The organism is Moraxella sp. K1664, from assembly GCF_039693965.1.
Classification (GTDB): domain Bacteria; phylum Pseudomonadota; class Gammaproteobacteria; order Pseudomonadales; family Moraxellaceae; genus Moraxella.
In genome coordinates, this window is record NZ_CP155576.1 from 1382081 (window position 1) to 1843453 (window position 461373).

Annotated in this window: 396 protein-coding genes, 14 tRNA genes, 3 rRNA genes, 1 other RNA gene, 5 pseudogenes and 3 riboswitches (2 of these 422 only partly in view); of the genes and pseudogenes, 222 read left to right on the plus strand and 197 right to left on the minus strand. The window is 44.7% G+C overall.

The features are described 5' to 3' along the window. The 5 genes from AAHK14_RS07100 to AAHK14_RS07120 form a co-directional block, all read right to left on the minus strand. Window positions 1-798 carry the 5' portion of a hypothetical protein gene (locus AAHK14_RS07100; RefSeq protein WP_065255794.1) on the minus strand. 204 nt of this gene lie to the left of the window's left edge, so 798 of the gene's 1002 nt are visible here — the first part of the coding sequence; its start codon is at window positions 796-798; its stop codon lies off the left edge, out of view. 31 nt (window positions 799-829) lie between these two features. Further along, entirely contained in the window at window positions 830-1708 is an 879-nt protein-coding gene (locus tag AAHK14_RS07105; protein WP_065255793.1) for a uroporphyrinogen-III synthase, read from the minus strand. Window positions 1709-1741: 33 nt separating this feature from the next. Beyond that, complete coding sequence (hemC, locus tag AAHK14_RS07110; protein ID WP_065255792.1) at window positions 1742-2692, minus strand: hydroxymethylbilane synthase; 951 nt, start codon at window positions 2690-2692, stop codon at window positions 1742-1744. 209 nt (window positions 2693-2901) lie between these two features. Further along, window positions 2902-3636, minus strand: a complete 735-nt coding sequence (locus tag AAHK14_RS07115; protein ID WP_065255791.1) for a LytTR family DNA-binding domain-containing protein — start codon at window positions 3634-3636, stop codon at window positions 2902-2904. Window positions 3637-4238: 602 nt separating this feature from the next. Next, the gene (locus AAHK14_RS07120) at window positions 4239-5267 is read right to left on the minus strand and encodes an IS110 family transposase (RefSeq protein WP_346818240.1); all 1029 of its coding nucleotides are present in this window, start codon (window positions 5265-5267) and stop codon (window positions 4239-4241) included. Between the two features lie 431 nt (window positions 5268-5698). On the opposite strand from AAHK14_RS07120, the gene rnpB reads away from it, so the two are divergent. From rnpB to AAHK14_RS07160, 8 genes are all read left to right on the plus strand, one after another. Then, window positions 5699-6086, plus strand: an RNA gene (gene rnpB / locus AAHK14_RS07125) — RNase P RNA component class A. Window positions 6087-6173: 87 nt separating this feature from the next. Beyond that, window positions 6174-6250 (plus strand) — tRNA-Met (locus AAHK14_RS07130). Window positions 6251-6681: 431 nt separating this feature from the next. Further along, window positions 6682-8210 (plus strand): 16S ribosomal RNA (locus AAHK14_RS07135). A 61-nt stretch (window positions 8211-8271) separates the two neighbouring features. Continuing rightward, window positions 8272-8348 (plus strand) — tRNA-Ile (locus AAHK14_RS07140). 5 nt (window positions 8349-8353) lie between these two features. After that, window positions 8354-8429 (plus strand) — tRNA-Ala (locus AAHK14_RS07145). Between the two features lie 315 nt (window positions 8430-8744). Continuing rightward, window positions 8745-11903 (plus strand): 23S ribosomal RNA (locus AAHK14_RS07150). 179 nt (window positions 11904-12082) lie between these two features. After that, window positions 12083-12196, plus strand: a 5S ribosomal RNA gene (gene rrf, locus AAHK14_RS07155). The 16S, 23S and 5S rRNA genes sit together here with 3 tRNA genes alongside, the layout of an rRNA operon. Before the next feature lie 91 nt (window positions 12197-12287). Next, the gene (locus AAHK14_RS07160; protein WP_281133761.1) at window positions 12288-12815 is read left to right on the plus strand and encodes a GspH/FimT family protein; all 528 of its coding nucleotides are present in this window, start codon (window positions 12288-12290) and stop codon (window positions 12813-12815) included. A gap of 6 nt (window positions 12816-12821) precedes the next feature. Here the strand turns inward: AAHK14_RS07160 and AAHK14_RS07165 are convergent, their stop codons facing one another. Continuing rightward, window positions 12822-13313: a heavy metal-binding domain-containing protein gene (locus tag AAHK14_RS07165; RefSeq protein WP_065256883.1), complete on the minus strand. Its 492-nt coding sequence runs from the start codon at window positions 13311-13313 to the stop codon at window positions 12822-12824. A 5-nt stretch (window positions 13314-13318) separates the two neighbouring features. Beyond that, window positions 13319-13696 carry a YbjQ family protein gene (locus tag AAHK14_RS07170; RefSeq protein ID WP_065256884.1) on the minus strand — a complete coding sequence of 126 codons (378 nt, stop codon included), beginning with the start codon at window positions 13694-13696 and terminating at the stop codon, window positions 13319-13321. A 288-nt stretch (window positions 13697-13984) separates the two neighbouring features. Here AAHK14_RS07170 and AAHK14_RS07175 point away from each other — a divergent pair, with 288 nt between their 5' ends. From AAHK14_RS07175 to AAHK14_RS07185, 3 genes are all read left to right on the plus strand, one after another. Next, the gene (locus tag AAHK14_RS07175) at window positions 13985-14245 is read left to right on the plus strand and encodes a type B 50S ribosomal protein L31 (protein ID WP_029103198.1); all 261 of its coding nucleotides are present in this window, start codon (window positions 13985-13987) and stop codon (window positions 14243-14245) included. 143 nt (window positions 14246-14388) lie between these two features. Next, on the plus strand, window positions 14389-17571 hold the full coding sequence (locus AAHK14_RS07180) for a DEAD/DEAH box helicase family protein (RefSeq protein WP_346818190.1): 3183 nt from the start codon (window positions 14389-14391) through the stop codon (window positions 17569-17571). Between the two features lie 25 nt (window positions 17572-17596). Next, window positions 17597-19627, plus strand: coding sequence for a site-specific DNA-methyltransferase (locus AAHK14_RS07185; protein WP_065256886.1), 2031 nt, complete (start codon window positions 17597-17599; stop codon window positions 19625-19627). A gap of 110 nt (window positions 19628-19737) precedes the next feature. Here the strand turns inward: AAHK14_RS07185 and AAHK14_RS07190 are convergent, their stop codons facing one another. The 3 genes from AAHK14_RS07190 to AAHK14_RS07200 form a co-directional block, all read right to left on the minus strand. Continuing rightward, the gene (locus tag AAHK14_RS07190; protein WP_065256887.1) at window positions 19738-21585 is read right to left on the minus strand and encodes a calcium-binding protein; all 1848 of its coding nucleotides are present in this window, start codon (window positions 21583-21585) and stop codon (window positions 19738-19740) included. Window positions 21586-21883: 298 nt separating this feature from the next. After that, complete coding sequence (locus AAHK14_RS07195; RefSeq protein WP_065256888.1) at window positions 21884-22123, minus strand: hypothetical protein; 240 nt, start codon at window positions 22121-22123, stop codon at window positions 21884-21886. Between the two features lie 231 nt (window positions 22124-22354). Next, the gene (locus tag AAHK14_RS07200; protein WP_065256889.1) at window positions 22355-23638 is read right to left on the minus strand and encodes a hypothetical protein; all 1284 of its coding nucleotides are present in this window, start codon (window positions 23636-23638) and stop codon (window positions 22355-22357) included. On the opposite strand from AAHK14_RS07200, the gene AAHK14_RS07205 reads away from it, so the two are divergent. The 4 genes from AAHK14_RS07205 (at window position 23603) to uvrC (ending at window position 28267) form a co-directional block, all read left to right on the plus strand. Next, window positions 23603-23926 carry an ATP-binding cassette domain-containing protein gene (locus tag AAHK14_RS07205; RefSeq protein WP_197035919.1) on the plus strand — a complete coding sequence of 108 codons (324 nt, stop codon included), beginning with the start codon at window positions 23603-23605 and terminating at the stop codon, window positions 23924-23926. The genes AAHK14_RS07200 and AAHK14_RS07205 overlap by 36 nt on opposite strands. Window positions 23927-24150: 224 nt before the next feature. Next, window positions 24151-25407 (plus strand): transcription termination factor Rho, encoded by a 1257-nt coding sequence (gene rho, locus AAHK14_RS07210; protein ID WP_065256891.1) that lies wholly within the window; start codon window positions 24151-24153, stop codon window positions 25405-25407. A 488-nt stretch (window positions 25408-25895) separates the two neighbouring features. Then, a complete protein-coding gene (locus tag AAHK14_RS07215; RefSeq protein ID WP_065256892.1) occupies window positions 25896-26267 on the plus strand; it encodes a hypothetical protein in 372 nt (123 codons plus the stop codon). Between the two features lie 173 nt (window positions 26268-26440). Then, on the plus strand, window positions 26441-28267 hold the full coding sequence (gene uvrC, locus AAHK14_RS07220; protein WP_065256893.1) for an excinuclease ABC subunit UvrC: 1827 nt from the start codon (window positions 26441-26443) through the stop codon (window positions 28265-28267). Between the two features lie 84 nt (window positions 28268-28351). Here the strand turns inward: uvrC and AAHK14_RS07225 are convergent, their stop codons facing one another. Beyond that, a complete protein-coding gene (locus AAHK14_RS07225) occupies window positions 28352-29809 on the minus strand; it encodes an anion permease (protein WP_065256382.1) in 1458 nt (485 codons plus the stop codon). Between the two features lie 593 nt (window positions 29810-30402). Between AAHK14_RS07225 and AAHK14_RS07230 the strand changes: the two genes are divergently transcribed. Both AAHK14_RS07230 and AAHK14_RS07235 read left to right on the plus strand, forming a co-directional pair. Beyond that, the gene (locus tag AAHK14_RS07230; RefSeq protein ID WP_065256383.1) at window positions 30403-31338 is read left to right on the plus strand and encodes an alpha/beta hydrolase; all 936 of its coding nucleotides are present in this window, start codon (window positions 30403-30405) and stop codon (window positions 31336-31338) included. Window positions 31339-31346: 8 nt separating this feature from the next. Next, entirely contained in the window at window positions 31347-32099 is a 753-nt protein-coding gene (locus tag AAHK14_RS07235) for an NAD(P)-binding domain-containing protein (RefSeq protein ID WP_083108399.1), read from the plus strand. 72 nt (window positions 32100-32171) lie between these two features. Here the strand turns inward: AAHK14_RS07235 and AAHK14_RS07240 are convergent, their stop codons facing one another. Beyond that, entirely contained in the window at window positions 32172-32423 is a 252-nt protein-coding gene (locus AAHK14_RS07240; protein ID WP_194092558.1) for a hypothetical protein, read from the minus strand. 142 nt (window positions 32424-32565) lie between these two features. Between AAHK14_RS07240 and AAHK14_RS07245 the strand changes: the two genes are divergently transcribed. Beyond that, entirely contained in the window at window positions 32566-33216 is a 651-nt protein-coding gene (locus AAHK14_RS07245; RefSeq protein ID WP_065256386.1) for an NAD(P)H-binding protein, read from the plus strand. A 38-nt stretch (window positions 33217-33254) separates the two neighbouring features. Here the strand turns inward: AAHK14_RS07245 and AAHK14_RS07250 are convergent, their stop codons facing one another. Both AAHK14_RS07250 and AAHK14_RS07255 read right to left on the minus strand, forming a co-directional pair. Continuing rightward, a complete protein-coding gene (locus AAHK14_RS07250; RefSeq protein ID WP_065256387.1) occupies window positions 33255-33971 on the minus strand; it encodes a pantothenate kinase in 717 nt (238 codons plus the stop codon). A 59-nt stretch (window positions 33972-34030) separates the two neighbouring features. Continuing rightward, entirely contained in the window at window positions 34031-34873 is an 843-nt protein-coding gene (locus AAHK14_RS07255; protein WP_065256388.1) for a biotin--[acetyl-CoA-carboxylase] ligase, read from the minus strand. A gap of 78 nt (window positions 34874-34951) precedes the next feature. On the opposite strand from AAHK14_RS07255, the gene AAHK14_RS07260 reads away from it, so the two are divergent. Then, a complete protein-coding gene (locus tag AAHK14_RS07260) occupies window positions 34952-35761 on the plus strand; it encodes a sulfite exporter TauE/SafE family protein (protein ID WP_062499451.1) in 810 nt (269 codons plus the stop codon). A 144-nt stretch (window positions 35762-35905) separates the two neighbouring features. Here the strand turns inward: AAHK14_RS07260 and AAHK14_RS07265 are convergent, their stop codons facing one another. The 5 genes from AAHK14_RS07265 to AAHK14_RS07285 are packed head-to-tail and all read right to left on the minus strand — an operon-like array spanning window position 35906 to window position 38637. Further along, window positions 35906-36550 carry a DUF805 domain-containing protein gene (locus AAHK14_RS07265; protein ID WP_062499453.1) on the minus strand — a complete coding sequence of 215 codons (645 nt, stop codon included), beginning with the start codon at window positions 36548-36550 and terminating at the stop codon, window positions 35906-35908. 3 nt (window positions 36551-36553) lie between these two features. Then, window positions 36554-37030 (minus strand): hypothetical protein, encoded by a 477-nt coding sequence (locus AAHK14_RS07270; RefSeq protein ID WP_065256389.1) that lies wholly within the window; start codon window positions 37028-37030, stop codon window positions 36554-36556. A gap of 2 nt (window positions 37031-37032) precedes the next feature. Beyond that, window positions 37033-37428, minus strand: coding sequence for a hypothetical protein (locus AAHK14_RS07275; RefSeq protein WP_065256390.1), 396 nt, complete (start codon window positions 37426-37428; stop codon window positions 37033-37035). Window positions 37429-37437: 9 nt separating this feature from the next. Beyond that, window positions 37438-37797 carry a hypothetical protein gene (locus AAHK14_RS07280; protein WP_065256391.1) on the minus strand — a complete coding sequence of 120 codons (360 nt, stop codon included), beginning with the start codon at window positions 37795-37797 and terminating at the stop codon, window positions 37438-37440. 3 nt (window positions 37798-37800) lie between these two features. Continuing rightward, complete coding sequence (locus AAHK14_RS07285) at window positions 37801-38637, minus strand: ATP-binding protein (protein WP_194092559.1); 837 nt, start codon at window positions 38635-38637, stop codon at window positions 37801-37803. A gap of 313 nt (window positions 38638-38950) precedes the next feature. On the opposite strand from AAHK14_RS07285, the gene AAHK14_RS07290 reads away from it, so the two are divergent. Together AAHK14_RS07290 and AAHK14_RS07295 are read left to right on the plus strand one after the other, a co-directional pair. Further along, on the plus strand, window positions 38951-42712 hold the full coding sequence (locus AAHK14_RS07290) for an AAA family ATPase (RefSeq protein WP_065256392.1): 3762 nt from the start codon (window positions 38951-38953) through the stop codon (window positions 42710-42712). 219 nt (window positions 42713-42931) lie between these two features. Continuing rightward, on the plus strand, window positions 42932-44971 hold the full coding sequence (locus AAHK14_RS07295; RefSeq protein ID WP_227514738.1) for a lytic transglycosylase domain-containing protein: 2040 nt from the start codon (window positions 42932-42934) through the stop codon (window positions 44969-44971). A 46-nt stretch (window positions 44972-45017) separates the two neighbouring features. On the opposite strand, the gene AAHK14_RS07300 is transcribed toward AAHK14_RS07295, so the two are convergent. Continuing rightward, window positions 45018-45368, minus strand: a complete 351-nt coding sequence (locus tag AAHK14_RS07300) for a helix-turn-helix domain-containing protein (RefSeq protein WP_197035906.1) — start codon at window positions 45366-45368, stop codon at window positions 45018-45020. Between the two features lie 212 nt (window positions 45369-45580). On the opposite strand from AAHK14_RS07300, the gene AAHK14_RS07305 reads away from it, so the two are divergent. The 3 genes from AAHK14_RS07305 (at window position 45581) to AAHK14_RS07315 (ending at window position 48154) form a co-directional block, all read left to right on the plus strand. Continuing rightward, entirely contained in the window at window positions 45581-46237 is a 657-nt protein-coding gene (locus AAHK14_RS07305) for an NAD(P)H-binding protein (protein WP_065256393.1), read from the plus strand. Between the two features lie 76 nt (window positions 46238-46313). Beyond that, window positions 46314-46778, plus strand: a complete 465-nt coding sequence (locus AAHK14_RS07310; protein WP_065256394.1) for a GNAT family N-acetyltransferase — start codon at window positions 46314-46316, stop codon at window positions 46776-46778. Window positions 46779-47167: 389 nt separating this feature from the next. Beyond that, the gene (locus AAHK14_RS07315) at window positions 47168-48154 is read left to right on the plus strand and encodes a malate dehydrogenase (protein ID WP_065256395.1); all 987 of its coding nucleotides are present in this window, start codon (window positions 47168-47170) and stop codon (window positions 48152-48154) included. Window positions 48155-48445: 291 nt separating this feature from the next. Here the strand turns inward: AAHK14_RS07315 and AAHK14_RS07320 are convergent, their stop codons facing one another. Next, window positions 48446-49666 carry a sugar transporter gene (locus tag AAHK14_RS07320; protein WP_227514739.1) on the minus strand — a complete coding sequence of 407 codons (1221 nt, stop codon included), beginning with the start codon at window positions 49664-49666 and terminating at the stop codon, window positions 48446-48448. Between the two features lie 202 nt (window positions 49667-49868). Between AAHK14_RS07320 and AAHK14_RS07325 the strand changes: the two genes are divergently transcribed. Both AAHK14_RS07325 and AAHK14_RS07330 read left to right on the plus strand, forming a co-directional pair. Then, the gene (locus AAHK14_RS07325; RefSeq protein WP_065256396.1) at window positions 49869-51674 is read left to right on the plus strand and encodes an aminopeptidase P family protein; all 1806 of its coding nucleotides are present in this window, start codon (window positions 49869-49871) and stop codon (window positions 51672-51674) included. A 63-nt stretch (window positions 51675-51737) separates the two neighbouring features. After that, on the plus strand, window positions 51738-53225 hold the full coding sequence (locus AAHK14_RS07330; RefSeq protein ID WP_065256397.1) for an aminoacyl-histidine dipeptidase: 1488 nt from the start codon (window positions 51738-51740) through the stop codon (window positions 53223-53225). A 99-nt stretch (window positions 53226-53324) separates the two neighbouring features. Here the strand turns inward: AAHK14_RS07330 and AAHK14_RS07335 are convergent, their stop codons facing one another. Both AAHK14_RS07335 and AAHK14_RS07340 read right to left on the minus strand, forming a co-directional pair. Continuing rightward, a complete protein-coding gene (locus tag AAHK14_RS07335; protein WP_083108394.1) occupies window positions 53325-53651 on the minus strand; it encodes a helix-turn-helix domain-containing protein in 327 nt (108 codons plus the stop codon). A gap of 376 nt (window positions 53652-54027) precedes the next feature. After that, window positions 54028-54921: a LysR family transcriptional regulator gene (locus tag AAHK14_RS07340; RefSeq protein ID WP_065256398.1), complete on the minus strand. Its 894-nt coding sequence runs from the start codon at window positions 54919-54921 to the stop codon at window positions 54028-54030. An 86-nt stretch (window positions 54922-55007) separates the two neighbouring features. Between AAHK14_RS07340 and AAHK14_RS07345 the strand changes: the two genes are divergently transcribed. Then, a complete protein-coding gene (locus AAHK14_RS07345; protein WP_065256399.1) occupies window positions 55008-56069 on the plus strand; it encodes an NADH:flavin oxidoreductase/NADH oxidase in 1062 nt (353 codons plus the stop codon). A gap of 85 nt (window positions 56070-56154) precedes the next feature. Here AAHK14_RS07345 and AAHK14_RS07350 read toward each other — a convergent pair whose 3' ends face one another. After that, on the minus strand, window positions 56155-57048 hold the full coding sequence (locus tag AAHK14_RS07350) for a hypothetical protein (protein ID WP_156065163.1): 894 nt from the start codon (window positions 57046-57048) through the stop codon (window positions 56155-56157). 207 nt (window positions 57049-57255) lie between these two features. On the opposite strand from AAHK14_RS07350, the gene AAHK14_RS07355 reads away from it, so the two are divergent. Both AAHK14_RS07355 and AAHK14_RS07360 read left to right on the plus strand, forming a co-directional pair. Beyond that, entirely contained in the window at window positions 57256-57915 is a 660-nt protein-coding gene (locus AAHK14_RS07355) for an NAD(P)H-dependent oxidoreductase (RefSeq protein ID WP_065256401.1), read from the plus strand. A gap of 50 nt (window positions 57916-57965) precedes the next feature. Then, window positions 57966-58829, plus strand: a complete 864-nt coding sequence (locus AAHK14_RS07360) for an MBL fold metallo-hydrolase (protein ID WP_065256402.1) — start codon at window positions 57966-57968, stop codon at window positions 58827-58829. 179 nt (window positions 58830-59008) lie between these two features. On the opposite strand, the gene AAHK14_RS07365 is transcribed toward AAHK14_RS07360, so the two are convergent. Then, complete coding sequence (locus AAHK14_RS07365) at window positions 59009-59377, minus strand: hypothetical protein (RefSeq protein WP_216635292.1); 369 nt, start codon at window positions 59375-59377, stop codon at window positions 59009-59011. Window positions 59378-59380: 3 nt separating this feature from the next. On the opposite strand from AAHK14_RS07365, the gene AAHK14_RS07370 reads away from it, so the two are divergent. The 6 genes from AAHK14_RS07370 (at window position 59381) to AAHK14_RS07395 (ending at window position 69878) form a co-directional block, all read left to right on the plus strand. Then, on the plus strand, window positions 59381-59704 hold the full coding sequence (locus AAHK14_RS07370; RefSeq protein WP_227514741.1) for a DMT family transporter: 324 nt from the start codon (window positions 59381-59383) through the stop codon (window positions 59702-59704). A gap of 185 nt (window positions 59705-59889) precedes the next feature. Beyond that, a complete protein-coding gene (locus AAHK14_RS07375) occupies window positions 59890-64770 on the plus strand; it encodes an NACHT domain-containing protein (protein WP_065256403.1) in 4881 nt (1626 codons plus the stop codon). 176 nt (window positions 64771-64946) lie between these two features. After that, window positions 64947-66059 carry an S-(hydroxymethyl)glutathione dehydrogenase/class III alcohol dehydrogenase gene (locus AAHK14_RS07380; RefSeq protein ID WP_065256409.1) on the plus strand — a complete coding sequence of 371 codons (1113 nt, stop codon included), beginning with the start codon at window positions 64947-64949 and terminating at the stop codon, window positions 66057-66059. Between the two features lie 281 nt (window positions 66060-66340). Then, window positions 66341-68332, plus strand: coding sequence for a choline BCCT transporter BetT (gene betT, locus AAHK14_RS07385; protein WP_065256404.1), 1992 nt, complete (start codon window positions 66341-66343; stop codon window positions 68330-68332). Window positions 68333-68418: 86 nt separating this feature from the next. Then, complete coding sequence (locus AAHK14_RS07390; RefSeq protein ID WP_065256690.1) at window positions 68419-68955, plus strand: helix-turn-helix domain-containing protein; 537 nt, start codon at window positions 68419-68421, stop codon at window positions 68953-68955. Between the two features lie 2 nt (window positions 68956-68957). Continuing rightward, complete coding sequence (locus AAHK14_RS07395) at window positions 68958-69878, plus strand: IS3 family transposase (RefSeq protein WP_346818244.1); 921 nt, start codon at window positions 68958-68960, stop codon at window positions 69876-69878. A gap of 56 nt (window positions 69879-69934) precedes the next feature. On the opposite strand, the gene AAHK14_RS07400 is transcribed toward AAHK14_RS07395, so the two are convergent. Continuing rightward, on the minus strand, window positions 69935-70828 hold the full coding sequence (locus tag AAHK14_RS07400) for a LysR family transcriptional regulator (protein ID WP_065256444.1): 894 nt from the start codon (window positions 70826-70828) through the stop codon (window positions 69935-69937). A gap of 108 nt (window positions 70829-70936) precedes the next feature. Between AAHK14_RS07400 and AAHK14_RS07405 the strand changes: the two genes are divergently transcribed. From AAHK14_RS07405 to AAHK14_RS07425, 5 genes are all read left to right on the plus strand, one after another. After that, the gene (locus AAHK14_RS07405) at window positions 70937-72019 is read left to right on the plus strand and encodes an alpha/beta hydrolase (RefSeq protein WP_065256443.1); all 1083 of its coding nucleotides are present in this window, start codon (window positions 70937-70939) and stop codon (window positions 72017-72019) included. A 57-nt stretch (window positions 72020-72076) separates the two neighbouring features. After that, a complete protein-coding gene (locus tag AAHK14_RS07410; RefSeq protein ID WP_227514745.1) occupies window positions 72077-72535 on the plus strand; it encodes a cyclophilin-like fold protein in 459 nt (152 codons plus the stop codon). Continuing rightward, the gene (locus AAHK14_RS07415; protein WP_065256442.1) at window positions 72516-72773 is read left to right on the plus strand and encodes a cyclophilin-like fold protein; all 258 of its coding nucleotides are present in this window, start codon (window positions 72516-72518) and stop codon (window positions 72771-72773) included. Before AAHK14_RS07410 ends, AAHK14_RS07415 begins: the two co-directional genes overlap by 20 nt. An 83-nt stretch (window positions 72774-72856) precedes the next feature. Then, window positions 72857-73843 carry an LLM class flavin-dependent oxidoreductase gene (locus AAHK14_RS07420; RefSeq protein ID WP_065256441.1) on the plus strand — a complete coding sequence of 329 codons (987 nt, stop codon included), beginning with the start codon at window positions 72857-72859 and terminating at the stop codon, window positions 73841-73843. 130 nt (window positions 73844-73973) lie between these two features. Then, window positions 73974-75032, plus strand: a complete 1059-nt coding sequence (locus AAHK14_RS07425) for an NAD(P)-dependent alcohol dehydrogenase (protein ID WP_065256440.1) — start codon at window positions 73974-73976, stop codon at window positions 75030-75032. 69 nt (window positions 75033-75101) lie between these two features. Here AAHK14_RS07425 and AAHK14_RS07430 read toward each other — a convergent pair whose 3' ends face one another. Beyond that, a complete protein-coding gene (locus AAHK14_RS07430) occupies window positions 75102-75602 on the minus strand; it encodes an isochorismatase family protein (RefSeq protein ID WP_065256439.1) in 501 nt (166 codons plus the stop codon). Window positions 75603-75782: 180 nt separating this feature from the next. On the opposite strand from AAHK14_RS07430, the gene AAHK14_RS07435 reads away from it, so the two are divergent. After that, window positions 75783-76472 (plus strand): hypothetical protein, encoded by a 690-nt coding sequence (locus AAHK14_RS07435; RefSeq protein WP_065256438.1) that lies wholly within the window; start codon window positions 75783-75785, stop codon window positions 76470-76472. Further along, on the plus strand, window positions 76472-77419 hold the full coding sequence (locus tag AAHK14_RS07440; protein WP_065256437.1) for a helix-turn-helix domain-containing protein: 948 nt from the start codon (window positions 76472-76474) through the stop codon (window positions 77417-77419). Before AAHK14_RS07435 ends, AAHK14_RS07440 begins: the two co-directional genes overlap by 1 nt. Before the next feature lie 6 nt (window positions 77420-77425). On the opposite strand, the gene AAHK14_RS07445 is transcribed toward AAHK14_RS07440, so the two are convergent. From AAHK14_RS07445 to AAHK14_RS07455, 3 genes are read right to left on the minus strand one after another with little or no spacing between them, the layout of a single operon-like run. Further along, window positions 77426-78337, minus strand: a complete 912-nt coding sequence (locus AAHK14_RS07445) for a hypothetical protein (protein ID WP_065256436.1) — start codon at window positions 78335-78337, stop codon at window positions 77426-77428. Beyond that, complete coding sequence (locus AAHK14_RS07450; protein ID WP_065256435.1) at window positions 78330-78956, minus strand: HD domain-containing protein; 627 nt, start codon at window positions 78954-78956, stop codon at window positions 78330-78332. The genes AAHK14_RS07445 and AAHK14_RS07450 overlap by 8 nt, the downstream gene beginning before the upstream one ends. Further along, window positions 78953-79780: a Sir2 family NAD-dependent protein deacetylase gene (locus AAHK14_RS07455; protein ID WP_065256434.1), complete on the minus strand. Its 828-nt coding sequence runs from the start codon at window positions 79778-79780 to the stop codon at window positions 78953-78955. The genes AAHK14_RS07450 and AAHK14_RS07455 overlap by 4 nt, the downstream gene beginning before the upstream one ends. 112 nt (window positions 79781-79892) lie before the next feature. Between AAHK14_RS07455 and AAHK14_RS07460 the strand changes: the two genes are divergently transcribed. The 7 genes from AAHK14_RS07460 to AAHK14_RS07490 all read left to right on the plus strand — a co-directional run bounded on the left by AAHK14_RS07460 (window position 79893) and on the right by AAHK14_RS07490 (window position 86678). Beyond that, window positions 79893-80258 carry a helix-turn-helix domain-containing protein gene (locus AAHK14_RS07460; RefSeq protein ID WP_065256433.1) on the plus strand — a complete coding sequence of 122 codons (366 nt, stop codon included), beginning with the start codon at window positions 79893-79895 and terminating at the stop codon, window positions 80256-80258. A gap of 66 nt (window positions 80259-80324) precedes the next feature. Next, window positions 80325-82217: a DNA topoisomerase IV subunit B gene (gene parE, locus AAHK14_RS07465; RefSeq protein WP_065256432.1), complete on the plus strand. Its 1893-nt coding sequence runs from the start codon at window positions 80325-80327 to the stop codon at window positions 82215-82217. Between the two features lies 1 nt (window position 82218). Beyond that, window positions 82219-83676, plus strand: coding sequence for a tRNA lysidine(34) synthetase TilS (tilS, locus tag AAHK14_RS07470; RefSeq protein WP_065256431.1), 1458 nt, complete (start codon window positions 82219-82221; stop codon window positions 83674-83676). Window positions 83677-83754: 78 nt separating this feature from the next. Further along, the gene (gene proC, locus AAHK14_RS07475; protein ID WP_065256430.1) at window positions 83755-84597 is read left to right on the plus strand and encodes a pyrroline-5-carboxylate reductase; all 843 of its coding nucleotides are present in this window, start codon (window positions 83755-83757) and stop codon (window positions 84595-84597) included. A 282-nt stretch (window positions 84598-84879) separates the two neighbouring features. Further along, the gene (locus AAHK14_RS07480) at window positions 84880-85377 is read left to right on the plus strand and encodes a YggT family protein (protein ID WP_227514744.1); all 498 of its coding nucleotides are present in this window, start codon (window positions 84880-84882) and stop codon (window positions 85375-85377) included. 138 nt (window positions 85378-85515) lie between these two features. Beyond that, entirely contained in the window at window positions 85516-85764 is a 249-nt protein-coding gene (locus AAHK14_RS07485) for a DUF2789 family protein (RefSeq protein WP_062498838.1), read from the plus strand. Window positions 85765-85913: 149 nt separating this feature from the next. Beyond that, entirely contained in the window at window positions 85914-86678 is a 765-nt protein-coding gene (locus AAHK14_RS07490; RefSeq protein WP_062498837.1) for a sulfite exporter TauE/SafE family protein, read from the plus strand. 154 nt (window positions 86679-86832) lie between these two features. Here the strand turns inward: AAHK14_RS07490 and AAHK14_RS07495 are convergent, their stop codons facing one another. Further along, on the minus strand, window positions 86833-91260 hold the full coding sequence (locus AAHK14_RS07495; protein WP_194092706.1) for a S8 family serine peptidase: 4428 nt from the start codon (window positions 91258-91260) through the stop codon (window positions 86833-86835). Between the two features lie 134 nt (window positions 91261-91394). Beyond that, window positions 91395-91940, minus strand: a complete 546-nt coding sequence (lspA, locus tag AAHK14_RS07500) for a signal peptidase II (protein WP_083108415.1) — start codon at window positions 91938-91940, stop codon at window positions 91395-91397. A 358-nt stretch (window positions 91941-92298) separates the two neighbouring features. Here lspA and AAHK14_RS07505 point away from each other — a divergent pair, with 358 nt between their 5' ends. After that, a complete protein-coding gene (locus tag AAHK14_RS07505; protein ID WP_197035904.1) occupies window positions 92299-93039 on the plus strand; it encodes a transposase in 741 nt (246 codons plus the stop codon). A 103-nt stretch (window positions 93040-93142) separates the two neighbouring features. Then, window positions 93143-93376: a hypothetical protein gene (locus tag AAHK14_RS07510; RefSeq protein ID WP_197035905.1), complete on the plus strand. Its 234-nt coding sequence runs from the start codon at window positions 93143-93145 to the stop codon at window positions 93374-93376. Window positions 93377-93422: 46 nt separating this feature from the next. On the opposite strand, the gene ileS is transcribed toward AAHK14_RS07510, so the two are convergent. Further along, window positions 93423-96743: an isoleucine--tRNA ligase, N-acetyltransferase domain-containing gene (gene ileS / locus AAHK14_RS07515; RefSeq protein WP_065255351.1), complete on the minus strand. Its 3321-nt coding sequence runs from the start codon at window positions 96741-96743 to the stop codon at window positions 93423-93425. 135 nt (window positions 96744-96878) lie between these two features. Between ileS and AAHK14_RS07520 the strand changes: the two genes are divergently transcribed. Both AAHK14_RS07520 and AAHK14_RS07525 read left to right on the plus strand, forming a co-directional pair. Further along, window positions 96879-97082, plus strand: coding sequence for a hypothetical protein (locus AAHK14_RS07520; protein ID WP_065255350.1), 204 nt, complete (start codon window positions 96879-96881; stop codon window positions 97080-97082). 141 nt (window positions 97083-97223) lie between these two features. Next, window positions 97224-97808, plus strand: a complete 585-nt coding sequence (locus tag AAHK14_RS07525) for a c-type cytochrome (protein ID WP_065255349.1) — start codon at window positions 97224-97226, stop codon at window positions 97806-97808. 279 nt (window positions 97809-98087) lie between these two features. Here AAHK14_RS07525 and AAHK14_RS07530 read toward each other — a convergent pair whose 3' ends face one another. Beyond that, complete coding sequence (locus AAHK14_RS07530; protein WP_065255352.1) at window positions 98088-99182, minus strand: AI-2E family transporter; 1095 nt, start codon at window positions 99180-99182, stop codon at window positions 98088-98090. A 421-nt stretch (window positions 99183-99603) separates the two neighbouring features. Here AAHK14_RS07530 and AAHK14_RS07535 point away from each other — a divergent pair, with 421 nt between their 5' ends. From AAHK14_RS07535 to AAHK14_RS07545, 3 genes are all read left to right on the plus strand, one after another. After that, window positions 99604-100431, plus strand: coding sequence for a CoA ester lyase (locus AAHK14_RS07535; RefSeq protein WP_065255348.1), 828 nt, complete (start codon window positions 99604-99606; stop codon window positions 100429-100431). Window positions 100432-100510: 79 nt separating this feature from the next. Then, on the plus strand, window positions 100511-100996 hold the full coding sequence (locus tag AAHK14_RS07540) for a peptidylprolyl isomerase (protein ID WP_065255347.1): 486 nt from the start codon (window positions 100511-100513) through the stop codon (window positions 100994-100996). After that, window positions 100993-101268, plus strand: coding sequence for a hypothetical protein (locus AAHK14_RS07545; protein WP_065255346.1), 276 nt, complete (start codon window positions 100993-100995; stop codon window positions 101266-101268). Before AAHK14_RS07540 ends, AAHK14_RS07545 begins: the two co-directional genes overlap by 4 nt. Window positions 101269-101421: 153 nt before the next feature. On the opposite strand, the gene AAHK14_RS07550 is transcribed toward AAHK14_RS07545, so the two are convergent. Both AAHK14_RS07550 and tnpA read right to left on the minus strand, forming a co-directional pair. Further along, window positions 101422-102450, minus strand: coding sequence for an IS110 family transposase (locus AAHK14_RS07550; RefSeq protein ID WP_346818191.1), 1029 nt, complete (start codon window positions 102448-102450; stop codon window positions 101422-101424). Window positions 102451-102793: 343 nt separating this feature from the next. Next, on the minus strand, window positions 102794-103204 hold the full coding sequence (gene tnpA, locus AAHK14_RS07555; protein WP_065256193.1) for an IS200/IS605 family transposase: 411 nt from the start codon (window positions 103202-103204) through the stop codon (window positions 102794-102796). Between the two features lie 49 nt (window positions 103205-103253). On the opposite strand from tnpA, the gene AAHK14_RS07560 reads away from it, so the two are divergent. From AAHK14_RS07560 to AAHK14_RS07570, 3 genes are all read left to right on the plus strand, one after another. Beyond that, complete coding sequence (locus AAHK14_RS07560) at window positions 103254-104357, plus strand: RNA-guided endonuclease TnpB family protein (RefSeq protein WP_065256194.1); 1104 nt, start codon at window positions 103254-103256, stop codon at window positions 104355-104357. Window positions 104358-104557: 200 nt separating this feature from the next. Then, window positions 104558-105040 (plus strand): hypothetical protein, encoded by a 483-nt coding sequence (locus AAHK14_RS07565; RefSeq protein ID WP_065255680.1) that lies wholly within the window; start codon window positions 104558-104560, stop codon window positions 105038-105040. 16 nt (window positions 105041-105056) lie between these two features. Next, window positions 105057-106064, plus strand: coding sequence for a WG repeat-containing protein (locus tag AAHK14_RS07570; RefSeq protein ID WP_065255681.1), 1008 nt, complete (start codon window positions 105057-105059; stop codon window positions 106062-106064). Window position 106065: 1 nt separating this feature from the next. On the opposite strand, the gene AAHK14_RS07575 is transcribed toward AAHK14_RS07570, so the two are convergent. The 4 genes from AAHK14_RS07575 to AAHK14_RS07590 all read right to left on the minus strand — a co-directional run bounded on the left by AAHK14_RS07575 (window position 106066) and on the right by AAHK14_RS07590 (window position 110456). Beyond that, window positions 106066-106839, minus strand: a complete 774-nt coding sequence (locus tag AAHK14_RS07575) for a lysophospholipid acyltransferase family protein (protein ID WP_065255682.1) — start codon at window positions 106837-106839, stop codon at window positions 106066-106068. Window positions 106840-107040: 201 nt separating this feature from the next. Further along, entirely contained in the window at window positions 107041-107583 is a 543-nt protein-coding gene (locus AAHK14_RS07580) for a hypothetical protein (RefSeq protein ID WP_065255683.1), read from the minus strand. Window positions 107584-107780: 197 nt separating this feature from the next. Beyond that, complete coding sequence (ftsH, locus tag AAHK14_RS07585; RefSeq protein WP_065255705.1) at window positions 107781-109667, minus strand: ATP-dependent zinc metalloprotease FtsH; 1887 nt, start codon at window positions 109665-109667, stop codon at window positions 107781-107783. Between the two features lie 156 nt (window positions 109668-109823). Next, window positions 109824-110456, minus strand: a complete 633-nt coding sequence (locus tag AAHK14_RS07590) for an RlmE family RNA methyltransferase (RefSeq protein WP_065255684.1) — start codon at window positions 110454-110456, stop codon at window positions 109824-109826. A 116-nt stretch (window positions 110457-110572) separates the two neighbouring features. On the opposite strand from AAHK14_RS07590, the gene AAHK14_RS07595 reads away from it, so the two are divergent. Beyond that, a complete protein-coding gene (locus tag AAHK14_RS07595; RefSeq protein WP_065255685.1) occupies window positions 110573-110902 on the plus strand; it encodes a YhbY family RNA-binding protein in 330 nt (109 codons plus the stop codon). A gap of 23 nt (window positions 110903-110925) precedes the next feature. Next, window positions 110926-111576: a hypothetical protein gene (locus AAHK14_RS07600; RefSeq protein ID WP_065255686.1), complete on the plus strand. Its 651-nt coding sequence runs from the start codon at window positions 110926-110928 to the stop codon at window positions 111574-111576. A gap of 137 nt (window positions 111577-111713) precedes the next feature. Here the strand turns inward: AAHK14_RS07600 and AAHK14_RS07605 are convergent, their stop codons facing one another. The 4 genes from AAHK14_RS07605 to AAHK14_RS07620 all read right to left on the minus strand — a co-directional run bounded on the left by AAHK14_RS07605 (window position 111714) and on the right by AAHK14_RS07620 (window position 115488). Further along, entirely contained in the window at window positions 111714-112292 is a 579-nt protein-coding gene (locus tag AAHK14_RS07605; protein ID WP_065255706.1) for a tetratricopeptide repeat protein, read from the minus strand. Between the two features lie 165 nt (window positions 112293-112457). Beyond that, a complete protein-coding gene (metW, locus tag AAHK14_RS07610) occupies window positions 112458-113072 on the minus strand; it encodes a methionine biosynthesis protein MetW (protein WP_065255687.1) in 615 nt (204 codons plus the stop codon). A gap of 12 nt (window positions 113073-113084) precedes the next feature. Continuing rightward, a complete protein-coding gene (locus AAHK14_RS07615) occupies window positions 113085-114311 on the minus strand; it encodes a homoserine O-acetyltransferase (RefSeq protein WP_156065057.1) in 1227 nt (408 codons plus the stop codon). Window positions 114312-114492: 181 nt separating this feature from the next. Continuing rightward, window positions 114493-115488, minus strand: a complete 996-nt coding sequence (locus tag AAHK14_RS07620) for a Fe(3+) ABC transporter substrate-binding protein (protein ID WP_083101857.1) — start codon at window positions 115486-115488, stop codon at window positions 114493-114495. Between the two features lie 231 nt (window positions 115489-115719). On the opposite strand from AAHK14_RS07620, the gene AAHK14_RS07625 reads away from it, so the two are divergent. Beyond that, on the plus strand, window positions 115720-117327 hold the full coding sequence (locus AAHK14_RS07625; RefSeq protein WP_065255690.1) for an iron ABC transporter permease: 1608 nt from the start codon (window positions 115720-115722) through the stop codon (window positions 117325-117327). Between the two features lie 31 nt (window positions 117328-117358). Continuing rightward, the gene (locus tag AAHK14_RS07630; protein WP_065255691.1) at window positions 117359-118378 is read left to right on the plus strand and encodes an ABC transporter ATP-binding protein; all 1020 of its coding nucleotides are present in this window, start codon (window positions 117359-117361) and stop codon (window positions 118376-118378) included. 38 nt (window positions 118379-118416) lie between these two features. Here AAHK14_RS07630 and AAHK14_RS07635 read toward each other — a convergent pair whose 3' ends face one another. From AAHK14_RS07635 to AAHK14_RS07645, 3 genes and pseudogenes are all read right to left on the minus strand, one after another. After that, window positions 118417-119817 carry an MATE family efflux transporter gene (locus tag AAHK14_RS07635; RefSeq protein WP_065255692.1) on the minus strand — a complete coding sequence of 467 codons (1401 nt, stop codon included), beginning with the start codon at window positions 119815-119817 and terminating at the stop codon, window positions 118417-118419. 189 nt (window positions 119818-120006) lie between these two features. Continuing rightward, on the minus strand, window positions 120007-121845 hold the full coding sequence (locus AAHK14_RS07640) for an autotransporter domain-containing protein (RefSeq protein ID WP_194092631.1): 1839 nt from the start codon (window positions 121843-121845) through the stop codon (window positions 120007-120009). A gap of 286 nt (window positions 121846-122131) precedes the next feature. After that, window positions 122132-122334: pseudogene (locus AAHK14_RS07645) on the minus strand (IS5/IS1182 family transposase); the annotation flags it as partial. On the opposite strand from AAHK14_RS07645, the gene AAHK14_RS07650 reads away from it, so the two are divergent. Both AAHK14_RS07650 and AAHK14_RS07655 read left to right on the plus strand, forming a co-directional pair. Next, window positions 122333-122476, plus strand: a complete 144-nt coding sequence (locus tag AAHK14_RS07650) for a hypothetical protein (RefSeq protein ID WP_156065059.1) — start codon at window positions 122333-122335, stop codon at window positions 122474-122476. The pseudogene AAHK14_RS07645 and the gene AAHK14_RS07650 overlap by 2 nt on opposite strands. 148 nt (window positions 122477-122624) lie before the next feature. Further along, window positions 122625-124988, plus strand: a complete 2364-nt coding sequence (locus AAHK14_RS07655; protein ID WP_083108109.1) for a hypothetical protein — start codon at window positions 122625-122627, stop codon at window positions 124986-124988. A 42-nt stretch (window positions 124989-125030) separates the two neighbouring features. Here the strand turns inward: AAHK14_RS07655 and AAHK14_RS07660 are convergent, their stop codons facing one another. The 5 genes from AAHK14_RS07660 to AAHK14_RS07680 form a co-directional block, all read right to left on the minus strand. Further along, window positions 125031-125738, minus strand: a complete 708-nt coding sequence (locus tag AAHK14_RS07660; RefSeq protein WP_065255694.1) for an ABC transporter permease — start codon at window positions 125736-125738, stop codon at window positions 125031-125033. Beyond that, on the minus strand, window positions 125735-126466 hold the full coding sequence (locus AAHK14_RS07665) for an ABC transporter permease subunit (protein ID WP_065255695.1): 732 nt from the start codon (window positions 126464-126466) through the stop codon (window positions 125735-125737). The genes AAHK14_RS07660 and AAHK14_RS07665 overlap by 4 nt, the downstream gene beginning before the upstream one ends. A 158-nt stretch (window positions 126467-126624) precedes the next feature. Continuing rightward, window positions 126625-127542: a transporter substrate-binding domain-containing protein gene (locus AAHK14_RS07670; RefSeq protein ID WP_083108107.1), complete on the minus strand. Its 918-nt coding sequence runs from the start codon at window positions 127540-127542 to the stop codon at window positions 126625-126627. 33 nt (window positions 127543-127575) lie between these two features. After that, window positions 127576-128472 carry a transporter substrate-binding domain-containing protein gene (locus tag AAHK14_RS07675; RefSeq protein WP_083108105.1) on the minus strand — a complete coding sequence of 299 codons (897 nt, stop codon included), beginning with the start codon at window positions 128470-128472 and terminating at the stop codon, window positions 127576-127578. Between the two features lie 44 nt (window positions 128473-128516). Next, window positions 128517-129287: an ATP-binding cassette domain-containing protein gene (locus tag AAHK14_RS07680; protein ID WP_062499625.1), complete on the minus strand. Its 771-nt coding sequence runs from the start codon at window positions 129285-129287 to the stop codon at window positions 128517-128519. Window positions 129288-129836: 549 nt separating this feature from the next. Between AAHK14_RS07680 and AAHK14_RS07685 the strand changes: the two genes are divergently transcribed. The 4 genes and pseudogenes from AAHK14_RS07685 (at window position 129837) to AAHK14_RS07700 (ending at window position 134393) form a co-directional block, all read left to right on the plus strand. Next, on the plus strand, window positions 129837-130637 hold the full coding sequence (locus AAHK14_RS07685) for a heme ABC transporter permease (protein WP_065255696.1): 801 nt from the start codon (window positions 129837-129839) through the stop codon (window positions 130635-130637). A 21-nt stretch (window positions 130638-130658) separates the two neighbouring features. Beyond that, entirely contained in the window at window positions 130659-130865 is a 207-nt protein-coding gene (ccmD, locus tag AAHK14_RS07690; RefSeq protein WP_065255697.1) for a heme exporter protein CcmD, read from the plus strand. Window positions 130866-130868: 3 nt separating this feature from the next. Beyond that, window positions 130869-131303 (plus strand): annotated as a pseudogene (gene ccmE, locus AAHK14_RS07695) (cytochrome c maturation protein CcmE); the annotation flags it as partial. Between the two features lie 315 nt (window positions 131304-131618). Next, on the plus strand, window positions 131619-134393 hold the full coding sequence (locus AAHK14_RS07700) for a TonB-dependent receptor (RefSeq protein ID WP_083108101.1): 2775 nt from the start codon (window positions 131619-131621) through the stop codon (window positions 134391-134393). A 39-nt stretch (window positions 134394-134432) separates the two neighbouring features. On the opposite strand, the gene AAHK14_RS07705 is transcribed toward AAHK14_RS07700, so the two are convergent. Together AAHK14_RS07705 and AAHK14_RS07710 are read right to left on the minus strand one after the other, a co-directional pair. Further along, window positions 134433-134621, minus strand: coding sequence for a hypothetical protein (locus AAHK14_RS07705; protein ID WP_065255698.1), 189 nt, complete (start codon window positions 134619-134621; stop codon window positions 134433-134435). Window positions 134622-134676: 55 nt separating this feature from the next. Continuing rightward, window positions 134677-135207 carry a dihydrofolate reductase gene (locus AAHK14_RS07710; RefSeq protein ID WP_065255699.1) on the minus strand — a complete coding sequence of 177 codons (531 nt, stop codon included), beginning with the start codon at window positions 135205-135207 and terminating at the stop codon, window positions 134677-134679. A 70-nt stretch (window positions 135208-135277) separates the two neighbouring features. Here AAHK14_RS07710 and AAHK14_RS07715 point away from each other — a divergent pair, with 70 nt between their 5' ends. Continuing rightward, window positions 135278-135736, plus strand: a complete 459-nt coding sequence (locus AAHK14_RS07715) for a hypothetical protein (protein ID WP_065255700.1) — start codon at window positions 135278-135280, stop codon at window positions 135734-135736. Between the two features lie 68 nt (window positions 135737-135804). Here AAHK14_RS07715 and AAHK14_RS07720 read toward each other — a convergent pair whose 3' ends face one another. From AAHK14_RS07720 to AAHK14_RS07740, 5 genes are all read right to left on the minus strand, one after another. Then, window positions 135805-136227, minus strand: a complete 423-nt coding sequence (locus AAHK14_RS07720) for a hypothetical protein (protein ID WP_156065061.1) — start codon at window positions 136225-136227, stop codon at window positions 135805-135807. An 11-nt stretch (window positions 136228-136238) separates the two neighbouring features. Continuing rightward, the gene (locus AAHK14_RS07725) at window positions 136239-137081 is read right to left on the minus strand and encodes a thymidylate synthase (RefSeq protein WP_065255702.1); all 843 of its coding nucleotides are present in this window, start codon (window positions 137079-137081) and stop codon (window positions 136239-136241) included. 262 nt (window positions 137082-137343) lie between these two features. Beyond that, window positions 137344-138219: a prolipoprotein diacylglyceryl transferase gene (gene lgt, locus AAHK14_RS07730; protein ID WP_065255703.1), complete on the minus strand. Its 876-nt coding sequence runs from the start codon at window positions 138217-138219 to the stop codon at window positions 137344-137346. A 217-nt stretch (window positions 138220-138436) separates the two neighbouring features. Then, window positions 138437-138760, minus strand: a complete 324-nt coding sequence (locus AAHK14_RS07735; protein WP_194092632.1) for a hypothetical protein — start codon at window positions 138758-138760, stop codon at window positions 138437-138439. Window positions 138761-138797: 37 nt separating this feature from the next. After that, the gene (locus AAHK14_RS07740) at window positions 138798-139115 is read right to left on the minus strand and encodes a BolA family protein (protein WP_062501361.1); all 318 of its coding nucleotides are present in this window, start codon (window positions 139113-139115) and stop codon (window positions 138798-138800) included. A gap of 125 nt (window positions 139116-139240) precedes the next feature. Between AAHK14_RS07740 and AAHK14_RS07745 the strand changes: the two genes are divergently transcribed. Next, on the plus strand, window positions 139241-139420 hold the full coding sequence (locus AAHK14_RS07745; RefSeq protein WP_062501360.1) for an oxidoreductase-like domain-containing protein: 180 nt from the start codon (window positions 139241-139243) through the stop codon (window positions 139418-139420). 58 nt (window positions 139421-139478) lie between these two features. On the opposite strand, the gene AAHK14_RS07750 is transcribed toward AAHK14_RS07745, so the two are convergent. Further along, a protein-coding gene (locus tag AAHK14_RS07750) for an IS5 family transposase (RefSeq protein WP_115247578.1) occupies window positions 139479-140299 on the minus strand; the annotation gives its coding sequence in 2 pieces (ribosomal slippage) (window positions 139479-139915 and window positions 139915-140299; 822 coding nt in all). 158 nt (window positions 140300-140457) lie between these two features. Here AAHK14_RS07750 and hemH point away from each other — a divergent pair. The 4 genes from hemH to AAHK14_RS07770 all read left to right on the plus strand — a co-directional run bounded on the left by hemH (window position 140458) and on the right by AAHK14_RS07770 (window position 145741). Next, window positions 140458-141420 (plus strand): ferrochelatase, encoded by a 963-nt coding sequence (gene hemH, locus AAHK14_RS07755; RefSeq protein ID WP_065255220.1) that lies wholly within the window; start codon window positions 140458-140460, stop codon window positions 141418-141420. A gap of 126 nt (window positions 141421-141546) precedes the next feature. Then, complete coding sequence (locus AAHK14_RS07760) at window positions 141547-142425, plus strand: cell division protein ZipA C-terminal FtsZ-binding domain-containing protein (RefSeq protein WP_062498944.1); 879 nt, start codon at window positions 141547-141549, stop codon at window positions 142423-142425. A gap of 96 nt (window positions 142426-142521) precedes the next feature. Then, the gene (gene ligA / locus AAHK14_RS07765) at window positions 142522-144597 is read left to right on the plus strand and encodes an NAD-dependent DNA ligase LigA (protein WP_194092698.1); all 2076 of its coding nucleotides are present in this window, start codon (window positions 142522-142524) and stop codon (window positions 144595-144597) included. A gap of 250 nt (window positions 144598-144847) precedes the next feature. Further along, entirely contained in the window at window positions 144848-145741 is an 894-nt protein-coding gene (locus AAHK14_RS07770) for a DMT family transporter (protein WP_065255222.1), read from the plus strand. Between the two features lie 60 nt (window positions 145742-145801). On the opposite strand, the gene AAHK14_RS07775 is transcribed toward AAHK14_RS07770, so the two are convergent. Continuing rightward, entirely contained in the window at window positions 145802-146278 is a 477-nt protein-coding gene (locus AAHK14_RS07775) for a DUF302 domain-containing protein (RefSeq protein ID WP_065255223.1), read from the minus strand. A gap of 310 nt (window positions 146279-146588) precedes the next feature. Here AAHK14_RS07775 and AAHK14_RS07780 point away from each other — a divergent pair. The 11 genes from AAHK14_RS07780 (at window position 146589) to AAHK14_RS07830 (ending at window position 161181) form a co-directional block, all read left to right on the plus strand. Further along, window positions 146589-146664, plus strand: a tRNA-Trp gene (locus AAHK14_RS07780). A gap of 56 nt (window positions 146665-146720) precedes the next feature. Continuing rightward, entirely contained in the window at window positions 146721-147230 is a 510-nt protein-coding gene (secE, locus tag AAHK14_RS07785; RefSeq protein ID WP_062498949.1) for a preprotein translocase subunit SecE, read from the plus strand. Window positions 147231-147266: 36 nt separating this feature from the next. Beyond that, complete coding sequence (gene nusG / locus AAHK14_RS07790) at window positions 147267-147800, plus strand: transcription termination/antitermination protein NusG (protein WP_281133693.1); 534 nt, start codon at window positions 147267-147269, stop codon at window positions 147798-147800. A 179-nt stretch (window positions 147801-147979) separates the two neighbouring features. Further along, window positions 147980-148411: a 50S ribosomal protein L11 gene (gene rplK, locus AAHK14_RS07795; RefSeq protein ID WP_062498951.1), complete on the plus strand. Its 432-nt coding sequence runs from the start codon at window positions 147980-147982 to the stop codon at window positions 148409-148411. Continuing rightward, complete coding sequence (gene rplA, locus AAHK14_RS07800; RefSeq protein WP_194092700.1) at window positions 148411-149112, plus strand: 50S ribosomal protein L1; 702 nt, start codon at window positions 148411-148413, stop codon at window positions 149110-149112. Before rplK ends, rplA begins: the two co-directional genes overlap by 1 nt. 321 nt (window positions 149113-149433) lie before the next feature. Then, the gene (rplJ, locus tag AAHK14_RS07805) at window positions 149434-149937 is read left to right on the plus strand and encodes a 50S ribosomal protein L10 (protein WP_029102311.1); all 504 of its coding nucleotides are present in this window, start codon (window positions 149434-149436) and stop codon (window positions 149935-149937) included. A gap of 72 nt (window positions 149938-150009) precedes the next feature. Continuing rightward, the gene (rplL, locus tag AAHK14_RS07810; protein ID WP_062498953.1) at window positions 150010-150384 is read left to right on the plus strand and encodes a 50S ribosomal protein L7/L12; all 375 of its coding nucleotides are present in this window, start codon (window positions 150010-150012) and stop codon (window positions 150382-150384) included. A 370-nt stretch (window positions 150385-150754) separates the two neighbouring features. After that, the gene (rpoB, locus tag AAHK14_RS07815) at window positions 150755-154861 is read left to right on the plus strand and encodes a DNA-directed RNA polymerase subunit beta (RefSeq protein WP_065255225.1); all 4107 of its coding nucleotides are present in this window, start codon (window positions 150755-150757) and stop codon (window positions 154859-154861) included. 73 nt (window positions 154862-154934) lie between these two features. Further along, window positions 154935-159164 (plus strand): DNA-directed RNA polymerase subunit beta', encoded by a 4230-nt coding sequence (gene rpoC / locus AAHK14_RS07820; protein WP_065255226.1) that lies wholly within the window; start codon window positions 154935-154937, stop codon window positions 159162-159164. A gap of 358 nt (window positions 159165-159522) precedes the next feature. Beyond that, window positions 159523-159861 (plus strand): P-II family nitrogen regulator, encoded by a 339-nt coding sequence (locus AAHK14_RS07825; RefSeq protein WP_065255227.1) that lies wholly within the window; start codon window positions 159523-159525, stop codon window positions 159859-159861. Window positions 159862-159903: 42 nt separating this feature from the next. Continuing rightward, window positions 159904-161181, plus strand: a complete 1278-nt coding sequence (locus tag AAHK14_RS07830; RefSeq protein WP_065255228.1) for an ammonium transporter — start codon at window positions 159904-159906, stop codon at window positions 161179-161181. A gap of 117 nt (window positions 161182-161298) precedes the next feature. Here the strand turns inward: AAHK14_RS07830 and AAHK14_RS07835 are convergent, their stop codons facing one another. Beyond that, window positions 161299-162969, minus strand: a complete 1671-nt coding sequence (locus AAHK14_RS07835; RefSeq protein WP_065255229.1) for an NAD+ synthase — start codon at window positions 162967-162969, stop codon at window positions 161299-161301. Window positions 162970-163177: 208 nt separating this feature from the next. On the opposite strand from AAHK14_RS07835, the gene AAHK14_RS07840 reads away from it, so the two are divergent. Further along, on the plus strand, window positions 163178-163489 hold the full coding sequence (locus AAHK14_RS07840; RefSeq protein ID WP_065255230.1) for a hypothetical protein: 312 nt from the start codon (window positions 163178-163180) through the stop codon (window positions 163487-163489). Between the two features lie 160 nt (window positions 163490-163649). On the opposite strand, the pseudogene AAHK14_RS07845 reads toward AAHK14_RS07840, so the two are convergent. Continuing rightward, a pseudogene (locus tag AAHK14_RS07845) lies at window positions 163650-164197 on the minus strand (glutathione peroxidase). Window positions 164198-164507: 310 nt separating this feature from the next. Between AAHK14_RS07845 and AAHK14_RS07850 the strand changes: the two are divergent. Further along, window positions 164508-165044 carry a helix-turn-helix domain-containing protein gene (locus AAHK14_RS07850; RefSeq protein ID WP_065256690.1) on the plus strand — a complete coding sequence of 179 codons (537 nt, stop codon included), beginning with the start codon at window positions 164508-164510 and terminating at the stop codon, window positions 165042-165044. Window positions 165045-165046: 2 nt separating this feature from the next. Beyond that, window positions 165047-165967 (plus strand): IS3 family transposase, encoded by a 921-nt coding sequence (locus AAHK14_RS07855; RefSeq protein ID WP_264753555.1) that lies wholly within the window; start codon window positions 165047-165049, stop codon window positions 165965-165967. A 61-nt stretch (window positions 165968-166028) separates the two neighbouring features. Here the strand turns inward: AAHK14_RS07855 and AAHK14_RS07860 are convergent, their stop codons facing one another. Continuing rightward, window positions 166029-167699: an electron transfer flavoprotein-ubiquinone oxidoreductase gene (locus tag AAHK14_RS07860; protein WP_065256040.1), complete on the minus strand. Its 1671-nt coding sequence runs from the start codon at window positions 167697-167699 to the stop codon at window positions 166029-166031. Window positions 167700-168118: 419 nt separating this feature from the next. Here AAHK14_RS07860 and AAHK14_RS07865 point away from each other — a divergent pair, with 419 nt between their 5' ends. The 12 genes from AAHK14_RS07865 to gorA all read left to right on the plus strand — a co-directional run bounded on the left by AAHK14_RS07865 (window position 168119) and on the right by gorA (window position 182687). After that, window positions 168119-168733, plus strand: a complete 615-nt coding sequence (locus tag AAHK14_RS07865) for a DUF1285 domain-containing protein (RefSeq protein WP_065256041.1) — start codon at window positions 168119-168121, stop codon at window positions 168731-168733. A gap of 16 nt (window positions 168734-168749) precedes the next feature. Continuing rightward, window positions 168750-169589, plus strand: coding sequence for a glutamate racemase (gene murI, locus AAHK14_RS07870; RefSeq protein ID WP_065256042.1), 840 nt, complete (start codon window positions 168750-168752; stop codon window positions 169587-169589). A gap of 321 nt (window positions 169590-169910) precedes the next feature. Further along, entirely contained in the window at window positions 169911-170942 is a 1032-nt protein-coding gene (locus AAHK14_RS07875; RefSeq protein ID WP_065256043.1) for a hypothetical protein, read from the plus strand. A gap of 340 nt (window positions 170943-171282) precedes the next feature. Next, window positions 171283-171453, plus strand: a complete 171-nt coding sequence (locus AAHK14_RS07880; RefSeq protein WP_172823633.1) for a hypothetical protein — start codon at window positions 171283-171285, stop codon at window positions 171451-171453. A gap of 205 nt (window positions 171454-171658) precedes the next feature. After that, on the plus strand, window positions 171659-173437 hold the full coding sequence (locus AAHK14_RS07885) for a hypothetical protein (RefSeq protein ID WP_156065111.1): 1779 nt from the start codon (window positions 171659-171661) through the stop codon (window positions 173435-173437). 182 nt (window positions 173438-173619) lie between these two features. Continuing rightward, window positions 173620-175713, plus strand: a complete 2094-nt coding sequence (locus AAHK14_RS07890; RefSeq protein ID WP_065256045.1) for an EAL domain-containing protein — start codon at window positions 173620-173622, stop codon at window positions 175711-175713. Between the two features lie 284 nt (window positions 175714-175997). Next, a complete protein-coding gene (locus AAHK14_RS07895; RefSeq protein ID WP_083108221.1) occupies window positions 175998-176933 on the plus strand; it encodes an AAA family ATPase in 936 nt (311 codons plus the stop codon). A 49-nt stretch (window positions 176934-176982) separates the two neighbouring features. Next, window positions 176983-178023 carry a DUF58 domain-containing protein gene (locus tag AAHK14_RS07900; protein ID WP_065256047.1) on the plus strand — a complete coding sequence of 347 codons (1041 nt, stop codon included), beginning with the start codon at window positions 176983-176985 and terminating at the stop codon, window positions 178021-178023. 332 nt (window positions 178024-178355) lie between these two features. Then, window positions 178356-180455, plus strand: coding sequence for a transglutaminaseTgpA domain-containing protein (locus AAHK14_RS07905; protein ID WP_083108217.1), 2100 nt, complete (start codon window positions 178356-178358; stop codon window positions 180453-180455). 88 nt (window positions 180456-180543) lie between these two features. Next, a complete protein-coding gene (locus AAHK14_RS07910) occupies window positions 180544-180780 on the plus strand; it encodes a hypothetical protein (protein ID WP_065256048.1) in 237 nt (78 codons plus the stop codon). Beyond that, on the plus strand, window positions 180770-181219 hold the full coding sequence (locus AAHK14_RS07915) for a TA system VapC family ribonuclease toxin (RefSeq protein ID WP_065256049.1): 450 nt from the start codon (window positions 180770-180772) through the stop codon (window positions 181217-181219). Before AAHK14_RS07910 ends, AAHK14_RS07915 begins: the two co-directional genes overlap by 11 nt. A gap of 106 nt (window positions 181220-181325) precedes the next feature. Further along, window positions 181326-182687: a glutathione-disulfide reductase gene (gorA, locus tag AAHK14_RS07920; protein WP_194092673.1), complete on the plus strand. Its 1362-nt coding sequence runs from the start codon at window positions 181326-181328 to the stop codon at window positions 182685-182687. Window positions 182688-182934: 247 nt separating this feature from the next. On the opposite strand, the gene trxB is transcribed toward gorA, so the two are convergent. Both trxB and AAHK14_RS07930 read right to left on the minus strand, forming a co-directional pair. Then, window positions 182935-183876 carry a thioredoxin-disulfide reductase gene (trxB, locus tag AAHK14_RS07925; protein ID WP_194092674.1) on the minus strand — a complete coding sequence of 314 codons (942 nt, stop codon included), beginning with the start codon at window positions 183874-183876 and terminating at the stop codon, window positions 182935-182937. Between the two features lie 330 nt (window positions 183877-184206). Continuing rightward, window positions 184207-184875, minus strand: a complete 669-nt coding sequence (locus tag AAHK14_RS07930) for a tRNA-(ms[2]io[6]A)-hydroxylase (protein ID WP_194092675.1) — start codon at window positions 184873-184875, stop codon at window positions 184207-184209. 648 nt (window positions 184876-185523) lie between these two features. On the opposite strand from AAHK14_RS07930, the gene AAHK14_RS07935 reads away from it, so the two are divergent. Further along, on the plus strand, window positions 185524-186525 hold the full coding sequence (locus AAHK14_RS07935; protein ID WP_194092676.1) for a porin: 1002 nt from the start codon (window positions 185524-185526) through the stop codon (window positions 186523-186525). Between the two features lie 79 nt (window positions 186526-186604). On the opposite strand, the gene AAHK14_RS07940 is transcribed toward AAHK14_RS07935, so the two are convergent. From AAHK14_RS07940 to AAHK14_RS07980, 9 genes are all read right to left on the minus strand, one after another. Further along, on the minus strand, window positions 186605-187375 hold the full coding sequence (locus AAHK14_RS07940) for a pteridine reductase (RefSeq protein ID WP_194092677.1): 771 nt from the start codon (window positions 187373-187375) through the stop codon (window positions 186605-186607). Then, a complete protein-coding gene (locus AAHK14_RS07945) occupies window positions 187372-188514 on the minus strand; it encodes a tRNA nucleotidyltransferase (RefSeq protein ID WP_194092678.1) in 1143 nt (380 codons plus the stop codon). The genes AAHK14_RS07940 and AAHK14_RS07945 overlap by 4 nt, the downstream gene beginning before the upstream one ends. Before the next feature lie 92 nt (window positions 188515-188606). Beyond that, window positions 188607-190946, minus strand: a complete 2340-nt coding sequence (locus AAHK14_RS07950) for an NADP-dependent malic enzyme (RefSeq protein WP_194092679.1) — start codon at window positions 190944-190946, stop codon at window positions 188607-188609. A 148-nt stretch (window positions 190947-191094) separates the two neighbouring features. Beyond that, on the minus strand, window positions 191095-191835 hold the full coding sequence (locus AAHK14_RS07955) for a sulfite exporter TauE/SafE family protein (protein WP_194092680.1): 741 nt from the start codon (window positions 191833-191835) through the stop codon (window positions 191095-191097). Then, window positions 191828-192379, minus strand: a complete 552-nt coding sequence (ybeY, locus tag AAHK14_RS07960; RefSeq protein WP_065256055.1) for an rRNA maturation RNase YbeY — start codon at window positions 192377-192379, stop codon at window positions 191828-191830. Before ybeY ends, AAHK14_RS07955 begins: the two co-directional genes overlap by 8 nt. Beyond that, window positions 192369-193472 (minus strand): PhoH family protein, encoded by a 1104-nt coding sequence (locus tag AAHK14_RS07965; RefSeq protein WP_065256056.1) that lies wholly within the window; start codon window positions 193470-193472, stop codon window positions 192369-192371. Before AAHK14_RS07965 ends, ybeY begins: the two co-directional genes overlap by 11 nt. A 130-nt stretch (window positions 193473-193602) precedes the next feature. Then, window positions 193603-193678: transfer RNA gene (locus tag AAHK14_RS07970), tRNA-Asn, on the minus strand. Window position 193679: 1 nt separating this feature from the next. After that, window positions 193680-193755, minus strand: a tRNA-Lys gene (locus tag AAHK14_RS07975). Window positions 193756-193790: 35 nt separating this feature from the next. Beyond that, window positions 193791-193866: transfer RNA gene (locus AAHK14_RS07980), tRNA-Lys, on the minus strand. Between the two features lie 180 nt (window positions 193867-194046). Here AAHK14_RS07980 and dut point away from each other — a divergent pair. Continuing rightward, the gene (gene dut, locus AAHK14_RS07985) at window positions 194047-194511 is read left to right on the plus strand and encodes a dUTP diphosphatase (protein ID WP_065256057.1); all 465 of its coding nucleotides are present in this window, start codon (window positions 194047-194049) and stop codon (window positions 194509-194511) included. Between the two features lie 92 nt (window positions 194512-194603). Here dut and AAHK14_RS07990 read toward each other — a convergent pair whose 3' ends face one another. Continuing rightward, the gene (locus AAHK14_RS07990; protein ID WP_194092779.1) at window positions 194604-195608 is read right to left on the minus strand and encodes a transposase; all 1005 of its coding nucleotides are present in this window, start codon (window positions 195606-195608) and stop codon (window positions 194604-194606) included. 347 nt (window positions 195609-195955) lie between these two features. Here AAHK14_RS07990 and argB point away from each other — a divergent pair, with 347 nt between their 5' ends. Together argB and AAHK14_RS08000 are read left to right on the plus strand one after the other, a co-directional pair. Beyond that, window positions 195956-196855 carry an acetylglutamate kinase gene (gene argB / locus AAHK14_RS07995; RefSeq protein WP_194092643.1) on the plus strand — a complete coding sequence of 300 codons (900 nt, stop codon included), beginning with the start codon at window positions 195956-195958 and terminating at the stop codon, window positions 196853-196855. A gap of 300 nt (window positions 196856-197155) precedes the next feature. Beyond that, a complete protein-coding gene (locus AAHK14_RS08000; protein WP_065256060.1) occupies window positions 197156-197956 on the plus strand; it encodes a transporter substrate-binding domain-containing protein in 801 nt (266 codons plus the stop codon). Window positions 197957-198152: 196 nt separating this feature from the next. On the opposite strand, the gene AAHK14_RS08005 is transcribed toward AAHK14_RS08000, so the two are convergent. Then, complete coding sequence (locus tag AAHK14_RS08005) at window positions 198153-198506, minus strand: Spx/MgsR family RNA polymerase-binding regulatory protein (RefSeq protein WP_065256061.1); 354 nt, start codon at window positions 198504-198506, stop codon at window positions 198153-198155. A 91-nt stretch (window positions 198507-198597) separates the two neighbouring features. On the opposite strand from AAHK14_RS08005, the gene leuS reads away from it, so the two are divergent. The 6 genes from leuS to AAHK14_RS08035 all read left to right on the plus strand — a co-directional run bounded on the left by leuS (window position 198598) and on the right by AAHK14_RS08035 (window position 206840). Beyond that, window positions 198598-201189, plus strand: coding sequence for a leucine--tRNA ligase (leuS, locus tag AAHK14_RS08010; RefSeq protein ID WP_194092642.1), 2592 nt, complete (start codon window positions 198598-198600; stop codon window positions 201187-201189). A 91-nt stretch (window positions 201190-201280) separates the two neighbouring features. Further along, window positions 201281-201574 carry a hypothetical protein gene (locus tag AAHK14_RS08015; protein WP_066885592.1) on the plus strand — a complete coding sequence of 98 codons (294 nt, stop codon included), beginning with the start codon at window positions 201281-201283 and terminating at the stop codon, window positions 201572-201574. A gap of 31 nt (window positions 201575-201605) precedes the next feature. Continuing rightward, window positions 201606-202094: a hypothetical protein gene (locus tag AAHK14_RS08020; RefSeq protein WP_065256064.1), complete on the plus strand. Its 489-nt coding sequence runs from the start codon at window positions 201606-201608 to the stop codon at window positions 202092-202094. Between the two features lie 11 nt (window positions 202095-202105). Further along, entirely contained in the window at window positions 202106-203116 is a 1011-nt protein-coding gene (gene holA / locus AAHK14_RS08025) for a DNA polymerase III subunit delta (protein WP_194092641.1), read from the plus strand. 362 nt (window positions 203117-203478) lie between these two features. Further along, entirely contained in the window at window positions 203479-204783 is a 1305-nt protein-coding gene (locus tag AAHK14_RS08030; protein WP_194092640.1) for an efflux RND transporter periplasmic adaptor subunit, read from the plus strand. Window positions 204784-204794: 11 nt separating this feature from the next. Continuing rightward, on the plus strand, window positions 204795-206840 hold the full coding sequence (locus AAHK14_RS08035; protein WP_194092639.1) for a MacB family efflux pump subunit: 2046 nt from the start codon (window positions 204795-204797) through the stop codon (window positions 206838-206840). 180 nt (window positions 206841-207020) lie between these two features. Here the strand turns inward: AAHK14_RS08035 and hemB are convergent, their stop codons facing one another. Next, entirely contained in the window at window positions 207021-208028 is a 1008-nt protein-coding gene (gene hemB, locus AAHK14_RS08040) for a porphobilinogen synthase (protein WP_194092638.1), read from the minus strand. A gap of 94 nt (window positions 208029-208122) precedes the next feature. Here hemB and AAHK14_RS08045 point away from each other — a divergent pair, with 94 nt between their 5' ends. Further along, a complete protein-coding gene (locus AAHK14_RS08045; RefSeq protein ID WP_065256069.1) occupies window positions 208123-209070 on the plus strand; it encodes a DUF4424 family protein in 948 nt (315 codons plus the stop codon). 46 nt (window positions 209071-209116) lie between these two features. On the opposite strand, the gene AAHK14_RS08050 is transcribed toward AAHK14_RS08045, so the two are convergent. The 5 genes from AAHK14_RS08050 to AAHK14_RS08070 form a co-directional block, all read right to left on the minus strand. Beyond that, window positions 209117-209575 carry a DUF1775 domain-containing protein gene (locus tag AAHK14_RS08050; RefSeq protein WP_062501344.1) on the minus strand — a complete coding sequence of 153 codons (459 nt, stop codon included), beginning with the start codon at window positions 209573-209575 and terminating at the stop codon, window positions 209117-209119. A 62-nt stretch (window positions 209576-209637) separates the two neighbouring features. Beyond that, window positions 209638-211761: an NADPH-dependent 2,4-dienoyl-CoA reductase gene (locus AAHK14_RS08055; protein ID WP_194092637.1), complete on the minus strand. Its 2124-nt coding sequence runs from the start codon at window positions 211759-211761 to the stop codon at window positions 209638-209640. 123 nt (window positions 211762-211884) lie between these two features. Further along, window positions 211885-212355: an META domain-containing protein gene (locus tag AAHK14_RS08060; protein WP_194092636.1), complete on the minus strand. Its 471-nt coding sequence runs from the start codon at window positions 212353-212355 to the stop codon at window positions 211885-211887. 70 nt (window positions 212356-212425) lie between these two features. Then, complete coding sequence (locus AAHK14_RS08065) at window positions 212426-212548, minus strand: hypothetical protein (protein WP_255518625.1); 123 nt, start codon at window positions 212546-212548, stop codon at window positions 212426-212428. Between the two features lie 473 nt (window positions 212549-213021). Further along, window positions 213022-213507 (minus strand): peptidylprolyl isomerase, encoded by a 486-nt coding sequence (locus AAHK14_RS08070; protein ID WP_065256071.1) that lies wholly within the window; start codon window positions 213505-213507, stop codon window positions 213022-213024. Between the two features lie 272 nt (window positions 213508-213779). Between AAHK14_RS08070 and AAHK14_RS08075 the strand changes: the two genes are divergently transcribed. Further along, entirely contained in the window at window positions 213780-215630 is a 1851-nt protein-coding gene (locus AAHK14_RS08075; RefSeq protein ID WP_065256086.1) for a PDZ domain-containing protein, read from the plus strand. A 25-nt stretch (window positions 215631-215655) separates the two neighbouring features. Here the strand turns inward: AAHK14_RS08075 and AAHK14_RS08080 are convergent, their stop codons facing one another. From AAHK14_RS08080 to pal, 3 genes are all read right to left on the minus strand, one after another. Beyond that, window positions 215656-216270, minus strand: a complete 615-nt coding sequence (locus tag AAHK14_RS08080; protein ID WP_065256072.1) for a pseudouridine synthase — start codon at window positions 216268-216270, stop codon at window positions 215656-215658. Between the two features lie 85 nt (window positions 216271-216355). After that, entirely contained in the window at window positions 216356-218098 is a 1743-nt protein-coding gene (locus AAHK14_RS08085) for an OmpA family protein (protein WP_065256073.1), read from the minus strand. A 686-nt stretch (window positions 218099-218784) separates the two neighbouring features. Beyond that, window positions 218785-219303, minus strand: a complete 519-nt coding sequence (pal, locus tag AAHK14_RS08090; protein WP_065256074.1) for a peptidoglycan-associated lipoprotein Pal — start codon at window positions 219301-219303, stop codon at window positions 218785-218787. A 336-nt stretch (window positions 219304-219639) separates the two neighbouring features. Between pal and pepN the strand changes: the two genes are divergently transcribed. Genes pepN through AAHK14_RS08110 form a run of 4 tightly spaced genes read left to right on the plus strand, consistent with a single transcriptional unit; the run spans window position 219640 to window position 225944 of the window. Beyond that, the gene (gene pepN, locus AAHK14_RS08095) at window positions 219640-222219 is read left to right on the plus strand and encodes an aminopeptidase N (protein WP_065256075.1); all 2580 of its coding nucleotides are present in this window, start codon (window positions 219640-219642) and stop codon (window positions 222217-222219) included. Beyond that, on the plus strand, window positions 222216-223973 hold the full coding sequence (locus tag AAHK14_RS08100; RefSeq protein ID WP_065256076.1) for a tetratricopeptide repeat protein: 1758 nt from the start codon (window positions 222216-222218) through the stop codon (window positions 223971-223973). The genes pepN and AAHK14_RS08100 overlap by 4 nt, the downstream gene beginning before the upstream one ends. Window position 223974: 1 nt before the next feature. Further along, window positions 223975-225234, plus strand: a complete 1260-nt coding sequence (locus tag AAHK14_RS08105; protein WP_065256077.1) for a 3-deoxy-D-manno-octulosonic acid transferase — start codon at window positions 223975-223977, stop codon at window positions 225232-225234. After that, window positions 225231-225944, plus strand: coding sequence for a 16S rRNA (uracil(1498)-N(3))-methyltransferase (locus AAHK14_RS08110; RefSeq protein ID WP_065256078.1), 714 nt, complete (start codon window positions 225231-225233; stop codon window positions 225942-225944). The genes AAHK14_RS08105 and AAHK14_RS08110 overlap by 4 nt, the downstream gene beginning before the upstream one ends. 26 nt (window positions 225945-225970) lie before the next feature. Here the strand turns inward: AAHK14_RS08110 and AAHK14_RS08115 are convergent, their stop codons facing one another. From AAHK14_RS08115 to pyrC, 6 genes are all read right to left on the minus strand, one after another. After that, window positions 225971-226606 carry a DUF2062 domain-containing protein gene (locus AAHK14_RS08115; RefSeq protein WP_065256079.1) on the minus strand — a complete coding sequence of 212 codons (636 nt, stop codon included), beginning with the start codon at window positions 226604-226606 and terminating at the stop codon, window positions 225971-225973. 160 nt (window positions 226607-226766) lie between these two features. Continuing rightward, window positions 226767-226842: transfer RNA gene (locus AAHK14_RS08120), tRNA-Glu, on the minus strand. 313 nt (window positions 226843-227155) lie between these two features. Continuing rightward, window positions 227156-227644: a YajQ family cyclic di-GMP-binding protein gene (locus tag AAHK14_RS08125; RefSeq protein WP_065256080.1), complete on the minus strand. Its 489-nt coding sequence runs from the start codon at window positions 227642-227644 to the stop codon at window positions 227156-227158. A gap of 23 nt (window positions 227645-227667) precedes the next feature. Further along, window positions 227668-228006: a protein tyrosine phosphatase gene (locus tag AAHK14_RS08130; protein ID WP_065256081.1), complete on the minus strand. Its 339-nt coding sequence runs from the start codon at window positions 228004-228006 to the stop codon at window positions 227668-227670. Window position 228007: 1 nt separating this feature from the next. Further along, on the minus strand, window positions 228008-228667 hold the full coding sequence (gene rnt / locus AAHK14_RS08135; RefSeq protein ID WP_065256087.1) for a ribonuclease T: 660 nt from the start codon (window positions 228665-228667) through the stop codon (window positions 228008-228010). A 23-nt stretch (window positions 228668-228690) separates the two neighbouring features. Beyond that, window positions 228691-229761, minus strand: coding sequence for a dihydroorotase (pyrC, locus tag AAHK14_RS08140; protein WP_065256082.1), 1071 nt, complete (start codon window positions 229759-229761; stop codon window positions 228691-228693). Window positions 229762-229975: 214 nt separating this feature from the next. Between pyrC and AAHK14_RS08145 the strand changes: the two genes are divergently transcribed. Beyond that, window positions 229976-230512, plus strand: a complete 537-nt coding sequence (locus AAHK14_RS08145) for a helix-turn-helix domain-containing protein (protein WP_065256690.1) — start codon at window positions 229976-229978, stop codon at window positions 230510-230512. 2 nt (window positions 230513-230514) lie between these two features. Next, a complete protein-coding gene (locus AAHK14_RS08150; protein ID WP_264753555.1) occupies window positions 230515-231435 on the plus strand; it encodes an IS3 family transposase in 921 nt (306 codons plus the stop codon). A 62-nt stretch (window positions 231436-231497) separates the two neighbouring features. On the opposite strand, the gene AAHK14_RS08155 is transcribed toward AAHK14_RS08150, so the two are convergent. Beyond that, window positions 231498-231950 carry a universal stress protein gene (locus AAHK14_RS08155; RefSeq protein ID WP_065256713.1) on the minus strand — a complete coding sequence of 151 codons (453 nt, stop codon included), beginning with the start codon at window positions 231948-231950 and terminating at the stop codon, window positions 231498-231500. A 176-nt stretch (window positions 231951-232126) separates the two neighbouring features. Here AAHK14_RS08155 and AAHK14_RS08160 point away from each other — a divergent pair, with 176 nt between their 5' ends. After that, window positions 232127-232828, plus strand: a complete 702-nt coding sequence (locus AAHK14_RS08160; protein WP_065274065.1) for a hypothetical protein — start codon at window positions 232127-232129, stop codon at window positions 232826-232828. 289 nt (window positions 232829-233117) lie between these two features. Here the strand turns inward: AAHK14_RS08160 and AAHK14_RS08165 are convergent. The 4 genes from AAHK14_RS08165 to AAHK14_RS08180 form a co-directional block, all read right to left on the minus strand. Continuing rightward, a tRNA-His gene (locus AAHK14_RS08165) sits at window positions 233118-233193 on the minus strand. Between the two features lie 33 nt (window positions 233194-233226). Next, window positions 233227-233303, minus strand: a tRNA-Arg gene (locus tag AAHK14_RS08170). A 43-nt stretch (window positions 233304-233346) separates the two neighbouring features. After that, window positions 233347-233423, minus strand: a tRNA-Pro gene (locus AAHK14_RS08175). A 132-nt stretch (window positions 233424-233555) separates the two neighbouring features. Then, window positions 233556-233861: a rhodanese-like domain-containing protein gene (locus tag AAHK14_RS08180; RefSeq protein ID WP_065256711.1), complete on the minus strand. Its 306-nt coding sequence runs from the start codon at window positions 233859-233861 to the stop codon at window positions 233556-233558. Window positions 233862-234015: 154 nt separating this feature from the next. Here AAHK14_RS08180 and AAHK14_RS08185 point away from each other — a divergent pair, with 154 nt between their 5' ends. Next, on the plus strand, window positions 234016-235047 hold the full coding sequence (locus AAHK14_RS08185) for a DUF4105 domain-containing protein (protein WP_194092664.1): 1032 nt from the start codon (window positions 234016-234018) through the stop codon (window positions 235045-235047). A 59-nt stretch (window positions 235048-235106) separates the two neighbouring features. On the opposite strand, the gene AAHK14_RS08190 is transcribed toward AAHK14_RS08185, so the two are convergent. The 5 genes from AAHK14_RS08190 to AAHK14_RS08210 form a co-directional block, all read right to left on the minus strand. Next, on the minus strand, window positions 235107-235961 hold the full coding sequence (locus AAHK14_RS08190; RefSeq protein ID WP_065256709.1) for a WG repeat-containing protein: 855 nt from the start codon (window positions 235959-235961) through the stop codon (window positions 235107-235109). Window positions 235962-236019: 58 nt separating this feature from the next. Then, window positions 236020-238806 carry a [protein-PII] uridylyltransferase gene (gene glnD / locus AAHK14_RS08195; RefSeq protein ID WP_065256708.1) on the minus strand — a complete coding sequence of 929 codons (2787 nt, stop codon included), beginning with the start codon at window positions 238804-238806 and terminating at the stop codon, window positions 236020-236022. Between the two features lie 166 nt (window positions 238807-238972). Beyond that, window positions 238973-239049: transfer RNA gene (locus AAHK14_RS08200), tRNA-Val, on the minus strand. Between the two features lie 48 nt (window positions 239050-239097). After that, window positions 239098-239994, minus strand: a complete 897-nt coding sequence (locus AAHK14_RS08205; protein ID WP_065274066.1) for an A24 family peptidase — start codon at window positions 239992-239994, stop codon at window positions 239098-239100. Continuing rightward, window positions 239994-241217 (minus strand): type II secretion system F family protein, encoded by a 1224-nt coding sequence (locus tag AAHK14_RS08210; RefSeq protein ID WP_065256707.1) that lies wholly within the window; start codon window positions 241215-241217, stop codon window positions 239994-239996. Before AAHK14_RS08210 ends, AAHK14_RS08205 begins: the two co-directional genes overlap by 1 nt. Window positions 241218-241565: 348 nt before the next feature. On the opposite strand from AAHK14_RS08210, the gene recG reads away from it, so the two are divergent. Further along, on the plus strand, window positions 241566-243671 hold the full coding sequence (gene recG / locus AAHK14_RS08215; protein WP_065256706.1) for an ATP-dependent DNA helicase RecG: 2106 nt from the start codon (window positions 241566-241568) through the stop codon (window positions 243669-243671). Window positions 243672-243701: 30 nt separating this feature from the next. Here recG and AAHK14_RS08220 read toward each other — a convergent pair whose 3' ends face one another. Continuing rightward, complete coding sequence (locus AAHK14_RS08220) at window positions 243702-245435, minus strand: DUF262 domain-containing protein (protein ID WP_065256705.1); 1734 nt, start codon at window positions 245433-245435, stop codon at window positions 243702-243704. A 261-nt stretch (window positions 245436-245696) separates the two neighbouring features. Here AAHK14_RS08220 and AAHK14_RS08225 point away from each other — a divergent pair, with 261 nt between their 5' ends. From AAHK14_RS08225 to AAHK14_RS08235, 3 genes are all read left to right on the plus strand, one after another. Further along, on the plus strand, window positions 245697-245894 hold the full coding sequence (locus tag AAHK14_RS08225) for a hypothetical protein (RefSeq protein WP_062499026.1): 198 nt from the start codon (window positions 245697-245699) through the stop codon (window positions 245892-245894). A gap of 66 nt (window positions 245895-245960) precedes the next feature. Further along, a complete protein-coding gene (locus AAHK14_RS08230) occupies window positions 245961-247157 on the plus strand; it encodes an efflux RND transporter periplasmic adaptor subunit (RefSeq protein WP_065256704.1) in 1197 nt (398 codons plus the stop codon). After that, a complete protein-coding gene (locus tag AAHK14_RS08235) occupies window positions 247154-250201 on the plus strand; it encodes an efflux RND transporter permease subunit (RefSeq protein WP_065256703.1) in 3048 nt (1015 codons plus the stop codon). The genes AAHK14_RS08230 and AAHK14_RS08235 overlap by 4 nt, the downstream gene beginning before the upstream one ends. A 117-nt stretch (window positions 250202-250318) precedes the next feature. Here AAHK14_RS08235 and ruvB read toward each other — a convergent pair whose 3' ends face one another. Next, on the minus strand, window positions 250319-251302 hold the full coding sequence (gene ruvB, locus AAHK14_RS08240; RefSeq protein ID WP_065256702.1) for a Holliday junction branch migration DNA helicase RuvB: 984 nt from the start codon (window positions 251300-251302) through the stop codon (window positions 250319-250321). Between the two features lie 413 nt (window positions 251303-251715). Here ruvB and AAHK14_RS08245 point away from each other — a divergent pair, with 413 nt between their 5' ends. Both AAHK14_RS08245 and AAHK14_RS08250 read left to right on the plus strand, forming a co-directional pair. Next, on the plus strand, window positions 251716-252246 hold the full coding sequence (locus AAHK14_RS08245) for a hypothetical protein (RefSeq protein ID WP_065256701.1): 531 nt from the start codon (window positions 251716-251718) through the stop codon (window positions 252244-252246). Between the two features lie 129 nt (window positions 252247-252375). After that, window positions 252376-253533, plus strand: a complete 1158-nt coding sequence (locus AAHK14_RS08250) for a D-alanyl-D-alanine carboxypeptidase family protein (protein ID WP_156065216.1) — start codon at window positions 252376-252378, stop codon at window positions 253531-253533. Between the two features lie 99 nt (window positions 253534-253632). Here AAHK14_RS08250 and nadR read toward each other — a convergent pair. Beyond that, a pseudogene (nadR, locus tag AAHK14_RS08255) lies at window positions 253633-254667 on the minus strand (multifunctional transcriptional regulator/nicotinamide-nucleotide adenylyltransferase/ribosylnicotinamide kinase NadR); the annotation flags it as partial. A gap of 157 nt (window positions 254668-254824) precedes the next feature. On the opposite strand from nadR, the gene AAHK14_RS08260 reads away from it, so the two are divergent. The 3 genes from AAHK14_RS08260 to rluB all read left to right on the plus strand — a co-directional run bounded on the left by AAHK14_RS08260 (window position 254825) and on the right by rluB (window position 258273). Beyond that, complete coding sequence (locus AAHK14_RS08260; RefSeq protein WP_065256698.1) at window positions 254825-255070, plus strand: PspC domain-containing protein; 246 nt, start codon at window positions 254825-254827, stop codon at window positions 255068-255070. Window positions 255071-255145: 75 nt separating this feature from the next. Beyond that, on the plus strand, window positions 255146-257092 hold the full coding sequence (htpG, locus tag AAHK14_RS08265; protein ID WP_065274067.1) for a molecular chaperone HtpG: 1947 nt from the start codon (window positions 255146-255148) through the stop codon (window positions 257090-257092). Between the two features lie 179 nt (window positions 257093-257271). Next, window positions 257272-258273, plus strand: coding sequence for a 23S rRNA pseudouridine(2605) synthase RluB (rluB, locus tag AAHK14_RS08270; RefSeq protein ID WP_083108434.1), 1002 nt, complete (start codon window positions 257272-257274; stop codon window positions 258271-258273). A 113-nt stretch (window positions 258274-258386) separates the two neighbouring features. Here the strand turns inward: rluB and AAHK14_RS08275 are convergent, their stop codons facing one another. The 3 genes from AAHK14_RS08275 to lipB form a co-directional block, all read right to left on the minus strand. Beyond that, a complete protein-coding gene (locus tag AAHK14_RS08275; RefSeq protein WP_065256696.1) occupies window positions 258387-258920 on the minus strand; it encodes an inorganic diphosphatase in 534 nt (177 codons plus the stop codon). A 113-nt stretch (window positions 258921-259033) separates the two neighbouring features. Further along, the gene (locus AAHK14_RS08280) at window positions 259034-260188 is read right to left on the minus strand and encodes a hypothetical protein (RefSeq protein ID WP_065256695.1); all 1155 of its coding nucleotides are present in this window, start codon (window positions 260186-260188) and stop codon (window positions 259034-259036) included. Between the two features lie 3 nt (window positions 260189-260191). Beyond that, window positions 260192-260938: a lipoyl(octanoyl) transferase LipB gene (gene lipB, locus AAHK14_RS08285; protein ID WP_065256694.1), complete on the minus strand. Its 747-nt coding sequence runs from the start codon at window positions 260936-260938 to the stop codon at window positions 260192-260194. Between the two features lie 110 nt (window positions 260939-261048). After that, a riboswitch (TPP riboswitch) is annotated at window positions 261049-261139 on the plus strand. 57 nt (window positions 261140-261196) lie between these two features. On the opposite strand from lipB, the gene thiM reads away from it, so the two are divergent. The 8 genes from thiM (at window position 261197) to pncB (ending at window position 266985) form a co-directional block, all read left to right on the plus strand. Further along, the gene (gene thiM, locus AAHK14_RS08290) at window positions 261197-262039 is read left to right on the plus strand and encodes a hydroxyethylthiazole kinase (protein ID WP_065256693.1); all 843 of its coding nucleotides are present in this window, start codon (window positions 261197-261199) and stop codon (window positions 262037-262039) included. Next, window positions 262036-262881: a bifunctional hydroxymethylpyrimidine kinase/phosphomethylpyrimidine kinase gene (gene thiD, locus AAHK14_RS08295; RefSeq protein ID WP_065256692.1), complete on the plus strand. Its 846-nt coding sequence runs from the start codon at window positions 262036-262038 to the stop codon at window positions 262879-262881. The genes thiM and thiD overlap by 4 nt, the downstream gene beginning before the upstream one ends. A gap of 199 nt (window positions 262882-263080) precedes the next feature. Further along, a complete protein-coding gene (locus tag AAHK14_RS08300; protein WP_346818192.1) occupies window positions 263081-264109 on the plus strand; it encodes an IS110 family transposase in 1029 nt (342 codons plus the stop codon). Window positions 264110-264453: 344 nt separating this feature from the next. Beyond that, window positions 264454-265113 (plus strand): thiamine phosphate synthase, encoded by a 660-nt coding sequence (thiE, locus tag AAHK14_RS08305; RefSeq protein ID WP_065254927.1) that lies wholly within the window; start codon window positions 264454-264456, stop codon window positions 265111-265113. Between the two features lie 76 nt (window positions 265114-265189). After that, the gene (locus AAHK14_RS08310) at window positions 265190-265465 is read left to right on the plus strand and encodes a type II toxin-antitoxin system RelB/DinJ family antitoxin (protein ID WP_065254926.1); all 276 of its coding nucleotides are present in this window, start codon (window positions 265190-265192) and stop codon (window positions 265463-265465) included. Window positions 265466-265479: 14 nt separating this feature from the next. Next, the gene (locus AAHK14_RS08315; protein ID WP_227514642.1) at window positions 265480-265638 is read left to right on the plus strand and encodes a hypothetical protein; all 159 of its coding nucleotides are present in this window, start codon (window positions 265480-265482) and stop codon (window positions 265636-265638) included. Next, window positions 265632-265706, plus strand: a complete 75-nt coding sequence (locus tag AAHK14_RS08320) for a type II toxin-antitoxin system YafQ family toxin (protein WP_253842402.1) — start codon at window positions 265632-265634, stop codon at window positions 265704-265706. The genes AAHK14_RS08315 and AAHK14_RS08320 overlap by 7 nt, the downstream gene beginning before the upstream one ends. 67 nt (window positions 265707-265773) lie before the next feature. After that, on the plus strand, window positions 265774-266985 hold the full coding sequence (gene pncB, locus AAHK14_RS08325) for a nicotinate phosphoribosyltransferase (protein WP_065254925.1): 1212 nt from the start codon (window positions 265774-265776) through the stop codon (window positions 266983-266985). Between the two features lie 48 nt (window positions 266986-267033). On the opposite strand, the gene AAHK14_RS08330 is transcribed toward pncB, so the two are convergent. Together AAHK14_RS08330 and AAHK14_RS08335 are read right to left on the minus strand one after the other, a co-directional pair. After that, window positions 267034-267984 carry an IS3 family transposase gene (locus AAHK14_RS08330; protein ID WP_115246899.1) on the minus strand — a complete coding sequence of 317 codons (951 nt, stop codon included), beginning with the start codon at window positions 267982-267984 and terminating at the stop codon, window positions 267034-267036. Continuing rightward, window positions 267957-268493, minus strand: coding sequence for a helix-turn-helix domain-containing protein (locus tag AAHK14_RS08335; protein WP_065256690.1), 537 nt, complete (start codon window positions 268491-268493; stop codon window positions 267957-267959). Before AAHK14_RS08335 ends, AAHK14_RS08330 begins: the two co-directional genes overlap by 28 nt. 110 nt (window positions 268494-268603) lie before the next feature. Between AAHK14_RS08335 and AAHK14_RS08340 the strand changes: the two genes are divergently transcribed. From AAHK14_RS08340 to AAHK14_RS08355, 4 genes are all read left to right on the plus strand, one after another. Next, window positions 268604-269296: a hypothetical protein gene (locus AAHK14_RS08340; RefSeq protein WP_065256770.1), complete on the plus strand. Its 693-nt coding sequence runs from the start codon at window positions 268604-268606 to the stop codon at window positions 269294-269296. 140 nt (window positions 269297-269436) lie between these two features. Beyond that, window positions 269437-270684 carry an O-succinylhomoserine sulfhydrylase gene (locus AAHK14_RS08345; RefSeq protein ID WP_065256771.1) on the plus strand — a complete coding sequence of 416 codons (1248 nt, stop codon included), beginning with the start codon at window positions 269437-269439 and terminating at the stop codon, window positions 270682-270684. Window positions 270685-270799: 115 nt separating this feature from the next. Further along, window positions 270800-271375, plus strand: coding sequence for a nuclear transport factor 2 family protein (locus AAHK14_RS08350; protein WP_156065234.1), 576 nt, complete (start codon window positions 270800-270802; stop codon window positions 271373-271375). Between the two features lie 166 nt (window positions 271376-271541). Then, entirely contained in the window at window positions 271542-274172 is a 2631-nt protein-coding gene (locus AAHK14_RS08355; RefSeq protein ID WP_065256772.1) for a LysM peptidoglycan-binding domain-containing protein, read from the plus strand. 101 nt (window positions 274173-274273) lie between these two features. Here AAHK14_RS08355 and AAHK14_RS08360 read toward each other — a convergent pair whose 3' ends face one another. The 10 genes from AAHK14_RS08360 to AAHK14_RS08405 form a co-directional block, all read right to left on the minus strand. After that, complete coding sequence (locus AAHK14_RS08360) at window positions 274274-275560, minus strand: O-acetylhomoserine aminocarboxypropyltransferase/cysteine synthase (protein ID WP_065256773.1); 1287 nt, start codon at window positions 275558-275560, stop codon at window positions 274274-274276. Window positions 275561-275622: 62 nt separating this feature from the next. Next, complete coding sequence (locus tag AAHK14_RS08365) at window positions 275623-276270, minus strand: DNA-3-methyladenine glycosylase (RefSeq protein WP_065256774.1); 648 nt, start codon at window positions 276268-276270, stop codon at window positions 275623-275625. A 29-nt stretch (window positions 276271-276299) separates the two neighbouring features. Beyond that, window positions 276300-276794, minus strand: coding sequence for a putative molybdenum carrier protein (locus AAHK14_RS08370; RefSeq protein ID WP_065256775.1), 495 nt, complete (start codon window positions 276792-276794; stop codon window positions 276300-276302). Window positions 276795-276861: 67 nt separating this feature from the next. Then, window positions 276862-280092, minus strand: coding sequence for a carbamoyl-phosphate synthase large subunit (gene carB, locus AAHK14_RS08375; RefSeq protein ID WP_065256776.1), 3231 nt, complete (start codon window positions 280090-280092; stop codon window positions 276862-276864). A 43-nt stretch (window positions 280093-280135) separates the two neighbouring features. Then, window positions 280136-280645, minus strand: a complete 510-nt coding sequence (locus AAHK14_RS08380; RefSeq protein WP_083108430.1) for an isoprenylcysteine carboxyl methyltransferase family protein — start codon at window positions 280643-280645, stop codon at window positions 280136-280138. Between the two features lie 235 nt (window positions 280646-280880). Further along, on the minus strand, window positions 280881-281909 hold the full coding sequence (locus tag AAHK14_RS08385; protein WP_083108321.1) for an IS110 family transposase: 1029 nt from the start codon (window positions 281907-281909) through the stop codon (window positions 280881-280883). Between the two features lie 396 nt (window positions 281910-282305). Then, window positions 282306-282464, minus strand: a complete 159-nt coding sequence (locus AAHK14_RS08390; RefSeq protein WP_172823647.1) for a hypothetical protein — start codon at window positions 282462-282464, stop codon at window positions 282306-282308. After that, entirely contained in the window at window positions 282461-283369 is a 909-nt protein-coding gene (locus AAHK14_RS08395) for a restriction endonuclease (protein ID WP_346818193.1), read from the minus strand. The genes AAHK14_RS08390 and AAHK14_RS08395 overlap by 4 nt, the downstream gene beginning before the upstream one ends. A gap of 100 nt (window positions 283370-283469) precedes the next feature. Then, a complete protein-coding gene (carA, locus tag AAHK14_RS08400; protein WP_065256367.1) occupies window positions 283470-284603 on the minus strand; it encodes a glutamine-hydrolyzing carbamoyl-phosphate synthase small subunit in 1134 nt (377 codons plus the stop codon). 388 nt (window positions 284604-284991) lie between these two features. Beyond that, complete coding sequence (locus tag AAHK14_RS08405) at window positions 284992-285768, minus strand: TatD family hydrolase (protein WP_065256368.1); 777 nt, start codon at window positions 285766-285768, stop codon at window positions 284992-284994. A 715-nt stretch (window positions 285769-286483) separates the two neighbouring features. Here AAHK14_RS08405 and AAHK14_RS08410 point away from each other — a divergent pair. Both AAHK14_RS08410 and AAHK14_RS08415 read left to right on the plus strand, forming a co-directional pair. Continuing rightward, window positions 286484-287443, plus strand: a complete 960-nt coding sequence (locus tag AAHK14_RS08410) for an OmpA family protein (protein WP_065256369.1) — start codon at window positions 286484-286486, stop codon at window positions 287441-287443. An 18-nt stretch (window positions 287444-287461) separates the two neighbouring features. Continuing rightward, a complete protein-coding gene (locus AAHK14_RS08415; RefSeq protein ID WP_194092710.1) occupies window positions 287462-294856 on the plus strand; it encodes a Calx-beta domain-containing protein in 7395 nt (2464 codons plus the stop codon). 168 nt (window positions 294857-295024) lie between these two features. Here the strand turns inward: AAHK14_RS08415 and map are convergent, their stop codons facing one another. Further along, a complete protein-coding gene (gene map, locus AAHK14_RS08420) occupies window positions 295025-295816 on the minus strand; it encodes a type I methionyl aminopeptidase (RefSeq protein WP_065256371.1) in 792 nt (263 codons plus the stop codon). Between the two features lie 48 nt (window positions 295817-295864). Beyond that, window positions 295865-296029, minus strand: a complete 165-nt coding sequence (locus tag AAHK14_RS08425) for a lipoprotein (RefSeq protein ID WP_156065161.1) — start codon at window positions 296027-296029, stop codon at window positions 295865-295867. 299 nt (window positions 296030-296328) lie between these two features. Between AAHK14_RS08425 and AAHK14_RS08430 the strand changes: the two genes are divergently transcribed. Further along, a complete protein-coding gene (locus AAHK14_RS08430; RefSeq protein WP_065256372.1) occupies window positions 296329-297054 on the plus strand; it encodes an AzlC family ABC transporter permease in 726 nt (241 codons plus the stop codon). After that, window positions 297051-297380: a branched-chain amino acid transporter permease gene (locus tag AAHK14_RS08435; RefSeq protein WP_065256373.1), complete on the plus strand. Its 330-nt coding sequence runs from the start codon at window positions 297051-297053 to the stop codon at window positions 297378-297380. Before AAHK14_RS08430 ends, AAHK14_RS08435 begins: the two co-directional genes overlap by 4 nt. A gap of 305 nt (window positions 297381-297685) precedes the next feature. Here the strand turns inward: AAHK14_RS08435 and AAHK14_RS08440 are convergent, their stop codons facing one another. From AAHK14_RS08440 to AAHK14_RS08475, 8 genes are all read right to left on the minus strand, one after another. Next, window positions 297686-298039 (minus strand): SirB2 family protein, encoded by a 354-nt coding sequence (locus tag AAHK14_RS08440; protein WP_065256374.1) that lies wholly within the window; start codon window positions 298037-298039, stop codon window positions 297686-297688. A gap of 66 nt (window positions 298040-298105) precedes the next feature. Next, the gene (gene greA, locus AAHK14_RS08445) at window positions 298106-298582 is read right to left on the minus strand and encodes a transcription elongation factor GreA (RefSeq protein WP_065256375.1); all 477 of its coding nucleotides are present in this window, start codon (window positions 298580-298582) and stop codon (window positions 298106-298108) included. A gap of 136 nt (window positions 298583-298718) precedes the next feature. After that, window positions 298719-299042 carry a hypothetical protein gene (locus AAHK14_RS08450; protein ID WP_065256376.1) on the minus strand — a complete coding sequence of 108 codons (324 nt, stop codon included), beginning with the start codon at window positions 299040-299042 and terminating at the stop codon, window positions 298719-298721. Then, on the minus strand, window positions 299042-299377 hold the full coding sequence (locus AAHK14_RS08455) for a hypothetical protein (protein WP_065256377.1): 336 nt from the start codon (window positions 299375-299377) through the stop codon (window positions 299042-299044). The genes AAHK14_RS08450 and AAHK14_RS08455 overlap by 1 nt, the downstream gene beginning before the upstream one ends. Before the next feature lie 15 nt (window positions 299378-299392). Next, a complete protein-coding gene (gene rpe / locus AAHK14_RS08460) occupies window positions 299393-300088 on the minus strand; it encodes a ribulose-phosphate 3-epimerase (RefSeq protein WP_065256378.1) in 696 nt (231 codons plus the stop codon). 143 nt (window positions 300089-300231) lie between these two features. After that, a complete protein-coding gene (locus AAHK14_RS08465; RefSeq protein ID WP_065256379.1) occupies window positions 300232-301092 on the minus strand; it encodes a transporter substrate-binding domain-containing protein in 861 nt (286 codons plus the stop codon). A gap of 148 nt (window positions 301093-301240) precedes the next feature. Further along, the gene (locus AAHK14_RS08470) at window positions 301241-302650 is read right to left on the minus strand and encodes an outer membrane protein transport protein (protein ID WP_065256380.1); all 1410 of its coding nucleotides are present in this window, start codon (window positions 302648-302650) and stop codon (window positions 301241-301243) included. A gap of 279 nt (window positions 302651-302929) precedes the next feature. Beyond that, window positions 302930-303145, minus strand: coding sequence for a SlyX family protein (locus AAHK14_RS08475; protein ID WP_065256381.1), 216 nt, complete (start codon window positions 303143-303145; stop codon window positions 302930-302932). Between the two features lie 255 nt (window positions 303146-303400). On the opposite strand from AAHK14_RS08475, the gene AAHK14_RS08480 reads away from it, so the two are divergent. The 3 genes from AAHK14_RS08480 (at window position 303401) to AAHK14_RS08490 (ending at window position 307757) form a co-directional block, all read left to right on the plus strand. Then, window positions 303401-304429, plus strand: a complete 1029-nt coding sequence (locus AAHK14_RS08480; protein WP_346818194.1) for an IS110 family transposase — start codon at window positions 303401-303403, stop codon at window positions 304427-304429. 181 nt (window positions 304430-304610) lie between these two features. Then, on the plus strand, window positions 304611-306554 hold the full coding sequence (locus tag AAHK14_RS08485) for an ATP-binding cassette domain-containing protein (protein WP_065256977.1): 1944 nt from the start codon (window positions 304611-304613) through the stop codon (window positions 306552-306554). 222 nt (window positions 306555-306776) lie between these two features. After that, complete coding sequence (locus AAHK14_RS08490) at window positions 306777-307757, plus strand: lipid A biosynthesis acyltransferase (RefSeq protein WP_227514769.1); 981 nt, start codon at window positions 306777-306779, stop codon at window positions 307755-307757. 1 nt (window position 307758) lies between these two features. On the opposite strand, the gene vapC is transcribed toward AAHK14_RS08490, so the two are convergent. Further along, window positions 307759-308157 carry a tRNA(fMet)-specific endonuclease VapC gene (vapC, locus tag AAHK14_RS08495; RefSeq protein ID WP_345894505.1) on the minus strand — a complete coding sequence of 133 codons (399 nt, stop codon included), beginning with the start codon at window positions 308155-308157 and terminating at the stop codon, window positions 307759-307761. After that, window positions 308157-308393, minus strand: a complete 237-nt coding sequence (gene vapB / locus AAHK14_RS08500) for a type II toxin-antitoxin system VapB family antitoxin (protein WP_065256974.1) — start codon at window positions 308391-308393, stop codon at window positions 308157-308159. The genes vapC and vapB overlap by 1 nt, the downstream gene beginning before the upstream one ends. A gap of 265 nt (window positions 308394-308658) precedes the next feature. Here vapB and AAHK14_RS08505 point away from each other — a divergent pair, with 265 nt between their 5' ends. From AAHK14_RS08505 to scpB, 7 genes are all read left to right on the plus strand, one after another. Next, window positions 308659-308931, plus strand: coding sequence for a hypothetical protein (locus AAHK14_RS08505; RefSeq protein ID WP_156065267.1), 273 nt, complete (start codon window positions 308659-308661; stop codon window positions 308929-308931). Continuing rightward, the gene (locus AAHK14_RS08510) at window positions 308928-309347 is read left to right on the plus strand and encodes a type II toxin-antitoxin system VapC family toxin (RefSeq protein ID WP_065256972.1); all 420 of its coding nucleotides are present in this window, start codon (window positions 308928-308930) and stop codon (window positions 309345-309347) included. Before AAHK14_RS08505 ends, AAHK14_RS08510 begins: the two co-directional genes overlap by 4 nt. A gap of 20 nt (window positions 309348-309367) precedes the next feature. Continuing rightward, window positions 309368-310417 (plus strand): tryptophan--tRNA ligase, encoded by a 1050-nt coding sequence (trpS, locus tag AAHK14_RS08515; protein WP_065256971.1) that lies wholly within the window; start codon window positions 309368-309370, stop codon window positions 310415-310417. After that, the gene (locus AAHK14_RS08520) at window positions 310418-311053 is read left to right on the plus strand and encodes a nuclease-related domain-containing protein (protein ID WP_065256970.1); all 636 of its coding nucleotides are present in this window, start codon (window positions 310418-310420) and stop codon (window positions 311051-311053) included. It begins immediately after the preceding gene. Then, window positions 311054-311968, plus strand: a complete 915-nt coding sequence (locus tag AAHK14_RS08525) for a ScpA family protein (RefSeq protein ID WP_065256969.1) — start codon at window positions 311054-311056, stop codon at window positions 311966-311968. 32 nt (window positions 311969-312000) lie between these two features. Then, window positions 312001-312123 carry a hypothetical protein gene (locus tag AAHK14_RS08530; RefSeq protein ID WP_255518651.1) on the plus strand — a complete coding sequence of 41 codons (123 nt, stop codon included), beginning with the start codon at window positions 312001-312003 and terminating at the stop codon, window positions 312121-312123. 64 nt (window positions 312124-312187) lie between these two features. After that, window positions 312188-312796: an SMC-Scp complex subunit ScpB gene (gene scpB / locus AAHK14_RS08535; protein ID WP_083108349.1), complete on the plus strand. Its 609-nt coding sequence runs from the start codon at window positions 312188-312190 to the stop codon at window positions 312794-312796. Window positions 312797-313173: 377 nt separating this feature from the next. Here scpB and AAHK14_RS08540 read toward each other — a convergent pair whose 3' ends face one another. Next, window positions 313174-313884 (minus strand): YoaK family protein, encoded by a 711-nt coding sequence (locus tag AAHK14_RS08540; protein WP_065256666.1) that lies wholly within the window; start codon window positions 313882-313884, stop codon window positions 313174-313176. Window positions 313885-314015: 131 nt separating this feature from the next. Continuing rightward, window positions 314016-314828, minus strand: coding sequence for an enoyl-ACP reductase (locus tag AAHK14_RS08545; protein ID WP_065256667.1), 813 nt, complete (start codon window positions 314826-314828; stop codon window positions 314016-314018). Window positions 314829-315071: 243 nt separating this feature from the next. Here AAHK14_RS08545 and folE point away from each other — a divergent pair, with 243 nt between their 5' ends. Further along, entirely contained in the window at window positions 315072-315689 is a 618-nt protein-coding gene (gene folE, locus AAHK14_RS08550; RefSeq protein ID WP_065256668.1) for a GTP cyclohydrolase I FolE, read from the plus strand. Window positions 315690-315789: 100 nt separating this feature from the next. On the opposite strand, the gene AAHK14_RS08555 is transcribed toward folE, so the two are convergent. Next, entirely contained in the window at window positions 315790-316260 is a 471-nt protein-coding gene (locus AAHK14_RS08555; RefSeq protein WP_065256669.1) for a Dps family protein, read from the minus strand. A 176-nt stretch (window positions 316261-316436) separates the two neighbouring features. Beyond that, window positions 316437-317111: a YcxB family protein gene (locus AAHK14_RS08560; RefSeq protein ID WP_065256670.1), complete on the minus strand. Its 675-nt coding sequence runs from the start codon at window positions 317109-317111 to the stop codon at window positions 316437-316439. 132 nt (window positions 317112-317243) lie between these two features. Between AAHK14_RS08560 and serS the strand changes: the two genes are divergently transcribed. The 8 genes from serS to AAHK14_RS08600 all read left to right on the plus strand — a co-directional run bounded on the left by serS (window position 317244) and on the right by AAHK14_RS08600 (window position 330610). Then, window positions 317244-318503, plus strand: a complete 1260-nt coding sequence (gene serS, locus AAHK14_RS08565; RefSeq protein WP_065256671.1) for a serine--tRNA ligase — start codon at window positions 317244-317246, stop codon at window positions 318501-318503. A 144-nt stretch (window positions 318504-318647) separates the two neighbouring features. After that, window positions 318648-321983 (plus strand): helicase-related protein, encoded by a 3336-nt coding sequence (locus AAHK14_RS08570; RefSeq protein WP_194092629.1) that lies wholly within the window; start codon window positions 318648-318650, stop codon window positions 321981-321983. After that, window positions 321980-323953 (plus strand): DUF1998 domain-containing protein, encoded by a 1974-nt coding sequence (locus tag AAHK14_RS08575; RefSeq protein ID WP_194092628.1) that lies wholly within the window; start codon window positions 321980-321982, stop codon window positions 323951-323953. The genes AAHK14_RS08570 and AAHK14_RS08575 overlap by 4 nt, the downstream gene beginning before the upstream one ends. Window positions 323954-323968: 15 nt before the next feature. Further along, on the plus strand, window positions 323969-325252 hold the full coding sequence (locus AAHK14_RS08580; protein ID WP_065256674.1) for an ATP-binding domain-containing protein: 1284 nt from the start codon (window positions 323969-323971) through the stop codon (window positions 325250-325252). Window position 325253: 1 nt separating this feature from the next. Continuing rightward, the gene (locus AAHK14_RS08585) at window positions 325254-326792 is read left to right on the plus strand and encodes a hypothetical protein (RefSeq protein ID WP_194092627.1); all 1539 of its coding nucleotides are present in this window, start codon (window positions 325254-325256) and stop codon (window positions 326790-326792) included. Further along, window positions 326789-327880 (plus strand): nuclease-related domain-containing protein, encoded by a 1092-nt coding sequence (locus AAHK14_RS08590; protein ID WP_065256676.1) that lies wholly within the window; start codon window positions 326789-326791, stop codon window positions 327878-327880. The genes AAHK14_RS08585 and AAHK14_RS08590 overlap by 4 nt, the downstream gene beginning before the upstream one ends. Before the next feature lie 69 nt (window positions 327881-327949). Then, window positions 327950-329950: a transketolase gene (gene tkt, locus AAHK14_RS08595; protein WP_065256677.1), complete on the plus strand. Its 2001-nt coding sequence runs from the start codon at window positions 327950-327952 to the stop codon at window positions 329948-329950. Window positions 329951-330070: 120 nt separating this feature from the next. Then, complete coding sequence (locus AAHK14_RS08600; RefSeq protein ID WP_065256678.1) at window positions 330071-330610, plus strand: YfbM family protein; 540 nt, start codon at window positions 330071-330073, stop codon at window positions 330608-330610. A 102-nt stretch (window positions 330611-330712) separates the two neighbouring features. Here AAHK14_RS08600 and AAHK14_RS08605 read toward each other — a convergent pair whose 3' ends face one another. From AAHK14_RS08605 to AAHK14_RS08615, 3 genes are all read right to left on the minus strand, one after another. Beyond that, entirely contained in the window at window positions 330713-331498 is a 786-nt protein-coding gene (locus tag AAHK14_RS08605; protein WP_065256679.1) for a DegV family protein, read from the minus strand. Then, complete coding sequence (locus AAHK14_RS08610; protein ID WP_255518650.1) at window positions 331464-331592, minus strand: hypothetical protein; 129 nt, start codon at window positions 331590-331592, stop codon at window positions 331464-331466. Before AAHK14_RS08610 ends, AAHK14_RS08605 begins: the two co-directional genes overlap by 35 nt. Before the next feature lie 135 nt (window positions 331593-331727). Then, window positions 331728-332606, minus strand: a complete 879-nt coding sequence (locus AAHK14_RS08615; RefSeq protein ID WP_065256680.1) for a DegV family protein — start codon at window positions 332604-332606, stop codon at window positions 331728-331730. Between the two features lie 94 nt (window positions 332607-332700). Between AAHK14_RS08615 and AAHK14_RS08620 the strand changes: the two genes are divergently transcribed. Further along, on the plus strand, window positions 332701-332895 hold the full coding sequence (locus AAHK14_RS08620) for a hypothetical protein (RefSeq protein ID WP_062499252.1): 195 nt from the start codon (window positions 332701-332703) through the stop codon (window positions 332893-332895). 13 nt (window positions 332896-332908) lie between these two features. Here AAHK14_RS08620 and rsmD read toward each other — a convergent pair whose 3' ends face one another. Then, the gene (gene rsmD, locus AAHK14_RS08625) at window positions 332909-333499 is read right to left on the minus strand and encodes a 16S rRNA (guanine(966)-N(2))-methyltransferase RsmD (RefSeq protein WP_065256681.1); all 591 of its coding nucleotides are present in this window, start codon (window positions 333497-333499) and stop codon (window positions 332909-332911) included. Then, entirely contained in the window at window positions 333496-335490 is a 1995-nt protein-coding gene (gene mrdA, locus AAHK14_RS08630; protein WP_065256682.1) for a penicillin-binding protein 2, read from the minus strand. Before mrdA ends, rsmD begins: the two co-directional genes overlap by 4 nt. Window positions 335491-335741: 251 nt before the next feature. Between mrdA and AAHK14_RS08635 the strand changes: the two genes are divergently transcribed. The 6 genes from AAHK14_RS08635 (at window position 335742) to adk (ending at window position 342928) form a co-directional block, all read left to right on the plus strand. Further along, a complete protein-coding gene (locus tag AAHK14_RS08635; RefSeq protein WP_065256683.1) occupies window positions 335742-337052 on the plus strand; it encodes a hypothetical protein in 1311 nt (436 codons plus the stop codon). Between the two features lie 344 nt (window positions 337053-337396). After that, the gene (locus AAHK14_RS08640) at window positions 337397-339565 is read left to right on the plus strand and encodes a heme lyase CcmF/NrfE family subunit (protein WP_083108348.1); all 2169 of its coding nucleotides are present in this window, start codon (window positions 337397-337399) and stop codon (window positions 339563-339565) included. Further along, window positions 339562-340143: a DsbE family thiol:disulfide interchange protein gene (locus tag AAHK14_RS08645; protein ID WP_065256684.1), complete on the plus strand. Its 582-nt coding sequence runs from the start codon at window positions 339562-339564 to the stop codon at window positions 340141-340143. Before AAHK14_RS08640 ends, AAHK14_RS08645 begins: the two co-directional genes overlap by 4 nt. Further along, the gene (locus AAHK14_RS08650; protein WP_065256685.1) at window positions 340140-340700 is read left to right on the plus strand and encodes a cytochrome c-type biogenesis protein; all 561 of its coding nucleotides are present in this window, start codon (window positions 340140-340142) and stop codon (window positions 340698-340700) included. The genes AAHK14_RS08645 and AAHK14_RS08650 overlap by 4 nt, the downstream gene beginning before the upstream one ends. After that, entirely contained in the window at window positions 340697-341959 is a 1263-nt protein-coding gene (ccmI, locus tag AAHK14_RS08655; RefSeq protein WP_065256686.1) for a c-type cytochrome biogenesis protein CcmI, read from the plus strand. Before AAHK14_RS08650 ends, ccmI begins: the two co-directional genes overlap by 4 nt. A 315-nt stretch (window positions 341960-342274) precedes the next feature. Beyond that, entirely contained in the window at window positions 342275-342928 is a 654-nt protein-coding gene (adk, locus tag AAHK14_RS08660) for an adenylate kinase (RefSeq protein WP_062499022.1), read from the plus strand. A gap of 183 nt (window positions 342929-343111) precedes the next feature. On the opposite strand, the pseudogene AAHK14_RS08665 reads toward adk, so the two are convergent. The 5 genes and pseudogenes from AAHK14_RS08665 to AAHK14_RS08685 all read right to left on the minus strand — a co-directional run. Further along, window positions 343112-343825, minus strand: a pseudogene (locus AAHK14_RS08665) (ATP-binding cassette domain-containing protein); the annotation flags it as partial. Window positions 343826-344007: 182 nt separating this feature from the next. Further along, window positions 344008-345036: an IS110 family transposase gene (locus tag AAHK14_RS08670; protein WP_346818195.1), complete on the minus strand. Its 1029-nt coding sequence runs from the start codon at window positions 345034-345036 to the stop codon at window positions 344008-344010. 227 nt (window positions 345037-345263) lie between these two features. Next, window positions 345264-346157: a sulfate ABC transporter permease subunit CysT gene (gene cysT / locus AAHK14_RS08675; RefSeq protein ID WP_065254892.1), complete on the minus strand. Its 894-nt coding sequence runs from the start codon at window positions 346155-346157 to the stop codon at window positions 345264-345266. Between the two features lie 153 nt (window positions 346158-346310). Continuing rightward, window positions 346311-347336 carry a tetratricopeptide repeat protein gene (locus AAHK14_RS08680; protein ID WP_065274060.1) on the minus strand — a complete coding sequence of 342 codons (1026 nt, stop codon included), beginning with the start codon at window positions 347334-347336 and terminating at the stop codon, window positions 346311-346313. A 158-nt stretch (window positions 347337-347494) separates the two neighbouring features. Continuing rightward, complete coding sequence (locus AAHK14_RS08685) at window positions 347495-348556, minus strand: sulfate ABC transporter substrate-binding protein (protein ID WP_065254889.1); 1062 nt, start codon at window positions 348554-348556, stop codon at window positions 347495-347497. Window positions 348557-348859: 303 nt separating this feature from the next. Between AAHK14_RS08685 and AAHK14_RS08690 the strand changes: the two genes are divergently transcribed. Then, a complete protein-coding gene (locus AAHK14_RS08690; RefSeq protein ID WP_346818195.1) occupies window positions 348860-349888 on the plus strand; it encodes an IS110 family transposase in 1029 nt (342 codons plus the stop codon). A gap of 243 nt (window positions 349889-350131) precedes the next feature. Here the strand turns inward: AAHK14_RS08690 and sat are convergent, their stop codons facing one another. The 8 genes from sat to gcvT all read right to left on the minus strand — a co-directional run bounded on the left by sat (window position 350132) and on the right by gcvT (window position 358945). Beyond that, window positions 350132-351382 (minus strand): sulfate adenylyltransferase, encoded by a 1251-nt coding sequence (gene sat, locus AAHK14_RS08695; protein ID WP_083108438.1) that lies wholly within the window; start codon window positions 351380-351382, stop codon window positions 350132-350134. A 114-nt stretch (window positions 351383-351496) separates the two neighbouring features. Then, window positions 351497-351997, minus strand: coding sequence for a pilin (locus AAHK14_RS08700; protein ID WP_065256006.1), 501 nt, complete (start codon window positions 351995-351997; stop codon window positions 351497-351499). A gap of 86 nt (window positions 351998-352083) precedes the next feature. Further along, on the minus strand, window positions 352084-352362 hold the full coding sequence (locus AAHK14_RS08705; RefSeq protein ID WP_346818196.1) for a hypothetical protein: 279 nt from the start codon (window positions 352360-352362) through the stop codon (window positions 352084-352086). 391 nt (window positions 352363-352753) lie between these two features. Further along, complete coding sequence (locus tag AAHK14_RS08710) at window positions 352754-353242, minus strand: polymer-forming cytoskeletal protein (protein ID WP_065256004.1); 489 nt, start codon at window positions 353240-353242, stop codon at window positions 352754-352756. Between the two features lie 507 nt (window positions 353243-353749). Further along, window positions 353750-356611 carry an aminomethyl-transferring glycine dehydrogenase gene (gene gcvP / locus AAHK14_RS08715; protein ID WP_194092730.1) on the minus strand — a complete coding sequence of 954 codons (2862 nt, stop codon included), beginning with the start codon at window positions 356609-356611 and terminating at the stop codon, window positions 353750-353752. A 110-nt stretch (window positions 356612-356721) separates the two neighbouring features. Continuing rightward, the gene (locus AAHK14_RS08720) at window positions 356722-357099 is read right to left on the minus strand and encodes a DUF805 domain-containing protein (RefSeq protein ID WP_172823671.1); all 378 of its coding nucleotides are present in this window, start codon (window positions 357097-357099) and stop codon (window positions 356722-356724) included. 171 nt (window positions 357100-357270) lie between these two features. Beyond that, window positions 357271-357651: a glycine cleavage system protein GcvH gene (gcvH, locus tag AAHK14_RS08725; RefSeq protein ID WP_065256001.1), complete on the minus strand. Its 381-nt coding sequence runs from the start codon at window positions 357649-357651 to the stop codon at window positions 357271-357273. Window positions 357652-357838: 187 nt separating this feature from the next. Continuing rightward, window positions 357839-358945: a glycine cleavage system aminomethyltransferase GcvT gene (gene gcvT, locus AAHK14_RS08730; RefSeq protein ID WP_065256000.1), complete on the minus strand. Its 1107-nt coding sequence runs from the start codon at window positions 358943-358945 to the stop codon at window positions 357839-357841. Between the two features lie 75 nt (window positions 358946-359020). Then, window positions 359021-359143, minus strand: a riboswitch (glycine riboswitch). An 18-nt stretch (window positions 359144-359161) separates the two neighbouring features. Beyond that, a riboswitch (glycine riboswitch) is annotated at window positions 359162-359287 on the minus strand. Between the two features lie 230 nt (window positions 359288-359517). On the opposite strand from gcvT, the gene AAHK14_RS08735 reads away from it, so the two are divergent. The 5 genes from AAHK14_RS08735 to rplI all read left to right on the plus strand — a co-directional run bounded on the left by AAHK14_RS08735 (window position 359518) and on the right by rplI (window position 361676). Continuing rightward, a complete protein-coding gene (locus AAHK14_RS08735) occupies window positions 359518-359838 on the plus strand; it encodes a YcgL domain-containing protein (RefSeq protein ID WP_065255999.1) in 321 nt (106 codons plus the stop codon). Between the two features lie 61 nt (window positions 359839-359899). Continuing rightward, the gene (locus AAHK14_RS08740; RefSeq protein ID WP_065255998.1) at window positions 359900-360406 is read left to right on the plus strand and encodes a hypothetical protein; all 507 of its coding nucleotides are present in this window, start codon (window positions 359900-359902) and stop codon (window positions 360404-360406) included. Between the two features lie 132 nt (window positions 360407-360538). Next, window positions 360539-360940, plus strand: a complete 402-nt coding sequence (rpsF, locus tag AAHK14_RS08745; protein WP_065255997.1) for a 30S ribosomal protein S6 — start codon at window positions 360539-360541, stop codon at window positions 360938-360940. A 15-nt stretch (window positions 360941-360955) separates the two neighbouring features. Beyond that, a complete protein-coding gene (rpsR, locus tag AAHK14_RS08750; protein ID WP_003657491.1) occupies window positions 360956-361183 on the plus strand; it encodes a 30S ribosomal protein S18 in 228 nt (75 codons plus the stop codon). A 13-nt stretch (window positions 361184-361196) separates the two neighbouring features. After that, the gene (rplI, locus tag AAHK14_RS08755) at window positions 361197-361676 is read left to right on the plus strand and encodes a 50S ribosomal protein L9 (RefSeq protein WP_065274068.1); all 480 of its coding nucleotides are present in this window, start codon (window positions 361197-361199) and stop codon (window positions 361674-361676) included. Window positions 361677-361743: 67 nt separating this feature from the next. Here the strand turns inward: rplI and dinB are convergent, their stop codons facing one another. The 3 genes from dinB to metG form a co-directional block, all read right to left on the minus strand. Then, window positions 361744-362811: a DNA polymerase IV gene (gene dinB / locus AAHK14_RS08760; protein ID WP_065255995.1), complete on the minus strand. Its 1068-nt coding sequence runs from the start codon at window positions 362809-362811 to the stop codon at window positions 361744-361746. Between the two features lie 31 nt (window positions 362812-362842). Beyond that, window positions 362843-363886, minus strand: coding sequence for an NYN domain-containing protein (locus tag AAHK14_RS08765; RefSeq protein WP_194092729.1), 1044 nt, complete (start codon window positions 363884-363886; stop codon window positions 362843-362845). 192 nt (window positions 363887-364078) lie between these two features. Then, entirely contained in the window at window positions 364079-366148 is a 2070-nt protein-coding gene (gene metG, locus AAHK14_RS08770; protein ID WP_065255993.1) for a methionine--tRNA ligase, read from the minus strand. A gap of 116 nt (window positions 366149-366264) precedes the next feature. Between metG and AAHK14_RS08775 the strand changes: the two genes are divergently transcribed. Continuing rightward, entirely contained in the window at window positions 366265-367602 is a 1338-nt protein-coding gene (locus AAHK14_RS08775) for a hypothetical protein (protein WP_156065101.1), read from the plus strand. Between the two features lie 66 nt (window positions 367603-367668). On the opposite strand, the gene AAHK14_RS08780 is transcribed toward AAHK14_RS08775, so the two are convergent. The 9 genes from AAHK14_RS08780 to rplM form a co-directional block, all read right to left on the minus strand. Further along, the gene (locus AAHK14_RS08780) at window positions 367669-368619 is read right to left on the minus strand and encodes an IS3 family transposase (protein WP_115246899.1); all 951 of its coding nucleotides are present in this window, start codon (window positions 368617-368619) and stop codon (window positions 367669-367671) included. Further along, on the minus strand, window positions 368592-369128 hold the full coding sequence (locus AAHK14_RS08785; protein ID WP_065256690.1) for a helix-turn-helix domain-containing protein: 537 nt from the start codon (window positions 369126-369128) through the stop codon (window positions 368592-368594). Before AAHK14_RS08785 ends, AAHK14_RS08780 begins: the two co-directional genes overlap by 28 nt. Before the next feature lie 92 nt (window positions 369129-369220). Further along, window positions 369221-369640 carry a ClpXP protease specificity-enhancing factor SspB gene (locus tag AAHK14_RS08790; protein ID WP_065255918.1) on the minus strand — a complete coding sequence of 140 codons (420 nt, stop codon included), beginning with the start codon at window positions 369638-369640 and terminating at the stop codon, window positions 369221-369223. A gap of 48 nt (window positions 369641-369688) precedes the next feature. Then, complete coding sequence (locus AAHK14_RS08795) at window positions 369689-370333, minus strand: glutathione S-transferase N-terminal domain-containing protein (RefSeq protein ID WP_065255917.1); 645 nt, start codon at window positions 370331-370333, stop codon at window positions 369689-369691. A gap of 114 nt (window positions 370334-370447) precedes the next feature. Then, a complete protein-coding gene (locus AAHK14_RS08800; RefSeq protein WP_065255916.1) occupies window positions 370448-371167 on the minus strand; it encodes a cytochrome c1 in 720 nt (239 codons plus the stop codon). After that, window positions 371167-372387: a cytochrome bc complex cytochrome b subunit gene (locus tag AAHK14_RS08805; RefSeq protein WP_172823649.1), complete on the minus strand. Its 1221-nt coding sequence runs from the start codon at window positions 372385-372387 to the stop codon at window positions 371167-371169. Before AAHK14_RS08805 ends, AAHK14_RS08800 begins: the two co-directional genes overlap by 1 nt. 22 nt (window positions 372388-372409) lie before the next feature. Continuing rightward, window positions 372410-372994 (minus strand): ubiquinol-cytochrome c reductase iron-sulfur subunit, encoded by a 585-nt coding sequence (gene petA, locus AAHK14_RS08810; RefSeq protein WP_065255915.1) that lies wholly within the window; start codon window positions 372992-372994, stop codon window positions 372410-372412. A gap of 447 nt (window positions 372995-373441) precedes the next feature. Further along, window positions 373442-373828 carry a 30S ribosomal protein S9 gene (rpsI, locus tag AAHK14_RS08815; RefSeq protein WP_062500901.1) on the minus strand — a complete coding sequence of 129 codons (387 nt, stop codon included), beginning with the start codon at window positions 373826-373828 and terminating at the stop codon, window positions 373442-373444. A gap of 10 nt (window positions 373829-373838) precedes the next feature. Further along, window positions 373839-374270, minus strand: a complete 432-nt coding sequence (gene rplM, locus AAHK14_RS08820) for a 50S ribosomal protein L13 (protein WP_062500903.1) — start codon at window positions 374268-374270, stop codon at window positions 373839-373841. A 722-nt stretch (window positions 374271-374992) separates the two neighbouring features. On the opposite strand from rplM, the gene ppk1 reads away from it, so the two are divergent. Further along, complete coding sequence (ppk1, locus tag AAHK14_RS08825; RefSeq protein ID WP_065255920.1) at window positions 374993-377149, plus strand: polyphosphate kinase 1; 2157 nt, start codon at window positions 374993-374995, stop codon at window positions 377147-377149. Then, the gene (locus AAHK14_RS08830) at window positions 377149-377604 is read left to right on the plus strand and encodes a YchJ family protein (protein WP_065255914.1); all 456 of its coding nucleotides are present in this window, start codon (window positions 377149-377151) and stop codon (window positions 377602-377604) included. Before ppk1 ends, AAHK14_RS08830 begins: the two co-directional genes overlap by 1 nt. Window positions 377605-377738: 134 nt before the next feature. On the opposite strand, the gene AAHK14_RS08835 is transcribed toward AAHK14_RS08830, so the two are convergent. Continuing rightward, window positions 377739-378767 (minus strand): IS110 family transposase, encoded by a 1029-nt coding sequence (locus tag AAHK14_RS08835; RefSeq protein WP_346818194.1) that lies wholly within the window; start codon window positions 378765-378767, stop codon window positions 377739-377741. Window positions 378768-378995: 228 nt separating this feature from the next. Here AAHK14_RS08835 and thiI point away from each other — a divergent pair, with 228 nt between their 5' ends. From thiI to AAHK14_RS08850, 3 genes are all read left to right on the plus strand, one after another. Beyond that, window positions 378996-380435: a tRNA uracil 4-sulfurtransferase ThiI gene (gene thiI / locus AAHK14_RS08840; protein ID WP_065255913.1), complete on the plus strand. Its 1440-nt coding sequence runs from the start codon at window positions 378996-378998 to the stop codon at window positions 380433-380435. A 538-nt stretch (window positions 380436-380973) separates the two neighbouring features. After that, the gene (locus tag AAHK14_RS08845; protein ID WP_065255912.1) at window positions 380974-381549 is read left to right on the plus strand and encodes a lipocalin family protein; all 576 of its coding nucleotides are present in this window, start codon (window positions 380974-380976) and stop codon (window positions 381547-381549) included. A 230-nt stretch (window positions 381550-381779) separates the two neighbouring features. Continuing rightward, window positions 381780-382760 carry a manganese-dependent inorganic pyrophosphatase gene (locus AAHK14_RS08850; protein ID WP_065255911.1) on the plus strand — a complete coding sequence of 327 codons (981 nt, stop codon included), beginning with the start codon at window positions 381780-381782 and terminating at the stop codon, window positions 382758-382760. Window positions 382761-382871: 111 nt separating this feature from the next. On the opposite strand, the gene AAHK14_RS08855 is transcribed toward AAHK14_RS08850, so the two are convergent. From AAHK14_RS08855 to ychF, 4 genes are all read right to left on the minus strand, one after another. Continuing rightward, window positions 382872-383399, minus strand: coding sequence for a hypothetical protein (locus tag AAHK14_RS08855; protein WP_083108306.1), 528 nt, complete (start codon window positions 383397-383399; stop codon window positions 382872-382874). Window positions 383400-383525: 126 nt separating this feature from the next. Beyond that, entirely contained in the window at window positions 383526-384836 is a 1311-nt protein-coding gene (locus AAHK14_RS08860; RefSeq protein ID WP_065255909.1) for a hypothetical protein, read from the minus strand. 15 nt (window positions 384837-384851) lie between these two features. After that, entirely contained in the window at window positions 384852-385325 is a 474-nt protein-coding gene (locus AAHK14_RS08865) for a DUF441 domain-containing protein (RefSeq protein ID WP_065255908.1), read from the minus strand. Window positions 385326-385466: 141 nt separating this feature from the next. Next, window positions 385467-386558 (minus strand): redox-regulated ATPase YchF, encoded by a 1092-nt coding sequence (gene ychF, locus AAHK14_RS08870; RefSeq protein WP_065255919.1) that lies wholly within the window; start codon window positions 386556-386558, stop codon window positions 385467-385469. 163 nt (window positions 386559-386721) lie between these two features. Between ychF and AAHK14_RS08875 the strand changes: the two genes are divergently transcribed. Next, entirely contained in the window at window positions 386722-388068 is a 1347-nt protein-coding gene (locus AAHK14_RS08875; RefSeq protein ID WP_065255907.1) for a Na+/H+ antiporter NhaC family protein, read from the plus strand. Window positions 388069-388182: 114 nt separating this feature from the next. Here AAHK14_RS08875 and AAHK14_RS08880 read toward each other — a convergent pair whose 3' ends face one another. After that, window positions 388183-388746, minus strand: a complete 564-nt coding sequence (locus AAHK14_RS08880) for a 5-formyltetrahydrofolate cyclo-ligase (protein ID WP_065255906.1) — start codon at window positions 388744-388746, stop codon at window positions 388183-388185. 120 nt (window positions 388747-388866) lie between these two features. Here AAHK14_RS08880 and fumC point away from each other — a divergent pair, with 120 nt between their 5' ends. After that, a complete protein-coding gene (gene fumC, locus AAHK14_RS08885; RefSeq protein WP_065255905.1) occupies window positions 388867-390258 on the plus strand; it encodes a class II fumarate hydratase in 1392 nt (463 codons plus the stop codon). 73 nt (window positions 390259-390331) lie between these two features. On the opposite strand, the gene AAHK14_RS08890 is transcribed toward fumC, so the two are convergent. Next, window positions 390332-391282 carry an IS3 family transposase gene (locus AAHK14_RS08890; RefSeq protein WP_115246899.1) on the minus strand — a complete coding sequence of 317 codons (951 nt, stop codon included), beginning with the start codon at window positions 391280-391282 and terminating at the stop codon, window positions 390332-390334. Continuing rightward, window positions 391255-391791: a helix-turn-helix domain-containing protein gene (locus AAHK14_RS08895; protein WP_065256690.1), complete on the minus strand. Its 537-nt coding sequence runs from the start codon at window positions 391789-391791 to the stop codon at window positions 391255-391257. Before AAHK14_RS08895 ends, AAHK14_RS08890 begins: the two co-directional genes overlap by 28 nt. Window positions 391792-391916: 125 nt before the next feature. Between AAHK14_RS08895 and AAHK14_RS08900 the strand changes: the two genes are divergently transcribed. The 4 genes from AAHK14_RS08900 to AAHK14_RS08915 all read left to right on the plus strand — a co-directional run bounded on the left by AAHK14_RS08900 (window position 391917) and on the right by AAHK14_RS08915 (window position 394117). Beyond that, window positions 391917-392288, plus strand: a complete 372-nt coding sequence (locus tag AAHK14_RS08900; RefSeq protein WP_065254999.1) for a type II toxin-antitoxin system RelE/ParE family toxin — start codon at window positions 391917-391919, stop codon at window positions 392286-392288. Continuing rightward, window positions 392275-392574 carry a helix-turn-helix transcriptional regulator gene (locus AAHK14_RS08905; protein WP_065254998.1) on the plus strand — a complete coding sequence of 100 codons (300 nt, stop codon included), beginning with the start codon at window positions 392275-392277 and terminating at the stop codon, window positions 392572-392574. The genes AAHK14_RS08900 and AAHK14_RS08905 overlap by 14 nt, the downstream gene beginning before the upstream one ends. Before the next feature lie 83 nt (window positions 392575-392657). Beyond that, window positions 392658-393194: a helix-turn-helix domain-containing protein gene (locus AAHK14_RS08910; protein WP_065256690.1), complete on the plus strand. Its 537-nt coding sequence runs from the start codon at window positions 392658-392660 to the stop codon at window positions 393192-393194. A 2-nt stretch (window positions 393195-393196) separates the two neighbouring features. Continuing rightward, on the plus strand, window positions 393197-394117 hold the full coding sequence (locus tag AAHK14_RS08915; protein WP_264753555.1) for an IS3 family transposase: 921 nt from the start codon (window positions 393197-393199) through the stop codon (window positions 394115-394117). Window positions 394118-394169: 52 nt separating this feature from the next. Here AAHK14_RS08915 and AAHK14_RS08920 read toward each other — a convergent pair whose 3' ends face one another. After that, window positions 394170-395159, minus strand: coding sequence for an ion transporter (locus AAHK14_RS08920; protein WP_194092761.1), 990 nt, complete (start codon window positions 395157-395159; stop codon window positions 394170-394172). 128 nt (window positions 395160-395287) lie between these two features. Here AAHK14_RS08920 and cydD point away from each other — a divergent pair, with 128 nt between their 5' ends. From cydD to AAHK14_RS08940, 4 genes are all read left to right on the plus strand, one after another. Next, window positions 395288-397120, plus strand: coding sequence for a thiol reductant ABC exporter subunit CydD (gene cydD, locus AAHK14_RS08925; protein ID WP_156065119.1), 1833 nt, complete (start codon window positions 395288-395290; stop codon window positions 397118-397120). After that, on the plus strand, window positions 397113-398816 hold the full coding sequence (locus AAHK14_RS08930) for an ATP-binding cassette domain-containing protein (RefSeq protein WP_065256110.1): 1704 nt from the start codon (window positions 397113-397115) through the stop codon (window positions 398814-398816). Before cydD ends, AAHK14_RS08930 begins: the two co-directional genes overlap by 8 nt. 100 nt (window positions 398817-398916) lie before the next feature. After that, the gene (locus AAHK14_RS08935; protein ID WP_065256690.1) at window positions 398917-399453 is read left to right on the plus strand and encodes a helix-turn-helix domain-containing protein; all 537 of its coding nucleotides are present in this window, start codon (window positions 398917-398919) and stop codon (window positions 399451-399453) included. Window positions 399454-399455: 2 nt separating this feature from the next. Next, window positions 399456-400376: an IS3 family transposase gene (locus tag AAHK14_RS08940; protein WP_264753555.1), complete on the plus strand. Its 921-nt coding sequence runs from the start codon at window positions 399456-399458 to the stop codon at window positions 400374-400376. 405 nt (window positions 400377-400781) lie between these two features. Here AAHK14_RS08940 and ccoG read toward each other — a convergent pair whose 3' ends face one another. Then, on the minus strand, window positions 400782-402131 hold the full coding sequence (gene ccoG / locus AAHK14_RS08945) for a cytochrome c oxidase accessory protein CcoG (protein WP_065256481.1): 1350 nt from the start codon (window positions 402129-402131) through the stop codon (window positions 400782-400784). Between the two features lie 700 nt (window positions 402132-402831). Between ccoG and AAHK14_RS08950 the strand changes: the two genes are divergently transcribed. After that, window positions 402832-405033 (plus strand): YadA-like family protein, encoded by a 2202-nt coding sequence (locus tag AAHK14_RS08950; protein ID WP_194092589.1) that lies wholly within the window; start codon window positions 402832-402834, stop codon window positions 405031-405033. Window positions 405034-405126: 93 nt separating this feature from the next. After that, window positions 405127-406059, plus strand: coding sequence for an OmpA family protein (locus AAHK14_RS08955; protein WP_194092590.1), 933 nt, complete (start codon window positions 405127-405129; stop codon window positions 406057-406059). A gap of 109 nt (window positions 406060-406168) precedes the next feature. Here the strand turns inward: AAHK14_RS08955 and AAHK14_RS08960 are convergent, their stop codons facing one another. Next, entirely contained in the window at window positions 406169-406552 is a 384-nt protein-coding gene (locus tag AAHK14_RS08960; RefSeq protein ID WP_194092591.1) for an SCP2 sterol-binding domain-containing protein, read from the minus strand. A gap of 619 nt (window positions 406553-407171) precedes the next feature. Here AAHK14_RS08960 and ccoN point away from each other — a divergent pair. From ccoN to ccoP, 4 genes are read left to right on the plus strand one after another with little or no spacing between them, the layout of a single operon-like run. Further along, window positions 407172-408662 carry a cytochrome-c oxidase, cbb3-type subunit I gene (gene ccoN / locus AAHK14_RS08965; RefSeq protein ID WP_194092592.1) on the plus strand — a complete coding sequence of 497 codons (1491 nt, stop codon included), beginning with the start codon at window positions 407172-407174 and terminating at the stop codon, window positions 408660-408662. Between the two features lie 11 nt (window positions 408663-408673). After that, window positions 408674-409312: a cytochrome-c oxidase, cbb3-type subunit II gene (gene ccoO, locus AAHK14_RS08970; protein WP_062500077.1), complete on the plus strand. Its 639-nt coding sequence runs from the start codon at window positions 408674-408676 to the stop codon at window positions 409310-409312. Then, window positions 409312-409491 (plus strand): CcoQ/FixQ family Cbb3-type cytochrome c oxidase assembly chaperone, encoded by a 180-nt coding sequence (locus AAHK14_RS08975; RefSeq protein WP_062500079.1) that lies wholly within the window; start codon window positions 409312-409314, stop codon window positions 409489-409491. The genes ccoO and AAHK14_RS08975 overlap by 1 nt, the downstream gene beginning before the upstream one ends. Next, entirely contained in the window at window positions 409488-410570 is a 1083-nt protein-coding gene (gene ccoP / locus AAHK14_RS08980; protein ID WP_065256474.1) for a cytochrome-c oxidase, cbb3-type subunit III, read from the plus strand. Before AAHK14_RS08975 ends, ccoP begins: the two co-directional genes overlap by 4 nt. 397 nt (window positions 410571-410967) lie before the next feature. On the opposite strand, the gene AAHK14_RS08985 is transcribed toward ccoP, so the two are convergent. The 3 genes from AAHK14_RS08985 to lptD all read right to left on the minus strand — a co-directional run bounded on the left by AAHK14_RS08985 (window position 410968) and on the right by lptD (window position 418768). After that, window positions 410968-414438: an autotransporter domain-containing protein gene (locus AAHK14_RS08985; RefSeq protein ID WP_346818197.1), complete on the minus strand. Its 3471-nt coding sequence runs from the start codon at window positions 414436-414438 to the stop codon at window positions 410968-410970. A 252-nt stretch (window positions 414439-414690) separates the two neighbouring features. Further along, window positions 414691-415680, minus strand: coding sequence for a peptidylprolyl isomerase (locus AAHK14_RS08990; RefSeq protein WP_194092593.1), 990 nt, complete (start codon window positions 415678-415680; stop codon window positions 414691-414693). A gap of 82 nt (window positions 415681-415762) precedes the next feature. Further along, window positions 415763-418768, minus strand: a complete 3006-nt coding sequence (gene lptD / locus AAHK14_RS08995; protein WP_227712964.1) for an LPS assembly protein LptD — start codon at window positions 418766-418768, stop codon at window positions 415763-415765. Window positions 418769-419280: 512 nt separating this feature from the next. On the opposite strand from lptD, the gene AAHK14_RS09000 reads away from it, so the two are divergent. From AAHK14_RS09000 to AAHK14_RS09015, 4 genes are all read left to right on the plus strand, one after another. Beyond that, window positions 419281-420306, plus strand: coding sequence for a phosphotransferase (locus tag AAHK14_RS09000; protein WP_194092594.1), 1026 nt, complete (start codon window positions 419281-419283; stop codon window positions 420304-420306). Window positions 420307-420572: 266 nt separating this feature from the next. Beyond that, the gene (locus AAHK14_RS09005) at window positions 420573-421289 is read left to right on the plus strand and encodes a nucleotidyltransferase family protein (protein WP_065256468.1); all 717 of its coding nucleotides are present in this window, start codon (window positions 420573-420575) and stop codon (window positions 421287-421289) included. A gap of 202 nt (window positions 421290-421491) precedes the next feature. Next, a tRNA-Val gene (locus AAHK14_RS09010) sits at window positions 421492-421567 on the plus strand. A gap of 39 nt (window positions 421568-421606) precedes the next feature. Further along, a tRNA-Asp gene (locus tag AAHK14_RS09015) sits at window positions 421607-421683 on the plus strand. Between the two features lie 205 nt (window positions 421684-421888). Here AAHK14_RS09015 and AAHK14_RS09020 read toward each other — a convergent pair. The 3 genes from AAHK14_RS09020 to AAHK14_RS09030 are packed head-to-tail and all read right to left on the minus strand — an operon-like array spanning window position 421889 to window position 423733. Continuing rightward, on the minus strand, window positions 421889-422857 hold the full coding sequence (locus tag AAHK14_RS09020; protein WP_194092595.1) for a LysR family transcriptional regulator: 969 nt from the start codon (window positions 422855-422857) through the stop codon (window positions 421889-421891). A 24-nt stretch (window positions 422858-422881) separates the two neighbouring features. After that, entirely contained in the window at window positions 422882-423199 is a 318-nt protein-coding gene (locus AAHK14_RS09025; protein ID WP_065256466.1) for a hypothetical protein, read from the minus strand. Window positions 423200-423241: 42 nt separating this feature from the next. Beyond that, window positions 423242-423733: a L,D-transpeptidase gene (locus tag AAHK14_RS09030; protein WP_194092596.1), complete on the minus strand. Its 492-nt coding sequence runs from the start codon at window positions 423731-423733 to the stop codon at window positions 423242-423244. A 195-nt stretch (window positions 423734-423928) separates the two neighbouring features. On the opposite strand from AAHK14_RS09030, the gene argG reads away from it, so the two are divergent. Next, entirely contained in the window at window positions 423929-425281 is a 1353-nt protein-coding gene (argG, locus tag AAHK14_RS09035; RefSeq protein ID WP_227514746.1) for an argininosuccinate synthase, read from the plus strand. A 185-nt stretch (window positions 425282-425466) separates the two neighbouring features. Then, a complete protein-coding gene (locus AAHK14_RS09040) occupies window positions 425467-426843 on the plus strand; it encodes a wax ester/triacylglycerol synthase family O-acyltransferase (protein WP_065256463.1) in 1377 nt (458 codons plus the stop codon). 10 nt (window positions 426844-426853) lie between these two features. Here the strand turns inward: AAHK14_RS09040 and AAHK14_RS09045 are convergent, their stop codons facing one another. Next, window positions 426854-427024, minus strand: a complete 171-nt coding sequence (locus AAHK14_RS09045; RefSeq protein ID WP_156065173.1) for a hypothetical protein — start codon at window positions 427022-427024, stop codon at window positions 426854-426856. Window positions 427025-427173: 149 nt separating this feature from the next. Next, a complete protein-coding gene (ispH, locus tag AAHK14_RS09050) occupies window positions 427174-428106 on the minus strand; it encodes a 4-hydroxy-3-methylbut-2-enyl diphosphate reductase (RefSeq protein ID WP_065256462.1) in 933 nt (310 codons plus the stop codon). A gap of 131 nt (window positions 428107-428237) precedes the next feature. Between ispH and gmk the strand changes: the two genes are divergently transcribed. From gmk to AAHK14_RS09065, 3 genes are all read left to right on the plus strand, one after another. Next, window positions 428238-428870: a guanylate kinase gene (gene gmk / locus AAHK14_RS09055; RefSeq protein ID WP_062500267.1), complete on the plus strand. Its 633-nt coding sequence runs from the start codon at window positions 428238-428240 to the stop codon at window positions 428868-428870. A gap of 86 nt (window positions 428871-428956) precedes the next feature. After that, window positions 428957-429217, plus strand: coding sequence for a DNA-directed RNA polymerase subunit omega (gene rpoZ / locus AAHK14_RS09060; protein WP_062500264.1), 261 nt, complete (start codon window positions 428957-428959; stop codon window positions 429215-429217). A 451-nt stretch (window positions 429218-429668) separates the two neighbouring features. Further along, window positions 429669-431867: an HD domain-containing protein gene (locus tag AAHK14_RS09065; RefSeq protein WP_194092597.1), complete on the plus strand. Its 2199-nt coding sequence runs from the start codon at window positions 429669-429671 to the stop codon at window positions 431865-431867. A gap of 77 nt (window positions 431868-431944) precedes the next feature. Here the strand turns inward: AAHK14_RS09065 and AAHK14_RS09070 are convergent, their stop codons facing one another. After that, window positions 431945-432724, minus strand: a complete 780-nt coding sequence (locus AAHK14_RS09070; RefSeq protein WP_065256460.1) for a M48 family metallopeptidase — start codon at window positions 432722-432724, stop codon at window positions 431945-431947. A 232-nt stretch (window positions 432725-432956) separates the two neighbouring features. Between AAHK14_RS09070 and AAHK14_RS09075 the strand changes: the two genes are divergently transcribed. From AAHK14_RS09075 to AAHK14_RS09085, 3 genes are all read left to right on the plus strand, one after another. Next, window positions 432957-433154 (plus strand): hypothetical protein, encoded by a 198-nt coding sequence (locus tag AAHK14_RS09075; RefSeq protein ID WP_065256459.1) that lies wholly within the window; start codon window positions 432957-432959, stop codon window positions 433152-433154. 63 nt (window positions 433155-433217) lie between these two features. Further along, window positions 433218-433598: a Rid family detoxifying hydrolase gene (locus AAHK14_RS09080; protein WP_065256458.1), complete on the plus strand. Its 381-nt coding sequence runs from the start codon at window positions 433218-433220 to the stop codon at window positions 433596-433598. A gap of 187 nt (window positions 433599-433785) precedes the next feature. Beyond that, entirely contained in the window at window positions 433786-436062 is a 2277-nt protein-coding gene (locus AAHK14_RS09085) for a primosomal protein N' (protein WP_156065171.1), read from the plus strand. A 52-nt stretch (window positions 436063-436114) separates the two neighbouring features. On the opposite strand, the gene AAHK14_RS09090 is transcribed toward AAHK14_RS09085, so the two are convergent. Both AAHK14_RS09090 and AAHK14_RS09095 read right to left on the minus strand, forming a co-directional pair. Further along, window positions 436115-436633: a transporter substrate-binding domain-containing protein gene (locus AAHK14_RS09090; protein ID WP_172823650.1), complete on the minus strand. Its 519-nt coding sequence runs from the start codon at window positions 436631-436633 to the stop codon at window positions 436115-436117. 551 nt (window positions 436634-437184) lie between these two features. Continuing rightward, window positions 437185-438216, minus strand: a complete 1032-nt coding sequence (locus AAHK14_RS09095; RefSeq protein ID WP_083108308.1) for an ABC transporter substrate-binding protein — start codon at window positions 438214-438216, stop codon at window positions 437185-437187. 292 nt (window positions 438217-438508) lie between these two features. Between AAHK14_RS09095 and ftsY the strand changes: the two genes are divergently transcribed. Then, complete coding sequence (gene ftsY, locus AAHK14_RS09100) at window positions 438509-439447, plus strand: signal recognition particle-docking protein FtsY (RefSeq protein WP_194092598.1); 939 nt, start codon at window positions 438509-438511, stop codon at window positions 439445-439447. 56 nt (window positions 439448-439503) lie between these two features. After that, entirely contained in the window at window positions 439504-440031 is a 528-nt protein-coding gene (locus AAHK14_RS09105) for a methylated-DNA--[protein]-cysteine S-methyltransferase (RefSeq protein WP_066886496.1), read from the plus strand. 324 nt (window positions 440032-440355) lie between these two features. Here AAHK14_RS09105 and msrAB read toward each other — a convergent pair whose 3' ends face one another. Together msrAB and ahcY are read right to left on the minus strand one after the other, a co-directional pair. After that, on the minus strand, window positions 440356-442041 hold the full coding sequence (gene msrAB / locus AAHK14_RS09110) for a bifunctional peptide-methionine (S)-S-oxide reductase MsrA/peptide-methionine (R)-S-oxide reductase MsrB (protein WP_194092599.1): 1686 nt from the start codon (window positions 442039-442041) through the stop codon (window positions 440356-440358). Window positions 442042-442134: 93 nt separating this feature from the next. Beyond that, window positions 442135-443508, minus strand: a complete 1374-nt coding sequence (ahcY, locus tag AAHK14_RS09115) for an adenosylhomocysteinase (RefSeq protein WP_194092600.1) — start codon at window positions 443506-443508, stop codon at window positions 442135-442137. 546 nt (window positions 443509-444054) lie between these two features. On the opposite strand from ahcY, the gene AAHK14_RS09120 reads away from it, so the two are divergent. Next, entirely contained in the window at window positions 444055-445671 is a 1617-nt protein-coding gene (locus tag AAHK14_RS09120) for a mechanosensitive ion channel family protein (protein WP_346818245.1), read from the plus strand. A gap of 48 nt (window positions 445672-445719) precedes the next feature. Here the strand turns inward: AAHK14_RS09120 and AAHK14_RS09125 are convergent, their stop codons facing one another. Next, window positions 445720-446424, minus strand: coding sequence for a hypothetical protein (locus AAHK14_RS09125; RefSeq protein WP_194092602.1), 705 nt, complete (start codon window positions 446422-446424; stop codon window positions 445720-445722). A 193-nt stretch (window positions 446425-446617) separates the two neighbouring features. Between AAHK14_RS09125 and brnQ the strand changes: the two genes are divergently transcribed. Then, on the plus strand, window positions 446618-447907 hold the full coding sequence (gene brnQ / locus AAHK14_RS09130) for a branched-chain amino acid transport system II carrier protein (RefSeq protein ID WP_194092603.1): 1290 nt from the start codon (window positions 446618-446620) through the stop codon (window positions 447905-447907). A 54-nt stretch (window positions 447908-447961) separates the two neighbouring features. Here brnQ and AAHK14_RS09135 read toward each other — a convergent pair whose 3' ends face one another. Then, on the minus strand, window positions 447962-448462 hold the full coding sequence (locus AAHK14_RS09135; RefSeq protein ID WP_156065167.1) for a hypothetical protein: 501 nt from the start codon (window positions 448460-448462) through the stop codon (window positions 447962-447964). A 299-nt stretch (window positions 448463-448761) separates the two neighbouring features. On the opposite strand from AAHK14_RS09135, the gene AAHK14_RS09140 reads away from it, so the two are divergent. The 5 genes from AAHK14_RS09140 (at window position 448762) to cysG (ending at window position 454770) form a co-directional block, all read left to right on the plus strand. Continuing rightward, window positions 448762-450441: a nitrite/sulfite reductase gene (locus tag AAHK14_RS09140; RefSeq protein ID WP_194092604.1), complete on the plus strand. Its 1680-nt coding sequence runs from the start codon at window positions 448762-448764 to the stop codon at window positions 450439-450441. A gap of 18 nt (window positions 450442-450459) precedes the next feature. Next, on the plus strand, window positions 450460-450987 hold the full coding sequence (locus tag AAHK14_RS09145) for a DUF934 domain-containing protein (protein WP_065256448.1): 528 nt from the start codon (window positions 450460-450462) through the stop codon (window positions 450985-450987). Between the two features lie 367 nt (window positions 450988-451354). Further along, window positions 451355-452026 (plus strand): phosphoadenosine phosphosulfate reductase family protein, encoded by a 672-nt coding sequence (locus tag AAHK14_RS09150; protein WP_065256447.1) that lies wholly within the window; start codon window positions 451355-451357, stop codon window positions 452024-452026. Between the two features lie 183 nt (window positions 452027-452209). Beyond that, a complete protein-coding gene (locus AAHK14_RS09155) occupies window positions 452210-453238 on the plus strand; it encodes an IS110 family transposase (RefSeq protein WP_083108321.1) in 1029 nt (342 codons plus the stop codon). A 56-nt stretch (window positions 453239-453294) separates the two neighbouring features. Then, window positions 453295-454770 (plus strand): siroheme synthase CysG, encoded by a 1476-nt coding sequence (gene cysG / locus AAHK14_RS09160; RefSeq protein WP_281133641.1) that lies wholly within the window; start codon window positions 453295-453297, stop codon window positions 454768-454770. Between the two features lie 79 nt (window positions 454771-454849). Here cysG and secF read toward each other — a convergent pair whose 3' ends face one another. The 3 genes from secF to yajC all read right to left on the minus strand — a co-directional run bounded on the left by secF (window position 454850) and on the right by yajC (window position 458573). Beyond that, complete coding sequence (gene secF / locus AAHK14_RS09165; RefSeq protein ID WP_065256561.1) at window positions 454850-455977, minus strand: protein translocase subunit SecF; 1128 nt, start codon at window positions 455975-455977, stop codon at window positions 454850-454852. A gap of 9 nt (window positions 455978-455986) precedes the next feature. After that, window positions 455987-457861, minus strand: a complete 1875-nt coding sequence (secD, locus tag AAHK14_RS09170) for a protein translocase subunit SecD (protein WP_065256560.1) — start codon at window positions 457859-457861, stop codon at window positions 455987-455989. 394 nt (window positions 457862-458255) lie between these two features. Further along, window positions 458256-458573 carry a preprotein translocase subunit YajC gene (gene yajC / locus AAHK14_RS09175; RefSeq protein WP_065256559.1) on the minus strand — a complete coding sequence of 106 codons (318 nt, stop codon included), beginning with the start codon at window positions 458571-458573 and terminating at the stop codon, window positions 458256-458258. A gap of 238 nt (window positions 458574-458811) precedes the next feature. Between yajC and AAHK14_RS09180 the strand changes: the two genes are divergently transcribed. Next, complete coding sequence (locus tag AAHK14_RS09180) at window positions 458812-460011, plus strand: hemolysin family protein (RefSeq protein WP_083108207.1); 1200 nt, start codon at window positions 458812-458814, stop codon at window positions 460009-460011. Between the two features lie 93 nt (window positions 460012-460104). Here AAHK14_RS09180 and AAHK14_RS09185 read toward each other — a convergent pair whose 3' ends face one another. Beyond that, window positions 460105-460902 carry a TraX family protein gene (locus tag AAHK14_RS09185; RefSeq protein WP_065256558.1) on the minus strand — a complete coding sequence of 266 codons (798 nt, stop codon included), beginning with the start codon at window positions 460900-460902 and terminating at the stop codon, window positions 460105-460107. A 40-nt stretch (window positions 460903-460942) separates the two neighbouring features. Next, on the minus strand, window positions 460943-461373 hold the 3' portion of the coding sequence (locus tag AAHK14_RS09190; protein WP_065256557.1) for a FixH family protein. 238 nt of this gene lie beyond the right edge of the window; the window shows 431 of its 669 coding nt (coding positions 239-669); its start codon lies beyond the right edge, outside the window — the gene reads right to left on this strand; it ends in the stop codon at window positions 460943-460945.

Consider the following 461373-nt stretch of genomic DNA (forward strand, 5'->3'; position numbering starts at 1 on the left):
AGGGTCAATCTTACCGCCGTGTAAGGTAATATGACTTTCTAGCTGTGAACGGACGTCTTGTAAGTAACTGGTCATCAGCCCCCTGTCTCGCACGTTTGCCGAACCGATGGCAAGCGATAACATCATGTTGGCATCATGGAGTAAGATATCGCCACGGCTAAGCGGAGCGTTGGGCGTGCTGGTCTGCTTGGTGCGTAAAAAGGCTTGTACGTCTCGCATTTTGATGATGTGAGCCTGCCATGCGTCAGGCTGTGTTTTTAGCGTGCCGATGTAGGCGATGTCCGCTTTTATGCTACTGCTTAGGGCGGATTTGACCGATGGAGCAATGCCGGTCATCTGACCAAGCTGATAATCAATGGCTTGCAAGGCGGTCAAGGTATCATCATAACTGCCTTGTTCAAAGAGTCGGTTGGTCATGGCAAGTTCGATTTTTAAAAACTCAGCGTCTTTGCTTGTTTCGGCTTTATTTGTTTTTTTGTGGCTGTCGGTTGGGGTGATGGCAAATAGGCGGTCGTCCATGTCGTTTAGGCGAGTGTCTACCGTGTCCATTTTGGCAAGGCGTTCATCCACTTTGTCTACGACTGACGTAAAAGAAAGGTATAGCCACAACAGTCCACCTGCCAGTAGGATGATGACCAGCCATTGTAGTCGCATGAGTACCACCCGAGCTTGGTCGGCTTGTTTTTTAAGCTCTTCTTTTTCGGTTTCTTTGGCGTGGGCGAATTTGGCGTCCAGTTCTTCTAGATTTGCTTTGATGGCTTCGGCACTCGGACTGTCGGGTTTTTTGGTGTTTGGCATGATGATAAAAGCGGTTAAATTTTAAAATGTCTCACGATGGGTAAGTTGCCATGACGTCCTGTATGGCTTGGTTTAGGGTTGATTCCGCCAAATCCGCCACGGGGCAGACACGACTGTGTGGATAGTGCGTGGCGGTTAGGGCGGTTAGGCGATGACCTAGGGTTAAATATATCACATTTTGTGGCAAAAGCCCATGCATGTGCGTGCGATGGCTGTGAATCTGTTGGTCACACACGCTCTGCCAAGCATTTAGGCTCATCTGACTGCTAATAAGGACAAAGATGGGCGAGTGCTTGTCAATTTGATGTTGATGATTTTGACTGCTGTGAAAAGTATCATCATGACTGTCATCGATGCCATTGCCAAGCAGACGAGTAAAATCACTTGTCAGCTCTGACGGCACGCACCGCTCATAAAAGGCGATGGCATGCACATTCACGCCACGTTCGATGAGCGTATCAGATAACAGCCGTCGCCCACCGACCCCACGCCATATCAACACATCATCGCCTGTGTGTAGCTCACCGATGGCGGGCATGGCAAGCATGCCTTCGTTGCTCATCGGGCACCCTACATCAAGGGGGGTCAGCACCGAAAAACCAAAATCCGCCAGTGCATCCGCTGTCGGCTGTCCCACGGCGATGACGGTTAGGGTGTCATGATGGGGCAGGTCGCAGGCATGGTTAATGCCTTGCTCTTTTAAAAAACGCACCGCACACGCCACCGCTTCCACACTCACCGCGATGAGCATGCCAAATTTACCATGGGTAAAATCCACCAAATCCTGCATTTCTGATTTCTCCAATTCATCAAAATGCCGAATGGCAAGCAGTGGCAAGCTGACACTACGGATGGCTAGGCTCATGTCGGCTTTGTGCTTGGGACGGGTGTTGATGAATAGGGGGGTCATGGTGTTGGGTTGATTGTACCTATGAAGTTGGTATTAGTTGTCTTGGTGTTGATACAGGGCTTTTAGAATTTTATCCGCCCCTTGGGCAAGTAGCTCTGTGGCGACAGCCTGCCCCAGTTGCTGGGCGTTTTGGATATTTTGTGTGGCATTGTCCGTGATGTCGGTCTGGGCGGTGACTTTTAAGAGAGTGCGACCGTCAGGCGTGCCTACCCGACCTTCTAGGTGCAGAATGCCTTTATCAAGCTGTGCAAACCCTGCAATCGGCACCTGACAGCCCCCTTCTAAGGCATGGTTCATGGCTCTCTCGGTGATGGCTCGTAGGGCGGAGATATCGTGGTTTAAAGGTTTGATGAGCTCTCTAATCTCATCATCTCGGCACTCGATGGCAAGCGTGCCTTGACCGACCGCAGGCAGGCAGATGTCGGCAGGCAAGCTGTGGCGAATGCGTTCGTGTAACTCTAACCGCTCCAAGCCGCTTTGGGCAAGGATAATCGCATCATAGTCGCCATTATCGAGCTTGCCAAGGCGTGTGCCGACATTACCACGCAAGCTGATGATTTCTAAGTCAGGGCGATAGGCACGCAGTTGGCATTCACGGCGTAGGCTTGATGTACCGACCTTTGCCCCTTGGGGCAGGTCATCCAAACTGGCAAAGTGGTTACTCACAAAAGCATCAAAAGGACTGTGGCGGTCAAGATACGCCCCAATGATAAGACCATCGGGTAGCACCATGGGTACATCTTTTAGAGAATGCACAGCAATATCAGCTTTACCGCTTAGTAGAGCGGTTTCTAATTCTTTGACAAATAGGCCTTTTCCGCCGATTTTGGCAAGGGGAGTATCTAGGATTTTATCGCCTTTGGTGACCAGCTCTAACAGACGAATGTCAAGTTCGGGGTGGAGTTTTTGAAGTTCGTCTTTGACAAAATGAGCCTGCCAAAGTGCAAGTGGAGATTGGCGTGTGGCGATGGTTAGGGTTTTCATGATTGTGTTATCGCTATGTTATCTTATAAATGATTGCCTATTTAACCACATTTACCCCAAAATGCCAAATAAAAATTCACACCAGTCAATTCTTAGCATGGCTATAAATAATGACTAAATCAAGGCAGCTAAAATGCAAAAGGATAATACAAAAGGCAATATAAAAGGGCGAATCAACGCCCTTGGATGGTGTCGGGTGGCTAGCCCCGTTAAATGCTGTGAATCTTCTCTCTGAGCATGGGCAGATGACGGCGTGATACCGACAGTTTCTCAGGCATGCCCCGAAAACGCACTTGGTATTGACCGCTGTCCACCGTCTCCAACAAATCCAAATAATCCAGATTAATCAAAGCATTGCGATGGATGCGGAACATGATGCCTTCAAACTCTTCTTCTAGGTCTTTTAAGGTTTCATCAATGAGTACCACGCCATTTTTGTGGCGTACTTTGACGTATTTTTGGTCAGCGGTAAAATAGTAGACATCAGACAGTGAGATGAGCTCAACGCCACGGTGTGTGCGTGCGGCGATGTATTGACGAGTGCGACCGCTTTTGCCATTTTTCTCATTAAGGCTTGCTTGTTGGGCGGCGTTGATGCGACAACATTTTTGCAAGGCATTTTTGATGTCGTTTTCTTGGATGGGGATGGGTAGATAGTCGCAAATACCCCATTTGAGGGCATTTAACATAAGATGAGTATCATCCAACCCAAAGAAGATGATGGCGGGTGGGTGGTTAAATTCTCGATTGATTTTTTGGCAAAATTCTTCAATGTAAGCCAAGTGAGCATTGATGAGTAAAATCTCAGGCTGGTGTTCCATAACCAGTGTATAAGCTTCTTCTAGGCGCTCTGCTTGCCCGACGATTTCATGCGTGAGCGACTCGATGATTGTTTGAATGTGCTTGCGTAGGGCTGGCTCACTCTCGCAGATTAGAATTTTCATTTGTCTCTCCTTAATATTGTGGCATGTGCTAGGTTGTCCACCTGCTGTTGGTAAGTCGCCAATGATGGTGTATTCTTGTAAAATTATTCATTACAACAAACACTTGCCAAAAATCATCGGCATATCATGATGAATAACCAAATGTTTTTTTGATTGAATAATTTTATTTATAGATTAACTTTTGCTAATTAAGGATTTTAGCAAAAGTTAATGCAAAAGAAAAGTGGGTGTGTCAAAATTTTATTCAATCAGTGCAAGAGCCATGCCAATAAAACCAAATCAGTCATAAAAATTAACAAAAGACAAAAGCAGATGAGTTGGTTTGCCGACTATCTTATCACAATATTTTAAATTTTGACAATTTTCTAGAAGTCTTTATGGGAATGAGTGCCAACACAAGCGTAATAAATGGTTATGTGTTGTATATGGTTGATTTTTTAACTTTTCATTTGCACTCTGTAAAATGAAAAAGTACTACGGTTTCCGTTCGCGGTGAGCCTGTCGAACCATAACGGAAACCGACCCTTCGACAAGCTCAGATACCATGATACCCCACCTAAGTCAATGGTTTTTTAAGTATCTGGTATCTAGTATCTTACAAACTAACTTAAAGATACTTGTTGCTCAAAGGATGTTTGGGTTTTGATAACACCAAAACAGATATGTACCAATTTACGCATACAAGCACATAAGGCTTGCATTTTGGTTTTACCGTTTTGTTGTAATCGTTCATAAAATGCCTTAATGGTGCTATTATAACGAATGGCACTCATTGCAGACATATACAGCTTAGCACGCAAAGAGACTTGCCCTTGTTTGGACAGTTTGGTTGCTCCCTTAAAGACACCTGACTGTCTTTGTTTGGGTATTAAGCCTAAAAACGAAGCCATCTGTGAGGCTTTTTTAAATTGTTTGGTATGCATTAAACACACCACTTCTTTGGCAATAACAGAACCAATGCCGTCAATGGTTTCAAGTAAGGTTTTGTCTTGCTTTAAACTTGGTTGTTTGTCAACAAAGTCATCAATGTCTTTGGTGAGTTTGGCAATTTCCTCTTGAAGGACATTGATGACTGTTTGCATGGATGCTTTAACCAAATCGGGCAGATTGGGTGATAAGAGCAACTCTTGTCGGTTTTGCTCTCGTTGCAAATCTTCTTTGAGTGCTTCTAAGCGAGCCAATAGAGCTTTTAGCTGTTTGGCTTCAATGCTAGGTGCTACCCAAACCTCAGGCTTGTGGCTATAACCATACCTTGATAAAATAATGCTGTCTTTTTTATCAGTTTTATGGATTACCCCCAAACTGTCTGCAAATTTGCGGACATAGTTAGGATTGACAATGCTTTGCTTGATATTATTATCATCAAGAAACTCACTTAGGTGTTCATGATAAACCCCTGTTGCTTCTAGGATGATGTGTAGCTCATCAAGATGATTGCTGACATTGGTTTTTAACCAAGCAAGCAGTAAATCAAAGCCTGCTTTGTTGTTGTTAAAAACCTTGGTTTTTACTTTATTTGTGCTTGGGTTTATAAATGCAACATCAAACTTTGCTTTGCTGATGTCTATGCCAATATAGTGTATCATCTGTCTCTTGCCTTGTTTATGCAGTGTCTGTTTTAATAAACGCACTTAGATACCATTCAGAGTTAAGATGACAAGCAAAGGACACCATCTGAGCACCAGTGTTAAGACACTAAGGGCGAACCCGTGTTCTCTTTGCTTGTATAACCCAACAACATTCTAGCAGATAATCTAGGTTTGGTGTTGGGTTGATACAAGGGTGAACGGTTTTCGTAGTAAAATTCAAATTTGTTAACTGTATATGCAAAAGTTTGACATGTTTTGATAAAAATATGCTAAAATAGAAAAAGGCAGACTAGGCAATCGCCGTCCGACCACTTAATTTGATTTTAAAGTTAATGTTGTGATAAATGTTATCCTATTTTCAACTTATATAGTTCATTGATTTATCAATGGCGAATGTGATTTGCCCCCACAGCCCAAAATAATTATGGGGCAGTCAATAAACTACCATTTTAAGTTAAAATTGAAGTAAATGTTAGTCAAATTAAGTGGTCGGAGGGAGGAAAGTCCGGACTACATAGGGCGACGTGCTAGCTAACGGCTAGGAGGCGAAAGCCTACGACCAGTGCAACAGAGAATAGACCGCCCGACCACTCAACCAAGTATTTATTGTAATTTTAAAAAATTGTAATTGTAAAAATATTTGGTTGAGTGGTTGGGTAAGGGTGAAACGGTGGGGTAAGAGCCCACCGCATGACTGGCAACAGTTCATGGCAAGGTAAACTCCACGTGTAGCAAGACCAAATAGGTATCCAATGAGTTGCCCGCTTAGGATACGGGTAGGTTGCTTGAATGCATGAGTGATTGTGCGTCTAGATGAATGATTGTCCACGACAGAATCCGGCTTATCGGTTTGCCATCTATTTTTATAAAAATTTATAAAAAATGAAAATTTTTTAAAATGGGTATTGACAGCAGGTAAAACCATCTGTATAATTCGCACCCTGTAACGGCGATGTAGCTCAGCTGGTTAGAGCGTACGACTCATAATCGTAAGGTCAAGAGTTCAAGTCTCTTCATCGCCACCAAATTACTTTAATAACAATTTAAAAAAATTCTTGACTTAGTTTTAAATTGTTATATAATGTAATTTCTGCTGACAAAAAGCACTGTTGAAAATTAAGTTAAAAATTTTTAAAAAACCGCTTGACATCAAAATCCATTGTGATAAAATAGTCAGCCTTGATTGATGATACAGACGATGTATCACAAACTATTTAAAAACATACTAAGAACAACTTGTGTGGATTTTTGCTAATACAAGATAATACAAAAATTATCATTTATCAAGCAAAAATACTCAAAGTTAATTCATTTACACGATGAGCTGATATTTTTAAAATATCAAATATTGCTAGTAAGTACATAACGTACACGATAAATGAGCCAAAAACAAAAAGCCCTAACTTCTAATTAAAATGTTTATCATCTTAATAAGTTAATAGGCAAAAAACAGATTAAACTGAAGAGTTTGATCATGGCTCAGATTGAACGCTGGCGGCAGGCTTAACACATGCAAGTCGAACGATGAAGTCTAGCTTGCTAGACGGATTAGTGGCGAACGGGTGAGTAATGCTTAGGAATCTGCCTATTAGTGGGGGATAACGTAGGGAAACTTACGCTAATACCGCATACGTCTTACGAGAGAAAGGGGGCTTTTAGCTCTCGCTAATAGATGAGCCTAAGTCGGATTAGCTAGTTGGTGGGGTAAAGGCCTACCAAGGCGACGATCTGTAGCTGGTCTGAGAGGATGATCAGCCACACTGGGACTGAGACACGGCCCAGACTCCTACGGGAGGCAGCAGTGGGGAATATTGGACAATGGGCGAAAGCCTGATCCAGCCATGCCGCGTGTGTGAAGAAGGCCTTTTGGTTGTAAAGCACTTTAAGTGGGGAGGAAAAGCTTGTGGTTAATACCCACAAGCCCTGACGTTACCCACAGAATAAGCACCGGCTAACTCTGTGCCAGCAGCCGCGGTAATACAGAGGGTGCAAGCGTTAATCGGAATTACTGGGCGTAAAGCGAGCGTAGGTGGTCATTTAAGTCAGATGTGAAAGCCCCGGGCTTAACCTGGGAACTGCATCTGATACTGGGTGACTAGAGTAGGTGAGAGGGAAGTAGAATTCCAGGTGTAGCGGTGAAATGCGTAGAGATCTGGAGGAATACCGATGGCGAAGGCAGCTTCCTGGCATCATACTGACACTGAGGTTCGAAAGCGTGGGTAGCAAACAGGATTAGATACCCTGGTAGTCCACGCCGTAAACGATGTCTACCAGTCGTTGGGTCTCTTGAAGACTTAGTGACGCAGTTAACGCAATAAGTAGACCGCCTGGGGAGTACGGCCGCAAGGTTAAAACTCAAATGAATTGACGGGGGCCCGCACAAGCGGTGGAGCATGTGGTTTAATTCGATGCAACGCGAAGAACCTTACCTGGTCTTGACATAGTAGGAATCTTGCAGAGATGCGAGAGTGCCTTCGGGAATCTACATACAGGTGCTGCATGGCTGTCGTCAGCTCGTGTCGTGAGATGTTGGGTTAAGTCCCGCAACGAGCGCAACCCTTTTCCTTAGTTACCAGCACTTCGGGTGGGAACTCTAAGGATACTGCCAGTGACAAACTGGAGGAAGGCGGGGACGACGTCAAGTCATCATGGCCCTTACGACCAGGGCTACACACGTGCTACAATGGTTGGTACAAAGGGTTGCTACACAGCGATGTGATGCTAATCTCAAAAAGCCAATCGTAGTCCGGATTGGAGTCTGCAACTCGACTCCATGAAGTCGGAATCGCTAGTAATCGCAGATCAGAATGCTGCGGTGAATACGTTCCCGGGCCTTGTACACACCGCCCGTCACACCATGGGAGTTGATCTCACCAGAAGTGGTTAGCCTAACGCAAGAGGGCGATCACCACGGTGGGGTCGATGACTGGGGTGAAGTCGTAACAAGGTAGCCGTAGGGGAACCTGCGGCTGGATCACCTCCTTAACGAGATTATCTGATTGGCAAGAATTCACAACAAGTTGTTCTTAGTAAAGTAAGTTAAATTGGGTCTATAGCTCAGTTGGTTAGAGCACCGCCTTGATAAGGCGGGGGTCATAAGTTCAAGTCTTATTAGACCCACCATTTATGGGGTTATAGCTCAGTTGGTAGAGCGCCTGCCTTGCACGCAGGAGGTCAGGAGTTCGACTCTCCTTAACTCCACCACTTACAATAAATTAGAACTAAGCAATCAAATTAAACACCAGTAAATTAGATTTCTTACTTCTACTTTATGTAGATAACTTACAATTAACTGATGAAGTTAATTACATTATTTAACAACGTAACTATGAGTCTGGGTTAATTATTTAATTCCAACAAATAATTAACCATTCCGATCATACTCCACATCAAGCATATAAAGTTAAAACTTTTAGTATTGATGATGATCGGATAAAGTAAAGAGAACTGAATCAAGCGTAAACATAGGTGAATCGTTACACATTACCCTTATGACACCAAGACTACTTGGGGTTGTATGGTCAAGTAATGAAGTGCACATGGTGGATGCCTTGGCAGTCAGAGGCGATGAAAGACGTGATAGCCTGCGATAAGCGTCGGTGAGGTGGCAATATCCTGTGACCCGGCGATTTCTGAATGGGGAAACCCAGCCAACATAAGTTGGCTATTACACAGTTTACTGTGTAAGGCAAACCGGGAGAAGTGAAACATCTCAGTATCCCGAGGAAAAGACATCAATTGAGATTCCCCAAGTAGCGGCGAGCGAACGGGGAGGAGCCGATCGAATTTACAGTAGCAAAATGGCGTGGGAAAGCCAACCATAGTAGGTGATAGTCCTGTATGCGAAACTGTTTATGAGACATATTAAGTAGGGCGAGACACGTGAAATCTTGTCTGAAGATGGGGGGGACCATCCTCCAAGGCTAAATACTCCTGACTGACCGATAGTGAACCAGTACCGTGAGGGAAAGGCGAAAAGAACCCCTGTTAGGGGAGTGAAATAGAACCTGAAACCGTGTGCATACAAGCAGTCGGAGCCCGACCACTTAATCGTTTTGAGGATAACAATGAATTTTTACTACGTCTATGTCATACAAAACGTGGATAATCATGATGAGTTTTATGTTGGTTTTACCACCAATTTAAAACAAAGAATTGATGACCATAACAATGGCACAACTTACTCAACCAGAGCAAGAACATGGCGTATTGTTTATTGTGAAGCCTACATTAACGAACAAGTAGCAAGAAAGCGAGAACGAACCATAAAAAATAATGGTCGTATGAGAACTTTCTTGATGAATCGTGTCAAATCACAATTTGACAATCAGAACGATTAAGTGGTCGGGTGACGGCGTACCTTTTGTATAATGGGTCAGCGACTTATATTCTGTAGCAAGGTTAACCGTTTAGGGGAGCCGTAGGGAAACCGAGTCTTAATAGGGCGAATTAGTTGCAGGGTATAGACCCGAAACCGAGTGATCTATCCATGAGCAGGTTGAAAGTGCCGTAACAGGCACCGGAGGACCGAACCCACTGTCGTTGAAAAGCCAGGGGATGACTTGTGGATAGGGGTGAAAGGCTAATCAAACTCGGTGATAGCTGGTTCTCCCCGAAAGCTATTTAGGTAGCGCCTCGGACGAATACCATTGGGGGTAGAGCACTGTTTCGGCTAGGGGGTCATCCCGACTTACCAAACCGATGCAAACTCCGAATACCGATGAGTAATATCCGGGAGACAGACGGCGGGTGCTAACGTCCGTCGTCAAGAGGGAAACAACCCAGACCGCCAGCTAAGGCCCCAAATTCCTAGTTAAGTGGGAAACGATGTGGGAAGGCACAGACAGCTAGGAGGTTGGCTTAGAAGCAGCCACCCTTTAAAGAAAGCGTAATAGCTCACTAGTCGAGTCGGCCTGCGCGGAAGATGTAACGGGGCTCAAACTAGGAGCCGAAGCTGCGGATTTAATTGTTTCAATTAAGTGGTAGGGGAGCGTTGTGTAAGCCTGTGAAGGTGTATCGTAAGGTATGCTGGAGGTATCACAAGAGCGAATGCTGACGTGAGTAACGACAAAACGGGTGAAAAGCCCGTTCGCCGGAAGACCAAGGGTTCCAGTCCAACGTTAATCGGGGCTGGGTGAGTCGACCCCTAAGGCGAGGCCGAAAGGCGTAGTCGATGGGAAATCGGTTAATATTCCGATACTTGTTTATGATGCGATGGAGGGACGGAGAAGGTTATGTCAGCCTGGCGTTGGTTGTCCAGGTGGAAGGATGTAGTTAGGTTTGGTAGGCAAATCCGCCAGACTATTAATGAGATCTGATAGCAAGCCAGTTTACTGGCGAAGTGGCAAATACCCTGCTTCCAGGAAAAGCTTCTAAGCGATAGTCATAAAGAAATCGTACCCGAAACCGACACAGGTGGTCAGGTAGAGAATACCAAGGCGCTTGAGAGAACTCTGCTGAAGGAACTAGGCAAAATGGTACCGTAACTTCGGGAGAAGGTACGCTGCCGATGGTGATGGAACTTGCTTCCTGAGCTGTTGGCAGTCGCAGATACCAGGCTGCTGCAACTGTTTATTAAAAACACAGCACTCTGCAAACACGAAAGTGGACGTATAGGGTGTGATGCCTGCCCGGTGCTGGAAGGTTAATTGATGGGGTTAGCGTAAGCGAAGCTCTTGATCGAAGCCCCAGTAAACGGCGGCCGTAACTATAACGGTCCTAAGGTAGCGAAATTCCTTGTCGGGTAAGTTCCGACCTGCACGAATGGCATAATGATGGCAGCGCTGTCTCCAGCAGAGACTCAGTGAAATCGAAATCGCAGTGAAGATGCTGTGTACCCGCGGCTAGACGGAAAGACCCCGTGAACCTTTACTACAGCTTTACATTGAACTTTGACCTAACTTGTGTAGGATAGGTGGGAGGCTTTGAAGTGGCGACGCCAGTTGCCATGGAGCCAACCTTGAAATACCACCCTGGTTATGTTGGGGTTCTAACTTAGATATAACAGTATCAAGGACAATGTATGGTGGGTAGTTTGACTGGGGCGGTCTCCTCCTAAAGAGTAACGGAGGAGTACGAAGGTGCGCTCAGAACGGTCGGAAATCGTTCAAAGAGTATAAAGGCAAAAGCGCGCTTAACTGCGAGACCCACAAGTCGAGCAGGTACGAAAGTAGGTCTTAGTGATCCGGTGGTTCTGTATGGAAGGGCCATCGCTCAACGGATAAAAGGTACTCTGGGGATAACAGGCTGATACCGCCCAAGAGTTCATATCGACGGCGGTGTTTGGCACCTCGATGTCGGCTCATCTCATCCTGGGGCTGAAGCAGGTCCCAAGGGTATGGCTGTTCGCCATTTAAAGAGGTACGCGAGCTGGGTTTAGAACGTCGTGAGACAGTTCGGTCCCTATCTACCGTGGGCGTTGGAAATTTGAGAGGATCTGCTCCTAGTACGAGAGGACCAGAGTGGACGAACCTCTGGTGTTCCGGTTGTTTCGCCAGAAGCATCGCCGGGTAGCTACGTTCGGATGGGATAACCGCTGAAAGCATCTAAGCGGGAAGCCCACCTCAAGATAAGATTTCCCTAAAGAGCCGTTGTAGACTACGACGTTGATAGGTTGGGTGTGGAAGCACAGCGATGTGTGTAGCTAACCAATACTAATTGCTCGTTTGGCTTGACCATACAACACCCAAGTGGTTTAAAACTACTTCATGTGCTGTATAAGTAAGTTTAAAGATTTTACCTAACAAGCTTGAATCAATCTTGAATAACTTAACTTAAAAAGTTAAAACTTTAAAAAATTAAAATTTAAAGTAAAAACAAAACAACAGACTCATAAACAGCGTTGTTAATCCTTTTACGCTGACGACAATAGCAAGATGGAACCACCTGATCCCTTCCCGAACTCAGAAGTGAAACGTCTTAGCGCCGATGGTAGTGTGGTTCGCCCATGTGAGAGTAGGTCATCGTCAGCACCTTATTTAAAGCCCCCCTACATTGGAAGATGTGGGGGGTTTTGGTTGAGTTGGGGTGGGTTCATAAATGATGATAGATGGATGGGTTTTTATGGAGTTGATGGTTATGGGTGGGCAAAGAGCATTTACGTTGATTGAATTGATGGTGGTGGTTATTGTGATGGGTGTGATTTGTATGATTGCTTATCCTAGTGTGATGCGGGCTTTACGGGGAATGGAAGCAAACAATGTTGCATCTGTCATTACCGATGCATTAAAAGAAGCCCGCAGTCAAAGTCACATCACCAAGCAAAATATCATCATGTGTCCTGCTGATGAATCAAATCGCTGTCATAGACAGGCAGGGGTAAAGATTATCGTGTTTAGGGATTTAGATGGTAATGCTCGCCTTGATGATGGTGAGCTGATTAAAGAGTATGATCTTAACTTAAAGCATGGCAGAATTGACATGAGAGTGTCGGCATCCAGACATCATGTTAAATACTTTGGTGCCAGTGCCAGTCCACGTGGGCATTTTGGGCACATTAAATATTGTTCGGTGTCTGATGAGTTGTCTTATAGAATTGTGCTAACGCACACGGGGGTGGTTAGAAGGCGTGTTGATGATGTGGGGTGTTAGGGGGTGTCAAAGATGAGCTGACAGTCTTGGTGGTACATTTGGGTTGCCTATGCTAGATACCGCCGTCCCATAAGCAAGCACTTCCACGCCACCGCCATCTACCGCCGACGTTTCGATCCTTATGCCGTAGACTTGATTATAACCATGCTCATAAGCCTGCCGTTTCATACGTACAATCGCTTCACGTCTGCCACGATCTAACAGACTTTCATAGACGGTTAGGTTTTTGCCAAATAGGCTTAAAAAATCTGCAAACACAAGTTTGAACCTATCTTGGGCGATAGAAACGCTTCCCATGACAAGCATGCCATCCGCTTGAACGGTTGGTGCAAAAAAGCGTTCACTTGAAATAATGATGTGTCCAAGCAAACGCTCATCATTATCAAGGGTGGCTAAGTGCTTGCGTTCATTGGCTGTGCCAAAATACCAGCCGACCCCAAACAAAATAATGGCGATGACTATTTGTGGGTTGTTCAAGATTAGCTTGATGATGTCCATGATTCTTACTCAAAAGAGATGGGGCTAACAAAAGCGGTAGGTGAGCTTGGTCTGTCTGACTTGGTGTTTTTTACTGCCTTGACGGCGGTACCATATACAAAAATCTCAGATGCACCCACCGCTACATTAGATGTGGAAAAACGTACGCCTACAACGGCATTCGCTCCCATGGCACGGGCTTTGTCTATCATGCGTTCCAAGGCTTCTTGGCGAGCTTCTTCTAGGAGCTCGGTGTAGGCGACTAATTCTCCGCCCACGATATTTTTGAGTCCCGCCAAAAAGTCCTTACCGACGTGCTTGGTGCGGACGGTGCTGCCATAGACCACGTCTAGGCGTTCGGTGATGGTGTGGTTGGGTAGGTGTTCTAGGTTTGACAGTTGCATGATATTTTCCGTTATTTTTAAAAATAGATAATGTGAGCATAAGTATAACAAATTTACAAGAATTGGTGTGATTTTTATTGAAAAATAAATGGTTTTGCGTTAAAATGACTTTTTTATTTTGTATTTTATCTCCCACTTAGGTTGGCTAATAAATGACTTTGTGGTGTATCATGTCAAAGTTGGTTGATGATGATATGGCTACAATCGGCTCATTTTATCCTTTGATATGTTGGATAGAATGTTAAACATGCCTTTTTGTTGGTGCTTAGGTTAATTGGATTTTTTATCATGCGTAAAGACATTCACCCAGAATACCGCGAAGTATTGTTCCACGACACCAATGCGGACGTTTATTTTTTAACTCGCTCTACTGTGGCGACCAAAACCACTCGTGAATACGAAGGTGCCCAGTACCCATATTTCCCACTTGATATTTCAAGTGCATCTCACCCATTCTACACCGGTGAGCAACGTCAAGCATCTAACGAAGGTCGTGTGGCAAGTTTCAACAAGCGTTTCGGTGCATTTGCCAACCGTGGCAAAAAATAATAGATTTTACACGCTTATCTATGCCATTAAAATACCCCAAATCTCTGGTTTGGGGTATTTTCTAAATGTATAAATTGTGTTAAAAAGGACGGACATACCCTATTTTTTAAAATAAACCCTTGACATGAGTTAAAGGAATTTTTATGCTTCACAGCACAGCACAGCACAGCACAGCACAGCACAGCACAGCACAGCACAGCACAGCACAGCACAGCACAGCACAGCACAGCACAGCACAGCACAGCACAGCACAGCACAGCACAGCACAGCACAGCACAGCACAGCACAGCACAGCACAGCACAGCACAGCACAGCACAGCACAGCACAGCACAGCACAGCACAGCACAGCACTAGTTTAGTACGCTCGTCAGCCCTACAAACGATTGGGGTTGATGTTGTGAGTGATTTACATCAAGAAAAAAGATTCTATTATGAACAGCAAGAATACCAAGAAAAAGCCGTCGCTAATATCGTGGGGATTTTTGATGATTTTCATAAAAGTGGCGACATAGTCAGCACGTTATCTACGCATTACACCAACAATAACTACCAATTTCCCATCAATGGCGACAGTAAAAATATCGATGTCATGATGGAAACTGGCACAGGCAAAACCTTTACCTTTATCAAGGCGATTTTTGAGCTAACTAAGCATTTTGGCTACAAAAAATTCATCATCTTAACTCCCACCGTACCCATTCGTGAAGGCACTAAAACCAATCTTGAAGACACCAAAGACTACTTTAAAGGTCTGTATAATGACGCTCACGGCAAGGAAATTAACGTCTTTGTCTATGAAAGTAGCAATGTCTCTGCCATCAATGATTTCATCAAATCTGGGGATTTGTCTGCCCTAGTCATGACGCCCAGCTCGTTTGACAAAGGTGGCAACATTCTTAATCGACCTTTGGAAAAAGACCTTTATACGCCCGATTTGTTTGTTGCTCATCAGGGCGTGCCAAAATCCTACCTAGAATGCCTAAAACGACTCAATCCGATTGTCATCATGGATGAACCACACCGTTTTGAAGGCAATGCATTTAAGAAATATTTTGAAGGTTTTGATAATTTTTTCTTGCGTTTTGGGGCGACTTTTCCAAAAAAAGCGGACAGCCTGCAACTGTCCAACGTGGCGTATGTGCTAGACAGCTTAACTGCGTTTCAGCAAAGTTTGGTCAAAAAGATAGTGGTCTACACCCAAGATGTCATCGAAAATACAGATACGCTGATTGGCACAGACCCCAAAGCCAAAAAGGCGATGGTCAATCGCCTTGAAAATGGCATGTTGATGAAGCAGACATTGGGTATTGGTGGGCTGTTCAACGGCAAATCCATCAAAAAAATCAACAAAGATGTGGTGGTTTTGGTGGATGGCACGCTAGAAAAGGTGGACTATGCCATCTCTGATGACTCCCTACGAGTCATGATACGTGACACCATCAAACTGCATTTTGACAAAGAACAGGCTTTGTTTGATAAAGGAATTAAAACGCTCAGTTTGTTTTTTATGGAAAATGACATTGGCTTGTTTCGTGGCGATTCACCAAAAATCAAAATCATGTTTGAAGAAGAATACCTAAAAATCCGCCAAGAGATTTTGACAAAACTTGATAAAGACAGTGCCTATTGCCAATATCTGCAAAAAGATTTTGACAAAGATGGGGAGCTGCAGGTTCATAAAGGTTATTTCTCAGGCGATAAAGGCAGTAGCGTCGATGAAAAAATCAAGGCTGGCGTGAATGAGATTTTAAAAGACAAAAAGCGGTTGTTGTCCTTTGAGAGCTCAACCCGCTTTATTTTTTCTATTTGGGCATTGCAAGAAGGTTGGGATAACCCAAACATCTTTACCATCTGCAAACTGTCCAATCAGGGCAGTGAAAACTCAAAATTACAACAAATAGGGCGTGGGCTACGCATTGCGGTCAATCAAGATTTGCAACGCCAAACACTCGCCTTTTTGGATAATGACCAAGAATTATTTTGGCAAATCAACAACTTAGATGTGGTGGTTTCCAGCAAAGAGCAGGGTTTTGTGGAGAGCATCCAAAAAGAGATTTTGGAAAATTCGTTTTTGTTGGCAAAGCGATTTACCGAGCAGGAGATTAGACAACGCCTTGTGGATGGCGGAGTTGATGAAAAAACCGCCAGAAGCATTTTTAAAGCCTTGGAAAAAAATGACTTGATTGTCTTTGAAGATACAGAAGATGGCTTGGATGTTTATGAGCTCTCTGATGATTTTGATGAGCAACTAAAAACACTGGCACTGCCTGCCGACCACAAACAAATGATTGCCAAGCTGTTTTCAAACGACATCAAAGAATATGTAAAAAACGCCAATAAGAATAACAAAGGCAAAGACAAAGTCATCATCAAACCCACTCATCTTAGGGCGTTTGAAGAGCTTTGGCATGCCATTTATAAAAACACCAATTTTTTGCTCGAAAAGATGAGTAAAGCAGAAGAGACTCAGCTTATTGACAACATTAAAGCTCAGATTGAGAGTTTGGACATCAGTCGGGTCATGCTAGAAACCACACGTTCTGAGCTACATGTTGAAAAAATGCAGTCCAATCAGGCGGTTAGCAAAAGCATCGTTGATGGTTCTGTCTATGTCAGCAAGGTGGATTATCTGTTGTTGGTTCGTCAGCTTGCCGTGGACAGCAAAACGCCCTTGTCTTTTGTGGTGCGGATATTTAATGTGTTAAGTCTTGAATTTAAACAAAAAATACTTGTCAATAACCCAAAACAAGCCCAAAAAGAAATGGCAGATATCATCAAGCAGAATTTGATGGGCTTATTAAAAACCAAAATCAGCTATGGCATGATACAGCATACGGTAAAAGCCAACGTGTTTAAAACCGATGATAAGGCGACCTATCTAGATATCGGCAGTACGGGCAAATTTCAAAAGCCCATGCCCCAAGATTTTTCGCTAAAAGCCAAATGGGTGTTTGAAAACGTGATTGAATATGACAGTGACTTTGAGTTGGAGATTATTGAGCAAGACCCTGATATTAGTGAAATTGAGATTTTTGCAAAACTGCCACGCCTAAAAATCAAAACGCCACTGGGTGAATACAATCCTGATTTTTGTTATGCCATCAAAGGTAAAAATGGCAATCAAGTCTTTTTGGTGGTGGAGAGTAAAGGTTATGAAAAATCTACCAACATACCGCCTGATGAAAAAACAAAAATTGACATCGCCAAAAAATATTTTGATGCACTCAATGAGTATTATCAAAAACAAGGCAAAGACGACATAAAAATCGTCTTTAAAGAACGCATCAACAAAACCCAACTATCTGCACTGATTAATACTGATTAATACTGATTAATACTAGGAGACAACAATGAAACAAGATTTTTTAGACGCTGGTTTTACCGTGATTGACGGTGGTTGTGCCAACCATCCATTGCTTGATTATCTAAAAGAGCATTATCCAATGGTGATTTGTGATAATGAATTAGATTTGATGCAGTTAAAGACCCTTTTGGGTTTGCCGATTGATGATAAAATCAATGGCTATGGGCTAAATTTTATTGGTCGTAACTTTGCCCGTGCCAAATACCAACAAGAAACGGATAAAGAGTTGGTGTTAAATACAGCGATGAGCAAAGATATTGATACAACAAAAAACCTTGTATTAAAAGGGGATAATTTAGACAGTTTAAAGATTTTAAAGCATTATTACAAAGGGAAAATCAAGTGTATTTATATTGACCCGCCATATAATACCAATGGCGATGAGTTTATTTATCCTGACAAATTTGATAAAGAAGAAACCGAAGTGTTGGGTTTGGCGAATTTGTCAGAAGATGATTTTGCTCGGTTGGATTTTAGTTTTAAGACCAAAAAAAGCCACAATGGCTGGTTATCATTCATGTACCCCCGCTTGCTATTGGCGCAGGAGTTATTAAGCGATGATGGGGTGATTTTTATTAGCATTGATGACAATGAACAGGCAAATTTAAAGCTGTTGTGTGATGATGTATTTGGGGAAGAGAATTTTCTTAGCAGTATTTCATTGAAAATGAAAAATGTTGCAGGTGCTTCGGGTGGTGGAGAAGATAAAAAGCTAAAAAAGAATATTGAATATTTATTAATTTATGTTAAAAATTATGAAAAATTTTCATCATTCAAACCTGCTTATAAATTGTTTGAAATAGGAAATTTAGTACAGCTTTATAAATTAGAGAATAAAAGTTGGAAATACACCAGTGTGATTGTAGATTATGGTACAAAAGAATACATAACATCCACATTAGATGGGTCGGGTGATGAAATAAGGATTTTTTTACGAAATAATTATGAAATTTTATCTGTATCGGAGTTGGCAAAAAGAGATAATATTGATGAAAGTGAAGTTTATATAAAGTATGCAAAAAGGATATTTCAGACTGCTATGCCACAAAGCTCAATAAGACCAAGAGTGATAGAAGCATTAAAAGGGATGGAGTTCGATACAGATTTATTTTCAATTGAGTACATTCCAAAAACTGGGAGAAATAAAGGTAAGGTGTACGAACAATTTTACAAAGGCGATAAATTTAGGTTGTTTTCATGGTTGCATGATGTATCCGAAGAAATCAATGGAAAGTTGTATAAAAAAGAAATGGAAGGTACTTTTTGGGATTTGACATCAAACATGAATAATTTATCAAAAGAAGGGAGTGTGCCTTTTGACAATGGCAAAAAGCCCATTTTTCTAATTAAAAGACAACTTGAAATGATGGATGATAAAAATGCAATAATCCTAGACTTTTTTGCAGGTTCGGGTACAACAGGTCATGCGGTCATACAATTAAATGCAGAAGATGGCGGTCATCGTAAATTTATACTTTGCCAAATAGATGAGCCAATAGACCCCATCAAAAAGAAAGATGAGTATAAATTCTGCTTGGACAATAATTTACCGCCTGTAATTTCAAGTATTACCATAGAACGCCTAAATCGTGCAGGAGAGAGCATTAAAGCTGATATTGAACAACATAATGCCAAAAAAGATGTGGTAGAAAGTGATAAAAAACAGTTGCCTGATATTGGGTATAAGGTTTTTGATACCACACCTGCCCCGATATTGACGCTGGATGAAGAGAATTTTCAAATTGCTTTTCCCAAAGAGCATACCAATGCGATAAGCCGTATTTATCACATGATATTTAAAGTGGGTGTTGATGAGCCAACACAGGTGCCGATTGCCATCATTGATGAGTGTATGTACAAACTTGGCAGTAATTACTACATTACCGACAGTCACAAAGTGAGTGAAGATGTGCTATTAGATGCTTTAAAAGATGGCAGGGTTTATATCGATGGCTGGACGGCTAGCCTTGATGTTAGTTTGCAGAGCCAAAAAGATAAAGTGCAGATTGTTTTTTGACAAAACTGCTGGGTGGGTTTGCCCCAAAAGTGCAAGCTGTTTGTCATAACCACACCCCAAAAGTTGGTTGTGCTACTTTTGGGGTATGGTTTATTGGTAGATGATGTGGCTTACGCCCCTGAAATGCTGGTGTGAGCCAAGACGTCATCGACGTTGGTGTTATTGATGATGATGTGCAAATCAGCGGTTCTGATGTGGACGTCATTGCCGATATGACGGGTGGCTTGGCTAAGCTCATGTGTGTCGGCAAAAACATTGTCAAAGACAACTTTGTCATGGTCGCCAATATAGCTGTTAAAGTCACGAATGATGTTCAAGCCAGCACTTTCTTGGTTGAACGCAAAAGTGTCATCGCCAATACCGCCAAACAGCATGTTATTGCCTTTGCCACCATACAGATAGTCGTTGCCTTCACCGCCATATAGATGATCATTGCCATCATTGCCAAACAGACGGTCATCGCCTGCCCCGCCATGCAACAGACCATTGACACCGTTTAGTGCGTATAGAACGTCATTACCTTCTCTGGCGAAGATGATGTCGCCTGTCAAGACATCGTCTGATTCACTGCCTTCAAGGTGGTCTTGATAGTCGATGTCTGTATTGCGACTTTTGATGAGATAGCGGTTGGAGATGAGACCTTCTGAGCTGATGTCATAAGGGCGAATCTGAGTGTAGGACTCATTGTCAAAGCCGATTTTTTCAACATTTTCAAGGTGTTTGATGCCCGTACCGTCTTTGGCGTTCATGAATACTGTGCCATCAGACAGTCGGTAGGCGTGCCAATCTTGACTTTTGTCTTGTAAGATAACAGTATCAACGCCTGCACCGCCATCCACGCGGTCTGTTCCTTGTGCCAGTACGATGCGGTCATTGCCGTCTTTGGCATCGATATAGTCGCCTTGGTTGCTACTTTGGATAAGGTTGTTGTGGTTTGAGCCGATGATAAAGCTACCAACTTTGTCCGCCTGATGGCTTTTGTCCTTGACCCACATGCTAAGACGTTCGACGGCATTTAGCTGATCGATGATGACACGGCTGTCTTTGTGAGTGAGTTCATAAAAAGATGAGTTGGTGATACGCTCCAAAGTATCTTGACCTAATGCACCTGTGTGTGCTGCCCAGCCTTGGGCGGTGTTGATGAGCGACATGACAAAGGGGTTATTGACATCCCATAATGCCGAAGCATACGCCCCTGTCACCAATACCACGTTGTCAATACTGCTGTCAAAATCCTTGTCTATGTTGGACAATACAGGACCGCCACCAGCGATGGCATCAGCAACATTGATGTGAGAGCCTGTGATGCGATAGACGGCATCATTTTCATAGCCCATATTCAAAATGACATCAGGATTGTCATAGATGACGGGGCTGGCATGACCGATGTATACCGCATCGTTAAAAAATCCATCAGCCAATGATTCACGATGTTTTGCCATGATGTTGGTGTAGCCACCACCCAAGCTATAACCTGTGACCAGTACATCTTCGCCCGATAGGTCGTGGGCGGTGGCGTAGTCTTTGATGGCTTGTAAAAGCGGTTGCATGTTGGGGGCAATCTTGCCTTCGTTAAGATGAAAATAATCCGCCACATCGAGCAAATCATTGGTGCCAGCCCAGCTGATGCCAAGACGAGTGGGCTTGCCAGCATCATCAAATTCGCCAACCAACAGAACCTGCGGCCCTGAGCCATTAATCGGGCGGTTGCCGGTGATGGTGCTGGCAAAAGTGTAGTAGCCATAGATATCCACGGCACTGTTTGGCAGATTGAGCTCGGCTGGGGTGAGTGAACGCCAGCCATCGGGCAGGGTTAGGGCGGCATTGATGTCTTTTAGTCCTTCAGGCACGAGTTTGGCGAAACTGGCGACATTGGCATGCTGAGCCAGCTTACTGGTGGTGTGCATGAGTTCGGCGGATTGGTCACTGTCAAAATGACGAAAGTCAAACATTCCCATGATAAATTCCCTGTTTGATTGGTGGATGAAAGTTAATCGCATTCTCAATATAACCAAAAAGATACAAAATAACAAGCGAAAAAAGACGTAATTTTGGATTTTGGCGATGAAAGTGTGTATCAGCGATTTATCATGGGTAAAATGCTGTCAATTTCACTCATAATGGGCTGTGGGTTGAGTGGGGATGGGCTGATGGGCTAGTTTTAACTTTTTAAAAATAAAATGCCTGTGATATAAATGAGTCATAAAAATACAGATTAGTAAAAATCCCTTATCAAGCGATAAGGGATTTTTGGGTTTAGCGTGGTTGATTGGTGGGTTTTTTAGTATTTTGTTGTTTGATGTCTTGCTTTTTGGCCGTTTGCTTTTTTATGCCTTGTTTTTTGGCTGTTTGTTTTTTGGCTGTTTGTTTTTTGGCGGACGGTTTCTTTTGGGTTTGTTCGGTTTTGGGTTTTTTGGGTGATTGAGTGGGCTGTGCCATGGCAGTCATGGTAAAGGCGGATAGGGTAAGGGCGGTTAGCAGTTGTTTGATGTTCATAAAAATTCTCAAAAAAAAATAAAATGTTAAAGTAAAAGTTAAGTCATGCTGTCTTAACTGGGTATATTACACCACAAAATTATCAATCAAAAATTGCAAATCAAACAGTTTTTTAGATGATTGATAAGCAAAGAACAGATGTTCTGTATTAGTCATTGCTAAAAGTTTGGTAATATTTCTGATAAATAACCAAATCGCATGATTGTAAGGTTTCAGTAATAATGATTTGCATTACTCTTTTGGCATGTCTATCCACACTTGCACGCTGTTAGGGTTATAGAGCTTGCCTGCCATGCGTTGTAGGTTGGCAAGCGTGATGTGCGCATCTAGGTGTTTGACTTGGTCAAGATACGCCAAATCATCGCCTTGTTTGTCGCTTAATGCCAGACGGTTTAGCCATGTATAAGGGTCGTTTTGGCGGGATTTTTCTTGACTTTTAAAGGTGCTTTTGGCTTTGTTAATGTCGTCTGTCGTGATGAGCGTGGGCAAATCTGCCAGCACCTGTTTGGCATGAGTTATCATCTCGTCCGCCTTGTCGGGACTGGTGGTAAATTTGAGATGACTTTCAATGCGGTGGGTGTTGGGGTTTAGCGTGCTGTCAAAACTTAGCCGATAAATGCCTAATTTTTCATCACGCAAGGTCAGTTTGAGCTTGTCGCTGGCGATGTTTTTGAGTAGGTTTACCGTCATGGCATCCACGCCTTGCCATGTGTGGGGCGTGGTCATCCAAAGCTGTACGTCCGCTCGTGGCTCACTGTGGTGGGCGAATTTGACCGTATCCGATGTGGCAAGGGGTGTGGCGATATGACGAAATGCCGTCAAGGGCGGATTGGGATTGGCAAATAAGGCGATAAATTGCCCGATGTCGGTAGGTTTAGCGTTACTCACGACATAAAAAGTCGTGGGCGTGCGGGTCATTCGCTCCCATGTGTGATTAAGCATATTTTTGTCTAGCTTGTGCAAGTCATCAAGGCTTGGCAAGTGGTTTGGTAGTTGTCTTAATTTGCCAATCTCATCTAATCTGTGGCGTTCGGCTTGTTTAACGCCTATCGGGGCAAGCTCGCTCATTAGGGCGGTTTTGGTGTCATCAAGCCCGTCCTTAATGGTGGTATGGTACAGTTGGGCGTGGTAGAGACTGATAAGATTGTTTAAATTGGTATTATCACTGCTCATCTCAATGATAAGCTCATGCGTGGTCTGTTTGGCGGACAGATTTAGGCGGTGCGTTTTTTTAAAATTATCCCAAGCGGTTTTGTCAAAATGATAAGGCGTATTTTGAAAAATCAGCCCTGTGGCAAGTTGCGACTGCCACGCACTCAGCCCGTCTGCCTGTGTGCCTGCCGTGCTTACCGCCCGAATGTAGGTTTTGTCTTTGGCACTGGGGTGGGTGAGCCAGAGTACCCTATCGCCTGTGGAAAGCGTGTAGGTATGAGTGTTGCCGTGCCGTGCGGTGTGCGTGATGTGGGCGGTGGTGATGACATGGCGGTTTTGTTGGAGCGTGTGCAACTTGGGCATTTGGTGGATAAACTGCATCACGAAGAAAACTGGACGCAAAAACTCTCGCTTGGCGAACAGCAACGCCTTGCCATGGCTCGGGTGCTACTACATCGCCCTAGCGTGGTGTTTTTGGATGAAGCGACCGCCAGTATGGATGAAGGGTTAGAAAATGCCATGTATGGACTGCTCATGAGCCTGCCAAATACCACACTTATCAGTGTGGGACATCGCTCAACCTTGCTCAAATACCACGATACCAAACTAGAAGTGATGGGCGATGGAGCATGGCAAGTGACAAAAATCTAAACCTAACAAGGGGCTTGCTGACTTGCCTGCCCAACCATCTGCCAGTCATAAGCCTTTGGCAAATCAAAAAATCATCCCCAAGCCCTTGACATTCGGGCAAAGAGCGGTTATTATGGGTGGCTGATTTATCCTTTCATATTTTTACCGCCCTTGTCAGTCCTTGACTTTTTTCTTGGCGGTGTTCATTGTATTTTCACTTCTACACATCTTATCTAGATCATCTCATGAATTTGACCGAACTAAAACGCAAGCCTGTCAGCGAGTTGCTATACATTGCTGAGCAAATGGGGCTTGAAAACATGGCTCGTAGCCGTAAACAAGACATCATTTTTGCCGTCCTAAAAACCCATGCCAAAAACGGCGAGCCGATTTATGGTGATGGCGTTTTAGAGATTTTGCCAGATGGTTTTGGCTTTTTACGGTCATCGGAAGGGTCATATTTGGCAGGGCCTGATGACATTTATGTCAGCCCAAGCCAAATCCGCCGTTTCAATCTACAAACAGGCGACTCCATCGCAGGGCAAATTAGACCGCCCAAAGATGGCGAGCGGTATTTTGCTCTATTAAAGGTCAGTGAGATTAACTTTGACACACCCGACCGCTCACGCCACAAACTCATCTTTGAGAACTTAACACCACTTTTCCCGACCCAGCAGTTGCGCCTAGAAGTGGGCAACGGCACGACCGAAGACTTGACAGGGCGTGTGATTGACCTCATTGCTCCCATTGGTAAGGGTCAGCGTTCTATCATCGTCGCCCCGCCCAAGGCAGGTAAGACGGTGCTACTACAAAACATCGCCCAAGCCATCTCAAAAAACCATCCCGAATGCTATCTCATCGTTCTACTCATTGATGAACGTCCCGAAGAAGTGACTGAAATGCAACGCACGGTGCGTGGCGAAGTAGTGGCATCGACCTTTGATGAACCACCTGCTCGCCACATCCAAGTGGCGGAGATGGTCATCGAAAAAGCCAAACGCCTTGTTGAACACAAACAAGATGTGGTTATCCTGTTAGACTCCATCACACGTCTTGCCCGTGCCTACAACACAGTCATTCCGTCAAGCGGTAAGGTGCTGACAGGGGGGGTGGATGCCAATGCGTTGGAGCGTCCAAAACGCTTTTTTGGGGCGGCTCGTAATGTTGAAGAAGGTGGCAGTTTGACCATTATCTCTACCGCCCTGACTGACACAGGCTCGAAGATGGATAGCGTGATTTTTGAAGAATTTAAAGGCACGGGTAACCAAGAGATTACCTTAGAGCGAGAACTTGCTGAACGCCGTATCTTCCCTGCCATTAACATCAAAAAATCATCCACTCGTCGTGAAGAACGTCTGATTGATGATGAAATGCTAAGAAAAGTGTGGGTTTTGCGTAAACTTTTGCAGCCCATGGATGACTATCAGGCGACCGAGTTTTTGCTTGACCGCCTAAAAGATGCCAAAACCAACGATGAGTTTTTTAATAACATGACCAAATAACACTCATTTATTATAAATATTAATAAATAAATGGGTGTTGGTAAGTTGCCATTATGACAGCGTGGTTAAAATTTTATCAGCAGTTGGCTTGCCAATTATTTTATTCGCCATATTTGTAAACGGTATTTTGAACATACCTTTTAATTTTATGGATGATTGATAGAAATTTACAATGCTAAGCCATTTTAGTGATAATGCCCAAGATGATGATCAGGTGATGGATTGGAGAAATATTTTGTTACATATTAATCCCATTTATTACTAAAAATCATTTGTTATTATCTACTAATGTTTATATAATAGTACGAGCAATATAGGGGTAACACTTTATTGTCTTTTTTTGTCATTTGAATTTATGATGATGGTTTAGATAATAAAATGCCATCCAACATCTATTGAATACCTATAATGAGAATGAGACAGCCTATCCTATATGGTTCTATATAGTTAGGCAGTCAAAAGCATCCACTTAATTTGGAGAATATAGCATGAAAAAATTAATCCTAGCCACTTTGGTTGGTTCATTGGCACTAACTGCCTGTTCAAAACCAGCGGAAGAAGCAACCGATGCTGCTGTTGCTGCCCAAGAAGCTGCAAATGAGGCACAAGTTGCTGCCGCTGCTGCTCCTGCTGATGCTACCGCACAACAGGCCGCTGATGTTGCACAAGCCGCTGCTGATACGGCTTCTAATGCTGCTGCTGAGGCACAAATTGCAGGTGATGGCACTGTTGCAAAACAAGCTGAGGCTACTGCTGAAAATGCACAAGATGCCGCCGAAGCTGCTGCTGATGCTGCCAATGCTGCCGCTGATGGCACTGTTGTTACAACTGTTCCTGTGCAAACAACCACTAATAACTAATCAAGATGTATTGCACAATATTATTGTGCAACCTTGTTTATTTGTCAAAAAGAGCCAGTTTTGGCTCTTTTTTATTCATCATTTGGTATGACTTGATTTGGTATGACTTGTAAAACCTAAAATTTACCTTATATTTACCTTATAAAACCATCAGTTAAGTACCTAAGTTTTTTATGAATCATGCTCATGCTGACCGTCTTATACAATTATTAAAAAATATTCCCAACCTACCAGGGGTTTATAAAATGCTTGGCAAGTCGGGTGAAATTTTGTACATTGGTAAAGCCAAATCTCTAAAAAATAGGGTTAATAGCTATTTTGCCAAGACTGTTGAACATCCAAAAACAGTGGCTTTGGTTGCTCGTATTTGTGATATTGAAATCATCATCACACGAGGTGAATCTGAGGCTCTACTCCTTGAACAAAATCTCATCAAACAGCACCGTCCACCTTATAACATTATCCTAAGGGACGACAAATCCTATCTGTATCTGTTCATCTCAAAGGACAAATTCCCACGCCTTGCGGTGGGACGGGGCAAGGGCAATCATGCCGAGGGTCGCTATTTTGGGCCTTATCCGTCCGCCACGAGTGCCAAAGAAGCGGTGCTACTTTTGCAAAAGCTCTTTATGCTAAGAAACTGTACCAATACGGTATTTGCCACCGCCAAACGCCCCTGCCTAGAACACCAAATCAAACGCTGTACCGCCCCGTGCGTGGGGCTGATTAGCCAGACTGATTATGATGATAATGTGGGGCAAGCGTTAGATTTTTTGAATGGTAAAACAGGCGAACTGCAAGCCATGCTCGCCCAAAAAATGCACGAATCTGCCGAGAATATGTACTTTGAGCAAGCCGTATTTTACCGAGACCGCCTTGCCATGCTCTCTGACATTACCGCCCGTCAAGCGGTGTATCGGGTGGGTGATGACAGCAGTGCCGATGTGTTTGCCATTGCCGACAAAAACGGGCTGACGGTCGTCCATGTGCTGACCGTGCGTGGTGGTAAGGTGCTGGGCGGTAAGAATTATTTTCCTGATGATGTGGGGGTGTTTGATACGCCTGCTGAGCGATTGGAGCGGTTTTTGTTGTCGTTTTATTTGGACGTGAGCGATGATTTGCCCAAAGAGATTATCATCAATGAGATGATAGATGACAAAGACACGGTCGCCGAACTTTTACATGATGAATTTGGCAAAAAATGCCTGATAAAAGACAAGGTACAAAAGCACCGCCGAGAGTGGCAGGAGCTGGCGATTTTGAATGCTCATAATGCCTTGACCGCCAAGTTGTCGGATTTTAATGAATTAAATGAGCGGTTTGTCGCCATGCAACAGGTGCTAGGAGCGGTGTCGGATAGGGCGATTAACCGCATTGAGTGCTTTGACATCAGTCATACCATGGGCGAGCTGGCGGTGGGGTCGTGCGTGGTGTTTGACAGTCGTGGGGCAAGAAAGCGGGATTATCGCCAGTACGCCATTCATGACGTGGTCGGGGGCGATGACTATGGGGCGATGAGACAGGTGCTGACAAGGCGGTATGCCAAACACCCCTTGCCTGATTTGCTATTGATAGACGGCGGTAAGGGGCAGTTAAACATTGCCAAAGACGTCTTAACCGAGCTTGGTAAATTGGACGAGACATTGCTCGTCAGCGTGGCAAAGGGCGAGGGGCGAAAGGCAGGGCTTGAAGTGCTACACTTTTTGGAGCATGAGCCGATAGATTTACCAATGAATTCTAAGGCGCTGCACCTTATCATGCACATACGAGACGAAGCTCACCGCTTTGCCATTACCGCTCACCGCAAAAAACGAGACAAGGCTCGTGGGGCAAGCGTGCTGGAAGTCATCCCCAACCTGGGGGCAAAACGCAGGCGAGACCTGTTGGCTCATTTTGGTGGTATTCAGCAACTCCTTGGTGCATCTGAAAGTGAGATTGCTCATGTTAAGGGCATTGGTAAGGTGTTGGCAGGGACGATTTATAAATCACTACATGGCTAAGAGAGGGTCTTTTGAATAATAAAATAAGGGTAAATTCAATTACCCTTATTTTTGTTTATTTGGACATAATTTTATCAATAATAATTAATAATACCCAAGCACTTTCCACCAAATCAGTCCGATGCCAATCCATACCACAAGATTGACCACACTCATGACCGCTCCAACTTTCCACCACTGTCCAAGCGAGACATAGCCTGCCCCAAAGATGACAGGAGCTGTGCCTGTGGCGTAGTGTGTGAGTGACATCATCAGACTGCTAGATGCTGCCAAAATCAAGGCATAGAGCATGGGCGGTGCCCCAAGAGCAAGTCCAACACCATAAAACGCCCCGAACATGGCTGTAATGTGAGCGGTTGTGCTGGCAAAAAAGTAATGAGCATACAGATATACAAGTGTTAAAATCACCACGGCCCCAACCCAGCCTACTCCCATGCCCCCAATGACAGTCTCAATCTGCCCTGAGAACCATGCGATAAGTCCCAGTTTATTCAGATATGTTGCCATCATAATCAGCACACCAAACCACACGAGTGTGTCCCAAGCGGATTTTTCTTTTAAAACATCATCCCATGTGAGTACACCCGTCAAAATCACCACTGACAAGCCCAAAAATGCCACGGCTGTTGCATTCACCGCCCACACATCGCCAAACAGCATGGCAGGTATGTTCGCCCACAGTAGGAGCATGCCACCAAATACACCAAGCATGATTTTCTCATCACGGCTTACTTTCCCAAGCTCAGCGAGTTTTTGGCTGGTAAATTCTTTGACATTGGGCGTTTTGGTAATCTCAGGTTTGGCAATGATATAGATGACAAGGGGCATAAGCAGGATACATGCAAGTCCAGGCAGTAGCATGGCGAGTGCCCATGTTGTCCACGACAGATGAATATTGTTGTCTGTGGCCTTAGCAACCAGTTCCACCACCAAAGGGTTTGGGGCGGTAGCGGTAATGAACATGGCGGAGGTGATGGGGTTGGATTGGTAGTTGACAAGTGACAAATATTCACCCATCTTTTTGGTTGTGCCATCATCAGGCTTTGAGCCAAAACTTTGGGCAATAGAACGAGTGATGGGATAGATAATCGCCCCACCCCGAGCGGTGTTGGACGGGGTAATGGGGGCAAGTAAGGTCTCAGCGATTGCCAATGAGTAGCCAATACCGAGCGTCTTTTTGCCAAAAAAGCCGATGACACTATAAGCAATCCTAGCTCCAAGTCCTGTTTTGACCAGCCCTCGTGAGATGATGACCGCTACGGCAATGAGCCAAATAAGCGGACTTGAAAAGCTGGATAACGCATCTTTCATCGCATCTTTGGGCGTGTCGGCGGTTACGCCTGTCAGGGCGACAAGGGTAATGGCGATGATGGAAATCGCCCCAATCGGTAACACTTTGCCAATGATGGCAACAATCGTCCCGACAAACAACGCAAGCAGATGCCATGCGTTCGGCTCAACGCCTTGTGGCACAGGAATACCAAACCAAATGATGAGAGTAACAAGCACGGCAATGACCGCAGGAATGGGCTTAAATGGCATACGTTCACCTTTTTATTATCATAAGATGTTAAAAATAAAACCTTGCCAATTTCCCTATCGGGTAAAATATCCTTATAAATTTTAAGGATTTAAAATGAAATAAAAAAATCATCATCTAATATTGATAAAATACAACAAATGCCAAACTTTTATCATTACTTATCAGCATGATTTCTTTATTTGATTATAACAGAATTGTTGGTATGAACCCATAAAATATGTGGGGTTATTTAAGGATTGTTTTGATAAATTCATCAGATAAAATGATAAAAATACCCCAAAAGTGGTAGAATTGCTCAATTTATGGCTAATTTTTCATGAATATATCAGTAAAATAGACTTCTTTCCAAACCCTGATTTTTATGGATTTTTAAAAACTTCAACCCCAATACTTATAAGGGTTTATTTTTAGTTTGGAAAGAGATTTAATCTATTATTTGGGGGTGATAATAAAACAGAAGTTGTGGTATGGGATACTGTGTTGTGATAAATGTTTTTTCCAAATTTAAAAACATCTTTTCCAAAAATCATTATTCTTTTATCAATTTTAAAATTTTATAATAATCCTACTTTCCAATTTTAGAGTATGTATTATGAAATCATCAATCAAATCCCTTGCCCTAGCATTAGCCCTAACCTTGCCCTTTGCCAGCGGTGTCGCCCACGCCAAAACACCAGCACAGCCTGCAAAAACGGCAGTTCAATCCAAATCCGTCATTACCCATATCCGCACCCAAGACGGCTTAAAATTGCACTTGCAAAAAGATATACCACACGCCAAACCCAAAGCCATTGTGGTGATTTCGCACGGCTTGGCGAGCCATTCGGGCGTGTTTGGCGATTTTGCCAAAACGATGAATGCAGACGGCATTGGCGTGTACCGCTTTGACCACCGTGGACACGGCAAATCGGATGGGCGAGACAGTATTCATATCAACAGCTATTTTGAAATGGTGGAAGATTTGCGTCTGGTCGTGCAAAAAGCCAAAGCCGAATACCCAAACACGCCCGTTTTTGTACTCGGACACAGCATGGGCGGACACATCTCGGCACTGTACGGCACCAAATACCCTGATGACGTAAACGGCTTTATCTTGGCGGCAGGCGTGCTTCGTTATCATCAGATGAATTTTGGCTATTTGCCACGCCCAGAGCCAAAAGACAGTTTTGTGAGCGGGGCGGTTTCTTTAACCACGCTCAATATCCCATTTGAAGGTGCTGGCTTGTCGCTTGACAATGACCCATTGATGCTTGAAAAATTCTCGGTCTCTTTCCCCAACAGCTTTAAAGAAGGGCTTGAATACCTAAAAGACCACGGTCGTCAATTTACCGCCCCTGTGATGCTGATTAGCGGTAATAAAGATGTGTTTGTCTCACCACAAGATGCCATTGATTTTTATAATGAAACTAAATCAGGCGATAAAAGTTTGGTGCTGTACCCCAATTTTGGGCATTTACTCATGCTTGAAAAAGGCGGACAAAAAATCAATGATGATGTGGCAGAATGGATTGGCGAGCGTGTGAGATAAGGGCAGAAATGATGAATATTGCGGTCATTGGTATCGGGCAAATTGGCGGTACAATCGCCCAAAAACTTGCTCAGGCAGGGTATAATGTCTCTGTCGCCAACTCAAAAGGCGTGGACGGTGTACGTGATTTTGCCGACAAAATTGGGGCAAAGGCGTGCGATTTGGACACGGTGGGCGTGGGGGCTGATGTACTGATTTTGTCCCTGCCAACGCCTGCTATTGCCGATTTGCCAAAATCGCTGTGGCAAGGTTTATCGCCTGATTGCGTGGTGGTGGACACCGCCAATTATTACCCTGAATTTCGGGATAAGCCGATTGATGAGATTGATAATGGCATGGCGGAGAGCGTGTGGGTGAGTTCTGTCGTGGGGCGAGATGTGGTCAAGGCCTTTAATATGCTACTTGCCCATTCGCTTGCCAATCTGGGTAAAAATCCTGATAGAAAAGACCGCCTGACCATGTGGGTGGCGAGCAATGATGAGCCTGCCAAAGGGCGGGTTATGACGCTGGTGGAGCAATGCGGATTTGCACCGCTTGACGGTGGCGATTTGGCAGGTTCGTGGCGACAACAGCCCAATTCGGCAGGGTATTGCTGTGATTATACCGCCCATGAATTACGCCAAAGCCGTGCCAATTCGACCCAAACGCCCACCAGCGTCCGCCAAAACCGTGCCTATGCCATCGCCGAGTTACCCAACATGACAGAGGGCGACTTTTCGCATGAGAATGTGATTCGGGCGAATCGGATTTTGAATGTTTAATTTGGTTGGGGTAGAGACGCCGTTTGAGTTTTCAAGCGGTGTTTTTTATTGAAATTTTGCAAAATTAAGCTTTCAGGCTGCCTGAAATCCCCCAATCTCCCCCGCCACATCTTTCATCACCTGCCGAAACCACATCTGCACAGGGTCATAATGGCTTTTGGCGTGCCATGCCATGACCTTTTGATAGCCGTCAATGGCAAAGGGCGGTTCTAGCACCGTCAAATCAGGGCATTGCTCTAAAAAATGAGCAGGGGCAACGGTTGCCAAATCGCTCATTTTAACAAATCGGGCAACAGCGAAAATGCCTGACTGAATGCGTCTCACAGCGTGTTTGCCGATAATTTTAATGCGGTGTGGGCGGTGGCGGAGCTGTTTTTGACAAATAGGTGCAATGGGTAAATTCCGTCCAAATCAAATGGGCGGTGTTTAATCTGTGCTATAATGTCCTTTTGATTTGGACAACACCATGAAAACCCACCTACACGCCCTAATCATCGGAGCGACAGGGGCGACAGGCACGCCCTTGACCGAGCAGTTATTAGCCGATGAGCGATTTGATAAAGTTACGGTATTTGTTAGGCGAGCGATTGAGCTGACCCACCCCAAACTGACCGTTCATATCGTTGATTTTGATACGTCCGACACATGGGCGGATAAGGTGCGTGGAGACGTGCTGTTTGGCTGTCTTGGCACGACCTTAAAGCAAGCAGGCAGTAAATCTAAGCAGTACAAAATCGACCATGATTATACCGTCAATGTCGCCAAAATCGCCCACCAAAATGGCGTGGGACAAATGATTGCCATTTCATCAGACGGAGCAAACCCAAACAGTCCGCTGTTTTATTATCGGTTAAAAGGCGACATGGAGCAGTCATTGTCCGCCATTGGTTTTGATAAGCTCATACTCATGCGACCACCGTTATTAAAACGGCAAAACAGCGACCGCATGGGCGAGCGATTGGGCGAAAAAGTGCTGGGCTTGGCAAACCGATTTGGGCTACTTATGTCCGTCAAACCCATGCCAACCGATACGTTGGCAAAGGCGATGGGACAGGCTGTGTTTGCTGATAAGGTGGGGGTTGTGGATAAGGGGGAGATTTGGGATTTGGCAAAATAGCAGGTTAAGTGATGGATTGTGCTCTGTTGCGACCTGTGTCAAGCAAAATACCGTCTTAGTCCTGCCAGCAGTAGCTCTGTTTCGATGTCAAGCTCGCCCCCAAACTGCACATTTATCATGTCCGCTCCGCCCCCTGTGAGCGTAATCTCAAAATCAGGGTAGTCTGCTCGCACCGCACGCACCGCCCCCACCACGCCAAACAGTACGCCATGATTGACCGCATCAAAAGTTGTTCGTCCAAGCTCGGTGCTATCAAATCGCCCAGCTTTCACCGCAATTTGTTGGGTGCCTGCATATAGGGCATGGCGTTGCATATAGACGTTGGGCAGGATATATCCGCCTAAATGTGTGCCATGTTCTATCAAATCAATCGTTAGGGCAGTGCCACAACCAACCACGCATTGTTTTTTGGTGCGATCAACCACGCCGAGCATTTGTAGCCATCTATCTACGCCAAGCTGATTAGGGTCATAATGGCTTGTCAAAAGGGGGTGGTTGGCGTTCACTTTGGCGAATTCAAACGGCACGTTAAAGCCTTGCAAGGTCTTATTTATGGCGGTGTTAATCTTATCGCCAAGCACGCTAGAAATCCCCACAAATTCAGGCTCAAAGCTCGCCAGCGTGCCAAGCAGTCCAAGCAATAATTCATTGGGGGCTTTTAGATGTTCTTTTGCGTCATGGGCGATAATCGTGTCGTTATCCACTATCCAATATTTTAGGCGGGTATTGCCCAAATCTAGCCAAAGTTTTTTCATGATTTTCCTTAATAAAATGGGTTTTGGTATTTATATAAATTAACCATGCCAAATAAAATCTAATTCACAATTTTTGCCATACCTGCAAATATCGGTTTTATATCGCCATGATCATTTAATAACAATTCGCCTTGATTGCCAATGCCAATGCAAGTGCCTTTGGCATAAATATCTGTCATATTATTTTGCATAAAAATATGAATGAGTTTGTCGGTTAAAAGATGATTGGCGTTAAATTTATCAATAAAATTTTGTAGATACATGGGTTCTTTACATTGATTGCAAATCTCTACCGCTTGAAAGATCGAATTTGTCATGGGAATATATAAATCTTGGGCGGTTGTTTTTGTATTGGATAATTCTTTTAAACACGTTGCTTGATAAAGACCGTCTTTTATCATAGGCGAATTATTGACATTTAGCCCCACGCCAATTACCACACCCACAAGCGTATTTTTATCCAATTTTTTAAAAACAGGTTCAATTAAAATGCCCGCCAGTTTTTTAAAAAATCCTGCTTTGTTATCATAAAAGCCCACGTCATTTGCCCATTTTACGCCAATGGGGGGTAAGTTTTTGGTTTTACGAGTTTGATTGATGTTTTGGATAATATCTAAATGAGATAATTCAAATCCAACCGCCAATGACAATAAGCCCGATAATTGATGTAGTTCAAATTGCCCCTGCCCAATTGGAACATATAAAGACAAAAACACATTGTCCGCACCGCTCACCCATGTCCGCCCATGCTGTCCACGCCCTGCCGTTTGGTGGCTTGCCGTGTATAGGTGGGGGGCGGTGTGGGGGTGCGTGCCGTCTGAAATGGCGTGGATTAGCTGGGTGTTACTGCTGTCTGTCGTGTCAAAATGAGTGTGGGGCGTGGCGGTCAAAAAATTTGGCATGGGGCGGTTTTTGGTCGTTTCAAATGAATAAAAATAAGCTATAATACCATAAATTTGGTAAATGTGAGAGTATGTAACATGATGTATCTGTGGTTTGTGGTCGCAGGAGCGTTTGCGGGCGTGTGTGCAGGGCTGTTTGGCGTGGGCGGTGGTCTTATCATCGTGCCAGCACTGGTGTGGATTTTGGGGGCGTATGGCTTTCCGAGCGAGTTTATCCCCCATGTGTCGGTGGGGACGGCGTTGGCGACTATCATCATCACGTCTATCAGCTCGCTGACCGCTCACAACAAAAAAGGCGGTGTGCGTTGGGATGTGTTCAAAAATTTGACTTATGGCTTGGTGGTCGGTTCGCTGTTTGGGGCGTGGGTGGCGACGCTTATTAAGGGGGATTATTTGCAAGTATTGATTGGTGTGTTTGCCATTGCCATGTCCATACAGATGTTTATGAAAAAGGCGGACGAGAACATCAAGCCCTTGCCCAAGCCGATGAGCCAAAGCGTGGCAGGCGGCGTGATTGGTATGGCTTCGGCGATTTTTGGGATTGGCGGTGGTAGCCTAAATGTGCCGTATCTGACCCACGCAGGTCTGCCCATGAAACAAGCGGTCGGAACTTCGGCAGCGTGCGGTCTGCCTATTGCCATTGCAGGGGCGTTGGGCTTTATGGTATTTGGACGAAGTCATGTGGCAAACATGAGTGAGCCTGTGGCAGGACTGCTTGGCTTTGTACATTTGCCTGCGTTTGTCGCCATTAGTGTGGCGAGCTTTATCACTGCCAAACTTGGGGCAAAAATCGCCCATAAACTGCCAGCAGGGACGCTCAAAAAAGCCTTTGCGTGTCTATTGATTGTGGTGGGTTGTCAATTGGTGTGGAGTGGGGTAGTGGGGTAGAATGTGCCTATTGAGCTTGATATTTGTCATAAGTATGTAGGGGCGTGCTGTGCACGCCTATAAAAAACGACAATATTAAAGAAAGTACTTAGCATGCCCTCATATATCATAATTATGACAGCTTTAAAGTTCTTTGGTTGTATTTTAGTAGGCAGGATCTGAGTAATAGGAGTCGTAATATTCATAATCGTCAGAATAGGGTCTTATATACTCATTTAACACAGACCAAGAAAATATACATGCACCAATAATGCATATAATTATAGTTAAATCTAATTCTGGATTTGGCTTGGATGGCAATCCATAATCATTTTTATTTTCATCGCCAGATTTAAAGATTAAGTATACTATGAATAAAAAATTAAGATAAGGAACTAGTACCCATAAAGTATGCCAGCCTGTTAGGTTGATATCGTGCAACCTTTTTCTTGTTTGCCATAATATTCTCCAGCATGGGTAGATGGCTGAAAGAATTAGATATCCACTTGCAGAATCATAAATGGAGCTTTCTGATAGTATGGCAATGATGATAAAAAAAGCTGTCAAAAGAAATATTAGCTGATTAGCCAATAGGCTTCTCAAATATCTTAGACGACCAATTCTATTGTCTGTATCAACATAATCTTCTTCGTGAGAAAGCTCATTAGATTGCGTTCTTTTTATTTGCTGACTTAAAGCATTTTCTATACCCATAGGGTCTTTTGGTGTGGTTTTTTCATTGTTATAAGAATATGGGTTGTAATCAAACTGAGGTAAAAATTTTAAATCATTCTTGTTTATGTTTTTCATATTTCAATCCTTAGGTTTTATTTTATATACCACTTGATCATTACTAATATTGATTTTATCTAGCTTTTCCATCTTGTGGAGTTCTTCTAAAAAAAATTCAACATAAAAATTTGTTAAAAAATCAAAATTTGATTTTTTGATTTGATCTACAGATATAATAGATTTGCTTTTTATATATAATAAAATATCATTTTTAACAGTGTTTATTATTTTTTTATTATTATATATTTCTTGGTGTATGTCTTCATAATATAATTCAAATTTTTGTCTATCCCCTACTATCTTTTTGTAGATAGTAGAGTCATTCTCAACTTGTCTGTAATGTATTAATTCATCATAGTCATAAAAATTATATATGGGAATGCCGATGCCTAAGGTATTTAAGCAATACTTTTGAAAATATTGACGTCTCTCATAAATAACTTCATTTTCTTTTATGAGAGATGTTATCTCGTTGATTTGATTTTCTGTAAGATTCATTTTTAATTTCCATGCTTGATGTCAGGACTGGTTATCGGAAAATTTAAAGGTTTATTTTTTAAAGATAGGTAATCGTCTCTAGTAATGTATTCTTGCCTTACCATTTTTTTGCTACTTATTTTTGTCATTTGATCAGATTCTCCTTGCCTGTCTTTAAAGTAAAAATCCCACTCAATAATAACATCTTTTGTGTGATTATCAATATAAATAATAATCTCTCCGCCAATCGAATTTAATTCTTTTTTGCTAACGGTGTCTATGATTTCTTTGTCTATATCAGGAGAGATATTGTCCAATATATATTCTATTGAGACGGGTTCTTTTTCCTTAAAAAATATCTCTTGAATGGCACCTAGTGCGATAGGTGTGGTCATAACCGCCATAACTTTCTTAAGCATTGTAACTCCTTAAAGGTGTAATTGTAACTCTTTAGCGACTTCATCGGTAATATCTACTGTATTGCCGGACTTTAATCTATTTCGGATGTGCTCAGGAACTTCGCTGTCATTAATACGCTTTGTTTCGACTGTTTCACTCCATGATTGGGTTACTTGATCGTACGAGTAATATTTAAAAGTTTTAATAATAGCTCTGTCCACGGCTTTTGCCAAAGAAACAACACCTTGCAAATTCTGTTGTACTTCTACAGGAAGTCTTTGAAAGCTTTCAATGAAAAAATTTCTAATTTCTTCCCAAAAAATAACCACAGCCGCACCAACAGCCGCACCTGCAGCCATCCAAAGTAGTAGGCTTACTGGATCAATCATATATCATTCCTTATTTTTAACTTGATTAAATGTTTTTTCGCCAAGTTGGGTTTTTACATATTCTTCACTAACTTGCTTGGTTGTTATTTGTGAAAATTGGTTTGCCTTTTGACTTGTCTTAATCTCATCAATTGCTTTTGTAAAATGAGAAAGAGAGACAGAATTATCGCCACTTCGTGAAGCAGACAGAGCTGACTTTAACACGCAGTTGCTAATATCACTGCCAGACAGCCCGTCTGAGTGTTCTGCCAAAATCTCAAAATTGACATCAGGGGCTAGGGGTAGGGCGGTGGGGATGTATTTTTGCCACAATTTTTGGCGATTGCCTAAGTCAGGTAATTCAAAAAGAATATGCGATAGGATTCTTCGCATAAAAGCAGGGTCATAATTTTCAATAAAATTGGTGGTAAAAATAATCAAGCCTTCGTGGTCGTTCATGAGTGTCAGCAGTACCGAGCGGGTTTGATTGACACTCACATCGGTGGCGTGCGACATATTGGTAACACGGCGACTTAAAATAGCGTCTGCTTCATCAAAAAAGATAATCGCATTTTGCTCTTTGGCGGTGTTAAAAAGGGCTGTGATGTTTTTGGAAGTTTCGCCAACGTATTTTGATTCTATCTCGGCATAATTGACGGCGATGAGTGGTTTGCCAAGTTCATGAGCAATGGCGTGTGATGCCATGGTTTTACCTGTACCAGGTAAGCCGTATAGGTTAATGGCGATTTGGCGTTGGTGGGCGTGTGTGGTGGCAAGACCCCATGTGTTAAAGATGTGTTCGGCGTGTTTTTGGTAGGATAAAAAGTCGTGAATGCTGTTTAGGGTGCTGTCTGGTAGGATTAAATCCTTGACAGTAAATTTTGGGGTTGTTAGACTAAACTGCTGACTGCTGACTGCTGACTGCTGACTGCTGACTGCTGACTGCTGACTGCTGACTGCTGACTGCTGACTGCTGACTGCTTGGGCGAACTATGGGCATAAGATGACTCTGATACAATAGGTTTGGATATTATAACAAATATACACAAATTTTCTAGGGGAATTTTTGATGATTTTTATTTTTTTAAAACAAGCCAAATCAATAAATTAAGTTTTTCATATCTATAAATTTTTGCTAAAATACACCCCTTTTCCATACCCAATCCCAATCATCATGCGTCTAAAATCCCTAAAACTATCAGGCTTTAAATCCTTTGCCAATCCCACGACTTTTACCTTTAAGCACGACGTTACCGCCATTGTCGGGCCAAACGGCTGTGGCAAGTCTAACGTGATTGATGCCATACGTTGGGTGCTGGGCGAAACGTCTGCCAAACAGCTTCGGGGTGGGGCGATGAGCGATGTCATCTTTGCAGGCGTGGAGGGGCGAGCGGGCAAGAGTTTGGCGAGCGTGGAGCTGACCTTTGAGCATACCCAAGATGAGAGTACAGGCATTCGCCATGCCCTAAACCTATACCACGAGCTGACCCTACGCCGTCAAGTGACCAAGGAGGGTAAGTCTGATTATTATATCAATGGGCAAAAGGTACGTCGCCGTGATGTGGTGGATGTATTTTTGGGAACGGGGCTTGGGGCGAGAAGTTATGCGGTGATTGAGCAGGGTATGATAGGGCGGATTGTTGATTCTAGCCCCATGCAACTGCGTGAGTTCATCGAAGAGGCGGCGGGTGTGTCACGCTATCAGGCACGCCGAGCCGAGACCGAAAAACAGCTCAATGAAACCAAGGACAATCTGGCACGTCTTAATGACTTACAAGGCGAGCTGAAAAAACAGCACAAAACACTCATTCGCCAAGCCGAATCCGCCAAAAAATACCAAGCCCTAAATGATGAGCTGTTTGAGCTGAATAAAAATGACTTATTAAAACGCATTTTTGAGGCGTGGCAATACCTAGAAACCAAAAAACAAGACAAAGACAAATCCGCCCAAATCCTGCACGAGCTAGAACAAGCGGTCAATAAAGCCAAAAAAGAGCTGGATGTCCACTCAGCCAAACTTGCCGAGGCAAACTGGCTCAAAGATGACGCACGCGACAACTACCATAACGCCCGCATGAAAGAGCAGACGGCAGAGCATAACTATTATAGCCTAAACCAAGAGATTGCCAGTTGTGAAGACAAAATCGCCCGCCTAACCGAACTCAAAGCCCAGTCGGAGGCGAGCATTGTGGAGAATCAAAAAAGCATTGATGAGATTGACAAAGAGCTTGGGCAAATCAGCCCTGATGTGACCGAGAGGGCGTTAAAGCTGACCGCCTTACAAGAGGAGCTGACCCAAGCCCAAGGGGCGTTTAACACCGCCAAACAGCAAGTGGGCGAGCTTACCCAAAAAAAGAGCGACCTAGAAAACACGCACAAACTGGCGACAGCACAAAAAAACCGCCTGCTCATGAGTCACGAGCGAGTCACCAAAAAATACCAAGAACTCATCAATAAGCATGAAAACAAAGAGCAAAACCACGACAAAGAACAGGACGAGATAAAGACGCTGACGAGCAACATCGCCACGCTAAACCTTGCCATTGATGAGTTATCTGATGATGACGGCAGACAAGTGTTTGATGAAAAAAGTCGGCAAGTCAAAGCATTACAAGATGAGCTGTCTGCACTAGAAAAACGCCATGCGTCCATGATGGGCGAGTATGATACCCTACACAAACTGGTACATAAACCCAAGCACGCCCCGTCCGCCCATGATGACAGTGCAGACAACAGTGGGGCTGATGGTGTGGTCGCTGACACCAAAAGTGGCGTGGATGGTATCGCCATGTCCCAACTGGACTCATTAAAAGACAGCATTAAGCTGACCCGTGATGGCGAAAAACATGCCGATGTGCTGGATAAATTTCTGGGCTTTTGGCTGGACGCTCGGGTGATGGGCGATGGGCGTGATTTTTCTTTGTTACCACTCATCAATCATCTGTCAACAGCCACGCACGATGGCAAGCACAGTCATGATGATAAAAAGGATAAGAAAAAAGACGGCAAAAAAGCCAAGCACAAAGGCGATACATCAGGGCTATCTGCCCATGAACGCTTGCCGAGTATGGTGCTGTATACCGCACCCAATTTTAGGCAAAGTAGCGACAAACTCATTCCGCTCACTGCCTTGATAAAATCGCCCACATTGGCACTGTGGCAGGGCGTGTATCTGTTAGATGTGGATACCCAAACGCTTGATGAGCAGGGCTTTGACGAGCTTGTTACCGCATGGGCGGATGAGCTTGCCCAAGGCGTGCTGATTTTGACAAAGACAGGATGGATTATCGGCTCTTTTGGGGTCATGCACGTCTCTGCTTTGGGGCAGGGCGGACAGGGTCAGGGCATGCTTGGCGAGCGAGCCGAACACGCCAAACGCCTAGATGAGCTAGAAGAGAGACTGGGGCAGATAGAGAGCGAGCTAGATGACAAACAGCGGTCGTTAAAGGCGATGATGAGTGAGTTAGATGTCCTAAGAGTGGCACAAGAAGAACGCCACGCCAAGCACAGCGAGCTGACCCACAGCCTACACGAGAGCAAGGCAAAACTGGTCAAACTAGAACATCAAATAAGCCAAGATAAGCTGATATGGGAGAATTTTAACAGCCAAAAGATAAGCCTTAGCGATGAACTCTCCGAGCTAGATGGCGAGCTTAGGCTCATGGATGATGAGATTGGACGTAGCATGACGGCACTAGATGAGCATTTGCCGATATTGCAGGTCGCCCAAAACACCCTAAATGTGCTGTCGGTAAGCGTGGATGAGCTGTCAGGCAAGGTCAGGCAGATGACCCAAGACAGACAGGAGCTGACACTCAAACAGACCACACTCACCCAAAACAAAGCCCACGCCACAAGGTTGTTGGAGTTGTCCCATGAGAACGTGGCAAAGGCGGATGCTGAGACCAAGAAGCTTATCGCTCAGAGCGTGGCGATGAGTGAGCGACTGCCTGTGTTAGAAGATGCCTTTAAGCAGGCAAAAGCTGAGACCGCCGAGCTAAAAGTGCAAAGCGAAGAGCATGAAGCGGTGGCAAAAACGCTGGTCATCATGCAAGGCAAGCTACAAGAGAATCTGACCGATGCCCATGCTAAGTTCGCTGCTGCACAGGCGAGCATTGCCAATGCTCATGCCGATGTGGCGGTGGGGGAGAGCCGTTTGGCGGATTTGGGCGAGCAGATGCTTGGCATGAATGAGCAGTTTAACCTGCCGTCCACGTTGGCGGACTTTCGGGCGAGTACGCCTGTATTTGCCGACAACAGCTCTCGCATTGAGCACATTAAGGCGGACATTGAGAAGCTAGGGGCGGTCAATCTGGCGGCGGCGGCAGAGCTTGCCGAGTTAGAAGAGCGCGTCTCGCCCCTAGATGAGCAGGTGGCAGACATCACAGACAGTATGAAAAAACTCCAAGACGCCATTCGTGCCATTGATGACAAGACCAAACAGCTGTTTTTGGGCATGTTAAAAGCGGTCAATGATGAGATGAATGCGTTATTTGCCAAAGTGTTTGGCGGTGGGCAGGCAAGCCTAACACTCATTGATGATGAGAGCTTGCCCAAGGCGGACAAATGGCGGGCAGGACTCGTGCTAATGGCACAGCCCAAAGGCAAAAAAAACTCACGCCTTGCCGTGCTGTCAGGGGGCGAGAAAACACTGACTGCCCTAAGTCTGATTTTTGCGATTTTCAAACAGCACCCTGCTCCGTTTTGTGTGCTTGATGAAGTCGATGCCCCCTTGGATGATGCGAACGTGGGGCGGTTTACGAGTCTGATTCATGAGTTGTCAGACAGCGTGCAGTTTATTTTTATCAGTCATAACAAACTTGCCATGCAAGCGGCACATGAGTTAAAGGGCATTACCATGCCTACGGCGGGTATTTCTAGTCTGGTGACGGTCAATTTAGAAGAAGCAGAGAAATATCTAGAACCCCGTGAATGATAAAAAGGGTGTTTGGATAAGTGCGGGGTGCTTGTTATTTCGGTGTGTATTTTGGGGATTTTTAAAATAAAAATGGTTGGCATTGCTTGTCTGTGTTTTTGTTTTCAATATTAATTATCTATCATTAAAAATATCCGCCAATTTTACAACTTTTATACAACCGCTAAATGAGTTGCAAAATTAGTTTGATAAGCTAACCCATCTTTTACCGCCCAAATCATGGAACTCATCATGCACACCAAACATCGCTCATCTGGACGTTTTTTATCCTTATCCACCCTTGCCCTATCTGTCATGGGCGTATCGCTTGTGGCATGTGCCAATGCCAAAGATTATAGCCAAGACGGCAGTGTCTATCAGTTCATGGAAGCCGAACGCCAAAAGTCCAACACTAATGCCATGTATCAGTATGAGCAGAGCATGCAAGGCTCGCTGTTTGCCATGTACCCGACCTATTGGCGACTTAACAACGACATCACCTATCATGACCCTAGCACCATTAACAGCTTTGTTCAGCAGTACCCCAACCACGTCATCAGCGAAAAACTCGTGGCAGACTATGCCGAAGAAAAGGCACGCCAAGGCGACTATCACAGCGTGCGTGCGGTCATTCCTAATATCCGCAATGCCGATGCGTCCGAAGCATGTGCCATCGCCCTAGGTTATAACGGGGCAAATGACGCCCGTGCCTTAGAGCAAAAAGAGAATGTCTGGCTAAACACCCAAATCAGGCAGTCTTTGTGCGACAAGCTCGCCCTAGAAATGGGTAATAACCGCCACATCAGTCGCACCGACCGCCACGAACGGCTGATTCGCATGATGAGAATCGACGCCCGTCAGCTGTCATCACGCAACCCGCCCCTTGATAAGAGTGCGGACATCATCAGCCTTGCCCGTCAGCTTAACCTAGCCATCGATTATGGCACGCTTGCCAGTATCCGCTCGAACCCCAACGGCTTTTTTAGTCGGTTTCACGCCATGCCGTTTAGCGAAACCAATCAATACCTATATGTCTATGCCATCAGCCAACTGGCTCATCGTTCATATTGGGAAGCCAGCACTCAGCTAAATTACGACATTAATCAAGACAACGCCCGCCCCCAAAAACTGCTCTCAGACATGGCACGTCGCTATGCGTGGCGGAGCATTGCCGTTAAGCGTATGAACATGAACACCGATGACGGCTTTAATGTCGAAGCGGTGCATTGGTTTAGAAACAGCCTAGGCGAGCCGTTTAACTTTGAAGAAGCCGAAGATTATGCCCAGGCAGGGATTTATTTTGGACAATGGACGGACGTGATTAACGCCATTGGGGCGATGAGTAAGACCAAGGCAGGCGAGAACATCTGGCAGTACTGGCTGGCTCGTGCCTATGAGCAGACGGGCAAGGGCGGACAGGCTCGTCAGATTTACCAAAATCTTACCAAAAATTTAGACTATTATGGTCTGCTTGCTCGTGATAGACTAAATATGCCCCTGACCGCCAATGACATCGGCGGTATCGGTATGCCAAACATCAGTGCTAGAGATACTGCTCGTATCATGCAAAACCCTGATTTTGCTCGTGCCTTTAAGCTTATGGAGAGTGGGGCGAGCATGGAGCACATTCAGCGTGAGTGGAACTGGGCGGTGCGTACTACCACGAACGCAGGCGACCATCAGCTCGTGCTTGCTGCCGCCAAAAAAGCTCATGATATGGGAATTTATAGCCGTAGCATTCACGCCATGGAAAACTCGCCCCTAAGAGCATCAGCGATTAGCCACCCCATGCCTTACCAAAACAGCTTTATGACCCATGCAGGCAGTGCAGGCATTGACCCTGCATGGGCATATGGTATCACTCGCCAAGAGAGCCGTTTTGCTGCCAATGCTCGCTCGGGCGTAGGGGCAGGCGGTCTTATGCAAATCATGCCAAACACCGCCAAGATGATTGCTCGTAAAATCGGCGGTAGTGGTAATTCAAGCGACCCTGACACCAACATCCGCTATGGCACATGGTATCTGTCGGATAAGACCCGTGATTTTAATGGGCAAATCGCCCCTGCCACCGCCGCTTATAACGCAGGCACAACGCCCGCCCGCAAATGGCTACCCAAGCATGGCACCATCAGTGCTGACCAGTATGTCGAAGCCATTCCCTATGGCGAGACCCGTGAGTATGTCAAGCATGTCATGGAAAACGCCACCATCTATGGCGTGATACTCGGCAGATATACCCCAATTAGCCAACGCATGGGAACAGTATCGCCATCTTGGTAATGGGTGTAAGATAAAAAACCGTCCAATAGGGCGGTTTTTTTGTGGATTAGGCGTTGGGCTGGCTTGCCAAAATATCATTTAAATTGACTTCTAGCCACTCCACCAAATCCGCCACTTTATCGCTTGCCTGTTTGCCCCAGTCGGTAAGCGTATATTCCACATGGGGCGGAACGGTGTCAAAGGACTTGCGAACAAGCATACCGTCCGCTTCTAGCTGTTTTAGGGTTTCAGACAGCATGCGCTCGGACACGCCTTCTATCTCGCGGCGTATCTCGCTAAATCGTTTTGTGCCTGATTGTAGCACAACCAGCACCAAAATCCCCCAACGGCTTGTTAGATGGTTTAAAATCGCTCGGCTGGGGGCAGGCTTTGGCAAGGACTTTGCCCCTATCGTCATCGTGGTGTTGCATGGGTTTGCCTTTTTTAAATTGGGTTTTAGTGGCGTGTAAATACACCATATATTCACTTAATTTTAAAAAAGTAATAAAATCAATTACTTAAAAACTTTTTTCAAATTATTTTCATACTAACAAAAGTGTAAGTACTTACATAAAATAAATGACTTGCCTATAATACACCTTATCAACCCAACATTCAATCGGAGTTTTTATGAAAAAATTTGCAGTTATCGGTGCTACTGGTCTTGTCGGCGGTGCGGTAGTTAAAGAGCTTGCCGAGCGTGGACATAGTGTTACCGCTTTTGCTCGTAACACAGATAAGGTCTATCAAGCCCACAACGTGCAAGCGGTGGCGGTGGACGTGAATAGTCCTGATTTTGCTGATAAATTGGTAGGCTTTGATGCGGTGGTCAATGCCTTTAATGCAGGGTGGGAAAACCCTAATATTATCAATGACTTACAAACAGGTCATGCCAATATCCTATCTGCCGTCAAGCGTGCAGATGTGCCTTATGTGCTGGTGGTGGGCGGTGCAGGTAGCCTAAATGTCGCCCCAAATCTGCAACTGGTGGACACGCCCGATTTTCCTGCCGATGTCTATCCTGCGGCGAATGTGGTGCGTGAGCTGCTCGGCGAGCTTCGTACTCGCACGGACGTTAACTGGGCGTTTTTGTCGCCTGCGGTGATGTTTGCTATCAACCCTGTTTCTTTTGAAAAAACAGGCACTTACCGTATCGGACAAGATGACGTGCTGACCAATGCGGACGGCTCACCTGCCGATATTAGCGTGGCGGATTTGGCGGTGGCGATTGCCGATGATATTGAGCAAAAAGCCCATTTACATCAGCGATTTACGGTGGCGAATTGATTTAATGATACTGTTTAAAATACCGTCTGGGCGTGGCTTGGGCGGTGTTTTTTCTAATTTAAATAGAGGCAATGCGATGATAACTATTTTACCCTTAGATGACACCCGTTTATCTCAATTTAAACAACAAATGCAACTTAGCTTTAAAGACACCTATGGCGACGAGTTGCCCGAGCGTCATATCAATGATTCAATGCAAAAGCAAGGGGCGATTGCTTATATGGCGGTGGAAAATGGCGAGATGATTGGCGGTGCAATTGTCGTTATCAATGGCGATAAAGGTGAGCTGGATTTTTTGTATGTCAAAAGTGGCATTCAAAGCAAGGGCGTGGGGCAGACAATCTGGCAATTTATAGAATCGCACCATAAAGCGGTTCGGCTATGGCATTTATTAACGCCTTATTCTGCGGTGCGAAATTTGCATTTTTATATCAATCGCTTGGGCTTTGTGGCAACCGAATTTTATTGTGACAAAAACCCCAATCCGCATTATCCTGAATATGCCCATGATTTGATGTTAAGTTTGCAAAAGCAGGTTTGAGTTAGCATTGACACACCGCCCAAAATTGACTGATGTTGGTTTTGGGTGGTTTTTTTATTGTCTATCACACCAATCTGGGCTAAAACAACCCAAACTTTTAAGACAACCCTAAGGCAAATATACAAGCCAAACAATGGTTTGCCAAAGCCTGTGAAAATGGCTTGGAAATCGCTTGTCAATACCGCTAGTCCACACAAGCCCGTCAATGTACGAGTTTTTTATGGTAAATTAACAAAAGCTAATTGGCGGTAATTTGCCCCAAAAAACCTTTGCCAATACCCCAAAAAATATGCTACACTAGGGCGATTTTGCAGTTTTTGAAATGGGTTTCAAAAGGCAAAATTAAGCAAAATTTTTTCCATTTTCAAATTTTATTTTAAGGATAAGTCATGAGCAAACAGCCTGTTCGTGTTGCGGTAACTGGTGCCGCAGGTCAGATTGGTTATAGCCTATTGTTCCGTATTGCCAGCGGTGAGATGCTTGGCAAAGACCAACCTGTGATTTTGCAACTTCTAGAAATCCCTAATGAAAAAGCCCAACAAGCCCTACAAGGCGTTATCATGGAACTTGATGACTGTGCTTTCCCGCTACTGCATGACGTGATTGGCACGGACGACCCAAATGTGGCGTTCAAAGACGCAGATTATGCCCTGCTTGTCGGTGCTCGTCCCCGTGGACCAGGCATGGAGCGTGCTGACCTACTTCAAGAAAACGCCAAAATCTTTACCGTACAAGGCAAAGCCCTAAATGACGTGGCAAGCCGTGATGTTAAAGTATTGGTAGTCGGCAACCCTGCCAACACCAACGCTTACATCGCCATGAAGTCTGCCCCAGACCTACCTGCCAAGAACTTCACCGCCATGCTACGCCTTGACCACAACCGTGCCTTGACCCAAGTCGCCAAAAAGACTGGCAAAGCCGTCAAAGACATCAAAAAGCTCACCGTATGGGGCAACCACAGCCCAACCATGTACGCTGACTACCGTTTTGCCACCATTAACGGCGAGAGCGTCAAAGACATGATTAACGACCAAGAGTGGAACGCTAATACTTTCCTACCAACAGTCGGTAAACGTGGTGCGGCAATCATCGAAGCTCGTGGCTCATCATCGGCCGCCTCTGCTGCCAATGCTGCCATTGACCACATGAGAGATTGGGCGTTAGGCTCAAATGGCGAGTGGGTAACCATGGGTATCCCGTCTGACGGCTCTTATGATATCCCAGAAGGCGTGATGTTTGGTTTCCCTGTAACCACCGAAAACGGTGAATACAAAATCGTTCAAGGTCTTGAAATCGATGAGTTCAGCCAAGAGCGTATCAACATTACCCTAAACGAGCTAACCGAAGAGCGTGATGCGATTGCACATTTGCTATAAATTGCCAAAGTCAATCATGCGTTGAATTGGGAATGTAGGGGCGAATTACATTCGCCCAACGCCTGATAAATATATAATTGATTGGTAATAGTGATATACCCCTGCCTTGTGGTGGGGGTATTTTTATCATTTAAAACGTCACTTTCGACTTAAAATGCAAACCATTGATTATCCCATCATTATTTTTGGAGTTGTAGGGGCAAATGGCAATTTGCCCTTTAAATCAATCGCTTGTATGAAGTTGAGAATAGGGCATTTAAAAAGGATTTGCGGGGACATACTTTGCACGCCCTAGGCATGACGTGTCATTTTGATACTCGCCCCATGCACCAATACCGCCAGCAACATCACACCTGCTCCGACATAGCCTATCATGGTCAGTCCTAGGGCTTGATGAGCGATGACCATGCCACCAAGCAACGCCCCGCCACCGATGCCGATGTTATAAATCCCCGAAAACAGACTCATGGCGACGTCCGTGGCGTGTGGGGCGAGTTTTAGGGTGCGAAGTTGTAGCACCAGACTGATGGCGGTCATGCTCACGCCCCACAGCACCGTCAATGCCGTCCACAGCATGACATGACCTGCCAATATCATCATCAGCATGAGACTGACAAGCACGCCAATCATCGCCAGCCACAAAAATCCCTGCTCAAAACGCTCATAATACCGCCCAAACAGCACACTCGCCACAATCCCTGCCAAGCCAAAGATGAGCAGTACTGCCGTGGCGTAGGTCGGGCTAAACGCATTGATGTGCAACACAAACGGCTCGATATAACTATAAGCGGTAAAATGTGCCGTGACGGCTAGGGCGATCATGAGATAAACAGCGATAAGGGGTTTGTTTTTGGCGATGAGTGTCAGGCTCGATAAGTCGCCCACGTTGCGACTGGGTAGTTTTGGCAAAATGTACCATAGCACCATCATGGCAATAAAAGCAATCGCCCCAATCGCCCCAAAAGTCGTCCGCCAGCCCAGATACTGTCCCAATATCCGCCCAAGCGGTAATCCCAACACAGTCGCCAATGCCGAACCTGTGGCGAGCATGCCTAGGGCGGTAGTTTGTTTGCCTTTGGGGGCGACACGGACAACAAGGCTTGCCGTGATAGACCAAAACACCGCATGAGCCAGTGCTACGCCTGCCCGAGCGATGAGTAGTACGGCAAAGCTACTGGCAAGTACGGTCATGATGTGACTGATGATAAAGATGATGAATAAGCCCATGAGCAGTTTTTTGCGTTCTATCTTGGCGGTTAGGAGCATGGCGGGTAAGGATAGGCACGCCACAATCCATGCATACACGGTCATCATCACGCCCACTTCATGAGCAGGCATGCCAAAACTTGCCCCAATGTCAGAGAGTAGGGCGACAGGGATAAACTCGGTGGTGTTAAAGATAAAGGCGGATAGGGCTAGGGCGACGACACGCAAGGTGCGAATGCGGTTGGCGTGGGCAGAGAAGTCGTGTTGGGGGATGTGGGTCATGGATAAAAAGGCGTATTTTAACATAAAATATTTCATTCTCAACTTAAAATGGTAACTTGTTGATTGTTTGATAACTATTTTTTTGGAGTTGTGGGGGTAAATTGAAATTTTATCTTGATAAATCAATCACTTATATAAATATGAGAATGGTATAAAATACTAAAATGTTGTATCAAAAATGGCATGGGTGTAAAATAGGCGTTTATGGTATTATCAAGGAAAAATCATGACCGACTTTCACAAAACCCCGTCCGATGTCCGCCATGCCCGAGTGCTTGCTGTGCGTGCGATGCTTGCCGAGCGTGGACTGTCCGCCCTTATCATACCGTCTGCTGACCCACACATGTCCGAGTATTTGCCTGTGTATTGGCAAGGTCGGGCGTGGTTGTCTGGCTTTACAGGGTCGGTTGGCACGCTGGTCATCACACAGGATTTTGCAGGGGTGTGGACGGACAGCCGTTATTGGGTGCAAGCCCCCATTGAGCTTGACGGCACAGGCATACAGCTACAAAAAATGGAGCAAGCTCATCCCACTTATGCCAAGTTTTTGGCGGACAACCTACCCCAAGGGGCAAAAGTGGCGATAGACGGGGCGGTGTTGTCTGTGGCGGAGTTTGACAGTCTAAGCCAAGCCTTTGCCGAGCGTGGCATGGAGCTTGTCATTGATACTGACATTTTGGGGCAGATTTGGCAAGACCGCCCAAGCCTACCCAACGCTCCGATTTATGTGCATGATGAGACGTTTGTGGATACGAGTGCCAAACAAAAACTTGCCAAAGTGCGTGAGGTTATGACCCAAAAGGGGGCGACTCATCATCTCATCAGTAGTCTTGATGACATTGCGTGGCTCACCAACTTGCGTGGGGCGGACGTGAATTTTAACCCTGTGTTTTTGTCGCACCTCTTTATCACGCCAGACACGGCAACTTTATTTGTCCATGATGATAAGCTCACAGATACCGCCAAGTCCGCCCTAAGCGTGGCAGGCATTGACGTGGCTCATTATGACAGCGTGGCGGAGCGTTTGGGTGATGTGGCAAGCCTACTGTTTGACCCTGCCAAAGTGGCGGTCGGTACGCTGACCCATTTGCCAAAAACTGCTACACTCATCAAGGCGGTCAATCCTACCACCGTGCTAAAAGCCATAAAATCCGACAATGACATTGATCATATCCGCGGGGCCATGCGTCAAGACGGCGTGGCGTTGTGTGAGTTTTTTGCCGAGCTAGAAGACAAACTTGCCCAAGGCGAGCGTGTGTCTGAGCTTGACATTGATGAGATGTTGGAGCGTGCCAGAAGTCGCCAGCCAAACCATGTTTCGGCAAGTTTTGATACGATTGCAGGATTTCGGGGTAATGGGGCGATTGTGCATTATCGGGCGACAGACGAGCGATTTGCGTATTTGGACGGGGACGGCTTGCTACTCATTGACTCAGGGGCTCAGTACAAAAACGGCACGACCGACATCACTCGCATGGCAGGCGTGGGGCAAATTAGCGATGATGAAAAGCGTGATGTTACCTATGTGTTAAAGGCTCATATCGCCCTAGCAACCGCCCATTTCCCCAAAGACATACCGTCCATGCAACTAGACGTATTGGCTCGTAACCAACTGTGGCAACAGGGGCTAGATTATGGGCATGGGACGGGGCATGGTGTGGGCTATTTTCTAAACGTCCACGAAGGCCCGCAGGTCATCTCACGCACCGCCCCTGTTACACCTGAGCGTATCATGAGTGAAGGCATGATAACCAGTAACGAGCCGGGGCTATACCGTGAAGGCAAATGGGGCATACGCCTTGAAAATCTGGTGGTGGCGGTCAAGGCACGCCAGAGCGAGTTTGGCGAGTTTTTAAAATTTGAAGATTTGACCTTATGCCCATTTGACACCCGTCTAATACTGCCACATCTTTTGACCGAACAAGAAAAACGCTGGCTCAACGACTATCACAAACGTGTCCATGATGAGCTTATCGGACGTGTGGACGGTCGGGCAAAAGCGTGGCTCGTTGAGCGGACGCAGGCGGTGTAAACTGTTTTATTCATTAAATACCAATTTTAAATTTTAATTTTAAATAACCTACAAGGAAAACTCATGCTAAACCAAAATGCCCTAAATCATAACCTATCTGTCGTCCAAGACCTTGCCCCGACCGAGCTGTGGCGGTGGTTTGCCCAGATTTGTAGCATTCCACACCCGTCTTATCACGAAGAAGCGATAGCAAGCCATATCGTCTCATGGGCAAGTTCTCGTGGACTCACCGTGTGGCGTGATGAGATTGGTAATGTCATCATCAAAAAGCCTGCCACAGTCGGCATGGAAAACCGCACGCCCATTGCCTTGCAAGCTCATCTAGACATGGTGCCCCAAGCCAATGCCAGTACGAGCCACGACTTTACCAAAGACCCTATCATCATGCGATTTAGCGATGACAAGGCGTGGATAAAGGCGACTGATACCACGCTAGGGGCGGATAACGGCATTGGCATGGCGAGCTGTTTGGCGGTGCTAAGCGATGAGACGGTGGCTCACCCTGACATCGAAGTGCTACTGACCATGACCGAAGAGACGGGCATGGTGGGGGCGATAGGTTTACAGGCGGGGACGCTGACCGCCCCAATCATGGTCAATACCGACACCGAAGAGATAGGCGAGATTTATGTGGGCTGTGCAGGGGGCGTGGACGCTGATTTGGCGTTGCCTGTGAGCCATGTGGATAACGGCTATGACAGTGCGATGAGTCTGACTGTCAAAGGCTTAAAGGGTGGGCATTCGGGCGTGGACATTCACAAAAACCGAGTAAATGCCATTAAACTGTTGGGGCGAGTGTTGGTGACTTTATCACAGACGTGCAACTTTAAAATCGCTGACATTAAAGGCGGTTCGCTAAGAAATGCCATTGCCCGAGAAAGTGTGGCAACTCTTGCGATAAATGGGGCGGACAAAGAGCAGTTTTTGGCGACTTTATCTAATATTATCAAAGACATAGAGAGCGAAATCGGCACGGCAGAACCCAAACTGTCTATCACGGCAGAAGACACCGAGCGACCCGATACCGTCATAGAAAACAGCCAAACCGTGATAAATCTCATCAATGTACTACCGTCTGACGTGGTGCGATACAGCGACAACATCGCTGACGTGGTGGAGACATCGCTGTCGTTTGGGGTACTGGGCGTGGCAAATGGCGAGCTTGTGGCGACCTTGCTTGTCCGCTCCTTGACCCAAGTCGGCAAACAAGGTGTAATCAGTACCTTGCAAAGCGTGGCGGATTTGGTGGGGGCAAAAGCGGTGTTTGACGGCGACTATGTGGGGTGGAATTATGACCCTAACTCTGCCATTACACCCATAACTGCACGCTTATATGCTGATATTTTGGGGCATGAACCGACCATCAAGGTCATTCATGCAGGGCTAGAATGTGGACTGATTAAGAAAAATTATCCCAACATGGACATCGTCTCTGTCGGTCCTACGATTATCAATGCCCATTCTCCTGATGAAGCGGTGGACGTGGCGAGCGTGGCGGTGTATTGGCAACTTTTGACGGATATTTTAAAAAATTCGCCTGTGAAAGTGTAAGCAAGGCGGTTAAGGTAAAAAATCGGGCAGGGTGTCCGATTTTTTGTGGGTTTGTTTTGCAAATCTGTTATGTTGTAAGACTGCAAATGCAAGGTGAGTTTACGTGGTAAGCTTACCGATTAGTTCGGGGCGTTTGGCAAGTAAGTCTAAAAGCACACGAGCTGAGCCACTGGGATTTCGCTGACCTTGCTCCCATGATTTTAGCGTATGGACGGATACGCCAAGTGCTTTGGCGAGTTGATGTTGAGATAAATTTGCCTTTTGACGCATTTGGGCGGATTGACTAATGATGGTTGTGCGAGCAAATTCACCGTATTTGAGTTGTGCCAGGGCAGTGTGTAGGCTGTCCTGATGATTGGCAAGGTCTGGTTCATCAGCGATAATTGCCCGCATGACTTCATCGATATTAAAATTGGGTAAATTCATATTTCCCCCTTGTTTTTATTTGAGATTTTTGAGCTGTTTTTGGCTAAGATTCTCACGTTCGTTTTTGGAATAAGTGGCAACAGCGGCAACTAAGCCGTCATTTGGCATATTGCAATAGATAATTCTGGCACCGCACGTTTGCCATGACCTTTTGCCAAATAACGCATTTTACGCAGTCCTTTCTTGAATCATACTTTGTATATAATACAAAGTATGACAAAAGCAAAAGTAATATTTACACCCAAGAAACTTTAAAATTACTACAAATACAATGATGTGTGGACGTAGGGGCGTGGTAAATATCAAGTTGGTTGGGAGTACGTCTCTTTGATGGCAACTTGTCGGTCGTTTGATGAGCTATAAAAACCCTAGTCCCCTATTTAATCACATCAAGCACAATCCCCCGAAGCCAACGATGAGCCATATCCTGTTCGGTGCGTTCGTGCCATGTCATCATCATGGTAAAGCCGTCAACGGCTATGGGTGGATTTTGCAGGCGGACGTTTGGCAGGGTCTGGGCAAGGTGCTTGGGCAGTACCGCCACCAAATCCGAATTGTTCAAAAGTTGTGGCAACAGCGAGATGTGGTCTACCGATACCATGACTTTGCGTTTTCGCCCCAATTTTTGTAGGGCAATGTCGGTCGCTCCGCTAAACTCACCGCCATTGTACGACAGCATGGCAAAGGGCAATTCACAAAACTCATCAAGCGTCAAAGCGGTGTTTGCCATGGGGTGCGTTTTGCTCATTGCACAGACGTAGTTTTCTTCATACAGCAGGGTTTGGGGCATATCGTCCGTGATGTGGTGTCGCCCAACCAGTGCCAAATCAATGGTGTTTTTGTCAAACAAGGTTTTGATGTTTTGCCCTTGCACGGGCAATAAGGCAACTTTCACGTTCGGGGCAAGCCGTCTTAACCGTAAAATAAGGGGCAAAGCGATAATCTGCTGAACATAATCCATCGCTCCAATGCGTAATGTCATGGACAAATTGGCAGGTTCTAGCTTGGGTGGGGCGAGCATGGAATTCACGTCTTGCAAGACACGCCGAGCGATATGCCCAAGCTCAATCGCCCTGTCGGTGGGTTGCATACCGTGCTGAACCCGTACAAATAAAGGGTCATTAAAGCTATCTCGCAGACGGTTCAAAATCCCGCTCATCGCAGGCTGGGTAATGGAAAGCCGTTGTGCCGAACGGCTGACATTGCATTCGTCTAGTAAGACCACAAAGGCTTTTAATAGGTTTAGGTCTAGGGTTCGGATATCGGTCATTTTTATATCCACTTATCACAATAATCAATTTGAAATAATAACACAAATTCCCTAGAATATCATCATCTTAAACACCGAGAAAACTCATGGCAAAATTCCGCAAAATCCTAACTCCTATCCATCTTAAAAATTTGGAACTCAAAAACCGCATTGTCATGCCCCCAATGTGCCAATATTCCGCCACAAACGGTGTATCAAATGACTGGCATTTGGTGCATTACACCAGCCGAGCGGTGGGCGGTGTGGGTCTGATTATTGTTGAGATGACCAACGTTGCCCCCAATGGTCGCATTACGCCTAGATGCTTGGGGCTATGGAACGATGAACAACAACAAGCATTTGCTAGACTTGTGGACAGCGTTCACGCACAAGGGGCAAAAATTGGCATTCAAATCGCCCACGCAGGACGTAAAGCCCAAGATGAGCCAAACGCCGTTGCACCGTCTGCCATTCACTATGGCGAGCTTGATTACGCTGGGCAAAACCTCATCACGCCAAAAGAGCTCACCACTGATGAAGTCAAAGAGTTGGTTGGGGCTTTTGCCAATTCAGTCAAAAGAGCGGTGGACGCAGGGTTTGACACGATTGAGATTCACGCCGCCCACGGTTATTTGATTCATCAATTCTACTCGCCCAAATCCAATCAGCGTACGGACGAATATGGTCAAGACAAAATGCTATTTGGCGAGCAGGTCATCAAATCTGCCCGTGCCGTCATGCCTGCCGATATGCCCCTAATCGTGCGAATTTCCGCCCAAGAATATGGCGAAAACGGTTTTGACAGCGATTATGGCGTACAAGTCGCCAAACGTTTCTCGGACGCAGGGGCGGACGTGTTTGACGTAAGCGGTGGTGGAGACGGCGTACTGTGTGCGGGCAAGCACCCTGAATTTTTTGCAGGCTATCAGGTGGAGCTGGCTCGTAAGGTTAAACACGCCACAGGCAAACCCGTGATTGCGGTGGGTATGCTTGATAATCCTGCCGTGGCTGACCATGTGCTTGGCGTGGGCGATGCCGACCTTGTGGCGGTGGGGCGTGGGCTACTTAGAGACCCATATTGGGTACTAAACGCCCAATATCAGCAAAACGGCTCGGACAGCGATGAGATGCAGTTTGTGCCAAGACAATATGAACGTGGGTTTGTGTAACTTATGATAAGAACACCGTTTATCGTGATGATAAGTGGTGTTTTTTTATAAAGATACTTCAAGATAAAAGTATTGCCCAATCAATCTAACTATTTTCTATATCAATAAGTTGATTGTTTTTTAATTTTAGAATACTATTATCTACTTTCACCAATAACCGCTTACCGCCTTTTGCTGTATCTTCTTCCATAAACTCCCATTTTGGATAGATGTCTTGAATAATTTTTGTCCAAGGAGTGTGTTTACCCACAAAATTACTTTCACTTCTTAACCCATTTAAAATATTAGGATTGATTTTTTGCATTTCTTGTATTAAAACAGACCAAATAATCCAACCGTCTTGGCGTTTATGCATTTGATAAATATCATCAAAATGCAAGTAGGCTATCAATCTATAATAATTTTGCCCATAATCTCTTAACATAGAAATCTGCCAATCTATTGCTTTAATAATATGTTCCTTTAATGCTTCTGAGCAGGGAATTAAGTGCTTGTCCTTAAACTCTTTGGCTCGCAGATAAAAATCTTTAAGACAATCCAGCAATTCATCATCTTGACTTGCGATGCTCTCAAAATGGTGAACGAATTGATTTCTATCAAAAACAATTTGTTTGAAATCTTTTTCAAATTCTGCCATATTAAAAAATGCAATTAAAGGTATATCATAAGATAGTGCAATTTGAATGCCATCAACATCTTGATTGTCTTTGTTTTTACTGCTCTCCTTGTCAGTTTGCTCCAACTGTGTTAGCAAACCGCCTAATGTTACTTTCTCCAAATTTGCCCTATTTGACCAAACATCAAGTACTGGTTGAGTAAAATCTTGGCTTTGTGTATTTTTTAATGATGTTGTTTGAATAGTTTGGCTAGAAGTTAAGATTAAGCGTTTCATTATTTGCTCAATTTCTTGGTATAGGCGTAAGTTCAATCCCATTTGAAAAGTGATTTCATCTTGAATATTTGAGTTAAATAAATTCATTTTAATCATTCAATATTTTGATTTGTAAAATAACAATTATTTTACAAATTATTTACCAGAAATCAAGTTCCAAAGCATATCAAATACCAAAAAAATTATATATCACCCCCACTTATATCTACCTATCAAAACTATCAATTATCCATAATAAATAAAATCTTTTATAATATGCCCGAATTTTCAAAATCCTTAATTTTGGAGCGATTTATGACCATTTTTAGCAAAGATGACCTAATTAAAGCCTTTCATTACCGTGCGTCCACTCGCTCGTATGACGGCAGTCGCAAAATCCCTGCGGACGATTTTAACTATATTTTGGAATTGGGTCGCTTGTCCCCAAGCTCGGTAGGCTCTGAGCCTTGGCAATTTTTGGTATTGCAAAATGCCGACTTACGCCAAAAATTAAAGCCCTACTGCTGGGGCATTCCGACCATGGAAACGTCCAGCCACATTGTTGCCATTTTAGCCAAGAAAAACGCCCGTTATGACACGCCTTATTTTGGCGAGATTATGGACAGACGTGGCTTAGCAGGCGATGACCGCAACAAAGCGTTAGAAGTGTACAAAAAATTCCAAGAGCAAGACATCGCCATTTTGGACACTGAACGCAGTCTATACGACTGGGCGAGCAAGCAAACCTACATCGCCCTTGCCAATATGATGACAGGTGCTGCCATGATTGGCGTGGACTCTTGCCCGATTGAAGGCTTTGCTTATAAAGAAGTGAACCAAATCTTGGCAGATGAAGGCTTGTTTGACCCGAACGAATGGGCAGTGTCGGTAATGTGTACCTTTGGTTATCGTGATAAAGAAATTAAACCAAAAGCACGCAAAACTTTTGAGCAAGTTGTCAAATTTGTAGAATAATCCTTAAACCACCGCTTGTATGGGCGGTGGTTTTATTTTGGAGAGTATATATGAAATCAAAAATTTTTGCCGTAGCACTAACTGGCATGATGAGCGTATCGGCATGGGCGGATGGCACGCACGCCAACACCGTCAAGACCATACCACTAAGCCAAAACGTCCATGTCATAGAAGGTCAAGGCGGTAACATTGCCGTGATTGAAGACAAAAGCGGTTTGACGGTGGTGGACACCCAATTTGCCAATATCTATCCCGACATCAAAAACGCCATTGGCAACATCAGCCCCAAGCCCGTTCGCTACATCATCAACACACACGGGCATAATGACCACACCAATGGCAATGCGTCTTTTGTGGCGGACTATCAGCCGACCATTATCGCTCATCACAACACCACCGAGCTGATGACGGCATATAATCAAACCAGCAAAACGCCAAATACCCTGCCACATCTGACCTTTGAAAAATCGCTAAATCTAACAGGCGATGAACCCATGCATTTGATGTATTTTGCCAATGCTCACACCAATGGCGATATTATTGTGCATTTGCCAAAATCTAACATCATTCATGTTGGCGATATTTTGTTTTTTGGGCGTTTTCCGTTTATTGATGTCAAAAATGGCGGAACGATTGACGGTATGATTCAGGGGTTAAATGGTGTTCTCGCCCTTGCTGATGACAATACCAAAATCATCGCAGGACACGGCAATGTCGCCACCAAAGCCGAAGTGGAGCGACACACCGCCATGCTCACCACCATTAAAGAGCGTGTTGCTAGGCTCAAAGGCGAAGGCAAAACCCTTGCCCAAATCCAAGCCACTCGCCCCGCCAAAGAATGGGAGAGTAGCCATGATTGGGACTTTATCAATCATACCAAATTGGTAGAGAGTGTTTATCAAAGTTTGAAATAATGGCTTAAAAACACCGTTTTTTTGATGATAAAAACGGTGTTTTTTATTTGAATCAATTATTTTTAGGCAGCCTGAAAAGTATTTTTAAATGATTTATTTTAAAGAGGAGAATAATAATTTCCCCCCCCCAATCCATTTCATCTTATTTTTATATGATTGTTGATTTAAAATGACTTTTATCATTGGATTATTGGCAGGTGTGTGCATTGCCTGTCAGCCGTCAATGCCCGACTGCGTTGGCATTTGGGCTTTGCGTTTTTGACTTCGTTTGTTTCATTTTTGGTGGGGCTGATTTTTCTTGTGGGCTTATCGCTTGGGTTTGGCAGTCCGCTTTGGTTTGATAAGGTGACTTTGTCGGCTGTGCCTTGGTGGGCATGGCTTGGCGGTGTGCTTGGGACGGTGGGGCTGACCGCCAATGTGCTGATTTCCCCCAAATTGGGTGGTGTGCAAACGGCGGTAATGCCGATTTTGGGGCAGGTGCTGATGGGACTTTTGATTGACAGTTTTGGCTTGCTTCGTTCGGTGCAAATCCCTTTTTGGGCAGCCAAATTGTGGGGGTTTTGCTGGTTTTGGCAGGCGTATTTGTGGCGATTGTCCTGCCCCAACGCGGGCAACTTGCCAAAACGGACGATAAGGCGTGGCTTTGGCGGGGCGGTGGCGTGCTTGGGACGTTGTTTATTTTGTCTGGGGTGTATCTTGTGCCAAAAATTGGGACAGGACAGGTGGTAATGCTTGTGCTGTCTGGCTTGATTTGTGGCAGTTTGTTGGTGGATAAATTTGGCTTATTTGGCGTGGCAAAAAAGGCGGTATTGCCTGTGCAAATCTTGGGAGTGGTGTTATTGCTCGTGGGCGTGGGGTGTATTCGTTTGGTGTGAGTTTTAATGTTTTTGAATGGGAGAAAACCCGTTTTGATGAAAGTGGTATTTTTACCACTTTTAAAGCATTTAAAATGTATTTTTGTGTAGATAAATGTTATAATAAAAAATAACTATTTATTTAAAAATTTATTAAAATAAATAAGTTATATGTAAAATTTTATAATTTAAAATAGGAATTTCAGATGAGCTTTAATCCGTCTTATTTATTCACGCCAAATAGCTCGGAAATTACACCGCCTATTGAAACCAATGCAAATTTACTACCTATTGAACAATTAAGATGGGAGGATTTTGAGAAGCTTTGCTTAAGATTAGCACAGGCGATACATGGAAAAAATAACTGTGAAATTTATGGTGTAGCTGGTCAAAAACAAGATGGCATTGATATTTTTGCCTACAAAAATTCAAAATACTCATCATACCAATGCAAAAGATATAAAGCTGTATCCAAAAATGATTTAAAGACAGCTGTTGAAACTTTTAGGTCGGGAAAGTGGCATCAAGAAAGTAATGAATTTATTTTCTGTACTACTTTTGAACTTAATAAAACCCAACTTCAGGATAAATTCAATGAATTAAGAGAAGGATTAAAATCTGAAGGTATTGATTTTATCAAATGGGATAAAATTCAAATTTCTGCAATATTAAAGGACTATCCACAAATTGTATATGATTTCTTTGGTAAAGCGTGGGTAAAAGCCTTTAATGGAGAAGAAGCTTTTAAAAATATTACAGAACGAAGAAAATTGGATTCATTACAAGTTATTGAATACAGAAAAAAATTACTCAATGTGTATTCAGCAACTTTTCAAGCAAATGACATCGGTATTCCTGCTAGCCATTTTGATAATTACTTGGCAAAAATTCAAGATAGATTTATTTTGCCAGATTTTATTGAAAAACAGATTATCGACAATCATCAACAAGTTCAAGATGAAAAACAACAAGAGTTTAGACCTGACTTTCTTGACGGTGAAGAGATTTATAGCTATCAGGACACTCAACAACTCCGTAAAAATAAATACAATCATTCTGTTATTTTTCGTGAAAATGAAGTTAGATTAAATCCTGACAATTGTTTATCCAAAAACAATAAAGTAATGATTTTGGGAGAGCCTGGCTCTGGAAAAAGTACTTTGTTACGCTATTTGGTTTTGGATTTATTATCAGATGAACCTAAACTAATTAATACAACTAAAGAATGGGGAGATTTACTGCCTGTTTGGTTGCCTTTTGCCTTTATAACAAAAAAGTTACATGAAAATGAAAACTTAAATTTGTCAGAGATTTTATTATTATGGCTAAAAAGCATCGGTCAAGAATTATTGTTTGAATTAATTAATGATGCTTTGCAAGATGAAAGATTGTTATTGGTGATAGATGGTATTGATGAATGGACAAATAGTGGATTGGCAAAAATCGCCATTTCAAGAATAGATATACAAACTTCATTAAATAATACTAAAGTTATTTATTCTAGCAGACCCTATGGTTATAGATTACAGAAAGAAGAATTTTATGGAATAAAAACTTACACTATTGGTGAATTTTCAGTTAAGCAACAGGAAAAATTTATCAGCTACTGGTATGAACAATGGATGGAGTGTAAGGGGTTAACTGAAATTAATTTTGTTAAAAATTCAACCCAGCAATTTTTACTAGAATTAGAACAATCAGCTGACTTGTTGCGTTTATCAACCAACCCTTTACTACTAAGTATTTTGATTTCTCATAGATTTGGGCAGATTACTCTACCTAGAAATAAAGTTAAACTTTTGGATAATATTACTGAACATTTGATTGAAAAACACCCGATTAAAAGAAGAACGTCTGCCAATATTTCTGATGAAAGCGAATATGAATTTAATCTTTTTGATATTTTTAGTGTATTAGCTAAAGATATTCACGAAAATCATCATGATGGTATTATATTAAAAGAAGATGCTTGTACTATTATTGGTAAATACTTAATTGAAGAATTAGATTATGAAAATGCCAAAGCCAAGAAAGTCAGTAAAAATATTTTAGATATCGGTGCAAATAATATTGGTATTATTATTGAAAAATCACCCGATGAAGTTGCATTCCTTCATCGTCAATTTCAGGAGTTTATGACGGCAAAATACTTAATAAATTCTGATGAGGATATTATTCAAAATACATTAGAGAATTATGGGGAAAATCCTCAGTGGAGTCAGGTTATTTATTTTTTCTTTGGGTTGATTCCTGATAGAAATAGAAAAAAATTTATTAATTGCATTAATATCATAGGTAATGAAAGTAAAGTCAATCATTATACCAAATTTCTCAAGTATACATTAGCACTAATATTGAACAATGCCCCTATTGATAAATCGCAAATAGACCTCAATAATTTAATTTCAGAATTTGAATATGAAACACATCCAAAGAGAAAAGAAGTTCTATGGAATATATTATTAAAATCTCTATATAATCCTAAAATAAATGAAAAAGTACTTGATTACTTATTTAAGTATTTTCCAAATATTTATGCTTATAATGACAAGCGTCTAGAAGCTCTAATGTATTTATCCAAAGAAAATCTTACAGATACAATTAGACATTTTATCGTTACATCACTTATTAATGGCAATATTTACCAAAAACTTCAAGCATCAAAGGTGATACAAAAATTTATTGATGATGAGTGGATTTTTGAAAAAATTAATCATATTTTATCTGAATGTTATAATCCTGAAATTATTGCTTATTTAATTAATACATTAATTTCCGAAAAGGTAGAATCATCATTTCAAACAGAAATATTTGCTAAATATGTTTTATCAGAACATCCTAAAATTTATTTATTTGCAACCAAACTAAAAGTTTATCTCAATATGCAAACCAATCAAGATTTGGATGGGCTTGTTAATAAGATTGAGGGTATAAGTTATACACTTGATGATGAAATTGAACAGTTATTCATTGATGGTTGGGGAAATTCAAATGAATTATTTAAATATTTGATGAATAATCTAAATATGCATGTATCAGATGCAAAAATTAAGCACGAGATGATTTGGTCTATATTATTTAAATGTTACAACAGTAAGGATGAAGTTGTTGATAAAGTTATTAATGTACTTAAATCTCAAGATTATCGATTTTTGCATCTACACGGAGTACAGGTATGGCAGAAATTTTCGGAAGGATTTAGGGGTAACAAAAAGTTAATTCCTGTAATAGAAGAGTGGTTACAAAAAGATGATAATAAGCATAGAGATATTGAAACTGCTTATGCTTGTTTGATTGGAAGAACTGAGAATAATAAAGAATACTTGTTTGAGCAATTATTGGATAAATCAGGGTTTCCACATTGGCAACTTAGGGCTCTTACTTCTGGCTGGTCTGATGATAGAATCGTAATAAATAGATTAAAAGATTATTTTCGTAGTGATAATAATCGAAAAGGATTTGCATCTGGTTATATTAGCAAGGTCTTTTCAGATGAGCCTAAAGAAGGTATTAAAATTGCAGAAGAAATTTTGTTTAATAAAGACATGAAGGCTAGAAATAGAGCTTTATCACCTTTGATAGAATTGGATAAAAATTATTTTGAAATTAATTTACTTGATAGATTTTTGGAGCAAGAATTACCATTGCTTGATAAAAATTGGGGTGATTTTTATGAATCTATATATCTTTTGATACAGTACTTTCCAGAAAACCAAAGGGTAAAATCATTGGCAATACAAGAATTGGCACATTCTCCTGCGGCGGTTGTGCAATTTTTACCAGAATTAATGAATGAATTTGAACAAAGTTTAACAACCTCATTACCTATGGAAGAGAGTTTTAGGGTACATTTGGTTCAAGAGTTGCAACATAAATACTTTAGTGGCAACACTAAAGTCATTGAGCAGTTGAGTCATTTTTTGGATGAAAAAGACTCTGTGATTCAAATGGCTTCGGCGATTGCTTATTTTGAACATATGAAAGATAAAAATCCAGATGTTGTATTAGAAAGAAGTAATGAGCTTGTATTTGCTGTTGGTGATTGTTACGAGTCACAAAGACAGATTGCGTTTATTGGCTATTTAAAAATCAATCAACTAAATGAATACTTTTTGCTTGAAAACCCAGAAAAGTATTATGCTGATAAATCACGAGAGGAAAGACTTGCTAATCCTTATTTTCGACTTTTTGATAGTTATAGAACAAATGGCAACTTAGCTAATCAAATTTTGGTTGATAATTTTGATGTTATTTATAAAGCAACTAATGGAGATTTAAGCAAAATATCTCAATTTGGAAAAGATGAATTTAGTCAAGAGAATTGGGGATTTATTGCTAAAATTTCAAACAAAGACTCTCCAACCGTGCCTTATATCATGGATTATATGAATAATTTAGAAACTATCCATGATGGTAATTTGATGAATTTTTTAATCAAAAATACAACAGACAAAAATCAATTAAAAAAGATATTAATTGAATATGTTGATAGCAAAAATTCAGCAATTGCCATAACTTGCGGAAAGCTACTTGGTGATTTATTTAGTGATGATAAAGATATTTATCATCTCGTTAGCAATATAGAAGATGTATATCAACATGAAGGACGGCTTATGGCTCTATGTCAGGGCTGGGCTAATGATAAAAAGTTATTAGATATTTTTGATGAATTGGTTAAAAACCAACCAAGATTAAGTGAAAGTCTTGCATTTAATTTAATAATGATATGCGGAAAACCAGAAAATATTTTAGATTTTTTGGCTGATGTGTTGGGTAACTATCACGAGTTTGATTATTATCATAGATTTTTATACACTCCATTAATTAAGAGATTAAAAAATGATGATGAGTTGAGAAGATTAATCAAAACAACTTTGTTAAATACCCAATCTATTTCTGAAAAAATATCATTCTACGCATTGCTTGATGAAATAGGTGCTATTGACCAAGAGATTATTGACTGGAAGAATGCAATGATAAGTAATGTTGATTTGAATCAATTTGGTTATGATATTACTAAAAATAAGTTAGTATCCTTAGATGAAGTACTCATTGATTTGAATTATGAATCATTAACTTGTATCTAAAAATTTAAAACTCAAATGCGGCAAATAATATCGCCTAGAAATGGGCGGTATTTTACCATTAAACCCACTTATCACTCCAACTAATACCCACCTATCACAATTATCAATTAGCCAAAATATCTATAACGCCTTATAATATTTGCCATTTTTACAATTAGGTATCCTTTATGAACACCATTAAATCCCGTGCGGCGGTGGCATTTGCCCCCAACGAGCCCTTAAAAATCGTAGAAATTGACGTAGAACGCCCCAAAAAAGGCGAAGTTTTGGTCAAAATCACCCACACAGGCGTGTGCCACACAGACGCATTCACGCTGTCTGGGGCAGACCCCGAAGGGCTGTTCCCTGTCGTGCTCGGACACGAAGGGGCGGGCGTGGTGGTGGAAGTGGGCGAAGGCGTAGAGAGCGTTGCAGTGGGCGACCACGTCATTCCGCTTTATACGGCAGAATGTGGCGAATGTGAGTTTTGTCAGTCCAACAAAACCAATCTGTGCGTTGCCGTGCGAGCCACGCAGGGCAAAGGCGTGATGCCAGACGGCACAAGCCGTTTTTCATACGAAGGCAAGCCGATTTATCACTACATGGGCTGTTCCACGTTCAGCGAATACACGGTGGTTGCCGATGTGTCGCTTGCCAAAATCAGCCCCGATGCCAACCCCCAAGAAGTGTGCTTGCTCGGGTGCGGGGTAACGACAGGCATCGGTGCGGTACACAACACTGCCAAAGTGCAGGCAGGCGACTCTGTGGCGGTGTTTGGCTTGGGCGGTATCGGTTTGGCGGTGATTCAAGGGGCAAAACAAGCGAACGCTGGGCGAATTTTTGCCATTGACACCAACCCTGAAAAATTCGCTTTGGCAAAAGAGTTCGGGGCAACCGATTGCCTAAACCCCAAAGATTTTGACAAGCCAATCCAAGAAGTGCTGATTGAAATGACCAAATGGGGTATTGACCACACCTTTGAATGTATTGGTAATGTGGAAGTCATGCGGTCGGCGTTGGAGTCGGCTCATCGTGGCTGGGGGCAGTCGGTGATTATTGGTGTGGCAGGGGCAGGACAGGAAATTGCTACTCGTCCGTTCCAACTCGTTACGGGCAGAACATGGAAAGGCACGGCATTTGGCGGTGTCAAAGGTCGCACCCAGTTGCCCAAAATGGTGGAAGATGCCATGAGTGGCAAAATCCGCTTGTCGCCCTTTGTTACGCATACCATGCCATTAGACCAAATCAATGATGCGTTTGATTTGATGCACGAAGGTAAATCGATTCGTTCGGTGGTGCATTATTCTTGATGTTGTTTTAATATTGTTTTGATGTTAAAAAAGACTGTCTTAAATTGGGCGGTCTTTTTTTATCATAATGATACCAATTCTCAACCAAATTTTATTTTTTGGCTAAATTATGTTACAATCCTTTGAATATTAACAAATTTTGTGCAAATGTTGCTCAAAATTAACCCCATTGGTGCAATCAAATATGAATAGGATTGGTGTGTTTACCAATCGGTTTTAACCAAATTATTTAGGCGTTATCCATATTTTATTGCACTACCATTGACAATAAGGAGTGTAATATGAGTACGCCTGTACCCAAAAAACACAAACATGGGCTAAATCCGCCCGTGTTCTTGACATCGGCAGGGCTGATTGCCTTTATCAGTCTGTTTGCGGTGCTACTGCCTGAGCTGGCAGAAAAAACCTTTAACGCCATACAATCGGCAATTGTGGATAACGCTGGCTGGTACTATGTGCTGACGGTGGGGCTGATACTGCTGTTTAGTGTGTATTTGGGCTTATCCAAACTGGGTAACATCAAGCTTGGCCCTGACCATTCTCGCCCTGATTATAGTAATTTTTCGTGGTTTGCCATGCTGTTTTCGGCAGGCATGGGCATTGGGCTGATGTTCTTTGGCGTGGCAGAACCTGTCATGCACTTTTTGAGTCCGCCACATGGGGACGGTAGCACGGTGGACGCTGCTCGCCAAGCCATGCGACTGACCTTTTTCCATTGGGGCTTGCACGCTTGGGCGGTGTATGCGGTGGTGGCTCTGATTTTGGCGTTTTTTGCTTATCGGCATAATTTGCCACTTACCCTACGTTCGGCATTGTATCCGCTTATCGGCGATAAGATTTATGGTCCTATCGGTCATGCGGTGGACGTGTTTGCGGTGGTGGGGACGCTGTTTGGTTTGGCGACTTCCTTGGGCTATGGGTCGTTGCAGGTCAATACAGGGCTCAATCATCTGTTCTCGTTCATTCCTGTGGGGACAACGAGCCAAGTGGTGCTGATTGCGGTCATCTGTGCGTTGGCGACTGTGTCGGTGATGTCGGGGCTGGATAAGGGCGTAAAAATGCTCTCCGAGCTTAATTTGGGCTTGGCGGTGATTTTACTACTATTTGTGCTGTTTGCTGGCTCAACGGTGTTTTTGATGCAGGCTTATGTGCAAAATGTCGGCTCGTATATCTCAAACATTGTCGGCTTAACCTTTAACTTATATGCCTATGACAAGACCGATTGGCTTGGCGGTTGGACGATTTTTTATTGGGGTTGGTGGGTAAGCTGGGCTCCATTTGTCGGTTTGTTTATCGCTCGTGTGTCTCGTGGGCGTACCATTCGTGAGTTTGTGCTTGGGGTGCTGTTTGTCCCAGCCGGCTTTACATTCTTGTGGATGACGGTGTTTGGCAACTCTGCCATTGATATGATTTTAAATCAAGGCAACACCATGCTCGGCGAGATTATCAACAAAGACGTATCGCTGTCTTTATTTGCCTTTTTAGAACAACTGCCCATGTCGGGGCTGTTTAGCTATGTTGCCCTTGCCATGATTATCGTGTTTTTTATCACGTCTGCCGACTCTGGGGCTTTGGTTATGGATATGCTTTGCTCGCATGGTAAGGGCAGTCGTGGGGTGCGTTATCGCCTGTTTTGGTCAATCGGGGCAGGCGTGGTTGCCATTGCTCTGCTACTGGCAGGCGGTCTTGGGGCGTTGCAAACTATGGCAATCGCCAGTGCCTTGCCCTTTGTAACCGTGCTGATGATAGCCATGTATGGGCTGTTAAAGGCTCTAAATGTGGACGCTCAAAAGCAAGAAATCCTACAACAAAACCTAAGCGTACCCCTACCTGCCCAAGGCGGTGGCGTGTGGCGTGAAAGACTACACGTGATTATGAATTTTCCAAGTCGCTCTGCGGTGAGCCGTTTTATTGATACAACCGTTAAGCAGGCGTGTGAAGATGTGGCAGAAGAGCTACGGGGCTTGGGTGTGGACGCTAAGGTCTTAAATGAAAAATCAGGCAGTGTGGTACTGCTGACCAATCACGGCAATGAGATTGACTTTGTCTATAAGGTGCGTCTGTCAAGCCACGCCCAGCCTGATTTTGTCCATAGCGATGATGACACAAGCACCGCAAGCGATGACGACACCCAGACCTACTACCGTGCCGAAGTGCATTTGGGCGAAGGCGGGCAGGATTATGACATCATGGGGTGGAGTACCGAAGGGGTCATCAACGACATCGTGAGCCAATATCATCGCCATATGCACTTTTTGCATAGTTTGCGTTAAAAATATTGGTGTTTATGATAATAAAAAGGTGCGAAGTTTGAACCGCACCCCAAAAGTTAGACACACTAACCTTTGGGGTGCTTTTTATGGCAAAATACACAACCGACTTTAAACTGTCTGTGATTGGGTATTATCTTAATCATCATGGCTACAAACAAACCGCCAAACACTTTAATCTAAACCACACAACCGTAGAGCTATGGGTTAAACTCTATCAAGCACATGGCATTGATGGCATAAAAAGACGACACACAAAGGCTGTCTATGACACAGATTTTAAGCTTAATGCCGTTCAAGCCATACAACAGGGCAAATCGCTTACACAACTTGCCATAGAGCTTAATCTGCCACAACCTTCTTTACTGTCAACTTGGTTAAAGTCCTACCAAGCCTTTGGTATAATGGGACTAATACCCAAACCCAAAGGCAAAAAAGCAATGTCAAACAAACACAACGCTAATAAAACCAAATCAACTTGGAAAACCAAACAAGACCACGAAAAAAGTGTGGATGATTTGCTTGATGAACTTGCCTATCTTAGAGCAGAGAATGACTATCTAAAAAAGCTAGATGCCTTAATTCGTCAAAAGGAACAATCAGTACAAACAAAGAACAAGTCCTGATCATCCAAGAATTAAGGCATAAGCACAAACTTGCTGACTTATTGGCAGTGTCAAACTTGCCAAGAAGTGTGTTTTATTACCACATTCGTCAAAGTACAAAGCCTGACAAAGACCTTGACTTAAAAGAACACATTAACCACATCTACCACCAACACAAGGGCAGGTATGGTTATCGTAGAATCACATCAGAGCTTAACAATCAGCTTGCCCAAAAAGGCATGGTCATTAATCATAAACGAGTGCAACGACTGATGGCTAAACTTGGACTCAAAGCATTGGTTCGTCGTCAACGTAAGTTTAATACTTACAAAGGCACAATGGGCAAAGATACCATTCAGGACAATATACTCAAAAGAGACTTTAAAGCAGACAAACCCAATCAAAAGTGGGCAACAGACATCACAGAGTTTAAAGTACAAGACAAGGCAAATGATGGCAGTGTCATTCAAAGAAAACTCTACCTATCGCCCATCATCGACTTGTTTAATGGTGAGATTGTCAGTTATACGATGAAGGACAGACCAACGTATGAGTTGGACAAAGAGATGTTAAATGATGCCCTATCCAAGCTAAGCCAAGAAAAGATGGATGACAAACCCATCATTCATTCAGACCAAGGCTGGCACTATCAAATGCACCAGTATCAACAAACCCTAAAAGAACAAGGCTTAACCCAAAGCATGTCAAGAAAAGGCAATTGTTTGGATAATGCTGTGATAGAGAGCTTCTTTGGTACGCTAAAACAAGAGATATTTTATGAGACAACCACATTTACATCAACAGATGAACTTAAACAAGTGATTGATGAGTACATACACTACTACAATCATGATAGAATAAAGAGCAAATTAAAAGGACTAAGTCCTGTTAAGTACAGAAACTTAGTCCAATTAGGGTTAATACAACCACTTGCAACAACCTAACCTTTAATCTTATGTCTAAGATTTGGGGGTCGGTTCAGTTCGTACCTTTTTTCATGTTATATTCTCAAACATTCAATCACCGCACGCAAGGCAGGCGAGACTTTGCGGTGCGGATAATACAAATAAAGAGCAGGCAAGGACGGACAAAACGCTTGCAATACCGCAATCAGCTCCCCTGTCGCCAACTCATTTTTTACCAAACTCTCTGGCAGATACGCCAAGCCCAGCCCATGCAGGCAGGCGGTTTTTATGGCGTTGTCATCATCACAGACAATGTTGGCAGGCGGTGTGATTTTGACCGTTTCGCCATGCTCACTAAATTCCCATTCGTACAATTTGCCCGTACTCATCACATAGCCCACACTTGGAAAATGTCCCAATTCGCTAATGGCTTTGACAAATCCATGTTTTTCAAACAAGGCAGGTGAGCCGACCACGCACATTTTTAATGGCTCGCTGATTTTGGTGGCTATCATCATTTCATCAACATCATCACCCAACCGCACGCCAGCATCAAAGCCTTGTGTGATGATGTCCACAAACTGATTTTCGGCATGAAATTCAAGCACAATCTCAGGATATTGATGATTAAAATGAGCAAGGCGTGGGATGAAGATGTCGATGATGACTTGCAGTCCTGCTGTGATTTTGACCGTGCCTGTTGGGGTGTCTCGGTAATGGGCAAGGCGGTCAAGCTCGCTGTCAATGCTGGCAAAGCTCTTTTGGGCGGTGGCAAAAAGCTGTTCGCCTGCTTGGGTTAGGGCAACCGTGCGAGTGGTGCGGTTAAAAAGTTGCAGTCCCAAGCGATTTTCCAAAAGACGAATGGTTTTGGATAAAGCAGGAGCGGAAATGCCCAATTTGGCGGACGCTTTACTAAAATTTTTCTCACAAGCGACCATATAGAAGGCATATAAGTCGTTGTAGTTTTCTTTTTGGATTTTTTGACGCATAAAATTGGATTTATTAACTTCAAGTTCATAGTATATCAACTTTTTAGCGTATTATCATCGTATTTTTAACTTGATACAATGACTTATCTTTTAATTGATAGGCTTTTTATGAAAATCCGCACCGCTTTATTATTAACCACATTGTTAGGAGTAAATGCCATGGCAAATCCTGTCCCCACATCTGTCAGCGAAATTACCATACCCGCCCAAACCATAAAACTAACCCAAGATTGGGATAAAGTTTTTCCAAAATCGGACAAGGTGGAACATCGCAAAGTCGCCTTTAAAAACCGCTATGGAATTACCCTTGTGGGCGATTTATACATTCCTAAAAACGCCAAAGACAAACTGCCTGCCATTACCGTATCAGGACCTTTTGGGGCGGTCAAAGAACAGGTTTCAGGATTGTACGCCCAAACGCTTGCCGAGCGTGGTTTTGTTACGCTTGCCTTTGACGGTTCGTACACAGGCGAAAGCTCAGGACTACCCAGAAATGTGCCAAGCCCTGAGATTAACACCGAAGATTTTTCGGCAAGTGTGGCTTTTTTGGCAAATTTAGACATCGTAGATAGCAACAAAATTGGCGTGCTTGGCGTGTGTGGTTGGGGCGGATTTGCCTTAAATTCAGCGATTAGCGACACTCGCATTAAGGCGGTTGCCACCAGCACCATGTACGACATGACCCGTGTCATGGCAAACGGCTATAACGACAGCGTGGACAAAACCGCCCGCCATACGATGAGACAGGAGCTAAGCCACACTCGTACCCAGTCATCACAACAGGGCTATGCCGATTTGTTGCCAGCGAATAATCTAAGAGCCGAAGATTTTAAAGCAGATACGCCATTGTTTATCAAAGAGTATTCTGACTTTTATACCACCAAACGGGGCTTTCACCCACGAGCGGTCAATTCTAATCCCAACGGCTCATGGGCAAGTACAGGCAGTATCGCTTTTATCAATATGCCGATTTTGCAGTACGCCCAAGAAATGCAAACCCCAGCCCTTATCGTGCATGGCGAAAATGCCCACAGTCGCTATTTTAGCGAAGACGCTTTTAAAGCATTAGGCAGCACCAACAAAGAGCTGTATATCGTACCAAACGCCACGCATGTGGATTTGTATGACAATCAGGCAGGTAAAATTCCCTTTGATAAATTTGAGCAGTTTTTTAAAGCCAATTTAAAATAAACAAAATGCCGTCTGAATGCTGATGAGTTTTGGACGGCAGGTATTTTTGGAGAGATGATGAAACGATTATGGTTTTTGGCAAGTTTATGCTTAATGGCGTGTCATGCCCAAGCCCCAAACAGTCCGTCCACACAGGAGCAATCAATGAATGAACCTACCACCCCAAAGGCACAAACCGTCAAACTGACCATAAACAATCAAGCATTTGATGTGGCGTTAGAAGACAACCCAACCGCCCAAGCCTTTACTGAGTTATTTCCACTTCAATTATCCATGCAAGACCATTTGGGCAATGAAAAATTTGCCACCTTGCCAAAGGCATTGCCAAATAATGACAAGCTTGTGGGGCAAATTCATGTTGGCGATGTCATGCTGTATCAAGGCGATACGTTGGTGATTTTTTATGAAAGTTTTTATAGTGATTATCGCTATACTCGCATTGGCAAAGTTATCCAAACGGACGGATTAAATCAAGCATTGGGGCGTGATAGAGTTGATGTTCAAATCAACCACTAGCCAATCACTCCACCCAAAACACCCCAAAAGCCACTCTGCCCAAGCAGGCGACTTGACCTACTACGCCCCTTGGGGCAATTTAGCCATATTTACGGGCAATTTTGGCAGTGCATCAGGGTTGGTTTATTTTGGGAGAATTGATAAGGGTTTGGATGAATTTACCGCATTGCCTGATAACGCCATAGTAACCATTAAGGTTTGTGATGAGATGAATAGCGGGATAAATCATTTTTACTGATACCTGTATATAACAATTATCAATTTTTATAATAATATCAATCTTTGTATAATAGGCTTTTTATTTGCTTATGATGAATGATTATGAAATTATCCGCACTTAGCCTTGTGCCAGTCCGTCAAGGACAAACGCATAAACAAGCCATTGAGACCATGCTCCGTGAAGCTCGCCTTGCCGATGAGCTTGGGTTTGAGCGGTATTGGATTGCCGAACATCACAACATCAAAGCCTATGCCAGCACCGCCACGCAGATTTTGGTGGGGCAGATTTTGCACCATACCGACCGCATTAAGGCAGGGGCAGGCGGGGTAATGCTACCCAATCACGCCCCGCTACTTGTGGCAGAGCAATACGGCACGCTGGCAACCTTGTATCCTAACCGTGTGGAGATTGGGGTGGGGCGAGCAAGGGGAGCTGACCCCATGACCGCCCGAGCTTTACGCAGGCAGGCGACCAACCATGAGCAAGACGTTGCCGATTTGCAAGGCTATTTTGGGGCGGAACAGCCCCATGGGGTCAATGCCATACCTGCGATGAATACCCAAGTTCCACTTTATGTGTTGGGGTCAAGCACGACAAGTGCCTATTTTGCCGCCGAGCGTGGCTTGCCTTATGTGTTTGCGTCCCATTTTATGCCCATGGAGCAACAGCAGGCGATTGCCATTTATCGCCAAAATTTCAAGCCGTCTAAGCATTGCTCCAAGCCTTATGTGATTATCTGCTGGAACATTGCCGTTGCCGAGACGGACGAAGAAGCCCATTATAACAACAGCACGCTGATTCAACTGTTTTTAAATGAACAACGTGGCATTAACATTCCCATTCAGCCCCCTGTGGCACAGATTGACTATTATTCGGCAAGCGAAGAGCGTTCTATTGCCATGCAAACGGCAGGGATTTTTATTGGTAGCAAACAGACCGTTGCCAAACAATACACCAAGTTTCGCCAAGAATTTGCAGGCGTGGACGAAATCATGTGTACGGGCTATATTTGGGACGAAGACAAAATGCACCAGTCGTATCGTTTATTTAAAGAGATTGTTGATGAGTATGAATTGATAAATGGGTAATGCGGTATGGGTAAATGCAAGACAGGCAACATTATCAATCTGCCCTATATCCACATATCACAATTATCAATTTTCCAAAATAACCCAAACCCTTTATAATACCCATATTTTCAATCATCTAGGAAACATCATGACCTATCCCACCCAATCCTACGCCGCATTTAGCCCAACCACACCACTTGCCTCACACAGTTTTGAACGCCGTGAACTGCGTGCAGACGATGTGCTGATTGACATTATGTACTGTGGCGTGTGCCATAGCGATTTGCACACCGCCCGTAACGACTGGGGCTTTACCCACACTTATCCGATTGTGGTCGGACACGAAATCATCGGACGCATTGCCAAAGTCGGCGACAACGCCCATAAATTTAAAGTTGGTGATTTGGTGGGTGTGGGCTGTATGGTGGATTCTTGCCGTACCTGCTCGCCCTGTTCGCACGGTTTGGAGCAGTACTGCGAACACGGCAACACAGGCACTTACGGCAGTCTTGACCGCCATGACGGCACGCTGACCCAAGGCGGTTACAGCACGTCTATCGTGGTGAGCGAAGATTTTGTGTTAAAAGTATCCGAAAATCTGGACACCCAAGCGGTCGCCCCGCTACTGTGTGCAGGCATTACCACCTACTCGCCCCTGCGTTATTGGAAAGTTGGCAAAGGCACCAAAGTGGGCGTGGTCGGACTGGGTGGACTTGGGCATATGGCGGTCAAACTTGCCCATGCTATGGGGGCGGACGTTACGCTCTTTACCCGCTCGCTTGGCAAATCCGATGACGCTTACCACTTGGGGGCGAGCCGTGTGGTGCTATCCACCGATGAAAATCAGATGAAGGAAGTCGCCAGCACCTTTGATGTCATCATTGACACCGTGCCATACACCCACGATTTAAAGCCTTATGTACCGACACTTGCCTTGGACGGTACGCTGGTGCTGGTCGGTTTGGTGGGCGAGCTGGAACAAACCATTAATACCGTGCCGATGATTATGGGTCGCCGTAGCATTTCTGCGTCTGTGATTGGCGGAATTGCCGAGACCCAAGAAATGCTGGATTTTTGTGCCGAGCATAATATCGTGCCAGATGTGGAAATGATAAATATGCAGGACATTAACACCGCCTATGAGCGTATGCAAAAAAGCGATGTGAAATATCGCTTTGTGATTGATATGGGGAGTTTGAGGGGGTAAGGCTCTTTGGGAAATAAGGGAACACCGCTCAGCGAATCGTTGGGCGGTGTTTTTTTATGATTTAAAAATTTAAACCACTTCAATCCAATCACGGTCGGCTAATGCCCCCAGTGCGATTTGGTGGATAAGCTCACTCGGTGCGGTGCAAAGGCTTGATAAGACACGGATTTTATAGCCCTTGGCAAGGGGCGATAAGGCGGTGTGGGTTACGCAGTTTTGGGTCATGATACCGCATACGTCCACCTGCTCAATGCCGTGTTCTTTTAGAATATCAAGCAAACCCGTGTTTAAAAAACTGTCGGCGTGGGCTTTTTGTACAAGCGGTTTGTCCGCCAAAATGTCTGCTACCGATGAATGCAGTTCTGCTCCGTGCGAGCCTTTGGCAAATAGCGGATAATCTTCCGCCATGATGTGCTGAACGCCAATGACAAGCGTGCCGTTATCGGATACGCTTTGGGCGTGTTTGGCGATGTCGCTTGCGATAGCGTCTACGTTGAACTGGTCAAATTTACCATTTGCCGAGCCAAAATATTCGTTTTGTACGTCAATGACTAATAGGGCGGTTTTCATAAAATAGCCTTAAAATTAAATGGATTTGGTGATATTTTAGGATAAGTAATATGATTTGACTATGGGCAATATTGCCATTTATCGCAAGGATTTTGCCGTTTTTATGTTTTGAAATTGTTCCAATTTTAATGAGCAAATGTTATAATGCGGTTCTATTTTATCAATTCATGGGAGTTTAATATGGAAAATTTTGTATGTTATGATATTCAAGATGTGGTTAATGATTTCTGGGAGAAAAATAAGGATGAAAAACACCGTTATAGAAGTTTTGATTTTTGTTATTCGCATTTTTATTTTTCAAAAATCAATAATAAGATTGATATTGAGAAAAGTTGTTATGTATTATGGTCTTACCTAGCAAGTTGGGGGATGCTTCGTGGGTCAAGTTTTTTATTGCAAAAAAATCCATTTTATTTAAAAGATTTGGTTGAATATATTTACAGCCAAGATATATCGGTTTGGGAAATTGATGTTGATGGTTATAATGATAATATTGAAAGAATATTAAACCTTTATGAAAACGTTAAAGAGCGTGTTATTCTAAATGCAGAAAGAGAGTTAGTGTTGGTTACAAAGATATTGCTCGGTGTATTTGCTATTATACCTGCGTATGATACTTATTTTTGTGAAACTTTTAGACAATTTTCCGATTGTAAATTTAGAAAATTTAATAAGGCATCGCTAGAAGCTATCCATGAGTTTTATTTAGCAAATAAGGATGTTATTGATGAATTGCAAACACAAGAACAAGCAAAAGTCTGTAATTTTAACGGAGATGAAACTTCTTTAAAATACACCAAAGCCAAAATCATTGATATGTATGGTTTTGAAAAAAGTTTTTCGGTAGATAAATTAAAAATAAGTAAATAATGCACACCCCACCCAAACTCACCCTATACGCCCAAAACGGCTGTAACGATTTTGTCTTTAATTTGCCATTTTCGCTGTTTCAAGCTCAAGTGGACGGCAAGGCGTTGTTTGAATTTAGCGTATGTAGCGATAGCGGTCGTGCGATTATGACCGAATTTGGGGTAAAGATTGCCGTGCAGGGCAATTTATCGCTTATGGATAGTGCCGACATCATCGTGATTGCAGGGTGGGTGGGCGATATGCCAAGCAGGGTATTTGTGGAAAAACTGCAATCGGCTCACCAAAACGGCAAAAAAATCATCGGCTTATGCTATGGCACGTTTGGGCTAGGCTATGCGGGCATATTATCAGGTCGTACGGTGGTTACGCATTGGGCAGGCGAGTGGGCATTTCGTGAGCAGTTTGCCGACATTGCCCTAGATGGCAATCGCCTGTATGTGGATGACGGCAACATTTTGACGTCGGCAGGGGCATCAGCTGGGCTGGACTGCTGTTTGTATTTTATCCGTACGCTGTATGGCGTGAGTGTGGCGAACCATTTGGCACGGGTCTATGTGTCCGCTCCACACCGTGAAGGCGGTCAGGCTCAGTTTGTGCAAATGCCTGTAACGAGCCACACCAAAGATGATAAGATTAACGAGCTCCTTGATTTTTTGAGTAAAAATCTGGCTGATACGCACCGATTGGACGAGTTGGCGGATAGGGTGCATTTGTCCAAACGAAGTTTTAACCGTCATTTTAAAAACGCCACTAACATGACCTTATCGGAGTGGCTCACCGCCAAACGCCTAGCTTATGCCCAAGAATGCCTAGAAACAAGCAATGATAATATGGAGCGTATCGCCCAAAAGGCAGGTTTTGGTACGGCGAGTAATTTGCGTATGCAGTTTAAGGATAAATTTGGCGTGTCCCCGCAAGCGTGGCGGAGAAGTTTTGGGGGTGGGTAGTATGCATTAACCCACCCCAAGCACCCCAAGCGTATCCTTTTGCACTTTTAAAATATCGGCGTGTATCGCCAATCCCTTATGTGCCAATGCTTTTGGGATAATGGCATGGTGCGGATTAACCGTGATATAAAAAGCATTGGGGAGTTGATGAGTGAGTTGCCAAAACGGTTCTTGGATAAACATCGGGGTCATTCGCCCAACGCCAAGTTCCAAAAATACGATGTTTTGACCGCCAAACTCGTCCAAAAATTCACGGATTTTGCGGTATTCGTCTTGGTATTTTTTGCCTTCCAAAAACACGGGCGAACGCACCCACGGCTCCATTTCTCGTCCACATTTTGGGCATTTGGGGATATGCTCGTCTGCCAAGCACAGGTCATTATCGATGAGTTTGTCCAACTTGGGATAAATCTCGCTGGCATCATAAATCTCATCATGACACCGCCGACTGCACTGAATATACCGCCAGTCGCCCTGAATGGCACTGACCTTATCGGTGTCAAACACTTTTTCAAATTGAAAATCCTGATTGGTTGTCATCACATGAAAAGTCTTATTTTTCATGAGTTTGGCAATGTCGGTATACGTCTCACCCACATCAGCGTCCAAAATCATGCTAATCCAATGGGCAAAAAATCCCCACCGCTCACGGCTGTTTTGATAGCGATGATACAAGCCGTCAAAACCGCTCTGATAGCCGTATTTGTCCCGAAACGCACTCATCTGACGCACAAAATGCTCATCAGGCTCATAATAATGGCGAAAACCGCTCGCCGCCGACATTCCACTTGCTCCACCCACCAAAATGGCGTCCGCTTGTGTCAATTTATCGGCAAACAGGCGAATTTTGTCGTCATACGCCAAATCCACCCCAGCAGGTGCAATTTCTGAACCAAAACTAAACCCATATCTAGACATTTAATAGCCCCTTTAACTCGCTTACAGAATTTGGCACATCATCTTCGGTTGCAAGCACGAGCTGTTTACCAAATTCTGCCAATTGTTTACTTTCATTAATTCTTAAAAACTTCTTATCCAAAGCGTCCAAACCCAGCCGATAACGGTCTAGTGCGTCTGCGTCTTTAAATAAGCGATATAAAAATAGGGCGTTTTTATTATTATCAGACTGTTTGGGAATTTCATTCATGCCAATATCATCAGGCAGGTCATGATAATAACTTGCCCAATAACTTTCTATATAAAAAGGCAATTCATATTTTTGACAATAATCTTTATAATCATCTGCCCCACGTTTGCCATGACCGATATCATAACCGTCATCAAATCGTTCGCTGTCGTGAAATACGGCGGTATGACAAAGTATGGTTTTGCTTTTATCATCAAGCCCTAATTTATCTGCTAATATCAAGGCATATAACAGTACTCGCCCACAATGATTGATACCGTGTAAATGACTGTCAAAATGAAATGCTATTTTTTGGCATAACAATTCATACCAATGGTCAAAATCATTTTGCAGGTGCTGATAAATTGTTTGATTAAAAATATTGGCGTGTAAATATTGCTGTAATGTCATCTTGTTGCCCAATCGTGAATAACACTTGCCAAATCGCCATTAACCCCCACCGACCGATTTGCGATTTCATCGGGTATCCACAGCTCGCCTTTATTGATGCTGATATAAAAGGCATTGGGATTTTGGTAGGTGTATTGCATAAAAGGTTGTTTGATGAGCTGATTTCTTATGCTCACGCCCAATTCCAATAAAACCGTATTGCCATGTTTGCCCTGTGCCAATATGTCTTGATAGGCGTGTCTTTTTTGTTGCCATGTTTTATCAAAAACAAAATGCTCATCAAGCTGAACGTGGATTTTTAATTCACCACTGCATTCTTGGCATTTGGGAATGTCTGATGTGGCAATTGCCCCATTTTCGATTTGTGCCAACTGGGTCAAAATATCCGTGCCGTCAAATACGCTTTGGCAGGTTTGGCATTCTAAATCTTTGCCTACGCCTTCAATTTCAAACAAGCGATTTTCATCAAAACCTGCTAGGCGAAAATGGTTGTCAAAATTACTGGTAACAACAAAATAATTTTTATCTTGGACAAGCTGATACAAATCATTCATCACCATAGTAACGGGGCGTTTGATGTTCATATAATGATAAAGTCTGGCAAAATACGCCCAATAATTTTCAGGCTGCCTGAAAGGATAAAAACAGCCCCGAATGATGTTATTAAAGCCAAACTTTTGGGCAAAGTCGCCAAAATGGTCATAAAAATCTTGGTTTGAGCCAAAAATATGAATGCCTTCACTAATGGATAAGCCGTTACTTGCCCCGATGATGAGCGTGTCGGCAGAGTGGATTTTGTCTAAGGCGTGCTGTAATTCATTCATAACGCATTGCTTTTTGTGGATAGTTTGGTTATTATAATTCATATGATTTTTTTAACAAGTATGCACTTTTTTGGTAGATACTATCTTTTTGGATAGTTAAAAGGATAACGAGATGACCGATTTTGTTCCGCTTAGTTTTGATGATGAAACGCCTTATTTTAATTACACCTTGTCTATTATTAACGGCAAATGGAAATTGTTGATTATTTTTGTATTAGCAAAATATGAAGTGGTGCGATACAACGAATTACGGCGACTTTTGGGTGGTACGATTACCTTTAAAATGCTGTCAAACACCCTAAAAGAAATGGAAAATGACGGCTTGGTCAATCGCAAAGAATACCCGCAAATCCCGCCCAAAGTAGAATACAGCCTAACTGACAAGGGGTTGTCTTTAATGCCTGTGGTGCGTGCGATGTGTGATTGGGGTGGGAAGAATTGTTCGGAGCATGGCGATGTGGTAAATGTGAACGGCTAAATCCCAACATTCCCAACACCGCCAAAATCGGTTACAATACCCCTTTTTATTATCCATAAAAGCACAATGACCAACTACACCACCCAAAACCTAGAAGTCCTAGAAGGGCTAGAACCCGTCCGCCGCCGCCCTGGTATGTACACCGACACCACACGTCCCAACCACCTTGCCCAAGAGGTTATTGACAACTCGGTGGACGAGGCGTTGGCAGGACACGCCAAGCACATCACCGTAACCTTGCACGCTGACGGCTCGCTGTCGGTGCTTGATGACGGACGGGGTATGCCCACCGACATTCACCCTGAATTTAAGCAGTCGGGCGTGGAGCTCATCTTGACACGCCTACACGCAGGGGGCAAATTTAGCACGGATAATTATGCCATTAGTGGCGGTTTGCATGGCGTGGGCATTAGCGTGGTCAATGCTTTATCCAAGCGTGTGGACGTGGTTGTGTGGCGAGACGGCACGCAGTATCAGATGAGTTTTGAGCATGGCGTACCGACAACGCCCCTAATCCACGAGCCGTCCCCCACCAAGAAAAAACGTGGCACACAGGTGCGATTTTGGGTAGATGAGCAGTATTTTGACAATCCCAGATTTTCAATCAAATCGCTAAAACACAACCTAAAAGCCAAAGCCGTGCTATCGGCAGGGCTAAAAATTGACTTTATTAGTGAAATTGAACCAAGTGATAGCGAAAGCTGGCAATACACAGACGGCGTGGTGCAGTATTTGACCGAACAGCTTGGCGAGCTTGCCATTATCCCTGATACGCCATTTTATTTTAGCCAAGAGCCGACAGGGGGCGAACGTGGTGGGGCGACTTTTGCCATAGCGTGGCTACCCGAATCAGGTACGCCCATTTGCGAAAGCTATGTCAACCTAATCCCCACCGCACAAGGCGGTACGCACGTCAATGGGCTACGCACAGGCATTACGGACGCACTGCGTGAGTTTTGTGAAATTCATAGTCTGTTGCCCAGAAACGTCCGCCTAACCGCCGATGACGTGTGGGACGGGGTCAATTATATTTTGTCCTTAAAATTTGCCGAGCCACAGTTTAGCGGTCAAACCAAAGAACGCCTGTCAAGCCGTGAAGCGTCTCCGCTCGTGCAGACCCTTGCCAAAGACGCATTTAGTCTATGGCTAAACGCTCACCCCGACACCGCCAAAGCCATTGCCGAGCTTGCCATTAGTAAAGCAGGAAAACGGCTCAAATCCGCCCAAAAAGTTGCCCGCAAAAAAATCACCCAAGGACCTGCCTTACCGGGTAAACTAGCCGATTGTAAGGGCGAATTTAAAGACGGGGCGGAACTGTTTTTGGTGGAAGGCGACAGTGCAGGCGGTTCAGCCAAACAAGCCCGAGACCGCCATTTTCAGGCGATACTGCCTTTGCGTGGCAAAATCCTAAACACATGGGAAGTCTCACACGACACCGTACTATCTAGCCAAGAGATACACGACATTGCCATTGCCATAGGGGTAGACCCAGCGTCTGACGATTTGTCCGAATTACGCTATGAAAAAATCTGTATCCTAGCGGACGCAGACTCGGACGGCTTGCACATTGCCACGCTTATTTGTGCGTTGTTTGTCAAGCATTTTCGCTCGCTTGTGGAAGCAGGACATTTGTTTGTCGCCATGCCCCCACTGTATCGCATTGACATCGGCAAGGACGTGCATTATGCCTTGGACGATGATGAATTGAACGCCATTTTGAAAAAAACAAAATCCAAAGGCAAACCGCAAATTACCCGCTTTAAGGGCTTGGGCGAGATGAACCCCGACCATTTGCGTGAGACGACCATGAACCCCGATACCCGCCGTTTGGTACAGCTTGATATTGATGATTTTACTGCAACAAGTGGCGTTATGGATATGCTTTTGGCAAAGAAACGAGCGTCCGACCGCAAGGCGTGGCTAGAACGCAAGGGCGATTTGGCGGATTTGGCGGTATAAGATGACCGCTTGCCCCATTTTGTCCGCCTTGTCTGCCCTAAATGACGTGCCTTATCCTTTATATGTGGCGTGTAGTGGCGGGCGAGATTCGCTCGCTCTGGCGTATGGCTGTTATCTGTTGTATCAGCAGGGTAAATTGGACAGGCTGCCCACGCTCCTGCACGTTCATCACGGTATGCAACAGGCAAATGACGACTGGGCGAGACTGGTGGGAGCGTGGGCGGACGAGCATGGATTTGACTGGCAAATTCTGCCTTTAACACTGACCAAAAAAACCGAAACATCAGCACGCACCGCCCGTTATCAAGCACTCATGGGGGCGATGACAGATGATGGCGTGCTACTGGTGGCTCATCATGCCGATGACCAAGCCGAGACGGTGCTTATGCGACTGATTAATGGAGCAGGCGTGCAGGGCTTATCAGGCATGAGAGCATGGCGAGCCAAAACCGTACAAGGGCGGACGATGAGCCTACATCGCCCCTTGCTCGGTGTGTCTCGGCACGAGATTACCGCATTTGCCCACGCCCACGCCTTGCCCTATGTGGACGACCCGACCAATGAGATGACCGACAACGCTCGCAGTCTTATCCGTAATGACATCTTACCACGCCTAACCGCCCTAAACCCCAAGGTTCGCCAAAACATCGCTCGCACCGCACATCTCATGAATGACGCTTACGCACTCATCAGCGAAACGGTGTTTGAATTGGTTAAAAAATGCACCCTTGATACGACCCACACGCCTTTTGTGAGCTGTTTGGACATTCATGCATTACGCACGCTGTCGGCACATGAGCAGTCGGCGGTGGTGCGGTTTTTTGTGCAAGCGGATAACCCCCTACCGCCCAGCTATCAGACCGTCAGCGATACCCTAGCATTGACCGCTCGTGATGATGGCGACCATAGCACACAGATTTTTTGGCAAGGCGGTGATGATGGCGATGACGTGAATGGTAATGGCAGGGCGGTGGTGCTGTGCCGTTATAAAAATGCCCTGTATCGCTATCATCACGAGCTGTGGTTGTTATTACAAAATGAGATGAGTGATGATAAAATCGCCCTAAATTCATCTAAAATTATCCTAAAACAAAACGCCACATTTGCCATTTTTATGGATTTTCATGATGGTTTGCGTGAATTGTTGATGGATAAATCGGCTTATATTCGACCTGTTCGCCGTGATGAGCGGTTGCGGATTTATGAGCCGTATATGGATAAGGACGGTCAAACCCACATCGGCTTTACCAAATTAAGCGGTAAAAAACTCTACCAACGCCTAAGCATTCCCACATGGCACCGTGCTAATCTGTGGGGGCTGTATGTCCATGATGAGATGGTGCTTGTGATGAGCATGGATAAGTGGTGGCTGACTGACAGTGCTATGTTCCATGCCTTGCGTGGGGCGTTTGATGATGGACGGTGGGGGCGGACGTTGCTTGTGGTGGATAGAGTGTGAAAGTTTTGCACAATTGGGGCATTTCATGTAAAATGGCGGATTGGTTAGAATTTTAAAAGAGTGATAATAGGACAATACATGACGGACTTTCACGCATTACAAAATAAAACGGTGGTATTCATCGGTGGCGGTAACATGGCAGGGGCGATGATTGGGGGGTTATTGACCGCCAAACGTTGTCATGATTTGACCTTGACCGTTGGCGTGTCGGACAAAAATACCGATAAGAGAGAATGGTTCGCCAGTCAAGGCGTATTGACCGCCACACCTGACACCGCCCATGAACTCATCACAAAGGCGGACGTGGTGGTGCTTGCCGTTAAGCCCCAAGTGCTGATGGACGTTGCCCCAAGCCTTGCCCCATATTTGGCGGATAAGCTCGTCTTGTCAGTGTTGGCAGGCGTGCCATGTGCGACACTCCAACGAGCCTTAGGCTGTGGGCGTGTGGTGCGTGCCATGCCAAACCTACCGTCTGCGGTGGGAGCAGGGGCGACAGGGCTGTATGCCGATGAGACGGCAAGCCCGTCCGATAGGGACGTGTGCGAGGCAGTCATGACAAGCTGTGGCATGGCGGTGTGGGTGGACGATGAGACCAAACTGCACGCTGTTACGGCGGTGGCAGGCTCTGCTCCTGCGTACTTTTTTTATGTGCTAGAACACATGACCGCCCAAGCGGTGGCAATGGGGCTGACTGCCGATGATGCTCATCGTTTGGCGGTGCAAAGCATGATAGGGGCAGGACTGCTTACCAAAGATGGCGACCCACAGGCACTGCGTATGAGCGTAACATCAAAAGGCGGAACGACCGCACAGGCGTTGGCTTCGTTAGAGCGTGATGACGTCGGCGGTGCGTTTGGGCGGGCGATGGTGGCGTGCTATGACAGAAGTGTGGAGCTGGGTGGATTGTTTGATGATAAATAATTTAAATTTTACTTCATTCCCAACTTAAAATAGCAACTTATTAATTTTTTAATCATTATTTTGGATTGTAGGGGTAGTTTATTTGCCCTTGATAAATCAATTTAAAAGGTGCGTGGTACACACCTTACCATACTAAAATTTAATCACAATTTGCCAATATTATTTAACCCACATCATTTTAACAATGACTGATGATAGAAACTACCACTTATGAATGAACCGATTACCATTATTTTTAATGTCGTTGTCAATTTTGCCTTAATCATTTGTTTTTTAAGGTTTATGTTTCAGTTCGCTGAGATTGACCCCAAGCACCCTTATGCCAAAGTTACCTACATGCTCTCGGCAGTGGTTACGCTGTTTGGGCGGATTTTTCCTGACTTGGGTAAGGGGCGATTTAGCACATCGGCGGTGGTGCTGATGTTGCTTTTGACTTTTATCAAGATTGCAGGCATGGCGAGCATTTTGGGTAAGCCCATGACCCCGCTTGTACTGTTTTTTAGTGGCAGTTTGACAGCGATACTCTCGCTCATTGACATGTTCCAGTACATCGTGCTTGCGTCGGTCATTCTAAGCTGGGTCATCATGCTGTTTCAGGTCATGCACCCACTCATGGAGCTTATCATGCAGATGGCAGAGCCGATTGTCGCCCCATTTCGCAAAATCACGCCCAATCTGGGCATGCTTGACTTTTCGACATTGGTTGCCATTTTGGTGCTGGCACTTTTGGAGATGGGCATTCGCATTGTGGGCGGTAATATCTTGTCGGCATTGGTGTAGGCTCGCCTTTGATTTTTACATTTATATAAAAATCAGCACATAAAGTACACAATACCTTGCCCAAATTTTGTTAGAATAAAGCTAAGTTTAAGGACTTACCATTTATTTATTTACTTTGGACTATTTTTGGAGAATGCCATGTTAGACAATGCCGACCACACCATGAACGACCTATTTGCTCAGCTTGGTCTGCCAAATTCAGACAGTGAGATTGATGCTTTTATCAAGGCAAACCAACTGCCAGAAGGCGTAACCTTAAAAGAAGCTCCGTTTTTTGATGAACAGCAGCTCATGTTTATCCAAGAAGAGTGGAAATTGGATGCTGTGTGGGCGTTGGTGATTGATGAGCTAAACACTCGTTTACATGAAGACAATAAGCCTGCTTGATTTAACCACTTTATCTAAATGATGTTAAACACCGTTTTATGCGGTGTTTTTCGTTTTTGGAATAAGCAATGACTTATCGTGCATATCACTTTTTGGGTAAAGTTTGCGATAATTGCCCACGTTTTTATGATTTGGAATAAGGGCAGTTCATGCTATCACAGTTTGATAATAATGATTGGATTATCATTGTCTTTTTTGTGCTTGGGGCGTTGTTGCATGGGATTACCGGTTTTGGTTATCCCATTGTCGGCACGGCAATTATTGCCAGTTTTTATGAATTAAAAGTGGCGGTGGCGATGGTGGTTGTGCCGTGTATTGTCTTAAATCTCATCATGCTACGTACAGGCGGGACGATTATTGGCAATACCCTAAAATACGGCAAAGAGTATTTTTGGCTGTTTTTGACAAGTTTTATCGGTGGGATTATTGGTGTTAAGCTGTTATTGCTATTCCCAGAGAGTTATTTAAAAATTTTTTTGGGTGTTACACTGATTTTTTATGTCATTACCCAGTACACCAAATATCGCATTAAATTTAAAAAAGACAATCTTACGATGGCAATTTTTGGGTTTATTGCAGGGGTTATCGGCGGTGTTACCAATGCCATTGTGGCGTTTTTGATGGTTTATTTGTTGGGGACTGACCGCACCAAACATGAGATGGTGATTGTTAATAATATCAGCATTTTGATTACCAAGATTATTCAAATCGTCATGCTTGCCCCTGTGATTATTGGGTTTAGCAATAAGCAAATGTGGCTACTTGGCATTGTGATTTTTATTTCGCTATTTTTTGTGTATATCGGCTCATATATTAGAAATAAACTCTCCCAAGAGATTTTTAATCATGCCATTGCTGTGATGTTGCTGGCGTTGGGCGTTTATGCGTTGTGGCAGGGCATTCGGATTTTGTAAAAAGCTTGAAAACAAAAAAACGGTTCAATAGACTTCTTTCCAAACCCTGATTTTTATGGATTTTTGAAAACTTCAACCCCAATACTTATAAGGGTTTATTTTTAGTTTGGAAAGAGATTTAATGTTGAACCGTTTTTTATGCTTGTACGATGACTTAGAAACGACTGCTTAGGGTAAGCTGTACACGGTCGCCATCTGACTTTTCGCTTTTAAAGTAGTCATAATCTAGGCTGACTCGGTTTCTTGGGTCGATCTGATAGCTGGTGCCAACGCTGGCTTGGATTTTGTCTTTGCCAGTCCCCCATGCATCAAAAGCGACATCGGTGTTGGTGCCTGAGTAAGCACTGGTAACGGTGGCGTCTTGTTTAAAGACGTTGTCGTATTGTAGTCCTGCTTGGACTTGCCATTGGGGGCTGATTTGATACTGGGTATCTACACCAATGGTGCCTTGCCAACGGGTGGCATCGATGTCTTTAACTACCACAACACCGTCATCAAAGTGGGTATTGTCATGCTGATATTGATGATAGCTGACCCCGATGTATGGCTTGATGCTGGCGTTGGGGCTTAGAGCGTGTGATGTGCCAAGGTGGATACCGCCAGCATAGAGCTGACCGTCATATTTTTGTTTGGCACGGGTGTTGTTTTTGGCATCACTGCCCAACACACCTGCTTTTGCCCATAGGGTGCCTTTGATGTTGTTGCCTACATCGCCATTAACACCCACAGTTACGGCGGCGACGTCTGTTTTGATGTTGTGATTGGTGTTGCCGTTTTGCTCATCCAGTTCAAGGCGACCTAGGTCAAGCTGTAAACCTAAGCCAAAACGCTCGCCTGTTTTTGCCACGCCAATGCTTTGGTTGCGAACTTCACGCTCGCTTTGACTGCTTGGCAGGTCAAGCTCATATTCTTGATAGGTGCTTTGTAGCCACACGCCATTGGGGGTGTCTGCCATGTTTTTGGCAAAATTGGTCGCTTGGGTGCTACTTTGCTCGATGGCGTGGACGGCGTTGTTGGCATAAAAAGCAGGGTCAAGGGCAAATAAGGCTTCGTTATATCTGTCGCCAATCACGGCAGGCGTGCCAGATGTGTTAAGCAAGGATTTGTTGGTTGCCATTGACATTTTGTTGGCAAAACCTATGGCAAAGGCTTTCTCGTTGGTGGTAAGTGTGCCTGCATCATCTTTGGTATCTAGTTCGCTAAGCACTTTGTCTATGTTTTGCTCAACCATACGTCGCCCGATGCTGGCATTGCTACCACTGCCCATGTTGGTCAGTTTGTTGCGTTTGGCACTGACGACCACATCAGTTTTGGTGGTGGCATCAGGCGTGGTCTTGCCATCGGTGCCGACTGTGCCACTGTATTCGGTTTTGATGATGCTAAATAGGGCGTTGCTGGATGTGACGGTGTCAAAAGTACCGCTTAGCTCGCCTGCTCTTAGCACGGTGCTTTTTGAACCGGTCTCTTTGATGAGTCCATCTTGGATTTCATCATACAAGTCCAGCGTGCCGTCCAAAGTGGCTTTTTCGGTAACGGTCAAAAGATTACCAAATTTGGCTTTAAAGGTGCTGTTGCCATCCATGGTATAAGTGCCATGAATGCTTAGATTGCCTTCGTTATTGACCGTACCACTGGTTTGTCTGACGTTGCCCGTTGTGCCATAGCCTGTCAGCTCGCCACCTGTGACATTGATGACTGAGTTGCCGTTATTGCCGTTGATTTCAAGTACGCCTTGCTCAACGGTGGTGGCACCTTGATAGGTGTTATTGCCTGTTAGGACAAGTTTGCCATCACCAGCTTTGGTAAAGCCGTGCTCACCTTTGATGTCGTTAGAGAAAACAGACACGGTGTCTTTGCCTGTGACATCTAGTGCGACATTATCCCAATAAAAACCGCCATAGCCTTGTGTGGCAGCGATGGTGTCTAATAGCCCCCAGCCGCTTTCATGCGTGATGTTTTTACCACCGATGTTTTTGATGGTGCGACGTTCATGCCATGAAAGGTCTGCTTCCACATAATACTTGTCTTCATAGGTATAGTGGTCGATATCATTTGGCTTGGCATCAACTTGTTTGAGTCCTTTGTATGTTGGACTGCGTTCTTTGATGTCGTCAAAATCTTGGGCAGTGCTAAGCAGGGTCTGCACCAGATTTTCATTTTTCATCCAAGGATAAGCCCCCTTGACCAGTAGGGCGGTGCCTGTGACACGAGCGGTGGCAGGAGATGTGCCTTGATAGCTAATGAGCTTGCCCGTGTTGTCATGGCTGATACTGGTGGATGGTGCTGATAGGCACCACTCGGCAGCATCGCCACAGTGGTTGGCTTGGTGGAAGTCTTCACGGGGTGATGACACCGCCAAAAAGCCTTTTTTAAAGTCGGGGTTGAGCTCGGGAGCGAGTCTTTCGCCATAGGTTGTGTCTTTGCCTTCATTGCCTGTGGCATGGATGAGTAGGGCGTCTTTGTTGATGATGAGCTCATGAATGGCTCGAACCTGCGGATGTTCACTGTTTTTGGTGTCGCCAGTAGGGGTGTATGCCTTGGCGGTATTTAGCCATTGGTTGTCGCTTTCGTTGGCATCTGGCACATAGCCCCATGAGTTATTAAAAATCTGAACGCCTTGGGTTTCATTGAGTTTTAGCATGGCGGTAAATTCATCGCCTTCATTGCTTTTGTCGCCATCGGTATAGGCGTGAATGATCGCATTGGTCATGCCGTTATTGCCTGCGATGATGGCTGCCATGTTAGAGCCATGTCCATCGGTAGGCTTGTACTGCTCATAAGTTTGGTAGTTGACACAGTTATTGCTGACAAAGCAAGCCACAAGGTTGGTGCCACTCAGATTGGCTCCGACAAGGTCGGGGTTGTCAGGATTGACCCCTGTGTCTATCACGCCCACACCAAGCGACGTGGTGTCGATGGCGGTTTTTAGCTCATGGAGTTTGTTGGCGTATTGTTGTTGGTTGAGTCCATAAAAAATCTCTGTTTTGTTGCCAGCGGTTCTGTTCTTATTTTTAACCCACAAATCCATATCAGAGTAGCCAGTGATTGTCTCTGAATGGGCGATAGGCTGAGCGATGTTGGCGTGACGCTCATAAGTGGGCTGTTGTTTTTTGATGACATCATCATCCGTGGGGGCGACATAGGCACGAGCTTCGGTGATGGCGATTTGCTCGGCAACGGCTTCTGTCTGTGCTTTTATCGCTTTGGCACGGTTTAGTGCTTCTTCAGCAGTCGCCACAGCGGTTTTGGCGGCATTGATGGCATCATTATCAGAGCTGATGGCTTGGGCATCTGCAAGTGATTTTTTGGCATCCGTTAGGGCTTGTTCTGCTTGGGTCTTAGCCTGTACTGCTTGGGTTTGGGCGACTTCGGCATTTTTTAGGGCGTTTTTAGTGCTAATCAAGGCAGCTGCCTGCTCGGTGGCAGTGTCAGCGGTTTGTTTGGTACCATCTAGTTTGCCTGCGATGTCATTTGTCCGCTGATGAATGTCTTTGGCAGTGGCGATGATGGTGTTGATTTTGTTTGTGTTGTGGTTTTGTTGTTGGGTGTTGTGATTGTCAATGACGCCCTGTGCCTGTGTGATGACCTGCTCTGCTTGTTGTTTGGCTTGTTGGGCTTGTTCTAAGGTTGTGTTGGCATCGTTTAGAGCATGCTTAGCACGATTGATGGCATCTTGGTTGCCTATGGTGTTAGCAACTTGCAAAGCACTTTGGGCTTGGGTGATGGCACTTTGGGCTTGGCTGATGGCATGCTGGGCAGTGTTTAGAGCACTTTGGGCTTGGCTGATGGCATGCTGGGCAGTATCAGGGCTGTCTGCTTGGGTTTGGGCTTGTTTGGTTTGAGCATTTGCATTGCCCAGTGTGTTGGTCGCTGTCTTATTGGTGGCGATGGCAATGTCAATTTGGGTGTTGGTCTGTGCCAACTGTTTTGCTGCTTTTTGGGCACGTCTGGCGGCCTCTTCTTCGGCTTTTTTCTTAGCCTCTTCTTGTTCTTGGGCACGTTTGGCGGCCTCTTCTTCGGCTTTTTTCTTAGCCTCTTCTTGGGCTTTTGCTTGTTCAGCGTTTAGGTGATTTTCCTTAGCGATGCGTGCCTGTTCTAACAGTTCATTAGCCTGTACTTTGGCAGCTTCAAGTTCGGCAAATAACTGCTTGGCATGAGCCTGCTTTTGGGCTTCAAGTTTGGCAAGTTCCGCTTTTTTGGCATTATCGTTGTCAAGCCCTGCTTGATATTTTTGTTTGGCAAGTGATTGAGCTTCTTTTTCAATTTCTAGCCAAGCGTGGTATTTGTTATTGATGGTATTTTGCAGGTCGTTTGCTTGATTGGCAAGTTTGGCATCGGCGATTTGAGCGGTCTTTATCGCTTCTTTGGCATGTTTGATGGCATCGCCGTAGACGTTTTTTGCAAGTTCGGCACGCTTGTGTGCTTCTTTGGCACTGATGGCAAGTGGGTCGGCATGATTGATGATGAGATTGGCATGTCGTGTGGCATTCATGTCATCATCAATGGCACAGCCTGTGGCACTCATTGCCACAAAAACCGATACGGCAAGGGGTCTTAGGATAAAACGATGGTTGATGTTCATACAATTACCTATGTATACAAAATGAATGTTTACAGACCATTCCATTGTAACACTTTTTGGTCGCTTTTGTAAAAAAGATTAAGTCAATTTAAGTGCATTCTTTGTATAAAATGACTAAACATGGGCAAAATCCATCATGATACGCCATTTTTACGTTTATTTTCCAAAAATAGCATGTCCACCATCACAAGTCCCATACCGCCCATGATCGCCATGTCCGCCACATTAAACACAGGATAATGCCACATATTGGCATAATGAACATGAATAAAATCAATCACATGACCATATAAAAAGCGGTCAATGACATTGCCAATTGCCCCACCTAACACCAAAGCAAGCCCCCATGCCAAAATTTTGGCATTTTTGGGAATTTTGCGAAGGTAGACCATGATAAATGCTGATACCAAAAGCCCCAACACGGCAAAAAACCACTTTTGCCAACCGCCTTGATTGGCAAGAAAGCTAAACGCCGCCCCACGGTTGTAGGCAAGCGTCCAGTTTAAAATCGGCTCAATGACGCTTACGCTATTGCCTTCTACCACAAGCCATTTTTCAAAAAAAATCTTGGTCGCTTGGTCAAGGATAAGTACGACAAGCCCAATAAGATAATAAAGCGTGGCTTTATTGGCGTTGGGCTGTATCGGTGGGGTGGTGCTGTTTTGGGTATTTTCTGACATAATAAAAATTTCTTAAAGTTTTTGGGTGATAAGGTGTGTCATCAAGCATTTCTTTTTTGGCAATAAAATAAGTCATTATCCGTTTATTTTTTGCCTTGCTTTTTAATGGGGCGTAGGTGCATATTACGCACCTTACTATCATAAGGGCGAATTACAATTCGCCCCTTGTATTATAATACCTAAAACAAAACCCCATTATAAGCAACCATAATGGGGTTTGTGAGAAAGTAGCGTTGTTTCGCCCCTTGTGCTTAAAAGCACGCAGTGTAGATGTTAGCCTACTTTCTCATCCATCATCACCCCGAATGGTATCTTAGGCACGTTGTTGTAGCCTGTATTCACAAGGTTGGAGGTTTATATGGATGATCCATTATACTACATTGGTATTGATGTTGCCAAACATAAGTTTGATGTTGCTGTTAAACTGCCCAATGGCAAATACAAGCACAAGGTGTTTTGTAATCATCATCAAGGCTTTGATGAGTTTATCTGTTGGCTTAATGCCTTTGATGGTCGCTTTTGTGCTGTTATGGAAGCCACCAACATTTATCATGAAGCTTTGGCGGATTGTTTGGTGGCACAAAACATCATGGTCAGTATCATCAATCCTAAGTGCAGTGCCAGCTTTGCCAAAAGCGATAACCTACGGTCAAAGACAGATAAGATTGATGCTAAGCTCTTAGCAGACTATGCTTGTGAAAAAGGACATAAGCTTGTCTGTTATCAGCCCATGCTACCTGCCCAAAGACAACTGCTTCGTAAAAGCCGTCAGCTTGACCATTTAAAGGACAAGCTTGCTCAAGAAAAGGTACGTCTTAGCATGCTCATTGATGAAGATTGTATTGCTTATACCAAAGCGATGATAGACTTCATCAAAGGGCAAATCAAAGCCTTACAACAAAGCATTCGTCAGTGCGTTGCCAGTGATGACACTTTAAAGCAAAATGCCTCATTACTGCTTAGCATTCCTGCCATTGGCTTTGACAGTGCGGTTAAACTCATCTGCTACTTAGGTGACGGTAGTCGTTTTAAAAATGCAAAAGCAGCAGCAGCTTTTGCAGGGCTTGCATCCATGATTAGACTTCTTTCCAAACCCTGATTTTTATGGATTTTTAAAAACTTTAACCCCAATACTTATAAGGGTTTATTTTTAGTTTGGAAAGAGATTTATTAAATCATCGGGTAGTAGCTTACATCAAGTAATGGGCATTTCTAAAATCGGACAAGCAGACATTAGAAAAGCCTTATATTGCCCTGCCATGAACTTTGCCTTTGGTCGTTATAAAGACGGTGCTTATCGTTTGTTTGTAGATAGACTAAACAGCCAAGGCAAGGCAAAAAAGGTTGTGATTACCGCACTCATGCGTAAGCTTGTCAGTATTGCCCAAGCGGTACTACAAACACAAACCCCGTTTAAATTAGAGTTACATCGTTGAGATGGATTGGGGGTTGTGGTTTATGGTATCTACGACCCAAAAATAATTAAGCAAACTTCCGCACTTCCCCTGCCCCAAACGCATTTTCTACGCATCTTGGGCAGATGTCGCCATGCTCGGCAACCGTTCCCACGCTTGGCAGGACGTGCCAGCAACGCACGCATTTCTCGCCTGTCGCAGGGGCGACTTTGACACTAAGCTCATCGCCTTTGGTAAGGCTGATGTCGCTAGTGATAAAGACAAAACGTGCTTCATCACCCAATTTGGCAAGCGAATCATAAGCCTTGTCATCAGCGACAATGTCAAGGCTTGCCGACAGACTGCTGTTGATTGTCTTGTCGGTACGGGCGTTGTCCATTGCTTTATTTGCCACTTCTTTGACTGCCAAAATCGCTTGCCAATCTGTGTCCGTGATGTCATCAAGCACCACGCTTGGCAACTCATACCACTCTTGGGCAAAAATGTAGCCGTCCGTGCCTTTTAGCACTTGCCACGCTTCTTGGGCGGTAAATGACAAAATCGGTGTAATCCAACGCAAAAGGGTGTGAGCGATGTGGTAAATGGCGGTCTGTGCCGAGCGTCTGGGGTGTCCGTCCGCCTTGGTGGTGTACTGGCGGTCTTTGATGATGTCAAGGTAAAATCCGCCCAAATCCTGCCCACAAAAGTTGGTAACCAATTGACAAACTTGGTGAAAGTCCATGTTGGTATAAGCGGTGCGAATCTCGCTTTGGACTTGGTTTGCCTTGTGAATGATGTATTTGTCAAGGCTGATAAGGCTGTCTGCTGGCACCAAGTCTTTGCTCGGGTCAAAATCATCGGTATTGGCAAGCAAAAAACGCACCGTGTTGCGGATACGGCGATACATATCGCTCACACGGTCAAAGCCTTCTTTACTCACCGCCATTTCATAGCGATAATCGGACGAGCCAACCCACAAGCGGACAATGTCAATGCCGTATTTTTGGGCAAGTTCGGCAGGCTCAAAGCCTTTGGTATTGCCTTTGGATTTGGAGAGTTTATAACCCTTAGCGTCCACGGTAAATCCATGCGTTAGGACTTGTTTATAAGGGGGGCGACCGTACACGCTTTCGCTCACAAGTAGCGATGACTGGAACCAACCACGGTGCTGGTCAGAGCCTTCTAGGTACAAATCGGCAGGATTGGTGAGTTCATCACGGTTGGCAAGTACGCTAAAATTGGTAGAGCCTGAGTCAAACCACACGTCTAGGGTGTCGGTGGATTTGACGTAGTTTTGACTGTCGGTCTCGTCAAGAAAATCACTAATCGGAGCATCAAACCACGCTTCAATTCCGCCTTGTTCAATGACTTTGGCAACTTGTTCAATCAGCTCGGACGTGCGTGGGTGCAAATCGCCTGTGTCTTTGTGCATAAAGAAAGCAATCGGCACGCCCCAAGTGCGTTGGCGTGAAATACACCAATCAGGGCGACCGTTCATCATTGATTCAATGCGGTTTTGTCCCCATGACGGTGTCCACACCACGTCTGGAATGTCTTTTAGGGCTTGTTCACGCAGTCCTTTGGCCTCCATAGAGATGAACCATTGGGGCGTGGCACGGAAAATAATCGGCGTTTTGTGTCGCCAGCAATGCGGATAGCTGTGCGTGATTTTTTTGTGGTCAAGTAGGTGTCCGCTTGCTTGCAGGGCTTCGATGATTTTGGGCTGTGCCTTGTAGATATGCTCGCCCACAAAGACTTTTGCTTCGTCCAAATACACGCCATTACCACCCACAGGGTTTTCGGTGGGCAGGTTGTTGGCACGCCCCACATTGTAGTCGTCCACACCGTGAGCAGGGGCGGTATGTACAAGCCCTGTACCGCTATCGGCAGTAACGTGCTCGCCTGTGATGAATGGCACTTGGCGGTCGCTGATAAGGGGGTGTTGGGCTTTTAGGGCGGTTAATTCTGAGCCTTTAACCGTTGCGATAATTGCTACATTTTCTAAATTGATATTTTTGGCAAAATCTTCTACCAAGTCATGAGCTACGATAAAATGGGCGGTGCGGTTGATAGGGTTGGGATTGGTGGCGGTATAATACCACATTTTGCCAAAATCATTTTCCACGTCTTTTTGGTAAGTTGCTCCCAATTTTTCTACCGCTTTTTTGGAGCGTTCATTACCTTGATGTATTTGAAAATGAACGGTATTTTTATATTTAAATGCGTGGTTTAATAAGGCTTGTTTAATCTCGCCATTTGCCCCTTTACCCCAATATTTTGGCGTGATAAAGGTAAAGCCAATGCCGATGATGCCATCTTTGGCATTGTCATCATAAAAACGGGTTGTGCCAATGATATTGCCAGTTCGCTTATCAATAATGGCATAGGCTTTATCTTTCACTGCTTGTTCAAAAAACGGCTCAAACACTTCTGGCAAATGGCGTTTGGTCGGCATCAGCTCCCAAATGGCAGGGTCGGACGCACACGCTTGCAAGGCATCTTTGTCGGCTTTGGTTAGGGTTCTTAATGTAAAGTTTTCGCTGTCAATTTGGCTTGGCAGTACAAATTCAGATGTTTTTTTGCCTTTGATAACTGCATAATCAAAATCAGCATGGGCGGTAATCGCTTGGTTGGCAGGGAGTGTCCAAGGGGTCGTTGTCCAAATCACCGCTTGGAGCGTACCGTTTACATTGGCAAGGGCAGGCAGATTTTCACGATTGACAATGTCAAATCCCACATAAATGGCATCGGATTTTTTGTTGTCATATTCTACTTCGGCTTCGGCAAGGGCAGAGCCACAGTCCAAGCACCAGTTTACAGGCTTTAAGCCACGCACGATATGACCGTTGTCATAAATCCGCCCCAACGCTCGCACGATGTCCGCTTCGGTCTTAAAATTCATGGTAAGATACGGATTATCCCAATCGCCAAGCACGCCTAGGCGTTTAAAATCCGCCTTTTGTAGCTCAATTTGACTTTTGGCGTAGTCTCGGCACGCCTTTCTAAACTGGGTGGCGGTGATCGGCTCGCCATTTTTGTCGGCTTTGGGTGCGTGTCCGACCTTGCCAAACTGCTCTTCTACCTTTTGTTCAATCGGCAAGCCGTGGCAGTCCCAACCGGGGACATACGGGGCATCATAGCCGTCAAGGGTTTTGTATTTGACGATGATGTCTTTTAGCACCTTATTGACAACGTGTCCTAAATGGATTTGACCGTTGGCATAAGGGGGACCGTCATGCAGGACGTATTTTTCACGTCCCCCGCGTGCTTTGCGGATTTGTCCGTACACGTCATTTTGTTCCCACTCGGCAAGCCAAGCAGGTTCACGTTTTGCCAAATCCCCACGCATGGGAAAAGGCGTATCGGCAAGGTTTAGGGTATTTTTGTAGTCGGTGGCTTGGTCTGTCATGGCTTAGCTCAAAATTGTGAAAAACGGCTAATTATAGCCCAAAATCATGCGTTTATAAAGGCTTGACGGATAAAAATTGACTTTTTGGGGGTGGTTTGGTAGATTTAAGATAATATTTTTGGCAACTTGATAATCATGAAAAAATTAAGCAGAAAAACCACGTCAAAATTCACCATGTTATTTTGTGCGGTAATTTTGGGTTATGTTATCTTGATTAAAAAGGATTATGATAATCCTGCCATAGCTTTTATTGGGATTTTTATGTTATTGGAAGGTGTGTATTATTATTGGCAATTTTATAAAAAGAATGATACGATAAAATTTGATGATAAGTTTTAACCATTGACCATTATAAAAATAAGTCTCATTACCATTTATAAAATTCATTAAAAATTCATCTTTACAATTTTTTGCTTTAATTCCTTACAAAAATTCGGTATATTAGTAGGATAATTATCAGCCAACTTGCAAGGTTATCTTATGAAAAATCCCAGCAAAACCCTATCATTATTATTGGCAAGTGCCGTATTTTTGACCGCCTGTGGTGGCGACAAACCTGCCGAACCTGCCCCCAAAGCCGAACCTGCCCCAAAAGCCGAGCCTAGCACCCAAACTGCCCCTGCCGAGCCGACTGACACCGCCCCCAAAGCCGATGAAGTTGCACCAGAGACCACCGAGCCTGTCGCAGACGACACCAAAGCCGATGAAGTGGCAACCACCGACTCCGCCACATCTGATGAGACTGACAAAGGCACGACCGAGACCGCCCAAGTGGACAATGCCGAGCAAGCGAACACCGCTCCTGCCCCAGTACAGGCTCTCTCTATCGCCGAAGGTAAGGCACGCTATGAGAAAACTTGCAAAATCTGCCACGAACAAGGGCTGTTAGACGCCCCCAAACTCACCGCCAAAGCCGACTGGGCAAAACGCTTGGATAAGGGCATAGACACCCTACACAAGCACTCTGCCAAAGGCTTTGGTAAAATGCCAGCACAGGTTGCAGGGGACGTTACCGAAGCGGAAGTATATGCGGCGGTGGATTATATGGTGAGCCAAGTTCAGTAAACTGATATTTGTAAATCGATATTTGTTATAGGATAAATTGTGATTTACCTGATAAATTTAATAAAATATCGCTGATTGCAATATCAATAAATCATACTGGCAAATAAAAAACCCCAATTTTGTTATTGGGTTTTTTATTTGTTATTAATTCATTAGACTTCCTGCAAAACCCCAAATTAAAGAAAACCGTTCGTGGTGAGCTATGCCTGCCCATAACGGTTTTCCGCTACCCTTCGACAGGCTCAGGGCGAACGGAAAACTAGTTTTGCAGGAAGTTTATTAAGTCCCTAATGAATCCGCATCATTTTCCCTAATCATTCTTTTGGCTAGCGATTCTTTGTTGTCATTACCCATTAATACCGCATAATGTGCCGTATTGGGGTTGGCTTCTAGGATAATTTTAAATACCATGGTCAGTGGCACAGATAATAACATACCGACCACGCCCAATAACCAACCCCAAAATAATAATGACAAAAACACCATAAGCGTGGATAAGCCCAAATTTTGTCCCATGATTTTCGGCTCAACCAAATTACCAATAATAATATTAATCACCAAAAAGCCCACACCCACGCTCGCCCCCACCGAAAAGCCATTTAATAATAACGCCTGCAACACCACAGGCACTGCCGCCATGACCGAGCCGATGTTTGGCACAAAATTTAATAAAAAACTAAGTGTCGCCCAAAGAATGGCATATTGCACATCTAGCATGACCAATAATAGCCACACAAAAAATCCTGTAAATAAACTAATTAAGGCTTTTAAGCCCAAATAGCGAATCACGCTATTTAAAATTAGGCGGATTCTTATTTGGTCAATGTGATGATATTTTTCGCTTTTTCCCATGACATAAGATAATTTATGCTTAAAATCAGGGGCTTCAAAGAGCATAAATAAAATCATGAGTGCCAATATAAAAATATTGGTCGCAATGCTTGACATACCACCCATTAAACTGCCCATAAAGGACAATAGGGAGTTGGTATTAAAATACTCCATAATCATGGTGGTATTTAATTCAAGGGGCAAATCCCATTTTTGTGCCAATACCGTTAATTCTTGGACACGCAATAATGCCAAACGTTCATATTGGGGAATGGAGCGGGTAAATTCGATGATAGATGAATTAATTAAATTTGCCAAAAACACCAATGCCAGCGTAATGATTAAAAACAAAATACCGATAGCCATATAATGTGGTACTTTATGACGTGTCAAAAAATTAATGAGTGGCGAGCAGAGAATGACCACAAATAACGCAATCAAAAATGGCACAATCAAACTAGACGCCAATTTAATACCTGCCAGCACGATGACCAATGCCGCCGCACCGATTAAGATATTTAGGGGAGATTTTTTTGCTATCATGTCAATGCGGTTATTTTGTTTAAAAAAACATGAATTTTGTACCATGCTTGATTGTTTGTCAAGTGATGATGAGTAGGGCGTGCCTACCCTTTATAACACTATCTACAATTTAGAAATATTTTAGAAATAAATAAACTGTTTTTGCATGAAAAATGGCTATCCGACCACTTAATTTAAAAAGTTAAGTTAAAATCTTAAAATTTACCCAGTTAAGTGGTCGGATTGTGGCTCGAAGTCAAAAACTTGCTTGATAGAATAACTATCAACCTGCGTTTTTTCCTTGAAAAACGTGCGATTTTTCTCATTTTTCATTGCAAATACAAAAGGCAGGCACGCCCTAGTGTTTTTTGTTAATTTGCAAAAATAAATAATCGCTACTATAATAAATGTTAGCACATTCAATTTTCAAAAGGATTTTATCATGCTCGCCTATCTATTTGTCCCTGCCACGCACCCCAAGCGTATCATCAAAGCCCTAACCGACCCTGCCATAACCGCTCACGTCCACGCCGTCATCATCGACCTAGAAGATGCCGCCGCCGACCGCTCGCCTAATGATGTGCGTAATGAGTTTGATGATTTATTAGGCAATTTCATGCAGACAGAGACCACGCCAGAGCTGTGGGTGCGGATACATGGGGCGTCTCATGGCGAGTTTCGTTTGGATTGTGAATGGGTAAAGTCCCACGACAGCATCAGCACGGTGGTACTCCCCAAAGCCGAAAATGCCGAGCAGGTCAGTCTGGCTCATGAACTAACCGCTCGCCCTATCGTTGCCATGATTGAGAGCGGGCAAGGCGTGATAAATGTTGCTTCTATGGCAGGTGTGGCAGGGCTTATGGCGTTGAGCTATGGCTGTTTGGATTTATTGACATCGCTAGGGATTGGCAGGCACACATCAGCAGAGATGATAATGCTTGATAAGGTGCGGTGCGAGCTGGTGCTACACTCGCAGGCACATGGGCTGACCGCTCCGATTGAGACGATTTATCCTGATTTTGGCGATGATGACGGCTTTGCCAGATGGCTTATGCATGCTCGTGATTTTGGTTTTGGTGGCTGTCTTGTCATACACCCCAAGCAGTTGGGTGTGGTGGGGACACACAAGGAGTGTGATGGCGATGTCGCCTTTGCCAAAAAAGTGCTATCTTATCATCACGCCACAGGGCAGGCGGTGTTTGCCATTGATGGGCAGATGGTGGATTTGCCAGTGATTGCTTGGGCGAGAGAGCTGTTGGGCGATGACTGATTGGCATATAGAGCATTGGCGATTTTACTATACATGGGGCTTGTGGTAAACTAGCCCTATTTTATTTTGGAATGATATCATGAACATTTTACCCAGCGAAGAGATTCGCATTACAGACGGTAGCACCGTTTCGCTACATTTTGAAGTCAGTCTACCGAACGGCACGGTCATCGATAGCACCTTTGGGCGAGACGAGCCTGTAACCTTGACGATAGGCGATGAGAGCCTACTGGCAGGCTTTGAGCAGGTACTCATCAACCTAAAAGCAGGCGACACCCGCACCGCCCACCTACCGCCCGAACAAGCCTTTGGCGAGTGGAATGGCGAAAACGTCCAAGCCTTTCCCCGTACCAAGTTTAGCCTGTCCGAGCCAAATCCTGTGGTCGGCATGATGATGGAATTTGCCGACAAAGGGCAAAATACCTTGGCAGGCGTGATTTGTCATGTCGATGATGATGAAGTCAAAGTGGATTTTAATCACCCTTTGGCAGGGCAAGACGTGCTGTTTAAGGTGCAGATTTTTAAGGTTACGCCAAAAGGACAAATGGCGATTGAACTAAAATGAGCGACAACGCCCCAATCTCAAAAAAGCTCGGTTATGGCATTATTGTCATGCAGGTCATCATCTGTTTGTTGCTTGTGGACGACAGGACGATGACGCTTGGCATTGGTGCGATGATGGCAAGTTTGTTTTTTGCCCATGACAAATCCGACACCGTCAAATTTGGTATTTGGGGCGTGATTGGGCTGTTTGTTGTTTATTATTTTGGTTATGGTTTGTATGCTTATTCTCGCACACCTGCCAAAACGGTTTGTGGCACATTCAAAGAGTATTAGACTTCCTGCAAAACTCCAATTGAAGAAAACCGTTCGTGGTGAGCTATGCCTGCCCATGATGGTTTTCCGCCACCCGCAGGCATAGCTCAGATACCATGATACCCCACCTAAGTCAATGGTTTTTTAAGTATCTGGTATCTAGTATCTTACAAACTAACTTAAAGATACTTGTTGCTCAAAGGATGTTTGGGTTTTGATAACACCAAAACAGATATGTACCAATTTACGCATACAAGCACATAAGGCTTGCATTTTGGTTTTACCGTTTTGTTGTAATCGTTCATAAAATGCCTTAATGGTGCTATTATAACGAATGGCACTCATTGCAGACATATACAGCTTAGCACGCAAAGAGACTTGCCCTTGTTTGGACAGTTTGGTTGCTCCCTTAAAGACACCTGACTGTCTTTGTTTGGGTATTAAGCCTAAAAACGAAGCCATCTGTGAGGCTTTTTTAAATTGTTTGGTATGTATTAAGCATACCACTTCTTTGGCAATAACAGAACCAATACCGTCAATGGTTTCAAGTAAGGTTTTGTCTTGCTTTAAACTTGGGTGTTTGTCAACAAAGTCATCAATGTCTTTGGTGAGTTTGGCAATTTCCTCTTGAAGGACATTGATGACTGTTTGCATGGATGCTTTAACCAAATCGGGCAGATTGGGTGATAAGAGCAACTCTTGTCGGTTTTGCTCTCGTTGCAAATCTTCTTTGAGTGCTTCTAAGCGAGCCAATAGAGCTTTTAGCTGTTTGGCTTCAACACTGGGTGCTATCCAAATCTCAGGCTTGTGGCTATAACCATACCTTGATAAAATAATGCTGTCTTTTTTATCAGTTTTATGGATTACCCCCAAACTGTCTGCAAATTTGCGGACATAGTTAGGATTGACAATGCTTTGCTTGATATTATTATCATCAAGAAACTCACTTAGGTGTTCATGATAAACCCCTGTTGCTTCTAGGATGATGTGTAGCTCATCAAGATGATTGCTGACATTGGTTTTTAACCAAGCAAGCAGTAAATCAAAGCCTGCTTTGTTGTTGTTAAAAACCTTGGTTTTTACTTTATTTGTGCTTGGGTTTATAAATGCAACATCAAACTTTGCTTTGCTGATGTCTATGCCAATATAGTGTATCATCTGTCTCTTGCCTTGTTTATGCAGTGTCTGTTTTAATAAACGCACTTAGATACCATTCAGAGTTAAGATGACAAGCAAAGGACACCATCTGAGCACCAGTGTTAAGACACTAAGGGCGAACCCGTGTTCTCTTTGCTTGTATAACCCAACAACATTCTAGCAGATAATCTAGGTTTGGTGTTGGGTTGATACAAGGGCGAACGGAAAACTAGTTTTGCAGGAAGTTTATTATAAAAAGAAAGTGTTTAAAAGGTAGGATTTGATGTTGTCGATGTATGCCACCGATGAGCAAAAAGTTTATGACTTTATCCTTCGTTGCCGTAAAACCACCGACTTCAGGCGGTGGATATAAGGCAACTCCGTAGCTATGCTTACATACAGATGGTATTTAGTGCGGTGTATTCTGCTGTTCAATGTACTGGCGGATAATCTCAATTGGGGCACCGCCACAACTACCTGCAAAATAGCTAGGCGACCACAACGCATCACCCCATAACTGCTCTTTAATAGACGGATATTCTTTTTTACGCAATAACCGACTAGAAACACCTTTCAGACTATTAACTAGACTAGAAATAGCCACTTTAGGCGGATAAACCACCAATAAATGCACATGGTCGCTCTCACCGTCAAACTCAACTAATTGTGCCTCAAACTTTGAACAAACTTTCTCAAAGATAACTTGCATATCGTCTAAAATCTCTTTAGTGAATACTTTTCTGCGGTATTTAGCCACAAAGACCAAATGCACATGAATATTGTAAACAACGTGCCTACCACGTCTTAAATCATTTGACATTAAAATTAAACCAAATATATAATATACCTATCTCATTATACACAAACCCATGAAAACACTCAAGCTACGCATACGAGACAAACACACAGACCAACTTAACCGCCTAAGTGGTTCGGTCAATTTCGTATGGAACTACGTGAATGACTTGAGTTACAAGCAGCTACAAAAGACGGGCAAATTCTTTTCCGCCTATGACCTAAACGAATATACCAAAGGTAGCGGTGAGTTACTTGGCTTACACTCGCAAACTATCCAAGCCATTAACGAAACCCACGCCAAAAGCCGTAAGCAATTTAAAAAAGCCAAACTATCATGGCGAACCAACAACCCCAATGCCAAGCGTAAATCGCTTGGCTGGCTACCGTTTAAACAATCCGCCATTAAACACATCGCTACCCGCCAAACAGGCAAAAAAGGATTAAAATCAACCCTACAGCTTAGTTTAGCTAAAGGGCAAAAGCTCATCATTGACCTATGGGACAGCTACAACCTTAGCCTATACCAAATTAACACCTGCGAACTGGTGCAAGACAGCCGTAATCGTTGGTATGCGTGTATTACCGTCAAAGAATACCCAAAACAGCCTTGTGGCAAAGGTAGCGTTGGCATTGATTTGGGCTTAAAAGACAGTGCCACCGCCTCAAATGGCGACAAGCTACAAATCAAGCAAACGCTCAAATATGCCAAAGCATTAGCTACCGCTCAACGTGCCAAAAACAAACAGCGTGTCAAGGCAATCCATGCCAAAATTAAAAATACACGCCAAGACCTCATACACAAATTCACCACAGGGCTAGTTAAGAATAACGCCCTAATCGTGGTTGGTGATGTAAAAACCACCCAATTTAACAGTAAAAAAGGCAAACTAGCCAAGTCGGTTTACGATGCAGGTTGGTTTGAACTGAAACGACAACTGACCTATAAGTGCGAGAACGCAGGTTGTCGTTTTGAAATCGTGAATGAACGATACACTACCCAAACTTGCTCGTGCTGTGGCGATATGTCCAGTAGTCCGAAAGGTAGAGCAGGTTTGCGAATAAGAGAATGGACTTGTGCAAAGTGTGGCACACGGCATGATAGAGATATCAATGCCAGTCGGAACATTCTTGCGGTCGGGCTTGGCCGTCTGGGAGCAGGAATCCCCTCCCTTTAGGGAGGGGAGGAAGTCAAGCACATTCATCGCTATCACGAACACACCGACTTTTTTAAAAATCGTTATGATAAAAATGAGTCGATTTGCGTGGATTATATTCCCATGCCAGCATTTACCCTTTTTTCGTCCCACATATTAAAAGAAGTGCGAATTATGAACGATAATAAATAACATCAACCACAGCAAAAGGGATATTTGTCATGTCATTTTTCAACCCAGAACATCAGCCATTTGCTATCGCCCTTATCGTCTTAGCTGTTATCATCTCGATACTTGTTGGCGACGCATTTTTCATCATCTTGGCGATGGTGTTTTTGGGTGTGGCGACCGCACAAGGTAAACACCTAGTTATAAAGATAAGTATCGGGGCGTTGTTGGTTGCTGTTGTGCTTTATTATTTATTTTTTGGTTATTACTGGACAAGCCACGGCAGTATTCATCAAGTTTGTGGGCAACTTAACAAAATCGAACATCGCTCTTTGGGTAGGCAAAGTGTACTAAGCCTGTATCTTGATGACCCAATGAGCCAAAAATCGTATCGTTTTGACCGCCTTGACAACTGGCACGGGGATGATGTTTTTCGCCCGTACAAGGCAGGCGATGTGATTTGTGTCAAGTACACCAAATCGCCCATTTTGACCCGCACCTATCCCCATATTTTGACAGACATACAGCCCAAATGACAACCTAGGACAACCCATGAAAAAGCCACTCATCGCCTTATTCACCCTGCTCACGCTACCGCAAGCGTGGGCGTTATCCATAGAGCCTGCCGATTGGGGCGATTTTCGCTATGATGAAAACGTGGTTTGCTCAACATCCGCAGAAAACAGCGACATATTCGGTGTTGTCAAAAAACACGGTAAATACGGCATGGCGGACAGCACAGGCAAAGTACTATTACCGCTTGAATATGATGACGGAGCGTGCCTAAATGGTTATGTAACCTTATCAAAACAAGGTAAGTGGGGCTTGGTGGACGCTCATCAGCGTGTGGTAGCACCCTTTGTTTTTGGCAAACAGCCTTGGGACTTTAATGGCGTAGATAAAGTCATTATCACTGATGAGCGTGATGATGGTATATATTCGGCGGTGTATGGGGTAGATGGTAGGGTCTTGCTGGATTATCAGCGTGGTCGGTTACGTTTTGAAAATGATGTTTTGATACGCTTTGAAGATGATGAGAACGGGCAAAGTGGCTTTATGGACACGCAAGGCAATATCATCTTGGCAGGGCAGTATGGCTGGGTGAAACTGCTGGACGATAAAGCAGGCGATGAGCGGTTTATGGTGAGCATAGATAACCAAACCATGATGATAGACCGTAATAAAAACATACTCACACAAGGCTATGACGACATGGAGCCTTTTGATGAGCAAGGCATATCAAGGGTTCATCTGGATGTAAATGGTAAGCGTAAAATCGGCTTTGTAGATAGAAATGGGATACTCATTGTCAAGCTCTCATCACATCGCTACCCCATGTGGAACGATGTCTATGGGCATGAATGGCAACTACGCACGGACGGTGGGCAGTGTACACTATTTTTGCAAGACCGTGCAGGGCAAGCGGTCAACGACCTAGAGTTTCCTGATGAATCCTGTCGGCTACTTGCCACGCCCAACCAAACACCCAGTCAAGAACCCACAGCAAAGCGTGGGTTATGGGATAGGATTTGGGCGTGGGTTGTTAGTTTGATTCGCTAAATCAAGCCTTTAATACTCGTCTATGTAGCTCTGCCAGCCCGTCTTCCATGGCTTTTTGCAATATCTCGGTAAGCTCAGCACGGGTCTTATCTTCGGGCAAAATCGGTGCAAGGGGCAACACATACGCCTTGACCCCATCGCTGTCCGCCACTCGTCTTAGGCTCTCTGCCATCGTGCGTTTGTCATAATACGCACAGTCGTCCGACAGCGTACCGTCTGCATTGACATAAGCAATCACCACAGGGCAGATGGGCAAGCCTGTATCCATGCTCGCCTGCAAAAGTTTTCCGTGGATTTTTTTGATTTTTGTACCGTCTGTAGTGGTTGCTTCGGGAAAAAATACCACCGATGAACCGCCCCGCAAAAAATCGGCAATTTGGCGTGCCACACCGTCAGCGTCCCCCGAACCACGTTTGATAAAGAGTGTCCCACCTGCTTTGGCAAGTTTGCCAAAAATAAACCACTCGCCAATCTCCGCCTTTGACAAAAAGAACACGGGAGCGACCGACCCCACCACAGGAATATCCAGCCAAGAGATGTGATTGGACACCCAAAGTCCGTGTGTCTGTGGCACAGGCTCAACTTGCACGACTTCCACGCCAAAGGAATTGACCATTTTTCGGCAAAAGGTTTGGATGTATTTTGGCAAAACATCTCTGGGCGGTGCTTTAAATGCCCCAATGCGTCTGGCGGTAGTAAAGCCACCAACCAAGGTGTTACTCATGCCTGCGATGATTTTGGTGCGTTTTAGTTGTTTATTTAGAAAATTTGCCATAAGATTATCATTGTCAATTAAAAGGCGTATCCTATAAGACTTTGGGCAAAATTGCAAGTGTTTTTGGTAAACATTAATGCACAAAAAACTCTAATGAATTTCAAACAGTTTTCCTAACACCACAGTATTTTGAGCTTTATAAGCAAGCTATTTGTCTTGACATGACCCATCTGCCATCAATTCTGCTGTTATTAGCGATGGCTATTTTAAAAAATTGGTATATTCTCTTATCTGTTCATCGGTTTTAAAATCCTTTTTTGGCTCCATGCCGAGCATTTGTGCCAATCCATCTAAAATATCATCATTTTCTGATTGCACGGTAGTGTTTATGCTAACGGTGTACGCATTATTGATATAATGATAACTATCTATCATACACCCTTCTTGATGTAATAAATCATAACGGCATGGCTCAAAAACAAAAGTATAGCAAAAACGATTGGGAGCTAATTCAAAATCAGTATACATTTTTATATAAGATGAAAAATCATCAAATAAGGAAATAATAAACTCGTCTGTGTTTTGGGTAATTTGTGCAACCTTATCAAAATCATCCAAAATGGTATTGGCGTGAAATACCTGCACATCGTCATCATCATATTGTATCTTTTGATGACTAAGATTATCTAAATCAAAATTAAAACATAGATAGACATCTTTTTTGATATTAAGCATATTGCCTATGATTGATTTTAACAACGCTGATTTATCTGCATTGGTTACTAATTGATTTTCTGATTTCATGCAAGTCTCTTTTTTAAATTTATCTTTAATGATAAGTAATTTTATAGTTCACGTTAGTCAAGACTTTACCATGGCACTATACATGCTAAGATTTTTTAATACCTAACTTGCTATTATAATCATTTTTATAATGAAAAATATGTTCATATTTTATAAAAACACCGCCCAAAATCAAGGCGGTGCTTCTCATACCACTATCACGCACTCGGTAGTGGCGGTGGCAATTCGTCATTTTTAACGATATTGACCGTTGGCACTTCATGCTGATATTCTTTTGGCTCTCGTGGGGTTTCGCCATTCATGATTTGCAAGAACTGCTCACGGTCAATGGTCTCCCACTTCATGAGTGCTTCCACCATGGCGTGCATTTTGTCATGATTGTCATCAATGAGCTTATACGCCACATCGTATTGTTCTTCTAGGATACGGCGAACTTCTTCGTCCACTTTTTGTTGGGTGGCTTCACTGATAGTACGGCTCGCCCCACCAAAATATCCACCTTGCTCTTCGTCTTCATAGACCATCACGCCAAGTTTGTCGCTCATGCCGTATTTGGTTACCATGGCACGGGCAAGTTTGGTGGCACGTTCAAAGTCGTTGGACGCTCCTGTGGATTTGCGATTGATAAAAATCTCTTCGGCAATCCGCCCACCAAACAAGATAGAGATGTCGTTGAGCATTTTGTCGCTGTAACTGCTCACCGCATCTTGCTCGGGCAACTGCCACGTTACCCCCAATGCCCAGCCACGGGGCATGATGGTTACTTTGTGTACAGGGTCAGTAAAGGGAAGTAGTTGGGCGACTAGGGCATGACCTGCTTCATGATAGGCGGTGGCACGGCGTTCTTCTTCACGCAAGACCATGGATTTGCGTTCAGGCCCCATGTAGAGCTTGTCTTTGGCATCTTCAAAGTCATTCATGTCCACGCTCATCTTGTTGCGACGGGCGGCAAATAGGGCAGCTTCATTGACAAGGTTGGCAAGCTGAGCCCCGCTAAACCCAGGCGTACCACGAGCTAGGGCATTGACATCCACGCCAATGGTTTGGGGCAGTTTTTTCAGGTGTACATTTAGGATTTGCTCACGACCTTTGATGTCTGGCAAGCCAACCGACACTTGACGGTCAAAACGACCAGGGCGAAGCAGGGCTTTATCCAGCACGTCAACACGGTTGGTCGCTGCAATGACAATCACACCGTCATTACCTTCAAAACCGTCCATTTCTACCAAAAGTTGGTTAAGGGTTTGTTCACGTTCATCATGACCACCACCCATGCCCGAGCCACGATGACGACCCACCGCATCAATCTCATCAATAAAGATGATACATGGAGCGTTCTTTTTGGCTTGGTCAAACATATCACGGACACGGCTTGCACCCACCCCAACAAACATCTCCACAAAATCCGAACCCGAGATACTAAAAAACGGCACTTTGGCTTCGCCAGCAATGGCTTTGGCAAGGAGCGTCTTACCTGTACCAGGCGGGCCCACCATCAGCACGCCACGGGGAATGGTCGCCCCAAGTTTGGTGAATTTTTCTGGGTCTCTTAAAAAATCCACAATCTCAACAACTTCTTGCTTGGACTCTTCGCACCCTGCCACATCGGCAAAGGTGACTTTGATGTCGTCTTCGGAGAGCATTTTGGCTTTGGATTTGCCAAAGCTCATGGGGTTACGACCGCCCATGCCACCGCCGCCAGCACCGCCACTCATGCCACGCATGAATAGCCAAAACAGACCGATGATGAGCAAAATGGGAAATGCCGCGATGAGTAGCTGAGTGCCCACGCCTTGACGCTGTGGTGCTGCCCCTTCTACTTCTACATTATGCTTGCGAAGTAATGGCATTAACTCAGTATCATCTAGGGCGGGGCGGACGGTCTCAAACTCTGAGCCATTGACCTTTGTGCCGGTAATCTCTTCGCCGTCAATCTCAATCTTTTGGATTTGACCTTCGGCAACTGCCGTGACAAAGGCTGAGTACTTCATGTCATCAGCCTTGCCCGAACCACGGTCGAGATTACTAAATACCATGACTACCACGGTGATAATCACGAGCCATAATAGAATGTTTTTTGCCATGTCGTTCACAAAGGGTTTCCTGTTTTTGGCGTTTGATACAACTTTGATTGAAGATTTAAAAATTGAAAATGGGGCAAATCGTGCAATTGTTCACACAAAGAGACATTGCTTTTAATAAGGCTTATTATCAATAAATCAAGCCCTAAATTTAGATGATTATTTTATCGCCACCCAAAACATCTCTTTGGAGCGGGGACGGCTTGCCTTGGGTTTTATGCTTTTGATTTTGCTAAACTTTTTTTGCATGTCGGCACGAAGCTCGGGCGAGCCTTCGCCTTGGAACACTTTCATGATTAACGCACCGCCTTCGGGCAACACTTTTAGAGCAAAATCCACCGCCAGTTCGCACAGATACATCATGCGTGGCATGTCCACTGCTGACATCCCAGATGTGTTCGGAGCCATATCCGATAGCACCACGTCCACACGTCGTCCGCCCACTTCATCCATGATTTTGTTAAAGACTTCTTCTTCTCTAAAATCGCCTTGGATAAAGGTAACATTCTCCAAAGTATCCATGGGCAAAATATCAGATGCGATCAAAATCCCGTCATCGCCCACAAGCTGTCCTGCCACCTGCGACCAGCTGCCAGGGGCAGAACCTAAATCCACTACGGTCATGCCTTTTTTAATCAGACCTGTTTTTTCGTTAATCTCCAATAACTTATAGGCTGCTCTGGCACGATAGCCGTCTTTTTGGGCTTTTTGAACATAATAATCGTCAATATGTTCTTTCATCCACGCTTTTGATGATTTGGAGAATTTTTTGTTGGTAATGCGAGTTGCCATTGGTCGGTAGTGATGAATTAAAATAACTGCTTAGTTTAACATTTTTATGAGAAAATTTGGTATATTTTTGTTATAATGAACATTAATTTATTTAAAAACCTGTTTTGAGACACTTTATGGCAAAACCCAATTTTAAAAACCTATCTAACGACACCCTAAAAGAGCTACGGGGCATCGGTCATCGCCTAAATCCCATCATCATGGTGGGCGGTAATGGTTTGACACCCACGCTCATCGAAGAGACTGCCCGTGCCCTAAGCGACCACGAACTCATCAAAGTCAAAATTCCCGCAGGTAGTAGTGATGAACGCAAAGAATGTGCATCCGCCCTAGCTGACGCTACCGAGAGTCAAGTGGTGCATCACATCGGGCGTATGGTGCTGTTATTTCGTAAAAATGACGAACCCAACGAAAAACTGTCTAATTTGGCACGATTTGGCTTTTAGGAACTCAATAAAAAGGGAATGTCATGAATTTTTTTACCGCAAACCCCATTGATAAACTGTTTAGCCTGCTGTCGTTGTCGCACTTTACCGAGTTTTATTATGATGATAATTCGGTCATGCAAAGAGAGCAGTTGTTTGTCTTGCAAGACGTGCAAAATGCCCAAAAAAACAAGTCTGCCCCCAAGGTTCATGCCTACATCAGTGAAGACACGCATGGGGGTAAGCATGTGATTAACATGAGTTTTATGGTTGAAAAGGTGGATGGACTGCATTTTGCCAATTATCATGATGATAACATCAAGCCTACCGATGGGCTGTGGCAGGAGACCTGCCTAGAATGCTTTATCGGTCTGGCAGATGGCGGTTATATTGAGATGAACATCGCCCCTGATGGACGTTATGCTCTGTATCATTTTAGCGAGTATCGTACGCCTGCCACGCCCATACAGACCGATAAAGTGACTCTGTCGTGGCGTGCCGATGATAACGATAACGTGCTGGTGTATGAACGCCACGTCAGTCTTGATGTGTCAGCCGTGGCGGAGTTGTTGCCCGAGCAGACACTCATTAACCCATGTGCGATACTAAACATCAAAGGCGATTTGCACTACTTTGCTGTCAGTTCTGCCCCTGTGTCTGATTTTCATGATAAGGCATTTTGGCAAAAATGGTAAATGTATAAAATGTGAGTGTATTTTGATTGAAACTTAGGGCGGTAGCCCAAAACCGAACTTTTTGTTCAAACCAAAGCCACATTTAAAAAGCCCATGAATGATGTCATGGGCTTTTTGGTGAGCGAGCAAATAAATGATTATTTGATGGTAAACCAATCATTGGCACTGGTTTTGGCTTTTTCGATGTCGCTTGATGATAGGTTTAGGGCAAGCTGACCGATTTTGGCTTGGGCTTTGTCACGAATGCCGTTGTCAAGCATGCCGTCACGGCTAGATAGGTCATACCATTTGTAGGCATCCACATAGCGTTGCTGTTTTTCATCAATCATCGCCAACGCATAGCTGGCACGGTTGTCACCCAGATGAGCGGCACGTTCTAGCCATTTACGACCTTCACTCATGCTGGCTTTGACGCCTTCGCCACGCAGATACATGAGTCCTAGGTTTAGCTGGGCAGGGGCGATGTCTTTTTCGGCAGCTTGGGTGTACCAGTGCACGGCTTTGGCGGGGTCTTTGGCGACGCCTTCACCTTTTTGTAGGCGTTTGGCTAGGAAAAATTGGGCGTGATGGTTGCCACTGTTGGCTTGACTGGCAAGCGATGAGATGTCCATAATCTCAAAACGAGACACATCCAGTGGTACGTTTGAGATGAGTTCAGCGTTGGCAACACCTGCCAAAAGTAGGGTGGATAAAATGCTAAGTTTTAAACGTTTCATGAAATGACGACCTGTGGTTGAGAGTTTGTGTATGGACATTAAAATGCCAAATCAATCCTTTATCATACCATTAATGGATGATAAACTCAATTTTTTCATTGGCTAAACATGTCAAATTTTGTAACATCATTTATCAGTCGGTTCGGTGTTGTTAATTTGATGGGTCTAACCCCGCACGACCCGATACACCGCCACATCTGCCAAGAGATTGGGGGCGGTTTTGACGGCTTTATTGCGGATAAAGGCAGGGATTTTTGGATTGGGGTTGTCCCATAGGGCGACCGTGTCCAAAATACGAATGTTGTTGTCGTGGCACAGCCGTTCAAAATCCTTAAAGGTGCAAAGATGAATGTTGGGCGTGTTGTACCATTGGTGGGGCAGGGTCTCGCTCATCGGCATGATACCCTTAATGCCAAGGTAGATACGGTTTTGCCAATAGGCAAAGTTTGGAAAAGTAACAATGCCAAATTTGGCGACACGGAGCATATCGTTTAGCAAGGTTTCGGGATTTTTGACCGCTTGCAAGGCACGAGCCATTACCACAGTATCAAAACTGTTGTCAGCAAAGCGAGACAGACCATCATTTAGGTCTTGCTCGATGATGTTTAGCCCTTTGGCGATGCCTTCGTTGATTTTGTCGGGGTCAATCTCAAGCCCATAGCCAAACACGCCCAAATGCTCTTGTAAGTGTGCCAATAGTGTGCCGTCCCCACAGCCCAAATCTAGGACTTTTGAGTTGGGTTTTATCCATTTTTCAGTCAATTTGTGGTCGATGTTCATACGTTGCCTATCTTAGTGTCTTGCCAATTTTGAAATCTCGTGGGGCGTGATGGTGCTTTGTTTGGTGGTTCTTTTTGGGCTTGGGGCGGTCAAAAAGCTCCGAACGGCAGTCGTGTAGCGGGGAATGTCAAACAAAAACGAATCATGCCCATGCGGTGCGTCCACATTGATAAAGCTTACAGGCTTATTGTTTGCCATCAAAGCGTCCACAATCTCAACCGACCGCTCAGGGGTGAACCGCCAATCGGTGGTAAAGGAGACGATGAGAAATTGGCATTGGGTGCGGGCAAGCGTTTGTTTTAGGGCTTCTTTTTCGTCCAACTCATCTGCCGTGTAGTCCCGTGTTGGGTCAAAATAGTCCAGAGCTTTTGTCATGAGCAGATAAGTATTGGCATCAAAATTTTTGCTAAACCGTTCGCCTTGATAACGCAGGTAGCTTTCTACTTGAAATTCCACATCATAGCCGTACATGAATTTGCCAGATTTCAAGTCCCGTCCAAATTTGACCTTCATGGCATCTTCGGTGATGTAAGTGATGTGTCCGACCATGCGTGCCAAAATTAGTCCGTGGCGGGGGTAGGCATTTTTTTTGAGATACCAGCCATCATAAAAGTTGGGGTCGGATAGGATAGACTGGCGAGCGACTTCGTTAAAGGCGATGTTTTGGGCGGACAGCTTGGGCGTGCTGGCGATGATGACGGCACGTTCTAAGCGGTCGGGGTAATCCACCGACCATTGCAAGGCTTGCATGCCGCCCATGCTCCCACCGACAATGGCGTGCCATTTGGCAATTCCTAGACGGTCTGAGAGCATGACTTGGGTTTTTACCCAGTCTTTTATCGTGATGAGCGGAAAATCCGCCCCCCAAATCTCGCCTGTGGCAGGATTGATGGTGGTAGGACCTGTGGAGCCGTGGCAGGAGCCGATGTTGTTTAGACACACCACAAAAAATCGGCTCGTGTCTATCGCCTTGCCATTGCCTATCAAGTTATCCCACCAGCCGGCCTTGGTGTCGGATTCACTGTGATAACCTGCGGCGTGGTGTGAACCTGATAGGGCATGGCAGATTAAAATGGCGTTTGTTTTGTCTGTATTTAGCACGCCATAGGTCTCAATAACTAAGTCAAATGATGGTAAAACACGTTCACATTCTAATGTTAATGGTTTATCAAAATGCAAGACCTTTGGCGTTACGATGCCAACAGATTTTGGGTCTAAATATGGGGGGCTTATGTCCACGTTATCGCTCTTTTTAATTTAAAGTTGTATTTTAAGGGTAAAAGACAGGTTTGGCAACAGCATTAACAAGATGAGCATAAAAATAAGATGAACACAAAACAGACAGCAATAAAAAGCACTTTGATTTGACCAAAGTGCTTTTTGACGTTTAGATATTGGCAGAATCATTCATTTAATTTAATTATTTATAACCTGCTCGTTTCATTGTCATGATGGCTTTTTGTTGATTTTGACCTGCTACCGATACATTGATGACATCTTGTTTAAATCTGCCCCAATTAGCCACGGCAGGCGTTGGTGTTATCTGTGGATTGGCTGGGTATTCAAAGTTTCGGTCAGCATACAAACGCTGTGCTTCTTCGCTGGACATCCATTCAATGAATTTTTGGGCTTCGGCAGGGTTGTCTGAATGTTTTACCACGCCTGCACCTGAAACATTGACATGCGTGCCTTTGCCTGCTTGGTTGGCAAAAAATACTTTAACATTATTAGCAACATGAGGTTTGGAATTTAGCAAGCGTCCATAATAATAAGTATTGGCAATGCCCACATCACAACGACCTGAATCAATGGCTTCTAACAGTGCTGTATCATTTGCAAATGGTGCGGTTGCCAAATTTGCCACCCAGCCTTTGACCACTCTGTTGGTAGCAGCTTGTCCATGGTTTGCAATCATCGTTGCCACCAATGATTGGTTGTACACATTATTAGAGGTACGCAAGCATAATCTGTCTTTCCATTTTGGGTCTGCCAAATCGGCATAAGTTGAAAGTTCGCTTGGATTGACCTTATTTGGGTTATAAAAAATGGTACGAGCACGTACTGATAACCCAAACCAATGGTTTTTTGGGTCACGCAAATGCGATGGAATGTTGCTTTTTAATACAGAAGAATTGATGGGGCGTAAGACACCAGCTTGTGTTGCCTGCCAAAGATTACCACCATCAACCGTGATAAGCACATCAGCTTGGGTATTTTTGCCCTCAGCTTTTAGCCTTTCCATCAAAGGGCCTGCTTTATCGCTCACAACGGTCACCTGTGTGCCAGTTTTTTGTTGATAGGCTTCTGCGATGGGCTTTAATAGCTCGTCGGCACGTGCTGAATATACAACAATTTCATTGGCAAATGCTGGGGCGGTAATTGCCATCGCCAATGCGGTAATAACCAGTTTTTTCATCATAGATCCTTTTATAAGCAATGTTATGAAACAATAAATTAACACTAGTCTTGCTACTTAATCTGTCTTAAAACCACCGTGATTTATACAGAAAAAAGCACGCCAATTTGACATTTTAATCAACCTGCCAAATTTGTGCTATTATACAATACTTTCTAAATAGAAACAAGAAGAATTGTCATTCTCTATCAGTTTTGGTAAAATATGATACCGCCCTTTGATTTATCATAAATGCCCATGAATTCATCTTCCATTTTACCTCGCTTATGGCTTGGTCTGTGTGCCTTGTTGGTTTTGGTGCCATTATCCGTCATTGTCTTTGCACTTAACAGCTTTGATGCTGAAATTTGGCACTTTTTGCTGGATTATGAGTTGCCACTGTTGCTTAAAAATACCGCATTACTGGTACTGGGGGTGGGCATTGGGGTAACAGTACTTGGCACAACAACCGCTTGGCTGACTGCCATGACCGATTTTCCATTGAAACGCTTTTTTGGTTGGGCGATGATGTTGCCACTTGCCATGCCCGCTTATGTGCTTGCTTTTGTGCAGTTGGGTATTTTTGACTATACAGGTACCATTAGTACTTATTTAAGGCAAGCGTGGGGCTTTGAAAATGGTCTGCCAGATATTAGAAATGGCTTTGGCTTAACGGTGGTCATGAGCCTAACTTTGTATCCTTATGTTTATTTGTTGGCAAAAAATGCCTTTGGCAGCATGGGCAACCGAGCTCTTGAAGCGGGGGCATCATTGGGGCTGTCATCCGTGCAGTCATTTTTGAAGCTGGCATTGCCCATGGCAAGACCTTGGATTGCTGGCGGCAGCATATTAGCCTTGATGGAAGTATTGGCGGACTTTGGTGCGGTCAGCGTCTTTGGCTATGACACTTTTACAACGGCAATTTATCAAGCATGGTTTGGGTTTTATTCGCTTGATACCGCCAAACAGTTGGCAAGTTTATTAATTGGCCTTGTGTTTGTTTTTTTACTACTTGAACAGCTAAGCCGTGGTCGCCGCCGTTTTGAGACCACAGGTCGTGCCAATCATCACCGAAATATTGTCTTAACTGGCTATAAAAAATGGTTCGCCACTTTGTACTGTGGGCTGATTTTATGTTTGTCTTTTGTCATTCCAATCATTCAGCTGACTGCATGGGCGATGTCAAGTTGGCAACAAATTGTACTTAGTGAATTACTGATGCAAATTTGGCACTCTGTCAGCATCAGCCTAATGAGTGCTGTGGCGGTTGCTGTGGTTGCATTATTTATCGCCATTGCAGCTCGCTTGGATAAAAGTCGCTATGCTTTGATTGCTACCAAAATATCCACACTGGGCTATGCCATCCCTGGTACGGTATTGGCTGTTGGTGTCTTTGTGCCTGTTGCATGGCTTGATAATTGGCTCATTGCCAACATATCTGCATTTTCAGGCAGCGATGCAATTTTTAAGGGAACCATCTTTGCCATGCTCATCGCTTTATTGATTCGCTTTTTGGCTTTGGGTGTCCAATCGGTGGATGCTGGCATGAAACGCATTCGTAACACACACATAGAAGCAGCAGCTTCACTGGGAGCAACGCCTTTTGGTACGGTGTATCGTGTCTATTTGCCACTCATCAAAAGTGCCCTTGGCGTCAGCATGTTGATGGTCTTTGTGGACACCATGAAAGAGATGCCCATCACGCTCATGATGCGTCCGTTTAATTGGGATACATTGGCGGTGAGAATATTTGCCTTTACCAGTGAAGGCTTGTATGACAAGGCATCTTTTCCAGCACTTGCCATCATTTTAACTGGATTGATTCCTGTCATCTTATTTTCTAAAATGAATCAAAAATAATCACTCATCCATTTAACACTCTGAGAAAACCATGTTGCGTATTGACAATCTTTGTATCAGTTTTGACCACAAACCCATCTTAACTGACATCAGCCTTCATCTCAAATCAGGTCAAATCGCCTGCCTGCTGGGTGCCTCTGGCTGTGGTAAAACGACACTACTGCGGTGTATTGCTGGTTTTGAGACGCCAGATAGTGGTGAGATTTATATTCAAGACAAGCCACTGTATGCCAAAAATGTCCATCTCCCCGCCCATAAAAGACAAATTGGCATGGTATTTCAAGATTATGCTTTATTTCCACATTTGACCGTGGCGGATAATATTGCTTTTGGGCTCTCTGCCATGGACAAAACTGCCAAATCCGAGCGTGTGGCTGAAATGCTGGCACTCATTGGGATGAGTGAGTATGCCAATTACTATCCACATGAGCTGTCAGGGGGGCAGCAGCAACGGGTTGCACTGGTGCGTGCACTTGCCCCACGCCCGAGTTTGATTTTGCTTGATGAACCATTTTCAAATTTGGATGTTGAGCTTCGCACCAGCCTCTCCAAAGAAGTGCGTCGCCTGCTCATCTCCCAAAATGTCTCTGCCATTTTGGTAACGCACGACCAAGCAGAAGCCTTTGCAATGGCGGATGTGGTTGGGCTAATCACTCATGGCAGATTGCAACAATGGGGTACGCCAGATGCGTTATATCATCAGCCTGTCAATGAGTCGGTGGCGAGATTTATCGGTGAAGGGGTACTCATTGATGCCACAAAGGTAACAGAGTCAAATTTTGATACCTCATTTGGGTGTATCGCCGTTGGTTTGCCTTTGGGCAGTCAAAAAGCCTTGATTCGTCCCCATGATGTCAAGCCAAGCCAAGACCCTAATGCCATCGCTGTTACCGTGATTGATAGAGATTTTCGTGGCGGTTACTGGTTATATACCCTACAAACTCATGACGAACAAATACTGCTCATGCAAATCTCAATGGCAACAAGTCATCGCACCCATCATGTCGGTGATAAAATTGGCGTGATGATACATAGAGCGTTTGGTGTGTGATTTAAAGATTTGTTAAAGTACCTGCTAAGATATTTGGGTCAAAGTATTTGCTTTGTCATGTATTTGCTATGTCGCTCCAAATACCAGCCCAAAGACAATGCTGCCACCGCCAGCGAGATGACCAATGCCATCCAAAAACCATAGATGCCCATACCAACATAAAACGCCAACACAATCCCAGGCAGTAATCCACAGCCCCAAAAGGCAATGATATGAATAATCATGGGAGTTGTGGTTATCTTATAGCCACGCAGGGCATAGCTTGCCACGCATTGTATGGCATCAACAAGCTGAAAGGCGGCAGCATAGAGAATGATGGTGGTGGTGATGGCAATGACCGCCGTGTCTTTGGTGTAGAGTGTTGCCAGTTGTTCTCGTCCGATGACCAAAAAGGCGGCGGTCAAAAATGAGATGGCAGTCGCTCCTGATAACGCCACACCACTGCTATAACGGGCATGCTTAGGCTCACGCTGACCCATCGCCATGCCCACTCGTACCGTGCTGGCAATCCCTAGGCTTTGGGGTATCATAAAAATAAGTGATGTGATATTGATGGCGATTTGTTGGGCGGCGATATAATTTTCAGTATTACCATCTAATCTGGCAACCAAAAACATGATGCAGCTAAATAGACTCACTTCAATAAAAAAAGACAATCCGATGGGCATGCCAAGTTTGGTGATGTCGCCAAAGAGCTTGATGTCAGGCAGGCTAAATTTGTCCATCAAGCCAAATTCATGAAAATATCTGTCTTTGGTGATGTATATGCCAAGAATGATGGCGTTTAGCCAAAAGACGATGGCGGTTGCCAATCCGCAACCTGCACCGCCTAAGGCGGGCATGCCAAATTTGCCATAGACAAAGACGTAGTTTAGGGGGATGTTGGCAAAAAAGCACAGCCAACTGACAATCATGATAACTTTGGGTTTGTTAAGACTGGATGCATAAGCGTGCAAGGTGCGATGTATCATGGCGGCAGGCATGGCAAGCCCGATGAACCACAGATACTCTTTGGTAATGGCAAGGGTGTTAGTGCTTAGATGACCAAAATAATGCTCAAAGGGCAGTATCGCCGCCCAAATCAGCACCATGCCAATCACACCCATGAGTAGTCCATACCACAGCCCTTGTCGCCCCAGCTCGCCAATGTCGCCTGCCTTAGCATCGCCTTTATTGACCGCACCATACTGCTGGGCAATCAAAGGGTTTAGGGCGGTCATCACCCCAAGCAAGGTGATATAAATCGTCACAAACAGACTGTTGCCCAGTCCGACCGCAGACAAGTCTTCTTTGCTGACACTGCCTGCCATGACCGTATCCACAAAGCCTGTCCCAACTTGGGCGACTTGTGATAGGAGCATGGGTAGGGCGAGTGTGGCTAGGGCGATGAACTCTTTTTTATAATCAGAAAAGCTGTGGCGGTTTAGGTCAAGAAACATGGGTCATGCTGGGTAAAAATTTGGGAGTATTTTACCACAGTTGGGCGATGATATTGATTGTTTTATGCTTTTGGGTGCGAACAAGACCCATGCAACCCAATCCGCCAATCCCGCTCAAAGGTAGGGATGTTCTTTGAATGGGATTGGCATGCCATTAAGATGTATCAGGTGTTGGTGTGCGTTTGTTTATCAAAACACAAAGCGAACCCCAAGCGAACCACCCACGTCTGTATCACTGTCTTGGTGGGTGGCGTGAATCCCTGCATGAACGTTTGCCTTGCCAAGTTGCCCCTGTACGCCCAGATGAGCAGTGGTGGCGTGGGCTTTGTCGGTGCTGATGGTCGTGTTAAAGCCTTTGGTATATTCACGAATGGATGTCAGGGTGGCATTGATGGTGCGTTCATCATCGTTAAACTCATGAGCGTGAGCGATACCGCCTGTCAGAGTCAAAGCGGGGCTGACGGCATAATCCACGTCCACGCCAATCTCGCCTTGCAGGGACTTTTGTTCTTGTTCGCCAAAACGCATGGCGGTGGATAGGGTGGACTCACTCTCGGTCAAATCACGCACTTTGACTTTTTGGGCATGCACACCGATAAGCGGACGTACGGTGGCTTTGCCCATGTCTATGCCATAGCTGGCTTGTAGTCCTGCATGAAAACGTCTGGCGGTGGTGTCTGCCGTGTGCGAACGGCTCGCCCCTTCCCAGTCGATGTGGCGGTGCGTATCCACGCTTAGGCGGTCTATCCCTGCCACACCTTTTAGGCGAACATTGCCGATGTCATGGCGATGATATAGCCCCATGCCAATGGTTTTGACATCCGATGATAGGGTGCTATCCAGAGCATAATCTTGGTTTTGGTGAGTCAGATACGCCCCTGTGTGGCTTGATGAGCCTGCCACATCCAAGCCGATTTGGGTGGTGGGGTCGGTACGGTCGCTGGCATGGACGTTTGCCCAAAGGCTGTGCTGTGAGCCACTAAGCCTATCAAGCTGACGATAGACGTGACGGTCGTGAGCAGAGCCTGTCTTGATGAGTTCGCCTGAGAGTTCGCCCATATGAGTGGGTGCGTCCATGATGGAGCGGTAATACTGTGCCAAAATGCGGTGCGTGCGTCCTGATGGGTGGATTAGGTCAGCGAACATGTAGTTTTCGCCTGTCGCTCCTGCCATGAGTGAGTTTTTATCGCAAGCCAATGATGATGATGTTGGGTTGATGTTTGGCTTATTGTGGCATGCCACGCCATTGGCATTTTCAAAACCAAAAGCTTCTTTGTTTGCAACCGCTTCTTGAAGTAGGGCAAAGGTATTGGCAGGCACGACGTTGGCGGTAGTGCCATTTAGAGCATTAAATACGCCACTGTTATACATCTGAGTTAGAAGTTGCACCTGCCCTTTTTGGGCGGATAATGCAGGGTGATTTTGCACAAGGGGTGTGAGCGACAAATCAGGGATGTTTGGCACCAAGATGATTCTCGCCCCTGCTTGATTTAATGTTTCTATGTCAGTTGCGGTCGCTTGAACGGCATTGGCAACTTGTGAAGGGTTGGCATGCTCGATGGCATAGAACAAGTCATTCGCCCCAATCCATATCGCATACAGTGCATTGGGGTCGGTCTGACCGTTGGTATTTGCTAGGTAATGTTTGATTTGGTCGTTGGTGGTGGGAATGTTTACGCTGACTGTGCCACTTGTATCTGTCCATGTGGCGGTGCGTGCTGACTGAGAGCCACCCACGGTATAATTGGTGCCAGTGGGGTTATCGGGCGTGTTGGGGCTGGCGGTTTTGCCATAACTTTGGGCAAATAGACTTGTCCATACAGGGTCGGGATTGGTGGTAAAAGACGGCTGTAAGGCGTTGCCAAATGCACCATCTTGCTCGCTGACCAAGTCTTTTAGGCGACCTGTGTCGGACAGGCTGTCGCCAAAAAAGATGACTTGACTATAATCCTTGGCATGAGTGGTTTGCAGGCACATCCCAACCATTAGGGCAAGTGCTGAGTATTTGGTAAAATCGGATTTTTTCATTATTACTCCCTGAGTTGCTTTCAAAACAAAAACACTTGTAAAGTGTAACAAGATATAACAACAATTACAAGTGTTTTTAAAAAAATTTGCTGTCAAGGTAGAAAATGTCTAAATAATGCATCAAATGAAATCACATACACTCTACAAAATGAAAAAGTACCACGGTTTTTGTTTGTGGTGAGCTAAGAACCCGCTCACAATCTTTTCAACAACGCAATAAAAGCTAAATTCACAAACTGTAAGCTTGTATTTAAGTATCGCTCGAAGTTTTTCCAAAGCCTTCTATTTTGACCCATTTTTTTAAGACATTATCAAGAATGCTTTTACCATTGTCATCAAGTTCACGCCATTTTTGATGGTAGCAATGAACGGTTCGCCATTGTATAGGTCTATTGTCCTAGGCTTGGTCTTTTTTCTGGCACTTTGTAGCAATGGACGTATGTGTTTAAATTGTTCTTGTGTGATGTCACCTAGATAGGCTTTTCTCATGGTGAATGATTTGGTTGGTGATTTGGTTTATTGGGGCGTATTTTTTGATTGTGAATGGGTTCTAAGCCTAAGCTATGACTATGCAGGCAGTGAGCACACAGACAGCAGTCAAGTGAAACTTGGGCTTGTGAGTCGGTTTTAGGTATTGCCGTCATGATGTATGTCATGGCGGTATCGCTTGGTTATGCAATTTACAACCAAAAACCTTGTTAATCTTATATTAACAAGGTTTTAAAATCATGATATGCCCTTATAAAATGAATCTTGACACCAATTAATTTGACATACCGATGAACAGTACAAACGCACAAGTCGCCACTTTGTTGGAACGCTTGCACCAACCCCCCAAAAATAACGCATTTTATGAGCTGATAAAGACCATTAACTTTGATTATGGTGAAAATAGCATTGAGCAGATGGCTTATTTTTTGGATGAATTGGCAAAAAAATATGATTTGGATGCACTATTTACCAAAAAAACCTTTCGCCCACTTTGCTTGACATTTGCCGCATATTTGGGGGAATATTTGGCAAGATACACCCACGAGCCGATTCTTTGGCTTACTTATGATGAAGCACAGCAAGCCATTCGGGATAAAAATCAGTCCCATGGCACGGATTTTGCCTTGAAGAAGGTCTTTGAAAATTCATTGATTGCCCAAATCGGAGAGCATATCTTTTGTCAGCCACTGCTTGCCATCAAAGATCATTTGACGCATCAAAATCGTTTGGATGTTTTTGTCAAATCGATGACGGGGGCGATTTTTAAAAGCCAAGAGGTCAGTATTCACTTAGAACCGAACCGAGTGGCTTATTTATATTTGGCAAAACTAAAAAATCAAAAGCTCATCGATGATACATTTGCTTTTTTTGATGACATTAAGCACATCGATTTTGATTATTCTTTTGAAAGCATTGTTCGCTTGGATGGTGCTTTATCAACCATCAAAAAAACCCATCAACTAAATCAAGCAGTCTATCAACAATACGCAGAAAATCACGGATTTGAGAAATTGCTGTATTTGCTTAATTTCTACGTTGGTGCAACCTTTGCCAAACTTTTTAAAAGCACTTTGTCATGGCTTAACTACCAGCAACTCACCGAGCAGTCGCCATCAAAACTACCAAAGCGTATCGAATATCAATTTATTGCCAACTTTAATGACGACCATCATGCCATCATGATGACGATTAATACGATGTTGTTTGACTTGGATTCGGATTGTCCCAACAGTCTTGTGGCGTTTTATGAGCTGATAAAACCAACATCGAAAGTTGTGATTACCGAGCAAAGACAAAATAGCCATCATGAACTCATTCAAAAACTGCCAAAACCTTGGCAGTCTGCCTTTAAGGTGGCAGGTGCCATGCTGGCGAAGGGGTTGGTGAGTATTTATGAGAGCAAGCCTGTGGTGCCGTCCTGCTTTAAATACGAACTTCAATCCAAGCAAAGCAAGTTTGTAGATATCGATGATGATAACCCTTTGATAAAGTTAAATGAGTTGTTGCAAAATAACCCTGACAACTCGCCATGCATGGTCGGTGCTTGTGACGTGCTGGTATCAACAGACATGGGCAAGACAGACGCTTTGATGATTCATATCAAGTTGTATCATAAGCCTGTACTGGATTTGAAGTTGGTTATGCCTTATCGGACAAGGCGACATATTGGTGGTTTTTGCTTTTTTCCCATCAGCTTTTATGAGTTTGACTTACCAGAGGTGCTAAAAACTCAACCACATTTGGTGACCACCATCGCACTTTTGATTTATGAATCCTTAGAATTTGAATTAAATCAAAACATGGCTCATTTGTATGCATCTGGCTTTGTCAATGAAAACAATTTCTTTGCCAGCATACAAGAGGAGCAGTCGTTGGTTGTGTTGGCGGATAAAGTAGAGTTGTCGTTACTGCCTTTATACACCCCTGAGGAGATGGCAAAAAGGGAAGAAGAAAAGAGCTACATTGGTGCCTTTGATGTCATCAACAGATTGGCACCAAACCAAAGAGAATATCTGCAAGTCATCGCCCCAGATTGGTTGTTAAAGGACGTGCTTGGCAGTCAGCTTGCACACATGCCAACCTTGTATCGACGAGGTAGGATAGTGTGGGCATCCTTGATATGGGCGAATCATCAGATTTTTAGCCAAGGAGAAGAAAGTTGTGCCGGAGAGGTGATTTTTGACCCTAGGGGGCGGACATCGCTTGATGAGTTGCGTGCTTATGGCGAGATGTTATATGCTCTAAAAGGTTCCACGCCCAAAGAGCCTGACCAGTTGGTTTATGCCCGTCATCTGACACAGGAGAATTCTCGGGTGTTTGGCATGCCTTATCCAAAGAGCTTGGGTAATGTTGAGCTGTCGGTGAGTAGCGTATGGTTTTATAGACGACATCTACCAAATGGCATGCTGTCGGACACAGTATTTCCCATCATTATCAGTGAAGATACAAAGGGGCGAGTCATGGTGTTGCCATCAAGACTGTGGGAGGGTAAATTTTATCAGGCGTGGCTACAACGTGCCAAAAATAAGTTTGGGGAGACTCATGATTTGTTGCCCCAAATCGAAGAGCAGGAGCGGTATAGCTCTTACATACTAGGTCAGGGCAGAGAGGCACATATTTTCCCAAAATACCATGAAATTTTTGATGAATAAAAGGATGAGATGACAAAATGGCAAACCAAGTTGCCGTTTTTGTTATTTTTGGATGGGATTGTATCTTTTGTGCTTATTAAATGAGTGGTCAAACAAGCGAAACAGTGCCAATATCAGCCATGAGATGAGCAGATAGATGATACCTGCGGCAAAATAAATCTCTAAGGTCATGTACGTCTTGGCAATGATGATTTTGGAGGTGTACATCAAATCCACCACCGTAATGGTGCTTGCCAGTGCTGAGCCTTTGAGCATAAAAATCACTTCATTGCTGTATGCAGGTATCATAATCCCAAAGGCACGGGGCAGGGTAATGCGGGTAAACTTCTGTATGGGCGACATGCCCAAAGCGTCCGCTGCTTCTAGCTCGCCACGGGGAACTGCCTGTATCGCCCCACGCACAATCTCAGCGACATAAGCGGCGGTGTTTAGCGTAAAGGCGATGATGGCACACCAGTAGGCTTGACTAAGCACGGGCTTCCACAGCATGCTCTCTTGAATGGCTTTAAACTGCCCGAGACCATAATAAATCAGAAAAATCTGCACCAGCAGGGGCGTGCCACGAAAAAAGAAAATGTATAAAAAAGGAAAAACCTGCACCAAAGGGTTTTTGGAGAGTCTAAGCAGTGCCAAAACCACCCCAAAAATCAGCCCGATGATACTGGATAATGCCACAAGCTCCAAGGTGGTGATGGATGCTTTTAGAAGTTCGGGAAAATGCGTGATAATCGCTTGCCAGTTCCAGCTCATGCCTTTGCCCCCGTTGTTTTTTGTTTAAGCAGTTTTTTGGCGTAACGTTTGGCAGGATTGGCTCGCCATTCGCCAAAGCTGATGCAGGCAGTAACGACCGCTGTTAGGCACAGATAAACGAGAGCTGCCACAAGATAAAAGGTAAAAGGTTCTTGGGTGGACTGAGCGGCACGAGATGAATAATAAATCAAATCTTTAAGTCCGATGAGTGAGATAAGGGCGGTGTCTTTTAGTAGCACCAAAAATAAGTTACCCAAACCGGGTAAGGCAACGACCCACATCTGTGGCAGGATAATGCGAAAAAAGGTCTGGGCAGGTCTCATGCCCAGTGATTGGGCAGCTTCCCACTGTCCTTTGGGAATCTCTTGGATTGCCATGCGAAACACTTCGGTGGCGTACGCCCCAAACATGACCGATAGGGCGACCACACCCGGCCAAAAACTGCCAATATCAATACGTCCACGATAACCAAAGACTTCTTTGGCAAAAAACGACACGATGATGTCACCACCAAAATAGATGGCAAAGACTACTAAGAGTTCGGGAATGCCACGCACTACCGTTGTGTAGATGTTGGCAAGGCTTTTAAATAGCCAGATATTAGAGAGCTTGGCAGTTGCCCCCAATAGCCCGAAAATCAATCCAAAAATCAGGCTCGTTACGCCCAATTTGATGGTCAAAATCGTGCCTTGCCAAAGTAAATCGGTGTATCCGTGGAGTTCTAACATGGTGTGGCGGTCTTTGTGGTTATTGTATTGATGGCTGTTCAATAAAAATAGACAAGGCTTGCTTGTCTATTTTAAGTATTGCTTTGTTAAGGGGTAACCTTATCAAATGGGTAAAATAGAACAAAACGCTTATTTTACCAATTTTTCAAAAATTTTGCTTAACTATTTTTAGTACTCTCACTCACCGCGGTATTTTGTGTCTCGCTTGTATCCGCAGGCTCGCTTACAGGCTCGGCATCGCCAGCAGGGGCAGGCGTGTCAGCAGAAGTGGGAGCATTGTCAGGAACACTGGCAGACCCTGTGGTGGCAAAGTATTTTGCTACCAGCTCATCATATTTGCCACTGGCTTTTAGATTTGCCAAAGCAGTGTTAAACTCGCCTTTTAGGGCATCATCTTTACGCACGGCAATACCCACTTTATCATCAATATCAATCGGCTCGCCTTTAATCTCAAAGTTCGCCCCTGCATCGGTTTTTAGCCAATCAGACGCTGGCACGAAGTCGGCAAGCATATAATCAATACGTCCTGCACTTAGGTCAAGGTGTACATTGTCCTGCTTATCATAAGCCTTGACAGTAGCATTAGGCTGATGTTTGGCAAGATATTCGCCCGAGACAGTGGCTTGCTGTACGCCCACAGTTTTGCCCGCTAAGTCGTTAATGGTGATGCTGTCGCCTTTTTTGCCGACTAGGATAAGCGTGTTATCAAAATAGGCATCAGAGAAATCCACCACTTCTAGGCGTTCTGGCGTGATAGACATGCCTGCCATGATGGCGTCCGATTTGTTCGCTTGTAGGCTTGGGATTAGGCTGTCCCAATCCTGTGCCACGATGTCGCAGTCGGCTTTCATCTCGGTGCATAGGGCATTGGCAAGGTCAATCTCAAAACCGACCAGATTGCCGGTGGTGTCCAAATAACTAAATGGCTTAAAGCTTGACTCGGTGGCAATCAGCACTTTTTTGCCGTCATGGGTGCCAGCATTGGCGGTGTCTGCGGTGGTATTGGCAGGTTTGTCGCCCCCACAGGCAGTTAGGGCAAGGGCGGTTAGGGCGATAGCTAAGTATTTGATTTTCATGATAAAACCTTTTGGTTGGTGGGTGGTTTTAAATTATTCGCTTTTTGCAGGTTCGGTAGTAGCAGACTCTTGGACTTGGGCGGTGTTGTCAGTCTCGGCAACTACTGGCTCGGCAGTCTCGCTTGGCGTGGGCGTGGCAGTATCGCCAAAGTGCTGTTTTTCTAGCTCGGCAAGGGTGCCATTGGCTTTTAGGGTGGCGAGTGCTTTATCAAAGTCAGCTTTTAGGGTGTCGCCTTTACGCACGGCAATGCCTAGATTGTCGTTGTTGTCAATCTCATCGCCGACCAGTCCAAAGCCGTCATTGCCTTGTTTTAGCCAGTCCATTGCCGAGACTTTCTCTGCCATGACTGCATGGTTTCGCCCTGCTTTTAGGTCAAGATAAGAGTTGGTGTAGGTGTCATATAGTTGAACACGGTTGCCGTCTTTGCCGTCATATCGCTCGGTGATGTAGTCCGCCCCTGTGGTGGAACGCTGACTGCCTAGCACCAGATTTTTGATGTTGCTCGGGTCAAATGAGCCGTCCGTTTTGGAGAGCCACACGATAGTGTTACTAAAATACGGCTCGGAGAAATCTACCTGTGCTTGGCGTTCGGGCGTGATAGACATACCAGCGATGACCGCATCGTATTTGTTGGTCAAAAGACCCGGTAATAAGCCGTCCCAGTCCTGTGCCACGACATCACAGTTTGCCTGAATCTCAGCACAGACGGCATTGATGACGTCCACGTCAAAACCGACAATTTTGCCGTCAGCGTTTAGGTTGTTAAAGGGTGGGTAGTTGGCTTCGGTGGCGATGATTAGACTTCTGCCTTCGCCTGCTTGTGGGGCGGTGGTGTCTGCCTTTGGTGTATCGGCAGGTTTGTCGCCCCCACAGGCAACTAGGGTGCTGGCTGTGAGCAGGCTTAGGGAGAATTTGGTCAATGCGTTCATAACAATCCTTATGTTAGGTTGGGGTTAAATACTCATGGGTGGCGTTACTGATGAGACGCCATAAATTCTTTGACACGCTCGGATTTGGGGTTTTCAAACACTTCGGTTGGCGTGCCCATTTCTTCGATACGTCCTTGATGTAAAAAGACGACTTTGGTTGAGACTTCTTTGGCAAATCGCATCTCATGGGTAACGATAAGCATGGTACGCCCTTCACTGGCAAGCTCACGCATGACCGCCAGCACTTCGTTCACGAGCTCTGGGTCTAGGGCGGACGTGGGTTCATCAAACAGCAGAACTTTGGGTTTCATGGCAAGCGAGCGGGCGATTGCCACACGCTGACGCTGACCGCCCGATAGGTTGTCAGGGTAGGCGTCTTTTTTGTCCAATAACCCCACTTTGGCAAGCAGGCGTTCGCCTTCGGCAATGGCATCTGCCTTAGTTACGCCCAGCACATGAATGGGGGCTTCGGTGATGTTTTCTAAAATGGTCTTGTGTGGCCATAGGTTAAATGACTGAAACACAAAGCCAATCTCGGAGCGAAGTTTTTCAAGTTGTTTGGGGTTTTTGGCGACCAATTCGCCTTTTTTGGGGGTGAGTTGTAGCTCTTCATTGCCCACAAAAATCTTGCCAGCACTGGGCTTTTCTAATAAATTAATACAGCGAAGTAGGGTAGATTTGCCCGAACCTGATGACCCTAAGATACTGATGACATCGCCGTCATAAGCGGTCAAAGAGACGCCTTTTAAGACTTCAAGCGAGCCATAATTTTTGTGAATGTCTTGTAAATCAAGGGCAATGGGGCGGTCAGTCATGAATTTCTCGGTTGTTTTTTAAAATCAAAAGTTAATCGTATATTTTGAACAAATCTGATAAAAAAGGCAAATCATTTTTACCAAAATCGGCAAAATTTTAGGGTGTGTTGAATATTGGTATTTGCTATGAAAAATAGGGGAAATCGCCCGTTTTTCAAGGAAAAAACGCAGGCTGATAGTTATTCTATCAGACAAGTTTCAGACAAGTTTTTGACGAAGAAAAACAAGATTTAGCCATTTTTCATGCAAAAATTGATAAAAGCATTAAATTATACCACATTTTATAAAAATGTTATCAATGTTCAACACGCCCTAATTTTTTCATCAATTTGTTAAAATTGTCAAAATTATTGGGGTAAAAAGGGTAAAATGAGACAAATTTGTTTTAAAAATGAGCGAATTTGACAGATTTTTTACCAAGTCGGTCATTTTTGGCGGTTTATCAATTACTGACAATCGCCAAAAATATGCTATAATTAGCCATTTATTGTCCTACTCTCAATTTTAATCATTACAATTTTACTGCCATTGATATTGTTACGGTGAGCCATGCCAAACGCCCAAAAAGCCAATTCTCCAACCGCCAAAAATGCAGGATTTTTTAATCGTCTGTGGCAGGGTTTTTTGACGACCGTTGGCACGGAGCGATTTTTTAAGATTTTCTCGCCGTGGGTCAAGTGGCTTGCCCTAATTGCCTTTGTGCTCATAAGCATTGGCACGGTGTGGGGACTCATGTTCGCTCCGCCTGATTATTTGCAGGGTAATAGTTATCGCATTATTTTTATCCATGTGCCAACCGCCAGCCTTGCCATGAGTATTTATTTTGCCATGAGTGTGCTAGGGGTCATTTTTTTGGTGTGGAAAATCAAAACCGCCAACATTGTCGCCCAAGCGATCGCCCCGATTGGCTTTATCTGCTGTGTGCTAAGTCTCTTGACAGGCTCGATTTGGGCGAAACCAACATGGGGGACGTACTGGGTGTGGGACGCACGTTTGACCAGCATGCTGATTTTGGCGTTTTTGTATGCAGGGGTCATGGCACTGTTTAGTGCTTTTGAACATAGCCAAAATCGGGGCAAGGCAGCGGCGATTTTGTCCATTGTTGGGGCGGTCAATCTGCCGATTATCAAATACTCGGTAGAATGGTGGAATACCCTACACCAAGGGGCGACGTTTACCGTAACCAACGCCCCAAAAATGCCAGCGTCCATGTGGGTGCCACTGCTTATCATGATGCTTGGTATGTATTTTATGGTGGCGGGTCTCGCCATTTATCGCACCAATTCCTTGATTTTACAACGTGAACATAACAAAGCATGGGTAGCCAACTACCTAAATGCCAAAAAATAGCCAGCTCAAAAGGGGCAAGCAATGACACCGTATTTTCAAAATTTAGCAGACTTTATCCACATGAATGGTCATGGGGCTTATGTGTGGACGTGTTATGCCTTAGTGTTTGGGGCGATAGTGCTTATGATTTGGTATGCCAAAAGCGAACGCACCAAGACCATTGCCAAACTGTCCACACAGACCAAAAAACTCACCAACAAACAACGCCAAGCACTGGCAAAGGGTTAAATTATGAATAACGCACGCCAAAAAAAGCTCATGTGGGTCATCGCCATGCTGGTGGGTGTGGCGGTGGCAGTCGGACTGATTTTGTACGCCATTCGTCAGCAGACCGATTATTATTTTGATCCGACCGCCATTACTGCCGGCAAAGCCCCCGAAAACAAGCGTATCCGTGCAGGGGGCATGGTGGTGGCAGGCTCGGTTAAGCGAGACCCCAATGACCCGTTAAATATCCAGTTTGAAGTAACTGATTATAAAGCAGTCGTGCCGATGACATATCGGGGTGTATTGCCGGATTTGTTTGCCGAAAATTCAGGGGTGGTGGCAACCGGTGAGTTACAAGGTGGGACGTTTGTCGCCAGTGAAGTGCTTGCCAAGCATGATGAGAACTATATGCCCCCCGAAGTCGCCAAATCGCTAAAAGCCGAACACGCCGAACGGGGAACGGACGTGAATAACGGGCAATTTATCCCTGCCACAAGCATGGCGGAGATTGACCAAAGACAAGCCGAGCAAAGCCAAAATCAAGCCCAAGCCCAAGCCCAAAGCGACAGCCAAAATCCAAGCCCAACCCAAAATGAGAGCGATACACAGCAGTAGCGTATAAAAGCCGTTTTATTTTAAAAGTAAAAGAGTGTCTATCATGGACACTCTTTTTTTGTTAAATGATGATTATTTTGTCATGTTATAATATTTCAATTTATAATAGTTATGTTATAATGTTTCTATTTTAATTGTGATGTAAACAGGAGTAAGATTGTGTTAAAACAATCCAGTCATCATTTAACTAATCATCATTTAACTAATCATCAGACACCCAAACGCCCAAGCAAGACCCCCTTATGCCTTGCGGTGGCGGTCGCCCTTAGTGCTCAGCTTGCTTATGCTGATGAGACCCAGAGCGATGAGCCAACGGTGGTGCTTGCTGATGAGACCATTTATATTGAACGTCCGTCTATCGGCACGCAGATGACGGTGGGGCGTGATAAGCTCAAACATCGCTCGGCAACGCTGGGTAACGCCCTAGCAGGCGAGCTGGGTATTCACTCTAACCCCTTTGGCGGTGGGGCGAGTAAGCCTATCATTCGTGGACAGGACGGGGTGCGAGTGAAGATTTTACAAAACGGCACGGACGTTATTGATATGTCTGCTCTATCGCCTGACCATGTGGTCGCCGCCGACACCCTGCTAGCGAGCCGTGTGGAGCTGGTGCGTGGGGCAGGCACGCTCCTGTATGGCACAGCGTCGCAGGCAGGCGTGGTGAATGTCGTTGACGAGCGGATTCCTAGCCGTATGCCACAGGGTAACATCAAGGACAACATCGAAGGCGAGACGTTGTTACGCTATAACACAGGCAGTAATGAGAGAGTTGCCACAGCCAGTCTTAACATGGGCGTGGGGCAAAACGTGGCGGTGCGAGTCGAAGGGCTGACTCGCCGTGCCGATGATTATGATGTTCCAGAATTTCAGTCTGATGTCATGCTAGACTATCTGCCTGATAGCCATAACAAATCGACCGTTGGCACGGTGGGCGTGTCCTATATCGGCGATAAGGGTCATATTGGCGTGTCATACAGTCGCCGTCAGGATAAATATGGGATACCGGGGCATAATCATCATTATGACAGTTGCACTGCCCACTTTGTTAGTGCTATTGACAACCCCGAGCGGGCGGTGGCAGGGCGTTATTATTTGAATGCCTATCCGCATCTGATGGATGATGACGATATTGTTAATACGCCACATTTTGATAGCTGTAAAGTGGCAAGCAATGGCGAAGAGCATGGGCATAGCCATGATAATCCCTTTGGCTTTGACCACGACCACAACCACTCAGGTCCGTGGGTGGACATGAAAACTGACCGCTATGATTTGCGTGGTGAGCTAAATAACCCTGTGCGTGGCATGGATAAGGTGCGATTGTCGCTGACTTATGCCGATTATTTTCATGATGAAAAAGACCCTGGCAATCCCACTCGCACCACAGGCATTGAGGCAAATACAGATGATGAAATCAGAGAAAAAGCAATAGCTGATCGTGGACACCCATCAGCGATTTTTACCAATAAAGGTTTTAACTCACGCTTAGAAGGCTATCATTCGCCTGTATCTTTATTTGGCGGTACATTAAAGGGCATGGCAGGCGTGCAATACCAAACCCAAAAGGCAAGTGCTACCGTTCCTTACCTGCCTAGCTATGGTGATACATCAAAGGCAGACCCACGCTATTTGCTTGTGCCGCACACCAATAAGAATTTTAGCGTATTCGCCTTAGAGAGTTTTAATAAAGGCAATCTCACCCTAGAAGGGGCGGTGCGGTATGAACGCCAAAAAACACCCGTTCATTACGACCATGAACTGTTGGCAGAGAAATTGCAAAGGCATATAGCAAACTCATCTGCCACCAACAATAAAGAACCCCAACACCCAGACCTGTCGCCCTATACCCAAAGTGCGGTGTCTTATGCAGGTACGGCAAGTTGGGAGTTCGCCCCCAATTACCGTCTGTCTGCGACTTATTCGCATAATGAACGCTTGCCTGCCCCGATGGAGCTGTATTTTAGTGGCAAACATTTGGCGACCAACTCATTTGAGTACGGCAACAAAGACCTAACCAAAGAAAAATCGGACAACTACGAGTTAGCTCTTAGCCATACGGGTGATAAGGTCAGCTATAAGGGCAGTGCTTATTATAGTGATTTTGATAATTATATTTTTAATGAAAATGTCGCCAAAGCGGGCAATCTCTATATCCGCCGTTACAACCAAACCACCGCCAAATTCTACGGATTAGAAGGCGAGATGACTTTCCATGTCAACCCTAACCATGATATCACATTGTTTGGTGATATGGTGCGTGGTAAGATTGGTAGTCTAGCTCCTGTCAAGGGTAAATTATTACATTCGGGTAGAAAATGGGTGTATTTTGATGATGATATCAAAGAAATGCAAGTTACAGAAGATGGCTTCTATGATGAAGATGGCACAAGCAGTCTAACTTGTGCAGATAAAACACCCGAAGAGTGGGGTCAAATTGATCCTGACAATGAATGTAGTCGTACCATTAATGTCTATAAAAACGGTACGACCACGCCAAGTGAAGAAGATTATGACTGGCTAGAACGCCCTGCGACCAACGCCCCACGGGTGCCACCCATGCGGCTAGGTGTGCGTTGGCAAGGCTATTTTGGTGATAAATGGTCTGCCAATGCTGAATATAGCCATGTCTTTGAGCAGGATAAGATTTCAACATCAACCATCGCTATCAAACCAGATTATGGGAAAATGTCCTATAATAACTCTGAAAACCCACTTACCATGCAGGCACGCACCATTACTGAGAATGTTACTAAGGGTTATAACCTGCTCAATCTCGGCTTAGACTATCACAACCACTGGGGCAACCTAGACTACACCCTATCTTTGCGAGCTAATAACGTGCTTGATGAGAAGGTGTATATCCATAACTCATTTTTGCCCTTTGTGCCACAAATGGGACGTAATTTTAGCCTAAGTGCTACCGTTAAGTTCTAGCATGGTATAAAAAATCCCCATGATTGGGGATTTTTAGTGTTATTCAAAAGCCTGCTGACCAAACTTAGCTTGCTCGCTGTCTTTTTGTTCATCAACAGTTGGATAGCGAGTGCTAGGCTCTTGGGAAAATGAGCTTTGTTTGTTCATCGCTTTGTCGGCAGTGGCAGTCATGGCGTTACAACCAGTTAGGGCAACTGCCAATAGGGCAAGCAGGCTAAGATGTTTCATAAAGTACCTTTATTAAATACAAAAACTGTCAATTTATCCTAAATTTATGCAAGAATCATACCGATTTTTCGTACCGCACAAATTCAAACCCAATCCCACTCTTATCATCTATCTGCCTATCCGACCGCCACACTTCACAAAAATCGTCCGTAACGGTAGGATAATGCGTGTCGCCTTGCACGTCCAAATCCACCTCTGTGATTTCTAGCACGTCCGCCATGCTTAGGCTTTGGCGGTAAATCTCGCCCCCACCAATGATAAAAATCCTATCTTTGCCGAGTTGCACCGCATCAGCTTTGGCGTTATTGATAGCTGTTGCCAAATCATGAGCCACCGCCACACCGTCCGCCGTCCATGCCGTATCTCGTGTGATGACGTGGTGCGTGCGATTGGGTAGGGGGCGACCGAGCGACTCGAACGTTTTTCGTCCCATGACAATCACGCCCCCTGTGGTGATTTCCTTAAAATGCTTTAAATCAGCAGGGATATGCCAAGCCAAATCATTGTCCTTGCCGATACAGTTTTGGCGGTCTTTGGCGACCACATGGACGATTTTTATGGGGTGTGTGGCACAAAATAAGGGCATGACGACTTCCAAAAATTGTTTTTTTTATTATAATAAGTGTGTATCAAAAAAGCAATTTATAAGGCATCTTATGAAAGCAATTCTACTTATCGCAGGTATTTTGACATTAACCGCCTGCCAATCCACTGCCACCCTAAACACACAAATCAATGATGATTTTAGACGCATCACGCAGGGCAAAACACCCAACGAGCTTGCGGATTTATTATACACCCAAGCAACCGCCAAATATCACAACCAAATGATAGACCCCTGTACCAAAATGCAAATCACAAAATCAGGCAATCAAGTGATTTTTGACAATCTGTTATTAGATGACCAATGTGGTAATAAGGTGAGAAATAGCGACCCAACCCAAATTCAAGCTCATATCCAATCGGGCAAACGCTTTCGTATCAATGAAATCAAAAAGACCCCAACCGCAGTCGCCATAATCAATGGTGGCGTAGAGCAAGTTTATCGCTATTATCTCATGCCAGAGCGTAAATTGGTTGGGGAATTTAAGATTGGTAAAGATGACATTAAATAATTTGCCAATTAGTGTGTAAATGTCATCAATAAAAACCCAGTATGTTAAAATATTGGGTTTTTATTTATTCAGTCAAATCTATGTTTTCTAAATCCAAATCCCAAAATCCCCAAAAACAACCCCTGCCCGATAATAAATACCGCCAATGCCCAATTTTGGCAATGATATATAGAATGCCAAATCAAATAAAATACAGACCCACTTTCAATCCATTGTAATAATAACCACATCACGGCATAATATATCGATACCCATATACCATAGATGAATTTATTTTTTATCAATCCCAATATCAATGAGCCTATCACGCCAATCATTGCCAATAATTTAAAAATCACGTCATCGTCATTGCCCGAGCTTTGGATTTCATAAATATAAAATGGCACACCGTCAAAAGCAGTGCAAAGATTATTGGCATTGACAAAAAACAATGCCATTGATGATAATCCTAGCACCCATGCCGATAATGGGCGATATGGGCTTGTTGTCATGATTGGGATAATTACACCGCCACGTCCGCTTTAATGCGTGCGTGTGATTGATAATTTACGATGTTAATATCATCAAATTTAAAATCAAACAAGTTATCAATATTTGGATTTAATTGTAATTCACAAAGTGGCAACGGCTCACGGGTCAGTTGCAGTTTAGCTTGCTCAAAGTGGTTATGGTACAAATGCGTATCGCCCCCCGTCCACACAAAATCACCCACACCCAGCCCACACACTTGGGCGACCATGTGCGTGAGTAGGGCATAGCTTGCGATATTAAACGGCACGCCCAAAAACACGTCCGCACTACGCTGATAAAGCTGGCACGACAGCTTGCCATTTACCACATAAAACTGAAACAGCGTATGGCAAGGCGGTAGGGCGACTTGGCTCGCTTCGTGCGGATTCCAGCCTGAGACGATGAGACGGCGAGAGTCGGGGTTGGTTTTGATTTCGTTCACAAGCCACGCAAGCTGGTCAAAGCCGTCCGCCTGATATGAGCCGTCAGCGTTTTTGGTTGCCCCAAAGTTACGCCATTGATGACCGTACACCGCCCCCAAATCGCCCGCTTGTCTGCCAAATCGTGCCGTCTGTTCGGCAGTCGCCCACTCGTCCCAAATGGTTACGCCATTATCCTGCAAGTATTTGACGTGGGTGTCGCCCTTGATAAACCACAAAAGCTCGTGCGTTATTGATTTCATATGCACTTTTTTTGTGGTGAGCAGGGGAAAGCCGTCTGCCAAATTAAACCGCATTTGATAACCAAACACCGAGCGGGTGCCTGTGCCTGTGCGGTCGGATTTGTCCGTGCCGTGGTTTAGGATATGGGATAGGAGTTCTAGGTATTGTTTCATTTTTTTCGCTCTTTTTAAAATAGGGTAGGGGATAAATTAAATTTGAAAATTATTTAATTAAAAGACATTAGACTTCTTGCGATACTAGGTTTTCCGTTCGCTCTGAGCCTGTCGAAGGGTCGGAAAACCGTTATGGTTCGACAAGCTCACCACGAACGGTTTTCTTTAATTCAGGGTTTCGCAAGAAGTCTATTGTCAATTTAAAAATTTTTAAATGTCAGATAGGTAGGGGCGAATCACATTCGCCCAATATTGTTTTGCGTTATGCTTTTTGCCAATCATAAATCGGCTTTTTATAGGCAAGAGCCATTAACACCACCCCTGCGATAATCATCGGCAGACTGTATAATTGCCCCTTGCTCATCCACCCAAATATCAGCTCATAGCCCACGTCAGGTTGACGGAAAAACTCGGTAATAAAACGGCTACACCCATAACCGAGCAAAAACAGAGCGGACACGGCATAGCGGGGGCGTGGCTTGGTGCTAAACCACCATAGCATCACAAACAGCACCAATCCTTCGGTAAAGGCTTGATAAAGCTGGCTTGGGTGTCGTGGCAGTAAGAAGTAATCGCCCATTTGCACGGCAATCTCATGTAAACTCGGGTCAGCATTGATAAGCTCGTGGTCGGCATGAACCGCTTGGGGAAAGTACATGAGATGAGCATAATCGCCATGCGACACCCGCCCCCACAGCTCGCCACCCACAAAGTTACCAATCCGCCCAAACAGTAAGCCTAACGGCACACAAGGGGCGATAAAATCCAGTACGGTAAAGGCGTGTTTTTTGTATTTACGTCCAAAAAAGAACATGGCAACCAGCACACCGACAAATCCGCCATGAAAGCTCATGCCCCCTTCCCATACCTTGAAAAGATAGGCAGGATTTGCCAAAAATTCGCCAAAATTGTACAAAATCACATAGCCAATCCGACCGCCCAAAATCACGCCCATTGCCCCAAAAAATATCAAATCGGAGACGGCTTCGCTCGTAAAATCGCCCCGTTTTTTGCCACGATAAGTCGCCAATATGTAGGCAGACAAAAAGGCAAGCAAGTACATAAGTCCATACCAATGCACTTGGATAAAGCCCAAATCAAGGGCGACAGGGTCAAATTGGGGGTGTGTGATTGCCATAAAAAATCATCAGCTAAAAATTGGCTTATGATAGCAAATTTTTACTCATTTTAAAATCAAATTAAATTGAAGTCTCATGTAAAAGCAGGCTAAAAACAAAAGGCAAATACATGGGTATTTGCCTAATAAATTGGGTGTTAAACCCAATCATTCGCCATAAATCTTGACATTTTGAGCAAAGGCACAGCCTTTTTGGCGAGCGGCGACAATCATCGCATCATGCTCGCCATAGAGTTTGGCTAGGGTGTTGGTTTTGGCTTGTCTTGCTCCACTGCCAAGTCCTGCCCCCCACGCTAATGGACGGATAGATACCACCACGACCGCCAGCAAGACCAATGCCGATACCTGTGGCGGACAGTCCGATGTTTTGGTTTTCGGTGGCTTTGGCGGTTTGGCTAATGCGAGCCACTTCGCTTTGTAGGACGGTGCAATCATAGCCTTGATAATTGGCAGGATTGACGTGTTGGGGGGCGATGTTGGTGGTGGCACAGCCTGTGAGAGCGACAGTGACAACCGCCAATGAGATGAGTGCTTTTTTCATAAAGATACCTATGTTGGTAAGTGCGATAAAGTTGGAATTATTTATTTTGTCCGGCACAGTTGGGACTGTTTGGGGCGGATGATAGGCTCGCCCATTCATCAGGCGTGTAGGCGTGAATGGCAAGGGCATGTACCGTACCGCCTTGTGTGGTCAGACAGGGATTGACCAAACCATAGACAAGCTGATGACGAGACGCCAGACGTTTGCCAACAAATTCATCACTGACGATGATGAGTTTAAAATGACTCTCTTTACCGTCAAAGTACCCTGCGTGCATATGACTTTCGTTATCTAAGGTTATGTGCGTGGGGTGCAGGGCGGTTAGGGCATGGGTTAGGGCGGTTTGGGTGTTCATGATGTGGCTTTTATTTGTTTAAAAAGTTTAAAAAGGCTTAAATAGGGGGTATAATACCATTTATCAAAATAATTATCAAAAATCATTTATCCAAAAACCATTTATTCAAAACCATAGAGACCCTTATGAGCGACCATTCATCAGCATCTAAAATCCCAAACGACATTCCACCCCCACCCGAACCGCCCGAAGATTATGAATGCTGTGATAATGGCTGTGATGAGCTGTGTGTATTTGAAATTTATAAATTGCAAAAAGCGGATTATGATGCCAAATGGGGTCATGTGATTGATAAAAATGAATGATTGGGGGTTTATGAGATTATCCAAAGATGATTAAAATTTCATCAGACCTCTTTCCAAACTACCCCAGCTCAAAATTATAAATCGCAGAAATTAGATTCACCCTTAATCCAAATCTTTTTCTGCGATTGCGGTAGCGACATGATAAGATTTTAAAACACTTGAGTTTCCCAATGACATGTTCATTGGTTACTCGCTTGGATGATAACTTGCGATTTGCTTTTTTATCTGCTTTGGTTAAAGGTTTAAGTTTTGTCTTTTTCTTTGGTAGTTGGCTATTTGCATGAGTTTGTTGTATGCCTTGATAGCCTGAATCTACTTGAATCAAAATACTTTGTTTGATGGTTATTTTTGATGATTGGTAGAGTTTAAAGTCATGCATGCCTCCTCTACCAACATGGGTGCATAGTATTCTCTTACTCTTTTTATCAACAACAATTTGTGCTTTTAAGGTATGACGTTTCTTTTTGCCTGAGTACTGTCGCCTTTGCTTTTTTTAGGTCTCTCTATGGGGATTTCTGTGGCATCAATGAGTACAGTTTCAAGGTTGTTGTCTTGCCATAAGGCTTTTTTACCTGGCAAGGCAAAGTCTTTGTGATTGATGAGTATACCTTCCACCCATTTAATTGCCTTGCACACAGCACTTTTAGTAATACCAAAGTCTTGGGCTATGTGAAATTGACTGCGGTATTCTCTGTAGTAGTTTAAGGTTATGACAAGTTTACTCTCTGGGCTAATTTTGGCTTTTCTACCGCCTTTTTTATGTTGTTCATTGTAGGCTTCTTGTAGTATTGTAAGCATGTGTTGATAAGTAGTTCTTTTTATACCAAAGTATCGTTTAAACTCACTGTCGTTTAGTTTTTCAGCTTGCTTGGGTGTCATGTCTTGGTTTTTTAAGGTTAAATGGGTATTATAACATGATGTGTTGTTGGTTTGGAAAGGGGTCTATTAAATTTCTCAATGATAAAATTTATCAAATAATTCTCGCAATTTTACCAAAAAATGATAAACTAAGTTAAACTTTTAAATGATAAACATTCATGAAAACCGCCATTATCCTTGTCAATCTAGGCACGCCTGACGAACCCACCCCACAGGGCGTTCGCCGTTATTTGCGTGAGTTTTTGTCCGATACTCGGGTGATTGAAATTCCATCCTTTATTTGGAAAATTATCCTTAATCTGTTTGTATTAACCACCCGTCCCAAACGTGTCGCTCATGCGTATCAAAGCGTATGGACACAAGACGGCTCACCCCTGCTAGCGATTTTAAAACAGCAAGCAAGCCTGCTTGAAGACCACCTTGCCAAGCAGGGCAAAAACGTCCCTGTTTTTCCTGCGACTACTTATGGCAATCCTAACATCAAGGCGGTCATGGCGGATTTAGAAGATAAAGGCTATGATGACTTTATCGTCTTTTCGTTGTACCCACAATATTCGGCAACGACCACAGGGGCGGTGTTTGATAAAGTGGCAGAGTATTGCATGAAAAAGCGTAATATGCCCGCCGTGCAGTTTACCAGAGATTATCACGACCACCCGTTATATATACAGGCGTTGGCGGATAGTATTCGTAAGTTTTGGGCAGAGCATGGGCGAGCTGACAGGCTACTCATGAGTTTTCACGGCATTCCTAAGCCTTATGCTGACAAAGGTGACCCTTATGCCGATGAGTGCCGTAAAACGGCGGTGCTAGTCGCAAGCGAGCTAGGACTTGGCACACACGAATGGGCGATAAGTTTCCAATCACGCTTTGGGGCTCAGGAATGGCTAAAACCCTACACCGACGAGCTTCTGACTGAATGGGGTAATCAAGGCGTGTCGGTGCAAGTGCTAAGCCCTGCTTTTTCTGCTGATTGCTTGGAGACCTTAGAAGAGCTGGCGGTAGAGAACCGTGATAACTTTATCAACGCTGGCGGTAAGTCGTATCAGTATATCCCCGCTCTAAATACCGATGAGTTACATATCCAGCTCATGGCGGACATGGTGGGGCGGTATTTGTGAGTGTGCTTTGCTATACCAATTTTATGCCCAAATGCCAAAATTTTACCGCCAAAGTAGATGACTAAATCAAACAGGCGTGATAAACTAACAAAATTTATTTGAAAAAGATTTTTGGGATTTGGTGCTATGAGTACTTTTTTGACGATAGTCGTTGTATTGGTCATTTTGCTGGGGCTATGGCTGATTATCCGCAGTATGCTTGCCAAGGATTTTGAAGGCGACACCAAGACATTGGCGTACAAGGACGGTTTGCCGATTTTGCCCCGAGATGAGCGGGGGCAGTCGGCACTATCAGTGGAAACACAGAGCCAAGATGAGACGGTCAGTGCCGAGCCCGTCAAATCAGGGCGAGAGTTGGCTGATGAGACCAAAGCGGACGCCCTGTCAAGCCTTGCCATGGTCGCAAGCCAAGACTCTAATGCTCATAACACTCCCCAAGATGATGATGCCGACATACTAGCCGATGAACCCATTAAAAAAGAGCGGTTTACCGAGCCGTCAAGTGACTTTGTCCAGAACTCACCTGTGCTTGACCGTCATCTTGAAGAACAGCAAGCCTTTGACCAAGACAACGACCCCTTGCTCAATGCCCAAGAGACGGTTACGGTCGTCATCACCCCCAAAGACCAATACAATGGACTCTCAGGCAGGGCGGTGCTTGATATCGTCAGAGCCTATGGGCTAAAATACGGCGTGATGAACATGTATCATCGCTATGAGCGTGAAGACGGCACGGGCAAGCTGTGGTTTAGCATGCTGGGCGTGGGTTATGATGGTTCGGTGGAAGGCTTTGATTTAAACACTTTGACTGACAGCCATTTTAGTGCGTTATCGCTGTTCTTGTCTTTGCCACACCCCCATGCCTTGCGTGGTTTTGATAGCATGGTATCGGTCGCCCAGATGATTGCCAAAGACATCAATGCCGATGTGCATGATGATGAAGGCTATATCTTGGACGGGGCGTATTTGGCAAAACTGCGTGCCAAAGTTGCCGATTACCGTTAATCAACCATGATTGAAAAGCCGTCTTTGATAGGGCGGTTTTTTAAACGTTAAAATTTACCTATTTTTAAATTATTCAATTAAAATCCTAAAAACACCATGACTGATTTATTTACTTCTGCCAACTTATCTGCCGATACACCTGCCAATGACGATACAGCGATTATCGCCCAAATGCGACAGCTTATCACCGCCCTAAAACGCCATAACCACGCCTATTATGTGCTAGACAACCCAACCATTACAGACGGCGAATATGACAGTTTGCGTGCCAAATTAGTCCAGCTGGAAAATGACTTTCCCACGCTAAAACAACAAGACAGCCCGACTGATAATGTGGGCGATACGCCCTTGCCGTTTTTTACCCAAGTTACTCACGATTTGCCCATGTTGTCGCTTGGTAACGTGTTTAATGCCGATGACATGGCAAATTTTGTCCGCCGTGTTAATGAGCGTTTAGACAGCAAAAACCAAAATCCCGAATTTGAAATGGAGCTTAAACTGGACGGTTTGGCGGTATCTTTAAAATACATCAATGGCGTATTTAGCCAAGCCGTAACTCGTGGGGATGGACGGGTGGGCGAAGACATCACGCACAACGTCCGTACCATTCGTAACCTACCACTTGTACTTGATGATTGCAAAGACATTGATCTTTTAGAGGTGCGTGGCGAGGTGTTAATGCCAAAAGCAGGATTTTTAAAATTAAACGAACAAAGTCGTAAACGTGGCGAGAGGGTCTTTGCCAACCCCAGAAACGCAGCAGCAGGGTCATTAAGACAGCTAAATCCTGCCATCGCCAAATCCCGTCCATTGGCTTTTTATGGTTATTCGGTCAATCAAGGTCTGCCCAATGCCATCACAACCCAAAGTGGAGCAATGCGTTTTTTGCAGGCACAGGGGTTTCATGTATCGCCCTTTAAAGTGGTGGCAAATTTACAAGACATTGATGACTTTTATCAAGCGACCATAGCAGGGCGAGATGAGTTGCCTTTTGAGATTGATGGCATGGTGGTTAAATTAAACTCGCTTGCCTTACAAGATGATTTGGGGTTTTTAAGTCGTGAGCCACGTTGGGCGACTGCTTACAAATTCCCTGCCACGACCGCCACAACACGCCTACTGGATGTAGAATGGCAAGTAGGGCGGACAGGACAGCTCACCCCCGTGGGCAAACTTGACCCTATCAATGTCGGGGGCGTTACCGTAAGCAACGTTACCTTGCATAACTTCGGCGAGATTGGACGGCTTGGGGTCATGATAGGCGACATCGTGAGCATTCACAGGGCAGGGGACGTGATTCCCAAGGTGTCAGGCGTGATGACGGATTTGCGTGATGACAACGTGCGTGAGATACATTTGCCGACCGCTTGCCCTGTCTGTGATTCGCCCGTGGTGCTACCAGACGGTGAAGCTCTGGCACGTTGCATGGGGGGGCTTGTTTGTACCGCCCAAGCCCAAGAAGCCTTGATACATTTTGTTTCACGCAAGGCCATGGATATTGACGGTTTGGGATCGCAGTGGCTCATTAAGTTTTTTGACATGGGGCTGATTAAAACGGTGGCGGATATTTATCGTCTGGCAGATAAGGTGGCAGTTTTGCAAAACCTAGAAGGCTTGGGCGAAAAGTCGGTTGCCAATATGTTATCCGCCATTGACAAATCAAAAGCCACAACCCTACCACGTTTTATCTTTGCCTTAGGCATTCGTGGGGTGGGCGAGAGTACGGCACTAAACCTAGCCGAGCATTTTGGCGAGCTTGACAAACTACAATCGGCAAGTGTGGACGAGCTGTTAAAGGTGGTGGATATTGGTGAGATTACCGCCAAAAATATCCATGAGTTTTTCCGTTCCGAGCATAACATGGCGGTGGTAGATGATTTGGTGGCGTTGGGCGTGCATTGGCAAGCGGTCATCAAGGACACAGGCAACGCCCCCCTTGACGGACAAACGTGGGTGGTAACAGGCACGCTTGGGACAATGGGTCGAGACGAAGCCAAAGCCCATTTGCAAGCGTTGGGGGCGAAAGTCTCAGGGTCGGTGTCTGCCAAAACCAGCGTGCTACTGGCAGGCGAGAAAGCAGGCTCTAAGCTAGATAAGGCAAATGAGCTTGGCGTGCGTGTGGTGGGCGAAGATGAGTTTATGGCGTTGCTTGCTGAACATGGTAGATTATAAAGATTGGTTATGTATTGACAAAGGTTTAAAACTGTTGGTAAATTGTTGTTTTAACATTTGGATAGGGCAAATTGCAATTTGCCCCTACGATACTCTGTCAAATGATAATTTTACCCTGTCAAAACTACTTATCCGATTTCAAAACGCCAATGTAAAAACGGGCGTGTTCAACACGCCCCTACAAGGTATTATTTTAAAATTTAGCATTGACATTATTTGCTAAAATTTATGTAATTAAAAAGGACTTACCATGCCCCACACAAACACCCCCAACACCCAAAACCTATTTTCCATGATAGGTTTGGTTATCGGCTGTGTGCTGTTTGGGCTTGGCAGTCTCATTGTCGCCCATGTGGATAGCGTGGGGGCGTATGCCATGGCGTTTTGGCGACTGAGTGTGTCGGCACTCATCTTTTTATCGCTTGCTCTGATATTTCGCCAGCCTTTCCCCAATTCACGGCGTGCGGTCATCTTGGCACTCATCTCAGGCGGTGCGTTGGGGCTTGATTTGGGGCTTTGGCATGAGAGCATCTATGCCGTAGGGCCGGGCATTTCTACTTTATTAAATAGCTTGCAGATTTTCTTTTTGGCATTCATCGCCTTTGCGTGGTTTGGCGAAAAACAGACCAAATTACAACTGTTTAGCCTGGTACTTGCGTCCATTGGCGTGGCACTCATCGCAAGCCCTGAATTTGCTCACAACTCGTCCGCTTTGTGGGGTTTTGTGTCGGGGATTTTGTCGGGGGCGTTTTTGGCGGTGTCCATGTCCTTTGTCAGACGTACGCATGAAGTGGCAGATGTGGCGATTTTCCCCATGATGACTTTGGTGGGCGTGGGCGGTGCGTTGGCTCTATTGCCACTCATGCTGATGTTTGATGTGGGTAAAATCCTACCAACTACCCTGCCCGAATGGGGCTGGATACTCGTCTATGGGGCGGTCATGCAGTGTATGGCGTGGGGGCTAATTGCCTATTCTATCCCCAAAATCGCTTTGTCTTTGACGGGACTGCTACTTTTGACCGAACCTGTTGCCACGCTCATCATTGATTATTTTTGGCTAGATAAACCGATTGATGCCATGCAATGGGGCGGGGCGTTTTTGGTAATGTTTGCCATTTATTTGGGGTCGCCCAGAAAGGGATAATTAGAAAAAGGGCAATGGCAAATTGGGCAAGAAATTTACCCAATTTACTGCCGTATTGGATTATTGCCCCAACACCGTTTTAATCAATTTTTCAGCATTGGCAAGGGTATTTGCCACGTCAGACGGCTGTATTTGACTGCCTTTAATCAACTCATTGGCAGGGGTGTATATGACCTGTACCTGCCCATCAGTTTCGGTGATTAGCACCTTTAAGGGTAATGCTAGGGCAAAAGCAGGGTCTTTTTTCATGAGCGGTGTGCCTGCTTTGGGGCTGCCATAGATAATCACGGTGGCAGGTTGCATGGTCATACCGTCATCTTGGGCAGCTTTGGCGTGATCAATGGTGGCAAATACAGTCATGCCTTTGCTTTGGATGGCAGATTTTAGGCGACTAACCGTGGTATTAAAATCATAAGGGCTAATTAGATTGGTGTGAGTCATGGCGGTGGCTTTTGTTGGTTCGTGGACAGGACTGATGGCAGTACATGCACTAAGCGATAAGGTTAGGGCAAGCAAGGCCAAGCTGGGGGTTTTCATGATATTTTCCTAAAATAAATTTCCTAAAAATACAACTGGGCATCTTTGCCTTTGTCATCTGTTGTGCTGTCATAAAAATGACTGTTTTGGTTTAAGGCAGTTCAACTACAAGTTAAATTTTTAAATCAAGTCATCAATAATTAATTGCATCATTAAAGATTTAACATGATGAAGATTTAACATGATGAGTCTGACATGCTCCATATTAGCACCAAATGAGATAAAAATAAAGTCAAAAATTTTAGTAAAAGTTCAAAAAGTACTTGCAAATACCAAAAATATGTATATAATAGCAGTCCTTAACAACCTTAGGCGACTGGCTCAATTGGTAGAGCAGCGGACTCCAAATCCGCAGGTTGGGGGTTCGAGTCCCTCGTCGCCTGCCATCTTTTTATTTCCCCTTTTTTAATCATCACTTCCTTATTTTAAGGAAATCTTTTGCATGAGCGACAATAAGAATAATCCCCAAAACGACACCAAAAGCGATTTAGAAACTCGCTTGGCAGACGCCAAAGCCACTGCCGAGAGCCTACTAAATAAACGCAAAGCCGTTGTCGTCTCCGAAGAAAATGTCGTTGATGTGGCAACCACTCGCTCTGGTGTGGATATCGTGCTGTGGCTCATCGCTATTTCGGCACTTATTAGCTCTACCTTGATTTCTACTTATTTGCCACGCTATTGGGCACCTGCCACCGAGTCAATCACTCAGCTGCTTATCACGGCAGGACTTGTGCTGTTGGCGGTGATTTGCCTTGCCTTTACCCATCAAGGACGAGCCTTTAAAGTATTGCTAAAAGACGCAGGCATTGAGCTTCGCCGTGTGACATGGCCGACCAAAAACGAGACCTTTAAATACACATGGCAGGTCATTGTGGTGATGATTATCGTGGGTTTTATCGTGTGGCTTTTAGATAATTTATTTAATTATCTACTTGGGTTTATTTTGCATTAATCTTATCTCTTATCGGCTTATATCATTAGGAAAATCATCATGCGTTGGTATATCATTCAAGCATTTTCAGGTTATGAAAAACAAGTTCAACGTGCCTTAATTGAACGTATCAAAAGAAGTGAGCTGTCCGAGTATTTCGGTGATGTGCTTGTGCCGACCGAAGAAGTGATTGAAATGCGTGATGGCAAAAAACGCACCGTTGAACATAAACTATTTCCCGGTTATGTGCTTATTGAAATGGAAATGCGTGAAGATACATGGCATGTGGTTAAAGACTGCCCGAACATCTCAGGCTTTATCGGTGGCACCAAAGACCAACCTGCCCCCATCACCAAAGTAGAAGCTGACCGCATTCTAAACCGCATCAATAAAGGTGCAGACGCTCCAAGACCGAAGACCATGTTTGAGCCAGGTGAAGAAGTGCTTATCATCGACGGGCCTTTTGCCGACTTTAAAGGCATGGTCAAAAAAGTGGATTGTGAAAAATCCAAACTGTCTTTGACGGTCAGTGTGTTTAGTCGTCCGACAGACGTTGAGATTGAATTTGCAAAAGTTGAAAAAACAGTTTAATTTTTTATAAAAACCTGTTATAATAGTCTTTTAGCTCTGAACAGATGTTCGGGGCTTTTGATTGACATACAAATCAGCACCGAGCTGATTGTAATTTAGGTGAATTTGGAAGTGTTTTCAAATTTGAACATCACGGGGAGCTATTTTAGCGTTATCACCCACCATTGGAGAGTATTCTCATGGCAAAGAAGATTGATGGCTACATCAAGCTACAAGTGCCTGCTGGCAAAGCAAACCCATCACCACCTATTGGTCCTGCTTTGGGTCAAAAAGGCGTGAACATCATGGCGTTCTGTAAAGAATTTAACGCCGCTTCTGCAAACATCGAACCAGGTCTGCCAATTCCTGTGGTCATTACCGTATTTAATGACAAGTCATTTACGTTTGTGATGAAGTCACCACCTGCGGCAGTATTGCTACGTAAAGCAGCTGGCATTGCCAAAGGTTCTGCTGTTCCTAACAAAACCAAAGTTGGTACAGTAACTCGTGCTCAACTAGAAGAAATCGCCAAAACCAAAGAAGCGGATTTGACCGGTGCTGACCTAGACGCAGCGGTACGTACCATCGCTGGTACTGCCCGTTCTATGGGTCTTAATGTGGAGGGTGTGTAATGGCTAAGCTAACCAAGCGTCAAAAGCTAATCAGCGAAAAAGTTGATGCTAACAAACTATACACCATCGAAGAAGCGGTTGAGATTCTAAACAGCCTACCTGCTGCTAAATTTAAAGAGTCTATTGACATTGCCATCAATTTGGGTGTTGATCCACGTAAATCAGACCAAGTGGTTCGTGGTGCAACCAACCTACCTGCTGGTACTGGCAAAACTAAGCGTGTTGCGGTATTTGCCCAAGGTGCTGTTGCTGACGCCGCCAAAGAGGCAGGTGCGGACGTTGTTGGCTTTGAAGACCTAGCAGAGAGCATTAAAGCGGGCAACCTTGACTTTGATGTTGTTATCGCTTCTCCTGATGCGATGCGTGTTGTTGGTCAGTTGGGTACTGTATTGGGTCCTCGTGGTTTAATGCCAAACCCAAAAGTTGGTACAGTAACTGCCGATGTTGCTACTGCGGTTAAAAACACCAAAGCAGGTCAGGCTCAGTATCGTGTAGATAAAGCAGGTATTATTCATGCTTCTATCGGTCAAGTAGGCTTTACTGGTGAGCAAATCGAGCAAAACGCAACTGCTCTACTAAATGACCTAAAACGTGCTAAACCAGCCACTTCTAAGGGTATTTATATCAAGAAGATTACGCTATCTAGCACCATGGGTCCTGGTCTTGCCATTGACCCAGTACCACACCGTGCCAACAAATAATCCTTGATGGATTTGGGCGAAAAATCACAAATTGCTTGCTTTTTGAGATTTTTCGCTTATCTTATAATGGTGCAATTTTATGACAAGTTACCCGCATGACTTGCTCATAAAAACAGATTTTAAGACATTAGCTCAGCACAACGGGTTGTGCTGTCTAAGACCGTAGGTGTTGGTAGTTATTCTTAAACATCAGCCTAATGAATGGGTAAAATCATTCGCCTACGCAGACGGTGAAAATCTCGCCGTATATTCGGTGCAAGTCTTTATTTATATTGGCTTGTAAAATTAATTATCACTTAGTGATAAATATGGAGACAACCCATGGCACTAAATCTTCAAGACAAACAAGCAATTGTTGCTGAAGTAAATGAAGCTGCCAAAGTTGCCCTATCTGCTGTTGTTGCCGATTCTCGTGGCGTGACAGTGGGTCAGATGACCGAACTTCGTAAACAAGCTCGTGCAGCAGGCGTTGAGATGCGTATCGTACGTAACACGCTACTACGTCGTGCCTTAGAAGGTACTGACTATGCTTGCATGAATGATGTTTTCGTAGGTCCTACCTTGATTGCATTTTCAAATGAACACCCAGGTGCTGCGGCACGTCTGTTCAAGGAATTTGCCAAAGGTAATGACAAGTTCGAAATCAAAGGTGCAGCTTTTGAAGGCGAATTTATTGATGCAAAATCTATTGATAAACTCGCAACCCTACCTACTTACGACGAAGCGATTGCACGTCTGATGGGTACCATGAAAGAAGCCGCAGCGGGCAAACTGGCTCGTACACTTGCCGCTCTTCGCGACAAAATGGAAGCCGAAGCCGCTTAATCTTAGACATCGGTTATCGCTTTTATTTAATCAAACTTTTTATTCAATCTTTATTTCATAGGAATAATTGCTATGTCACTAACTAACGAACAAATCTTAGATGCTATCGCAGCTAAATCAGTTATGGAAATCGTTGAGCTTATCTCTGCGATGGAAGAAAAATTCGGTGTATCTGCTGCTGCTCTAGCTGCTGCTCCTGTTGCTGGTGGCGACGCTGGCGGTGCTGCTGAAGAAAAAGATGACTTCAACGTTGTTATCACTTCTGCTGGCGACAAGAAAGTTGCTGTTATTAAAGTAGTGCGTGAAGTTACCGGTCTAGGTCTAAAAGAAGCCAAAGACCTGGTTGAAGGTGCACCACAAACTGTTAAAGAAGGTGCTTCTAAAGCTGAAGCTGAAGAGCTTAAGAAGAAACTTGAAGAAGCTGGTGCTTCTGTTGAACTTAAATAATCTAAGTTTAACCGCTTAACTCATTTTTCTTAGATTGATAATCATCAATTTAGCACAAGAAATTTGATAAAAACCCCATTTTGTTATTGCAAGATGGGGTTTTTTACTGTATAATTGGGTATTTGACCTTTTGTGTTAGCACGGTCTTTTAAGCTGGTGTCAGCACACTTCAAAAAGGACAAACGCTCCCTATGCACAAGCCATATTTTTAAAGTTTTTGATAAGCTAAATGCGTTACCGTGTTTGGCGTGTTTTTGTGTCTTTGATATTTAAAAATGTAGGGCAAAAGAGCAGTAGTTAATTTTTGAAGATTGGTAGTTTTCTGGTACTCAATCAGAGTGCTTTTCTTAGTTTAACGTAAGGATTCTTAATGGCATATTCTTATACTGAAAAAAAACGTATTCGTAAAAGTTTTTCTCGTCTGCCTGATGTGATGGACGTGCCGTACTTGCTCGCCATTCAGGTGGATTCTTACGAGCAGTTTTTACAAGAACACAAAAAACCTGCTACCCGTGCTAACATCGGTTTGCAAGCAGCGTTTTCATCTATTTTTCCCATAACCAGTCATTCTGGCAATGCTGAGCTACAATACGTCGAATATTATCTGGGTGAGCCTGAGTTTGATGAGCGTGAATGTATCATGCGTGGCTCAACCTTTGCCGCCCCCCTACGTGTCAAGATTCGCCTAGTGGTCAAAGACAAAGACGCCAAAGACAAAGAAAGCAAAGCAGCGATTAAAGACATTCGTGACCAAATCGTGTACATGGGCGAGATTCCGCTCATGACCGACAATGGTACGTTCATCATTAATGGTACTGAGCGTGTGATTGTTTCACAACTTCACCGCTCCCCCGGCGTGTTCTTTGATCACGACAAAGGCAAATCACATTCTAGTGGTAAAGTACTTTATAACGCCCGTATCATTCCTTATCGTGGCTCATGGCTTGATTTTGAATTTGATGTCAAAGACTTGGTGTACGCCCGTATCGATCGTCGTCGTAAATTGCTTGCAACCATCATCTTGCGTGCCATTGGCATGAACACTGCGGATATTTTGTCCACATTCTTTGAGACCGTAGATGTCTTTAAAGGCGACAATGGTTTTGAAGTTGAGCTTGTGCCTGAGCGTCTACAAGGCGAGATGGCACAGTTTGACATTGTCTCGCCTGAGGGTAAGGTCATTGTTGAGCAAGGTAAGCGTATTAACGCTCGCCGTATTAAGGAAATCCAAGCGTCTGGCATGACCAAATTGGCGGTGCCTGATGAGTATCTGTACGAGCGTATCCTTGCCGAAGACGTGATTTATCATGATGAAGTGCTTGCCCGTGCCAACAGCTTGATTGACCATGAATTGCTGGTTAAACTGGCTGATAAGAACATCAAAGGCTTTAAAATCCTATTTACCAATGACATCGACCATGGGGCGTATATCGCTGACACACTGCGTGCTGACACGATTACCACGCGTGAAGAGGCACTCATTGAGATTTATAAGGTCATGCGTCCAGGCGAGCCACCAACCTTGGAAACTGCCGAAAAACTATTTGAATCAATGTTTTTTAGCCACGAGCGTTATGACTTATCAAACGTTGGTCGCATGAAGTTTAACCGTCGTTTGGGTCGTGATTTTGTAGATAGCGACAGCATTGAAGTGCAACGTGAGCAGGGCGTGTTGTCTAATCAAGACATCATTGATGTCCTAAAAGAGCTGATTGAGATTCGTAACGGTCGTGGCGAAGTGGACGACATCGACCATCTGGGTAACCGTCGTATCCGCTCGGTGGGCGAGATGACCGAGAATCAATTCCGTATCGGTTTGGCTCGCGTGGAGCGTGCAGTCAAAGAGCGTCTGACCGCTGCCGAATCTGACAACCTATCGCCCCAAGACTTGATTAACTCTAAGCCTGTGGCGGCGTCCATCAAAGAGTTTTTTGGTTCATCACAGTTGTCCCAGTTCATGGATCAAAACAACCCACTGTCAGAGATTACGCATAAACGTCGTGTTTCTGCCCTAGGTCCTGGTGGTTTGACCCGTGAGCGTGCAGGCTTTGAGGTGCGTGACGTACATACCACGCATTATGGGCGTGTGTGTCCGATTGAAACGCCTGAGGGCCCAAACATCGGTTTGATTAACTCATTGGCGGTCTTTGCCAAAACCAATAACTTTGGCTTCTTAGAAACGCCTTACCGCCGTGTGATGGATGGTAAGGTAACAGATGACATTGAATACATGTCTGCCATTGAAGAGGTTGGGGCTGTTGTTGCCCAAGCAGATTCACCCATGAATGAGCATGGCGAGCTGACCGAAGAGATGGTGATGGTGCGTTATCATGGCGAATCGGTGCGTATGAGTCCCGATAAAGTAACGCACATGGACGTATCGCCACGTCAGGTTGTGTCGGTAGCAGCGAGCTTGATTCCATTTTTGGAGCATGACGATGCTAACCGTGCCTTGATGGGTTCGAACATGCAACGTCAAGCTGTGCCAACTTTGCGTGCTGATAAACCGCTTGTGGGTACAGGCATGGAACGCCATGTTGCTCGTGACAGTGGCGTGTGTGTTGTCGCCAAGCGTGGCGGTGTGATTGAAGAGGTTGATGCCAGTCGTATTATCGTACGTGTCAATGATGCTGAAATGATCGCAGGTGAGGCAGGTATTGATATTTATAATCTCATCAAATACACCCGTTCCAACCAAAACACCTGTATTAACCAACGCATCATTGTCAATGCTGGCGATGTGATTGCTCGTGGTGATATCTTGGCTGATGGCCCATCTACTGATTTGGGTGAACTTGCTTTGGGTCAAAACATGCGTGTGGCGTTTATGCCATGGAATGGGTATAACTTTGAGGACTCTATTTTGCTCTCTGAGCGAGTGGTTCAAGAAGACCGTTTCACCACGATTCACATTCAAGAGTTAACTTGTGTGGCTCGTGATACCAAACTTGGGCCAGAAGAGATTACAGGCGATATTCCAAACGTGGGCGAGGCAGCTCTATCAAATCTTGACGAAGCGGGTATTGTCTATATCGGTGCTGAGGTGGATGCTGGCGATATTTTGGTTGGTAAAGTAACACCAAAAGGTGAAAGTCAGCTGACCCCAGAGGAGAAGTTACTTCGTGCCATTTTTGGTGAAAAAGCGGCGGATGTTAAAGACACATCTTTGCGTGTGCCGTCATCAACTAAGGGCACAGTTATTGATGTGCAAGTCTTTACCCGTGATGGATTGGAAAAAGACAGCCGTGCCAAAGCCATTGAAAAAGCAATGCTTGATGATTATCGTAAAGACCTAAAAGAAGAGCTGGTGATTTTTGAAGCAGCGGCACGTGGTCGTATCATCACGTTGCTAGATGGCAAAAAAGTCTCAGGCGGTGCAGGCTTTAAAGCAGGTACAGTACTGACAGGTGCTGACATGGAGAGCTTAGCACTTGAAACCTTGCTTGACATCCAACCTGCCGAAGAGGAAATCTCTGAACGTCTCACTCAGATTGCTGATTACTTAACCGATAAGCAAAAAGAGATTGATGATAAATTTGCCAGAAAAAAAGCCAAACTAACCGCAGGTGATGATTTGGCTCATGGTGTGCAAAAAATCGTGAAGGTATATTTGGCGGTAAAACGTCGTATCCAACCTGGTGATAAAATGGCAGGTCGTCACGGCAACAAGGGTGTCGTCTCTCGCATCATGCCGGTTGAAGACATGCCTTATGACGAAAACGGCAATCCGGTGGACATCGTGCTAAACCCACTGGGCGTACCATCTCGTATGAACATCGGTCAGGTGCTAGAAACGCATCTGGGCATGGCAGCACGTGGTTTGGGTGATAAGATTAACGCCATGTTACGCTCACAAGTTGCTGTTGGCGAGTTGCGTGAATTCTTAGATAAGATTTATAATCAAGTCGGTGGCGAGCAGGTGGATTTGGACAGTTTGTCCGATGAAGACATCCTGGCCATGGCTGAGAATTTGCGTGCTGGTGTGCCAATGGGTACGGCAGTCTTTGATGGTGCTAAAGAAACCCAAATCAAAGAGCTGTTAGAGCTAGCAGGGCTTGATAAATCAGGTCAGCAAACGCTATATGACGGACGCACCGGTAAGAAATTTGACCGTCCTGTCACGGTTGGCTATATGTATATGCTAAAACTTAACCACTTGGTTGATGATAAGATGCATGCTCGTTCTACCGGTTCTTACTCACTGGTTACTCAGCAACCACTTGGTGGTAAAGCCCAGTTCGGTGGTCAGCGTTTCGGTGAGATGGAAGTGTGGGCGTTGGAGGCATATGGTGCAACCTACACCTTGCAAGAGATGCTGACTGTGAAGTCGGATGATGTTGAGGGTCGTACTCGCATGTATAAGAACATCGTGGACGGTGAGCAGTACATGAATCCGGGCATGCCTGAGTCGTTTAACGTACTGACCAAAGAAATTCGCTCTTTGGGTATTAACATTGACCTAAAAGAGAAAAAGTAATTGCTGTTAAGTTAGGTGCTTGTCTTTGATGAGCACCAGCTTGCGATGACATAAAACTAAGCGGAGAAGTCATTTGAAAGATTTATTAGACATCATGAAAGGCCCTGCTGATGGCGGGGTAAAAGAGTTTGACAGCATTCAAATTTCTTTGGCAAGCCCTGATACCATCAAATCATGGTCGCATGGCGAAGTCAAAAAACCCGAAACCATTAACTACCGCACCTTTAAACCTGAGCGTGACGGTCTGTTTTGTGCCAAAATCTTTGGGCCTGTCAAGGATTTTGAGTGTTTGTGTGGCAAATACAAGCGTCGTAAATTCCAAGGCATTATTTGTGAAAAATGTGGCGTAGAGGTGACCGCCGCCAAAGTTCGCCGAGACCGCATGGGTCATATCGAGCTTGCCAGTCCTGTGGCACATATTTGGTTCTTAAAATCCTTGCCAAGCCGTATTGGTCTATTGCTTGACATCACTTTGCGTGATATCGAGCGTGTGCTATATTTTGAAAGCTATATCGTTACCGATCCTGGCATGACAGGGCTTGAAAAATACCAACTGCTAGATGATGAGCAATATTTTAATGCCCTAGAACAATATGGCGATGAGTTTATTGCTAAGATGGGTGCAGAAGCGGTTCAAGACTTACTAAAAGACATTGATGTCGATGGTGAGATTGATGAGCTACGTGCGACCATTCCCCAAACAGGCTCTGAAACCAAACTCAAAAAGATGTCAAAACGCTTGCAACTGTTAGAAGCGTTCCGTGATTCAGGTAACAAGCCCGAATGGATGGTGATGACCGTATTGCCTGTATTGCCACCTGATTTGCGTCCATTGGTGCCACTTGAAGGTGGTCGTTTTGCTACGTCTGATTTGAACGATTTGTATCGCCGTGTCATCAACCGTAACAACCGTCTAAAACGCCTGTTAGAGCTCAACGCCCCTGACATCATCGTGCGTAATGAGAAGCGTATGCTTCAAGAAGCGGTCGATGCTCTGCTTGACAACGGTCGCCGTGGACGTGCCATCACAGGTTCAAACAAGCGTCCATTAAAGTCGCTTGCGGACATGATTAAAGGTAAGCAAGGTCGTTTCCGTCAAAACCTTTTGGGTAAGCGTGTGGACTACTCGGGTCGTTCGGTGATTGTGGTAGGTCCAACCCTGCGTCTGCACCAATGCGGCCTACCTAAGAAAATGGCATTAGAGCTATTTAAGCCATTTACTTATGCCAAATTATTGCAAAATAACATCGCCCAGACCATCAAAGCCGCCAAGAAAATGGTGGAGCGTGAAGAGCCTGTGGTGTGGGACATGCTAGCGAGCGTCATTCGTGAACACCCTGTGCTATTGAACCGTGCCCCAACCCTTCACCGTCTAGGTCTGCAAGCCTTTGAGCCTGTACTTATTGAAGGTAAAGCCATCCAGCTCCACCCACTCGTGTGTGCGGCATTTAACGCCGACTTTGACGGTGACCAAATGGCGGTACACGTACCACTAACCTTAGAAGCTCAGCTTGAAGCTCGTGCCTTGATGATGTCTACCAATAATATCCTATCGCCTGCCAATGGTGAGCCGATTATTGTGCCATCACAAGACGTGGTACTTGGTTTGTACTACATCAGCCGTAGTCATGTCAATGCCAAAGGCGAAAATATGGCGTTTAGTACGGTCAATGAAGCCTTGCGTGCCATCGGTTCTGATGACTTATCTGTCAATGCCAAAATCAAAGTGCGTGTTACTGAGACGATTTTGGATGAAAGAACTGGCGAGAGAACCACCAAGACCGAAATCAAAGACACGGTTGCAGGACGTTTGCTGATTTGGAACATCATGCCAGAGGGCATGGCATTTGAAGAATGCAACAAAGAGATGACCAAGAAAAACATCTCTAAGTTACTAAACTCATGCTATCGCAAACTGGGTGTTAAAGAGTCTGTTCTATTTGCTGACCATTTGATGTATCTAGGCTTTGCCCAAGCGACCTTATCAGGCATCTCAATCGGCATGGAAGACATGGTGATTCCGCCGAACAAAAAAGAGATTGTTGATACTGCGGACGCCGAGGTGCGTGAGATTGAACAGCAGTTTGAGGGTGGTTTTGTTACCGCAGGTGAACGCTATAACAAAGTAGTTGATATCTGGTCTCGTACGTCTGACAAAATCGCCAATGCGATGATGGATAACTTATCGACCGATGAAGTGGTAAACAGTCAAGGCGAGATTGAGAAAGAAAAATCCTTTAACTCCATCTATATGATGGCAGACTCAGGGGCTCGTGGTAGTGCCACACAGATTCGTCAGCTTGCCGGTATGCGTGGTTTGATGGCAAAACCAGATGGCTCTATCATTGAGACACCGATTAAAGCAAACTTCCGTGAAGGCTTGACGGTATTGCAGTACTTTATCTCAACGCACGGTGCCCGTAAAGGTCTTGCCGATACCGCTCTAAAAACCGCTAACTCAGGTTATCTGACCCGTCGCTTGGTAGACGTGGCACAGGATTTGGTGATTACGCATGATGACTGTGGTACCGACGCAGGACAGCTCATGACCCCTGTGATTGATGGTGGTGAGATCGTTGAGCGTTTGGGCGACCGTGTGTTAGGTCGTGTGACCGCCAAAGATGTTACCAATCACGATGGTGAAGTCGTTATCCCAGCAGGTACGTTGATTGACGAGCGTCTGGTTGAAGTGCTGGACAATAACGCCATTGATGAGGTGTATGTACGTTCGGTCATTACCTGTGAAGCAACGCAGGGTGTATGTGCTAAATGTTATGGTCGTGATTTGGCTCGCGGTCATCTTGTCAATATCGGCGAGTCTGTCGGTGTTATGGCAGCCCAGTCCATTGGTGAACCGGGTACACAGCTGACCATGCGTACGTTCCACGTCGGTGGTGCGGCAAGTGCAGCATCAGTAGATAACAGCGTATCAGTGGGTAATAATGGTACGGTACGTTTCCACAACATGAAGACCGTAGAACATGCTGATGGTCATTTGGTGGTTGTATCGCGTTCGGCAGAGATTGGTGTGGCAGACGCCCAAGGTCGTGAGCGTGAGCGTTATAAAGTGCCTTATGGTTCTAATATCTTGGTACGTGACGGTGCCGAAGTGGGTGCAGGCGATGTCATTGCCAAATGGGATCCGCATACCCACCCAATCATTACCGAGTTTGCTGGTACGGCACGATTTAGCGACATTGCCGATGGCATGACCGCGACCGTCAAAGTGGATGAAACCACGGGCATGAGCTCCTTTGAGATTTTGGCAAGTAAAGACCGTCCAAGTCTCTCCAAAGACTTACGTCCTGCCATCATCCTAGATACGACAGATGGGCGTGAAGTGGTCTATTTCCTACCTGCTGAGACTGTGATTCGTGTGTCAGAGGGCGAGGCGGTAACTGCAGGTTCGGTACTCGGTCGTGTGCCACAAGCCACATCAGGTACCAAGGACATTACCGGTGGTCTGCCACGAGTGGCTGATTTGTTCGAAGCTCGTAAACCAAAAGACCACGCCATCATGGCAGAAGTGAGCGGTACGGTGTCATTTGGTAAAGAAACCAAAGGCAAAAACCGCTTTGTCATCACTGATGAAGAGGGTAATGAACACGAAGAGTTGATTCCAAAATGGCGTCAAATCAACGTCTTTGAGGGCGAGCATGTCGAGCGTGGTGAGATTGTCTCTGATGGTCCACAAAATCCACATGACATCTTACGCTTAAAAGGCGAGACAGCATTGGCAAATTACGTGGTTAATGAGGTCCAAGAGGTTTATCGCTTACAAGGTGTGAAGATTAACGATAAGCACATCGAGGTTATCGTTCGTCAAATGCTCCGTAAAGTAGAAGTGATTGATGGCGGTGATTCTAGCTACTTCAAAGGCGACCAAGTGGAATACACCAAAGTGCGTGCCTTGAACGAAGAGCTTATCGCTAATGACAAATTCCCAATCGTCTATGAGCGTCAGCTACTGGGTATTACCAAAGCATCGCTTGCCACCGAGTCGTTTATCTCAGCAGCGTCATTCCAAGAGACCACACGTGTCTTGACGGCGGCAGCAACGATGGGTAAAGTGGACGACTTGTCTGGTCTCAAAGAGAACGTGGTTGTTGGTCGCTTGATTCCTGCTGGTACGGGTTTGGCGTATCATCAAAACCGCCAACGCCTTGCCGAGCGTGGTTTGGAGCCAGTCATTACTGTAACCGAAGACCCGTACACCAAGCCTGCCGACCCACTACTGGCTGGAACGGACGCCAAAGATGACTTTGCGGCGGCTTTTGCCAGTGAATTTGGTCAAAGTGAATAATTCTTAACAATAAAAAAGCTCGCTTAGGCGGGCTTTTTTATGCCTTCTAAAATTCAGCCCCCTCCAACAACTTGATACGCTCTGCAAGGTTAAATTGCCATTCGTCTTATAGATTATGGGTAATCTGTATGTTGATTTTAATGTTTTTAAAATTTATTAACATAATCTTTTAAAAATAGTCCATTTTCATTTATTTTTCCCAACCGATCATCAAATTATCATTTATACTAATGATATATAAATAAAAACTTATAAATAAATTCTTTTTTATCAAAATAAATCGTTTTTCATTTGGAAGAAAATTTGCCATACTATGTCCAACTTATAATTTTTAATTATCTACTAATAGGATAATCTTATGAAAATGATTAGCGTGGTGTTAAAGCCATTCAAATTAGATATGGTGCGTGAGAGCCTATCAGAGCTTGGCGTTGCAGGCATGACGGTTAGTGAAGTCAAGGGCTTTGGTCGCCAAAAAGGGCATACCGAGATGTATCGTGGGGCGGAGTACGTGGTTGATTTTTTGCCAAAAATTCGTCTGGACATCGCCGTCAGTGATGACATGGTGCAAAGTGTGGTGGCATCTATCATGAGCGTGGCACAGACAGGTCATATCGGCGATGGTAAGATTTTTATCATGCCGTTAGAGCAGGTGATACGCATTCGCACCGGCGAGATGAATGAGCAGGCGCTGTGACTGGGTGAATTGATAGATTGGTAAATTTAATAAGGGGTGATTATGAAAATTTTAGCAAACAAATGGCAAATCGGCTGGCTACTGCTACTTGCCACAACCGTCCAAGCTGATGACGGCATCAACCACGGCAATAGTGCGTGGGTGCTGACCGCCACGGCGTTGGTGCTGATGATGACTTTACCAGGTTTGGCACTGTTTTATGCTGGCATGGTGCGTAAGAAAAACATCTTATCAACCATGATGCACAGCTTTGGGGCGACAGCGGTGGTGTCGGTGCTGTGGGTGGCGATAGGTTATTCGTTGGCATTTAGTGATGGTGGTGCTTTGCAAGGGTTTATCGGTGGCACAGCACACGCCATGCTCTCTGGGGTGGGTATTGCCGAGCGTAGTGGCGACATTCCTTTGGCGTTGTGGATAATGTTTCAGATGACGTTTGCCGTGATTGCGGTGGCGATTTTGGCGGGGTCATTGGCGGAGCGGATGAAATTTGGCTCATTTTTATTGTTCTCGGGCTTGTGGGTACTGCTCGTCTATGTGCCAGTATGTCATTGGGTATGGGGCGGTGGTTGGCTGACAGGCGATGCACTTGATTTTGCCGGTGGGACGGTTGTCCATGTCAATGCCGGTGTGGGCGGTTTGGTGTTGGCACATCTGCTTGGCAAGCGTCAAGACTACGGGAGAGCCAACCTTGCACCGCACAACCTTGTCTATGCCTTAATCGGTGCAGGGCTGTTGTGGGTAGGGTGGTTTGGCTTTAACGGTGGTTCGGCTCTGGCGGCAGATGGGGTGGCAGCGATGGCAATCATTGTCTCGCAGGTGGCGGCAGCGATGGGGTTGTTGACGTGGCTGTTGTGTGAATATGTGGTGCGTGGACGGGCGTCGGCATTGGGTGGTGCATCAGGAGCGATAGCAGGTTTGGTGGGCATCACGCCAGCGGCAGGATTTGTGGGTGTGTCAGGGGCCATGGCGATAGGCGTACTGACGGCATTGGGCTGTTTTGGCATGATACATTATGGCAAAAAACGACTAGGCGTTGATGATACGCTGGACGCTTTTGGGCTGCATGGTGTGGGAGGTATCATTGGGGCGGTATTAACTGGTGTGTTTGTTAGTCAAGAGTTGTATCCCGATGTGGGACATGAGAGTCTACTGACACAGCTGTGGCTGCAAACAGAAGGGGTGCTAGCAACCATAGCATATTCAGCGGTGGCAACTTTTATCATTGGCATGGTAATCAAAAAGACCATGGGACTGCGTGTCGATGATGAAGCTGAGTATCAAGGGCTTGACCTAGCCATTCATGGCGAGAAAGTTAGCTAAATCGATAAGCAAGGGCATGATGTGTCCTTGCTTTTTCCAAAGGGTTTATTTAACATAATCTTTTTATTTTAACAAAACAAAACCGCCAATATTTGACGGTTTTGCAATTAATTAAGCTTAAAACTCGCCCGTTACCGACCAGCCATTGACTAGCGGATAACGGCGTTCACGTCCAAAGGATTTTTTGGTAATCTTAGTGCCGATTGCCCCTTGACGGCGTTTGTGTTCGGCTCTATCTACCATGGTCAGCACACGCTCAACAACCGCAGGGTCAAAACCTGCCGCACAGATGGCTTTGTAGCCCAAATCTTCATCGATGTACATCTTCAAGATGGCATCAAGTAGGGTATAATCAGGCAAGCTGTCTTGGTCTTTTTGGTCGGGACGTAGCTCAGCCGATGGCGGACGAGTGATGACACGCTCAGGAATGACAGGGTTGTCTTCTAGGCGATTACGATAATCGGCTAGGCGGTACACGTCGGTCTTGTAGACGTCTTTTAGTACATCAAATCCGCCAACCATGTCGCCATATAGGGTAGAGTAGCCGACCGCATTTTCTGATTTGTTGCCAGTTGAGATGACCATATGTCCAAATTTGTTGGACAAAGCCATGAGTATCACGCCCCTTGCCCGAGCTTGTAGGTTCTCTTCGGTCACGTCAGGGGCTGCCCCTGCAAAGAGTGGGGCGAGCGTGGATTTGAGTCCTGCCACGGCATCGTGAATGGGGCAGATGGTATAAGAGACGTTGAGACGGGCGGCTTGGGCAGCGGCATCATCCAGACTCATCTGTGATGTATATTCATAAGGCATCATCACCGCATAGACTTTATCAGCACCCAATGCATCCACAGCGATGGCAAGGGTCAAGGCACTGTCAATACCCCCCGAGAGTCCGACAATCACACCCTTAAAGCCTGAGCGATTGACATAATCACGCAAGCCAACCACCAAGGCTTGGTAGATTTGCGATTCTTCGGATAAGTCAAGTGGCGGTTTGGCTTGGGTGTCAAAGCGTCCGCTTGATACATCAAAGGTTGCCATAATCAGCTGATTTAAAAATCTTGCCCCTTCGTGAGCAATCTCGCCGTCCGCTTGACTGATGAGTGAGCCACCATCAAAGACGATGTCATCTTGGGCACCGACGGTATTGACATAGATGATGGGTAGCTTGTGCGTTGATGATTGACGGGCGATGAGTGCTTTACGTTCGGCTTGCTTGCCGACTTCAAAGGGTGACGCATTTAGTACGACCACCATTTCCGCCCCTTCATCTTTGAGTGCTTTGATGGGTGCTTCGTGCCAGATGTCTTCACAAATGAGCAGTCCGATGGTCAGCCCTTTGTAGTCAAATAAGACTTGATTGCGACCTTTTTTAAAGTAGCGTTTTTCATCAAACACGCCGTAGTTTGGCAGGCATTGTTTGTGATAAAAGCCTTTTTGACTGCCACCTTGTAATATCGCCGCCGAGTTAAACGTGCCGTGATTGTCCACGTGTGGATAGCCCAAAATGGTGACAATGCCGTCTATCTTGGCAAGTTCATTCATGGCAATCTTGACACGCTCAGCCAAGGTAGGACGCAGTAGCAAATCTTCTGGCGGATAGCCGATGAGTGCCAGCTCAGGAAAGATGACAACGTCCGCCCCACGAGCTTTGGCATCTAGGGCAAGGGCTTTCATCTTGCCCACGTTACCCTTGATGTCGCCCACCCAAAAATTTGTCTGCATGATGGCAAAAGTAATCGTACCGTTTGGGGTGCTAATTTCGCTAAAATTTTCTTGTATTGACATTTGTAATTATCCAGTAAAGTGTATTGATGGTTATCGCCTGTCGTCAATCCGTGTTTATCGGCAGGCAATGATGAGTTTGATTTGTCAAATCAGCTTGATGTTTGCATAAAACTAATTAAAACCAATCTAGACAAATCAACTTAGTATAGCACACTATCGCCTATTTTTGTGATATAGTAGGCATTATTTTGTGACCTTGACGTTTGCCATGTTTGCTTTTTTAATCAATCTTATCATCATCGCCATTGTGATGAAAATCTTCTTTAAATTCATGTATCCAAAACCGCCCAAGCACTTTTTTCCAAAAGCAGGCGATGATGTCAGTATCAGACGATGTGATTATTGTGGGCATGAACTTGCCACCTATCGGGGCATTTTGCAGACGGATGTGGCAGGTGATGGGCGTGAGTATTTCTTTTGTAATGATGACCATCAAAGTGCCTATTTTCGCGGTGATGTCTATCAAGCCGATGATGACTATGATGGTCTGCCCACCAAAAAGCCGTTGAATGATGATTAAAGACGTTTAGGGATAAACGGTGGTTTGAAAAACAATCCGACCACTTAACTTTTTAAATTAAGTGGTCGGATAGCCATTTTTTATGCAAATTTTTATGCAAAAATTTATTTAGAATGTTATCAATGGTAGGCACACCCCAATATTAATCATCAACTGACCGTCAAGCAGCATCCACAAGTTCCTGCTGGATGGCGTGTTCCATTTCTTTGGCACCGATGGTGGGGGCAAAACGTGCCACCACGTTACCATTAGTATCCACCAAAAATTTGGTAAAGTTCCATTTGATGTCATTGCCTGTGCGAGTTTGATTAATTTCTGCAATCACTTCAAGCAACACTTCGTATCTGCTATTGCCAATCTCGTCTTTGCCTTGGGATTTTAGGTGGCGGTACAAAGGATGGGTGTTACTGCCATTGATGTCAATTTTGGCAAACACAGGAAAGCTGACTTGATAATGCTCTTCCAAAAACTTAGCAATCTCTTCATTGTCTTCGACCGCTTGTCCGAACTCGTTGCTGGGAAAGTCCAAAATCACCAAACCTTTATCTTTATACTTTTGGTAAAGTGCTTCTAATTCGTCATATTGGGGCGTCAGACTGCATTGGGTGGCAGTATTGACAATGAGTAGGGTCTTGCCCTTAAAATAAAATCGCTGAGTGGAACTTCTTTACCGTGAATGTCTGTTACCAAAAAATCATGAATTGACATCGCTTAATGCATCCTTAAAAGTGTGCCAAAAATCATTGCAAAAACCATCATGCAATCTACCAAAATGGGACAAGAGTATACAAACCCATGAGACTATTATATATAATTTTTTGGAAAGTAAAATTTGTAAAAATTAATGGATTGATTAGAAAAAATCAATAATTAGAGTAAGGTTTTTTTGATAATAATCAATTTTACAGATTTGGATGAGAATAATTTTTTAGAAAATTTAAAAAAATAACAAAAAAATAAAGGACGATTTTGAACCGCACCCCAAAAGTTAGACACACTAACCTTTGGGGTGCTTTTTATGGCAAAATACACAACCGACTTTAAACTGTCTGTGATTGGGTATTATCTTAATCATCATGGCTACAAACAAACCGCCAAACACTTTAATCTAAACCACACAACCGTAGAGCTATGGGTTAAACTCTATCAAGCACATGGCATTGATGGCATAAAAAGACGACACACAAAGGCTGTCTATGACACAGATTTTAAGCTTAATGCCGTTCAAGCCATACAACAGGGCAAATCGCTTACACAACTTGCCATAGAGCTTAATCTGCCACAACCTTCTTTACTGTCAACTTGGTTAAAGTCCTACCAAGCCTTTGGTATAATGGGACTAATACCCAAACCCAAAGGCAAAAAAGCAATGTCAAACAAACACAACGCTAATAAAACCAAATCAACTTGGAAAACCAAACAAGACCACGAAAAAAGTGTGGATGATTTGCTTGATGAACTTGCCTATCTTAGAGCAGAGAATGACTATCTAAAAAAGCTAGATGCCTTAATTCGTCAAAAGGAACAATCAGTACAAACAAAGAACAAGTCCTGATCATCCAAGAATTAAGGCATAAGCACAAACTTGCTGACTTATTGGCAGTGTCAAACTTGCCAAGAAGTGTGTTTTATTACCACATTCGTCAAAGTACAAAGCCTGACAAAGACCTTGACTTAAAAGAACACATTAACCACATCTACCACCAACACAAGGGCAGGTATGGTTATCGTAGAATCACATCAGAGCTTAACAATCAGCTTGCCCAAAAAGGCATGGTCATTAATCATAAACGAGTGCAACGACTGATGGCTAAACTTGGACTCAAAGCATTGGTTCGTCGTCAACGTAAGTTTAATACTTACAAAGGCACAATGGGCAAAGATACCATTCAGGACAATATACTCAAAAGAGACTTTAAAGCAGACAAACCCAATCAAAAGTGGGCAACAGACATCACAGAGTTTAAAGTACAAGACAAGGCAAATGATGGCAGTGTCATTCAAAGAAAACTCTACCTATCGCCCATCATCGACTTGTTTAATGGTGAGATTGTCAGTTATACGATGAAGGACAGACCAACGTATGAGTTGGTCAAAGAGATGTTAAATGATGCCCTATCCAAGCTAAGCCAAGAAAAGATGGATGACAAACCCATCATTCATTCAGACCAAGGCTGGCACTATCAAATGCACCAGTATCAACAAACCCTAAAAGAACAAGGCTTAACCCAAAGCATGTCAAGAAAAGGCAATTGTTTGGATAATGCTGTGATAGAGAGCTTCTTTGGTACGCTAAAACAAGAGATATTTTATGAGACAACCACATTTACATCAACAGATGAACTTAAACAAGTGATTGATGAGTACATACACTACTACAATCATGATAGAATAAAGAGCAAATTAAAAGGACTAAGTCCTGTTAAGTACAGAAACTTAGTCCAATTAGGGTTAATACAACCACTTGCAACAACCTAACCTTTAATCTTATGTCTAAGATTTGGGGGTCGGTTCAATTTACGCCCTTTATTTGTCATCATTACATATTCGGATAATTGGGCCCGCCACCGCCTTCGGGTGTTACCCATGTGATGTTTTGGGCGGGGTCTTTGATGTCGCAGGTTTTGCAATGCACGCAGTTTTGGCTATTGATGACAAACCTTGCTCCATTGGGGTCGTTATCGTCCGCCACCACTTCATACACCCCCGCAGGACAATACAGGCGAGCAGGTTCGCCATAGAGCGGTAGGTTTTTGGTGATTGGCACGGTGGGGTCGGTCAATTTTAGATGACAAGGTTGGTCCTCGGCGTGATTGGTGTTTGAGATAAACACGCTGGATAATTTGTCAAAGGTCAGCTTGCCGTCAGGTTTTGGATAATCGGGCTTGTAGGCGTGGTCGGCTTTATCCAGTTGAGCAAAATCATAACTGTTGTCATGAATGATAAGTGGCATTTTACCACTTAACAAGTTTTGCTCCACAAAGATAAACGCACCGCCCAGCCACGTCCCCATACGGTGCATGGCAGGCGAGAAGTTTTGGGCAGATTTGGCATCGTCAAACAGCCACGAGTTTTCAAAATTGGTCTGATACTCAGCGACTTCATCGTGTTGTCGTCCGTCTTGGATTGCCTTAAAAATCGCCTCGCCAGCGAGCATTCCCGACTTCATAGACGTGTGCGTGCCTTTGATTTTGGCAGGGTTTAAAAAGCCTGCATCATCGCCCACCAGTACACCCCCTGCAAAGGTCAGTTTGGGTAGGCTATTTAGACCGCCTTTGACCAACGCCCTTGCCCCATAGGACAGGCGTTTGCCCCCTTCTAGGATAGGACGGATAAGGGGGTGCAGTTTAAGGCGTTGTAATTCATCAAAGGGCGATAGGTGCGGATTTGAGTAGGATAAATCTACCACCAAGCCAAAACTCACTTGATTATTTTCGGCAAAATACAGCCACCAACCGCCATTTGCCCCTGTGTCGTTCAAGGGATAACCCGAACCGTGCAAAATCACGCCTTCTTCGTGTTTGTCAGCGTCAATCTCCCACAGCTCTTTTAGTCCAATGCCATAATGTTGGGGGTCTTTGTCCTTGTCAAGATGAAAACGGCTGATGAGACGTTTGCCCAAATGCCCACGACAGCCCTCGGCAAACACGGTATATTTGGCAACAAGCTCATAACCTGCCTCAAAAGACGGCTTAGGCTCGCCCTTGGCATTGACCCCCATGTCGCCCGTTTGGATACCACGCACCGAGCCGTCAGCGTTGTAGAGAATCTCATTGGCGGTAAAGTTGGGGAATAGCATAATCTCCATGCTTTCGGCTTGTTCGGCAAGCCAGCGAACCACATTACCAAGCGAGACAATGTAGTTGCCTTCGTTGTGCATACTGGCAGGGATGATGGAGCTTGGCAGTTTGATTGTCTTTTTGGCGTTGGGGAGCATATAAACACGGTCTTCGGTTGCCTTGACCGTGATTGGGGCATTCATGTTTTGCCAATCGGGGAACAGCTCGTCCAAGGCACGGGTTTCCATGACCGCTCCCGATAGGATATGGGCTCCAAACTCCGAGCCTTTTTCCACGACACAGACCATAAATTCATCAAGTCCTGCATCTATGGCAAGCTGTTTTAGGCGAATGGCACAGGATAAGCCCGATACGCCACCGCCGACCACGACCACGTCAAATTCCATTGACTCACGTTGTATGTTTTGCATGGTGTTTCCTTTTTGGCTGTTTAAGGTGAAACCTTGTAATGGCTAAAAAACAAATGATTATCAAATACAATGTTTGATAAATCAAATAATTATAAATGGTATATTTTACCAATCTTATCAAATTAGGCAAGTTAATTATGCCCTTATTTTTGATAAAATCATGACTGGTACGGTTATAAAAAGTTGTTGGGGTAGATACACCTAGCGAACCTGATATTTACCATGGGTTGTGTAGGGGCGTGTTGAACACGCCCGTTGGAGAGATTGGCAAGGCGTGCATTTTAAAGTTAAATGAATAAAAAGGTTAAAATCTTGGCAAATGTGATTTGTTGTGCTTTTTAAATCCTTAAAATTTATTTGCTTTTTTATAAAAATTTAGGCAAAATTAAACACTTCTTTTAAATGATAAGGCAAGGATAATGACGGATAACACAGATAAAAATTCCAATAAAAGCAACGACTTAACCAAACTTATCACAGCCCTTGGTAATGAACGCAAAATTCCACCACTGGATAAATGGACACCCGAGACGATAACGCCTTTTGACATTGTCATTGATGACAATGGCGAGTGGTATCATGACGGGGTCAAAATCGCTCGGCAGTCGCTTGTGGATTTGTTTGCCAGCGTGCTGTGGGCGGACGTGGACGGCGAGCAAAAACGCCACTTTTTAAAAACGCCCACCGACAAATACGAAATTACCGTGATAGACACGCCACTGTTTATCAATACCGTGGATAAAATTACCAAAAATGGCGATGACTGGATAGTGTTTGGCACGACCAATGGCGACAGCATTGTGCTTGATGGTGAGCCGTTGTATTTTAAAACCGTGGTGCGTGATGACGTGGCGGATGATAGGCTGTATATAGATACCCGTTTTAACCTAACCGCTCGCATTGGGCGTAATGTGTTTTATCATTTGATAGAGCTTGGCGAGCTGTCAGATGAGCAGGGGCAGACGGTTTTGACCTTGCAAAGTGGTGGTAAAATACACCGTGTTATCGCCCCCAATTTTAATCAGAAAAACTAAACAATTATGATAAGCCATGATAAACCAGCACCCTGATTTTAAAGATGACCCTACCGCCCCGATTGGCGTATTTGATTCGGGGGTGGGGGGCTTGTCGGTGTATCTACACCTAAAAACACTCATGCCAAACGAACGCTTTATCTACTATGCCGACACCGCCAACGTGCCGTACGGGGGCAAATCGGGCGATGAGATTTTGCTTTTGACCTTACAAGCGGTGGCACGGCTATGCAAACGGGGCTGTAAACTCATCGTCATCGCCTGTAACAGTGCGTCCGCCCATGCCCTAAAAGCGTTGCGTGAGCGGTGTAGTGTGCCGATTGTGGGGCTTGTCCCTGCCGTCAAACCTGCGTGCAGTCTTACTAAAACTCGCCAAATCGCCGTGCTTGCCACTCGGGCGACTTTAAATGGCTATCTACTAAATGACGTCATTACTGACGTTGCCACGCCACAAGGGGTCATGGTGCATAAGCACTTTGAGCCGACCTTGGTGCCGTGGGTGGAGAGTGGTATGCCGATTGACAGTCAAGTGGCAAACCTGCTCATTAGACAAACTAAACAATGGGCGGACATGGGCGTGGACGTCATTGTGCTGGGGTGTACGCATTATCCGTTTTTTAAGGGGTTTTTGCAGACCTTTATACAAAAAGAAAATCTGGACGTGCAGTTGATTGATTCAGGATTGGCAATCGCTCAAAGGGTCAAATCGTTGCTTGATTTTTTTAATATCGCAAGCCCCACGCCAAACACCGCCCCCATGCAGTTGTATGCCACACGCTTAGATGACGACCTGCTTGCCACCGCCGAGAAGTTAAGCGGTGAGCCATTTATTGAACTAATCGAATACCAAGAGTGAGCTTTTTTGTACAAAAATTGATTTAAAGTGTTATCAGTGGCAGGCACACCCTAAACGCCAAACACTTCATTGTTAAAATTGGCAAAATATCAAAAAATGTATCAAAAAATAGGGCAATTTTAACGGATTTTGTGCTTTTATGTTATTTTTTGATTTTTTGATGTGTTTTGGGTGGTATGGATATTTTTATTTTGATGAAAATTCTTTATAATAAGGGATTGCCATTTGAGCGTATGGATAAGAAAGATGAATGGCAATGTCACGTGTGGTTGCCAATAAAAGCAATATCCTTAACTACTTACTACTAGCCTTGGGGTTTTTGTGTCAAATCATCGTTATCATGTTCATGTCGCTTGTGTTGCTGATGACCCGCTGTTGGTTACTGCCCAAGATGATGTGGCGATATTCTTTGAAAGTCGGGCTTTTTTAACCAAAGACTTGGTGATTGCCCGTGCTGAATCTGCCAGTTATAGTTGGCGTTGTATCAACTCTGCCGATGTGGTGCTCCTGCTTGTGGGCAATCACTATGGTAGCACCAACGCATCAGGGGTCAGTCAGCTCCATGTCAGCTATACCAATGCCAAAGCCAAAAATAAGCCCATGCTCATTTTTGTGCATTCGGACGTGCTAAACAAACCTGCCAATAATCGGCTGATTGACTTTGTGGGGGTATTGGAGTCGCAATCGGGGCAGGCGGTGCATTATTTTGATGATAATACCAATCTGCCCAAACTGCTTGAAACTGCTTTTAATGCGTTGGATTTTGACAAATCTCAAGGATGGCAAATGACAGGCATGAGTGTCAGAAATGCGTTGCTGTCTAAGCCCCCAAGGCATGCCAAGCCCGCCACTCAGAAGCAAATTTCTGCACCCAGTGATGCCCAAAAGATTGGGGCGTCTAGCATTCCTGCCCAATCCCATCTGACCAAATCTACATCTCATTCTCACGCCAAGACAGATGCTGATTTGCATGCCGCCTTAAAGCCTGCATTGGCACTAGACAGTGAATTTTTGGTAAGCTGCACCGCCCATGCGTTTCGGGGTGGCACGCTCATCGAAGTGTCCTTTGTCATCCCGCTACGCTGGCGAAACATCGTTACCATGCTTGCCAATGTGGTCATGCCATTTTCTGAGCAAGGATTGGGACGTGCCTTAAATGATAATGTTGATAAGAATCTTGCCAGTCAAATCGTGGCAAGACAGTATCCTGACATCCATGCCGTCAGCCGAGTGCAGGTGGTCAAAGCTGATGTGCTGTGGATATTAGATGAGTTGGAGTTGGCAGGATGGATTGAGCCTGTGGGTCAAGGCTCCATGTGGCAAGCCACTGACAAAACATCCAACATAAAATAGCTAAAATAGCATTGCCAGATGGTGTATTTAAGGCACATTAAATTGACATGGCTTAGCCAAAAGAATGGGTTATAAGGCTTAAAAAGCGAGCAAAACCCAAGAAATCATGCTCAAAGATACAAATCTAAGATACAAAATTTAACACAAAACAGATGACATCACTGCTAAAATTTTGTTAGGATGAAGTGGTTGTATCTTGGTTGTGTGTTTTTAATGTGTTGTGTGTTTTTAATGTTAAATATGGCGTTAAATCAAGATATGGTTAAAATTTAATGCAATGGGGATAAGTTTGCCCCATCTTTCATCATAATTTATTTTTAATTGTAATAAGGATGATATCATGTCAAAAACCACCGAACAACTGACTGAGCGTTTCGATGAATTGGCGGACACCATGCATGATGCCGAAAAAAGCCGTACCCTAGAAGAGCAAGTTGCCTATCTAAAATCCCAAGGCATTGACCCGTCAAAGACTTATGCCAAATGGGATGATGATGAGCCAGAAGAGTAGCTTTGTCTTACCCTAAGCACAGCCAATGATGGTTGTGCTTTTTTGTATGAATTTTTTGTCATAAGCCAAAATGGGTTAAAAATATCCCCAAATGCTGTTTCTGGGGGATTATTGTCGTGGACAGGTGTTAATAGTTTGCTATAATATGAAACTTTATGTTATTAACCCAAATCTTACCTTGCATAAATTTGACTTATGCTAAGTTTTGAGTGGATTATTTGGTAAATTGCCAGCGTCCGTGCTGTATTCGTGGGCGACCACCAAGCCAATTTGTGCAAAGAGACACGATATGATTACCCTGCAAAAATTTGAACGCCTAATTACCGCACCACTGGCACAAAAACCTGTCACATTGACCTACTTTGACCAAACAGGTGCCAATCTTAGCACATGGGCGACCACACTTTCTATCAGACCCAAGCATGAGCAATATACCGAGCTTAGGACAGCTCTTAGTGAAGTGCTGGTCTGTGACATGCATGATGGTCAAAAACTGGCACTCATGGATGAGCTGATGGTGGTCGTTGAGCGTGTGGTTGGGCAAATGCATGCTGACTATGTCTATGAGCACCAAAGTCTATCCGATGAACAGCGGTCGTCAGTTCATGAAGTGCGTAGTTTGTACTTTTTGATGATTTTGGTGTATCGCAACATCGCCGTGCGTCATCAGAATGCCGTTGTTTCGGCACATGGCGGTGGCAAGAAGTGGTTAAACAAAATCATGTCCGCCAAGAAGTCGGGTGTGCTTACTGCCGAGCGTGACATCTTTATTTATGCCGTACACCAATTTATGGTGCTGTATGTCAAGCTTTTGATGGAGTATGCTTTAACTTACCAAAAAGCCCCCAAAGTCATCTGGCAGGAGGTTAATGGTTGGTATCTAAATGCACTTAATTTGCAGCTGTGCCATGAACATATGCACAATCTTAATAAAAATTACCCCAAAACCTCCATTCATGACAGATATATGCAGGCGTGTGGGGCAAGTTTTGGTAACTTTTTTGCCTACCGCCGTCAGGACATTCTAAATGCCTTTAAAGTGTTGCCCTTGTGGACAAAATACTTTAAAACAACCTTTGATGCCAATCCTGAGTTTCGGGTATTTGTCAATCTACAAGGTGCTGAACCGCCTGAGGTCATCACGCCATATGCGTCGGTTAACCCATACAGTGATGAGCATCGTTGTCTGTTTTTTGACTTAGCAGATTTTACACGATACATAGAACAAGTATCGGCAGGCGAGTATATAGATGGTACAGCACAGTCGTTATTTGAAATGCGATTTGCCAAGATGGTACTGCTTGCTTTTGAACAGCGATCATCGCATGACAGACAAGATGATAGGCATGAGAGAAAGGCAGAGCTGCTTGTTGGATTTGCTTCCATTTTTAATGAAATCTCTGGCGGTCAAAACCTATCTACCGTCATCCGAGAACGTGGGTTGCCTGCTGATTTTCATGTCAAAATCAGTGCCTCTGCTATTGGTATGGTTGCACCCAAAGAGATGGTTAAGGTAAGCTACAAAAATGAGGCGGTGGCTCGTTTTCGGTTTGGTGCACAGGGGATGGATGAAAAAGATGAGATTTTGTCATCTCGTCCACTCATCCATCTTTATGGGCTTTTTGCTTTAAAATCAGCAATCTCCACCAATAAAAATCCGTGGCGTCTGGGCATGGCACATTGGGTGGAAAAATCAGATAATTCGGTGGCAGTGGATGGACGATTTTTGGGTCGGGTGCTGATGGCAGTCGGCATTCGCTTGCGTAAACAAGACGGCAGAAGTCAAGAGTTTGTCCATGCACTGTTGGTGGATGGCGATGGGCTCAATGAGCAAAGCACGCTCATCATGCCCCGTTATCATTTTAAAGTGGGGGATTATGTTGTTCTGCGTATTGACACCAAAGAGATGGAGTTAAGGTTAGAACGCAACCTTTTGACCACCGATGAGATTGAACAATACCAAATCGTGCGTTTAAATGGCTAATTAACCAAATATTTGCTATAATATGGCAGTTCTTTGAATTTCCTTGATATTAGCCTTTATCATAATTTGTAACGTTTTGTAAAAATATTTCAAAACGTTACAAATTGGTACAAATATTGCAAACACTTTTGGGTGAACCAACGCCAGCCTGTCCGCATCGCTTTTTAACATACTATATGTCTATGAAAAAAAATATCTTAAACCTGTTGTTTATTGATGAAGAGCAACTTTATGCCGAGCATCTTATCAGCCACTTATCAGAATATTTTGATGAGGTTAATTTGGGCTTTTGGGATGAAAAGGCGGAGTTTGTCAAATCCTTACGCCAAGAATGGGATGTGCTTGTTTTCCATCGTGCCTATGACATGAACTTTACAGATGTCGTGGGTATCTTACAAGAAGAGCAGATTAATTTGCCAGTCATTCATTTGGTGCAAAGCAATGAACAGGCGAGCCTAAATGAGCATGGTAACCCCGAGGTGGTGCATGGCGACATGATAAAGTCATTGGCAAAAGGGGATGACAGACTCATTATCTCTGCCATTTGTTTGCAGACGGATTATGTGCGTGCCAAACGTCAAACTACTCATCTAAAAGCCATCTTAAAAGAGGCTGAACAACGTGCCAACATTTTGATTAAAAACTCAAAATCTGCCGTGGCATACATTGACCAAGGGGTGCATATCTTTGCCAATGACCCCTATTTGGAGATGTTTGGCTATCAGGCGATGGAGGAGATTATTGGTGTGCCGGTGGTGGATTTGATTGCCGGTGGGGACAATGTCAAAGGCTTTAAACAGTTTTTACGTCGTTTTGATAAAGGCGACCGCTCTCAGGTAGAGTTCGCCTTTGAGAGTAAACGTACCGATGGTTCAACCTTTGCATCCAAATTACAACTGGCGGCGGCGACCTTAGATGGCGAACCTGTCACTCAGATGATTATCCAGCAGAACGAGAATAACAGTGCTGAGCTTGCCAAAAAACTTGCCGAGGCAGAACGTCAAGATGCCTTGACGGGGCTGTCAAACCGTCTTGCCTTTACTGAGTCATTACACAGCACTCAGCAAGAGGTTGCACGTGGCGACATCAAGTCAGCTGCCTTGTTATATATTCGTATGGATGGCATGGGTAAGATTCATTCAAGCACGGGTCTGACAGGGGTGGATACTGCGGTCAAGCAGGTAGCTTGGGTACTAGATGAGACCGCCAAAAAAGCACATGATGCCAGCGTGAGCAGATTTAGTGATACCAGCTTTGCGTTGGTGGTTGATGAGATAAACAAAGAGCAGGCGATGGCTCTGGCGGAGCAACTCGCTGAACGTGTGGCAAGTATGCTCATCGAGGTGGGCAGTCGCACGGTCACTGCCACACTGTCCATCGGCGTGGTGATGATGGATGTCAATGCCCCTGAGGCAAGCGTGGTGCTAAGCCGTGCCATGGATACCGCCAATGAGATTAATCCTGATGACGAAGGCATAAAAATCAAAGCCTTTGATATCAGTGCCATCGCAGGCGAAGATGATGCGGTGATGGCGGAGTACATTCAAACTGCCTTAACTCAAAATAAATTTGTGTTAAAATATCAGCCGATATATGATATTGAGACTGACAGTACTAGCTTGTTTGAGGCATTTATTACTTTGCCACAAGCTGATGGCACGCAGATGACCTATGATAAGCTCATTCCCATCGCCAAAAAACACAATCTGCTTGAAAAAATTGACCGTTGGATGCTCATCAATGCCAGCAAACACTTGGCGAGTGTCCGCCAAAGCGAGCCTACCGCACGCCTGCTGGTGGCTCTATCATCGGCATCGCTGGCAGACACCAATTTGGCAGGCATTATCACTCAGCTGACCCGAGCCATTGGTGGTGGTAGTGATGTGCTGACATTGCAGTTTAGTGAGCAGGATTTGGTGGATTATATGGCGGTCGCCAAACGTCAGTTCATTGCCCTTGCCAACATTGACTGCCCTGTGGGTATGAATGGTTTTGGCGTAACTGCCAAATCCGACGAAGTGCTGGACTATCTGTCGCCCAACATGGTACGTCTCGCTCGTAGCTATACCAAGGACTTAGACAGAGAGGCGAACTTGACCGCTCTGCAAGGGCTGATAAATACAGCGACCGAAAAAGGGGCAAGCACGCTCATGCCATATATTGAAGAGGCGTCCACCATGTCCATGGCATGGTCGGTGGGGGCAAGATATCTGCAAGGCGACTATCTGCAACCTGCCAATACTGAGATTACTTTCCCGCCCCCTGCTGAAGAGTAACTGCCATAACAGCGAACACCCAACAGATACTTGGGTGTTTTTTGTATAAAAATCTTACCACAATAACGCTTGTCATACAAACAATGTTTTAAAAATTGGTATAATGACCTTGTTCTTAACTTTGCATAAGTGCTTGATTTATTAAGGTCAAATTGTATTACTTCCACAATTTTAAAGACAGCCATCAAATCATCAATAAGTTGCCATGTTAAGTTGAGATTGAGATTGCTATTTTACTGTTTTTTACCATTTCATTTATCAAAATATTTTTATTTGAGTTTTTCATGTTACCCATCCAATCTAAAATCCAAATTCTGCTAAACAAACTAAACCAAATCGTCCTTGACAAGCAAGAAGTCATAACCTTAGCTGTGTCCTGTATTTTAGCGGATGGGCATTTGCTACTTCAAGACTTGCCCGGCATGGGTAAGACCACATTGGCACACAGCCTTGCCATATTATTGGGGCTTGATTTTAATCGTGTGCAATTTACCAATGACATGCTTCCTGCTGATATTTTGGGGATGATGATATACAACCAAAGCGAGCAGAGTTTTAGTTTTAGAAAAGGGGCAGTGTTCACTCAGCTACTGCTTGCTGATGAGATTAATCGTTCCAGTCCCAAAACACAGTCAGCACTTTTGGAGGCGATGGAGGAGGGGCAAGTAACCCAAGATGGACAGACATACGCTCTGCCCAAGCCATTTTTTGTCATCGCAACTCAAAACCCCGCCCAACAATCGGGCGTATATCCACTGCCTGAATCACAACTTGACCGCTTTTTGATGTGTGTCTCGCTGGGCTATCCATCACCCAAAGCCGAGCGTGAACTGCTAGAAGGGCGAGACCGCCGAGCGATGATGGGTGAGCTTACCCCGATTTTAACTAGTGAAGAAGTGATACAAGCTCAGCGAGAAGTCAAAGACATCTACATCGCCCCTGTGGTGCTAGACTACCTACAAAAACTGGTTGCCAAGACCCGTTCAAGCCAAGAATATCACGGCTTATCCCCCCGTGGCGTGTTGGCGTTAAAGCGTGCCTGCCAAGCCTATGCCTATGTATCAGGACAGGACAATGTGGCGATAGATGACGTGCAGGCGGTGTTCTCGGCGGTGGCTGACCACAGACTGGGACAACGGTTTGTGCCGTTTCATCATTTGGGTGGCTTGACCGAGATGACCATTGCCAGACGTATTTTGGACGAAGTGGCGATTGATTGATGGCTGATTTGTCATTTGTCATCAACCTAATCAATCTATCCGTATGCCCATGAAATCATCTGCTCATCGCCTAACCCACCCACTGACTCATCCCATAAAGAACAAGCTCAATGAGTTCTTTGCCAGACGCTCACCACGCAAAGACGTGGTGTCGCTCGGACTGCGTAATGTCTATATTTTTTTTAGCCGTCAAGGACTGCTGTTTGCCTTGCTACTCATCGCCACTTTTGTGACGGGGGTCAATTATGGTAATAACTTGGTACTGGGGCTGTGCTTTTACCTGTTCGGCATTTGGCTCGTGACCGTGTTTTATACCTTTGTGCAGGTGGCGAGCATTGATGTGCGGTTTGTTGAGTCCAGCCTGTCTGAGACAGGGTCGATAGGTTATGTGACTTTGGAGCTGTCCACCAGAAGTGGTAAGGCATCACGGCAGATAGAAGCGGTGTTTGATGATAAGCATGAGATTGTCCAAAAAATGCTCTCAGGGCAAGCACGAGAAGACTTTATGAATGCTCGCACCATCATCACGCCAACGCTGGGCAAATCGGTACTGGTCAGATTACCCGTCTATACGCCCACTCGGGGGGTCATGACCTTGCCCCGTCTGGTCATCAGCAGTCGTTATCCGCTCGGGGTCATGCGTGCGTGGGCGTATGTGCATTTGGCAAGTCCGATGTTTGTACATCCTAAGCCTATCCCCTTTGATTGGCAAAATGACAAGCGAGCGGTGGCAAGCGAGAGTGATGAGCGAAGTGCCATTAGTGTGGCAGGGCAAAGCGACTTTGAGATGTTGGATGAATACCAAGAAGGCGAGAGTCTGGCACGGGTGTCATGGTCGCACGTGGCACGGGGGGCAGGCATGCTTACCAAGCACTTTGGCGACTCGCTTGGGCGTGAGTGGTGCTTAGATTATGATGACATGCCATCAGGCTCGCATGAGATGCGTCTTAGTGAGCTGACCCATGCAGTGCAAGCCATCGCCACACAGGGCATGCCCTTTATGCTTGTGCTACCGAGTGGGGCAGGCAAGATAGGCGTGGGCGATGAGTTTGTCCGTCAATGCTTGCTAAGACTTGCCAAAGAGCCTTGATGGGTTTTTGGCTGTTTATATTATCCATTTTAAAACCGTTTTAAAATCATTTAAAAAGTATTTTAAATTATTCTATTTATAAACAAGGGTTTGGTTTGATGGATTGATGATACACCTAACAAACTTGATATTTACCACAGGCTTTGTAGGGACTGGCTCCGCACGTCCTTTGATAACACACCAATTTTTATAGGCGTGTACAGCACGCCCCTACACCCAAACATCATTACGTTTGTGGTAATTTTAAAGTTTCTTGGATGTAAACAAAAAGGTTAGTATCTGCCTAATTTTACCAAATCATCTATCAAGCAAAACCACACGACACAGACACCATGAACAGCACTTTTCACGATTTTGGTCAAGGTAGAAAAACCCTAACCACAAGCCCCCAAAAATTTTGGCAAAAAATCCTTGCCCTGCCTGCCTATCACTGGCTACTGCTTGCCATGGCGTCGCTTGTGTTGCCCCATGCGATGGGCATTCCTGCGTGGCTACTGGTCGCACTCATCATCAGTGTCATCATGCAAAAACCCAGTATCAAGGCACGCCTATACCGCCTAAGTGGTGGGCGACTACGCCGTATCTATCAAGTGGTACAGGTGCTACTATTTTTGGGTGGTACAGTGGCGATTTGGGTGAGCTTTGGGCAGGCGTTTGGCGTGGATGTGGCGGTCAGCTTTTTGGTGCTGTGCTTTGTGGCAAAGGCGTGGGAGCTCTATGAGAAGCGGGACGCTTATGTGGCGTTAAACCTTGCGTTATTTACACTGGCGTCGGCTTTTTTGATACGACAGGATTTGAGTGTGGCGATGGTGGGACTGCCGACACTCATGATGATATTGGTGGGCTTTATCGCCATTAGTGATGATGACAATGCCGATGGCTCGGGGCGACTGCGTGCGTTAGGCATGATAACCCTGCCTGCCATCCCCTTGCTTGTGGTGCTGTTTTTGTTCTTCCCCCGTCTGCCCCCGATGTGGTCACTGCCGATGGCGGGCAAATCAGCGACGACGGGCGTTTCGGACAGTATGTCACCAGGGGATTTTTCTAATCTGAGTCAATCGACCGAACTGGCGTTTCGTGCTGAGTTTGATGGACAAATGCCGAACCGCCATGAGATGTATTGGCGTGGATTGGTGTTTAGTGATTTTGATGGGGTGACGTGGCGACAAAGTGAGTTTTCGCCCCATTTTTGGCCATCACGAGATGGCGATACGCCCCCAGCATGGGCGATGAGTGCGTATCAAGGCATGGAACATCATTATCAGGTCATCTTAGAGCCGACCGAGCAAAACTGGCTGTTTGCTCTAGATTATCCACGTTTGCACCCTGAGCGTGGCATGGGCATGACGGGCGATTTTACCCTGCGTCATTATTACCCGATTAGCACCCAAAAACGCTATCGTGCCAGTTATTTTAGTCAGCCCAAGGTGGATATTGAACTCACTGATATCCAAAAACACATTAATCTGCGTCTGCCAAAAGACGGTAATGAGCAGGCTCGTGCCTTTGCCAGAGAGCTCTACGCCCAGACTGGCGACCCTGTCCGCTATGCACAAGCGGTGCAAAACTTCATCACCACGGGCGGATTTAGTTACACGCTCTCGCCCCCTGTGTTGCGAGATGACCGCATTGATGAGTTTTTGTTTGGGACAAAGGCGGGGTTTTGTGAGCATTATGCATCCAGTTTTACCTTTTTAATGCGTTCGGCAGGCATTCCTGCTCGGGTGGTGGCAGGCTATCAAGGCGGTGAGCTTGGGCGTGATGGGCAAAGCTGGGAAGTGCGTCAGATGGACGCACATGCATGGACGGAAGTGTGGTTTGATGGACAAGGCTGGGTGCGTATTGACCCGACCGCCTTTGTCTCGCCTGACCGTGTGGAGCAGGGCATGAATGCAGTCACTGACGCTGGCGGTGCGTCCATGTTTGGCGATGGTGTGGCAGGGCAATGGAGTTATCAGCAGTTTAAGATGTTACAGACATTGAGACGTTACTCTGACCAGATGGGCTATTATTGGCAAAAAAACGTGGTCGGCTATGACCAAGATGAGCAAAAAGATTCGCTCTTTAAATGGTTTAATATCACAAGTTTTGCTCAGCAGTTTTGGACATTGGTCGGGGGCGTGGGAGTGCTTGCTGTCTTATTTGTGGGCGTGATGATGTACCGACGTAGACGGCAGTATCATGGGCTAGACGTGCCACTTGTGAAGCTCTCGGCAGGGCTTGCCAAACAGGATAAGACATGGGGTAAGGGGGCGAGCGAGCCTTATCTGACTTGGCTTGACCGTCTAAAAACGCCAAATAATGCGGAAGATATTGATGAATTAAAGAGCTTGTATCGCAAACACCGCTATGGGCGAGACGGACGGGTGGACAAGGCGGTGGTCGGTCAGATGATGAGTATCGTCAAGCGGTTGGTGGGGCGTGCTAGATGAGCGTGGTTAGGATTGGGGTTTTTTGTGGGTTTTGATTGTGTTACAATGACTTATCTTTCAAAAATTATCTTTTAAAAAAGGAAAACTCATGATAACCCTAGACTTACCCCCACAAGTAGAGACGCAACTTGTACAAATTGCCAAGCAACAAAATATGTCAGCAAGTGATTATCTTGTGTCAATAGCAGAAAAGTTGGTTGCTGGGCAACAAGGCAAAGACCTTGATGAGATGTATGAGTTTCTTGGACTAAGTCCATTTACCACAGGCACACATACAATTACCGATGAATACATCAATGAACTAAGGGAAGAACATGGTATCTAAAATTGCCTTGCTTGATGTCAATGTATTGATTGCCTTGTTGGATAACAAACATAAGTATCATACACTTGCGACAAGTTGGTTATTTGAATGGTTGATTGCAGGGAATCGCTGGGCGAGTTGTCCGATTACGCAAAATGGCTGTATGCGGATTTTATCATTGCCTAGCTATGAAAATGGCTTTAAAATCTTAGATACCAAAGAAAAGCTAACAACTTTTATTAACAAAAGTCATCATGTCTTTATCCCTGATAACATCAGCCTATTACAAGATGAGCTTATCAACTGGCAACACATTCAAGGCTCAAAGCAATTAACCGATGCTTATCTGTTAGCTCTTGCCAAATACAACCACGCTGTTTTTGTATCGCTTGATAACCGCATTGCCACGCATACCGCTGTCAGTATTGGTGAGCAGGATTTTATCAGTTTGCTCAATTAAAAAACCATCTATCAATAATCAAAAAATTTTATCAAACATTTTCCTAAAGCCCATAAATCGTCCCCATTATATTGATACATTACTCAACCTTTTTTGGAGAAAACTTATGACCAGACATTTTGATTATATTACCATCGGTGGCGGTAGTGGCGGTATTGGTTCTGCCAACCGTGCTGCCATGTATGGTAAAAAAGTTGCGGTGATTGAAGCTAAGCACGTTGGCGGAACGTGCGTCAACGCAGGTTGTGTACCCAAAAAAGTGCTGTGGTACGGGGCGAACATGGCAACCGCCATTCATAACTATGCCCCTGACTATGGTTTTGAGCTTGATGTCAAAAACTTTGATTTTGGCAAACTCGTCGAAAATCGCACCGCCTACATCAGTCGCATTCATCAATCTTATAAAAACACCTTTGAAAAAAATGGTGTAACACTCATCAACGGCTTTGCCAAGTTTCTTGACAAAAATTCGGTAGAAGTGAGTTTTGATAATGGCGAGACCGAGACCATTACCGCCGACCATATTTTGATTGCCACAGGCGGTCGTCCGCACCGTCCAAAAATTGAGGGGGCGGAGTATGGCATTGATTCGGACGGCTTTTTTGATTTGACCGAACTGCCAAAATCGGTGGCGATTGTGGGCGGTGGCTACATTGGCGTTGAGATTGCAGGTGTGATGAATGCCTTGGGCGTGGATACGCATTTGTGCGTGCGTAGCGGTATTTTAAAGAGTTTTGATAAAGATATCGTGGACGTGCTAACCGATGTCATGGTCAAAGACGGCGTTACGTTCCATACGGGCGTAAACCCTGTTAAGATTGAAAAAAATGACGGCTTGACGGTGTATTTTGACAATGGCGAAACCCTAAATGTAGAATGCCTGATTTGGGCGACAGGGCGTGTGCCAGCGACTGATGTCATTGACTTACACAAAACAGGCGTGGCAACCAACGAAAAGGGTCAAATCATCGTGGATAAATTCCAAAACACCACGGTGGACGGCATTTATGCGGTGGGCGACATCATCGAAAACGGCATTGAGCTGACCCCTGTGGCGGTGGCAGCAGGTCGCAGACTCTCTGAGCGACTGTTTAACAACAAACCCGATGAACACCTAGATTATAGCAATGTCGCCACGGTGGTGTTTAGTCATCCGCCCATTGGTACGGTCGGCATGAGCGAAAAAGACGCCATTGATGAGTTCGGGGCGGACAAGGTCAAGGTCTATAAATCCAACTTCACGCCCATGTACTCTGCCATTACCGCTCATCGTGAGCCGTGTCGCATGAAACTTGTGTGTGTGGGCGATGATGAAAAAGTGGTCGGCTTGCATGGTGTGGGCTTTGGTGTGGATGAGATGATTCAGGGCTTTGCCGTTGCCATAAAAATGGGGGCAACCAAGCGTGATTTTGACAACACCATTGCCATTCATCCCACAGGCAGCGAAGAGTTTGTTACGATGAGATAAATACCTGTTTTATAAGCAAAAATGGTATTTTTAAAATCCTTTTAAAATTTGGACGTGTAGGGGCGAATCACATTCGCCCTTATAAAACGCATTTAATGTAGGTTTTTAACCATAAAAAGACAAATTGCCTAGGCGGTTTGTCTTTTTGTCATTTAAGTTAAGGTTGCCATCAACAGACAAAAAGCCCATTTAGAAAACAATTCTAAATGGGCTTTTTGTCTAAATCAGCGGTTTATCTTAGATAAAATCACATCGCATCCAAGTATTTCTCCGCATCCAATGCCGCCATACAGCCTGTTCCTGCTGATGTGATGGCTTGGCGGTAGATGTGGTCTGCCACGTCCCCACAAGCAAATACACCGTCAATGCTGGTGGCGGTGGCGTTGCCGTCTAGTCCGCTTTTTACCACGATATAGCCGTCTTTCATGGCAAGCTGACCGTCAAACAAGGCGGTGTTGGGCTTATGCCCGATGGCGACAAACATGCCCATGGCATCGATTTGTTTGGTTGTGCCGTCTGTGTTTTGGATGACCACGCCTGTGACGCCCATGTCATCGCCCACGACTTCTTTGACACTGCTGTTCCACTCTATCGTGATGTTGCCGTTTTTGACTTTTTCAAAGAGTTGGTCTTGCATGATTTTCTCGGCACGCAAACTATCACGGCGGTGGATTAGGGTAACGTGACTTGCGATGTTGGACAGATATAGAGCTTCTTCTACGGCAGTGTTGCCCCCACCGATGACGACCACTTTTTGGTTTTTATAAAAAAAGCCGTCGCAGGTGGCACACGCTGACACGCCACGCCCCATAAATGCCGTCTCACTGTCAAGCCCTAGATATTGGGCGGTTGCCCCTGTGGCGATGATAAGGGCATCACAGGTATAAGTGCCGTTGTCGCCTGTTAGAGTAAAGGGGCGGTTTTGTAGGTCGGTGGTGTGGATATGGTCATAGATGAGCTGTGTCCCAAAACGCTCGGCGTGCTCTTTCATGTTATCCATGAGTTCGCCCCCCGTCAAACCTTCTTTTCCGCCCGTCCAGTTGTCAATCTCGGTGGTGGTGGTCAGCTGTCCGCCCACTTGTAGCCCTGTGATGATGACGGGATTTAAGTTAGCACGGGCAGCGTACACCGCAGCTGAATAACCAGCAGGGCCCGAGCCTAGAATGATGAGTTTGTGATGAGTAGCCATAATACTTCCAAATATAAGATGATAAAATAAAACCCCATTCTCAACTTTGTATAAGTGATGGATTTATTAAGGGTGAATTGCAATTCGCCCCTACAAACAAAAAATAATTATTGAAAAATCAATAAGTTACTATTTTAATTTAAGTTAAGAATGAAGTAAAATAAATTATGTTTAACTTTTAACCATCAATCAATTAAAGTTAAAACTAAGGCAAAAGCCAAAGAATAAAGCCATAATATGCGTCTGCCTGCCCAAATTGCAAGCATCATTCACGCTAAAATTTAAAATCCGATGATTGATAAATGCGATGATGACGTGCTTGGATAAATTTTAAACAAAGTCAGGCACGCCACTATGAAAGCGTAACTCCCCATCAGGGCTGTCTATCAGCTCGGCTTCCACCGCTCGGAAAAACGCCACTCGCTCATCTATCGGTTCATCTGACACCGACTGGGCGAGGGCAAGGTAGTCTTCATAATGACGACTTTCGGATTTAAGCAGGTATTTATAATACTTTGATAGCTTTTCATCATTGATGACATCCGCCAATGCTGAGAATCGTTCACATGAGCGAGCCTCGATGAACGCCCCGATAATCAACACGTCTATCATGCCCGCAGGCTCCCACGTGCGTTTGTGCTTTAATAGTCCCTTGGCGTATCGCCCTGCAGGCAGGTGCGACCATGCAATGCCACGCTCTTTCATGAGTTCTAGCACTTGCTCATAGTGAAGCATCTCTTCACGCACCAGCTGGGCAAGTTTTTCTTGCAAATCCCTGTGAAACTCATAACGAAAAATCAAATTCATCGCCGTCCCTGCCGCCTTTTTCTCGCAGTTGGCGTGGTCTTGCATGAGCAGGGGGAGATTATCTTTGGCGACGGCAAGCCATTTATCGCTGGTTTTTGCCCCCAAAAACGCATGAATGTGGCTAATGTCGGTTTTGGCTTTGGCACGGCTTGCGATGGCGTGCAGGCCATCTTCGGGCAGTATGTCGGTCATGGCATCTTAATAAATCAAAAAGCAGTGGCTATTTTATCATGATTTTATCAAGCTGGCGATAATATGATGTGGGGATTTTTACCCAAAAAAACAGCGATTTGATAATATTGATATTATTTATTGGCATCATCTGTTTGGCGGTCTACTCAGTCATTTTGCCGTATAAATTGTTTATTTTTTATACTTATCTCATGTTTATCTCACGCCTAAAATGATGACGAAATACAGTCATCCAAAAGAAGTCGGTTAAATTTATAAGTATAATTAAAAATCACTCTCAATGTTTACAAAATTTTTGGAAAACAGAAACATTTTAAGTTATTGATAAATATATATATTTTGAAAAAATATAAAAAAAGTGTGAATTTTTGTGATAAAAAGTGTTGCAAAATATGACAAAATTGGTATTCTATACACACGGTATGGGATTGATGACCGTTTTTGTCTATTGTGTTAAACTTATGCAGGATTTGATACATGATTATCAAAAAATGTAAAAGTTGTCATGAGTATGTCATAAAACTGTGATGAAATACCCATATTGGCAATAACTTAAAACCGTGATAAGTCGTGAAGTGATTGACAGCTTATCACACTGGGTGCAAGCGTACAGCAGCCCCATCACTAAAAATGTCAGTGGAGAAACCCATGAAAAAACTACTTTTAGCGTCAGCTGTTGCTGCTCTGTCTATCACAGCTGCTAATGCTGCCCCACAAGTTTACGGTAAAGCGTTTTTAACTCTTGATGTGCAAGATGGCAACAGTAATAGTGCATCACAAGACTCTCGCACCCAACTAAACTCTAATGCATCACGCATTGGTTTTAAAGGTTCAGAAGCCCTAACAGCAAATACTGACCTTGTTTATCAACTAGAATACCGTGTTGAAGTTGATGATGATACTCGTACCTTCGAAGCTCGTGATAGCTATCTAGGTCTGTCTAACAAGCAATATGGCACCCTACTTGCTGGTCGCCTAACAGCGATTGATGGCATGGTTGACTATGCTACTGTTGCCCAAGGTGGCGTGATTGGTGGCGACAACGTATTGGCATCATTTGATGCCCCACGTGCTAACAACGCTTTTGCTTATGTATCACCTAACTATAATGGTGTTAATTTCTTAGGCATGTATGTTCTTGACGAAAATGACTCTCAAGATAGTCTAGCTCGTGATGCATGGGGTGTGGGTGCTCAGTTTGAGCCTGAAAATACTCCATATCGTGCGGGTGCTACCTATATCCAATCAGGTAAGACAAAAGCTATTCGTGTAAGTGGTGCTTATGACCTAAGTCCTGCTACTACTGTAGCTGCCTTATACCAGAATACTCAATATAGCACTCTACATCAAGATGTTTTAGAAACTGGTTCTGAGAAAGAAAATGCATTTACTGTGTCTGCTGAACATAAGTTGGTTCAAACTCCATGGACTGCTTACGGTCAGCTAGATTTTGTTGATAATGCAGAAGGTTTTAAAGATGCTGAGGTTTTCCGTACTGTTGTTGGTAGCAAGTATGCCTTTAACCAAGCAACTACTGGTCATCTGTATGGTGCTTACCAACGTTCTGAAAATGTAAACCTAAGAGCAGATGCTGACGGTAATAAAGCTAACGCCTATGGCATTGGTGCAGGTCTAGAATACAAATTCTAATTTGTATCACACTCTTACAAAAACCCGCCTTATGGTGGGTTTTTGCTGTTTTAGGTTTTTCATTTGCTAGCCGCTTTTTTTATCCACCCCTTAACGTCAAGCTTCGCCCACCGTCCACCGCCAAAATCTGCCCTGTGATATAAGGAGCAGTTGCCAAAAACAGCACCGCTTGGGCGATGTCATTAGGCGTACCGATTTTTTGTAAGGGAACGGAACTCACAAGTTTGTCTTTGGTGGTGTCGTTTAATTCGTTATTTTTATTATCTTCTGGAAAAATGTTCACACCAGGGGAGACGCCATTGACCCGCACACTCGGGGCAAGCTCCAATGCCAAGGACTGCACCATGCCCAGATGTGCCGATTTTGCCATGTTATAAATGGGATAACCGACAAAGGGCTTATCTCGTGCGTGAATGTCAAGTAGGCTAATGATTGCCCCATGATTTGTGATAAGCTCATCTTTAAAAGCATGGCTTAAAAATAACGGAGCTTTGGCATTGGTCAAAAACAAATCGTCCCAGTCCGTTTGCCATTTAGCAAAATCATCATTCATATCACTGGGATAAAAACTTGACGCATTATGCACCAAAACATCAATCCGCCCAAATAAAGCTAAGGCATGATTTTTAAAATCCGTTAATGTATGTTTATCATTGATGGTATTTAAATCCGCTTGAATGATTTTGGCACTATTATCACAAATGGCATTTAATTCATCTGCCAAATATTGAGCGTCCGTTTGGCTGTGATGATAATGGATAATAACGTTAAAGCCGTTACTGTGAAAGGCTTGGACGATTGCCTTGCCAATGCGTTTTGCTCCGCCTGTGATGAGGGCGACTTTTTTCATAAAATTGCCTTTTTTAAAAATTCGCTTAATGTTAATAATCTTAGCCGTGTCAGCTCATTGCCAATTTGCTTGCCTTTTAATGTTTTATCAATATTGTTAATCGTTACCGATTGATACAGACTAATGGCGTGATGAAAAAATTCACGATTGATTGTTTTGTCGTTTATGATTTCTACCGTATCAATTAAATCAAATAATACCGTTTTATCTTTTTGGGCTTTGGTGCTTTCTATTAAAGTTAATAATTTATCGGCAGGGATATTTTGATAATCGGTTAATTCATTAAAATGCGTGATAAATAATTGAGCAAATTGCGTGATGACTTTGGGCGTTAATAACCGCTCGCACAATGTTGATAATTCATTTTTATTATCCAAAAATCCATAAGTTAAAATGGCAAATTTGATATGCAATGGCTTATCATGGGCGGTTTTTAATTTATCAAATGTGATTTGGCGAATGGTGTTATCTTGCCAAATGGTGTTTAGTTCGGGTAGAATTTGTTTTAAAATATCTAAGTCAAATAACAACTTAAAAAACGCAAACGCACACGGCTCATCAAAAGCCTTCACGCATTCCGTCCAAATCCGCTCACGGCTTAGGTGCGATAATTCGCCACGCTCAGCAATGGCTTGCATAAGGCAGGCGGTATCGGGGGCAACCGTAAAACCCAGCTCATAAAAGCGGGCATAAAACCGAGCCACTCGCAACACACGAAGCGGGTCTTCGCTAAATGCAGGCGACACATGGCGTAAGAGCTTGTTTTTTAAGTCATTTTGACCGCCATAAAAGTCCACCACCTGCTCTGTGCGTGGCGTGTCGTCAAACAGCCCACCGACTTCTATGGCAAGGGCGTTTATCGTTAAGTCTCGGCGTGCTAGGTCGTCTTGTAGGCTCACCCCGTCCGTCTGTACAGCAAAACCTTGATAGCCCTTGCCGTTTTTGCGTTCGGTGCGGGCAAGGGCGTACTCGGCATGGGTGTGCGGGTGCAAAAACACAGGAAAATCCGCCCCAACTTGGGCAAAGCCTTGGGCGAGTAGGTCGGCAGTTGTTGCCCCGACCACCATAAAATCTTTGTCTTTGATAGGGCGAGATAGGAGCATATCACGCACCGCCCCACCGATCAAATATACTTGCATGGTAAATTTTTCCGATAAATTTGGGTCATTGTAGCGTAAATTAACCAATAAAAAAAGCACCCTGATGAGTGCTTTTTTGGGTTTTGGCAGGCTTATTTCGCCATGTCCTGAGCGTCCGATACCGATAGGGCGGTCATGTTGACGATACGGCGAGCGGTCGCAGAAGGTGTCAAGATATGCACCGGCTTGTCCGCACCGAGCAGGATAGGCCCTAGGGCGGCCGAGCCTGTGGCGGTTTTTAGCAGGTTAAAGGCGATGTTGGCACTGTCAAGCGTTGGCATGATAAGTAGGTTTGCCGAGCCTTTTAGCGTGCTAAATGGATAGCTGTGCTGACGCATACGCTCATCTAGGGCGATGTCGCCGTGCATTTCGCCATCAAACTCAAAGTCCACGTTCATCTCGGTCAAGATGTCGTGTACTTGACGCATTTTGAGAGCAGAAGCACGGTCTGATGCCCCAAAGTTAGAATGCGACAGTAGGGCGACTTTTGGTGTGATGCCAAAACGACGCACCGCTTGGGCTGCCAAAATGGTCATCTCGGCAAGCTCTTCGGCGGTTGGGTCTTCGTTGATGTAGGTATCAGCGATGAACAGGTTGCGGTTTTGCATGAGTACAGCGCTCATGGCGTAGAAGTTGGCAATGCCGTCTTTTTTGCCGATGACTTGATTTAGGTATTTTAAGTGTAAGTGATAGAAGCCAAACGTACCACAAATCAAGCCGTCCGCATCGCCAAGCTCGACCATGAGTGAGCCGATAAGTGTGGTTTTACGGCGAACATCACGGCGAGCCAGCTCCAAGCTAACACCATTACGCTGATTGGTGACGTAGTGATGTTCGGCATATCTGTCGTAGTGGGGGTTGTTGTTGGGGTCGATGATGGTGATGTTTTGACCATCAGCCAGACGTAAGCCCAGATTGTCGATTTCTTGGTTGATGACGGCAGGGCGACCGATAAGGATGGGCTTGGCGATTTGCTCGTCCACCACCACTTGCACCGCACGCAACACGTTGATGTCTTCACCTTCGGCATAGACAATGCGTTTGGGATTGGTTTTTGCCTTGTTGAAGATGGGCTTCATGGCAAGGGCGGTGTTATAGACGAACTCGGACAGTCTTTGCCGATAGGCATCAAAATTGGCAATCGGCAAGGTTGCCACGCCTGTATCCATAGCAGCCTTGGCAACGGCAGGGGCAATCTCTAAGATAAGATTTGGCTCCAAAGGACCAGGGATTAGGTACTCACGTCCAAAGCTCTTGCCGGTTTCGTCCTTTTGACTGTCTATCGATGGCGTGGCTTCAGTATGTGCCATGGCAGCGATGGCGTGCACGCAGGCCAGTTTCATCTCTTCATTGACCACAGTCGCCCCAACGTCCAATGCTCCACGGAAAATATAAGGGAAACATAGGGCGTTATTGACTTGGTTGGGGTAGTCTGAGCGACCCGTTGCCATAATCACGTCCGAACGCACCGCATGAGCAAGCTCTGGCATAATCTCAGGGGTGGGGTTGGCAAGGGCAAAGATAATCGGGTCTTTTGCCATTGAGCGTACCATATCCTGCGTAACCACGCCCGGCCCCGATAGACCTAGGAAGACATCGGCGTTCACCATTACTTCCGCCAAAGTAGTCTTGTCGGTATCACGAGCAAAACGGGCTTTGGATTCGTCTAGGTTTTCACGAGTGGTGGTGATCACCCCTTTTGAGTCCAGTACATAGATGTTCTCTTTACGTACGCCCAATGCCACTACTAAGTCAAGACAAGAGATGGCGGCAGCCCCTGCCCCAGAGCAGACAAGCGTAATCTCGCCGATGTTTTTACCGTTTAGTTGTAGAGCGTTTAGCAAAGCGGCTGCTGAGATGATGGCGGTGCCATGCTGGTCATCATGGAACACAGGAATGTTCATGCGTTCACGCAGTTCACGCTCGATTTTAAAGCACTCAGGTGCTTTGATGTCTTCTAGGTTAATCCCGCCAAAGGTTGGTTCTAGGCTTGCCACCGTCTCGATGAACTTATCAGGGTCGGTTTCATTAATCTCGATGTCAAACACGTCAATGCCAGCGAACTTCTTAAACAGTACGCCTTTACCTTCCATGACAGGCTTGGATGCCAATGCACCGATGTTACCAAGCCCAAGCACGGCTGTGCCGTTGGTAATCACGCCCACTAGGTTGGAGCGAGCGGTGTATTTGGCGGCAAGTTTGGGGTCTTTTTCGATTTCAAGGCAAGGTACTGCCACACCTGGGGAGTAGGCAAGGGCTAGGTCTCGTTGGTTGGCGATTTGTTTGGTGGGGGTAACAGAGATTTTGCCGGGGCGGGGGTGTTCGTGGTAATGTAGGGCGTTTTGTTCAAATTGCAAACGCTGGGCGTCCGCTTCGGATAAAAAAGCGGTGTCGTGGGTTTTGTCCTGTGCAGGGACATCTTGATGAGCCATAGTGGTTTTCCAAGTTGTTGTGAAATAAAATCGCCCTATTTTAGCATGATTTTGGGGGTCGTGCTAGGGTTTGTTTATGGGTGTTTTTTGGATAGGTGTGGTTGATGGATTGGTTGGATTGATGGACGTGTTCAAAGATGGGTGTGTTTTAGAATACCGCCCCAATCCACCCAAATTTCACCGCATTATCATAGATGATTTTTAAGGCGATGACAGTAAGTAGCCACGGCAAGACAGTTTTAACCCATGCCATAGGTAGGCGGTTACGCAGTTTGACCCCTGCCCATGAGCCAAAGGACGCGGATATGACCATGAGCAAAATCACTTGCCAATACTCAAAAAACGCAAATCCCAAAGCGACATAGACCACAAGTTTTAGGACGTGTACCAACGACATCATGAGCGAGCCGACTGTGACGACCACGTCATTATTATCGTATTTTTTCATGAGTAAGGGTAAGTGTAGCGGGCCGGGGGCTCCGACAAATAGACCAATACCTGTTTGCAAAAAGCCGATGAGATAAAAACTCTCAAAGCTCTTTAATAGGCGATTGACCGTGCTTGACCATTGGGTCAGTAGGATATAAATGGCGATGAATAGTGGGATTAAGTCCAATTTGACAAATTTTACCGCCGTCCCAAAAAACGCCACACCCACCACCGCTCCGATGACAAACGGACGAAAATGAGTAAAATCCAAATCACGCCGACCGAACCACACACGGCTAACGTTGCTTGCCAGTTGGGTGGTGCCATGAATAGGAATAATGGCGGACGCAGGCAAAAACATGGGCATAAACCCAAGCAAAATCGTGCCACCGCCAAGCCCTGTAATCCCTGCTAGGGCGGACGTAAAGAAATTGATGATACCTAAAATGACATCATTCATAAGGGTTATTGATGCCTAGCCTGCCCAAAATCTCAATCTCAAAGCCCTCCATTTCGTCCTGCTCATCTTGTCCAAGCTCATGGTCAAAGCCAAGTAGGTGCAATATGCCATGTACAATAAGGTGCGTTAAATGCTTGTCCACCGTTTTGCCTTGCTCATCGGCTTCACGTACCACCACATCATGACAAATGATGAGCTCGCCAAGTGGCACAGTATTCATCATCACGCACATATCAAGGGGTAGACCGCTTGGATAAGATAGGATATTGGTGGCATAGTCCTTACCCCGAGCGTCAAGGTTGAGCTCACGCCCTTCATCCGTGCCACAAATATAAATGTCTAGCAATTTTGGCAAATCTATCCAGTTTTGGGCGGATGATTCATCAAATGGATAATAGGGTAACGCCAAACCGTTCGTGATTTTGTCATTCATGACCGTTAAGGCATGATTAAAAATCTCTGTAATTTTTTTCTCGTTATACATTGGCAAATCAGCAAGACTTGCCACGTCATCGGCAAAACTGAGCGTTATCTCATTCATCATTGCCGTCCTTACTATCTTGACTGTTTTTATCGTCTTTTATGCTATTTAAAAAAGACAAGGCGTTTAATGTGCGGTTTAGCTCTTGTTCTTGGCGTTGTTTTTTGCGAATTTCGGCTCGCTCGCTCTCAATCTGATTTTCGACCACGTCATGAGCGTCATAGGCATCAATGATTTTTTGGACAAGATGATGTCGCACCACGTCTTTACTGCTAAACTGCGTGATGTGAATGTCGTCAATATTTGCCAAAATTTTGAGAGCCTGAGTCAGTCCCGATTTATGCCCACGGGGCAAATCCACCTGAGACGTATCGCCTGTGATGACCGCCCGAGAGCCAAAGCCCAAGCGTGTCAAAAACATTTTCATCTGCTCAGGCGTGGTGTTTTGGGCTTCGTCCAGTATCACAAATGAGTTATTGAGCGTTCGCCCACGCATATAGGCAAGTGGGGCAACTTCGATGATTTGGCGTTCTAGGAGCTTGCCTACCTTTTCAAAGCCAAGCATCTCATATAGGGCATCATATAAGGGGCGTAGATAGGGGTCAATTTTTTGGGTCAAATCCCCTGGCAAAAAGCCCAATTTTTCGCCCGCTTCCACGGCAGGGCGGACAAGCAAAATCCGCTCAATCTCGCCACGCTCTAACATATCCACCGCCACCGCCACGGCAAGGTAGGTCTTGCCCGTACCAGCAGGACCTACGCCAAACGAGATGTCGGAGAGTAGGATATTACGCACATATTCGGCTTGGTTGTGTCCTTTTGGTGTGATTTTGCCCTTGCGAGTGGATAGGCTGACAGGCGTGTGCGTTTGGGTGGTGGTCTCTGGATTTCGGGCAAGGCTTGCTTGGATAAGTAGGTGCAAGTTTTCTGGGGCGATGTCGTCTGATTTTTTGGCAAGCTCATAAAGCTCGCCCAGTACATATTCGCCACGCTCCACTTGGGTCAAATCGCCTGTGAGTATAAAATCATTGCCACGATTGATAATGGTAATGTCAAGGCGGTCTTGTAGGTATTTTAGGTGCGTGTTGTATTCGCCGAGCAGGGTGCGAAGCTCAAAGGGGGTCAGCTCAAAATTGAGAGTGCGAGTTAGGCTCAAATGGGTTTTCCTTTTGAATGAAAAATGATAAACAAGGCTTATATGCTTTCAAAAAATAAAAAATCAAGCCAGTAAATGACATTCAAGCAATAAAAAACCCTTTTCCAAAATAGAAAAGGGTTTTTAAATATGGCTCCCCAACCTGGGCTCGAACCAGGGACACACGGATTAACAGTCCGATGCTCTACCGACTGAGCTATTGGGGAATGGTGGGTCGTGCAGGATTCGAACCTGCGACCAATTGATTAAAAGTCAACTGCTCTACCAACTGAGCTAACGACCCGTTAAGCACAAGGCTTGTTCGGTCATCTAGGATAATGGTGGGTCGTGCAGGATTCGAACCTGCGACCAATTGATTAAAAGTCAACTGCTCTACCAACTGAGCTAACGACCCTTATCACTAAATGTGGTGCGTATTATACAGGGAAATTTTGATACGTCAAGCGTTTTTTATAAAATTTTTAAAATTTAGCAAAATAAAATGCTTTTTGGGCTTTGGCATTGCTTTTTTGGGGGCAGTTGCTTAAAATTAGCCAATCATTGATGAAATTGAGTTATTTAAAAAGGTAATCTTATGCAATCCGTCCAAGTCAAACTCCTAAACCCAAAAATCGGCTCCGACCCTAATTTTCCTTTGCCTACTCGTGCCACAGACGGCTCGGCAGGCATAGACCTAAGGGCGTGCATTGACGAGCCTGTGGTTATCCGTGCAGGCGAAACCAAACTCATCGGCACGGGGCTTGCAATATACATCAAAGACCCCAATTTTGCAGGGATTATTTTGCCACGTTCGGGGCTTGGGCATAAGCATGGCATTGTTCTTGGCAACCTAGTGGGCTTGATTGATGCTGACTATCAAGGCGAGCTGATGGTGTCGGTGTGGAACAGAAGCGACACCGATTTTACCCTAAATCCTGCCGAACGCATGGCTCAATATATGGTGGTGCCTGTGGTGCGTCCAAGCTTTGAGATTGTGGGTGAATTTAGCGATGACAGCGAACGTGGGGCAGGTGGGTTTGGTAGCTCTGGGATTAAATGATTTTTAGATAAAGTAACATCTTGTAGCAACTGTATTCCACTCCCATCAAAGTGCAATACAAAAACTTAGCACAAAGCGTCAATACCGAACATTTAACGTACGACAACTTGCTTTTGTAATTCATCTCTAACCCGTGCATTTAAAATGGTTAGTAGTTTGTGCATACAGGCAACAATGGCAACTTTGAAGGGCTTGCCATTGGCTCTTAATCTTTGATAGAAGGTTTTGATTTTCTCATCAAAGCGAGTAGCCACTAAGGTTGCCATATACAGTGCCTTACGCACTTCTGGTCGTCCTGCTTGACACAGACCTTTAAACTTAGTCTCTCCACTTTGCTTAGGGTGTGGGGCAACACCCACAAGACTGGCAAGTTGTTTGTGTGAGATTGTACCAAGCTCAGGCAGCATTGCCAACAAGGTGGCTGTGGTGGTTTGTCCAACACCTTTAACACTTTGAATGACACTGCTGGTTTGTTTTAAATCTGGGTGATTGTCATCATCAAGATGGGTTTTGATTTGCTTGTCTAACTCATGAATTTGCTCTGTTAGGTAAGTAATATGAGCTTGAATGCTACTGATTTGACTGTGATGAGATTGCTCCAAGCGGTTTTTTTCAGCCACACACATTTGGACAAATTGATTGCGTCTGTTAATCAATGCGGTTAATAACTCTTGGCTTTGACTGGGTGGGCAATAAAGCAAGGTGGCTAAATCATCTCTTTGTGCCATCATTTTGGCATAAAAAGCAAGCATTTTAGCATCTTTGTTGTCTGTTTTGGTTAAGGACTGTGATTTGGCAAATTGATGTGTTTGCCTTGGATTGGCAATCATGACACAAATGCCTGCTAAGTGTATGGCTTTGGCAAGGGGTACTTCAAGTCCACCTGTACTTTCTAGAACCACTAAGGTTTTGCCATTATCGCATTGTTTGTGTTCCTCTTTGATAAAACAGATGGCTTGGTCAATGCCTTGTGCTGTGTTATCATGGTTTTTGGTTTTGGGTGATAATGAAGTGGCAAGCACAAAGCTCTTTTTGGCAACGTCAATGCCAACAAAATGAACATAGTGTTTGTCTAACTCATTGTTTGCTGATTTCATACTCATCATAAACCTGCCTTGCATTCGGGTGTTAAACTGGCAACTGTACGGTTGTTATTGATGGGTGCTTATCTGGTTTCAATGCTACAAAACGAATGTCATCTCTAGGGGCGAAACGAAAGACAGATAAGCGGGTTGGCTTATTATATCTTGTTTTGGATATGCAAGGGGCAAATTGCAATTTGCCCATATCAAAAACACAATAAACTTCCTGCAAAACTAGTTTTCCGCTCGCCCTGAGCTTGTCGAAGGGTGGCGGAAAACCGTTATGGTTCGACAGGCTCACCACGAACGGTTTTCCTTAATTCGGGGTTTTGCAGGAAGTCTAATTTTTAAAGGAAAAATTTATGCAACACAAATCCCTAACATTAGACGAAGCCAAACACACATCAGAAGTCATCACGACCGCCCTGCCTTATATCCAACGTTATAAAGACAAGCTCATCGTGGTCAAATATGGCGGTAATGCCATGACCGACCCTGTGCTAGAAAGCTCTTTTGCCCGTGATATTGTCCTTTTAAAAACCGTTGGTATTCACCCTGTGGTGGTGCATGGCGGAGGCCCACAGGTGGATAATCTCATGAATGAACTTGGGCGTGAGTCTGACCGCATAGACGGCATGAGAGTTACCGACAAAGATACGATGGACGTGGTAGAAATGGTGCTGGGCGGTAGTGTGAACAAATCTATCGTCAATCTCATTAACAAACATGGTGGGCAGGCGATTGGCTTGACAGGCAAAGATGCCAATCTAATCCGTGCAACCAAACTTGCCATGACCGATAAAGACGGCACGCCCATTGATTTGGGTTTTGTTGGTGAAGTCGCCCACGTCAATACAGATGTCATCAATATGCTTATCCATAGCGACTTTATCCCTGTCATCGCCCCCCTAGGCGTGGACGAAAATGGTGAGACCTATAACATCAATGCCGACCTAGTGGCGAGCCGTGTGGCAGAGTTTTTAAATGCCGAACGCCTGCTCCTGCTCACTAACATCAAAGGCGTGCTAGACAAAGACGGCAACGTACTAACAAGCCTGTCGCCCACAGACGTGGACAATCTCATCGCTGACGGCACCATTAGTGGGGGCATGATACCCAAAATCGCAGGGGCGTTGGATGCGGTCAAGGCAGGACTTAGAAGTGCGACCATTGTGGACGGGCGAGTGCCACACGCTTGTTTGCTTGAAATCTTTACCGAAGAAGGCGTGGGTACGCAGATTTTAAGAGAAACCAATGGTTAAATTTTAAAGGCGGTCTGGCACCGTCTTTTTTATAAAAAAGTGATTAAGCCGTTTTGGAACAGGCCGTTTGGACAAAAAGAAAAGATAAATGATGAAACAGTTGTACAGCAACCCACAGTGGACAAGCAAACAAATGATGATGAGTGATAAGGTTGGATATTAGTAGTATTATTGTTAAAATTATTTCTATAAATTCTTAGTGATGTGATTGATTTTTAGTGTCGTTACGTGATACCATGTCAGACCTGAAATGGAAATTTCAGAACCATCAAATTATTTCGAAAAATGGAGAGCTAAACAATGAAAAAGTTCATGTTTTTGGCAGTTTTGGGCTTATTAAGTGGTTGTGGTGGCGAGAATAATGGTAGCACACAAAAAGATAATAGCGTGCAAAAAGCCAATGCTGACAAATCGTCCACAAACTATCAAATCAAAGTAGCTACCACAGGAGTGCAACCGCCATTTAGTTATTTGGATGAGAAAGGTAACTTGATTGGTATGGATATTGAAATTATCAAGGCTATTGGAGAGGTGCAGGGTTTTGATATAAAGTTTGAGACAATGTCATGGGCAGACATGTTGCCCAGTGTTGGTGCTGGTAAAAATGACTTGGCAATTTCTGGGGTGTCATATAATGATGAGCGTAATGAGGCTTATACTCTATCCAAGAAATATTTACATGTACCATCTGCGATCATGGTGGTAGATCCAAGCATTCAGTCACTGTCTGATTTGGGAGGCAAGCGTTTTGATTGTATGACTGGAGCAAAACAATGCCAAGACATCTCCACAGCTGTGCCGACAGCAACCATACATGAGAATCAAAGCACATTTTTAACCTTTAAGTCGCTAGCACAGGGCAAGACAGATGCCATCGGTGAAGATAAGCAACTGCTGGAATATTTTGCCGTCAAATACCCAGAAGTTAAAACACATATTATTGCCTATGAAACCGAAAGCAATCCACAATCTGCTCAGGTTATTGTCGCTGGCAAAGGCAAAGATGAACTTATCGGCATGATTAATGAAGGTATTGATAAACTTATTGCCAGTGGCAAGATTGCTGAAATTGAGAAAAAGTGGCTTGAAAATCCATATTGATACACATCCTCAAATTCTAGCACTCTCTTGGTGTTAGAGGTCTATGGTGTAAACACGTGGTAAAAATACGTAAATACACACACGTATCACAATAGACGAACAAGATATCAATTCATCAAAAGGGCTTATGGGCGATGGTAATATGCCCATAAGTCCGATGATTGACGCCATCTGTCCTGTCAGCGATGGGCGGTTGTTATTTACCAAACATTTCTTTCCAGTTACTCTCATCAAAGCCAATCAACGCCACGCCATCACCCATCACAATCGGGCGTTTTAGTACGCTAAGGTTGTCCTTGACTATCTCATACATGGCGGATACATCGCCACTAGCAAGGGTGTTTTTGGCGGTATCGTCCAGTTTACGATAGGTTGTGCCTTGTTTGTTGATGACTTTTTCGCCAAAGGTTGCCACAAATTTGGCGAAGTCATCTTGGCTTAGTACCGACTTTTTATAATCAAAAAATTCATAGGTTATGCCGTTTTGATTTAAAAAATCAAACGCTTTTTTCATGGTGTTGCAGTTTTTTATGCCATAAATGGTCGTCATGGGGGTGTCTCGCTTTACAAAATATTGGCAAATTATAACAAAAATCGGCTATAATAGCGTGTTAAATTTTTTATTTTTGAGTTAGCCTATCATGAGCCTAAACGATTACGATTTTAAAGCCATTGAACAAGCCCAGCAAGCCAAATGGCAAGCCGACAACCGCTACCACACGGACAACAACGACAACGGCAAACCCACCCGCTATATGCTCTCCATGTTCCCCTACCCAAGCGGTAAGCTCCACATGGGACACGTTCGCAACTACGCCATTACGGACGTGTTGTCTCGCTACTACCGCCAAAAGGGTTATGATGTCATGCAACCTATGGGCTGGGACGCTTTTGGCTTGCCTGCTGAGAACGCCGCCATTGACAACGAGGTTGCTCCCCATGCGTGGACGATGTCCAACATTGAGCATATGCGTGGACAACTAAAATCGCTAGGTTTATCAATTGACTGGTCTCGTGAATTCGCCACTTGCAATCCTGAATACTATAAATGGGAGCAATGGCTATTTTTACAGCTTTACAAAAAAGGCTTGGTATATAAAAAGTTATCCACCGTAAACTGGGACCCTGTGGACAACACCGTCCTTGCCAATGAGCAAGTTGTGGACGGTCGTGGCTGGCGTTCGGGGGCGTTGGTTGAAAAACGTGATATTCCGATGTATTATTTTAAAATCACAGACTATGCAGATGAGTTGCTTGATGATTTAAAATTGCTAGAAAACAAATGGCCAAAACAAGTGCTTAGCATGCAACAAAACTGGATTGGCAAAAGTCATGGCATGGAGCTTGATTTTAGTTATAAAGTAGACGGACAAGCGGACAAACTCACCGTCTTTACCACCCGCCCTGATACCGTCATGGGTGTCAGCTATCTTGCTGTGTCAGCAGAGCATCCACTTGCCCAGTATGCGTCTCGCCAAAACGAAAAAATCGCCGAATTTTGCAAACTGTGCAAACAAGGCTCGGTTGCTGAAAGTGAGCTTGCCAAAGCTGAAAAAATGGGCATGGATACAGGGCTGTTTGCCAAGCACCCCATAACGGGCGATGATGTGGCGATTTGGGTTGCTAACTATGTGCTGATGAGCTATGGCTCTGGTGCGGTCATGGGCGTACCTGCTCATGATGAGCGTGATTTTGAATTTGCCAAAAAGTATGGTTTGCCCATCAAGCAAGTCATTGAATTTAAAGGCAAAGAATACAGCACAGACACATGGCAAGACTGGTATGGCGATAAAAATGGCGTGTGCATAAACTCTGGGGTGCTAGATGGCATGGGCAAAGATGCTGCAAGTGCCAAAATCCTAGAAATTGCACGCGATAAGGCAAATGCTACCGTTCAATACCGTCTGCGTGATTGGGGGGTGTCTCGCCAACGTTATTGGGGCTGTCCGATTCCGATGATTAACTGTGAATACTGTGGAACGGTACCTGTGCCTGAGCAAGATTTGCCTGTTGTGTTGCCCACCGATGTCGTGCCTGATGGTCGTGGTAATCCTTTAAAATCACTGCCCGAATTTGTGAACTGCACCTGCCCAAAATGTGGGCAACCCGCCGAGCGTGAGACCGATACTTTTGATACCTTTGTGGAGAGCAGCTGGTACGCCCAGCGTTTTACCACGCCCCACGATGACACCCAAATGGTTGGGCATCAAGGAGTGAGTAAATGGCTGCCTGTCAACCAATATGTGGGCGGTATTGAGCATGCCATTTTGCATTTACTATACGCTCGCTTTTTTCATAAGGTCATGCGTGATGAGGGATTGGTTCAAGCAGATGAACCCTTTGAGAATCTACTGGCACAAGGCATGGTACTGGCAGGCACGTTTTATAGACGCCATACCGACGGCTCAACGACTTACTATTTCCCCCATGAAGTCGAAGTGCGTGGCAATGAAGCGGCACTGATAGCGGACGGCGAGCCTGTTACCATTGGCAAAATTGAAAAAATGTCTAAGTCCAAAAATAATGGCGTAGACCCACAGACCATTATGGGCGAATACGGAGCGGACACAGTACGACTGTACACCATGTTTACCGCCCCCGCTGACCAAACGCTAGAATGGTCGGACTCTGCCCTAAAAGGTCCTTATAATTTTGTCAAAAAAGTATGGCGACTTGCCGATGAGCATTTGACTGCGATTGCTAATGTGGAAAAATCCGCCCTAGACGTGGCAAACCACAGCCTATCTAAGTCCGCCAAAGCCCTACGCCGTAAGACCCATGAGACCATTGCCAGAATTGACACCGCACTGGGCGAGCATTTGGCTCTAAACACGCCTGTATCGTCCCTTATGGAGCTTGCCAATGACATTGGAGCGTTTGACGTGGCGGACGCTGGCGATTTGGCGGTACGTCATGAAGCCATGATTACGCTTTTGACAATCCTATCGCTATACGCTCCGCACGTTGGCGAGCATTTGCTAGAAGTGTTTGGGCTTGACAGTCGCACATTGACTTTCCCAACGCTTGATAAATCGGCACTTGTAAGCGATAGCATTGTCATGGCGGTACAAGTAAACGGCAAAGTGCGTGGCGAGATTGACGTACCGACAGGCACGGACAACGACACCATTAAACAACTGGCTCTATCGCATGAGAGCGTTGCCAAATTTATCACAGGCGAACCCAAAAAAGTGATTGTGGTGCCTAATAAACTCGTGAGTGTGGTTGTTTGATTGTTGTTAAATAAATGTATGGGGGGGGTAAATAAATTTGCTCCCATACCTCCAATCCATTTTATTAAAATTATCCATTACATGATTTATTATGCCAAAAACCAAACTGTTTAGCCTATTATCCAACATTGCCATTTTAGCCAATTTGGTCGTGGGATTTTTGCAAATTCATTGGGCGGTGATTGCCGTCTTTATCGTCATTCATGCTGTGCTTCGACTGGGCTATTTAAAGGCAGAAAGCGAGAATGCCGTGCGTGATGAAAACACCACCCAAACCAGCATTTCCCCGCCTGTCGTGCGTAATATCGCAAGCGTGATTACGGCGGTGATTTTGGCGGTAGCGATTTATTGGGTGGGTTTTGGTGTGGCATATTTTGTGAAGTGATTTGATATGATATGATACAAAAAGGACAACCATGCCAAAATTTTTAACCGCCCCATTGTTAGCCATAGCCGTCTTATCCACCCTAACCCTATCAGGGTGCGGATTTGCCTTGCGTGGGACAGGCGAGAGCTTACAGATAGCCCCTGCTTATCAGACTGTGCAGTTAAGCCTAGATGACAGCCAAGAAAACTTGCACCTAAAACGAGCCATGACCAAGCATTTGGAACTTATGCACCTAAAAACAGGGCTTAGCACCAACCAAATCCGTGTGGATAATTTACGCTTTCGCCGTTATGAGTTGGTCGGCACTTTGACCGAGATTCGTTTGGTGCTCAGTGCGGACGTCAAAATCACCGTTGGCACAAAAACCACCACCGCTCCCATGCAAGTGGAGCAAAGCTATCAATATAATGAAGCGAGCGTGGTAACGCTTGACCAACAGGGCGAAGAGAGTAGGGGCTGGCTCTATGACCAGCTAGGCGAACGCATTGCCGAGCGTTACCGAGCGATGGCACGCTAAGCGAGCAGACCGTGCAACAGCGATTTTTACCGCTTTTTCATCATCTCAAAAGCGACAATACCACACCCACACAGGGGCTGTGGGTTATGCACAGTGATGAGCCACTTCTGCACCAATGGCTCATTGACGCCTGTCGCCCCCAATGGTCGGCAAATAATCAGCTCATCAAACGCATGGAGCTGTCGTCCGCCAAATCATGGCTGGACGTGGTTGCCGAGCTAAATGACCTATCGCTGTTTGGCGACAGTACCGCCTTGATAGTTACGGGTAATCATAAGCCCGATACTAAGGCAATCGCACGCCTTAGTGCCTTTGCCGATGACGTGGCAGGCGGGCATAGTCATAATCATCTCATCTGGTGCTTGCCAAAGCAAGACAAAAAATCACTCGCCACCAAAGCCCTAAAACTCTTTGATAATCAAGGGCTTATCATTGACGGCAATGTCTATAATGAATCGGTGCGTACTGACATCTTGACCGCCAAAGCCCAAGAGTTGGGGCTAATCCTAAGCCCTGATGTGTGGCAAATGCTTCTATCACACACCGAACATCATCTGTTGTCGGCATATCAGACCCTGTGGCGGACGTCCTTTTTATACACGCACGGGCAGATGATTGGTGTGGACGAGCTGGGGCAGTCGCTGGTGGACGGGGCGGATTTTACCGTGTTTCATCTGTCGGATACCATGCTTGCGGGCAACGCCCAAAAAAGCCTTGCTATCTTACATCACCTAAAACGCACCGACACCGCCCCAAGCATTGTGCTGTGGGCAGTTGCCAAAGATGTACGGCTCGTTTTACAGATACAGGCAGGTAAAGCCCCAAGCGAGCTGGGTATTTGGCAGAGCAAGGCATACACCTACGAGCAGACGGCACGGCGACTGCATGGGCAGGGCGGACAGTGGCTGTCCGATGTCTATGCCATTGATAAAGCAATCAAGGGCGTGAGTGATAAAGACGTGTGGCAACTGCTGACCGATTTGGTGTTATCGGTGTGTGGGGTAGGGGTAAGGCAAGGGTGAATGGCAGGCGTGGTTAATTACAAAACGTTACCAATTTACCATAAAAATTTATAAAAAATACTTAGGGTTTAATTGTTGTTTAAAACAAAAATTTTATAATAGTTGTTGGGTTTTTAAAAATTGCATTGGTTAAATTTAGATTTTTTAAGACAATTTTTAAGATAAATGTAAATTTGATAAAATTAGAACTAAATGAATTGTTTAAAAATTAATCATAATATAGGATAAATTGTTATTTATCCTGCAAACCTATCGTTAATTATGTCAAATTTAAAAACCTTATTTTTTATCAATATTAATTCTCAAAAATACCAATTTTTTTTAAAATCAATCTCTATTCTGCTATTTTTTTGGAAGAAACCATGTCCATCACCAAAAAATCCAAATTCCCCCTAAAATGGCTTATCATCGTCCTTGTGTTGGGGGCGATTGGGGTTGTCGCTTATCAATTCTTAAAACCAAAACCCACCCCACCGTCCTACATCACTGCCGATGCGGTCATGGGCGACATTGAAAACACAGTCATGGCATCGGGCAAGGTCAAGCCCATTTACAGCGTGGATGTGGGGGCTCAGGTATCTGGGCGGATTGTCAAGCTGTATGTGGACGTGGGTGATGAAGTCAAAAAAGGCGACATAATTGCCCAAATCAATCAAATAGAACAAAAGAATGCCGTCTCCAATGCAGGTGCTAATTTGCGGCAAGCACAGGCAAATCTTGCTCAGGCTAAGGCCAATTTGGCATCTGGCGAAGGCAGTGTGGCAAGTTCACAGGCCATGTTGCAAGCACGCCTTGCTGAACTACAAAAAGCCAAACAAACCTTTGCTCGTTTGGAGGAGCTTTTAAACATTGATGCAATCAGTCGCCAAGATTATGACGATGCCAAAAGTGCGGTAGAGATTGCCACAGCCAATGTGCAAGTGGCAAGAGCAAATGTTCACAATGCCAAAAATGACGTTGTCTCTGCCCGGGCCAATATCCAAAGCCAACAAGCAAACATTAACAAAGCCCAAAACAATCTATCTACTGCTACTGAGGATTTGAGTTATACTACAATCGTTGCTCCGATGGATGGCACGGTCATCGCCATCACCCAAAAAGAGGGTACAACGGTAAATGCCATGCAATCCGCTCCAACCATCGTTACGCTTGCCGACCTAAGCCGTGTTCGTATTAACGCCCAAATATCAGAGGCAGACGTGGTAAATGTAAGTGCCAATATGCCTGCTCGTTTTAACATTATTGGTAACACTCAAAAGCAGTTTGATGCCACACTCACAGGGGTAGAACCTGCTCCTGAGAAAATCAGCACCAACAGTAATACCGATTCTGCGGTGTATTATATCGGTTATCTTGATGTGGATAATACTGAACGCAAATTTCGTATTGACATGACCGCACAGGTCAGCATTATTACCGATTCGGTCAAAAACGTGCTGACCATACCGTCATCTGCTTTAAAAGGAGATGGCAAGGAGGGTAAATATAGTGTACAAGTACTGACAAATGATGGCATCGCCAAACCCGTGGAGGTGCAAGTGGGGCTAAATAATCGTATTGATGCCGAGATTAAATCAGGGTTAAACGTCGGTGATAAAGTCGTCATTGGTGATTCAAATAGCCAAGGTCAAGACGAACAATACCAATACAGTCCGTCCATACGTTAGGGGGGGGCATAATGAAAATCCCACTCATACAAATAAAAAATCTGGTGCATGAGTTTTCTGCTGGCGATACGACTGTCCGTGTTTTGCATGGACTTGATTTGACTTTGTATCAAGGCGAGATGGTTGCCATTATCGGTCAGTCAGGCTCAGGCAAATCCACGCTCATGAACATTTTGGGCTGTCTTGACAAAGCCACAAGCGGAAGCTATACCATTTTTGGCAAATCTGTGGACGACATGGATAGTGAAGAGCTTGCCAAGCTTAGACGTGAGCATTTTGGCTTTATTTTTCAGCGTTATCACTTGCTTGGCGACATCAACGCCCTTGACAATGTTACCGTCCCTGCTGTCTATGCAGGCATGAACACCACCAAAAGGCGTGAGCGAGCCACCGAACTACTTACCCAATTAGGCTTGGGCGAGAAAACCACCAACCGCCCCAATCAGCTCTCAGGCGGTCAGCAACAGCGTGTTTCTATTGCAAGGGCTTTGATGAATGGGGGTGATATTATCCTAGCAGACGAGCCGACAGGGGCGTTGGATAGTGGCTCTGGCAAGGAAGTCATGAACATCTTGCACCGCCTAAAAGATGACGGACACACCATTATCATGGTAACGCACGACCCGAGTTTGGCAAGCCAAGCCGAGCGAGTGATTGAGTTAAAGGACGGGCATATCATTGCTGATTATTATACTGATGACAAACTTGCTGATACTTCTAAGTTTTCCGTTCGCCCTGAGCCATGCCTGCGGGACAAGGAAAACCGTCATGGTTCAACAAGCTCACCACGAACGGTTTTAAGCCCTATTAGCAAAAACACCTTTGACTCAAAAAACGCCCTATTTGGCGTGATAGACCGCCTAAAAGAAGCCTTTAAAATGTCCATGTATGCCATGATGGCACATAAAATGCGTACACTTTTGACCATGCTTGGGATTATCATTGGCATCGCCTCTGTTGTGTCTATCGTGGGACTTGGGCAGGGTTCACAAGCTAAAATCTTAGCTGACATCAATGCACTGGGCACAAATACCATCACCGTGATAGACGGTTATCCCTTTGGCGACCCCAGACGGCGGTTTGGACAAGATAATCTGACCGTGGCAGATGCCAAAGCCGTTGCTGACCAACCTTATGCCCTGTCGGTAAGCCCCATGGTCAACAAATCGGTTAATATCCGCTACCAAAACCAAGACACGACAGGCACAGTAACGGGCGTGGGTAAGGATTATTTGTCCGTTACAGGCGAAAAATTGGCTATGGGGCAGATGTTTGATGAAACCAGTGTCGCCACGTCCGCCCAAGATGTCATCATCGACCAAAACGCCTATAAGACCTATTTTAACAGCGAAGGCAACCCTATCGGGCAAACCCTGCTCATCGGCAACGTCCCTGCCCGTATCGTGGGCGTGTTGTCCGAAAAAACATCGTCCTTTGCCCGCACCAGCAACTCGCCCACCGTCTATCTGCCTTATACCACCGTCATGTATCGTATGCTTGGCAAAAATACGGTTGACCGCTTTGTCGTGCTGATTGATGATGACACACCGTCCGCCATTGCCGAGACTGCCATATCCGAGCTTATCAAATCACGGCACGGCACGGACGATTTTAACATCATGAACACCGACAGCATCAAAGAAACGGTGCAATCCACCACCACCGCCATGACCATGCTTATCTCATCGATTGCGATTATCTCGCTTATCGTGGGCGGTATTGGCGTGATGAATATCATGCTTGTGTCGGTTACCGAACGCACGAGCGAGATTGGCGTGCGTATGGCAGTCGGGGCAAGGCAGTCGGATATTTTGGGACAATTTTTGATAGAAGCGGTGTTGGTGTGTATCTTGGGCGGTGTTTTGGGAATTCTGCTTGCCTTTGGTGTGGGTAGTCTTATCAATAAATTTGGGGGCGACAGCGTGGGCGTGATTTACTCACCCCTATCTATCGTGGTTGCCTTTGTCTGCTCAACGCTCATCGGCATTGTGTTTGGCTTTTTGCCTGCTCGTAATGCGTCAAGGCTTAATCCTGTGGATGCGTTGGCTCATAACTAGCAAGGCGGATAACAGAGATAAAAGAAAAGGGCGTGTGATACGCCCTTGGTAAGTCAATCACTGATACAAAGTTAAGCACAGGGTGTGGGATTAAAGTTATTTAACATAATCCAAATATACCCATCATAAAATGCCACTTTAAACATAAAAGTGGCATAAAATCATAAAGTTAGCAAATTTTTAAATCTCAGCAAGCATCCGCCCAGCAGGTAGGGCAAAATAGCTTAATATCCCATCACAGCCTGCCCGCCTAAATCCGATAAGGCTCTCTAAGATGACCGCTTCGGTGAGCCAGCTGTTTTGAATGGCTGCCATGTGCATGGCGTATTCGCCTGACACCTGATAGGCAAAGGTTGGTACGCCAAAGTTGTCTTTGACTTCACGCACCACGTCCAGATAGGGCTGACCGGGTTTTACCATGACCATGTCCGCCCCTTCTTTGATGTCAAGGGCGACCTCATGTAAGGCTTCGTCTCGGTTGGCAGGGTTCATTTGGTATTGTTTTTTATGTCCTTTTAGGTTGCCTGATGAGCCGACCGCATCACGAAAAGGTCTATAGTAGGCGGAGGCGTATTTGGCAGAATACGCCATGATGGCGGTATTGACAAAACCGTCCGCTTCCAGGGCATCACGCATGGCACGAATGCGACCGTCCATCATGTCCGATGGCGAGATGACGTCTGCCCCTGCCCGAGCGTGGGCGAGTGTTTGTTTGATGAGTGCTTCGGTGGTGATGTCGTTAATCACATAGCCTGATTCATCAATGATACCGTCTTGACCGTGCGTGGTGTAGGGGTCTAGGGCGACATCAGTCATGACGATAAGCTCAGGGCAGGCATCCTTGATGGCAGAGATGGCACGCACGGCAAGGGTATTGGGGTCGTAGGCGTTATCGCCATTGGGGGATTTTAGGGCAGGGTCAATCACAGGAAAAATATCTACCATGCGTACGCCGGTCTCATACAGCTCTTTGCAATGCCCGATAAGTAGGTCAATGGATAGCCGTTCAATGTTTGGCATACTTTTGATGGTTTGGCGTTGGTTTTGCCCTTCAATGACAAACACAGGGGCGATAAGATGGCAAGGTTTTAGATGAGTTTCAGCAACCATCTCACGAATGCCGTCCGAGACACGCAAACGGCGTAGACGGGTATGGGGAAAAGTGCGGTTAAAGGTGTAATTTGACATATTTTAGCCTTGATAAACTTGACAGAATTATTAAAAGATAGCAAGATAATACGGTCATTATACACCTTTTTGTTAGGATAAATTAGGATAAATCATGAAACGGTTAAAATTTTCCTTATTGGCACTACTATTATCAAGTATCACAGTCCATGCCAACGACAGTACAGGCTATGTGGGCGTGGGTGGGGTGGCGTACATCAAAAATCCCAATATCGCCATGAAAAGTGAAGATTTGTATATCAGTAAAGACATCATCAAAGTAGCGTATGAATTTAAAAACCTAACCAATAAAGACATTCGCCAAACGGTGCTGTTTCCCTTGCCAAAGATGAGCATTCAATACGATGGGGATTTTGCGGACACAGAGACAACGCTTAACAGCTTTAAGGTGTGGGCGAACGGCAAAGCCATTACTCCAAAAATGCACGTGCGAGCTTTTTTATATAAAGGGCATGATGAGCAATCAGAGCTTGATGTAACGGACGCATTTAGGCAATGCGGTTTTTCGGATAAAGAGATTTTGTCTGCATATCATCATGCCAATTATGACGACAGTTTGTCCAATATATACGCCAAAATCCGAGCGTGCAAGCACCCAACGTTATACCGCCTTATCACCGAAAAAGACACGCATTGGAAATCGCAGGCAATCTATGAATGGACGCAAACATTTAAAGCTAATGCCATTACTCGCATCAACCACAGCTATCGCCCTATGGTGGGTGGTGGGGTCTTTTTCGATGAAAGTCTAGACAGTAATTTTTGTTTGGATAAAGCCACTCGGCAAAATTTGGATAAAAAATCAGGCACGCACCCTTTGTCTTATTCGGCATTGGGTTATGTGCTGACCACAGGGGCGAATTGGGCAAAACCGATTGAGCGGTTTAAACTCACTATCGAGCGTGATAGCGATGAGATTGTGTCGTTTTGTTGGGCGGGCAAAGGCAAGGTGAGAAAGGTGGGGCAGGGCAAATTTGAAGTGATTGAAAATAATTTTGTGCCAACACAGGACATTGATGTGGCGTTTATTCGGGTTAAGTAATAAAATAATAAAAAGCCACTGATGAGTGGCTTTCATGGGTCTTAATTTATTTTAACAGTATGGTGGGCTGATAGCCGTGAGCGTCCGCTGACCCGTCAAATGGCACGACCACGCCATCTTCGTAGGTGATGTAGGCTTTGTATTTGACGGTAATGTCACCCTTGGCGGGGTTTTTGGCGATGAATGGAAAGGATGTAAATTCACCTGCTTCCATACGCCCTGTGTAAATGACCTTATCAATGTCGCCATTGGCTCGTTTGGTGGTGGTGTACGTCCAGTTTGGCACAGGGTGGATGAATAGGAGCTTGACATCGTCCGCCACGACAAATTCCACTTGGGTAATGGCTTTGTGGCGATTGGTGGGGACGTTTAGGCGAAAGCTGTCGGATTTGCCTGACAAACTGTCCACGCCATTGGCAAAATTACGCACGGTCACATGGGCGTGGGCGGTCAATGCCATGCTGAGTGTGAGCATGGCGATGGCAGTAGTTTTTAAAAAAGTCATATAATACCCCAAAGTTATGATGGATTTTATGAGATTATATAACATTTTATTATCTTTCTCAACTACAAATGAATCCCCAATAAAAACCCTTCTCTAATCGCTCGTTTGGCATCTAGGCGTTGGGCGTTTTTTGCTCCGCCAATGATGTGATAGTGGGCTTTGGGGGTGTCGCCCAGTTTTGGCATGAGTTCATTGACCGACTCTTGCCCCACACACAACACCACGCTGTCCACACGGAGCAGTTGGGCTTGTCCATTGACCGTTATCCACAAGCCTTCATCGGTGATTTTGTCGTACGTTGCCCCTGCGATTTGGATAACGCCGGCTTGCTTGATGACTGCTTTATGTACCCAGCCGGTGGTTTTGTTTAAGCCCTTGCCGAGCTTGCCTTCACTGCGTTGGAGTAGATAAATCTGGCGGTGGCTTGGTGTGGGGGCGGGTTTGGCAAGTCCGCCTTGGCTGTCATAGTATGGCTCAGGGTTTACGCCCCATTGAGCAAAAAACTCATCAGGGCTTTGGGCGGTGGGGCGGTAAGTGGGGTCATGGACGTCTTTGGCAATTACGCCCCCATGTGCCAAAAACTCTGCCACGTCAAAGCCGATACCGCCTGCTCCGAGTACCGCCACTCGCTCGCCGGCGACCTTTTGTCCCGAGAGCAGTTCGGCATAGGTCATGACCTGTGGCAAGTCGGTGCCGTCAAATCGCACTTTGCGTGGCACGACCCCTGTGGCGATGACGATGTCGTCAAAGTTGCTATTTTTTAAGAATTCATCGCTAACTTCATGATTTAATTGAACTTTTATGTTTAACTTTTCTATCATGTTGCGATAGTAGCGAATGGTCTCAAAAAATTCTTCTTTACCAGGGATAACTTTGGCAAAATTAAACTGACCGCCAAGCGTGCTGTTACGCTCAAAGATGGTTACGTCATGTCCACGTTCGCTTGCGGTAACGGCAACCGTCATGCCAGCGACACCGCCCCCGATGACGGCAATTTTTTTCACTTTTTTGGCGGGGCGAATGTCGTATTCGCTCTCAAAACACGCTCGTGGATTGACCAAGCAAGTCGCTCGCTCGCCAGCAAAAGTGTGGTCAAGACAGGCTTGATTACAGCCGATACAGGTGTTAATGAGATGGGCATTGCCAGTTTGGGCTTTTTGTACCCACGCACCGTCCGCCAAAAAGGGGCGTGCCATTTGCACCAAATCCACTTGTCCATTTGCCAACATCGTCTCTGCCGTGTCAGGCATATTAATGCGGTTCGCCCCGATGACGGGGATATTGATGGCGTCTTTGACCGCTTGGCTAAACCGCACAAAAACCGCTCGTGGCACGCTTGTTACGATGGTGGGAATGCGGGCTTCATGCCAGCCGATACCGGTGTTAATGAGCGTTACCCCTGCCGACTCCAACCATGTGGCAAGATTAATGACGTCTGCCATGACCGCACCGTCTTCAACAAGCTCCAACATCGATAAGCGAAAACTGATGATAAAATCAGCACCAACTGCCCCACGAATCGCCTTGACGATGTCTAGGGCAAATCGGGCTCGGTTTTCTAAGCTACCGCCATAATCATCGGTGCGTTGGTTGGTGCGAGCGGATAAGAATTGGTTGATGAGATAGCCTTCGGAGCCCATGATTTCCACGCCGTCATAGCCTGCTTTTTTGGCAAGTTTGGCGGTGTGGACGTAGTCGTCTATGGTTGCCTTGATGTTTTTGGCGGACATTTGGCGGGGCTTAAAGGGCGAGATGGGCGACTTGATGGGGCTTGGGGCGACCACAAAGGGCTGATAGCCATAACGTCCGCTGTGTAGGATTTGTAAGAGAATTTTGGTGTCGTGCTTATGTACCGCTCGGGTAACTCGGGCGTGATGAATGATGTCGGCGGTGTGGTTTAGCGTTCCGCCAAAGGGGGTGAGCCAACCTTCACGGTTGGGCGAGGTACCGCCTGTGATGATGAGTGCGACACCGCCCTTGGCACGCTCTTCAAAGTAGCGAGCGAGCTTACCATAATTAAAAAATCTGTCTTCAAGTCCTGTGTGCATCGACCCCATGACCATGCGGTTTTTTAGGGTGGTAAAGCCCAAGTCCAGCGGACGAAAAATATGCGGATAGGGTGTATCATCGGCGTGAGTGTGGGCGGGTTTGCTTTTTAGAAATTTGCCTTTAAAAAATGTGGTCATGGCTGTCCTTGTGCTGTTGATACAAGCGATGGCTTGGGGTATTGTAGCACAAGGCAGATAAAAGCGTGTGATTTTGATGAAAAAATGACTTGGTGGTCATCTTAACACGTTGCCAATTTTGGGCTATCTTACCGCCTTAAAATACAACGCTTGACCTTGGCTGTTAGAGAGCATTAGGTCGGTGGCACTGACTTTATAATGCGTGAGCGTGGGCAACAGTTGTCCTAGTATCTGCTCTAACGCCATGTCAGGGCACGCCATGCGAGTGGATGCCACCGAGCTGATGTGTAGGGTGTCATCATGGATGTCGTTGATGCCAAACATTAGGGTGTTACACCCTGCATGCCCACTGGCTTTGGCAGGGTCGGTCAAATCAAGTGTGGCGACAGGTCTGCCTTGATAGTCCACGCCTTGCACGGCGGTCAGTCGCCACTCTTGGCTAAGATGGGTTAGATGGTGTGCGGTGTCATCTGATGACCCATGAGCGACATCTGCCGTGGCTTGGGTGGTGGAATGGGTGGCTGTGCTATCAGGCAGGGCAGAGCAGGCACTTAGCAGGGTGGTGATGATAAATAGAGAAGTTAAGCGTTTCATAAAAATACCTTTGTTAGGGCGTGCCTACCATTGATAACATTTTTATAAAATAAGATGAAAATTTAATGTTTCAATCAATTTTTGCATGAAAAATGGCTAAATCTTGTTTTTCTGCGTCAAAAACTTGTCTGATAGAATAACTATCAACCTGCGTTTTTTCCTTGAAAAACGGGCGATTTTTCTCATTTTTCATTGCAAATACCAAAGTTCAACACGCCCTAAATTTTATATGGCTAATTGATGATATTTTTGGATGGATTTGTGGGGAAAATTGCAATTTGCCCTATGTAATGTCTTGAGTTTTGGGCGTTATATTCGCTACTGTTTGCCCAGTTTGTAGAATTACACCAAGAAACTTTAAAATTCTACAAACACAACGATATTTGGATGTAGGGGCATGCTGTGCACGCCTTGTAAAATAATATCATAAAGGGCGTGTTCAACGCGCCCCTACAAACCTGTGGTAAATATCAAGTTGGTTGGGTGTATCTTTATTAAATCTCTTTCCAAACTAAAAATAAACCCTTATAAGTATTGGGGTTGAAGTTTTTAAAAATCTACAAAAATCAGGGTTTGGAAAGAAGTCTATTGAAAAATGCTTATTATAATCCTTTAAAAAACAAAAAACCCAAAGCAAACGTTTGGGTTTTGTAAATGATGAGCCAATCAGTGATGATGACCGCCCACACCGTGTGCATGACCGTGAGCAATCTCATCGGCAGTGGCTTCACGCACATCAACCACTTCAACGTCAAACGTCAAAGTCACGCCAGCCAATGGATGGTTGCCGTCCACGACCACCACGTCATCATTCACGTCTTTGACAGTCACAAGCATGACATGACCGTCGTCAGTTTGTGATTGAAATTGCATGCCAACTTCGATGTTTTCAACACCTTGGAAATTTGCCCGTGGCACTTCTTGGACAGCTTCGGCAAGGTACTCGCCATAAGCATCTTCGGGGGCAACAGTCACGGTGAACTTATCGCCTGCACCTTTGCCTTCCATTTGGACTTCAAGACCAGGGATGATGTTGTGGTGACCGTGCAAGTAGGCAAGTGGTTCGCCATTTGATTTATCAAGCACGTCGCCGTCACTGTTGGTTAGAGTGTAGTTGAATCGTACAACGGTGTCATTTGCAATCATTGACATGAAATTTTCCTATAAAAGTGAAAAATGTTTATCAGTAAATGGGGTGTCATTACCGATAATCAAGGGCTATTATAGCAAAGTTTTGGCAAATGTTGGGCATTGGTTACAAAAATCTTTTAAAAACCGATTAAAGCAGATTTAAATCAATTTTGTTATAATGGTGTCAGCTGACGACATGTTGTTTGACAATGTTTGTCATCTCTTGCATGTGCAATTTTAAGATATTTTTAAACAACAACACCAATTTTGATGAGTTTAATAAGGTAAATACAATGACACACCTAAATACAACCCCTAATTTGCCAAAGACGAACAGCGAGCAGGATGTTGCCATTCATTATGTGCTTGACTTTACCCGATGTCATGAGCATTTGGTTGATGTCATCATGAGCTTTGATGTGGCGGACATTGAACGTTCTGATGACGGGCTTAGTTTGTGGCTACCGACTTGGATAGCAGGCAGTTATTTGGTGCGTGAGTTTAGCAAGAACATCACCAAAGTCATCGCCTATGATGAGACAGGGCAGGCGTATCGGGCAAGCAAAAGTGCCAAGAACCGTTATGAATTTGCTGGCATTGGGCAGGCGGGGCGGATAACGGTGCATTATGAAGTGTACTGCCATGATTTGTCGGTGCGGACGGCATTTGTCGATGACAGCCGACTGTTTGGTAATTTTACATCGCTCCTTTTGATGATATCAAATAATGAGTGGGCGTCTGCTCAGGTGCATTTGCATGTGCCACAGAGCTTTTTGGCAAAAAATCAAGGCTCATCGCTCGCCTGCGGTCTGCCCCATGTCCTGCGTGAGCATGAACAGGGGGTGGGCTATTCACTCGCTCCCAAGGAAGCCTTTGAGTATTATGATTATCCCTTTGAATTTGGGGTGCAGTCGCTGTTTGACTTTACGGTGCAGGTGGCGGACAAAGGGGTGACTCATCGCTTTTTTATCGCAGGGCGACACCGTGCTGATTTGACAAGGCTGTCATCAGATGTGCAAAAGATTTGCCAAAGTTATGCTGACTTACTGGGTGATGTGCCTTTTGCTGACTATACCTTTATGACGATGGTCACGGGCAGTGATTATGGTGGGTTAGAGCATATCAACTCAACTGCCCTTATCACGCCACGCACCGATTTGCCGGTGGGCGAGTCTGATGTGCCAAGCGAGTCTTATCAGCGGTTTTTGGGGCTGTGTAGCCATGAGTATTTTCATGCGTGGTGGGTCAAGTCGGTGCGTCCTGATGTGATGATGGACAGTGATTTGCAAGCAGAAGCCTACACGCCCCTGTTGTGGGTGTTTGAAGGCTTTACCAGTTATCTGGATGATTTGATGTTATTGGTCTCAGGCGTGATTGATAGGGCAAGTTATTTTAAGCTCATCACCGCCCAAATCAACCGCTATCACAAGACGGACGGTCGCAGACACCAAAGCGTGGCGGAGTCTAGCTTTGACACATGGATAAAGCTGTATCGCCCCGATGAGAATACCGCCAATCAGAGCGTGAGTTATTATAACAAAGGGGCGTTGGTGGCGCTCTGCTTGGATTTGAGTTTGTTAAAACACTCAGGGGGTAGATACCGCCTGTTTGATGTCATCAAAGCCTTTTATGAAAAATCCAAACAGAGCGATGATAAGCGGTTTGGCATGACCGATGATAATCTTAGCGATGTCATCAGCTCTATGATGGGGGCGGACGCATGGCAGGACTTTTATCACCGCTATGTTGTGGGTACAGATGAGCTACCACTTGTGTCACTCATGGGCGAGTTTGGGGCGGTCTTAGATAGTGAGCAGACCGAGACGGCATGGGGCATGAGCGTGGATGAGAGTGGGGATGGTCTGAAAATCAAGCACTTACACCGTGGCAGTATCGCCAGTGGTGCAGGGCTGTCGGTGGGCGATGTCATCATCGCGATAGATGGCATTCGTGCCAGTAGCGTGGGCATAAAATCGGCACTGACCCATGCCGACAGCGTGGTGGTGCATGCCTTTCGCCGTGATGAACTTCGCACCTTTACCGTGACCCGTGGCACGCCAACACTACATGAGAGTGTGTCGGTGCGTACGGCAGACTATCAAGAAAAAGGGTGGTTTGTTTTTGATAAATGGCTCAAATCATAGGGTGTTGGATAATAGGATTATCCAATCAGCCCCGCAGTATTCGTGTCAGCTCATCATGGCTGATGTGAATACGCCTGCTTTGACCGACGGCTAAGTCGCCAACGTGCCAGCCGAGCTTGTCACTGCCGATTTGTAAGCGGATGAGTCTTAGGCAGGGCAGACCGACGTGGGCAGTCATGCGACGGATTTGGCGGTTTTTGCCTTCAAAGATGGTTATCATAAGCCATGCGGTGGGGATATTTTTACGCTCACGAATGGGCGGATGTCTGTCCCACACATCAATGGGTAGGTTGTCATCATCCAGGTGTAAGATATGGGCAGGCAGGGTTTTACCGTCTTTTAGGGTCACACCTGTACGCAGGGCGTGAAGTTGGTCGTCGGTTGGGGTGTGTTCTACTTGCACCAGATAAGTCTTGCCCCATGATTTGGCTTTGCCGTGCGTGGGTGGTGTGGTGATGAAATGGTTGAGCGTGCCGTTATCGGTGAGAACGAGCAGTCCTTCACTGTCTTTGTCCAAGCGTCCTGCCACACGCAGACTTTTGTCATCAAAATAGTCGGCAAGGGTCATCATCTGGTCACGGTCTTTGCGAAATTGACTGTGGACATTATAGGGCTTGTTAAACAGGACAACGGTAGGCATGATTTGGTATTCTTAAAGTAACAATAAAAGCCCAGCATGACTGACATGTTGGGCTTTTATTGTATCACGGTTTTGTCAAAACCGATTAGTTGTTTTGCTCGGGGGCGACTTCGCTAGGTTCGGCGATGACCACGCCAGTGGTGGGTTCATCAGTTGCCATCTCGTCTAGAACAACATCAACGGGCGTGTCATTGGCATGCTCATGAGCGTTTTCAACGGCAGTGGCAGGACTGGTCGGTGCATTGCCAACAGCAGCGATTTGCTCACCGTCTTGGATGAGTGTGAACTCAATACGACGGTTTTGGAAGCGACCTTGTTCGGTGGCGTTGGTTGCCACAGGATGGTCAAAACTTGCCCCAAAAATGTCCAAACGCTCATCAGGTACGCCCTTGGATACTAGATAGTCATGAACGGCTTTGGCACGTTGCTCGGACAAGGTTTTGTTGTACTCATGAGAAGCATTGCTGTCGGTGTGACCGGTGATGGTTAGTCTGGCATCAGGCAACTGAGCAAGTTTGGCAGCTGCTAGGTCAAGGATTTCTTTGTTCTGCTCAGGAATCTCACTTGAATCATTGGCAAAGTTGATGATTTGTAAGTTCAAGGCACGCACTAAATCATCTGCGGTAGATGTGTCGGTCAGACCTGCAATGGCGTTTTTGGCGGTATTGATGCTGTCGGTCACAACGCTGTTGATGTCAAGCTGTGGCTCCGCTTCGACCACAAAGTCGGCAGGAGTGAGTGCTTTGGTGCCATCGATGAGTTTGGTGATGTCATCAGCATGGGCTGCGTTAAAGCGAATGGTTTTGTCGCTGATGCTTACGCTGGCATTAGGTACGCCTTTCATGAGATTAAAGATGTCAGTCAAATGCTCGCTGGCAGGGAACGTGTCTGACACACCAGAGCTGACACTCAGACGGCATGTGTCATCGGCGACACCAAACACGCCTGACAGGGCGGTGCGAATGTTGGCAAAAACACCTTCGCTACCTGCTTCGCCACGGCAAGAGTAGATGCCTTGACCTGTCTCGTCGGTGGCAAAGTTAAGCGTGGCAGGGGTCAAACCTGCGACGGCACTACTGGCAGGGGCGGTCTCGCCAGGGGGCGTGACAGGTGCTGCCACAGGGGTGGGTTTTTCTTGGCAACCACGCAACAAAAGCCATGCCAGCCCTGCAAAAATCACCAAACCAATGATGGGTAGTAGGGCTTTCATGAAGCTACCTTCTTCTTTTTTGATGGGTTCTACTTGACCATTAACATGGGCGGCAGTAGGCTCTGAGGCGCTCTCAGTGGTTGGCGTAACTGGTGTCACGGGCGTGCTTGCGGCATCAGTAGCGATGTCTGCTGACGGTGTTGCCCCCAAAGCACCAACACCTGCCAGTAGCCCTGCTGGTAGCAATTTTTCTGCCCAGTTGGGTAAAAATCCAGCAAAGTCGTCCGCTTTTTCTTGCAAAAAGGTGGCAAGGGAGCTTGATCCTGCCAAGGTGTTCAGTTCACGCACGATGAGTGGTGCAGCGGTGGTGGTTAGGGCTTCTGTGGTGGTGTTCGGCAGTCCATGTTCAGAAGCAAGCTCGTTATTTAAGGTGCTAACTTGACTGGTGCCTTGGGTGTCTTGGACGACAGTGTTTAGAACGTGATTGCCATCTTCGAGTTGTTCGGGGGTCAGTGCTTGCACTCGGGCAGCGATGTCAGGGTTGGCAAGATTCATGCCAAATAGCCCAAATAATCCTGTCAATGCATTTCTTTTGGCACTGTCGTCACCGCCATGCTCGCCAATTAAGGATAAGACTTTGGGGGTAACGATGGTTTGTAAATGGTCAATCAGGTTCATAAAAACTCCTTACTCATGTATCAATTAAAAATTGATGGATTAAAAAAGATTGATATTGATTTTAATCAAAATAATCAACATAAAAAACATTCTACGTTAAAATCATTGCAAATGCGATAGTGGCTTTACAAATCATTTAAAAAAGAACAATAATGCAACAATTTTATAAGAAAACCATACCATGAGTTTGTGTTAAAATTTTTAAAAATAATCTTGCTAAACGCCCAATTAAAATGAGAAATTATTAGGGCGTGCCTGCTTTTTGTATTTGCAATGGAAAATAAGATTTAGCCATTTTTCATGCAAAAATGGATTAAAGCGTTAAATTTTCATCTTACTTTGTAAAAATGTTATCAATGGTGGGCACGCCCTAGTGTTATAAAGGGTAGGCACGCCCTAATTACTGGGTTTTTTTGAGTGATAAAAGCGAATTTTTGCCTTATACGCAGTTAAAAATATACAGTTAAAAGATGTGCTCTACAAAATGAAAAAGTACCACGGTTTTTGTGGTAAAATTCAATTTGGTTGACTGTAAGATGATGAAAGATAAGATGTTTTTTATAAAAACATAAATAAAATTTCTTTTATAAAAACATAAAAAGTGCCACAAAAAACCAAACCACCAAATCCAAGCCATAAATAAACCCAAATCACAAGATTTGGGCTTATGTTTAAAGCGAATCGAATTAGTAGCTTAGCTCGGCACGGCGGTTTTGAGCCCAAGCGGCTTCGTTTGAGCCTGTGGCGACAGGTTGCTCTTCGCCAAAACTTAGAATCTCAACATTGGCGGTGTTCACACCCTTGCTGGCAAGGTAGCCACGCACGGCAGCGGCACGACGTTCGCCCAAGCTCATGTTGTATTCACGAGAGCCACGCTCATCGGTGTGACCTGCGATTTGCACGCGTGCACCTTGATTGGCGTTCAAGAATTGGGCTTGTTGGTCTAAGATGGCAGCAGCATCAGGGCGGATGGCATCTGAGTCAAAGTCAAAATGCACCACGCCTTGCATGTTGCGAGCAGCGTTTTGGATGGCAGCTGAGTTATTAACCAAAGCACCGCCAGTGTAGCCAGTGTTGGCACCATGTCCGCCCAAGGGAGCGACCACGACCTGCGATTTCGGTTTTTGGCTGGCACAGCCTGTCACCACAAGAGTGCTGGCAGTCAAAGCCAATACTAGGGCTTTTGAGATTTTAGAAGTAAGCATAAACGCTCCTTTGATTGAAGAATTTTATAAAACTATTTTGACGATTGTATCATTTTACCACAGTTTGCTACTTAATGACAATTTGCAAAATCATGTGAGAAAATCATACATTATAATGACAAAATTTGATGGGCTTAGCAAGTCATTTTAGGGTTGTTTTTGGGGTATTTGGGCGGAAAAATTGGGTGTTTTTGGGGTTTTGCGAGAAGTGATGGCAAAATAATGACCATATTGGCGATTTTGGGGGCGAAACGGTCTTTTTTTCATGGTAAAAATTTGATAGTATGACGTGTTAATTTTATCAATTCAAATCCAAACCTAAACTAGGAATAAACCATGACCAACAGCAATAAAGAGCCCCAAAAAATCTACCTAAAAGACTACACGCCACCTGTCTATCGTGTGGAAGACATTTATCTGGATATCAAAGTATTTGATGACCACGCCACCGTGTCTAGCGTGCTAAACATGCACCGTGAGCATGACGGCGAGCTTATCCTGCTAGGGCGTGAGCTTGAACTGTTAAACATCAGTATCAATGACAAAGTACTGACGGCTGATGATTACACATTAGACAGTGAAAGTCTAACCATTCACAACGCCCCCGACGCCGCCAAAGTTGCCATTGACGTAAAGATTAATCCCCAAACCAACACCGCCTTAGAAGGCTTATATCAGTCGGGTACGGGCGATGAGTTGATGTTTGTTACTCAATGCGAGCCAGAGGGTTTTCGTAAAATTACCTTTTTCCCTGACCGCCCTGACGTTTTGACTGAATACACCACAAGGGTAGAAGCGGACAAACGTTTTCCTGTGCTACTTGCCAATGGTAATTTGATAGAAAAAGGCAATGTGGGCGATGACAGACATTTTGCCGTCTGGCACGACCCAACCAAAAAGCCAAGCTATCTGTTTGCGTGCGTGGTGGCGGATTTGGCGGTGATGAGCGACCATTATACGACCAGTGAAGGGCGTGAAGTACTCCTAGAAATCTACGCCGTGTCTGCCGACATTGACAAATGCCACGTTGCCATGACCGCCTTAAAAGACAGCATGAAATGGGACGAAGAGCATTATGGGCGGGCGTATGACCTTGACCGTTATATGATTGTTGCCACAGGGCAATTTAACATGGGAGCAATGGAAAATAAGGGCTTAAATATCTTTAACACGTCTTGCGTGCTATCTAGTCCAAAAACCACGACCGATGAGCGAAGTTTTCATGTCAAAGCGGTCATCGCTCACGAATATTTTCACAACTGGACGGGTAATCGCATTACCTGCCGTGATTGGTTTCAGTTGTGCCTAAAAGAAGGCTTTACCGTATTTAGAGACCAAAGTTTCTCGGCAAGTCATCGCTCGCCTGCGGTGCAACGCATTGATGACGTGGGTTTTTTAAAGGCTCATCAGTTCAAAGAAGATGCAGGCGTGCTGGCTCACCCTGTGCGTCCTGACAGTTTTGTGGAGATTAACAACTTCTACACCGTTACTGTTTATGAAAAAGGGGCGGAGATTGTGCGTATGATAGCGACCTTGCTTGGCAAGGATAAATTCCGCCAAGGTACGGACGAATATTTTGCTCGCTATGACGGTCAAGCCGTTACCATTGAAGACTTTTTATCGGCGATGAGCGTGGGCGATAGCCGTGTACAAGACTTTTTGGCGTGGTACACTCAGGCGGGTACGCCTGTACTGACGGGCGGATTTGACGTGGTGGGCGATAGTATCAAGCTGACATTTAGCCAACAAACTCGCTATGTGGCAGGATTTGATGAGCCAAAAGCCCTGCCCATACCGATAGACGTGGCGATTTTTCATGGGGAGAGTGGAGAGCTACTTGCCCAAGAATTGCTACTTTTGAACAAAGACAGCGATACGTTTAGTTTTGACGGGTTGGATTTGGGTGGGGTGCGTCCTGTGGTGCCGGTACTGCGTAATTTTTCCGCCCCTGTTAAGCTAGAATTTGACTATACCGATGAAGATTTGGTAAAAATCGTACAATTTGACAATGAAGGCTTTAACCAATGGCAAGCGGTGCAGACGTTGGTGGGTAGATTGTTGTTTGGCAAATCGGATAATGTCGCCTTGCTCACCGACACCCTAAAACGTATCGTGCCAACGCTCATGCACAAAGACCCCATGCTGACCGCTCGCCTGTTTGACGTGCCAAGCGAAAGCGAGCTTGCGGTGGCGTACGATAAGGACTACGACCCACAAGCGGTCAAGGCGACACGCACCGCCCTAAAAGAGCAAATTGCCCACGCCTTAGCCGACCATGTACAAGTGTGGTATGACGCCCTGCCTATCGTGCCGTATCAAGACACGCCTGACGCTCGTGGGGTGCGACTGCTTAGAAATGTGCTACTCAATCTGGCATTGACCGCCAAACTTGACATGACCGAACGCGCCGAACGCCAGTACACCAACGCCACTTGTATGAGTGAACAGCTCGGAGCATTGGGGGCGATGATTGAGTTTGGCTTGCCAAATGCAGACGATTATACCGCTCAGTTTTATGAAGAATATCACGATAATGACCTTGTGATTGACTCATGGTTTAGCGTACAAGCAGGGGCGGACAGCCGTGATGTGGCGTTCATTAAGGTTCTTATGGAGCGGGCGGATTATGACTGGCAAACGCCAAACCGTGTGCGTACCACGCTTGGCGGATTGGCAAGCAAGCCCACTCAGCTATGGACAAAAGACGGCATTTCGCTGTATCTGTCAGCAGTGGCTCGCCTAGACGTGATAAATCCTGTGCTGGCTTCTCGCTCCTTGTCCGCTCTGGCTCGTTGGTACACGCTGTCGGGCGATGACAAAGAAATGGTTAAGGCGGAGCTTGTCGCCTTGCAACAAAAAGCAAGCTCCAAAAATGTGCTTGAATTTTTAAATAATATGCTCGGGGATAAAGCATGAGTGTCACCCCATTTGTGTGGTTTGAATTTGATAAAGAAGTGCATGAGCTGTGGCAGGGCATGAGTGTGACGGGCAAACGCTTTGCCTATCATCAGCGACTGTCTGCACTCATCGCTCAGCAGACGGCATTCAAGGCGGATTTGGAGAGTCTGAAACTGTTAGATGTGTTCTTATCAGCGGTCAAATCAGACTTGGCAGGCAAGAACGTGAGTGAAGCTCGTGTGCTAGCTCATGATGACTTTGCTCGGCTCATCATCATCTTGGCGTATCATGTCGTGCAGGTGATGGAGCAAGAGCTTGCCCAATCGGTGGCTAAACCTACCGTGAGTATCTACACCGCCCAAGGGTTTAGCCGTGTCTATGCTCGCCTGTTCTCGCAGATGGGGGCAGACCCCCAAAGTCAGATGACGGCTGAACAGTTGCAGGGTTTTTATTATGGCATGGGCGTATTGTGCCAAGGTGTGGGGCAGGCAGGACAAGCGGTGGCGGATAGGTTCTTTATCCTACCTGTCATCGGGGCAAGGCTGTTTGGCACGATTGACCGCACCTTTGTGGCAGGTCTTGATGATGACGGTCAAGGCGTGGGCGTGGCAGAAGATAGCTTGTATTGGGCGGTGCATGATTTTATCAGCCGTTTTAAACAGTTGCAACACAGCCTAACTGCCGATGATAGAGCCAAACAGTTATTTAGCGAGCGGTCGCTGTTTTTAAAGCCAGTAGATAAGTCAGTGCAAGCGGTTGATGAGCAAGATCAAGATGGGCAGAATGAGCAAGCTATTTTACAAAATGGCTTGCAAGATGGTTTACAAAACGACTTACAACATGATGGGCAAGATAGTGGACAAAATAATTTAAATAATGACTTGCAAAATCATTCAATAAACCCTTTGACAAACGATGGGCAAAATAACTTAACAAGTTTGCAAAATCAAACTGTGGTGGATGAACAGCCAACCAGCCATAGCCCAGCCCCAGTTGTACAAGAAACGCAAGCCTTGCAATCTGCCCAGTCTGCCAGTCAAGCTCATGTTGTAAGCCCAAACACACCACATCAAGCCAAAAGTCCACACCAATCTACCAATACCACAAACTTGCCCCCGTCCGCCTATAAGCAAAGGGCGAGAGCGTCACACACGCCCAAGCTCTTTGATGAAGCGTACCAAGATTTGCTCAACATCAATACCCCAAGCGATGCCGTGAGTGAGTACCAAAAGGCGACGGCAGTACTGACCAAGTTTGATGCTTTTATCGATGGCAAAATCGCCGAAGGCAAGCAGATGGATGAGATTGTGTTTAATGACAAGCAGGTGCAGGCACGCAAACAGGCACTTGCCCTACTGGTGGGGCTGGTCAAGCAGGGCAACCCGTCTGCCATGCTTCGCCTAGCCCTGTACTATTTTGGTGGGCGTGGCGTGGGCGTGGACATCAATAAAGCGGTCATGCTCACCAAACGTTCTGCCGAGATGGGCGACATCCGAGCCCAAAAACTGCTTAGTCGTCTGTATTATCAAGGCTTTGCTCCTAATGATGGCGGTATGGCGATGGACGTGAGCATGGGCGAGCATTGGCTTCGCAAATCAGCCGATGGCGGACATCCCGAAGCCAAAAAGGTCTGTGCCTACATGAATCAAGTGGAGCTTCTAAAAAGCGACTACCGCACCGAGATGGTCTCGGACAAGCGTTATGGCATGCTGTTCATCGCTGTGGGCGTGGGGGCGGTACTGCTCTTTATCTTGCTAAGTATGATGTCCTAACATGCGTCCGCCCTTATATTATCGCCTTGCCATTACCGCCCTAAAACCGCTTTATCGCTTGTTTTTGGCACGCAAAAAAGCCAATTTGCCCCATTATGAGCGTGAGATTGCCGAGCGGTTCGGGCAGGGTTATGTGCCTATTAGCCATGATAAGCCTGTGGTATGGTGCCATGCCGTGTCTTTGGGTGAGCTAAACACCGTCTATCCGCTACTTCGGCGTATGCTATCTGATGGCTATCATCTGTGGATAACGAGTACCACGCAGACGGGCTTTAACCGTGCTAAGGTTTTATTTGAGAATGAACTTGGCAAATCGGTACAGCACAGCTTTGTTCCTGTTGATGATGTGGCGGTATTGGGGCAGTTTTTGGCACACGTTCGCCCTTTGATGGCGGTGTTTGTGGAAACCGAACTGTGGGCAAATACCCTATCGGTATTGGCAAATCAAGGCATACCGAGTGTCATGGCAAATGCCCGCCTTACCCAAAAATCCTTTGACAGTTATGCCAAATTTGCCCGCCTTAGCCAAAGCATGATGGCAAATTTATCACTCATCATCGCCCAAGATGAGCAAAGTTATCATAACTTCATTGCACTTGGGGCAAGTTCAGATAAAGTCAAGCAGGCGTATTCTCTAAAATGGAGCGGTCAGATTGGCAAAACCCAAGCCCTTGCTGATTTTAACAACTTTGCCAAAAACCGCCCTATTTGGGTCATGGCAAGCACGCATGACGGAGAAGAGCAGTTGGCATTAGATACGCATAAGCGACTGCTTGCTGATTTTCCCAATTTACTGCTTATCCTAGTGCCACGCCACCCCGAACGCTTTGATGAGGTAGCAAGCCTTTGCACAGAGTTTGTTTATCACAGACGCAGTCAGGGCGAGCCGATAGCGGATAGCACGCAGGTGTATTTGGCGGACAGCATGGGCGAGCTTTTGGGGTGGTATGAACTGTCCGATGTGGCGGTCGTGGGCGGTTCGTTTGTGGATAAGGGCGGTCATAACCCCATTGAGCCTGTGAGCCTTGCCACGCCCGTCATCATGGGGCAGTATGTCAAAAACTGTGCCGAGATTGTGCGTGATTTTGCTGATGTGGGCGTACTCATACAAAGCGATGATGACGGACTATATGACAACATCAAAGCATGGCTTGACAATCCAGCCCTTGCCAAGCAAGCAGGCGAGAGCGGTCAAAGACTGGTGCAAGAGCGGGCAGGGGCGGATAAGGTGCAGTTTGATATGATAAGGAAACTGTTATGAATATCATCATCTTACCCCCGTCCGCCTTTGACGACACCACCGCCACGATTGACAATGCCGAACAGCTTAACCACGTCAAAACGGTGTTAAAGGCGAGCGTTGGCGACACCCTAAAAATTGGCAAATTGGGCGATAAAATGGGTGTGGGGCAAATTGCTTATATAGATGATAAAATTTGTACGTTAGAAAATGTCCGCCTAGACACCGACCCACCGTCCAAACTTGGCGTAACGGTCATGCTTGCCTTGCCACGTCCTAAGGTGCTAAGACGGCTTATCATGGATATGACGGCATTTGGGGTTCATCATATTATCCTTATCAATTCCGTTCGCACCGACAAAAGCTACTGGGGGTCGCCCCTGCTTGCTCGTCTTGATGAGTTTGTGCTAGAAGGGCTACAACAAGGCGTAGATAGCGTGCCACCTGTCATTACCCTTGCCAAACGCTTTAAGCCCTTTGTGCAGGACGAATTACCCGGTTTGATAAATGATAAATCCGCCCTTGTCTTTCACCCTTATGCTGACACAAGTTTTAAGGCGTTTATCCACCAAAATCCCTTGCCTGATATGATTATCATCGGAGCAGAAGGGGGCTTTGTGCCGTATGAGATTGAGCTTTTGGCAAGTGTGGGCGTGCGTGCGGTATCGCTTGGCGAGCGGATTTTACGGACTGAGAGTGCGGTCAATGCCACGCTTGGGCGGTGGGTGTAGCGGGTAAAGCATTGTTTAAAAAATGCTTAAATAGAAAAATCATCAGAGCCGACATTTTTCGCCTGCTCTCTGGCTTTATGTCCTTTTTGGGTGCGAAACTTGGGGGCGGTTGCATTGTAGCCTTGCCGTTTTTGCCAGTCATTGGCGATGCGATACTGCCAAAATATGCGAAAGGCAATGCCCAGCACGACACTGGTAATCATGCCACACACCAGCAATCCCCACGCAAACGCCTTAAAGGAAAACACCGAGTGCATCTCAAAAGGATTGCCACCGTTGCCGGTTACCCATAGTGTCAAATCGGACACAATCAGCCCCATGCCCCGAATGCCAATCACAGGCTCGCCCAGTAGCATTGCCCCCACCGAATACGCCAACCAAAAAATCGGAATAGTCGTCAAAGGGTTGGTAATCCACGTTAAGGCGACACTCATCGGCACATTGGCACGAAAGATTAACGCCCCAATCAAGGCAAGGGGCATCTGACCGGGCAAGGGGAAAAAGGCACACAGCACGCCCACATATACCGCTCGGGTTAGGGCGTTGCGATTTAACTGCCATAGGCGTGGGTCAGCCAAAAACGGAGCGAACAGGCTTATCATGCGGTTTTCACGCAATTTTTCGGGAGTGGGGAGCCAGTTTTTGAGCTTTTGTTTTGGCATGAAAGGCGTTGATGAATAAATGGAAATGGCAAATTATAGCAAATTTACAAGAGGCAATGTTGTTGTAATTTTGCAAATTTAAAGGGTGTTTTTAGTGAACATTGAATGAACAACTGGATAAAATAAAATCCCCAAGTGATGACTTGGGGATTTAAAATAGTGGCACTCCATAGGGGATTCGAACCCCTGTTACCGCCGTGAAAGGGCGGTGTCCTAGGCCTCTAGACGAATGGAGCACAAGGACGTAAAACTGATTTTTTAAAAATCGCTTTACCAACTTTTGAACGCTTTCACCGTGTCTCTCAAAAGTGGGGCTATTATAGCAGATTATTTTTGTCCGTCAAGCAAGATTTTTAAAAATTTTAAGAAAGTTTATAACTTGATGAATTTTAATAATTTTTTAAAAATTGGTTCTAGTTCAAAAAGTATACTATTAAGAAAACCGTTCGTGGTGAGCTTGTCGAACCATAACGGTTTTCCGACCCTTCGATAGGCTCAGGGCAAACGGAAAACCTAGTTCGCCATGCTTTTTATACTACTACCAAAAAATTAATCTTTAAAATTGTTAAATTGCAGTGGCACGCCAAACGATTTTTCTTTTAAAAACGCCATGCACGCTTGCAAATTGTCCTTTTTCTTGTCGGAGACACGGATTTTATCGCCTTGAATGCTGGCTGAGACTTTCAAATCGCTCTCTTTGATGGCTTTGCTGATTTTTTTGGCGGTATCAGAGTCTAGTCCGTCTTTTAGGTTGATGACTTGCTTGGTGTGTTTGCCTGACCCTGCTTTGTCCTGTGGGTCTAGGCTTTGCAAATCCACGCCACGCTTGATGAGTTGTTTTTCAAAAATGGCATAGACGTTGTCGGCTTGCAGTTCGTTGTCGCAGGTGATGGTGACGGTTTTGGCTTTGTCGTTTAGCTCTACCGTGATGTCGCTACCTTTAAAGTCAAAACGTGTGGCAATTTCTTTGTCGGTGTTGCCAATGGCGTTACGCACTTCTTGAACGTTAAGTTCAGAGACGATGTCAAATGACGGCATGGTTTTTCCTTATTAAAGTGGTGTTAAGTGCTTGGGTCTGATGACGGCAGATAGGGCGAGACGCTCGATGTTAAAATCTCAATCAACTCATCGTCCATATAGCCATAATCATCACTAATGTCAAGCACGATGACAGTTTTGGCGGACAGTTGGTTACCAAAGTGTTGGGCTAGGTGTTTTTTGTGTTTATGTTCCATGACAAAAATCAAATCCGCCCACTCAATGTCGGCGTGATTGACACTGTGGCGAGCGTTTCGGCTAGTGCCTGCCGAACGGGTATGGATGCTAATGTGTGAATCAAAAATTCGTTCGGCAGTCGGACTACGCCATTGATTTTTTGAACAAATAAACAAAAAGTTCATCTTAAATTTGTTCGCCCTTAATGTCAAGCATACCCATTTCATTAAAAATCTTACAAAAGAGCTCGGCGGTTTTTTGGGTGTCGTAAAGTGCCGAATGAGCATGGCTATTATCAAACTCAATCCCTGCCATAAGGCACGTCTTGGCAAGCACCGTATGCCCGTAGGCTAGGGCGGACAGGCTTGCCGTGTCTAGCACGCTAAACGCATGAAAAGGCGACTGATTTTTTGAATTGGTGCGGGCGATGACGGCATTTAAAAAACCCAAATCAAAATGAGCATTATGCCCAACCAAAATACACTGGCGACAACCGTGAGCGTTTTTGGTGTCTTTTAGGGATTTAAAAATTTGGCGGATTGCCTTTTTTTCGTCTTGGGCGATGGCTTTGCGAAAGGGGCTATCGGGGTTAATGCCTGTAAATTCTAAGGCGGACGGCTCTAAATTTGCCCCGACAAACGGCTCAATATGAGCGTTTAGCGGTTCGCCTTGATAGAGTTTGCCGTCATCATTCATCAAAATCGGAATGCAGGCAATCTCCAACAAAGCGTCCGTTTGGGCGTTAAATCCTGCCGTCTCCACGTCCACAACGACAGGCATAAAGCCCCGAAAGCGTTTGGCTAGTGGGCTTTTGTCATCTTTGGGTTCGGTTGTTTGACTTGTCATTGTGCTACTCATGGCTGTACTGTTCATGATTGTATTGACCATGCTAGGGTTTGCCCTGATAGTAGGGGGGTTAGGCTTTTGCCGTCAAGATAGGGGTAGCTGTTCGGCACGCTCATGTCCGATTTGACAAGGGTAATGGTGCTGGTATTGACAGGCAGTCCGTAGAATTTTGCCCCAAACACGCTGGCAAAATTTTCTAATTTATCCAACGCTCCTACGCTCTCAAAGGCGGTGGCGTATAGGGGTAGGGCATGGGGGGCGGAGTAGCACCCTGCACAACCGCAAGCGTTTTCTTTGGTGTGGGTGGCGTGTGGGGCGGAGTCCGTGCCTAAGAAAAATTTGGGATTGCCAGAGGTGGCGACTTCTAGCAGGCGTTGTTGGTGGTTGGCACGTTTTAGGATTGGCAAGCAATAAAAGTGCGGCTTGACTCCGCCCACAAGCATATGATTGCGGTTAAATAATAGATGCTGTGGCGTGATGGTCGCCCTCACGTTGTCCGCTTGGGCAAGGCAAAAATCGGCGGCGTCTCTTGTAGTGATATGCTCCATGACAATGCGAAGTTCGGGAAAATTTTTGATAATCACGGACAAAATCTCGTCCAAAAACCGCTTTTCACGGTCAAAAATATCCACGTCATGATGCGTAACTTCACCATGTACAAGAAGCGGAATGCCGTGTTTTTGCATACTTTCAAACACGTCCGCTCGCCCCAAAATGTCGGTAACGCCGTCTGATGAATTGGTGGTTGCTCCCGCAGGATAGAGCTTGACGGCTTGCACGATGCCTGAGGCTTTGGCATGGGCAATCTCATCGGCTGTGGTATGGTCGGTCAAGTATAAGACCATGCGTGGGTCAAACTCAGCCTTACGCTGGCTTGGAACGTCCGCTTTATCAAGGGCGGTCAAAATCCGCTCACGGTAGGCAACCGCTTGCTCGGTTGTCTTGACAGGTGGCACAAGGTTTGGCATACAGATGACACGGTTAAAGCTCAAACAAGCGTGCGGTACGGTCGTGGCAAGGGCATCATTATCACGCAGATGAATGTGCCAGTCGTCTGGCTGGATAAGGGTGAGAGTTTGGGGGGTGTTGGTCATGGCGGTAGCTGTGTTGTGGTAAAGCTACTATTTTAAGGGTTGGGGGGATTTTGTCAAGTTTTATGGGAAAAAGCTGAAAAATAACTTAAACAAGTGGTAATGGAAAAGGGTGTTTTAAATAGAATTGATAGATTTTTAAAATAAAAAATAAGGGCAAACCCAAAATTGAACCGCACCCCAAAAGTTAGACACACTAACCTTTGGGGTGCTTTTTATGGCAAAATACACAACCGACTTTAAACTGTCTGTGATTGGGTATTATCTTAATCATCATGGCTACAAACAAACCGCCAAACACTTTAATCTAAACCACACAACCGTAGAGCTATGGGTTAAACTCTATCAAGCACATGGCATTGATGGCATAAAAAGACGACACACAAAGGCTGTCTATGACACAGATTTTAAGCTTAATGCCGTTCAAGCCATACAACAGGGCAAATCGCTTACACAACTTGCCATAGAGCTTAATCTGCCACAACCTTCTTTACTGTCAACTTGGTTAAAGTCCTACCAAGCCTTTGGTATAATGGGACTAATACCCAAACCCAAAGGCAAAAAAGCAATGTCAAACAAACACAACGCTAATAAAACCAAATCAACTTGGAAAACCAAACAAGACCACGAAAAAAGTGTGGATGATTTGCTTGATGAACTTGCCTATCTTAGAGCAGAGAATGACTATCTAAAAAAGCTAGATGCCTTAATTCGTCAAAAGGAACAATCAGTACAAACAAAGAACAAGTCCTGATCATCCAAGAATTAAGGCATAAGCACAAACTTGCTGACTTATTGGCAGTGTCAAACTTGCCAAGAAGTGTGTTTTATTACCACATTCGTCAAAGTACAAAGCCTGACAAAGACCTTGACTTAAAAGAACACATTAACCACATCTACCACCAACACAAGGGCAGGTATGGTTATCGTAGAATCACATCAGAGCTTAACAATCAGCTTGCCCAAAAAGGCATGGTCATTAATCATAAACGAGTGCAACGACTGATGGCTAAACTTGGACTCAAAGCATTGGTTCGTCGTCAACGTAAGTTTAATACTTACAAAGGCACAATGGGCAAAGATACCATTCAGGACAATATACTCAAAAGAGACTTTAAAGCAGACAAACCCAATCAAAAGTGGGCAACAGACATCACAGAGTTTAAAGTACAAGACAAGGCAAATGATGGCAGTGTCATTCAAAGAAAACTCTACCTATCGCCCATCATCGACTTGTTTAATGGTGAGATTGTCAGTTATACGATGAAGGACAGACCAACGTATGAGTTGGTCAAAGAGATGTTAAATGATGCCCTATCCAAGCTAAGCCAAGAAAAGATGGATGACAAACCCATCATTCATTCAGACCAAGGCTGGCACTATCAAATGCACCAGTATCAACAAACCCTAAAAGAACAAGGCTTAACCCAAAGCATGTCAAGAAAAGGCAATTGTTTGGATAATGCTGTGATAGAGAGCTTCTTTGGTACGCTAAAACAAGAGATATTTTATGAGACAACCACATTTACATCAACAGATGAACTTAAACAAGTGATTGATGAGTACATACACTACTACAATCATGATAGAATAAAGAGCAAATTAAAAGGACTAAGTCCTGTTAAGTACAGAAACTTAGTCCAATTAGGGTTAATACAACCACTTGCAACAACCTAACCTTTAATCTTATGTCTAAGATTTGGGGGTCGGTTCAAATTTGCCCTTATCACAATGACTGTCTAACTGACCGAACCCAACTGCACCACCAGCAAATCAGCGTCCACATCGGGCAAAATGCTGTCGGCAGTTGCCCCTGCCAGCCACGCCGATAGCCCTGTACGTTTGTGGCGACCGATGACGACTAGGTCAATGGCGTGGGTGTTGCAGTAATCCACGATGCCTTTACGTCCTGAAATGGCGGTTTTGATTTTGGCGTTGTGGGCGTGTAGGTTGTTGCGTGCCAACACTTCGGCAAGACGAGTGCGAGCCACTTGGCAACGCTCATCGTCTATCTCTTCGTGCAGGGCGGACGCAGGGATTAGCTCGTAGCCAAAGCCGAGCATGGTCTCTTCGACCACGTGTAGCACAGACAGCTGAGCAGATGGCGATGAATCCAAAATCCATTTGGCTTTACTGGCGACAATGTCGGTGTCGTCATTTAAGTCGGTAACAAGTAACACGTGCTGATACATGGCAAACTCCTTAATAAAGGTGTGAAAAGGATACCGCTTAGTCTATAAATCTAGTAACAGTATAGCAAAATTCCCCATGAATGCAAGGGATATTTTGGGAGAATTTCGGGAGAATTTTGCTAAAATGATGAAAAAATTTGATAAAATAGAAATAAGTCCTTTTTGATGTTCCTGCCATGAAAAATCCAACCAGTCGCACTGCCAACAGAACGATAGATGTAATTTTTGTTCACCCCAAACACCGCAGTTATGTCATTTGGCATGATGGTGTGTTTTATCAGCTCACACGCATGAACCTAACCCAAAAAGCGTGGGACAGGCGAGTGGTGTATGATGGTTTGTTAGATGAGATTTTTGTGGCAAAAGAGTCGTGTGAGCAGGGCGAGACGGATGAGCGGACATGGCAAGAGCTGGGCTTGAACGTGGTAAAACTGCCCGATGAGTTACACAGCATTACCGCCAGTAAGTTTTTGGTGTGGTGGACGGTCAATCGCTACGGTTTTTGGCACGCCAAAGATGTCAAAGATGTTAGTGATAAGGGTGTGCAAAATCAGCCCGAGCCAATAGCAGAGCAAAAGCCACAGCAAAAAATACAGCAAGAGGCAGGGGCAGAGCCACAGGTAAGTGCTAGCACCGCCCAACAATCTGCTATGGATAAAAAGACTGGTAAAAATAGCGACATGATAGACAATGCCGTGCAAAGTAACCAAAGTAATCAAGCCAGTCAAGCCAACCAAACATTGACAGAGCAGACACAAACGCAAGCATCACCAAAACCCGTTCATAAGCCACATAAGCCATTGGAACAGTTGTCAGGCGATGATATTTTTGATGCCCTGCTTGATGATTTGGTGGATGAAGTCAGCCATTTAAAGTAGACGGAAAAAGACAGGTGCGACCAAAGAGTTTTTAAAGTTGTCACAAATTTAACAATAAACTTCCTGCAAAACTAGTTTTCCGTTCGCCCTGAGCCTGTCGAAGGGTAGCGGAAAACCGTTATGGTTCGACAAGCTCACCACGAACGGTTTTCTTTAATTCAGGGTTTTGCAGGAAGTCTAATATGCAAACGTAGGGACGTGCTGAGCACTTCCTTTTCGTTGGATGGATATGAATGACAAACAAAAAAGCCGAAACACAAAAAACCACCCAATAGGGTGGTTTTGAATATGGGGTGAGTAATGGGACTTGAACCCACGACAACCGGAATCACAATCCGGGGCTCTACCAACTGAGCTATACCCACCATAATGAAATGTGCCATTCATAATCAGGCAAATGGCGCGCCTGGCAGGATTCGAACCTGCGACCACCCGCTTAGAAGGCGGATGCTCTATCCAACTGAGCTACAGGCGCTCAACTTACATCACTAACAAAAAAAGCCTATATAGGCTTTAAATGGTCGGGGCGGAGGGATTTGAACCCCCGACCCTCTGCTCCCAAAGCAGATGCGCTACCAAGCTGCGCTACGCCCCGATTTACCAATTTGCGACGTGTATCGCTGTTAGTGGTGCGTATTATAGCGTAATTTTGGGCGGTGTCAATCATTTATTTTTAAAAATTTTAAAAATTTTTATAAGATATTGATTTTTAATATTTTTTAATCAATTAATTTTCGATAAGTGTCCAGCCCAACGCCTTTGCCCCACGAGTGCCACCCGTCAGATGGGTATAGGTACGGCTTGGGTCAAGACTCTCTAACAGCGCACACGCACGCCCTGCCTTGGTGCCACCGCCACACAGCACATACACGTCGCCCACGCTTTGGGCAAGCATCTCGGCATTGATATGCTCAATTGGCACATTGATGGCATGGGCGATATGTCCTGATTTATAGCTGTCAGCATCTCGCACGTCCCAAATGACTAGGTTGTCATTAGGGGTAAAATCGGCAATGTTTTGGGTTTTTATCATGACAATTTTCCAAATAAAATAAGTGCAAGTTTAGCAAATTTGGGGTATGATAGCAATATCTAGAATATCTGGTTTTGTTATCATCCCAATAAATAATACCGCTCAATTTTACTATTTGCCACAGCCATTTTATAACAATCATTAAGGATAAATCATGACCAAGCTTTTTATGTTATATGCAATGATGATTATTTTATTGGCGATATGGACGTGTTTGGCATTGTGGGTGCATATGCCTTTGGGGAGAGTGACTTATGTTGTTATTGGTTTTATTTTATTATTATCCATCATTGCAGTTATACCCAATACTTATATTGAAAAATTTGAGGGTCCACTCATTATTGATAAATTAAGTTATTATTCTATACGCATTTTTGGATTGGTTGTTGGTGTTGTGTTTGCTTGGTTTTTTAGTATGAAGCCCAGCAATGACAGAATATGGCAAGATGAATTTCGTCATCAATTCACTTATACCCAAAATGGCAATATCATCACGATACATAACGTGCGTGATTTTGATTGGCATGGCGACAGTTATACCGAGCGTTGGGATACTCGCACTTACAATCTCAATCATCTAACAAGCCTTGATATGATTAGCACAACGTGGGGCATGGACAGCATCGCTCACATCATGGTGTCGTTTGGGTTTGACGACGGGGCGGGCAATATTGACAGGCTTGTTTTTTCGGTGGAAACAAGAAAAGAGATTGGTGAAGAATTTTCAACGATTGGTGGATTTTTTAGAATGTATGATTTATCCATCATTGCAGGGGATGAGCGGGATTTGATTTATACTCGCACCAATATCAGAGATGAATTGGTGTCTGTTTATCCTATTTTGTATGACAAAGACAAAATGAGAAATCTATTTTTGACTTATTTGGATTATGGTCATCGTTTAAATGATATGCCCAAATTTTATCATTCGCTACTTAGTAATTGCACTACCGTTATTTATAAAATGGCAAGTCAGATTGATGATGTGCCAATGGATTATCGTATTATCGTTTCGGGCAGATTGGCGGATTATTTGTATGACAAAGGGGCGATTGATAATGAGCAAGATTTGATGATTTGGAAGTATAATGCTTTTGCCAATCCCAAAGTGTCCCATTTGGGCAATCATGGCAATATTTCATCACAAGAATACTCCGCTCTGATTAGAGAAGGTTTGTCATATTGATGTCATTATTTTTAAGTCAAAAGCAAATGGGCAAGATTGACCTTGCCCATTTTTTAACATCACTCTTGCCAGCTAGGCTCGACACGTTCGCCTTTTTTGTTGATAAAATAAATGCTGTCATCTGTTATGACCATGGCAGAGCCATTGATGAAGCTGGTGGCGTAATCGTATTTTAAGGGCAGGGCGATTTTACCTTTGGGGGTGATATAGCCGTAGTGAATGATGGGTTCGCCATCACTGTCGGTTTTACCGGTATCTTTGGCAACCAATGCCAACTGTTCGCTAAAATCTTCGACGTGGTCGTAGATGGGGGCGATTTTGATTTGACCGTTTTTGTCCATAAAGCCCCATTTGTCATTGATTTTGACTGAAACCAAACCTTGTTCAAACCAGTTGCCCGTCTCATCAAAGCTCGGTTTGATGGCGATGTTGCCTTGTTTGTCAATAAAACCGTATTTGCTGTTTTGGGCGATTTTGGCACGCCCTTCCCAAAAGCCCCACGCATCTTCAAAGGTGGGGTGGATGACAAAGTTGCCTTTGGGATTGATGTAGCCGTATTTGCCTTGTTGTTTGACCAAAGCAAGCCCTTCATCAAAACGACTGGCTTCTTCAAAGGCGGGGTGGATGACGATGTTGCCGTTCGTGTCTGCAAAACCAAATGATGTGCCATCGGTGATGACGGTCATGTTTTCGTTGTACTGACAGTCGCTGGTGTACTCAGTATAAGTAAAGCCCGTCGGTAGATTGGCATCATCTTCGCAGGCGTCGATGTCTTCTGACAGCTCGAAGAGTGCGTAATCGTCCGAATCGACGTTGTCTTCTGCGTTGACGCCTGTCGTGGCAAAAACGGATAGGGCAAGGCATAGGGCGAGCTTTGGGCGAGATGTGAATGGGGTAAAAAAAGAAATGTTCATGGATGATTCCAGATGAGAAAAAGCAATGAATGAGAAAAACGGATTTATTGTACTTGACTTATTGTAAAATTTCAATCAAAGCCACTTTGAGCGACTCAATTTTATCATCATCAAGCAAACTGCCGTCTTTGTCAGACAGATAAAAGATGTCTTCGGCACGCTCGCCTAGGGTGGTGATTCTCGCCCCATGCACTGCCACACCGAGCTTTGAGAAGATTTGCCCGATTTTGGCAAGTAGGGCAGAGCGGTCTTTGGTGATGAGTGATAGGGCGTGATGACCCCGATGGACAAGGGGGGTGGCACGCTCGATGTGTACCTGCGTGGGGACGTTAAAGTGCTTTAAGGTCAAGTTAAAACCAAAACTGGCACTGACTATCTGACACTCGGGGGCGTCTCCTGTGAGTGCTTGGCTAAGCTTGCTCACCAGTTCGTCTCGCCTGTCACTGGGGGTCAGAAAATCACTCATGAGCGTGCCATGCTCATCTCGTTTGGCAAAGCGGTCAATGAGTACATAGCTGTCTAGGGCAGATGGCACGCCGTCAATGGTGGCACTGACGATGGTTGCGTCCAGCACCGACAAGCCAAAGCGGTCAAGCACGCACACGCTGATGGCGAACAAATCATCACGGTCGGGGGTGCAGATAAATAGCTGAATGGCGTCTAATGCCAAATCGGTGTGGGGGCGAATGGCGATGATGGGGCGAGCGTCTTGGATGGCGGATTTTTGTTCTAAGATGACACGGCTTTGCCATGCGATGTCGAGTTTTTTGTGTTTTAAAAAATACTCATCGCCCAGCTCATCCCATAGGGCATGTAAAGTGGTGGGGTTGATGTCGGTCAGCAGGGCTTGGGCTTTGCTTTTGCGACCGGTGATGTAGACGTCTTTGTCCACGACGCCCATGCCAAGGTTTAGCACCTGTCTGGTGCTGATATAAAGCTGTTTTAACAGACTGGCTCGCCATGAGTTCCACAGCTCGCTGTTGGTGGCGTTCATGTCGGCAACGGTCAGCACATACAGGTGGTTTAGCCTGCTGACACTGCCAACAAAATGGGCAAAGCGAGCGATGACATCAGGGTCGGAGATGTCCTGCTTTTGGGCGGTGAGCGACATGGTCAGATGTTCACGCACCAGCCATGACGCAAACTGGCTGTCGCTCTCGGTCATGCCGTGCGATGTACAAAATTCATACACATCAACCGCCCCGAGTTCGCTGTGGTCGCCCCCACGCCCTTTGGCGATGTCATGAAACAAGGCGACAATGACCAGTATGTCTTTGCGGTGGATTTGTTTATAAATCTGACTGACTAGGTCAAATTTTTGTTGATAAATCTCGTTATCCACATCCGTCAAGCGGTGCAAAATGCGAATGAGTAGCAAAGTATGAGCGTCCACGGTGTAGCGGTGAAACAGGTCATACTGCATAAGCCCCATGATTTGCCCAAAGGCAGGTAGGTATGAGCCTAGCACGCCAAAGCGTTTCATCAGGCGTAGGCGATGAAATAGGTAGTTGGGTTCTTGCAGGTTTGCCAAAAACAGAGCCTGATGGGTGGGGTGCTGGCGGTAGTCATCATCGATGCGTGGCGTGGCAAGGTAGATGGCACGCAGGGTGTTGGCACTGATTTTTTTAATGCCTTGTTGCCCCATGACCAGAAAAATGCGAAGCAGTAGGGCAGGATTCTTGTCAAAGGCGTGTGGGCCATGCACGGCAATCTTGGGGTCGTGGCTTGGTAGTTTGCCCTGCTTGACGAGTACGTCCTTTGCCAATCCGTCTTGGTGTAGCGATGAGTCAATGGGGCTTGCCTGTTCGGTGATGGCATAAAAATGCTCATCAATGGGCGTGGTGACAAACTCGGGGTTTAGATAGTTTTCATTAAAATACGCACACAAAAGCTCGGAGAGACTGGCGGTGGTCATCGCATGGCGATAGTAGGTTCGCATGAGTTGCTCTAAGGCGTGCGTGATTTGGCGGTTGTCATCATCGGTATGAGCCAGTCCCATGCTAACAGCGACGGCGCGCTGACGGTCAAAGAGCAGGCGGTCATCATGGCGTGCGACATGGGTGTGCAGATGATGACGTAGGCACCATAAAAAGCGTTTGGCGGACTCCAAGGTGGCGTATTTGTCAGGGCTTAAAAAGCCTACTTCAACCAAATCATGAAATTCCCGCACCCCGTCAAAATAAAACTTACCAAGCCACAAAATAATGTGCAAATCTCGCAGTGTGCCAGGGGCGGTCTTGATGTTCGGCTCTAAGTTGTATTCGGTGGCGTTATGGGCAAGATAGCGGGCTTTGGATTCGCTCATCTTGGCACCAAAAAAGGCTTTGGCAGTCCACGCCCCTTTGACAGCAAGGGTTGGTACGTCGGTCAGTGTGTCATTACCAGCCAAAAAACGGGCTTCTAAGAGAGCGGTCGCCACGGTATGCTCGGTGACAGCGGTCATCGTATCGCTCACTGTCCGCACCGAGATGGCAGGCTCTATGCCGATGTCCCACAGGCTTGCCACGAACGCTTCTATCTGGGCTTGATGGCTGTCCGTGTCGTCGCCTAGTATCAAAATGTCCACATCTGACGCTGGAAACAGCTCGCCCCGCCCATACCCACCAATGGCAAATAACCCAAGCTCGCTATCTGTCCCAAATAACGCTTCAAACATACTCACAAGCATGTTATCTACCGCCTGCGTTCGCCTAGCGATGTGGCTGTCTATCGTCTCTGTGGCGTGTATGCCCTGCTCACAAATCTGCTTATCAATATCGGCATTTAGCTCATTTAGGTAAGCCTTATAAGCGGTGGGGGTGTAGGGGGGCAAAGGTGGCAAGAGAGGTAAACTGGCTTGGGTCATGGCGATCGGTGGCTAAGTGCTTGATGGTCAATTTATCATAAATTTATCTTTATTTTACGCATTTTTCGTCCAAAATGCACAAAATAAACAGATTTATTTTTGTAAGCAATTTTGTCAAAACAAGCAAAAACCCCTTGAAATATAAGCATTTCAAGGGGTTTGGATATGGTAGGCGTAAACGGACTCGAACCATCGACCCCCACCATGTCAAGGTGGTGCTCTAACCAACTGAGCTATACGCCTAAAAGTGGTGCTATTATAACAGATAAATTTTAAATGGCAAGCACTTTTTTAAATTTTATACATGCCTAAATACCAACCCATAACATCATGCCCCCATAATAGGGCAATGATACCTGCAATGGCAATATAAGGACCAAAGGCAAAGGCACGGCTTTCACCACGCAGTCTCATCAAAACCACACCCACGATAGAGCCTAGTACAGCAGATACAAGAATCAAAAAGGGCAACATACCCACACCCAGCCACGCCCCAATCGCTCCTAGAAGTTTAAAATCGCCTGCTCCCATGCCATCTTTTTTGGTGATGAGTGCATAGAGTTTGGCAACTGACCAAAAGGATAAAAAACCAAGCAGTCCGCCCCACACCGCAGAGCTTAGTGAAGTAAAGATATTTTGGGTGTTTACCATTAAGCCTATCATACCCAGCGGGAAAACCAAGCGGTCGGGCAGTAGTTGTGTGTCAAAATCGATGCCAGTTAGGGCAATGAGTATCCATAGGTAAATCAGCCCCAACACGCCTGCCACATTTGCCCCCAGCATATAGATGACCAAGACAGACAATGGGGCAGTGATGAGTTCCACTAATGGATAACGCATACTAATGGGGTTGCCACAACTGGAGCATTTACCACGCAATAGAATAAGCCAGCTTAATACAGGAATGTTTTCATAAGCACGGATTTGGTGGTTGCATTTGGGGCAACGAGACGGCGGAAAGGATAAGCTAATGGGTACGTCATTGGCAATCGTCTCTTGAATGGGCTTGACATGATTGGGGTTAAGGTCGGACTGTGTACCCAAAAACCATGCTGTATCTTTACGCCACTCTCGGTTCATGATGAGTGGTGTGCGGTGAATGACCACATTTAAAAATGAACCAACACAAAGCCCCAGCAGTCCAGCTAGGGCTAGGGCAAAATAAAAGTTCTCTGATAAAAAATTCATCATCCGATAACATCACCCATCATGAAGATTGGCAGATACATGGCGATAACTAGACCACCGATTACCACGCCCAAAAATGCCATAATCATTGGTTCCATGAGACTGGTTAGACCATCAACGGCGTTATCCACTTCGTTTTCATAAAAAGTGGCAGCTTTATCTAGCATTTCTTCTAAACTACCCGCTTCTTCACCGATGCCGACCATTTGAAGTACCATGCTAGGAAATAGGTTGGTGTTACGCATGGCAAACTGCATTTGCTGACCGGTGGCGACATCTTCTTTGACACGCTGTGTGGCTTCATAAAATACGATATTATTGGTTGCCCCCGCGGTAGAGTCTAGGGCATCAATCAAAGGCACGCCAGCAGCAAAAGTGGTGGATAGCGTACGACAAAAACGAGCGATAATAGATTTATAGACAATATCACCAAAAATGGGTAGTTTAAGAGCCAATCTATCTAGGAAGTTTCTAAATTTCTGGCTACGCAACTTAGCTTGGGTGAAAGACACAACAAGGATTGCTAGTACAATAAAAAATACCAAATAATACTTAACCATCCAATTGGACATATTAACCACCATTTGGGTAAAGGCAGGTAATTCTGCGCCAAATCCAGCAAACATATCAGCAAAAACTGGAACCACCTTAACCAGTAGAATGGCGGTAACAATAATAGCAACAATGATAACCGCAATCGGATATTTCATCGCCTTTTTGATTTTGGCTTTGAGCATTTCACTTTTTTCTTTATAAGTGGCGACACGCTCTAACATGGTCTCTAACGCACCCGATTGCTCACCGGATTCAACCAATGAACAAAATAAGTCATCAAAATATTTGGGGTGTTTACGTAAGGCGGTGGCAAAGTTACTCCCCGCTTCAATATCCGCCTTTACTTTTAATACAATCTCTTTCATGCTGGGATTGTCAAGCGAGTCGGCGACAATCTCAAAGGCTTGGGTCAGTGGCACACCTGCTTTCATCATCGTGGCAAGCTGACGCACAAAAATAGCAATATCAATCGCTTTGATAGATTTTTTGATTTGAAAAAGGGGCTTGGATTTTTGTCTAACGTCTTGGACAATGATGCCTTGCTTTCTAAGCTGAGCACGAGCCAGTTCAAGGCTTTTGGCGGTTAGCTCGCCTTTGACGTTTTGTCCGCGTTTATTAGTGCCAGAGTATTTAAAATCAAGTAATTGTTCGGTTGCTACTTTTGCCATGGGTATCTCTTCATGCTTTGCCAATGTTGGCGATGTTGCAAGTTATGTGCCGTATTGTATTTTTAAATGAACCCAACATAGGGTAATGCTGATGACATTTTACACCAAAAGTCATCAAATTGTAAATAATGTATCACAAAACTTGCACAACATTCGTGGTTTTTGGTAGGGTATATTCCGCCGTTTATGCCATTAAAAAATAAACGGTTTATTTTTTTGGTTAAATGGCTTAAAAAATATGATTTGGTGAATGATTATTTTACTAAAATTTATCATTTCAAAAGATAAATTCTTGCCAATTTACCTTATTACTCTTACAATGACCAAAAATAATTATCACCCAAATCCATGACTAACCTTGCCCCCACCCAATACCCCATTACCGCCCTTGCAGGCGTGGGTCAGCCGTTGGCAAAAAAACTTGCCGAGCTTGACATTCATCGCATTTTTGATTTGCTCATGCACCTGCCCCGAGATTATGAAGACCGTAGCCGTACCGTACCGATGAACACGGTAGAAAACGGGCAAGTGTGCATGATTGCAGGGGTCATCACGGACGTGGCGAGCAACAAAGGACGGTTATCGGTGTGCCTAGAAGACAACAGTCATGGGGGCGGGGGCATGGTTGTTTTGCAGTTTTTTAAAACCTATCCGACTCTGTTACAAACCATGACCGTGGGGGCGAACATTACCGCATTTGGCGAGATAAAGGTCAGTCGCTATGGCGTGCAAATGGCTCATCCAGAGTATCATATCACAGGGACAAAGACGTTTGAAAGTGGGCTTTTACCCATTTATCCGACCGTCAAAGGGCTTCATCAAAACAAACTGCGTCAGCTTGTCCGCATGGCGATTAACGCCGTCCGCCAGTCGCCTTTGACCTGTCTGTCCGATGATGATTTTAATAGCGTGGGCGTGCGTGTGCAGGGCGATTTGTTGTCCGCCTTGACCGCCATACACCTGCCTGACCCACAGGCGGATATTTTTAGCCAAACGGCACTTTTGACAGGGCTAAAAGACCGCACCCACCCTGCGTGCCAAAGGCTCATTATAGAAGAGCTTACCGCTCATCAGCTTGTGTTTTTGTACCGCAAACAAAACCTGCACACCCACAAAGCCCCTTTTTGCGAGCGTGTCAGTCCGCTTGCCGATAGGCTTGTGGCAAGTCTGCCCTTTCGTCCGACCAACGCCCAACAGCGTGTTGTTGGTGAGATAGTTGCCGACCTTGCCACCAGTACGCCCATGCTCCGCCTTGTGCAAGGGGACGTGGGGGCAGGCAAAACGCTTGTGGCAGGCTTGTCGGCGTGTCATGCCATTGATAGTGGTTGGCAAGTGGCAATTATGGCACCGACCGAGATTTTGGCAGAACAGCACCTGATTAATTTTAAAAAATGGTTTGAGCCTATGGGTATTGGCGTGGGCTGGCTTGCTGGCAAACAGACCGCCAAAGAACGCAACGCCAGTTTAGGTGCCATTATCAATAATGACGTGCAAATCGTGGTTGGTACGCACGCCTTATTTCAGGACGGTGTGGCGTTTGCCAAATTGGGGCTTGTCATCATTGACGAACAGCACCGTTTTGGCGTGGAGCAACGATTGAAACTGGTCAGTAAAGGCGTGGCAAACAGCACGCCACATCAGCTTGCCATGACCGCCACCCCCATTCCACGCACGTTGGCGATGAGTATGTATGGCGACATGGATGTGTCGGTGATAGATGAGCTACCGCCCAATCGCACGCCCATTACCACTGTTACCATTAACCGAGACCGCCGTGATGAAGTGATTGAGCGGATACGCATCAACTGCAAAAACGGCAAACAAGCCTACTGGGTGTGTCCGCTCGTTGAAGAGTCCACCGCCCTAGACGCACAGTCGGCAGAGCTGTTGTATCAAGACCTGTGCGAGCGGTTGGATATACGCATTGGACTGGTACACGGCAAAATGAAAGCGGGTGATAAGCAAGCGGTAATGAATGACTTTAAGCAGGGCGACATTGACTTGCTAGTCGCCACCACTGTGATAGAAGTGGGCGTGGACGTGCCAAATGCGTCCCTTATGGTGATAGAAAATGCCGAACGGCTCGGACTGTCTCAGCTTCACCAACTGCGTGGGCGTGTGGGGCGTGGCTCGGAAAAATCCTTTTGTGTGCTACTGTATCAAATGCCCCTATCGCTCACAGGCATAGAACGGCTCAATATCCTGCGAGACAGTACGGACGGCTTTGTCATCGCCCAAAAGGACTTGGAACTGCGTGGGGCAGGCGAGCTACTGGGCAAACGCCAAACGGGGGATATGGGTTACTATCTGGCGGACATCGTGCGAGATGAGAGCTTGCTACATATCGCCCAAAACCTTGCCAATCATCTCATCAAATCGCCCAACAAAACCGCCCTAACCCAAGCGATGATAGGGCTATGGCTTAGGGAAAGTGGGGAGTTTGTGGGGGCGTAAACGTAAACTCTTTTGTGCTTGCTTTTGAAGTTAGCTTAATTGGTCTATTCGCCAAATACTTGTAGCAACCTTCGCCATTAACCGTTGGCGTTTTGTGATTGCATCTGGATTCCAGTCTGGATAATCAGCAATCGCCCTTGTGGTCTGAAAATGACTTTGAGTCAATACAGGTTTTTTTTGCTCAAATTCCAAATTTGCCATTTGGCTGTTTATGTTTTTCTCGCACAACGCCATGTTGCCCAGTCTGTAAGTCATGGATTCGCCGTCCTTGAAGTCAAAAATCTCCCAACCTTCATCAGGGTTCTCAGGGTAGATATGCTCAATATTAACGTCTGTATCATCTAAAGCAGGGTTGTTAACGCCGCTTTCTTTGCGTTCTATTTCTGTCAGAATATATCTTACTACTTTTTTATTTCTTGATGATGTGGTTTTTAATATTTTATCTGAAAAATAGGATTTGAAATGCTCATCTTTTACATAAACTTCTTTTAGTAATAAAATCATGTCTGAATAGCGGATATTCTCATTAATTTTTTCTGATGCTTTGTAATAAACACGCTCTAACTCGCCTGTATGTAAACCGCCAATAACATTATAGCGAAACGAAATGATAACGCAAGTTTTCAATGTTTTTTCAAAGCCTTCTGCCTTGAAGTTGCGATAAGCAGACATTAACAAAGCGTAAGGCTGTTTAACATTAAACATTTTTAGTGTTTCAGCATATTTTCTAGCATTTAAAGACCAATTTGTTGCTGTGCTTGGATTATTCAAGGATAGATATAGGTCAATATTTTCATCAATTTCTCTAATTAATGAAAATACTTCTCTACGATTGGTTATTTTATCTCTAATTTTTTTAAATAATTCATTTTGACGAACAAAAGAGTATTTGCTATTCCAAAATACCCTTAAAAAATCAGGAAAGCTTTCTGAGCCAAGTCGCTCCACAATTTTGTTCCAATGTCTTTCTAGACCATTTAATTCATGATTATTGTCCAAATGATTGGTTTCTTTGTGAATGATAGAAAATAAATAATTTTTTAGTAAGTCGGTTGATGATAATTTAATGCCACGAGCATTTAATGTTTCAAATACTTTGTAGGCATTTAGTTCATCATTTACAGTAATTACTGTAAAAAATAATAAATCACTCATATTTCCAATAAAGGTTGCAATCTCTACTCCTTTATTTTCACTGTTTTTAATATACTTAGCAATCTTATCATCAAACCATTCAAATGCTTTTCGCAAAGAATGCTCCGATGATCTCATATTTCTTCTTGGTATGTTTTCTGATAAAGTAACCAAATAATTTTGATAAAAAAAGTCATTATTGTTATTTAGATTTAACTTAGATTTAGGTTGTAATGTAATGGGGTCTAAATAACCAACATAAGTTTGTCGCAGTTGTTCTAAGCGTTGTTGATTTTGTTGGGCAAATTCAGGATGATCATTAATGAGTTTTTGCAGATTTTTTAAGCCAGCCAAAACAACAATGCTTAGCGTGGTTAAGCGTTGCTGCCCATCAATGACATCGAAATTCTTGTCATCGCTTGATTGCAATACCAAGTAACCCATATAATGCGAACTGTCTTTATTATTTGCCTTATCTTCAATAGCGATCAACAAGTCCTGCCATAAATCATCCCATTCATCAACCGTCCAACTATAATCTCTCTGAAATCTCGGAATAGAGTAAGTCAAACCATTACCAATTAATTGGCGATAGGTTTGGTTTACCGTTTTGAAATTAGTGGCAGTCATAAAATTATCTCGCTTAAATTTTTTTAAATTTTAACATCACTATAACAAAAAATCTAGGGCGTGCCTGCCTTTTGTATTTGCAATGAGAAACAGGGGGAATCGCACGTTTTCAAGGAAAAAACGTAGGCTGATAATCATTTTCATGCAAAAATTGATTAAACCATCAACTTTTTATCAAATTTCCAATAAAAATGTTATCAATGTTCAACATGCCCTAGCATAAATCATATTTCATAAAATATTATAACTAAAAATGACAAATTGCAACTCATCAAAACCCAATTATCCCAAAAACTGGATAATCTGAAACTTATCATTGATGAGATTAAGGCAAGCCAAAGCTATCAAGTGGTGAGTAGCATTGATGATTGGCAAGATTATTTTGATAATCAAAAAATAGAGCTGATAAGGGAGCGAGATAGGCTAAGAGAGCTGATAAAAAACACGGACGTGAAGTAGTATAAATACCCTTGACAATCCCCCCGACCTTGCTACAATGCTGTTTTTATCACTCATAAAATCACCATGAACAAGCCAACTTTTAATCCCAAAAATCCCTTATTGTGGGCGATGTGTGCCATTGCCCTTGTGGTGTTTGGTGTGCTAATAGGGCGAATAACCGCCAAGCCGTCAGAGACTGCTCGCCCCACATCTGCCACGTCCGCCGATGCACCTGATAACACCAAAGTTGCCATGACCGTGCAGGCGACCACGCCAAGCCCCATGCTTGTATCAGACAGCTTGTCCGCCAGTGGCGTGATGAGTGCCAAAGAGACTGCCGAAGTCAGTGCCAAAATCACAGGGGCGACCATTGAGCAGGTACTCGTTGAAGTGGGCGACCATGTCAAGGCAGGGCAGGTGCTTGCCGTGCTAGATAAAGACACCATGAGTGAGAATGCGGTGCAGGCACAGGCGGATTATGAGCAGGCAAGGGCGAGCCGTGAGCAGGCACAGGCGGATTTGGCACGAGTGGAGCCACTGCTTGCCATTGATGCGGTCAGTCGTCAGCAGGTGGACAGCTATCGCACCGCTCTAAAACAAGCCCAAGCAACCGAAAAGGCGAGTTTGGCACGCCTTAGCACCGCCAAAAGCAACCTAAATAATACCCAAATCATTGCCCCTGTGGCAGGGATTATCAGTGCCAAAAACGCACAGGTCGGTGTATTGGTTAGTGGCACGCCATTATTTAGTATCATCAAAGGCGGACGGCTAGAATGGCAAGCGACACTCTCGCCTGCCGATGCTGAGCGTATCCATGTCGGACAGCAGGCACAGGTCGTGGTGGGCGATGAGAGCGTGGCAGGGCAGGTTACTCATCTGTCGCCAACCGCCAACGCAGGGCGTGAGATAGTCGTGCATGTCGCCATGCCCGCCCACTCTGCCCTAAGAGCAGGGACATATCAGCGTGGACAATTCGTGCTAGGCAGTCAAAGTCATCACGCCATACCCAGTTCGGCGGTCATGAGTACGGACGGCTATGATTATGTGTGGCAACTTGCCAAAACCGACCAGATAGACATTTACCAAACCCAACGCCAAAAAATCACCGTCTTGGCTCGTGAGCAGGACAAAGTGGCGACCGATTTGCCGTCTGATACACTCATTGTGGCAAATGGGGTGAGTTTTTTAAATGAAAATGACTTGGTGAATATCGTCATGATACAAGACATGACCAAAGATACAACCCAAGCCATGACAGAGAATAAGGCACAAAACCCATGAACTTTTCAGCCTATTCTATCAAAAACCCCTTAGTGGCGATTTTGTTGTTTACCCTATTTACGCTTGGTGGATTGCTTGCTTTTAATAACATGAAAATTCAGCAGTTCCCCGACATTGATGTGCCTGCCGTCATCGTTACGGTGGCTTATTCGGGGGCAAGCCCAGCCCAGCTAGAAACAGACGTCGCCAAAAAAATAGAAAACAAAATCACGTCCATATCAGGGGTCAAGCACATTCGCTCGACCTTGCAAACAGGCGTGGCGACGGTACACACCGAATTTGTCTTAGAAAAAGACCTATCAGAGGCGGTTGATGACGTGCGTTCGGCACTAGATGAGATTAGCAGTGATTTGCCGGCTGCTGCCGAAGAGCCGATTATCACCAAAGTCTCTACCGCAGGCTTTCCTGTGGCAGGCTACTCGGTGGCGTCCGATAACATGAGCGAGGCGGAGCTGTCGTGGTTTGTTGATGACACATTAAACAAACGCCTATCCAATGTTGCAGGCGTGGGGACGATGAGCCGTGTGGGCGGTATTGAACGTCAAATCATCGTCGCTCCTGATGTGGCAAAGCTAAATGGTTGGGGGCTACCCATTGGTAATTTGTCCAACCAAATCACCGCTTCACAGACAGATGCCACAGGTGGCACCGCCAAAATCGGTGGCGGTATGCAGACCATTCGAGTGCTAGGGGCGGCACGCAGTGTCGAGGAGTTGGCTCATATCCAAGTCGTTACTCCGGCAGGGGGCGTGCCATTGGGTCAGCTTGCCAGTATTCATGATGCTCATGCCGACCGAAGTAGCGTGGCAAAGTTAGACGGGCAGACGGTGGTGGCGGTCAATTTTACTCGCTCACGTGGGGCGAGTGAAGTGGACATGGTCAAAGGCATTGATGATGAGCTTGCCAAACTCGCCCAAGAGATACCGCATATCCGTGTCCAAAAAATCTATGACAACGCCCAGCCGGTGTTTGAAGATTATAATGCCAGCATGAAAATGCTCATCGAAGGCTGTATCTTGGCGGTGGTCGTGGTGTGGCTGTTTTTGCGAAACTGGCGAGCGACTTTGGTGGCGGCAGCGGCATTACCTTTGTCTATCATACCGACCTTTTTGGCGATGTATGTGTTTGATTTTAGTTTAAATATCATCTCACTGCTTGCCTTGTCGCTCGTCATCGGTGTGTTGGTTGATGATGCCATTGTCGAGGTGGAGAACATCATGCGACACCTACACATGGGTAAGACCCCGTATGAGGCGGCGATGGAGGCGGCAGATGAGATTGGACTTGCGGTGGTGGCGACCACGTTTACGCTCATTGCCGTGTTTTTGCCGACTGCCTTTATGAGTGGGGTGGTGGGGCAGTTTTTTAAGCAGTTTGGGTGGACGGCGGCGATTTCGGTGTTTATCTCGCTACTGGTGGCACGTCTGGTTACGCCCATGATGGCGGCATATATCCTAAAACCTGAACAGCCCAAAACCGAAACGACAAGCAAAACCATGACTGCCTATCTCAAACTGGTGTCATGGACATTAAAGCACCGCTTTATCACGCTTGGGGCGACCATTGTGCTGTTTATCGGTTCGTTGGCGATGGCAGGGCTACTCTCGGGTGAGTTCGTGCCGGCAGATGACAGCGACCAGACCCAGCTTACCTTAGAGCTAACCCCTGATGCGGTGCTAAACGACACGACCGTCATCGCAGACATGACCGCCGAGCGTATCCGCCACATCGATGGCGTGCAGTCGGTGTTCGTGTCGGTGGGGACGGCAGGCGGTGGGGCAGACAGTCGCAATGCGTCCGCAGGGGCGGAAAATAACGCCACACTCAATGTCGTGCTTGCCCCACGTGGCGAACGCCCCCCTAAGACAGAGATAGAGCACGCCATATCGGACGTCATCAAGGGTGTGCCGTCTGCTCGCTTTACGGTGGGTATGTCGGCAGGGGGCGATACGGGCTATGGATTTTCGCTACGTTCGGATAATCCCAGACTGCTAGAAGAGGCGGTGGATAAGGTCATGGCGGAGATTCGTGGACTGCCAAGCGTCTCATCGGTGAGCAGTAACAAACCGTTGCCTAAGCCTGAGCTTGCCGTTATCCCTGACCCCATGCGTATGGCGGATAAGGGCGTTACCACGCAGTCGCTTGCCGATACCTTGCGTATCGCCACGCAGGGCGATTATGAGCAGGCACTCTCTAAGCTAAGCCTTGACACACGCCAAATCCCCATTGTCGTGCGACTGCCTGACAGCGTGCGTGCCGACCCTGTGGCGTTGTCTGGTCTATATGTGCCAAGCAGTACGAACAATGCGGTCAAGCTCTCGGAAGTGGCGGATATTGACTTTACCACAGGCGAGGCGGAGATTCGCCGTCTCAATCGTGAACGCAGTATCAAAATCACGGTGCAGTCCGAGCAGGAGTTAGGCGAGGTGGTCAGTGCCGTTAAAGGCTTGCCAAGCCTGACCAATCTGCCTGATGGTGTAAGTGCGATGGACGAGGGGCAAGCCGATAGTATGGCAGAGCTATTTACAGGCTTTGTCATTGCGATGGGTGTGGGGATATTTTGTATCTTTGGCGTGCTGGTGCTACTGTTTCATAAGGTGTTACAGCCCTTTACTATTCTTATGGCGTTGCCGTTGTCTATCGGTGGGGCGTTGATTGGTTTGGTGGTAACAGGGTCTAGCCTGTCCATTTCGTCCATGATTGGCTTTATTATGCTGATGGGTATCGCCACCAAGAACTCTATCTTGCTCGTGGATTATGCCATCATCGCCGAGCAACAGGGTAAATCTCGCCTAGATGCGATACTGGACGCGTGCCGTAAGCGGGCTCGCCCTATCATCATGACGACCATTGCAATGGGGGCAGGTATGTTGCCACTGGTGTTCGGCTGGGGTGGGGTGGATTCAACTTTTCGCCGTCCGATGGCAGTGGCGGTGTTAGGCGGTCTTATCACGTCCACGTTTTTAAGCCTTGTGGTGATACCAGTGGTCTACACACTGATGGACGATGTGGGGCGGTGGTTTAAAAAGTCCAAAATCGCTTAATCTAAGACGGCTTAATGGGGCAAAACCACGTCAAAGGGCGTGGTTTTGTTTTAGGGTGCATCACACGCACCTACCGCCAATAGGCGTATTTTGAAGTTAAACGATTGTGATTTTCGCCTAATCCTCCACCATCATGCCCTTATCCAACAGTATCCGCCCCTTTGGGGTGCGTTGGATATAACCCTGCTGAATCAGATACGGCTCTATCACGTCCTCTAATGTCCCTCTGTCCTCCGCCATCGCCGCTGCAATCGCTTCCACGCCCGCAGGTCGCCCATCAAAACGCTCTTTTAGCATGGACAGATAACGCCTATCTAAGTGGTCAAGCCCTTGTTTGTCCACCGAGAGCATATCTAGGGCAAGGCTTGCCATTTGCCCTGTAACCACGCCATCGCCCTTAACCTCGGCATAATCACGCACACGGCGTAACAGACGGTTGGCGATACGGGGCGTACCACGAGAACGTCTGGCAACCTCTACCGCCCCCATCTCCTCCATGTCAATGCCTAACAGGCGTGCCGAACGTCTCACAATGGTGGTCAAGTCCGCCACATCATAAAATTCAAGGCGTTGGACAATGCCAAATCTATCACGCAAGGGCGATGTCAAAAGTCCTGCCCGAGTGGTTGCCGCCACGAGCGTAAAGGGGGGTAGGTCAAGTTTGATAGAGCGAGCAGCAGGGCCTTCGCCTATCATGATGTCAAGCTGAAAATCCTCCATCGCAGGGTAGAGTATCTCCTCAATGACAGGCGATAAGCGATGAATTTCATCAATAAATAACACGTCCCCTTCTTCTAGGTTAGTCAGCATGGCAGCCAAATCGCCCGCCCGCTCTAACACAGGGCCACTGGTGGAGCGTAGATTTCCGCCCATCTCACGGGCGATGATGTTGGCAAGGGTGGTTTTACCCAGACCAGGGGGGCCAAAAATGAGCGTATGGTCTAACGCCTCGCCTCGTTGTCTGGCGGCAGTGATAAACACCTCCATCTGCTCACGCACTTTGGGTTGTCCGATGTAGTCAGATAGGGCGGTGGGGCGAATGGCACGGTCAAGATTGTCGTCTTTTTTGGTGTTGGGGTCAATTAGGCGGTTATGATTCATGATGATGTTATTAAAATTAAAAAGGATACTTTGCTCTCAACTTAAAATGGCAAATTATTGATTATTCAATAATTATTTTTGAGTTGTGGGGGCAAATTGTCATTTGCCCTTGATAAATCAATCGCTTATATCAAAGTTGAGCATGGGGTAAAGGGTATTATAAAGAAAAATATCCAAAATGTGATGATTTTATGAATTAATTTTTTAAAAAAGCAAAAACAGAATGTTGTATAAATCAACGCATTAAGGCAAGTTATTCATAAATTGGACACAACTGTTACTGCATCGTTACTAAACCTGATTTTTAAACACAATTATTCTACATTTTTGGGCAAATTTGAGACATTGTTTTAAAGATTTATGGGTATGATAGTGCCGTTCATTTAGTCAATAAGTCGGTCATTGCCATGCTTATGTCAGTATCTCTCATCCGTCTTGCCAAACCTAGCATCGCCATCACTTGTCATGGATTGACGTGTTTTGATGGTTTTTTTACAAAAAGCACTGCCAAGATGACATCCTTGCGAGTGTTCGTGATTGTGTTTTGTGCTTGTGTCATGACTGCCATGACCGCTTTGCCTGCCAATGCCCAACACAAAAACATCAAGCTGCTCAAACCTGCCAAGGCATATACTGTCAGCACCAATGACTTAACCGATGTTCGGGTGACCAAATACGAACTGGCGTTGGTACAAGTCATGGCAGAGATGTGCCCAAACATGCTACACGGACGTCAAAGAGACAGGTTTTATGAAGCCTATGATAGTCAGCTTCGGGCATTCATCCCTAACGCTGACGACCCCGAAGAAGTGCTTGTTTATCTGTCCACACAGCAAGATTACCGAGCGGTACTACAAAATGTACGTTCATGGACAAAGAGCTTCCCCCCAAATGAGAACAGAGAGCTTTGTGTGGACTTTGCCAATGTGAGCCGAGCATTTTAAAGCAGTGTGGATTGGGCGACCAAAAGGAATTTTGTCAAAACGACAAAAACAGTAAAAACAATTTTATATTTTTAGTAAAGTTTGGTATAGTTAGCACTTTTTATGCATAAATTTGAGTGAATTTGCGGTATGATGACTTTTTTTAAGAAAACTTCCCTAGCCTTGGCGTTTTTGACAGTCTCTGTCACCGCCTTTGCCAATAACGGCATCAATCCCCCCACCCAAGACAACGCCGCCTATGTGCTGATGGATTATGACACAGGTACGGTGCTTGCTCAGAGCAATGCTGACACGCCATTGCCCCCTGCGTCATTGACCAAGATGATGACGAGTTATATCTTGGAGCAAAAACTGCTCTCAGGCGAGTTATCTGAGACCACACCCATCAAGGTTAGCGAGACGGCATGGTGTCGGGGGTCAAGCAGTCAGTCGTGCATGTATGTACCGCTGGGCGAGAGTGCCACCGCCATTGACATGCTACGGGGCATCATCGTACAGTCTGGCAATGATGCATCGATTGCCGTGGCGGAGCATATCTCGGGGTCAGAATCCGCCTTTGCGGTGATTATGAATGATGAAGCTGCCAAACTGGGCATGACCAACACCCATTTTGCCAATGCCACAGGCATGCCTGCCGAAGGACATCGCTCATCGGCTCATGATTTGGCGGTGCTGGCACGCACGGTCATCAAGAACTCAGCACAGTATTACCCCATTTATAGCGAAAAAGAGTTTACCTATAACAACATCAAACAAGGCAATCGCAATGCCTTATTGTTCACGGATGCCACCGTTGATGGTCTAAAAACAGGACATACCAGCGAGTCTGGGTATTCATTGGCGGCGTCAAGCCATAAAGACAACATGCGTCTGATTGCCATCGTGCTTGGGGCAAAGAGCATGCAAGCCCGTGCCGACCAAGCTCGTGAGCTACTAGACTTCGGTTTTGGGCATTTTACCAATGTGGTTGTCGCCACCAGCGGAACAAATGCAGGCAATATCCCCGTCAAATTTAGCAAAAACAAAACCGTTACTGCCAGTACGCTCAGTGACCTAAAAGTGCTCACCACCAAAAACCAAACGGGCAATTTCACCACCGCCATCAAGCTTAATGATAACATCACCGCTCCCATCAAAAAAGGACAAGAGCTTGGTCAGATGATGGCAGTATTAGATGGCAGAACGGTTGCCAGCACGCCCATCATCGCCGATGAAGATGCAGAGCAGGCGGGGTTTGTCAGTCGCATGTGGGAGAGTTTGGTGGATTGGATAAAGGGGTTGTTTTAAAATATCCATCATCATAAATCGGGGCATGTCCCCGATTTTTTGTGTTAATTTTATTGACAAATTTTTAAATCATTTTAAATCATTTTAAATCATTTTAAATCATTTTTTAAAAATAACAGCATCAATAAATTTGACCGCCGATAAATATCTGTCGTGATAGTCTTTATCGTTAATAATATGTGGGGTAATTTGATGTTTGTTAAATAATCTCATGAGCGTCTTTGAAAAAGCACTGCGTTCATCGTCTGAGCCTAATGACCGCATTCCGTCTGCAACCCATTTGACATTATTGTCAAGCATAATGGTATAATCCATTTTGACATTTTCACAAAATGCGGTTAATAAAGGGTGGGTGCGATTTTCATACGTTTCACAAAAGGCTTGGGTGGTAATAAAATCGGTATCAATAATGGTAATGGGGCTAATGGCGTTTTTTAGGGCGTTTTGAATTGCCAAATAATGTTGATTGGCAATAATAGGGTAATCGCTGTATTGCAATCCAATCTCCGTACCGCCCAAATCGCTGTGGGTATAAAGTCGCCCCATTTCTAAGACAAAATTTGCCCCATAATGATTGGCAAGTTTGTGTACGAGCGTGGTTTTGCCTGAGCTTTCACCACCCACGATACAGACAGTTTTGGTGTAGTTTTGTTTGGCGGACGGGGCAATGGCGTGAAAATGGGCAATGGGATTTTGATAAATGGCGGTGCCATTATAAGAATTATCGGGCAATAGGGCGGTTTGGCAGGTTTGGTTATTTAAAAGATTATTTTCGGCAAATGATTTGATAAATAGGGTGGGCGTGTCATTGATTTGTAGGGCGTTAATAATCACATCAATCAGCGATGTATCAGAGCTTGGCTCATCATAAGCCCAAGTTTGTCCATTTAAACCAGTCAAATTTAAGCTATCAGCCGTATGCACTTTTATAAATCCAAAAAACTCACACGCCACTTGCACGGCTCGGGCTTTGTCTTGCAAAGTTGGCTTAAATGGGCTATCACCGTCTTTGGGCAATACCACGATGTGCAAGGTATCCACTTGCCCTGAGGCGTGATTGATGTCCGCCAAATGCCCCAAATGCAAAGGCTCAAAATGTCCGATAAGAATGCCTGTGTTCATTATGTCATCTTTTTGTAATGTTAAGTGAAAATCGTAAGATTGGGTAAAATTACTTGAAAATCATGGTTTTAGCTGTTATCTTAGTCATTCTTTTTCAACCAATTTTATTTATATTATACGCAAATTTTTGGGAGTAATAGTAAATAAAAGTAACAAGTAAGGTCTTATCATGGCACAAGCAAAATTATACAAATTACATCGTTCACGTCATCATCGCATGATAGCAGGCGTGATGGGCGGTATCGCAGAATATCTGGGCTGGTCGCCCACGATAGTGCGACTTCTGTTTGTCATCATCTCAACCGCCAGTGCTGCTGTGCCGGGGGTGCTTATCTACTTTATCCTATGGATAGTCATGCCAAAGGCGACGGCAAATTCGTATGTGCCAGAAGCTGATTATCAGCAGGTGCGATAAATCCCCTTGAAAAATCCGCCCCTATCCCTATTTTTATCCTGTTGATTTTTACCTTGAATTTGACAGGATATTTTTATGACCATCAAAAACCACACCTTTGAAACCGAAGTCAATCAACTTCTGCACCTTGTAACGCATTCACTTTACTCAAACCCTGATATTTTTATCCGTGAATTGGTGTCTAATGCGTCCGATGCGTGCGACAAATTACGCTTTTTGGCGACAAGTGATGACAGTCTTTATGAAAATGACGGCGAACTTGCCATTCGTATTGAAATCGACAAAGATGCCAAAACCTTAACCATCAGCGATAACGGCATTGGCATGAACGAAGCGGACGTGATTGACAACTTAGGCACGATTGCCAAATCAGGCACCAAAGCCTTTTTGGACAAATTATCAGACGCCGATAAAAAAGACGGCAACCTTATCGGACAGTTTGGCGTGGGCTTTTATTCTGGCTTTATCGTGGCGGACAAAATCACGGTAGAGACCCGTAAAGCTGGCGAACCAAGTAGCGGGGGCGTACGTTGGGTGTCGGACGGCACAGGCTCATTCACGACCGAGTCTATTGACAAGCCTACCCGTGGTACTTCCATTATCTTACACCTAAAAGATGAATTTGTAGAGCGTGAAGACGGCGAATACAGCTACCTTGACCGCTATAAAATCAAGTCGCTCGTATCAAAATACTCCGACCACATCAGTCTGCCCATTCAAATGCGTAAAGAAGTGTGGCAAGAAGACGTTTCAGAAAATGGGGAGCAAGACGAAAACGCCCCTGTGCCAAATGGCGAGATGATTTTGACGGACGAATGGGAGACGATTAACAAAGCGTCCGCCCTATGGACACGCACGCCAAGCGAGATTGGCGATGATGAGTACAGCGAGTTTTATAAGACGGTAAGCTACGATTTTGATGAGCCACTGACGTGGACGCACAACCGAGTCGAAGGGCGTGTGCAATATACTCAGCTTTTGTATATCCCCAAAAAAGCCCCGTTTGACCTGTACGCCCGTGAACAGCAACGTGGGCTAAAACTCTACGTCAAGCGTGTGTTTATCATGGACGATGCCGAACAGCTTCTTCCCATGTACCTGCGTTTTGTCAAGGGTGTGATTGACAGTGCTGATTTACCGCTTAATGTGAGCCGTGAGATTTTGCAAGAGTCTCGTGATGTCAAATCTATTCGTGAAGGCAACGCCCGCCGTGTGCTGACCCTGTTGGCAAGCCTAGCAAATAGCGAAGATGAAACCAAACAAGCCAAATTTGCCGACTTTTACAAAGAGTTTGGCGATGTCATCAAAGAAGGCTTGGGCGAAGACAAAGCTAACCAAGAGCGTATCGCCAAACTGCTCCGCTATGCCACCAGCACAAATGACAGCGTTGAGACCAGTTTTGCCGACTACAAGGCACGCATGAAAGACGGTCAAAAGGCGATTTATTACCTGACTGCCGAAAACTTAGTTTCTGCCAAAAACAGCCCGCAGTTAGAGCTATTTAATAAAAAAGGCATTGAAGTTATCCTCATGACGTCAAAAGTGGACGAATGGGCGATGAACTTCTTGACCGAATTTGACGGCACGCCATTACAAAATATCGCCAAAGGGGCGGTGGATTTGGGTGATTTGACCGATGACGCCGAAAAAGAAGAAGTCAAAAAACAAGAAGAAGCCTTCAAGCCTGTGGTAGAACGCCTAAAAGGCGTGCTTGGCGGACGAGCCAAAGACGTGCGAGTAACGAGCCGTCTGGTGGATTCTCCTGCCTGTCTTGTTGTGGGCGATGGCGAGCTGACTCCGCAAATGGCTCAAATGCTAAAAGCGATGGGACAGCCTGTGCCTGATGTCAAGCCCACGCTTGAAATTAACCCCACGCACCCACTGATTGCACGGCTTGAAAACAGTGGCGATTTTGATGACCTAGCCGAAGTTATCTTTGACCAAGCCTTGATAGCAGATGGCGGACAGCCTGATGACCCTGCGGGGTATTTAAAGCGGATTAACAAGTTGCTTTTGAAATAATCGCTTTAATGGTTGTTTGTAAAATACCCTGTTTTTGACGGGGTATTTTTGTGGGTACAAAGTAAATACCTTTATATGGTAAAATTATGGTATAATGACTGTTCATTTTTTTAAGCAAGTTGTTGCTTAACATATTAATAACATTGTGAAATGTTAAACTCCCCATACAGGAACACATCATGAACATCCCCCACACCACCGAATTACCCGTAGACACTCACACAGATACCGCCAAACCCCAAGGCGAAAAACTGCAAAAGCTCCTAGCACGCATGGGCTTGGGTTCACGTCGCCAGTTAGAAGAAATCATCAAAACAGGACGAATCTCCATCAACGGTAAGACCGCAACGCTGGGCGATAGAGCCAGCGTGAGTGATGAGATTCGTATCGATGGGCGACTGGTACGTCTTAAAGCCGAACGTGAGAAACGTCGCCGTGTCATCGCCTACTATAAGCCCGAAGGCGAGATTTGCTCCATGTCTGACCCCGAAGGTCGCCCCACGGTGTTTGACCGCCTGCCTAAGCTGACAGGCGACAGATGGGTGATGGTCGGCAGACTGGACATTAACTCATCGGGTCTTCTACTGTTCACCAACGATGGCGAGCTGGCTCATCGTCTCATGCACCCATCTAGCGAAGTGGTGCGTGAATATGCCGTGCGAGTGCTTGGCGAAGTCACCCCAGAGATTGCCCAGAATCTGACCCGTGGCGTTGAGTTAGAAGACGGCATGGCACGCTTTGATGACATCAAAGAAGGTGGCGGTACAGGGGTTAATAAATGGTATCACGTCACCATCAAAGAAGGTCGCAAGCGTGAAGTTCGCCGTATGTTTGAGTCCCAAGAACTTAAAGTTTCACGCCTGATTCGTACCCGATACAGTACCATGATATTGCCCAAAGAGCTAAAAACAGGGCGATTTATTGAGCTTGATGCCAAAGCCATTGATGCCCTTGTCTCATCGGTAGGTCTGCGTTCTCGCCAAGGCACAGGACTAAATACGTCCGCCAAAGAAAAACAAGCCCGTATCCACAAAAAGCCCCTGCCCGCTCGTGAAGTTCGCCAAAAACGCACTCAAAAAGGCAAAAATGAGCGAAAAAGAGCCGATGACAGACAAGGCAAAAGCGAACGTAAAGGACAGCAAACCCCTGCGTTTGGCAAGGCGAAGTTTTATAAAGTATAAATCAACAAAGAGTAAATTATACTCATGTTGACAAAACCGCCCGAATACCGTTTATGGCATTCGGGCGGTTTTATGATTGATGACTTATAAGATTGTCATCTGCAAGTCGCCAATCACGCTTCTTCTACCCAGCGTTTTTGGCTCTCTTTAATCACTTCTTTGGCGGTGGCAACGTCAAAAAAGCCTTCTACTTTGGTGGTGCCAGCTTTTTTTAGGTCTTTGTAGTGGTTAAAGTGAAATTCTAGCTGTTTGATAAGCTGTGGTGGTAGGTCATCAAGGCTGTTGTAGGCGTTGCCGTTGTTGCGGTCATCGGCAGGTACCACGATGATTTTGTCGTCCACCTCGCCGTCATCAACAAACTTCATCACGCCAATGACTTTGGCTTTTAGAAAAATACCCGTGGTCAATGGCTGTTCGGTTAGGATAAGTGCGTCTAGCTCATCGCCGTCTTCGTCTAGGGTTTGAGGGATAAAGCCATAGTTGCAAGGCTTGGCAAAAGCAATCGGCTCAACACGGTCAAGCTCAAAGCAAGCGAGTTTGCGGTTCCATTCGATTTTGTGGTTTGAGCCAGTAGGGATTTCTACGACCACGTTAATCTCGCCTGCGTCCACGTCGCCTGCGTCTAGGATTTTGTTAAAATCTACCATAAAATTCTCCGATTGGGATTAAAAAAGTTGTGCCATTGTAATATTAAATCAATCTAAGTGCAATCATCAATTTATGATGTTTTTGCATATCGCTTATGGATAATGGCATATTATCAAGGCTCATCTGATGTATCGGGCAAGCAAATGGGGGTGCTGATACAGCTTGGGGTGTCCACTTTTGTTTTGTCTAAGGCGGTCATGAGTTGTAAGGTTGCCCGCTCCCAATCTTCAATTTGACTTGGGTCATCAAGGTGGCGTTCATCAAGATTGGCAGGATTTATGGGGTATTTGTCGTCTCGCTCATCTGTTGGTGTGGCGATAAATGCTAGAAAGGCTTGGGCTTTTTTGCCAAGTTCGCTGTTATGTTTGGCAAGTTTGACAAAGCTCGCTTCATCTGTGAATGTCTCATCATTTTCATTGATGTAGGTGATAAATGCGGTTTTATCATCATTTAGCCAACGTGTATTATCTGAATCAAAAAATAACAAATATTCATAAAATAATGACAACCGTTTGGCATCATCAATAAAGACACTCTGCGGATACGTCTTTTGATAATCTTGCCAAAATAACGCCCGCTCGATAAGCTCATCTAATGAAATGCTAAGACCTGCATCACACCACAGTGGCTCTTGGTTGTCGCTGGCAAGTCGCTCAATCATGACCGCTTGGCCTTTTGGTAAATGGGGCGTAAACAGCTTGGCAAATGCTTGATAATCATTGACGAAGTCAAATTCCCCTTCGCAGTAGTCTGCTATTTTTAGCTTGTTTTGTTTGACCTGCTTGATGAGATGTTGGGCTTTTGGGGGTAATTTTACGATGTTGGACTCATTGTACTTTTTGTTATAATGAATGTCGTACATGACCTGATTTAACTGGTCAAATTCTGCCTCATCTAGCAAAAATTTATCGCCTTGCCAAAATGACAAAAAACGCTGATAAGCAAGCTGATATTGTGTCGCCCACTTGATTTGGGTGGTGTTGTCGGCAGTCGGCAGGCAATGATTGAGTAGTTTATCCGCCTTATCAAAGTCATCTATTTGGCTATTGATGTCAATGGCGGTTAGTGTGCTGGTAACGGCTTGGCAATCAATCGCTTGGGCGTTGGCACTTTGAGCGACAGGTGTGGGCGATGTGGGGGCAACGTCCACAAAAGTCTGCTCTGCTTGGCGTGGTGTGGCATCAGTAGCAAGTGAGCTGTTGGGCTTGTTGTCGCAAGCGGTCAAGGATGACAGAGCGATTGCGATGATTATTAATGGGTATTTCATGGCTTATTCGCTGGGTATCGGGTTATTTATGGGTCTTAGGGCGAGTTGTCCACTGTGTCTTTTTTGAATATTACTGATAAATTTATGAATAAATTCGTGCGTTTGGCTATCATCAAATTTGCCAAATTGCGATAGTTTTACCATTGCCATGCCCGCATAGCCACAAGGGTTAATGGCATTAAAGGCGGTCAAATCATTGACAAGGTTAATGGCAATGCCGTGATAGCTATGCCCTTGCTTGATTTTAAAGCCCAAAGACGCAATTTTGCCAAGCATATCGCCATTGGTATTATAAATATACACCCCAGGGGCATCACGGCGAGCCTTAGCGGTCAAATCGGGCGGTAGGTACTCGCCCACCACGTCTTCTATGGCTTGCTCGGCGTGGCTCACTAGGTCTCGCACGCCCATGCCAAGGCGGTGCAAATCCCACAGCCAGTACACCACAAGTTGCCCCACGCCATGCCATGTTACCTGTCCGCCACGGTCGGTTTTGATGATTGGGGTGTCGGTCTTGTAGAGAATATGCTCTTCTTTGCCCGCTTGCCCTAGCGTATAAACGTCTTGATGCTCCACAATCCACAGCTCATCAGGGCAGGCTTGCCCGTTTTTTTTATCATCAATGCGACTCAAAATCCGAGCAAGCATATCATCATGCGTGGCGTTGTATTCGGCGTGGGGGTGGGTGCTTGTGTGCAAGTCGTCCCATTGCAAGGGGGTAAGGTTTAGGTGGGGTAGGTTTAGGGTCATGGCTTTTAAATGGTTAAATAAGAGCTATTTTACGTCATTTTGTTAAAAATAAAAACCATTTTAACCATTTTTAACCGCTTGCACACCCCTTACCCTTTTGTTATAATCCAACCTATCAATCGGGGTGCTATTTATGGCTGAGATGATACCCGTGAACCTGATACAGTTAAAACTGGCGTAGGAAATTGATAAAAATTGACGAGCAACACACTTTTTGGTGTGGGTTTTGACTGTGCTTTTCTTAAAAAGGAAAAACCCATGACCACAGTTACCAAAAACCCATTCTCCCCAGACCAAATCCCCCTAGACTTAATCAACGAAGTCCGCAAGCAAAACCCCCTAATTCACAACATTACAAATCTGGTCTCCGCCAATTTTACCGCCAATGGACTGCTTGCTGTTGGTGCGTCCCCCATGATGGCAGAGTCGCCTTTGGAGATGGCAGAGCTTGCCAAAATCAGTAGTGCGGTTGTGCTAAATATCGGCACGCCGTCCGACCCCAAAACGTCCGCCATGATTATCGCAGGGCAAACCGCCAACGCCCACGGCATTCCTGTGGTGCTAGACCCTGTGGCGGTGTCGGCAAGCACTTTACGCCAATCTACCATTCATCAGATTAGCCAAGTCGTGCAGTTTGATGCCATTCGTGGCAATGCAGGCGAGCTTGCGTTTTTGGCAGGGGCGAACTGGCAAGCCAAAGGCGTGGATGCTGGGCGTGGCGATGCGGATTTGGCGAGCATTTGCCAAGCGGTCGCCCAAAAGTACCGCACCATTGCCATTTTGACAGGCGAGATTGACTATATCTCAGACGGCACGCAGGTGGTTGCCCTTGCCAACGGTACGCCACTTCTGCCCAAGGTTACCGCCACAGGGTGCTTGCTAAGTGCCGTGGTTGGGGCATTTTTGGCGGTGGCAGGGCGTGAGCGGTATTTGGTGGGGGCGGTCAATGCCTGTGCCACATTTGCCATTGCAGGCGAGCTTGCTTGTGAAGGATTATTGCCAAGCCAAAGCGGTACGTTTATGTATCAATTTTTGGATAAATTGGGCGGTATTAGCCCTGATGAGATTGCCAATCGTGTCAAGTTTGTGGGGGGAGCATGAACCACGTCCACACGCACCCACGCACTCATCGCCCCGCCCAAGCCTTGACTATTGCAGGGTCGGACTCTGGCGGTGGGGCAGGCATTCAGGCGGATTTAAAGACCTTTACCATGCGACAAGTATTTGGTACAAGTGTACTGACCGCCACAACCGCCCAAAACACCCAAGGCGTATGGGGCATTCATCATCTGCCGACCGACCACATTAGAGCCCAGCTTGTCGCCATTGGGGACGATTTTGCGATTGGGGCGTGCAAAATCGGTATGCTTGGCACGTCCGACATCATTGAGACGGTGGGGCAGTTTCTACAAAATCGTCCGTTTGGGCAAGTGGTGCTTGACCCTGTGATGATTGCCAAAGGCGGACAATCCTTGCTTGATGACAACGCAAAAGACAGCCTAAAACGGCTCATTCCCCTAACCGACATCATCACGCCCAACCTACCAGAAGCCGAAGTGCTGACAGGCATGACGATAGTTTGTGATGATGATATAAGGAAAGCCCTACACGCCTTACAAGACATGGGGGCAAAGACGGTCATCATCAAAGGCGGACATAGCCAAAATTCCCAAAGTGCCATGTGCATAGATTATGTGCTTGATGAAACGGGCGATATTTGGCAAGTACAAAGCGAACGCACTAACAGCAAAAACACACACGGCACAGGGTGTACGTTCTCGGCGTGTATCACGGCAGAGCTTGCCAAAGGGGCGAGCGTGGCAGATGCCATTCATACCGCCAAACGCTTAATTGCTCAGGCGATTAGCACCGCCCCCAATATCGGACACGGACATGGGGCGGTCAATCATTGGGCGTTTTGGGAAGGTGGGGTGGGTAATTAGTTGGTAAATTTAATATTAAACTTCCTATAAAACTGGTTTTCCGTTCGCCCTTGTATCAACCCAACACCAAACCTAGATTATCTGCTAGAATGTTGTTGGGTTATACAAGCAAAGAGAACACGGGTTCGCCCTTAGTGTCTTAACACTGGTGCTCAGATGGTGTCCTTTGCTTGTCATCTTAACTCTGAATGGTATCTAAGTGCGTTTATTAAAACAGACACTGCATAAACAAGGCAAGAGACAGATGATACACTATATTGGCATAGACATCAGCAAAGCAAAGTTTGATGTTGCATTTATAAACCCAAGCACAAATAAAGTAAAAACCAAGGTTTTTAACAACAACAAAGCAGGCTTTGATTTACTGCTTGCTTGGTTAAAAACCAATGTCAGCAATCATCTTGATGAGCTACACATCATCCTAGAAGCAACAGGGGTTTATCATGAACACCTAAGTGAGTTTCTTGATGATAATAATATCAAGCAAAGCATTGTCAATCCTAACTATGTCCGCAAATTTGCAGACAGTTTGGGGGTAATCCATAAAACTGATAAAAAAGACAGCATTATTTTATCAAGGTATGGTTATAGCCACAAGCCTGAGATTTGGATAGCACCTAGCATTGAAGCCAAACAGCTAAAAGCTCTATTGGCTCGCTTAGAAGCACTCAAAGAAGATTTGCAACGAGAGCAAAACCGACAAGAGTTGCTCTTATCACCCAATCTGCCCGATTTGGTTAAAGCATCCATGCAAACAGTCATCAGTGTCCTTCAAGAGGAAATTGCCAAACTCACCAAAGACATTGATGACTTTGTTGACAAACAACCAAGTTTAAAGCAAGACAAAACCTTACTTGAAACCATTGACGGTATTGGTTCTGTTATTGCCAAAGAAGTGGTATGCTTAATACATACCAAACAATTTAAAAAAGCCTCACAGATGGCTTCGTTTTTAGGCTTAATACCCAAACAAAGACAGTCAGGTGTCTTTAAGGGAGCAACCAAACTGTCCAAACAAGGGCAAGTCTCTTTGCGTGCTAAGCTGTATATGTCTGCAATGAGTGCCATTCGTTATAATAGCACCATTAAGGCATTTTATGAACGATTACAACAAAACGGTAAAACCAAAATGCAAGCCTTATGTGCTTGTATGCGTAAATTGGTACATATCTGTTTTGGTGTTATCAAAACCCAAACATCCTTTGAGCAACAAGTATCTTTAAGTTAGTTTGTAAGATACTAGATACCAGATACTTAAAAAACCATTGACTTAGGTGGGGTATCATGGTATCTGAGCTTGTCGAAGGGTATAAGGAAAACCGTTATGGTTCGACTTAGCTCACCACGAACGGTTTTCTTTAATTCAGAGTTTTGCAGGAAGTCCATTGCTGAATTAAAATGCCTTTTAAAATATTTTTAAAATTTGGACGTGTAGGGGCGAATTGCAATTCACCCAAAAATCAACACTTTATCAAAGGGCGAAGGTGATTTGTCCCTACATTTTTTACCTTGATTGTCATTTGTATTTTAAAAATTTTTAAGTTTTTATTAAAAATCCCAAAAGGAACCCCCATGTTTGATAAATCAACCCTATCCGTCTATTTTGTCGCAGGCACACAAGACTGCACGCACCGAGACGAACCCACGCCAGAGCAGAGACTGCTTGCGGTGTTGGAGAATGCCTTGCAAGCAGGGATTACTTGCTATCAATTTCGTGAAAAAGGCGACAACGCCCTAACTTGCCCTGACAAGATTAAAAAGCTCGCCCTAGATTGCCAAGCGTTATGCCGTCAATATGGCGTGCCGTTTGTGATTAACAATGATGTTCATTTGTGCCTTGACATTGGGGCGGACGGCGTTCATGTGGGGCAGGCGGACATGGATATTTTTGACGTGGCAAGGCTGTGTCGTGGGCGTGCATTTGTGGGTTTGTCGCACAGCTCGCTTGATGAGATAAGGGTTAGTGTGGGGCATGATTTGGCGGATTATTTGGCGATTGGGGCGGTGTTTGACACACGCTCAAAGGCGGACGCTGGGTGTGCGGTGGGCGTGGATATGGTGGGGCAGGTGCGAGCGATGATTGGCAAGCGTCCGCTTGTTGCCATTGGTGGGATTGACACCACAAACGCAAGCCTTGTGCGTGCCAATGGGGCGGACGGTGTGGCGTGCGTGTCGGTGATTGCCCGTGCGGACGATATGGGGGCAGTGGTGGGGGCGTTAAAGGGGGCGTAATAAATCGTATGGCGTTTGTCATTGCAAATTGGGGCGTATTGCTTTACAATAAAACAAATAACCATAAGGGGGCTATATGACCACAACCAATTTAAATATCCGCATTGATGACGAACTCAAAGTTCAAGCCACAAAAGTGCTGGCAAGTTATGGCTTGTCGCCCACACAAGCGATTAAACTGTTTTTTCATCAGGTGGTTAGCACCAATCAAGTGCCTGTGTCTTTTGATTATCAAGCCAGAACGCCCAACGCCAAAACCTTGCAAGCGATTGATGAGCTAGAAAATGGCGGTGGTACGCTTTATGATGATTTGGACAGTTTGCTTGCAGAGCTAGATAATGTTAAGCGTTAAAACCAGTAAGGATTTTGATAGATTTAAGAAAACAAAAACTCACCGCCGAGCTTTTGGAAGTGTTAAGCTGTCTATATCGTGGCGAGTCGTTGCCCGCCAAATATAAAGACCTGCGTTACATGGCGACAAAAAGGGTTGGCGTGATTGTCATGTACAAAATGATTTGGTGCTGATTTACAAAATTGAAGATGATATTTTGTATTTGGCAAGGTTAAATACCCATAGCGAAGTCTTTGGCTAGCCACATAATTTTCCCCCATTTCCCCAAAAATTTGCTATCATACCCCAAACTTCTTTTTGGAAAAATCATGACCCACACGCCAATCATCACATCATTATTGGATAATGACTTATACAAATTTACCATGCTCCAAGCCATGCTTCACCAATTCCCCCAAACGCATGGCGTGTACCGCTTTCGTTGTCGCAACAACGACAAATTGGCGTTCCCCTTAGGCGAGATTAAGGACGATTTGGAGCATCAGCTTGACCTGCTTTGCACTTTAAAATTTAAGCAAGATGAACTGGATTATTTGAGAAATTTGCGGTTTATTAAGCCTGATTTTGTGGATTATTTAGAATTATTTGCCTTAAAACGCCGATTTATCAAGGTGTGGACGGACGATGAAAACCGCCTAAACATTGAGATTGAAGGGGCGATGATTCAGGCAATGTTTTTTGAAATTTTTGTGTTATCCATTGTCAATCAGCTCTATTACGAACGCCTAAATGACCCCAACGCCTTGACAGACGGGCAAAAACGCCTTGATGAAAAGGTGCAAATTTTAAAACATTATGAAATGCTAGAACGCTCAGACGTACACAATCCTGCCTTTGCCGTGGCGGATTTTGGTACACGTCGCCGTTATAGCCGAGACTGGCATTATCATGTGGTGGACACGCTCTCTCAGGCATCGCCCAGTATTTTTCGGGGGACATCTAACGTCTATCTTGCCAAAGAGCTGGGTTTGACTCCGATTGGCACCATGGCTCATGAGTTTATGCAAGCCTTTCAAGCCTTAGACGTGCGTTTGCGTGATAGCCAAAAGGCGGCGTTGGAGGCGTGGGTGCGTGAATATCGGGGCGATTTGGGCATTGCCTTGACGGACGTTGTGGGTATGGACGCATTTTTAAGAGATTTTGATTTGTATTTTGCCAAGCTCTTTGACGGACTTCGCCACGACTCAGGCGACCCGTACGAGTGGGGCGACAAGGCGATTGCTCATTATGAGAAGCTACGCATTGACCCCAAAACCAAAAGCCTGACGTTTAGCGACGGCTTGACGCTCCAAAAGGCGTGGGATTTGCATGAATATTTTAAAACCCGTATCAAAACAGGCTTTGGTATCGGCACCAATCTCACCAACGACATGGGGTTAACCCAGCTTAATATCGTGCTAAAACTTGTGGAATGTAACGGGCAACCTGTCGCCAAACTCTCCGACAGCCCTGGTAAGACGATGATTGATGATGATACGTATTTGGCGTATTTAAAGCAGGTGTTTGAGGTAAAAGAGTGATAAAAGGGGTGTGAACCGACCCCCAAATCTTAGACATAAGATTAAAGGTTAGGTTGTTGCAAGTGGTTGTATTAACCCTAATTGGACTAAGTTTCTGTACTTAACAGGACTTAGTCCTTTTAATTTGCTCTTTATTCTATCATGATTGTAGTAGTGTATGTACTCATCAATCACTTGTTTAAGTTCATCTGTTGATGTAAATGTGGTTGTCTCATAAAATATCTCTTGTTTTAGCGTACCAAAGAAGCTCTCTATCACAGCATTATCCAAACAATTGCCTTTTCTTGACATGCTTTGGGTTAAGCCTTGTTCTTTTAGGGTTTGTTGATACTGGTGCATTTGATAGTGCCAGCCTTGGTCTGAATGAATGATGGGTTTGTCATCCATCTTTTCTTGGCTTAGCTTGGATAGGGCATCATTTAACATCTCTTTGACCAACTCATACGTTGGTCTGTCCTTCATCGTATAACTGACAATCTCACCATTAAACAAGTCGATGATGGGCGATAGGTAGAGTTTTCTTTGAATGACACTGCCATCATTTGCCTTGTCTTGTACTTTAAACTCTGTGATGTCTGTTGCCCACTTTTGATTGGGTTTGTCTGCTTTAAAGTCTCTTTTGAGTATATTGTCCTGAATGGTATCTTTGCCCATTGTGCCTTTGTAAGTATTAAACTTACGTTGACGACGAACCAATGCTTTGAGTCCAAGTTTAGCCATCAGTCGTTGCACTCGTTTATGATTAATGACCATGCCTTTTTGGGCAAGCTGATTGTTAAGCTCTGATGTGATTCTACGATAACCATACCTGCCCTTGTGTTGGTGGTAGATGTGGTTAATGTGTTCTTTTAAGTCAAGGTCTTTGTCAGGCTTTGTACTTTGACGAATGTGGTAATAAAACACACTTCTTGGCAAGTTTGACACTGCCAATAAGTCAGCAAGTTTGTGCTTATGCCTTAATTCTTGGATGATCAGGACTTGTTCTTTGTTTGTACTGATTGTTCCTTTTGACGAATTAAGGCATCTAGCTTTTTTAGATAGTCATTCTCTGCTCTAAGATAGGCAAGTTCATCAAGCAAATCATCCACACTTTTTTCGTGGTCTTGTTTGGTTTTCCAAGTTGATTTGGTTTTATTAGCGTTGTGTTTGTTTGACATTGCTTTTTTGCCTTTGGGTTTGGGTATTAGTCCCATTATACCAAAGGCTTGGTAGGACTTTAACCAAGTTGACAGTAAAGAAGGTTGTGGCAGATTAAGCTCTATGGCAAGTTGTGTAAGCGATTTGCCCTGTTGTATGGCTTGAACGGCATTAAGCTTAAAATCTGTGTCATAGACAGCCTTTGTGTGTCGTCTTTTTATGCCATCAATGCCATGTGCTTGATAGAGTTTAACCCATAGCTCTACGGTTGTGTGGTTTAGATTAAAGTGTTTGGCGGTTTGTTTGTAGCCATGATGATTAAGATAATACCCAATCACAGACAGTTTAAAGTCGGTTGTGTATTTTGCCATAAAAAGCACCCCAAAGGTTAGTGTGTCTAACTTTTGGGGTGCGGTTCAGTGTTATGCCCCTTTTTATTTATAAAATTTTCTAAATGGCATTAAATAAAGAGAGGTTATATATGAATATATTTTATGATGATTTATTCTGTAAAGAAAATACAGAAGACATTGCCTTTTTGCAAGAAAAAGGATATACCATTCAGCAGAATAATCAAATAAAAATAATGAGTTTAGATGAAATTTATGCTAATTTATTTTCATATTTAGATGATTATAAAAATGCAGGATTTAAATTCATCAATTTTCCCGATGAATTGATTTCTATATCAAATGACAATCATCAATTTCAATGTTTTGGCAAAAGCAATTCTGGGTACTTTGTTATTGATAGTGATGAAAATATCTATTTTATAAATAATAAATATTATAGTAATAATTTGGTTTATGAGTATTGTTTTCCAGATATTAATAGCAGTCAATACGATAAAAAAACCATTAATAAATACAGTTCAGAATTCAATTCTGGGTTGGTTATACAGTTTGTTAATAAAAATTTATTAGATTTTTTAAATAGTTATAGCTATTTTTTATCGGCTATTTATGAAATTAAAGGAAATTTTAAATCCTACAATCAATCTTTATCCGATATTTCAAAATCAACGGCTAAGAATCTGCGAAAAAAATTATCCAAAATTGACACGCAAGCAGTTCTTGAATACTCCTATTGGTTTGAGATGATTTATACCATAGAAAGTGTCAATGTATCGTTCAATTTTCAATTAGCACCTTATCAATTAACAGGCAGGATTTAGCTTTTGGAGTATATGCCACACTCCTTGCCCCATAAAATTATCAAGAGCGGTTTTTATAGGATTATGCTATACTAACGCACTATCATAAATGGGTGCGTACGGCACGCCAATCATTTAGCATTAAAATCAATAGGAAAATCATGACCACCCTAGACCCCAACTGGCAATCCGATGCCCTAGACCCGACTTTGGGATTTTTTGAAGAGACTTTGGCAATCCGTGGCGGTTATCATCGCACGGACGAGGGCGAGCATGGCGAGGCGATTTTTACGACCAGTAGCTATGTTTATAAGTCTGCCAAAGACGCCGCCGACCATTTTGACGGCACAAAAAAAGGCAATGTCTATTCACGCCACACCAACCCCACCGTGCGAGCCTTTGAAAGACGGCTTGCCCTGCTAGAAGGGGGTGAACGCTGTGTCGCTACCGCCAGTGGCATGGGGGCGATTTTGACCATGTGTTTGGCGTATCTAAAAGCAGGCGACCACCTGCTTTGTGCCAAGCAGTTGTTCGGCTCATCGGTTGCGTTGTTTGATACTTACTTTCGCTCGTTTGGCGTGGACGTGAGCTATGTGGACTGTTTTGACAATGACGCATGGCAAAACGCCATTCAGCCAAACACCAAAATTTTGTACTGCGAAAGCCCGTCCAATCCGCTCGCTCAAATTGCCGATTTGCGATTTTTGGCAAACCTTGCCCATGATAATGGGGCACTGCTTATCGTGGATAACTGCTTTGCCACCCCTGTCATTCAAAAGCCGTTGGAGCTTGGGGCGGACGTGGTGATTCATTCAGCGTCCAAGTACATTGACGGACAAGGGCGTGTGCTTGGCGGGGCATTGGTTGGCTCAAACGAGCTTATGGAAAAAGCCTTTACCGTCATTCGCACAGGGGGCATTAGCCTATCGCCCTTTAATGCGTGGGTGTTGTTAAAGGGGCTTGAAACCCTATCAATCCGCATGAAAACCCATTGCGATAACGCCAATCGGGTTGCCGAATTTTTATCAAACCACCCCAACGTCCAAAAAGTGCATTTTTCAGGGCTACCCACCCACCCAAGCCATGAGCTTGCCAAATCGCAACACACGCACTTAGACGTACAAGGCGGAGCGATAACAGGGGCGTTTGGGGCGATTATCGGCTTTGAAGTGGCGGACAAGGATAAGGCGTGGCACGTCATTGACAGCACGCAAGTCATTAGCATTACCAATAACTTAGGCGATGCCAAATCCACCATTACCCACCCTGCCAGCACCACCCATTTTCGCATGACGCCCGAGCAACGAGTGCAGGCGGGTGTGAGTGACGGTCTCATTCGCTTATCAGTCGGGCTTGAAAATGTCAATGATATTATCAATGATTTAAAGCGTGGGCTTGATGAGTTGTAAAAACATGAGTCAGCCACGACTTTTGCCAAAATTGCAACAAAATATTACAAAGGAGCCATGTTTGCTTAGGGCGGGGCTGTTATCTTATGCTAAATTTATTTTTGAAAGTTAATTTATGAAAAAAATTCTTAAAGTTGTTGCCGTCGGTGGGCTGATGATGACTCTATGGCACAAAAAAGGGCAGGGCAAATCGCAGAGTGATATCACCACGTCCATCAGTCATGCTCGCCGTAGCCGTGGATGGCTCCCTGTCATTGGCTCGGCACTGTTGGTGGGGACAGCGGTCATGACTGCCCCTGCGTATGCCATGAGCGAGTCAGCGGTTCAGAGTTTTGCCAGTAGCCTAAATACTGCCGCTAATGCCCAAAACATTGGCATGGTCTCACGGCTTATCGATGACAATGCTGTCATCAGCTTGACTCGTAAGGGCAATACCACCACCCTTGATAAAAATGGCTATTTGCAACTATTACAAAAGTCATGGGCGGGAGCGAGCGACTATCGTTATAGCATCAATGTGACAGATGTGGTCGTCACGGGCAATCAAGCCCGAGCCAATGTCGTTACTACAGAGAGCTGGACAAAAGATGGTCGTCGCATCACATTTAGAACACAATCCCGAGCGACCCTATCCTATGCAGGGGGCAACGCCATGCTACTGCGTGCGGTGTCTCAGGTGACGGTTGAGTGATTGCTAAATACGTCCAAGCCTGATTGTCCAAGCTGGACGGTAGATGGCGGATGGTTTGATGGACATGGCGAGCGTCATGCCTTTTGGCATTAACATATTTAGGTTTGATAGAATCGCCTTGATATATTATAATACAGATAAATTTTAATCATTGCTGAGTTTTCCCATGTCATTTTTTCGTAAAGCAGGATTGGCAAGTCATGTTGGATTGTTAAAACCTTTGACCATTGCCGTATCATCCACCTTGTTATTTGCCTGTGCCAACAATCAAGTTGCCACCAACACGAACAACGCACCGATTGTAACCGCACCTACCACACCCAGTATCCCAAGCACACCGGATGATGTCTATGCAGGCGTGCTTGACCAAGCAACCCTAGATGAGTTAGAAGATCTACTTCAAGCCACGGACATGACCATGGTAGAAGGCGATGCCTTGACTGTACAGCGTTATGGCGATTTGTGGGATAGAGTGCGTCGTGGCTATCGCATGAGCGAGATAAATAATGGACGCATTGAAGCCCAAAAATCATGGTTTTATAGCCGTCAAGACTACATCAATCGTCTGACCGCCCGTACTTCCCGTTACCTACATCACACCGTAACCGAAGCAGAGCGTCGTGGCATTCCAACCGAGCTTGCTCTACTGCCCATCATTGAAAGCTCCTACGATCCATCAGCGACATCCAACGCAGCGGCGGCAGGTTTGTGGCAGTTTATCCCCAGTACAGGGCGTATTTATGGTCTCAACCAAAGCACCACTTATGATGGTCGTCGTGACATCATCGAATCGACCCGAGCGGCGTATGACTTTTTGACCAGTCTGTATAACCAGTTCGGTTCTTGGGAGCTTGCTTTGGCGGCTTATAACGCAGGGCCGGGACGAGTTCAAAGAGCCATCGATGCCAACCGCAATGCAGGTCTGCCAACCGATTATTGGTCGCTACGCCTGCCGACAGAGACCATGAACTATGTGCCACGCTTTATGGCGGTCGCTCAAATTGTCAAAAACCCCCAAAGCTATGGCGTGTATCTGCCCGCCATTGCTAACCACAGCCATTTTAGAGCCGTGCCTGCCAACTTTGGTGTCAGTCTATATGATGTGTCAAGTGTGACGGGTGTGCCGGTTGATGAGCTAAGACTGCTCAACCCATCGCTCATCAATTTTAGCGTGGATGCCAGTGGACCGGGGCGTGTGATTATTCCCAACAGCGTACCAAACAGTGCTGATGCAAGGCTTAGAGACTTGCAGGGCATGGGCTATGGGGCTTCTACCTATGTGGCAAGCAATTATGTACAGCCAAACATGGGCGTACAAAACCCCAACTCAGGCAAAGAGCTGGCATCTGCCAATACCCTACCAGCCACAGGGGCGGGCATCACGGCTAATAACAGTATCATCCAAGAGCCACCGCTTACCCAAGAAGAGCGTGACTTTATCGCCGCCCAAATCCAAGCAAACAGCACAGGAAACGTCCAACCGATTGCCCTTGATGGTAATATTGAGCTAAATGCGGTGCAAACTCAGCAGTCTGTGCTTGAAGCTCGTGGCGAGACAAAAAGCCTAAGCTATAACGCCCCAACAGGAGCGGGTACGCCTGCGGTCGCATCATCGCCAAACACAGCATACACTCCACCTGTTACTACCCCCATTACCCCAGCTCCCACGCAGGCACAAGCCCCTGCCAGAGCAGAGCGTTACAAGGTCGTGGCGGGCGATACATTGACAGGCATTGCAGCAGCTCACGGGCTAAGCGTCAGTCAGTTGGCAAGCTATAATGGCATTCCTGCAAACACCCAAGTCAAGACAGGACAACGCCTGTGGCTCATCCCTGGTAAAGTCAGTACGGTTGCCAAAGACACCGCCAAGCCAGCAGCCAAGACCAGTACGCATACTGTCCAGTCGGGCGAGAGCCTGACTTCGGTGGCAAGAAAATACAACATGAGTGTGCAGGATTTGGCGGCACTCAATGGTTTGTCGGTCACCGATGGCATTTTGATTAATCAAAAGCTAAAAGTATCAGGCACGCCAGTCAAGTCAAGCAGTAACACAAGCTCATCAAGCGGGTCATCGAGCAGTGCTAATACTGGCACCTACAAAGTCCAGTCGGGCGATACGCTGACTGCCATCGCCAGAAAACTGGGCGTGAGCAATGCTGACATCGCTGCATTAAATAGCTTTAATGCCAACTCGCCACTTATCGCAGGACAGACGATAAAAGTACCTGCCACCAACGCCCAAGTGGAACGTAAGCTAAACAACCAATCGGTAAAATACACCGTCCAATCAGGCGATAGCCTAACATCGGTGGCAAATAAATATGGCATTAGTGTGGATGAGCTTGCTGCTGCTAATAGCCTATCAAGAACAGCAGGACTGATTCGTGGCAAAACCATTACCATTCCTGCGGCAGGCACGGTAAATACCAGCAGTAGAAACACCGCTCAAAGTAATCGCAATGACAGCTCAAACACCGCTCGTGGCAATGTCATCAAATCCACCGAAAGCTACACAGTAAAAGCGGGTGATAACTTAACAGTACTTGCCAATAGATATGGCGTGTCAGTACGGGATTTGGCGGCGACCAACAAACTGTCTGCCAATGCTCAGCTACAACGGGGGCAGACACTCCAAGTGCCAAAATTGACTGATACTTATAAAGTTAAGTCAGGCGACAGCCTTAACTCTGTGGCAAGAAAATTTGGCATTAGTGTGGCAGAGCTTGCCAAGATGAATAATCTAAGCACTAACGCACAGCTCAAAATCAACCAAACCTTGATTGTGCCACACAAATAATCAGCCCAAACAAAACCCCATCTTGAAATTAAGATGGGGTTTTATGTTGTCAAAGGGGTTTAGAATAAAACCGCCATCGTTTTTAATGGCGGTTTTGCATTTTAGTTGGCTTTTGCCAATGCTTGATTTAAATCCGCTTTGATGTCATCGATATGTTCAATGCCGATAGACAGGCGAATCATGTCTTCGCTCACGCCTGCTTTGGCAAGTTCTTCTTCATTGAGTTGGCGGTGCGTGGTCGTGGCAGGGTGGCAGGCGAGCGACTTGGCATCGCCGATATTGACAAGACGAGTGATAAGCTCTAAGGCATCGATGAATTTCGCCCCTGCTTCTCGCCCGCCTTTTACTCCAAAGGTCAAAATCGCTGACGGCTTGCCCTTATAGTACTTTTGTGCCAAGTCATGCTCAGGGTGCGTGTCTAGCCCTGCATATTTGACCCAAGCGACTTGCTCATGGCTTTCTAAAAATTTAGCCACCGCCAAGGCATTGTCGCAATGTCGCTCCATGCGTAGGGCAAGCGTTTCAAGTCCGAGCATGATTTGCCATGCGTTCATGGGCGACAAGCACGCCCCTGTGTTGCGAAGTGGGGCGACACGAGCTCGGGCGATGAACGCCATATTCCCCATGGCTTCGGCGAAGTTTACGCCATGATAGCTGATATCGGGAGTGTTTAGTAGCGGAAAACGCTCTTTTTGGCTTGCCCAGTCAAAGCGACCACCGTCAATGATGATACCGCCCACGCTCGTGCCAGAACCACTGGCGTATTTGGTCAAAGAATGCACCACGATGTCCGCCCCATGCTCAAAGGGCTTACATAGGATTGGTGTGGCGACCGTGTTGTCAATGACCACAGGCACGCCCTTACTGTGGGCAAGCTCGCTGATTTTGGCGATGTCTAGGATATTGCCCAGTGGGTTGCCAATACTCTCACCAAAGACTAGCTTGGTCTTATCATCAATCAAATCAAGTAAGCTCTCAGGGTTATTATAATCAAAAAAACGCACTTCAATGCCTTGACGGGGTAAGGTGTGGGCAAAGAGATTGTAAGTACCGCCATACAAGGTAGGGACCGACACGATGTTATCGCCTGCTTCACAGAGTGCCTGAATGGTGTAGGTAATGGCGGACATGCCAGACGCCACACACAGCCCTGCCACACCGCCTTCTAAGGCACTCATGCGAGCTTCTAGCACGGCATTGGTTGGGTTCATGATACGGGTGTAGATGTTGCCCGCCACTTTTAAATCAAACAAATCCGCCCCGTGTTGAGTGTTGTCAAAGGCATAAGAGCTGGTCTGATAAATCGGTACAGCAACGGCTTTGGTCGTGGGGTCAATCTCATACCCTGCATGAATGGCAAGGGTTTCGGGGTGATGAGTGTGGGTCATGGCGTTGTCCTTTTGCAATAAAATAGCCGTTAGATTGTAACAAATTGGGCGGATTATGGCAATTAAGATTTGGCTTTTTTAATGGCAGGTTTTGGGTCAGTCAAACCCAACGCTCCACCTGCAATCGCCCACAGATACAGACTTGCCACCGAGTTGTAGGGGGCGAACCGTCTTTGATATTTGGCAAAAAGTTTTGGCGTGATTTCACGATGACGATACAACATTCTAAGCCCACGCACAATCGCCAAATCATGCTGACTTAGCACGTCCATGCGATTTAGGCTAAAAATCATCAGCATTTGTGCCGTCCATTCACCCACGCCTTTAAAGGCAACAAGCACCTGTTTTATCTCATCATCGCTCATCGTGTGCAGGCTATCCAAATCAAGCTGATTGTCCAAAATATCGCACGCAATGCCTTGAATATAGCCCACCTTGCGATACGATATGCCAATGCCTTGTAAGTCATCAGCCGATAAGCTAGCAAGGGCGGGCGGGGTGATGTCAGTCAAATTTGTCAAGCGTTGCCACACGGTTTGGGCGGCGGAACTAGAAATCTGCTGACCGATGATTGCCCGTATCAGCTCGCTAAAAATATCGGGATTTATCGGGCGGTCAATGTGTCCGATTGTTTCAATCGCCATTGCCATTTTAGGGCAACGACTGGCTAAATAATCGGTATGAGAGTTGTTGTATTGGAAAGTTTGCATGGGGTTTCTTTTTAAATTTAAACGCTATATTAGCACAAATCTTTATTTTTCAGATATTTATCAATGGCAAGTTCAACGGTCTTTTTGGTAAAGGCTTGAATGGTTGGCACAACCGAACCACGAGAACCACCAAAATTTAGCGTTTTGATGTCATATTTTTTAATAAAATCAATGAGATAATCAGACGCTACTTCTACCGAAAACACGTTCATATCAATAAGCAAATATGGTTTATGTTGGCTAATACACGTTTTTAGGGTCAATTCTGTGCCACTTTTTGGGGTGATTTGGGCGTGGTAAATAATCACGGTGGCATCACTGTCTATCACGTTTTGGCGAGTGCGTTTGCGATAGCCTGCACCCATTAGGGGCGTGAGTGGATAGTTGTCATCAATGATACCGTCTTCGGCTCGCCTGTCTTCGGGGCAATACCCACCGCACGGCATACCGCGAGATAACGCACCGTCCAACGCACCCCTATCCACGCCTGTTTGTCCGCCTGAGATGATTTTTGGGAAAGTCATGGTGTGCCTTAAAAATTAACCGCCATTATCTCTAATAGCGGTTAATTTTGATGTTTTTATGAGCAAATTACAACTCTTGCAATTTATACACATTAAACGGCAAGGTTGTCTCATAAGCTTCACACACCGCACGCCCTGCGTTCAGCGTGGTTGCGATAAGCACTTTGTTTTGCAAGGCTTCACGGCGGATTGGGAAGGAATCTTCTAACGCCTGTTTACCTTCGGTTGTGTTAATGGCAAGATGAATTTGACCGTTTTTCATCATATCCACGATGTGCGGACGACCTTCGCTCACCTTATTGACACGCTCGCACGCCACGCCAGCGTCCGTAAGTACGTCATGCGTACCGCCTGTGGCAACGATGTTAAAGCCAAAGCCTGCCAGACGTTTTGCCACGTCCACCACGCCTGCTTTATCGCTATCACGCACCGAGATAAAGACGGTTTTGGTTTCACCGTCCTGTGGTAAGCCTGTCAAGCGGTCGCCACTGCCCAGCGTTGCCTTATAATACGCCTCGCCAAAGGTCTGACCCACGCCCATGACCTCGCCTGTGGATTTCATTTCAGGGCCCAAAATGGGGTCTACGCCTTGGAATTTGGCAAAGGGGAATACCGCTTCTTTGACCGAGAAATGCTTTGGCACAATCTCGCTGACAAAGTTCTGCTCCGCCAACGTCTGCCCTGCCATACAGCGAGCGGCGACTTTTGCCAAAGACGTGCCGATACATTTTGAGACAAATGGCACGGTTCGGCTTGCTCTCGGGTTCACTTCTAGGATATAAATCTCATCGCCTTTTACGGCAAATTGCACGTTCATGAGCCCTACCACGCCAAGCTCTTTTGCCATGGCAATGGTTTGTCGTCTCATCTCGTCTTGAATGTCTTGCCCTAGCGAATAAGGCGGAATGGAACACGCTGAGTCGCCTGAGTGAACACCTGCTTGCTCAATGTGTTGCATGATACCGCCAATTACCACGTCTTTGCCGTCCGACACGCAGTCCACGTCCACCTCAATGGCATCGTCCAAGAAACGGTCAAGCAGGACAGGGGCTTCATTAGACGCTTGCACCGCCTCACGCAGGTAGCGTTTTAGTTCGTCTTCATTATAGACAATCTCCATGGCACGACCACCAAGCACATAGGACGGACGCACAACCAAAGGATAGCCGACTTTTACCGCCTCACGAATGCCTTCTTCTGATGATTTGACAATGCTGTTATTGGGCTGTCTTAGGTTTAGCTTGTTAATCATCTGCTGGAAACGCTCACGGTCTTCGGCACGGTCAATCGCATCAGGGCTTGTGCCGATGATAGGCACACCAGCTTCTTCTAGGCTACGGGCAAGTTTAAGTGGCGTTTGACCACCATATTGCACAATCACGCCCTTAGGATTTTCGGTGCGGACGATTTCTAGCACATCTTCTAGGGTAATCGGCTCAAAATACAAGCGGTCTGACGTGTCATAGTCGGTTGAGACGGTTTCTGGGTTACAGTTTACCATAATGGTCTCGTAGCCGTCTTCACGCATGGCAAGGGCGGCATGAACACAGCAGTAATCAAACTCAATGCCTTGTCCGATACGGTTTGGACCTCCGCCGATGACCATGATTTTGTCTTTGTCGGTTGGGCATGCCTCGCACTCGTCATCATAGCTTGAATACATATAGGCGGTATTGGACGCAAATTCGCCTGCACAGGTGTCCACTCGTTTATAAATCGGATATACGCCCAAATTCCAACGCTGTTTGCGGAACTGCTTTTGGCTAATGCCCATAAGATTGGCAATGCGTAAATCGCTCATGCCCTTACGCTTAAAGGTGCGGATATTCTCGGCAGTCAAATCGCCAAAGCCTAAGGTTTTGATTTCATTTTCGGTTTTGATGATGTCTTCAATTTGCACCAAGAACCAACGGTCAATCTTCGTCAATTCAAACACTTCATCAAGGCTAAATCCATGACGAAACGCTTCGGCAAGATAAAAAATGCGTTCAGGCGTGGGAATGCTTAGGCGGTTTTTAATCTCAGAAACAATGGCATTTGCCGATTTGTTTTCCAAATTCATCACTTCATCAAAGCCTGTCGCCCCTGTTTCAAGCCCACGCAGTGCCTTTTGCATGGATTCTTGAAAATTGCGACCGATTGCCATAACTTCACCGACTGACTTCATTTGTGTGGTTAGCACAGGTTCAGCTTGGGGGAATTTTTCAAAGTTAAAGCGTGGAATTTTGGTAACGACATAATCAATGGACGGCTCAAAAGACGCAGGGGTAACACCGCCTGTAATGTCATTTTTTAGCTCGTCAAGCGTGTAACCGACCGCCAATTTGGCAGCGATTTTGGCAATCGGAAAACCTGTCGCCTTGGACGCTAACGCTGATGAACGGCTCACACGGGGGTTCATTTCAATGACGACCATGCGACCGTCTTTGGGGTTGATACCAAACTGTACGTTGGAGCCACCCGTCTCTACGCCAATCTCACGCAAGACAGCGATAGAGGCGTTACGCATGAGCTGATATTCTTTATCGGTCAAAGTCTGAGCAGGGGCAACGGTGATTGAGTCGCCTGTATGCACGCCCATGGGGTCAAAGTTTTCAATGGAGCAGACGATGATACAGTTGTCGTTTTTGTCTCGCACGACTTCCATTTCATACTCTTTCCAGCCGATAAGGCTCTCATCAATCAATAGCTGATGCGTGGGCGATAAGTCAAAACCACGCTGACAAATCTCCAAAAACTCTTCTTTATTATAGGCAATACCGCCCCCACTTCCGCCCATGGTAAAAGACGGGCGGATAATGACAGGAAAACCAAAACGAGATTGGATTTCTAAGGCTTGCTCCATGGTCTCGGCAATGTCGGCTTTGGGGCATTCAAGACCGATTTTTTTCATCGCCTTGTCAAATAGGTTGCGGTCTTCGGCTTTTTCAATGGCTTCTTTGGTCGCCCCAATCAGCTCACAACCGTACTGTTTTAGCACGCCGTTTGCATCTAGTGCCAACGCACAGTTCAATGCCGTCTGTCCGCCCATGGTCGGTAGCACCGCATCAGGGCGTTCTTTTTCAATGATTTTGGCAACCGTCTGCCAAGTAATCGGCTCAATGTAAGTGGCGTCCGCCATAGACGGGTCGGTCATGATTGTGGCGGGGTTTGAGTTCACCAAAATCACTCGGTAGCCTTCTTCTTTTAAGGCTTTACACGCCTGAGCCCCTGAATAGTCAAATTCACAGGCTTGTCCGATGACAATGGGGCCTGCCCCGATGATAAGAATGGATTTAATGTCGGTACGCTTTGGCATGGTGTCTCTCTTTGTTGATAAATTTTTTGATTGATAAAATGGGTTAAAAAAGTGTTGCCATCGCTTGCTCTTCTTGGCGGATACGCTTAAATAAGACCAGCAAATAAATGGGCAAGCCAATCAATAACACATACCACGCTTGACATAATAAGGCGATGCCAATCAGTTCGGGTATGATGTTTAAAAAATAATTGGGGTGGCGAAATGTTTTAAATAACCACGAACGATTAATTTGATGTTCTGGCAAAATATAGATTTTAACCGTCCAAATCTCCCCTAACTGCTTGATAATCAACGCCAATATCACAAATGAAGCCGTCACCATCAGCGTACCAATCAAGGATATGCCATTAAAAGCAGTGTCAGAAAACCATACCGAGATAAAACATGCCAAATAATAAAGGGTATGAACCAGCGCAAGCACCGTGGAATTGGTTTTTCCGTATTGTGTCGCCCCTTTGGCAATCAAGGCTTTTTCATGTTTAATGGAGACGGCTAAAAATAACAGTCTGATGATAAAAAATAGGATTAAGATGCTTAAAATCATTGTCATTGATGTTTTTCCATTGAAATTGAAATGAATATAAATTGGGTTTATGAGGTTTTTAATTAATGATGTTTTAGACCATCATGTTACACTCTACAAAACGAAAAAGTGCTACGGTTTCCGTTCGTGGTGAGCTAAGTCAAACCATCATGGAAAACCACCCGCAGGCATAGCTCAGATACCATGATACCCCACCTAAGTCAATGGTTTTTTAAGTATCTGGTATCTAGTATCTTACAAACTAACTTAAAGATACTTGTTGCTCAAAGGATGTTTGGGTTTTGATAACACCAAAACAGATATGTACCAATTTACGCATACAAGCACATAAGGCTTGCATTTTGGTTTTACCGTTTTGTTGTAATCGTTCATAAAATGCCTTAATGGTGCTATTATAACGAATGGCACTCATTGCAGACATATACAGCTTAGCACGCAAAGAGACTTGCCCTTGTTTGGACAGTTTGGTTGCTCCCTTAAAGACACCTGACTGTCTTTGTTTGGGTATTAAGCCTAAAAACGAAGCCATCTGTGAGGCTTTTTTAAATTGTTTGGTATGTATTAAGCATACCACTTCTTTGGCAATAACAGAACCAATGCCGTCAATGGTTTCAAGTAAGGTTTTGTCTTGCTTTAAACTTGGTTGTTTGTCAACAAAGTCATCAATGTCTTTGGTGAGTTTGGCAATTTCCTCTTGAAGGACACTGATGACTGTTTGCATGGATGCTTTAACCAAATCGGGCAGATTGGGTGATAAGAGCAACTCTTGTCGGTTTTGCTCTCGTTGCAAATCTTCTTTGAGTGCTTCTAAGCGAGCCAATAGAGCTTTTAGCTGTTTGGCTTCAATGCTAGGTGCTACCCAAACCTCAGGCTTGTGGCTATAACCATACCTTGATAAAATAATGCTGTCTTTTTTATCAGTTTTATGGATTACCCCCAAACTGTCTGCAAATTTGCGGACATAGTTAGGATTGACAATGCTTTGCTTGATATTATTATCATCAAGAAACTCACTTAGGTGTTCATGATAAACCCCTGTTGCTTCTAGGATGATGTGTAGCTCATCAAGATGATTGCTGACATTGGTTTTTAACCAAGCAAGCAGTAAATCAAAGCCTGCTTTGTTGTTGTTAAAAACCTTGGTTTTTACTTTATTTGTGCTTGGGTTTATAAATGCAACATCAAACTTTGCTTTGCTGATGTCTATGCCAATATAGTGTATCATCTGTCTCTTGCCTTGTTTATGCAGTGTCTGTTTTAATAAACGCACTTAGATACCATTCAGAGTTAAGATGACAAGCAAAGGACACCATCTGAGCACCAGTGTTAAGACACTAAGGGCGAACCCGTGTTCTCTTTGCTTGTATAACCCAACAACATTCTAGCAGATAATCTAGGTTTGGTGTTGGGTTGATACAAGGGCGAACGGCTTCCGTGGTAAAATTCAATTTTGTTAGCTGTATATAAACAATTCTCATAAGTCCACGCCACAATCTTGTTATCATCATTGCTTTTATAAAATGCTGATAATAATGTGTGCCATACGTAACCATTTACTTACACACGAGTACCAACTTAAAATCACTGTTTGATGATAAAATAAATTGCCATGCATTTTTTAGATTTAACAGCACTTGCATGTCATGGGTTGAAATGCCACTCACACTCATGCCATCAATAATGGTTTTGGTCTGGGGAAAGTGGTATTGACATTTTCCAAGCGTGACATGCTGTGAATGACTTCCACGATATTTTTACGAGCCAAAAAACGATTTTGTTCAAGGGTTAGGTTGAATTTGTCAGTAAATATGATGGGCATATTCATTCAAAAAAATCTTCATCAATTTCACAAATTTCAAGTACTTCTTTAACTTGAATGCCCACTTTATATTTAATCATCAAACCAACCAGCTCTTGCCCATCAATCAGGACAATCTTGCCCAATAATTTTTGAGAAAATCCTTGGGCGGATTTGGTAAATGATGATGTGGTGATAAACACACCCCGTTCCACACCATTGCCCTGTAATGCTCCTGAAAAGGATTGTAATTCTTTTGAACCAATCATGTTATCACTGGCATATCTTTTGGCTTGAATGTAGATATTTTGAATGCCTAATGGGTCTTGTTTGATGACCCCATCAATGCCACCATCGTATGATTTGCCAGTATGTTCAAACAAGTTTTCTTTACCACCATATCCCATGGCAAGCAATAACTTTAATACTGATTTTTCAAAAAATAAAGGCGTGCCTTGTTGCAATTTATTTAACAGTTCAACCGAAATTTCTGTTTCAAGATTTTTAATGGCATTTTTAGCTTGGGCTTCAAAATCCATGTCATCATTATCATCAATTTTAATGGCGGATTTGTCTGATGATTTTTCTTTATGTTTAATTTCTGCTCTACTTTTTAAATAACTTTTCCAATCAGGTAAATCAGCTTCATCATATAGTTTCTCACTAATTTCTGTTTTATCTTGCCAAAGCTGTGCCATTTTTAAACCAATGGGTGTGATTTGATAAGTGGCTTTACTGATGCGATTTAAAATGCCTGCTTTGGTTAAAGAGGTGATTGACCAAGCGATGGCATTTTCCACTTTTGGCTGACCATGATTAAAGCGTAGGGTCAAAATTTCATCAGAAAATTCCCCCAATTGAATGACGCCTTGATAAATCTCTTGGCGTTTACGAACTTTATTATCGCTCATTAACTTTAAGGTTAAAAGCACGGCATTTATCACGGTATTCACGATTATTAAAATTCATAACAGCTTTCCAGAAGAGCAAGTTATTTTAGATGGTGCGTTTCACAAACCAAATGCACCCAATTTATGCCTTCGCCTTTTGCATCTCCATAATAAATCTATCAAACAGCACCGAACAATCATGTGGGCCGGGGCTGGCTTCTGGGTGTCCTTGAAAACTAAATGCAGGGCGGTCGGTACGCTCAATGCCTTGATTGGTGCCGTCAAACAGCGAACGGTGCGTGGCTCGTAGCGTGGCAGGTAGGGTGCTTTCGTCCACACAAAAGCCGTGGTTTTGGGAGGTAATCATCACCGTGCCATTGTCCAAATCCTGCACAGGGTGGTTCGCCCCATGATGACCATGCCCCATTTTCATGGTTTTAGCACCGCTAGCGAGTGCCAACAGCTGATGACCCAAACAAATGCCAAACACAGGGATTTTACTGGTTTCAATAATGGTGCGAATGCTGTCAATGGCATAATCACACGCAGACGGGTCGCCCGGGCCATTGGATAGGAAAATGCCGTCTGGGTTCATGTCCAGCACGTCTTTGGCAAGGGTTTGGGCAGGGACGACCGTTAGGCGACAGCCCCTATCGGCAAGCATACGCAAAATGTTGGTTTTTACGCCATAATCATAGGCGACAACGTGGTATTTTAGTTCAGGCTCGGTAAAGCCCACGCCCAGCTCCCACGAGCCTTGCGTCCATGTAAAGCCGTCTTTATCACAGTATTCTTTTGCCAAATCAAGTCCGTTCATGTCAGGGGCGTTTTTGGCAAGTTCTAAGGCTCTCTCCACATCATCGCCCACAACGATTGCCCCATTTTGAGCCCCTTTTTCACGCAAGATACGGGTCAGTTTACGAGTGTCAATATCGCCAATTGCCACGACATTGTGTTTGATAAGGTATTCAGACAGCGACATCTCGCTTCTAAAATTACTGTGAAGCAATGGCAAATCACGGATAATCAGACCGCTCGCCCACACCTTGTGAATGCGTCCAGACTCGGTGTCTTCTTCATTACAGCCTGTGTTGCCGATGTGCGGATAGGTCAGCGTAACCATTTGTTTGGCGTAGCTTGGGTCGGTCAAAATCTCTTGGTAGCCTGTCATGGCGGTGTTAAAGACGACTTCGCCGACCGTCTCACCGTCCGCCCCAATGCTAATACCATGAAAAATTGTACCGTCTTGTAGGGCTAAAATGGCTTTTTTGGTCATGACACGCTCCAATTGGAAAAAATAAATTATAGAGTTATAAAGATATAAAAATTTTGGTTTTTGGCAAATTTTAGACAAAATTTTTTGGCAAAACTGCCACAAGCTAAAATTTAGACACAAAAAAGCGAATGATTAAAAATAAACTCAACTTTGCTCAAATAAGGGGCAAAAGTAAAGTTGTATTTTCATAATCACTCGCTTGTCGTAGATTTTGTTTATTATATACAAAAAAACAACTTTTTTCTACTACTTTTTATAAATTTTTATGTGTTGGGCGGTTGTGGTTTTTGGGGTAAATGGCGTTTTATTTTGTACAAACCCCAATCTTGGGCGAATTGCAATTCGCCCCTACCATGCCAATTTTAACATGATTTTTGCCATGCCACATTTAACCATATTGATTTAACAACTCATCAAAATTTTGGCTCGTGATACGTCCTATCTCATCAGGCGTTTTACCAAAAATATCTGCCAGAGCCTTTGCCACATACGGCACAAAAGACGGCTCATTATCACGCCCACGCTTTGGCACAGGGGCGAGATAGGGGCTGTCGGTTTCTATCAAAAGGCGGTCAAGGGGCAATTTTTTGGCAACGTCTTGTAATTCCACCGATTTTTTAAAACTGACAATCCCTGAAAATGAGATGTATAACCCCATGTCAAGGGCGGTTTTGGCAAAGGCATAATCTTCGGTAAAGCAGTGGATAATGCCGTGTTCGCACTTTTCGGCTTTTAATAGGTCAAGCGTGTCGTGATAGGCGTTACGGGTGTGGACGATGATTGGTTTTTTTAGGGTTTGGCTTGCGTGAATGTGCGTGGCAAAGCTGTATTTTTGCTCGCTCTTTTTGGTGTCGTCCCAATGATAATCTAGCCCCGTCTCGCCAAACGCCCATACCTTGTCATCATTTAACCGCACAAAGTCGTCCACACTCACCGCCTTTAAAATCGCCTTGTCTTGGCAAGGGTGCAAGCCAATACTCATGCCGATGTTGATGTTGTCATTGGATAAATCTACCCACTGCCTGATGTCGTCAATCTCGCCAAATTCACAGCAAATTGCCATGATACGGCTGACGTTCATCTCTTTTAGGTTGGCAAGTAGGGCGGGTTTGTCGTGTTGGTAAGTGTCTAAATAGGTCAAATGGGCGTGGGTGTCGGTGTACATATTACTGTTCTTTTTGGTGTTGTTAAGTTATGTTGAATCGTGAGCGGTTAAATTAACATTGATTTGTGATGATAGGGTGGTTGTATGAATATGAATTTGTGTTGGGTGTGGCAATAAGTTATTTTGCCAAAATTGGCTGTTTTGATGAGTTATGCAAATTTGTCATGGTGTGTATTTTATCATTACCACCCCCAAAAAAGCAATTTTTGCCATCAACTTGTGCCAAATGATGCCCATCTGCTATAGATTTTTCTCAATAACCTTTTAAATTTTTATAAAAAGATGAAAAATTAATCAAGTTAGCATGGTTTTTGCAACATATTATGATTAATTTTTAATTAATTTGAACAATAGTTAAACAAATTTTAATCATTACCATCTGTTACACAGCGTTTACAAAAAGAGTGACGATTGTATCCTTTTTGGCGACCAATAAAACTTAACAGAGTTTTTTTGTATTAGACTTCTTTCCAAACCCTGATTTTTATGGATTTTTAAAACTTCAACCCCAATACTTATAAGGGTTTATTTTTAGTTTGGAAAGAGATTTATTAAAATATTGTTTGATTTAAAATATCATTTAATTTTTTTAAACATTGATACATTGTAACGAACCATGCCGATGATGCTAAGCGACATGCTGGGTCATCGGTACTTTTGTTATTGGTTGTTACTGGTGTGATGTCTCAACAAAAACGCTCAAATAGGAGGCGTGATGAAAATTACCCTAAACCCCATTAAGATTGCCATCTGTGCATTGGCAGTAGGCATGACACTGTCTGCTCATGCTGTTCGTATCGTGGATAATGAAAACACCAAGGCAGTCGGGCATGTCAAATGGCACAAAGAAAAAAGCGTGAATACAAACGATGTCATGAACGCACATGTGCCTGATAATGCGGTGAACGTGGTATTTATTCGTCAAGCCGACCAAGACCCCTTGCAGACCAGTGCCAATATTGCCATTAATGACCGCTTTCAGGTGAGCATCCAGCCGGGGAATTTTAGTCAAGTATATTCTTGCTCAGGCATTAACCAGCTTAGCTCTGCGGTTACGGGTGCTAAGCATAATGACCTATTGGCAAACCTACAAACACATTATCTATCAGTAGGTCAAACATACTATTTTTATGTAGAAGTAGATGATAATGCCCGCTCTACCATCAAGCAGATTGATGACACCAGTGCTAAGAGCCTGCTAGAACACACCAGATTGCAAACCCACCAAATCAGCCGTGTGGTTCCTAACTGCCCAGCACCTGCCCCTGCTCCCATACCCGCTCCTGCGGTTGTCAAACCTGCCCCTGTATCTGTGGCAACTACCGCCAAACAAACTCGCTCCATCGAGCTTGCGGTGCTGTTTGACACTGATAAGTCAGTTGTAAAATCCCAATATCATGACAAAATCAAAGAAGCAGCTGACTTTTTGGCAAGCCATCCAAATGCCACCGTGGTCATCGAAGGTCATACTGACAGCCGAGCCAGCGAGCCTTACAACCAAGCTCTATCAGAGCGTCGTGCCAATGCTGTAAGAAACGTACTTATCAAAAATTATGGCGTAAACCCTGACATCATCACTGCCGAAGGGCATGGTGAGCTACGTCCCATCGCATCTAATAACACCGCTGAGGGTCGCCAACAGAACCGTCGTGTGGTCGCTGTCTTTACTTACTAATCTAAACAGGAAATATCTATGAAAACCGTGATTGTAAAAACCTATAATACCAATGAAGCCATTAATGAAGTGCGTGTGGTGACCAAAGACGGTCAGCCTACGGTCATCAAAGCAGGCAAGCATGTCAATTATGACTTTTTTGATGAATCTATCGGACGTGCCCCTAACCACATCATCACCAAGCGTCAAGGCAAAGACCTGCACGTCTCTTTTGAGCGAGAGGGTGTTGAGAGCGACCTTATCATCGAAGACTTTTATGAAAATGATGAGCAGGGCTTGGTGGGTATCGCCGAAAACGGTCGTTACTACTATTATATTCCTGATACCGGTGAAGTGGCAGACTACGTCACTCAACTTCAAGCGGGCGATGTCGAAGGTCAGGCACTGGGCGGCGAGGAAATGCTGGTGCCATTTTGGATTATGATGGTCAATGGCTTGCCATGGTGGCCACTACTGGGCGTGGTGCCTTTTCTTATCAGAGATAAAGATGATGACCCAGCACCGCTAGCTGAGGCAAGACCTAACACCACGCCTGACATTGTCTTGGCACAGGTTAGCGAAGATGAAAAAGTAAATGGGGTGACGATTAATGTGTTAGATAATGACAGCTCATCAAATATCAATAAAGCTGGCATTAAGCTCATCAGCCCACAAACCAACCAAATCAGCACCGAAGAAGACGGTAAAAAAGTCACCGTAAAAGGGCAGGGTACATGGACAGTAGATGACGAGGGTAATGTCACTTTTGTCCGAGAAGAGGGTTTTACAGGCAACCCAACCCCCATCAACTACATCGTGCCAAACAACCAAGGGGAATATTCAGTTAGCACTGCGGTGGCGGTGGACTACGGTCATGCCCTAACCGCTGATAACGCATCGGGCAAAGCAGGCACGCCAGTCACTCAGGATGTATTGGCTAACGATAACAAGGACGGACTGGTAACTGAGACCCTACAACTTGTCAATCCTGCCACAGGCGAGACGGGCTTGGCTTTGGTTGTGGCAGGTGAGGGCAAGTGGGAGCTTGTGCTTGGTGGTGATAATAAGCCAACAGGTGAGGTGACCTTTACGCCCGAAGATGGCTTTACAGACAACCCAACTCCCATCAAATACCGAGTCACTACCACGACAGGAGGGGATTATGAGACAACGGTCGGTGTTAGTTATGACAGCGTAAGTTATGGCAATGGTCACACCAGACCTGACGTGCAGGTGGGTAATCTAGGCGAGCCCGTTACCATTGATGTCACAACCAATGATAATGCGGTGGATGCATCTTCGGTCAGACTGATTGACCCTGCCAACCCTGGTACTCCCGAAACCCCAATATTGGTCGATACTGTAAAAGTAAAAGACGAGGGTACTTGGACGGTAAGTGACGGCAAAGTGACCTTCACCCCTGATACTGGCTTTGCAGGCAGTCCTAAGCCCATTAACTATGTCGTCAAAGACACTGATGGCAATCAGTTGCTACCAACACCGATTAACGTCACTTATCCATCAATGACCACCGCTGATGTCAAAACAGGTTCTTATGGCAAACCTGTTGATGTAGACGTATTGGCAAATGATAAGAACATTGTCAAAGACAGCGTTAAAATCATCAATCCATCTACTGGCGAACCTACCAATGAAGTTGTCATTAAAGGTCAAGGTACTTGGAGTGTTGATGATAAAGGCATTGTTACCTTCAAGCCAGAGGATAACTATACGGGCAACCCAACACCGATTAACTACATCGGCACGGATTCTAACGGTCATACTACGTTGCCAACGCCAGTTACCGTCATCTATCCAAATCCTACCACCCCCGACACCAAAATCGGCACACCGGGCAAACCTGTTACTCAAAAAGTTACAGACAATGATGGTAATGTAGACCCAAGCACCGTCAAACTGGTAGACCCTAACAATCCAAATAACCCACCATCTGATAAAGTTACCATCCCTAACGAAGGCACTTGGACAGTAACCCCAGATGGCGAAGTTACCTTTACCCCTGATCCTAACTTCACAGGCAATCCAACACCGATCAGCTATGTTGTTGAAGGTGACAATGGTAATATGTTGCCACCGACACCTGTGGCTGTGACTTATCCAAATCCTACCACCCCCGACACCAAAATCGGCACACCGGGCAAACCTGTTACTCAAAAAGTTACAGACAATGATGGTAATGTAGACCCAAGCACCGTCAAACTGGTAGACCCTAACAATCCAAATAACCCACCATCTGATAAAGTTACCATCCCTGACGAAGGCACTTGGACAGTAACCCCAGATGGCGAAGTTACCTTTACCCCTGATCCTAACTTCACAGGCAATCCAACACCGATCAGCTATGTTGTTGAAGATGACAATGGTAATATGTTGCCACCGACACCTGTGGTGGTTAGTTATCCACAGCCGGTGGATGGCGATGACACGCCTATTGCCACCAATCCCGATACAAAACCAGGGTTTAAGGATTATCCTGTCACGCAAAACGTTGTTGATAATGATAACAATGTCGATCCTACAACTGTTAAACTTATCAATCCCATCACCAAACAGCCTGTGGATGAGATTGTTGTGCCTAACGAGGGTACTTGGACAGTTGGTCCTAACCCAGGGGAGGTTACATTCACACCTGTGCCAGAGCTGGGCGATAAAGATCCATCACCGATTAACTATGTGGTCAAAGACATTGACTCCGATGATTTCTCAGAGCCAACACCGGTTAATGTTACTTATCCAGTAGAAGCACCAAAACCCATCGTCTCCATCAAAGCCACAGACCCTGTCGCCATTGAAGGCGGTGAGGGCAGTGACCCTGCCAAAGACAACAAACTTGTCTTTGAAGTGTCTCAAAGTGATGCTATTGATGAAGCCAACACCATTAAGGTAAAAGGCAACCTACCAGCAGGTACGGTGAGTGCAGATGACATCGAGTCCATCAGCTACACAGATGGTGCAAATACAAAAGTAACCATTAAAGACCCAGCTGACATTGCCAAATTCTTTACAGATGGCATTGAGGTGGTTATCCCTGCCAATGGCACCACAGCACCTGTCATTACCATCACTGCCAAAGATGATGGCATCCCTGAAGGCACAGAGACCATCAGTGTTCAAGTGGCAGACGTTAGCAAAGGTTCAATCAGTCCTAATGCCAAGGAAAATACTGCCACAGGTAGTATCAAAGATGAGCCTTATGATGGCACCCCAAAAAATCCAAATGAGACAACTGATCCGAACAATCCGGTAACACCAAGCACCCCAGAAGTGCCGTCTAATGACAGCCCAAGGGTGCCAAAAGACCCAACCAAGCCACATGACCCAAATAATCCTGATGAAAACCCATTGGTGCCTGTTGATGAAAACAACACCTTAGGCGATAAGCCAATCGTTGCCATCAGTGGTCCAGAGCTTGTCAATGAAGCGGTAGGTACGGTTACTTATACCGTTGCCCTAGACCGTCCTGCCACCGAAGACATTGTCATCAGTTATGTCATCAACCACAAAGCAGATGGTTCAAACGATAACCCAACCGAAAATGATGACTTTACCACCGCCAACATCGGCACGGTACAAACTGTCACCATCAAAAAAGGCGACACCAAAGCAACCATCAATGTTGGTATTAAAAACGACGAAGAGCACGAAGGTAACGAAGATTACAGCGTGAGCATTGTCCATGCCGACAACAAAGCTGTGGTTAATGACAAAGCCAACACCGTCATCACCACCATCAATGACGAAGGTCAAGGCACCACCGATGGACGTGATCCAAACGACCCATCTAACTACCCTGACCCGAACAATCCTGATGGACCAATGAAGGATCCTAACAATCCTGACGAACCTGTCACCCCTGATGACCTGCCAAAAGCAGATGATGACAGAAAAACACCAGTGGTCTCTATCAAAGCCACCAAGCCAGTGGCAGTTGAAAAAGCCACCGCAGATGACTTTGTGGAGTTTACTGTGGCTCGCAGTGCCATCGTTGAGGGTAATAGCTTCAAAGGTGATGTTAAGATCACTTTGCAAATCCAAGCTGGTGGCACCGAGATTGATGCTAAGGATGTGGCTCGTGTTGAGATTGTCGATGAGACTGGCAAGCAATTGGCGGATGCAACTTATGCCGACCTAGTTGCAGGCAAAGTGGTTACCATGCCACAAGATGCGACCGACACCAAAGGTCACATCAAAGTGCGTATCTATGCCAAAGATGATGATGTCTATGAAATCTCAGAGAAAGTCACACTTGCCATCACTGATGTGGATGATACAGGCACAACTGATTCACGTATTGAGCCAAAAATCGATTCCAACAATGGCAATGCAACAGGCTATATCGTGGATGATGGTAAAGATGGGGACAAGCCATTTGACCCAACCAAACCTGTCGACCCAACAGATAACCCTGCACCAACAGGGGATAAACCTGTGGTTATCATCAAGGGTGACGATGAAGTCCTTGAAAGTGCAGGCTCGGCTAATTACACCATTGAGATTGAAAATGGCAAAACTTCTGATAAGCCAATCAAGGTAAAATATAAAGTAACCTTACCCGAAGCAAGTGACACCATCAATCCTGCCGAACAAGCAGACTTTGGTGACTCTGTTGTGATCGATAGAGTGGTCGAAGTTGAAATCCCAGCGGGTCAAACCAAGTTTGAGATTAATCTTCCGATTGTTGATGATGACATTTATGAGGGTAAAGAGACCTATCGTGTTGAGCTCATTGAGGCCAAACTTGACGATGCTGATGTTCGCACCACAGACTCTAATAAGCAGTCAGTAACCACGGTGATTGATGACTTTGAAGGTGAGACTGATGCCAACAAGGATAAGCCCGCCATTGAGCTTGATCCACCAGCTCACGTCTCAGAAGAGGGCTTGCCAGGAGGTAATAAAGATAATGACTCTGCTAAGCACGCCAACAACACCACAGTAAATGCAAGTACACCAAATAATAATGACTACGACATCACTAATGAGACAAGAACATCAGGCAAGATATGCATCACCAATGTCGATACCACTGATACAAACTTGCTTGATAGACTGTCGTTAGACTTGTCAAATGCCACCCCAATTCGCTTGAGTCAAAATGGTGCGAATCTGACATGGGAAAAAGATGAAAGCGTCGCAGGCAAGATTACTTGGTATGCCTATGAGACTGATGTCGAAGACCCCGCATTGACCGTTACGATAGATAACAACTCTCGTAAAGTTGCAACTGTTGATGGCAAAGAAGTGGTTGAGTTTACCTATGATGTTGAGCTTCATAAAGCCATTTATCATGAGGGTAACTCTATCATTACCGCTGATTCGTCAGCAGGAGAAGGTCAAGACAACTTGCCTGTAAACTTTACCATCATTGCCAAAGATGGTGATTCAAACATTGCAACCAATGAGACTGTGGTGGTAGTGATTGAAGATGATGCACCAATCGCAGAACGAGTGGTGCATAATATCCAAGTGGCTCATGACGAAGTGACTCTTAGCGGTCTAATCGGTGGCTTTAAGCAGAATGTCACTTTAAAAGGCGTTGAAAATTTAAACGATAATGTATTTAATGATTTAAGAGATAATTACCCTGCTCGTTGGAGAATTTTAGATGATGACCCATTGTATGACGGAATTGCATGGGGTGTGCCATTTCCATGGGAAAACCAAGGGTATAATCAAGCTGCCTATGAAGCTAGAGAAAACAGCGAGTTCTCTGGCACTAACGTTAAGGAGCTAATCACAGGTCTTGGTGAATCGTTCAATATCGGTACATTTACTCACCAAAACTACTCTATTTATACAGCCAGTCAGCAGATTCGCTCGGGTACGTTGACCTACAGCTTTAATACAGCTATCAATGGCAAAGATGTTACCATCTCAGACATTGACTACAACTTTGTGCATCTAGAGACTCAAAACGTCGGTGTTCTTGATGGCGTAGCAGGCGATTTGGTGGCATTTAAGCAGTCAGACAAGACCTTTATCATTGGCGATACAGCTTATCGCTTGAGTGTTGAAGGATTTGTTCCTGTTGCCAATAATGTCCCACAAGGTATGCCAGAAAATGTCAGTTATGCCGATTATCTGCAAGCCCAATATTTGTACTTCCTGCAAGAATCCTTGAAGGTTAAGACAGGTGGAACAACTGGCTATCTTTATGATCAGGTAGCTATGGAAATGCTAAAAGAGACATTTGGTACAGGCTTGATTACTGAGGCGGAGAATCTTGGTTTGGTTGCCAACGGTTTCCATGATAACCACCCAAGCAACCCGATACTTAGTAAAGAAGATGTGGATAAGGCGTTAGCGTTCTTAGATAAAGCTCAGATGGTGCTTGTGCATTCAGATGAAAACCAGACCAATAACTATAACGTCCAAGCTCGTATCGAGCCTATCACAAACCCCCTTGACCTTGAAACCAACGTTGATATTCAAGGTAAGATTCATATGGGTGGTGACTTGTTGCTAGACAGTCAAGGCAACAAAAAGGTTGATGTTCTATGGACGGCAACCATTGATGGTGATAATCCACATATTAAAGAAATCACCTACAAAGACGCCAACGGCAGAGAAACCACCCAAGAAAATGCTCAGTCTACTGAAATCGTTACTACTTATGGTACGCTTGTGGGTAGAAAAGATGGTGATTATCGTTTTACTGCTGTCAATGATATTGCCAGACTTATTGCCGAAGGGGCTGATGAGACATTCACAGTGGAATATCAATATAGTGACTCAGATGGCGATATTGCCAAGTCAGAGGTGGTATTTAATTTTGAAGGTTTAACAAAGGCTCAAATGCAAGAAAGTCGTGCCAATCCTTACGTTGATGGTGAGAGTAATGATTATATTGTAGGCTCAACCCAAGCTGATATTATCTATGGTGGTATCGGTGATGATGTCATTGTTGGTAATGGCGGTGGAGATACACTCATTGGCGGTGCTGGTAATGATGTATTGTTCTATGCCAAAGATGCAGTCTTGATTGACGGTGATGGTGCCAATAATCAGGGTGGCAAAGCAACCGATGGTAAGGATTATGTGGATATCCTGTCATTAACACATTGGTTGGAGCTTGACGAGAATAACAATCCATTACCTATTGACTTTAACGATGTGCGAAACGTTAAGAATATTGAAGAGATTGATATGAGAAATGATTTTGCTCAGACGCTAGAAATCACTGCTGACACAGTACTAAATATGACAGATGGTAGAAATCAACTGTTCATTCGTGGTGATGTGGATGGGGATGGTAGAGATACCGTGAAATTGATGAAAGGCATGAATACAGAGTCAGAAGAAACTTATAATGACGAAAAAACCGGCACAACCTTTAAAGTATATGAAGGTTATACAGATGATGGAAGTGTAAAACTTTACATCCAAGACGGTATTAACGTTTCAGGTGTCTAACCATCTCAATACTGTAAAACAACATCAAAAACGCTCCCAATGGGGGCGTTTTTGTTTGACTGTTGACGGGTGTTAAGTTTGTATCCAATAAGGAGTTTATCAACAAACCCAACAACAAAAGACCCAACAAATCATGTCGGGTCTTTGTTTTGATATTAAGTTGGGTATCTAGCTTTTCACCCAGCTTAGATCTTCATCGGGTCGCCCCGTGGTAATGATACAGCCGTTATCGGTAACGATGAGTGTATGTTCCCATTGAGCGGAGAGTTTGCGGTCTTTGGTGATAGCCGTCCAGCCGTCTTTCATGATTTTGGTTTGCCATACGCCTTGGTTAATCATCGGCTCAATGGTCAGTGCCATGCCTGTTTTTAGCTCCACGCCTGTTCCTGCTTTGCCGTAGTGTAGCACCTGTGGCTCGCAGTGAAACTCGGTGCCAATGCCATGACCGCAGAACTCACGCACGATAGAAAACCGCTCAGGCAGGACAATCTTTTCAATCTCCGCCCCGATGTCGCCAAGTCTTGCTCCATTTTTTACCACGCTAATACCTGCATACAGAGCGTCTTGGGCGACTTTGCATAGGCGGTTTGCCATGACCGAGCCTTCGCCGATAATCCACATGGCGGACGTGTCGCCATAATAGCCGTCTTTAATGACCGTTACGTCAATGTTGATGATGTCGCCATCCTTTAAGATACGCTCGTGGTCGGGCATGCCATGACACACCACATGGTTGATAGACGTGCATAGGGTGTAGGGGTAGCCGTGGTAGTTTAGGCAAGCAGGAATGGCGTTTTGGACTTCGGTGATGTGTTTGTACGCCAAATCGTCCAAAAAGCCTGTACTTACCCCTGCCTTGACGTGGGGGTCTAGCATTTGTAGGACTTCTGAGGCAAGTTGTCCTGCCACTTTCATCTTTTCAATGCCGTCTTTGTTTAATAGGGGGATAACTTTACTCATGGGGTTCTCTTTTTTATTTGTCAAAATTTATAAAATCAATCTTTGCCATCAATAATCATTGGAATCGGTGCTAACAGGCATGTCCACAGGCTCGCCTTGCGTTGGGGTAGAGTGGGGTGGGGTGGGGGATTTTTCGGGCAGGTATAACGCCCCTTTTTGTCCGCATGCGGTTAGGGTGAGTGCCAGTGCTAGGCTAAATAATAAGTTTTTCATCATCAAATTCTAAAATAACAAAAGGTTATTTTAACATAATTTTGCCAAAATCGCTTGATTTGTAAAATCTGATATGACAAACTTTTTGCTTTTTAAAAGATAATAATTTGTCATGATAAATTGTCGTCTTTTCAAGTAAAATATATGCCATTCTCAACTTTGTATAAATGATTGATTTATCAAGGGTGAATTGCAATTCGTCCCTAAGACTCAAAAATAATTCTCAAACAATCAATAAGTTACCATTTTAAGTTGAGAATGAAGTAAAATATTTCTCTTTATCATAACCTGCCCACACCATGACCACCGACTATTGTTTTAGAACTACCGCCAAATACGCCTTTACCCAGAGCTTGCCCATTTTGTCGGGCTTTTTGTTTTTGGGTATGGCGTATGGGGTGTATATGCACTCGCTTGGCTTTTCGGCATGGTATCCTGTCATCATGGCGGTGCTGATTTTTGCAGGGTCGGTGGAATTTATCGTGGCGGGGCTACTTATCATGGCGTTCAACCCGTCATCGGTGTTTTTGCTTGTGGCGATGATTAGTGCCAGACAGATTTTTTATGCCATTTCTATGTTGGATAAATTTCGGGGCATTACGGGGTGGAAACGCTGGTATCTCATCGCAGGCATGGTGGATGAGAGCTTTGCCATTAACTACACCGCCGACACGGACAAGGCAGGCGTGGATAAGGCGTGGTTTATGGTGTTAGTTACGCTGTTTTTGCACCTTTATTGGGTAACAGGGTCGGCACTGGGGGCGGTCATGGGGGCGGTGTTGCCGTTTGATTTGAAGGGGGCGGAGTTTGCGATGACAGCACTATTTTTGGTGATTTTTGTGGAGCAATGGGGTAGGGAAGCCACGCACGAAAGCTCGCTCCTTGGCATTGGCATGACGGCGTTGGCGTTGGTGGTGTTTGGCAAAACGAACTTTTTAATCCCTGCCATGCTCGGCATTTTGGTGTATTTGACCGTCAGACGCTCGGCACTTCATGACAAATTGACCAATAAGGTGGCAAAATGACCCTAAATGAACAACTTTTGACCATTGCCACTGCCATTGTTGCCGTTCAGCTCTGCCGTTGGGTGGCGTTTTGGGCCTTTCCTGCTCACAAAAAAGTGCCTGATTTTGTGCAATATCTGGGCAAGGCGTTGCCGTCTGCGGTGTTTGGACTGCTCGTGGTGTATTGCTACAAAAACGTAGATATTTTGGGGCAATATCACGGCATGGCGGAGTTTATCGCAGGGGCGGTGGTCGTGGGGTTGCACCTATGGCGAAAAAATATGTTTATCTCCATTGGCGTGGGGACGATTTTGTATATGATATTGGTGCAAAAGGTGTTTGTGTAAAAAAGTATATAAAAGCGTCAATGAGTACGGCTACTACAACCACATGATGTGTGGATGTAGGGGCTGCTGAGCACGCTTTGCATGGCAATATCATCAAAAGGTGTACTCAGCATATCCCTACAAGCCTGTGGTAAATATCAAGTTCGTTAGGTATGTATTTTAAATGATGGATGTAGATGATGGGCGTGTAGGGGCGAGTGGTTGTCCTAATTAATAGATGTCAATTTATAAGTATCATCACTCACAAAAAACCAGAAATGGCAAGGATGGCACATGACAGGGATGTCATCATGTGCCATGGTGTATCAAAGCATGGGCTTGGTTACTGCCAGCACCAAAATCCCCACATAGGCGATACCTGCAATCACCATGCCTGCCTTTTTTTGGCTCAGTAGTGGAGCCCGCAAAGCCTTGATATTGGCAGAGACCGCCACAGCCAACAGCATAATCTTGACAACCGCCCAATACTGAGCCCCTGCTACTTGCCACAACCGCCACATCAAATAAAGCCCACTACCAACCAGTAGCAAATAGATGACGTGGCTTGCTATCTTAAAGGTGCGTGACTGGGTCACCTGACCGCCTGCGAAAATCAGCCCTGTTTGATATAAAAACAGCCCAATGGTAATCACAACCATGAGTAAATGTAGATGTTTCATAAGACGACCTTAGTGAGTGTGTTGTTTGTATCGTTTATATTTGTTGGCGATGACTGGCAAAGCTCATTATTCGTATAGGACTTCAACAATCTCATACTCTGCCAAACCGCTTGGGGTTTGGATTTTGGCTTCATCACCTTCTGATTTACCAATCAAGCCTTTGGCAATGGGACTGCCAACCGAGATTTTGCCGACTTTGACATCCGCTTCATCTTCGCCCACGATTTTGTAGCGTTTTTGGTCGCCCGAATCCACGTCTTCGATGACCACGGTCACGCCAAATACCACACGCCCGTCTTGGGGTAGGGTGGTGGGGTCAATGACCTGAGCCCCGCCAAGTTTTGCTTCGATGTCACGAATGCGTGCTTCGGACAGCCCTTGCTGTTCCCGAGCGGCATGGTATTCAGCGTTTTCTTTTAGGTCGCCATGCTCACGAGCTTCGGCAATGGCGGCGGTAATGCGTGGACGCTCCACGGTTTTGAGCTGTTTTAATTCTGCTTCTAGGGCGGCGTGTCCTTGTGGGGTCATGGGATAGCGTTGCATGGTCTCTCCTGATAATTATCAATACATAGCTAAAAACACCACGCCGATTGGGGTGGTGTTCTGTCATCTGTGATTGGCTTTTTGCCAAATTGTTAGCTTGGTATTATACTAAAAACAGCCAGTAATTGCAACCGTTTTAACGCCAATATCTAAGTTTTGCCATCATAAATAGCAGTCCCACAAACATCCCCAGATAATACGCCATCCGCACATCAAAGCTGTTGTCTCGGTATTTTATCGGCAGACTGACAAGGGCGGTACAACTTGGGATAAGGAGCAGGTATAGCACCCAGTTTTCTAGGACATGAAGTACGCCTTGCATGGTGTTGCCATTGCCATAACGATAAGCGGACAGACTTGTGAGCATGATGACGATGATAAGGGTCAAAATCAAGCCTTTGGGAATGTCCTTTGGCACAAAACGGTCAGGTAAAATGTTGCTTATTTGAAAATTTGCCATCAGCTATACCGCCCCATAATCGTCAAAATCGCCACAACAGATGTGAGATACCCAAGCGTGATGGCGTTGCGGGTTTGGATATTTGCCCCGTTAAATTCGTTTAATAGCTTTGCCCCACCCACGAACAACGCTGGCACAACAATCATAAAAAACGACACCACCACAGATGCATGACGCACCACCGCCCCCACGTCATGCCCTGCCAGTAGGCGAAAGCCATACCCTGCCAACGCAAGCACAAGGGCAAAAACAGCAAGCCCAATGGTTACACCAATGGGGACGAGGCTTGGAGGTTTTGAACTTAGGGATTTGGGATTAGTATTTAATTCTGACATAAATTTACCGTACCATCATTTAGCCAAATCAGACTTGGCAAGCTCATCACGCATTTTTTCAATGACCGCCTTATAATCCTCTTTACCAAAAATCGCCGAACCCGCCACAAACATATCCACGCCAGCGTCCGCAATCGCACGGATATTGTCAGGATTAACACCGCCGTCAATCTCCAAGCGAATGTCAAGCCCACGCTCATCTATCATACGGCGAACCGCTCGCACCTTATCAAGCGTACCATCAATGAACTTTTGCCCACCAAAACCAGGGTTTACGCTCATGATAAGAATTTGGTCAAGTTTGTCAATGGTATAATCTAGGTAGTGTAAGGGCGTGGCAGGGTTAAAGACCAATCCACACTTGACACCACTGTCCTTGATAAGCTGTAAACTTCTGTCAATATGCTCGCTTGCCTCTGGGTGAAAGGTAATAATATCCGCCCCTGCCTTGATAAACTCCTCAATCATTCTATCAACAGGCTTTACCATAAGATGCACATCTATGGGGGCGGTAATGCCATAATCTTTTAAGGCACGGCAGACCATCGCCCCAAAAGTCAAGTTTGGCACATAGTGGTTATCCATGACATCAAAATGCACCACGTCCGCCCCTGCATCTAGCACGGCTTTTGTGTCATCGCCCAGACGGGCAAAATCGGCTGATAAAATAGACGGGGCGATAAGAAATTGTTTTTCAGGTAGGATTTTCATGGTGAATAATAAAGTTAAAATTTGGCTTATGATAGCAGATTTTGTGCCAAAATGCGATTTTTAGCATATATTTTGACATGAAAAATCACAAAAACCACTTGCTAGAAACAAGTGGTTTGTTAGTAATTTTAACACCAAAGGATTTAGTGCCATTTTTGTTCTATTTGGGCAAGTTCACCGCTTTTTTTGATATTAGCAAGTCCTTGATTGATTTTGTTTAATAGTTCATCATCTTCTCTGCGTACCATAAACACTAAGTCGGACTGCTCGGGCAAATCTGAATCAGGCACGATCATTTTTTCAAATTGGAATGCCTTAAACTCTTCTCGTTTACCAAAATAATCTAATGCCACGCAATCGCTTACTACCACGTCCGCTCTATCATGAATCAAGCTTTGTAAACTGCCAAATTCTAATTTGTCAATCACGAGCTGTGACTCACTGATATTAAAGTTCTCAGCAAGCTCTGCACCCATGTCCGCCACATCAGGCGTGGCAATGATGCCTTTTTGCCAGTTCGCTAATTTCTCCTTATCCTTTGCCCAAACACAGTCAGCAGACCGCATGTAGCTGTCAGTGGCAACAATGGTGTCTTGGGGATAATCATCGCCTGCCAAACCATTGGCAATGATATCAACTTCATTGCTGTTTAACGCTTCTGGCATGATGTCCCATGGCACGCTGTGAGTGGTAATGACAAATCCTTGGTCTTTGGCAACCGCTTGCAAGATGTCTATGTCCAACCCACCAATCTGTCCTTTTTCATCGCTCACACCATAAGGGGCATAGTCTGGCATTGTCCCAACACGATATACAGGCAAGTTGTTATCGGTGGCTTGAACATGGGTCGTGGCAGGCTCATTGCTGGTGGCTGTATTTGTTGTCTCGCTAGGTTTGTCGCCACAGGCAACAAGTGGGATGGATAGCATAAGTGCAAAAAGTGATTTGAATGGACGCAAGGTGTATTCTCCCGAAGTTGGTAAGCTAATGTTGATAAATCTCATAACAATAAATTATGAAATAATCCCGATATCGTTAATTTGGTTATTATAATAAAAATTGATTGTTTATGCAAGTTAAAAGGTTTGTAAATGTAAACTAAAAAAACGGCTTGAATGCTCAAACCGTTTTTTTGGGAGTTTGGGGTTTTGGTTATTTTTTCTGATAAGCCAGTTTTAGACCGACCGCATAGCCGTCGTTATCTTCAAAACGTGCCACGCTAGCATCTGTCCCTACCTGAGTTGGGATTTGTGCAGTTGCATCGCCGAATTTAAAGTATTTACCGCCAAGCGACACTGACCATTCTGGGGTAACGTTATATTTTGCACCCAAGCCTAGGCTATAATAGCCTTTGATAGGTCCTAGCGTACTGACAGGATTGCCTGCACCGCTGTCATAACCGACACTGCCTGATACAGCAAGTTTGTCACTGACTTTTTTGCCCAAACCAACTTCTGCCGACCACTGATCTTTTGCATAGCGTACAATGGGCAGACCATTTGGATAAAGAGCAGGGTTACTGCCTTTGATGGTGTCACTATATTGTGGTGGTGTAATATTAAAGTCAGACCATGGCACATAACGCACTTTGGCGGTCAAGAGCGTGGTTGGGTTAATCCCTGTTTGAAAGTCTAGATTCCATGACTCAGGTAGGGTAACTTTAAAGTCACGAGAGCCTGCATAGCCTGTTGCAGGTACAAATTCAGCAATAGAACGCTCGTGGTCAATCTCGGAGCGATAGGTCAAGGCAGCTTTTAGGGCAATCTCAGGCTTGTGATAAGCAACACCAGCCACCCAGCCATAGCCCATGTCTGCACCGATGTTGGCGTCATAACCACCCATGCCACCATACGCAGTGCCACGCAAATGCACTTCACCTGTCAGGCGTTGCATTTGTGGACCACCATAGATTTGGAAGTTTTTGTTTTCACCCAATTTGGCACCAAGTAATAATGTGGCGTTTTGGGTGCGGATTTCTACGTTGGTGCCTTCGTCTTTTTGTTCTTCGGCAGTAGATGCGACATTTAACGCACTGCCTAAGTTGCGAGCAGTGGTTACAGTGCTAGCAAGCTGTGCTTGTAGTGCGGTAGTATCGCCACCAGCTGCTGCAGTTTGTGCGATGGCATTTTGTAACTGAGCAATACCAGCTTGGGCTTGTGCAAATCGTGCTTGGGCAGTTGCCACATTAGGAGCAAGACCACCAGTTAAAGCATTAACTGTTGCATCTGCCCCTTGGCTAACAAAGTTATTGCTACCACCATACTGTACCGCCGCACCCCATGGCTCATCATAAAGTACGCCCACACTAAACGTGTCATTAATGTCCGCTTTCACACCAAAACGCCCAAAATCATAGGCTTCGGCAATGTCAGAGATTGAGTTGTCAGAGATGTCCTTGCCTGACACATCCGCATCAATATAAGTATAGACCACTTCGCCATAAGTGCCATCTTGTAAAAATGCCGTGATGTCCTGCCCTGAACGGTCAAGACCTGCTGCATCTGCCACGCCAACTGCACTGATGGACGCAATCGCTACTGCTAAGTGTTTGTAGTTAAACATAGAACCACTCCGATTTATTACCATAAAATTTCCGTATGTCGCACATACACCTAGAAATCCTGCCAAAACATCCATACAACTGTTTTTACAATCGTATAACAAACGTTTTAACAAATGTTTCATTGCTACATATTAAAACAAAATAACTCATAAAGCAATAGCAAAAACCGCACAAAATCCCCATTTTTTGGCATTTCATCAAAAATTTGTAAATATGGATAAATGATTACAAATAATAATTATTATTATAAATTAAATACTGTTTTTTGTTTTATCCACTCAATAATGCGGTGGTCTGTCTGCCAATAAATCAAACGGAGCAATGCCGTCATCATCACGACTTTCTAAGAATTTATACAAAAGTTTTAATTGGTCTTGCAAGTCTTTTAACGTCTTATCCTGCTGGGCAATAACGTCATTTAGTGTATCTACCGTATTTTCAAGATAGGCGATTTTGATTTGTAAGTCAGTAATATCAGCGTGGGTGCCTGTCATTTTATTTTCCCCTTTAAGGTGTAAATTTGCTATAATTGGCACATTTTATCATTGAAAAGCAGGTAGTGGTATAAAAAGTATGCCAAACTAGGTTTTCCGTTCGCCCTTGTATCAACCCAACACCAAACCTAGATTATCTGCTAGAATGTTGTTGGGTTATACAAGCAAAGAGAACACGGGTTCGCCCTTAGTGTCTTAACACTGGTGCTCAGATGGTGTCCTTTGCTTGTCATCTTAACTCTGAATGGTATCTAAGTGCGTTTATTAAAACAGACACTGCATAAACAAGGCAAGAGACAGATGATACACTATATTGGCATAGACATCAGCAAAGCAAAGTTTGATGTTGCATTTATAAACCCAAGCACAAATAAAGTAAAAACCAAGGTTTTTAACAACAACAAAGCAGGCTTTGATTTACTGCTTGCTTGGTTAAAAACCAATGTCAGCAATCATCTTGATGAGCTACACATCATCCTAGAAGCAACAGGGGTTTATCATGAACACCTAAGTGAGTTTCTTGATGATAATAATATCAAGCAAAGCATTGTCAATCCTAACTATGTCCGCAAATTTGCAGACAGTTTGGGGGTAATCCATAAAACTGATAAAAAAGACAGCATTATTTTATCAAGGTATGGTTATAGCCACAAGCCTGAGGTTTGGGTAGCACCTAGCATTGAAGCCAAACAGCTAAAAGCTCTATTGGCTCGCTTAGAAGCACTCAAAGAAGATTTGCAACGAGAGCAAAACCGACAAGAGTTGCTCTTATCACCCAATCTGCCCGATTTGGTTAAAGCATCCATGCAAACAGTCATCAATGTCCTTCAAGAGGAAATTGCCAAACTCACCAAAGACATTGATGACTTTGTTGACAAACAACCAAGTTTAAAGCAAGACAAAACCTTACTTGAAACCATTGACGGCATTGGTTCTGTTATTGCCAAAGAAGTGGTATGCTTAATACATACCAAACAATTTAAAAAAGCCTCACAGATGGCTTCGTTTTTAGGCTTAATACCCAAACAAAGACAGTCAGGTGTCTTTAAGGGAGCAACCAAACTGTCCAAACAAGGGCAAGTCTCTTTGCGTGCTAAGCTGTATATGTCTGCAATGAGTGCCATTCGTTATAATAGCACCATTAAGGCATTTTATGAACGATTACAACAAAACGGTAAAACCAAAATGCAAGCCTTATGTGCTTGTATGCGTAAATTGGTACATATCTGTTTTGGTGTTATCAAAACCCAAACATCCTTTGAGCAACAAGTATCTTTAAGTTAGTTTGTAAGATACTAGATACCAGATACTTAAAAAACCATTGACTTAGGTGGGGTATCATGGTATCTGAGCCATGCCTGCGGGTGAAAGAAAACCTTTTCATGGTTCGACAAGCTCACCACGAACGGTTTTCTTAATAACATATTTTTAAACCAAAACCAAAAATCCGTATTGAAAATAAATTATGGCACTCATTCATCTAAAAAATATCTCTCTTGCCTTTGGCGTTGCCCCTGTCTTAGACCACGTTAATTTTAGCCTTGATGTGGGCGAGCGGGTGTGTCTGATTGGGCGAAATGGCGAAGGTAAATCCACACTCTTTAAGCTCATTGACGGCACACAAAGCCCCGATGACGGCGAGATTATCATTGCAGACGGTATCAAGATTGCCATGCTTGCCCAAGACGTGCCAAGCGATGACGGCACCTTGCTTGACATTGTCATGAATGGCGATGAAAAAGTGGCAACCCTGCTTCGCCAATACCACGACCTATCGGACAAATGCGGAACGGGCGACATGACCGCCTGCGAGCGTATGACGGACGTGCAACATGAGATTGACGCTTTGCATGGCTGGGAGCTAGAACGAAACGCTCGCACCTTACTTGACAACATGGGGCTAAACCCTACCGACCGCCTTGCCGACTTATCGGGCGGACGAAAAAGACGGGTTTTGCTCGCTCGGGCATTGGTGGTTAAGCCTGATGTGTTGCTACTTGATGAGCCGACCAACCATTTGGACGTAGAGAGCATTGACTGGCTAGAAAATTACCTGCTCGGGCAAAATTTGACCGTGCTGTTTATCACGCACGATCGCAAATTTGTGGATAATCTTGCCACTCGCATTGTGGAGCTAGACCGTGGCAAACTCTCCACTTATGACGTAACCCAAGGGGTTAAGGGCTATGCTCGCTATCAAGAGTTAAAGGAATTGGAGCTTGCCAGCGAACAAAAATCTTTTGAAGAATTTGACAAAAAACTTGCCCAAGAAGAAGTATGGATTCGCCAAGGCATTAAAGCAAGACGTACTCGTAACGAAGGGCGTGTGCGTGCGTTAAAGGCACTTCGTGAAGAGCGAAAACAACGCCGTGATGTGGTGGGGAGCGTTTCACTCACCCAAAACATATCCGAAAAATCGGGCAAAATCGTCTGTGAAGTCAAGGACTTAACTCTACAATATGACGGCAAAATACTGGTCAAAAACTTCTCAACCCTGCTCATGCGTGGCGACAAAGTCGGCATCATCGGTAATAATGGCGTGGGCAAAACCACCCTAATCCGCACCGTGCTTGGGCTTGATGACTCTGCCAAAGTGGGCGGTACGGTCAAGCTCGGCACAAACCTAAATATCGCCTTTTTTGACCAATTAAAAGACCAATTAGACTTTGATAAATCCGTTGCCGAAAACGTCTCTGAAGGCTCGGACTATGTGGACGTGGGCGGAAGACGCACGCACATTTTGGGGTATTTGCAGGACTTCTTGTTCACGCCAAACCGTGCCAGAACACCTGTCAAAGCCCTATCAGGGGGCGAAAAAGCCCGTGTATTGCTCGCCAAAAATTTGCTAAAACCTGCCAACGTCTTGGTGCTTGATGAGCCGACCAACGACCTTGACATGGCAACGCTTGAACTATTAGAAGAGTTTGTCGCAGGCTTTGACGGCACGATTTTGCTCATCAGCCACGACCGCACCTTTATGGACAACGTGGTAACGCAAACGTGGGTATTTGGCACGGACAAGGACGGTCATGGCGTGATTGATGAATATGTGGGCGGTTATCAAGATTATCTCACTCAAAAAGCCCGCCATGAACCAACCAAGCCCAAAGCGGATAAAGTTGAAAAATCAGAAACAGTCAAAGCTGACAAACCAAAATCCGACACGCCCAAAGCTGAACAAAAACGCAAACTCTCCTATAAAGAACAACGTGAATTAGAAAGCCTACCCAATGAAATTGCCGACCTTGAAAGCGAGCAAAGCGAGCTAAATGACAAACTGGCGGACGGTTCGTTATTTGTCAGTGATTTGGCATTGGCGACCCAATATAGCGAACGACTTGGCGAGATTGATGAGCTTTTAATGGAAAAATTAGAGCGTTGGGATGAATTGGAAAATTTGGTAAAATAAAAAGATTTTCAAGCCTTAGGTTTTCCGTTCGCCCTGAGCTTGTCGAAGGGTGATAGAAAACCGTAGGTTGCCCAAGCTCACCACGAACGGTTTTCTTAGTTTATTTCAAATTCAAAAGCGTATAAGACAAAAACAATGAGCAATAAAAACTGCTGTGGGGGCAATTGCCACACCGACAATCAAACCCCACAATCAAATAACCCACAAATTGACATTAAAAAAATGCCCGATTTGACCGCCACTCACAAACAAACAAGCATGGCGGACAAAGCCCCATTTCAATGGGAATTTTTATTGCCAAAATACTGGGGAATTTGGCTTGCGTTAATGATATTTTTACCGCTTGTTTATTTGCCACTTCGTATCCAGTTTTGGCTTGGCAGAAAAATTGGCGAATTGGCGTATATGCTTATCAAAAGACGGGTCAAAGATACGCTCACGAATTTAACCCTTGCCTTTCCCAATAAAAGCGATGATGAAAAAGTGCTAATCGCCAAACAGGTTTTTGTCAATCAAGGCATTGGTATTTTTGAGACGCTAAACGCATGGTTTCGCCCCAATGTCTTTAAACGCACGTTTAGCATTTCAGGATTACAGCATTTAATCACCGCTCAAAAAGAAAATAAAGCCGTGATATTATTGGGCGGGCATTTTACGACATTAGATTTGGGTGGGCGATTATGTACGCAGTTTTTCCCTGCTGACTGTCTATACCGTAAACAAAATAATCCGCTTTTGGAATGGTTTATCTATAATGGTCGCCGTCATATTTTTGATGAGCAGATTAATAGCCGTGATATGAAAAAACTCATCAGTCGAATTAAAGATAGTAAAGTGATATGGTATAGCCCTGACCAAGATTTTGGCTTGGAGCATGGGGTCATGGCGACATTTTTTGGCGTGCCGTCTGCAACCATTATCGCCCAAAGACGATTTGCCAGCATGAATAAAAAAAATCCGCCTGTGTTTATTGCCTTTGATATGATTCGCCAAACGCCTGACAATATCCCCAAAGGCAAACGCCCGCATTATCATATCAGCCTATCGCCTGTCATTGAAAATTACCCAAGCGATGATGAAGTGGCGGACGCCCAGCGTATTAACGACATCATGGAGCATAGTATCAAAAAGGATATTGCCCAATGGATGTGGTTTCATCGGCGGTTTAAAACGCAGGCGGACGGGACGGATTATTATGGGTGAGTTATTTTAACCAGTTTTCCACTCTTAGTCCGTCCACTCGGTTAAATTCACGTTCGTTATTGGTAACGACAACCAACCCTAAACTTCTGGCGTGTCCTGCTATCATGACATCATACGCCCCAATGGGTGTACCTTGTTTTTCAAGCGTGGCTTTGATGTTGGCGGTTTGAAAACTGGCACGAACATCATAATCCAATACGGTCAGCGTATCAGCAAATACTTCTAAGGCATGAAAGGATTTTTCACGAGACATGGACTTTTCAGCACCGACCGCCAGCTCCATGAGTGTTACGCTACTAATACAGAGCTCGTATTGATGTAGATTAAACCGCTCACGCACAATTTGCGGTTTGTTTTTCATGGCATAAATGCAAATATTGGTGTCAAGCATATAAGTCATCATGGGAAAAGCTCTTCTCGCTCTTGGGGCATGGGTTGTTCCCGTTCACTCATAAAATCATCTGGCACGTCCACATGGTCAAAAAAATAATCCCATGCCGACCCCGCAGGCGACAAGATGCGAGTATTACCCACCACTTTAACATCAACGTGCTTGATGTTATCAGGGAATGCCACGACTTTGGGTAGGCGAACAGCTTGGGTCTGGTTGGTTTTAAAGATACTGGCAACAGTCATAACAATTCCCCTTATGATTGTGTATATTTTAGATATATACATTATAAAATTTCCTGCTTATTTTGTCAAAATGATTTTTGCCAGACTATAAAAAATGATAAAATATAGGGTGTGCTTGCCTTTGGTATTTGCAATAAAAACTGATTAAAGCGAGAAACTTTATCGTATTATAAAAATGTTATCAATGTCAGACATGCCCTATATTTTAAAGAAAATTTTAAAAAAATTTGCTATAATTGACATTCATTTTGACAAGGATAAAACCATGCAACTTACCACAAGAGAATTGGTTGAAAAATTTGGCTCTCATCGCTTGATTGTGCTTGATGATGATGTTTTGGCAGATTTTGACGATGATACCGTGCTTTTATTATCCGCCCAAAAACCAACCAAAAAACCCATTTTGCCAGAAATTGCCAAATACGCCAATTTTTTAAAAAATGATGTTGCCGATGATAATGAAAATATTGACGAGCAAAGCAAACGCATCATGGCAATGCTAAATGCTGATGATAAACGCATTAAGGCAGGTTTATGAAAACCATTAGCATAGACACCAATATTCTTGCCCGTTATTTTTTGGGCGATGATATTGACCAACAAGAAATGGCATTGCAATTATTAAGTAATTATCAATGTTTTGTACCCATAACAGTGATATTAGAATTGGCGTGGGTATTACAATCTTACGATAAATCAAAACTAAGTGTCATTGAAAGTATTTTGATTTTATCAAAATTACCCACGATTATTTTAGAACATAAACAAGCGGTAATTTCTGCAATGCGTTGGGCGATTGAAGGCATGGATATTGCTGATGCCATTCATTTAGCCATTGCCAAACAGTATGATTATTTACCATTAAGCAGTTTTGATAAACGATTTATCAATAAATCAAAAAGCATTGATAATGCACCCATTTGCCAAACCGTCAAAAGTTTGATTGAACAATAATTTAACATTAAGAGAAAATCATGACCGCACCAACCACCAAACGCATTTTAACAGGCATTACCACCACAGGCATTCCCCATTTGGGCAACTATGTCGGAGCGATTCGCCCTGCCATTCAAGCGGTGCAAAACTCCGATGATGACGCCTTTTTCTTTTTGGCGGATTATCATGGGATTATCAAATGTTTTGACCCTGATGAGATTCATCGCTCCACCAAAGCCATTGCCGCCACTTGGATTGCCTGCGGTCTTGACCCCGAGAAAGTTACCTTTTATCGCCAGTCGGACATTCCTGAGATTCCTGAGCTTGCGTGGATTTTAAACTGCTCTTGTGCCAAAGGTCTGATGAACCGAGCCCACGCCTACAAAGCGAGCGTGGATATGAACCTTGCCAAAGAAGACACGGACGCTGACTTTGGTATCAGCATGGGGCTGTTTAGCTATCCTGTGCTGATGAGTGCGGATATTTTGATGTTTAACGCCACGCACGTCCCTGTCGGCAAAGACCAGATTCAGCACATTGAAATGGCACGAGACATTGCAGGGACGTTTAATTTTAAATACAAAGAGCTGTTCACGCTCCCGACTGCCGTAACGGACGAAAACACGCCCCTACTGACAGGGCTTGACGGTCGCAAAATGAGCAAATCCTACGGCAACACCATTCCGCTATTTGGGGACGGCAGTCCCACCATTGACCCGCAAAAGGCACTAAAAAAAGCAATCGGACAAATCGTAACCAACTCCCAAGCCCCCGAAGAACCCAAAAATCCCGATGAATGTAATATTTTTGAGATTTATAAGGCCTTTGCCACGCCTGATGAGATAAATGCCCTTGCCGAGCATTATAGACGTGGTATCGGTTGGGGCGAAGCTAAGGAGATTTTGTTTAACAAGATTGACGGCGAGATTGCTCCCATGCGTGAAAAATACGCTCATCTTATGGCAAATCCTAAGGAGCTTGAAGAGATTTTGCAAATGGGGGCGGTTAAGGCTCGCCGTGTCGCCCAAAAACAGCTCGATAAAACCAGACGTGCGATTGGGATTAAACCGCTTGCGAAGTTGAAATAAATGGATATTTTGCCCATTTTTATCAATTCATTAAAACCACTTTTGTGGTTTTTGCCAATATTTTTCATCATCGCCTTTTTAAAATCACCCTTATTTAAAGGGTGGTTTGGCGAAAAATTGGTAAATATAAAATCAAACAGTACTTTACCAACAGATATTTATCATGATTTTCATGATGTTTTAATTCAAGATGAATTTGGCATTACGCAAATTGACCATATTTATATTTCTAAATTTGGTATTTTTGTGGTGGAAACCAAAAATTATCAAGGTTGGATTTTTGGCAAAGTTCATGATAAAAAATGGGTGCAAAATATTTATGGCAAAAAGCAATTCTTTCAAAATCCATTACATCAAAATTACCGACACATCAAAGCCTTAGAAAAAACTTTAAATTTAACAAATGATTATTTTCATTCTGTTATTGTTTTTGCTGGGAATTGTGAATTAAAAAACTCTTTTCCTGATAATATTTGTTACTTATCAAATTTTACGGATTATATTTTATCCATAAAAGAACCCATACTTCGCCAAGATGAGATAGAGCGTTTAATTCATTTATTAAACATGAAAAGATTGGAAAACAATAAAACCAACAAAAAAGAACATATCAAACATTTAAGGCAAACCCATTAAATGACCGACACCGCCCAACCCGACACCCCCATCCGTATTTTTGATACGCCCGTTTCATCATTGCCTGATGATTTATATATCCCACCCCAAGCATTTGCGATATGGCTTGAACAATTTGCAGGCCCGCTTGATTTTTTGTTGTATTTGGTTAAAAAGAATAATTTTGATTTGACCGAAACCGCCATTTTACCGATTACCGAGCAGTATTTGACCTACATCAAAGAGCTTGATGATACTTATTTTGAACTGGCGGGCGATTATCTGCTCATGGCAAGTACGCTCATTGCCATAAAAAGCGAACTTTTGCTACCCCAACCTGAAATCATAGGCGAAGAGCTGAGCCCCAAAGCACGACTCATCAGACGGCTAGAAGAATATGCCCAAATCAAAGAAGCCAGTCGCCGACTAGACAGTCTCATCCGCCTAGAACGTGATGTGTTTTTGGCATTTGCAAGCCTGCCTAGTAGTGAAGCCATGAAAGCCGAATTGCCAAGCTACTCGCCCCAGATACTCATCAACAGCTTGATTACTATGCAAATCAAGCCTGATTATCAAATGCACCACATCAAGACCGACCCTGTGCCACTGCCTGAGCGTATCGCTAAGATTAGCCTGATGTTAAGCCAACAAGGCTCTGGCACGTTTGCCGAGCTACTCGATGAAACGCAGGGGCGTGTGGGCGTGGTCGTGAGTTTTGTGGCGGTGTTAGAGCTTCTAAAACGGGGGCTGATTGGCTTTGCTGACGGTGATGACGCCCTACTCAAAAGTGAGATAAATGTGGACATCGCCCAGAGTTTTCAGCTTGAAGTCATGGACGCCCCCACGTCCAAAAAAGGCAAGCAAAAAGACCCTTTATTTAACATCAACAACACCGGCTTTGACTTGTCCGAGCAGACTTTATATTGGCTTCATTGATCATTAGGGCGTGTTGAATATTGGTATTTGCAATGAAAAATGAGAAAAATCGCACGTTTTTCAAGGAAAAAACACAGGCTGATAGTCGTTCTATCAGCCAAGTTTTTGACGATGAAAAACAAGATTTAGCCATTTTTCATGCAAAAATTGGTTGAAATTGTCAAATTTTGCCATATCTATAAGAATGTTATAAATGTTCAACACGCCCTAGACAACCGTATGCAAAACAACCAACCCTTATCCACGCTTACACCCAACAGTGATAGCGACAAAATCGCTGATGACATCAAAGACACCCACGCCACTGCCACAGCGTTAAGTCGCTATATTGAAGTGCTACTGCACGCCAGCGAGTCGCCTTTGACGGCAGATGATTTAAAAAAGCATTTGATGATAAGCCAAGATGAATTTGATGTGGCACTGGCGGTGCTAGAAGAGCGTTTGTCGCACAGCGTGCTGACCCTTGCCAAGACCGCCAGTGGCTATCGCTTGCAAATCAAGGACTCGTACAGTCGCATCATTCATCAGGTATTCCCCGAACGCCAAGAGACCCTAAGCCAAGCCCTGTTAGAGACCCTAAGTGTCATCGCTTATAAACAGCCTGTTACTCGCTCGGATATCGAGCATATTCGTGGCGTGAGCGTGTCTAGCCATATCTTACGCCAACTGTTTGATAAGGGTTGGATTATGGAAAAGGGACATAAAGACGTGTTGGGTCGCCCTGCCTTATTGCACACCACCAAGGCGTTTTTGGACGCATTTGGTTTGACTGATTTAAAAGAATTGCCCGAATTGCCTGATTTGGAAAATTTTAAAGTGGACGGCTAGGGCTTATATTAAAATAACTGATTTCATGATATTGGGTTTTTATTAAACCGCTCAATTTACCTTAAATTATTTGATTTTAATTTATTTTAATTTATAATCATTTAATTTCAAAATACACCAATGACAGTAGGTGCGTATGACGCACCAATCAGATTTTTCATTTAAAAGGTGCGCGGTACGCACCTTACTATTATTTGATTTTAATTTTAATTTGGTATTATTAAATTGAGATATGTAGGGGTGAATTGTATTCGCCCAAGTATTTTATTTAAAAAATACATTTTAAAAATTTTAGGTATCTAATTAATCATATTTTCAATTATAAATTTACAACCATTAATATCGCAATTTCCCCTATTGATTTTAAAAATCCCACCCTATCTTTTTCTTTTGCGTTTTATCATCATAAATTTAATCATACGCTCGGAACGACGAAACCATTTTTCCATATGCACATAACTGATTGCCGAGAGAAAAATAATGGTAATCGGCAGAAGCATTGACCAATAGCCATATTTGGCATACAGCCACACCGCCACAAAGCCACCGCCAAAAAATCCCCACCATAACGCACTTTGTAGCACCACTTTGGCAAGACTGACCTTTCGCCCCACAAGCCAATGCCCCACAGTCGCCCCCAAATCGGACGTTACCCCAGTCAGATGCGTGGTACGCACCACCGCCCCATGATAGGTTGCCACCATGGAGTTTTGTAGTCCGCACGCCATGGCGATGAGCATTTGCCCGTAGTCGTTGCCCGATAGATACAGCGACAGACTGCCACAGAGCAGGACAAATTCTAGGTACATGGCATAGCCATAATGACGTTTGATGTGTAGCTCACTGCCCCCGATAATCATGCCACTTAGCACCGAGCCAAGCCAAAACGAGCCCACCGACACAAGCAGTAGCCATAGGTTTTCCCAGTCATGATGAAAAGACGTAACCGCCAGCAGGCTGATGTTGCCCGTAACGTGTGATGCCGAAACGTGAGTAAATCCCATGAGTGCGGTTGTATTCAAAATGCCAGCACTAAATGCCAACACCACCGCCCCACACAGTACCCAAGTGGGAAGTTGGTTTTGCATGACGGATGAATGAGTGATACCAAACCAATTAGTTTACAAAACTTTGGACAAAAATAAAAGCACACAACACAAGACGTGCTTGATTGTGTGCTGTTAAAATGTTACAAAATTTTACAAGACTTAGGCGTGTCTTACTCGGTATCGTCCGCCACCAGTTCTATAAGCTCACTGCTTAGTCCGACAGTATTAAACCCTGCGTCCACAAACAAAATCTCGCCTGTAATACCGCTCGCCCAAGGCGATAGCAGGAATAAAGCGGCGTTACCCACTTCCATTTGATTGACGTTGCGTTGTAAGGGCGTTACTTTTTCGGTAACGTCCAGCATTTTGCGGAATGACTTGATGCCACTGGCGGCAAGCGTACGAATGGGGCCTGCACTAATGGCATTGACACGAATGCCTTCTTTGCCCAGCGAGCTTGCCAAATAACGCACGGACGATTCTAGACTGGCTTTGGCAAGTCCCATGACGTTGTAATTTGGCAATACAGAAATACTGCCTTCATAAGTCAAAGTCAAAAGCGAACCTTGACGTTTGGCAAGCAATTCACGACTGGCTTTGGCAAGTGCCACAAAGCTGTATGAGCTGATGTCGTGAGCGATGGCAAAGCCTTCACGGGTCGTGGCGTCTGTAAAATCACCGTCCAACTGCTCGGCAGGGGCAAAACCAATGGCGTGTACCACACCGTTCACGCCGTCGCCCCAAATGCGAGCTACTTCATCAAAGCATTTGGCAATCTCATCATCCGAGCTAACATCACAAGGCAACACCGCCACCGCCCCAAAGGTCTCGGCCGCCATGTCTACCCGTTTTTTGATTTTGTCGTTGGGGTAAGTCAAAATCAGCTCCGCCCCTTCACGGTGCAAGCACTCGGCAATCGCCCACGCAATCGACAGCTTACTGGCAATGCCCGTTACCACAAATCGTTGACCTTTTAATAACATCAGTCGCTCCACGCATTTAGTTAAAATTGTTGGCATTATACCACAGATTTTGTCAAATGGGGAAAATTTAGGAACGATTGTAAACTTTTAATTAATCGCCATTTATTTGAATTTGGCTATTTTAAAAGGGTAAATTTAAAAAAGCAAAAATTACAACCCATTACCATGACAAAGCACACAAACCATTTGGCAAATCTTGTCTTTTTCGCTATAATATCACGTTTATTTTTATTTGATAATACCATGTGCCAACATTGCGACAGCCACGCCACGCCCGCCTTTTCTTTTGATGTAGAAGCCACCGCCCAGAACTACGCCAATATCATCTCCGCCAGTGGCGAGAACCTAAGCCGTGAAGGACTGCTTGATACGCCCATGCGTGCCGCCAAAGCCTTTCGGGACTTGACGGCAGGCTATCATCAAGACCTGCATACGGTTGCCAATAATGCCATTTTTGCCAGCGATAATGCTGATTTGGTGCTTGTGCAAAACATTGAATTTTATTCATTGTGCGAACATCACATCCTGCCATTTTTTGGCGTGGCACACATCGGCTATCTGCCAAATGGTAAGGTATTGGGCTTATCCAAACTGGCTCGCATTGTTGATATGTATGCCAAACGCCTACAAATCCAAGAAAACTTAACCAAACAAGTCGCCCAAGCCATTCATGAGCTTACGAACTGTCGTGGTGTGGCGGTCGTCATGGACGCAAGCCATATGTGCATGATGATGCGTGGCGTGGGCAAACAACAGTCCACCACCCGCACCACCTGTATGCTTGGGGTGTATGAGACGGACAATCAAGCCAGAAATGAATTTTTGAGCACCATTCCTAAGCGTGTGCCAGCATTTGGCTGATGGTGATCTATTTTAGAATTAGAAATAGGCACGATAAAAAGCCCTTAATGTAGAGTTAAGGGCTTTTTAATTGGGTTAATGATGGGTTAAATGATGTGGATTAACCCAAAAACGCATTATACATCCAAATTTCTTTTTCTTGGGCTTGAACATATTCTGTAACGATGTCGGACGTGCCTTGGTCAGATGCCCCTTCGGCAAGCTCAGCAACGGCTCGTTGTTCTTCGATAAGTGTTTGCAAGCCCTTAACCACGCCTTCCACACAGCCACGACCGTCAAACACGCCTTTGTCTTCTTTGATGCTAGAACGCTCGGCAAAATCACTATAAGCGTGTAATGGCGTACCACCTAGCGTTAGGATGCGTTCAGCGATTTCGTCAATTTGCAGTTGTAGCTCGGTGTACAGCTCTTCAAATTTTGGGTGCAAGGTAAAAAAATGCTCGCCTTTGACATTCCAATGATAGCCACGCACGTTGATATAAAACAGATGATAGCTAGACAGTAGGGCGTTTAGGGCTTTGATAACTGGGGTAAGTTCTGCTTTTTCAAGACCGATTTGATTGGTACTCATAACATTTCTCCGATTGGTTGGTTTATAAATCAGTATTATAAATTGATTTTTGGTAATCAATTTATTTATATAATCATAATACCACAATTTTATGATGAGTAAAATTAGTGATTTTGATGATTATCATAAATTTATTCAATAAATACACAGTAAATTTGTGGATTTATTGAGAATCATTATACTGTTATATTATCCGCTTTCAAGCCCTTTGGTGTAACTTCTTGTAAATGCTTGATGACGGTATTTACGGGGAAATGCTGTTGGCTTAGGCGTTTTGGCAGGATTTGACTGCCCTTTTGCCCATTTAGCTCAAACATGATAAAAACAAAATTGTCCGTCTCGTCCCATTGGCTAACCGCCGACCACGGAATGACCCCTTGCTGCATGGGGGCGTGGCGTAGATTCATGCCACGCATTTGCGGAGCGGGGGCATTTTTGACAGGCACAGCCATGATAAGCCCATGACTTTGTACGCCAAGTTTTAGCTCGCTCATCTCATCGGGCAGACCGCTCTCGGCAACTTGTTTTTCAAATTCTTTTTTCATGTACCATTGTAGCCCAAGCGTCCGCAGGGCAAGGTAGATGCCCACGCCCACAAGCATAATCCAAAAAATAATCGTAGAATAGCCACTGACAAAAACAAGCCCCAAAATGGCAAGCACGACCAACACGCCCAAAATTATCCATTCTTTGGTACGAATGGATTTGAAGCCGACCGATTGAGCGGTTTTTTCAAATAGGGCAAGCTGTGCCGATTTGAATTCAGCGTCCGTCATGTTTAGGGCGACAGGTTGTAGGGTGTAGGGGTAGAGTGCGTCTTGTTTTTTGGCTTTGATCTTGGCTTGGCTCATGGCGGTCAATTCTCGGTAAAAATGCCTATATTACCCAAAACTTGCCAAAAAATAAACCCAAAAAACAAAAACAAGTGAAATTTTGTGGTAAATTTGATATGATGAGCAAAATTTTAGTAAAAAGGTAAACCCATGCTAGACCCCAAATTATTACGCACCGATTTGACCGCTTTAAAAGAAAAACTGGCAACCCGTGGCTATGAACTTGACGTGGCGTTTTGGACGGATGTAGAAACCAAACGCAAAGAGCTACAAGTCCGTACCGAAGAATTGCAAGCTCAAAAAAACGCAGGGGCAAAAAAAATTGGCGAATTAAAACGCAGTGGCGAAAATGCCGATGACCTGCTTGCCCAAATGGAAAAGGTAAGTGATGAGATGAAAACCGCCGAAAACGAGCTAAGGGACTTGCAAGCGGTCATCACAAATGCAAGCCTTGCCATACCGAACCTGCCTGATGACAGCGTGCCTGTGGGGGCGGACGAGAGCGACAACGTGGAAGTACGCACATGGGGTGTGCCACGAACCTTTGATTTTGAGATTAAAGACCATACCGACATTGGCGAAGGCTTGGGGCAGCTTGATTTTGCGTTGGCAAGCAAACTCACGGGAGCAAGATTTAGCACGTTAAAAGGCGGACTTGCACGGCTTAACCGAGCGTTGATTCAGTTTATGCTAGACACGCACATCAGTAAGGGCTACACCGAAATGTATGTGCCTTATATGGTAAATAGTGAGAGCTTAAAGGGAACAGGACAACTGCCTAAATTTGAAGAAGACCTATTTAAGGTGTCGGACAGCTATTATATGATACCGACAAGCGAAGTGCCACTTACCAATACCGTGCGTGATACGATACTTGCCCCGAGCGATTTGCCGATGAAGCTCACCGCTCATACGCCTTGCTTTCGTAGTGAAGCAGGGTCAGCAGGGCGAGACACTCGTGGGCTTATCCGTCAGCACCAATTTGAAAAAGTAGAAATGGTACAAATCGTGCGAGCGGACACGTCCATGCAAGCCCTAGAAGAGATGACTGCCCAAGCCGAGAGTATTTTGCAAGCGTTGGAGCTTCCCTATCGTGTCATCACGCTATGCACGGGTGATATGGGCTTTGGGGCGGTCAAGACTTACGATATTGAAGTGTGGCTACCGTCTCAGGATACGTATCGTGAGATTAGTAGCTGTTCTAATTGTGGCGATTTTCAGGCTCGCCGTATGGGGGCAAGGGTCAAGGACGGCAAAAAAACCGAGCTTGTGCATACCCTAAACGGCTCAGGGCTTGCGGTGGGCAGAACGCTCCTTGCCATCTTAGAAAACCACCAAAACGCAGACGGCACGGTCAATATTCCTAAGGTGTTACAGCCTTATATGGGTGGGATTGAAGTGCTTAAATGATGTTTTAAAAAGCCGTTTAGTCTTAGGATTAAGCGGTTTTTTTTATTGCCAAAATTCGCTCAATGGGGCGGATTATGACATAAATTCTTGTATTTGATGGTTATCTGTTTTAAAATAAAACAGTTGTTAATAAAAGAGATTTTTATGAGTGGTGGTTTGGAGCGTTCCAAAGATTTGATGGCACAACACCGTCGTAGTATGGTGGATTGGGTAAAGGCAGAGTTGTCAGGTGCCAATCTAAAACAGTCGCAGGTGTATTTAGGGTTGCCGTCTGACAGGTATGTCGTGGGCGTGCTTTTTCCGATTGGGGCGGGTTTGGGGATTGACCCTGCTGGCGATGTAATTGATGAGATGGCAACAGATGCCACGTCCGCCCAAGAAGATGAAAAAGAAACTGCCGAATCGGTCAAGCAGGTTCGTTATGTACCACCGTCATCGGTGGGTTTTTCGTTTTTTGTGGCGAGCCGTTCATGGCAAATTCAAGTCATGGCGTCTGCCAAACGTTTTGTTGGAATTGATGGTGAAGCTGATGGTCAAGCTCGTAATAAGGAAGGACAGTATGTTAAGGACAGCTATGAAATAGATTGTTTGGCATTGTCTGATGAAAGTATTGTCATCCGTCATGATGACATCCAAAAAAACCATCCCATTTTTATTAGAAGTAATGATAAAAATCAAGCACAAAGCTTGGCAAGTATTAATGTACGCACCACGCCGCACACTCACGGTACAATCATCACAGTAAGTCTTGTCAATACACAACAGTTGGCAGGCGAATCTGATGATAAAAAAGATAATACTAAGACCAAGGCTGGTCACAAAAAAGAGCAGGCTTTAAAAACACTATTTGATGTGAAATTCTCTTGTGTGGTCGATGAAGGTGTGGTGGGCGATTATCCCAGTGTGGATTATGCCCTGCTTAGTGAAAGCGAGCAGGAAATACAGCTACAATACCGCCACAAAAAGGTCTATGCAGTTGGGCATGGGACGGCGGCTCATTGGATATTAAAAGATGGGCGGGTGCATGAGATTATGTCGGATTTTATGCCCATCCAAGAAGTGCCACAGGTTACCGCTGACATCAATGATGAGTCTATAAAAAACGTGCTTTCTATGGCGTTTTTACAAAATACTCATACCAATACCCAAGCGGTATGCCGAGAGTTAAAGGCATTTGTGGAGCGGTATCGTGAATGGATACAAAGCCAAATCCATGAGCTTGACCGTATGGATACCCAAAACAGACCCGCAGGCGAGCGTTTAGTGGCTGGCATGATAACAGCGTGTGAGCGTATGTATGTAGGGATTGAGCTGATTGAGTCTGATGAGATGGTCGCTGCTGCTTTTGCTTATGCCAATCGTGCCATGTATATGCAGATGACGCACCCAAGCAAAAGCTGGCGTGCCTTTCAGTTGGCGTTTGTTTTGACCGCTTTAAAATCTACCACGCTTGAATACGATGATTTTCGTGATACGGTGGACTTGATTTGGTTCCCCACAGGTGGTGGCAAAACCGAAGCGTATCTTGGACTGACGGCGTATCAGATTTTGTACAGACGACTCAGATATCCAAATTCAGGCGGGGGTACAACGGTACTCATGCGTTATACCTTAAAACTACTTACCGTTCAGCAGTTTTTACGAGCCACTCGCTTGATTTGTGCTTTGGAGCTTATCCGTAAAGACAATCCGATGTTTGGACAAGAGCCGATAAGCATCGGACTTTGGGTAGGGCAGTCATCAAGTCCAAATACCTTAAAAGACACCCAAGAGCGACTACAAAAAGCCAAGCACAAGGATGAGTACAGCTCACTCATCATCACCCAATGCCCGTGGTGTCGCACAGCGTTTAATCATCAAAACTTCCACATGGACAAGAGTTATTTTTATATAGCTTGTCACAACAAAGCATGCGACTATGGCAAAGATGATGCAAAACTGCCATGCCAAATCGTGGATGAGATGCTGTATCGCACGCCACCAACTGTCCTGCTTGCCACGATAGATAAATGTGCGATGTTTGCATGGAATGAGAGCTCATCTGCCTTTTTTGGGCTAGGGTCAAATCGCCCGCCTGAGCTTATCATTCAAGATGAGCTGCATCTGATTGCCAATGCGTTGGGTTCGGTGGCAGGGGTGTATGAGTCTGCCTTACAGACGGTCATCACTGCCAAAGGTGTACGCCCCAAATATGTGGCATCAACCGCCACCATCAAAGAGGCCAAAAACCAAGTGCAAAAACTATTTGCTAAGGACTTGGCGATTTTCCCACCGCAAGGCTTGTCTGCCAGCGATGCATTTTTTGCCAAAGAAGTACCGCTTGATGTGCGAGCAGGTCGGCTGTATGTGGGGTATTTTGCTCCATTGCTCAGTCGCCGAAAAGCATTAACGCCTTTGGCATCTTTATTGATGGTTGCCCCTTTTGTTAAGTTTGGACATAGTGAGCAGGAATACTTTGACTGGATAGACGCTTGGTGGACGCAAGTGGTGTATCATGGCAGTCTAAAAGGTGTGGGCAACAGCCATCAGGCTTTTTTATCAGATGTGAAATCGCACTACCAAGATTATGTCAATGAATTTTTTGGTCGTGATGATGAACCGTCACACAATGATGAACCGTCACACAAAAATGAACTGTTGTTGGATAGAAAAGATAAACTTGAAAAATTAGGCTTTAATGAAAGATTTTTCAATGAAGTGGTGTCAAAGGACATTAAGGGGCGACAAGGTGCTCTCATCAAACAACTCACCAGTAATAACACCGACAGCGACAACACTCGCATCTTTGGGCAGCTTGCCAAAGACAGAAGCGACCCTGAATCAGTGAGTGTGGTGCTTGCCACCAACATGGTTGCCACAGGGCTTGATGTGTCTCGCTTGGCACTCATGATTATCAACGGTCAGCCCATCACGACCGCTGAGTACATTCAGGCAAGTAGCCGTGTGGGGCGTGGTGACATTGCAGGGGTGGTGTTTGCCAATTATTATAGAGACCAAGCTCGCAGTTTGTCGCATTATGAGAACTTCTATCCTTATCATCAGTCCTTTTATCGCCATGTAGAGCCGACCAGTATTACCCCTTACACGCACCAAGCACGTCGCCGAGCGTTGCACGCAGGACTTGTCATTGCGGTGCGACACGGTGTGACAGCCATGCTTGGCAATGACAAAGCTCATGAATTTTATGCCACAGATGAAAAAATCAAAGAAGTTGTTGATATCTACAAAGCGTTTTGTTGTCAGGCTGACCCTGCCCGAGCAGATGCCATTGTTCGCCATATCGATGGCTTATGCCAAGAGTGGCAAGAGTATGCTCAGGTGTTATCTGCCAAGCGTTTTTCGCCAAAACTGTACTACAAAGCCCAAGACAGTACGGGTCGAAGCTTGATATATGCTCACGGACAAGGCGAAAAAGGGCTTTGGGCGACTTTGCAGAGTATGCGTAATGTAGAAGACACAGGGGTGTTGGGGATACTATGAAAAAATTAAAATTTAGCAATGTCAGACTGTCGCACTTGCTACGCCATTGTGCGGTGGGTTCTATTGTGCGTACATCTCAGTTTTGTGTTACGGTCAAGGACACAAGTTTTTGGGCGGATAAAGAGGGTCGCCCATTTGGTAAGGAGATTTTATACGTTGAACAAATTAAAAAATCTTTGGGCATTACACAAAAGCTAAGACGTCCACCTGTGGGCAAGATAGACAACGAAGGTGAGTTTGAGCAGGGTAGTGGGTATTATATCCCTGCTCAGGTATTTCCTAGTTGGTTTGTCTGTACAAAATGCAGACGTTTACACAAAGGCAGTCACAAACAGCTGGATGATTCTGATAAAACCGACAAATCAGATAAAAAAGATAACAAGACCATGTTGGTTTGCAATGAGCCAAACTGCCATGGCGAGCTTGAGCAGGTGCATTTGGTGCAAGTAGATAACCGTGGTTATATGTATGATGTACCTTGGTATCGCATCGCACATCGTGGTAGCAAGGGGTGTGATTGGCGGAATAATAAACTAAAATGGTATGCCAGAACAGACAAAGGTTATCAAGAAAACAAGGTAGCTTGCGATTGTGGGGCATCTCAGGTGTTTAGCCTTGGTGAGTCAAGATATTTTCAAGGCTATCAACAGCCTTGGCTTTATGATGCGTGCTTTAAAGTTGATGGCAGACAGCTAGAAGAAGAGCAAGATACATCAAAGGCACAACCCACTGCTTATATCATGGAAGTCAATGACACTCGGGTACATACACCAATCACCAAAGAGGCATTGGTGATACCGCCAGAATCTCGCATTGCTCGTGGTACGCTTGTTGATAGATTATATTGCCATGAAAAAAAAGATGAGCTTTTACAGAGAGGTGCATACTCTGATGAGCAAAAAGCCCTGAAAAATCGTCTAAAAAGTGAATTTGATTGCGATAATGCATCCTTAGAAGAGGCGATTGAGTTATTGCGTGAGGGTTATCCTAATTTTGATCAGGAGTTTCAAGAAAAACCACTGCATGAATTGGAGTATGAGGCTTTGATGACGCCCACAAATTTTGATGATGATGAAGATTTTGTCACTCATCATGTGAGCGATGAATTTCATCATACTTTGCAAAGTATGAATCAAGATGGTTTTGGTAAGTTTGACAGACTTATTGATAAAGTTGTGGCAGTTAATAAACTCAAAGAAATTTTGGTGTTTAAGGGCTTTACTCGTGGTGGCGAGTTGTTGTCCGATGACACCAAAATAAGTGTGGATAATACAGAGCAAATTAATGGCGGTGAATTGAGCGGCAATCATAAGCAGGACAGGGATGATAGAACCATACCGCCTGATGTGATGGGCATTAGTAATTGGCTACCTGCTTTGGAGTTGTATGGCGAAGGGATTTTTATCAGTTTTAATGAATCTATCATCAAGCGATGGCAACAAGATGAGCAAATCCAAAAACGAGCAGAGATTTTTGCTGAACGATTATCTGGCAGTGCTCATGCTTACACGCTAAGCCAAAAAGATTTGGTGGTAAATGCCAGATTTTTGTTTTTGCACGCATTCTCACACTTATTGATTAAGGAACTTGAAAGTTTAGCGGGTTATCCTGCGGCATCTTTAAAAGAGAAGATTTACAGCAGCAGCGACCCTGACAACCCTATGGCAGGCGTGCTGATTTACACGGCGATTGCGGACGTAGATGGTACACTTGGTGGGCTGGTTGAATTGTCCGAACCCAAGAGTATGATTCAGGTGCTGACCCGTGTATTTGAGCGTGTCCAATGGTGTTCGCTTGACCCTGTGTGTGGCAGTCATGAAGGGCAAGGACCTGCATTATTAAATATGGCAGCATGCCATTCATGTTTGTTGTTACCCGAGACAAGCTGTATGTGTGGCAACGTCTTGTTAGACCGTGTGATGATAAAAGGCGATGAGCATACGCCGTCTATTTTTGATTTTGTGAAATGAAAATAAGGAGATTTTGTGGATAAGTCCAGACGATTTAGCTTGCCCAATATTGAAGATTTGACCAAAACCCAAGAGAGAGTCATGGCACTACCTAGTGAAGGTCGTTATCTTATCGCAGGCGGGCCTGGTACGGGCAAATCTGTGGTGGCACTGTTTCGTGTCAAAAAATTGCAACGTGAAGAAAAAACATATCATTGCTTGGTGTATAATACACTGCTCAATGAATCCAACCAACAGCTTGCCAAGTCCACAGAGCAGTCAGGCGGTCAGGATAAAGTGGTTGAAAAGGTAAATCTTACCACTTATATTGGTTGGTTCAATAACCAAATATATAAAGAGATATTTAATGAAAAAGCCCCTAGGGTAAATATCACGCCAGTTTATATTGACAATGACTGGGAGAGTATTATCTCAAACATTAGGAGTTTTAAAGATAATCCGGATAATGTTTTGCCTGATTATGGCAATCGCTATTTGGTGATTGATGAAGGTCAGGATATGGCAAAAGGATTTTATGAGTCTTTATTATTGATTGGGTTTAAGAATATTTTTGTGGTTGCCGACCAAAATCAGCGTATCGGGAAAAATAACAGCAGTCTAGAAGAAATTTGCCATATTCTTAATTTAGACGAAGAAGATGTGTTTGACTTGACAGAAAATCATCGTAACACTTATGCCATTGCTGTGTTGTGCCAGCAGTTTTATACGGGCGGTAGTGTACGACCTGCCTTGCCATTATCAACCATGAATGAAGAAAGTCCTGTTTTGTATTATTACGACGAGCAAAATTTTGATAGGCTTGTCAATCGAATATTTCTAACCGCTACAAATAAACCAAAAGAATTGATTGGTATTATTGCCCCTAATGACGATATTTGTCAAAAGTATTTTGATAAATTGCAAGAAAAAAACAATCAAGGCTTTGATGTAAATATCGTTTTTAGAAATTCCAAAAACAAAAATGCAGTTAATTTTGGTGAAGGGGGCATTGTGATTATCAATCATCAATCGTGCAAAGGCCTAGAGTTTGATACCGTATTTTTGGCTGATATCAATTATTTGGGGGCAAGACAAGCGGATATTGATGGATTAAAAAAGAAACTGTACGTCATGACATCACGAGCTAAGAAAAAACTCATCTTATTATCAAGCAGTCAAACGAGTTCTACCAATAATACTTGGATAAGTGCGTTGGATTTATTACCAACTCATCAAGATGAGATGGGGAATTTGATTTTAAAAAGAGAAGTAATGCAAACAGCTAATGCTTATACAAAGGAGACAGATTATGCAAACTAATATGACAAAGACAAAAAGACCAGTCACATGGCATATTGCAACCAACCATCTAAACTTGGCATACATGACATCTATTGGCATGGTGCCACCGGTGAGTTTTTTGGGTAATAAATATTACCATGATTGTTTGGCTTGGTTTGGTGATTATATTCCGCTGTTTAAAAAAATCCCGCAAAATGTGCACGAATACAACATTGATGAAGACAAACGCACCTTAAAACCTTGTACTTTAACTTTAAAAAAGAGTTTTATTGATGAGTTAATAAAAAGACAAATCAAAGAATTACCTGCTTTTATCAATGGTGCTTGGCAAATGATTGATATTCATCATGATGAATTAAATGGGGCAGAAGTGATATTAGTACCAGCTCCGATTTCTTTATCAGATGTTGATGGTGTGGTATTTAAAAATATTGACGATGAAAATACCTTTCAAGAGCGTTTGTTAAATAGTGCCAATTCATTGTCATTGCCAATCAAAAAGGCGAATGAAAAGTTGTTTAATCAAAAAAATACACAAGAGAATGTTGAAGTTTACCAAAGCTTGGGATTTCTTTTTGAATTGCCACCGCTTGAACCTTTAAATCAAAATTTGGCAAATGCCATTACTGCCATTCTCAATCATTTGATGATATTGTCTAATACCAATCAAAAAGCAGGGCAATTATTAAATTATATTCATCATGGTAATAGTCATTTTGATTTAAATGATAAAGATGATGTATTGCTCCAAGAGATTGGTAATTGGGTAAGGCATTCGGGTAAATACCAAACCATGTCAAACGTTGGGCAAGTGGTGCTACAATTGATTGAAGCGTTGATTGTTCATAAAAACAGCACTGAATTTGCCAGCAAAAAAGACATTATTTTGCACACTTTGGCTCAAATATCAAGCAATGAGCAAAGTTTGGCGTTTGTTGAAGAGATTAAAGAGTATTTGCGTTTTACCAATGCATCTACCGATGATTTATTAAAAAAATACCCAAAACCATTACAGCGGTCGGTGATATTATTTGTCAGTCGTGATGATGTGTTGGAGCTTTGGCAAAAAACTGGTATTTATACCAGTGAGCTTGGAGAGATTGATATGTTGTTGGCAAGTTTATTGTTTGCTGTGGCGACAGGTTGGCAAGGGTTGTCCAAAGAATTTAAATGCTATGCCGATAAACAAAACCATAGCCAAAAGCTATTTACGCAACTGGCACAGAATATGACGATTGTTTCAGGATTGACAAATGCCCAAGAAATCAAAACACCATTATCGGATATTTGGTTTGGTAATTTTAACACATCAATGCAAAAATTATTGGTACTTATCAATGACCGTGAAAACTTAAATCTAGTAACGTATGAAATTGTATTGCCAGAAGACATTGCATTGTCTGCTAAGGGTGGTAAAGTCATTATTAAGACCGCAGGAAAAAAACCAAAAATCAATGATGTGATTGATGAAAAAGGGTTTTGGGCGTATTTTAGGCAAATGAGCTGGTTTGATTTTGACAAAGACAGAGAATTGCAAAGTATGGCTAAAAAATCATGAAAATGATTCCACCCATGCTATATCATACGGAAAGTAAGGCAGAACAGACGGTCTTTAATCATTTAAAGCAAAGTTTTGTGGATAAAGACCAATATGTTGTCATGCATTCTGTTAAATTGCATCATCATCCCAAAAAACGGTTTGGGGAGATTGATTTTTTGCTTTGCACGAATTATGGCTTATTTGTGCTGGAAATCAAAGGCGGTCGGGTGAGCTGCCAAAATGGCATTTGGTACTACCAAGACAAAACGGGTCATACCAATACAGGTGGTTCACCATTTCATCAGGCGGACACTGCCATGCAAGCATTAAGACAATCTTTGTTGGTAAAATTTGACAAAGCATGGGTGGATAAAATTTGTTTTGGTTATGGCGTGATATTAACAGACAGTCGTTTGCCAAATCATGTGATTGAAACCTTGGAATGTGAAAAACCCATGATTTGTCATGGTGGCGAACATCAATCTTTACAAAAATGGCTTTTGGCATTTTTTAACTACTGGCAAAAACGCAATAAAAAAATCATGCCCATGGTGGATAGGATGAGCGATAAGATGTTGTCTGATATTGTTCAATACATTCGCCCAAATTTTGTATCTTGTGATGATGTTGATGAAGATAAAAAAGAGCAAAATATTAACAATGACTTTTATATTACCACATCAAACATTCAAGAAAAAAATCATGAAATTAAGCAAAATGCCACAGACCAACCAATCATCAATCGCCAGTCATTGCAAAACGCATCAATGGATGAATTTTTAAATCAATGTTTGGTAGATTTCTATGAAAAAAAAGTGGGCGATGATTATATATTGGCAAAAGACATTACCATTATTACAGATGATAAGAAAAAGTGTGATGAAATTAAAAGTACGCTAAAAAATAAAGGCGTGCTCATCAAAGAGTCCGACAGTTATTCTTTTAAACGCAGACGAGCTGATGAGATGACGCTCATGACAATGCAGGATTTGCCCGTGATACACAACAAAATTTTGATAGCAGTCATCAAAAAAGACAATCAAGAAAAACAGCAAACGCTCATTGAGCAAAACGCCACGCATATCGCACAACTGTTTTATTATTAGCCTTTATAAGACTTGTAAAATCATGCTATAATACCGCAAATTTTTACTTGTCAGACTTGGAAAAACACCATGCCAACCCCCTTAAACCAACGCCACAACGCCAACGCCATTCGTATCCTTGCCATGGACGCTGTCCAAAAAGCCAACTCAGGACACCCTGGGGCTCCCATGGGCATGGCGGACATTGCCGAAGTCGTGTGGCGTGAATTTTTAAATCACAACCCCAAAAACGCCAAATGGGCAAACCGAGACCGCTTTGTGCTGTCAAACGGACACGGCTCTATGCTACTGTACGCCTTGCTACATTTGTCGGGTTATGATTTGACCATTGACGACATCAAAAATTTCCGCCAACTCCACGCCAAAACCGCAGGACACCCCGAACACGGCTATGCGGATGGTATTGAGACAACCACAGGACCTTTGGGGCAGGGCATTGCCAATGCGGTGGGTTTTGCCTTAGCGGAGAAAACCTTGGCAGGACAATTTAACAAACCCGACAACGCCATCATCAACCACTATACCTACTGCTTTTTGGGGGACGGTTGTCTTATGGAAGGCGTGTCGCACGAAGCCTGTTCGCTCGCTGGCACGTTAGGACTTGGCAAGCTCATTGCCTATTATGATGACAACGGCATTTCTATTGACGGCATCGTTACAGGCTGGTTCTCAGACGACACCGCCAAACGCTTTGAAAGCTATAATTGGCAGGTACTGCGTGTGGATGGACATGATGCCGATGCCATTCGTGAAGCAACTTTGCAAGCCAAAGCCGAAACCAATAAGCCCACGCTCATCATCTGCAAAACCATCATCGGTCTGGGTAGTCCCAACAAACAAGGCAAAGAAGACAGTCATGGTTCGCCACTTGGTGTCGATGAGATTACGCTAACTCGAAGCGAATTGGGTTGGAATAATGCCAATGCCTTTGAGATTTCCGATGACATTTATCAAGCGTGGAATGCGTGCGATAAAGGCGAGAAGCTAGAAAGCGACTGGAATGCCCAATTTGCCGACTATCAAGCCAAATATCCAAGTGAGGCGAGCGAGCTACAACGCAGACTGTCAGGCGAGTTGCCAAGCGATTTTAATGCCAAAGCGGACGAGTTTATCAAAGCCTGCCAAGCCAAAGGCGACACCATCGCCACTCGTAAGGCAAGCCAAAATACCATTGGTGCGTTTGCCCCATTATTGCCCGAGATTTTGGGTGGTTCGGCAGACTTGGCAGGGTCAAACTTGACCTTGTGGAGCGGTGCTAAGGGCGTACAAGACCACGCTGACGGCAACTATGTGCATTATGGCGTGCGTGAATTTGGCATGACCGCCATCGCCAACGGGGTGGCGTTGCATGGTGGATTTATCCCTTATACTGCCACGTTTTTGATGTTTATGGAGTACGCTCGCAACGCAGTGCGTATGTCAGCACTCATGAAACAGCGTGTCATCAATGTCTACACCCATGATAGCATTGGGCTTGGCGAAGACGGCCCGACTCATCAGCCTGTGGAGCAGATTGCAAGCCTACGCCAAACGCCAAACCATTTCACTTGGAGACCGTGCGACACGGTGGAGACGGCGGTGGCGTGGAAAATCGCCCTACAAACTGCCAACGCCCCAACGTCCCTTATCCTATCTCGCCAAAACCTTGCCCATCAAGACCGTACGGACGAGCAAGTTGCTTTGATTGAAAAAGGGGCGTATGTGCTTGCCAAAGAACAAGGCGACTTGCAAGCCATCATCATCGCCACAGGTTCAGAAGTGGACTTGGCAATGCAGGCTCATAAGGCTTTAAGCGAGCAGGGCGTGGGCGTGCGTGTGGTGTCTATGCCATGTGCTGAGATTTTTGTCAAACAAGACCGTGATTATATTGAAAGTGTATTGCCAAGCGATGTCCGCAGTCGTGTGGCGGTGGAAGCAGGCATTACCGATTATTGGTATAAATTTGTCGGACTTGACGGCAAAGTCATTGGCATGACAACCTTTGGCGAGTCCGCCCCTGCCAAAGATTTGTTTAATCATTTTGGCATTACCACCGATAAAGTCGTGGAAGCGGTGAAATCGTTGATTTGATTTTGATTGTTTGATGTTTTACAATAAAACCAATTGGCATTGTGCTGATTGGTTTTTTAATGCTTAATCCTAAGTCCTAAATCCTAAATCCTAAATCCTAAATCCCAAAAGGAGCAAATCATGGGTATGTACGCCAGTTATTATGCCATTGACGACAGTCAAGCCAAAGAATATAAAGCGTTATTGTCAAATAACAATGACGGCAGCGTGGAAGAATTTTTTGAAAATCTAGAAGAGCGTGATGATAAGATTGATGATGAAGATTTTGCCAATCTTGATAAATTATGGGACGGCTTGCATTTTTTATTGACAGGCTTTAACTCTGATGATGATTATAATGATAAAAAATCGGATGAGCAATTAGCCTTGTATCGTGGCTTTTTTGGTGTGGACACACTAAGTGATGAAGGAGTATATTTGTTAGACGCCGATAAAGTTGCTGATGTGGTCAATGCCCTTAATAAAGTAGATATTAATGAGCTCATAAAACAGGCAGATTTTGCCAAATTTGAAGAAGCTGATATTTATCCGTCTATTTGGGATGATGAAGATGAATGGGATGAAATTGGCGAAGAGCTGGCAGAATACTTTGAAAAATTTAAACAATTTTATCAAAATGCCTTAAAAAATAATCGTTCGGTGTTGATTGTGATTTGTTAGATAAAATTTAGGCAAAATGGTTGTTTTTATTTTTATCTGGATTTAAAAATAGCTTTCGATAAAGTAAATATAAAGGCGTATCGTAACAATACACCTTTATCGTCATTTTAAATACTCAAATATTCTTGGTATTTCACCATAATACACGCCCAGACCCACGCCTGTTGGGCCGTGGTTGGCGAGTGCGACGGTGGATATGGGAATGACGGGAATGTCATGCAGTCCATATTCATTGGCTAAGAGTCTTTTAAATTCATGCGTATGTAGTCCGATGGATGTGTCTACCATGTATATAAAGGCGTTTCTGTTGGTGGTTTGACCCACGACGATGTCCGCCATGTGATGCATGACCCGTTCAAATTTACGCACCTTTTCTTTGACCACGACATAGCCGTCGTCATCAATCCATAAGATGGGTTTGATGTTAAGCAGATTGGCAAAAAAGCCAGCGGGGGCAGAGAGCTTCTTTCTTTGTATCAAAACACTCAGGTCAGATAGACTCATGATGAATGCGTTATTGGCTCGCAGGGCATTTAAGCGGTGGATGATGTCAAGCATGGATTTGCCTTCTTGCATCATTAGGTTTGCTTCAAATGCCAAAGCCCCTTCATTGATGTTGATGGTTTTGCTGTCGTACAGATAGATGTTCATTTTGCCGACATACTTGGGGATGACTTTTGAGAAATTCTCATGGGCTTGGCTCAGTACCGAAGCGGCGGTGCAGACCAGTACTTCTTCATAATCTGACTCATACAACTCATCAAAAATCTCTTCAATCTCTTGGCAAGTGGGCGGTGTGGAATAAACGTCCAAATGGGGGTTTTGGTAGAGCATGCCGCTCAGACGGGCGGTGTCAATGTCTTTGCCATCCAAAAAAATGAGTGCCATTAACCATGATGTGAAGTGGCACCAAACGAATGCCGTGCGGTACTGATAAATGCCCAATGCAGGAAGTGGACGTGCTAAGAACGATGCGTTTCATGGGTATTCCTTTGGTAAGTTGCCATGATTTTACTAAAAATCATTGGTCTTGTAAATAGCATCATTTGATATTTTAAATCAAAGCAAAAACAAAAAAGCGAACCGAAGTCCGCTTGTTAGAGCATGCCTACCCTGACTATTTGAGATATTTGACGATTCTGGGTACTTTACCGTAATACACGCCCAGCCCCACGCCTGTCGGCCCATGGTTGGCAAGGGAGACGGTGGAGACAGGGATGACTGGCACATTGCGAAGTCCGTAGCCATTGACAAACAGTTCTTGGAAACTGTCGGTATAAAAGCCCATGGAAGTATCAACCATATAGATAAAAGCGTCTTTGTTGCCAATGTGGGCGATGGCAGTCTCTGCCATGTAGTTAATACTACGTTCGATTTTGCGGATTTTGTCACGGGGAATGACACGCCCGATATCATCCACCCACATGATGGGCTTGATGCCAAACAGATTGGCGATAAAGCCAGCAGGGGCGGAGAGTTTTTTGTTGCGGACGATAAAGTTTAGGTCAGATAAGGTAAACATGAACAGGCTGTTTTTGCGTAGCTCATCCAAGCGATTGATGATGTCAAGCATGGATTTGCTTTCTTGCATCATCAAGTCCGCTTCAAATGCCAACGCCCCTTCGTCAATATTTAGGGTTTTGGTGTCGTAAACATAGATGTTCATTTTGCCAACAAATTTAGTTTTTAGGGTGTTAAAAATCTCATGGCTTTTACTGATGGCGGATGAGATGGTGCAAACCAGAACTTCTTCGTAGCCTTCGGCATACAGTTCGTCAAATAGGGCATTGATTTCATCAGCGGTTGGTGGGCTGGTTGTGACGGATAGGTTGGGGTTGTCGTAGAGCATTTTGCTCAGACGAGCCGTATCGATGTCTCTGATATCAAGGTGGTCTTTGCCATTGATGATGACGTGAAAAGGCACCAGACGGGCAGCGTGGGGCGTGTTAATGTAGTTTAGGCTAGAAGAAGATGTGCTAAGAACGATGCGTTTCATGAAAACCTTGCTAGATGGCAAAAAGAGTGGGATGGCTGTGCCAAACGCAACAATGTTCTTGTTTTTGTGGGGTGTTAAAATGGTTTGGCGATAAGTGATTATTTTAAATAAATTTACCCAAAAAGTAAACGCTTGGTGGGTGTTTTTTTGGTGGTGGTCTAAAAAGTATGCCAAATTGGGTTTTCTGCTCGCCCTGAACCTGCCTGTGGGTGGGAAAACCATTATGGGCAGGCATGGGTCACCACAAACGGAAAAACCCTTGTTGTGTTTTGAATGGAATTTACCATAAGTTAAACAGCAGGCTAAATGGGCAGGGTAAATAGCCCTGCATGTACTTGACCGATTTTGGTGGATTTAAAGAGATTGGCACAAAAAGGGGTAAGAATGTCATCTAGGGCAGTGTTGCTCTCAATATAGCACAACGTGTCAGCGTGGTAAAGCCCATGCTCGATAATGCCACTGATGATGTCGTGCCAAATATCAAGTGCATAAGGCGGGTCAATAAAGATGACATCAAAGGGCGTGCCAAGCGTGGGTAGGGCGGTTTGGGCGGTGTCGTTGATGACGGACAGCTGACTGCGGGTGAGTTTTAGGCTGTCAGCATTATCTTCGATGGTGTGTGCTTGGGTGGGGCTAGGTTCTATCATGACGACGTGAGATGCCCCCCGTGATAGTGCTTCAAAGCCCAGCACGCCCGAGCCTGCACAGACGTCTAGCACTTTGGCGTCATGAATGTCTGCCATGAGCCAGTTAAAAAGTGTCTCACGCAAACGGTCGGGGGTGGGTCTTAGCCCATCAGCATCCACAAAGCTGATACTACGGCGTTTGAACTGACCGCCGATGATACGAACTTGGTTGGTGGCTTTATGATGGGGCTTGGTTGGCTTTTTCATGGCTGATGAGCTTGTCTGTTTTCTTCGGCTTTTTTGCGTTCTTCTTCGGCTTTTTCGGCTTCTGCCTTGGCGATTTTGGCTTTGATGGCTTCACGCTTGGCGGCACGGATTTTTACCAATTCTTCATCGCTGGGTGGTGTGATGGGGTTGGTCTCACGTTGGAGAATCCAGTAATCAAATAACGCTCGCCCGATGGGAGCCGCCACTTTACCACCGCCACCACCGTTCTCGACGATGACTGCGATGGCGATTTGGGGGTCATCCACGGGGGCAAAACCTGAGAACCACGCATGGTCCCAGTGACGGGAGCTGATGGCGGCTTTGTTATAGCTTTTGCCTTGGGCGATGGATTTGACCTGTGCTGTACCTGTTTTGCCCGCCATGCGATAACGGGTGGTGTAGATGCTCTTTGCTGTACCCCGTTTGACAGTGTCTTCCATGGCGGCGTGCATTCTGTCCCAGTCGGCTTCGGTGCCATTAAAGGGGATGACCCCGTCAGGTTTGTCAATGATGGTTACAGGAGCCTGCCCTTCGGAGCGTTTGAGCAGGTGGGGTGTTAGGTGTTTGCCCTTGATGGCGGTCATGGCGGTGGCATTGGCAACTTGTAGGGGGCTTGCCAAAAATGCCCCTTGTCCGATAGAGACAGAGATGGTCTCGCCCGGTAGCCATTCTTTGCCGTAGGTGTCCATTTTCCATTTGGGTGATGGCATGATACCTCCCTTTTCGTTGGGTAGGTCAATACCTGTTTTTTTGCCAAAACCAAAACTACTCATCCAGTCATGAAGTTTGTCAATGCCCATGCGGTGAGCGTTTTTATAATAATAGGTATCCACGCTCATGATGATGGATTTGCTCATATTGACCGTGCCATGCCCGCCTTTTTTCCAGTCACGAAAACGGTGGCTGTCCCCCGGTAAGCTAAAATAACCAGGGTCAAAAATGGTGTCATTCCAACCCATGATGCCATAATGCAAAAAGCCCATGCTCTCAAAGGGTTTGATGGTAGAAGCAGGCGGGTATAGCCCTTGCAAGGCACGGTTATACAAAGGTTGGTCAATGTCATCTCGAAGCATGCCATACTCTTTGGTGGATATGCCAGAGACAAAGGGGTTGGGGTCATAGCTGGGGTTGGAGACAAAGGCAAGGACGTCGCCATTTTTTGGGTCAAGTGCCACAATCGCCCCACGTCGTCCTGCCAGTTGTTTTTGGGCGGCCATTTGTAGTCCATAATCTAGACTTAGATACAAATCGTTGCCTGCCACAGGGGGTTTGGTGTCCAGCTGTCTTAGAATCTCGCCATGAGCGTTGGCTTCAACGGATTGATAGCCTGGTTTGCCAAGCAGGACTTCTTCGTACTGGGCTTCGATGCCGATTTTGCCAATCAGGTCGGTACCAGCATACAGGGCTTTTTTGTGGTTGTCTTCGGCGATTTTTTTGGCTTCTTTATCGTTGATACGCCCGACATAACCGATGACATGGGCGAACAGCTCGTCATGGGGATAGACACGGGTGAGTTTGGTCTGAATGCTCACCCCCCGAAAAAAGGGCTTTCGCTCGCTAAACTGAGCAATCTGCTCTTCGGTTAAATCCATTTTGATGGTAATGGGGTCGTTTTTAGATTTGTCTATCCTTGCCAAAATGTCCGTAATCTCTTCATCGGTCAGATCAAAGATGGGAGTGAGCAGTTTTAGGGTATAGGCTGGGTCTTCAATCTCATCGGGACTGATGACCGCAGAAAAAACAGGCACGTTATCGGCAAGCAACACACCGTTACGGTCATAAATATAACCCCGTGATGGCGGGTCGGAGATGAGTTTAATGCGGTTGTTCTCAGCGTTGGTTTGGTATTTATCGTACTGATGAACCTGTAAAAATCCATAACGAGCAAACAGTCCAATCATGCCAATAAGCACAAATAACGACGCCACGATCACTCGGCGTACAAAGACGCGAGTGCTGATGTCAGAATCGTTAGGACGTGATGAGGTCATGACTGTTATAAAAGAATAGCAAAAAACCCCTAATTATAACATATTTTCAAAGACTTGTTCAAATTTATGCGATTTATTCAAAAGCAGATTTGGGCAAAGATTTGCGTGATGGTTTTGGCAAAATAGACAAAACTGTGGTAGAATTAGCCGTTTTATTTTTACCCATTGTTTACCATTTATTTTGTTAAATTTTGATTTTGTCAATTAGCCAATAGTCTAGCCCATTGCCAAACCCCAACAAGTGATGATTTATGTTCAATTCCATCTGGCAAGCCCTAGCTGAACACCCCGAATTTATCGCCATGCTCACCATTCCGCCTGTTACGGCTTTTGTAACATGGGCTCATGTATGGATGGCGTTGGAGATGTTATTTCACCCCATTAAGTTTTGGGGTATTCGTGTGCGTGGTATGCCGTGGGGCTTGCAGGGCTTGGGCTGGCAAGGCATTGTTCCTGCCAAAGCAGGCAAAATCTCTGGGGTCATCGTTGACCAGACTTTATCCAAACTTGGCAACATCGATGAGTTTTTGCAGGCGATGGAGCCTGAGGAGATGGCACAGTTCATCACTGAGACGGTGGATAAGAACTTAGAGAGTCTCATTGATGAGATTATGCTTGAACGCTACTACGCTCTGTGGACACACACGCCCTATGCCATTAGACGGCGAATTTATGCTCATGCACACAGCGAGATGCCAGCGGTGATGAAGTCCTTGGTCATTGACCTAACCGCCAATGTTGAGGAGCTGGTGGACATGCGTGCGATGATTGTCAAACGCATGGAGAGCGACCGTAAACTCATGGTGGACATGTTTTTGCGGGTGGGTAAAAAAGAGATTAACTTCATCTGGAAAATCAGTGCCGTGATTGGCTTTGGCTTTGGGATTATTCAGATGGGGATTTTTTATTTTGTGCCACAGCATTGGACGGTGCCGTTTTTTGCGGCGATTTGGGGGGCATTGACCAACTGGATTGCCATTTGGATGGTGTTTAACCCTGTCGAACCCAAAAAAGTCCCCTTTATCCGTCTGTTCCGCTATGATAATGGTCGGGTCAAACCCATGTTGCCCCATTTTCATGTCTATGACTGGCAGGGCGGTTTTATGAAACGCCAAGATGAAGTGTCTAGCGTCTTTGCTGAGATAGTCGTGAATGAGTTGGTTACCCTTGAAAACATCATGAGTGAGATGATGTATGGCAGTCGCTCGGCAAAAACCCGTGAACTCATGAAATCGCACTTATATGAGCTGTTAGAGTCGCCTGTGGTCAAATCCATTTTAAAAGTGGGTATGGATAACAAAGAGCTAAGTGCCTTTAAAGACACCATTATTGACAAATCCATTGATGCGACCATGATACCCATTAGAGACCCCAAACTTAACACATCTCGGGCAAGCAAAATCTTTGGGCTGTTTGAATCTCGTATTCGAGAACTCTCGCCCCATGAATTTCAAAACCTGCTAAGACCTGCCTTTAAAGAAGATGAGATGACATTGGTGATTTTGGGGGCGATAACGGGGCTATTGGCAGGGTGGCTACACTTGATTGCGGTGTTTTTTTAGTGATTTTAATGGTTTGATGATATTTATTTAATTTTAATGTTTATTTAATCAATATTAAAATTATTGTCGTATCCACATTTATCACGGCATTGTATTACATTGCATTAAATGGTGCGTGTTACACACCCTACGATTTATTTTATTTATAAATTAAAACCATTAAATTTATTTTTTAAAAAGTTATCTTATAAATTTTAAATGTTATTAAAATGATGAGTTATTTTAAAATTCATTTTTAAACAAATTTTTATTACTTTTATTTTTTAAAAATTAATAAAATCAGTTTTTAACAGTATTAAAATCAAAACCCAAATAGCCGTCGCTAACTTGATGAGAATGTCTTTATGCTAATCACCGAACTGGGGTATTTTGCCTTACTGCTTGCGTTGGTGCTTGCGATACTACAAACCGTCCTGCCTGCACTGGGTGTGATAAAACATCAGACCGCTTGGCAACGCCTTGCCCCAAGCCTTGCTGTGGCAGGGTTTTTGGCGATGCTGGTGTCCTTTGTGGCACTCATGGCAGGGTTTTTGTACAACGATTTTAGTTTGGTGTATGTGGCAGGGCATTCTAACAGCCTGCTCCCGTGGTACTATAAGCTGTCAGCGACATGGGGCGGACATGAAGGCTCGCTACTGCTGTGGCTGACGATACTGGCGACGTGGTGTATGCTCGTGGCGGTGTGTAGCCGTGGACTACCGCTAGACATGCGAGCCAGAGTGCTGTCGGTGCTTGGTGGGGTGCAGGTGATGATGCTTGCCATGCTGACCTTTACCTCAAACCCCTTTGTGCGGACACTGCCAAATCTGCCTGTGGACGGGGCGGATTTGAACCCGCTCTTACAAGACCCCGGACTTATTTTTCATCCGCCCATGCTGTACATGGGTTATGTGGGGCTTGCCGTGCCGTTTGCCTTTTGTATGGCGAGCCTGTGGGCGGGTCGGCTTGATGCGGTGTGGACACGGTGGTCTCGTCCGTGGACGGTGGCGGCGTGGGCGTTTTTGACCTTAGGGATTGCCATTGGGTCGTGGTGGGCGTATTATGAGTTAGGTTGGGGTGGTTGGTGGTTTTGGGACCCTGTGGAGAATGCGTCTTTGATGCCGTGGCTTGCCAGCACTGCTCTTATGCACTCGCTTGCCGTTACCGAAAAACGTGGCGTGTTCAAGGCGTGGACGATGATGCTCGCCATTTTTGGCTTTGCTCTGTCGCTCTTGGGGACGTTTTTGGTGCGTTCGGGTGTGATTACGTCTGTGCATTCGTTCGCTGCTGACCCGACTCGTGGTATGGCAATTTTGGCGATTTTGGGGGTGGTCATTGGTGGTGGCTTATTGATGTTTGCCCTGCGTGGTTGGCGTTTGACGGTGGAGAGTTTTTATCAGTTAAAATCCCGTGAGACCATACTGGTTATTAATAACATCATTCTACTGGTGGCGACACTGGTGGTGCTACTAGGCACGCTGTATCCGATTATCGCTGATGCCTTTAAACTCGGTCAAGTCTCGGTAGGCCCGCCGTACTTTAATGCGTTGTTTGTGCCATTGTCATGGGTGCTACTTGCCTTTATGGGTGTGGGGGCGACCATGCGGTATAAATATGACAGCCGTCCCATGCTAAAAGTGCTGGCGATGACGGCGGTGTGTAGCTTGCTACTGGGTGTGGTGGGTTGGTATATGATAAACCTACTGGGTGAGAATACGCCCTTTGACCATACCATTTATATCACGGCGAGTCTGTCGGCGTGGGTGCTACTGTTTATCGGGCTTGACATTAAGGATAAGACTCGCCACGCCAAGGGGCTGACCAACGGACTGCGTAAACTTAGCCCAAGCTACTATGGCATGCAAATCGCCCATATTGGTGTGCTGGTTACGGCACTGGGCGTGGCAGGCGTGAGTGCGTTAAGTCTAGAAAAAGATGTGGCGATGACGGTGGGCGACAGCACGCACGTGCAGGGTTATGATTTTTATTTGCAAGATTTTGACCTAGTGCAAGGCTCCAACTATGATGCCACACGGGCGACCATACAAGTCAAAGCGGACGGCAAGCTCATCACCACGCTCTATCCTGAAAAGCGAAACTATGTCGTCTCGATGATGCCGATGACCGAAGTGGGACTGCGAGCGAGCCTGTTTAATGAGCTGTATGTCGCCCTAGGTGAGCCAATCGTCAAGGACGGCAAGGTGGATAATAATACATGGGCGGTGCGTGTACACGTCAAGCCCATGGTGCGTTGGCTGTGGCTTGGCTCTATCATCATGGCGTTGGGTGGGTTTATTGCCATGTTTGATAAACGCTACCGTATAAAGAAAGTCAAGGCAGATTTGGTAAAGAGCAAACTAAGCCCAACGACAACGGTTAATCAAGATAATGGCAAAAATAACGGCAAAGATAATGGTAAAGTTATCAAAGATGACGAAAGAGTTGTCAAAGATGATGAAAACGTTAGCAAAGATAACGCCAAAGACGACCAACCCACAAAAGCCAATGACAATGCAGGGGAGATGACACCATGAACCGCACCCAAAAACGCATGATGATTTTTCTGATTCCGTTTATCATCTTTGCCTTACTCATGGTGATGTTTTTTAACCGTTTGGGTAAGCCGACAGACATCGTGGTTACCACAAGCATGAATAAGCCCTTGCCAGCGTTTAGCTTGCCCTTATTATCCGACCCCAATCGGGTAATGACCAATGACAATTTGCCAAAAACGCCATTTTTAATGAATGTGTGGGGGTCATGGTGTCCGACTTGTAAGGTAGAGCACCCCTTTTTAATGGAGCTACACGCCCAAGGTGTGCCAATGGTGGGCATGAATTACAAAGACGAGCTTGCCGATGCGTTGGGTTATTTGAACCAATACAAAGACCCGTTTTTGTACTCGGTGCAGGATTTGGATGGTAGATATGGGCTAAGTTTGGGACTGACAGGAGCCCCTGAGACGTTCGTGGTGGACGGCAATGGCGTGGTCTATAAGCACATCACAGGCGAGATACACGAAGGCAACTGGACGGCAAGTATCAAGCCATGCATGGACGCCCTAGCCAACCCCCAAGCGAACCAAACCCAAAGAACACAGGCGTGCCAATGATGAAATTTTGTTTAAAACACACCTTATCCATACTGGCAGTGGTCGGAACTTTGATGATAAGTACGGCAAGTTTTGGGGCGATTGAGATTTATGAATTTAAAAGTGCCGAAGACGAAGCCCGTTATAAGGCACTCATCGAAGAGTTACGTTGCCCTAAATGCCAAAACCAAAACTTAGCAGGGTCGGACGCTCCGATTGCGGTGGATTTAAAAAACCAAACCTATCAGATGATACAGGACGGCAGGAGCGATACCGAGATTCGCCAGTTCATGTTTGACAGTTATGGCGATTTTATCAGTTACAAACCGCCTGTGCGTCCGTCCACGTGGATTTTGTGGTTTTTTCCGCCCATTTTGTTGGTGGTGTTTATCTTAGGCTGGATTTATAAAGCCAAAAAAGGGCGGACGGTGGCGGTTGATGAAGTGGCTACCTTATCCAAAGCCGAAGAAGAGCGTGTTGCTCAGATTTTAGCCAAACATCAAAATCCCCAATCAGAGCAAGCCCAACATTCTAATACCTCAAATTCCCACACCCAAACCGATAAGGATACGCCATGACCCCCACGCTGTTCTTGTTTTTTAGTTTAGCCGTACTGCTGTGCGTGGTATTGGCGTTGGTGGTGATTTATCCGTGGCTTAAAGGGCAAAAGGCGGTGGACAATCAGCTCATGGCGGTCAATGTGGCGGTATTTGGCGAGCGGATTGCCGAGCTACAAGCGGACAAAGAAGCAGGGCGGATAGATGAAGCAACCTTTCAAGCGGGCGAGATTGAACTCAAACGCCAACTGCTAGATGCCCAGACCTATGCCGAGACCTATGCCCCTGTGGGTATCAAAAGCCGTGCCATTGTCATGGTGTGGATACCTGTGCTGGCAGGGCTTGCTTATCTGACAACCGCCGACCGCACGTCTGTGTTTAAGCTGTGGCAAGCCCAAGACAGTGTGGGACAAGTGGCGGACGATTTGCTAGCGGGCAAGATAGACACGCCCCCCGAGTGGGCGACCGCCGATAGCACCGCACTCATCAGTGCCATGCAAACCAACGTTCATCATCACGCCCATGACCCGAGCCGCTGGATGCGACTGTCCGAGCTGTTCATGGCATTAGAAGTCACGCCCCAAGCCCTAGAAGCCTTGGCTCGTGCTTATCGCCTTGACCAAAGTAATGATGAGATTGCCATTACTTATGCCCAGACCAGCTTTTTTGCCAATAATGGCGTGCTAGATGCGACCGCTCGTGATGTCCTGCGTGGCATACTCTCAAACACCCCAGACCATGAAGGGGCGATGATGATGATGGCGATGGGCGAGATGCGTGCCAATAACTTTACGATGGCAAAGGCATGGGTTGCCAAACTGCGTGAGAGTATCACCAGTAAGGGCGGTGCGGACAGGCAGTCGGCATTGGCAAGCCTAGATGAGCTGATGGCGACCATTCACGCCCAAGAAGCCAAAGCGATGGCAGGGGTCAATGTCCATGTGAGCGTGGCAAGCAGTCTGCTCCCCCAAATCGATGAAAATGCCGTGCTGTTCGTCTCTATCTCGGACGTGGCAGGCGGTGCCCCTTATGCGGTCAAACGCCTGTCGGTGCGTGAGTTGGTGCAGGGGGTAACGGTGTCGCTTAGTGATTTAGATGCGATGATGCCCGAGCGTACTTTGACGGCAGGGCGTGAAGCAGGGGTTGGTCTTGCGGTCAATGCTCGTATCAGCCACAGTGGTGGGGCGGTCAGCGAATCGGGCGACTTGATGGCGAACCCTGTGATATTACAAAAAGGACAAAATACGGTCAATTTGGAAATCTCACAAATCGTGCCGTAAGTTTAGGGCGTGTTGAACATTGATAACATTTTATTTAAATTCGGTAGAGTTTTAAAGCCTTGATTGATTTTTGCATGAAAAATGGCTAAATCTCGTTTTTCATCGTCAAAATCCTTGTTGATATTTCAATATCAACTGCGGACTTTTCCTTGAAAAACTTGCGATTTTTCTCATTTTTCATTGCAAATACCAAAGGCAGGCACGCCCTAGTAAATGCCATTATTTTTATAATAAATAATGGTTAAATACCACTTGAACAATAGGGCAATGTGGTTTATAGTGTTATTTTATTTCGTGGTTCATTGGAGCGTACTCATGCGTATTATTTTATTAGGCCCCCCAGGGGCAGGCAAAGGCACACAAGCTCAGTTCATTTCAAAGGAATTTAATATTCCCCAAATCTCCACAGGCGACATGCTTCGTTCTGCCATTAAAAACGGCACAGAGCTTGGCAAACTTGCCAAAAGCGTGATGGACGCAGGTCAGTTGGTCTCTGATGAGCTTATCATTAATCTGGTCAAAGACCGCTTAGCCGAGCCTGATTGTGCTAATGGCTGTATTTTTGACGGTTTTCCACGCACCATTCCCCAAGCCGAAGCGTTGGCAAATGCAGGCGTGGACATTGATTATGTCATTGAGATTAGCGTGCCTGATGATGAGATTGTCAGCCGTATGTCAGGTCGCAGAGCTCACTTGCCGTCAGGTCGCACCTATCACATCATTCACAATCCACCAAAAGTGGACGGTAAAGATGATGTAACGGGCGAAGAGTTGGTACAGCGTGATGACGACAAAGAAGAAGTCGTCAGAGACCGCTTGTCAGTCTATCACACCCAAACTGCCACGCTCGTGGGCCATTATCAAGCGGTGGCTCAGTCAGGCGAGAACGCTCCGTCTTATCATCAGTTTGACGGCACCCAAGCCATTGACATGGTCAAAGAGCAGATTTTTGCGGTGTTAAAAGGTTAATCTAGTATTAGCTGATAAAAGCACGTCCGATGGGGCGTGTTTTTTATGGTTAATTTATTTAATATAATCCTAATATTGTTTTTAAAGGTAATTTTTATATCATCATTTAACGTCAAAACACACCAAATGGCGGTAGGGTGCGTAATACGCACCATTTAATCCAAATAGAATGATGTTTTAAAGCCCCAAAAAATCCACCACAAATTCACTATTAGGACGAGCAAACAGCTCATCAGGCTTACCCATTTGTTCCACCACGCCATGATTCATGATGACCACCGTATCCGACACGGCAACCGCTTCTTCTTGGTCGTGCGTTACCATGATGGATGTGATGCCAATGTCCTTTTGGATTTGGCGTAGGGACGTGCGTAGCTCTTTACGCACTTTGGCATCCAACGCCCCAAAAGGCTCATCAAGAAGGAGTAATTTGGGGTTTGTGGCAATCGCCCGAGCCAGTGCCACACGTTGACGCTGACCGCCTGACAGCTCATGCGGATAGCGGTCTTTGGTGTGGGGCAGTTGAATTAAATCAAGAAGTTCCGTCACTCGCTTAGTAATCTCACCCCCTGTGGGGCGTTGGTGTTTGGGGAGTAGTTCTAAGCCAAAAGCGATGTTTTGGGCGACTGTTTTGTGGCGAAATAGGGCATAGTTTTGAAAAACAAAACCTATCCCACGCTGCTGCACGGGCGTGTCGGTTACGTCTGTGCCGTCAAAATAAATCCGCCCTGTGTCGGACGTCTCTAACCCTGCAATAATCCGCAAAAGGGTGGTTTTGCCACAGCCTGATGGCCCAAGCAGGGTGGCAAGTTCGCCAGAATTGACCGAGAAACTTACGTCATTTAAGGCGGTAAATTCGCCAAAGCGTTTATGAATGTTTTTAATATCAATGCTCATGGTGGTATCCGTGTTAATGATGAATTTAGGTTTTGGTTTAAAAATATGTTATTAAGAAAACCGTTCGTGGTGAGCTTGTCAAACCTAACGGTTTTCCGCCACCCGCAGGCATGGCTCAGATACCATGATACCCCACCTAAGTCAATGGTTTTTTAAGTATCTGGTATCTAGTATCTTACAAACTAACTTAAAGATACTTGTTGCTCAAAGGATGTTTGGGTTTTGATAACACCAAAACAGATATGTACCAATTTACGCATACAAGCACATAAGGCTTGCATTTTGGTTTTACCGTTTTGTTGTAATCGTTCATAAAATGCCTTAATGGTGCTATTATAACGAATGGCACTCATTGCAGACATATACAGCTTAGCACGCAAAGAGACTTGCCCTTGTTTGGACAGTTTGGTTGCTCCCTTAAAGACACCTGACTGTCTTTGTTTGGGTATTAAGCCTAAAAACGAAGCCATCTGTGAGGCTTTTTTAAATTGTTTGGTATGTATTAAGCATACCACTTCTTTGGCAATAACAGAACCAATACCGTCAATGGTTTCAAGTAAGGTTTTGTCTTGCTTTAAACTTGGTTGTTTGTCAACAAAGTCATCAATGTCTTTGGTGAGTTTGGCAATTTCCTCTTGAAGGACATTGATGACTGTTTGCATGGATGCTTTAACCAAATCGGGCAGATTGGGTGATAAGAGCAACTCTTGTCGGTTTTGCTCTCGTTGCAAATCTTCTTTGAGTGCTTCTAAGCGAGCCAATAGAGCTTTTAGCTGTTTGGCTTCAATGCTAGGTGCTATCCAAATCTCAGGCTTGTGGCTATAACCATACCTTGATAAAATAATGCTGTCTTTTTTATCAGTTTTATGGATTACCCCCAAACTGTCTGCAAATTTGCGGACATAGTTAGGATTGACAATGCTTTGCTTGATATTATTATCATCAAGAAACTCACTTAGGTGTTCATGATAAACCCCTGTTGCTTCTAGGATGATGTGTAGCTCATCAAGATGATTGCTGACATTGGTTTTTAACCAAGCAAGCAGTAAATCAAAGCCTGCTTTGTTGTTGTTAAAAACCTTGGTTTTTACTTTATTTGTGCTTGGGTTTATAAATGCAACATCAAACTTTGCTTTGCTGATGTCTATGCCAATATAGTGTATCATCTGTCTCTTGCCTTGTTTATGCAGTGTCTGTTTTAATAAACGCACTTAGATACCATTCAGAGTTAAGATGACAAGCAAAGGACACCATCTGAGCACCAGTGTTAAGACACTAAGGGCGAACCCGTGTTCTCTTTGCTTGTATAACCCAACAACATTCTAGCAGATAATCTAGGTTTGGTGTTGGGTTGATACAAGGGCGAACGGAAAACCTGGTTTTGCAGGAAGTTTAATAAATTTATCTTTAAAAACAAATTCATTTTTAATTTGCTTTTCTAATTCGTTTTTGCCCCAAGTCGTGATGATAATTTCCATTGGGCAAAGTTAATTAAAAATAACACCACAAGCGACACAAGGAGCATAAACAACGCCACGCAAGACGCTCCTGCCACGTCAAATTGTTCTAGCTTAGATACGATGATGAGCGGTAGGATTTCTGATTGCATGGGAATGTTGCCTGCGATAAAAATCACCGAACCATACTCGCCTGTGGCACGGGCAAACATCATGCCTGAACCGATGAGCATGGCAGGGGCAATCTCGGGCAGGATTATCTTGACAAAAGTCGTCAAACGGCTCGCCCCCATGACGGCAGACGCTTCTTCAAACTCTACCGACATCTCTGCCAGCACAGGTTGCACCGCTCGCACAATAAAAGGAAACGACACCACAACCAAAGCCAGCCAAATACCAATGGGCGTAAAGGCAATGCGAATCGGCTCGCCTGTCAAAGCCGTGCCAAGTTTGGTGAACACTTGTCCGAACAACCCTGTGGGGGCGTAGAGCGTGGCAAGTGAAATGCCTGTAACCGCAGTCGGCAGGGCAAAGGGCAAATCCACAAGGGCGTTGATAAATGACTTGCCCCAAAAGTCATACCGCACCAGCACCCAAGCGATGAGCGTGCCAAAGACTAGGTTGGTCAAGGTCGCCAAAATCGCCATAGATAGGGATAATTTAATGGCATAAAAAACCTGTGGCTCTTTTATGGTGCTGACAATTTCGCCAAACCCCATGCCAAGCGTGGTCAAAATCATCATGACAAACGGCAAAACAACCAGTAACGACAACGCAAACACGCTCACGCCCAGACTTAGCCCAAAAAACGGCATGATACGTCTTTGCTTGTTGCGGACGGGGGCAGTCGGTGTGGTCGGTGTGGTGTGTGTCATGGTATCTTGTATGTCATAAATGGTAGGCTTATTTTAAAAGATTGGCAAAATTATGATACTGACAAAAAGGAATATGAATTTTCGGTTTTGGGATTTATACAAAACAGGCATAAAAAAGCCCGTACATTGACGGGCTTATGTGGATTAGAGATATTAGCAGGCTAAGTCATAACCATTTTCACAGGTTTTGGCAAACCATAGTTTGGCGGTGTCTAAGTCTTGCTTTACACCTTGTCCATTATGATACATTACCCCAAGAGCAAATTGAGCTATACCATACCCTTGATTGGCAGATTTGGTGTACCACTCAAATGCTTTTTGATAATCTTGTCTTACCCCATACCCTTTTTCATACATTACCCCAAGAGCAAATTGAGCATTGGCAAATCCTTGACCGGCGGATTTGGTAAACCATTCAAATGCTTTGGTATAATCTTGTTTAACGCTCTGTCCATAAACATACATCAACCCTAGATTATTTTGAGCTTCGGCAAATCCTTGACTGGCGGATTTAGAGTACCATTCAAAGGCTTTAATGTAATCTTGTCTTACCCCATACCCTTTTTCATACATTACCCCAAGAGCAAATTGAGCATTGGCAAATCCTTGACCGGCGGATTTGGTAAACCATTCAAATGCTTTGGTATAATCTTGTTTAACGCTCTGTCCATAAACATACATCAACCCTAGATTATTTTGAGCTTGGGCAAATCCTTGACTGGCGGATTTAGAGTGCCATTCAAATGCTTTTTGATAATCTTGTTTTATACCGTGTCCGTTGTAATACATCACTCCAAGATTATTTTGAGCTTCGGCATATCCTTGACTGGCGGATTTGGCAAACCAATCAAATGCTTTTTGATAATCTTGTTTTATACCGTGTCCGTTGTAATACATCACTCCAAGATTATATTGGGCTTCGGCATATCCTTGATTGGCGGATTTGGTGTACCATTCAATAGCTTGGGTGTAATTTTCTTCCAAATCATAAGCCACAGCCAAATAAAACTGCAATTTAACATTATTAGAATTTTGTGCAAGCTCATTTTGACAAATAACAATGGCGGATTGGGGGCTTGTGTCATACAGCTCTTGGCAACTTTGGTTTTGAGCTTGGGCTTGGTTTACACAGCCTGTTAGCGTGGCAATTAGGGCAAAAATAATCAATTTGGTTTTCATGGGTTTGCCTTAGGGTTGTCTTAAAAGTTTGGGATATGTTAGCCGAAATTGGTGTGATAGGCAATAGTTAGCCACTTAAAAGACACGCTTAATATTTTGCCATTTTAAACGCAAAAAAGCCCGCAAAACGGGCTTAAAATCATTAATATGCTTTTGGCTTATTGCGACACTCGCCCTGTCGCCCCCACCGCCAATGTGTCATACACGCCACCTTCTTTAAAATAAGTCGTCATGATAGACTGCCAGTCGCCAAATACGTCATTGGGGAAAAAGGTCTGCATTTGGGGGAATTTGTCGGCGTGCTTGGCAAGAATGTCGGGGTTACTTGGGCGTAAGAAATACTTGACCGCAAGCTCTTGCCCTTCATCGCTGTATAAGTGTTCTAGGTAGGCTTTTGCCACGTCTGTCGTGCCTTTTTTGGCGGTAACTGCGTCCACGACTGCCACAGGGTTTTCGGCACTCACGGTATAGCTTGGGTAGATGATTTGGATATTGCCAAATTTTTCTTTGATGACGTTGGCTTCATTTTCAAAGGTGATTAGCACGTCTCCTATCTGACGTTGGGCAAATGTCGTGGTTGCCGCCCGTCCGCCATTTTCAAAAACTTTAACGTTGCCAAGCAACCCCTTGACAAACTCATGCGTTTTGGCTTCGTCTTTATTAAAGGTGTGTAGCCCATAGCCGTACGCCCCTAAGAACGCATAGCGACCATTGCCTGATGTTTTTGGGTTGGCGATGATAATCTCTTTGCCGTCTGTCGCCAAATCTGCCCAGTCCTGAATGCCCTTAGGGTTGCCGTCTCGCACGATAAAGACAATCGTACTGGTAAAGGGAATGGCGTTGTTAGGCAGATTTTGTCGCCATTTGCCGTCCACAAGCTGACCCTCAGCAAGCAGTTCCACGTCCGAGCCTTGATTCATCGTAACCACATCCGCTTCTAGTCCGTTTTTGACCGATAGGGCTTGTTTGCTTGACCCGCCGTGTGATTGCTTGATATTGACTTTGATGTCAGGATTAACGCCTTGATAATGCTTGATAAAAATGGGATTATAATCCTTATAAAAATCCCGTGCCACGTCATAGGACACGTTTAACAGCTCCACTTGACCGCTTGCGTTGCCTGTTGTGGCTTTGTTGTCGGCAGTTTGGTTGTCGCCCCCACAAGCAGTTAAGACAAGGGCGGATAGGGCAATACTTAGGGGTAATAGGGCAGTTTTCATAAGATAGTCCAATGTTAGTCCAAGTTAAAAAGATGAGTTATTGTAAATGACAATGCTTAAAATGATTAGGGTAAAAATGGGAAATCGTTATTCGGTTTGGGAATTTATGGTGGGGGAAATTAAACTTCCTGCAAAACTAGTTTTCCGTTCGCCCTTGTATCAACCCAACACCAAACCTAGATTATCTGCTAGAATGTTGTTGGGTTATACAAGCAAAGAGAACACGGGTTCGCCCTTAGTGTCTTAACACTGGTGCTCAGATGGTGTCCTTTGCTTGTCATCTTAACTCTGAATGGTATCTAAGTGCGTTTATTAAAACAGACACTGCATAAACAAGGCAAGAGACAGATGATACACTATATTGGCATAGACATCAGCAAAGCAAAGTTTGATGTTGCATTTATAAACCCAAGCACAAATAAAGTAAAAACCAAGGTTTTTAACAACAACAAAGCAGGCTTTGATTTACTGCTTGCTTGGTTAAAAACCAATGTCAGCAATCATCTTGATGAGCTACACATCATCCTAGAAGCAACAGGGGTTTATCATGAACACCTAAGTGAGTTTCTTGATGATAATAATATCAAGCAAAGCATTGTCAATCCTAACTATGTCCGCAAATTTGCAGACAGTTTGGGGGTAATCCATAAAACTGATAAAAAAGACAGCATTATTTTATCAAGGTATGGTTATAGCCACAAGCCTGAGATTTGGATAGCACCTAGCATTGAAGCCAAACAGCTAAAAGCTCTATTGGCTCGCTTAGAAGCACTCAAAGAAGATTTGCAACGAGAGCAAAACCGACAAGAGTTGCTCTTATCACCCAATCTGCCCGATTTGGTTAAAGCATCCATGCAAACAGTCATCAATGTCCTTCAAGAGGAAATTGCCAAACTCACCAAAGACATTGATGACTTTGTTGACAAACAACCAAGTTTAAAGCAAGACAAAACCTTACTTGAAACCATTGACGGCATTGGTTCTGTTATTGCCAAAGAAGTGGTATGCTTAATACATACCAAACAATTTAAAAAAGCCTCACAGATGGCTTCGTTTTTAGGCTTAATACCCAAACAAAGACAGTCAGGTGTCTTTAAGGGAGCAACCAAACTGTCCAAACAAGGGCAAGTCTCTTTGCGTGCTAAGCTGTATATGTCTGCAATGAGTGCCATTCGTTATAATAGCACCATTAAGGCATTTTATGAACGATTACAACAAAACGGTAAAACCAAAATGCAAGCCTTATGTGCTTGTATGCGTAAATTGGTACATATCTGTTTTGGTGTTATCAAAACCCAAACATCCTTTGAGCAACAAGTATCTTTAAGTTAGTTTGTAAGATACTAGATACCAGATACTTAAAAAACCATTGACTTAGGTGGGGTATCATGGTATCTGAGCCATGCCTGCGGGTGGCGGAAAACCGTTATGGGCAGGCTAGCTCACTTTGAGCAGTTTTCTTTAATTTGGGGTTTTGCAGGAAGTCTATTGGTTTAAATTTTTTGGAAAATTGCCAATGTTAATTATAATAAAAAAGGGGCAAACAAATTGCCCCTACGGTTTAAAAACAAAAAATCACACCCCTTGATAATACCGTTTTAACACCGCCAGTACCTCAGGTCGGCTAAATGTTTCGGGCACGTCATCGCCATTTGACAAAGCGGTTCTTAATGCTGTGCCTGAGATTTTGACGTGGTGGGACGAGTCGTGCGGACAGGTTTTGGTGCTTGCCATACCGCCACAGCCATGACAATAAAACGTCCAGTCAATCTTTAAAGGCTTGGTAATAAGTGCGTCCTTGTCAATGGTGTCAAAAATCTTTTGAGCATCAAATGCCCCATAATAATCGCCCACGCCTGCATGGTCTCGCCCCACGATGAGATGACTGCACCCATAATTTTGGCGGAATAGGGCATGAAGTAGGGCTTCTTTTGGGCCGGCATATCGCATATCTAGGGGGTAGCCTGCCTGAATGACAGTGTCTTTTTTGAAATAATTGTCAATCAGCACGCCAATGGCTTCTTGGCGGACATTGGCAGGAATGTCCCCTGCTTTTAGCTTGCCCAAGAGTGAATGCACCAGTACACCGTCGCAGATTTCTATGGCGATTTTGGCAAGATACTCGTGCGAGCGGTGCATGGGGTTACGGGTTTGAAAGGCAGAGACGGTTTTCCAACCTTTTTGTCTAAACATTGCCCGAGTCTGGGCAGGGGTTTTGTAAATCTCGGGGTAGTCAGTGGGAAATTCGCCTTGACTAAACACTTGTACTTTTCCGCCCAAATACACATCGCCACTGCCTAGCACCTGTGCCACGCCCACATGGTTGGGGTCGGTCGTGCCAAAGGTAGCTTGGCATTCGGCGGTTTTGTTGGGGGTGTAAATGTCGCTAATGGTCAGCACGCCCATGAGTGCGTCTGTGTCGTCCACGAGAGCCACGCTGTCGCCCACGCTTAGGGTGTTTGCGGTGGCGGTGTCGGTGGATAGGGTAATGGGAATGGGGAAAAACACGCCCTGATAAGTGCCGTCCACACCGCCTTGGGCGAGCGTCATGCTAGCTATCACGCCTTCATAATCGGCTTGCCCCATAAAGCCATCAAGGGGCGTAAATCCGCCAATGCCAAGCATGATAAGGTCGCCACGCTCACGGCTGGATAGGCGAATCTGGGGTAGGGTTTGGGCGTGGGCGTAAGCGGTTGTTAAAGTGTCGCCTGTCAATGCAAGCGGTATCAGGGTGGGACTGCCGTGCGGTGGCACAAGGTCGGTATAAATGTCGTCCGTGCTAAACGCTTGCTCGTTTTGGGCGGATAGGGTGGATAGGTCGGTCATGGCTAAGTTCCTGTTGGCTACATTGGATAAAAGTAGCCATATCTTATAGAATTTTGCCAAAATTTAACTATGCCAAATCATGATAAAGATAGGCGGATTTTTCATGTGGCAAGTTTAGGGCGTGCCTGTATAAACACACGTTGGTAAATGTCGCCCAATGTCTGCAATATCGGGCGTGGTGCATTGCCAATCAATGTAGCTGTCTTGATGAATGGTGGGTGTAAAAATCAGCACACCTTTACTTTGGGCGTTGTCAATGGTGATGGTAATGACCGAATTGCTGTCCAAATCAACCGACTTGATTTTACTGCTGGGTGTCCAGTTGGACGGCAAATTAAGCTCGGCAAGTGATGTTGGCAGTTGTCCCCTGTCTATTAGGTAGACTTGCATTTCCATTTTCAAATGGCTTATGGCGGATTGAGCCAATTGTATGCTTTCGTGGTCAAAGGCGATTTGTTTGAATTCCGCCATTTTTTCATCGTTTTTAATGCTCAGCTCTTGTTCAATGTGGTTAATGGCTCGCTTTTCTGCTTGCCCGCTCATCATATAAAACACCAAGCCAATCAATACCGCCAAAAGCACAATGATAATGCCAAGTAGTGTATTGGTTTTCATAAGATTTCCTGTTTTGGGGTTTAAAAAATCCACTCAAAAGAGTGGATTGATAACAATCAGATTTATGACATCTGATGACCAGCACCTTAATAAGCAACAGCAGGTGCTTGCGAAGCTGAAATACCTGCGAATGCAATACCCAAAATGATATAAACACCCATTGCCATGAAGAATTTTTTCATGGTGCTAATGCCGCTATCGTCCATCTCATCACGCTTGGTAAAGAAATAGATGATTTGTGGAATGGGCGAGAAAAAGATACCCAACGCCAAAAATAGCGTATTATCTTTCATAACGATAAGCGATTTTACCCAAAACCAAAGAACTGCTATCGCTACAATTGCCAGTAAGATTAACAAACTCATAGCCATAATAATCTCCTAAGATGTACAAACGTCCGCATAATAGCAAAAAGTTTATGATAAATCAATACAATTGAAAAATATTGTCAATATTTTATAAGAAATCTGTAAGGTGTATCCGTCTTTGGTGTTTGTAATGAAAACGCCTATTTTAACAAGCAGAGAAGTCGCATGCTTTTGCTGCAAAATATGAATTGAATTGTAAAATTCCCATTAAATTTCATAAAATATTACCAATGTCAGGCACACCCTAAATCCTTATCATACTTTATAATAATGCCATCAATATTTAAGATGCTCTAATAACGTCCAACATGCCCATTAATTTATAAATAAAAACACAACAGCTCTCGCCATTGTGTTTTTATTTTTATTTCAATTATAAATTGAGCAATCACAATCCACGGCATTGGTCTTCTTTGTTGCCGTTTACGCTATTACTACCGCCTGTTACAGCATGGCGATTGCTTTTGCATTGTAGGTTGCCATCCACGGTGTTGCCTTTGACTTGGCTTGTGCCACGGTTGTCAAATAGCTGAATGTCACCATCAACACGCACGTTTTGTATGCTGGTATTACCTGAGTTTTTCACTTGGATATTGCCGTCCACAAAGCCACCTGACACACGCACGCTGTTTGCGTTTTCGGCTTGAACATCGCCTTCAATATTTGCTGAATTGATGATGAGTGAGCCACCACGATAGACCTTGACATTACCGTCCACATGAGTGCTGTTTAGGGTGCAAGTTTTGCCTTGTTGAACCACGACATCACCGTCAATGTGTTGCTTGCCAATTTTTCCTTGGCAGGCAAAGTCATCAGCATGAGCGGACAAACTAACAAAGGCAAGTAGGGGTAGGGCGATGAATTTGAGTGCTTTCATAGATTTTCCTTCAAAAAAGTGCCAGTTGGTTGGCAGGCGTATAATAGCAAAAAATCTCGGTCATAAACTTGTCATATTGTTGCAAAAAAGTAGTTATGTGACAATTACTTACAGATGTTAGAAACATATGTTTACAAAATTAAAGGCTCTTTTACTTATCCTTTGTTGTGTGTGGTTTTTTGGTGCACTCAACCAACTTGATATTTACCACGGGTTTGTAGAGGTGTGCTGAGCACACCCTTTGATGACATTACCGTGCAGGGCGTGCACAGCACGCCCCTACATCCAAACATCATTGTGTTTGTAGTAATTTTAAAGTTTATTGGGTATAAATTCGCTTAGTGGTGGCATGAATAACCATCGTCAAAAATAATTGCAAAAGCCTATGGCAGATATCGGTAAACATCAAATTTGCCAGACGTATGGTAAGCCAACACCATAAAAACACCAAAATACCGCCCATTAGAGCGGTATTTTTGATTTGATAATTAATAATCAATTTTTCAATCAATCTTCATAATTATCAATACTCGGACAAGAACAAATCAAATTCTTATCCCCATACACATCGTCCACACGCCCCACGCTCGGCCAGAATTTGTGAGCCTTGATATAAGGTAGGGGGAATACCGCTTCTTCGCGACTGTATGGGTGCGTCCAGTCGCCCGTTACGACAAAGGCGGTGTGCGGGGCATTGACGAGCGGGTTATCGTCTGCTGTCCAGCCGTCCGCTCCTGCCTTGACTTTTAGGGCTTCTTGCTTAATTTGTTTTAATGCTGAGATAAAGCGGTCAAGCTCGTCAATACTTTCGGACTCGGTTGGCTCAATCATGAGCGTACCTGCCACAGGGAACGACATGGTCGGAGCGTGAAAGCCATAGTCCATCAAGCGTTTGGCAATGTCGGTCTCGCTAATGCCTGTCTCTTCTTTTAATGGGCGAATGTCCACGATACATTCGTGAGCAACAAAGCCATTTTTGCCGGTGTACAAAATCGGATAGTCATTTTCTAGCGATTTGGCGACATAGTTGGCGTTCAATAAAGCACGCTTAGTCGCTGATAAGAGACCGTCCGCCCCCATCATCGTGATATACATCCACGAGATTGGCAAAATGCTTGCCGAACCATAAGCAGACGATGACACCGAGCCTTGACCGTCAGGGGCATTCATCACGCCTGTTACGCTGTGGCTTGGCATGAATGGGGCAAGGTGCGATTTTAGACCGATTGGACCCATACCAGGGCCACCGCCACCGTGTGGGATACAGAAGGTTTTGTGCAGGTTCATGTGTAGCACGTCCGCCCCCACGTCCGCAGGTTGCATGATAGCCACTTGGGCGTTCATGTTTGCCCCGTCCATGTACACCTGTCCACCATGCTTGTGGATAAGCTCGCAAATATCACGAATGCCTTCTTCATACACGCCATGCGTGGACGGATAGGTAATCATCAAGGCACCCAAACGCTCGCTGTACTCTTCACATTTGGCTTGTAAATCCGCCACGTCCACGTTGCCCTTGTCATCGGTTGCCACCACCACGACTTTCATGCCAAGCATTTGGGCGGTTGCAGGGTTGGTGCCGTGTGCCGAGCGTGGGATTAGGCAGACATCACGTCCGCTCTCGCCACGGCTTTCATGATAACGGCGAATGAGTAGCAGACCTGCATACTCGCCAGACGCACCAGAGTTGGCTTGCATACTAATCTCGTCAAAGCCTGTGATTGCTCGCAGTTGGGCTTGCAGGCTCTCAATCATCTCATGATAGCCTGCCACTTGCTCTTTTGGGGCAAATGGGTGAACATTGGCAAACTCATTCCAAGTAATCGGCAACATCTCGCTTGTGGCGTTGAGTTTCATTGTACAAGAACCGAGTGAAATCATCGAGCGGTTCATCGCCAAATCCTTATCTTCTAAGGATTTTAGATAGCGGAGCATTTCGTGTTCGGTGTGATAGCTGTTAAAAGTTGGGTGCGTGAGAATCTCATCTGTGCGAAGTAGCTCGCCCAAAATCACTTCTGCTTTATCAAGCTCGCCTGTCGCCCCAAAAATTTTGCACAATTCATCAAATTCATCTCGTTCGGTCAATTCATGAAATGACACAGAAATGCCGTGATTGTCGTGCTTCCATAGGTTGTAGCCTTTTTCACTGGCAAGGGCGTACACTTTATCGGCTTGTTCTTGATTGTCAAAATCCACAAGCACGGTATCAAAAAACACGTCATGACGTACTTTTAATCCTGCTGATTTCACCGCCTTAGCAAAGGCGACCGCTAGGGCGTGAATGCGTGTGGCAATGCGTTTTAGACCGCTTGCCCCGTGATACACGGCATACATACCTGCTAGGTTGGCAAGCAACACTTGGCTTGTGCAGATGTTTGAATTGGCTTTTTCACGGCGGATATGTTGCTCACGGGTTTGCAGTGCCATGCGTAGAGCGGTGTTGCCTTGTGCGTCTTTTGATACGCCGATGATACGACCGGGGGCAGAGCGTTTGTCTTTGTCTTTAAAGGCAAAATAGGCAGCGTGCGGCCCCCCAAAGCCCATTGGCACGCCAAAACGCTGAGTGCTACCTAGGGCAATGTCCGCCCCCATGTCGGCAGGGGATTTAAGTAGTACAAGGCTCATGATGTCGCTTGCAACAATGGCGTACGCCCCTTTTTCTTTGACGTTTGCGATAATGTCGGTCAAGTCCACCACATCGCCGTCCCTGCCGACATATTGGAAAAACGCCCCAAAAAACTCACCATTTTTGGCAACGTCAAAATCGCCCACCACCACATCAAAACCAAAATATTTGGCACGAGTGCGAATCACATCAAGGGTCTGCGGATAGGTACGCTTGTCCACAAAAAAGGCATTGGATTTTGATTTGCTCACACGTTTTGCCATTGCCATGGCTTCGGCGGCAGCGGTTGCTTCATCAAGCAGACTTGCCCCAGCAAGCTCCATGCCTGTTAGGTCAATGCACACTTGTTGGAAATTTAGCAGGGCTTCTAGGCGACCTTGGGCAATCTCGGCTTGATAAGGGGTGTAGGCGGTGTACCAACCGGGGTTTTCTAGCACATTACGCTGTATCACGGCAGGCAGGCGAGTGGGCGAGTAGCCTTGCCCGATATAGCTTTTGGCAACCGTGATTTTGTCCGCCATACCACGCAGTTTGGCAAGGGCTTCATGCTCGGTTGTGGCACTTGGCAAATCAAGCGGACGGTTTATGCGTACCGACTGGGGAACGACCGCATCAATAAAGGCATCAAGATTGTCAAAACCAACGGTTTTTAGAAGTTTGGTTTCATCGTCTTGTTTGTTGCCCAAATGACGCTCCACAAAGGCGTTTTGGTTAAACAAATCATTAAAGGTGTTTAAGGTCATGATAAAATCCTTATAATCAAGGTTGGGAATTTAATAAAAAATAGCACTTTTTCAATGACATTTTTTATTAAATTAAGTCAGAAGCAGGATGCGTTATACACACCTGTTTTTTATAATAAATAACCAAATTCATTTTCTCTTGGGTCTTGACCATATTTGTTATCGCCTTTCGTACCTGAAAAATACGTTAAAAAAAGCAAGGGTGGAAAGAATATACAACCTAATAATAACCAACTACTAAAATTTGCATCATGTAATCGGCGTACGGTAACTGAAAAATAAGCGATTAAGCAAACTATAACAATAAAAATGTTAAAAGAAAAAATTAATACCGAATCGGTTTTTAAAGATGAAATTAAACGACCAATTACGATAGCACCCAATAAAGAGGCGTAGACAAACCAACCACGTCTAGCGGTTCTCCCTTTAAAATCAAAAAGCCTAATTGTTAAGGCATAAAAGAAGTAATTTAATAAAATTTTAGCCATGTCCAAAAATGTTGTATTTTCAATTCTTGATAAAATAAAACATATGACAATTAGGGCGATAAAAAGGAGCATATAGTTAAATATAAATGTTTAATCGGTGCGTTATACACACCCTACAATTAAATGAAATTATTACAAAGGGCAAAACGTTGCCATTTTGCCCTTACTAAATTACAAAGAACCTTCGTATTCTTCGGCACTTAGTAGGCTGTCATAATCGCTAGGATTAGCAGGCTTGATTTTAAAGAACCACGCTTTACCATAAGGGTCTTCGTTGGCAAGCTCTGGGCTGTCTACTAGCTCATCGTTAATCTCAACGATTTCGCCTGCGATTGGGGCGTAGACATCGCTCGCTGCTTTAACAGACTCTACAACGGCAATTTCTTCATCGGCAGAAACGGTGCGACCGACTTCTGGCAATTCCACAAATACCACATCGCCAAGCAAATCTTGGGCGTGGTCTGTGATACCAACGGTGATGATACCGTCATCTTCTAGTTTTAGCCATTCGTGGCTGGCAACGTATTTTAAATCGCTTGGGATATTACTCATGGGTTTCTCCTAGTGAGTGGGTTAAAATTACTTTTCGCATTGTTTGGTGGTTTCGTTATAAGAACCGCCATTATCCAAACATTGGTCTTTGGCATCACAGCCACTTAGGGCAAATACACATACGATGATAAATGATAAATAACGCATTTTCTCTCTCACTTGATAAGGGTGTATCTACACCCTTTTGTTACTCAAACTGCTTTTCGCCATTTCTCACAAACGGCAATTTTAATACACGCACGTCCACTTCCTTGCCACGCATGATGACTTTGGCACTCTCACCCTTAAAGTCGGCAGGCACACGAGCGATTGCGATAGATTGGTTGAGACTTGGGGAGAATACGCCACTGGTGGTAATGCCGTTGCCGTTTTCGGTAACGACTTCCATACCCGCACGCAGTACACCGCCTTTGGCAAGTAGTAGACCGACTTGGCGGACTTTGACACCGTCATTTTTTAGGGCGACAAGGGCGGATTTGCCGACAAAATCACGGTTTTCATCTTTTAAATCCACCGTCCACGCCATACCTGCTTCAAGGGGGCTGACATCATCGTCCATGTCGTTGCCGTATAGGTTCATGCCCGCTTCCATTCTTAGAGTATCTCTTGCCCCAAGTCCGCATGGGGCAACACCTGCCTTGACAAGCTCATCAAAAAATCCAACCGCTTCCCCTGCTGGCATGACCACTTCCACACCGTCTTCACCTGTGTAGCCTGTGCGAGCGACAAACCAATCACCGCCTAAGTCCACACCGACAAAGGGTTTTAGGGCGTTTACTTTTTCCGCCCATTCAGGCTTGACGGTAAGGAGCTTGGCAATGGCGTTTCGCCCTTGTACGGCAAGCATGGCGACATCATAGCGGGGGGCGAGCGTTACGCCAAATTCTTCACCAATTTTGGCAAAGTGGGCGGAGTCTTTTTCACGGGTTGCCCCGTTTGAGACGATACGATAAGCGGTCTCGGACTCGTTCATGCGATAGACGATTAGGTCATCGATGACACCGCCTTTGTCGTTGAGCATTCCAGAATATAAAGCCTTGCCGACAAAGGATAATTTGGCGACATCGTTGGCGAGCAGTTTTTGTAAAAAGGCTTTGGCGTTGTCGCCCGTTACGTCCGTAACCAGCATATGCGAGACATCAAACATCCCTGCGTCTGTCCGCACGGCGTTGTGTTCGTCAATTTGTGAGCCATAATTGACAGGCAATTCCCAACCACCAAAATCGACAAGTTTGCCATTATGGGCGGTGTGAGCGTCAAATAGGGGGGTGCGTTGTGGGGCGTGTGTGGTCATGGGGTGTCCTTAGTTATTGTTAAAAAACAAAATATTGTTAAACAACAAAAATCCTATTGGCAAAACTGCCAAAAAAACACCCCATCTGTCCTGTTACCTGAGATTTTCGCTAAGTGATTTGTAAGTCGCCAAACCCAAAAACCAAATCACCTGCTTCTTCCCTTCGGTGGTGCAAGCACGCTCTCCAGAGTGGTTAATTTGTGGTGCTACCACAAATTAAGTCTTTCAGTCCTTGTTACCTGAGCGATTATAGGGGGTTTCAAATCCCAAAAAATGGCTTGGGATTTACAACATTACGCCTTCGGTGATTGCTTTTTTGCAATGCTCTCCTGAAAAACACCCCTATTATGAAAAAAAATGCTACAATTTACAAGTAAAATTTGCAAATTTTATAAAATAATTTACGTTAATCCGAGCCTAAAATATCATAACTTATTGATTATTAAATGGTTGTTCTTTTTTTTGGTAGGGGCGAATCATATTCGCCCTTGATAAATTAATCACTTATATAAAGTTGAAAATAAGGTATAATTTGTAAAGTTGAGTTTTTTAATTGAGATTAAGGTATAAAAATGCACTGCGATGTTTATAAATTCCCCAAAAGCCCCGACTGGTATGTCTATATCGCTCGCCCAAATTATCCTGACGACACCGATGAACTCTGTGATTGGCTAGGCGTGCTACCGTCTGACATACGAGCCAAATTGGGACTTGGTCAATTTGTCATGCACCTAGATTTGTCAGAACGCACCAAACTTGCCCAAGCGGACATTGAGACGGTCAAAGTCCGCCTTGCCGAGCAGGGCTATTATGTGCAAGCTCCGCCAGCAGACGTATTGGCACAGCAAGCCCTAGCCCGTGCCAAAGCCTTGCAGGATAAGAAGTACGATTAAAATTATCAAGTTTTTAAAAAATATGCTAAAATAGGGCGATTATTTTTGTGATTAATGCATTATGGATTGGTTAAAAGAACTCATCAAAAGTCTGCCCTTAGATGTCATTAGTGAGTACATTGCCGAGCTGGTACTTTGGTGGTCAAATCTGGTCAAAGACGTGCCGGATAATGATTTGCCGTTTTTGGCGTATGTGGGTGCTTCCATTTTGGTACTACTTTTGCTTATCTTTGTCGTGCGTGTTATTCCACGCCCCATTGGCGGTATGTTGTGGGCATTGGCGGTGGCGGTGCTTTTGACCCCTGGGGATACATTGACGGGCACAGGGCAGATTGCCCCTGCGGTGGCAAATGTGGCTCACAGCATTTTGATGGGCGACACAGCAGGAGCCAAAAGTGCCTTTTTACCGATTTTGGTGGTGTTTATTGTTTTGCTACTTGTGGGGGCGATTTGGCAGATTTTGCGTGGTGTGATTGAAGTGAACATCGCCAAAGCCAAAGAAAAAGCTCGCATCAAAGAAGAAAAACGCCTGCTCGAAGAAGCTGAGAAAAACGCCCAAAAATCTTAAATTTCTCTTTTCTTTATAAAAAATTTCGTGTATAATAACGCACTTTGTTAAATGATTGGTTTGTATCAATCAATTTTCAATCTCCTTGCTGTTATCTATGATAATGGCTGTTTTAATCCGTAGGGAGTCCTTATGAGACATTATGAAGTGGTGCTGCTGGTACACCCAGACCAAAGCAACCAAGTTGCCGACATGGTAACCAAATACCGTTCTATCGTCGAAGACAATGGCGGTAATAACCATCGTCTAGAAGATTGGGGTCGTCGCCAATTAGCCTACCCAATCAACAAAATCCACAAAGCACACTATGTTCTATTGAACATCGAGTGTAACGATGAGACGTTGGCACAGCTAGAAGAGCTGTTCAAATACAATGACGCCATCATTCGTAGCCTAATCATCCGCCGTGATGAAGCCATCACTGAGCAATCTCCTTTGGCAAAAGAAGCCGAAGACAAACGCACTCGCAAAGCCAACCGCCGTAACGATGTTCGCACTCAGGAAACTGAGAGTGAAAACACCGCAAGCGAATAATTAAGGAGATAACTCATGGCACGTTTCTATCGTCGTCGTAAATTCTGCCGTTTCACCGCAGAAGGCATTACCCACATCGATTATAAAGATGTAGAACTTCTAAAACAATACATCAGCGAAAATGGCAAAATCACCCCAAGCCGTATCACTGGTACTTCTACCAAGTATCAACGTCAGCTTGCGGTTGCCATCAAACAAGCTCGTTATTTGGCTCTATTGCCATATACCGACAACCACAAGTAATTAGGAGACCATCATGCAAGTTATTCTATTACAGCGTGTCGTTAATCTTGGTAAACTTGGCGAGACTGTTGATGTAAAAGCAGGTTACGGTCGTAACTTCCTAATCCCACAAGGCAAAGCACTACCTGCCAACGAAGCAAATATTGCTAAGTTTGAAGCACGCCGTGCCGAGCTAGAAGCACAAGAAGCCCAAGAGCTACAAGAAGCTCAAAAACGTGCTGATGCTCTATCAGACGTGAATGTCATCATGCGTGCCAAAGCAGGTGATGAAGGCAAGCTATTTGGCTCTATCGGTACTCGTGACATCGCTGACGCACTGACCGCTTCTGGCTTGCCAGTTGACCGTGCAGAAGTGAAGTTGCCAGAAGGCACTCTACGTCAAGTGGGCGAATACAAAGTTACCATTCAACTTCACCATGACATCACTGCTGACATTTTGGTTGCCATTTTGTCAGAAGACGGTGAGAGTAAAACTGATGAAGATGATGAATAATTAATCATCATTCAGAAGATAACCCCCGAACTGTTTGGTTTGGGGGTTTTATTTTGGCTTGATAAATTTACCCATCAAACAAATCAAGCTGTTCTACCATGTCGTCAAGACGAGTTAGGTTTGAGAACGTAACCCCAACCAAGCGAATGGGGAGTTCTCTGGGGATGTGATGAAATAAGTCGATCAGATAAGGTTTGACACTGTCGCTGTGCTTAAAAGGGGATTTGACAGAGACCGAGCGTGTAATTTGGCTAAAATCGCTGTATTTGATTTTTAAGGTGACGGTATGGGCGGTCAATTCTCGTTTGATAAGGTCGGCAAAGGCACTCTCATTTCCCCCAAAAATCTGAGCTAGAATAAAATCATCATCATTAGAATTGTGCAAAAAAGTAATCTCTGTGCCGATTGATTTACGCACACGTTCGGGTTTGACCGCCCGCTCGTCCTTGCCGTGGGCGATGTCATGATAAAACTGCCCCCGCTTGTTGCCAAACAGTTGAACCAGCTCATCAAGGGGGAGTTTACGAAGCTCTCCCCCTGTACTGACTCCCATCTCATGCAGGCGTTTGGCACTTGCCTTGCCGATACCAAAAAAACGCTCAATGGGCAACTCTGACAAAAACTCATCCGCCATGTCAGGCGTGATGACGGCAATGCCATTGGGCTTGTTGATGTCGCTTGCGATTTTGGCAAGCATTTTGTTAAAAGACACCCCTGCTGATGCCGTCAGTCCTGTTTCATCAAAAATCGCCTGACGGAGCCAGTTTGCCATGAGTGTGGCTGACCCACCACAATGGGGCTGACCCGTGACATCTAGATAGGCTTCATCGAGTGATAATGGCTCGACAAGGTCGCTCAGTCGCCCCATGATGTCTCGAATCTGAGTGCTGATATCACGATAGACATCAAAGCGGAGACGGACAAAAATGGCGTGGGGACAGCGTTTTTTGGCTTCATAACAGCTCATTGCCGAATGCACGCCAAAGGAGCGAATCTCATAACTTGCCGCCGCGACCACACCACGTCCATTGGGGTCACCACCCACCACAAGGGGCTTGCCACGATAGGCAGGATTATCTCTTTGCTCAACGCTGGCAAAAAAAGCGTCCATGTCTAGGTGGATGATTTTTCGCATGATGAATTTGGTTTAAAAAGTTAATGATAATTTAATCTTTTAAAATACAACCCGCTTTTCTTAAAAACGATTTGATGTCTTTGCAATGATAATCTTCAATATTAATATTCATAATTTTAAGCTGTTCTTCAATGTAATCTAAATCAGTATAACCATACTTATCTTTAACGGGAGCTTTATCAATCATGAGCATTATTTTATGCTTTAAAGGTTTTGTGATGTATTTGATTTGGGGTGTTGATTGTCTCATTGGTGTGATGTGGGGAGTTCTAGTTCGGATGCATAGAACTTCATCAACAGTTTTTATTTCAAAAAAATCCAATTGATTTAGCAATGAACGCCATTTGGCATAACCATAATCACTGGCTTTTATCGTTGGGTAATTTGCATTCAAGTATTGTGTAACTTTTTTAAATTCTGAATATCCGTTTATTTTGTTGATATTCTTATCAATACTATCTTTTATGGCATTGATAAGAAGTGTGCGTTTTTTTAATTGCTCGCTTGTTAATGGGTTGATTTTTGGTTTTGGTGGCTCTTGTATTTTATCATCGGGCTTTAAGTCGGCTTTTTTCTTGGTATTTGATTGAGTATTGGCTTGATTGATTTTGTCTTCTTTGATTGCTTTGGTAGTGATACCGTCATTAGTTTGTTCGCTTGGGATTTCAAAAAATTTATCACAAGCAATAGTGAATTCTTTGATGGTTTTATTTTCGCCAAAACCAAATACTTGAATATTACCCTGTCTTAGGCGTAACGCTAAACCAATAAAATCGCTGTCTGATGAGATGATACAAAAGCCATCATGTCTGCCTGTATGCCATAAATCAATCGCATCAATGGCAAGAGCAAGGTCGCTAGAATTTTTGCCTGTGCTATAACTGGTCTGATGTTTTTTCTCAATGGCGTATTTTAAAATGGCACTTTCCCAAGATGACAGATGTGGCTTAGTAAAATCACCGTAAATGCGTTTGGCGGTAATTGTGCCAAGTGTGCCAATTTTATTAAAAACCCAGTCAATCTTTTGATGGCTGACATTATCTGCATCAATAAGAATGGCGATATTTTTTAACATATTGATTTCGCTTTTGTCGTTAGGGCGTGTTGAATGTTGGTATTTGCAATGAAAAATAAGATTTAGCCATTTTTCATGCAAAAATCAATGAAAGTATTAAATTCTCATCATATTTTGTAAATAATGTTATCAATGTTCGACACGCCCCAAATTGCCACTACAAAAATAGTGGCAATTTTTAAATGCTTTAATTTACGCCAAAGTCGCCCCCGCCACCATGCTATCAGGCAGTAGCACAACGGTCAATTGTCCGTCTTTTTCAGCCGATAAAATCATGCCTTCACTTACACCAAATTTCATCTTACGAGGGGCAAGGTTGGTAACACAAATCACCGTTTTACCTTGCAACTCTTCGGGCTTGTAAAACTTAGCAATACCGCTAAACACATTGCGAGTTTGTTTTTCGCCTTGTTCGTTCACATCGCCCACATCAAGGGTAAATTGCAATAGTTTATCCGCCCCTTCAACGTGATTACATTCAAGTACTTTGGCGACTTTCATTTCAACTTTGGCAAAATCATCAATGCCGATAAAGGCGTTTTGGTCGGTAGTTTCCACAGGCTTACTCTCTTTTTTGTTTGGTTTGGCTTTTTTGGTGTCGGTGGGTTGCAAGTTTTCTTTTGAGTCATCAACCATGGCTTGCACTTTTTTGGGGTCAATGCGTTGTAAAAGTGGCTTAAACTCATTGATAGAATGCGTTAAGACATTAAAACGTTCATCAAAATTCATGCTATCCACGTTCAAAAATTCTTTTGATTGCTCGGCAAGTGTCGGTAACACAGGCGATAAATAGACCATGATTTTGTGGAATAAGTTTAGCCCCACAGAGCAGATGTCTTGGACGTCTTGGCTGTTTGGGTTTTCTTTGGCAACCGCCCACGGTTTTTTGTCGTCAATGTACTGATTGGCAAGGTCGGCAAGTGCCATAATCTCACGAATGGCGGTGCTAAATTCACGGCTTTCGTAGTGCTTGATGATACTATCGCCAGCTTGGATAAATTTATTGACAAGTTCAGGCTCCGTGCAGGTAGCGGACAATTTATTATCAAATTGGGTATTGATAAATTTAGCACAGCGACTGGCGATGTTCACGACTTTACCGACAAGGTCAGAGTTTACTTTGGCGATAAAATCATCAAGATTTAAATCGCTGTCTTCTACTTTATCAGACAATTTGGACGCAAAATAATAACGCAAATATTCAGGGTTTAGGTGGTTCAAATACGTTTCGGCTTTGATGAATGTGCCACGAGATTTGCTCATTTTTTCGCCATTGACGGTCAAAAAGCCATTGACAAATAGGCTCGTGGGCGTGCGATAATTCGCCCCAGAGAGCATGGCGGGCCAAAATAAGGCGTGGAAATAGACAATGTCTTTGCCAATAAAATGATACACTTCGGCGGTACTGTCCGCTTTCCAATAATCATCAAATGACAAATCAGGGCGGTGGGCGGTCAAGTAGTTTTCAAAACTTGCCATATAGCCGATTGGAGCGTCCACCCACACATAAAAATATTTGTCGTCCGTGTCAGGGATTTTAAAGCCAAAATAGGGTGCATCTCGGCTGATGTCCCAGTCGGCAAGCCCTGCGTCAAACCATTCGTCCAGTTTGTTGGCGATAGAGACGGGCAGTCGTCCGTCATCTCGTGTCCATTTTTGCAAAAATTCGGTGAAGTTTGGCAATTTAAAAAAGTAATGGTCGGACGTTTTTTCCACAGGCGTTGCACCGCTTAGGGTGGAGCGTGGATTGATAAGTTCGGTGGCGTTGTAGGTCGTGCCACATTTTTCACAAGCGTCCCCATACTGGTCGTCCGCCTTGCATTTTGGGCAGGTGCCTTTGATAAAGCGGTCGGATAGGAACATCTCTTTTTCGGGGTCAAATAGCTGGGTTACGGGCTTGACAGCGATGTTGCCCGCCTTGTGGTTGGCAAGGTAAATGGCTTCGCTGTGCTTGCGGTTCGTTTCGCTGTGCGTGCTGTCATAATGGTCAAAGGACACGCCAAAACGGTCAAAATCTCGTTTATGTTCCACTTGCACGCTCTGGATTAGCTCTTCGGGCGTGATACCGTTTGCTTCGGCACGGAGCATAATCGCCGTCCCGTGAGCGTCATCGGCACAGACATAAATCACGTCATGCCCCATAGACCGCATGGCACGCACCCAAATATCGGCTTGGATATAGCCCAAAAGGTGTCCCATGTGGATAGAGCCGTTGGCGTAGGGCAGGGCGTTGGTAACAAGAATTTGGCGTTTGGCTGTCATGATGTACCTGTTTTAAAAATGATAAAATGGCGATTATTATAGCGTAAAAGCCGTGATAAAACCATGACAAAATGGGGTATAATGGGGCAAATTTTTGGGGCAGTCCTATGCAAAAGATGATTTTACTAAAACAAGAATTACTGGATATTATCGATAGTATCACGCCAATCATGTTCTTTTGGTTAAATGCGGTGGTATGGTCGCTATTGCTGATTTGTGGGTATTTGCTATTGGGTTTTTGGCACATATTCGTGGTAATTATCATGGTGGTGTTGATTTTATCTTCGGTGTATCATTACAGAAACCCGCCCATTAGAAATAATCAATTTATCTTTACCACGCCTATTTTTGCTTTGGCGTATGGCTTTGTCATTAATTCAGGCATATTATTCCAAGATGACTTTATCACGGACAAATCACAATTATCCAGCGTTACCGCCACTGTCCCTGCCGAATATGAATATGTGCGAACAGGCAGTGGTAAATATTCTCGCACGCATTATTATTTTGTCATTGGCGATGTTAAATTACACTGTTCTGATGATAATTATGATGAATGTGAAAAAGCGTATGCCTATAAAGACCAAACAGCAACGGTATTATATGCTGACGGACTGTTATATGATATGGAAGTGGACGGACAAAAGATATATGATTTTAATGAGCAACTTGCCAAACTTCAATATGACAGACAAAAGAAAATCTATGAATTTATCACATCATTGATATTGTTCGGTATTCCGTCTTTGGTGTTTTTCTTTTTAAATAAACGGGTCATTCGTGATATTGAAATCATAGAAGATGATAAAAAAGAAAAAGCCAAAAAGCCTTTAAATATTAAATTTAAAAATGCCAATAATACCGACAAATCAGCAGATGACACAAGGCAACACGATTTAAGCCATAATAGATTTAATAAAAAGAATGCCGATTATAAACAGCGATTACATGATAAATTATCCGCTCAAAGATTAAAACAACAACAAATCAAGGCACGCATTGGCAAGGGCGGTATTGCTTGGTCAATGTTATGTATTTTATTGGCGGTGGTAACATTTTTCTTGGCTTTTGTGATGCTCGTCATGGGGTCTTATGTGGGCGTGGTTATTTATCTATTATTGGTGGTGGGTTTTGCTTATTTGATAAAATTACCCAGCAGACACGCCAAAGCAGAAGTGGGCGATTATTATGAAATGAGTGAATATGAAGAATTGGCGGATTTGGAAGAATATGATTTGACAGGTGTTTATCATTATATTAGTGTGATTGGCTGGTTTGGGCTATATGTATTTTCTCCGATTGCGTTATTTTTATTGGTCTTTGTATTTGAATATATCAAGGACGGTAATATTAATGTGGCGATTGTTGTGGGAGTTTTTGTGTTATTATTGGTGGGTGTGCTTTATGCGATTATTAAAAGGGCAAAAAATATGAGAGATTGGGCGTTGGAATAAATTGAATTAAAATAAGGGCGGTAGTTATATGAACCGACCCCCAAATCTTAGACATAAGATTAAAGGTTAGGTTGTTGCAAGTGGTTGTATTAACCCTAATTGGACTAAGTTTCTGTACTTAACAGGACTTAGTCCTTTTAATTTGCTCTTTATTCTATCATGATTGTAGTAGTGTATGTACTCATCAATCACTTGTTTAAGTTCATCTGTTGATGTAAATGTGGTTGTCTCATAAAATATCTCTTGTTTTAGCGTACCAAAGAAGCTCTCTATCACAGCATTATCCAAACAATTGCCTTTTCTTGACATGCTTTGGGTTAAGCCTTGTTCTTTTAGGGTTTGTTGATACTGGTGCATTTGATAGTGCCAGCCTTGGTCTGAATGAATGATGGGTTTGTCATCCATCTTTTCTTGGCTTAGCTTGGATAGGGCATCATTTAACATCTCTTTGACCAACTCATACGTTGGTCTGTCCTTCATCGTATAACTGACAATCTCACCATTAAACAAGTCGATGATGGGCGATAGGTAGAGTTTTCTTTGAATGACACTGCCATCATTTGCCTTGTCTTGTACTTTAAACTCGGTGATGTCTGTTGCCCACTTTTGATTGGGTTTGTCTGCTTTAAAGTCTCTTTTGAGTATATTGTCCTGAATGGTATCTTTGCCCATTGTGCCTTTGTAAGTATTAAACTTACGTTGACGACGAACCAATGCTTTGAGTCCAAGTTTAGCCATCAGTCGTTGCACTCGTTTATGATTAATGACCATGCCTTTTTGGGCAAGCTGATTGTTAAGCTCTGATGTGATTCTACGATAACCATACCTGCCCTTGTGTTGGTGGTAGATGTGGTTAATGTGTTCTTTTAAGTCAAGGTCTTTGTCAGGCTTTGTACTTTGACGAATGTGGTAATAAAACACACTTCTTGGCAAGTTTGACACTGCCAATAAGTCAGCAAGTTTGTGCTTATGCCTTAATTCTTGGATGATCAGGACTTGTTCTTTGTTTGTACTGATTGTTCCTTTTGACGAATTAAGGCATCTAGCTTTTTTAGATAGTCATTCTCTGCTCTAAGATAGGCAAGTTCATCAAGCAAATCATCCACACTTTTTTCGTGGTCTTGTTTGGTTTTCCAAGTTGATTTGGTTTTATTAGCGTTGTGTTTGTTTGACATTGCTTTTTTGCCTTTGGGTTTGGGTATTAGTCCCATTATACCAAAGGCTTGGTAGGACTTTAACCAAGTTGACAGTAAAGAAGGTTGTGGCAGATTAAGCTCTATGGCAAGTTGTGTAAGCGATTTGCCCTGTTGTATGGCTTGAACGGCATTAAGCTTAAAATCTGTGTCATAGACAGCCTTTGTGTGTCGTCTTTTTATGCCATCAATGCCATGTGCTTGATAGAGTTTAACCCATAGCTCTACGGTTGTGTGGTTTAGATTAAAGTGTTTGGCGGTTTGTTTGTAGCCATGATGATTAAGATAATACCCAATCACAGACAGTTTAAAGTCGGTTGTGTATTTTGCCATAAAAAGCACCCCAAAGGTTAGTGTGTCTAACTTTTGGGGTGCGGTTCAATTTTGCCCTTATTTTTAAGTCGTCTTTAATTTGTTAAATGACTTTATACAAATTTTAAATGCCCGCCTTTTTTGGGTGGTTCGTCATCGCCGTCATCGTCAGTATCGTCTATGTCATCAGGGTCGTCAGGTGGGGTGTAGCCGTCATATTCGCTGGGGTCAAAGAAAAAGCCTTCGCTGGGATCTTCTTTGGCATAAATCCCTACCACTGCCTGCATGGGTATCCAGATGTCTTTTGAGACCCCGCCAAACCGCCCTTGAAATGATAAGCCGTCATTGTCAATCAAAAGATTATTGGTGGCTTGGTAAGATATGGCAAGCACCAATTTGCCGTCTTGGGCGTATTCGGTGGGGGCGAGTAGCTCAGGGTGGGTGGCATCTGTCATGAGATAGGGGGTAAAGCCGTTGTCTGTTAGCCACTCATGCATGGCACGGACGAAGTAGGGGCGTTTTGGGGTAAGCATGATTATGTCCTTGTTATTGGTTAAAGTAAATTGATGAATGTTAAATTATTAAAAATCATCATCGCTATAAACAGCAGGGGTGATGAGTGTCTTTTGAAAACTCGCTCTTGCCGATAGGCGTGCTTGATATGCCAGTAGTGGTTTGCACAGTTTGGCGGGTAAATGAATGCCTAGTATTGGTAAACGGTGCAAAAGTGGCAATAATAACACATCACACAGCCCAAATTCATCTTGCATAAAATAGTCATGACGAGCAAATAGGGGCGAGAGCGTGATGAGTGAATCGGTCAAGGTTTTTTTGGCATGAGTCGCTTCTGCTGGGTTAAAGCTATCGGGATGAGTCATCAAAATCCGCCCAAGCGAGAGCCAGTCTTGACGCAGTCGCCAAGCCAACTGACGCACCTTTGCCCGCTCTTTGGGGGTGGGTGGCAGTAGCTTATTGGCACCGTGCCGCTCTTCTAGGTATTCAAAAATCACCATCAGCTCATACAATGCCAAATCCCGCCCCACAAGTATAGGCAAGGTGTTATAGGGATTTAGCTCGGCAAGATATTCGGGTCGCTCATCAGGCAGGTAGGCAAATTGATGATTCACGCCCTTTTCTTCTAGCAAAAACCGCACCACATGGCTGTCATAGCCATCGTCACCATAGAGTAGGAACTGGGTGGGTAAAAGATGAGAAAAATCTGCCATGATATGAATGAGTCTGTTTTTGGGTGTTAAGTGTAACAAAAATTTTGGTAAAAGTGTGTAAATTTTGTCAATAAAAAAGACCGATGTGTATCGGTCTTTTTGGTCGGTGCTGGCTTATTTAACGTCTTTCCAGAATTCTTTGTTAAGTAGGTATACTGGAATGAGTAGCACAAGCAAGAACAGTAGCACGAATGCACCATAGATTTTACGCTGATGACGGACAGGCTCTGCCATCCATGCCATGAAGTTCACTAGGTCGCCCACACGAGCTTCATACTCTTCTTTGCCAAGCTCTTTTTGCATGTTGTGTAGCACATGGGGCATGGCAGCATTGGCAAGCACTAGGTTGTTAGCACCCCAAGGACGGCTTGGGTCTTCGTAGAATGACAGTAGGTAGGTGTATACCCAGTCATCGCCACGCAGACGAGTCACTAATGACAAATCTGGTGGTGCAGCACCAAACCATAGAGCCTGAGTATCAAGGTCAATTTCAGCGGTCACGTGGTCACCGATTTGGTCGGTGGTTACCATGAGATATTTTTCCATGAGCTCTGGTGGGATTTCTAGGTCTTGGGCGATGCGTGAATGACGCACATACTGGGCTGAGTGACAGCCCACGCAGTAGTTCATGAACGTTTGGGCACCACGTTGTAGCGAGCCTTTATTGGTTAGGTCAATGGGGGCTTTGCTACATTCTAGGGTGACTTTGGTACCATCGGCTTCGGTGAACTCGCCACAACCATGACCGCCTGCTGCTAGGGCAGATGACGATGCCATCATGCCACTTGCCAGTAGGAGACCAGCACCAAGCGATTTTAGAGTAAATGCTTTCATTAGTGACCTCCTCCTGTGACACGTTCGGGTGGTTGCTTGCACGTCTCCATGGTGGTATAGAACGGCATGAGAATGAAGTACAAGAAGTATAAAATGGTACAAATACGAGCAACAAGCGTACCTGTTGGTGTAGAAGATACCCCACCAAGATAGCCTAAGATTAGAAAGCTCACCACAAAGATGGCCAATGCAATCTTAGACAAAATACCTTTGTAGCGGATGGATTTTACAGGTGAGCGGTCAAGCCACGGCATGACAAACAAGATGGCAATCGCACCAAACATCACAATCACACCAGGTAGGGCAGAGCCGAACATGGATGGTGTGGCACGAAGCATGGCATAAAATGGCATGTAGTACCAAACAGGAGCGATGTGAGCGGGTGTTTTTAGAGCGTTGGCAACTTCAAAGTTGGGTTTTTCTAGGAAATAACCACCACCTTCTGGGGCGAAGAATACCACCGCAAAGAAACACATAAAGAACACCACAATACCAACCATGTCGTGTACGGTGTAGTAAGGATGGAAAGGTACGCCATCTAGTGGTACGCCATTTTTGTCTTTGAGTTTCTTAATTTCGATACCATCTGGGTTGTTAGAGCCGACATGGTGCAAGGCAACTAAGTGCATAAATACCAAGCCAACCAATACCAAAGGAATTGCCACAACATGCAGGGCAAAGAAACGGTTTAGGGTAATGCCTGAGATGATGTAGTCGCCTTTGACCCACTCAGCCAAACCGTCACCGATAAAAGGAATGGCGGCAGGTAGGTTTAGAATCACCTGAGCACCCCAAAATGACATGTTGCCCCAAGGCAGTAGATAGCCAAAGAAACCTTCTGCCATGAGACACAGATAAATCGCCATGCCGATAATCCACACCAATTCACGGGGCTTTTTATAGGAGCCATACATCAGACCACGGAACATGTGTAGATAGACGACCACGAAGAAAGCGGATGCCCCTGTGGAGTGCATGTAGCGAATGAGCCAACCGCCTTTGACATCACGCATGATGTATTCAAGTGAAGCAAATGCTCCTTCGGCACTGGGGTTAAACATCATGGTTAGCCAAATACCTGTCACCAATTGGTTAACAAGTACGACCATGGACAATACGCCAAAGAAATACCAAAAGTTAAAGTTCTTTGGTGCGTAGTATTTGGACATATGGTATTCATAAGTCTCTGTCGCAGGAAAGCGAGCATCAACCCAGCCCATAAATTTCTTAGCGATACTCATGTTATGCCTCCCCAACGGTCAAGATGGTGTCTTCAATCTTGTAGATAGGTACAGGTAGGTTCAAAGGTGCAGGCATGCTACTATAAACACGACCAGCTAAGTCGTACATAGAACCATGACAGGGGCAAAAGAAACCGCCCATCCAGTCAGCACCACCTAAGTCCGCCGCACCAACTTCGGGTCGGAATATGGGGGCACAACCTAAATGCGTACACACGCCCTCAACAACCAATATCTCAGGCTGAATAGAACGTGTTTCGTTTTTGCAGTTGTCAGGCTGTACAGACCCGTTAGACTCAGGGTCGGCAAGCTTCGGAGCTACCTTGCTTAGGTTGGCAAGCATATCTTCGGTACGTTTGACAACAAAGATAGGTTTGCCACGGTATTTTAACGTAATCATCTGCCCATTTTCGATGCTGGCGATGTCAGTGACGACAGCGGCACCTGCGGCTTCCGCTTTGGCACTTGGATACCAAGAACGCACAAATGGGGTGGCTATTGCACCGACACCAACTGCACCAATGGCGGCGGTGGATGCAATCAGGACTCTACGGCGTTTAACATTCACGCCTTCGGCATGGCTCATTAAAACTTCCTCCAGAAAATGAATGGGGGTTATCCCATACTGGGTGTGTGGTTATGATAAAACAGTTTTATCAAAAAAACCACATTTGCTGTGCCTATTTTTCTAAACATGACTATTTTAAGCTATTTTTGTAATAAAATAAATCGTTCTTTTACAAAGTTGTGAAAAAAATCCATAAAAATTGTCATGAATTTACAAAAAAGTTTAAGATTGTATAAAAATTAGACAAAGCCTACTAAAACACTCAGCTTTATTTGTAACTTTATGTAATTTTTTGTTACTATTGATTAAAATAAAGAATCTCTATCATACATCAATAACAAGATTTTTTATCAATTGTGAATTTATCTAACAATGAAAAATCTATATCAAATCAAGTTATTTTAATCAAGAATAACACATATAAAAAAACTCTCGAAGTTCGAGAGTTTTTTGAAAACGCAAAAATTAACGTTTCGAGAATTGTGGGCGTTTACGAGCTTTGCGTAGACCCAATTTCTTACGTTCAACTTCACGAGCGTCACGAGTCACAAAGCCAGCTGCTTTTAGAGCAGGTTTTAGCGTTTCGTCTGACTCAATCAAGGCACGAGTAATGCCGTGACGGATAGCACCTGCTTGACCGCTTGCACCACCACCAGTAACAGTGATGTATAGGTCATATTTGTCAGCAGATTCTAGAAGTTCTAGGGGCTGACGTACAACCATGCGAGAAGTCTCACGACCAAAGTATTCGTCTAGGCTCTTGCCGTTGATGACGATGTTACCAGTGCCTTTTGATAAGAAGACACGAGCGGTAGAAGTCTTACGACGACCTGTTCCGTAATTCTTTTCCATGTGTATCTCCTTAGATGTCTAGTACTTTTGGGGCTTGGGCGGCATGTGGGTGTTCAGTACCCGCATACAGTTTTAGCTTTTTAATCATCGCATAGCCCAAAGGACCTTTTGGTAGCATGCCTTTAACAGCTTTGTGTAGCACGTCTTCTGGCTTGTGAGCAAGAAGTTTGGTGAAGTTGGTCTCTTTGATACCGCCAGGATAGCCTGTGTGGCGATAGTATTTTTTGTCCTGAGCTTTTTTGCCAGTAACAGCGATTTTGTCAGCGTTGATGACGATGATGTAATCACCAGTATCAACGTGGGGGGTGTACGATGGCTTGTGCTTGCCACGTAGACGAGAAGCAATCTCAGAAGCTAGGCGACCTAGTGTTTTGCCTTCTGCGTCCACGACATACCAGTCATGTACAACCTCAGCGGGTTTGGCGCTAATAGTAGTAGTCATATAAAACCTATTTAGTTACGTTTGAGAGTTGAACAAATAAAAAGCCCAAAGGCTTGATTTTACTTGCTTTGTGAGTTGGGAAACGAAGGGCTCTCAAAAAACAGCGGTCATTATAACCAATCAAACACAAAAAAGCAATGAAAATTTGAGATGAATTTAGGGTGTGTCTGCCCTTTATAACACTATTTACAATATAGAAATATTTTAGAAATAAAGATATGTTTTTGCATGAAAAATGGCTATCCGACCACTTAATCAAGTAAATTTTTAAGATTTTAACTTAATTTTTTAAAATTAAGTGGTCGGATTGTTTTTCATAATAAAAACTTGTCTGATAGAACGACTATCAGCCTCAAGTTTTTTCCTTGAAAAACGGGCGATTCCCCTGCTTTTTTAAATAGGCATTTTTCATTGCAAATACAAAAGGCAGGCACGCCCCACAAAATAAACAATGATAAATACGCCGTGATAAAAGGTGTTTGAATTGACAAAATGGCAGAATGGGACTTTAAAATTTTATCAAATTTTCATAAAATGATGATAAGATAGATGATGTATGTTTTGTGATTTTAAAGATTTTATTTTTAAAAAGTTTAAAAGGAAAAGCCATGACCGCACCACACGCCCCAAAGACCGCCAAGCCAATCAGCAAGCCCAAAGCCAACTCTGATAATGTCACGCACCAAAATGCCGACACTGCTCCTAGTATTGAAAATCAAGCCATGCAAAGTATACTCGGGCAGACCCCTGCACCGACGGACTTGCACCACATTGAACAAATTATCGATGAATCAGGTAATTTTAGCCCTGACTGCTTTATCAATCGTGATTTGTCCACGCTACGGTTTCAGCTTCGGGTACTGGCTCAGGCGACCAATCCACGTCATCCACTGTTGGAGCGTATGTTCTTTTTGACCATTTTTTCATCAAATATGGATGAATTTTTTGAGATTCGGGTGGCAGGGCTTATCCAAAAAATGAAAAATGGTGATAAGTCAAGCAGTTTGGACGGGCGAAAACCGTCCGAGCTATTGGCAGAGATTAGCCAAGTGGCACACCGTGCGGTCGAAGAGCAGTACCGTATCTTAAATGAAGACATCTTGCCCGAGCTTGCCAAATCGGACATTCGCTACCTTAAACGTCATGAGCTGACCGATGCCCAAAAGGCGTGGATGCGGGAGTACTTTTTTAATCAAGTGTTGCCTGTCTTGACCCCTATTAGCATTGACCCTGCTCACCCATTTCCCCGAGTGGTCAATAAGTCCTTGAATTTTATCGTCAGTCTAGAAGGTAAAGATGCCTTTGGGCGGGATTTGTCGCTTGCCATCGTGCCTGCCCCACGCTCACTGCCCCGTGTGATACGTCTGCCCGATGAGCTGACAGGGGGCAGGGACCATCATATCATGCTCTCAGCGGTGATTCATGAGCATGTGGGCGAGCTGTTTTTGGGTATGAAAGTCACCGGCTGTCATCAGTTTCGACTGACTCGTAATGCCGACCTTGACTTGTCCGATGATGTCGAAGACCTAGCCAAGGCACTAGAAGGTGAACTTGATAACCGCCGTTTTGGGCATAAGGTGCGTTTGGAAGTAAGCACTAACTGCCCCAAAGAGCTGTATGAGTTACTGTTAAAAGAGTTTGAGCTTGATGAGTCGCAGCTTTATCGGGTCAATGGTCCTGTGAACCTGACTCGCATGCTGACAAGTTTTGATAAGCCTGAGCTAAAATTTACCCCGTTTACGCACGCCATCCCCAAGCCATTTAAGGGCATGGAGACGGTCAAGGTCGCCAAAGACAACACGTCCATGTTTAATGTCATGAAAAACAAAGATGTGCTGGTACACCATCCCTTTGATGCGTTCACACCTGTGGTGAACCTGTTGTGGCAGGCGGCAAATGACCCTGATGTGCTTGCCATCAAACAGACCATTTATCGCTCGGGGACTAACTCAGAGATTGTTCAAGCCCTAGCCGCTGCCGCTCGCAACGGCAAAGAAGTGACTGCCGTCATCGAGCTTAGAGCCAGATTTGATGAAGCCAGTAACATCGCAGTCGCCAATATGCTCACCGATGCCGGAGCCATTGTGGTGTATGGGGTGGTCGGTTATAAGACACACGCCAAGCTCATGCTCATCGTGCGTCGAGAAGACGGCAAAATCCGCCGTTATGCTCATCTAGGCACGGGCAACTATCACGCTGGCAACGCCAAAGCCTATACCGACTATGGGTTGTTTACCGCTCACGAAGAGATTTGTGCCGATGTGGCAGGCGTGTTTGGGCAGCTGACAGGCATGGGCAGACCATTGCCGTCCCATCACATCATGCATGCCCCCTTTACCCTGCATGATGGGCTGATACGCTTGATTGATGATGAGATTAATCACGTCAAAAACGGCAAAAAAGGGCGTATCATCCTAAAATGCAATGCCATCACCGAGCGTGGTATCATCAACAAGCTTTATGAAGCAAGCCGTGCAGGGGTGGAGATTGACCTGATTATCCGTTCCATCTGCTGTCTGCGTCCACAGGTCAAGGACTTGTCGGAACACATCCGTGTACGCTCTATCGTGGGGCGGTTCTTGGAGCATACCCGTGTCTATTATTTCCATAATGATGGCGATGAAAAGCTCTACTGTTCGAGTGCTGACCTTATGGATAGAAACCTGCTACACCGTGTGGAAGTGGCGTTTCCGATTTTGGATGAGAAGCTCTTTAAACGCATTTATGAAGACGGGCTGATAAACTACCTTGGCGATAACGTGCAGGCGTGGGAGCTAGACGGGCGTGGTGAGTGGAACCAAGTCCATCATGACAAAGATGGCACGGACATTCATGATGCTCAGCAGTGCCTATTAGAAAAAATCTGTGAGCGTGCCTGATGGATTGTTATTGTGGCTCGGGCAACCCTTATGCGTTGTGCTGCCAGCCTTATCATGACGGCACACCTGCCCCCACCGCCGAGCATCTTATGCGGTCAAGGTTTGGCTCTTTTTATCTAAAAAATGTGGACTATATCATCGCCACCACCGTGCCAAGCCAGCAAGATAGGCTTGACAAATCCGCCTTGCAAGCATGGGCGGACGGCATGAACTGGACACGCCTTGACGTGATAAGCCATAACAAAGTCGGCAAACGCCACGCCCAAGTGCATTTTAAAGCCTATTTTGACAATGGGGACGGCGAACAGGTACATGATGAATTATCCGCTTTTGTCAAGATAGATGAGCGGTGGTATTTTCTTGACCCAACCGTGCCTGTTATGCTCACCAACAAACAGCCGTGCCTGTGTGGCAGTGGCGAGAAATTTAAGGCGTGTTGTGGGAAGTTTTTATAAATATTAAAAAACCGTTCGTGGTGAGCCTGTCGAACCACAACGGTTTTCTTTGTACTCTTCGACAAGCTCAGATACCATGATACCCCACCTAAGTCAATGGTTTTTTAAGTATCTGGTATCTAGTATCTTACAAACTAACTTAAAGATACTTGTTGCTCAAAGGATGTTTGGGTTTTGATAACACCAAAACAGATATGTACCAATTTACGCATACAAGCACATAAGGCTTGCATTTTGGTTTTACCGTTTTGTTGTAATCGTTCATAAAATGCCTTAATGGTGCTATTATAACGAATGGCACTCATTGCAGACATATACAGCTTAGCACGCAAAGAGACTTGCCCTTGTTTGGACAGTTTGGTTGCTCCCTTAAAGACACCTGACTGTCTTTGTTTGGGTATTAAGCCTAAAAACGAAGCCATCTGTGAGGCTTTTTTAAATTGTTTGGTATGTATTAAGCATACCACTTCTTTGGCAATAACAGAACCAATGCCGTCAATGGTTTCAAGTAAGGTTTTGTCTTGCTTTAAACTTGGTTGTTTGTCAACAAAGTCATCAATGTCTTTGGTGAGTTTGGCAATTTCCTCTTGAAGGACATTGATGACTGTTTGCATGGATGCTTTAACCAAATCGGGCAGATTGGGTGATAAGAGCAACTCTTGTCGGTTTTGCTCTCGTTGCAAATCTTCTTTGAGTGCTTCTAAGCGAGCCAATAGAGCTTTTAGCTGTTTGGCTTCAATGCTAGGTGCTACCCAAACCTCAGGCTTGTGGCTATAACCATACCTTGATAAAATAATGCTGTCTTTTTTATCAGTTTTATGGATTACCCCCAAACTGTCTGCAAATTTGCGGACATAGTTAGGATTGACAATGCTTTGCTTGATATTATTATCATCAAGAAACTCACTTAGGTGTTCATGATAAACCCCTGTTGCTTCTAGGATGATGTGTAGCTCATCAAGATGATTGCTGACATTGGTTTTTAACCAAGCAAGCAGTAAATCAAAGCCTGCTTTGTTGTTGTTAAAAACCTTGGTTTTTACTTTATTTGTGCTTGGGTTTATAAATGCAACATCAAACTTTGCTTTGCTGATGTCTATGCCAATATAGTGTATCATCTGTCTCTTGCCTTGTTTATGCAGTGTCTGTTTTAATAAACGCACTTAGATACCATTCAGAGTTAAGATGACAAGCAAAGGACACCATCTGAGCACCAGTGTTAAGACACTAAGGGCGAACCCGTGTTCTCTTTGCTTGTATAACCCAACAACATTCTAGCAGATAATCTAGGTTTGGTGTTGGGTTGATACAAGGGTGAACGGAAAACTAGTTTTGCAGGAAGTTTATAACAAAAAGGTGTATAATACGCCTTTTTCTTTTGCCTAATTTTTATGAAATATATTGTTAAACTCCACCCCGAAATCATGATGAAAAGCGATACCGTGCGTAAACGCTTTGTTAAGATTTTGGCAGGAAATTTGCGTAATGTCCTAAAACCCCTTGATGAGACGGTGGCGGTCGTCCAGCATTGGGATTATATTGAAGTGCGTCATCGCAATGAGTCGGCACGCCCCATACTGCTTGACAAATTGCAATGCACGTCAGGCATTCATCATATCCTAGAAGTCGAAGAGTCGCCTTTTGCCGATTTGCATGATATTTTTGAGCAAACCTTGCCCAAGGTCAAAGACACCCTTGAAAACAAAACCTTTTGCGTGCGAGTCAAAAGACGTGGCACGCACCCATTTACGTCCATGGACATTGCCAAATATGTGGGCGGTGGGCTAAATCAAGCGATAGCCAGTGCCAAGGTACAACTTAAAAACCCCGATATTACCGTCAAGATTGAGATTGAACACGACAAAATGCTCTTTATCAAGGCACGCCATGACGGCATGGGCGGATTTCCCATGAGTACCCAAGAAGATGTGTTGTCGCTTATCTCGGGCGGATTTGATTCGGGCGTGGCAAGCTATGAATTTATCCGCCGTGGCAGTCGGGTGCATTATTTGTTTTTTAATATGGGCGGTCGTACGCATGAAATTGGCACCAAGCAAATGGCGTACGAGCTTTGGGAGCGGTACAGTTCATCGCACAAGGTACGCTTTACCACGGTGGATTTTGAGCCTGTGGTGGGCGAAATTTTGACTAAGATTGATGACGGTCAAATGGGCGTGGTCTTAAAGCGAATGATGATGCGTGTGGCAAGCCAAACTGCCCAAAAAAACCGCATTGAAGCGGTGGTAACAGGCGAAGCCTTAGGACAAGTAGCAAGCCAAACGCTCACCAATCTTGCCATGATAGACAAGGCAAGTGATGTGTTGGTGTTACGTCCACTCATCACCAAAGATAAGGCAGACATCATCGCCACCGCCGAAAAAATCGGCACGGCAGACATCGCCAAATCTATGCCCGAGTTTTGTGGGGTCATCTCAAAAAGCCCCACGGTCAAGGCGGTGGAGCATAAACTCATCGCCACCGAAAGCGAGTTTGATTTTGGCGTATTACAACACGCCATTGACACCGCCATGACCATTGACATTCGCACGATAAAAGACCAAGCGAGCGACACCCACGCCATTGATACGGTAAGCGCCATTGGCAAAGATGATATAGTGATTGACATTCGCACGACCGATGAGACGGACGATGACCCTCTTGACATACCGCACATTTGCATTCCGTTTTATAAACTTGCCACAGAGTTTGACAAATTGGATAAAGCCAAAACTTATCTGCTGTATTGCAAAAAAGGCGTGATGAGTGGTTTGCAAGCGGTGTATTTAAAGGATAAGGGTTGTGATAATGTTAAGGTGTTAAAATTGTCATAGCATTTGATGTTATTGTAAAAAACGGTAAATATCATGTTTGCCGTTTTTATTTTATCCACAGGGCGGTCATCATGTCATGAGCGTGAAACATGATTGTCATATTGGGAGATTTGGCAAAAATTTATGATATAAGTGATTGATTTTAAATAGGAAAAATTTGATAAAAAACTGTATAAATTTTATCCAATCAACTGCCATTGCTGATTAATCATGGCGTAACGCCCCAAATTTTAAAGTTATCCACAGGCTTATCCACAGATTTTGGGGAAAAGTGGGGAAAAGGTGGAGAGATGGCAGGGGATTTTTAAAAATATGATAAAAATCAGAAGTTTGGGATGATATTTTAGGATGTAAAACAACTGTTTTAATATCAAATGAGATTTATTCTTGGCGATGTTTCACGGCTATGTGATGGCTTAAAGTGATGATGGGCGAAAAGTGGCGAACAAATCACAACAAAACAAACAACGACCAAAAAGCAGGAGTGTGCTACAATAATTTGATAAACATCATCTACTAAACCATTAAAGGAAAAATCATGTTGCCCACCAAACCTGCCAAATCCTTGCTGATTGGTATTATTGCTTTGTCCGCTCTAAGTGCTTGCACCATTACACCCACGCCCACAAACGGCACAGCACCGACAACCGTCAGCCAAATTCGCCTTGATGACTATCTGGGCAGATGGTATGAAATCGGACGCTTGCCCATGTCATTTCAGGACAAATGCACCCACAACGTAACCGCCACATACAGCTTAAAAGACAACGGCAAAATCAACGTCCTAAACGCCTGTGCCACCAAAGACGGCATGGCATCGGTCAATGGCGAGGCGTACGCCACCGATGAGACCAATGCCAAGCTGCGAGTGAGCTTTTTACCCAGTTTTCTAAAAAAATTACCCATCGGCAAAGCCAATTATTGGGTACTGGCAAGCGACCAAGACACAAGCGGACGCTACACATCCGCCCTAGTTGGCACGCCCAACCACAAATATCTGTGGGTGCTGTCTCGCACGCCCACGCTGGATGATGCCACTTATGAGCGGTATTTGGGCATTGCCAAGCAAAACGGTTATGAACTGAGCAAATTTACCAAAACGCCACAGAAATAAGATGGTTAAAAAAGATGGTTTTGTTGGTTTTTAATATACCCAAGAAACTTTAAAATTACTACAAACGCAATGATGTTTGGATGTAGGGGCGTGCTGTGCACGCCTATAAAACTGATGGTATTAAAGGACGTGCAGAGCCAGTCTCTACAAACATGTGGTAAATATCAAGTTTGTTAGATGTATTCTTTCAACGTCTTTTTAAACATCTTTATCAAGCATTAAGGAATCTCATGCACCACGTTTTTGGACATACGTCCCCTGATACGGATGCTCTTGTCTCGGCATTTGCGTTTGCCCATTGGCTAAATGCCCAAGGCACATCAGCACAAGCATACCGTTTGGGCGAGCCGAACCTTGAAACGGCATTTGTGCTTGCCCGTTGGTTTGAGCGTTATCCTAATGATGAGTTGCCCGCCAAGCTCCTGCCGTATCTAGACCCAGATCGCCCGACCGACATTGTGGGGCAGGGCGATAAAGTGGCACTGACCGACCATAACGAACCTGCCCAGTCTATCAAGGCTTTGGCGGAGTTTGACATTCGCTATGTCATCGACCATCACAAGCTTGGGCTGACCACGCCCACCCCTGCTTATGTGCGTATCCATCCTGTGGGCTGTACTTGCACCATTTTGTATGAGATGTTTACCCAAAAGGGCGTGGACATCACCGCAAGCATGGCATGGCTCATGCTCTGTGCCATCATCTCGGACACGCTAAATCTTAGCAGTCCCACGACGACCGATGATGACCGTCTTGTGGTGCAAAAGCTCTGTGAACTGTGTCAGATGAGCATGGCGGATAAAGATAAACTGGCAGATGAGATGTTCTCTGCCAAAAGTGATGTCAGTCATCTGTCTGCCCGTGATATTTTGCTGATGGACTATAAGAGCTATGAGTTTGGGGCGACGACATGGGGCATTGCAGGGATTGAGACGGTCGCTCCCAATCAGATATTTGCCAGAATTGATGAGCTAACAGCCACCGCCAAACTCATTCAGGCGGAAAAAGGCGTGGATTATCTCATGATTGCGGTGGTGGATATCAAGGAGCAAATGGGCTATGCACTCGCCCATGACCCTGCCCAAAATGTGATTATCTCCAAGGCATTCGGGGTGGATTGTGACGATAAGGTCTTTGCCTTGGCAGGCGTGGTCAGCCGTAAAAAGCAAATCGTCCCTGCTTTGGAGCGGTATTATCAGTTGCAGGTTTAGTCGTGTTTGTTGCTATCTGTCATGGATTGATGTCTGATTTATATGCCTGATAAATAGCCATAAAAAAGACCTGATGGTGATTCAGGTCTTTTTTTAAACGCCTTAACGGTTTTAGCTCGCTTTGGTGCATTCTGCAATGACGGTATCATCTAGCGTGGTGATTTTGGCTTTATCGCCGTCAATGGTTAATGCCATGCCCTTGTCGTCGCCAGCAATGCTGTCATCAGTGGTAAAACGCCCTTCGCTCTGTACGTCTTGGTTTAGGTCATAAGTGATGTCATCAGCGGTTAGGTGAGCTTCGATTTCGCCTTCGTGGTTGTGAACGGCGATGTGGATGGTTTTATCGCCACATTGGTATTTGTCGCCATCGGCATGATGATGGTGATGATGTCCATGCTCGCCATGAGCATGGTCGTGGCTGTGGTCGTGAGCGTGTTCACCGTGTTCGTGGTCATGGTCGTGTTCTGCATGGTCATCGTGGTCATGGTCATGACTGTGTTCGCCATGAGCATGGTCATGCGTGGCGGTTTGTTCGGTAGTAGTGGTTTCTACCTGTGGTTCGGCAGGGGTTTCTTCGGCTTTTTGGCAAGCGGTCAGACCCAAAGTGATTGCCAAAGCGGGGATAAGAATTTTTTTCATGAGCATACCTTTATAAAATTAACTGTTTGAAATGGGAAAAACTGATACATTATATCATATTTTAGCACGTGGTAAAGGGGTGTTTGAATTTTGCTCTATTCGCCCCTTTGTCCAAAACTTATCAAACTACTGGCGTGGTGTATAAAAATACCCCTTATCATCAACCCGATAAATCACTTCATTTGGCTCATTGCCGTTATTATCCACGACCTTAATCTGCTCTTTTTGTAAAATGGCAGTGATGTCAAAATCAAACTCCCTGATACCATAAGTGCTAATAAGCAGGCTGTCTATGATGTGGTGATTTTTATCTATATTGATAAGATAAGTTTGTAATAAATCCCGATTTTGTTTCATGCTAACCACATAACTTTTAATGTCTTTTTGATAATGGTATAAACCTAGCACATAAATCTCTTGGGCGTTGGGATATAACCCTGCAAAGAATTTGGCTTGCTCTTTATTTAAATAGCCATTTTTAGGAATGATGTCTTGATAATTATCAAAATTGACATCGATGTTAATATTTGTATTGTCTGATAAAGATTGGGTCTTGATGTCAATATCAGACTTTTTAAAAGTAGGGTCATCTTTTAACGTGATTTCATAAACTCTAATATGCTCTTGGTTATTGTCATCGGTGCGTTGCTTGACAATATAAGCATGGCTTTCATTTAAAAATACACTGCCATTATAATAATAAAGACCAAAGGATGAATGTTCATCAGGCGGTATCAATGCATTAAAAATATCATTAAATTCAATGATTTTTACCCATTCGCCGTTAATGCGTTTTTGGATAAAATAAGATGAGCATTCTTGACCGCCAAAATGACCAATCAAGCGGTATTGCTTATTGGGCGATGAGATAGACGCTTGGTTGGGATTGCCCACGTGTTCGGTGCTTTTGCCGGTATTTAGATTGTAGCTGATATCGCTTGAATGACCGCCTTCTAATACCAAAATATTTTTATTGTCATCATCATAAGCATAATAAGCAACAAATCTCCCTTCGGGGTTGTCTATCACACCGCCATTTTTAAAATGAATGCGTTTGATACTGCCGTCCGAATTAAAATCCACAATGCCTTTTAATAGTTTTTTAACGCTTTTTAAATCATCAAGGGGCATAAAGCTAATGCTAAAATTGGGATTGCCATGAGTTAATTTTTCAAAATCTGTGGGAGAGATTTCACGAATGCTAATGGGATAATCATCTTTGTCAAAGCCATGTTTAAATAATGGCGATGTCTGTTGGAGTGGGGTGTTTTGTTTATCAATGGACGTCTTTTTAATTTGAGATAAAGGCGGTGGGTTGGATATTGGCGGGCTAGATATCTCGGTCAAAGGCGTGATGTTGTTATTGGACGTTGTTGGATTATCAAAACAGCCGAACAACATAAAGGCGAAAATGAAAATTGATAATTGTCGTTTCATAAAATCATCCTAAACTTATTTCCAATAAAACAGCGACAAAATCCCCGCTGCAATGAGTGGTCCAACAGGCACGCCCCGAAGTAGTGCCACGCCTGCCACTGTGCCGATAAGTAGCCCTGCGATGACACTTGGCTCATCTGTCATGAGCTTAACCCCACGACCGCCCAAATACGCCACCAGTACACCAACAGCAATGGCAAGCAAGGATTTGACACTGACAAACGATTTTAAAATCACCTCCCCGCTAATTTTGCCACTGGCAATCGGAGCAAGTACGCCAATGGTTAAAATCAAAATACCCAAACTTAGCCCGTATTTTTCAACCACGGGCATGAGTTGGGCATTTAGTGGGCTGACCTTGACGACAATCAGTAGGGCGGTCGCTATGATAATGGTGTTATTTTGGCTAAACACGCCCAAACCCAATAGGATAAATAGGATGATTAGGCTGACATCAAGCGTGCTTAGTAGGTGGGTAAAGTTTGGCATGATTGTTTTTGTATTGAAATTTTGCGGTTAATTTTATCAATGCTAAAAAAATGATAAAAAGATGGGGTGTGCCACACACCGCTTAAATCTAAAAAATGAGATAAATAAAAAGCCAAAACTTATGCTTTGGCTTTTGGTGCTTTACACATTAAATCTAAAATGCATCACATCGCCGTCTTGGACGATATAGGTTTTGCCTTCTAGGCGGGATTTACCTGCCGAGCTTGCCCCTTTTTCTCCGCCATATTCAATAAAATCATCATAACTAATGACTTCGGCACGGATAAAGCCACGCTCAAAATCGGTATGAATAACCCCAGCGGCTTCGGGGGCGGTCGCACCCACAGGCACCGTCCACGCACGCACTTCTTTAACCCCTGCGGTGAAGTAGGTTTGTAGGTTTAGTAGGTCATATCCTGCACGAATCACACGGTCAAGCCCTGCTTCACTCATGCCCATGCCTTCTAAGAACTCTGCCTTTTCTTCTTCGTCAAGTTGGGCGATTTCGGCTTCAATTTGGTTGCATAGTGCCACGACAATGGCGTTTTCGCTTTGGGCAAATTCACGCACCGCATCTAGGTGGGGGTTGTTCTCAAAGCCGTCTTCTGCCACGTTGGCGATGTACATGACAGGTTTTAGGGTGATAAGCCCATAGGATTTGATGAGTTTTTTCTCGTCATTATCCAGATTTGCCATGCGTGCAGGTTTGCCGTCCGCCAAAAATGGCTCAATCTTTTGAAACACCGCCAAAATCGCCTGAGCGTCCTTGTCTCCGCCTTTTGCCTTTTTGGTGGCGTTAGTTATCGCTCGTCCCACCGCTTCAAGGTCGGCAAGGGCAAGCTCGGTGTTAATGGTCTCAATGTCGGATAGGGGGTTTACTCGTCCGTCCACATGAATGACGTTGTCGTCATCAAAACAGCGTACCACATGGGCAATGGCGTCCGTCTCACGGATATTGGCAAGGAACTGGTTGCCCATACCCTCGCCCTTGCTCGCCCCTGCCACAAGCCCTGCGATGTCCACAAATTCCATGCTGGTCGGTAGCACACGCTCGGGCTTGACGATTTCTGCCAACGCCTTTAAGCGTGGGTCTGGCACAGGCACAATGCCCGTGTTTGGGTCTTTGGTACAAAAGGGGAAGTTCTCGGCGGCAATGCCTGCCTTGGTGAGTGCGTTAAATAGGGTGGATTTGCCAACGTTTGGCAAGCCTACGATACCACAGTTAAAGCCCATGAGTTGTCTCGCTGTTAAATTTAAACCCTTTATTATAGCAAAAATTTTATGATAAATTAAGCCCATTTTCTGCATTCAAAACCATACCAAAACGTTTTTATCTTGTGTATTTTTGTAAAAATGGGGTATAATCGGACTTTTGATTAACGATAAAAGGTATAAAATGAACGCTGTACTGTTGGCGGTCATCATCATGGTGGGGCTGTCGCTTGCTCGTGTCCATGTGGTGCTAAGTTTGATTGTGGGGGCGGTCGTGGGCGGTTTGCTGGCAGGACTACCCTTGACGGATGTAGAAAACGGGGCGACAGGCGTGCTGACGCATTTTCAAAACGGCATTAAAGGCGGGGCGGGCATTGCTTTGTCGTATGCCATGCTTGGGGCGTTTGCCATGGCGATTGCTCATTCGGGCGTGCCAAAGGCGTTGGCGGATAAGGTCATCTTGGCGGTCAAAAATGCCAAACATGACGGTATCAAATGGGCGGTGTTTGGTGTGATTGTGCTGTTTGCCTGCCTAAGTCAAAACCTTATCCCCATTCATATCGCTTTTATCCTACTACTTATTCCGCCACTTTTGACGGTGTTTAATGAGTTAAAATTAGACAGACGGCTCATCACTTGCTTGATTACTTTTGGGCTTGTCAATACTTATATGTTTATCCCGTATGGTTTTGGCGACATATTTTTAAATGAAATCATCATGGCAAACCTTGCCAAAGCAGGGCTTGATACGTCTGGCATTTCGGTGATGAAAGCGATGAGCATTCCTGCACTTGGTATGCTGACAGGGTTACTTGTGGCGATGTTTGTGAGTTATCGTAAACCCAGAGTGTATGACAACGCCAAAACCCTAGCGGTAAAAGGCGATGATATGCCTGTGGTCAATGATACCAAAATGGGCTTTAAAATCATCGTAACGCTCATCGCCATTATCGTGGCGTTTGTCATTCAATTAAAGACCAATTCGCTGATTTTGGGGTCGCTGTCGGGCTTTGCCATTTTTATGGCGACAGGCGTGGTCGGCTGGAACAAGGCGGACGATGTCTTTAATGACGGCATTAAGATGATGGCGATGATTGGCTTTATCATGATTGCCGCCCAAGGCTTTGCCGAAGTGATGACCGCCACAGGGCATATCGAGCCACTGGTGCAATCGGCGGTGGACGTGTTTGGGGCGAATAAGGCTCTGGCAAGTCTTGCCATGCTTATTGTGGGGCTTGTCGTTACCATGGGGATTGGTTCGTCATTTTCTACCGTGCCGATTATTGCGACCATTTATGTACCGCTTTGTATGGCGATGGGGTTTAGTCCGATGGCGACTTTGGCACTTGTGGCGACCGCAGGCGTGCTTGGGGACGCAGGTTCGCCTGCTTCTGACTCAACGCTTGGCCCTACCATGGGGCTAAACGTGGACGGGCAACACGACCATATCAAGGACAGCGTGATACCGACCTTTATTCATTATAACATTCCGCTTATTGTATTTGGGTGGGCAGCATCGATGGTTTTGTAATAAATGACATTCATCTAAAAATCAATGCCTTGTCATCGGGCAAATTGCAATTTGCCCCTACAAATAGGTTTAATTAACATTGTCAAAAATCGCTCCGTCATCGGGGCGGTTTTTTTAAAACCTTAAAACCCCTTTATTTGTTATCACCATATCCACCCCCTTATCCCATTCATTAACCATTAAATTTTCAACCACTTGAAAATGATAACACCAGCCCACCTTGACCCCATGAAAACTGGCAAAAGTGCGGTCATAAAATCCGCCCCCCATGCCAAGCCGATTGCCACATTTATCCACCGCCACAAGTGGGCAAATAATCATGTCTAATTTATCGGCACTTATGCCATGTTTAGCAAAGGGTTCTTTCATGCCAAGTTTATGGCGTTTTAGGGGTGTTTTGGCTAATGGCAAAAAAACAGGAGCAAAGCGTAAAGGCTTGCCCTGAATGGTAATCGGCAAAAACGGCGTAAAGCCATGCTTTTGACAAAATGCCAAAATCGGTGCGGTGGGCAACTCGCCAAAATCGTCCAGATATAGCCCAATCTTGGCATTTTTGGGCAGGTGGGGCAAAAGTTTGGGTAAGTGCAAACTTGCCATAAATGCAAACTTGGCACGCTCTTTATTGGTGAGAGCTTTACGCTCTTTGCGAATGTGTTTGCGAAGTAGGGCGTTTGGCATGAGTTTTTCCAATGGGTATTATTAAAAATGATAATGATTTATGATTGAAAATTGATTTTAATAATGGTATAGTAACTTTATCATTGTAGCAAATTTTATCCACCAAACAAGGAAAAATTTATGACCGACTTTCGTATTGAAAAAGACACCATGGGCGAAGTACAAGTCCCTGCCGACGCCTACTTTGGAGCTCAAACCCAGCGTAGCCGTGATAATTTTAAAATCGGGGGCGAGACCTTGCCACGCCCCTTGATTGTCGCCATGGCAACCGTCAAAAAAAGTGCGTCTATCGTCAATGCCGAGCTTGGGCGGATTGAGAATAGCCAGCGTGATTTGATAGTGCAGGCGTGTGATGAAGTGATTGCAGGTGGGCTTACCGACCAATTTCCGCTTGTCGTATGGCAAACGGGTTCTGGCACACAGTCCAACATGAACATGAATGAAGTCATCGCCAACCGAGCCAATGAAATTGCAGGCAGTCCAAAAGGCACTTACAAACCCGTCCACCCCAACGACCATGTCAACCATGCCCAATCCACCAACGACAGCTTTCCGACCGCCATTCGTGTGGCAAGTGCGGTTGAGATTAACCGCTCACTTATCCCTGCTATCAAGGCGTTGCGTGATACGCTTGCCAAAAAATCTGCCGACTTTGCCGACATCGTCAAAATCGGACGCACCCATTTGCAAGATGCCACACCGCTCACGCTTGGGCAAGAATTTGGCGGTTATGTGGCACAGCTTGATTTGGCACTTGTGCGGATTGATAACGCCTTGCAAGGCTTGTATCAGTTGCCACTTGGCGGAACTGCCGTGGGTACAGGGCTAAATAGCCACCCTGACTATGCGGTCAAATCCGCCCAAAAAATCAGCGAGCTGACAGGATTGCCCTTTGTAACCGCCCCCAACAAATTTGAAGCTTTGGCAAGCCGTGATGCTGAAGTGTTTGCCTCAGGGGCATTAAAAACCTTGGCAGGCAGTCTAAACAAAATCGCCAATGACATTCGCTGGCTATCTAGTGGCCCCCGTTGTGGTCTGGGCGAGATTACCATTCCCGAGAACGAACCAGGGTCATCTATCATGCCAGGTAAGGTAAACCCCACGCAGTCGGAGGCGATGACCATGGTGGTCGCTCAGGTCATGGGCAATGATGTAACTATCAATATGGCAGGGGCGAGCGGTAATTTTGAATTGAACGTCTTTATGCCTGTCATCGGTTATAATCTTTTGCAATCCATTCGCCTACTTGCGGACGCTTGCAACAGCTTTAATGATAATTGTGCGGTGGGTATTGAACCTGTGCGTGAAAAGATTGATTACTTTTTGCACAATTCGCTCATGTTGGTAACTGCCCTAAACCGTCATGTGGGCTATGAAAATGCCGCCAAAATTGCCAAAACTGCTTATAAAGAAAACAAAACCTTAAAACAAGTGGCGGTGGAGCTTGGGCTATTGACCGAACAAGAATTTGATGAATGGGTAAGACCAGAACAAATGGTTGCACCGAAGTAATTAAAAGTCAAAGGCATGGTAAATAAGGGTAAGAGATGAACCGACCCCCAAATCTTAGACATAAGATTAAAGGTTAGGTTGTTGCAAGTGGTTGTATTAACCCTAATTGGACTAAGTTTCTGTACTTAACAGGACTTAGTCCTTTTAATTTGCTCTTTATTCTATCATGATTGTAGTAGTGTATGTACTCATCAATCACTTGTTTAAGTTCATCTGTTGATGTAAATGTGGTTGTCTCATAAAATATCTCTTGTTTTAGCGTACCAAAGAAGCTCTCTATCACAGCATTATCCAAACAATTGCCTTTTCTTGACATGCTTTGGGTTAAGCCTTGTTCTTTTAGGGTTTGTTGATACTGGTGCATTTGATAGTGCCAGCCTTGGTCTGAATGAATGATGGGTTTGTCATCCATCTTTTCTTGGCTTAGCTTGGATAGGGCATCATTTAACATCTCTTTGACCAACTCATACGTTGGTCTGTCCTTCATCGTATAACTGACAATCTCACCATTAAACAAGTCGATGATGGGCGATAGGTAGAGTTTTCTTTGAATGACACTGCCATCATTTGCCTTGTCTTGTACTTTAAACTCGGTGATGTCTGTTGCCCACTTTTGATTGGGTTTGTCTGCTTTAAAGTCTCTTTTGAGTATATTGTCCTGAATGGTATCTTTGCCCATTGTGCCTTTGTAAGTATTAAACTTACGTTGACGACGAACCAATGCTTTGAGTCCAAGTTTAGCCATCAGTCGTTGCACTCGTTTATGATTAATGACCATGCCTTTTTGGGCAAGCTGATTGTTAAGCTCTGATGTGATTCTACGATAACCATACCTGCCCTTGTGTTGGTGGTAGATGTGGTTAATGTGTTCTTTTAAGTCAAGGTCTTTGTCAGGCTTTGTACTTTGACGAATGTGGTAATAAAACACACTTCTTGGCAAGTTTGACACTGCCAATAAGTCAGCAAGTTTGTGCTTATGCCTTAATTCTTGGATGATCAGGACTTGTTCTTTGTTTGTACTGATTGTTCCTTTTGACGAATTAAGGCATCTAGCTTTTTTAGATAGTCATTCTCTGCTCTAAGATAGGCAAGTTCATCAAGCAAATCATCCACACTTTTTTCGTGGTCTTGTTTGGTTTTCCAAGTTGATTTGGTTTTATTAGCGTTGTGTTTGTTTGACATTGCTTTTTTGCCTTTGGGTTTGGGTATTAGTCCCATTATACCAAAGGCTTGGTAGGACTTTAACCAAGTTGACAGTAAAGAAGGTTGTGGCAGATTAAGCTCTATGGCAAGTTGTGTAAGCGATTTGCCCTGTTGTATGGCTTGAACGGCATTAAGCTTAAAATCTGTGTCATAGACAGCCTTTGTGTGTCGTCTTTTTATGCCATCAATGCCATGTGCTTGATAGAGTTTAACCCATAGCTCTACGGTTGTGTGGTTTAGATTAAAGTGTTTGGCGGTTTGTTTGTAGCCATGATGATTAAGATAATACCCAATCACAGACAGTTTAAAGTCGGTTGTGTATTTTGCCATAAAAAGCACCCCAAAGGTTAGTGTGTCTAACTTTTGGGGTGCGGTTCAGATTTGCCCTTATTTTTATTATTTGACAAAAGTAAATTTATGTCTTAATATAGCCTAAACACGATATTGGATTCATGATGTATATTGTAGAAACGACTGATGAATTTGAATGCTGGTTTGATGAACAGCCCTTGCAGGTTCAAATGCGATTATTGGAAGCCTTTAAGTTATTAGAGCAATACGGACACCGATTGGCTCGCCCTTATGCCGATACCTTATATGGCTCAAAATTTAGCAATATGAAAGAATTGCGTATCCAAATTGGGGGCGACCCTTATCGTGCCTTTTATGCGTTTGACCCCTTACGTCAAGCAATTGTGCTATGTGCAGGTAACAAAGTGGGTAATGAAAAGCAATTTTATAAACAAATGATACCGCTTGCTGATGAGCTTTACCAACAGCATTTGGATAAATTAACAAAACAGGAGAGTCCAAATGGCAACGCTTGAACAATTATTAAATAAATTATCGCCAGAACAACGAGCTGAAGTGGAGCGTAACGCCGAAGCGATGATTTTGGATTATCAACTTCATCAGTTGCGTGAAGAGTTGGAGCTGTCGCAAAAACAGCTTGCCGAAGCCATGGGCATTACCCAACCGACTTTATCCGCCATTGAAAATCGTGGGGCAGAGATTAAGCTGTCCACGCTAAAACGCTATGTGGAGACCATGGGCGGAAAATTACGCATTGACGTAGAATTACCAACAGGTAAGCACGTTGGGTTTAATATTTGATAGCATTTAATCATAAAATAAGGGTAAGAGAGAGATGAACCGCACCCCAAAAGTTAGACACACTAACCTTTGGGGTGCTTTTTATGGCAAAATACACAACCGACTTTAAACTGTCTGTGATTGGGTATTATCTTAATCATCATGGCTACAAACAAACCGCCAAACACTTTAATCTAAACCACACAACCGTAGAGCTATGGGTTAAACTCTATCAAGCACATGGCATTGATGGCATAAAAAGACGACACACAAAGGCTGTCTATGACACAGATTTTAAGCTTAATGCCGTTCAAGCCATACAACAGGGCAAATCGCTTACACAACTTGCCATAGAGCTTAATCTGCCACAACCTTCTTTACTGTCAACTTGGTTAAAGTCCTACCAAGCCTTTGGTATAATGGGACTAATACCCAAACCCAAAGGCAAAAAAGCAATGTCAAACAAACACAACGCTAATAAAACCAAATCAACTTGGAAAACCAAACAAGACCACGAAAAAAGTGTGGATGATTTGCTTGATGAACTTGCCTATCTTAGAGCAGAGAATGACTATCTAAAAAAGCTAGATGCCTTAATTCGTCAAAAGGAACAATCAGTACAAACAAAGAACAAGTCCTGATCATCCAAGAATTAAGGCATAAGCACAAACTTGCTGACTTATTGGCAGTGTCAAACTTGCCAAGAAGTGTGTTTTATTACCACATTCGTCAAAGTACAAAGCCTGACAAAGACCTTGACTTAAAAGAACACATTAACCACATCTACCACCAACACAAGGGCAGGTATGGTTATCGTAGAATCACATCAGAGCTTAACAATCAGCTTGCCCAAAAAGGCATGGTCATTAATCATAAACGAGTGCAACGACTGATGGCTAAACTTGGACTCAAAGCATTGGTTCGTCGTCAACGTAAGTTTAATACTTACAAAGGCACAATGGGCAAAGATACCATTCAGGACAATATACTCAAAAGAGACTTTAAAGCAGACAAACCCAATCAAAAGTGGGCAACAGACATCACAGAGTTTAAAGTACAAGACAAGGCAAATGATGGCAGTGTCATTCAAAGAAAACTCTACCTATCGCCCATCATCGACTTGTTTAATGGTGAGATTGTCAGTTATACGATGAAGGACAGACCAACGTATGAGTTGGTCAAAGAGATGTTAAATGATGCCCTATCCAAGCTAAGCCAAGAAAAGATGGATGACAAACCCATCATTCATTCAGACCAAGGCTGGCACTATCAAATGCACCAGTATCAACAAACCCTAAAAGAACAAGGCTTAACCCAAAGCATGTCAAGAAAAGGCAATTGTTTGGATAATGCTGTGATAGAGAGCTTCTTTGGTACGCTAAAACAAGAGATATTTTATGAGACAACCACATTTACATCAACAGATGAACTTAAACAAGTGATTGATGAGTACATACACTACTACAATCATGATAGAATAAAGAGCAAATTAAAAGGACTAAGTCCTGTTAAGTACAGAAACTTAGTCCAATTAGGGTTAATACAACCACTTGCAACAACCTAACCTTTAATCTTATGTCTAAGATTTGGGGGTCGGTTCAAGATTGCCCTTATTTTTACTCCACCCGCTCCCCACAATACGGACAAAAGCATTTTTTATTTAAAGACTTTTCTTTTTCATCAAGCTCTTTTTCTTTTGCCAATAGGCGTTTTTCTCGCAAAACTTGGGTTAGGATTTCTTGGCGGTTTTTGCGGTCTATTTTTAATTCATCAGATAGGTTATTTATTTTATCATTGTCATGCAATTCAGTTGATGACAACGCCATAAATTCATCATAAAGCCGATATAGACTTGCCTGTTTTTGGCTTTCTAATTCACGGGTCAGTCCCGTTGCCAAAATACCTGCTGGCAAGGCGGCAAGCCCCACACCCAATATCGTGATAAACGCCCCCAAAAGTTTACCCAAAGGCGTAATGGGCGTAATATCGCCATAACCCACCGTTGTCAAGGTTACCACCGCCCACCACATCGCATGAGGGATTGAATTAAACTCATCAGGCTGGGTTTCATACTCCACCAAATAAATGCCACTTGCTGACAATATGATAAGAAGCATTAAAATAAATATCACCGCCCCAAATGAGCCACGCTCTTTTTGTAATACGGTGAGCAGTATCCGCAAAGAATCAAAATAACGGGTAAGTTTAAATAGCCTTAATAACCTAAATACCCGTAAAAAACGTAAATCAATGCCACTAATGCTTTGCAAAAATATCGGCACTATGGCAAGTAGGTCAATAATTGCCCCAAAACTTGTCGTCCATTTAAAACGGGTATGCCAAACTCTATCAATGTTCTTTTCGGCAATGACCCAAAAACGAGCGATATATTCTATTCCAAATATAATCACAGAAAACCACTCAAACGCCCTAAAATAATCCTGATAAGGGTAATAAATGTTATCCACAGATTCTAATATCACCGCTAGGGTATTTAATAAAATGAGCGTAATTAAAAATAAATCCAATATCTTGGCAGGCGATGCCAAAGGCGATGAATCATCGTGATTTTCTAATAAAATGTATAATTTTTGGCGGATTGACATGAGATAAAGCAAAAATAAGCAAGTGGCGATATTGTAACACAAAGGGCGATGTTGGGAGTTATCTTTACCTTGAAATTATCCCCAAATTTAGCGATAATGTAACGCTAAATTTTGACAATAACAACACCATGACCGAGCCAATCACCCCAACCGTATCGCCCAAACATCCGCCCCATGTAGAGCAATCGACATCGCCAAAATCCAAACGCAAAAAACCCAGACGCTCCCAAGAAGACATCATGGCAAATGCCTTTTTAAGGGCGACTTTTAAGCCGGTCAAAAAAGCCATGATGATGGCGTATTTGCTGGACATCGCGAGCGTGCTGGTGTTGGTGGGGCAGGCGTGTGTACTGGTGTGGCTCTTTGATGGGTGGCTGACGAGCTTTGTGCAGGGCGTGCCATTGCCTGATAGGGTGGTGGGCAGTGGCTTACTCTTTAATTTGGGACTGCTGTTTGCGTGTTTGGCGGTACGCATTGCCATTGGTTATGGACGTGATGTTTTGCTGAGTCAAGCAGGGCTGACCGTTGCCAAATCGGTGAGACAACGCTTATTTGTCAAGTTAGGCGAGCTGGGGCAGGCAAGGCGTGATTTTGGGGCGGACGGGGCATTGGCAAGTAAAATCATCGATGAGCCTGACCAACTGGTCGGTTATGCTCGCTTTCATGTCCAAAAGATGACTGCCGTTACCACGCCTTTGATTTTGGCGGGGTGTGTGGCGTTTTATAGTGTTACGTCAGCATTGGTGCTGCTACTTACCGCACCGCTTGTGCCGATTTTTATGGCAATCATCGGTATCGCAACCGCTCGTAAAAGCCGTGAGCAGATGGACGCATTGGCACAGCTTGGGGGGCGGTTTTTGGATTGGATTCGTGGGGTCAATACCTTATCACGACTGGGGGCGGTGGACATTGCCGTATCAGACATTGCAAATAGCTCCGAGCATTATCGCAAACGCACGATGGACGTGTTAAAAATCGCCTTTTTAAACAGTGCGGTGTTAGAGTTTTTATCCGCCTTATCCATTGCCTTGGTGGCGGTATATTTGGGTTTTGGCTTGATGGGGATTTTGCCGTGGGGTAAGGGGCAGGTGCTGACAGGCTATGGCACGGCACTATTTATCCTACTGCTTGTGCCAGAGTTTTACGCACCACTTCGCCGTCTAGGAGCAGAGTATCATGTCAAAGGGCAAGCGGTGGCGTGTGCCAAAGCAATCGCCCCCATGCTAAATTTTAAAGACAAAACAGGGGGCGATGTGGCGGTCAATCTTACCAGTCCGCCTGCTTTTCATCTTAATAACATCACGGCATTTGGCGATGATGGGCGAGTGCGATTATCGCCCATTAGCCTAACCTTTGACGCAGGCAAACGCACCGCCTTGATGGGAGCAAGTGGCGTGGGTAAATCCACGATATTACAAATCCTGCTTGGTTTTGGCGACTTTGCCGGCGATGTGGTCATTCACGCTGATGGCAGGGCGGTGCGGTATGATGAGCTTGATGTGAATATACTAAGAACACAGCTTGGCTATCTGTCGCAGACCACGCCATTATTACCAATCTCTATTAGCGATAACTTACGCCTTGCCAAACCGTCTGCCACTAATGATGAACTGGTGCAGGTGCTAAACGATGTTGCCCTGTGGGACATCATCAGTCAGTTGCCAGATGGCATGAATACCGTGCTTGCCGAGCGTGGCGGTGGACTGTCAGGCGGTCAAGGGCAGCGGCTTGCCATTGCTCAGTTATTATTACAAAATGCCAAAGTGTGGCTACTTGATGAGCCAACCGAGCATTTGGACAGTGAGACGGCAGAGAAAATTAAGGCGTTATTGTCTCGTGTGAGTGTCGGCAAGACCGTGATTTGGGTTACGCACGATGGGGTAGGGGTGGACTTTGATGTCGTCCATGACTTGACGGCATTGTATGAGCAAAAACAACAAAAGGCGGTGCAACATGGCTAATCAACCCAACAGACGTCCATTTCGCCTAAGAGAGTTATTACTTAGCCAAAAGCTTCTGTGGCTCATCGCATGGCTGTTAGGCATAGCGACAGTATTGTCGGTGCTGGGGCTGGTCATGCTCTCGGGGTGGTTTATCACGATGGCAGGCGTGGCAGGCGTGCTGGCGGTGGGGTCGCACGCCTTTAATTATCTTATGCCGTCCGCCATTATTCGTGGTTTTGCTATCGTGCGAACCTTTGCCCGTTATGGCGATTTGATGGTGTCGCACCATGCGGTGTTTGGGCTACTTCGTGATTTGCGAGTGAAGTTTTTTTCGCATTGGGCGAGATTGCCGTTATCGGTGCGACTGCAAAAGGGCGGTAGTAGCGAGACCATGCAAAGGCTGGTCAAGGACATTGATACGCTAGATGAGTTCCCATTGCGAGTGGTGTCGCCCTTTGTGGTGGCGGTCGTGGCGGTGGCGGTGCTGTCGCTCATGGTGTCTGTGATGATACCGACAGCGTGGATTATCGTGCTACACATGGGGCTGGCACTCATCATTGCGGTCATGACCCTATATAAAGGCGTGCAACTGGCACGGCGTGAGAGTGAGCTTTTGGTGCTACGCAAGAGCAAACTCATCAACACCTTGCCTGCCCTAACCGCTCTCATCACGTGGGGCAGATGGCAGGACAGCGTGCGGGAGCTTGGCGAGTATGATGAGCGACATCATCAGCTGACGATGGCGACACTGCGAGTCAGACGTAACGCCCAAGCACTCATTCAGCTTATCATTGCGTTGGCGGTGGTGCTACTGCTACTGATGGCAGGGCGGATATTTGAGCAGGGTATTTCCCCTTTTACGGTGGCAACGCTAAACGGTCATACTGCCCTAAATCCTGCCATGGTGCTTGCCTTGACACTTGGGGTGTTTGGGCTGATGGAGATAGTCTCGGCACTGGTGGGCGAGCCGTTGGCGTATGGTAGAAGTGTCAATGCCAAAGCACGCATTAATGAGCTGATGAGTGCAGACAGCACGCCCCAAAAACAGCCGATAGATGACAATCCAACCCTTATCCTAAAAGACTTATCCATAAAAATGCCGTCTGCTATCATGAGCGTGGACGGTATCTGTGCCATGCTTACCCCAACTACGCCCACGCTCATCATGGGGGCGTCAGGGGCGGGCAAATCCACACTGCTTGCCACGCTGGCAGGGGAAGTGCCACGCATGAGTGGACAGATGGTGGTGCGGACTTCGGCTCTTCGTGATGTGGACATGGATAATGTGGATTTTGATAAGTCATTTGGCTTTTTGGGGCAAAACGTAGACATCTTTGACCAAAGCCTTGCCGATAACCTGCGACTGGGTAAGCCGTCAGCGAGTGATGATGAGCTGTGGGCGGTGCTTGATAAAGTGGGCTTGTCCGACTGGGCAAAGCACCAGCCCAAAGGACTAGATACGCCACTTGGCGAGTATGGCATGGCGATATCAGGCGGTCAAGGTCGGCGTGTGGCACTGGCTCGCTTGCTTCTATCACCCAAAAAGGTGCTGTTATTAGATGAGCCATTTGCAGGGCTAGATAGCACCACTCGCCATAAGGTGTGGCAGAGCCTAACCGATATGCAACAGGCAGGCGAGATTGGCGTGCTTGCCATTGCCACGCACCAAATATGGGACGAGATGGGCGATGTGAATGTGGTGCGTGTGGGATGATTAAACAGGGTGGTTTTAAATGGGATTTAACCATCAAAAAAGGGCAAGTCATTGAACCGCACCCCAAAAGTTAGACACACTAACCTTTGGGGTGCTTTTTATGGCAAAATACACAACCGACTTTAAACTGTCTGTGATTGGGTATTATCTTAATCATCATGGCTACAAACAAACCGCCAAACACTTTAATCTAAACCACACAACCGTAGAGCTATGGGTTAAACTCTATCAAGCACATGGCATTGATGGCATAAAAAGACGACACACAAAGGCTGTCTATGACACAGATTTTAAGCTTAATGCCGTTCAAGCCATACAACAGGGCAAATCGCTTACACAACTTGCCATAGAGCTTAATCTGCCACAACCTTCTTTACTGTCAACTTGGTTAAAGTCCTACCAAGCCTTTGGTATAATGGGACTAATACCCAAACCCAAAGGCAAAAAAGCAATGTCAAACAAACACAACGCTAATAAAACCAAATCAACTTGGAAAACCAAACAAGACCACGAAAAAAGTGTGGATGATTTGCTTGATGAACTTGCCTATCTTAGAGCAGAGAATGACTATCTAAAAAAGCTAGATGCCTTAATTCGTCAAAAGGAACAATCAGTACAAACAAAGAACAAGTCCTGATCATCCAAGAATTAAGGCATAAGCACAAACTTGCTGACTTATTGGCAGTGTCAAACTTGCCAAGAAGTGTGTTTTATTACCACATTCGTCAAAGTACAAAGCCTGACAAAGACCTTGACTTAAAAGAACACATTAACCACATCTACCACCAACACAAGGGCAGGTATGGTTATCGTAGAATCACATCAGAGCTTAACAATCAGCTTGCCCAAAAAGGCATGGTCATTAATCATAAACGAGTGCAACGACTGATGGCTAAACTTGGACTCAAAGCATTGGTTCGTCGTCAACGTAAGTTTAATACTTACAAAGGCACAATGGGCAAAGATACCATTCAGGACAATATACTCAAAAGAGACTTTAAAGCAGACAAACCCAATCAAAAGTGGGCAACAGACATCACCGAGTTTAAAGTACAAGACAAGGCAAATGATGGCAGTGTCATTCAAAGAAAACTCTACCTATCGCCCATCATCGACTTGTTTAATGGTGAGATTGTCAGTTATACGATGAAGGACAGACCAACGTATGAGTTGGTCAAAGAGATGTTAAATGATGCCCTATCCAAGCTAAGCCAAGAAAAGATGGATGACAAACCCATCATTCATTCAGACCAAGGCTGGCACTATCAAATGCACCAGTATCAACAAACCCTAAAAGAACAAGGCTTAACCCAAAGCATGTCAAGAAAAGGCAATTGTTTGGATAATGCTGTGATAGAGAGCTTCTTTGGTACGCTAAAACAAGAGATATTTTATGAGACAACCACATTTACATCAACAGATGAACTTAAACAAGTGATTGATGAGTACATACACTACTACAATCATGATAGAATAAAGAGCAAATTAAAAGGACTAAGTCCTGTTAAGTACAGAAACTTAGTCCAATTAGGGTTAATACAACCACTTGCAACAACCTAACCTTTAATCTTATGTCTAAGATTTGGGGGTCGGTTCATATCTGCCCTTTTTGATTGTTTGATATAATCTTTAACGTCAAAATACACCAGTTGGTAGTAAAGTGCGTATTACGAACCAATCAGATTTTTCATTTAAAAGGTGGTGGCATGCACTTTGCCATATAAAAAATTACCCTGTTCTAACTTTGTGCGATTGATTTGCGAAGGGAAAATTGCAATCTGCCCTATAACCCAAAAATAATCATTGAAAATCAATAAGTTGTAACTCTAAGTTGAGATTGAAGTAAGTCATTAAAAATACAAATTGATGTGATTGCGGTTAATTCACGATATAAACATTGTCCCCATTGTAACAACAAAAACAAAACCCTGTCATCAGACAGAGTTTTGTTTTGTGAGATTGTTTTTAGGGCTTATAGACAAACACGTCTTGTCTGCTGGCACTGTACTTGCCATCTTCGGTGTAGACGGTGATGGTGACAGGCATGGTACCACTGATTTTGGCAGGGTCGCCAAAGATGCTCACAGGCAAGTCATACGGCTCATTGGCTTTGAGTGGTAGCTCCTTAAAGCGAGATTTTAAGGTCAAGCCATCGACAGGTTCTAGTTTGACTTTATAGACTTGTCGCTCATTGGTCTTATTGACGATTTTTAGGACATAACTGTTCTCTATCATGCCATCACGTCCGATACTACTGATTTGCTGACGGTTGTGGCGAATCTCTAGCTCTAAGGGGTCACGCCCTGTGGCTACCATCGCTGCGACCACCACCAACACGCTAAGGATAAAGATGTAGGCAAAGATACGAAAACTGATGATTTTGGTTTTCTCTTTGTGGACAAGCTGACGCTCGGTGGTGTAGCGAATCAGACCACGGGGATAGCCGACTTTATCCATAATCTCGTTACACGCATCGATGCACGCTGCACACTGAATGCACTCTACCTGCAAGCCGTCTCGAATGTCAATACCAGTAGGACACACCTGCACGCACATGGTGCAGTCCACACAGTCGCCGTAGCCTTCGGGTCGAGATCCTTTTTTGCGAGCCCCACGGGGTTCGCCACGGTCATAGTCGTAGGAGACAAGCAAGGTGTCTTTGTCAAACATGACCGACTGGAAACGACCATAAGGGCAAAAATGGACACACATATGTTCACGCATATAGCCTGCATTTATGTGTGTGACAAAAGTGATGATACCAAAGAATATCCATGTCATCTTGCTCCAACCCATAAAGAACGGTGTTGCCCCATTAAAGAATAGGTACTCCGTCCCGACCACAAGTGACATGAATGTCATGGCGGTAATCATGCTCATCACGCCCCAGATGGCATGGATAAGCATGAGTTTGGCGATTTTTGAGATGCTGTTCGGTTCTTTGTCAAATTTTATGCGTTTGTTACGCTCGCCCAGCACCCATTTTTCTACGTGCTGATACAGATGTACATAGATGGTCTGTGGGCAGGCATAGCCACAGAACACACGCCCTGCATAGACCGTCACCATGAACAGCGTAAAGGCGGCAATCATAAAGACAAAGGCAAAAAAATAAAAGTCCTGTGGCATAAACGTCGCCCCAAAGATATAAAACTTTGGTTCGGCGACATCAAACTGTATCGCCTGACGACCACCCCATTTTATCCACGGTAACACCAAAAACATGACCAAAATGGCATACATACTGACCAAGCGAATGTTCTGATATTTGCCTAAGACAAAGCGTGGGTGCACCCGTTTTTTGGTGGCGTCCATGTCCTTAGAATGCGGTATCAGCTTCTCTGGTGGGGGTTTTGGTTTTTTGGGTTTTTTTGGGGGGGTGGCGACGGTGTTAGTGGCAGGCGTGGTGTCGCTTGCTTTGGGGTCAAAAACTTTGGGTGTGGCACCGTTGTCTTCTGTGTTTTTTACAGAATTATCTGGTTGTTCTGACATGATATAACCTTAGCTGTTGGGGCGAGTACTCGCTCTTGGCTGGGCATGATTGATACTGATTTTTAATTTGGAATGAATATATTCTACACCTTTTCCATAATTTTTTAAAGGGATTAATTGTCTTACGGTAAAGTGTTTTTATCGGTGTAGTTTATAATTTTATTGCTGTTTGTTTTCTTGGTTGTATATATTTATGAGTGAACTTATAAAAGGCACTTTATGTTATGTTGGAATATTCTAATATTTATCTGGCATGATTTTTGCATGATTATTGATTATTAAGTGATTGAATCAAAATAAGTTACCAAAGTGGGTAATCATACTCACGGTGCCTTATTTTATAATTGATGGCTGTGATGATCTGTGCGTTTTATGGTCATGCTCTGGCATGACCAACTGACAAACTTTTATCACAACTTGCCAAAACTGACAAAATTTGTCAGTTTTGACATGACGTCAATGATCTAAGTCAATTTTAGCATGAGCCTTTGCTTATTGTGTCAACCTTAACCAAGGAAAAATTATGAATAATGTTTATCGTGTCATTTGGAACAAGTCCACCCAGACTCTCCAAGCGGTCTGTGAATTTGCCAAAGCACAAGGTAAATCATCGGCAAAAATGGTCGGTTCAAACAACCTGCCAAAATCCGCCACCAAGGCATTTGCCTTAACCGCATTGGCAGCAGGAATGATGTTATCATCATCGGCATGGGCACAGGTTTTAGAAAATAAAGCAACAGACAACCAGTCCTTAGCTATAAGTAAAGACACCAATTCTGGTATGAAAGCATCTGTGGAGGGCAGTGGAGGCATTGCCATCGGCGATAATGCTTTGGCGAAAGCTCAGCAAGGTAATAATAACGGCAAACCCGCCCAAAACGTCGCTATCGGCGTAAATTCAGAGACGGTCTATGGCGGGGTGGCGATTGGCTATAAGGCGAGCACCTTTGCCAAGCCTAACAACTCTCCAGGTCAAGATTTTAGTCACGGAGAACCAGATGACCATGGGCAATCAGTAGCCATCGGTTATGAAGCCACTGCTTCAGGAGACCAATCAGTCGCTTTGGGTGCTCAGGCGAGAGCAGAAGGTCACTCATCGATTGCCATCGGTGGTGATGATCTGGATAAGGCTGCTTCAAGAACAAAACCGAGTGATATTAAAGAAAATATTACTAAAGAAGAAGCCGAATCTTATAATGACACCGATATTGCCAAGAAATACAAAGAACTCACTGGCGATATTTTGGTGCATTTTGAAAATAACAAGAATACCGTTACAGAGGGGAAGCCTAAACGCTATGCCACAACCACGGCAGGGAAAGCTGCGGTAGCGATTGGTGTTCAGTCTCAGGCTGGCGACTTGGCAACGGCGTTCGGTACTCGTACGAAAGCTTCTGGCGACACGTCAGTCGCCTTGGGTGTAGGTGCGAGCGCAACAGCAGATGGCTCTTTTGCAGCGGCGGCCGGTGCACAATCAACGGGCAAGTCATCTATTGCTTTAGGTGTTGCAGCCAAAGCCAATCAAGAAGGGGCGGTCGCTGTTGGTAAAAATGCAAAAGCCGAGCACGCAAACTCTGTCGCACTCGGCTCAAACTCAGTAACCGCCGTAGCCACCCCCCAGACACAAGGGACGGTTAAAGGTGTTACCTATGGCAACTTTGCCGGTGTTGGCTCTACCGACAACGGTTCGGTATCGGTGGGGGCTGCTGGCAAAGAACGCCAAATTAAGAATGTGGCAGCAGGGGAGATTTCTGATAAGTCAACCGATGCCATCAACGGTAGCCAGCTGTATCTAACTCAAGATAGGCTTGGCAGCCTTGCCAATAGCGTTGTCAAGAACTTTGGCGGTAATGCTAAATTAAACGACGATTCTGACAAGCAAGGCGATATTATCTTTACCAATATCGGTAATACCAGTAAAGATAATATTCATGATGCGATTCAGGCAGCCAATACAATCGTAAAAGCCGGTACAAATATCACAAATGTCGTTAAAGGCGAAGAGAAGGGTCAAACAACATATACCGTGAATGCCAAAGGAACGACAGTATCAGGTGCCGGTATGGCAAAAGTTACTCCCGGTACGCCCGACAACAACAATGTAACCAATTACACTGTTGATTTGACAGATGAAGCCAAAGCACAAATTGCCAAAGAAGAAAGTGTTGTCGCTGGTGATAACGTGACAGTTATTGAAGATGGCACCAACGACACAGGTGGCAAAAAGTATAAAGTCGCATTGAAAAACAACCTAAACTTAGGCGACACTGGTTCTGTAACCATAGGCGACACCACTCTGAACAACAATGGCGTTACCATCAATAATGGTCCATCGTTTACCAAAGATAAAGTTGATGTTGCGGGTAATAAAATCACGGGTGTTGCAGATGGTGATATCTCAGCCACCAGTAAAGATGCGATAAATGGCAGTCAGCTGCATGCAGTCGCTAGAAAAGTTGACAATCTAAATGCTCGCATTGATGGCGTGGCAGATGATGCCAATGCTGGTGTGTCATCAGCGATGGCAATGGCGGCTCTGCCCCAGGCCTATCTACCGGGCAAATCCATGCTGACAGGTGGTATGGCAAGCTATAATGGCGAAGGTGCGGTGGCTGTCGGTTTCTCCAAGCTCTCTGATAACGGTCGCTGGGTGCTCAAAATGTCAGGCTCTGCCGATACCCAAGGTAACGCAGGGGTGGCAGTGGGTGCAGGCTTCCACTTCTGATTGGGCTTATTCTTGCATCCACTAAGTGTGGGTGCAAGATTTCATCACAAGATTTTATGATAAGATTTTATCAAAGTTAAACCAAGGAATACCATGAAAGCATTAACTCTAAGTGCAACCATTCTAGCCACACTTTTTGTGACGGGCTGTATGGGTACAAAACAGCTAAGCTCAAACATCTCAGAGCGTGGCACCATTGACAACAAAGACGACATTGTTTTTCCAGAGCTTGACAAAGCATGGCAAAAAGATGGGCAGTTCCCTAACAGAGAGAATCTCTCCAAGATTCGTCCGGGGGTTGCCAAAGATGAGCTGTATCAGCTTATTGGTCGTCCACATTTTAATGAAGCGAACCGTGCCCGTGAGTGGGATTACATCATGAAGTTCTACCAAGCGGACAATTCGGTCAAAATTTGCCAATACAAGGTGATTTTTGATGACAAATTCAAGGGTCAAGAGTTTTATTGGTTGCCTGCTGACTGTGCTGCCTATGCTAAGCCCATGCCCGCAAGCTCTGTTGCAACGCCTGTCATGCCAGTTATTGTCCAAGCACCGATAGCCAGAGAGAAAATCATGCTTGAAGCGGATGCACTCTTTAAATTCGATAAGTGGAAGTTAGAAGACATGCTCCCAGAAGGGCGTGCTAAGCTAGACGAACTTGCCACCAAGCTCATCGCATGGGAAGCCCGTGGCGACAGCCGTGTGAACCTAACAGGCCATACCGACCGTTATGGCGATGACATGTATAACATGAACCTATCCATGCTCCGTGCCCAAACCGTTCGCCAATACTTGATTAGTAAAGGCGTAACATCAAGCACACTGACAGCATCAGGAGCGGGCAGAACTCAGCCACTGCCACACGTCATCTGTGATACCAACGCCCCCAGAGCTGAGCAAATCCGATGCTTACAGCCCAACCGCCGTGTGGAAGTTGATGTTACCGTGTATGCCTTTGCTGATGATGGCACACGCCACAATATCCGCCAAGGCGACACTTACCAAAATTTCAATGATGGCAAATAACTGGGGTATATTAAATATCTCCCCAAAAAAACAAAACCCTGTTTATGGCAGGGTTTTGTTTTGGGTGTTATGTGGTTTTAAGCCATTTTAAGCCATGTGGTTTTAAAAACTAAAACTCCGTCACGCCCAAAATCTCTTTGTACAGTGCTTTTTGTTCAGGGCTTGGTTTGGCAGATTGTAATGCCATGACCGCTGACATGTCGCCATCAATGCGGATTTTACCCATCATAAAGGCTTCTAGGGCGACATTGACGTCTTTGCCCGAGATGATTTGGGCGAGTGTGTCGCTGTCGATGTTGATGGTGCTGATGGCATTATTGACATGGTACTGACCCAATTTGCCAGCATTTAGATGTAGCTCTTTGGGGTCGTCGCCTGTGATGCTGACATTGACAACAAGGTCGGCAAGACTCGGTGGTAAGTTTAGCTCGCCTGCTTTGGCGTTTAGGGTTTGGACTTCATCAAACCATGCTTGACTTAAAAATTTTGCCATAAAAATAACTCGATGATAAATAAAGATGACTCATTATAAAGCAAAAATTATTCAAAAAGCAGACTTTTTATAAAAATACCACAAAATTCATCAGATTTTCATCAATTTTATTTTTAAAAATTAAATTAATAAGTAAAAAATGATTAATTTTTCATTTAATAAAAACCAAATGGGTTTGGTGAAAGTTTTTAAACTTAACAAAAAGTGGTCTTTTTTGATTAAAAAAATTGATTAAAATCGTCAAAAATTGGCAAAAGTTACAAAAAATTTTAAAAAAATGTGAAAATTTTCATTTATTTTTTACAAAACATGCCCGAAAACTTACAATTGTGTTGTATAATACACGGTGAAAAACCCGCCGCAATACCCTATTGTGAGTGTGGATTTAACGCAAGCCAAACTCATCGTGAGTAAGCCAGTCATAGGAAAGATTGTGGTCATTGTTTGATTGTTATTTTTTCCTTAATTTTTTTAAGGTTTTTTTCCTAAAAACTGATTTGAAATGATGATATTTGGCAAATTTTGCGTTACAATAGACAAATATAGTTAAAAAACGTAAATTTGATGATTAATCTCATCAAACAACGAAACAAATCGGGCTGCACAGGAAACCTATCCCATGAGTCTATCTAAAACAGCAGTAGCCCCATCAGTTGACCATGAATACGAAATTACGATTGTTCGTCTTTTCACGCTCATGGCAGTATTTTGGGGTATTATTGGCATGACGGTTGGTGTATTCATTGCATCACAGCTTGCATGGCCAGCACTTAACTTTGATACATCTTGGCTGTCCTTTGGGCGTTTAAGACCGCTACATACCAATGCGGTGATTTTTGCGTTTGGGGGTTCGGCACTTTTTGCAACATCTTATTATATTGTTCAGCGTACTTGTAAGACAAGACTGTTTGCACCTTATCTTGCTTGGTTTACCTTTTGGGGATGGCAAGCAGTCATTGTGGGGGCGGTCATTACCTTGCCATTGGGTATCACTACCGCCAAAGAATATGCCGAGCTAGAATGGCCGATTTCTATCGGTATCGCCCTTGTGTGGGTGGCGTATGCCATCGTGTTCTTTGGCACGCTCATCAAGCGTCAGACATCACACATCTATGTCGCCAACTGGTTCTTTGCAGCGTTCATCATTACCATCGCTTTGCTTCACATCGTCAATAACCTTGCCATTCCTGTGAGTATGTGGAAATCTTACTCGCTCTATGGCGGTGCAACTGATGCCATGATTCAGTGGTGGTATGGACACAACGCGGTAGGTTTTTACTTGACGGCGGCGTTCTTGGGTATGATGTATTACTTCATTCCTGTACAGGTCGGTCGCCCTGTGTATTCTTATCGTCTGTCTATCGTTCACTTTTGGGCTTTGATTGCATCATATATGTGGGCAGGCGGTCATCACTTGCATTATTCAGCACTGCCTGACTGGACTCAGTCTTTGGGTATGGTATTCTCGCTCATTCTATTCGCTCCTTCTTGGGGTGGTATGATTAACGGTGTGCTAACCTTGTCTGGTAGTTGGGATAAACTGCGTACTGACCCCATCATTCGCTTCCTTATCGTGGCATTGTCATTCTATGCGATGAGCACCTTTGAAGGTCCAATGCTTTCCATCAAAGAAGTGAATGCCATCAGCCATAATACCGACTGGACGGTCGGACACGTACACTCTGGTGCGTTGGGCTGGGTTGGTATGGTAACCATTGGTTCTATCTACGTGCTGTTGCCACGCATCTACAACAAAGCAAAAATGTACTCAACCAACCTTATCACAGTACACTTTTGGCTTGCGACCACAGGTACGGTCTTGTATATCGTCGCCCTATGGATTTCGGGTATTACCCAAGGCATGATGTGGCGTGCGACCAACGATGATGGCACACTCTCTTATGACTTTATCCAAACGGTTGTGGTGTCACACTGGCCTTATGTGGTGCGTGCATTGGGTGGTCTATTGTATGTTGGTGGTATGCTTGTGATGGCTTATAACTGTTATAAGACCATTAAGATGCCTAGCATTCCTGAGCGTCTTGCCGAGCCTGAAGAGGTTAATACAGGTCGTGATGAAGTCTTTGATAATGATGCTGTCAAAGCATAAGGGGGGCAGCCATGTCTAACATTACACATGAAATTGTTGAAAAAAATACCGGCTTACTCGTTGTTTTTATTGTGATTGCGATTAGCTTTGCAACTTTGGTTGAGATTTATCCATTGCTTTTTGACCAAAATACACCAGAGCAAGGCGGTGTGAATAAGCCACTTCCCAACATGCGTCCATGGACAGCATTAGAATTAGAAGGTCGTGACATTTATATCCGTGAAGGTTGTCACGTCTGCCATACTCAGATGATTCGTCCTCTTCGTGCCGAAGTTGAGCGTTATGGACCTTATAGCCGTGCCGCAGAGTCTACATGGGATCACCCATTCTTATGGGGTTCTAAGCGTACTGGTCCTGATCTTGCTCGTGTTGGCGGTCGTTATTCTGACCAATGGCACATTGACCATTTGATTGACCCACGTGCGGTAGTGCCTGCATCAGTCATGCCCGCCTATCCTTGGCTTGCCAAGAATGAGGTGGATGGTAAGAAGATTCAAGCAAAAATGCGTATCTTTAAAGACCGTTTTGGCTTGCCTTATACCGAATCTGATATTGAAGCGGCGCCCGACCAAGTACAGGGGGCAACCGAGCTTGATGCATTGGTCGCTTACCTGCAACAGCTTGGTATCGCCATGCAGGGTCAACGCTAATGAATTGGGGCGTTTTACATAGTATCGCAACGGTGGGGGCATTTATTGCTTTCATCGGTGTGGCGTGGTGGGCATACTCACCAAAAAACAAAAAACGCTTTGAAGAAGACGCACAACTTGCGTTAGATGATCACCAATTAGAAGAGTCGTCATCACAACGCACTAAGGATATACAATGAGCTTTTTTTGGAGTTCTTGGATTACCATCTTTTCGCTGGCTTGTTGGGCTTTCATTTTTGGGGTGCTTGTTTGGACTCTAAAAACCAAGCCAGTGCTAGAAGAAGATGAGACGACAGGACATTCATACGACGGCATTCGTGAATATGATAAGCCCTTGCCAAAATGGTGGCTTGTGGTGTTCTTTGGGACTTTGGCTTGGGGTCTAGGATATTTTGTATTATACCCTTCAATCCAGCCAAATAGTTGGAAAGGCATCACAACCGTAGAAGTTGATGGTCAACAAGTGCCTTGGACATCAGAGAACGAGCTAAATAGCCAACTACAAGCCAACAATAAAGTTTTTACTGAAAACTTTGAACAAAACATCTTGGCGGCGGCTGGTGCAACTGATGCTGTACCTGTACTGGCAAAGTTGTCTGAGCTACAAGCTGAGCAACGCAAAAATGCTGAGCCTGATTCAGACTTGCAAGCCAAAATCGATGAGCAGGTTAAACTGCTTGCTCCTTATGTAGATAAGCTATCAAGTGACCCAGAAGCCCAAAAAGTGGGTAACCGTCTGTTCTTACAAAACTGTGCTCTGTGTCATGGTCTCAACGCCAAAGGTGCAACAGGTTATCCTGATCTAACGGACGATGACTGGCTCCATGGTGGTAATGCAGATGAAATATTGCTAACCATTCATAATGGTCGTGTCGGTGCAATGGCGGCGTGGCAGAAACAACTGGGCGAGTCTGGTGTTCGTGCTGCTGCTGAATACGTACTGTCTATCGCTAGCGGACATGGCTCTGGGGTAGATAATGGTGAGCTTAATCAATCATTGGTGGCACAAGGTAAGCCCATCTTTGAGGCCAACTGTGTGCTATGCCATGGTGCTGACGCTAAAGGTCTAACTGCATTTGGTGCACCTAACTTGACTGATGATATTTGGCTATTTGGCGGTGATCGTGAATCGGTACAAACAACCATTCGTCATGGTCGTGCTGGCGTGATGCCCGAGTGGCAAACCAAGCTAGGTAACGAGCGTATCATGTTACTTGCAGCTTATGTACGTTCACTGTCACAAAACCCTGTCGAATGATAAATCATTGACTCAACAAAAAGACCTTCATGTAAGGTCTTTTTTATGCGTGTTAATAAAATAAAAGCATGATGGATTATTTACACCCAAGCAACTTTAAAATTACCACAAACTCAATGATGTGTGGACGTAAGAGCTTATCTCTGTACGTCTTATAAATAGCACCAATAAAGGGCGTATACAGTCAGCCCCTACAAAAAATTTTCAAAATGTAGAATTGGTGCAAATTGGGGGTAATTTACCATAATTTACCCTTGATAAATTAGGCATTTATACACTCTACAAAATGAAAAATTGCTACGGTTTCCGTGGTAAAATTCAAATTTGTTAGCTGTATAAAGTTGAGAATGGGGCATAAAAAAGCTGTCATTGTGACAGCTTTTTGTGTTTGTGTTGATCAAAACTTCATCTCAAAGCCTAGTGCAGCCCCTTGATTGTCATAGTTCTTACGCCATTGACCTTGATAGCCAAGCGACAAGGTGGTGTTGGTTGTGGGCTTGTAGGTCATGCCAAGACCGACATTACCCGCCGTGCGTCCAAGCTCCTGACCGTTTAAGGTGAAGGCACTGTCATCGGCATTGACAAAACTTGCTGTAATGGGCGTACGTTCGCCACCATAAACCGACCCTGACAGTTCGCCTGTAATGGTTGTACGTGGGCTGATTGCTTGTTGTAAGCGAATACCGAAGTTTTGGCTAATTTCATTGAAACTTGCCTTTTGTACTGCCAGATTGTACACGCCTGCTCCTGTTTCGGTGTAGCCGTCTGATGAGACATGTGTGTATTTCATGCCAATAAATGGCGTGATGCGGCGTGTGTCTGTACCAAAGCGATGACGAATCTCAAAACCTGCTTGGGCGGTGTCTGCGGTGTAGTCAGCAGTGGCAGTGGCGGTGTTGCCTGCGGTGAGCGTGCTGATGTGGCGTTTGCCGTCAATGTCCGCTCGCCCCACGCCCACGGTGGCATGAACAGAAACTCTGTCATTGATGTCGTAGTCACCATAGCCTAGTACTTGGGTGGATTTGACGGTGGCGTCATGACGAGCATTGCCACGGCTGTCCACGTCACTATGAATGTAAGACAGTGCTAAGCCGATATTGCCACGACCCACCGCTGTGTCTGCTCCCACAATCGCTCCGATGTCTGTGGTGTCATAGTCCAAAAGCTCATTTTCTTGTAATTTGCCCTGCGTGCCAATCGCTTTTGCCCATACAGAACGTGAACGGTCTAGGTGGCGAGCATGTATCGCTCCAAAAGCGTAGTCTTGGGCATTGGCGATAACATGAGCGGTAGAGCCATGCATGAGCGGAGCAAGCTCAGATGCTCCTTGGGTGAGCTTGGCATTATCAAGACCGCTTGCACCCAGTGTCAATGCCAGTCCCAGTGGGTTGGTATTGGTGTCTTTATGCGTGTCCAATACCTGTGCCAAATTTAATAAAGAATTTTTATTTTGGCTATTGACAGCATTTTCAAAAGTGCCGACAATGTTTGGCGTTGGCGTTGGCGTTGGCGTTGGCGTTGGCGTTGGCGTTGGCGTTGGCGTTGGCGTTGGCGTTGGCGTTGGCGTTGGCGTTGGCGGTACTACGGGCGTGGTGTTTTCAGGTTGGATTTTTAGATGTACTTTATTGGCATCGGAATAATCCGCTCCCAGTCTGGTGTCAATCTTATCACCATTCACGTCAAATATCTGCACGTCTTTAAATTTGCCTTTTAATGTACCCGCTGTTAGCACATCTTTATATTCGGCAGTGGGGTTATTGCCTGTGATGAGTGGTTTGATAAGGTCTTGGGCATAGACGTTTAGGTTGCCATTGCTAATATCAGCAGTGCCTGTCACCACAACTTTGCCATGTTCGTTATCATCAATGACATTATTGTCATCGGTATCCAAGATACCGATGATGAGATTTTCACCATTCATGGTGTAGTTGCCGTTGATTTTGAGTGTGCCAGCAAATGAGCCAATGTCCCCTGTAAATTTTTTGGAGCTTTCAGCAATCTCAAGCGTGCCAGTACCAAAATGTATAAAACCGCCCAATATATCATCTTCATTTGCACGATAACCGAAATGACCTACATCACCTGTTATTACAGCATTTGGGTTGATGATGACATCTGTGGGTTGTGACTGACTGCTCAAATAGGATTCTGTATTGATGTGAACACCACGATTACCGATTTCAATTTTGTCATTTTTGGTAAAATTGGCAAATAAGTTAGGCTGATTTTCGGTGATGCTAAGTTCTGCACCATTGATAAAGACGTCAGATTGTGTGGCATTGGTACCCCGACTGATTTGATTGGTATAAAGACCTGACCAGTGGTTACCGACATCTTTTGATTCCACCTGAAGAATACCTTTGCCGACATTTCCAACAACAATCTCATCTGCGCGCAATGTACTGTCTATCAAAATAAGAGAGCCCGTACCATTAATGGTGTTTAGGGTTGGGTCGAGGTTTTCAAAACCGCCCAAATATACTTTGCCTTTTACATAGGTGTGACCGACACCATGTGAATATGGGGAGTTTTTATTTAGGGTTACTGTCCCTTTACTGCCCGCCCCAATAATCATGTCACCATTGACTTGAAAAGTTGTTTTGTTGTTGGCGGTAATCATACTGTCGCTATTGGCAGATGTGCCGACAATAACTATATCAGCGGTGACAACAATGTTTTTAGAGTCACTTCCATTGACGATAAGCTCTCCTTTGCTCTCACCTCCGACTTGCAAGATGTTGCTGACGGTTAATTTTGCGTCGTCGTTTAGGGTGATTTTGCCCGCACCTTTACTAAGCCCAATTGCGATACCTTTGCTTGAAATTGATGATTTATTGTTGAGGGTAACATCACCTGCACCATCCCAACCAACAATAATTTCATCAGTAGCATTCATGGTGCTATTGTCCAAAACAACTGTTCCTGATGAATTTTCTTCTAGCCCAACTCTTAGCCATTTATTTGAAGCGATTTTGCTGTCTTTGGCGTTCAGTGTAGCAACGCCTTTTTGACCAACATTGAGCTCATTACCCCCTGACAGGCTACTGTTTGTGACATTAATGGTTGCCCGCCCATTTTCTCGGCGACCAAAATGCATGTGCTCGCTGGTGTTAATACTACTACCATTTGTCAGTGTAACAATTGCCACTCCGTCATCACCAATGGCAATGTCTCTGGTGTCTATCTGACTGTCGTCCAAGGTTAATGTGCCAATGTGATTGGTTTGAATACCTACTAAGACTTCGCCTGCGGTAATTTTGGCTTTGTCTTTTAGGTTTAACTCCCCCGTTGCACGTTCGCCGATATTAATATTGTTATTGGTTGCATCAATTTCACTGCCAGTTAAGTCCATTTTACCTTCGGCTTCATAACCAATTGAAGTTACGCCCGTTGTGGTGATTTTGGTGTTATTACTAATATTGGCAATCCCCGACTTCTGTACGCCAATGGCAGAAGCACCTGTCAGGTTTAGCTTGCTATTATCAATATTGACTGTTGCCTGCTGAGTATTGGCAATGACGATACCGCCTGAATTAAGCGTGCTGTTGCTGATGTTTGCTGTGGTTGGTTTGTCTTCACCGGCAGTATTGGGCGAGCCAAATTGGATTTGTTTGTTGTTATTGACAGTGATTGTGGTGTCATTACCGATTAATACATCGCCATTTAAAGCAATGGCTTGGTCAAATGTGTGTGTCTTTGCATCATTAAATTCAATATCTGCCGCCAATGCCTGTCCGCCCATCAATAGACCGACTGCCACACTTAGCGACTTAACCGACTTGGTTTTGCCATGGGCTTTGGCAAATTCTGACACGCATTGATAAACGCCTGTGGCGTGGTTAAAAACAACTCGATAAATGTGATTCATAGAATATCCTTAAGTTCCAAGAGATGGGTTATTGGTTGATAAAATCAATGGTTTGAATTAATAAAAATTAACACAGAATTATACTAAAAATTTTACAATAGGAGTAGTTTTATGAAAAATTATTGATAAACGGTGTTGTTTTTGTGATTGATGGGTAGTTTTTGGTGGGAATCGAGTTGTTTGGAAAAGCAGAATGCTAAAAGCGGATGATAAAAAAGACGACCATTAAGCCGTCTTTTGATATTTGTAAAATTATTCAAAAATCTTAATATAAGCCCCAGCTTTTAGTTCATCCACCCAGTCTTCTTCGGCTTGGGGAGCTTGACGGCTAAATAGTATCTCACGAGCCTTGTCTTTGCGTACTTCATTACTCATGTCTCGTTGGCGAGTGTTCTCCACTTTTAGGATGTGCCAGCCAAACTGCGTGCGAAATGGGGTGGAAAAATCACCAGCGACGGTATTTTTCATCATCGCTTCAAACTCTGCCACCATTTGCCCGTCAGTGACCCAGCCTAAGCGACCGTTTTGGGTGGCAGAGCCTGTGTCATCAGAATAAGTGGCTGCCATCGCCCCAAAGTCCGCCCCTTTTTGTAGCTCGCTGTATAGGGCGTTGATTTTTTGTTGTGCCATGGCATCACTTTGGGTGCCATCAACTTTAACCAAAATATGACTGGTCTGCCACTCGGGGATAAGCACCTGTTCGGCAGGAATTTGTTGTCCTTCGGGAGAGTTTAAAAAGGCATTAACTTCCTGCTCGCTGATGTTAATGCGTGGACGGACTTGGGCTTGCCATAATGCCACAAGGCTGGCATCTTCGATGACTTGACGACGAAGTTCGGCATAACTGCCTGCTTGCTTGCCATCAAGCGAGCGTTGAAAATCTGCTAGGTTGTCAAACCCTTCTTTGTTGGCGATGGCGAGCAGTTCACGATTGACCGCATTTTCATTGGGGCTAAACCCTGCACGATTCACCAGTCCAAGCTGTAATTTGCGTGTGATAAGGGCGTCCATGGCAAGGTTTTGGGTTTCGGCATTAGATAGAGCGATGCCCCTGTCACGGTATTCACGAGCCATGGCTTGACTGGCGGTGATGAACTCGCTTTTTAGGATGATTTCATCATTGACCTGTGCCAAAATACCATCGGCACTGCTTGTCACGCTAGGGGTATTGGCGGTGGCGACCGTTGCCATGCCTAGGCTTAGACTGATGGTAAGTAGGGATTGAATAAGGGGGTGTTTCATTGTTGTTCCTATAAAATTGTAAATAAACCAAATCAGTTTAGCATTTCATCATCATCTCGTCAAATGCTATGATTTAAATAAATTAATAATCTTGTTGCCATGCTCGATTGACAGTGTCATAACCCAAGACTTTATCAGACATCAGACGGTTTAGCTTACCGCCACTGGTAATGCCATTTAGGCGAATCTCTGCCATGACAGCATTGTCCGCACCTGCTTCGGGGTTTAGGTCGTTACGATAACGGCGAGCATAGACTGACAACCCATAACAGCAGTCTTCGTAATTGACCCCAACCAAGGCATCGAGCAGGCGGTCGTTTTTGTGGTCGTATTGGGCTTGGGTCATGACACGCCAGCGGTTGTTGATGGGAAAGACAGCGGATGCGGTATAAGCCGATAGGGCAAGCTGACCGGTGGCAGGGTTATCTTTACGTTCGATGATGCCAAAGTTATACAGTTGGTTGTCACTGGGTTGATAACGTAGCTGAGCGACGATGGCACTTAGGTCGTAGCTGGGGGTAAATGCCCCGCCAGCTTCTACCCAAAAGTTATCCGTCGGCTGAGCAGAAGCTCGCCATGCCAGCCCTGATGTACTACCTGTAAAGGTTTGACTGTCATCCACGCCCACACGAATGTCATCCAAATAAATCTGCTCGGCAATGCCCCCGTCAAAGCGAGTCAGACCTGACCCATCCACATAGCGATAATGCAGGGCGGGGGTGATGGCGTGCAAGTCGCCAATGCGGTCATAGCCTAAGAGCCACGAATCAGACAGCAGGCGGTCGTAACTAACCTGCCCGATGGCGGTCTCGAAGTTGGGGATGTTGCTTTGGTCTTTGTAGGGGGTGTAGGTGTATTTTAGGCGTGGCATGATGACTTGATGACCGCCCAAGCTGTCGTCATATAGCCCAAAGGGGGAGCCCGCCTTTTCAAAAAACAGCCCCGTATCTAACCCAATCCTAGGGGCGAACACCGAATAAGTGCCTTCGTCTTCGGTGAGATTTTGTCCGATAAGGCTGTCTTCATCATAAGATGTATACAGATGTGTCAAGGCAAGCGATGGCGTGGCATAGCCCCATGAGCGAGTCATCGGATAGCTTGCTGAGAGCTGGTTGTACATGCGAACGCCTGATTTTTCCGTATCGGAGTTGTCTTTGATGGATTTTTTAAAATAGGCAGAGTTGTGAATCCCTTCTACTTTTAGGCGGTTTAGCACGTCAAATTCATTGACAAGTTTTGGCAAGCGATAATGCACTGACAACTGGGGCAGGCGTGAGTAGGGCTTGTCTTTGTCTAAGATGGTCGTGCCGTCGTTATTTTTACCATGCAATGTCTGAAAGGTCTCAGCTCGCAAATCGGCACTGATATAGTCATTATAATAGCTTGCTCCGATGTTGCGTGGTAGGTTAAGTGGGTTGCCTTCGATGCCAAGCGTGTCAAAGTCATTAAGATAACTGCTGTCCGAGACGTAGCGATAATGAGCGTAGGCGGACAGATGGGGGTGGCGTTTGGACTGCCAATAGTGGTCATAAAACAGGCTTTTGCGGTCTTCGCCATTATATTTGCGGTCATCGGGCAAAAAAGAGCCACGCAATACGCCCGCCCCGACGTACTGTGTCAGATAGCGAAACTCGCCCGTGAGCATGGGATTTTTGTTACTAAACACCGTGGGCGTGATGGTGGCATCATAGTTGGGGGCAAGGTTTAGGTAATAGGGTGTGCTAATCTCAAAACTGTCCGAACCAAACCCTGCCGTCGGCAACAAAAAGCCACTGGCACGTCTGTCATCAATGGGAAAGTTAAAATATGGCAAATAAAAGACAGGCACGTTACCGATTCTTAGCGTGCTGTTTTTTGCCACGCCACGCCCTGTGTCATTATCGATGTCAATGCTACTGGCATCCAAATGCCATTTGCGTTCGGTTGGCGGGCAGGTGGAGAACATGACGTCCTGCATGTGGTATTGGTTGTCGCCGACTTTATTTAGGGTGTGGGCATGCCCGTGGGCGTTCATGGTGGTGCTGGCAAAAGCGACATCATGAGCGGTGGCGGTTCTGCCATCATCGGCATAGTATAAGTTATCGGCAATCCCGATAATCCCTGCACCGCTTACCTTGCTACCGCCAGTGCTGGGCGGTCGGTCATCACTAAACAGCACTTGCCCTGTGGCACGCATTTGCCCTGTGCTGGGCTGATAGATGAGCTTGTCAGCGACGATTTGCTGACCGTTTTGTTCGATGATGACATTGCCAGCAAGCTCGGCGTAGTCTTTATTGTCATAGTAGCCGTAGTCGGCTTGGGCGTAGAAAGTATCGTTATCATCACCATGTCCCCGATAGCCTAGACTTTGGCTTAGGCTCTCTCGCTTGGGCTGTACCCACACCCCTTCACAGCGTGCCACGTGTCCGCCTGTGCTTGGCTTGGCGTGATAATATTGGGCAAGTTTGGTAAGGCTTTGGCTTTTTTGTGTGTTGGCATGATGGTCTTGGCTGATGTTCTCACTGCTGATAAACGTGGTGTTTTGATTGCTCTTACCGTCTTGGCTGTCATGCACGCCATGAACATCTGATGTGACAAATGATGTGGGTTTTGAATTATTATTTGATTTGTTACTTTGTTTGTTGTTTGTCAATTTGTTATCAAAATATGGGTTATTATCAAGATATGGGCTGTCATCAAGCGGTGGGTTGTCCCGTGTACTGTATTCAGGGCTGTATTGGGAACTGTGCGAAGTGACGGCGTGATGAGACAGATGAGCAGGCTTGGGCTGAATGATGGTGGGGGCAGAATGGGCAGTTTGGGTGTCATTGGTGTTGGCAACAAATCCCAAACCGTCATCAGTTGTATTGGTCTCTACCTTTGTCCCTGCGACTGCTTGAACGGTGGCAGGCGTGGGCGTATGGCTCATCATGCTGTTGGAGCTTGGGCGTGTGATGTCATCAGATGTCACAAAACTTTGGGCGTGACTTAGGGTGGGCAATACGCCAAACAATGCCATGCCGACACAGATGGTCAATTCGTGTTTTTTGCCAAAAAAATCCTGCTTTTGTCTGTCCTGTTTGTTCTGCGTTGCCTGTCCACGTGTCATGATGTTACCTGAATTGACTTAGGGTGATTTTTAAATGTGGTTAAAGTTGGTTATTTTACCCTATTTTTGATTTAAAATTAATAGGGCGTACCTACCCTTGATAACATTTTTAATGAAAATATAATGAAATTTAGTGATTTCAATCCATTTTTGCATGAAAAATGGCTATCCGACCACTTAATCGTGTGAATTTTTAAGATTTTAACTTGATTTTTAAAATTAAGTGGTCGGATTGTGGCTCGAAGTCAAAATCCTTGTTGATATTGCAATATCAACTGCGGACTTTTCCTTGAAAAACGTGCGATTTTTCTCATTTTTCATTGCAAATACCAAAGGCAGGCACGCCCTAGTTTTTATCATTTCTTATAAAAATGTGCCAGTAAAAAATAATGCACCGAAAATGACTGGTGTAACGCCCAAAAATCCGCTAAACTATGGCACCTACTTAACCATTTAACCAAATCGTTTAACTAAGTCATTTAAATTAACGATTTTAACCATAAGGGCATACCATGACTCGCCATGATGAGATGATGAATTTTTTAAACAATCACCTAACCGCTGGTTTTACGGTAGAGAGCTTGGCAGGGGATGCCAGTTTTCGCCGTTATCATCGCATTCATTTTAAGGTGGCAAGCGAACACGATAAAGACGAGATGACCTATCTTTTGATGGACGCTCCGCCTGACAAAGAGAGCGTGACCGAATTTGTGTTGGTGGCAGGTATCATGAGTGAAGCGGTGAATGTGCCTGACATCATCACCCAAGATATCCCCAAGGGTTTTTTATTATTACAAGACTTTGGCACGACCGAATTTGCCCATTTAATCAAAGATGATAAAGCAAATATGGCTCGCTATTATCAAAAAGCCTATGAGACATTAATTAAATTGCAGGGTTTGGATATTAATGTTGATTTGCCAGCATATAGCGATGAGAAATTAAATGATGAGATGGATTTATTTAGTCAGTGGTTCTTGCCGTATATTAATGTGGTATTTACAGCCGATGATGAGTTATTATGGGAGCGACTAAAAAAACAAGTCATCACTGATGTCCAAAGTCAGTCCAAAGTCATCGTTCATCGTGATTATCACAGTCGCAATCTCATGCAAGATAAAGCGTCCGATGAGCTGGGCGTGATTGATTTTCAAGATGCGGTGATTGGGGCGGATACTTATGATTTAGTGAGTCTGGTGCGAGATGCGTACATTGATGTGGATGAGACGTGGGTGAATGAGCAGATTGGGGTCTTTTATGAATTAAAAAATCCCAACATGACTTTGCATGACTTTACCAAAAATGTCAATATCATGGGCGTACAGCGACATCTAAAAGTATTGGGGATTTTTATTCGCTTGTATCAGCGAGATGGTAAAGAGCGTTATTTGCAAAACATCCCCAAAGTGATGAATGATTTGTGCCATGAGCTTAACTGGCTAAGTGAACAGGGCGATGATGATGTTTATACCGCTTTTAATGAATTCATTCAGCAAAAAATCCTACCTGCTTATAATCAGGTCTTTGTATTAGAATAAATAAATGAAAGTAGGATGATGATATGATAAATTGTCCTATTTTCATTTTGATATTTTTAATTTTAAATTAATATACTTAATTTTATTTGAGTTAATTAATTTAAAAGTCTCAATTATTGTATAAAAACTTCATTCTCAACTTAAAATGGTAATTTGTTGATTATTCAATAACCATTTTTGGGTGTAGGGGCGAATTGCAATTCGCCCTTGATAAAGCAATCGCTTACATAAAGTTGAGAATAGGGTATATTTATAAAAGGCAAACCATGATAACCCAAGCCATGATTTTATCGGCAGGCAAAGGCACCAGAATGCGTCCTTTGACCCTGACCACGCCCAAGCCCCTTGTGATGGTGGCACAAAAGCCCTTGATAGTGTGGCACATCGAACGCCTAAAACAGGCAGGCATTACCGATATTACTCTAAATGTCGGTTATTTGGGTGGTGTGATTATTGACTTTTTTCAAGATCGTGATTTTGGTGTGAATATTCACATATCCGATGAGAGTGTCCTGCCCGAGCCTTTGGAGACGGCAGGGGGCATTCGCTATGCACTGGCTCATGGAAAGCTAAGAGATGAGCCATTTTTGCTCATTAATGGCGATGTGTGGAGTGAGTTTGCGTTTGATGGGCTGGCTCATCACAGCCTTGGCAATCATCTGGCTCATCTGATGCTGACCGCCAATCCCGAGCATAACCCCACGGGCGATTTTGCTTTGACACAGATGTCGGTAGGGGGGTCGGGCAGGGTCGGACTAAAGAGCGATGATGGTAATAACCACACCTTTGCTGGCATTAGCGTGATGTCGCCACAGATGGTGGCGGGCGTGGGTATGGGCGAGATAGCACCACTGGCACCGCTATTGCGTTCGGCGATGGTAGGCGGGCGTGTCAGTGGCGAGATACTGAGTGACAAATGGGTCGATGTCGGCACGATGGAGCGACTGCATGAAGTGGAGCAGTATGTTCGGGGCGTTTGGTAAGAACGGGTGGGAGAATTTTATAAAATAGTTTTAAAAAATAATTTTATAAATTTCAATGGTTTATAAATTTTATTTAAAATTTCTCAAAAAACCATTTGACACCCACCAAAAAATCTATATAATACGCACCACAACGAACGACATACATAACAAATAAACATGGTTTAAATTATTTGTTTAAAGAGTTAAGTAAGTTAAGTTCGGGCGGTTAGCTCAGTTGGTAGAGCGTCTGCCTTACAAGCAGAGGGTCAGCGGTTCGAATCCGTTACCGCCCACCATTTTAAATCTTTTATGGTTAAAAAAGATTAGTGACCTTAGCAGCGGTAGTTCAGTTGGTTAGAATACCGGCCTGTCACGCCGGGGGTCGCGGGTTCGAGTCCCGTCCGCTGCGCCATTTTTAACTGGTTTTTCCAGTTTAATCCCCTAAGTCTCCCCTGACTTGGGGATTTTTTTTGCCTTTATTTCATACACTAGGGCGTGCCTGCTTTTTGTATTTGCCATAAAAATGAGAAAAATTGCTCGTTTTCAAGGAGATATCAAAGGCGGCGTACCCTAATTTCTAAAATTCTAAAAATAATACAACAGCTTCAATGGTTGTTTTATTGACGCAGTTTGGCGTCTTCTTCCGCCATAATCTGCCGTGCCACATGAATGATAAGCTGTCTTAGCCATTTATGAGCAGGGTGGTGTTGTAGTAGGGGTGACCACGCCATTTTAAGCTCAAATTCTGGAATGAAAAATGGCGGTTCTTTGACCACGATTTGTGGATTATTTTGGGCTTGTAGGTTTGCCACACGAGTGGGTAGCGTGGCAATCAAATCTTTGTTGGCGGTGAGCATGGCAGGCATTTGATAATGACGGGTAAACACGCTGATTTGGCGTTTTTGTCCCAGTCGCTGTAAGGCTTGGTCGATGGAACCTAGACCGCCTGATTTTTCAGGATTGACCCCAAAACCCACGCCCATGCCCGTTTTGGATACCCAGACGTGCTGAGCTTTTAGGTAATTTTTTAGGTTAAAACGGTGCAAATGGGGCGACTCTGCCGACAGCAGACAACTAAACGTATCACGCCATACCAGCACCTGATGAAAACTCTGCGGTATCTCATTAAAACGATTAATCGCCAAATCCACTCGCCCCTGCTCCATGTCTCGATACGACACATCGGATGGGGTCAAAAAGTCCAAAATCACGTTCGGGGCTTCGCTTCTAAGGGCTTTGACAAGGCGTGGCACAAGCGTGGCTTCGGCATAGTCCGATGTCATAATCCGAAACACCCGAGACGTGCTATACGGACGAAACTCGGTGCGTGGCTCCAACAGCGTCCCCACGTCCGAGAGTATCTCACGAATGCGTGGCTGTAACTCGCTCGCTCGCTCGGTGGGGGTCATGCCTTCGGACGACCGCACGAGCAAGGGGTCATTAAACAGTGAACGCAACCTGCGTAAAATATTACTCATCGCAGGCTGAGTAATGCCAAGCTGTTCGGCGGCACGGGTAACGTTTTTTTCACGCAGTAATACGTCTAGATAAACAATCAGGTTTAAATCAACTTTTTGTAAATTCATAATTGCCCTTTTTATGTTTTAAATTTAATGTAATTGCATGGTTTGGTTTTTGGTGATTTGTAAAACACCGTCAATCGCTTGATAAGATTGTATTTGTTTGTCCAAATCAGTTGCCGTGATTTTTACCGCCACGGCATTCATATTTTGATATAAATAAATAATTTCATCGTGATGATGATTGATGTGTGTTAATAAATTGTCTTTTTTATCTTTGTCAAAATAAATAATAAAAACATCCGACTGGACGGTTTGTGTGATTTGCTCTATTTTATTATTGGATTGATAAGGGGTATTTACGCAAGCAGTTAATGTGATAATAGGAATTAGTAATAAATATCTCATAAATTGCCTTTTTAAAAGATGAAAATATTTTTGACAAATAGGCTAAATGATTAAAACTTGTGTCCCCACATCAACCATATCATACAGCCACACCACATCATCATTTGTCATACGGATACAGCCATGCGACATCGGCACGCCCATAGGCTCGGTATCGGGTGTGCCATGAATATAGATATATCGGGCGTGGGTGTCGCACACCGTACCGTCTGCGGTTTTGCCCAAATTATAGCCTTTCTCCACACCTTTTAGCCACAAAATCCGACTTAAAATCCAGTCCCTATCAGGGTTGGTTTGCCCCAACTCATCATCATATATCTCGCCTGTAAACACCCGTCCGACAAAGACGGCATTTTTGGGGTATTCGCCCCCGATTTTGTTGTTAATGATATGTTTGCCAAGTGGCGTACAACCTGTATTTTCAAATTGCCCTGTGCCATTTTTGGCGGTGGAGACAGGCAGAGTTTTGATGAGCTTATCATCATCAAATACGGTCAGGGTTTGGGCGGTGGTGTCTATTTTTAGGGTTATCATGGTTTTAGGGTAATCATGGCTTTATGATGACTGGGTTATCAATTTTAAAAATGATGACTATTTTAAAATTTATTAGTTTAGCAAATTTTTAAAAATTTTTCGCCTATTTTTGTGAAAATTTGCCAAATTTTTAAAATTTTTACCCTAAGATTTGCCAAAAGTGTTATAATTTTTTAAATTACATTCTTTTATTTTATGAAAATCGGAGTTGATATGAGTAGCACCATTTTAGAATCTTTGCCTGTTGGCGAAAAGGTGGGGATTGCATTCTCGGGCGGTTTGGATACGTCCGCCGCCATTTTGTGGATTAAGCAAAAAGGGGCAATGCCTTATGCTTATACCGCCAATTTGGGGCAACCCGATGAGTCCGACTACGACTCAATCCCTGCCAAAGCCATGCAATACGGGGCAGAGAAGGCTCGCTTGATTGATTGCCGTACCCAGCTTGCTCGTGAAGGCATTTGTGCCATTCAGTGCGGAGCGTTTCACATCACGACAGGTGGTATGCCGTATTTTAATACCACCCCGCTCGGGCGTGCGGTAACAGGCACGATGCTTGTAACCGCCATGAGCGACGACGGTGTGGACATTTGGGGGGACGGCTCAACCTATAAAGGCAACGACATTGAGCGTTTTTATCGTTATGGGCTACTGACCAATCCTAGGCTTAGAATTTATAAGCCTTGGCTAGATGAGACCTTTATTGATGAGCTTGGCGGACGGGCTGAGATGAGTCAGTTCTTAATTGATAACGGCTTTGACTACAAAATGAGCAAAGAAAAAGCGTATTCTACCGATTCAAATATGCTTGGGGCGACACATGAAGCCAAAGATTTGGAATTTTTGAACGCCAGCCACAAAATCGTTGAGCCTATCATGGGTGTACGCTACTGGGACGAAAGCGTGGAGATTAAGCCTGAGACCGTTACGGTGGAGTTTTTTGAAGGCAATCCTGTGGCGTTAAATGGCGAAAAATTTGACGACCCTGTGGCACTCATGCTAAAAGCCAACGAAATTGGCGGACGACATGGCTTGGGCATGACCGACCAGATTGAAAACCGTATCATCGAAGCCAAATCCCGTGGTATCTATGAAGCCCCTGGCATGGCTCTCTTGCACATCGCTTACGAACGCTTGGTTACAGGCATTCACAACGAAGACACCATTGAGCAGTACCGCATTAACGGACTGCGTTTGGGTCGCTTGCTCTATCAAGGTCGTTGGTTTGACAGTCAAGCCCTAATGCTCCGTGAGACCGCACAGCGTTGGGTTGCCAAAGCCATTACGGGCGAAGTGGTGCTAGAACTTCGCCGTGGCAACGACTACTCTATCCTAGACACCAAGTCGCCGAATCTCACTTATGAGCCTGAACGCCTGTCTATGGAAAAAGTGGAAGACGCAAGTTTTACCGCAACCGACCGTATCGGACAGCTGACCATGCGTAATCTTGACATTTCAGACACCCGTGCCAAACTCGGCATTTATGCAGGTGCAGGACTGCTCGGATTATCAGGTGGTAATGCCGTGCCACAGCTTGAAAGTAAATAAGTCATATCAACCAAAAGAGCGAGCCTAAGTGTTTCGCTCTTTTTTATTGAAAAAATTTTTAAAAATAGTCATGGATTGATAAAATTTTTTACAAAAATTTGTTATACTAATTACCTTTTTTGATGTCATTAACCTGTCATTTTTATCCACTTTTAAAAACATATTTTATCAATTAAGGACAACACGTGCGTGCTTTAAATGCCATTGACCATGTATTTTTGATGCTTGAAACTCGCAAGGAGCCGATGCACGTTTCGGGTTTGTGTATTTTTGAGTTGCCTGACGGGGCGGGCGATGATTTTTTGGCAAAGTTGGTGGCAGATATTGAAGTAACTCGCACCAAGCCGAGCTTTCCTTTTAATCAAGTGCTAAGCAAGGGGCTGTTTTGGGAGAGAGATGGGGATTTTGATGTCAATCATCATTTTCGCCATGTTGCCCTACCCAAACCTGGTGGCACCAAAGAGCTGACCAACTATATCTCACGAGAGCATGGGCTGATGTTGGACAGAGCCAAGCCGTTGTGGGAATTTCATCTCATCGATGGGCTTGCCCCTGCTCATGACGGTGGCAATGCTCGCTTTGCGTTATTTTTAAAAATTCATCATGCGATGACAGATGGCATTGCCGCCATGCGACTGCTTCAAATGTCGCTCTCAGCATCCAAAACAGAGAAGATGACCGCCCCGTTTTGGTCGTTATCCACCAAATACCGCAGTCAAATCAACACCATCTTACCCATTCACAAACCGCCCCTAAAAATCATCAAAGAACAGCTTGCCACTATCTATCCTGTGGGGCGAGAGTTGGTTAATAGTATCAAAAATCACTTCGGGGAAAAAAATCCACATTTCACCAGCACCTTTGATGCCCCCAAGTCCATCTTAAACCAAAAAATCAGCAGTTCACGCCAGCTGGCGTTCGTCTCATTTGAAAAAGGGCGATTTGCAAAGATTGCCGAGCATTTTGGGGCGACGACCAATGATGTCCTGCTTGCCATCTGTGCAGGGGCGTTGCGTGAATATCTACTTGCCCAAGATGCCTTGCCTGCCAAGCCACTCATTGCCTTTGTGCCGATATCGCTTCGCCGTGATAAAAGTGCCATGGGCAATCAGCTCTCGTTCATTCTCACCAATCTTGCCACGCACAAATCCAACCCTGCCGAGCGTCTTTTGAGCATCAAGGCAAGCGTGGATGATGGCAAACAACGATTTTCTCGCATGAATCAGGCACAGGTCATTAATTATAGCTTGCTTGCTTATGGCATGGCATTTGCCAATCTAAGCACGGGCGTGATGCCGACCCGCCAAGCCTTTAATCTCATCATCTCAAATGTACCGGGAGATAACACCCCCATGTATCTAAATGGGGCGAGACTAACGGGGATTTTCCCTGCATCGGTGCTACTAGATGGGCAAGCACTCAACATCACGCTGACCAATTATCAAGACAAGATAGATTTTGGCATTACCGCTTGCCAAAGTGCCTTGCCACACATTGAACAGCTGACCCAATTGTTGGAGCAGGAACTGTTGGTGTTTGAAAAACTGTTACTAAAAGAGTAGAATAAAACCCTTATGCCACCTGTCGTTTGGGCGTTGCATGCGTGATGGGCGTGGTTAATTTGGCTAGGGTTTGGACAATCATGTCGTTACTGATGGTGCGTGTCCTGTTGCCATGAATGACGGTCATGATGGCAGGGCGAGTGCAATGAGTGGCTTGATGATGAGCGGTTTGGCGAGTCATGGTTGTACCTGTCTTAATTAAAATTAGTGGCGGGTTACAGGTTTAGTGTAGCTCAATTAAGAAGCAGGAACAACCATTTTTCGCCATTTTGCTTGATAAATTGTAAATAGATGTTTCGTTTATGACTGGTTGATGACAAACCCTGATGATTATCGTAAGCTCTTTGGTAGAGAAAAGGTAACATTCTCTTCGATGCCCGACAGCTCGGTTGGTGTATCCGCCCCCCAGTCTTGTAGGGTGTCTAGCACTTCTTTGATGAGCACTTCGGGGGCAGACGCACCTGCGGTAACACCCACACGATCCACGCCATCAAACCACGCCCTATCCATCTGAGAAGCGTTATCAATGAGATACGCCTTTGCTCCGAGTCGTTCGGCAAGCTCTCTTAGACGGTTGGAGTTCGATGAGTTGGGTGAGCCGACCACCAGTACAATCTCACATTCTTTTGCCAAAGATTTCACCGCATCTTGGCGGTTTTGAGTGGCATAGCAAATGTCATCTTTTCTTGGAGCGTTGATTTGGGGGAATTTGTCTTTTAGGGCATCGATGACTTGAGCGGTGTCGTCCATGGATAAAGTGGTCTGCGTGACAAAGGCAAGCTCTTTGTCCGCCCCAAAATCCAAATTCGCCACGTCATCCACATCTTCGACCAGATGAATGCGACCGCCAAAACTGGTGTCAAACCGCCCCATCGTGCCTTCGACTTCGGGGTGTCCTGCGTGTCCGATGAGAATGGCGTCCATACCGCCTTTGGCAAATTTGCCAACCTCGATATGCACTTTGGTAACCAAAGGGCAAGTGGCATCAAACACAGTCAAATCTCGGCGTGTCGCTTCATCTTCGACCGCCTTGGATACGCCATGAGCGGAGAAAATCACAATCGCCCCATCAGGTACTTCGTCAAGCTCTTCGACAAACACCGCCCCACGGCGAGCCAAGTCTTCGACCACAAATTTGTTGTGGACGACTTCATGGCGGACATAGATGGGCGGATTAAAACGGCGTAAGGCTTCATTGACAATGGCAATGGCACGGTCGACACCAGCACAAAAGCCACGGGGATTGGCAAGTAGGATTTGCATGAAAAATTTCCAAATAACTCAACATCAAAACGGCTTACTTTACCATAATTTGTCGTTTTAAGATATGTTAATTTGTGTTATAATTTCTCAACATCTATCATTTATTTTGTTAAATCAAGCTGGTTGAGTCTATGAATGCACCAAACCCCACCCAAGGCACGCTTTTTATCATCACCGCCGCCTCAGGCACAGGCAAGACATCACTGGTCAAGGAGCTACTCGCCACTACCAAAAATCTCGTGGTCAGCGTCTCGCACACCACCCGTGAGCCTAGACGTGGTGAGATTGATGGCGAGCATTATTATTTTACTGACACAGATGAGTTCATCCGTTTGGTGGGGGAGAGTGAGTTTTTGGAGCATGCTGAAGTGTTTGGCAATTATTATGGCACCAGTAAGACAGCGGTCAATGATTTGCTCGGTGCGGGCATGGACGTGATTTTGGAGATTGATTGGCAAGGGGCGTTGCAAGTCAAAAAACTCATTCCCCAAGCGGTGATGATTTTTATCCTACCGCCAAGCCGCGATGCCCTGCGTAGCCGTCTGATGAACCGTAACCAAGACGCCACCAAAGTCATCGAAACCAGACTGGCAGGGGCGGTGCGTGAAATGCAAGAGTATGTAAACTTTGACTATGTGGTGATTAACGATGATTTTGGTGTAGCTTTATCCGAGATAAAAGCCATCATCACTGCCTATCGCCTTGCCATTGACAAGCAAACGGTACGCCATGAAAAATTAATCAGTCAGTTATTGGTGAGTTAGGGCGTGCCAAACCTTAATTTTCCGCTTTTAAAATAGTAAAAATCTGTTATAATAGTAGATTGTTATCAATGTAAAGAGTGTGATTTATGGCACGAGTGACGATTGAAGATTGTTTGGATACGGTAGATAACCGTTTTGATTTGATTTTGGTGGCGTCAAGACGAGCACGTCAGCTTGCCACAGGGCGTGCCGACCCATTGGTGACTCCCGAAGGCGATAAGCCAACTGTGCTTGCTTTGCGTGAGATTGCCGATGGTCATGTGACCCGTGCGATTTTAGATAAGCCCGAAGAAGTGTATGTGAAAAAAGAACCGCCACCGTTTGACCCGATGGCTAACGGTTTTTAAAAAATCGTATACAACCCTAAAAACCATGCTTTTGGCATGGTTTTTTTTGTTTTGTCATTCATTAAAATTTCTGATTTTATCATAAAAATAAGTCCATAAAAATGGATAATTTTTCCTTGACAATTTAACGAAAAACTGATTAATTATAAGGTTCGGATTGGGGGTTTTTCGGATACAGCCATACCCCATTTCCAAGAGCTTTTTGTTAGGGCGTGCCTGCCCTTTATAACACTATTTACAATTTAAAAATTTAGAAGTAAATCAACCATTTTTGCATGAAAAATGGCTAAATCTTGTTTTTCTGCGTCAAAAACTTGTCTGATAGAATAACTATCAGCCTACGTTTTTTCCTTGAAAAACGTGCGATTTTTCTCATTTTTCATTGCAAATATAAAAGGCATGCACGCCCTAATTTAAAACCCAATTAACACGTTACCGAGCCAAACCAATCATGTTAGCCAACTACCACGCCGATAATATCCCCACACGTTTTAGTCATCCTTTGGTGGATGAAGCCAAAGACAGTCTGATGAATGCGGTCAGCTACTTAGATGCCAAAGAGCGGGCGGACGTGCTACGGGCGTGCCATTTTGGCGACATGGCACACATCAAGGACAAACGCAAATCAGGCGAGCCGTACATCACGCACCCCATTGCGGTGGCGGAGATTTTGGCGGGGTTTTTGTTGGATAGGGATTCTATCATTGCCGCGATTTTGCATGATACGGTAGAAGACACCGAAGTCACCGATGAGCTGGTGGCAAGTGAGTTTGGCGAGACGGTGGCACGACTGGTGGATGGCGTGACCAAACTAAAATCAGGCAACATGAGCAAACAGCAGTCACAGGCGGCGACCTTTCATAAGATTTTAAATGCCACGCTCATAGACCCCCGTGTACTCATCATCAAGCTGTCCGACCGCTTGCATAACATGAGTACCATGGATGCGGTGCGAGAAGAAAAACAAAAATCAACCGCTCGTGAGACGTTGGATTTTTATGTGCCGTTCGCTCGCATTATGGGGCTAAACGACATCGCTGACTACATCGAGCTTTTGTGTTATCGCAACCTTAACCCTGTCATGTATAACAAATTTAATGACAAGCTGTTGCAACATGGTTTGGGGCGTAATTTTCAAAAGATTGAGATTAGCACTTATCTACAAAACCTACTAGGACATCTAAACCTAAAAGGACATGTGCAGGTGCTGGACAACCGTACAAGCATGTATCGGCAATTCTTTAAAAATCGTGGGCAAGCCAATCGCTTGATTCGCCAATATGATTTTGAAGTGGTGCTAGAAGACATCGGGGCGTGCGACAAACTGGCGTATCATCTCATCCAAAAGTTTGAAATCGCTGACCGTAACATTCAGGACAATATCCGTAAACCCCTAGCAGGGGGCAATCAGTCGCTGTCGCTGATTTATAAAAAAGATTACAACTTTATTAAAGTCACGCTCATGACCGCGCGCATGAAAGAAGCATCTCGCTTGGGCGTACTTGGCAACAGCAAAAATGACATCAGTCAGTCCGTGATACAGGCAAGTTTGCGTAATATGAAGGATTTGGCGGCGGTCGAAGGCGAAGATGCAGAAACATCGCTCAAAGTCATTAATGAGCTCATGAGCTATCTGCATGAGCGTAAAATCGTCTGTTATAGCCCCCAAGGGCGTGCCTATGAGTTACCCCGTGGGGCGACAGCGTTGGATTTTGCCTATGCGGTCGGGCCTGCCGTGGGCAACATCGCCACAGGGGCGGACATTAATGGCGAGCATGGTAAGCTCGGGTTGGTGTTGGCTGATGGCGACACGGTGAGTATTGACATTGACAAAAATGCCACGCCCAAGGCAGACTGGCTTGGTTTTGTGGCGACCAATAAAGCACGCAATGAGATTTTAAAATTCCTAAAACGCCTGCCCCACGACCAAAAAGAACATTATGGCAAAGAGGCCTTGATGCGTGCCTTAAAGCCTTATGACAAAACACTAGATGACTTGTCCGAGCAGGACTGGGCGGATATTTTGGCGTGGCGTGGCGTGGCAAGTCAAAGCGATATTTTCCTGCAAATTGCCACAGGTACGCTACTGCCACAGTTGGTTGTCTCTCGTCTGTTTAGTGAAGAAGTGGATGTGGCAGACGGGGCGGAGATTACCCAGACCAAGCATTTATTGGCGGGTATTAAGGGCGTGGAGATTACCTTTGCCAAATGCTGTAACCCCATGTATGGCGATAGTATCGTCGGACACCTGTCGGCACGTCAAGGGCTAACCGTCCATCGTCATAAATGCTATTCGCTAGAAAACATCAGTGTTGAGAATCCTTATCAGGTCATACAGCTCAACTGGAAGTCGGATATCAAGCTTGACCATACCAACTCAGTTGGACAGTTGCATTTTCCTGCCACGCTCAAAATCCACGCCATGCTAAATGAAGAGCAGATGAGTCAGGCGATTTATGAGCTGCGTGATTTGAACATTGGTATTGAGCAGACATCTGTCAAGGCAGATGAGAAATCAGGTGGTGGGGTCGGGGCGACCTTTATACAGGTGGTGGTGCGTTCCCGAGCTCATTTAGAAGAAGGTATCATGAAGCTACGCCAAGTGCTGGGCTATCCTAGTATCATGCGACTGTATCAGATGCCGACCTAATACCACGTTTTTGTACAAAAACAAACCCTGCCAATGTGCAGGGTTTGTGTTGGACTATGCCATGATGATTTGGCGGGTTAGCGTTTGATGGCACGCTCATAGATGGCACGGTTCTCAGGCAGGAGTTTTTCCATTGCTTGAATGCGACTGTCGTTATTGGGGTGGGTGGAGAGAATGCTACCAACCTTACCACCACCTTGTTTGGCGTTCATCTTTTTCCAAACATTGATGGCGTCAGCGGGGTTGTAACCTGCCATCGCCATCAATCGCATGCCTAGGGCGTCTGCTTCGTATTCGTGGTGGCGAGAGTAGGGCTTATCAAGTCCGTATTCGTGTAACACGCTCGCCCCGAGATTGACCATGTCGGCATTATAGCCCGTGTTGGCTTGGACAGCGGCGGCACCAAGTTGTACCGCTAGGCTAGACAGGACGTTTGCCCCCATTTGTTTTTTACTATGTTCTAGTAAAGCGTGAGCCATCTCATGCCCAACAATGACAGCAATCTCACTCTCGGTCAAGTGATAATTCTGGGCCAGCCCTGTGTAGAATGCCATCTTGCCACCTGGCATCGCCCATGCGTTTTCTTTTGGGTCTTTGATGACGATCATCTGCCAATCAAAACGCATGCCTGTATTATTTAGAGAGTTGGCATGCGGTCTTAGGCGGTTAAAGGCACGCTGGATGGTTTTGGCGGTGTTTGATGTGGTATCAATCTGAGCTTTGCTGAGTATTTGATGGTAGTTTGATCCTGCCTGAGCATTTAGGGTTTTGCTGTCCATGCCTACCATATCAGCAACGGTTGTGCAACCTGATAAAGTCAAAATGACACTAAGTAGGGTAATGCTTGATTTTTTCATAAAGTATCCTGTAAGCATCCTTATCCCATCTGTCCTAAGAGATGATTTGTTGATTATCATAGCATTTTCAAAATCTAAAAACAATACGGCGAAAGAATGATTTAACAGTAAAAAATACTTGAATATTTGGCGTATTTTGTTTAATATGACAAATATCAAAGCAATCTGTCCACTCGGATCGGTTGCTATAAATATAACTTTTGCTTCATAAAATTCATAAAAGGAGATTGCGATGTGCTGTCATATTGACCTAAACTCAAAAGATGAAGTTGCTCACTTTTTGGGTAAGACCGAACCGAGCATTTTGCCAAAAACCTCTGATAATGTCGCAGGCAATATTGTCTATACTGGCAAGCCTGCCATGAGTCTGTGGGATGAAATCGTGGCTTATTGGCAAGCCAATAAAATAAACAAACAAATAAATACATAAAGATGACAATCAAACATTTAGCATAAACATTGGCATTAACTTTTTAAATGATAGGAGCTGTCCATGCCAAAACAAATCATTCATACCAATGACGCCCCAAAAGCGGTGGGTACATACTCACAAGCTGTCAAAGTGGGTAATACCGTCTATGTCTCAGGTCAAATCGGACTTGACCCTGCTACCATGACCTTGCGTAATGGGTTCACCGCCCAAGCCAAGCAAGTATTTGATAATATTGAAGCCATCGCCCGAGCTTCTGGTGGCAGTTTGGCGGATGTGGTTAAGTTTAATGTATCACTGGATGATTTAAATAATTTTGATGAATTAAATCAAATCTTTGAGTCTCGTCTGACCGCTCCTTATCCTGCTCGTGCCGCCCTAGAAGTGGCAGCCTTGCCAAAAGGAGCATTGGTAGAGATTGAGGCGATTTTGTATATTGAATGAACTTTTTAACTCATCGTGCAATCGTACATAAGGGCGAACACCGCCCTTATTTATTTGGTGTTTATTTGGTGTTAAAACATATCCATCTTATGGTATGTGGGATATTTGCCATAAAAATGTCTGTTTAATACTCTGATGTTTAATAATGCCTTTATTTATAATGTCTTGTTTTTGTAAAGATGACACTATGTTAATCCAAGTTGCTCTGCCTGTACCGCTTTATCGTCTTTTTGATTATCGTGTGATAGGCGTGTTGCCCAAGGTGGGTGTGCGTGTCAAAGTACCATTTTCTCACCAAGAGCTGATTGGTATCGTGGTGGGGCATGTTCATCCTAATGACAGTGATGTGCCACAAAATAAGCTAAAATCGCTCATTGATGTGATTGATGATGAGCCGATTTTTGATGAATATTTTTTTAAACTTGCCAGATGGCTGTCATCTTATTATCATCATCCATTTGGCGATACGATGGCGGTCATGTTACCCACGCTTATCAAGGCAGGGGTGGATGTTAGTGATGACATACGGCGGTATCGGGTACCTGCCCATGTTGATGATGATTTTGTCAAAAACGTGTTAAGCAAAACCGCCAAAAAACAGCACGCTGATTTTGCCGTTATCCGTGACAATCCCAATGCCACCAAACACGCCTTGCGTATGCTTGGGGTGACGGAGCGGAATTTGGCATTATTTGTCCAAAAAGAGCTGATAGAATGTCACACCGCCCCAAACATACCGCCTCCGCCTGCCCAAGTAGTGCAAAAGCCACTGACCCTAAATGACGAACAACGCTCGGCACTGACAGAGATAAGCCAATGCATACATGATGGGTGTTATCAAGGCATACTGTTAAATGGTGTGACAGGCTCGGGCAAAACCGAAGTGTATCTACAAGCGATGGAGCAGGTGTTGGCACAGGGTCGGCAGGTGCTGATTATGGTGCCTGAGATAGGGCTGACCCCACAAAGTCGGGAGCGGTTCTCGGCACGCTTTGGGGCGAATGTCGTGGTGTTACATTCATCATTAAACGACAAAGAACGGCTGTCGGGGTGGCAGGCGTGTCGGCAAGGTCAGGCTCAAATCATCATCGCCACACGTTCGGCACTGTTTTATCCCTTTGCTAATTTGGGGCTGATTATCATCGATGAAGCTCATGACACAAGCTTTAAACAGCAAGACCATCTGCGATATCACGCCTGTGATGTGGCGTTATATGTGGGGGTGCTAAAACAAATCCCCGTGGTACTAGGCACGGCAACGCCCAGTCTTGAACAAATCAAGCTTGTCCGTGATGGCAAACTGCATGAATGCAAACTGACCAAACGGGCAGGGGGTGCGATACCGCCTACGTTTCGCCTTGTGGACATGAGAGTAGGCACGCTGTGGCAGACGGACATGGCAGGCGAGAGCCGTGATACTGAACTGGCTCATCAGACGGTGCAAGCGGTGCGTGAGACCTTAGGGCGGGGCGAGCAGGTGCTAATGTTCCTAAATCGGCGTGGTTATGCTCCGATACTCTTATGCGGGGCGTGTGGTTGGCAAGCGGACTGCGTGCGGTGTAGCAGTCATCTGACCCTGCACAAAAACCCCTTCAAAAAAGCACGCCATGCCAATGAGCAGTATCTGTATGATTATCTAAAATGCCATCATTGTGGTTATCAGGTGGTTACGCCCAAGGTGTGTCCGAGTTGTCATAGCCCAAATCTTGTGCATTTGGGGCAAGGGACAGGGCAGTTGTACGAAAGGTTGCATGGTATTTTTGCCAATCCACAAACCGTCCAAAACCCCTACCCCATCGTGCAGATAGACCGTGATACGGTGCGTGGCAAGGGGGCGTGGGACAAGCTGTATGAGCGTGTTAGCACAGGCGAGCCGATGATATTGGTAGGCACACAAATGCTGGCAAAGGGTCATCATTTTCCTAATGTGACATTGGTGGTGATTGTCAATGCTGACAGTGGCTTTTTGTCGCCTGATTTTCGTTCGCCCGAACACACCGCCCAGACGATAATGCAGGTGGCAGGACGGGCAGGGCGTGCAGGACGGGCAGGGGAAGTGCTGATACAGACCCTAAACCCTGATAATCCGTTACTGCTTGATTTGATACGCCATGGCTATGATAAATTCGCTCATGACTTATTGGCAGAGCGGTATGGATTGGGACTGCCACCGTGTAGCCATGCAGTACTGGTTCGGGCAGATGGTCATCGGCTTGATGTCGCCAAAAATGCCATCATCGGAGCAAAAAATCATCTGCCCCACGCCCATCCCTTTGCCGTGCTTGCCCCCATTGATGCCCCGATGGTCAAGAAAAACAACCGCTTTCATGTGCAGATGCTCATCCTTGCCAAAGAACGCAAAGTACTACATGATGTGCTGGCATGGTGGTGGCAGGACGTGCTTGCCCTGCCCAGCTCTCGGGGGGTCAAGATGGCGATAGACATTGACCCTGTGGGGTGGTAGGCTTGATAAAAACGCCCAAACGATGTGGTTTGGGCGTTTTGTTGTTGGGTGGTTATTGGGCGGTAGTGGATGAGACTTGGATTTTTTGCAAATCTTCAGAGAGCCATTTCTTCTGAATCTCTGCCAAGCGTCCGTTTTCTTTGAGCTTTTTGATGCCAGCATTGATGTCATCTAACAGCTTGGTATTTTGTTTATCCACAATAACCCCAACGTGAGCTTCGGCGACAGATTGGCTTTCGTAGGGATTGCTTTCTAAGTTGAGCTGGGGAAAACTTTTTGCAAAGTGGTCAGCGATAGAACCTTGGATGGCAAAGACGTCAATCTTGTCTTGGGCAAGAGCTTCGACCAAACTATAAGGGGTGGGGTACTCGGTAAGCTCAGCATAACCACCCACCGCTTCGATGTCTGCACGCTGTTTACCGCCAACGATGATGCCAACACGCTTGCCTGCCAACGATGTCAAACCATCATAAGTGCCAGAGCCTTTGACATAATTTTTGAAAGGATTTGTAAAGTTTTGTGTGTACGATAGTTTTTTTGTTAGGGCGTGCCTGCCTTTGGTATTTGCCATGAAAAATGAGAAAAATCGCATGTTTTTCAAGGAAAAAACAAAGGCTGTGAGTTTTCTATCAGGCAAGTTTTTATTATGAAAAACAATCCGACCACTTAACTGGGTAAATTTTAAGATTTTCACTTAATTTTTAAATTAAATCTCTTTCCAAACTAAAAATAAACCCTTATAAGTATTGGGGTTGAAGTTTTTAAAAATCCATAAAAATCAGGATTTGGAAAGAAGTCTATTAAGTGGTCGGATAGCCATTTTTCATGCAAAAATTGATAAAAGCGTTAAATTTTCATCGTTTTTATAAAGAATGTTACACCCAACGAATTTGATATTTACCACAGGCTTTGTAGGGACGTGCTGAGCACGTCCTTTGATAATACACCAATTTTATAGGCGTGCTCAGCACGCCCCTACATCCATACAGCATTACGTTTATAGTAATTTTAAAGTTTATTGGGTGTATCAACGTTCAACACGCCCTAATCTTTTATGTAAAAAATAAGTCATGCTAATCGGATGTTGGCATGACTTGTGTTGAAAAGATGGTTTTTTAAGAATCACTCTTTACGTGGCACGCTATCCACGTCAATGGCGTCTTTCATGAGTTCGTCGCTGATGGTTACGCCTTGATTTTGGGCGTGTTTGGGGCTGACATAGAGCGTGAGCTTGTTCATGACCTCAGGGGCGATGTCGGTAGGCTTGGTGCCGTCTAGGGTCTGGGCGACCAGTTTGGCAGTGGTTACCCCAAAATCAAAATCATTAACCCCAAGCCCTGCACTCGCCCCACGTCTGACACTAAACTCATCGGATGCGATGACGGGGATTTTTAACTCATTGGCAACCCCAACCATGGCTTCCATTGCCGATGCTACGCCATTATCAAGGGACGTGTAAATCAAATCGGCACGCCCGCCCAAAGCACGAGTGGCGGCAGCGACATCAGATGAGCGGTTGGCAGGCACGTCCACAAGGGTCATGCCACGTTTGGGTAGTTCGATGGCAAGCTGTTCTTTGATGACCACAGAGTTCGCTTCACCAGGACTGTATACAAAGCCGATACGCTTGGCGTCAGGCTTGATTTGGGTGAATAAATCAAGCTGTGGTTCGAGCGGTAGCTGGCTAGACAGTCCGGTAATGTTCGCTTGTAGGGCTTGGTTGTTATTATCGATAAGTTTGGCTACCACAGGATCGGAGACGGCAGTATAAATCAGGGGGATACTCTGGGTCGCCGCCGCTAGACTTTGGGCGGTGGGGGTGGTAATGGCAACGATGGCATCAGGGGCGTCGGCAGCGAACTGCTTGGAGATTTGCCCCATGGTCGCCATGTTGCCTTGTGCTGATTGGAAATTTACCGTTAAATTTTGCCCTTCTTGGTAGCCATTTTGCCCCAAGCCGTAAATCACCCCTTTTCTGATGTCATCAAGCGATGGGTGTTCCACAATGGCACTGATGGCAATGGTTTTGGGGGCTTTTTGGGTGGCGGTGTCTTGGGTGGTTTGTTCGGCAGGCGTGGTGGTAGGTTTGTCATTGCCACAGCCGGTCAGTAGGGTGATGGCGAGCGTTAGGGCGGATAAGGCGTACGTTTTCATAAAAATCCTTAATAAATAGGTTGCCTATACTCAACTTAATATTAGTGCTTGCTTTATTAAGGGCAAATGGCGATTTACCCCTGCAATTTAAAAACAATCATTGAACAATGAATAAGTTGTCATATTAAGTTGAGATTGGCGTTATATACTAAAACGCAGATAATTTAACATATTTAACCCAAAAATACAGCGGTTTTTGTAAAAATATTGTCATTTTATCATCGCTAAATTTTAATTATACCCAAAAATATGCTATTATTAATCGCAAATTTAATAAGATGAGCAAGCAGACATGAGCGAGAATAAAAGCGGATTTTTTGCCCGCATGAAAGCAGGATTGTCCAAATCCAGTAAGAATTTATCAGAAGGTCTGATGAATGCCTTAGTCGGTGGCAAAGAAATTGATGATGAGTTGTTAGAAGAAGTCGAAGACCAGCTTCTTGTGGCGGACATTGGCGTGGATGCGACCAACAGGATTATCACAAGCCTGACCGAGCAGACGGCACGGGGCGATTTGATTTATTCGCATTCGTTATATAAAGCCCTAAAAAAGGAATTGGTGAACATCTTAGAGCCCAAGGTTGCACCACTTGTCATTGACACAACCAAAAAGCCTTTTGTCATCTTAATGGTTGGGGTTAATGGCGTGGGTAAAACGACAACCATTGGTAAACTTGCCAAACGCTTACAAGGTGAGGGCAAATCGGTCATGTTGGCGGCAGGTGATACTTTTCGTGCAGCGGCCACCGAGCAACTGCAAGTTTGGGGTGAACGAAACGGCATTTCTGTGGTGGCACAAGGACAAGGTTCAGACAGTGCATCGGTGATTTTTGATGCCATGCAGTCTGCCAAAGCCAAAGGCATTGATGTGCTGATTGCTGACACCGCAGGGCGACTACAAAACAAGACTTATCTTATGAATGAGCTTGAAAAAGTCATTCGTGTCATGAAAAAAGCAGATGAGAGTGCCCCGCATGAGTGTATGATTGTGCTAGATGCTGGTACAGGTCAAAATGCCATCAGTCAGATTAATCTGTTTGGCGAGGTTGCCCCATTGTCAGGTGTTACCATCACCAAGCTAGATGGCACAGCAAAAGGGGGTGTGGTTTTTAATGTCGCCCAAACCACCGACGTGCCCATTCGTTTTATTGGGGTGGGTGAACGTATTGATGATTTACAGCCCTTTGATTCAAAAGAATTTGTAGATGCACTCATCGGCGAGGAAAAATGACAAAAAGGCGAATGTATTTCGCCTTTTATTATATAGGATAAATTAAAAACAAACTTATGATAACCACACACTATTATCCGCCCATAGATTTGCCGATGATTACTTTGACGGTAAAAGATGGCAAGTTATTGGCATTGGATTGGTATAATAATAAAACCGCCCAAATTTTTGATAAATTAAATCAGCATGCAGTTTTTATAAAACAGGCAGATTTAAAAAATGATGATAAAAATCAATCAATCGCCTTGCAGGTTATTACCCAGTTAGACGAGTATTTTAATGGTGAACGCATGGTATTTGAATTACCGCTTGATTTATCACATGGTACCGATTTTCAGATAAAAGTTTGGCAAACGCTCTGCCAAATCCCTTATGGACAAACGATAAGTTACAAAGAGCTGGCAACCATGATAAATAAGCCCACCGCACATCGTGCCTGTGCTAATGCCAATGGCAAAAACTTAATCTCGCTTATCATACCGTGTCATCGTGTGATAGCATCGGACGGTACGCTGGGTGGGTATACAGGTGGAGTGTCAATTAAGCGAATATTGCTTGATTTGGAGAGTAAGAATTTGATATAAAAACCCAAAAACTTTATAGGGCGTGCCTGCCCCTTTATAACAATATTTACAATATAGAAATATTTTAGAAATAGACTAATCATTTTTGCATGAAAAATGGCTAAATCTTGTGGCTCGAAGTCAAAAGCTCGTTTGATAGAACGACTATCAAACTTCGCTTTTTCCTTGAAAAACGTGCAATTTTTCGTGATTTTAATTGCAAATACAAAAGGCAGGCACGCCCTAATATTTGAATCGGAAAATACAAGGTGGGTTATATCCATTTTAAATGCCAATAATGTCATAGGCAAAATATAACCCAGCTCTACAATCTTTATACAAAATTTACGGTCTGGCAGGTAAAATAAGTGGCAATAAAGCTCCATAACCCTCTTTTTGCATCTGTGCTTTTGGTATGAATTTTAGTGCATTGCCATTGATACAATAACGCAAACCCCCTCTGTCTTGTGGCCCATCAGCAAATACATGTCCCAAATGTGAATCCGCCACTCTTGAACGCACTTCTGTGCGAATCATATTATAACTGTCGTCTTTGTGTTCGGTGATGACCTCTGGGGTGATGGGTTTTGTAAAGCTTGGCCAACCACAGCGAGAATTGTATTTGTCGGTAGATAAAAATAAAGGTTCACCACTAACAACATCTACATACAAGCCGTCATCAAATAATTGGTCATAGTCATGACTAAATGCCCATTCTGTTTTTGCTTGTTGCGTGATGCGATATTGGGCATCGGTCAGGGTTTGTTTTAAATTATCTTTATCAAAATTTTGATAGCGTGTTGGTTCTAATGCTTCATCAACGGTCTTTGCCAGAGCCAAAGTATTGGGGCTGTTTTTGGTGATTTTTTTATTGGCAAGACTTAAATCAACATGACAATAACCGTCAGGGTTTTTGGTAAGATAATCTTGATGGTAGTTTTCTGCCATGCTAAAATTGGATAACGGCAGGTTTTCAACGGCAATTTTTTGTTGGTACTTATCTTGTAAGGCGTTTAGTGCTTTATCAATGACCGCTTTATCTTGTGTATTGACGTAATAAATGCCCGTGCGATACTGTATGCCACGGTCATTGCCTTGCTTGTTGATGCTGGTGGGGTCAATAATGCGAAAATAGTACTGTAATAATGTATCTAAGTCCACTTTGTCAGCATCATATGTTACCTTGACGGTCTCGGCATGACCTGAACCTCTGATGACCTCCTCATAGCTTGGATTTGGTAGATTTGGACTGCCATTGGCATAGCCACTTACCGCATCCAAAACGCCGTCAATGCGTTCCATATAAGCCTCAACACCCCAAAAACAGCCCCCTGCCAAATAGATGGTGCTCACGTTAGCCGTATTGCCATTACTGTTGTAATAGTTGGTGTTTTGGCTGGGTTGGGTCATGATGCTGTTTTGTGTTTTTAAGGCTTCTAGGGCATTAGGGTTATCTGCCAAATAGTTCATTTGTTCTTGGCTTAGATTTCCCCTGTTAAGATACACAAGTTTACCGTGTTTGTCTAATATTGCCCAACTTGGATAGGCTTGTACGCCCAGCTGAGTGATGATTTTCGCTTCTGTGTCAATTAGTACAGGTAAGGTAGGATAGTCTGCTTGTAATACTTGATACCAATCTTTAAAGGTCTGAGTGGGTTTTTCTCCAAGGTGATTTGGGCTGACAACAGTAACAATATTAAAGTCTGAAAATTTGGGGTCGTTGTGCCAGTCTTGTGTTTCTTGTAGTGTGCCTAGGCACAGAGGACACCAACTTGCCCAGAATTTTACCAATGTGGGTTTATTTGGATTGATGACCTCTTTGCCTGTATCACCCAATCCTGAGGTTATCTGAGGTAAGTTGTGCAGTTGCGATAATAACTCATTGGGTAATACATCGCTACTTTGGTGTAGCTCGGTTTGGTTGCCATGATGGTCACCGATGCCTTTGCCACAAGCGATGAGCGTAAAGATGCTTGTGGTGGCACTAAGTCCAAAAATGCCAATATTTTTGACGAATCGTTTGGAAAACATGCTTAATTTACTCCTGTTGTAACCTATTATCTAAATGGTGTCGCCAGCTGATTTTATCAATGATGCACGTGCGACACCGTGCCTATATTACGTTTAGTATTTGTACTCACTTGCCTTAAATGGGCCGTTCACATCTACCCCCAAATAGTCCGCTTGTTCTTGGGTGAGTTTGGTCATCACACCATTAAAACCTGCAACCATGGCAGCAGCCACCTCCTCATCTAGCTTTTTGGGTAGGACTTTGACATAGACACTGTCTTGTTTTTTATCAGCTGGCAGTTTGGCAAAGGCTTCTTGATACAGATGAATCTGGGCAAGTACTTGATTGGCAAATGAACCATCCATGATGCGAGAGGGGTGTCCTGTGGCGTTGCCTAAGTTGACAAGACGACCTTCGGATAAAACAATCAGATAATCCATCTCATCATCGGAGCGATAGACTTGATGAACCTGTGGTTTGACCTCTACCCATTTCCAATGTTTACGCATAAAATCAGTGTCAATCTCGGTATCAAAATGCCCAATGTTGCACACAACGGCCGTGGATTTTAAGGCTTTTAACATTTGGGCATTACACACATGGTAGTTGCCTGTGGTGGTAACAACAAGGTCAGTATCTGCCATCAGTGTGGTGTTTACTCCTTGACTTTGCTCACCATCTATAAATGGCGATACCAACTCATAGCCATCCATACATGCTTGCATGGCACAAATGGGATCAATCTCGCTCACACGCACAATCATGCCCTCTTGACGTAGGCTTTGAGCTGAGCCCTTGCCCACATCACCATAGCCGATGACAAGTGCACGCCGACCAGATAAAAGCATGTCCGTACCACGTTTGATGGCATCATTTAAAGAATGACGACAGCCGTATTTGTTGTCATTTTTGGATTTGGTAACAGCGTCATTGACATTGATGGCGGGGACTTTGAGTTCTCCTTTGTGAAGCATTTCAATCAAGCGGTGTACACCTGTTGTGGTTTCTTCGGAAATGCCGTGAATGGTATCTAGCATTTGGGGGTATTTATTATGAATGAGTGCAGTCAAGTCGCCACCGTCATCTAGGATAAGGTTGGCGTCCCACAGTTTGCCGTCTTTGTGGATTTGTTGCTCCAAGCACCACTCGTACTCTTCTTCGGTTTCGCCTTTCCATGCAAAGACAGGGATTCCTGCTTGGGCAATGGCGGCGGCGGCGTGGTCTTGGGTGCTAAAAATATTGCAAGAAGTCCAACGAACTTCTGCACCTAAGGCAACGAGCGTTTCAATCAAGACAGCCGTTTGGATGGTCATGTGGATACAGCCCACGATTTTTGCCCCTGCCAGTGGTTGTTCACTGGCGTAGCGTTTGCGAATGCCCATGAGTGCAGGCATTTCAGTTTCAGCAAGTTTAATCTCTTTACGGCCAAAGCTGGCAAGGCTAATATCGGCGACTTTGTAGTCGGTGGGGTTTGACGCTGCGTTCATACAGTTTTCCTTAAAAATGAATTGATAAACAGGGCGTGTTGAACTTTTATAACACAATTTAATATTTACAAATATTTTAAAAATAACATAATGTTTTTGCATGAAAAAAATCTTGTTTGATAAAATGACCATCAAACTTCACTTTTTCCTTGAAAAACGTGCGATTTTTCGTGATTTTCATTGCAAATACAAAGATTTAACACGCCCTAAAAAACGCAGATGTCGTTGTTTTATAATGGTTAAAATACGGCTAAAAATACATTAAAAATTGGACGTACAAGACAAAAGGCGGACACGTTCTATTTAGCCAATAATATCAAATCATTAAACCAAGCCTGACTTAAAAAAGTTGCAACATCTCTTGGTGTGTTCATTATACCAAAATAAGAATAAATTTCAAAATAACAAATTTTAGACCAAGCAGATGATATGTCATAATAATGGCATGATAAAATAGATAAAATATAAATTTTTAAGACCATCATCAATAAAACCGCTCTTACCATGTCTACTGTGTCAAAATCTTCATCTTATCCATCTGTTGTGATGTTATCTATCAAATCCTATCTTGTGATGACCCTAACCGTGTTGTCTCTTGCCTTGCCTGTGGCAGGTTTTGCCAATGTTGTCTTAGCTGACAACATCTCCAAAGGTGAGGCATTTGCACCACAAGACAGTTTTGGGCGTGATACACCAAGAAGCACCATACAAAACTTTGTCAAGGCCTTGTCAGATAAGGATGTGGATTTGAGTGCAAAGTATTTGGACTCTGACTTTTTAAAAAAACAAAAAACCTCTGATGCCATCATTCATGACCTAAAAATCGCCCTTGACAAAGGTGGACGTTTGCATCCTGATTTGGCAATCAGCGATAAAAGTGAGGGCGATTTGGCAGACAGATTGCCAAGCAATCTAGAAAAAGTTGGTACCATTCATGTTGGTGATGACAAAATAGACTTGCTACTTGTCAGAAAAACTGACAAGGATAATGTGGTTTATTGGCAAATTTATAAAGACACGCTTACCAAATTGCCCAAAAATCTGACCGAAAATCGTACCACGCTTGCCGATGCCTTTGGGTTTGATTTTGTTGGCGATAGACAGCTTTTGGGGCATAAAATATCAGACATTGTGTCGTTTATTATTTTGACGGTCATTGGCTTGTCACTGCTTTGGGGTGGGCTTTGGATGGTGTGGGGGGTGTTTGCCTTTTTATATCCCAAAGTGCGTGGCAAACCCTTTGGCATACCGTCCAAAGCCTTGTTGCCGTTGGCGGTGGTGATTTTGGCATCCATGCTCCCTGAGATGATGGTGCAAATGGCGGTGCCTGTTACGCTTCGCTCGGCGGTAACTCGGGGTATTGAAGTGGTGGCGTGGCTGGCGACTGCTTGGCTTGCCTTGCGTGTCATTGATGCGGTGTTTATGCGTGCCGAAGAAAACAGCCGAAAGCACAGACGGCTTGAACAGGTATCCATTTTAAATCTGTTTAGAAAGGTTGCCAAAGCCTTTATGCTCATTTTGGCGATTATCATCATTTTTGGTAATTTGGGCTTTGATTTGACCACAGGGATTGCCGCTTTGGGGGTGGGGGGTCTTGCTCTTGCGTTCGGGGCTCAAAAAACCATTGAAAATCTCATCGGCTCGGTGATGGTCGTGGCGGACAGACCTGTGCGTGTGGGAGATTATTGTCGATTTGGGATGATGGAAGGGACGGTGGTGGATATTGGCATTCGTTCAAGTCGCATTCGTACGCTGTCTCGGACGATTGTAACTGTGCCAAATGGCGAGTTTAGTGCCATGCAGATTGAAAACTATGATGCTCGGGACATGTTTTATTTTTATCATTTTTTATACCTAAAACGCACAGCAAATCCTGATGAAATTGGTAGGCTTATCAAAGATTTACAGCTATTTTTGGAAAATCATGTCTATGTGAATGATGAATGGACACTGGTAAGGTTAAGTGAGTTACGTCAAGATGCGTTTGTCATTGAAATGCGGTGCTATCTCAATGCGTCCGATGTTACGGTGTTTTGGAAAAAACAAAGTGAACTGCTCATTGATGTGTTAAATGAAGTGGCAAAATATGACGTAGAACATGCCTTGCCCAGTCAAGAGATTAAGATTAAAAAGGATGATGAGTTTGATGAATTGGTAACATAAAAAAAGAGGGGTATAGCCTCTCTTTTTTTGATTTGGAGGTCCATAATACTAAAAATCAGGGTGTAAAAACCCCAACAAGCCAAATATATACCCTAGCACCATCGACGTTACGACAAAGCCAATCAAAGCACCAATGCTAATTAAGATGGGTTTTAGCCATGTTTTTCGCTCATACTCATCACCTAGCTCATCTTTGACATAGGCAACCTGCTTTTTGCCAAGACCGAAATACCAAGCAAATAGAATGATAAGCCCTGTGGCATTAGGTAGGCTAATACCTGTCGTCATTTCAAAAATCACCAAGCCAAACATGATGGCAAGTACAATAAATGCCAAAGTTTTGCTTTGCTGTGCTAATTCATCTTCGCCCAATTCCTGCCAGTTTAGAGCGTGCATATAAATGGCGACAGGCACGAAAATTAGGGCAATAAAGGTGGCTTTATTGGGGTTCCATAGATAGGGCGTGTAATATTCATCTGCACTAGAATCATAGCTTGGGCTTTGATAGGGGTTAAAGCTTGGCTCGGGTGATGGTTGGTTGTGATGAATGGGCTGTGGCGAGGTAAAAAAGTGAGGTTCTTGGGTTTGTAGTTTGGCATCGTAGTTTGGACGGACGGCGGGGTTTAGTAGCCATTCATTGACTGCTTTGATGACTTTGGGGTCCAAGGTCTGGGCATGGGTATTTAGAGCTTGGCGGATTTGCACATCCGTGGCGTGTGCCGACAATTCTAAGACTTGATAAAGGTTTATCATGTATTATCCTAATATTTCAAAATATAACCATATCATACCACAATATTACTATAAAATAAAAAGAAAAATTATTTATGAGTGATGATTTCTTATTAACCCATGAAAATTTATTATCAATGACCCAAAAAAGCTTTGTTTTGTAAAAATATTGTTACAATGCCCATCTTTATAAAAATATGGCAACAAAACAATCATGAACAAAAACACGCTTATCATTGGCTTTATGCTATTTGCCTTTTTCTTTGGTTCGGGCAATTTGATTTTTCCACCCAAATTGGGCTTTGAAAGTGGGCAATTTTTTATCCCTGCTATGTTGGGTTTTATCTTGACAGGTGTGGGTCTGCCTTTGGCGGTTTTGATGATTGGTTCAAAGTATGACGGTGGCTATCAGCATGCTCTTGCTAAGATTCATCCTTGGTTTTCGGTGGCATTATTGTCAGCGATTTATCTGACCATCGCTCCGTTTTTTGTCATTCCACGTACAGGAGCGGTGGCGTATGAGATGGCGGTGTTGCCATTTTTGCAGGCACCAAACTGGACAAGCCTGTTCATCTTTACCGTGATTTATTATGCCATCTCACTGTGGCTGTCTATCAATCCGAGCAAATTGGTTGACCGTATTGGAGCGATTTTAACGCCCATCTTATTTGTTACAGTATTGGCACTTATTATCATCGCATTTATTAAGTTGGGTGCTAATCCTGCCAGTATTGCCCTGCCAAATTATGATGGTAAGGCGTTTTTTATTGGTTTTTTAGAAGGATATAACACCATGGATATGATTGCATCTGTGGCGTTTTCAGTGCTGGTCATGAATGCCATTAGCCAAAAACTCGGTAAGCGTGCTGATTTGTTTGTTGAAACCACAAAATCAGGGCTGATTGCCATCTCTGCATTGGCACTGATTTATCTGTCCCTTGGCTGGATTGGCAATCATCTGCCCATATCATCAGATGAGATGACACAGGTGGCGGACAAAGGGCAAAACATCGGCACGTTTATTTTGAATAAATCGGCGGTGCTGGGTTTTGGCTCATCAGGTGGGGTGGTGTTAGGATTGATTGCTTCTTTGGCGTGTCTGACCACAACCGTGGGTCTGACTGTATCAGCATCGGAGTATTTTCACAAAATTTTTCCCAAAATCGGTGCGGTGAAATTATCTTACAAATCCTATGCCATCACCTTTACACTCATCGGTTTTATTTTGGCAAATCAGGGACTAAGTGCGGTAATTGACAAATCCATTCCTGTGCTGTTGGTATTGTATCCAATTACCATGACAGCGATGATTTTGTTGGGATTGCATCTCATCAAGCCCCTGCCTGCCATCGCCAAACAAGTAAGCCTTGCTTTGGTAACGATGGTATCGGTGCTGTCTGTTGTGGGCGTGAGTGTTCCTTTAAAAGAATATTCGATGGAGTGGCTACCATTTGCCATTGTCGGGCTGATTATAGGGCTTATTTTTGATAAGATTAAAAAATAAGTCAAAATAAACCCCAAACTTGCATATTTGGGGTTTATTTTTATTAAGGCATTTCTATTGCTGAGTATGTGCCTGTAAAGCCTTTTTTGCCCACACCCTTTTACTAATGCTATGAATGATTAAGGTAATCAGTAGCCCCCAAAAATAACTCATCATTTGATATATCATGCCTCCATGTCGCCATGCAATCGGCTCTACCTTATCATCAATGAGTTTATAATGATATTCGACGGGGTCGGCAAGGCTGTCGTTCCATGTTTTTAATAAATAGGTTTGGTCGGGATTTTGATGAAGTTTAAGTCGCCATACGCTATTTGTAGATTGTATGGGATTTTTGCATAATTGGTAATCGTTGGGTGCTTGTTCATACTCTTTTAGGATAACAAGTGGTAAAAGTTTGTCGTCTTTTGTGGTTGTTGTGGCACAAATATTAAAATAGTCGCTCGGCTGTCTAAATGCAGGTTTGTTAAATAGCGAGATAAGCTGGCTTAATGCTATCCATATTAAGATAAATAAGAAAAAGCGGACGATTTTGTATTGAAGTAATTTTTTCATGGGGTTGGGTTGAATTGGGTTATTGAATTTTTGTTTCATTGACGTGAGTTTAATCAATTATCAAATTTTAAAATAGGGCGAATTGCAATTCGCCCCTACACATCTATTTAAATAAAATAATGGGGCGTATATCTCATACATCAATTAAATCCAAAACATTATACAAAACCCACCCCACCCACGCAACCGCCCCAAATCAACGCTATGCAAATTCCCCCTATCTATATGCCATTTTTGCATTACCCTTTTTGACGGCTTTTTTTTACCATATCGCCATTAACAGCCAAACGGAACCAGCCATGTATCAATATTCCTATGCCGACCAAGCCCTTGTCAATGAACGTGTCGCCCAATACCGCCGTCAGACCGAGCGGTATTTGGCAGGCGAGTTGCCCGAAGATGAGTTTTTGCCCATTCGCCTACAAAACGGACTCTATATCCAACGCCACGCCCCCATGCTTCGTATCGCCATTCCCTATGGGCTTTTGGCAAGCTATCAAATGCGAACGCTGGCTCACATTGCCGACACTTATGATAAGGGCTATGGGCATTTTACCACTCGCACCAACATTCAGTTTAACTGGGTCAAATTGCCCGAAGTCCCCGACATCTTACAACTACTGGCGGACAACCAAATGCACGCCATTCAGACATCGGGCAACTGCATTCGCAACACCACGACCGACCCCTATGCGGGCATTCATGGCGATGAGATTGCCGACCCACGCCCCTACTGCGAGATTATCCGCCAATGGAGTACCTTTCACCCAGAGTTCGCCTATTTGCCACGCAAATTTAAAATTGCCGTCATTGGCACAACTGCCGACCGTGCCGCCACGCAGGTGCATGACATTGGGCTTCATGTGGTACAAAAAAATGGCGAGATTGGTTTTGAAATCATCGTTGGGGGCGGACTTGGGCGGACACCGATGATTGGTAAAGTCATTAACGAATTTTTGCCACGCCGTCATTTATTAAGTTATTTGGACGCTATTTTAAGGGTGTATAATTTAGAAGGACGGCGTGATAATAAATACAAAGCTCGTATTAAGATATTGGTTGAGAGTATGGGTAAAGATGAATTTGCCAAAAAAGTGGATATAGAATGGCAATATTCCAAAGACGGCGATTTGACATTGACCGATGAGCATTTTAAAAAGGCAGAAAGTTATTTTAGCGAGCCTGATTATGAAACGATTGACCCATTAACTGCCAATGACATTTTGCAAAAACAATTAAATGCCGATAAAGAGTTTAAAAATTGGTATGAGCATAATACCGTCATTCATAAAATAAACGGTTATAAAGCGGTTGTGATTTCACTAAAAGCAGGCGTGATAAATGACAAATATATTCCAGCAGGCGATTTGACAAGTTACCAGATGAATAAACTTGCTGATTTGGCGGATAAATATTCCTTAGGCGAGATTCGTGCCACGCATCAGCAAAATTTGGTATTGGGCGATGTTAAAATCACCGACCTGTATGACTTATATCACGCCCTAAAAGAGCTTAATTTGGCACGAGCCAATATCGGCACGCTGACTGATATGATAGTTTGCCCAGGGTTTGATTATTGTTCGCTTGCCAATGCCACCACGCACAATATCGCCCATAACATTGAAAATGCCTTTAATGATTTGGATTATTTATATGATTTGGGGCAAATTCGCCTAAATATGTCAGGCTGTATGAATGCCTGTGCTCATCATCATGTGGGCGATATTGGCATTTTGGGCGTGGACAAAAAAGGCGAACATTGGTATCAGATTAGTCTGGGCGGAAGTTCTGGGGCGGACGCACGACTTGGGCAGATATTGGGGCGAGCGGTATCGGCTGATGATGTGGCGGATACGATTTTAACCATTGCCAATGTTTATAAAAACAATCGCCAAGAGACGGCGGACGATATAGAAACCTTTGCCGATTATGTGCAACGAGCAGGTATTGCTCCATTTAAAGAAGCGGTATATGGTTAATATAAAAAGGATAAAAATATGAAATTGATTATTTTAAAAAATGACGTAATAAGCCAAGAAGTTTCGGACGTGGTGTTATATGCCACCAATATGTCCGATGATGAAAAAACGGCATTATCACAAAGTATTGATTTGACAATAAGCGATACATTGGCAAATAAAGAAAACACCCTAATCACCATATTAGCAAAAGATTATCAAGATAGTCATTTGGATTATCATATTTTATTAACGGCTGATGATAATGAACATGAATTGGCACAAAGTTTGGATATTAACACATTAAAAAATATCCTAATTTATGTCAAAGATTTTAAAGACGGGCGAGTCTTTAGCCTAATCCGCCAACTCCGCAAAATCAATGACCACGCCACGATAATCGTGGGCGGTGCGTTTGGGCTTGACCAGTCCAGTTATTTTGTCAAATCAGGGGCAAATGGTTTTATTGTAGATGATGATAAAGTAGATACACTGATATTAACCTTAAATGATTTAAAAACCGCCCAAAGCCGACAATCAGTCAATGCGTTGCCGATGTTTCGCTAGGTTTTAAATTTAAAATAAATTTTTGTAAAAATTAGAATTATAGAAAACCGTTCGTGGTGAGCTTGTCGAACCATGAAAAGGTTTTCTATCACCCTTCGACAAGCTCAGGGCGAACGGAAAACCTAGTTCAGCATACTTTTTGGACTACTGCCAAATGTAGATATGTAGGGGCGAATTGTAATTCGCCCAAATAAACTTTACCATAGGATAAATGATATTGTCCTATGGTTTTTTATATTTAAAAAATTTCAAAAATTAAATAAAAAATTTAATATGCCAAAACCGATTAACGATAGTAATTTTTATAAGATTACAAATAAAAAATTTCGTTTTATGATATATCCACCTTAGTTAATTGGAGCTTATCATGTCAAAAACTATTGTGAATGAACAAAACCTTGATGAATATAATTCATCACTTACTTGTAAAACGCCCCAAGAGATTGTCAAATGGGCATTATCCATTGCCAAAAATCCCATTATTACCACCAATTTTCGCCCTTATGAAGCGTCTATTTTGCATTTGGTGTCAAGCATTCGCCCTGATATTACCGTGCTATTTGTGGATAGCGGATATAATACCGTGCAAACTTATAAACACGCCCAAAAACTCATTAAAGAATTAAATCTAAATGTGGTTACTTATATCCCTGCCCAAACTCGTGCCTTTCGTGATGTGGCATTGGCGGACGTAACCATAAACGGTATTCCTGATGTGGATAGCGACTATCATGCCGAATTTACCGAACAGGTCAAATTAGAACCGTTTCGCCGTGCATTGGCGGAGTTAAATCCTGATGTGTGGTTTAATGCCATTCGTAAAGACCAAACCGAATTTCGTACGGCATTGGACGTATTAAGTCTATCCAAAGACGGTGTATTAAAAGTCGCTCCGTTGTTTTATTTATCGGCAGATGAATTAAATACCTATCAAGCCAATCATGGATTACCCACCATAGCAGACTATGGCGAAGATGATTATTTTGACCCAACAAAGGCATTGGCACACCGTGAATGCGGATTACATACGCAATTATAAAAAATGTCATATTTAAAAGGTTTTCCGTTCGCCCTTGTATCAACCCAACACCAAACCTAGATTATCTGCTAGAATGTTGTTGGGTTATACAAGCAAAGAGAACACGGGTTCGCCCTTAGTGTCTTAACACTGGTGCTCAGATGGTGTCCTTTGCTTGTCATCTTAACTCTGAATGGTATCTAAGTGCGTTTATTAAAACAGACACTGCATAAACAAGGCAAGAGACAGATGATACACTATATTGGCATAGACATCAGCAAAGCAAAGTTTGATGTTGCATTTATAAACCCAAGCACAAATAAAGTAAAAACCAAGGTTTTTAACAACAACAAAGCAGGCTTTGATTTACTGCTTGCTTGGTTAAAAACCAATGTCAGCAATCATCTTGATGAGCTACACATCATCCTAGAAGCAACAGGGGTTTATCATGAACACCTAAGTGAGTTTCTTGATGATAATAATATCAAGCAAAGCATTGTCAATCCTAACTATGTCCGCAAATTTGCAGACAGTTTGGGGGTAATCCATAAAACTGATAAAAAAGACAGCATTATTTTATCAAGGTATGGTTATAGCCACAAGCCTGAGGTTTGGGTAGCACCTAGCATTGAAGCCAAACAGCTAAAAGCTCTATTGGCTCGCTTAGAAGCACTCAAAGAAGATTTGCAACGAGAGCAAAACCGACAAGAGTTGCTCTTATCACCCAATCTGCCCGATTTGGTTAAAGCATCCATGCAAACAGTCATCAGTGTCCTTCAAGAGGAAATTGCCAAACTCACCAAAGACATTGATGACTTTGTTGACAAACAACCAAGTTTAAAGCAAGACAAAACCTTACTTGAAACCATTGACGGCATTGGTTCTGTTATTGCCAAAGAAGTGGTATGCTTAATACATACCAAACAATTTAAAAAAGCCTCACAGATGGCTTCGTTTTTAGGCTTAATACCCAAACAAAGACAGTCAGGTGTCTTTAAGGGAGCAACCAAACTGTCCAAACAAGGGCAAGTCTCTTTGCGTGCTAAGCTGTATATGTCTGCAATGAGTGCCATTCGTTATAATAGCACCATTAAGGCATTTTATGAACGATTACAACAAAACGGTAAAACCAAAATGCAAGCCTTATGTGCTTGTATGCGTAAATTGGTACATATCTGTTTTGGTGTTATCAAAACCCAAACATCCTTTGAGCAACAAGTATCTTTAAGTTAGTTTGTAAGATACTAGATACCAGATACTTAAAAAACCATTGACTTAGGTGGGGTATCATGGTATCTGAGCTATGCCTGCGGGTGGCGGAAAACCGTTATGGTTCGACAGGCTCACCACGAACGGTTTTCTTTTTAAACATTAACCAAATCAGCCAAAACGCCAATATGAATACCTTGCCTTTATTTTTTAATCTAAATCAAAAAACCGTACTCATCATTGGGGGCGGAGATGTCGCCCAAAGAAAAGCCACGTTATTAACCAATGCAGGGGCAAGGTTGGTTGTGCTTGCCAAAAATTTTGATAAAGATTTTAAAGAATTTTTGATTCATCATAATCATATCATCATTCAAAAATCCTATGAAAAACAGGATTTGATAGACATAAAAAATGAGCATGATATCATATTGGTAATTTGTGCCACCGATGATAATGAGTTAAATAAAATCGTTCATCAAAACGCCAAAGAAATTGGGCTGTTTATCAATGTCGTGGATACGCCAGAGTTATGCGATTTTATCTTCCCTGCGATTGTGGATAGAGACCCGATTACCATTGGCATTTCATCAAATGGTAAAGCCCCTGTATTGGCTCGCCTTATCCGTGCCAAAATAGAAAGCAGTTTGCCAAGCAATATCGGCGACATTGCCAAAAAAGCAGGCGAATTTAGAAATACTGTTAAAGAAAAATTAAGCACAATCAACCAAAGACGGCATTTTTGGGAAAAGATTTTTACCAATGCCTTAAATGACAAACCCATAAAAAATTTATCCGATGAATTAGATGATTTTATCAAAAATGACAATAAAAACACAGGCGAAGTCTATATCGTGGGGGCAGGGGCAGGCGACCCCGATTTATTGACCTTTAAGGCGTTGCGACTTATGCAACAGGCGGATGTGGTGCTGTACGATGCCCTTGTCTCGCCTGTCATTGTGGAGTTGTGTCGGCGTGATAGCGACAAGATTTTTGTCGGCAAAAAACGCAGTCATCACACCAAAACCCAAGATGAGATTAACACCCTTATCGTGCAGTATGCCAAGTGTGGCAAGCGTGTGCTACGCCTAAAAGGGGGCGACCCGTTCGTGTTTGGGCGTGGGGGCGAGGAGATGCTAGCGTGCCGTACTGCGGGCGTGCCATATCAAGTCGTGGCAGGGATTACGGCAAGCCTTGCAGGGGCGAGCGGGGCGGGCATACCGCTCACGCATAGGGGGCTTGCGACCAGTGTGCGGTTTTTGACGGCGTGCTATCAGGACAGCGAGTTTGACGGTCTAAAAAGCGTGTATCACAAGGACGAGACGCTCGTGTTTTATATGGGGCTTCATGCCATTGACAAAGTCGTGGCGAACCTGACCAAAAGCGGACTTAGCACGGATACGCCCATGGCGATTATCTCAAATGCCAGTTTGCCAAATCAAGCGGTACTGACAGGGTTGCTTTCAAATATTGTACAAAAACAAGCAGTTGCCAATCTGCCTGCCCCTGCAATTATCGTGGTGGGGAATGTGGTGGGGGTTTATGAGGGTGGGGGTTAGATTGTGGGTATAAATTTAAATTATTTGCCCCAAAAACAAAACCGCCCAAAATCATTTGAGCGGTTTTGTCAATTTTAAATCAATCTTGGGCGTTTTGGAGTTTGGGGTCAGCAAAAACCACCACTTCTTCTTCAAATTCAGGTTTGACACGCACCACAAAGTCTTCACGAGACAAGCCCATACGCAAAGGAATGGAGCTGGCAACATAGACCGATGAATACGTCCCTGCAATGGTGCCGATAAACTGAGCCAGAGCAAACCAAAACAGACCTTCACCACCTAAGAACAGCAATGCAAGCACAACCACAAAGACCGTACCAGAGGTCATGCAAGTACGGCGTAAGGTCTCAGTCAGAGATAGGTCAATGACTTGACGGGGCAGCAGTCCACGCACACGGCGAAAATTCTCACGGATACGGTCATAGACCACGATGGTGTCGTTCACCGAATAACCAATCAATGCCAACACAGAGGCAAGCACGGTCAAGTCAAACGGCCAACCAAAGATGGCAAAAAGTCCGCACACCACAATCACGTCATGGAACAGGGCGAGCGTTGCTCCCACTGCCAATTTGAATTGAAAGCGAATGGAGATGTACACCATCATTAGAATAAGTGCCAATCCTAACGCCATGAGCGACTGTGTATAGACTTCTTTACCCACTTGACTGCCGATGATGTTGACGTTATCCACTTTGGCAGGGTTGGCAGGTAGGTTTAGGGCATCGCTTAGGGCGTCGCTTAGACCTTCAGGGTCTTTGTTCTCTTGGGGTGGCAGGCGAATGAGTAGCTCTTGACGGGTGCCAAGATACTGCACAACCGCATCATTAAAGCCTTTGTCAGCTAGAGCGGAGGCAACTTGTGCCTGCTCCACAGGCTGACTGTACGCCACATCGGCAGAGATACCGCCTGTGAAGTCCAGTCCGAGATTTAGCCCCTTGGTGGTGATGGCAACCAAACTGGCAATCACCAAGATGGCAGAGAGAACCACCATGGGGATCTCTAATTTCATAAACGGGATAATGCGTTTATTACCCAGTAGTTTGACCCCACCTTCTTTTTCGGCAAACTCATCGGTTTGGGCGATGATGGCTTGATTGTCAAGGCTGGCATTGGCAGCGGCGTTACTGCCCTTACCGTCACGGCGTGGAGCACGACGACGGCGAGTCTCACCGGTGGTGTTAAGATTGTCGTTATTGTCTGTCATCTTCTACTCCTAGCCGATACTAATTTTGGTGAGATTTTTGCGATTGCCGTACCAGATTTGCATCAAGGCACGAGTGACAATGATGGCGGTAAACAAGGAAGTGATGATACCGACAGCAAGCGTGATGGCAAAGCCCTTGACAGGACCTGTACCGATGGCAAACAAGATAAAGGCAATCAGTAGCGTGGTTAAGTTACCATCAAAGATGGAACTAAATGCACGGTCAAAGCCCGTAACGATGGCGGACTTGGGCTTGGCACCACTGGCAAGCTCCTCACGAATCCGCTCAAAAATCAGCACGTTAGCGTCCACCGCCATACCCATGGTCAGCACGACCCCAGCGATACCGGGCAGGGTCAGCGATGAGCCGATGATGGACATCACCGCCGCCAGCGTGATGATGTTAAAGGCAAGGGCGATATTGGCAATCACACCACAAGCACGATAGAACACAATCATCCATAAGAACACGAGCAGATAGCCGATTTTGGATGCACTAAGACCTTTATCAATGTTATCTTGACCCAGTGATGGACCAATGGTACGCTCTTCGACAAAGTACATCGGTGCTGCCAATGCCCCAGAGCGAAGCAGTAGGGCAAGCTCGCCAGCTTCGGCAGGACTGTCTAGTCCTGTAATGACAAAGGATGAGCCCAACACCGCCTGAATGGTGGCACGGTTGATGACCCGAGTCTCACTATAAGGCTGACGCACTTCCTTAGTCTCGCCTGTGGCGGGGTCGGTCTCATAGCCGATGCGTTGCTTGTTTTCGATAAATAGCACCGCCATTTGCTTGCCCACGCTGGTGCTGGTGGCGTTTTGCATGAGACGACCGCCTGCGGTGTCTAGGGTAATAGATACCTGTGGGCGACCATTTTCATCAACACCGGCTTGGGCGTTTTGGACTTTATCGCCTGTCACGATGGTTTGGCGGTCAAGTAAGACGGGTGAACCATCAAGCGTACCAAAAGGGAAGGCTTCGGTGCCGGCAGGGGCGATACCGCCTGTGAAACTCTCCGCACCGTCTGCGACCATGCGAAACTCTAAGTTTGCCGTACGACCCAGTACACGTTTGGCTTCGGCGGTGTCCTGCACGCCAGGTAGCTCTACAACGATACGGTTGGTGCCTTGCGACTGTACCAGTGCTTCTGCCACACCCAGCTCATTGATACGGTTACGCAAGGTGGTCAAGTTCTGACCGACAGCATACTCGTTGATTTGGTTTAGGGCTTGTTCGGTATAAGTGAGTTCTAGCACCGCCCCGTCATTACTGGCAAGGGGTCTTAGCGTGAAGTCCATCATGTTCCCTTGCAGGGCACTTTGGGCTTGGTTGCGTTCATCGTCGCTATTAAAGGTCAGTACCATGCCATCTTTGGTGGTTCTTAGGCTTTTGACGGCGATTTTGGCGGTACGCAGATTGCGACGCACGTCTTGGGTGGCAACCGTTAGGCGTTGCTCTAACGCTTTATCCATGTCCACTTCTAGGACGAACCGCACGCCCCCACGCAAGTCCAGACCCAGTTTCATCGGCTTTGCCCCGATGTTTTTTAGCCATTCGGGCGTGGTCTGGGCAAGGTTTAGTGCCACAACGTAGTTCTCGCCTAGGTTTTGGCGTAAGGTCTCTTGGGCTTTGAGCTGGTCTTCGGCGGTATTTAGGCGAATCAAGGCACTGTTATTGGCAAAGCTACCATCATGATGTGCCAAACCTGCCTTATCAAGCAGAGCCTGTGACTGCACCAACACGTCAGATGTCAGTTCAGTACCAGCACTGGCACCTGTGATTTGTACCGCAGGTTCATCAGGGTAGAGATTGGGTAGGGCGTAAATGCCAGAGACGACCAGCACCACAGCGATGAGTATGTATTTCCAAGCAGGGTAATGCATAAGGACTTCTTTACAAAGGTTGATGATGTGGGTTTGGCTTATTAATTAAATCATTTAAAAACTGCACAAACCAAACCCTTTAATAATTGACAATAATTTAAGTGTTAAATCATTGTTTGGTCTTGTTAAAATAAGGCTTATCCTTTTGCCCAATGCATTTATTTAAAATGCATGCTTAGGGCGTGCCTACCGTTGATAACATTTTTATAAAATATGGTGAAATTTTAACATTTTGATTCATTTTTGCATGAAAAATGTCTAAATCTTGTGGCTCGAAGTCAAAATCCTTGTTGATATTTCAATATCAACTGCGGACTTTTCCTTGAAAAACGTGCGATTTTTCTCATTTCTCATGGCAAATACCAAAGGCAGGCACGCCCTAACAATACCGAATTTAGATATTTTCAATCGTGCCTTTGGGCAATACGCTAATCACGGACGCACGTTGGATTTTGACATCGGTGTTGTTGTTTAGGGCGATGACCGCATAGTCGCCATCAACTTTTTTGACGCGACCGACCAGACCGCCAGCAAACACCACTTCATTATCCACTGCCAACGCATTGACCATGGCACGGTGTTCTTTGGCACGCTTGGACTGGGGGCGAATGATGAGAAAATAGAAAATGGCAAAAATGGCAATCATCGGTAATAATTGCAAAAAAGCATTGGGTTGAGCCGGGGCGGTGGTCGCCAAAATAGAAAGTAGCATGAGTGTTCCTAAATTTCCAAAACGAAAAATAACGCATATCATACCATAAAACAAACGCATTTTATAAAATTTTACATAAGTCTTTGAAAAATTTTATAAATTTCCCAAAAAATACCGTTCTGCTCCCAACCCTAACCACGTTCATCATCATAAAATTGTCCACTTTATCCTAAAATACTTGCAGTTGTCATCATTTTAGCTTAATATTAGCGATTAATTTAAGTCACTCACTCTTTATATGCCCCGACCGCGATTTTTCCTTATTGCCATCTCTTTATTAGCCATCACGCCCATCATTGCCTTTGCCACAGCAGGCGAGAGCGTGGGGCAGGCAAGTAGCACCAATGTTATCTTGCTTATCTTTTATGTGGCGTTGTCGCTGATTGTTTCCTTTATTTGTTCTATTTCAGAAGCGACCCTTTTGACAATGACCCCAAGCTATATCGACACGCTAAGAGATGACAACCCCAAAACTGCCGACTTACTCAATGAAGTCAAAGTTAAAAACATCGAAAAATCCATCTCATCAATTCTCACGCTCAACACCATCGCCAACACCTTAGGCTCGCTTGGGGCAGGTTCGCAGGCGACGATTGTGTTTGGTAGTGCGTGGTTTGGGGTGTTTAGTGGCGTGATGACGCTTGCGGTACTCATGGGCAGTGAGATTATCCCAAAGACGCTAGGGGCGACTTATTGGCGACGTTTTGCTGTGCCTGTGGCGTACTATGTCAAGGGCATTAGTATTTTGCTGTTTCCCATCGTGTGGATTGCCGAGAAAGTCTCTCGCTTGCTCACTCAGGGTAATAACGAGAGTGGGTTTAACCGTCATGAGTTCATCGCCCTTGCCAATCAGGGCGAAGTCTCAGGGCAGATGAGTGAGTTGGAGACACGTATTATCAAAAACTCGTTGGCTCTGAGCATGATTCATGTGGAGAGTATCGTTACGCCACGCTCGGTGATGATTGCCTTTGATGAGAATATGACGGTGGGTGATGTGTTCGCCACGCACCCTAAATTGCCATTTTCTCGTTTTCCCATTTTTGATGAAGACCTGGATAATGCCACAGGTTTTGTCCTAAAAAGCGACCTACTTATTGCCAAAGCCAACCAAGAGATTCACACGCCCATTAAGCATTTTAAGCGAGACATTACTTTTGTCTTTGCCAAGATGAAGTTGTTTGATGTGTTAGATTTGATGTTAAAAGAGCGACTGCACATCGCCCTTGTCGTGGGCGAGTTTGGTGAAGTTAAAGGTATTGTGAGTTTAGAAGATGTGCTTGAAACCTTGCTCGGGCTTGAAATTGTTGATGAGATTGACCGTGTTGATGACATGCAAGCCCTTGCCCGTCAGCTCATGGATAGACGCATGAGTAGGCTAGGCACGACCGTTGCCGATGATGAAAATGTGGATAATGTGCCAAATGATAATAAAGGCTAAATGTGGTTAATGGCAAGGTGTGCCATTTTATTCTTTTAAAATTTATAAATTAAAAACACAATCTTTGGGTTGTGTTTTTTTGATGCTAATAATTTATTTAACATAATCCAAAAGAAAATATTCCGCCATCGCAATCACCAATAAATGCACAGGATAAAACCAATAAAACAAGTAGCGACCGCCAAAGTCAGACCCCTTTCGTCCATTAAAGCCATAGATGATAAGGGCGGTGAGTATCATGCCAAAGTGCATATAGCCAAGCCCTACGGTGGTGTTAAAGCCGTAGATGAGTACATAGATGACAGGCAAGGATAAGAGATAAGCGATGATAAGGTAGTTAGGCTGATTTTTATAAAAATAATCAAACAGTAGCGTCATATAAATCATGGCAAAGCCATAATCACATAGGCTGATGATAGGATAGAGTAGGGCGATAAGGATTGCCTTTTCCCAAATATTAAAAACCTTATGGTGCCGAATCATCAAAGCAATGAGTGATAAAAACAGCGAAAACAGCACATTACCACGCATGAGACGTGTCATCACAGCCCAGTCGGTTTGTCCCTGATTTTCAATGAAGTTTTGAGATAGTAACACAGCATCGCTAATGCCAATATTAAACAGCCAAAAGGGTGGTTGTGAGATAAGGGCAAACAGCCCCAACCGCTTGGCATAGCCCTTGACGTCATGCGTATGATAAAACCCGACCACGAGCAAGTAGCACATGAGCGGAGCTACCGCCCGCCCCAAAAAGTGTAGTATCTCTGATGAATGCGTATCATACTCCAGAAATCGCCACGCCACATGGTCGGCGGTCATGAGTAGCATGGCAAGCCATTTGACATGAAAAGCGGTCAATGGCTGATGGGTTTGACGGCTTATGCTGGTCATTTTAGGCTTTTGGGCTGATTGATGGGTTATCGTCCAATAATTATTGTGCCAATGGCGGTACCGTGTCAGGGGCGTGTTGTTGGTGGCGTTTGTTCCGTTGGTCGGGTAGGGCTTGACGTTCGTTATCAAAGGCGGTCAAAGGCAAAAATGCCACGTTTTGGGCGGGCAGTTTTTGGCTATGGGTCAGTCGCCATGAGCCAGCTTCTATCTCGGTGGTGCTGTCGTCATCATTGGTGATGTTAAGATAGTATTTGGCGGGTAGGGGGTCAAGCGTGAGTGTGCCAGTGTAGAGATTATCACTTTGGTAAGTCAGCACAAAATCACGGTCTTTGGCTTTGTCAGTGGCGTGTGAGACCTTGACATTGAGTGTGGCAGGATAACTCATGCTTTGGGCGGATTTTAATTCAAACCGTACTGCACAATCATCGGGCGTGCCGTCTAATCGCATGATGCCTGATAAGCCTAAATCAT

Excerpts from the sequence above, each read along its gene's own strand:
- AAHK14_RS07105 (WP_065255793.1), bottom strand. The coding sequence starts at position 1,708 with ATGACCCCCCTATTCATCAACACCCGTCCCAAGCACAAAGCCGACATG.
- hemC (WP_065255792.1), bottom strand. The coding sequence starts at position 2,692 with ATGAAAACCCTAACCATCGCCACACGCCAATCTCCACTTGCACTTTGG.
- AAHK14_RS07115 (WP_065255791.1), bottom strand. The coding sequence starts at position 3,636 with ATGAAAATTCTAATCTGCGAGAGTGAGCCAGCCCTACGCAAGCACATT.
- AAHK14_RS07160 (WP_281133761.1), top strand. The coding sequence starts at position 12,288 with ATGGAGTTGATGGTTATGGGTGGGCAAAGAGCATTTACGTTGATTGAA.
- AAHK14_RS07165 (WP_065256883.1), bottom strand. The coding sequence starts at position 13,313 with ATGGACATCATCAAGCTAATCTTGAACAACCCACAAATAGTCATCGCC.
- AAHK14_RS07170 (WP_065256884.1), bottom strand. The coding sequence starts at position 13,696 with ATGCAACTGTCAAACCTAGAACACCTACCCAACCACACCATCACCGAA.
- AAHK14_RS07175 (WP_029103198.1), top strand. The coding sequence starts at position 13,985 with ATGCGTAAAGACATTCACCCAGAATACCGCGAAGTATTGTTCCACGAC.
- AAHK14_RS07180 (WP_346818190.1), top strand. The coding sequence starts at position 14,389 with ATGCTTCACAGCACAGCACAGCACAGCACAGCACAGCACAGCACAGCA.
- AAHK14_RS07185 (WP_065256886.1), top strand. The coding sequence starts at position 17,597 with ATGAAACAAGATTTTTTAGACGCTGGTTTTACCGTGATTGACGGTGGT.
- AAHK14_RS07190 (WP_065256887.1), bottom strand. The coding sequence starts at position 21,585 with ATGGGAATGTTTGACTTTCGTCATTTTGACAGTGACCAATCCGCCGAA.
- AAHK14_RS07195 (WP_065256888.1), bottom strand. The coding sequence starts at position 22,123 with ATGAACATCAAACAACTGCTAACCGCCCTTACCCTATCCGCCTTTACC.
- AAHK14_RS07205 (WP_197035919.1), top strand. The coding sequence starts at position 23,603 with ATGGCGGTTTTGTTGGAGCGTGTGCAACTTGGGCATTTGGTGGATAAA.
- AAHK14_RS07200 (WP_065256889.1), bottom strand. The coding sequence starts at position 23,638 with ATGCCCAAGTTGCACACGCTCCAACAAAACCGCCATGTCATCACCACC.
- rho (WP_065256891.1), top strand. The coding sequence starts at position 24,151 with ATGAATTTGACCGAACTAAAACGCAAGCCTGTCAGCGAGTTGCTATAC.
- AAHK14_RS07215 (WP_065256892.1), top strand. The coding sequence starts at position 25,896 with ATGAAAAAATTAATCCTAGCCACTTTGGTTGGTTCATTGGCACTAACT.
- uvrC (WP_065256893.1), top strand. The coding sequence starts at position 26,441 with ATGAATCATGCTCATGCTGACCGTCTTATACAATTATTAAAAAATATT.
- AAHK14_RS07225 (WP_065256382.1), bottom strand. The coding sequence starts at position 29,809 with ATGCCATTTAAGCCCATTCCTGCGGTCATTGCCGTGCTTGTTACTCTC.
- AAHK14_RS07230 (WP_065256383.1), top strand. The coding sequence starts at position 30,403 with ATGAAATCATCAATCAAATCCCTTGCCCTAGCATTAGCCCTAACCTTG.
- AAHK14_RS07235 (WP_083108399.1), top strand. The coding sequence starts at position 31,347 with ATGATGAATATTGCGGTCATTGGTATCGGGCAAATTGGCGGTACAATC.
- AAHK14_RS07245 (WP_065256386.1), top strand. The coding sequence starts at position 32,566 with ATGAAAACCCACCTACACGCCCTAATCATCGGAGCGACAGGGGCGACA.
- AAHK14_RS07250 (WP_065256387.1), bottom strand. The coding sequence starts at position 33,971 with ATGAAAAAACTTTGGCTAGATTTGGGCAATACCCGCCTAAAATATTGG.
- AAHK14_RS07255 (WP_065256388.1), bottom strand. The coding sequence starts at position 34,873 with ATGCCAAATTTTTTGACCGCCACGCCCCACACTCATTTTGACACGACA.
- AAHK14_RS07260 (WP_062499451.1), top strand. The coding sequence starts at position 34,952 with ATGATGTATCTGTGGTTTGTGGTCGCAGGAGCGTTTGCGGGCGTGTGT.
- AAHK14_RS07265 (WP_062499453.1), bottom strand. The coding sequence starts at position 36,550 with ATGAAAAACATAAACAAGAATGATTTAAAATTTTTACCTCAGTTTGAT.
- AAHK14_RS07270 (WP_065256389.1), bottom strand. The coding sequence starts at position 37,030 with ATGAATCTTACAGAAAATCAAATCAACGAGATAACATCTCTCATAAAA.
- AAHK14_RS07275 (WP_065256390.1), bottom strand. The coding sequence starts at position 37,428 with ATGCTTAAGAAAGTTATGGCGGTTATGACCACACCTATCGCACTAGGT.
- AAHK14_RS07280 (WP_065256391.1), bottom strand. The coding sequence starts at position 37,797 with ATGATTGATCCAGTAAGCCTACTACTTTGGATGGCTGCAGGTGCGGCT.
- AAHK14_RS07290 (WP_065256392.1), top strand. The coding sequence starts at position 38,951 with ATGCGTCTAAAATCCCTAAAACTATCAGGCTTTAAATCCTTTGCCAAT.
- AAHK14_RS07295 (WP_227514738.1), top strand. The coding sequence starts at position 42,932 with ATGGAACTCATCATGCACACCAAACATCGCTCATCTGGACGTTTTTTA.
- AAHK14_RS07300 (WP_197035906.1), bottom strand. The coding sequence starts at position 45,368 with ATGACGATAGGGGCAAAGTCCTTGCCAAAGCCTGCCCCCAGCCGAGCG.
- AAHK14_RS07305 (WP_065256393.1), top strand. The coding sequence starts at position 45,581 with ATGAAAAAATTTGCAGTTATCGGTGCTACTGGTCTTGTCGGCGGTGCG.
- AAHK14_RS07310 (WP_065256394.1), top strand. The coding sequence starts at position 46,314 with ATGATAACTATTTTACCCTTAGATGACACCCGTTTATCTCAATTTAAA.
- AAHK14_RS07315 (WP_065256395.1), top strand. The coding sequence starts at position 47,168 with ATGAGCAAACAGCCTGTTCGTGTTGCGGTAACTGGTGCCGCAGGTCAG.
- AAHK14_RS07320 (WP_227514739.1), bottom strand. The coding sequence starts at position 49,666 with ATGTTAAAATACGCCTTTTTATCCATGACCCACATCCCCCAACACGAC.
- AAHK14_RS07325 (WP_065256396.1), top strand. The coding sequence starts at position 49,869 with ATGACCGACTTTCACAAAACCCCGTCCGATGTCCGCCATGCCCGAGTG.
- AAHK14_RS07330 (WP_065256397.1), top strand. The coding sequence starts at position 51,738 with ATGCTAAACCAAAATGCCCTAAATCATAACCTATCTGTCGTCCAAGAC.
- AAHK14_RS07335 (WP_083108394.1), bottom strand. The coding sequence starts at position 53,651 with ATGAATTTACCCAATTTTAATATCGATGAAGTCATGCGGGCAATTATC.
- AAHK14_RS07340 (WP_065256398.1), bottom strand. The coding sequence starts at position 54,921 with ATGACCGATATCCGAACCCTAGACCTAAACCTATTAAAAGCCTTTGTG.
- AAHK14_RS07345 (WP_065256399.1), top strand. The coding sequence starts at position 55,008 with ATGGCAAAATTCCGCAAAATCCTAACTCCTATCCATCTTAAAAATTTG.
- AAHK14_RS07350 (WP_156065163.1), bottom strand. The coding sequence starts at position 57,048 with ATGAATTTATTTAACTCAAATATTCAAGATGAAATCACTTTTCAAATG.
- AAHK14_RS07355 (WP_065256401.1), top strand. The coding sequence starts at position 57,256 with ATGACCATTTTTAGCAAAGATGACCTAATTAAAGCCTTTCATTACCGT.
- AAHK14_RS07360 (WP_065256402.1), top strand. The coding sequence starts at position 57,966 with ATGAAATCAAAAATTTTTGCCGTAGCACTAACTGGCATGATGAGCGTA.
- AAHK14_RS07375 (WP_065256403.1), top strand. The coding sequence starts at position 59,890 with ATGAGCTTTAATCCGTCTTATTTATTCACGCCAAATAGCTCGGAAATT.
- betT (WP_065256404.1), top strand. The coding sequence starts at position 66,341 with ATGAGTACGCCTGTACCCAAAAAACACAAACATGGGCTAAATCCGCCC.
- AAHK14_RS07390 (WP_065256690.1), top strand. The coding sequence starts at position 68,419 with ATGGCAAAATACACAACCGACTTTAAACTGTCTGTGATTGGGTATTAT.
- AAHK14_RS07400 (WP_065256444.1), bottom strand. The coding sequence starts at position 70,828 with ATGCGTCAAAAAATCCAAAAAGAAAACTACAACGACTTATATGCCTTC.
- AAHK14_RS07405 (WP_065256443.1), top strand. The coding sequence starts at position 70,937 with ATGAAAATCCGCACCGCTTTATTATTAACCACATTGTTAGGAGTAAAT.
- AAHK14_RS07410 (WP_227514745.1), top strand. The coding sequence starts at position 72,077 with ATGAAACGATTATGGTTTTTGGCAAGTTTATGCTTAATGGCGTGTCAT.
- AAHK14_RS07415 (WP_065256442.1), top strand. The coding sequence starts at position 72,516 with ATGTTCAAATCAACCACTAGCCAATCACTCCACCCAAAACACCCCAAA.
- AAHK14_RS07420 (WP_065256441.1), top strand. The coding sequence starts at position 72,857 with ATGAAATTATCCGCACTTAGCCTTGTGCCAGTCCGTCAAGGACAAACG.
- AAHK14_RS07425 (WP_065256440.1), top strand. The coding sequence starts at position 73,974 with ATGACCTATCCCACCCAATCCTACGCCGCATTTAGCCCAACCACACCA.
- AAHK14_RS07430 (WP_065256439.1), bottom strand. The coding sequence starts at position 75,602 with ATGAAAACCGCCCTATTAGTCATTGACGTACAAAACGAATATTTTGGC.
- AAHK14_RS07435 (WP_065256438.1), top strand. The coding sequence starts at position 75,783 with ATGGAAAATTTTGTATGTTATGATATTCAAGATGTGGTTAATGATTTC.
- AAHK14_RS07440 (WP_065256437.1), top strand. The coding sequence starts at position 76,472 with ATGCACACCCCACCCAAACTCACCCTATACGCCCAAAACGGCTGTAAC.
- AAHK14_RS07445 (WP_065256436.1), bottom strand. The coding sequence starts at position 78,337 with ATGTCTAGATATGGGTTTAGTTTTGGTTCAGAAATTGCACCTGCTGGG.
- AAHK14_RS07450 (WP_065256435.1), bottom strand. The coding sequence starts at position 78,956 with ATGACATTACAGCAATATTTACACGCCAATATTTTTAATCAAACAATT.
- AAHK14_RS07455 (WP_065256434.1), bottom strand. The coding sequence starts at position 79,780 with ATGAATGAATTACAGCACGCCTTAGACAAAATCCACTCTGCCGACACG.
- AAHK14_RS07460 (WP_065256433.1), top strand. The coding sequence starts at position 79,893 with ATGACCGATTTTGTTCCGCTTAGTTTTGATGATGAAACGCCTTATTTT.
- parE (WP_065256432.1), top strand. The coding sequence starts at position 80,325 with ATGACCAACTACACCACCCAAAACCTAGAAGTCCTAGAAGGGCTAGAA.
- tilS (WP_065256431.1), top strand. The coding sequence starts at position 82,219 with ATGACCGCTTGCCCCATTTTGTCCGCCTTGTCTGCCCTAAATGACGTG.
- proC (WP_065256430.1), top strand. The coding sequence starts at position 83,755 with ATGACGGACTTTCACGCATTACAAAATAAAACGGTGGTATTCATCGGT.
- AAHK14_RS07480 (WP_227514744.1), top strand. The coding sequence starts at position 84,880 with ATGTTTCAGTTCGCTGAGATTGACCCCAAGCACCCTTATGCCAAAGTT.
- AAHK14_RS07485 (WP_062498838.1), top strand. The coding sequence starts at position 85,516 with ATGTTAGACAATGCCGACCACACCATGAACGACCTATTTGCTCAGCTT.
- AAHK14_RS07490 (WP_062498837.1), top strand. The coding sequence starts at position 85,914 with ATGCTATCACAGTTTGATAATAATGATTGGATTATCATTGTCTTTTTT.
- AAHK14_RS07495 (WP_194092706.1), bottom strand. The coding sequence starts at position 91,260 with ATGAACATCAACCATCGTTTTATCCTAAGACCCCTTGCCGTATCGGTT.
- lspA (WP_083108415.1), bottom strand. The coding sequence starts at position 91,940 with ATGTCAGAAAATACCCAAAACAGCACCACCCCACCGATACAGCCCAAC.
- AAHK14_RS07505 (WP_197035904.1), top strand. The coding sequence starts at position 92,299 with ATGGATGATCCATTATACTACATTGGTATTGATGTTGCCAAACATAAG.
- AAHK14_RS07510 (WP_197035905.1), top strand. The coding sequence starts at position 93,143 with ATGGGCATTTCTAAAATCGGACAAGCAGACATTAGAAAAGCCTTATAT.
- ileS (WP_065255351.1), bottom strand. The coding sequence starts at position 96,743 with ATGACAGACCAAGCCACCGACTACAAAAATACCCTAAACCTTGCCGAT.
- AAHK14_RS07520 (WP_065255350.1), top strand. The coding sequence starts at position 96,879 with ATGAAAAAATTAAGCAGAAAAACCACGTCAAAATTCACCATGTTATTT.
- AAHK14_RS07525 (WP_065255349.1), top strand. The coding sequence starts at position 97,224 with ATGAAAAATCCCAGCAAAACCCTATCATTATTATTGGCAAGTGCCGTA.
- AAHK14_RS07530 (WP_065255352.1), bottom strand. The coding sequence starts at position 99,182 with ATGATAGCAAAAAAATCTCCCCTAAATATCTTAATCGGTGCGGCGGCA.
- AAHK14_RS07535 (WP_065255348.1), top strand. The coding sequence starts at position 99,604 with ATGCTCGCCTATCTATTTGTCCCTGCCACGCACCCCAAGCGTATCATC.
- AAHK14_RS07540 (WP_065255347.1), top strand. The coding sequence starts at position 100,511 with ATGAACATTTTACCCAGCGAAGAGATTCGCATTACAGACGGTAGCACC.
- AAHK14_RS07545 (WP_065255346.1), top strand. The coding sequence starts at position 100,993 with ATGAGCGACAACGCCCCAATCTCAAAAAAGCTCGGTTATGGCATTATT.
- tnpA (WP_065256193.1), bottom strand. The coding sequence starts at position 103,204 with ATGTCAAATGATTTAAGACGTGGTAGGCACGTTGTTTACAATATTCAT.
- AAHK14_RS07560 (WP_065256194.1), top strand. The coding sequence starts at position 103,254 with ATGAAAACACTCAAGCTACGCATACGAGACAAACACACAGACCAACTT.
- AAHK14_RS07565 (WP_065255680.1), top strand. The coding sequence starts at position 104,558 with ATGTCATTTTTCAACCCAGAACATCAGCCATTTGCTATCGCCCTTATC.
- AAHK14_RS07570 (WP_065255681.1), top strand. The coding sequence starts at position 105,057 with ATGAAAAAGCCACTCATCGCCTTATTCACCCTGCTCACGCTACCGCAA.
- AAHK14_RS07575 (WP_065255682.1), bottom strand. The coding sequence starts at position 106,839 with ATGGCAAATTTTCTAAATAAACAACTAAAACGCACCAAAATCATCGCA.
- AAHK14_RS07580 (WP_065255683.1), bottom strand. The coding sequence starts at position 107,583 with ATGAAATCAGAAAATCAATTAGTAACCAATGCAGATAAATCAGCGTTG.
- ftsH (WP_065255705.1), bottom strand. The coding sequence starts at position 109,667 with ATGGCAAAAAACATTCTATTATGGCTCGTGATTATCACCGTGGTAGTC.
- AAHK14_RS07590 (WP_065255684.1), bottom strand. The coding sequence starts at position 110,456 with ATGGCAACTCGCATTACCAACAAAAAATTCTCCAAATCATCAAAAGCG.
- AAHK14_RS07595 (WP_065255685.1), top strand. The coding sequence starts at position 110,573 with ATGGCAAAACCCAATTTTAAAAACCTATCTAACGACACCCTAAAAGAG.
- AAHK14_RS07600 (WP_065255686.1), top strand. The coding sequence starts at position 110,926 with ATGAATTTTTTTACCGCAAACCCCATTGATAAACTGTTTAGCCTGCTG.
- AAHK14_RS07605 (WP_065255706.1), bottom strand. The coding sequence starts at position 112,292 with ATGAAACGTTTAAAACTTAGCATTTTATCCACCCTACTTTTGGCAGGT.
- metW (WP_065255687.1), bottom strand. The coding sequence starts at position 113,072 with ATGAACATCGACCACAAATTGACTGAAAAATGGATAAAACCCAACTCA.
- AAHK14_RS07620 (WP_083101857.1), bottom strand. The coding sequence starts at position 115,488 with ATGAAAAAACTGGTTATTACCGCATTGGCGATGGCAATTACCGCCCCA.
- AAHK14_RS07625 (WP_065255690.1), top strand. The coding sequence starts at position 115,720 with ATGCCCATGAATTCATCTTCCATTTTACCTCGCTTATGGCTTGGTCTG.
- AAHK14_RS07630 (WP_065255691.1), top strand. The coding sequence starts at position 117,359 with ATGTTGCGTATTGACAATCTTTGTATCAGTTTTGACCACAAACCCATC.
- AAHK14_RS07635 (WP_065255692.1), bottom strand. The coding sequence starts at position 119,817 with ATGTTTCTTGACCTAAACCGCCACAGCTTTTCTGATTATAAAAAAGAG.
- AAHK14_RS07640 (WP_194092631.1), bottom strand. The coding sequence starts at position 121,845 with ATGAAAAAATCCGATTTTACCAAATACTCAGCACTTGCCCTAATGGTT.
- AAHK14_RS07650 (WP_156065059.1), top strand. The coding sequence starts at position 122,333 with ATGGTGAATGATTTGGTTGGTGATTTGGTTTATTGGGGCGTATTTTTT.
- AAHK14_RS07655 (WP_083108109.1), top strand. The coding sequence starts at position 122,625 with ATGAACAGTACAAACGCACAAGTCGCCACTTTGTTGGAACGCTTGCAC.
- AAHK14_RS07660 (WP_065255694.1), bottom strand. The coding sequence starts at position 125,738 with ATGAGCTGGAACTGGCAAGCGATTATCACGCATTTTCCCGAACTTCTA.
- AAHK14_RS07665 (WP_065255695.1), bottom strand. The coding sequence starts at position 126,466 with ATGTTAGAACTCCACGGATACACCGATTTACTTTGGCAAGGCACGATT.
- AAHK14_RS07670 (WP_083108107.1), bottom strand. The coding sequence starts at position 127,542 with ATGAAAATCAAATACTTAGCTATCGCCCTAACCGCCCTTGCCCTAACT.
- AAHK14_RS07675 (WP_083108105.1), bottom strand. The coding sequence starts at position 128,472 with ATGAACGCATTGACCAAATTCTCCCTAAGCCTGCTCACAGCCAGCACC.
- AAHK14_RS07680 (WP_062499625.1), bottom strand. The coding sequence starts at position 129,287 with ATGACTGACCGCCCCATTGCCCTTGATTTACAAGACATTCACAAAAAT.
- AAHK14_RS07685 (WP_065255696.1), top strand. The coding sequence starts at position 129,837 with ATGCCAAACGCCCAAAAAGCCAATTCTCCAACCGCCAAAAATGCAGGA.
- ccmD (WP_065255697.1), top strand. The coding sequence starts at position 130,659 with ATGACACCGTATTTTCAAAATTTAGCAGACTTTATCCACATGAATGGT.
- AAHK14_RS07705 (WP_065255698.1), bottom strand. The coding sequence starts at position 134,621 with ATGAAACATCTTAGCCTGCTTGCCCTATTGGCAGTTGCCCTAACTGGT.
- AAHK14_RS07710 (WP_065255699.1), bottom strand. The coding sequence starts at position 135,207 with ATGCCCTTATTTTGTGCCACACACCCCATAAAAATCGTCCATGTGGTC.
- AAHK14_RS07715 (WP_065255700.1), top strand. The coding sequence starts at position 135,278 with ATGAAAGCAATTCTACTTATCGCAGGTATTTTGACATTAACCGCCTGC.
- AAHK14_RS07720 (WP_156065061.1), bottom strand. The coding sequence starts at position 136,227 with ATGACAACAAGCCCATATCGCCCATTATCGGCATGGGTGCTAGGATTA.
- AAHK14_RS07725 (WP_065255702.1), bottom strand. The coding sequence starts at position 137,081 with ATGAAACAATACCTAGAACTCCTATCCCATATCCTAAACCACGGCACG.
- lgt (WP_065255703.1), bottom strand. The coding sequence starts at position 138,219 with ATGGCAATCACACACCCCCAATTTGACCCTGTCGCCCTTGATTTGGGC.
- AAHK14_RS07735 (WP_194092632.1), bottom strand. The coding sequence starts at position 138,760 with ATGAAAAAAGCACTCATCTCATTGGCGGTTGTCACTGTCGCTCTCACA.
- AAHK14_RS07740 (WP_062501361.1), bottom strand. The coding sequence starts at position 139,115 with ATGAACACCCAAACCGCCCTAACCCATGCCCTAACCGCCCTGCACCCC.
- AAHK14_RS07745 (WP_062501360.1), top strand. The coding sequence starts at position 139,241 with ATGAGCGACCATTCATCAGCATCTAAAATCCCAAACGACATTCCACCC.
- hemH (WP_065255220.1), top strand. The coding sequence starts at position 140,458 with ATGAAAACCGCCATTATCCTTGTCAATCTAGGCACGCCTGACGAACCC.
- AAHK14_RS07760 (WP_062498944.1), top strand. The coding sequence starts at position 141,547 with ATGAGTACTTTTTTGACGATAGTCGTTGTATTGGTCATTTTGCTGGGG.
- ligA (WP_194092698.1), top strand. The coding sequence starts at position 142,522 with ATGACTGATTTATTTACTTCTGCCAACTTATCTGCCGATACACCTGCC.
- AAHK14_RS07770 (WP_065255222.1), top strand. The coding sequence starts at position 144,848 with ATGCCCCACACAAACACCCCCAACACCCAAAACCTATTTTCCATGATA.
- AAHK14_RS07775 (WP_065255223.1), bottom strand. The coding sequence starts at position 146,278 with ATGAAAACCCCCAGCTTGGCCTTGCTTGCCCTAACCTTATCGCTTAGT.
- secE (WP_062498949.1), top strand. The coding sequence starts at position 146,721 with ATGAGCGACAATAAGAATAATCCCCAAAACGACACCAAAAGCGATTTA.
- rplK (WP_062498951.1), top strand. The coding sequence starts at position 147,980 with ATGGCAAAGAAGATTGATGGCTACATCAAGCTACAAGTGCCTGCTGGC.
- rplA (WP_194092700.1), top strand. The coding sequence starts at position 148,411 with ATGGCTAAGCTAACCAAGCGTCAAAAGCTAATCAGCGAAAAAGTTGAT.
- rplJ (WP_029102311.1), top strand. The coding sequence starts at position 149,434 with ATGGCACTAAATCTTCAAGACAAACAAGCAATTGTTGCTGAAGTAAAT.
- rplL (WP_062498953.1), top strand. The coding sequence starts at position 150,010 with ATGTCACTAACTAACGAACAAATCTTAGATGCTATCGCAGCTAAATCA.
- rpoB (WP_065255225.1), top strand. The coding sequence starts at position 150,755 with ATGGCATATTCTTATACTGAAAAAAAACGTATTCGTAAAAGTTTTTCT.
- AAHK14_RS07825 (WP_065255227.1), top strand. The coding sequence starts at position 159,523 with ATGAAAATGATTAGCGTGGTGTTAAAGCCATTCAAATTAGATATGGTG.
- AAHK14_RS07830 (WP_065255228.1), top strand. The coding sequence starts at position 159,904 with ATGAAAATTTTAGCAAACAAATGGCAAATCGGCTGGCTACTGCTACTT.
- AAHK14_RS07835 (WP_065255229.1), bottom strand. The coding sequence starts at position 162,969 with ATGTCAATACAAGAAAATTTTAGCGAAATTAGCACCCCAAACGGTACG.
- AAHK14_RS07840 (WP_065255230.1), top strand. The coding sequence starts at position 163,178 with ATGTTTGCTTTTTTAATCAATCTTATCATCATCGCCATTGTGATGAAA.
- AAHK14_RS07850 (WP_065256690.1), top strand. The coding sequence starts at position 164,508 with ATGGCAAAATACACAACCGACTTTAAACTGTCTGTGATTGGGTATTAT.
- AAHK14_RS07860 (WP_065256040.1), bottom strand. The coding sequence starts at position 167,699 with ATGCAAAACATACAACGTGAGTCAATGGAATTTGACGTGGTCGTGGTC.
- AAHK14_RS07865 (WP_065256041.1), top strand. The coding sequence starts at position 168,119 with ATGACGGATAACACAGATAAAAATTCCAATAAAAGCAACGACTTAACC.
- murI (WP_065256042.1), top strand. The coding sequence starts at position 168,750 with ATGATAAACCAGCACCCTGATTTTAAAGATGACCCTACCGCCCCGATT.
- AAHK14_RS07880 (WP_172823633.1), top strand. The coding sequence starts at position 171,283 with ATGTCAAAAACCACCGAACAACTGACTGAGCGTTTCGATGAATTGGCG.
- AAHK14_RS07890 (WP_065256045.1), top strand. The coding sequence starts at position 173,620 with ATGAAAAAAAATATCTTAAACCTGTTGTTTATTGATGAAGAGCAACTT.
- AAHK14_RS07895 (WP_083108221.1), top strand. The coding sequence starts at position 175,998 with ATGTTACCCATCCAATCTAAAATCCAAATTCTGCTAAACAAACTAAAC.
- AAHK14_RS07900 (WP_065256047.1), top strand. The coding sequence starts at position 176,983 with ATGAAATCATCTGCTCATCGCCTAACCCACCCACTGACTCATCCCATA.
- AAHK14_RS07905 (WP_083108217.1), top strand. The coding sequence starts at position 178,356 with ATGAACAGCACTTTTCACGATTTTGGTCAAGGTAGAAAAACCCTAACC.
- AAHK14_RS07910 (WP_065256048.1), top strand. The coding sequence starts at position 180,544 with ATGATAACCCTAGACTTACCCCCACAAGTAGAGACGCAACTTGTACAA.
- AAHK14_RS07915 (WP_065256049.1), top strand. The coding sequence starts at position 180,770 with ATGGTATCTAAAATTGCCTTGCTTGATGTCAATGTATTGATTGCCTTG.
- gorA (WP_194092673.1), top strand. The coding sequence starts at position 181,326 with ATGACCAGACATTTTGATTATATTACCATCGGTGGCGGTAGTGGCGGT.
- trxB (WP_194092674.1), bottom strand. The coding sequence starts at position 183,876 with ATGGCTACTCATCACAAACTCATCATTCTAGGCTCGGGCCCTGCTGGT.
- AAHK14_RS07930 (WP_194092675.1), bottom strand. The coding sequence starts at position 184,875 with ATGACCGACATACTGCCCGAAGATGGCCTGCACGCCATCGCAAGCCGT.
- AAHK14_RS07935 (WP_194092676.1), top strand. The coding sequence starts at position 185,524 with ATGAAAAAACTACTTTTAGCGTCAGCTGTTGCTGCTCTGTCTATCACA.
- AAHK14_RS07940 (WP_194092677.1), bottom strand. The coding sequence starts at position 187,375 with ATGAAAAAAGTCGCCCTCATCACAGGCGGAGCAAAACGCATTGGCAAG.
- AAHK14_RS07945 (WP_194092678.1), bottom strand. The coding sequence starts at position 188,514 with ATGCAAGTATATTTGATCGGTGGGGCGGTGCGTGATATGCTCCTATCT.
- AAHK14_RS07950 (WP_194092679.1), bottom strand. The coding sequence starts at position 190,946 with ATGGCTCATCAAGATGTCCCTGCACAGGACAAAACCCACGACACCGCT.
- AAHK14_RS07955 (WP_194092680.1), bottom strand. The coding sequence starts at position 191,835 with ATGAATGATGTCATTTTAGGTATCATCAATTTCTTTACGTCCGCCCTA.
- ybeY (WP_065256055.1), bottom strand. The coding sequence starts at position 192,379 with ATGATGAATGAGATAACGCTCAGTTTTGCCGATGACGTGGCAAGTCTT.
- dut (WP_065256057.1), top strand. The coding sequence starts at position 194,047 with ATGCAATCCGTCCAAGTCAAACTCCTAAACCCAAAAATCGGCTCCGAC.
- AAHK14_RS07990 (WP_194092779.1), bottom strand. The coding sequence starts at position 195,608 with ATGAAATCAGCAAACAATGAGTTAGACAAACACTATGTTCATTTTGTT.
- argB (WP_194092643.1), top strand. The coding sequence starts at position 195,956 with ATGCAACACAAATCCCTAACATTAGACGAAGCCAAACACACATCAGAA.
- AAHK14_RS08000 (WP_065256060.1), top strand. The coding sequence starts at position 197,156 with ATGAAAAAGTTCATGTTTTTGGCAGTTTTGGGCTTATTAAGTGGTTGT.
- AAHK14_RS08005 (WP_065256061.1), bottom strand. The coding sequence starts at position 198,506 with ATGACGACCATTTATGGCATAAAAAACTGCAACACCATGAAAAAAGCG.
- leuS (WP_194092642.1), top strand. The coding sequence starts at position 198,598 with ATGAGCCTAAACGATTACGATTTTAAAGCCATTGAACAAGCCCAGCAA.
- AAHK14_RS08015 (WP_066885592.1), top strand. The coding sequence starts at position 201,281 with ATGCCAAAAACCAAACTGTTTAGCCTATTATCCAACATTGCCATTTTA.
- AAHK14_RS08020 (WP_065256064.1), top strand. The coding sequence starts at position 201,606 with ATGCCAAAATTTTTAACCGCCCCATTGTTAGCCATAGCCGTCTTATCC.
- AAHK14_RS08030 (WP_194092640.1), top strand. The coding sequence starts at position 203,479 with ATGTCCATCACCAAAAAATCCAAATTCCCCCTAAAATGGCTTATCATC.
- AAHK14_RS08035 (WP_194092639.1), top strand. The coding sequence starts at position 204,795 with ATGAAAATCCCACTCATACAAATAAAAAATCTGGTGCATGAGTTTTCT.
- hemB (WP_194092638.1), bottom strand. The coding sequence starts at position 208,028 with ATGTCAAATTACACCTTTAACCGCACTTTTCCCCATACCCGTCTACGC.
- AAHK14_RS08045 (WP_065256069.1), top strand. The coding sequence starts at position 208,123 with ATGAAACGGTTAAAATTTTCCTTATTGGCACTACTATTATCAAGTATC.
- AAHK14_RS08050 (WP_062501344.1), bottom strand. The coding sequence starts at position 209,575 with ATGACTTTTTTAAAAACTACTGCCATCGCCATGCTCACACTCAGCATG.
- AAHK14_RS08055 (WP_194092637.1), bottom strand. The coding sequence starts at position 211,761 with ATGACCACATTTTTTAAAGGCAAATTTCTAAAAAGCAAACCCGCCCAC.
- AAHK14_RS08060 (WP_194092636.1), bottom strand. The coding sequence starts at position 212,355 with ATGAAACGCTTAACTTCTCTATTTATCATCACCACCCTGCTAAGTGCC.
- AAHK14_RS08065 (WP_255518625.1), bottom strand. The coding sequence starts at position 212,548 with ATGAAAAATGAGAAAAATCGCCCGTTTTTCAAGGAAAAAACGCAGGTT.
- AAHK14_RS08070 (WP_065256071.1), bottom strand. The coding sequence starts at position 213,507 with ATGTCAATGATTGCAAATGACACCGTTGTACGATTCAACTACACTCTA.
- AAHK14_RS08075 (WP_065256086.1), top strand. The coding sequence starts at position 213,780 with ATGACACACCTAAATACAACCCCTAATTTGCCAAAGACGAACAGCGAG.
- AAHK14_RS08080 (WP_065256072.1), bottom strand. The coding sequence starts at position 216,270 with ATGCCTACCGTTGTCCTGTTTAACAAGCCCTATAATGTCCACAGTCAA.
- AAHK14_RS08085 (WP_065256073.1), bottom strand. The coding sequence starts at position 218,098 with ATGAACCTGATTGACCATTTACAAACCATCGTTACCCCCAAAGTCTTA.
- pal (WP_065256074.1), bottom strand. The coding sequence starts at position 219,303 with ATGCTTACTTCTAAAATCTCAAAAGCCCTAGTATTGGCTTTGACTGCC.
- pepN (WP_065256075.1), top strand. The coding sequence starts at position 219,640 with ATGACCAACAGCAATAAAGAGCCCCAAAAAATCTACCTAAAAGACTAC.
- AAHK14_RS08100 (WP_065256076.1), top strand. The coding sequence starts at position 222,216 with ATGAGTGTCACCCCATTTGTGTGGTTTGAATTTGATAAAGAAGTGCAT.
- AAHK14_RS08105 (WP_065256077.1), top strand. The coding sequence starts at position 223,975 with ATGCGTCCGCCCTTATATTATCGCCTTGCCATTACCGCCCTAAAACCG.
- AAHK14_RS08110 (WP_065256078.1), top strand. The coding sequence starts at position 225,231 with ATGAATATCATCATCTTACCCCCGTCCGCCTTTGACGACACCACCGCC.
- AAHK14_RS08115 (WP_065256079.1), bottom strand. The coding sequence starts at position 226,606 with ATGCCAAAACAAAAGCTCAAAAACTGGCTCCCCACTCCCGAAAAATTG.
- AAHK14_RS08125 (WP_065256080.1), bottom strand. The coding sequence starts at position 227,644 with ATGCCGTCATTTGACATCGTCTCTGAACTTAACGTTCAAGAAGTGCGT.
- AAHK14_RS08130 (WP_065256081.1), bottom strand. The coding sequence starts at position 228,006 with ATGAACTTTTTGTTTATTTGTTCAAAAAATCAATGGCGTAGTCCGACT.
- rnt (WP_065256087.1), bottom strand. The coding sequence starts at position 228,667 with ATGACAAGTCAAACAACCGAACCCAAAGATGACAAAAGCCCACTAGCC.
- pyrC (WP_065256082.1), bottom strand. The coding sequence starts at position 229,761 with ATGACCAACACCCCCCAAACTCTCACCCTTATCCAGCCAGACGACTGG.
- AAHK14_RS08145 (WP_065256690.1), top strand. The coding sequence starts at position 229,976 with ATGGCAAAATACACAACCGACTTTAAACTGTCTGTGATTGGGTATTAT.
- AAHK14_RS08155 (WP_065256713.1), bottom strand. The coding sequence starts at position 231,950 with ATGTATCAGCACGTGTTACTTGTTACCGACTTAAATGACGACACCGAC.
- AAHK14_RS08160 (WP_065274065.1), top strand. The coding sequence starts at position 232,127 with ATGAAAAATCCAACCAGTCGCACTGCCAACAGAACGATAGATGTAATT.
- AAHK14_RS08180 (WP_065256711.1), bottom strand. The coding sequence starts at position 233,861 with ATGATAAAAACCCAAAACATTGCCGATTTTACCCCTAATGACAACCTA.
- AAHK14_RS08185 (WP_194092664.1), top strand. The coding sequence starts at position 234,016 with ATGACCAAGCTTTTTATGTTATATGCAATGATGATTATTTTATTGGCG.
- AAHK14_RS08190 (WP_065256709.1), bottom strand. The coding sequence starts at position 235,961 with ATGAACATTTCTTTTTTTACCCCATTCACATCTCGCCCAAAGCTCGCC.
- glnD (WP_065256708.1), bottom strand. The coding sequence starts at position 238,806 with ATGACCCAAGCCAGTTTACCTCTCTTGCCACCTTTGCCCCCCTACACC.
- AAHK14_RS08205 (WP_065274066.1), bottom strand. The coding sequence starts at position 239,994 with ATGAATTTTTTATCAGAGAACTTTTATTTTGCCCTAGCCCTAGCTGGA.
- AAHK14_RS08210 (WP_065256707.1), bottom strand. The coding sequence starts at position 241,217 with ATGGCAAAAGTAGCAACCGAACAATTACTTGATTTTAAATACTCTGGC.
- recG (WP_065256706.1), top strand. The coding sequence starts at position 241,566 with ATGACTAACCTTGCCCCCACCCAATACCCCATTACCGCCCTTGCAGGC.
- AAHK14_RS08220 (WP_065256705.1), bottom strand. The coding sequence starts at position 245,435 with ATGACTGCCACTAATTTCAAAACGGTAAACCAAACCTATCGCCAATTA.
- AAHK14_RS08230 (WP_065256704.1), top strand. The coding sequence starts at position 245,961 with ATGAACAAGCCAACTTTTAATCCCAAAAATCCCTTATTGTGGGCGATG.
- AAHK14_RS08235 (WP_065256703.1), top strand. The coding sequence starts at position 247,154 with ATGAACTTTTCAGCCTATTCTATCAAAAACCCCTTAGTGGCGATTTTG.
- ruvB (WP_065256702.1), bottom strand. The coding sequence starts at position 251,302 with ATGAATCATAACCGCCTAATTGACCCCAACACCAAAAAAGACGACAAT.
- AAHK14_RS08245 (WP_065256701.1), top strand. The coding sequence starts at position 251,716 with ATGTCAGTATCTCTCATCCGTCTTGCCAAACCTAGCATCGCCATCACT.
- AAHK14_RS08250 (WP_156065216.1), top strand. The coding sequence starts at position 252,376 with ATGATGACTTTTTTTAAGAAAACTTCCCTAGCCTTGGCGTTTTTGACA.
- AAHK14_RS08260 (WP_065256698.1), top strand. The coding sequence starts at position 254,825 with ATGGCACAAGCAAAATTATACAAATTACATCGTTCACGTCATCATCGC.
- htpG (WP_065274067.1), top strand. The coding sequence starts at position 255,146 with ATGACCATCAAAAACCACACCTTTGAAACCGAAGTCAATCAACTTCTG.
- rluB (WP_083108434.1), top strand. The coding sequence starts at position 257,272 with ATGAACATCCCCCACACCACCGAATTACCCGTAGACACTCACACAGAT.
- AAHK14_RS08275 (WP_065256696.1), bottom strand. The coding sequence starts at position 258,920 with ATGGTAGATTTTAACAAAATCCTAGACGCAGGCGACGTGGACGCAGGC.
- AAHK14_RS08280 (WP_065256695.1), bottom strand. The coding sequence starts at position 260,188 with ATGAAATACCCATTAATAATCATCGCAATCGCTCTGTCATCCTTGACC.
- lipB (WP_065256694.1), bottom strand. The coding sequence starts at position 260,938 with ATGACCCTAAACCTACCCCACCTAAACCTTACCCCCTTGCAATGGGAC.
- thiM (WP_065256693.1), top strand. The coding sequence starts at position 261,197 with ATGACCACAGTTACCAAAAACCCATTCTCCCCAGACCAAATCCCCCTA.
- thiD (WP_065256692.1), top strand. The coding sequence starts at position 262,036 with ATGAACCACGTCCACACGCACCCACGCACTCATCGCCCCGCCCAAGCC.
- thiE (WP_065254927.1), top strand. The coding sequence starts at position 264,454 with ATGTTTGATAAATCAACCCTATCCGTCTATTTTGTCGCAGGCACACAA.
- AAHK14_RS08310 (WP_065254926.1), top strand. The coding sequence starts at position 265,190 with ATGACCACAACCAATTTAAATATCCGCATTGATGACGAACTCAAAGTT.
- pncB (WP_065254925.1), top strand. The coding sequence starts at position 265,774 with ATGACCCACACGCCAATCATCACATCATTATTGGATAATGACTTATAC.
- AAHK14_RS08335 (WP_065256690.1), bottom strand. The coding sequence starts at position 268,493 with ATGGCAAAATACACAACCGACTTTAAACTGTCTGTGATTGGGTATTAT.
- AAHK14_RS08340 (WP_065256770.1), top strand. The coding sequence starts at position 268,604 with ATGAATATATTTTATGATGATTTATTCTGTAAAGAAAATACAGAAGAC.
- AAHK14_RS08345 (WP_065256771.1), top strand. The coding sequence starts at position 269,437 with ATGACCACCCTAGACCCCAACTGGCAATCCGATGCCCTAGACCCGACT.
- AAHK14_RS08350 (WP_156065234.1), top strand. The coding sequence starts at position 270,800 with ATGAAAAAAATTCTTAAAGTTGTTGCCGTCGGTGGGCTGATGATGACT.
- AAHK14_RS08355 (WP_065256772.1), top strand. The coding sequence starts at position 271,542 with ATGTCATTTTTTCGTAAAGCAGGATTGGCAAGTCATGTTGGATTGTTA.
- AAHK14_RS08360 (WP_065256773.1), bottom strand. The coding sequence starts at position 275,560 with ATGACCCACACTCATCACCCCGAAACCCTTGCCATTCATGCAGGGTAT.
- AAHK14_RS08365 (WP_065256774.1), bottom strand. The coding sequence starts at position 276,270 with ATGCAAACTTTCCAATACAACAACTCTCATACCGATTATTTAGCCAGT.
- AAHK14_RS08370 (WP_065256775.1), bottom strand. The coding sequence starts at position 276,794 with ATGACTTTCCCAAAAATCATCTCAGGCGGACAAACAGGCGTGGATAGG.
- carB (WP_065256776.1), bottom strand. The coding sequence starts at position 280,092 with ATGCCAAAGCGTACCGACATTAAATCCATTCTTATCATCGGGGCAGGC.
- AAHK14_RS08380 (WP_083108430.1), bottom strand. The coding sequence starts at position 280,645 with ATGACAATGATTTTAAGCATCTTAATCCTATTTTTTATCATCAGACTG.
- AAHK14_RS08390 (WP_172823647.1), bottom strand. The coding sequence starts at position 282,464 with ATGAATATGCCCATCATATTTACTGACAAATTCAACCTAACCCTTGAA.
- carA (WP_065256367.1), bottom strand. The coding sequence starts at position 284,603 with ATGACCAAAAAAGCCATTTTAGCCCTACAAGACGGTACAATTTTTCAT.
- AAHK14_RS08405 (WP_065256368.1), bottom strand. The coding sequence starts at position 285,768 with ATGTACACCGACACCCACGCCCATTTGACCTATTTAGACACTTACCAA.
- AAHK14_RS08410 (WP_065256369.1), top strand. The coding sequence starts at position 286,484 with ATGAAAATTACCCTAAACCCCATTAAGATTGCCATCTGTGCATTGGCA.
- AAHK14_RS08415 (WP_194092710.1), top strand. The coding sequence starts at position 287,462 with ATGAAAACCGTGATTGTAAAAACCTATAATACCAATGAAGCCATTAAT.
- map (WP_065256371.1), bottom strand. The coding sequence starts at position 295,816 with ATGAGTAAAGTTATCCCCCTATTAAACAAAGACGGCATTGAAAAGATG.
- AAHK14_RS08425 (WP_156065161.1), bottom strand. The coding sequence starts at position 296,029 with ATGAAAAACTTATTATTTAGCCTAGCACTGGCACTCACCCTAACCGCA.
- AAHK14_RS08430 (WP_065256372.1), top strand. The coding sequence starts at position 296,329 with ATGACCACCGACTATTGTTTTAGAACTACCGCCAAATACGCCTTTACC.
- AAHK14_RS08435 (WP_065256373.1), top strand. The coding sequence starts at position 297,051 with ATGACCCTAAATGAACAACTTTTGACCATTGCCACTGCCATTGTTGCC.
- AAHK14_RS08440 (WP_065256374.1), bottom strand. The coding sequence starts at position 298,039 with ATGAAACATCTACATTTACTCATGGTTGTGATTACCATTGGGCTGTTT.
- greA (WP_065256375.1), bottom strand. The coding sequence starts at position 298,582 with ATGCAACGCTATCCCATGACCCCACAAGGACACGCCGCCCTAGAAGCA.
- AAHK14_RS08450 (WP_065256376.1), bottom strand. The coding sequence starts at position 299,042 with ATGGCAAATTTTCAAATAAGCAACATTTTACCTGACCGTTTTGTGCCA.
- AAHK14_RS08455 (WP_065256377.1), bottom strand. The coding sequence starts at position 299,377 with ATGTCAGAATTAAATACTAATCCCAAATCCCTAAGTTCAAAACCTCCA.
- rpe (WP_065256378.1), bottom strand. The coding sequence starts at position 300,088 with ATGAAAATCCTACCTGAAAAACAATTTCTTATCGCCCCGTCTATTTTA.
- AAHK14_RS08465 (WP_065256379.1), bottom strand. The coding sequence starts at position 301,092 with ATGAGATTTATCAACATTAGCTTACCAACTTCGGGAGAATACACCTTG.
- AAHK14_RS08470 (WP_065256380.1), bottom strand. The coding sequence starts at position 302,650 with ATGTTTAACTACAAACACTTAGCAGTAGCGATTGCGTCCATCAGTGCA.
- AAHK14_RS08475 (WP_065256381.1), bottom strand. The coding sequence starts at position 303,145 with ATGACAGGCACCCACGCTGATATTACTGACTTACAAATCAAAATCGCC.
- AAHK14_RS08485 (WP_065256977.1), top strand. The coding sequence starts at position 304,611 with ATGGCACTCATTCATCTAAAAAATATCTCTCTTGCCTTTGGCGTTGCC.
- AAHK14_RS08490 (WP_227514769.1), top strand. The coding sequence starts at position 306,777 with ATGCCCGATTTGACCGCCACTCACAAACAAACAAGCATGGCGGACAAA.
- vapC (WP_345894505.1), bottom strand. The coding sequence starts at position 308,157 with ATGACTTATATGCTTGACACCAATATTTGCATTTATGCCATGAAAAAC.
- vapB (WP_065256974.1), bottom strand. The coding sequence starts at position 308,393 with ATGACTGTTGCCAGTATCTTTAAAACCAACCAGACCCAAGCTGTTCGC.
- AAHK14_RS08505 (WP_156065267.1), top strand. The coding sequence starts at position 308,659 with ATGCAACTTACCACAAGAGAATTGGTTGAAAAATTTGGCTCTCATCGC.
- AAHK14_RS08510 (WP_065256972.1), top strand. The coding sequence starts at position 308,928 with ATGAAAACCATTAGCATAGACACCAATATTCTTGCCCGTTATTTTTTG.
- trpS (WP_065256971.1), top strand. The coding sequence starts at position 309,368 with ATGACCGCACCAACCACCAAACGCATTTTAACAGGCATTACCACCACA.
- AAHK14_RS08520 (WP_065256970.1), top strand. The coding sequence starts at position 310,418 with ATGGATATTTTGCCCATTTTTATCAATTCATTAAAACCACTTTTGTGG.
- AAHK14_RS08525 (WP_065256969.1), top strand. The coding sequence starts at position 311,054 with ATGACCGACACCGCCCAACCCGACACCCCCATCCGTATTTTTGATACG.
- AAHK14_RS08530 (WP_255518651.1), top strand. The coding sequence starts at position 312,001 with ATGAAAAATGAGAAAAATCGCACGTTTTTCAAGGAAAAAACACAGGCT.
- scpB (WP_083108349.1), top strand. The coding sequence starts at position 312,188 with ATGCAAAACAACCAACCCTTATCCACGCTTACACCCAACAGTGATAGC.
- AAHK14_RS08540 (WP_065256666.1), bottom strand. The coding sequence starts at position 313,884 with ATGCAAAACCAACTTCCCACTTGGGTACTGTGTGGGGCGGTGGTGTTG.
- AAHK14_RS08545 (WP_065256667.1), bottom strand. The coding sequence starts at position 314,828 with ATGTTATTAAAAGGTCAACGATTTGTGGTAACGGGCATTGCCAGTAAG.
- folE (WP_065256668.1), top strand. The coding sequence starts at position 315,072 with ATGTGCCAACATTGCGACAGCCACGCCACGCCCGCCTTTTCTTTTGAT.
- AAHK14_RS08555 (WP_065256669.1), bottom strand. The coding sequence starts at position 316,260 with ATGAGTACCAATCAAATCGGTCTTGAAAAAGCAGAACTTACCCCAGTT.
- AAHK14_RS08560 (WP_065256670.1), bottom strand. The coding sequence starts at position 317,111 with ATGAGCCAAGCCAAGATCAAAGCCAAAAAACAAGACGCACTCTACCCC.
- serS (WP_065256671.1), top strand. The coding sequence starts at position 317,244 with ATGCTAGACCCCAAATTATTACGCACCGATTTGACCGCTTTAAAAGAA.
- AAHK14_RS08570 (WP_194092629.1), top strand. The coding sequence starts at position 318,648 with ATGAGTGGTGGTTTGGAGCGTTCCAAAGATTTGATGGCACAACACCGT.
- AAHK14_RS08575 (WP_194092628.1), top strand. The coding sequence starts at position 321,980 with ATGAAAAAATTAAAATTTAGCAATGTCAGACTGTCGCACTTGCTACGC.
- AAHK14_RS08585 (WP_194092627.1), top strand. The coding sequence starts at position 325,254 with ATGACAAAGACAAAAAGACCAGTCACATGGCATATTGCAACCAACCAT.
- AAHK14_RS08590 (WP_065256676.1), top strand. The coding sequence starts at position 326,789 with ATGAAAATGATTCCACCCATGCTATATCATACGGAAAGTAAGGCAGAA.
- tkt (WP_065256677.1), top strand. The coding sequence starts at position 327,950 with ATGCCAACCCCCTTAAACCAACGCCACAACGCCAACGCCATTCGTATC.
- AAHK14_RS08600 (WP_065256678.1), top strand. The coding sequence starts at position 330,071 with ATGGGTATGTACGCCAGTTATTATGCCATTGACGACAGTCAAGCCAAA.
- AAHK14_RS08605 (WP_065256679.1), bottom strand. The coding sequence starts at position 331,498 with ATGGCACTCATTTTTTTGGATGGCAAAGACATTGACACCGCCCGTCTG.
- AAHK14_RS08610 (WP_255518650.1), bottom strand. The coding sequence starts at position 331,592 with ATGAAACGCATCGTTCTTAGCACGTCCACTTCCTGCATTGGGCATTTA.
- AAHK14_RS08615 (WP_065256680.1), bottom strand. The coding sequence starts at position 332,606 with ATGAAACGCATCGTTCTTAGCACATCTTCTTCTAGCCTAAACTACATT.
- rsmD (WP_065256681.1), bottom strand. The coding sequence starts at position 333,499 with ATGAAAAAGCCAACCAAGCCCCATCATAAAGCCACCAACCAAGTTCGT.
- mrdA (WP_065256682.1), bottom strand. The coding sequence starts at position 335,490 with ATGACCTCATCACGTCCTAACGATTCTGACATCAGCACTCGCGTCTTT.
- AAHK14_RS08635 (WP_065256683.1), top strand. The coding sequence starts at position 335,742 with ATGTTCAATTCCATCTGGCAAGCCCTAGCTGAACACCCCGAATTTATC.
- AAHK14_RS08640 (WP_083108348.1), top strand. The coding sequence starts at position 337,397 with ATGCTAATCACCGAACTGGGGTATTTTGCCTTACTGCTTGCGTTGGTG.
- AAHK14_RS08645 (WP_065256684.1), top strand. The coding sequence starts at position 339,562 with ATGAACCGCACCCAAAAACGCATGATGATTTTTCTGATTCCGTTTATC.
- AAHK14_RS08650 (WP_065256685.1), top strand. The coding sequence starts at position 340,140 with ATGATGAAATTTTGTTTAAAACACACCTTATCCATACTGGCAGTGGTC.
- ccmI (WP_065256686.1), top strand. The coding sequence starts at position 340,697 with ATGACCCCCACGCTGTTCTTGTTTTTTAGTTTAGCCGTACTGCTGTGC.
- adk (WP_062499022.1), top strand. The coding sequence starts at position 342,275 with ATGCGTATTATTTTATTAGGCCCCCCAGGGGCAGGCAAAGGCACACAA.
- cysT (WP_065254892.1), bottom strand. The coding sequence starts at position 346,157 with ATGACACACACCACACCGACCACACCGACTGCCCCCGTCCGCAACAAG.
- AAHK14_RS08680 (WP_065274060.1), bottom strand. The coding sequence starts at position 347,336 with ATGAAAACCAAATTGATTATTTTTGCCCTAATTGCCACGCTAACAGGC.
- AAHK14_RS08685 (WP_065254889.1), bottom strand. The coding sequence starts at position 348,556 with ATGAAAACTGCCCTATTACCCCTAAGTATTGCCCTATCCGCCCTTGTC.
- sat (WP_083108438.1), bottom strand. The coding sequence starts at position 351,382 with ATGACCGACCTATCCACCCTATCCGCCCAAAACGAGCAAGCGTTTAGC.
- AAHK14_RS08700 (WP_065256006.1), bottom strand. The coding sequence starts at position 351,997 with ATGAAAACCAATACACTACTTGGCATTATCATTGTGCTTTTGGCGGTA.
- AAHK14_RS08705 (WP_346818196.1), bottom strand. The coding sequence starts at position 352,362 with ATGAGTTTGTTAATCTTACTGGCAATTGTAGCGATAGCAGTTCTTTGG.
- AAHK14_RS08710 (WP_065256004.1), bottom strand. The coding sequence starts at position 353,242 with ATGAAAGCACTCAAATTCATCGCCCTACCCCTACTTGCCTTTGTTAGT.
- gcvP (WP_194092730.1), bottom strand. The coding sequence starts at position 356,611 with ATGACCTTAAACACCTTTAATGATTTGTTTAACCAAAACGCCTTTGTG.
- AAHK14_RS08720 (WP_172823671.1), bottom strand. The coding sequence starts at position 357,099 with ATGGCTAAAATTTTATTAAATTACTTCTTTTATGCCTTAACAATTAGG.
- gcvH (WP_065256001.1), bottom strand. The coding sequence starts at position 357,651 with ATGAGTAATATCCCAAGCGATTTAAAATACGTTGCCAGCCACGAATGG.
- gcvT (WP_065256000.1), bottom strand. The coding sequence starts at position 358,945 with ATGACCACACACGCCCCACAACGCACCCCCCTATTTGACGCTCACACC.
- AAHK14_RS08735 (WP_065255999.1), top strand. The coding sequence starts at position 359,518 with ATGCACTGCGATGTTTATAAATTCCCCAAAAGCCCCGACTGGTATGTC.
- AAHK14_RS08740 (WP_065255998.1), top strand. The coding sequence starts at position 359,900 with ATGGATTGGTTAAAAGAACTCATCAAAAGTCTGCCCTTAGATGTCATT.
- rpsF (WP_065255997.1), top strand. The coding sequence starts at position 360,539 with ATGAGACATTATGAAGTGGTGCTGCTGGTACACCCAGACCAAAGCAAC.
- rpsR (WP_003657491.1), top strand. The coding sequence starts at position 360,956 with ATGGCACGTTTCTATCGTCGTCGTAAATTCTGCCGTTTCACCGCAGAA.
- rplI (WP_065274068.1), top strand. The coding sequence starts at position 361,197 with ATGCAAGTTATTCTATTACAGCGTGTCGTTAATCTTGGTAAACTTGGC.
- dinB (WP_065255995.1), bottom strand. The coding sequence starts at position 362,811 with ATGCGAAAAATCATCCACCTAGACATGGACGCTTTTTTTGCCAGCGTT.
- AAHK14_RS08765 (WP_194092729.1), bottom strand. The coding sequence starts at position 363,886 with ATGTTAAAAAATATCGCCATTCTTATTGATGCAGATAATGTCAGCCAT.
- metG (WP_065255993.1), bottom strand. The coding sequence starts at position 366,148 with ATGACAGCCAAACGCCAAATTCTTGTTACCAACGCCCTGCCCTACGCC.
- AAHK14_RS08775 (WP_156065101.1), top strand. The coding sequence starts at position 366,265 with ATGATTTTACTAAAACAAGAATTACTGGATATTATCGATAGTATCACG.
- AAHK14_RS08785 (WP_065256690.1), bottom strand. The coding sequence starts at position 369,128 with ATGGCAAAATACACAACCGACTTTAAACTGTCTGTGATTGGGTATTAT.
- AAHK14_RS08790 (WP_065255918.1), bottom strand. The coding sequence starts at position 369,640 with ATGCTTACCCCAAAACGCCCCTACTTCGTCCGTGCCATGCATGAGTGG.
- AAHK14_RS08795 (WP_065255917.1), bottom strand. The coding sequence starts at position 370,333 with ATGGCAGATTTTTCTCATCTTTTACCCACCCAGTTCCTACTCTATGGT.
- AAHK14_RS08800 (WP_065255916.1), bottom strand. The coding sequence starts at position 371,167 with ATGAAAGCATTTACTCTAAAATCGCTTGGTGCTGGTCTCCTACTGGCA.
- AAHK14_RS08805 (WP_172823649.1), bottom strand. The coding sequence starts at position 372,387 with ATGGGCTGGGTTGATGCTCGCTTTCCTGCGACAGAGACTTATGAATAC.
- petA (WP_065255915.1), bottom strand. The coding sequence starts at position 372,994 with ATGAGCCATGCCGAAGGCGTGAATGTTAAACGCCGTAGAGTCCTGATT.
- rpsI (WP_062500901.1), bottom strand. The coding sequence starts at position 373,828 with ATGGAAAAGAATTACGGAACAGGTCGTCGTAAGACTTCTACCGCTCGT.
- rplM (WP_062500903.1), bottom strand. The coding sequence starts at position 374,270 with ATGACTACTACTATTAGCGCCAAACCCGCTGAGGTTGTACATGACTGG.
- ppk1 (WP_065255920.1), top strand. The coding sequence starts at position 374,993 with ATGCAAAGTATACTCGGGCAGACCCCTGCACCGACGGACTTGCACCAC.
- AAHK14_RS08830 (WP_065255914.1), top strand. The coding sequence starts at position 377,149 with ATGGATTGTTATTGTGGCTCGGGCAACCCTTATGCGTTGTGCTGCCAG.
- thiI (WP_065255913.1), top strand. The coding sequence starts at position 378,996 with ATGAAATATATTGTTAAACTCCACCCCGAAATCATGATGAAAAGCGAT.
- AAHK14_RS08845 (WP_065255912.1), top strand. The coding sequence starts at position 380,974 with ATGTTGCCCACCAAACCTGCCAAATCCTTGCTGATTGGTATTATTGCT.
- AAHK14_RS08850 (WP_065255911.1), top strand. The coding sequence starts at position 381,780 with ATGCACCACGTTTTTGGACATACGTCCCCTGATACGGATGCTCTTGTC.
- AAHK14_RS08855 (WP_083108306.1), bottom strand. The coding sequence starts at position 383,399 with ATGAAAAAAATTCTTATCCCCGCTTTGGCAATCACTTTGGGTCTGACC.
- AAHK14_RS08860 (WP_065255909.1), bottom strand. The coding sequence starts at position 384,836 with ATGAAACGACAATTATCAATTTTCATTTTCGCCTTTATGTTGTTCGGC.
- AAHK14_RS08865 (WP_065255908.1), bottom strand. The coding sequence starts at position 385,325 with ATGCCAAACTTTACCCACCTACTAAGCACGCTTGATGTCAGCCTAATC.
- ychF (WP_065255919.1), bottom strand. The coding sequence starts at position 386,558 with ATGGGCTTTAACTGTGGTATCGTAGGCTTGCCAAACGTTGGCAAATCC.
- AAHK14_RS08875 (WP_065255907.1), top strand. The coding sequence starts at position 386,722 with ATGAACGCTGTACTGTTGGCGGTCATCATCATGGTGGGGCTGTCGCTT.
- AAHK14_RS08880 (WP_065255906.1), bottom strand. The coding sequence starts at position 388,746 with ATGCCAAACGCCCTACTTCGCAAACACATTCGCAAAGAGCGTAAAGCT.
- fumC (WP_065255905.1), top strand. The coding sequence starts at position 388,867 with ATGACCGACTTTCGTATTGAAAAAGACACCATGGGCGAAGTACAAGTC.
- AAHK14_RS08895 (WP_065256690.1), bottom strand. The coding sequence starts at position 391,791 with ATGGCAAAATACACAACCGACTTTAAACTGTCTGTGATTGGGTATTAT.
- AAHK14_RS08900 (WP_065254999.1), top strand. The coding sequence starts at position 391,917 with ATGTATATTGTAGAAACGACTGATGAATTTGAATGCTGGTTTGATGAA.
- AAHK14_RS08905 (WP_065254998.1), top strand. The coding sequence starts at position 392,275 with ATGGCAACGCTTGAACAATTATTAAATAAATTATCGCCAGAACAACGA.
- AAHK14_RS08910 (WP_065256690.1), top strand. The coding sequence starts at position 392,658 with ATGGCAAAATACACAACCGACTTTAAACTGTCTGTGATTGGGTATTAT.
- AAHK14_RS08920 (WP_194092761.1), bottom strand. The coding sequence starts at position 395,159 with ATGTCAATCCGCCAAAAATTATACATTTTATTAGAAAATCACGATGAT.
- cydD (WP_156065119.1), top strand. The coding sequence starts at position 395,288 with ATGACCGAGCCAATCACCCCAACCGTATCGCCCAAACATCCGCCCCAT.
- AAHK14_RS08930 (WP_065256110.1), top strand. The coding sequence starts at position 397,113 with ATGGCTAATCAACCCAACAGACGTCCATTTCGCCTAAGAGAGTTATTA.
- AAHK14_RS08935 (WP_065256690.1), top strand. The coding sequence starts at position 398,917 with ATGGCAAAATACACAACCGACTTTAAACTGTCTGTGATTGGGTATTAT.
- ccoG (WP_065256481.1), bottom strand. The coding sequence starts at position 402,131 with ATGGACGCCACCAAAAAACGGGTGCACCCACGCTTTGTCTTAGGCAAA.
- AAHK14_RS08950 (WP_194092589.1), top strand. The coding sequence starts at position 402,832 with ATGAATAATGTTTATCGTGTCATTTGGAACAAGTCCACCCAGACTCTC.
- AAHK14_RS08955 (WP_194092590.1), top strand. The coding sequence starts at position 405,127 with ATGAAAGCATTAACTCTAAGTGCAACCATTCTAGCCACACTTTTTGTG.
- AAHK14_RS08960 (WP_194092591.1), bottom strand. The coding sequence starts at position 406,552 with ATGGCAAAATTTTTAAGTCAAGCATGGTTTGATGAAGTCCAAACCCTA.
- ccoN (WP_194092592.1), top strand. The coding sequence starts at position 407,172 with ATGAGTCTATCTAAAACAGCAGTAGCCCCATCAGTTGACCATGAATAC.
- ccoO (WP_062500077.1), top strand. The coding sequence starts at position 408,674 with ATGTCTAACATTACACATGAAATTGTTGAAAAAAATACCGGCTTACTC.
- AAHK14_RS08975 (WP_062500079.1), top strand. The coding sequence starts at position 409,312 with ATGAATTGGGGCGTTTTACATAGTATCGCAACGGTGGGGGCATTTATT.
- ccoP (WP_065256474.1), top strand. The coding sequence starts at position 409,488 with ATGAGCTTTTTTTGGAGTTCTTGGATTACCATCTTTTCGCTGGCTTGT.
- AAHK14_RS08985 (WP_346818197.1), bottom strand. The coding sequence starts at position 414,438 with ATGAATCACATTTATCGAGTTGTTTTTAACCACGCCACAGGCGTTTAT.
- AAHK14_RS08990 (WP_194092593.1), bottom strand. The coding sequence starts at position 415,680 with ATGAAACACCCCCTTATTCAATCCCTACTTACCATCAGTCTAAGCCTA.
- lptD (WP_227712964.1), bottom strand. The coding sequence starts at position 418,768 with ATGACACGTGGACAGGCAACGCAGAACAAACAGGACAGACAAAAGCAG.
- AAHK14_RS09000 (WP_194092594.1), top strand. The coding sequence starts at position 419,281 with ATGACTCGCCATGATGAGATGATGAATTTTTTAAACAATCACCTAACC.
- AAHK14_RS09005 (WP_065256468.1), top strand. The coding sequence starts at position 420,573 with ATGATAACCCAAGCCATGATTTTATCGGCAGGCAAAGGCACCAGAATG.
- AAHK14_RS09020 (WP_194092595.1), bottom strand. The coding sequence starts at position 422,857 with ATGAATTTACAAAAAGTTGATTTAAACCTGATTGTTTATCTAGACGTA.
- AAHK14_RS09025 (WP_065256466.1), bottom strand. The coding sequence starts at position 423,199 with ATGAGATATTTATTACTAATTCCTATTATCACATTAACTGCTTGCGTA.
- AAHK14_RS09030 (WP_194092596.1), bottom strand. The coding sequence starts at position 423,733 with ATGATAACCCTAAAAATAGACACCACCGCCCAAACCCTGACCGTATTT.
- argG (WP_227514746.1), top strand. The coding sequence starts at position 423,929 with ATGAAAATCGGAGTTGATATGAGTAGCACCATTTTAGAATCTTTGCCT.
- AAHK14_RS09045 (WP_156065173.1), bottom strand. The coding sequence starts at position 427,024 with ATGACTCGCCAAACCGCTCATCATCAAGCCACTCATTGCACTCGCCCT.
- ispH (WP_065256462.1), bottom strand. The coding sequence starts at position 428,106 with ATGCAAATCCTACTTGCCAATCCCCGTGGCTTTTGTGCTGGTGTCGAC.
- gmk (WP_062500267.1), top strand. The coding sequence starts at position 428,238 with ATGAATGCACCAAACCCCACCCAAGGCACGCTTTTTATCATCACCGCC.
- rpoZ (WP_062500264.1), top strand. The coding sequence starts at position 428,957 with ATGGCACGAGTGACGATTGAAGATTGTTTGGATACGGTAGATAACCGT.
- AAHK14_RS09065 (WP_194092597.1), top strand. The coding sequence starts at position 429,669 with ATGTTAGCCAACTACCACGCCGATAATATCCCCACACGTTTTAGTCAT.
- AAHK14_RS09070 (WP_065256460.1), bottom strand. The coding sequence starts at position 432,724 with ATGAAAAAATCAAGCATTACCCTACTTAGTGTCATTTTGACTTTATCA.
- AAHK14_RS09075 (WP_065256459.1), top strand. The coding sequence starts at position 432,957 with ATGTGCTGTCATATTGACCTAAACTCAAAAGATGAAGTTGCTCACTTT.
- AAHK14_RS09080 (WP_065256458.1), top strand. The coding sequence starts at position 433,218 with ATGCCAAAACAAATCATTCATACCAATGACGCCCCAAAAGCGGTGGGT.
- AAHK14_RS09085 (WP_156065171.1), top strand. The coding sequence starts at position 433,786 with ATGTTAATCCAAGTTGCTCTGCCTGTACCGCTTTATCGTCTTTTTGAT.
- AAHK14_RS09090 (WP_172823650.1), bottom strand. The coding sequence starts at position 436,633 with ATGGCAAATACCAAAGGCAGGCACGCCCTAACAAAAAAACTATCGTAC.
- AAHK14_RS09095 (WP_083108308.1), bottom strand. The coding sequence starts at position 438,216 with ATGAAAACGTACGCCTTATCCGCCCTAACGCTCGCCATCACCCTACTG.
- ftsY (WP_194092598.1), top strand. The coding sequence starts at position 438,509 with ATGAGCGAGAATAAAAGCGGATTTTTTGCCCGCATGAAAGCAGGATTG.
- AAHK14_RS09105 (WP_066886496.1), top strand. The coding sequence starts at position 439,504 with ATGATAACCACACACTATTATCCGCCCATAGATTTGCCGATGATTACT.
- msrAB (WP_194092599.1), bottom strand. The coding sequence starts at position 442,041 with ATGTTTTCCAAACGATTCGTCAAAAATATTGGCATTTTTGGACTTAGT.
- ahcY (WP_194092600.1), bottom strand. The coding sequence starts at position 443,508 with ATGAACGCAGCGTCAAACCCCACCGACTACAAAGTCGCCGATATTAGC.
- AAHK14_RS09120 (WP_346818245.1), top strand. The coding sequence starts at position 444,055 with ATGTTATCTATCAAATCCTATCTTGTGATGACCCTAACCGTGTTGTCT.
- AAHK14_RS09125 (WP_194092602.1), bottom strand. The coding sequence starts at position 446,424 with ATGATAAACCTTTATCAAGTCTTAGAATTGTCGGCACACGCCACGGAT.
- brnQ (WP_194092603.1), top strand. The coding sequence starts at position 446,618 with ATGAACAAAAACACGCTTATCATTGGCTTTATGCTATTTGCCTTTTTC.
- AAHK14_RS09135 (WP_156065167.1), bottom strand. The coding sequence starts at position 448,462 with ATGAAAAAATTACTTCAATACAAAATCGTCCGCTTTTTCTTATTTATC.
- AAHK14_RS09140 (WP_194092604.1), top strand. The coding sequence starts at position 448,762 with ATGTATCAATATTCCTATGCCGACCAAGCCCTTGTCAATGAACGTGTC.
- AAHK14_RS09145 (WP_065256448.1), top strand. The coding sequence starts at position 450,460 with ATGAAATTGATTATTTTAAAAAATGACGTAATAAGCCAAGAAGTTTCG.
- AAHK14_RS09150 (WP_065256447.1), top strand. The coding sequence starts at position 451,355 with ATGTCAAAAACTATTGTGAATGAACAAAACCTTGATGAATATAATTCA.
- cysG (WP_281133641.1), top strand. The coding sequence starts at position 453,295 with ATGGTATCTGAGCTATGCCTGCGGGTGGCGGAAAACCGTTATGGTTCG.
- secF (WP_065256561.1), bottom strand. The coding sequence starts at position 455,977 with ATGACAGACAATAACGACAATCTTAACACCACCGGTGAGACTCGCCGT.
- secD (WP_065256560.1), bottom strand. The coding sequence starts at position 457,861 with ATGCATTACCCTGCTTGGAAATACATACTCATCGCTGTGGTGCTGGTC.
- yajC (WP_065256559.1), bottom strand. The coding sequence starts at position 458,573 with ATGCTACTTTCTATTTTGGCGACCACCGCCCCGGCTCAACCCAATGCT.
- AAHK14_RS09180 (WP_083108207.1), top strand. The coding sequence starts at position 458,812 with ATGCCCCGACCGCGATTTTTCCTTATTGCCATCTCTTTATTAGCCATC.
- AAHK14_RS09185 (WP_065256558.1), bottom strand. The coding sequence starts at position 460,902 with ATGACCAGCATAAGCCGTCAAACCCATCAGCCATTGACCGCTTTTCAT.